Origin of the sequence: Meiothermus taiwanensis WR-220 (assembly GCF_003568585.1) — a bacterium.
Lineage (GTDB): Bacteria > Deinococcota > Deinococci > Deinococcales > Thermaceae > Meiothermus > Meiothermus taiwanensis.
On record NZ_CP021130.1, the window covers coordinates 1561072 to 2012046 of the forward strand.

At 63.4% G+C, this 450975-nt stretch carries 426 protein-coding genes, 13 tRNA genes, 9 pseudogenes and 1 riboswitch (2 of these 449 cut by a window edge); of the genes and pseudogenes, 217 read left to right on the top strand and 231 right to left on the bottom strand.

Annotated elements, in window-relative coordinates:
- Window positions 1-360: the 3' portion of a hypothetical protein gene (locus MTAI_RS07650; protein WP_027888293.1), read on the top strand. 33 nt of this gene lie to the left of the window's left edge; the window shows 360 of its 393 coding nt (coding positions 34-393); its start codon lies off the left edge, out of view; the stop codon is at window positions 358-360.
- Here MTAI_RS07650 and MTAI_RS07655 read toward each other — a convergent pair.
- From MTAI_RS07655 to MTAI_RS07720, 14 genes are all read right to left on the bottom strand, one after another.
- Window positions 357-941 (bottom strand): NUDIX hydrolase, encoded by a 585-nt coding sequence (locus MTAI_RS07655; RefSeq protein ID WP_027888292.1) that lies wholly within the window; start codon window positions 939-941, stop codon window positions 357-359. The genes MTAI_RS07650 and MTAI_RS07655 overlap by 4 nt on opposite strands.
- Window position 942: 1 nt before the next feature.
- A complete protein-coding gene (guaD, locus tag MTAI_RS07660; protein ID WP_027888291.1) occupies window positions 943-2238 on the bottom strand; it encodes a guanine deaminase in 1296 nt (431 codons plus the stop codon).
- An 11-nt stretch (window positions 2239-2249) separates the two neighbouring features.
- Window positions 2250-4031, bottom strand: coding sequence for an adenine deaminase (gene ade, locus MTAI_RS07665; RefSeq protein WP_043982273.1), 1782 nt, complete (start codon window positions 4029-4031; stop codon window positions 2250-2252).
- 103 nt (window positions 4032-4134) lie between these two features.
- The gene (locus MTAI_RS07670; protein ID WP_027888290.1) at window positions 4135-5280 is read right to left on the bottom strand and encodes a BMP family ABC transporter substrate-binding protein; all 1146 of its coding nucleotides are present in this window, start codon (window positions 5278-5280) and stop codon (window positions 4135-4137) included.
- A 20-nt stretch (window positions 5281-5300) separates the two neighbouring features.
- Window positions 5301-6173: an ABC transporter permease gene (locus tag MTAI_RS07675; RefSeq protein WP_027888289.1), complete on the bottom strand. Its 873-nt coding sequence runs from the start codon at window positions 6171-6173 to the stop codon at window positions 5301-5303.
- Window positions 6174-6622: 449 nt separating this feature from the next.
- Complete coding sequence (locus MTAI_RS07680) at window positions 6623-7678, bottom strand: ABC transporter permease (RefSeq protein ID WP_027888287.1); 1056 nt, start codon at window positions 7676-7678, stop codon at window positions 6623-6625.
- A complete protein-coding gene (locus MTAI_RS07685; RefSeq protein WP_027888286.1) occupies window positions 7675-9171 on the bottom strand; it encodes an ABC transporter ATP-binding protein in 1497 nt (498 codons plus the stop codon). Before MTAI_RS07685 ends, MTAI_RS07680 begins: the two co-directional genes overlap by 4 nt.
- A 26-nt stretch (window positions 9172-9197) precedes the next feature.
- On the bottom strand, window positions 9198-10040 hold the full coding sequence (xdhC, locus tag MTAI_RS07690; protein WP_027888285.1) for a xanthine dehydrogenase accessory protein XdhC: 843 nt from the start codon (window positions 10038-10040) through the stop codon (window positions 9198-9200).
- On the bottom strand, window positions 10040-12358 hold the full coding sequence (gene xdhB, locus MTAI_RS07695; RefSeq protein ID WP_027888284.1) for a xanthine dehydrogenase molybdopterin binding subunit: 2319 nt from the start codon (window positions 12356-12358) through the stop codon (window positions 10040-10042). The genes xdhC and xdhB overlap by 1 nt, the downstream gene beginning before the upstream one ends.
- Window positions 12355-13740, bottom strand: coding sequence for a xanthine dehydrogenase small subunit (locus MTAI_RS15600; protein WP_027888283.1), 1386 nt, complete (start codon window positions 13738-13740; stop codon window positions 12355-12357). Before MTAI_RS15600 ends, xdhB begins: the two co-directional genes overlap by 4 nt.
- Window positions 13741-14207: 467 nt before the next feature.
- Window positions 14208-16442: an ATP-dependent Clp protease ATP-binding subunit ClpA gene (gene clpA / locus MTAI_RS07705; protein ID WP_027888282.1), complete on the bottom strand. Its 2235-nt coding sequence runs from the start codon at window positions 16440-16442 to the stop codon at window positions 14208-14210.
- A 57-nt stretch (window positions 16443-16499) separates the two neighbouring features.
- On the bottom strand, window positions 16500-17144 hold the full coding sequence (locus tag MTAI_RS07710; protein WP_027888281.1) for a cation diffusion facilitator family transporter: 645 nt from the start codon (window positions 17142-17144) through the stop codon (window positions 16500-16502).
- A gap of 82 nt (window positions 17145-17226) precedes the next feature.
- The gene (clpS, locus tag MTAI_RS07715; protein ID WP_013013714.1) at window positions 17227-17523 is read right to left on the bottom strand and encodes an ATP-dependent Clp protease adapter ClpS; all 297 of its coding nucleotides are present in this window, start codon (window positions 17521-17523) and stop codon (window positions 17227-17229) included.
- A 6-nt stretch (window positions 17524-17529) separates the two neighbouring features.
- Window positions 17530-18006 carry an RDD family protein gene (locus tag MTAI_RS07720; protein WP_027888280.1) on the bottom strand — a complete coding sequence of 159 codons (477 nt, stop codon included), beginning with the start codon at window positions 18004-18006 and terminating at the stop codon, window positions 17530-17532.
- Between the two features lie 36 nt (window positions 18007-18042).
- Between MTAI_RS07720 and MTAI_RS07725 the strand changes: the two genes are divergently transcribed.
- The 9 genes from MTAI_RS07725 (at window position 18043) to MTAI_RS07765 (ending at window position 28723) form a co-directional block, all read left to right on the top strand.
- Entirely contained in the window at window positions 18043-20064 is a 2022-nt protein-coding gene (locus tag MTAI_RS07725; protein WP_027888279.1) for a thioredoxin domain-containing protein, read from the top strand.
- Window positions 20065-20211: 147 nt separating this feature from the next.
- On the top strand, window positions 20212-21339 hold the full coding sequence (locus MTAI_RS07730) for a helix-turn-helix domain-containing protein (protein ID WP_036197164.1): 1128 nt from the start codon (window positions 20212-20214) through the stop codon (window positions 21337-21339).
- Complete coding sequence (locus tag MTAI_RS07735; protein WP_027888277.1) at window positions 21326-21967, top strand: hypothetical protein; 642 nt, start codon at window positions 21326-21328, stop codon at window positions 21965-21967. The genes MTAI_RS07730 and MTAI_RS07735 overlap by 14 nt, the downstream gene beginning before the upstream one ends.
- Before the next feature lie 118 nt (window positions 21968-22085).
- Window positions 22086-22850 (top strand): TIGR00282 family metallophosphoesterase, encoded by a 765-nt coding sequence (locus MTAI_RS07740; RefSeq protein ID WP_027888276.1) that lies wholly within the window; start codon window positions 22086-22088, stop codon window positions 22848-22850.
- Between the two features lie 277 nt (window positions 22851-23127).
- Window positions 23128-23811, top strand: a complete 684-nt coding sequence (locus MTAI_RS07745) for a FadR/GntR family transcriptional regulator (protein WP_027888275.1) — start codon at window positions 23128-23130, stop codon at window positions 23809-23811.
- Window positions 23808-25295 (top strand): ABC transporter substrate-binding protein, encoded by a 1488-nt coding sequence (locus tag MTAI_RS07750; RefSeq protein ID WP_027888274.1) that lies wholly within the window; start codon window positions 23808-23810, stop codon window positions 25293-25295. The genes MTAI_RS07745 and MTAI_RS07750 overlap by 4 nt, the downstream gene beginning before the upstream one ends.
- A gap of 12 nt (window positions 25296-25307) precedes the next feature.
- The gene (locus MTAI_RS07755; protein WP_027888273.1) at window positions 25308-26252 is read left to right on the top strand and encodes an ABC transporter permease; all 945 of its coding nucleotides are present in this window, start codon (window positions 25308-25310) and stop codon (window positions 26250-26252) included.
- A gap of 1 nt (window position 26253) precedes the next feature.
- On the top strand, window positions 26254-27087 hold the full coding sequence (nikC, locus tag MTAI_RS07760) for a nickel transporter permease (RefSeq protein ID WP_043982268.1): 834 nt from the start codon (window positions 26254-26256) through the stop codon (window positions 27085-27087).
- A gap of 46 nt (window positions 27088-27133) precedes the next feature.
- Window positions 27134-28723: a gamma-glutamyltransferase family protein gene (locus MTAI_RS07765; RefSeq protein ID WP_027888271.1), complete on the top strand. Its 1590-nt coding sequence runs from the start codon at window positions 27134-27136 to the stop codon at window positions 28721-28723.
- A 32-nt stretch (window positions 28724-28755) separates the two neighbouring features.
- Here the strand turns inward: MTAI_RS07765 and MTAI_RS07770 are convergent, their stop codons facing one another.
- Window positions 28756-29751: an MBL fold metallo-hydrolase gene (locus MTAI_RS07770; protein ID WP_027888270.1), complete on the bottom strand. Its 996-nt coding sequence runs from the start codon at window positions 29749-29751 to the stop codon at window positions 28756-28758.
- A gap of 185 nt (window positions 29752-29936) precedes the next feature.
- Here MTAI_RS07770 and MTAI_RS07775 point away from each other — a divergent pair, with 185 nt between their 5' ends.
- A complete protein-coding gene (locus MTAI_RS07775; RefSeq protein ID WP_027888269.1) occupies window positions 29937-31574 on the top strand; it encodes a CTP synthase in 1638 nt (545 codons plus the stop codon).
- Here the strand turns inward: MTAI_RS07775 and MTAI_RS07780 are convergent.
- The 3 genes from MTAI_RS07780 to MTAI_RS07790 form a co-directional block, all read right to left on the bottom strand.
- A complete protein-coding gene (locus MTAI_RS07780; RefSeq protein WP_027888268.1) occupies window positions 31571-32638 on the bottom strand; it encodes an ATP-binding protein in 1068 nt (355 codons plus the stop codon). The genes MTAI_RS07775 and MTAI_RS07780 overlap by 4 nt on opposite strands.
- Before the next feature lie 343 nt (window positions 32639-32981).
- The gene (locus tag MTAI_RS07785) at window positions 32982-34325 is read right to left on the bottom strand and encodes an HD-GYP domain-containing protein (protein ID WP_223299577.1); all 1344 of its coding nucleotides are present in this window, start codon (window positions 34323-34325) and stop codon (window positions 32982-32984) included.
- A 284-nt stretch (window positions 34326-34609) separates the two neighbouring features.
- A tRNA-Lys gene (locus tag MTAI_RS07790) sits at window positions 34610-34685 on the bottom strand.
- A 140-nt stretch (window positions 34686-34825) separates the two neighbouring features.
- Here MTAI_RS07790 and MTAI_RS07795 point away from each other — a divergent pair.
- The 3 genes from MTAI_RS07795 (at window position 34826) to MTAI_RS07805 (ending at window position 35154) form a co-directional block, all read left to right on the top strand.
- Window positions 34826-34902, top strand: a tRNA-Pro gene (locus MTAI_RS07795).
- Window positions 34903-34924: 22 nt separating this feature from the next.
- Window positions 34925-35000: transfer RNA gene (locus MTAI_RS07800), tRNA-Gly, on the top strand.
- Window positions 35001-35078: 78 nt separating this feature from the next.
- A tRNA-Arg gene (locus MTAI_RS07805) sits at window positions 35079-35154 on the top strand.
- 65 nt (window positions 35155-35219) lie between these two features.
- Here MTAI_RS07805 and MTAI_RS07810 read toward each other — a convergent pair.
- The 30 genes from MTAI_RS07810 to MTAI_RS07950 all read right to left on the bottom strand — a co-directional run bounded on the left by MTAI_RS07810 (window position 35220) and on the right by MTAI_RS07950 (window position 48751).
- Window positions 35220-35729: a transglycosylase SLT domain-containing protein gene (locus MTAI_RS07810; protein ID WP_187388519.1), complete on the bottom strand. Its 510-nt coding sequence runs from the start codon at window positions 35727-35729 to the stop codon at window positions 35220-35222.
- A gap of 308 nt (window positions 35730-36037) precedes the next feature.
- On the bottom strand, window positions 36038-36508 hold the full coding sequence (locus tag MTAI_RS07815; protein WP_036198912.1) for a hypothetical protein: 471 nt from the start codon (window positions 36506-36508) through the stop codon (window positions 36038-36040).
- On the bottom strand, window positions 36487-36681 hold the full coding sequence (locus MTAI_RS07820) for a hypothetical protein (protein WP_036198088.1): 195 nt from the start codon (window positions 36679-36681) through the stop codon (window positions 36487-36489). The genes MTAI_RS07815 and MTAI_RS07820 overlap by 22 nt, the downstream gene beginning before the upstream one ends.
- Window positions 36662-36793 (bottom strand): hypothetical protein, encoded by a 132-nt coding sequence (locus MTAI_RS15605; RefSeq protein ID WP_268766456.1) that lies wholly within the window; start codon window positions 36791-36793, stop codon window positions 36662-36664. The genes MTAI_RS07820 and MTAI_RS15605 overlap by 20 nt, the downstream gene beginning before the upstream one ends.
- Entirely contained in the window at window positions 36790-37212 is a 423-nt protein-coding gene (locus tag MTAI_RS07825) for a hypothetical protein (RefSeq protein WP_187388520.1), read from the bottom strand. Before MTAI_RS07825 ends, MTAI_RS15605 begins: the two co-directional genes overlap by 4 nt.
- Before the next feature lie 512 nt (window positions 37213-37724).
- Window positions 37725-38003: a hypothetical protein gene (locus MTAI_RS07830; protein ID WP_013012381.1), complete on the bottom strand. Its 279-nt coding sequence runs from the start codon at window positions 38001-38003 to the stop codon at window positions 37725-37727.
- Window positions 37993-38184 (bottom strand): hypothetical protein, encoded by a 192-nt coding sequence (locus MTAI_RS07835; protein WP_013012382.1) that lies wholly within the window; start codon window positions 38182-38184, stop codon window positions 37993-37995. Before MTAI_RS07835 ends, MTAI_RS07830 begins: the two co-directional genes overlap by 11 nt.
- Entirely contained in the window at window positions 38184-38834 is a 651-nt protein-coding gene (locus MTAI_RS07840; protein WP_187388521.1) for a coiled-coil domain-containing protein, read from the bottom strand. Before MTAI_RS07840 ends, MTAI_RS07835 begins: the two co-directional genes overlap by 1 nt.
- Window positions 38821-39162 (bottom strand): hypothetical protein, encoded by a 342-nt coding sequence (locus MTAI_RS07845; protein ID WP_013012384.1) that lies wholly within the window; start codon window positions 39160-39162, stop codon window positions 38821-38823. Before MTAI_RS07845 ends, MTAI_RS07840 begins: the two co-directional genes overlap by 14 nt.
- A gap of 1 nt (window position 39163) precedes the next feature.
- The gene (locus tag MTAI_RS07850; protein WP_027888421.1) at window positions 39164-39502 is read right to left on the bottom strand and encodes a hypothetical protein; all 339 of its coding nucleotides are present in this window, start codon (window positions 39500-39502) and stop codon (window positions 39164-39166) included.
- 14 nt (window positions 39503-39516) lie between these two features.
- Window positions 39517-40392 carry a hypothetical protein gene (locus MTAI_RS07855; RefSeq protein ID WP_013012386.1) on the bottom strand — a complete coding sequence of 292 codons (876 nt, stop codon included), beginning with the start codon at window positions 40390-40392 and terminating at the stop codon, window positions 39517-39519.
- A 12-nt stretch (window positions 40393-40404) separates the two neighbouring features.
- The gene (locus tag MTAI_RS07860; RefSeq protein ID WP_187388522.1) at window positions 40405-40914 is read right to left on the bottom strand and encodes a hypothetical protein; all 510 of its coding nucleotides are present in this window, start codon (window positions 40912-40914) and stop codon (window positions 40405-40407) included.
- Between the two features lie 15 nt (window positions 40915-40929).
- On the bottom strand, window positions 40930-41346 hold the full coding sequence (locus tag MTAI_RS07865; protein ID WP_013012388.1) for a hypothetical protein: 417 nt from the start codon (window positions 41344-41346) through the stop codon (window positions 40930-40932).
- 148 nt (window positions 41347-41494) lie between these two features.
- On the bottom strand, window positions 41495-42169 hold the full coding sequence (locus MTAI_RS07870; RefSeq protein ID WP_013013700.1) for an AAA family ATPase: 675 nt from the start codon (window positions 42167-42169) through the stop codon (window positions 41495-41497).
- Complete coding sequence (locus MTAI_RS07875; protein WP_013013699.1) at window positions 42159-42581, bottom strand: putative toxin-antitoxin system toxin component, PIN family; 423 nt, start codon at window positions 42579-42581, stop codon at window positions 42159-42161. The genes MTAI_RS07870 and MTAI_RS07875 overlap by 11 nt, the downstream gene beginning before the upstream one ends.
- Complete coding sequence (locus MTAI_RS07880) at window positions 42565-42774, bottom strand: hypothetical protein (protein ID WP_013013698.1); 210 nt, start codon at window positions 42772-42774, stop codon at window positions 42565-42567. Before MTAI_RS07880 ends, MTAI_RS07875 begins: the two co-directional genes overlap by 17 nt.
- 14 nt (window positions 42775-42788) lie before the next feature.
- Window positions 42789-42983, bottom strand: coding sequence for a hypothetical protein (locus MTAI_RS07885; protein ID WP_027888423.1), 195 nt, complete (start codon window positions 42981-42983; stop codon window positions 42789-42791).
- Window positions 42980-43516, bottom strand: coding sequence for an N-acetylmuramoyl-L-alanine amidase (locus MTAI_RS07890; protein ID WP_187388523.1), 537 nt, complete (start codon window positions 43514-43516; stop codon window positions 42980-42982). The genes MTAI_RS07885 and MTAI_RS07890 overlap by 4 nt, the downstream gene beginning before the upstream one ends.
- Complete coding sequence (locus tag MTAI_RS15305) at window positions 43497-44030, bottom strand: hypothetical protein (protein ID WP_245391978.1); 534 nt, start codon at window positions 44028-44030, stop codon at window positions 43497-43499. The genes MTAI_RS07890 and MTAI_RS15305 overlap by 20 nt, the downstream gene beginning before the upstream one ends.
- Window positions 44031-44398: 368 nt before the next feature.
- Window positions 44399-44764, bottom strand: coding sequence for a hypothetical protein (locus MTAI_RS07900; RefSeq protein ID WP_245453101.1), 366 nt, complete (start codon window positions 44762-44764; stop codon window positions 44399-44401).
- A gap of 252 nt (window positions 44765-45016) precedes the next feature.
- Window positions 45017-45310: a hypothetical protein gene (locus MTAI_RS07905; protein ID WP_187388525.1), complete on the bottom strand. Its 294-nt coding sequence runs from the start codon at window positions 45308-45310 to the stop codon at window positions 45017-45019.
- 4 nt (window positions 45311-45314) lie between these two features.
- A complete protein-coding gene (locus MTAI_RS07910; protein ID WP_013013696.1) occupies window positions 45315-45692 on the bottom strand; it encodes a hypothetical protein in 378 nt (125 codons plus the stop codon).
- A 25-nt stretch (window positions 45693-45717) separates the two neighbouring features.
- On the bottom strand, window positions 45718-46011 hold the full coding sequence (locus tag MTAI_RS07915) for a hypothetical protein (protein WP_223299581.1): 294 nt from the start codon (window positions 46009-46011) through the stop codon (window positions 45718-45720).
- A gap of 45 nt (window positions 46012-46056) precedes the next feature.
- Window positions 46057-47289 carry a hypothetical protein gene (locus MTAI_RS07920; RefSeq protein WP_013013694.1) on the bottom strand — a complete coding sequence of 411 codons (1233 nt, stop codon included), beginning with the start codon at window positions 47287-47289 and terminating at the stop codon, window positions 46057-46059.
- A 13-nt stretch (window positions 47290-47302) separates the two neighbouring features.
- On the bottom strand, window positions 47303-47536 hold the full coding sequence (locus MTAI_RS07925) for a hypothetical protein (protein WP_147370674.1): 234 nt from the start codon (window positions 47534-47536) through the stop codon (window positions 47303-47305).
- Complete coding sequence (locus tag MTAI_RS07930) at window positions 47514-47819, bottom strand: hypothetical protein (protein WP_027888428.1); 306 nt, start codon at window positions 47817-47819, stop codon at window positions 47514-47516. Before MTAI_RS07930 ends, MTAI_RS07925 begins: the two co-directional genes overlap by 23 nt.
- A 114-nt stretch (window positions 47820-47933) precedes the next feature.
- The gene (locus MTAI_RS07935) at window positions 47934-48071 is read right to left on the bottom strand and encodes a hypothetical protein (RefSeq protein WP_156113830.1); all 138 of its coding nucleotides are present in this window, start codon (window positions 48069-48071) and stop codon (window positions 47934-47936) included.
- Window positions 48061-48306: a hypothetical protein gene (locus tag MTAI_RS07940; RefSeq protein ID WP_036198923.1), complete on the bottom strand. Its 246-nt coding sequence runs from the start codon at window positions 48304-48306 to the stop codon at window positions 48061-48063. The genes MTAI_RS07935 and MTAI_RS07940 overlap by 11 nt, the downstream gene beginning before the upstream one ends.
- Before the next feature lie 33 nt (window positions 48307-48339).
- Window positions 48340-48558 carry a helix-turn-helix domain-containing protein gene (locus MTAI_RS07945; RefSeq protein WP_036197251.1) on the bottom strand — a complete coding sequence of 73 codons (219 nt, stop codon included), beginning with the start codon at window positions 48556-48558 and terminating at the stop codon, window positions 48340-48342.
- On the bottom strand, window positions 48551-48751 hold the full coding sequence (locus tag MTAI_RS07950) for a helix-turn-helix domain-containing protein (protein WP_027888430.1): 201 nt from the start codon (window positions 48749-48751) through the stop codon (window positions 48551-48553). The genes MTAI_RS07945 and MTAI_RS07950 overlap by 8 nt, the downstream gene beginning before the upstream one ends.
- 96 nt (window positions 48752-48847) lie before the next feature.
- On the opposite strand from MTAI_RS07950, the pseudogene MTAI_RS15715 reads away from it, so the two are divergent.
- The 5 genes and pseudogenes from MTAI_RS15715 to MTAI_RS07970 form a co-directional block, all read left to right on the top strand.
- Window positions 48848-48985: pseudogene (locus MTAI_RS15715) on the top strand (helix-turn-helix domain-containing protein); the annotation flags it as partial.
- Window positions 48986-49072: 87 nt separating this feature from the next.
- Window positions 49073-49498, top strand: coding sequence for a S24 family peptidase (locus tag MTAI_RS07955; RefSeq protein ID WP_245453102.1), 426 nt, complete (start codon window positions 49073-49075; stop codon window positions 49496-49498).
- A gap of 43 nt (window positions 49499-49541) precedes the next feature.
- Window positions 49542-50621 carry a restriction endonuclease gene (locus MTAI_RS07960; RefSeq protein ID WP_036197253.1) on the top strand — a complete coding sequence of 360 codons (1080 nt, stop codon included), beginning with the start codon at window positions 49542-49544 and terminating at the stop codon, window positions 50619-50621.
- Between the two features lie 5 nt (window positions 50622-50626).
- Window positions 50627-51751: a tyrosine-type recombinase/integrase gene (locus MTAI_RS07965; protein ID WP_013013688.1), complete on the top strand. Its 1125-nt coding sequence runs from the start codon at window positions 50627-50629 to the stop codon at window positions 51749-51751.
- Window positions 51752-52248: 497 nt separating this feature from the next.
- Window positions 52249-53466, top strand: a complete 1218-nt coding sequence (locus tag MTAI_RS07970) for an MFS transporter (protein ID WP_043982987.1) — start codon at window positions 52249-52251, stop codon at window positions 53464-53466.
- Between the two features lie 112 nt (window positions 53467-53578).
- On the opposite strand, the gene hemG is transcribed toward MTAI_RS07970, so the two are convergent.
- The 10 genes from hemG to MTAI_RS08020 form a co-directional block, all read right to left on the bottom strand.
- Window positions 53579-54958: a protoporphyrinogen oxidase gene (gene hemG / locus MTAI_RS07975; protein WP_027888432.1), complete on the bottom strand. Its 1380-nt coding sequence runs from the start codon at window positions 54956-54958 to the stop codon at window positions 53579-53581.
- Window positions 54951-55937, bottom strand: coding sequence for a ferrochelatase (hemH, locus tag MTAI_RS07980; RefSeq protein ID WP_027888433.1), 987 nt, complete (start codon window positions 55935-55937; stop codon window positions 54951-54953). The genes hemG and hemH overlap by 8 nt, the downstream gene beginning before the upstream one ends.
- Before the next feature lie 11 nt (window positions 55938-55948).
- Window positions 55949-56731, bottom strand: a complete 783-nt coding sequence (locus tag MTAI_RS07985; protein WP_027888434.1) for a chlorite dismutase family protein — start codon at window positions 56729-56731, stop codon at window positions 55949-55951.
- Window positions 56728-57783: a uroporphyrinogen decarboxylase gene (gene hemE / locus MTAI_RS07990; RefSeq protein ID WP_027888435.1), complete on the bottom strand. Its 1056-nt coding sequence runs from the start codon at window positions 57781-57783 to the stop codon at window positions 56728-56730. Before hemE ends, MTAI_RS07985 begins: the two co-directional genes overlap by 4 nt.
- The gene (locus MTAI_RS07995; protein ID WP_027888436.1) at window positions 57780-58505 is read right to left on the bottom strand and encodes a response regulator transcription factor; all 726 of its coding nucleotides are present in this window, start codon (window positions 58503-58505) and stop codon (window positions 57780-57782) included. Before MTAI_RS07995 ends, hemE begins: the two co-directional genes overlap by 4 nt.
- A complete protein-coding gene (locus MTAI_RS08000; RefSeq protein ID WP_223299743.1) occupies window positions 58502-59626 on the bottom strand; it encodes a sensor histidine kinase in 1125 nt (374 codons plus the stop codon). Before MTAI_RS08000 ends, MTAI_RS07995 begins: the two co-directional genes overlap by 4 nt.
- Before the next feature lie 115 nt (window positions 59627-59741).
- On the bottom strand, window positions 59742-60779 hold the full coding sequence (hemB, locus tag MTAI_RS08005; RefSeq protein ID WP_027888438.1) for a porphobilinogen synthase: 1038 nt from the start codon (window positions 60777-60779) through the stop codon (window positions 59742-59744).
- A complete protein-coding gene (locus MTAI_RS08010; protein ID WP_027888439.1) occupies window positions 60767-61447 on the bottom strand; it encodes a uroporphyrinogen-III synthase in 681 nt (226 codons plus the stop codon). The genes hemB and MTAI_RS08010 overlap by 13 nt, the downstream gene beginning before the upstream one ends.
- A complete protein-coding gene (gene hemC, locus MTAI_RS08015) occupies window positions 61432-62334 on the bottom strand; it encodes a hydroxymethylbilane synthase (protein ID WP_043982984.1) in 903 nt (300 codons plus the stop codon). The genes MTAI_RS08010 and hemC overlap by 16 nt, the downstream gene beginning before the upstream one ends.
- Window positions 62327-63571, bottom strand: a complete 1245-nt coding sequence (locus tag MTAI_RS08020; protein ID WP_027888441.1) for an NAD(P)-binding domain-containing protein — start codon at window positions 63569-63571, stop codon at window positions 62327-62329. Before MTAI_RS08020 ends, hemC begins: the two co-directional genes overlap by 8 nt.
- Window positions 63572-63748: 177 nt before the next feature.
- Between MTAI_RS08020 and hemL the strand changes: the two genes are divergently transcribed.
- From hemL to MTAI_RS08065, 9 genes are all read left to right on the top strand, one after another.
- A complete protein-coding gene (gene hemL, locus MTAI_RS08025; protein ID WP_027888442.1) occupies window positions 63749-65053 on the top strand; it encodes a glutamate-1-semialdehyde 2,1-aminomutase in 1305 nt (434 codons plus the stop codon).
- A gap of 166 nt (window positions 65054-65219) precedes the next feature.
- A complete protein-coding gene (gene uraD, locus MTAI_RS08030; RefSeq protein ID WP_027888443.1) occupies window positions 65220-65720 on the top strand; it encodes a 2-oxo-4-hydroxy-4-carboxy-5-ureidoimidazoline decarboxylase in 501 nt (166 codons plus the stop codon).
- A gap of 69 nt (window positions 65721-65789) precedes the next feature.
- A complete protein-coding gene (locus tag MTAI_RS08035; protein WP_036197255.1) occupies window positions 65790-67106 on the top strand; it encodes a urate hydroxylase PuuD in 1317 nt (438 codons plus the stop codon).
- Between the two features lie 9 nt (window positions 67107-67115).
- Window positions 67116-67472, top strand: a complete 357-nt coding sequence (uraH, locus tag MTAI_RS08040) for a hydroxyisourate hydrolase (RefSeq protein WP_027888445.1) — start codon at window positions 67116-67118, stop codon at window positions 67470-67472.
- Between the two features lie 136 nt (window positions 67473-67608).
- Window positions 67609-67887 carry a hypothetical protein gene (locus MTAI_RS08045; RefSeq protein WP_131455703.1) on the top strand — a complete coding sequence of 93 codons (279 nt, stop codon included), beginning with the start codon at window positions 67609-67611 and terminating at the stop codon, window positions 67885-67887.
- 222 nt (window positions 67888-68109) lie between these two features.
- Window positions 68110-69384, top strand: coding sequence for an allantoate amidohydrolase (locus MTAI_RS08050; protein ID WP_241768760.1), 1275 nt, complete (start codon window positions 68110-68112; stop codon window positions 69382-69384).
- 9 nt (window positions 69385-69393) lie between these two features.
- Window positions 69394-70758, top strand: coding sequence for an allantoinase (locus MTAI_RS08055; protein WP_027888448.1), 1365 nt, complete (start codon window positions 69394-69396; stop codon window positions 70756-70758).
- 25 nt (window positions 70759-70783) lie between these two features.
- A complete protein-coding gene (allE, locus tag MTAI_RS08060; protein ID WP_027888449.1) occupies window positions 70784-71533 on the top strand; it encodes a (S)-ureidoglycine aminohydrolase in 750 nt (249 codons plus the stop codon).
- Window positions 71534-71741: 208 nt separating this feature from the next.
- Window positions 71742-73034 (top strand): M20 family metallo-hydrolase, encoded by a 1293-nt coding sequence (locus MTAI_RS08065; protein ID WP_027888450.1) that lies wholly within the window; start codon window positions 71742-71744, stop codon window positions 73032-73034.
- A gap of 155 nt (window positions 73035-73189) precedes the next feature.
- Here MTAI_RS08065 and rplT read toward each other — a convergent pair whose 3' ends face one another.
- From rplT to MTAI_RS08090, 5 genes and pseudogenes are all read right to left on the bottom strand, one after another.
- Complete coding sequence (gene rplT, locus MTAI_RS08070) at window positions 73190-73537, bottom strand: 50S ribosomal protein L20 (protein WP_013013666.1); 348 nt, start codon at window positions 73535-73537, stop codon at window positions 73190-73192.
- A 16-nt stretch (window positions 73538-73553) separates the two neighbouring features.
- Window positions 73554-73754: a 50S ribosomal protein L35 gene (gene rpmI, locus MTAI_RS08075; RefSeq protein ID WP_013013665.1), complete on the bottom strand. Its 201-nt coding sequence runs from the start codon at window positions 73752-73754 to the stop codon at window positions 73554-73556.
- Window positions 73755-73763: 9 nt separating this feature from the next.
- Window positions 73764-74917 (bottom strand): annotated as a pseudogene (locus MTAI_RS08080) (integrase core domain-containing protein).
- A 79-nt stretch (window positions 74918-74996) separates the two neighbouring features.
- Window positions 74997-76133: an NAD(P)/FAD-dependent oxidoreductase gene (locus MTAI_RS08085; protein ID WP_027887919.1), complete on the bottom strand. Its 1137-nt coding sequence runs from the start codon at window positions 76131-76133 to the stop codon at window positions 74997-74999.
- 124 nt (window positions 76134-76257) lie between these two features.
- Window positions 76258-77151, bottom strand: a complete 894-nt coding sequence (locus MTAI_RS08090) for a nucleotidyltransferase family protein (protein WP_027887918.1) — start codon at window positions 77149-77151, stop codon at window positions 76258-76260.
- Window positions 77152-77276: 125 nt separating this feature from the next.
- On the opposite strand from MTAI_RS08090, the gene MTAI_RS08095 reads away from it, so the two are divergent.
- The 7 genes from MTAI_RS08095 to MTAI_RS08125 all read left to right on the top strand — a co-directional run bounded on the left by MTAI_RS08095 (window position 77277) and on the right by MTAI_RS08125 (window position 84871).
- A complete protein-coding gene (locus MTAI_RS08095; RefSeq protein WP_027887917.1) occupies window positions 77277-78155 on the top strand; it encodes an FAD binding domain-containing protein in 879 nt (292 codons plus the stop codon).
- 30 nt (window positions 78156-78185) lie between these two features.
- Window positions 78186-78674, top strand: coding sequence for a (2Fe-2S)-binding protein (locus MTAI_RS08100; RefSeq protein ID WP_027887916.1), 489 nt, complete (start codon window positions 78186-78188; stop codon window positions 78672-78674).
- 33 nt (window positions 78675-78707) lie between these two features.
- On the top strand, window positions 78708-81107 hold the full coding sequence (locus tag MTAI_RS08105) for an aerobic carbon-monoxide dehydrogenase large subunit (protein ID WP_027887915.1): 2400 nt from the start codon (window positions 78708-78710) through the stop codon (window positions 81105-81107).
- A 62-nt stretch (window positions 81108-81169) separates the two neighbouring features.
- Entirely contained in the window at window positions 81170-81619 is a 450-nt protein-coding gene (locus MTAI_RS08110; protein ID WP_027887914.1) for an SRPBCC family protein, read from the top strand.
- A gap of 59 nt (window positions 81620-81678) precedes the next feature.
- Window positions 81679-82743: an XdhC family protein gene (locus MTAI_RS08115; protein WP_027887913.1), complete on the top strand. Its 1065-nt coding sequence runs from the start codon at window positions 81679-81681 to the stop codon at window positions 82741-82743.
- A complete protein-coding gene (locus tag MTAI_RS08120) occupies window positions 82740-83636 on the top strand; it encodes an AAA family ATPase (RefSeq protein WP_027887912.1) in 897 nt (298 codons plus the stop codon). Before MTAI_RS08115 ends, MTAI_RS08120 begins: the two co-directional genes overlap by 4 nt.
- A gap of 17 nt (window positions 83637-83653) precedes the next feature.
- The gene (locus tag MTAI_RS08125) at window positions 83654-84871 is read left to right on the top strand and encodes a vWA domain-containing protein (RefSeq protein WP_036196980.1); all 1218 of its coding nucleotides are present in this window, start codon (window positions 83654-83656) and stop codon (window positions 84869-84871) included.
- Window positions 84872-84885: 14 nt separating this feature from the next.
- Here MTAI_RS08125 and MTAI_RS08130 read toward each other — a convergent pair whose 3' ends face one another.
- The 6 genes from MTAI_RS08130 to MTAI_RS08155 form a co-directional block, all read right to left on the bottom strand.
- Window positions 84886-86475 carry an aldehyde dehydrogenase family protein gene (locus MTAI_RS08130; RefSeq protein WP_027887910.1) on the bottom strand — a complete coding sequence of 530 codons (1590 nt, stop codon included), beginning with the start codon at window positions 86473-86475 and terminating at the stop codon, window positions 84886-84888.
- 3 nt (window positions 86476-86478) lie between these two features.
- On the bottom strand, window positions 86479-86976 hold the full coding sequence (gene coaD / locus MTAI_RS08135) for a pantetheine-phosphate adenylyltransferase (RefSeq protein WP_027887909.1): 498 nt from the start codon (window positions 86974-86976) through the stop codon (window positions 86479-86481).
- Window positions 86977-87023: 47 nt separating this feature from the next.
- Window positions 87024-87560 (bottom strand): RsmD family RNA methyltransferase, encoded by a 537-nt coding sequence (locus tag MTAI_RS08140; RefSeq protein WP_027887908.1) that lies wholly within the window; start codon window positions 87558-87560, stop codon window positions 87024-87026.
- 6 nt (window positions 87561-87566) lie between these two features.
- The gene (locus MTAI_RS08145) at window positions 87567-87968 is read right to left on the bottom strand and encodes a hypothetical protein (RefSeq protein WP_027887907.1); all 402 of its coding nucleotides are present in this window, start codon (window positions 87966-87968) and stop codon (window positions 87567-87569) included.
- Between the two features lie 36 nt (window positions 87969-88004).
- Window positions 88005-88379 carry an FxLYD domain-containing protein gene (locus tag MTAI_RS08150; protein ID WP_027887906.1) on the bottom strand — a complete coding sequence of 125 codons (375 nt, stop codon included), beginning with the start codon at window positions 88377-88379 and terminating at the stop codon, window positions 88005-88007.
- A gap of 151 nt (window positions 88380-88530) precedes the next feature.
- Window positions 88531-88607, bottom strand: a tRNA-Pro gene (locus tag MTAI_RS08155).
- A gap of 204 nt (window positions 88608-88811) precedes the next feature.
- On the opposite strand from MTAI_RS08155, the gene MTAI_RS08160 reads away from it, so the two are divergent.
- From MTAI_RS08160 to sucD, 3 genes are all read left to right on the top strand, one after another.
- Window positions 88812-91370, top strand: a complete 2559-nt coding sequence (locus MTAI_RS08160) for a G8 domain-containing protein (RefSeq protein ID WP_027887905.1) — start codon at window positions 88812-88814, stop codon at window positions 91368-91370.
- A gap of 245 nt (window positions 91371-91615) precedes the next feature.
- Complete coding sequence (gene sucC, locus MTAI_RS08165) at window positions 91616-92752, top strand: ADP-forming succinate--CoA ligase subunit beta (RefSeq protein ID WP_027887904.1); 1137 nt, start codon at window positions 91616-91618, stop codon at window positions 92750-92752.
- Window positions 92749-93621 (top strand): succinate--CoA ligase subunit alpha, encoded by an 873-nt coding sequence (gene sucD / locus MTAI_RS08170; protein WP_027887903.1) that lies wholly within the window; start codon window positions 92749-92751, stop codon window positions 93619-93621. The genes sucC and sucD overlap by 4 nt, the downstream gene beginning before the upstream one ends.
- 158 nt (window positions 93622-93779) lie before the next feature.
- Here sucD and MTAI_RS08175 read toward each other — a convergent pair whose 3' ends face one another.
- The 5 genes and pseudogenes from MTAI_RS08175 to fsa all read right to left on the bottom strand — a co-directional run bounded on the left by MTAI_RS08175 (window position 93780) and on the right by fsa (window position 98504).
- The gene (locus tag MTAI_RS08175) at window positions 93780-94433 is read right to left on the bottom strand and encodes a site-2 protease family protein (RefSeq protein ID WP_027887902.1); all 654 of its coding nucleotides are present in this window, start codon (window positions 94431-94433) and stop codon (window positions 93780-93782) included.
- Window positions 94434-95060, bottom strand: coding sequence for a zinc metalloprotease (locus tag MTAI_RS08180; RefSeq protein ID WP_027887901.1), 627 nt, complete (start codon window positions 95058-95060; stop codon window positions 94434-94436).
- An 81-nt stretch (window positions 95061-95141) separates the two neighbouring features.
- On the bottom strand, window positions 95142-96350 hold the full coding sequence (locus MTAI_RS08185) for a LysM peptidoglycan-binding domain-containing M23 family metallopeptidase (protein ID WP_051349820.1): 1209 nt from the start codon (window positions 96348-96350) through the stop codon (window positions 95142-95144).
- A gap of 123 nt (window positions 96351-96473) precedes the next feature.
- Window positions 96474-97750 (bottom strand): annotated as a pseudogene (gene rho, locus MTAI_RS08190) (transcription termination factor Rho).
- A 103-nt stretch (window positions 97751-97853) separates the two neighbouring features.
- Window positions 97854-98504, bottom strand: coding sequence for a fructose-6-phosphate aldolase (gene fsa, locus MTAI_RS08195; RefSeq protein WP_027887898.1), 651 nt, complete (start codon window positions 98502-98504; stop codon window positions 97854-97856).
- A 503-nt stretch (window positions 98505-99007) separates the two neighbouring features.
- Between fsa and ileS the strand changes: the two genes are divergently transcribed.
- Window positions 99008-102271, top strand: coding sequence for an isoleucine--tRNA ligase (gene ileS / locus MTAI_RS08200; protein WP_425373723.1), 3264 nt, complete (start codon window positions 99008-99010; stop codon window positions 102269-102271).
- A 192-nt stretch (window positions 102272-102463) separates the two neighbouring features.
- On the opposite strand, the gene MTAI_RS08205 is transcribed toward ileS, so the two are convergent.
- Window positions 102464-103207, bottom strand: a complete 744-nt coding sequence (locus tag MTAI_RS08205; RefSeq protein WP_043982423.1) for a hypothetical protein — start codon at window positions 103205-103207, stop codon at window positions 102464-102466.
- A 123-nt stretch (window positions 103208-103330) separates the two neighbouring features.
- Here MTAI_RS08205 and MTAI_RS08210 point away from each other — a divergent pair, with 123 nt between their 5' ends.
- From MTAI_RS08210 to MTAI_RS08220, 3 genes are read left to right on the top strand one after another with little or no spacing between them, the layout of a single operon-like run.
- Entirely contained in the window at window positions 103331-104374 is a 1044-nt protein-coding gene (locus tag MTAI_RS08210) for a M24 family metallopeptidase (protein ID WP_043982426.1), read from the top strand.
- A complete protein-coding gene (locus MTAI_RS08215; RefSeq protein ID WP_052488379.1) occupies window positions 104371-104970 on the top strand; it encodes a septal ring lytic transglycosylase RlpA family protein in 600 nt (199 codons plus the stop codon). Before MTAI_RS08210 ends, MTAI_RS08215 begins: the two co-directional genes overlap by 4 nt.
- Window positions 104971-104984: 14 nt before the next feature.
- Window positions 104985-105767 carry a deoxyribonuclease IV gene (locus MTAI_RS08220; protein WP_182482361.1) on the top strand — a complete coding sequence of 261 codons (783 nt, stop codon included), beginning with the start codon at window positions 104985-104987 and terminating at the stop codon, window positions 105765-105767.
- A gap of 54 nt (window positions 105768-105821) precedes the next feature.
- Here MTAI_RS08220 and miaA read toward each other — a convergent pair whose 3' ends face one another.
- Window positions 105822-106727, bottom strand: coding sequence for a tRNA (adenosine(37)-N6)-dimethylallyltransferase MiaA (gene miaA / locus MTAI_RS08225; RefSeq protein ID WP_182482362.1), 906 nt, complete (start codon window positions 106725-106727; stop codon window positions 105822-105824).
- Between the two features lie 55 nt (window positions 106728-106782).
- Between miaA and MTAI_RS08230 the strand changes: the two genes are divergently transcribed.
- Complete coding sequence (locus tag MTAI_RS08230) at window positions 106783-107211, top strand: Hsp20/alpha crystallin family protein (RefSeq protein ID WP_043982433.1); 429 nt, start codon at window positions 106783-106785, stop codon at window positions 107209-107211.
- Here MTAI_RS08230 and MTAI_RS08235 read toward each other — a convergent pair.
- The gene (locus tag MTAI_RS08235) at window positions 107208-107810 is read right to left on the bottom strand and encodes a thymidine kinase (RefSeq protein ID WP_043982453.1); all 603 of its coding nucleotides are present in this window, start codon (window positions 107808-107810) and stop codon (window positions 107208-107210) included. The two genes, MTAI_RS08230 and MTAI_RS08235, sit on opposite strands and share 4 nt — an antisense overlap.
- Window positions 107811-107958: 148 nt before the next feature.
- On the bottom strand, window positions 107959-108186 hold the full coding sequence (rpmE, locus tag MTAI_RS08240) for a 50S ribosomal protein L31 (protein ID WP_043982436.1): 228 nt from the start codon (window positions 108184-108186) through the stop codon (window positions 107959-107961).
- Window positions 108187-108281: 95 nt separating this feature from the next.
- On the opposite strand from rpmE, the gene aroH reads away from it, so the two are divergent.
- Window positions 108282-108650 (top strand): chorismate mutase, encoded by a 369-nt coding sequence (gene aroH / locus MTAI_RS08245; protein ID WP_013013632.1) that lies wholly within the window; start codon window positions 108282-108284, stop codon window positions 108648-108650.
- Window positions 108651-108659: 9 nt separating this feature from the next.
- Here aroH and metG read toward each other — a convergent pair whose 3' ends face one another.
- The 6 genes from metG to proC form a co-directional block, all read right to left on the bottom strand.
- Window positions 108660-110546 carry a methionine--tRNA ligase gene (metG, locus tag MTAI_RS08250; RefSeq protein WP_043982437.1) on the bottom strand — a complete coding sequence of 629 codons (1887 nt, stop codon included), beginning with the start codon at window positions 110544-110546 and terminating at the stop codon, window positions 108660-108662.
- Between the two features lie 184 nt (window positions 110547-110730).
- Entirely contained in the window at window positions 110731-111423 is a 693-nt protein-coding gene (rpiA, locus tag MTAI_RS08255; RefSeq protein WP_027887888.1) for a ribose-5-phosphate isomerase RpiA, read from the bottom strand.
- A 27-nt stretch (window positions 111424-111450) separates the two neighbouring features.
- A complete protein-coding gene (gene bcp, locus MTAI_RS08260) occupies window positions 111451-111945 on the bottom strand; it encodes a thioredoxin-dependent thiol peroxidase (protein ID WP_027887887.1) in 495 nt (164 codons plus the stop codon).
- Window positions 111946-112036: 91 nt separating this feature from the next.
- Entirely contained in the window at window positions 112037-112525 is a 489-nt protein-coding gene (locus MTAI_RS08265; RefSeq protein ID WP_043982443.1) for an adenosine diphosphatase, read from the bottom strand.
- 3 nt (window positions 112526-112528) lie between these two features.
- Window positions 112529-113077 carry a hypothetical protein gene (locus MTAI_RS08270; RefSeq protein ID WP_063843461.1) on the bottom strand — a complete coding sequence of 183 codons (549 nt, stop codon included), beginning with the start codon at window positions 113075-113077 and terminating at the stop codon, window positions 112529-112531.
- 66 nt (window positions 113078-113143) lie between these two features.
- Window positions 113144-113926: a pyrroline-5-carboxylate reductase gene (gene proC / locus MTAI_RS08275; RefSeq protein WP_043982445.1), complete on the bottom strand. Its 783-nt coding sequence runs from the start codon at window positions 113924-113926 to the stop codon at window positions 113144-113146.
- A gap of 79 nt (window positions 113927-114005) precedes the next feature.
- Here proC and tsaB point away from each other — a divergent pair, with 79 nt between their 5' ends.
- The 6 genes from tsaB to MTAI_RS08305 all read left to right on the top strand — a co-directional run bounded on the left by tsaB (window position 114006) and on the right by MTAI_RS08305 (window position 119225).
- Window positions 114006-114536 (top strand): tRNA (adenosine(37)-N6)-threonylcarbamoyltransferase complex dimerization subunit type 1 TsaB, encoded by a 531-nt coding sequence (tsaB, locus tag MTAI_RS08280; protein ID WP_241768737.1) that lies wholly within the window; start codon window positions 114006-114008, stop codon window positions 114534-114536.
- Window positions 114533-115624, top strand: coding sequence for a class I SAM-dependent methyltransferase (locus MTAI_RS08285; RefSeq protein ID WP_027887884.1), 1092 nt, complete (start codon window positions 114533-114535; stop codon window positions 115622-115624). The genes tsaB and MTAI_RS08285 overlap by 4 nt, the downstream gene beginning before the upstream one ends.
- A 297-nt stretch (window positions 115625-115921) precedes the next feature.
- A complete protein-coding gene (gene rpoD, locus MTAI_RS08290) occupies window positions 115922-117442 on the top strand; it encodes an RNA polymerase sigma factor RpoD (protein ID WP_027887883.1) in 1521 nt (506 codons plus the stop codon).
- Window positions 117443-117747: 305 nt separating this feature from the next.
- Window positions 117748-118425, top strand: a complete 678-nt coding sequence (locus tag MTAI_RS08295; protein WP_223299831.1) for a hypothetical protein — start codon at window positions 117748-117750, stop codon at window positions 118423-118425.
- Window positions 118426-118464: 39 nt separating this feature from the next.
- Window positions 118465-118728: a hypothetical protein gene (locus tag MTAI_RS08300; RefSeq protein WP_027887881.1), complete on the top strand. Its 264-nt coding sequence runs from the start codon at window positions 118465-118467 to the stop codon at window positions 118726-118728.
- 59 nt (window positions 118729-118787) lie between these two features.
- The gene (locus MTAI_RS08305; RefSeq protein ID WP_027887880.1) at window positions 118788-119225 is read left to right on the top strand and encodes a SufE family protein; all 438 of its coding nucleotides are present in this window, start codon (window positions 118788-118790) and stop codon (window positions 119223-119225) included.
- 5 nt (window positions 119226-119230) lie between these two features.
- On the opposite strand, the gene MTAI_RS08310 is transcribed toward MTAI_RS08305, so the two are convergent.
- Entirely contained in the window at window positions 119231-121363 is a 2133-nt protein-coding gene (locus MTAI_RS08310; RefSeq protein WP_027887879.1) for an ABC-F family ATP-binding cassette domain-containing protein, read from the bottom strand.
- Window positions 121364-121528: 165 nt separating this feature from the next.
- Here MTAI_RS08310 and MTAI_RS08315 point away from each other — a divergent pair, with 165 nt between their 5' ends.
- Window positions 121529-122104 carry a GNAT family N-acetyltransferase gene (locus tag MTAI_RS08315; RefSeq protein WP_027887878.1) on the top strand — a complete coding sequence of 192 codons (576 nt, stop codon included), beginning with the start codon at window positions 121529-121531 and terminating at the stop codon, window positions 122102-122104.
- On the opposite strand, the gene hpaR is transcribed toward MTAI_RS08315, so the two are convergent.
- Window positions 122101-122589 (bottom strand): homoprotocatechuate degradation operon regulator HpaR, encoded by a 489-nt coding sequence (gene hpaR / locus MTAI_RS08320; protein ID WP_027887877.1) that lies wholly within the window; start codon window positions 122587-122589, stop codon window positions 122101-122103. The genes MTAI_RS08315 and hpaR overlap by 4 nt on opposite strands.
- Before the next feature lie 123 nt (window positions 122590-122712).
- On the opposite strand from hpaR, the gene hpaI reads away from it, so the two are divergent.
- Together hpaI and MTAI_RS08330 are read left to right on the top strand one after the other, a co-directional pair.
- On the top strand, window positions 122713-123654 hold the full coding sequence (gene hpaI / locus MTAI_RS08325; RefSeq protein ID WP_027887876.1) for a 2,4-dihydroxyhept-2-ene-1,7-dioic acid aldolase: 942 nt from the start codon (window positions 122713-122715) through the stop codon (window positions 123652-123654).
- Window positions 123655-123664: 10 nt separating this feature from the next.
- Window positions 123665-124459, top strand: coding sequence for a fumarylacetoacetate hydrolase family protein (locus MTAI_RS08330; protein ID WP_027887875.1), 795 nt, complete (start codon window positions 123665-123667; stop codon window positions 124457-124459).
- Between the two features lie 35 nt (window positions 124460-124494).
- Here MTAI_RS08330 and MTAI_RS08335 read toward each other — a convergent pair whose 3' ends face one another.
- Together MTAI_RS08335 and MTAI_RS08340 are read right to left on the bottom strand one after the other, a co-directional pair.
- Window positions 124495-124938 (bottom strand): type II toxin-antitoxin system VapC family toxin, encoded by a 444-nt coding sequence (locus MTAI_RS08335; RefSeq protein WP_027887874.1) that lies wholly within the window; start codon window positions 124936-124938, stop codon window positions 124495-124497.
- Window positions 124926-125150, bottom strand: a complete 225-nt coding sequence (locus tag MTAI_RS08340) for a hypothetical protein (protein ID WP_081698378.1) — start codon at window positions 125148-125150, stop codon at window positions 124926-124928. The genes MTAI_RS08335 and MTAI_RS08340 overlap by 13 nt, the downstream gene beginning before the upstream one ends.
- 27 nt (window positions 125151-125177) lie before the next feature.
- Between MTAI_RS08340 and hpaE the strand changes: the two genes are divergently transcribed.
- The 15 genes from hpaE (at window position 125178) to MTAI_RS08415 (ending at window position 141030) form a co-directional block, all read left to right on the top strand.
- The gene (gene hpaE, locus MTAI_RS08345; protein ID WP_027887873.1) at window positions 125178-126695 is read left to right on the top strand and encodes a 5-carboxymethyl-2-hydroxymuconate semialdehyde dehydrogenase; all 1518 of its coding nucleotides are present in this window, start codon (window positions 125178-125180) and stop codon (window positions 126693-126695) included.
- Window positions 126696-126706: 11 nt separating this feature from the next.
- On the top strand, window positions 126707-128164 hold the full coding sequence (gene hpaB / locus MTAI_RS08350; RefSeq protein ID WP_027887872.1) for a 4-hydroxyphenylacetate 3-monooxygenase, oxygenase component: 1458 nt from the start codon (window positions 126707-126709) through the stop codon (window positions 128162-128164).
- 13 nt (window positions 128165-128177) lie between these two features.
- The gene (gene hpaC / locus MTAI_RS08355; RefSeq protein ID WP_027887871.1) at window positions 128178-128651 is read left to right on the top strand and encodes a 4-hydroxyphenylacetate 3-monooxygenase reductase subunit; all 474 of its coding nucleotides are present in this window, start codon (window positions 128178-128180) and stop codon (window positions 128649-128651) included.
- A gap of 12 nt (window positions 128652-128663) precedes the next feature.
- On the top strand, window positions 128664-129635 hold the full coding sequence (gene hpaD, locus MTAI_RS08360) for a 3,4-dihydroxyphenylacetate 2,3-dioxygenase (RefSeq protein ID WP_027887870.1): 972 nt from the start codon (window positions 128664-128666) through the stop codon (window positions 129633-129635).
- 135 nt (window positions 129636-129770) lie between these two features.
- Entirely contained in the window at window positions 129771-131348 is a 1578-nt protein-coding gene (locus MTAI_RS08365; RefSeq protein ID WP_027887869.1) for a 3-hydroxyacyl-CoA dehydrogenase NAD-binding domain-containing protein, read from the top strand.
- Window positions 131345-132538, top strand: coding sequence for an ABC transporter substrate-binding protein (locus MTAI_RS08370; protein ID WP_027887868.1), 1194 nt, complete (start codon window positions 131345-131347; stop codon window positions 132536-132538). The genes MTAI_RS08365 and MTAI_RS08370 overlap by 4 nt, the downstream gene beginning before the upstream one ends.
- Before the next feature lie 58 nt (window positions 132539-132596).
- The gene (locus MTAI_RS08375) at window positions 132597-133628 is read left to right on the top strand and encodes a branched-chain amino acid ABC transporter permease (RefSeq protein WP_027887867.1); all 1032 of its coding nucleotides are present in this window, start codon (window positions 132597-132599) and stop codon (window positions 133626-133628) included.
- On the top strand, window positions 133628-135400 hold the full coding sequence (locus MTAI_RS08380; protein WP_051349819.1) for a branched-chain amino acid ABC transporter ATP-binding protein/permease: 1773 nt from the start codon (window positions 133628-133630) through the stop codon (window positions 135398-135400). The genes MTAI_RS08375 and MTAI_RS08380 overlap by 1 nt, the downstream gene beginning before the upstream one ends.
- Window positions 135397-136128, top strand: a complete 732-nt coding sequence (locus tag MTAI_RS08385; protein ID WP_027887866.1) for an ABC transporter ATP-binding protein — start codon at window positions 135397-135399, stop codon at window positions 136126-136128. The genes MTAI_RS08380 and MTAI_RS08385 overlap by 4 nt, the downstream gene beginning before the upstream one ends.
- A 2-nt stretch (window positions 136129-136130) precedes the next feature.
- Window positions 136131-136502, top strand: a complete 372-nt coding sequence (gene paaI, locus MTAI_RS08390) for a hydroxyphenylacetyl-CoA thioesterase PaaI (RefSeq protein ID WP_027887865.1) — start codon at window positions 136131-136133, stop codon at window positions 136500-136502.
- A 52-nt stretch (window positions 136503-136554) separates the two neighbouring features.
- Window positions 136555-137763 carry a 3-oxoadipyl-CoA thiolase gene (pcaF, locus tag MTAI_RS08395; protein WP_027887864.1) on the top strand — a complete coding sequence of 403 codons (1209 nt, stop codon included), beginning with the start codon at window positions 136555-136557 and terminating at the stop codon, window positions 137761-137763.
- Complete coding sequence (locus MTAI_RS08400) at window positions 137760-138509, top strand: SDR family oxidoreductase (RefSeq protein WP_027887863.1); 750 nt, start codon at window positions 137760-137762, stop codon at window positions 138507-138509. The genes pcaF and MTAI_RS08400 overlap by 4 nt, the downstream gene beginning before the upstream one ends.
- A gap of 95 nt (window positions 138510-138604) precedes the next feature.
- A complete protein-coding gene (locus MTAI_RS08405; RefSeq protein WP_027887862.1) occupies window positions 138605-139945 on the top strand; it encodes a phenylacetate--CoA ligase in 1341 nt (446 codons plus the stop codon).
- On the top strand, window positions 139942-140376 hold the full coding sequence (locus tag MTAI_RS08410; protein WP_027887861.1) for a thioesterase family protein: 435 nt from the start codon (window positions 139942-139944) through the stop codon (window positions 140374-140376). Before MTAI_RS08405 ends, MTAI_RS08410 begins: the two co-directional genes overlap by 4 nt.
- A 45-nt stretch (window positions 140377-140421) precedes the next feature.
- Complete coding sequence (locus MTAI_RS08415) at window positions 140422-141030, top strand: LON peptidase substrate-binding domain-containing protein (protein WP_027887860.1); 609 nt, start codon at window positions 140422-140424, stop codon at window positions 141028-141030.
- Window position 141031: 1 nt separating this feature from the next.
- On the opposite strand, the gene MTAI_RS08420 is transcribed toward MTAI_RS08415, so the two are convergent.
- Both MTAI_RS08420 and MTAI_RS08425 read right to left on the bottom strand, forming a co-directional pair.
- Window positions 141032-141988: a vWA domain-containing protein gene (locus MTAI_RS08420; RefSeq protein ID WP_027887859.1), complete on the bottom strand. Its 957-nt coding sequence runs from the start codon at window positions 141986-141988 to the stop codon at window positions 141032-141034.
- A gap of 32 nt (window positions 141989-142020) precedes the next feature.
- On the bottom strand, window positions 142021-142530 hold the full coding sequence (locus MTAI_RS08425) for a vWA domain-containing protein (RefSeq protein WP_223299799.1): 510 nt from the start codon (window positions 142528-142530) through the stop codon (window positions 142021-142023).
- 37 nt (window positions 142531-142567) lie between these two features.
- Here MTAI_RS08425 and MTAI_RS08430 point away from each other — a divergent pair, with 37 nt between their 5' ends.
- On the top strand, window positions 142568-142867 hold the full coding sequence (locus MTAI_RS08430) for a helix-turn-helix domain-containing protein (RefSeq protein ID WP_187388527.1): 300 nt from the start codon (window positions 142568-142570) through the stop codon (window positions 142865-142867).
- On the opposite strand, the gene MTAI_RS08435 is transcribed toward MTAI_RS08430, so the two are convergent.
- Window positions 142852-143847: an IS701 family transposase gene (locus MTAI_RS08435; protein ID WP_187388528.1), complete on the bottom strand. Its 996-nt coding sequence runs from the start codon at window positions 143845-143847 to the stop codon at window positions 142852-142854. The genes MTAI_RS08430 and MTAI_RS08435 overlap by 16 nt on opposite strands.
- A gap of 175 nt (window positions 143848-144022) precedes the next feature.
- Here MTAI_RS08435 and MTAI_RS15720 point away from each other — a divergent pair, with 175 nt between their 5' ends.
- On the top strand, window positions 144023-144157 hold the full coding sequence (locus MTAI_RS15720; RefSeq protein ID WP_425373724.1) for a winged helix-turn-helix domain-containing protein: 135 nt from the start codon (window positions 144023-144025) through the stop codon (window positions 144155-144157).
- Window positions 144158-144279: 122 nt separating this feature from the next.
- Window positions 144280-144711 carry a transposase gene (locus MTAI_RS08445; protein WP_157413585.1) on the top strand — a complete coding sequence of 144 codons (432 nt, stop codon included), beginning with the start codon at window positions 144280-144282 and terminating at the stop codon, window positions 144709-144711.
- On the opposite strand, the gene MTAI_RS08450 is transcribed toward MTAI_RS08445, so the two are convergent.
- The 5 genes from MTAI_RS08450 to MTAI_RS08470 all read right to left on the bottom strand — a co-directional run bounded on the left by MTAI_RS08450 (window position 144681) and on the right by MTAI_RS08470 (window position 148872).
- Window positions 144681-145283 carry a VWA domain-containing protein gene (locus MTAI_RS08450; RefSeq protein ID WP_223299699.1) on the bottom strand — a complete coding sequence of 201 codons (603 nt, stop codon included), beginning with the start codon at window positions 145281-145283 and terminating at the stop codon, window positions 144681-144683. The genes MTAI_RS08445 and MTAI_RS08450 overlap by 31 nt on opposite strands.
- Window positions 145280-146287, bottom strand: a complete 1008-nt coding sequence (locus MTAI_RS08455) for a DUF58 domain-containing protein (RefSeq protein WP_027887858.1) — start codon at window positions 146285-146287, stop codon at window positions 145280-145282. Before MTAI_RS08455 ends, MTAI_RS08450 begins: the two co-directional genes overlap by 4 nt.
- A 12-nt stretch (window positions 146288-146299) precedes the next feature.
- Window positions 146300-147352, bottom strand: a complete 1053-nt coding sequence (locus MTAI_RS08460; RefSeq protein ID WP_027887857.1) for an AAA family ATPase — start codon at window positions 147350-147352, stop codon at window positions 146300-146302.
- 40 nt (window positions 147353-147392) lie between these two features.
- Window positions 147393-147896, bottom strand: a complete 504-nt coding sequence (locus tag MTAI_RS08465) for a hypothetical protein (RefSeq protein ID WP_027887856.1) — start codon at window positions 147894-147896, stop codon at window positions 147393-147395.
- 103 nt (window positions 147897-147999) lie between these two features.
- Window positions 148000-148872, bottom strand: a complete 873-nt coding sequence (locus MTAI_RS08470; RefSeq protein ID WP_027887855.1) for an NAD(P)-dependent oxidoreductase — start codon at window positions 148870-148872, stop codon at window positions 148000-148002.
- Between the two features lie 160 nt (window positions 148873-149032).
- On the opposite strand from MTAI_RS08470, the gene MTAI_RS08475 reads away from it, so the two are divergent.
- A tRNA-Leu gene (locus MTAI_RS08475) sits at window positions 149033-149118 on the top strand.
- Window positions 149119-149141: 23 nt separating this feature from the next.
- Here MTAI_RS08475 and acpS read toward each other — a convergent pair.
- Entirely contained in the window at window positions 149142-149513 is a 372-nt protein-coding gene (acpS, locus tag MTAI_RS08480) for a holo-ACP synthase (RefSeq protein WP_027887854.1), read from the bottom strand.
- A 20-nt stretch (window positions 149514-149533) separates the two neighbouring features.
- Here acpS and rsmF point away from each other — a divergent pair, with 20 nt between their 5' ends.
- Window positions 149534-150907, top strand: coding sequence for a 16S rRNA (cytosine(1407)-C(5))-methyltransferase RsmF (gene rsmF / locus MTAI_RS08485; protein ID WP_027887853.1), 1374 nt, complete (start codon window positions 149534-149536; stop codon window positions 150905-150907).
- A gap of 61 nt (window positions 150908-150968) precedes the next feature.
- Here rsmF and MTAI_RS08490 read toward each other — a convergent pair whose 3' ends face one another.
- Complete coding sequence (locus MTAI_RS08490; RefSeq protein ID WP_027887852.1) at window positions 150969-151190, bottom strand: hypothetical protein; 222 nt, start codon at window positions 151188-151190, stop codon at window positions 150969-150971.
- A gap of 183 nt (window positions 151191-151373) precedes the next feature.
- On the opposite strand from MTAI_RS08490, the gene murA reads away from it, so the two are divergent.
- Together murA and prfB are read left to right on the top strand one after the other, a co-directional pair.
- Window positions 151374-152657 carry a UDP-N-acetylglucosamine 1-carboxyvinyltransferase gene (gene murA / locus MTAI_RS08495; RefSeq protein WP_027887851.1) on the top strand — a complete coding sequence of 428 codons (1284 nt, stop codon included), beginning with the start codon at window positions 151374-151376 and terminating at the stop codon, window positions 152655-152657.
- 114 nt (window positions 152658-152771) lie between these two features.
- Window positions 152772-153870, top strand: a protein-coding gene (gene prfB, locus MTAI_RS08500) for a peptide chain release factor 2 (RefSeq protein WP_122959138.1) whose coding sequence is annotated in 2 segments (ribosomal slippage) — window positions 152772-152822 and window positions 152824-153870 — 1098 coding nt in all. Because the reading frame shifts where the segments join, the coding sequence is not laid out codon by codon here.
- A 92-nt stretch (window positions 153871-153962) separates the two neighbouring features.
- On the opposite strand, the gene acs (MTAI_RS08505) is transcribed toward prfB, so the two are convergent.
- A complete protein-coding gene (gene acs / locus MTAI_RS08505; protein WP_027887850.1) occupies window positions 153963-155909 on the bottom strand; it encodes an acetate--CoA ligase in 1947 nt (648 codons plus the stop codon).
- Between the two features lie 223 nt (window positions 155910-156132).
- On the opposite strand from acs (MTAI_RS08505), the gene MTAI_RS08510 reads away from it, so the two are divergent.
- Window positions 156133-158241 carry an AMP-binding protein gene (locus tag MTAI_RS08510; RefSeq protein ID WP_245453103.1) on the top strand — a complete coding sequence of 703 codons (2109 nt, stop codon included), beginning with the start codon at window positions 156133-156135 and terminating at the stop codon, window positions 158239-158241.
- Here MTAI_RS08510 and MTAI_RS08515 read toward each other — a convergent pair.
- Window positions 158234-159040, bottom strand: coding sequence for an IS5 family transposase (locus MTAI_RS08515; protein ID WP_119342530.1), 807 nt, complete (start codon window positions 159038-159040; stop codon window positions 158234-158236). The two genes, MTAI_RS08510 and MTAI_RS08515, sit on opposite strands and share 8 nt — an antisense overlap.
- 116 nt (window positions 159041-159156) lie before the next feature.
- Between MTAI_RS08515 and MTAI_RS08520 the strand changes: the two genes are divergently transcribed.
- The 9 genes and pseudogenes from MTAI_RS08520 to MTAI_RS08560 all read left to right on the top strand — a co-directional run.
- Window positions 159157-159642, top strand: coding sequence for an AMP-binding enzyme (locus tag MTAI_RS08520; protein WP_342633655.1), 486 nt, complete (start codon window positions 159157-159159; stop codon window positions 159640-159642).
- Between the two features lie 155 nt (window positions 159643-159797).
- Window positions 159798-161681, top strand: a complete 1884-nt coding sequence (gene acs / locus MTAI_RS08525) for an acetate--CoA ligase (RefSeq protein ID WP_027887848.1) — start codon at window positions 159798-159800, stop codon at window positions 161679-161681.
- 387 nt (window positions 161682-162068) lie between these two features.
- Window positions 162069-162323, top strand: coding sequence for a DUF4212 domain-containing protein (locus MTAI_RS08530; RefSeq protein ID WP_013013580.1), 255 nt, complete (start codon window positions 162069-162071; stop codon window positions 162321-162323).
- A 10-nt stretch (window positions 162324-162333) separates the two neighbouring features.
- Complete coding sequence (locus MTAI_RS08535) at window positions 162334-164061, top strand: sodium:solute symporter family protein (RefSeq protein ID WP_027887847.1); 1728 nt, start codon at window positions 162334-162336, stop codon at window positions 164059-164061.
- A 63-nt stretch (window positions 164062-164124) separates the two neighbouring features.
- A complete protein-coding gene (locus MTAI_RS08540; protein ID WP_027887846.1) occupies window positions 164125-164565 on the top strand; it encodes a hypothetical protein in 441 nt (146 codons plus the stop codon).
- 4 nt (window positions 164566-164569) lie between these two features.
- Window positions 164570-166375, top strand: a complete 1806-nt coding sequence (locus tag MTAI_RS08545) for a putative nucleotidyltransferase substrate binding domain-containing protein (RefSeq protein ID WP_027887845.1) — start codon at window positions 164570-164572, stop codon at window positions 166373-166375.
- A 15-nt stretch (window positions 166376-166390) separates the two neighbouring features.
- The gene (locus MTAI_RS08550) at window positions 166391-166672 is read left to right on the top strand and encodes a 3'-5' exonuclease family protein (protein WP_245453104.1); all 282 of its coding nucleotides are present in this window, start codon (window positions 166391-166393) and stop codon (window positions 166670-166672) included.
- A gap of 3 nt (window positions 166673-166675) precedes the next feature.
- Window positions 166676-167482, top strand: coding sequence for an IS5 family transposase (locus MTAI_RS08555; RefSeq protein ID WP_119342530.1), 807 nt, complete (start codon window positions 166676-166678; stop codon window positions 167480-167482).
- An 18-nt stretch (window positions 167483-167500) separates the two neighbouring features.
- Window positions 167501-167860 (top strand): annotated as a pseudogene (locus MTAI_RS08560) (3'-5' exonuclease); the annotation flags it as partial.
- Between the two features lie 21 nt (window positions 167861-167881).
- Here MTAI_RS08560 and MTAI_RS08565 read toward each other — a convergent pair.
- Window positions 167882-168904 (bottom strand): lipid II:glycine glycyltransferase FemX, encoded by a 1023-nt coding sequence (locus tag MTAI_RS08565; protein WP_027887843.1) that lies wholly within the window; start codon window positions 168902-168904, stop codon window positions 167882-167884.
- Between the two features lie 68 nt (window positions 168905-168972).
- Between MTAI_RS08565 and pheA the strand changes: the two genes are divergently transcribed.
- The gene (gene pheA, locus MTAI_RS08570; RefSeq protein WP_027887842.1) at window positions 168973-169815 is read left to right on the top strand and encodes a prephenate dehydratase; all 843 of its coding nucleotides are present in this window, start codon (window positions 168973-168975) and stop codon (window positions 169813-169815) included.
- Window positions 169816-169863: 48 nt separating this feature from the next.
- Here pheA and MTAI_RS08575 read toward each other — a convergent pair whose 3' ends face one another.
- Window positions 169864-170301, bottom strand: coding sequence for a hypothetical protein (locus MTAI_RS08575; RefSeq protein ID WP_027887841.1), 438 nt, complete (start codon window positions 170299-170301; stop codon window positions 169864-169866).
- A gap of 125 nt (window positions 170302-170426) precedes the next feature.
- Here MTAI_RS08575 and MTAI_RS08580 point away from each other — a divergent pair, with 125 nt between their 5' ends.
- The 3 genes from MTAI_RS08580 (at window position 170427) to MTAI_RS08590 (ending at window position 174321) form a co-directional block, all read left to right on the top strand.
- Complete coding sequence (locus tag MTAI_RS08580) at window positions 170427-170921, top strand: OmpH/Skp family outer membrane protein (protein ID WP_027887840.1); 495 nt, start codon at window positions 170427-170429, stop codon at window positions 170919-170921.
- A gap of 12 nt (window positions 170922-170933) precedes the next feature.
- The gene (locus MTAI_RS08585; RefSeq protein ID WP_027887839.1) at window positions 170934-171425 is read left to right on the top strand and encodes an OmpH/Skp family outer membrane protein; all 492 of its coding nucleotides are present in this window, start codon (window positions 170934-170936) and stop codon (window positions 171423-171425) included.
- Between the two features lie 127 nt (window positions 171426-171552).
- Window positions 171553-174321 (top strand): FtsK/SpoIIIE family DNA translocase, encoded by a 2769-nt coding sequence (locus MTAI_RS08590; protein ID WP_027887838.1) that lies wholly within the window; start codon window positions 171553-171555, stop codon window positions 174319-174321.
- A 48-nt stretch (window positions 174322-174369) separates the two neighbouring features.
- On the opposite strand, the gene MTAI_RS08595 is transcribed toward MTAI_RS08590, so the two are convergent.
- Window positions 174370-176304, bottom strand: coding sequence for a S8 family serine peptidase (locus MTAI_RS08595; protein ID WP_027887837.1), 1935 nt, complete (start codon window positions 176302-176304; stop codon window positions 174370-174372).
- A gap of 77 nt (window positions 176305-176381) precedes the next feature.
- Window positions 176382-178562, bottom strand: coding sequence for a VWA domain-containing protein (locus MTAI_RS08600; RefSeq protein ID WP_081698376.1), 2181 nt, complete (start codon window positions 178560-178562; stop codon window positions 176382-176384).
- A 95-nt stretch (window positions 178563-178657) separates the two neighbouring features.
- On the opposite strand from MTAI_RS08600, the gene MTAI_RS08605 reads away from it, so the two are divergent.
- From MTAI_RS08605 to MTAI_RS08630, 6 genes are all read left to right on the top strand, one after another.
- Window positions 178658-178867, top strand: coding sequence for a cation transporter (locus tag MTAI_RS08605; RefSeq protein ID WP_027887835.1), 210 nt, complete (start codon window positions 178658-178660; stop codon window positions 178865-178867).
- A gap of 286 nt (window positions 178868-179153) precedes the next feature.
- Window positions 179154-181892, top strand: a complete 2739-nt coding sequence (acnA, locus tag MTAI_RS08610) for an aconitate hydratase AcnA (RefSeq protein ID WP_027887834.1) — start codon at window positions 179154-179156, stop codon at window positions 181890-181892.
- A gap of 187 nt (window positions 181893-182079) precedes the next feature.
- Window positions 182080-182790 carry a glycosyltransferase family 2 protein gene (locus MTAI_RS08615; protein ID WP_027887833.1) on the top strand — a complete coding sequence of 237 codons (711 nt, stop codon included), beginning with the start codon at window positions 182080-182082 and terminating at the stop codon, window positions 182788-182790.
- Between the two features lie 40 nt (window positions 182791-182830).
- Window positions 182831-183997 carry a polysaccharide deacetylase family protein gene (locus MTAI_RS08620; protein WP_051349814.1) on the top strand — a complete coding sequence of 389 codons (1167 nt, stop codon included), beginning with the start codon at window positions 182831-182833 and terminating at the stop codon, window positions 183995-183997.
- A gap of 31 nt (window positions 183998-184028) precedes the next feature.
- Window positions 184029-185228, top strand: coding sequence for a glycosyltransferase family 4 protein (locus MTAI_RS08625; RefSeq protein ID WP_027887831.1), 1200 nt, complete (start codon window positions 184029-184031; stop codon window positions 185226-185228).
- A gap of 18 nt (window positions 185229-185246) precedes the next feature.
- Entirely contained in the window at window positions 185247-185966 is a 720-nt protein-coding gene (locus MTAI_RS08630) for a DUF58 domain-containing protein (RefSeq protein WP_027887830.1), read from the top strand.
- Window positions 185967-185973: 7 nt separating this feature from the next.
- On the opposite strand, the gene MTAI_RS08635 is transcribed toward MTAI_RS08630, so the two are convergent.
- From MTAI_RS08635 to infC, 4 genes are all read right to left on the bottom strand, one after another.
- The gene (locus MTAI_RS08635; RefSeq protein WP_027887829.1) at window positions 185974-186726 is read right to left on the bottom strand and encodes a hypothetical protein; all 753 of its coding nucleotides are present in this window, start codon (window positions 186724-186726) and stop codon (window positions 185974-185976) included.
- A 37-nt stretch (window positions 186727-186763) separates the two neighbouring features.
- On the bottom strand, window positions 186764-187222 hold the full coding sequence (locus tag MTAI_RS08640) for a hypothetical protein (protein ID WP_027887828.1): 459 nt from the start codon (window positions 187220-187222) through the stop codon (window positions 186764-186766).
- Between the two features lie 172 nt (window positions 187223-187394).
- Entirely contained in the window at window positions 187395-189515 is a 2121-nt protein-coding gene (locus MTAI_RS08645; RefSeq protein ID WP_027887827.1) for an ATP-dependent helicase, read from the bottom strand.
- A 123-nt stretch (window positions 189516-189638) separates the two neighbouring features.
- Window positions 189639-190196, bottom strand: a complete 558-nt coding sequence (infC, locus tag MTAI_RS08650) for a translation initiation factor IF-3 (protein WP_081698375.1) — start codon at window positions 190194-190196, stop codon at window positions 189639-189641.
- A gap of 116 nt (window positions 190197-190312) precedes the next feature.
- On the opposite strand from infC, the gene MTAI_RS08655 reads away from it, so the two are divergent.
- Entirely contained in the window at window positions 190313-191077 is a 765-nt protein-coding gene (locus MTAI_RS08655; RefSeq protein ID WP_081698374.1) for an enoyl-CoA hydratase/isomerase family protein, read from the top strand.
- Here the strand turns inward: MTAI_RS08655 and MTAI_RS08660 are convergent.
- From MTAI_RS08660 to MTAI_RS08685, 6 genes are all read right to left on the bottom strand, one after another.
- A complete protein-coding gene (locus MTAI_RS08660) occupies window positions 191074-191469 on the bottom strand; it encodes a DUF2089 domain-containing protein (RefSeq protein ID WP_027887824.1) in 396 nt (131 codons plus the stop codon). The two genes, MTAI_RS08655 and MTAI_RS08660, sit on opposite strands and share 4 nt — an antisense overlap.
- Before the next feature lie 18 nt (window positions 191470-191487).
- Window positions 191488-191823, bottom strand: coding sequence for a hypothetical protein (locus MTAI_RS08665; RefSeq protein WP_027887823.1), 336 nt, complete (start codon window positions 191821-191823; stop codon window positions 191488-191490).
- A gap of 17 nt (window positions 191824-191840) precedes the next feature.
- Entirely contained in the window at window positions 191841-192284 is a 444-nt protein-coding gene (locus MTAI_RS08670; RefSeq protein WP_027887822.1) for an SHOCT-like domain-containing protein, read from the bottom strand.
- A gap of 21 nt (window positions 192285-192305) precedes the next feature.
- Window positions 192306-193058: a DUF4097 family beta strand repeat-containing protein gene (locus MTAI_RS08675; protein WP_027887821.1), complete on the bottom strand. Its 753-nt coding sequence runs from the start codon at window positions 193056-193058 to the stop codon at window positions 192306-192308.
- Window positions 193059-193095: 37 nt separating this feature from the next.
- A complete protein-coding gene (locus MTAI_RS08680) occupies window positions 193096-193290 on the bottom strand; it encodes a hypothetical protein (protein ID WP_027887820.1) in 195 nt (64 codons plus the stop codon).
- A 68-nt stretch (window positions 193291-193358) separates the two neighbouring features.
- The gene (locus MTAI_RS08685) at window positions 193359-195128 is read right to left on the bottom strand and encodes a M3 family oligoendopeptidase (protein WP_027887819.1); all 1770 of its coding nucleotides are present in this window, start codon (window positions 195126-195128) and stop codon (window positions 193359-193361) included.
- A gap of 38 nt (window positions 195129-195166) precedes the next feature.
- Here MTAI_RS08685 and MTAI_RS08690 point away from each other — a divergent pair, with 38 nt between their 5' ends.
- The gene (locus MTAI_RS08690; protein WP_027887818.1) at window positions 195167-195571 is read left to right on the top strand and encodes an acyl-CoA thioesterase; all 405 of its coding nucleotides are present in this window, start codon (window positions 195167-195169) and stop codon (window positions 195569-195571) included.
- A 23-nt stretch (window positions 195572-195594) separates the two neighbouring features.
- On the opposite strand, the gene MTAI_RS08695 is transcribed toward MTAI_RS08690, so the two are convergent.
- Window positions 195595-196866, bottom strand: a complete 1272-nt coding sequence (locus tag MTAI_RS08695; protein ID WP_027887817.1) for a S41 family peptidase — start codon at window positions 196864-196866, stop codon at window positions 195595-195597.
- A 59-nt stretch (window positions 196867-196925) separates the two neighbouring features.
- A complete protein-coding gene (locus MTAI_RS08700; protein WP_027887816.1) occupies window positions 196926-197642 on the bottom strand; it encodes a hypothetical protein in 717 nt (238 codons plus the stop codon).
- 68 nt (window positions 197643-197710) lie between these two features.
- Here MTAI_RS08700 and MTAI_RS08705 point away from each other — a divergent pair, with 68 nt between their 5' ends.
- Window positions 197711-199219, top strand: a complete 1509-nt coding sequence (locus MTAI_RS08705) for a S10 family peptidase (protein WP_027887815.1) — start codon at window positions 197711-197713, stop codon at window positions 199217-199219.
- A 31-nt stretch (window positions 199220-199250) separates the two neighbouring features.
- Window positions 199251-199766, top strand: coding sequence for a DJ-1/PfpI family protein (locus MTAI_RS08710; protein ID WP_043982555.1), 516 nt, complete (start codon window positions 199251-199253; stop codon window positions 199764-199766).
- A 28-nt stretch (window positions 199767-199794) separates the two neighbouring features.
- Here the strand turns inward: MTAI_RS08710 and MTAI_RS08715 are convergent, their stop codons facing one another.
- On the bottom strand, window positions 199795-200037 hold the full coding sequence (locus MTAI_RS08715) for an AbrB/MazE/SpoVT family DNA-binding domain-containing protein (RefSeq protein WP_043982553.1): 243 nt from the start codon (window positions 200035-200037) through the stop codon (window positions 199795-199797).
- A 208-nt stretch (window positions 200038-200245) separates the two neighbouring features.
- Between MTAI_RS08715 and ychF the strand changes: the two genes are divergently transcribed.
- Window positions 200246-201364: a redox-regulated ATPase YchF gene (gene ychF / locus MTAI_RS08720; RefSeq protein ID WP_043982550.1), complete on the top strand. Its 1119-nt coding sequence runs from the start codon at window positions 200246-200248 to the stop codon at window positions 201362-201364.
- 2 nt (window positions 201365-201366) lie between these two features.
- Here the strand turns inward: ychF and surE (MTAI_RS08725) are convergent, their stop codons facing one another.
- On the bottom strand, window positions 201367-202101 hold the full coding sequence (surE, locus tag MTAI_RS08725; RefSeq protein ID WP_027887813.1) for a 5'/3'-nucleotidase SurE: 735 nt from the start codon (window positions 202099-202101) through the stop codon (window positions 201367-201369).
- 101 nt (window positions 202102-202202) lie between these two features.
- On the opposite strand from surE (MTAI_RS08725), the gene MTAI_RS08730 reads away from it, so the two are divergent.
- The 4 genes from MTAI_RS08730 to MTAI_RS08745 all read left to right on the top strand — a co-directional run bounded on the left by MTAI_RS08730 (window position 202203) and on the right by MTAI_RS08745 (window position 206666).
- The gene (locus MTAI_RS08730; RefSeq protein ID WP_027887812.1) at window positions 202203-202922 is read left to right on the top strand and encodes a glycosyltransferase family 2 protein; all 720 of its coding nucleotides are present in this window, start codon (window positions 202203-202205) and stop codon (window positions 202920-202922) included.
- Window positions 202923-203026: 104 nt separating this feature from the next.
- A complete protein-coding gene (locus tag MTAI_RS08735; protein ID WP_027887811.1) occupies window positions 203027-203989 on the top strand; it encodes an ABC transporter substrate-binding protein in 963 nt (320 codons plus the stop codon).
- A gap of 186 nt (window positions 203990-204175) precedes the next feature.
- Window positions 204176-205657: an ABC transporter permease gene (locus MTAI_RS08740; protein ID WP_027887810.1), complete on the top strand. Its 1482-nt coding sequence runs from the start codon at window positions 204176-204178 to the stop codon at window positions 205655-205657.
- 31 nt (window positions 205658-205688) lie between these two features.
- A complete protein-coding gene (locus MTAI_RS08745; RefSeq protein ID WP_027887809.1) occupies window positions 205689-206666 on the top strand; it encodes an ABC transporter ATP-binding protein in 978 nt (325 codons plus the stop codon).
- Window positions 206667-206675: 9 nt separating this feature from the next.
- Here the strand turns inward: MTAI_RS08745 and MTAI_RS08750 are convergent, their stop codons facing one another.
- Window positions 206676-208562 carry a polyphosphate kinase gene (locus MTAI_RS08750; protein ID WP_036196971.1) on the bottom strand — a complete coding sequence of 629 codons (1887 nt, stop codon included), beginning with the start codon at window positions 208560-208562 and terminating at the stop codon, window positions 206676-206678.
- 308 nt (window positions 208563-208870) lie between these two features.
- On the opposite strand from MTAI_RS08750, the gene MTAI_RS08755 reads away from it, so the two are divergent.
- Window positions 208871-210379, top strand: a complete 1509-nt coding sequence (locus tag MTAI_RS08755) for a Ppx/GppA phosphatase family protein (protein WP_036196969.1) — start codon at window positions 208871-208873, stop codon at window positions 210377-210379.
- Window positions 210380-210381: 2 nt separating this feature from the next.
- Window positions 210382-210855, top strand: a complete 474-nt coding sequence (gene sixA, locus MTAI_RS08760; RefSeq protein ID WP_027887806.1) for a phosphohistidine phosphatase SixA — start codon at window positions 210382-210384, stop codon at window positions 210853-210855.
- 119 nt (window positions 210856-210974) lie between these two features.
- On the opposite strand, the gene MTAI_RS08765 is transcribed toward sixA, so the two are convergent.
- Window positions 210975-211961, bottom strand: a complete 987-nt coding sequence (locus MTAI_RS08765) for a tetratricopeptide repeat protein (protein WP_223299556.1) — start codon at window positions 211959-211961, stop codon at window positions 210975-210977.
- Here MTAI_RS08765 and MTAI_RS08770 point away from each other — a divergent pair.
- Both MTAI_RS08770 and thrS read left to right on the top strand, forming a co-directional pair.
- On the top strand, window positions 211945-213162 hold the full coding sequence (locus tag MTAI_RS08770) for an MFS transporter (RefSeq protein ID WP_027887804.1): 1218 nt from the start codon (window positions 211945-211947) through the stop codon (window positions 213160-213162). The two genes, MTAI_RS08765 and MTAI_RS08770, sit on opposite strands and share 17 nt — an antisense overlap.
- 228 nt (window positions 213163-213390) lie before the next feature.
- On the top strand, window positions 213391-215349 hold the full coding sequence (gene thrS / locus MTAI_RS08775) for a threonine--tRNA ligase (protein ID WP_027887803.1): 1959 nt from the start codon (window positions 213391-213393) through the stop codon (window positions 215347-215349).
- A 107-nt stretch (window positions 215350-215456) separates the two neighbouring features.
- Here thrS and MTAI_RS08780 read toward each other — a convergent pair whose 3' ends face one another.
- From MTAI_RS08780 to MTAI_RS08790, 3 genes are all read right to left on the bottom strand, one after another.
- Window positions 215457-215849, bottom strand: a complete 393-nt coding sequence (locus tag MTAI_RS08780) for an inorganic diphosphatase (RefSeq protein WP_051349813.1) — start codon at window positions 215847-215849, stop codon at window positions 215457-215459.
- A gap of 374 nt (window positions 215850-216223) precedes the next feature.
- The gene (locus MTAI_RS08785) at window positions 216224-216514 is read right to left on the bottom strand and encodes a hypothetical protein (protein ID WP_027887801.1); all 291 of its coding nucleotides are present in this window, start codon (window positions 216512-216514) and stop codon (window positions 216224-216226) included.
- 94 nt (window positions 216515-216608) lie between these two features.
- A complete protein-coding gene (locus tag MTAI_RS08790; protein WP_223299557.1) occupies window positions 216609-216830 on the bottom strand; it encodes a hypothetical protein in 222 nt (73 codons plus the stop codon).
- A gap of 448 nt (window positions 216831-217278) precedes the next feature.
- Here MTAI_RS08790 and MTAI_RS08795 point away from each other — a divergent pair, with 448 nt between their 5' ends.
- The gene (locus MTAI_RS08795; RefSeq protein WP_063843264.1) at window positions 217279-217719 is read left to right on the top strand and encodes a Fur family transcriptional regulator; all 441 of its coding nucleotides are present in this window, start codon (window positions 217279-217281) and stop codon (window positions 217717-217719) included.
- A 187-nt stretch (window positions 217720-217906) separates the two neighbouring features.
- Here MTAI_RS08795 and MTAI_RS08800 read toward each other — a convergent pair whose 3' ends face one another.
- The 3 genes from MTAI_RS08800 to MTAI_RS08810 form a co-directional block, all read right to left on the bottom strand.
- Complete coding sequence (locus MTAI_RS08800) at window positions 217907-219397, bottom strand: leucyl aminopeptidase (RefSeq protein ID WP_027888957.1); 1491 nt, start codon at window positions 219395-219397, stop codon at window positions 217907-217909.
- Between the two features lie 94 nt (window positions 219398-219491).
- Window positions 219492-220343, bottom strand: coding sequence for a hypothetical protein (locus MTAI_RS08805; RefSeq protein WP_027888956.1), 852 nt, complete (start codon window positions 220341-220343; stop codon window positions 219492-219494).
- Between the two features lie 22 nt (window positions 220344-220365).
- Complete coding sequence (locus tag MTAI_RS08810; protein ID WP_027888955.1) at window positions 220366-221709, bottom strand: MBL fold metallo-hydrolase; 1344 nt, start codon at window positions 221707-221709, stop codon at window positions 220366-220368.
- A 136-nt stretch (window positions 221710-221845) separates the two neighbouring features.
- Between MTAI_RS08810 and MTAI_RS08815 the strand changes: the two are divergent.
- From MTAI_RS08815 to MTAI_RS08875, 13 genes and pseudogenes are all read left to right on the top strand, one after another.
- Window positions 221846-222915 (top strand): annotated as a pseudogene (locus tag MTAI_RS08815) (integrase core domain-containing protein); the annotation flags it as partial.
- Window positions 222916-223002: 87 nt separating this feature from the next.
- A tRNA-Thr gene (locus MTAI_RS08820) sits at window positions 223003-223078 on the top strand.
- 3 nt (window positions 223079-223081) lie between these two features.
- Window positions 223082-223167 (top strand) — tRNA-Tyr (locus tag MTAI_RS08825).
- Window positions 223168-223238: 71 nt separating this feature from the next.
- A tRNA-Gly gene (locus MTAI_RS08830) sits at window positions 223239-223314 on the top strand.
- Window positions 223315-223741: 427 nt separating this feature from the next.
- Complete coding sequence (locus MTAI_RS08835) at window positions 223742-224383, top strand: HD domain-containing protein (RefSeq protein ID WP_027888967.1); 642 nt, start codon at window positions 223742-223744, stop codon at window positions 224381-224383.
- Between the two features lie 376 nt (window positions 224384-224759).
- Window positions 224760-224835, top strand: a tRNA-Thr gene (locus MTAI_RS08840).
- A gap of 79 nt (window positions 224836-224914) precedes the next feature.
- Complete coding sequence (gene tuf / locus MTAI_RS08845; RefSeq protein WP_187388530.1) at window positions 224915-226132, top strand: elongation factor Tu; 1218 nt, start codon at window positions 224915-224917, stop codon at window positions 226130-226132.
- Window positions 226133-226209: 77 nt separating this feature from the next.
- Window positions 226210-226374: a 50S ribosomal protein L33 gene (gene rpmG, locus MTAI_RS08850; protein WP_013013465.1), complete on the top strand. Its 165-nt coding sequence runs from the start codon at window positions 226210-226212 to the stop codon at window positions 226372-226374.
- 9 nt (window positions 226375-226383) lie between these two features.
- The gene (gene secE, locus MTAI_RS08855; protein ID WP_051349812.1) at window positions 226384-226602 is read left to right on the top strand and encodes a preprotein translocase subunit SecE; all 219 of its coding nucleotides are present in this window, start codon (window positions 226384-226386) and stop codon (window positions 226600-226602) included.
- A 16-nt stretch (window positions 226603-226618) separates the two neighbouring features.
- Entirely contained in the window at window positions 226619-227176 is a 558-nt protein-coding gene (gene nusG, locus MTAI_RS08860) for a transcription termination/antitermination protein NusG (RefSeq protein WP_027887730.1), read from the top strand.
- Window positions 227177-227324: 148 nt separating this feature from the next.
- Window positions 227325-227759, top strand: coding sequence for a 50S ribosomal protein L11 (gene rplK, locus MTAI_RS08865; protein WP_027887731.1), 435 nt, complete (start codon window positions 227325-227327; stop codon window positions 227757-227759).
- Window positions 227752-228453, top strand: a complete 702-nt coding sequence (gene rplA / locus MTAI_RS08870) for a 50S ribosomal protein L1 (protein WP_027887732.1) — start codon at window positions 227752-227754, stop codon at window positions 228451-228453. Before rplK ends, rplA begins: the two co-directional genes overlap by 8 nt.
- A 157-nt stretch (window positions 228454-228610) precedes the next feature.
- Window positions 228611-229513: a cation diffusion facilitator family transporter gene (locus MTAI_RS08875; protein WP_027887733.1), complete on the top strand. Its 903-nt coding sequence runs from the start codon at window positions 228611-228613 to the stop codon at window positions 229511-229513.
- Here MTAI_RS08875 and MTAI_RS08880 read toward each other — a convergent pair.
- The gene (locus MTAI_RS08880) at window positions 229500-230270 is read right to left on the bottom strand and encodes a TatD family hydrolase (protein ID WP_027887734.1); all 771 of its coding nucleotides are present in this window, start codon (window positions 230268-230270) and stop codon (window positions 229500-229502) included. The two genes, MTAI_RS08875 and MTAI_RS08880, sit on opposite strands and share 14 nt — an antisense overlap.
- Window positions 230271-230344: 74 nt before the next feature.
- Between MTAI_RS08880 and MTAI_RS08885 the strand changes: the two genes are divergently transcribed.
- Window positions 230345-231418, top strand: coding sequence for a lipocalin family protein (locus MTAI_RS08885; protein WP_027887735.1), 1074 nt, complete (start codon window positions 230345-230347; stop codon window positions 231416-231418).
- 49 nt (window positions 231419-231467) lie between these two features.
- On the opposite strand, the gene rplL is transcribed toward MTAI_RS08885, so the two are convergent.
- The gene (gene rplL, locus MTAI_RS08890) at window positions 231468-231848 is read right to left on the bottom strand and encodes a 50S ribosomal protein L7/L12 (protein WP_013013457.1); all 381 of its coding nucleotides are present in this window, start codon (window positions 231846-231848) and stop codon (window positions 231468-231470) included.
- 40 nt (window positions 231849-231888) lie between these two features.
- Window positions 231889-232413, bottom strand: a complete 525-nt coding sequence (rplJ, locus tag MTAI_RS08895; protein ID WP_027887736.1) for a 50S ribosomal protein L10 — start codon at window positions 232411-232413, stop codon at window positions 231889-231891.
- A gap of 334 nt (window positions 232414-232747) precedes the next feature.
- Here rplJ and MTAI_RS08900 point away from each other — a divergent pair, with 334 nt between their 5' ends.
- The 4 genes from MTAI_RS08900 to MTAI_RS08915 all read left to right on the top strand — a co-directional run bounded on the left by MTAI_RS08900 (window position 232748) and on the right by MTAI_RS08915 (window position 236056).
- Window positions 232748-233383, top strand: coding sequence for a Rad52/Rad22 family DNA repair protein (locus MTAI_RS08900; RefSeq protein WP_027887737.1), 636 nt, complete (start codon window positions 232748-232750; stop codon window positions 233381-233383).
- Between the two features lie 16 nt (window positions 233384-233399).
- Window positions 233400-234161, top strand: coding sequence for a metallophosphoesterase (locus MTAI_RS08905; RefSeq protein ID WP_027887738.1), 762 nt, complete (start codon window positions 233400-233402; stop codon window positions 234159-234161).
- A gap of 22 nt (window positions 234162-234183) precedes the next feature.
- Window positions 234184-235023 (top strand): 16S rRNA (adenine(1518)-N(6)/adenine(1519)-N(6))-dimethyltransferase RsmA, encoded by an 840-nt coding sequence (rsmA, locus tag MTAI_RS08910; RefSeq protein WP_043982502.1) that lies wholly within the window; start codon window positions 234184-234186, stop codon window positions 235021-235023.
- A 115-nt stretch (window positions 235024-235138) separates the two neighbouring features.
- On the top strand, window positions 235139-236056 hold the full coding sequence (locus MTAI_RS08915; RefSeq protein ID WP_027887740.1) for a carbohydrate kinase family protein: 918 nt from the start codon (window positions 235139-235141) through the stop codon (window positions 236054-236056).
- A gap of 26 nt (window positions 236057-236082) precedes the next feature.
- Here MTAI_RS08915 and hisH read toward each other — a convergent pair whose 3' ends face one another.
- From hisH to MTAI_RS08930, 3 genes are read right to left on the bottom strand one after another with little or no spacing between them, the layout of a single operon-like run.
- A complete protein-coding gene (hisH, locus tag MTAI_RS08920) occupies window positions 236083-236682 on the bottom strand; it encodes an imidazole glycerol phosphate synthase subunit HisH (protein WP_027887741.1) in 600 nt (199 codons plus the stop codon).
- A 4-nt stretch (window positions 236683-236686) separates the two neighbouring features.
- Window positions 236687-237271, bottom strand: coding sequence for an imidazoleglycerol-phosphate dehydratase HisB (gene hisB, locus MTAI_RS08925; protein WP_027887742.1), 585 nt, complete (start codon window positions 237269-237271; stop codon window positions 236687-236689).
- Entirely contained in the window at window positions 237264-238322 is a 1059-nt protein-coding gene (locus MTAI_RS08930) for a pyridoxal phosphate-dependent aminotransferase (RefSeq protein ID WP_027887743.1), read from the bottom strand. The genes hisB and MTAI_RS08930 overlap by 8 nt, the downstream gene beginning before the upstream one ends.
- Before the next feature lie 97 nt (window positions 238323-238419).
- Between MTAI_RS08930 and bshA the strand changes: the two genes are divergently transcribed.
- The 5 genes from bshA to MTAI_RS08955 all read left to right on the top strand — a co-directional run bounded on the left by bshA (window position 238420) and on the right by MTAI_RS08955 (window position 243499).
- The gene (bshA, locus tag MTAI_RS08935; RefSeq protein WP_081698373.1) at window positions 238420-239502 is read left to right on the top strand and encodes an N-acetyl-alpha-D-glucosaminyl L-malate synthase BshA; all 1083 of its coding nucleotides are present in this window, start codon (window positions 238420-238422) and stop codon (window positions 239500-239502) included.
- Between the two features lie 313 nt (window positions 239503-239815).
- On the top strand, window positions 239816-240184 hold the full coding sequence (gene mscL / locus MTAI_RS08940; RefSeq protein ID WP_027887745.1) for a large conductance mechanosensitive channel protein MscL: 369 nt from the start codon (window positions 239816-239818) through the stop codon (window positions 240182-240184).
- A 225-nt stretch (window positions 240185-240409) separates the two neighbouring features.
- Window positions 240410-241201, top strand: coding sequence for a rod shape-determining protein MreC (gene mreC / locus MTAI_RS08945; RefSeq protein WP_027887746.1), 792 nt, complete (start codon window positions 240410-240412; stop codon window positions 241199-241201).
- Window positions 241202-241257: 56 nt separating this feature from the next.
- The gene (mreD, locus tag MTAI_RS08950; RefSeq protein ID WP_027887747.1) at window positions 241258-241734 is read left to right on the top strand and encodes a rod shape-determining protein MreD; all 477 of its coding nucleotides are present in this window, start codon (window positions 241258-241260) and stop codon (window positions 241732-241734) included.
- A gap of 49 nt (window positions 241735-241783) precedes the next feature.
- Window positions 241784-243499: a penicillin-binding transpeptidase domain-containing protein gene (locus tag MTAI_RS08955; RefSeq protein ID WP_187388531.1), complete on the top strand. Its 1716-nt coding sequence runs from the start codon at window positions 241784-241786 to the stop codon at window positions 243497-243499.
- A gap of 34 nt (window positions 243500-243533) precedes the next feature.
- On the opposite strand, the gene MTAI_RS08960 is transcribed toward MTAI_RS08955, so the two are convergent.
- From MTAI_RS08960 to MTAI_RS08980, 5 genes are all read right to left on the bottom strand, one after another.
- Complete coding sequence (locus MTAI_RS08960) at window positions 243534-245054, bottom strand: phytoene desaturase family protein (RefSeq protein WP_027887749.1); 1521 nt, start codon at window positions 245052-245054, stop codon at window positions 243534-243536.
- A gap of 22 nt (window positions 245055-245076) precedes the next feature.
- Window positions 245077-245574, bottom strand: coding sequence for a peroxiredoxin (locus tag MTAI_RS08965; protein WP_027887750.1), 498 nt, complete (start codon window positions 245572-245574; stop codon window positions 245077-245079).
- Between the two features lie 3 nt (window positions 245575-245577).
- The gene (locus MTAI_RS08970; protein WP_027887751.1) at window positions 245578-246114 is read right to left on the bottom strand and encodes a peroxiredoxin; all 537 of its coding nucleotides are present in this window, start codon (window positions 246112-246114) and stop codon (window positions 245578-245580) included.
- A gap of 81 nt (window positions 246115-246195) precedes the next feature.
- Window positions 246196-248214, bottom strand: a complete 2019-nt coding sequence (locus MTAI_RS08975) for a protein kinase domain-containing protein (RefSeq protein WP_027887752.1) — start codon at window positions 248212-248214, stop codon at window positions 246196-246198.
- Window positions 248211-248969 (bottom strand): PP2C family protein-serine/threonine phosphatase, encoded by a 759-nt coding sequence (locus MTAI_RS08980; protein ID WP_027887753.1) that lies wholly within the window; start codon window positions 248967-248969, stop codon window positions 248211-248213. Before MTAI_RS08980 ends, MTAI_RS08975 begins: the two co-directional genes overlap by 4 nt.
- Before the next feature lie 22 nt (window positions 248970-248991).
- Between MTAI_RS08980 and MTAI_RS08985 the strand changes: the two genes are divergently transcribed.
- The 7 genes from MTAI_RS08985 to MTAI_RS09015 all read left to right on the top strand — a co-directional run bounded on the left by MTAI_RS08985 (window position 248992) and on the right by MTAI_RS09015 (window position 254460).
- Window positions 248992-250788 (top strand): hypothetical protein, encoded by a 1797-nt coding sequence (locus MTAI_RS08985; protein ID WP_027887754.1) that lies wholly within the window; start codon window positions 248992-248994, stop codon window positions 250786-250788.
- A gap of 355 nt (window positions 250789-251143) precedes the next feature.
- Entirely contained in the window at window positions 251144-252343 is a 1200-nt protein-coding gene (locus tag MTAI_RS08990) for an MFS transporter (protein ID WP_027887755.1), read from the top strand.
- A 62-nt stretch (window positions 252344-252405) separates the two neighbouring features.
- On the top strand, window positions 252406-252720 hold the full coding sequence (locus tag MTAI_RS08995) for a YbaB/EbfC family nucleoid-associated protein (RefSeq protein WP_027887756.1): 315 nt from the start codon (window positions 252406-252408) through the stop codon (window positions 252718-252720).
- Between the two features lie 50 nt (window positions 252721-252770).
- A complete protein-coding gene (gene recR, locus MTAI_RS09000; protein WP_027887757.1) occupies window positions 252771-253358 on the top strand; it encodes a recombination mediator RecR in 588 nt (195 codons plus the stop codon).
- 115 nt (window positions 253359-253473) lie between these two features.
- On the top strand, window positions 253474-253806 hold the full coding sequence (locus tag MTAI_RS09005) for a roadblock/LC7 domain-containing protein (protein ID WP_027887758.1): 333 nt from the start codon (window positions 253474-253476) through the stop codon (window positions 253804-253806).
- Window positions 253807-253816: 10 nt separating this feature from the next.
- Complete coding sequence (locus MTAI_RS09010; protein WP_027887759.1) at window positions 253817-254170, top strand: roadblock/LC7 domain-containing protein; 354 nt, start codon at window positions 253817-253819, stop codon at window positions 254168-254170.
- Window positions 254167-254460 carry a DUF3467 domain-containing protein gene (locus MTAI_RS09015; RefSeq protein ID WP_013013432.1) on the top strand — a complete coding sequence of 98 codons (294 nt, stop codon included), beginning with the start codon at window positions 254167-254169 and terminating at the stop codon, window positions 254458-254460. Before MTAI_RS09010 ends, MTAI_RS09015 begins: the two co-directional genes overlap by 4 nt.
- Before the next feature lie 197 nt (window positions 254461-254657).
- Here MTAI_RS09015 and MTAI_RS09020 read toward each other — a convergent pair whose 3' ends face one another.
- The 10 genes from MTAI_RS09020 to lnt all read right to left on the bottom strand — a co-directional run bounded on the left by MTAI_RS09020 (window position 254658) and on the right by lnt (window position 266637).
- Window positions 254658-256508 (bottom strand): S9 family peptidase, encoded by a 1851-nt coding sequence (locus MTAI_RS09020; protein WP_027887760.1) that lies wholly within the window; start codon window positions 256506-256508, stop codon window positions 254658-254660.
- Window positions 256509-256562: 54 nt separating this feature from the next.
- The gene (locus tag MTAI_RS09025) at window positions 256563-257762 is read right to left on the bottom strand and encodes a hypothetical protein (RefSeq protein ID WP_027887761.1); all 1200 of its coding nucleotides are present in this window, start codon (window positions 257760-257762) and stop codon (window positions 256563-256565) included.
- Between the two features lie 114 nt (window positions 257763-257876).
- The gene (locus MTAI_RS09030; RefSeq protein ID WP_036196958.1) at window positions 257877-258887 is read right to left on the bottom strand and encodes an ABC transporter ATP-binding protein; all 1011 of its coding nucleotides are present in this window, start codon (window positions 258885-258887) and stop codon (window positions 257877-257879) included.
- Window positions 258884-259912, bottom strand: a complete 1029-nt coding sequence (locus tag MTAI_RS09035; RefSeq protein WP_027887763.1) for an ABC transporter ATP-binding protein — start codon at window positions 259910-259912, stop codon at window positions 258884-258886. Before MTAI_RS09035 ends, MTAI_RS09030 begins: the two co-directional genes overlap by 4 nt.
- Before the next feature lie 72 nt (window positions 259913-259984).
- The gene (locus MTAI_RS09040; RefSeq protein ID WP_027887764.1) at window positions 259985-261556 is read right to left on the bottom strand and encodes an ABC transporter permease; all 1572 of its coding nucleotides are present in this window, start codon (window positions 261554-261556) and stop codon (window positions 259985-259987) included.
- Between the two features lie 9 nt (window positions 261557-261565).
- On the bottom strand, window positions 261566-262762 hold the full coding sequence (locus tag MTAI_RS09045) for an ABC transporter permease (RefSeq protein WP_027887765.1): 1197 nt from the start codon (window positions 262760-262762) through the stop codon (window positions 261566-261568).
- A 55-nt stretch (window positions 262763-262817) separates the two neighbouring features.
- The gene (locus MTAI_RS09050) at window positions 262818-264551 is read right to left on the bottom strand and encodes an ABC transporter substrate-binding protein (protein WP_187388532.1); all 1734 of its coding nucleotides are present in this window, start codon (window positions 264549-264551) and stop codon (window positions 262818-262820) included.
- A 347-nt stretch (window positions 264552-264898) separates the two neighbouring features.
- Window positions 264899-265126 (bottom strand): preprotein translocase subunit SecG, encoded by a 228-nt coding sequence (gene secG / locus MTAI_RS09055; protein WP_013013424.1) that lies wholly within the window; start codon window positions 265124-265126, stop codon window positions 264899-264901.
- Window positions 265127-265154: 28 nt separating this feature from the next.
- A tRNA-Leu gene (locus MTAI_RS09060) sits at window positions 265155-265240 on the bottom strand.
- A 35-nt stretch (window positions 265241-265275) separates the two neighbouring features.
- Complete coding sequence (lnt, locus tag MTAI_RS09065) at window positions 265276-266637, bottom strand: apolipoprotein N-acyltransferase (protein ID WP_241476973.1); 1362 nt, start codon at window positions 266635-266637, stop codon at window positions 265276-265278.
- Window positions 266638-266760: 123 nt separating this feature from the next.
- Here lnt and MTAI_RS09070 point away from each other — a divergent pair, with 123 nt between their 5' ends.
- On the top strand, window positions 266761-267471 hold the full coding sequence (locus MTAI_RS09070; RefSeq protein ID WP_013013422.1) for a metallophosphoesterase family protein: 711 nt from the start codon (window positions 266761-266763) through the stop codon (window positions 267469-267471).
- A gap of 3 nt (window positions 267472-267474) precedes the next feature.
- Here the strand turns inward: MTAI_RS09070 and queG are convergent, their stop codons facing one another.
- Entirely contained in the window at window positions 267475-268572 is a 1098-nt protein-coding gene (queG, locus tag MTAI_RS09075) for a tRNA epoxyqueuosine(34) reductase QueG (RefSeq protein WP_013013421.1), read from the bottom strand.
- Window positions 268573-268659: 87 nt separating this feature from the next.
- Between queG and metH the strand changes: the two are divergent.
- Window positions 268660-272306 (top strand): annotated as a pseudogene (gene metH / locus MTAI_RS09080) (methionine synthase).
- Here the strand turns inward: metH and MTAI_RS09085 are convergent.
- On the bottom strand, window positions 272296-273402 hold the full coding sequence (locus MTAI_RS09085; protein WP_036196959.1) for a 5-(carboxyamino)imidazole ribonucleotide synthase: 1107 nt from the start codon (window positions 273400-273402) through the stop codon (window positions 272296-272298). The pseudogene metH and the gene MTAI_RS09085 sit on opposite strands and share 11 nt — an antisense overlap.
- Window positions 273403-273440: 38 nt before the next feature.
- Window positions 273441-273944, bottom strand: a complete 504-nt coding sequence (gene purE, locus MTAI_RS09090; protein WP_027887773.1) for a 5-(carboxyamino)imidazole ribonucleotide mutase — start codon at window positions 273942-273944, stop codon at window positions 273441-273443.
- Between the two features lie 75 nt (window positions 273945-274019).
- On the opposite strand from purE, the gene MTAI_RS09095 reads away from it, so the two are divergent.
- The 3 genes from MTAI_RS09095 (at window position 274020) to MTAI_RS09105 (ending at window position 276326) form a co-directional block, all read left to right on the top strand.
- A complete protein-coding gene (locus tag MTAI_RS09095; RefSeq protein WP_027887774.1) occupies window positions 274020-274898 on the top strand; it encodes a sodium-dependent bicarbonate transport family permease in 879 nt (292 codons plus the stop codon).
- Between the two features lie 156 nt (window positions 274899-275054).
- Window positions 275055-276023 carry a sodium-dependent bicarbonate transport family permease gene (locus MTAI_RS09100; RefSeq protein ID WP_027887775.1) on the top strand — a complete coding sequence of 323 codons (969 nt, stop codon included), beginning with the start codon at window positions 275055-275057 and terminating at the stop codon, window positions 276021-276023.
- Window positions 276024-276326, top strand: a complete 303-nt coding sequence (locus tag MTAI_RS09105) for a P-II family nitrogen regulator (protein ID WP_027887776.1) — start codon at window positions 276024-276026, stop codon at window positions 276324-276326.
- Here the strand turns inward: MTAI_RS09105 and MTAI_RS09110 are convergent.
- Window positions 276323-277615 (bottom strand): metal-dependent hydrolase family protein, encoded by a 1293-nt coding sequence (locus MTAI_RS09110; RefSeq protein ID WP_027887777.1) that lies wholly within the window; start codon window positions 277613-277615, stop codon window positions 276323-276325. The two genes, MTAI_RS09105 and MTAI_RS09110, sit on opposite strands and share 4 nt — an antisense overlap.
- Window positions 277616-277751: 136 nt before the next feature.
- Here MTAI_RS09110 and MTAI_RS09115 point away from each other — a divergent pair, with 136 nt between their 5' ends.
- Complete coding sequence (locus MTAI_RS09115; protein ID WP_027887778.1) at window positions 277752-279575, top strand: 2-oxoacid:acceptor oxidoreductase subunit alpha; 1824 nt, start codon at window positions 277752-277754, stop codon at window positions 279573-279575.
- Window positions 279576-279597: 22 nt separating this feature from the next.
- Window positions 279598-280641, top strand: coding sequence for a 2-oxoacid:ferredoxin oxidoreductase subunit beta (locus tag MTAI_RS09120; protein ID WP_027887779.1), 1044 nt, complete (start codon window positions 279598-279600; stop codon window positions 280639-280641).
- 1 nt (window position 280642) lies between these two features.
- Here MTAI_RS09120 and MTAI_RS09125 read toward each other — a convergent pair whose 3' ends face one another.
- Window positions 280643-281428: a YdcF family protein gene (locus MTAI_RS09125; protein WP_245391997.1), complete on the bottom strand. Its 786-nt coding sequence runs from the start codon at window positions 281426-281428 to the stop codon at window positions 280643-280645.
- Window positions 281429-281513: 85 nt separating this feature from the next.
- Here MTAI_RS09125 and MTAI_RS09130 point away from each other — a divergent pair, with 85 nt between their 5' ends.
- The 4 genes from MTAI_RS09130 to MTAI_RS09145 are packed head-to-tail and all read left to right on the top strand — an operon-like array spanning window position 281514 to window position 284943.
- The gene (locus MTAI_RS09130; protein WP_027887781.1) at window positions 281514-282635 is read left to right on the top strand and encodes an acyl-CoA dehydrogenase family protein; all 1122 of its coding nucleotides are present in this window, start codon (window positions 281514-281516) and stop codon (window positions 282633-282635) included.
- Window positions 282636-282683: 48 nt separating this feature from the next.
- Window positions 282684-283280, top strand: a complete 597-nt coding sequence (locus tag MTAI_RS09135; RefSeq protein WP_027887782.1) for an NAD(P)H-dependent oxidoreductase — start codon at window positions 282684-282686, stop codon at window positions 283278-283280.
- A gap of 29 nt (window positions 283281-283309) precedes the next feature.
- Window positions 283310-284350 (top strand): serine hydrolase domain-containing protein, encoded by a 1041-nt coding sequence (locus tag MTAI_RS09140; RefSeq protein ID WP_027887783.1) that lies wholly within the window; start codon window positions 283310-283312, stop codon window positions 284348-284350.
- Window positions 284351-284382: 32 nt separating this feature from the next.
- The gene (locus MTAI_RS09145; protein ID WP_027887784.1) at window positions 284383-284943 is read left to right on the top strand and encodes a 5-formyltetrahydrofolate cyclo-ligase; all 561 of its coding nucleotides are present in this window, start codon (window positions 284383-284385) and stop codon (window positions 284941-284943) included.
- On the opposite strand, the gene MTAI_RS09150 is transcribed toward MTAI_RS09145, so the two are convergent.
- The 11 genes from MTAI_RS09150 to MTAI_RS09200 form a co-directional block, all read right to left on the bottom strand.
- Window positions 284930-285340 (bottom strand): VOC family protein, encoded by a 411-nt coding sequence (locus tag MTAI_RS09150; RefSeq protein WP_027887785.1) that lies wholly within the window; start codon window positions 285338-285340, stop codon window positions 284930-284932. The genes MTAI_RS09145 and MTAI_RS09150 overlap by 14 nt on opposite strands.
- 46 nt (window positions 285341-285386) lie before the next feature.
- Window positions 285387-286892 (bottom strand): 4-alpha-glucanotransferase, encoded by a 1506-nt coding sequence (malQ, locus tag MTAI_RS09155; RefSeq protein WP_027887786.1) that lies wholly within the window; start codon window positions 286890-286892, stop codon window positions 285387-285389.
- Between the two features lie 127 nt (window positions 286893-287019).
- Window positions 287020-288360 (bottom strand): aminotransferase class III-fold pyridoxal phosphate-dependent enzyme, encoded by a 1341-nt coding sequence (locus MTAI_RS09160; protein WP_027887787.1) that lies wholly within the window; start codon window positions 288358-288360, stop codon window positions 287020-287022.
- Between the two features lie 105 nt (window positions 288361-288465).
- Window positions 288466-289500, bottom strand: a complete 1035-nt coding sequence (locus MTAI_RS09165) for a S1C family serine protease (protein ID WP_027887788.1) — start codon at window positions 289498-289500, stop codon at window positions 288466-288468.
- A gap of 142 nt (window positions 289501-289642) precedes the next feature.
- Window positions 289643-290845, bottom strand: a complete 1203-nt coding sequence (locus MTAI_RS09170; RefSeq protein WP_043982834.1) for a sugar ABC transporter substrate-binding protein — start codon at window positions 290843-290845, stop codon at window positions 289643-289645.
- Between the two features lie 254 nt (window positions 290846-291099).
- On the bottom strand, window positions 291100-291801 hold the full coding sequence (locus tag MTAI_RS09175; RefSeq protein WP_027887790.1) for an SDR family oxidoreductase: 702 nt from the start codon (window positions 291799-291801) through the stop codon (window positions 291100-291102).
- A 60-nt stretch (window positions 291802-291861) separates the two neighbouring features.
- Window positions 291862-292272, bottom strand: coding sequence for a thrombospondin type 3 repeat-containing protein (locus MTAI_RS09180; protein WP_027887791.1), 411 nt, complete (start codon window positions 292270-292272; stop codon window positions 291862-291864).
- 25 nt (window positions 292273-292297) lie between these two features.
- Window positions 292298-292675, bottom strand: coding sequence for a cupredoxin domain-containing protein (locus tag MTAI_RS09185; protein WP_024050063.1), 378 nt, complete (start codon window positions 292673-292675; stop codon window positions 292298-292300).
- Between the two features lie 146 nt (window positions 292676-292821).
- On the bottom strand, window positions 292822-294564 hold the full coding sequence (locus MTAI_RS09190; protein ID WP_027887793.1) for a glycoside hydrolase family 13 protein: 1743 nt from the start codon (window positions 294562-294564) through the stop codon (window positions 292822-292824).
- The gene (locus MTAI_RS09195) at window positions 294561-295889 is read right to left on the bottom strand and encodes a sugar ABC transporter permease (protein ID WP_027887794.1); all 1329 of its coding nucleotides are present in this window, start codon (window positions 295887-295889) and stop codon (window positions 294561-294563) included. Before MTAI_RS09195 ends, MTAI_RS09190 begins: the two co-directional genes overlap by 4 nt.
- On the bottom strand, window positions 295889-297241 hold the full coding sequence (locus MTAI_RS09200; RefSeq protein ID WP_027887795.1) for an ABC transporter permease subunit: 1353 nt from the start codon (window positions 297239-297241) through the stop codon (window positions 295889-295891). Before MTAI_RS09200 ends, MTAI_RS09195 begins: the two co-directional genes overlap by 1 nt.
- A gap of 211 nt (window positions 297242-297452) precedes the next feature.
- Between MTAI_RS09200 and MTAI_RS09205 the strand changes: the two genes are divergently transcribed.
- Complete coding sequence (locus tag MTAI_RS09205; protein ID WP_036196961.1) at window positions 297453-299054, top strand: succinic semialdehyde dehydrogenase; 1602 nt, start codon at window positions 297453-297455, stop codon at window positions 299052-299054.
- A gap of 11 nt (window positions 299055-299065) precedes the next feature.
- On the opposite strand, the gene MTAI_RS09210 is transcribed toward MTAI_RS09205, so the two are convergent.
- Entirely contained in the window at window positions 299066-299488 is a 423-nt protein-coding gene (locus MTAI_RS09210; RefSeq protein WP_027887797.1) for an OsmC family protein, read from the bottom strand.
- A 116-nt stretch (window positions 299489-299604) separates the two neighbouring features.
- Between MTAI_RS09210 and MTAI_RS09215 the strand changes: the two genes are divergently transcribed.
- Window positions 299605-300435 (top strand): metalloenzyme, encoded by an 831-nt coding sequence (locus MTAI_RS09215; protein WP_376738255.1) that lies wholly within the window; start codon window positions 299605-299607, stop codon window positions 300433-300435.
- Window positions 300436-300906: 471 nt separating this feature from the next.
- Entirely contained in the window at window positions 300907-301164 is a 258-nt protein-coding gene (locus MTAI_RS09220; protein ID WP_043982836.1) for a helix-turn-helix domain-containing protein, read from the top strand.
- 283 nt (window positions 301165-301447) lie between these two features.
- Here the strand turns inward: MTAI_RS09220 and MTAI_RS09225 are convergent, their stop codons facing one another.
- Window positions 301448-301924 (bottom strand): hypothetical protein, encoded by a 477-nt coding sequence (locus MTAI_RS09225; RefSeq protein ID WP_131455689.1) that lies wholly within the window; start codon window positions 301922-301924, stop codon window positions 301448-301450.
- Between the two features lie 367 nt (window positions 301925-302291).
- Here MTAI_RS09225 and MTAI_RS15095 point away from each other — a divergent pair, with 367 nt between their 5' ends.
- The 6 genes and pseudogenes from MTAI_RS15095 (at window position 302292) to MTAI_RS09255 (ending at window position 308736) form a co-directional block, all read left to right on the top strand.
- The gene (locus tag MTAI_RS15095; RefSeq protein WP_157840904.1) at window positions 302292-302447 is read left to right on the top strand and encodes a hypothetical protein; all 156 of its coding nucleotides are present in this window, start codon (window positions 302292-302294) and stop codon (window positions 302445-302447) included.
- A gap of 173 nt (window positions 302448-302620) precedes the next feature.
- Window positions 302621-303388 (top strand): annotated as a pseudogene (locus tag MTAI_RS09230) (type I restriction-modification enzyme R subunit C-terminal domain-containing protein).
- 159 nt (window positions 303389-303547) lie between these two features.
- Entirely contained in the window at window positions 303548-304198 is a 651-nt protein-coding gene (locus tag MTAI_RS09240) for an NYN domain-containing protein (RefSeq protein WP_036196990.1), read from the top strand.
- A gap of 1146 nt (window positions 304199-305344) precedes the next feature.
- Complete coding sequence (locus MTAI_RS09245; RefSeq protein ID WP_131455654.1) at window positions 305345-305713, top strand: hypothetical protein; 369 nt, start codon at window positions 305345-305347, stop codon at window positions 305711-305713.
- A 279-nt stretch (window positions 305714-305992) separates the two neighbouring features.
- Window positions 305993-306208, top strand: a complete 216-nt coding sequence (locus MTAI_RS15725; protein WP_223299813.1) for a helix-turn-helix domain-containing protein — start codon at window positions 305993-305995, stop codon at window positions 306206-306208.
- 215 nt (window positions 306209-306423) lie between these two features.
- Complete coding sequence (locus MTAI_RS09255) at window positions 306424-308736, top strand: phage NrS-1 polymerase family protein (protein WP_027887926.1); 2313 nt, start codon at window positions 306424-306426, stop codon at window positions 308734-308736.
- Here the strand turns inward: MTAI_RS09255 and MTAI_RS09260 are convergent.
- The 4 genes from MTAI_RS09260 to MTAI_RS09280 form a co-directional block, all read right to left on the bottom strand.
- A complete protein-coding gene (locus tag MTAI_RS09260; protein ID WP_027887927.1) occupies window positions 308671-308982 on the bottom strand; it encodes a hypothetical protein in 312 nt (103 codons plus the stop codon). The genes MTAI_RS09255 and MTAI_RS09260 overlap by 66 nt on opposite strands.
- Before the next feature lie 836 nt (window positions 308983-309818).
- Window positions 309819-314426: an Eco57I restriction-modification methylase domain-containing protein gene (locus MTAI_RS09270; RefSeq protein ID WP_245453106.1), complete on the bottom strand. Its 4608-nt coding sequence runs from the start codon at window positions 314424-314426 to the stop codon at window positions 309819-309821.
- A gap of 24 nt (window positions 314427-314450) precedes the next feature.
- Window positions 314451-317273 carry a helicase-related protein gene (locus tag MTAI_RS09275; RefSeq protein ID WP_043982221.1) on the bottom strand — a complete coding sequence of 941 codons (2823 nt, stop codon included), beginning with the start codon at window positions 317271-317273 and terminating at the stop codon, window positions 314451-314453.
- Window positions 317270-322408, bottom strand: a complete 5139-nt coding sequence (locus tag MTAI_RS09280; protein WP_027887930.1) for a DEAD/DEAH box helicase — start codon at window positions 322406-322408, stop codon at window positions 317270-317272. The genes MTAI_RS09275 and MTAI_RS09280 overlap by 4 nt, the downstream gene beginning before the upstream one ends.
- Before the next feature lie 256 nt (window positions 322409-322664).
- Here MTAI_RS09280 and MTAI_RS09285 point away from each other — a divergent pair, with 256 nt between their 5' ends.
- Window positions 322665-323204, top strand: a complete 540-nt coding sequence (locus MTAI_RS09285) for a hypothetical protein (protein ID WP_027887931.1) — start codon at window positions 322665-322667, stop codon at window positions 323202-323204.
- Between the two features lie 63 nt (window positions 323205-323267).
- Here MTAI_RS09285 and MTAI_RS09290 read toward each other — a convergent pair whose 3' ends face one another.
- On the bottom strand, window positions 323268-324212 hold the full coding sequence (locus tag MTAI_RS09290; RefSeq protein ID WP_081698381.1) for a tyrosine-type recombinase/integrase: 945 nt from the start codon (window positions 324210-324212) through the stop codon (window positions 323268-323270).
- A 506-nt stretch (window positions 324213-324718) separates the two neighbouring features.
- Between MTAI_RS09290 and MTAI_RS09295 the strand changes: the two genes are divergently transcribed.
- The 3 genes from MTAI_RS09295 to MTAI_RS09305 all read left to right on the top strand — a co-directional run bounded on the left by MTAI_RS09295 (window position 324719) and on the right by MTAI_RS09305 (window position 326066).
- Window positions 324719-324955 (top strand): hypothetical protein, encoded by a 237-nt coding sequence (locus MTAI_RS09295; RefSeq protein WP_027887934.1) that lies wholly within the window; start codon window positions 324719-324721, stop codon window positions 324953-324955.
- Between the two features lie 27 nt (window positions 324956-324982).
- Complete coding sequence (locus MTAI_RS09300; RefSeq protein ID WP_131455658.1) at window positions 324983-325222, top strand: hypothetical protein; 240 nt, start codon at window positions 324983-324985, stop codon at window positions 325220-325222.
- A 292-nt stretch (window positions 325223-325514) separates the two neighbouring features.
- Window positions 325515-326066: a hypothetical protein gene (locus tag MTAI_RS09305; protein ID WP_027887936.1), complete on the top strand. Its 552-nt coding sequence runs from the start codon at window positions 325515-325517 to the stop codon at window positions 326064-326066.
- A 357-nt stretch (window positions 326067-326423) separates the two neighbouring features.
- On the opposite strand, the gene MTAI_RS09310 is transcribed toward MTAI_RS09305, so the two are convergent.
- The 3 genes from MTAI_RS09310 to MTAI_RS09320 form a co-directional block, all read right to left on the bottom strand.
- A complete protein-coding gene (locus MTAI_RS09310) occupies window positions 326424-327026 on the bottom strand; it encodes a hypothetical protein (protein ID WP_027887937.1) in 603 nt (200 codons plus the stop codon).
- 211 nt (window positions 327027-327237) lie between these two features.
- On the bottom strand, window positions 327238-328416 hold the full coding sequence (locus MTAI_RS09315; RefSeq protein ID WP_027887938.1) for a tyrosine-type recombinase/integrase: 1179 nt from the start codon (window positions 328414-328416) through the stop codon (window positions 327238-327240).
- Between the two features lie 133 nt (window positions 328417-328549).
- Window positions 328550-328624: transfer RNA gene (locus MTAI_RS09320), tRNA-Thr, on the bottom strand.
- 49 nt (window positions 328625-328673) lie between these two features.
- Here MTAI_RS09320 and rph point away from each other — a divergent pair.
- From rph to MTAI_RS09345, 5 genes are all read left to right on the top strand, one after another.
- Entirely contained in the window at window positions 328674-329390 is a 717-nt protein-coding gene (gene rph / locus MTAI_RS09325) for a ribonuclease PH (RefSeq protein WP_027887939.1), read from the top strand.
- Window positions 329391-329480: 90 nt separating this feature from the next.
- Window positions 329481-330092 (top strand): RdgB/HAM1 family non-canonical purine NTP pyrophosphatase, encoded by a 612-nt coding sequence (gene rdgB / locus MTAI_RS09330; RefSeq protein ID WP_027887940.1) that lies wholly within the window; start codon window positions 329481-329483, stop codon window positions 330090-330092.
- Between the two features lie 97 nt (window positions 330093-330189).
- Window positions 330190-332442, top strand: a complete 2253-nt coding sequence (locus MTAI_RS09335; RefSeq protein ID WP_027887941.1) for an endonuclease MutS2 — start codon at window positions 330190-330192, stop codon at window positions 332440-332442.
- A 522-nt stretch (window positions 332443-332964) separates the two neighbouring features.
- Window positions 332965-333639 (top strand): response regulator transcription factor, encoded by a 675-nt coding sequence (locus MTAI_RS09340; RefSeq protein ID WP_162147914.1) that lies wholly within the window; start codon window positions 332965-332967, stop codon window positions 333637-333639.
- Window positions 333640-333763: 124 nt separating this feature from the next.
- Window positions 333764-335185, top strand: coding sequence for a sensor histidine kinase (locus MTAI_RS09345; protein ID WP_027887942.1), 1422 nt, complete (start codon window positions 333764-333766; stop codon window positions 335183-335185).
- Window positions 335186-335240: 55 nt separating this feature from the next.
- Here the strand turns inward: MTAI_RS09345 and surE (MTAI_RS09350) are convergent, their stop codons facing one another.
- Together surE (MTAI_RS09350) and greA are read right to left on the bottom strand one after the other, a co-directional pair.
- Window positions 335241-336020, bottom strand: coding sequence for a 5'/3'-nucleotidase SurE (gene surE / locus MTAI_RS09350; protein ID WP_027887943.1), 780 nt, complete (start codon window positions 336018-336020; stop codon window positions 335241-335243).
- Between the two features lie 87 nt (window positions 336021-336107).
- A complete protein-coding gene (greA, locus tag MTAI_RS09355; protein WP_027887944.1) occupies window positions 336108-336587 on the bottom strand; it encodes a transcription elongation factor GreA in 480 nt (159 codons plus the stop codon).
- Between the two features lie 170 nt (window positions 336588-336757).
- Here greA and MTAI_RS09360 point away from each other — a divergent pair, with 170 nt between their 5' ends.
- Window positions 336758-338803 carry a hypothetical protein gene (locus MTAI_RS09360; protein ID WP_027887945.1) on the top strand — a complete coding sequence of 682 codons (2046 nt, stop codon included), beginning with the start codon at window positions 336758-336760 and terminating at the stop codon, window positions 338801-338803.
- 31 nt (window positions 338804-338834) lie between these two features.
- Here the strand turns inward: MTAI_RS09360 and MTAI_RS09365 are convergent, their stop codons facing one another.
- The 7 genes from MTAI_RS09365 to MTAI_RS09395 all read right to left on the bottom strand — a co-directional run bounded on the left by MTAI_RS09365 (window position 338835) and on the right by MTAI_RS09395 (window position 345823).
- Window positions 338835-339752, bottom strand: coding sequence for an arginase family protein (locus tag MTAI_RS09365; protein WP_027887946.1), 918 nt, complete (start codon window positions 339750-339752; stop codon window positions 338835-338837).
- Window positions 339753-339830: 78 nt separating this feature from the next.
- Entirely contained in the window at window positions 339831-340877 is a 1047-nt protein-coding gene (locus MTAI_RS09370) for a phosphotransferase family protein (protein WP_027887947.1), read from the bottom strand.
- 15 nt (window positions 340878-340892) lie between these two features.
- Window positions 340893-342086, bottom strand: a complete 1194-nt coding sequence (locus MTAI_RS09375; protein WP_027887948.1) for an acyl-CoA dehydrogenase family protein — start codon at window positions 342084-342086, stop codon at window positions 340893-340895.
- 40 nt (window positions 342087-342126) lie between these two features.
- A complete protein-coding gene (locus tag MTAI_RS09380) occupies window positions 342127-342672 on the bottom strand; it encodes a Uma2 family endonuclease (RefSeq protein ID WP_027887949.1) in 546 nt (181 codons plus the stop codon).
- A 67-nt stretch (window positions 342673-342739) separates the two neighbouring features.
- Window positions 342740-344485 (bottom strand): acyl-CoA dehydrogenase family protein, encoded by a 1746-nt coding sequence (locus MTAI_RS09385; RefSeq protein ID WP_027887950.1) that lies wholly within the window; start codon window positions 344483-344485, stop codon window positions 342740-342742.
- A gap of 124 nt (window positions 344486-344609) precedes the next feature.
- A complete protein-coding gene (locus MTAI_RS09390) occupies window positions 344610-345176 on the bottom strand; it encodes a hypothetical protein (protein WP_027887951.1) in 567 nt (188 codons plus the stop codon).
- A gap of 110 nt (window positions 345177-345286) precedes the next feature.
- Window positions 345287-345823, bottom strand: coding sequence for a YceI family protein (locus tag MTAI_RS09395; RefSeq protein ID WP_027887952.1), 537 nt, complete (start codon window positions 345821-345823; stop codon window positions 345287-345289).
- 122 nt (window positions 345824-345945) lie between these two features.
- Here MTAI_RS09395 and MTAI_RS09400 point away from each other — a divergent pair, with 122 nt between their 5' ends.
- Window positions 345946-346296 (top strand): winged helix-turn-helix transcriptional regulator, encoded by a 351-nt coding sequence (locus tag MTAI_RS09400; RefSeq protein ID WP_043982223.1) that lies wholly within the window; start codon window positions 345946-345948, stop codon window positions 346294-346296.
- Window positions 346297-346401: 105 nt separating this feature from the next.
- A complete protein-coding gene (locus MTAI_RS09405) occupies window positions 346402-346713 on the top strand; it encodes a winged helix-turn-helix transcriptional regulator (protein WP_027887954.1) in 312 nt (103 codons plus the stop codon).
- Between the two features lie 194 nt (window positions 346714-346907).
- Here the strand turns inward: MTAI_RS09405 and groL are convergent, their stop codons facing one another.
- From groL to MTAI_RS09435, 6 genes are all read right to left on the bottom strand, one after another.
- Complete coding sequence (gene groL, locus MTAI_RS09410) at window positions 346908-348545, bottom strand: chaperonin GroEL (RefSeq protein ID WP_027887955.1); 1638 nt, start codon at window positions 348543-348545, stop codon at window positions 346908-346910.
- A 45-nt stretch (window positions 348546-348590) separates the two neighbouring features.
- Entirely contained in the window at window positions 348591-348887 is a 297-nt protein-coding gene (groES, locus tag MTAI_RS09415; RefSeq protein ID WP_013013371.1) for a co-chaperone GroES, read from the bottom strand.
- Between the two features lie 159 nt (window positions 348888-349046).
- Window positions 349047-349835, bottom strand: a complete 789-nt coding sequence (locus MTAI_RS09420; protein ID WP_027887956.1) for a TrmH family RNA methyltransferase — start codon at window positions 349833-349835, stop codon at window positions 349047-349049.
- Between the two features lie 10 nt (window positions 349836-349845).
- A complete protein-coding gene (locus MTAI_RS09425; RefSeq protein WP_027887957.1) occupies window positions 349846-350274 on the bottom strand; it encodes an RHS repeat domain-containing protein in 429 nt (142 codons plus the stop codon).
- A 4-nt stretch (window positions 350275-350278) separates the two neighbouring features.
- Entirely contained in the window at window positions 350279-351109 is an 831-nt protein-coding gene (locus MTAI_RS09430; protein ID WP_027887958.1) for an acetate and sugar kinases/Hsc70/actin family protein, read from the bottom strand.
- Between the two features lie 30 nt (window positions 351110-351139).
- On the bottom strand, window positions 351140-351991 hold the full coding sequence (locus MTAI_RS09435) for an SDR family oxidoreductase (RefSeq protein ID WP_027887959.1): 852 nt from the start codon (window positions 351989-351991) through the stop codon (window positions 351140-351142).
- 70 nt (window positions 351992-352061) lie between these two features.
- Here MTAI_RS09435 and MTAI_RS09440 point away from each other — a divergent pair, with 70 nt between their 5' ends.
- The 12 genes from MTAI_RS09440 (at window position 352062) to MTAI_RS09495 (ending at window position 367910) form a co-directional block, all read left to right on the top strand.
- The gene (locus MTAI_RS09440) at window positions 352062-352859 is read left to right on the top strand and encodes a VOC family protein (protein WP_036196996.1); all 798 of its coding nucleotides are present in this window, start codon (window positions 352062-352064) and stop codon (window positions 352857-352859) included.
- A 4-nt stretch (window positions 352860-352863) separates the two neighbouring features.
- Window positions 352864-354207: a GH1 family beta-glucosidase gene (locus MTAI_RS09445; protein ID WP_027887961.1), complete on the top strand. Its 1344-nt coding sequence runs from the start codon at window positions 352864-352866 to the stop codon at window positions 354205-354207.
- A 26-nt stretch (window positions 354208-354233) separates the two neighbouring features.
- Window positions 354234-356075: an oligoendopeptidase F gene (pepF, locus tag MTAI_RS09450; RefSeq protein WP_036196997.1), complete on the top strand. Its 1842-nt coding sequence runs from the start codon at window positions 354234-354236 to the stop codon at window positions 356073-356075.
- A gap of 165 nt (window positions 356076-356240) precedes the next feature.
- Window positions 356241-360653, top strand: coding sequence for a PKD domain-containing protein (locus tag MTAI_RS15610; protein ID WP_081698383.1), 4413 nt, complete (start codon window positions 356241-356243; stop codon window positions 360651-360653).
- A gap of 24 nt (window positions 360654-360677) precedes the next feature.
- The gene (locus tag MTAI_RS09460; protein WP_027887964.1) at window positions 360678-361535 is read left to right on the top strand and encodes a hypothetical protein; all 858 of its coding nucleotides are present in this window, start codon (window positions 360678-360680) and stop codon (window positions 361533-361535) included.
- Between the two features lie 102 nt (window positions 361536-361637).
- A complete protein-coding gene (locus MTAI_RS09465; RefSeq protein WP_043983432.1) occupies window positions 361638-361985 on the top strand; it encodes a hypothetical protein in 348 nt (115 codons plus the stop codon).
- A gap of 109 nt (window positions 361986-362094) precedes the next feature.
- Window positions 362095-362583 (top strand): hypothetical protein, encoded by a 489-nt coding sequence (locus tag MTAI_RS09470; protein WP_043983433.1) that lies wholly within the window; start codon window positions 362095-362097, stop codon window positions 362581-362583.
- 109 nt (window positions 362584-362692) lie between these two features.
- Complete coding sequence (locus MTAI_RS09475; protein ID WP_187388533.1) at window positions 362693-363877, top strand: imm11 family protein; 1185 nt, start codon at window positions 362693-362695, stop codon at window positions 363875-363877.
- Window positions 363878-363915: 38 nt separating this feature from the next.
- Window positions 363916-364170, top strand: coding sequence for a hypothetical protein (locus MTAI_RS09480; RefSeq protein WP_027888120.1), 255 nt, complete (start codon window positions 363916-363918; stop codon window positions 364168-364170).
- A 422-nt stretch (window positions 364171-364592) separates the two neighbouring features.
- Window positions 364593-365726 (top strand): glutamate 5-kinase, encoded by a 1134-nt coding sequence (proB, locus tag MTAI_RS09485; RefSeq protein ID WP_027888121.1) that lies wholly within the window; start codon window positions 364593-364595, stop codon window positions 365724-365726.
- Between the two features lie 15 nt (window positions 365727-365741).
- Window positions 365742-366995, top strand: coding sequence for a glutamate-5-semialdehyde dehydrogenase (locus MTAI_RS09490; protein ID WP_027888122.1), 1254 nt, complete (start codon window positions 365742-365744; stop codon window positions 366993-366995).
- Between the two features lie 33 nt (window positions 366996-367028).
- A complete protein-coding gene (locus MTAI_RS09495; protein WP_027888123.1) occupies window positions 367029-367910 on the top strand; it encodes a YhjD/YihY/BrkB family envelope integrity protein in 882 nt (293 codons plus the stop codon).
- A 10-nt stretch (window positions 367911-367920) separates the two neighbouring features.
- Here MTAI_RS09495 and MTAI_RS09500 read toward each other — a convergent pair whose 3' ends face one another.
- Both MTAI_RS09500 and MTAI_RS09505 read right to left on the bottom strand, forming a co-directional pair.
- The gene (locus tag MTAI_RS09500; RefSeq protein WP_027888124.1) at window positions 367921-368343 is read right to left on the bottom strand and encodes an SWIM zinc finger family protein; all 423 of its coding nucleotides are present in this window, start codon (window positions 368341-368343) and stop codon (window positions 367921-367923) included.
- Between the two features lie 129 nt (window positions 368344-368472).
- Window positions 368473-369885 (bottom strand): annotated as a pseudogene (locus MTAI_RS09505) (ABC transporter permease subunit); the annotation flags it as partial.
- A gap of 123 nt (window positions 369886-370008) precedes the next feature.
- A riboswitch (FMN riboswitch) is annotated at window positions 370009-370156 on the top strand.
- A gap of 148 nt (window positions 370157-370304) precedes the next feature.
- Here MTAI_RS09505 and MTAI_RS09510 point away from each other — a divergent pair.
- The 3 genes from MTAI_RS09510 (at window position 370305) to MTAI_RS09520 (ending at window position 374733) form a co-directional block, all read left to right on the top strand.
- Entirely contained in the window at window positions 370305-371282 is a 978-nt protein-coding gene (locus MTAI_RS09510; RefSeq protein WP_027888126.1) for an ABC transporter substrate-binding protein, read from the top strand.
- Window positions 371283-371565: 283 nt separating this feature from the next.
- Entirely contained in the window at window positions 371566-374193 is a 2628-nt protein-coding gene (gene leuS, locus MTAI_RS09515) for a leucine--tRNA ligase (RefSeq protein ID WP_027888127.1), read from the top strand.
- Window positions 374194-374409: 216 nt separating this feature from the next.
- Window positions 374410-374733 carry a hypothetical protein gene (locus MTAI_RS09520; protein WP_027888128.1) on the top strand — a complete coding sequence of 108 codons (324 nt, stop codon included), beginning with the start codon at window positions 374410-374412 and terminating at the stop codon, window positions 374731-374733.
- 6 nt (window positions 374734-374739) lie between these two features.
- On the opposite strand, the gene MTAI_RS09525 is transcribed toward MTAI_RS09520, so the two are convergent.
- Genes MTAI_RS09525 through MTAI_RS09535 form a run of 3 tightly spaced genes read right to left on the bottom strand, consistent with a single transcriptional unit; the run spans window position 374740 to window position 377082 of the window.
- Window positions 374740-375126: a hypothetical protein gene (locus MTAI_RS09525; RefSeq protein WP_027888129.1), complete on the bottom strand. Its 387-nt coding sequence runs from the start codon at window positions 375124-375126 to the stop codon at window positions 374740-374742.
- Window positions 375127-375148: 22 nt separating this feature from the next.
- A complete protein-coding gene (locus MTAI_RS09530) occupies window positions 375149-375793 on the bottom strand; it encodes a response regulator (protein WP_036197087.1) in 645 nt (214 codons plus the stop codon).
- Window positions 375790-377082 (bottom strand): sensor histidine kinase, encoded by a 1293-nt coding sequence (locus MTAI_RS09535; protein WP_027888131.1) that lies wholly within the window; start codon window positions 377080-377082, stop codon window positions 375790-375792. The genes MTAI_RS09530 and MTAI_RS09535 overlap by 4 nt, the downstream gene beginning before the upstream one ends.
- Before the next feature lie 144 nt (window positions 377083-377226).
- On the opposite strand from MTAI_RS09535, the gene MTAI_RS09540 reads away from it, so the two are divergent.
- Both MTAI_RS09540 and MTAI_RS09545 read left to right on the top strand, forming a co-directional pair.
- Window positions 377227-377688 (top strand): hypothetical protein, encoded by a 462-nt coding sequence (locus tag MTAI_RS09540; RefSeq protein ID WP_027888132.1) that lies wholly within the window; start codon window positions 377227-377229, stop codon window positions 377686-377688.
- A gap of 122 nt (window positions 377689-377810) precedes the next feature.
- Window positions 377811-379052 carry a YeeE/YedE family protein gene (locus MTAI_RS09545; RefSeq protein WP_027888133.1) on the top strand — a complete coding sequence of 414 codons (1242 nt, stop codon included), beginning with the start codon at window positions 377811-377813 and terminating at the stop codon, window positions 379050-379052.
- A 209-nt stretch (window positions 379053-379261) separates the two neighbouring features.
- On the opposite strand, the gene MTAI_RS09550 is transcribed toward MTAI_RS09545, so the two are convergent.
- Entirely contained in the window at window positions 379262-379897 is a 636-nt protein-coding gene (locus MTAI_RS09550) for a hypothetical protein (protein ID WP_013013350.1), read from the bottom strand.
- A gap of 178 nt (window positions 379898-380075) precedes the next feature.
- Between MTAI_RS09550 and MTAI_RS09555 the strand changes: the two genes are divergently transcribed.
- The 8 genes from MTAI_RS09555 (at window position 380076) to MTAI_RS09590 (ending at window position 390275) form a co-directional block, all read left to right on the top strand.
- Window positions 380076-381905 carry a tetratricopeptide repeat-containing diguanylate cyclase gene (locus MTAI_RS09555; protein ID WP_187388534.1) on the top strand — a complete coding sequence of 610 codons (1830 nt, stop codon included), beginning with the start codon at window positions 380076-380078 and terminating at the stop codon, window positions 381903-381905.
- Between the two features lie 55 nt (window positions 381906-381960).
- On the top strand, window positions 381961-382845 hold the full coding sequence (locus tag MTAI_RS09560) for a pseudouridine-5'-phosphate glycosidase (protein ID WP_027888135.1): 885 nt from the start codon (window positions 381961-381963) through the stop codon (window positions 382843-382845).
- A 59-nt stretch (window positions 382846-382904) separates the two neighbouring features.
- Window positions 382905-383807 (top strand): RodZ domain-containing protein, encoded by a 903-nt coding sequence (locus tag MTAI_RS09565; RefSeq protein ID WP_013013347.1) that lies wholly within the window; start codon window positions 382905-382907, stop codon window positions 383805-383807.
- Between the two features lie 98 nt (window positions 383808-383905).
- Window positions 383906-385282 (top strand): 30S ribosomal protein S12 methylthiotransferase RimO, encoded by a 1377-nt coding sequence (gene rimO, locus MTAI_RS09570; protein WP_013013346.1) that lies wholly within the window; start codon window positions 383906-383908, stop codon window positions 385280-385282.
- A gap of 165 nt (window positions 385283-385447) precedes the next feature.
- Window positions 385448-386785, top strand: a complete 1338-nt coding sequence (trkA, locus tag MTAI_RS09575) for a Trk system potassium transporter TrkA (protein ID WP_013013345.1) — start codon at window positions 385448-385450, stop codon at window positions 386783-386785.
- A complete protein-coding gene (locus tag MTAI_RS09580; RefSeq protein WP_027888136.1) occupies window positions 386760-388244 on the top strand; it encodes a TrkH family potassium uptake protein in 1485 nt (494 codons plus the stop codon). Before trkA ends, MTAI_RS09580 begins: the two co-directional genes overlap by 26 nt.
- A gap of 12 nt (window positions 388245-388256) precedes the next feature.
- A complete protein-coding gene (locus MTAI_RS09585) occupies window positions 388257-389744 on the top strand; it encodes a TrkH family potassium uptake protein (protein ID WP_036197090.1) in 1488 nt (495 codons plus the stop codon).
- 27 nt (window positions 389745-389771) lie between these two features.
- Window positions 389772-390275 carry an S-ribosylhomocysteine lyase gene (locus tag MTAI_RS09590; protein ID WP_027888138.1) on the top strand — a complete coding sequence of 168 codons (504 nt, stop codon included), beginning with the start codon at window positions 389772-389774 and terminating at the stop codon, window positions 390273-390275.
- Here the strand turns inward: MTAI_RS09590 and MTAI_RS09595 are convergent.
- From MTAI_RS09595 to MTAI_RS09610, 4 genes are all read right to left on the bottom strand, one after another.
- Window positions 390254-391036, bottom strand: a complete 783-nt coding sequence (locus tag MTAI_RS09595; RefSeq protein WP_027888139.1) for a PilW family protein — start codon at window positions 391034-391036, stop codon at window positions 390254-390256. The two genes, MTAI_RS09590 and MTAI_RS09595, sit on opposite strands and share 22 nt — an antisense overlap.
- Window positions 391037-391045: 9 nt before the next feature.
- Entirely contained in the window at window positions 391046-391483 is a 438-nt protein-coding gene (locus MTAI_RS09600) for a prepilin-type N-terminal cleavage/methylation domain-containing protein (RefSeq protein ID WP_027888140.1), read from the bottom strand.
- Between the two features lie 64 nt (window positions 391484-391547).
- Window positions 391548-392048 (bottom strand): pilus assembly FimT family protein, encoded by a 501-nt coding sequence (locus MTAI_RS09605; protein ID WP_027888141.1) that lies wholly within the window; start codon window positions 392046-392048, stop codon window positions 391548-391550.
- A 9-nt stretch (window positions 392049-392057) separates the two neighbouring features.
- Window positions 392058-394709, bottom strand: a complete 2652-nt coding sequence (locus MTAI_RS09610) for a hypothetical protein (protein ID WP_245453107.1) — start codon at window positions 394707-394709, stop codon at window positions 392058-392060.
- A gap of 444 nt (window positions 394710-395153) precedes the next feature.
- Between MTAI_RS09610 and mtnN the strand changes: the two genes are divergently transcribed.
- Both mtnN and MTAI_RS09620 read left to right on the top strand, forming a co-directional pair.
- Entirely contained in the window at window positions 395154-395831 is a 678-nt protein-coding gene (mtnN, locus tag MTAI_RS09615) for a 5'-methylthioadenosine/S-adenosylhomocysteine nucleosidase (RefSeq protein ID WP_027888143.1), read from the top strand.
- Window positions 395832-395962: 131 nt separating this feature from the next.
- Window positions 395963-396958: a ribose-phosphate diphosphokinase gene (locus tag MTAI_RS09620; RefSeq protein ID WP_223299815.1), complete on the top strand. Its 996-nt coding sequence runs from the start codon at window positions 395963-395965 to the stop codon at window positions 396956-396958.
- On the opposite strand, the gene MTAI_RS09625 is transcribed toward MTAI_RS09620, so the two are convergent.
- The 19 genes from MTAI_RS09625 to MTAI_RS09715 form a co-directional block, all read right to left on the bottom strand.
- On the bottom strand, window positions 396955-398562 hold the full coding sequence (locus MTAI_RS09625) for a S8 family peptidase (protein WP_245453108.1): 1608 nt from the start codon (window positions 398560-398562) through the stop codon (window positions 396955-396957). The two genes, MTAI_RS09620 and MTAI_RS09625, sit on opposite strands and share 4 nt — an antisense overlap.
- A gap of 70 nt (window positions 398563-398632) precedes the next feature.
- Window positions 398633-401011, bottom strand: a complete 2379-nt coding sequence (locus MTAI_RS09630; RefSeq protein WP_027888146.1) for a tetratricopeptide repeat protein — start codon at window positions 401009-401011, stop codon at window positions 398633-398635.
- Window positions 401012-401081: 70 nt separating this feature from the next.
- Complete coding sequence (locus MTAI_RS09635) at window positions 401082-405026, bottom strand: GAF domain-containing protein (RefSeq protein WP_187388535.1); 3945 nt, start codon at window positions 405024-405026, stop codon at window positions 401082-401084.
- Between the two features lie 172 nt (window positions 405027-405198).
- Window positions 405199-406347 (bottom strand): aminotransferase-like domain-containing protein, encoded by a 1149-nt coding sequence (locus MTAI_RS09640; RefSeq protein WP_245453109.1) that lies wholly within the window; start codon window positions 406345-406347, stop codon window positions 405199-405201.
- Between the two features lie 28 nt (window positions 406348-406375).
- A complete protein-coding gene (locus MTAI_RS09645) occupies window positions 406376-407113 on the bottom strand; it encodes an amino acid ABC transporter ATP-binding protein (RefSeq protein ID WP_043983168.1) in 738 nt (245 codons plus the stop codon).
- Window positions 407110-408057 (bottom strand): agmatinase, encoded by a 948-nt coding sequence (gene speB, locus MTAI_RS09650; protein WP_043983174.1) that lies wholly within the window; start codon window positions 408055-408057, stop codon window positions 407110-407112. The genes MTAI_RS09645 and speB overlap by 4 nt, the downstream gene beginning before the upstream one ends.
- Before the next feature lie 11 nt (window positions 408058-408068).
- The gene (locus MTAI_RS09655) at window positions 408069-408629 is read right to left on the bottom strand and encodes a helix-turn-helix domain-containing protein (RefSeq protein WP_043983166.1); all 561 of its coding nucleotides are present in this window, start codon (window positions 408627-408629) and stop codon (window positions 408069-408071) included.
- Between the two features lies 1 nt (window position 408630).
- Window positions 408631-409281, bottom strand: coding sequence for an amino acid ABC transporter permease (locus MTAI_RS09660; RefSeq protein ID WP_027888152.1), 651 nt, complete (start codon window positions 409279-409281; stop codon window positions 408631-408633).
- A 21-nt stretch (window positions 409282-409302) separates the two neighbouring features.
- The gene (locus MTAI_RS09665; RefSeq protein ID WP_027888153.1) at window positions 409303-410046 is read right to left on the bottom strand and encodes a basic amino acid ABC transporter substrate-binding protein; all 744 of its coding nucleotides are present in this window, start codon (window positions 410044-410046) and stop codon (window positions 409303-409305) included.
- A gap of 324 nt (window positions 410047-410370) precedes the next feature.
- A complete protein-coding gene (locus tag MTAI_RS09670) occupies window positions 410371-410802 on the bottom strand; it encodes a hypothetical protein (protein WP_027888154.1) in 432 nt (143 codons plus the stop codon).
- Window positions 410799-411998 (bottom strand): type II secretion system F family protein, encoded by a 1200-nt coding sequence (locus MTAI_RS09675; RefSeq protein WP_081698399.1) that lies wholly within the window; start codon window positions 411996-411998, stop codon window positions 410799-410801. The genes MTAI_RS09670 and MTAI_RS09675 overlap by 4 nt, the downstream gene beginning before the upstream one ends.
- Window positions 411999-413642 carry a GspE/PulE family protein gene (locus MTAI_RS09680; protein ID WP_027888156.1) on the bottom strand — a complete coding sequence of 548 codons (1644 nt, stop codon included), beginning with the start codon at window positions 413640-413642 and terminating at the stop codon, window positions 411999-412001. It lies immediately after the preceding gene.
- Window positions 413620-414795 (bottom strand): hypothetical protein, encoded by a 1176-nt coding sequence (locus MTAI_RS09685; RefSeq protein ID WP_027888157.1) that lies wholly within the window; start codon window positions 414793-414795, stop codon window positions 413620-413622. Before MTAI_RS09685 ends, MTAI_RS09680 begins: the two co-directional genes overlap by 23 nt.
- A gap of 2 nt (window positions 414796-414797) precedes the next feature.
- Window positions 414798-415286, bottom strand: a complete 489-nt coding sequence (locus MTAI_RS09690) for a hypothetical protein (protein WP_027888158.1) — start codon at window positions 415284-415286, stop codon at window positions 414798-414800.
- A gap of 11 nt (window positions 415287-415297) precedes the next feature.
- A complete protein-coding gene (locus tag MTAI_RS09695) occupies window positions 415298-415627 on the bottom strand; it encodes a prepilin-type N-terminal cleavage/methylation domain-containing protein (protein ID WP_081698400.1) in 330 nt (109 codons plus the stop codon).
- Window positions 415624-416097, bottom strand: coding sequence for a hypothetical protein (locus tag MTAI_RS09700; RefSeq protein ID WP_043983163.1), 474 nt, complete (start codon window positions 416095-416097; stop codon window positions 415624-415626). Before MTAI_RS09700 ends, MTAI_RS09695 begins: the two co-directional genes overlap by 4 nt.
- Window positions 416084-416479 (bottom strand): type II secretion system protein, encoded by a 396-nt coding sequence (locus MTAI_RS09705; RefSeq protein WP_027888160.1) that lies wholly within the window; start codon window positions 416477-416479, stop codon window positions 416084-416086. The genes MTAI_RS09700 and MTAI_RS09705 overlap by 14 nt, the downstream gene beginning before the upstream one ends.
- A gap of 363 nt (window positions 416480-416842) precedes the next feature.
- Window positions 416843-418996 (bottom strand): APC family permease, encoded by a 2154-nt coding sequence (locus tag MTAI_RS09710; RefSeq protein WP_027888161.1) that lies wholly within the window; start codon window positions 418994-418996, stop codon window positions 416843-416845.
- A 94-nt stretch (window positions 418997-419090) separates the two neighbouring features.
- Window positions 419091-419750: a response regulator transcription factor gene (locus MTAI_RS09715; RefSeq protein ID WP_027888162.1), complete on the bottom strand. Its 660-nt coding sequence runs from the start codon at window positions 419748-419750 to the stop codon at window positions 419091-419093.
- Between the two features lie 503 nt (window positions 419751-420253).
- On the opposite strand from MTAI_RS09715, the gene MTAI_RS15100 reads away from it, so the two are divergent.
- Window positions 420254-421267, top strand: a complete 1014-nt coding sequence (locus MTAI_RS15100) for a hypothetical protein (RefSeq protein ID WP_198525971.1) — start codon at window positions 420254-420256, stop codon at window positions 421265-421267.
- Window positions 421268-421327: 60 nt separating this feature from the next.
- Here the strand turns inward: MTAI_RS15100 and MTAI_RS09725 are convergent, their stop codons facing one another.
- Window positions 421328-422533, bottom strand: coding sequence for an acyltransferase family protein (locus tag MTAI_RS09725; protein WP_027888961.1), 1206 nt, complete (start codon window positions 422531-422533; stop codon window positions 421328-421330).
- Between the two features lie 54 nt (window positions 422534-422587).
- Window positions 422588-423820, bottom strand: coding sequence for a polysaccharide deacetylase family protein (locus MTAI_RS09730; RefSeq protein ID WP_036197640.1), 1233 nt, complete (start codon window positions 423818-423820; stop codon window positions 422588-422590).
- A gap of 267 nt (window positions 423821-424087) precedes the next feature.
- Here MTAI_RS09730 and MTAI_RS09735 point away from each other — a divergent pair, with 267 nt between their 5' ends.
- The 3 genes from MTAI_RS09735 to MTAI_RS09745 all read left to right on the top strand — a co-directional run bounded on the left by MTAI_RS09735 (window position 424088) and on the right by MTAI_RS09745 (window position 427437).
- On the top strand, window positions 424088-425083 hold the full coding sequence (locus MTAI_RS09735; protein WP_187388537.1) for an IS701 family transposase: 996 nt from the start codon (window positions 424088-424090) through the stop codon (window positions 425081-425083).
- Between the two features lie 96 nt (window positions 425084-425179).
- The gene (locus MTAI_RS09740; RefSeq protein ID WP_027888963.1) at window positions 425180-426427 is read left to right on the top strand and encodes a sensor histidine kinase; all 1248 of its coding nucleotides are present in this window, start codon (window positions 425180-425182) and stop codon (window positions 426425-426427) included.
- Window positions 426428-426432: 5 nt separating this feature from the next.
- The gene (locus MTAI_RS09745) at window positions 426433-427437 is read left to right on the top strand and encodes a tetratricopeptide repeat protein (RefSeq protein ID WP_027888964.1); all 1005 of its coding nucleotides are present in this window, start codon (window positions 426433-426435) and stop codon (window positions 427435-427437) included.
- 74 nt (window positions 427438-427511) lie between these two features.
- On the opposite strand, the pseudogene MTAI_RS15315 reads toward MTAI_RS09745, so the two are convergent.
- A pseudogene (locus MTAI_RS15315) lies at window positions 427512-427684 on the bottom strand (PIG-L family deacetylase); the annotation flags it as partial.
- A 10-nt stretch (window positions 427685-427694) separates the two neighbouring features.
- Here MTAI_RS15315 and MTAI_RS09750 point away from each other — a divergent pair.
- The 7 genes from MTAI_RS09750 to MTAI_RS09780 all read left to right on the top strand — a co-directional run bounded on the left by MTAI_RS09750 (window position 427695) and on the right by MTAI_RS09780 (window position 434375).
- Window positions 427695-427874 (top strand): YetF domain-containing protein, encoded by a 180-nt coding sequence (locus MTAI_RS09750; RefSeq protein WP_043983473.1) that lies wholly within the window; start codon window positions 427695-427697, stop codon window positions 427872-427874.
- Between the two features lie 105 nt (window positions 427875-427979).
- Entirely contained in the window at window positions 427980-428291 is a 312-nt protein-coding gene (locus MTAI_RS09755) for a ComEA family DNA-binding protein (protein ID WP_119361876.1), read from the top strand.
- Between the two features lie 45 nt (window positions 428292-428336).
- Window positions 428337-428543 (top strand): Sec-independent protein translocase subunit TatA/TatB, encoded by a 207-nt coding sequence (locus MTAI_RS09760; protein WP_043983583.1) that lies wholly within the window; start codon window positions 428337-428339, stop codon window positions 428541-428543.
- Window positions 428544-429189: 646 nt separating this feature from the next.
- Window positions 429190-430185 (top strand): IS701 family transposase, encoded by a 996-nt coding sequence (locus MTAI_RS09765; RefSeq protein ID WP_187388538.1) that lies wholly within the window; start codon window positions 429190-429192, stop codon window positions 430183-430185.
- Between the two features lie 222 nt (window positions 430186-430407).
- Entirely contained in the window at window positions 430408-431214 is an 807-nt protein-coding gene (locus MTAI_RS09770) for an IS5 family transposase (protein WP_119342530.1), read from the top strand.
- Window positions 431215-431333: 119 nt separating this feature from the next.
- Window positions 431334-433625 carry a S8 family peptidase gene (locus MTAI_RS09775; protein ID WP_187388539.1) on the top strand — a complete coding sequence of 764 codons (2292 nt, stop codon included), beginning with the start codon at window positions 431334-431336 and terminating at the stop codon, window positions 433623-433625.
- 114 nt (window positions 433626-433739) lie between these two features.
- Window positions 433740-434375 carry a hypothetical protein gene (locus MTAI_RS09780; RefSeq protein WP_223299798.1) on the top strand — a complete coding sequence of 212 codons (636 nt, stop codon included), beginning with the start codon at window positions 433740-433742 and terminating at the stop codon, window positions 434373-434375.
- A 130-nt stretch (window positions 434376-434505) separates the two neighbouring features.
- On the opposite strand, the gene rplS is transcribed toward MTAI_RS09780, so the two are convergent.
- The 7 genes from rplS to truD all read right to left on the bottom strand — a co-directional run bounded on the left by rplS (window position 434506) and on the right by truD (window position 439474).
- The gene (gene rplS, locus MTAI_RS09785; RefSeq protein WP_027888015.1) at window positions 434506-434949 is read right to left on the bottom strand and encodes a 50S ribosomal protein L19; all 444 of its coding nucleotides are present in this window, start codon (window positions 434947-434949) and stop codon (window positions 434506-434508) included.
- A gap of 148 nt (window positions 434950-435097) precedes the next feature.
- Window positions 435098-435817, bottom strand: coding sequence for a tRNA (guanosine(37)-N1)-methyltransferase TrmD (trmD, locus tag MTAI_RS09790; RefSeq protein WP_027888016.1), 720 nt, complete (start codon window positions 435815-435817; stop codon window positions 435098-435100).
- 9 nt (window positions 435818-435826) lie between these two features.
- Window positions 435827-436315 carry a ribosome maturation factor RimM gene (gene rimM, locus MTAI_RS09795; RefSeq protein ID WP_027888017.1) on the bottom strand — a complete coding sequence of 163 codons (489 nt, stop codon included), beginning with the start codon at window positions 436313-436315 and terminating at the stop codon, window positions 435827-435829.
- 15 nt (window positions 436316-436330) lie between these two features.
- Window positions 436331-436549: a KH domain-containing protein gene (locus MTAI_RS09800; RefSeq protein ID WP_027888018.1), complete on the bottom strand. Its 219-nt coding sequence runs from the start codon at window positions 436547-436549 to the stop codon at window positions 436331-436333.
- 75 nt (window positions 436550-436624) lie between these two features.
- A complete protein-coding gene (gene rpsP, locus MTAI_RS09805) occupies window positions 436625-436870 on the bottom strand; it encodes a 30S ribosomal protein S16 (RefSeq protein WP_013013291.1) in 246 nt (81 codons plus the stop codon).
- Window positions 436871-436954: 84 nt separating this feature from the next.
- On the bottom strand, window positions 436955-438259 hold the full coding sequence (gene ffh / locus MTAI_RS09810; protein ID WP_027888019.1) for a signal recognition particle protein: 1305 nt from the start codon (window positions 438257-438259) through the stop codon (window positions 436955-436957).
- Window positions 438260-438397: 138 nt separating this feature from the next.
- Entirely contained in the window at window positions 438398-439474 is a 1077-nt protein-coding gene (gene truD / locus MTAI_RS09815; RefSeq protein ID WP_043982210.1) for a tRNA pseudouridine(13) synthase TruD, read from the bottom strand.
- 75 nt (window positions 439475-439549) lie between these two features.
- Here truD and tilS point away from each other — a divergent pair, with 75 nt between their 5' ends.
- A complete protein-coding gene (gene tilS / locus MTAI_RS09820; RefSeq protein WP_043982213.1) occupies window positions 439550-441058 on the top strand; it encodes a tRNA lysidine(34) synthetase TilS in 1509 nt (502 codons plus the stop codon).
- Window positions 441059-441136: 78 nt separating this feature from the next.
- Here the strand turns inward: tilS and MTAI_RS09825 are convergent, their stop codons facing one another.
- Window positions 441137-442402, bottom strand: a complete 1266-nt coding sequence (locus MTAI_RS09825) for a hypothetical protein (RefSeq protein ID WP_027888022.1) — start codon at window positions 442400-442402, stop codon at window positions 441137-441139.
- A 305-nt stretch (window positions 442403-442707) separates the two neighbouring features.
- Here MTAI_RS09825 and MTAI_RS09830 point away from each other — a divergent pair.
- Together MTAI_RS09830 and MTAI_RS09835 are read left to right on the top strand one after the other, a co-directional pair.
- Window positions 442708-442799, top strand: a tRNA-Ser gene (locus MTAI_RS09830).
- Window positions 442800-442895: 96 nt separating this feature from the next.
- A complete protein-coding gene (locus MTAI_RS09835) occupies window positions 442896-443303 on the top strand; it encodes a YbjN domain-containing protein (RefSeq protein WP_027888023.1) in 408 nt (135 codons plus the stop codon).
- A 6-nt stretch (window positions 443304-443309) separates the two neighbouring features.
- On the opposite strand, the gene MTAI_RS09840 is transcribed toward MTAI_RS09835, so the two are convergent.
- Window positions 443310-444014, bottom strand: a complete 705-nt coding sequence (locus tag MTAI_RS09840) for a YkgJ family cysteine cluster protein (RefSeq protein WP_027888024.1) — start codon at window positions 444012-444014, stop codon at window positions 443310-443312.
- Window positions 444015-444108: 94 nt separating this feature from the next.
- Between MTAI_RS09840 and glgP the strand changes: the two genes are divergently transcribed.
- The 5 genes from glgP to MTAI_RS09865 all read left to right on the top strand — a co-directional run bounded on the left by glgP (window position 444109) and on the right by MTAI_RS09865 (window position 449990).
- The gene (gene glgP, locus MTAI_RS09845) at window positions 444109-446625 is read left to right on the top strand and encodes an alpha-glucan family phosphorylase (protein WP_027888025.1); all 2517 of its coding nucleotides are present in this window, start codon (window positions 444109-444111) and stop codon (window positions 446623-446625) included.
- A 60-nt stretch (window positions 446626-446685) separates the two neighbouring features.
- Window positions 446686-447858 carry a serine hydrolase gene (locus tag MTAI_RS09850; RefSeq protein ID WP_027888026.1) on the top strand — a complete coding sequence of 391 codons (1173 nt, stop codon included), beginning with the start codon at window positions 446686-446688 and terminating at the stop codon, window positions 447856-447858.
- Window positions 447859-447867: 9 nt separating this feature from the next.
- On the top strand, window positions 447868-448848 hold the full coding sequence (mtnA, locus tag MTAI_RS09855) for an S-methyl-5-thioribose-1-phosphate isomerase (RefSeq protein ID WP_027888027.1): 981 nt from the start codon (window positions 447868-447870) through the stop codon (window positions 448846-448848).
- A gap of 4 nt (window positions 448849-448852) precedes the next feature.
- Window positions 448853-449479, top strand: a complete 627-nt coding sequence (locus tag MTAI_RS09860; RefSeq protein WP_036197050.1) for a ComF family protein — start codon at window positions 448853-448855, stop codon at window positions 449477-449479.
- Window positions 449480-449576: 97 nt separating this feature from the next.
- Complete coding sequence (locus MTAI_RS09865; protein WP_027888029.1) at window positions 449577-449990, top strand: DUF4258 domain-containing protein; 414 nt, start codon at window positions 449577-449579, stop codon at window positions 449988-449990.
- Here MTAI_RS09865 and ribF read toward each other — a convergent pair.
- Both ribF and MTAI_RS09875 read right to left on the bottom strand, forming a co-directional pair.
- The gene (gene ribF, locus MTAI_RS09870) at window positions 449987-450874 is read right to left on the bottom strand and encodes a riboflavin biosynthesis protein RibF (protein ID WP_081698392.1); all 888 of its coding nucleotides are present in this window, start codon (window positions 450872-450874) and stop codon (window positions 449987-449989) included. The two genes, MTAI_RS09865 and ribF, sit on opposite strands and share 4 nt — an antisense overlap.
- A 3-nt stretch (window positions 450875-450877) precedes the next feature.
- Window positions 450878-450975, bottom strand: the 3' end of a protein-coding gene (locus MTAI_RS09875; protein ID WP_027888031.1) for an NUDIX hydrolase. It continues 415 nt past the right edge of the window; the window shows 98 of its 513 coding nt (coding positions 416-513); its start codon lies off the right edge, out of view; its stop codon occupies window positions 450878-450880.

Genomic DNA, 450975 nt, shown 5'->3' on the forward strand with positions numbered 1-450975 from the left:
GCCGGGCTTTTGCTTTTTTCTTTACGGGTCGTGGAGGTAGAAAACGAAGGGGAGCAAAGGCTGCTCCTCCTCTGGGCCTGGACAAAAGGCCAGGTGGAGTTTGTCAACTCGGTAACCCAACGACCCGTCCTCCTGAGGTTTGGCCTGCCCTGGCGCTTCCAGGGCTTCCGGGCCTACACCGACCCCGAGACCGAGGCCTACTACACAGGGGGGGCCTACCCCTGGAACCAGGCCCTGGCCCAGGAAAAGCGCCGTGAACTTTTTTACTGCTCGGAAGCCGGGCTGGCTTTGGGCCTGGGAAGCACCCGCCTCGAGGTGCAGGGGGGCTGCCTGCGGGCCCGTCTGCTCTTCCCGCCCTAGGGCCGCCTCTCGGCTTTCTTTAGGGCCGCGAGCCAGGCGGCGAGGATCTGCGACCACCCCTCGAGCCCCTCGTACACCTCCTCTACTTCCGGCAAAGAGGCCAGGCGGCCTTCTAGCTTCTCCCCTTCCATCACCCGAGGCGCCTCGGCGGCCTCCACCACAAACACCACCCCGGCGTGTACCCGGCTCACCGGGCTGCTATCGGAAACGATGAAGCCCACGGGCCGGGCGCTGTAGCGCTGCACCCCCACCTCCTCGGCCAGCTCCCGGCGCAAGCCGTTCAGGAGGGGGTTGCCGCCGGCATCCTGGGGGTTGATATGCCCCCCCACCCCCAGGGTGTAGCGGCCATACAGCCGGGCCTCGCCGCCGCCCTGGGTGCGGCGCATCAGGAAATACCGCTCGCGGTAGCGCACCAGGGCATAGGGGATGATCTGGCGGTAGGTGGGGTCTTCTTCAGCGCGGGCGCGCTCGAGGAAAAAGCCCTTTTGCTCGATGGCTTGCAAGAGCGCTTCCTCGAGCGGAATAAGGGCCTCCTGGGCCGGTGGAAAAAGCGAGGCGGGTACGACGTAAACCTGTTCCATATCAAAAAACCAGCGGGGCTGCGCGGCCCTCGAGCCAGACCTGGTGCACCTGGGCCTCGCCGTGCAGCGTGAAAAGCGATCCCAGCAGATCCTCAGCCGAGTCCAGGTGGCGGAAGTGCACCTCGAGGGCGCTGCCGGGTTCGGGCTTAACCCAGATCACATCGGCGGCCTTGCCGGGGGTCAGACTCCCCACGGTCTCACCCAGGCCCAGAGCCTCGGCCCCGGCCAGGGTGGCCAGGTAAAGCAGGTGGGCCGGGGTCAGGCGCACCCCCTCGGGGGCGTAGCGCTGGGCCAGGTAGGCCATCAGCCCTTCCTTGAGCAGGCTAAACCCGGTGCCGCCCCCCACATCCGAGCCCAGCCCGAAGCGAACCCCGTGCCGCAGGTGTCGGTTCATGGGGAAGATACCGCTGCCGATAAAGGCGTTGGAGCTCGGGCAGTGGGCGATGGCCGCCCGGGCCTCGGCCAGGCGGGCCAGCTCGGGTTCGGTGGGGTGGACGTTGTGGGCCAGCACCGAGCGCTCGGTTACCAGGCCAAAGCGGTCGTAGGTGTGCAGGTAGTGCCGGCTCCAGGGGAAAAGCTCGGCCACGGTGCGGATCTCCTCGAGGTTCTCGTTGATGTGGGTGGTGAAGTGCAGGTCGGGGTGCTCCTGCAAGAGGGTCTGGCAGACCTCGAGCAACCCCTCCGAGGCCGAGAGGGCGAAGCGGGGGGTCACCGCGTAGCGCAGCTTGCCCCGGCCATGAAAGCGCTGGATGAGCATCTTCTGCTCGGCATAGCTCCGCTCGGGGGTGGTGTGCAGCTCGGGGCGCAGCATCCGGTCGGAGCAGATCTGCCCGGCGATGAGGCGCAGGCCCACGTCCTCGGCGGCCCCGAACAGGTTGGCGGTGGCCCCCTGAAAGTGCGAGCCAAAGACCAGCGCGGTGGTGGTGCCGTTGCGCAAGAGGAGCCCGACGAACTCGCGGGCCAGCTCACGGGCCAGCTTGTTGTCGGAAAGCCGGGCCTCCAAGGGCAGGGTGCGCTTTTCCAGCCAGTCCAGAAGCGAGTAGCCCATCGCGCCAATCACCCGGGTTTGCGGGTAGTGCACGTGGGTGTCCACCAGCCCCGGCAGCAGCACCCCTTCGCGGCAGTCCTGCACGGGGGCCTCGGGGTACTGCTTTCGCACCTCGGAAAAGCTGCCCAGCGCAACGATCTGCCCATCCCGCAAGGCCAACCCCCCATCGGAAAAGGCCTCGAGGGCCCTGTCGGTGCGGAAGGGATTTTGTGGTGTGTGAAGGATCAGGCCACGCAGCAGAACGGTCATGCCGACCTATTCTACTCGGTGTACGGACGCAAGCCGTCCCGAAGGGGATCGTTCTCATAGAGCCCCACCACCGCCCCCTGCCGCACATCCACCAGGCCGTGGTCGGTCAGGCGCAGCTCGGGGATCACCGCCAGCCCCAGGAAGGAAAGCACCATGTAGGGGTCGGGCAGGCTCACCCCCAGGGTTTTGGCGGCGGCCTCGAGGGCCTGTAGCCTGGCGTCCACCGCCTCCAAGGGCTCGTCGGTCATCAGGCCGGCGATGGGCAGGGCCAGCTCGGCCAGCACCCGGCCGTCGGCCACCGCCACCATCCCGCCGCCCAGGGCTTCGAGCCGCCGGGCCGCCGTTACGATCTCGGCGTCCGAGACCCCCACCGCCATCAGGTTGTGGTGGTCGTGGCCCACCGTGCAGGCCAGGGCTCCTTTTTGCAGGCCAAACGCGGTCACCAGGCCCTTGCCGATCCGGCCGTTTTTGCCGTGGCGCTCAAAGCACACCAGCTTGGCCAGGTCGCGGCTGGGGTCGGCCACCACCTCCCCATCGCGCACCGTGGGCTCGAGGCGCACCTCCTCTGTCAGCACCTGGTGCGGAATAGGCCGGATCACCCGCACCTTGCCTGCACCGGCTGGAATTCGCAGATCCTGGGGGCCAAGGTCGGGCAGCCGGACGGTATGGGAGACCGCCCTCGAGGCTTCGGCCCTGGGGAGCGGCACCTCCAGTTGTCCCTGGTGGGCCACCCGGCGGCCCCGCTGATAGACCGCCCAGGCCCGGAAGCTGTGCAGGTCGTCCAGCACCACCAGGTCGGCCTGGAAGCCAGGGGCGATGGCTCCCCGACGCAAAAGACGGTAGTGGCGGGCCACGTTCCAGCTACCGGCGCGGATGGCGTAGGCCGGGTCTACCCCCAGCCCGATGGCCTTGCGCACCAGGAAGTCCACCCCGCCCTCCCTGAGCAGGTCGGAGGGCAGGCGGTCGTCGGTCACCAGGCCGATGCGGTCGCCGTGCTCCGGGCGCAGCAGGGGGGCCAGGGCCTCCAGGTTGCGGGTGGTGGAGCCTTCGCGCACCATCAAAAAGCAGCCGGCCTCGAGCTTGGCCCGCCCTTCCTCCAGGGTGGTGCTCTCGTGGTCGGAGGCGATGCCGCTGGCCAGGTAGCCCTGCAGCGCGGGCCCCATCAGGGTGGGGGCGTGGCCTTCGGGCGATTTGCGGAAGCGCTCGGCCAAGAGCACCTTGCTAAGCTCGGTTGCCTCGGCGGCCAGGATGGCCGGGAAGCTCATCAGCTCGGCCACCCCCACCACCCTGGGGTGGGCCAGCAGCCGCTCGATCTCGGCCAGCCCCAGCACCGCACCGCTGGTTTCCAGGGGCGTGGAGGGCACCGAGGAGGGCACGGTGACCCAGACCTCCAGGGGCAGCCCCTCGCTGGCCTCCATCAGCCACTCGATGCCGGCCACCCCGGCCACATTGCCGATCTCGTGGGGATCGGTGACCACCCCGGTCACCCCCCGGGGCACCACCCCCCGCGCATACTCCACCGGGGAGACCAGGGAGGACTCGAGGTGCACGTGCCCGTCAATCAGGCCGGGGGCCACCCAGCGGCCCTCCAGATCCACCACCTCCATCGCTTGGGCCGAGGCGTACTCCGGCCCCACCGCCGCCACCAGCCGCCCGGCCAGCAGGATGTGGGTGTGCTGGATTTCCAGCGTGAACACATTGACCAGCCGCGCATTTTTGAAAAGCAGGCTTCCCGGCTGTCGGCCCATCGCCACGTCTACGGCGTACTGGAGGTCGGATGGCTGGAGGTTCATGTTCTACGCATGGTACTAATGAGCCCAGGCCCCCCGCAAGCCGCCAGAGTGAAAAAACCGGCCTGGACAGAGGGCGTTCTGTCCAGGCCAATGGCTCGATGAACTATTTGGGCTCGTCCGGCACCGGGCCCACCACCCCAGGGGCCACCCACTGCATCTCGTTGAGCTCCTTCACGGTCATCTTGCGCCCCGCCGGCACGCGCAGCACGCCGTTGCGGTCGCGGATGGGGCCGGTGAAGGGATCCCACTTGGGGTTGGGGCTCTGGATGTCTTTGTAAAGCTCCATCACCCGGTCGTAGACGCTCACCTTCCTGCCGTTCACGGTCATGCTGGCCTGCTTAAGAGCCGGCTCGAACTTGGGGTTGATGGGCATGCCCACCTGGGCCCCCAGCATCACCGCCCTCTCGCGGGCCAGCCACCAGTAGTCCACGTTCTGCAGGTTCCTGGGGGTGTAGGTGCCGTTCTGCACTTTCTTCAGGATGTCGATGTAAATGACGCTCCAGTCCACCAACTGCCCCGAGACCACGTAGTCGGGGGCGTACTTGTACATCGAGTTGTAGTGGCTGAAGCTGGGCACCCGGCGCCGGGCCGCGGTCTGGATGACCGTGGCGGTGTCCTCGGTAAAGGCCAGGATGTCGTTGCCCTCGGCCATCAGGGCTTCGGCGGCCTCGCGGGCCTTCACGGGGTCGTACCAGGCGTTGATCCACTTCACGTTCACGGTGGCGCGGGGGTTGACCGCCCGCACGCCCAGGGCGAAAGCCGAGATGTGGCGCTTGAGCTCGGGGATGGGGAAAGCCGCCACGTAGCCCACCTTGCCGCTCTTGGTGAGCGCACCCGCCATCAGGCCGTTGAGGTAGTAGATCTGGTAGAAGTCGGCCATGTAGGTGAGCATGTTGGGGGCCCGCTTGAAGCCGGAAGCATGGGCGAAGATGATCTCGGGGTACTTTTTGGCGGCCTCGAGGGTCGGATCCATGAAGTCGAATGAGGTGGTGAAGATCACCTTACAGCCGCCCGCAACCAGCCGGTCTACCGTGGCCAGGGTATCGGCCGGTTTGACCGACTCCACGTACTGGGTGGTGAGCCCCGGAATGGCTTTCTCGGCGGCCCGCCGGGCCTCGTCGTGGGCGTAGGTCCAGCCCACATCGCCGATGGGGCCTACGTAGATAAAGCAGGCTTTAAGGCCCGTCGGCTGGGCCATCCCCAGGCCAAGCATCAGCGCCGTCACAGTACCAATCAACCACTTTCGCATACATCCCCTCCAACCTAAACTTAGCGTTCACCCCGCCGATAGGGTTTTCCCAAAGCCTCGGGGGCACTGCCCTGCTGTCCGCGCAGTCCGGACAAGGCCAGCACAAGTATAACCAGAAGGTACGGCAGGCTCGCGAACACCTCGGAAGGAATGGCCGCCTGGCCTTGGAGCCGGAATTGGAGATAGTATAGCAAGCCGAAAAAAATGGCCCCAAACACCGCCCGAAGCGGGCTCCAGCCCACAAAAATCACCAGGGCCACCGCAATCCAGCCCAGCCCCGCGGTCATGCCATCGGTCCAGGAGGGGCGGTAGACCAGCGAAAGGTAGGCCCCGGCCAGCCCGGCCAGCGACCCACCCGCCGCCACCGCCAGGTAGCGCACCCGCAGCACGTTGATGCCCAGCAGGTCGGCCGCCGCGGGGTTCTCGCCCACCGAACGCAGCGAAAGGCCCCAGCGGGTGGCATACAGCACAAAAGCCAGCAGACCCGCCAGCACAAAAGCCCCCAGGGTGAAAGGCCACTCCGGGGGCTGGTTGAAGAGCGGCAGCCCCTCATAGCGCTTGCCCAGCAGCCCCGCCGTGCCCAGGCCCACCATGGTCAGGGCCAGGCCCGAGACAAACTGGTTGGCCTGCAAAGTGATGGTGACGAAGCCGTGCAGCAAAGCGGCCAGCGCCCCGGCCAGCATGGCCGCCAGCACCGCCAGCCAGAGGTTGCCATCCCCCGCCCCGCTGCCGTAGGCCACCGCAAAACCGGCCAGGGCCCCCAGGGCCATCATGCCCTCCACCCCCAGGTTCACCACCCCGGCCCGCTCGTTCAGGATGGCCCCCAGGCAGGCGATTAGGAGGGGGGTGCCAAAGGATAGGGCTCGAGCCAAAGCGTTGATGACTTCTTCCATGTGCACCTATGACAACAGTATGCAGCTTAGACCCTCAAAGCGCTCGAAGTCCTGGTCGAAGGTGACAAGCAAAAGCAGCCAGGGGGTGCTTCCATCCCCGTACCAGTGTTCGCAGTGCGTCATCCAGCCGCTGGGGATCCTCTGGCAGGGCGAACCAGAAAATGTTGTCAGGAAGCGGTAGGCTCATCCAAAAGACCCCATAGCTCCGCATGCGCGTAAGCCCTAATCCTACGACCCGCCTCAGGCACGACGGGCAGGATGCGTTGAGCCGTACTGGTGGCTTGACGGTTCAAACCCTCCTCCAAGCACCTCAGCACTATTTCCCTTAGGGGTTTTCCCTCCCGAACGGCCAACTGCTTGAGTCGGTTGTACAGGTCATCGGGCAAGTTCAGCGTGGTTCGCATAAGTTCGTACCAGCATAACCGCTTCCGGCGGGTATTGGGGCCGTCTTACCTACCCCAGCGAACACGGTAGCGCAAAAAAAGCTCCGAACCAATCAGGCAGAACAGAATCACCCCGCTGAAGATATCCACGATGCGAAAGGGCATGTTGAGGCTGACCTTCAGCAGGTCGCCCCCGGCCAGCACCAGGCCCATCAGGGGGGCGGTGAGGAGCACCAGGGCCGGGTGGCCTCGAGCCAGCCAGGCCACGATGATGGCGGTAAAGCCATAGCCACTGGAAAGCTGGCTGGGCTCGATGAGCCGGTGGTGGATGCCCGCAATCTCCCCTACCCCGGCCAGACCGGCCATACCGCCGGTGATGAGGGCCAGCAGCAGCAGCACCCGGCCCTGGGCAATCCCCAGGTAGCGCGCGGCCCCTGGGTTCTCGCCCACGATGCGCATGCGGAAGCCCAGGGTGGTGCGGAAGAGCACGAACTGCAAGACCAGGGCCAGCAGCACCCCCAGCAGCAGGGTGGGCCAATGCACGCTCGAGCCCGCCCAGACCGGAATCTGCTGGTACTCGGCGAAGCGGTCGGAGTAGATGTAGCCCCGCACATCCTTGCCCCGCCAGGGGCCGTTGATCAGGAAGATGACCAGCGACTGGGCCACGTAGTTGAGCATCAGGGTGGAGAGGATCTCATTGACGCTGAAGCGCAGCCGCAGCCAGGCCGCCAGGCCGCACCACAGCGCCCCGCCCAGAGCGCCGGCCAGGGCCATGGCCGGCAGGCTCAAAGGCGCCGGCAAGGGCAGGAAGAGGGCCACCCCGGCGGCCAGCACCGCCCCCAGCAGAAGCTGGCCCTCAGCCCCGATGTTGTAGAACTGGGTGCGAAAAGCCAGGGTCAGGCCCACCCCAATCAGCAGCAGGGGGATGCTGCGGCGCAGGATCTCCTGCCAGCCCTTGGCGTCCAGCAGGGTGCCGCTGAGCATGAGGCGGTAGACCTCGAGGGGGTTCTGCCCGTAGGCCACAAACACCGCGCCCACCAGCACAAAGGCCAGCCCCAGCGCAGCCAGCGTGACCCCCAGCACCCGCCCGGGCGAGGCATTCGCCAGAGGCTCGAGCCTCACGCCACACCCCCAGTCATCCACAGGCCGATGGCCTCGCGCGAGACCTCTTCCACCGCAAATGGCCCCTGCAAGGCCCCCCGGTAGAGCACCCCGATGCGGTCGGAGAGCGAGAGCAGCTCCTCCAGATCCTCCGAGACCAGAAGCACCGCCGAGCCCTGCTGGGTTTTTTCCAGCAAGACCCGGTGCACCTGCTCGGTGGCCCCAATATCGAGGCCGTAGGTGGGGTGCACGGCCAGGATGAGCTGGGGCTGCCCGGCCAGTTCGCGGGCCAGAATCACCTTCTGGATGTTGCCGCCCGAAAGGAGCCTCGAGGGGGTGCGCAGGCTGGGGGTGGCGATGGCGTAGGCCTGCACCTGCCGCCGGGCTTCCTCTTCAAAGGCCCTGGGGTTGAGCAGGCCGCCGCGGGCCCAGGGGGGCCGGTCGAAGGTGCGCAGGGCCAGGTTCTCGGCCACGTTCATGCTGGGCACGGTGCCCATCTGGATGCGATCCTCGGGGATGTGGGCCACCCCCAGATCGAACAGCCGCGCCGGGCTGGGCGGCAGGGGCTGTCCCAGGAGCCGCACCGCGCCCGCCTCGATGCTTCTGAGCCCTGCCAGCACCTCCACCAGCTCGCTCTGCCCGTTGCCCGCCACCCCGGCCAGGCCCAGGATTTCCCCGCGATGTAGCCGGAAGGAGACCCCCTGCAAGGCCGGAAGGTTGCGGCTGGATCTCGCCCGCAGGCCGTCCACCTCGAGCACCACCTCTCCCAGCGCGGCGCTTTGACGCTTGCGCTCAAAGCTCACGCTGCGCCCCACCATCAGCTCGGCCAGCCTGGGCTTGCTGGCCTCTTCCCGCAAGAGGCTGCCCACCACCCGGCCCCGGCGCAGCACCGTGCAGCGGTCGGCGATGGACAGCACCTCCTCGAGCTTGTGGGAGATAAAAATAAGCGACTTGCCCGCCGCCCGCAGCTCCCGCATCACCCTGAACAGCGCCTCGGCCTCCTGGGGGGTGAGCACGCTGGTCGGCTCGTCCAGGATGAGCACCTTGGCCCCCCGCAGCAGGGCCCGCACGATCTCCACCCGCTGCTTCTCGCCCGGTGAAAGCTGGAAGACCGGGGCCCTGGGGTCAATCTGCAGGCCGTAGCCCTGGGCGATGCGCTCCACCAGGGGCCCGATGCGCTGCGCGGGCCACAGGGGGCTGCCAATGCCCAGGGCCAGGTTTTCGGCCACGGTGTGGCGGCCTACCAGCGTGGGGTGCTGGGGCACCAGCCCGATGCCCAGCCGGAGCGCGTCCATGGGGGAGGCAATGCGCACCGGACGGCCCTCCACCCAGATCTCCCCCTCGTCGGGGCGGTAGAGGCCATACAGAATCGAGACGAGGGTGGACTTGCCAGCCCCGTTCTCCCCCAGAAGCGCCAGCACCTCGCCGGGGTAGACCTCGAGGCTCACCTTATCGTTGGCGACCACCCCCGGAAAGCGCTTGGTGATGTTTTTCAGCTCGAGCAGCGCCGACATTGCCGCAAATCATACAGAAAACCGTGCTACTCGACCACCTTGGCGCGCCCCGGCAGGGCCTGGGGGCTATCCTGGAAAATAAAGGGCAGCAGCTGGGCCGCCGTGGCGATGGCGATGGCCTCCGGGGCTTTGCTTTGGATGCCCGGCAGGCCGATGGGGGTGGTGACCCGCTGCAGATCCTGCTCGGAAAAACCCTGGGCCATTAGCTTCTGCCGGAAGCGGGCCCACTTGCCCGCGCTCCCGATAAGGCCGATGTAGCCCAGGTCGGCCCGGCGCAGGGCCATCTCGAGCACGAACAGATCCTCGGCGTGGTCGTGGGTCATGACCACCAGGTGCGAGCCCGCCGGCAGGTCGTTCACCACCCCGTCCAGGATGGGGGCGTGGAAGGCTTTAATCTCGGCCTCGCCGTGGCGGAGGGGCGCTAAGCGCGCTTCGGACAACATCTCGGCCCTCGAGTCCACCAGCCAGAGGGCCACCGGGCAGATCGAGAGCACCTGGGCCAGGGCCAGCCCCACATGCCCCACCCCGAAGATCGCCACCGTGGGCCGGGCGGGAACGACCCGCTCGAGCAACAAAGTCACCTCGCCCCCACAGCACTGCACCCCGTACTCGGCGGGGGCCTGCTCGGTGAGCCGCAGGGTGTGCATCTGCGGGGTGGGCTGGCCGGTTTCGCTCAGCATCCGGCGGGCCAGCCCGACGGCGGTGGCCTCGAGGTTCCCGCCCCCAATGGTGCCGTAGACCGCCTCCGCCGTCACCAGCATCTTGGCCCCGGCCTCGCGGGGGGCATGGCCGCGCACCGCCACCAGGGTGACCAGCACCAGGGGTATCCGGCGCTCCGTCAGCTGGGCCAGGTGCTCAAACCACCTCATCAATCCCCAAAGACCAGGGCCCCTCGCCGCACCTTCTCGATGGCCCAGTAGACCGCCTCAGGCGTGGCCGGCGAGGCCAGCTCCACATACCCCCCGGCGCCAAAGGCCGCCACCGCGTCGCGCAGGGCCTCGCGCACCGAGATGGCCAGCATCAAAGGGGGCTCCCCGACCGCTTTAGAGCCGTACACCACCCCGGTCTCGGTGGCCCTGGGCAGGAGCCGCACGTTGAAGACCGGGGGCAGCTCGGAGAAGCTGGGCAGCTTGTAGGTGCTGGCCGAGCGGGTGGCCAGGCGGCCCTCCGCGTCCCAGCGCAGGTCTTCTACGGTGAGCCAGCCCAGGCCCTGCATAAAGCCGCCCTCCACCTGGCCCAGGTCGATCAGCGGCGAGAGCGAGTCGCCCACGTCGTGCAGGATGTCCACCCGGCGCACGGTGTACTGGCCGGTGAACCCGTCCACCTCCACCTCGCTCACCGCCGCCCCGTAGGCGAAGTAGTGGAAGGGCTTGCCCCGCATCCGGGCCTTGTCCCAGTGCAGGCCGGGGGTGCGGTAGAAGCCGTCGGCGAAGAGCTGCACCCGCTGGGCGTAGGCGGCCCTGACCACCTCGGCGAAGGCGAGGCGCTCCTCGGGCTTCCAGATGCTCCAGACCTGGCCGTCCTCAAACACCACGTCGGCGGGGTTCACCCCAAAGCGCTGGGCCGCCACCACCGCCAGCCGGGCTTTGATCTTCTCGCAGGCCTCCTTGACCGCGGCCCCGTTCAGATCGGACCCGGTGGAGGCCGCGGTGGCCGAGGTGTTGGGGATTTTGTCGGTGCGGGTGGGCATCAGGCGAATGGCCTCGAGCGGCACCCCCAGGGCCTCGGCGGCAATCTGCTGAATCTTGGTATAAAGCCCTTGGCCCATCTCGGTGCCCCCGTGGTTGACCTGCACCGAGCCGTCCTGATAGACCAGCACCAGCGCTCCGGCCTGGTTGTAGGCGGTGAAGTTGAAGGAGATACCGAACTTGACCGGGGTGATGGCCAGGCCCCGCTTGCGCTGCGGGTTCTGGGCGTTAAAAAGGGCAACCTCGCGCCGGCGGCGCTCGAACTCGGCGCTGCTCTTGAGCTCGTCCCAGATCAGGCGGATGCGCTCGACATCCTTGATGGGCTGGCCGTAGTGGGTGGTGGAGGTCTCCGGGCTGTCCGACGGCCCGTAGAAGTTGCGCTCCCGCACCACCTCCGGCGGCAGCCCCAGGGTCTGGGCCACCTGGGTGAGCACCTCCTCGATAAAGACCATACCCTGCGGCCCGCCAAAGCCCCTGAAGGCGGTCTGGGAGGTTTTGTGGGTCTTGCAGACCCGCCCGGTGACCTCGAGGTGGGGGATGAAGTAGGCGTTGTCGATGTGGCAAAGCGCACGGGCCAGCACCGCCTCGCTCAGATCCAGCGACCAGCCCCCATCCGAGAAGAGCTCGATCTGCAAGGCCAGCAGCCGCCCTTCCTCGGAGCAGCCCACCTTCCAGCGGGCGTAGAAGGGGTGGCGCTTGCCGGTGAGGGCGATGTCCTGCCACCGATTCAGCCGCACCCGCACCGGGCGCCGGGTCAGGTAGGCCCCCAGGGCCGCCACCGCCGCATAGGGGCTGGCCTGCACCTCCTTGCCGCCAAAGCCCCCGCCCATGCGGATGCACTGCACCGTGACCTGGTTGCGCGGCAGGCCCAGCACCTGGGCCACCACCTCCTGGGTCTCGGAGGGGTGCTGGGTGGAGGAGTGCACCAGGATATGGCCGGTCTCGTCGAGCAGGGCCAGCGAGGCCTGGGTCTCGAGGTAGAAGTGCTCCTGCCCCCCCAGGTAGAGCGCCCCCGACAGAACCCGCGCCGAGGCGCGGAAGCCCTGCTCGAGGTCGCCCCGGCGGATCTGCAGGGTGGCGCCCTGGAAGCTCCCCTGGGCGATGGCCTCCTCGAGGGTGAGGATGGCCGGCAGGGGTTCGTACTCCACCACCACCCGCTCCGCCCCCAGCCGCGCGGCCTCCTCGGTCTCGGCCAGCACCCAGGCCACCGCCTGGCCGTGGTACATTACCTCGCAAGGGAACAAAGGCTCGTCGCCCTTGATGCCGGCGTCGTTCAGGCCCGGCACGTCCGCGGCGGTGAGCACCCGCACCACCCCCGGCACCCGGTGGGCCGGCGCGGGCTCGAGGCGCAGCACGCGGGCATGGGCATGAGGGGCCTGCACCGGCCAGGCGTGGAGGGCCTGGGGGTAGCGGGGCAGCAGGTCGTCGGTGTAGAGGGCCCGCCCGGTCACGTGTTCCCTGGCGGACTCGTGGGGAATCGCCTGGCCCACCACCTTCATACGGCCACCTCCGCGGTCTCGGCATGGAACTTTTGTAAGAGATTTCCCAGCATGGCCGTGCGGTAGGCCGCGCTGCCCCGGTGATCGTCGATGGGCCTGAACTCGCCCCGGATCACCTCGGCCGCGGCCCGCACGGTGCGCTCGTCCCAGGGCTTGCCCTGCAAAAAGGCCTCGGTCTGGTAGGCCCGCACCGGGGTGGCGGCCACCCCGCCCAGGCCAATCCGGATGTGCTGCACCACGCCCGCTTCCAGCCGCAGGGCAAAGGCGGCGGCCACCGTGGAGATATCGTCCAGGCGGCGCTTGGATACCTTGTAAAAGCGGGCCTGCGGAGCCAGGGGCAAAGGAATGCGCACCGCGCGGATGACCTCGCCGGGGCTCAGGGCGGTCTGGCGGTAGCCGGTGAAGAAGCGCTCGAGCGGCACCACCCGCTCCCCCGCCGCGCTCACCAGCACCGCCTCGGCCTCCAGGGCCAGCAGGACCGGCGGGCCGTCGCCGATGGGCGAGGCCGTGCCCAGGTTGCCCCCCAGGGTGGCCCGGTTGCGGATCAGGCGCGAGGCGAACAGGGGAAACCACTCGCTTAGGAGGGGGATGCGGCCGGCCAGCCAGCGCTCGAGCTCGCTAAGGGAGACGCCCGCACCGATCTCGACATAATCTGGGCCCCACTGCAGGGTCTGGAGCTCGGGCAGGGCGCTCAGGTCGAGGAGCACCTCGGCCCGGGCAAAACGCTGATTGACCTCCACCACCAGATCGGTGCCGCCGGCCACCAGCCGGGCCTGGGGGTGGGCCTCCAGGGCCTGGAAAAGCTCGGGCAGGGAGGCCGGGCGCAGGTAGGTGGGGCCGGCCTGGTAGTGCAGGGGGCCCAGGGGTGGGGCGGGTTCCGAGAGCCGCCGGGCCAGGGGATCCTCGGGGCTGGGCCGGCCCAGCGCGAGCGCCGCGTCGCGGATGGGCCGGTAGCCGGTGCAGCGGCAGAGGTTGCCGGAGAGGGCCTCGAGGTCGAACCCCTCCCGCCCTTTGCGGTAGTACTCCGCCGCCATGCTGACCACGAAGCCCGGCGTGCAGTAGCCGCACTGCGAGCCCCCTTGCAGCATGGCCTGCTGCACCGGATGCAGGTCTCCATTCCCGGAAAGCCCCTCCACCGTCCAGACCTCCCGACCGGCCAGGCTGGGCAGCAGCAGCAGGCAGCCGTTCACCGCCTCGAGGCGCGATCCTTGGTCATCGGGCCTTAGCAGCAGCACCGCACAGGCCCCGCACTCCCCTTCCGCACAGCCTTCTTTGCTGCCGGTCAGGCCTGCCTGGCGCAGCCACGAAAGCAAGGTGGTATGTGGGTCTAGATCGGAAACCCGAACAGCTTTTCCATTCAACTGAAAGCTCAACTCGGCCACCCAAGCCCTCCTGGCATCTGGCTGTCTATGGAAGTTTATTGTACTCCCCATGGCGCTACAAACTGACGCGCAGTTTCCATTGCCAAAGACCAGGCCCCCGGCCCGATAAAAACAGCAGCACAGCGAAGGAGCCCTGGCACTGCGATCCCCTTACGGGGCTTTTTGTTTGCAACCGCATACCCCATAAACGCCGTCCTGCACGGCTCTCCCAGAAGGGGGTGCTGTGGTAAGTACGGGGTCAAAAAGCGCCTTTTTTGCCATGATGGTTTGCTTTTTAACCCCCTTGGGGGCTGGATGGCCTTATCTATCGCAAAACCGGGCTTTCAAGATCCGCCGTCGGGAAGTCCGACAGGGGGCATAGTAGCGCTCTGCGCCAAACAGAATGGGTCATTCTGCCAAAGGGCTTTTGTGCTGTCCAAGCGGGATCTGGTGCGATCGCGCAGGCATTTAGCCCCTCTTGCACCGGCTCAATGGGTTTTCAGGGCAAGCTCCTCGCCCTGGCGCACAATCTGCAGACGCCCCCCGTGCTTGAGGGGGCCAAAGAGCAGCAGGTCGGCCAGGGGTTTCTTGATTTTTTCCTGGATCAAGCGGGCCAGCGGGCGGGCTCCCATCAGCTTGTCGTAGCCTTTTTCGGCCAGCCACTCCACCGCTTCGGGGCTAACCTCCAGCGCCACCTTGCGCTCTTTGAGCTGGGCCTCGAGCTGCCCCAGGAACTTGCCCACAATCTGCTGCATGATTTCCGGGGAAAGCGGGTTGAAGTGCACGATGGCGTCCAGGCGGTTGCGAAACTCCGGGGTGAAGAGGCGCTTGAGGGCCTCCTCGCTGGCCTCGGCCTTGGTGCCGCCCAAAAAGCCCACCCGCCGCTCGCTGGCCTCGGCGGCCCCGGCGTTGGTGGTCATGATCAGAATGGTGCTGCGGAAGTCCACGGTCTTGCCGTTGTGGTCGGTGAGCCTGCCATAGTCCATGACCTGCAACAAAATGGCGTAGAGGTCGGGGTGGGCTTTCTCGATCTCGTCGAGCAAGAGCACGCAGTGGGGGTTTTGCAGCACCGCGTCGGTGAGCAGGCCGCCCTGGTCGAAGCCCACATAGCCCGGCGGTGCGCCGATCAGCCTCGAGACCGAGTGCTTCTCCATGTACTCCGACATGTCGAAGCGCAGGAGCGGCACCCCCAGCGAGGCCGCCAGCTGGCGGGCCAGCTCGGTCTTGCCCACCCCGGTGGGGCCGGCGAACAGGTAGGCACCGATGGGTTTTTGTGGGTCGCGCAGGCCGGCGCGCGAGAGCTTGATGGCGCTGGCCACTTCCTCTACCGCCCGATCCTGCCCGAAGACCGCGCGTTTTAGCTCCTGCTCGAGGTTGGCCAGCACGGCCTCGTCATCGCGGCTCAGGTTCTTGGCCGGAATGCGGGCCATGCGGGCCACGGTGGCCTCGACCTCGGCCACCCCGATGCGGTTCTTGCGCTTGCCCGGCGGCAACAGGGCCTGGGCCGCCCCGGCCTCGTCCAGCACGTCCAGCGCCGAGTCGGGCAGGCGGCGCTCGGAAAGGTGGCGGGCCGAGAGCTCCACCGCCCGCTCGAGGGCCGCTTTGGTGTAGGTGAGCCGGTGGTGGGCCTCCAGGCGCGGCTTGAGCCCCTCCAGGATCTTCACCGCCTCGGCGTGGGAAGGCTCGCCGATGTCGATCTTCTGGAAGCGCCGGGCGATGGCCCGGTCTTTCTCAAAGTGCTTGTACTCGGCAAAGGTGGTGGCCCCAATGCAGCGCAGCTTGCCGGTGAGGGCCGGCTTGAGCAGGTTGCTGGCGTCCACCGTGGAGCCGGTGGTGGAGCCCGCGCCCACGATGGTGTGAATCTCGTCGATGAACAAAATGGCGTTGGGATGGGCCTCGAGGGCCTTCATCACCGCCTTGACCCGCTCCTCGAAGTCGCCCCGATAGCGCGTACCGGCCAGCAGGCTGCCCATGTCCAGCGCGAAGACCTCGGCCCCCACCAGCCGGCTGGGCAGGGTGGCCCCGGCCGGGGGGGCCACGATCAGCTGGGCCAGCCCCTCCACCAGCGCGGTCTTGCCCACCCCCGGGTCGCCCACCAGGAGGGGGTTGTTCTTCTGCCGGCGCGAAAGAACCGTCAGGATGCGCTCGAGCTCCTTCTCCCGCCCAATCAGCGGGTCGAGCTCGCCCTTGCGGGCCCGTTCGGTCAGGTTGGTGCAGTAGGCCTCGAGGGGGTTCTCGGCCACACCCCCACCTTCCTCGCCCACCTGCACGGGCTCGATCCTGGGCGATACCCCCCGCGGCAGGGCCCCCCGCGAGATGGCCGAGGTCAGGTCGAGGCGGGTCACACCGAGCTGCTCCAGCAGGGCATAAGCCGCCGACTGCCGCTCGTCCATGATGGCCACCAGCACATTGGCCCCGTTGGCCTGGTCGCGCCCGGCCGAGCGCATCTGCCACACCGCCCGCTGGATCACCCGCTGAAAGGCCGTGGTGGGCTCGGGCTGGACACCCGGCAGGCGCTCGAACTGGCGCAGCGACTCCTCGAGCAAAGCCCGCAGGTGCTCGAGGTCGACCTTGCAGTACTGCAACACCCGGCTGGCGTCGGGGTCGTCGAGCAGGGCCAAAAGCAGGTGCTCGAGGCCCGCGTACTCGTGCCCGCGCTCGAGGGCAATCTCCAGCGCGCGGCGGATGGAACGTTCAAGGGTGGGGGTCAGGGGTGTCTCCATACCTGCTATTCCGAGTCTAGCAGGCCGGTGGTTTCCGATTGTTGCAAAAGTTGCCCACTAGCTTACAGTGTGGCAGCCGCATTCTGCGCCATTGGCCTTGGCAAAGGCCTCGCGGCCCTCGGTAAAGGACAGGTAGGCCAGGCCCAAGGCCCCCAGACTGTCCACAAACCAGATGCCGCTCAGGCTGTAAATCAGGCTCGACAGGAGCAGCAGGCCCGACATATACATGCAGACCCGCGCACACTTGGCATCGGCCAGGATGGCCTCCGAGCCCAGGGCCACACCCGCCTGGGTTTTATAGTGAATCAAAAGCCACATCAGCGAGATGGAGATCAGGGCGATGATCAGGCCGGCCAGGGTGGTTTCGGGCTTGTGCTGGGTGCTCAGGTTGTAGAGGGCCATGACCGAAAGAATCGCGGTCAGCCCGTAAAAACCGGTTCCGGTGATCTGCAGGGCGGTTTTCTCGAAACGGCCTTTGGGCGCCCCGGGGTGCCGCCAGATGCGCAGCACCATGGCCAGAATGCCCAGGCCCGAGATCATCTCGATGAAGCTATCCAGGCCAAAACCAAAAAGGGTAAGGGACTCGTCGGCAACGCCGAACCAGACCGAGACCAGACCCTCGAGCAGGTTGTAGACAACGGTTAGAATCGCCAGAGCAAAGGCCAGCCGGTACCAGCGTTGATCCTGGGAAGAAAGATACATACCCAAACCCTACCCCAGGCAACAGCGCTTTTTTGTACGTTTGGCACGTTGGATATTGCAATTCCGGCATCAAAAACCGGCCCTACTCGGGTTCCATGGTGCACTGCAACGGATGGCCCTCGGCGCTGGCCGCCGCCATCACCTGGTTGACCTTGGTCTCGGCAATTTCAAAGGGATACACCCCGGCCACCCCCACCCCCGCGTGGTGCACCTGCAGCATGATGCGGGTGGCCTCGAGTTTGCTTTTCTTGAAATAGCGCATCAGCACCTCCACCACAAAGTCCATGGGGGTGTAGTCGTCGTTGAGCAGCAACACCTTGTAGCGCGGCGGGGTGCGGGTGGCGGTCTGACTGCGGGTCTTGGTGGCGGTGTCGCTCACAGCTTTTTAGTCTAGCAAACCACCACCCTGCCGTGCTCGGAGCGTCACCACAAAAGTTTCTGCCATCATGTCGTGCAGGGCCTGGTGGTCTCGATCCCACAACACCAGCAGCAGGCCAAGGTTCAGCACCATGGCATTCAACCAGCGCCCCAGGCTTTCCCGTATGAAAGCCTGCCACAGGCTGGGGGGCCGCCCAACCTGGTTCACCACCCGCAGCCCCATCAGCTCCTTGCCCAGGGTCTGGCCCCTGCGGGCCAGCGGCAGGACTGCGTAAGTAAACCAGGCCAGCGGGGAGAACAGACCAAATAGAATCAGGCCCTCGGTTGAAAAGTGGTGGCCTGGATGGGTGGGTGGAAACAACGCGGTCACCGCCCGCACAATGCCAAACTGCAAGCCAGCCAGCACACCCAGATCCACCAGGCCGGCCAGCAGGCGGCGCGTCAGGTAACGCACGGTCGCGCGGGTGGGCTTGCGTCTCACCACACTTTTACTCTAACGCCCTGTGGCTAGGCTGGAGGTGTGCCAAACCGACTTGCCAAGGAAAGCAGCCCCTATCTTTTGCAGCATGCCCACAACCCGGTGGACTGGTACCCCTGGGGCGAGGAGGCCTTCGCCAAAGCCAGGGCCGAAAACAAGCCCATTTTTTTATCCGTGGGGTATGCCACCTGCCACTGGTGCCACGTGATGGAGCGCGAGAGCTTCGAAGACCCCGAGGTGGCCCAGTTTCTAAATACCCACTTCGTGCCCATCAAGGTAGACCGCGAGGAGCGGCCCGACGTGGATCAGGTCTACATGTCGGCCCTGCAGGCCATGACCGGGTCGGGCGGCTGGCCCATGAACATGTTCCTGATGCCCGACCTGCGGCCCTTTTTTGGTGGAACCTACTGGCCGCCGGAAGACCGGCAGGGCTTCCCAAGCTTCCGGCGGGTGCTGGCCGGCGTACACAACGCCTGGCTGCACCAGCAAAAAGAGGTGCTGGAGAACGCTGAGCAGCTCACCACCTACCTGCAGGATCAGCTCAAGCCGCGGGGGGGTGCCCTGCCGGATGATCTGCATCACACCGCCCTGGCCGGGCTTTCCAGGGTCTTCGACCTGGCCCATGGCGGCTTTGGCGGGGCCCCCAAGTTTCCCCAATCGCCCGCCCTGGGCTACCTGCTTACGCAGGCCTGGCTGGGCCACGAGGCCACCTGGAAGCACCTAGAGCTCACCCTGGATCGGATGGCCGAGGGCGGCCTCTACGACCAGGTGGGCGGCGGTTTTCATCGCTACACGGTGGATCACATCTGGCGGGTACCGCACTTTGAGAAGATGCTCTACGACAACGCCCAGCTGGCCCGGCTCTACGCCGCCGCCAGCCTGATGGCGCCGGGTTCGGAGCAGGCCCGTAGGTACCGGCGGATTGCTACGGAGACGCTGGACTACGTGCTGCGCGAGCTAACCGGGCCAGAAGGCGGCTTCTGGTCGGCCCAGGACGCCGACTCGGAAGGGGTGGAAGGGAAGTTTTATGTCTGGCGGGCCGAAGAATTCCGCCAGGTTCTGGGTGCGGAGGCCGAGGCGGCCATGCTCTTGTTTGGGGTCTCGGAGGCCGGCAACTGGGAGCACACCAACGTGCTCGAGCGGCGCATCCCCGATGCGGCCTTGATGCAACACCTGGGCCTGGGGCCCGAGGCCTTCGAACACTGGGTACAAAGCGTGCGCCAGCGCCTCTATAGAGCGCGGCAGCAACGCACCCCACCCCTCACCGACGACAAGGTGCTGGCCGACTGGAACGGCCTGATGCTGCGCACCCTAGCCGATGTGGGGCGCTGGCTGGAAGAGCCCCGCTACCTCGAGGCCGCCCGCAAGAACGCCTCGTTTGTGCTGCAGGAGATGTACCGCGACGGTCTGCTGCGGCATAGCTGGCGCCAGGGTCTGCTCAAGTCCCAGGCCTACCTGAGCGACCAGGCCCACTACGGGCTGGGCCTGCTGGCGCTCTTCGAGGCCACCGGGGAGGTGGGGTGGCTCGAGGCTGCCCGGCAACTGGCCGAGGCCATCCTGGCCCACTTCCAAGAGCCCACAGGAACCTTCCGCGACTCGCTGGACGAGACCCTGCCGGTGGTGGCCCGCGACCCCTACGACGGGCCGTACCCCTCGGGCAGCGCCGCCGCCGCCGAGCTTTTGTTCCGCCTGGCCGCCCTGTACGAGCGCCCCGAATGGCACCAAGCAGCCCTATCCGTAGTGGAGTTTTACGCCCAGCACCTGCTGCACAACCCCTTCGGCTTTCCGGCTCTGCTGCAGGCCCACTTGGTGGGCACCCGCGGCAGCGAACTGGCGGCGGTGGCCCCGGCCGAGATCATTCATCCGATTCGCAGGGCCTTCTTACCGCTCACCACCCTGGCCTATGGCCCCCCCGGCGCGCTGCCGGTTCTGAAAGACCGCCGGCCAGGGCTGGCCTATCTGTGCCAGCAAGGAGCCTGCCGCCTGCCGGTGGAGGACTGGGAGGGGTTTAGGGGGGAGCTCGAGGCCATCTACCCCGGCAGATGGTCAGACCGCACAGGCTAGCCTGGTCACAGCCGGTGTGCGGGCTTGGATGCAAGTTTTGGTATTACAACCCAGTCATAACGAAACGTAAAGAAACAGGATATTAGTATATAGCATAATAACAATGTGTTATTATTGACTGTAGCTAGGGAGGAAACAATGGGAGCGATGGAACCGACGGCCCTGGGTAACCGGATGCGCAAGGCACGCGAACAGGCAGGCTTCAGCCAGGAGGCAGCCGCCGCCCGCCTCGGCCTCAGGGGCCCCACCCTGTCCCAGTACGAGACGGGCAAGCGGGGGGTTGACGCCCTCACCCTCGAGCGCCTCGCCAGGCTCTACGGTGTACCGCTCAGTTTCTTCTTCGAAGAGCAGGAAACCAGCGCGTGGGAACAAGCCCTGCGCGAGAAGGGGGCCCAGCTGAGCGATGAGGGGAAGGCCGGGATCGGTAGGCTGGTGCAGCTCGTCAAGGCCTTCGAGGATCTCTACGAGAGAACCCAGAGAGTCCCCAAAACAGCGCACAGCCCCTTTGCACCCCTGGAAGATCCGGCCCCCAAGGAGGCGGTGGCCGCGGAGCTGGCCGGAAGGACGCGGGCTTACTACGGGCTGGGCAACGCCCCAATCAGGGACATGAAGGCTTTCCTCGAGCAACATGGATACTATGTCTTCACTGTTCCGTTTGGCCGGTCAGAAAACGATCTATCCGGGCTGATCTTCTGGCACCCCCGGCTGGGTGCCATCATCGCCCTGAACGAGCAGCAAGCCCCGGTGCGTCGCCCCTTCACCATGGCCCACGAGTTTGCACACGGGCTGTACCACTACAACCGCCAGGCCATCCTGTGCCGGGATGGGCTGAGCGATCCTGCCGAAAAGTTCGCCGACAGCTTCGCAAGCCACTTTCTTATCCCGACCCCGGCCCTGGAGCGCATGGGTATCGACAGCGTGAGCGACGCGGACGAGATCGCCGGGCTTGTCCGCTACTTCGGAGTTAGCCCAAAGGCCCTGCAGCGGAGGCTCGAGGCGGAGCGCAGGATCAAGGGAAAGATCGAATGGAAGGGCATCCTATGGCGGGCCCGGGCCCTCGGCTACCCAGTCGCCGACTACGAGCTGGGTAAGGCACCGCTGCCCCTTCAGGAGCGCTACCCCTCCGCTTATGTGGAGCTGGTGAAGGAAGCGCTCGAGCAGGGAACGATCTCCCGGCGCCGTGCGGCGAGCCTCCTGGGCATGAGCGAGCTCGAGTTCGAGGAGCTGATGGAGCCATCCCCGGAGGAAGAAGCCGAGCGCTATGCCATCACGTAGGCCCGTACTGGACACCAACGCCCTGCGGCACTTCTCCTTTGCCCACCCCCAGGGCCTGGACATCCTGCTCAGCGGCATTGGTAGCAATAAAGCCTACTTCCCGGCAGAGGTCTACAACCAGGACGAAGGCCTGCTGCCGCTGGACTCCAACGACGAGGAGTTGAGCGAGCTAGCGCGGGGGCTCCGCTGGGCACAGCGTTCCGCGAGCCGGCTTACTCCGGGACAGGCCAAACGCTGCTGGGACTGGCTCAACAACAGCCGCCAGATCCGGCACCACCTGGAGCGGGGAAGCCTGGTCATCGATCCTCTGACCCTAGGGGAGCTGCACAAAAGGGTACGACTCGAGGAAGAGTTCGGCATTGAGCGTGGGGAGGCCGCCTGCCTGGTGCTGGCCCAGCGATACGGGAGCGTGGCGGTCTTCACCAGCACCGATAAGGCCGCGCTCCGGGCTGCCCAGCGGCTTGGGGTTAAGGTGCTGTCGGGTATGGACATCTTGTCCGGGTGGATCAAGTCCGCCCAGCCGAGTAGGGCAGGGTTCGATGGGCTCATCGCGGGGCTCAGGGAGGCTAAGTACGGGCTGAGGGAGGAAGACCTCGTGTACCTTCGCAGCCTGATTCAGCGAATCTGACCCTGTCCGCTGGGTCCCACCTGCTTTCCAGGGCTGACTCTCTTCCTGAATGCTAACAACAGCCAAGGCGGCGGTCTTTTGCACCCCGAGGCCCTGCCAATCACGATAAGCTGGGGGTATGCGCGTCTTGTTTGTTGGCGATGTCTACGGCGATCCGGGTTTACGAGCTGTGGCGATGCACCTGCCCGACCTGCGGCCCCACTACGATCTGGTCATCGTCAATGGGGAAAACGCCCACCATGGCAAGGGTCTGTCCCGGCCCGCCTACCGTAAGCTGCGCGAGGCCGGCGCCGACCTGATCACCCTGGGCAACCACGCCTGGGATCATAAGGACATCTACGAGCTCATCGAGACCGAGCCCATCATCCGGGCCCTCAACTACCCCCCCGGCACCCCCGGAAAAGGGCACTGGGTGCTCGAGGCCAAGGGGGAAAAACTCCTGGTGATGCAGGTGATGGGGCAGGTCAACATGGGCCTGAACCTCTACGATCCTTTCCGTACCGCCGAGGCTGTGCTGGCCGAGGTCGAGCACGATTACGCGCTGCTCGAGGTGCATGCCGAGGCCACCAGCGAGAAGTACGCTTTGGGCCACTACCTAGGCGGCAAGATTTCAGCTTTGCTGGGCACCCACACCCACGTCCAGACCGCCGATGCCGGCTTTCTGGCCAACGGCACGGCCATCCAGGCCGACGTGGGCATGACCGGCCCCATCCACTCCATCATTGGAGGGGAGATCGCGAGCTTTTTGGGTCGCTTCATCACCCAGCGGCCCACGCCCTTCAAGGCTGCCTCGGGCCGGGCCATGTTCTGCGCAACCGAGCTGGTGCTGGAGGGGGGCCGGTGCGTGGCAATCCGACCCATGCGCTGGGATGAGCCGGTGTAGTTCCAAACCCTCTGCAATTTCATGCATTTTCTTTCGGGCGCATAAGGCCAGCCAGGTTATTTAGAACGGTTCTGTCCAAGGCATCTGGGGCAAGTTCTTCGGCCAGAAAGGTCTTTTTTTTGTCGATAGTCTAAATATAGGTGCCCCGTAGCATCCCATTGGGCAGGCTTTTAAGAGGAAATGCAGCCCGGATTACAAACACTTTGGCTTACTGGCTTAGTGTATTTGCATGCAGTTACTGGTTCAGTGGTCTGACCAATAAGGGGGCTGGCTTCCAATGGTGCGCCCGACCCGAGTTTCCGAGAAGCTTGCCAAAGACCTCGAGCAATTGCTCCAGGACGGTGTCTGGCGGCCTGGCGATCAACTGCCAGGCGAGCGTGACCTGGCCAGCCGCTTTGGTGTGAGCCGTTCATCGGTACGGGAGGCCTTGCGCATTCTCGAGCTTCACGGCTGGGTGGAAATCCGGCAGGGGGACGGGACGCGGGTGGCCTCTCCTTCGGAAAGCTTTGGTCGCCGCTTGCGCTCGAGGCTGCACCAAGAAGACTTCATCGTCGAGCTCTTTGAAGTACGCCGCATCCTGGAGCCAGCGGTCGCCGCCCTGGCCGCCGAGCGCAGCCACCCACAGGGGATTGCCCGGCTCGAGGAATTGCTCGCTCAGCAGCAGGCAGCCAAAGGGGATCTGTACCGATTTGTCGAGCTCGATATGTTTTTTCACAAAACCCTGGCCGATATGAGCCGCAACGCGGTACTGAGCGAGATCGTAGGCCTACTTGAAGTCGAGTTGCGACAAATCCGCTTGGTATCGACTGCTAAACGCTACCGACCACAAGTTACCCTTTCTGAACACCTGCGCATCCTCGAGGCCATTCGGGCTTCCGACCCCGAAGCGGCCCGTCAGGCTATGTTGGCCCATCTGAGCACGGTTGAAAGCTCGGCCAAAATCAAGGAGGTAGACCGATGAAAAAGTGGTTGGCAGCAGTTGTTCTCTGGAGCCTGGGCGGTTTGGGGCTGGCACAAACCGTCACGGTGGGGTTGGATGCCGATCCCCCCAACCTCGACCCCCTGCTTTCTTCCGCGCTGGTGGATCGGCAGGTACAGAACCAGATTTACGACAAGCTGGTCGATCTTGACGAAAACCTGCGCATTGTGCCCATGCTGGCAACTAGCTGGCGCGTAGAGGAAGACGGCAAGGTCTATGTCTTCAACCTGCGGCAGGGCGTCAAGTTCCACGACGGCACCGACTTCAATGCCGAGGCGGTCAAGTTCAACCTGGATCGCTACCGCAGCGCTCCCGGTTCCCGCCGCTCGGGCGAGCTCTCGCTCATCACCAACGTGCAGGTTGTCAACCCCTATACCGTGCGGGTGACCCTGCGGGAGCCCTTCGCACCCTTTCTGGCCATCCTGTCCGACCGCTCGGGGATGATGGTCAGCCCCACGGCTGTCCAGAGGCTAGGGGCCGATTTTGGCAACAACCCCGTGGGCACCGGGCCCTTCAAGTTCGTGGAGCGGCGCCGGCAGGATCGCATCGTGCTGGCACGCAACGAAAACTACTGGCAGCGTGGCCTTCCCCGCATCGAGCAACTCATTTACCGCCCGTTCCCCGACGACGATGTGCGGGTCGCCAACCTGCTCTCGGGAGCGGTTAGCATCATTACCCCGGTAGCCGCCAAAGACCTCGCAACCATTCGTAGTAATCCCAACCTCACGGTCAACAACTTCCCTGGCATCGGCTACCAGGGCATCTGGCTTAACCACACCAAGGGGCCCTTTACCAACAAAGCCCTGCGCCAGGCCTTCGCAGCCACCATTGACCGCGATGTGGTAGACCGGGTGGTGTTTTTGGGCACGGCCCTCCCTTCCAATGGGCCCTTCCCACCCGGCACCCTGGCGCACGACAAAGCCATCCCCGTTCCCAAGCGCGACCTGGCCCTGGCCCGGCAGAAGCTGGCCGAAGGTGGCCGTCCACAAGGCTTCAGCTTTACCCTGACCATTGCACCCGGCCCGGTGCTGGCCCAGCTGGCCCAGGTATACCAGGCCATGGCTGCCGAAGCAGGTATCCAAGTACGCATCGAGCAGGTGGAGTTTGGTACCTTGCTGGATAGAGCCGCTAAGCTGGAGCTCGAGGCAGTGGCAGTGGGCTGGAGTGGGCGGCCCGACCCCGACGGCAACATCTACGACTTTGTTCGCTGTAAAGCGCCCAACAACTACTCCGGTTACTGCAACCCGCGGGTGGACAACCTGCTCAACCGGGCCCGCACTGTGCGGCTGCCGGAGGCCCGCCGCGACCTGTACAGCCAGATCACCAAAATCATCCAAGAAGACCTGCCCTACATCTACGTCTACCACCCCCAGACCACCATCGGCGTGAGCCGTCGCCTGAGCGGGCTTCCGGTCATTCCCGATGGCATCCTGCGCTTCCGCAGCGTAAGCCTGGGCGGCCAATAGGAGCTAAAAGCGGTGTTCCTCTTCGTCCTGCGACGCTTGATGGGTGGATTGCCCACCCTGTTGCTGGTCACGGTGCTGGTTTTTACGCTAACCCGGGTGCTACCGGGCGACCCGGCCCGGCTGCTGCTGGGCGAAGAGGCCACCCCTGAGCTGGTCGCGCAGATCCGAGAGGAACTGGGGCTTAACCGGCCCATCCTGGTGCAGTATGCTGACTGGTTGTGGGGCCTGGTGAGGGGTGATCTGGGGCACTCCATTCGTGGCAACGAGCCGGTGGCCCCGATTATCTGGCAAAAACTACCCACCACCTTAGAGCTCAGCCTGTTCTCGCTTTTGGTGGCCATAGTGATCGGCATTCCAGCGGGGGTGCTGGCGGCTTTGCGACGAAACACCGCCATTGATGCAGGCGTGACCGTGATGGCCCTTTCGGGGGTCTCAATCCCCAACTTTTTTCTGGGCATCCTGCTCATTTATGTCTTCAGCATCCGCCTGGCCTGGATACCACCTTCCGGCTATGTTGAGCCCTGGGTAGACCTGCAGAAAAACCTACTCCTGATGCTGATGCCCGCCATTACCCTGGGTACCGCGCTGGCCGGCGCAATCGCTCGCTTCACCCGCAACAGCATGCTCGAGGTGCTTTCACAAGACTATGTCCGCACCGCTCGAGCCAAGGGCCTGGAAGGCCGGGTGGTGGTGTACAAGCACGCCTTGCGCAACGCCGCTATTCCGGTTGTGACGGTAATCGGGTTGCAGCTAGGCGGTTTGTTGGGGGGCGCGGTGGTCACCGAGCAGGTTTTCTCCATCCCCGGCTTTGGGCGGCTGCTAGTGGACTCGGTCTTCAACCGCGACTTCCCAGTTTTGCAGGCGGTGGTGCTGATCTCGGCCCTGGCAGTGTTTCTGATTAACGTGCTCACCGACCTGCTCTACGCGGCCATTGACCCGCGCATCCGCTACCACTGAGATGAGCAACCGTACGCTACGTGCCTTTTTTGCCAATCGCCTGGCCATGGCCGGGATGGTCATCCTGTTGCTACTGGTGCTGGGGGCCATCTTTGCACCCATCCTGGTGCCTTATAACCCCACCTCGACCGATTTCAGCGCCCTGCAACAACCCCCCTCGAGCAAGCACTGGTTTGGCACCGACCAGCTGGGGCGGGACATCTTCTCGAGGGTGATCTATGGGGCTCGAGTCTCGCTGGCCGCAGGCTTAATCTCGGTACTGCTGGCCCTGCTGCTGGGGGGCCTGATTGGGCTGGTGGCTGGCTTTTATGGCGGATGGATCGACGATGTGCTGATGCGTCTGACCGACGCCATGCTGGCCTTTCCTTTCCTGGTGCTGGCCATCGCCCTGGCCGCCGTTCTGGGCCCGAGCCTGCAAAACACCATGCTGGCGATTGGGGTGGTAACAACCCCGGTGTTTGCCCGCCTGATTCGCGGACAGGTGCTGGCCGAACGGCCCCGCGAGTATGTGCAGGCCGCCGTCGCCCTGGGCAGCAGCGATGGCCGCATCATCACCCGGCACCTGCTACCCAACATACTCGGGCCATTAATCGTTCAGGTAAGCCTGAGCACGGCCACAGCAGTTCTGGCCGAGGCCACCCTGTCCTTTCTGGGGTTGGGGGTGCAGCCACCCACGCCCTCGTGGGGCTCGATGCTCAACGACGCTCGAGGCTACCTCAGCCAGGCACCCCATATGGCCCTGTTCCCAGGTCTAGCTATCTTTTTGGCGGTGCTGGCCTTTAATCTGATTGGGGATGGCCTGCGCGATGCCCTGGATCCGCGCATGAAAAAGTAGGACGGGGGCAACAAAATTACGCCCAATATCAGAAAGGTCTCGTGCTATGAACCTCAACCACTACCCCTATCCCTCCCGCCGCCACGTGGTGACCGGCCAGCGGGGCGCGGTGGCCACCAGCCAGCCCCAGGCCGCCTTAGCCGGCATGGAGATGTTACTGGCCGGGGGCAACGCGGTGGACGCGGCCCTGGCCATGGCCATCGCCCTGACCGTGCTCGAGCCCACCTCCAACGGCATCGGCTCCGATGCCTTTGCCCTGGTACACGACGGGCAAAAACTGCACGGCCTGAGCGCCTGCGGCCCGAGCCCGGCCGGTCTGGACTTTGCGACCTTTGCCGCAGGCGAAGCGGTGCCCACCCGCGGCTGGCGCCCGGTCACGGTGCCGGGGGCGCCCGATGCCTGGCGCGAGCTGCACCAAAAGTTCGGCAAGCTGCCCTTTGAGCGGCTTTTCGAGCCGGCCATCCGCTACGCCGAGGAGGGCTTTGCCATAAGCCCCGAGACCGGGCGCAACTGGCGGCGCATCGAGGCGGTGTATGGCCCCCTGCAGGACGCCTGTTTTCAACCCTTCAAAGCGCTCTTCATGCCCGGCGGCAGGGCCCCCCGGCCCGGCGAGATCTGGCACAGCCCGCAGCACGCCGAGACCCTGCGGGAGCTGGCCCGCACCGGTTGCGAGAGCTTTTACCGCGGAAGACTGGCCGAGCGGATCGCCGAGTTTGCCGCGGCCACCGGGGGTTACCTGACCCGCGCCGACCTGGCCGCCTACCGCTCGGAGTGGGTGGAGCCCCTCTCGGTGCGGTACCGGGGCCTCGAGGTGCACGAGATACCCCCCCCAGGGCAGGGCCTTGCGGCGCTGATGGCGCTGAAGATCCTCGAGGGCTTCGATATAAGCCGCTACCCGCGCGACTCGGTGGAGAGCTTCCACCTGCAGCTCGAGGCCATGAAGCTGGCCTTTGCCGACGTGCAAAAGTACGTGGGTGACCCCCGCTCCATGACCGTCTCGGCCGCCGACCTGCTCAACCCGGACTACCTGGCCCAGCGCCGGAGCCTGATCGGGGAGCAGGCCCTGCCGGTGCAGGCCGGGGCGCCCCAGGGGGGCACCGTCTACCTGTGCGCCGCCGACGGCGAGCTACAGGTCTCCTTTATCCAGTCCAACTACATGGGCTTTGGGGCCGGTATCGTGGTGGACGGCACCGGGATCTCGCTGCAGAACCGGGGGGCCGGTTTTGTGCTGGATGAAGGGCATGTCAACCGGTACGCGCCGGGCAAGAAACCCTTCCACACCATCATCCCCGGCTTCCTCACCCGCGAGGGCAGGCCCCTGGGGCCCTTTGGGGTGATGGGCGGGCATATGCAGCCCCAGGGGCATCTGCAGGTGGTGGTGAACCTGGAAGACTACCACATGAACCCCCAGGCCGCCCTGGACGCCCCCCGCTGGCAGTGGACGCGGGGGCTTCGGGTGGAGCTCGAGCCCACCGTGCCTTTGCACGTGGTGCAGGGCCTCAAGGAGCGGGGCCACGAGGTGGTGCTGCAAAGCGAGTGGGCCTCGTTTGGCCGGGGTCAGATGATTTTGAAGCCCGCCGAAGCCTTCCTGGCCGCCACCGAGCCCCGCACCGATGGTATGGCCCTGGCCTGGTGAGCCCCGAGCAAGGGCCAGCGAAGCAGAAGCCCCTAAGTGCGGCTATAGTGAACGACCCCGTCAAGCTCGAGGCGCTTTACCTGCCCCTCGGCCACCAGGTACTCCAGGTGCGCCAGCGTCTCCGACCAGGCGAAGCGCCGCTGGGCCAGGTTGAGGTCGCCCGGAAACAGCCCCAGCGATAGCTGCCAGCAGGTCTGGGGCGTGCTGTCCATAAGGCCGAGCAGGAAACCCAGCCGCTCCCGGTGGTGGGCCTCGAGTTCGGCTACGCGCCCGGCGATCTCCTGGATGGGGCGGTAGTGCCCCGGCAGGGCCAGCGAGGCCCCCAGGGCGGCGGTTTTTGCCAGCGACTCGAAGTAGTGCTGCAAAGGGTTGGGGTACGAGTAGGCCCAGAGGCCGATGTTGGGCGAGATGCGCTCCAGGATCTGGTCGCCGGCCAGCAGCACACCATCCGACTCGCGCAGCAGCATGGCGTGGCCGTCGGCGTGGCCGGGCGTCCAGACCGCGCGGAACCGCATGCCTGCGAACGAAAGGATCTGTCCATCAGCAAAGGTTTGAAGGTTCCGGGCCGGATGCACCCGGCTGCGGGTTTTGGCCATCTCCCTGCCCAGGTCGCTCAGGTAGGCCTCGCTCACCCCGTGCCGCTGGAATAACTCCTGCCCAATGCGGGTCATCTCCTCGGGCTCGCTCCAGAAGATGTGCCCTCGAGCCTTTTCCACGTCCAGCATCCAGACCGTAGGCCCCTGGGCCTCGATCAGCCCGGCCAGGCCGTAGTGGTCGGGGTGGTGGTGGGTGACGACGAGGTGCTCGAGGTCGCCAAACCCCAGGCCGTGCTCGCGCAAGGCGGCCTCGAGGCTACTCCTGGCCTCTGGGGTGTCGAGCGCGCAGTCTACCAGCACCGGGCCGTCGGTGGTGTCTGGGCCGGGTAACAGCAGATAGCAGTTCACATACTTGAAGGGGTACGGGATGGGAACCGGGATGGCAAATATGCCCGGTGCAACCTCGGAGGACAGGCTTGCGGCGCGCGCCATGAATAGATTGTACCAAGTCAAACTTTTTTGGCCACACGAAGAGTAAATGGCTCTGGACACAACGGGGGCCCGGCGTGGTACGATCAAGTCCCGTGATAGTTTGGCTGCTCTACCGCAGGGGTTGAGCGTTAATGAGCCAAGTTTTCGTAGCGCTGCATCTGGTAGCGCAGCACGGGGGTTTGTTTATGAAATACATTTTTGTGACCGGCGGTGTGGTGAGCAGTCTGGGCAAGGGCATCCTTACCTCGAGCCTGGGGGCCATCCTGCGGGGGCGGGGCTACCGGGTGACCGCTATCAAAATTGACCCATACGTCAACGTGGATGCCGGCACCATGCGCCCCTACGAGCACGGGGAGGTCTTCGTCACCGGCGATGGGGCCGAGACCGACCTGGACATCGGCCACTACGAGCGCTTTCTGGACATCGACCTCTCGCGGGCCAACAACCTCACCACCGGCCAGGTGTATCTGTCGGTGATCCAGAAGGAGCGGCGCGGGGAGTACCTCTCCCAGACTGTGCAGGTCATTCCCCACATCACCGACGAGATCAAAGAGCGCATCCGCCGCACCGCCCAGGAGCAAAACGCCGATATTGTGGTGGTGGAGGTGGGGGGTACGGTGGGCGATATCGAGAGCCTGCCCTTCCTGGAGGCCATCCGCCAGTTTCAGTTCGACGAAGACGACCAGGATCTGATGTACCTGCATCTGACGCTGGTGCCCTACCTCGCTGCCTCCGAGGAGTTCAAAACCAAACCCACCCAGCACTCGGTCTCCACCCTGCGCGGGGTGGGCATCCAGCCCGATGTGCTGGTGCTGCGCTCGGAAAAGATGGTGCCGGAGGATGTGCGCAAAAAGGTGGCCCTGTTCACCAACGTGCACGCCGGCGAAGTCTTCAGCAGCCCCACCGTGCAGCACCTCTACGAGATGCCTCTGGTGCTGGAGGAGCAGGGTTTGGGGCGGGTGGTGGAGAAAAAGCTCGGCCTCGAGCCCATCCAGCCCAATCTGAGCTTCTGGCAGAACGCCGTGCGTAAGCTCAAGCAGCCCGCAGCCGAGGTGACGGTGGCCTTCGTGGGCAAGTACGTGAAGATGCCCGATGCCTACCTGAGCATCCTGGAAGGTTTCCGCCACGCCGGCATCGCCCACGACGCACGGGTCAACGTCAAGTGGGTCAACGCCGAGGAAATTAGCGACCTGGGCAAGGCCGCCGAGTTGCTGGGCGATGTGGACGGTGTGCTGGTGGGGCCGGGCTTCGGCATCCGGGGGGTGGAGGGCAAGATCCTGGCGGCCCGCTACGCCCGCGAGAATCGGGTGCCCTATTTTGGCATCTGCCTGGGGCTGCAGATCGCGGTGATCGAGTACGCCCGGAACGTGCTGGGCCTCGAGGGGGCCAACAGCACCGAGTTCGACCCCTACACCCCCCACCCGGTGATCGACCTGATGCCCGAGCAGCTCGAGGTTGAGGGGATGGGCGGCACCATGCGGCTGGGCAACTGGCCCATGCGCATTCACCCCGAAACCCTGCTCTACAAGCTCTACGGCAAGGAGCTGGTCTACGAGCGCCACCGTCACCGCTACGAGGTCAACCCCGCCTACGTGCAGCGGCTCATTGAGGGCGGCCTGACGGTCTCGGCGGTTACGCCCGGTGTGCAGGGACGTGGTGAGGGACTGGTGGAGGCGATTGAGCTGGCCGATCACCCCTTCTTTATTGGCCTGCAGGCCCACCCCGAGCTCAAAAGCCGCCCCATGCGGGTCTCGCCGCCCTTCTTTGGCTTCATCGGGGCCGCCCTTGCACGCAGGCAGCAGGCCCTCTTCCAGTCCATCTAGCCCCACTGGTTTACAAAGTGCCGGGCGGTGCGCCCGGAAAAACCCCGGCCCCCCAGGGCAAACTGCAAGGCTGCCGTGCGGGTGTCGGGGTCCAGCTCCCTTCCGAGCAGGTGGGCCACGGCCTCCAGATAAAGCCCTTGATCGAAGGGCGGAAAGGTGATCACCAGCCCAAAGCGGTCGGCCAGGGCCAGCTTGTCCTGCAGGGTGTCCCAGGCCGCGGGGTCGTTCGCACCCGGCTCGGGGCGCTCGTCCCAGTGCTGGGAGACCAGGTTGCGCCGGTTGGAGGTGGCCACCACCAGCACGTTGGCGGGCCGTTCGTAGACCGCGCCCTCGAGCAGCACCTTGAGCCGGTGGAACCGCTCATCCCCCTCGGCAAAGGCCAGGTCGTCCATGAACAGCACAAAGCGAAACGGCAGCGGGGCCAGCTCCTCCATCAGGGCGGGAAGCCGATCCAATCCCTCGGATAAAACCTCCACCAGCCGCAGGCCTTGCGCGGCGTAGTGGGTGTGCAGGGCTTTTACCGAGGTGGATTTGCCGGAGCCTCGAGCCCCGTACAGCAGCATCGGCACCGCCGGTTTGCCGGCCAAAAAGCGTTCGATGTTGGAGCGCAGCATACCAATCTGGCGGTTATACCCCACCAGATCATCGAAGCAAGCCGGATCGGGTTTCTCAACAGGCTCCATCTGCCCATCGAAGATAAAGGCGGTGTGATAGGCATAGATTCCATAGCCATACGCCTGGTAGAGGGCCTGCACAGAAGCAGCAGAGCCCCTCAGCAGGGCCTCCAGGGCCAGGGCTTCGGCCGGACTGGGCTCGAGGTATCCAAAATCGGAAAAAGGGTGCTCTTTTCTAAGGTGATCCAGCTCCCTGCGCAGCCGCGCCAGCTCCAGGTCGATCCAGTCGGCCAGACCAGGGCTTAGAGGCTCCCTCAACAGGCGGCGGGCCAGGGCCTCGTCGGCGAGTATGCGTTTGCTCAAAACCCAGGCCCAGGGCTCACCTTTGGGTACTCGGGCGTAAAAAATTTCGGCCAGTGGGGTGGGTTGTAAGGGAGGGAAAAGCTGCATTGCAGGCTATTTTATACGCATTCCGGCAGTACTGTTCGCCTTTGGAAGCCTTAGCGATATGCCGAGTTTTCTACAAAGATTCAAGTGGAAACGGTGTTATACCAGATTCGGTTAGTTCGGTGCCGGAAGGCGGCGAACTAACCCGACCGAAGTTATCCGCGTAGCGGAGGGCGATACCGCCCCTTGGAAGGGATACGCTTTCTTCGCCGAGCGTAGCGAGGGGTGTGCTCTAGGATTCAAAAAGATAGCCTCTGAATGTTTTTTGTTTGAAGATTATCTTTTTGAATCCGGTATTAGAGCGCAACCGGCACACCAGGCCATGCCGGGCTCACCAGGTTGGCGGCTAAGCCTTAAAACCAGCTTTGCTGGGGTTGGCAACCTCCATGGCCTCCTTGCCGGAGGGCGAGGTGATGCGCTTGATAAAGATGTCAACCAGCTTGGGATCGAGCTTTTTCCCCTTGAGCCGGTTAAGCTCCTCGATAATTTCCGCAGGTTTCCAGGCCCGCTTGTAGGGGCGGGGGCTATACAGCGCATCGAAGGTATCCACCACCGCAAAGATACGGGCCAGGATGGGGATATCCTGCCCTTTCAGGCCGTCGGGGTAACCGCTACCATCCCAGTTTTCGTGATGGTGACGCACCACCTCCAGGGTTTCCTGGGGCAGAAAGGGCACCCGCGAGAGCATCTCCCAACCCCTCACCACGTGGCTTTTCATAATCTCCCATTCTTCATCGTTGAGCTTATCGGGCTTGCGCAGAATGTTGTCGGGGATGGAGAGTTTGCCGATATCGTGCAGGTAGGCCCCCCAGCGTAGAAACTTGCGCATAGAAGCATCGAGGCCCACATCCTGCGCGAGTTGATCGGACCAGGCCACCACCCGCTTGGTATGACCCTGGGTCTCATGGTCGCGGAATTCCAGCGCCAGGCCCAAAGCGCGCAGTGTACCATCGTAGGCGTCTTCGAGCTGCTTGAGGGCCTCCATCTGCCCAAGCTGAGCCCCCATCACCCGAATGAGCGAGTTGGCAATGGCTTTTTCTTCTGGCTGAAAGGGTTTATTTCCCTCTCGGGCCAGAATGACCACGCCCAAAGGGCGCTTCTGCCGAGCCGAAACCGGCACCGCGGCCGTGGACCAACCTACACTTTCTGGGATGCCCTCGAGGTAGTTACCCACCGTAAAGCTGTCGGTGAGGGAGGCGTGGGTGCTCAGTTTTTGCTGGGGCAGGTGACGCCCACGGTAGCGCTCGAGGGCCCCACGCGCGCTCACCACCACCGGCTTGCCCTCACGGAAGCGCACGAAGGCCAGGTGCGGGGCAACGCCCAGGTTGTGCAGATAAGTCATGGCATTTTCGGTAAGCTCGAGGGGATCGCTGGCCATGCTGATGCTCAGGCTCGCCTCTTCCAGGAGGTGCATGGAGCGCAAAGAATCCTCGAGCCCCTTCTGCTTGAGTCTGTCGCGCTCACGCAACCACGCCACAAAGCCCAGCGCAATCAGTCCAGGAAGCACGGTTACCAGGAGGCTGTCAATGCTAAGGTTGGGCGTTGGGTATAGGTGTTGCAGCAGCGTATATACCAGTACCAACGGCACCACCCAGCGCAAACTGCCAGAGCCACTGCTCCAGACCCAGGGCATCAAAAGCAAAAAGCTAAAGGCCTGGTAGGTATCTGGGAGATATAGAAACGAAACCACACCCCAGCCAAGCAGAGCCAGCAAACTAAAAACTAGCTGTTTGCGCGATTTGCTCGAGTTGTAAAGCCTCATGGTACGCACGCTGGGTTCAATCTACCATCAGACATGAAAATTACTGGGTTATTTGCCATCGCGCTTCCCTTGGGGAAGGTCTATCACGAACGGCCAGGGTGGGCAGCGGAGGTGAAAACAATTTTCTAACCCCGAGCCCAGGCTTGGATCCACAAACCGCAAAAGGACTAACCCGAGGGATGCTTACCCTCGGGTTTTTCTCGTCCTGGACTTGGTGGGCCGTGCAGGACTCGAACCTGCAACCCACTGATTAAGAGTCAGTTGCTCTACCAATTGAGCTAACAGCCCAAGCAACAAATAAATATAGTGGGGCCAACCCCTTTTGTCAATGGTTTGTAATTTGAGCTGGTCGGCGCGATGTTTGACCGTTTCTTGCTGGTCATGTTATCTTTGTTGTTGCGTTCTGGCAGGTGAGCCAAACGCACAATCGGGGAGTAGCGCAGTCTGGTAGCGCATCTGCTTTGGGAGCAGAGGGTCGCTGGTTCGAATCCAGTCTCCCCGACCATGCGCCCCAGGACGCACCTCGCGCGGGAGTAGCTCAGTTGGTAGAGCGTCAGCCTTCCAAGCTGAATGTCGCGGGTTCGAATCCCGTCTCCCGCTCCAAATAACCGCCCTCGAGGCGGTTTTCTACTTTAGCCCTTTGTCTGCTAAACTAACGCTGGCCCAGTGTGGGCTTTTCGCGCGCCCGTAGCTCAGTGGATAGAGCAGCCGCCTTCTAAGCGGTAGGTCGGGGGTTCGAATCCTCCCGGGCGCGCCACGTCCAGAACGCTAAAACCCCAGCTTGCTAAAGGCTGGGGTTATCGTTTGACACCTTATTGACACCTAAACCCTCAACTCCGAATACTCCCCCGCCCTACCCAGAACGGCCTGCACATATGCTGCATTCCGCTGCCCCGCCAGGAAGGCCCCCGGCCCCACGTTGTAGGCGTGCAGCACGTCACACCAGGATGCACCGGGCAGACGGGTGTTTTTCAGCCAGCGCAAGTAGAGAATGCCCGCAGACACCGCGTACTGAATCCGCACCGGCGTGGGCATGTTTAGCAGGAGCGTTGGATCAAGCCGAACGGTTTTGAACGCGCACGGCTTGACCTGCATGGGGCCAATCTCCGTACCCGAAGCGCAGTTGGCCCCGTTGTTACTTATTCGCAGGGCCTCCGCTACCCGGTCTACATGCGGGTTGAAGGTGCTCTCGCGCCAGGCTACCGCCACCACCAGATCGGGGGGAACCTCCAGCCCCTCGGCCTGGGCCAGGGCCCCGGCCACCACCGCCGCCAGCGAGCGGCCCCCGCACTCACTGCACGAGGTATTTTTCAGGCGCGGGTTAGCTTCCACGACACGGGCATAGATGCGATCTATGAGATCCCAGCGGCTCTTATCCAGGGGCGGAGGGCCTGGGGGCGGGTAGGGGCAGGTAGGGGATGGCGGCGCACCAACGGTTCCCCCACCACGAGGAGCCGAAGCCGCCCGTCCCCCGGCCAGGGCCAGAAGGGCCGCGCCGCCTAAAACGGCCCAGGCTATGTAATGATGATTTCGCTTCGACACTCTATTCTTACCCTTTTGACATGTCCCGTAAATCGCACACTGCGGCTAATGCGTTTGCGTCCACGGTTGAGAGTTACACACACTTTCATTAGTTCCTTTCATTGAAAGAGCACCTGGATCTTGCTATAGCCCCCTTCAAGATCCACCTCAAACTCCACTTTTTCTACAAGGAAAGAGATCTCCAGAGCTGCTGATGGCGGTAGAATATATGGCCCCACTTTGGAGGAACCATAAGAGAACCAGATTTGAACGTTACTGTATCCCATGTTAACTAAGTGGCCTCTTGTGGCGGGCTTTCCTAATACACCCGCTACGTCTAGGTGGGAGCGGTTGTAACCAAAGACTTCGCCAGTAGGAATGCCATATACGTCAATCTGGGAGATCAGGGGCAGCCGGGCCGGGTCGTGCCCGGCCACGTCCCGCCGGGGCCGCCCGTACTCGTACTCCAGGGTGCGCTGGATGGCCGCCAGCCTGTCCTCCAGGCAGGTCAGCTTTTCTTCCAGGGCCTTCACTGCGCTTTGGGCCTGAGTGATGATTTCTTCCGGCTTCATGCCCAAGAGGTTGAACATTTAGGGCCTCCTTCTTGCGGGGGCTGGGTGGGCAGGTTGCCTACGCTTTGCCGAATCAGCAGGGCCAGGATGAGCAGGGCCAGGGCGTAGACCGTGAGGAGCCCCAGGCCCACCCCCACCCCCTGCTTGTAGGCCTGCCAGAGGTTCGTTCCGCTATTGGTTGCCGCTGCCATCTCGTCCAAGGAGGGCCCCCAGAATCGCCAGAATCAAAATGATCCCTAACCAGACCAGCGCTGCGCCTACCACAAAGCCAGCGCCTACCTGCACGCCATCTTGAAAGTTCACTTTGCACCTCCTGCTTTCTGCTCCATCCCGGTAGCCCGAATGCGCGATAGCGCGGCCTCTACCTGCCGCTGGGCGATATCGCGGCCCAGGCCTGGGGCCATCTGCTGCAAGGCAGAAATGGCCTCCTCCAGCTTGGTCTGGGCCCGTTCTTCAAAGGAAAGGTTACTTTTGCGATACCGTTCCTCAACGCTGAGCACCACCTGCTCGGCCAGTTTGGGAACGCGCTCCGACAGCCAGCGCTCGTAGTTCCCGGCGATGATGCGCACGATCCCCGCCAGGATGGGCCCCACTATGGGAATCTTGCCCAGGATGGCGATCAACGCGCCAGCCGCCAGCGCTATCACTCCCACAGCCAGGGCGGCCTGGAGCAGCCAGACGATCCATAGGTTTCCAGATGGTATAAAGTCAGTCCAGTTCACCCTATCCCCCTAGATGCGATCCCAAATCGGGGTTTGTTCTGTTTGGTTCCAAGCAAGGTCGCTATCGTAGGCAATGGCTATTCTGCCCGCCGTAGCCGGCCCCCCGTGGTTGGCGCAGGCCGCCTGTGCGCTGCAGCCGGACTGGGTAGAACCATCCGCACAGGGCCAGGCTGCCATGCAGGTGATGAAGCCTGTATCACTAATCGGGGTTTGTTTTGTTTGGTTCCAAGCAAGATCGCTTTTTCTTTCAACGATGGCTATTCTGCCCGCCGTAGCCGGCCCCCCGTGGTTGGCGCAGGCTGCCTGTGCGCTGCAGCCGGATTGGGTAGAACCATCCGCACAGGGCCAGGCTGCCATGCAGGTGATATAGCCTGTATCACCAGCAGGGGTTGGGGGCGAAGTAGTTTGAGGCGGTTGTTGAGCTTGAGGTGGTGGTTGCGTCCCAGCCTGGGAAGCGACATATAGCCCCACACCGGCCACGCCCAGACCGCCCACCAGCCACCAGACCCAGTTCATATCTCATACCCTCCAAGCGGCGTCGAAGGGCGGCAGAGGCTTGGGAAGATCGCGCAGGGGTTGCTGAACGAGCCGTAGCCAAAGCCCGGTGCACCCCCGCCGGGGTTCTGATAGTCGGGGTTCCATCCGTCGTTCCAGCCGGAGCCGGGCTGCTCTTGCTGCTGGTTGTCTGGTTCGGCCGGGTCGGTCTGCGCCTGGGGCTGGCCCAGGGCCTTCCAGCCGAAGTACACCAGCACACCTCCCACCGCAAGCAAAACAAGGGTTTTAGCGTCCATTTCGCACCTCTTCTTTTTTCCTGGCCCTGGCCTGGGCCGATAGTTCAACCTGGATCGCCAGGTGTTTTTCTATCTGCCTCATGGCCGCTTTTATCTCCTGCAGATCGCTGAAGACCAGCTTCAGAAAAGCCAGAAAGGCCACCACCCCCAGGCCCTTGTCCACGGCGTCCAGGAATTCCATCAGCAAAACACCCCCTGGGCTTCCAGATCAGCAATCCGGCGGCGCAGGTTGTTGATCTGCTGCCGCGCTTCTTCCGCCTGGCGCTGGGCCTCCTGGTACTGGTTGCGCAGATTCTGCACCTGGTTATAGGCGGCCCCGATCTGGCTGTTGATGCGGTCAATGTCCGCCCAGGTATCGTCCCAGGAGCTGCCTTCTTTTTTGGGGTGTTTGCGCTGCTCGAGGCCACCCCCGGCCTGCAGGAAGGTCATGCAGGCGTTGTAGGCGTCCTGGTTGGTCTGGGTGCCGCTTACTGTCCACCATTCGTTGATACCGCATATTGGAAAGCCGTTGCAGTGGTACTGGAAGGTGGGATCCTGGGCGTAACTGCGGCAGTTGCCCTGGGCCAGGCTTTCCAGGTCGCGCATCTTTTTTTCGGCATCGGCCCGCAGGTCTTCGTACTCTTTCAATTTGGAGCGGTATCCGGTGAGCACCTGGCACAAACTGGTGCGCTCCTGCCCTGACTGACCCGAAACGCCGGGGTGGGTGGGCACCTGGGGCGGGATGCCGGGCACCGTCTCCTCCGCTTTGGGCCGGCTCCTGGCGTAGGTGTACAGCCCAAAGGCGGCCAGGCCTCCGGCGCCCACAACAGCGAATACCTCAATCGGCTTCACGCCCCAACCTCCACAGAATCACGCCGAGCAGGCCCGCGCCGGTAACCAATAACAGCGCGGCCTGGCCTGAACGAGCGGCCTGGTAGTTGTAGTAGATGCGGGTGCGCTGGGTGTCCTCCTGCCAGTAGCCCAGGTCACGCTGGGCTGCGGCTTTGGCTTCCTCCGCCCGGCGCAGCTCGGCCCACTGGGCAATGGCCCCGTCCACCAGGTTCCGCGAGGTCTGAACCTGGGCTCGAGCGGCCTCTTCAATAGCCCTGGCTTTGCGATCTTCGCCAAGAAACCCAAAGAGACCCCCCAGCGCACTTCCGAGAAACCCAAGCAACTCCATCTCAATCCCGCAGCATCAAGACCAACACCAGTACCAGCGCGGCGGCCCCCACCACCCAGACCCAGGCTGGCACCGCGGGCTGGGGTTGCACCGCGATGCCGGCAGCCCTGGCTTTCTCGGCCTCGGCCAGGGCCCTGGCCTTTTCGGCTTCGGCCTGTGCTTTCAGCAGGTCGTACCGGGCCTTTTCCTGGTCGGTGTAGATGTAGGGGTCTAACAGGGAACTCACATCTCTCAGGCCGCCAAGGATCTGCTTCCACAGCGGCGGCTCTGCCGGGCCGCTGGTTGCCAGGTTGTTGTCGTTGAAGGTGATCTGGTAGGCGTTGCCGGTGCTGAAGCTCATACGCTACGCCCTCCTTACAGCCCCGCCCGGTTCTCCAGCTCGGCCAGGCGGTTGATCTGGCCCTTATCCAGCACCTGCACCCGGCGGGCCAGGGCCGCGATGTGGACGTAGTGGCCCGCCCGGTCGTTCCAGACCATGGGCACCTGGGTGGTGCGTACCTCGAGCACCAGCCGGGTGCCCGGCACCAGCTCCACCTGCTGCGGCCAGGCCAGCATGGTTTCCAGGTTGTTCTGGTCAACCGAGTGCATGGTGCCGAAGGACTGGTTGAACACCGTCGCTACACTATCGTCAATCCCGCCCGCGTCCCGGGCCACCCGGAAGCGGAACTGGCCGTCGGCATGGGTGTAGTAAATCTCGATGTTGCTGGTGGTGGGCACCCCCGCCGGCTCGGTGAATGTTACCTGGCCGCCGGCGTAGTTCACGCTGGTAATAACGAGTTTTTGCCACACCCCACCCACCTGGGCCCATACCGCCACGTCGGGGTGGTAGGCAGAGGGCAGGGTGGGGGCCCCCTGGGCGCTCTGGATCAGGTAGGGCAGGTTGACGGTGCGGGCCTGGGGTGCGCCCAGGTTCTGCCCGGCCACGGTCTGCTGCCCCTTCAGGTAGACGCGCAAGCGTTTCTCCCCCGCCATAACGCGGAAGTGGGCGGTCTCGGGGGTGCGCATCTGGGCCAGCGGAAACCACTCGTTGGCCCGGTAGGGGAAGCCAGTACTTTCGATGTCCTCCCCGTCAATCCAGGCGAAGGCCCAGTCGCTCATCTGCACCGCTGCGGGTGCCGGGCGAACTGGTGCAGCCGCCTGCTGGGAGTTCGAGGTTTCCAGGCGGGGCAAATCACGAAAGGTGTCCAGGCCACGCCGAAGCAGGTTGCCAAGGTTATCCAGGATAGCCATTGTTCCTCCTGCCTAGATAGTGGAGTTGTCCACGCCCACCGGCAGTTCGATCCGGGTACGGGCGTCGGCCAGGGCAGGCGTCGCGCTGGATTCCACGTAAACTTCCAGAATGTCCCCCTCCCGGAAGGCAAAGCCCTGGGGGGTTACCCCGCCCTTGGCCGGGCTCAGGGTGGCGAGGATGTTCTGGTAGTACTTCGCATCGCGCTGTTGCGCCTCGCTCAGGTCGTAGTACCCGGCGTACTGGATTTTGCCCAGGAACTCCGGCGCATCGAAGCCACGGGTCTTGCGGGCCAGGAAAACGTCGGTGTCGTGGGGGAGCTGGTTGCCATCCGTATCGTAGAGCTTCAGCACCACGGGCAGGGGGTTGGCGATAACCCACGAAGCCCCCTGGGGCACCACGAACTCCGCCACCTTCACCCGCTGCCTGCCGGTGTAGTCGCGGTAATCCGGGCCGCCCTTGATCAGGGTGATGGGGCGGGCGTTGGGCCGAATGGTTTTGATGCGGTTAAAAGCCTCCTGCATGTTTCCTCCTAATCACTAGTCAATGGCCAGCAGGGTCATGACCAAATTTGCAAACGACCCTGCCGCGACTCCCAGACCGATGTAGTCCACCATGGGGTCATCGGTCAGCTTGTTGTTGATGAGCAGGGTTCCGAGTAGAACGCCGCCCAGGTTCAGCAGCAGCCGATTGGTGTAGGCGTTGGGCACTTCCGTGGTGGTGGGCTTTCCGTCGCTGCCCACCTTGTAGTAGCGCACCTTGCCGTCCGGGCCCTTAGCGGCCCAGCCAAACAGGTCACGCCGACTGGTGTAGATGGTTTTGCGGGCCATATAGGCCCCCAACACGCCCAGGGAGGTGGCGACCACAATTGGGTTCTGCACCACCTCCAGGGGGTTGGAGGTGCTGGCTAGCTTTTGCATGTCCCGGCCCGCTTGAATCGCCGCCTGTTCCGCCATTACTCCTCCTTACCGATACCAGCGTGGGCAGCCGCTGGCCTGAAAAGCAAGCGCAAGGGGAAGGTGCAAAGCGGCAGGTCAAAGCGGCCCTAAAGTACACCCCGGCAGGCTGCTTTGACCTGCCGGGGTGTACTTGTTGCGTCTGGCTCTACAAACGCACCCACATCCTGCGCCGGGGGTTTTGGGGGTTGCGCAGCACCAGGCCCCCCTCTTCCCGATCCAGGTTCTTTACACCGTACTCCGGGGGCAGGCCGTCGTCCGGGCGGGCCAGGGTGCGCACCCGCTCGCCCAGCTCGGGGAAGTGCTCGGAAACTGCCCGCACGTCGTTGGGCTCGGTGACCCGGAAGGTGACCAGGTGGGAGGCCTGCTTGCGCACGCCGGGGTCTATCCCCCCGGTAAGGCCCTGGAGCATCTGGGTCACGAAGATGGCGTTATGCCCGGCCTCGCGCCCCCCGGTGAGAACCTCAAACAACCCTTTGGGCACCGCCCCTCGGGGAAAGAAGTGGTAGGCCTCATCCACCAGCAACAAAACATCCCGCTGGCGCATGATCTCCGCTCCCAGGGCATCCAGGAAAGCGCGCGGGTCGTAGCCCGTGACGTGGAAGAAGACCCTGCTGTGACGCCGCAGGGCCCGGCTTGGATCGCCTTCTTCCTTTACCCGGAAACGGGCCTCGCAAAGGTCGGAGAACTCCGTTTTGCGGTTGACGATGACCAGCTTTCGGAAGCGCCCCATCATGCGAAGCAGGATTTGACGGGCCAGGGTGGACTTCCCCGACCCCGACTTGCCCACGATGAGGATGCGGAAGGTCTGTCTACCGGCCATAGGGTGCGATTTTTTTCAATAACCAGGAAAGGCTGACGATTTTTGTGCTGTTGATTTTTTTGAGTTGCAGTAGATGGTTTTTATCTCCGCTGACGAGGTAATCAGCTTTGCTGGCTACCGCGATAGCCAAGATGATGTCGTCATCCGGGTCAGGCGAAGCTTTAACCCCTTGAGTGGGCCGCACCAGGATTGCTGCTTGTCGAAAAAGCGAGATGAAGTGTCCTATCTCTTGGGGAGATAACACCCCAGGGAATTTTTCCCGTAGCACCCGTTTGAGTTCATTTAGTTGCTCAATGGCAGTGACAATTTCAAAGCGTTCTTTTTCCAGACCGAAAGTGACTACCAAGCGATAGGCTTTGCCTTTTTTCAGCAAGGCAGCGATGAGTACATTAGTGTCAAGAACGATTTTCAAGGCGTTGGAAGATTTCCTTTTCGCTTAGTTTGATCCGTCCACTTGTCGCTTTCATGAATTCGGCCAGTTTCTTTTTGGCTTTTTTACGCTTGATTTCTTCTTCCAGAAGGCGAACTGCTTTTTGACTCCAACCTGGACCATATTCTTTCTTGAAGCGCTCGAGTTCTTTTTCTAGTGCAGCAGGTAAGGCCATATTTCCAGAATAGCTTAGGCTTGGTAGCTTTGCCACAGCTCCCACCCTGCCCAGGCGGCCAGGGCGAAGGCGACCACGGCCTGGGCGGTCTCGCACTTGGGGCAGCCCTGCCCTTCGCGCAGGTTCTTTAGGCGGCCCAGGCCCAGGTAGAGGCTACCGGCCAGCACGGCGATGGGGAAGGCGTTGTTTTTGATGGCATCAAAATTCACACCACTACCTCCTGCACGTAGGACGCTATAGGAGACGCGACGGCTTGAGCCCGTGCAATCCGCTCTTCCCGCGAAACAGGGCGCGTGGGGCCAAACTCCACCAGCACCGCCGGGCCTGGAAAGTCGTCAATGTAGAGCCGGCCAAACCGACTGGCAGACGAAGGGCGAACCCATGCCCCTCTCAGAACTGCGGCAATCCGTTCGGCCAGGCTCCGGGATAGCGGATGCGCGGAATAGTACACCCCAGGGCCCGGAGCGGTGGGGGTGTCGTGGTGCACACTGACAAAAACCCGGGCCCCCTGCGCCTGGGCCATGCGGGTTCTCTCGGCCAGGGGAACAAACACGTCTGTGGTGCGGGTGAAGCCCACTGTGTAGCCCAGGGCCACCAGGTACTCTTTGAGGGTAAGGGCCTGCGCCAGGTTGAGATCGCTTTCGCGGGTTCCCGAATTGGGATCCACCGCCCCAGGGTCGCGCCCACCGTGCCCAGGGTCTAAAACCAGATATGCACTTTTTCTAGGCCTGGACTGGTTCATCAGCACTACCCCCAGCAGGAGGATTAGGAGCACTCCGAGCCCGTATTTCCTGAACTGCACGCATACCTCCGTAGACGCTCATGGCCATCACCCCCGCCCCCAGCAGGATGCGCAGCCAGGGGGGCAGATGCTCTACGCCCCCTTGCAGTGGCAGGCGGTTCTTGCCAATACCGTAGGCGGCCAGGGCCTCCCCCACCTTGAGCGCGTCCAGCACCGGGGCGGGTGGGAGCATGGGGAGTACGCCCCCCTGGAAGGCCCGGGTGAAGGCCTCCACCTCTTCCTGGGTTTGCAGCCTCAGTCCCAGGATTAGCATCCAGGTGGCCCCCTGAACCAGATCGGCCCCGGTAAAGGGTTCGATGGGTGGGGGTTCGGGGGGAAGGTCGGAGAAAGAGGCCTCCCCCTTGTCGTCTTCCAGGTTCTGGAAGCCTTCGTCAGTAGATGATGGGGCCGGATCCGGAAACCGCAGAACCGCCGGTTCTGTTTCCGCCGCAGTTCCCACAGGGGGTTGTTGCACCGGTGCCTCCTTTCATACCCAGGACTGCCGCGGCCACCACCAGCACCGCGCCCAGAACGGCCACGGCGTACCCCTGAATGGGTTTGGGGGCAGGTCTGGCAGTCTCAGCTTTTTCTTCGGAAACCTTTTCGTTCTCAACCGCCCCCGCTTTCGGCATGGATACCTCGGGCTGTGATTCCACTGCCTGGGTCACAACGGGATCGAGTTCGTCAGGCCCCAGGGGAACGGCCTCCACCTGGCGGGGCGCTTCAGGTTGCGAAGCTGGCATCTCCACCGGTTCTGCCAAGAGTGGTTCTGGCAGCCTCAGGGTCATGGTTTACCTCCGGCTCTTCCGGGCTTTGCGTTTGCGGGTTTTACGCCGGTACATGCTACCTCCTGCCTCTGGGCCAAACCGCCAGGGCCAGAACGCCCAGGCCCAGGGCGGCCAGGCCTACGCCGGAGCCGGTGACCGCTACCGAGCGGGCCTGTTCCGGCACGAGCTGCACGGTCTCTTTGATGGTGGCTACAATGCGCCAGGTCAGATACAGAATCGCTATGACCGCCGCTGCGGTGAAAATGACCGGCAGCGCGGGAAGGAAGGCGGGCTGGATCAGGTCATCCGGGGTATACCAGCTTAAGGCCGGGGTTATGGCCCACGGATCCTGGGCCCCCGAGGTGGAGGCGGTGGGGGTGGCGGTCACCTGGAGCCGGATCACCAGGTCGCTGCCCTTTTTACCCCAGTCCAGGACTTTCACACCCGGGCCGTACCTGGCTTGCAGGGCTCGCTCCAGGTTGGATCGGGTTACCCGCGAAACATCACCGCTTTGGTGGGCTGATACGATTTCATAGGTGCCCGGCCCAAGTGCTTTGTTTGAATCCACAGGCACGCGCCGAAAGGCCATGCTTTCAGGCTTGCCGGATTGCGCTACAGAATCAAGCGCAGAGCGGAGGTGCAAAACGACGGTGCAGGTGGGCTTGCCCACCTGCCGGTGCAAAGCGGCCCAGGCTTAGGTCGCTTTCTTTTGGTGTAGCCGACGTACTATTTCCACCAGCGCTGCCAGCTTGCCAATAACCCCCCTACCCACGCCGGGTAGGGATTCCAGGTCGCGGATGTCCCAGCCGTGGATGTTGCGGATGTCGCCCTGAAGGGCCTGGCCGATGGAACGGGCGGCCTGGAGATTCCCGAAAAGGGCGTAGAGCAGCATTTCTAGGGGTTGGCTTTCTAGCGGAACGGGCTCGCGCTTGCGAGAGGCCAGGTCGAGCAGGCGGCGTGAAGGGCGTCCTTTGCGTATGTCTTCCATGCGCTTACCTCAAGTTGAGCACCGGGCAGTCGTCGAGCTGCACGGCGGTGGCGGGGCCCGGGGTGCGGATGCGGTACTCACCACCGCTGCCCACCTCCGGGGTGGCGGCGGTGATGTTGCCCTGGTCGGTGTAGACCAGGATGCGTTCTGCCGAGCCGGTGATGGTCAGGCGAATTTCGTTGACACCCTGCGCTACCTGGGTGATCTGGCCCAGGCAGTTGGCAGGGGCGGGGGTGGTGGCGGTAGGTGCTGGGGTGGTGGCCGGTGCTGGCACCTGGGTTACCAGGGGTTCTTCGGGCTGGGGCCGGGTGAAGAGGAAGGCGAAGTACCCGATTAGCACGGTCAGCAGCACCAGGCGCAGCGGGTTGAGTTTCTCGTCCATAGCTCTCCTTCAGGGTAGCAGATGATCAGGCCGCTTTTTTCTCCAGCACCACCGCCACAAGGTAGCGCCTGGCCCCCCACTTACGCGGCATTCGGCCTTTGGCCTCTACAATCTTGGTGGCAGGGCCCAGGTTCAGAGCATTCAGCAGCGCCTGCATCTCGCGCGGATCCTCTTTTCCTCCAGGTCGCCGCAGGTAAACGATGTATCCGATCTCGTTGAGCTTCAAGCCCACCTGCACCTTATCTGCCGGAGAAGTGGGAATGGCAATCCAGGCGGTTTTACCCGGCTGGGCCTGAGCGTTCTCTGTCAGACCTGCCACGGCCAATTTCAACCACTCTGGGTTCAAACGATCCAGCCGCATGATTTACCCCACCCGATAGGCCGCAAAGGGGGATACCAGCTCAAAATAGCCCTCTTTGCCCAACAAATAATGCGCGTAAGCCCCTGCTGATCGGGCGAAGCCGTCCTGCCGGGCCTCACTGGCAATGGAAACTACCCGGAACAGCACCCTCAAAACCCCTTCTCCACCCCCGTAGATGATGACCCGAAGGGCTGACCAGACTATGCGTAACCAGAACGCCATGCTCTTCTGGTCGCCCAGGGCCCGGGCAATGGCTGCCGCCGTATCGCGGGCCCAGGAGCGCCGGCCTTCGCGTCTATTCGGAATGCTGGCCACCCGGAGCAGCTCGCGGAGGTCACGGCTGGTCTGAGTGTCGGGATATAGAGATAACGGGTGTTTTTTTCTTTGGGTGATTAACGGTTTCCCTACTATTGATTGAAGAGTTAATCCCTTCCCTAATTGATGTAGTCTTTTATATCCCGACATTGTGTCCGGGTTTGCATTTGCTGCCCTTTCAGTGCGTCCTTCCTGGCGATCCTCAGCCAAATTTCTCCAAGGAAGTGCCAGGTACGGGGCCAGCACACGGATTTTCCGTCCAAACGAGCGGCGAATCGGCTTGACCCGCACCCGCCAGACAGTCCCACCACGCACGGCATGGTTTTTACCAATGCCCTCACCAGAAACCATCCAGGTCTCCCAGGCGATCCAGTCCTGGGCCACGCCGCGGTAGCTTTCATAGCGGGCGTCGTTCAGCCATCGCTCCAGGGTGCGGTCGGATATTTCAAGCATACGCGCCAGCTCCCACTGGGCCAGGAAAACCGTGGCCTCCCGTTCGGGGACGTGGCGGGCCCCTTCCCGCAAGGCGAAGGCCACCAGCAGGCGCACCAGGGGCCGGAGGGGGCCCAGGGCCTCCCAGTCCCCGGCTTTTCGAATCAAATCCTCTGCTTTGCTAAGCAAGTCCTGCCATTCGAATCTGCGCACCTCCTCCCAGTCCGGTGCAGGGGTGTTTTTCTGGAATGATTCTGCCTCTGTGAGGCCTTTTGACAAGCCTTGAGAAGGGGCGTGGGTATCAGAGGTTGCAGGCGATGCAGGAGGGGCCTTATCGGGCGTTTTAGAGGGCGGATTTTTTGCGTCCTGGACGGCATCTTCTCCGGATTCCCGTTTTTTCAGAGCCTCGTGAGTCCGCAGCAGAATCTGTGCAAGTTGCGGGTTCCGCTGTCGTATTGCTTCAATCTGGGCTTGAATTTCTGGGTTCATGCAACTCTCCCTTCTATGCGGTGTCATGAACACGCTGCACCAGGTAGGGGCCCTGGCCCAGCTCCACCTCAGTCAGGTTGACCAGGCCGGTGAGGGGCCTGGGCCAGTTGGGCTTCCAGATGGTGATGGTGCCGCTATGGCGGGCATACACCCGCAGCAGCGGGCCCCGGGCAGGGCGCAGCTCGTACTCCTGGCCGGGGTTGCGGCGCAACTCGCGGGCCACATCACGCGGCGTTTGCAGCACCATGTTTCACCTCCGCCATAACTTCCGAGTGCACCAACTCCCAAGCCAGCCGGTGTTTTTGCGGCACAGCAGGAAGCCTTTCCTCCACCGCTTGTAGCGCCAGGCGAGCCGCGTGCAGCCGGTGGCGGCTGTCAAGCTCTTCCGGAAGCACCACAAGGGCATTGAGGAATCCGGCCAGCATCATGGCCAGCCGGTAGCTGTGGTCGTTGAGGTCGGTGGGGCCGTACCAGACCAGCCCGTAGGGCGTATAAACGGCAAGAAAAGAGTCCAGTAGGGCGGCCTTCACTGCAACCACCCCCTCACCCACTGGGCCAGGCCGTCCAGGGCGACAATCAACCAGAAGACCAGAAACATTCCCAGGGCCAGATATGCGGTGTGCCGGCGCTCGGACATCTTCATGTCAAACCCCCCTCCCCCGGTAGCGGGCCAGGCGCTCCTCGAAAAGTTCGCACTCGAAAAACACAGCCAGGTTGTGCTGACGGCTCTGGTAGGCGGCCAGGTGAGCCAGCCAAAGGGTGTGGGCCAGGTCAACCGACATGGCCCACCGCCTTTACCTTCACGTGCTGGATGCCGGCGGCCTGCTCCAAGGTCTCAATCTGATTGATCAGGCGCTTTACGTCCTGCCAGGCCTGATAAGGGCCAGGCGCGTATTCGGGCGCTTCCTGGTCGGTCTCCAGATTCTCAATGAGAAAGGCCGCATATCTCAGGTCGCCGCCATGAGACCGCTTCAGCGCAATCGAGAGGCCTTTTTCCAGTCGTGCTATACTATCCATAACGTCTCCTTTCAACCCCGGTGCCAGCCGGGGTTATTTCCTGTGGGTGTAGTCGTAGGACGCCCAGGGCTCGGGCGTGTTGAGCCATTCGTCGAGGGCTTTGGCCGGGATGATGATGCGGCGGCCCAGCCGCTTGTGCGGCAGGGTGCCAGCCCGCACCAGCTCGTAGATGGTGCTGGGGTGAACGTTGAGCAGCCTGGCGGCCTCGTCCACGCGGTAGGCGACCTTGGGCAGTTCTTTGGGTTCATTCACGAGGGGCCTCCTGTTTTACCAACCGATTGCTAAGGCGGGACAAAAAAATATCGAGTTCCTCGACAGGAACGCGATACTGCTTCCCAAGTGCTACGGCTTTAAGCTGCCCAGACTTTATGTACCTACGAACCGAATACTCACTAACGCGCAGATGACTAGCCACTTCCTCCACTGTCAGAAATCGGTTTTGCATGCCCCTAACTTAGCACTGCATTGGTAAATAGTCAACGGTATCTAGCAATGAGTAGCATAGAATACCAATATGGTGTCTAGCTATCATTACCAACAAATGGGTAAAAAACCTCGTCCAGAGTGGGCTGATGCTATAAGAAAGCGGCGCGAACAACTTGGGTTGACTCAAGAACAACTAGCTGAGATGTCTGGGGGTTCATTCACTCAAAGAACTGTTTCTGCTATTGAAACTGGCGTAGTCAATCCTTTTAGCCTGCGTTCAGATAGACTTTTGGGCTTGCTTTCCGCTTTGGATTGGACGCTGGAAGATTTGAGCAACATAATGAATGTAGACGTACCTAAAAAACTTGATCACCGCGAACGCGTCACCCCCGTTCGCTTCCTAATCCAACCCGTGCGCGGCCTGGCCAGTGCCGGCCAGCCGGTAGACCCGGAAGGGGTGCCGGTGCTGGCGGATGTGTGGCGGCGTGGCAGCCTGCTGTACCGGGTGGAGGGCGACAGCATGACCCCCACGCTCAACGACGGCGACCGGGTGTATGTAGACCCCAGCGAAACCGAGCTACGCGAGGGGCGCATTTACATCTGCGAGATACCGGGCGACGGGCACACCATCAAACGGGTGCGCCGCCTGGACGACGGCCAGCTCTGGCTGGTGTCGGACAACCCCGCTTACCGGCCCTGGCGGCCTTCCGAGATGCGGATTGTGGGGCGGGTGTACTACCACGATCCGGTGGGGGGGAGGTTGTGATGAATGAACCAAAACAAACCTGTTCGTATTTGAACATTTAGCTATGGAGCACGAACCTCTATTTGAGCCAGATTCGGACATCACAAGACGATTAGAAAAGCTCGATGGTGAAGGTTTAGAGCTTTATGTTGCTGATTTGTTGAGCATGTTTAGGCCATTGGGTTGGAAGGTATATGTAACCAAAAGATCACGTGATATGGGCGGCGACTTGGTTTTAGACAACCCAGATGGCATCAGATATGTTATTCAAGCCAAGCACCGCCAAGACGATGAAAAGGTAATTGGACTTTCAGCGGTGCAGCAAGCTGTAGCAGCAAAAGCCGCTTACGGAGCCCATCACTCCATAGCGATGAGCAATGCAGTTGATTTTTCTGAACCAGCTAAACGTTTGGCGGCGTACAACAAGACTATTCTTTGGACTAAGCATGAGTTGCAAAAGTTATACTTTGCCTCTATTTATCGAGATGAAAAACTTTTGCAAGAAATTGGTTTGGAACTTGGTAAGCCTGCTAGTTTACCTAAACCGCAAAGTACTTTTGAGCTTGTGCCTCATATTCCATCTCCGGAGTCCGTTTTTGCTTCCCAGTTAGGACAGCAGGCTGAGCAAAAAACACTCCCGCTTGAAGTTCGCCCCCGCTTTACTTCCGATGCACCAAAAAGCAAGTCTAGGTTTTTGTTCTGGGCACCTGCTTTCTTGGTTGCACTCTTAGCTGCAATCGCCATTTTTGGGCTTAAGAGGGTTTGGGTAGCATCAGAGCAGCCATCCCCAGAAGATGTGGTCATAGGGTATGACCGTGCCTATCGCCATGCTTTGAACACCAACGATACTTCCCAGTTGTTTGAATATGCTGCCCAAGAGCTTATTTCAGCAAGGGTGCAGCCCTGGATAGATCGACGAGCAAGACGGGGTTGTATCCTCTTCACCGTTGAGAAAGAGCCGATGCGGGTGCTGGGTATAGACGTTCGCGGGGACGTTGCCACTGCCACAGTGCGGAAGTCCTGGAAGCAGACTTTGGTATGTCCTGGTCAACAGGATCAGGTTAAAACCGACGGCCCATTTGAAATGAGGTACGTACTGAAAAAATCAGACGGCTGGAAGATCGTGGAGAGTGGAGGCAACTAAGTAACATGCCCCGACGCGGCAAAGGCGAAGGCTCCATCTTCCAGCGCAAGGACGGGCGCTGGGCGGCCTTCGTGACCATCGGCTACGGCCCGGATGGCAAGCAGCGCAAACGCTGGGTGTACGGGCGCACCCGGCGCGAGGTGGCCGAGGCCCTGGCCCGGCTGTTGCCCAGGGCTGGCTATGGGCTGATTCAACCCACCCGCTTGCGGCTGGGCGAGTGGCTCGAGCGCTGGGCGGATGAGCGCGCCCGATCCAAAGGATTACGCCCTTCTACCGTTCAGAATTACCGCAATTATCAGCAGTTACTCAAGCCGCTAGCTGCCACCCCCTTGACCCGCCTTTCCCCGCTGGCTATCCGCGCTCGCTTTGCAGAACTGGCGGAACTCTCCCCTTCCACCCGTCGCCATTTGTACCAATTCCTGCGAGCGGCTTTGCGGGACGCGGTACGGGTGGGTCTTCTGGAGGCAAACCCCATGGACGCTGTAGACCCTCCCACTGGCGGCACGGTGCGCCCTCCACGGGCGTGGAATCGGGAGCAGGTAAGCGCATTTCTCGCAGCGGCCCAGGGCCACCGACTGTATCCGATGTTTTACGTAATGCTGACCACTGGATTGCGTATCGGGGAAGCCATGGCCCTACGCTGGCAGGATTGGCAAGGTGAGAAATTGTGGATTCGCCACACCCTTACCAAGCAACGTACCCTGGGCCCTACCAAAACTTTGGGATCATCGGCCCCTATCTACCTTGACCTTGCTACCCAAACCATTCTGTCTGAACATCGCACGCGCCAGGCTGAAGAACGGGCTACTGCCAAGCGCTGGCTGGATCATGATCTGATTTTCCCGTCGGAGGTTGGTACTCCCCTCTCTTACCGCAATGTCATGCGCACGTTCCAGGCCCTAACCGAACAAGCAAAGGTGCCACGAATCGGTTTGCATGGGTTGCGACACACGTATACCTCGATGGCTTTACAGGCAGGTCTTAGCCCCAAGCAGGTAGCCGACCGCTTGAGACACAAAGATCCCGCCCTAACCCTTCGGATATACCAACACTTACAAGAAGAAGACCGGCGGCAGGCAGCACTGAACCTTGACACCTTATTACACCTACAAAAACAGAGGCTTACCTAAGAAAACTGGAAGTAGCAAAAAATCGAATCTGTCAAAAATACGACCAGGAAAGCAAAACATACAAAAGGCAAAACAGCTAAACATTTACGGATTGGCCTTCTAAGCGGTAGGTCGGGGGTTCGAATCCTCCCGGGCGCGCCACGTTTTTGCAGCGGTCTTCAGAAAGAGTGCTCAATCGCCAACATGAGAACTGCTTTGCCAGGCTTGCTCTGTTGGACGGTCTAAAAAATAGGGGCTCCATGGTCAAGCAATCCGGATACCGGACGCGGTTTGAGCTGCTAGAGCAGGCCGGGTTGGATGGTTCGTGTCTCTGCAACCGCGGAAATGCCGGGTTAAGGGCGTTGGTTTACAACACCCACCGTTAGTAAACTTGATAAAACAAGAGAACACAAGCTTGACATTAAAAAATTCCGGCTCTATATTCCTGCTTATAAGCCACAAGTCCGCCCGATCACAAAAAATTCCTTTGAAGCTCAGGTTTTTCCGAGAGGTATCTAGTGGAGCCCACACAGAGCAAAACATCCTCGAGCGAGTACGAGCCTTCTCCGGTTCACGGCGTCTCTCGTACTACCTTTATTGTTGGGGTTTCTAGCACCCTAAACGATACTGCAAACCACATGGTGCATCCAATTGTGCCGATATTTTTGACCAATGTGCTGGGTGCTTCGCCGATCGTTGTAGGTATTATCGAGGGAGCTGCCGGAGTCGTATCAAGCCTATTTACACTGCTAGCGGGTGTCTGGTCCGATCGAACGGGCCGTAGAGCCCCCTTTGTGGTTGGGGGATATCTGTTGAGCGCCGTTTCACGCACGCTAATGTTTGTAGCATTTTCCTGGTGGTTCGTACTCGTTCTACGAATACTGGATCGGTTCGGACGGGCTGTGCGATCCGCCGCGAGGGATGCTCTAATTGCAGATAGCGTTCCAAAAAATCTTTTGGGGCGGAATTTCGGCTTTTACAACTCGGCAGACAATCTTGGCTCGTTGGTAGGGCCGCTGATTGCATCAGGTCTGCTGGTACTCTTCAACGAAGAGATACGCCTGGTATTTGCCTTTGCGATTATTCCTTCGCTCCTCACTGTATTCCTGCTACTCAGGATTAAGGACAAACCGGCATCGGCTCCTATCCCAGTAAAGAAAATCTCGTTTGCTCACTACCGCGAACTGCCTAGACCCTTCTACTTTGTACTGCTTGTCAACATCCTCTTCGCGCTTGGGAATTCCAGCGATGCGTTCATCATCTTGCGAGCCCAGCAACTAGGTGTCCCGGTGGCCATGATACCCATCGCTGGAGCGTTGGTTAGCCTAGTTGCCTTCGCCGTAGCGTACCCCGCTGGGATACTTGTTGATCGAATTGGCCCGGCAAAAAACGTGACTATGGCATTGGTCTTTTATATCATCACCTATCTTGGTTTTGCTTATGTCCATTTGATCGGAACGATTGCCATCTGGCCTTTGCTCTTGATTTACGGAGGCGTGGGGGTTATCGCAGGGGCCTTTAAAACTCTTATTATGAGCAGCGTGCCCAAAGACCGCAGAGCAACTGCCATCGGGATTATAGTGACTTTCAGTGGAATAGCCGCACTGGTCGGAAATCTTTTGGCCGGGGCGATGTGGTCTCTCTACGGTTCGACTGCAACATTTCTTCTAGGGGCGGCATTCACGGCTGTCGCCTTAGTTGTTCTGCTGCTGGCCAGGTCAGCAAAAATATTTTGAAGGATATCCGAGCGTTTCCCACAATACCCAGTACAGCGTTGTTTGCTGTACTGGGAGCAAGCTCTAGATAAACTACTCGTCACCCTGGGGCGAGTAATTGTGGGAGACGCGATTAGGACAAGGCTGTCTCCGCACCGGTGGGCTTACCTGCAAAGGCCAGCACCCGCTCGGCCACTTCCTGCCCCATGCGGATCACCTCGGGCAGCCCGACGCCGTGGTAGGCCGCGCCGGCCAGGAATAAGCCTGGAAGCTCCTGGGCTCTGAGGGCCTGGGATACGCGTTCTCGGTGGCCCACCGTGTAGCGGGGCAGGCCTTCCGGCCAGTGAAACACCCAGGTGTGCAGGGGTTCGGGGGCCCGGCCCCACAGGCGGGCCAGGTCGTGCAGAGCGAGCCGGGCCAGCTCTTCTTTACTGGCTTCCAGGCCGGAAAAATAAGCGCGCACCAGGCCGTAGCCCTCGGGGGCGCGGCCCGGCCACTTCTGGTCGATCCAGGTAAAACCCCGCACGCTAAAGCCCTGCTGGGCCGCCATGAGCATCCCGTGGCCCACCCTTGGGGGTAGTTGCTCTTTGGCAAAGGCAAAGGTCACGGTAGAGGAGGCCCCATAGGGAATCTGCCGTAAGGCCGCGGCGGCCTCGGGGTGGAGGGGCTTTAGCAACTCCCCGGCGGTGCGGGCCGGGGTCGCCAGCACCAGGGCATCGGCCTGGAGGCTTCCCTGGGGGGTGTGGATGCGCCACCCACCGGTGCGCTCCAGGGCGGTCACGGGGGTGTTGAGCCTGATCTCTATCCGGCTCAGGCGGGCCTGTATAGCCTCTACCAGCGTACCCAGGCCGCCCTCGAGCGAGGCGAAAAGCTGGCCCTTCTCGCGGCTGCCCCGCGCCCGGCGCTGCCGGATGGCCCCCCGGATCAGGCTGCCGTGCTGCTCCTCGAGGGCCTTAAGCTGGGGGAAGGCCGCCAGGGTGGAAAGCTCGTAGGGATCGCCGCCGTAGATGCCGCCCGAAAGGGGGGCCACCAGCCGCTCCCAGACCTGCCGGCCCAGCCGGCGCTCGATGAAGGCCCCGAAGGGCTCATCCTCCGGCGTTCCTTGGGGCAGGAGTAGGTCGAGGAGGGCTCGAGCCTTCCCAAAGGGGCTTAGCAGGGGGGTTCTCGCCAGGGCCCAGAGGTCGCCGGGGATGACCATCTGCAGGCCTGCGGGGATGGGCCGGGCCTCGCGCCCGTCGTGGATCAGGGCCGAGGGGTGGGCGGGCTTGGTGCCCACAATCCGGTTCTCCAGGCCCAGCTTCTGCATCAGCTCCAGGGCCCAGGGCTTGTAGCGCACCACCGCATCGGGGCCGCCCTCCAGCACAAAACCGTGCTCGGCCACGGTGGTGATCTTCCCGCCCAGGCGGGCGGTGGCCTCGAGCAAGGTGATCTGCAGCTGGGGAGCGGCCTGCTGCAGGTAATAGGCCACCGAAAGGCCTGCCGCCCCGCCCCCCACCACCACCACGCTAGCCATGCCGTCCTGCCGTTTCCGCTTCAGGCCGCTCAAAGGCGGCCCATTCCCGCACCACCAGGTCGCGCAGCACCTCGATGTAGTCGGGGTCGGCGTTCAGGCTGCGGGTGCGCAGGAGGCGCAGCCCCAGCCGGGCCGCGGTGTTCTGGGCCTCGTAGTCGAGGTCGTAGAAGACCTCGAGGTGATCCGAAGGAAAGCCCACCGCCGTCACCACCACCTCCTGGTAGCCCTGGGCGGCGGCTTCCTCGAGCCGCTCGTTCACATCGGGCCCAATCCAGGGCTCCGGGGTGCGGCCCGCCGACTGCCAGGCGGTGTCCCAGTGGGCCAGGCCCAGCTTCTGCGCCACCCGCTCGGCGGTGGTGCGCACCTGGGCCTGGTAGATTCCATCCTGGGCCGATTTTTCGGGTATCGAGTGGGCCGTAAAGAGGAAAAGGGCCCGCCCCGGCTCGCGCAAGCACCAGACCTGCTCGAGCACCCGCTGGGCTAGGGCCTGGATATAACCCGGATGCTCGGGGTAGGCCTCCACCAGCCGGAAGCGGAAAGGATGCCCCAGCTCGGCCAGGGCTTTTTCCACCTTCTCGCGGTACTCGGCGATGCTGCGGGAGGAAAAGTGCGGCGCGGCCACGATGCCCACCGCCTGCTTGACCCCATCCTGGGCCATGGCCTGCACCGCCTCGGCGATGAAGGGGTGCCAGTGCTTGGTGCCCAGGTAGACCCGCGCGGGGCCGCGCACACGGGGGCCTGGGGAGCTCTGGAAAGGCTGGGGGTAGAGGGGCAGGCTGGCGTTCAGGGCCGCCTCGAGGCGCACCGCCTGGGCATAGGTGATCTCGTTCAGGGGGCTGCGCCCAATCAGGTGGTAGCGCTCGGAGAGCTCGGCCAAGAGCTCCGGGCTGGGGGGCCGCCCGCGCCGGATGTCGGTGTAGTAGGGCTCAATTTCTTCCTGCCGGTAGGGGGTGCCGTAGGCCATCAAGAGTACGTTCATGGGCGGTCTCCTTAGGCTAGATCCTCCAGCACCTCGCGGATGTCCTTTTTAATGCAGGTAAACATGGGGGTATCGCGGAGGGTGTAGAGGCTGGCCTCGGTAAAGCGCAGGCGCTGCACCAGATCGACGAACTCCTGGGGGTAGTTGGAGTCGAAGGCCACCACAAACTCCTGGTCGTCGATGCCGTAGGAGTAGGAGGTATTCAGGGTTACGCCGGTAAAAGGGGCCGAGACGTAGATGTGCTCGTCCATCATGCCCTGGCGGGCCTGGGGCGAAAGCTTGTACCAGGGCCGGGTCTTGACAAAGGGGTAGACGAACAGGTACTGGCCCTGCCCCGGCAGGAGGTGCACCCCCTCGCCCTCGGGGTTGAAGCGATCCACGTAGATGGAGCGCTTCTGCATGGAGAGGAAGGAGTAGGGCTGGCTCAGATAGCCGGCCAGCGCGGTGCGGTTGAGCTCGCGCTGCATGGCCTGGAAGTCGGGCACGTTAAAGCTGATGCGCCAGAGCATGAAGTCTACGTCGGCCCGGGTGCCCACCAGGCTGTAGGTGCGCAGGATAAAGCCCTCCCCCCGCTGAGCCCAGCGCTCACACACCTCGGCGAACTCGCGCTTGGCGGCGGCCTTGAACTCGGGGCTCTGCCTTCTGAACTCGGGGTTTAGCTTGAAGAAGGCGTAGTTCATGAACTGCCGTTTGGCCTGGTCGGGGGCCTTGCGGCTGATCAGGCCCGCCGGATCCAGATCGACCATGCGCCGGGTTTCCTTCTCTTTGTACTCACGGGTTTCCTTCTCGTTCATGCAGGTTCCTCGCTGTGTCGGTTGAACTGATGCACCACCTCGACCAGGTGGGCCACATGCTCTGGGGGTGTGGTGCGGATCACCCCGTGGCCCAGATTGAAGATATGGGGGCCGCCCAGACCAGCCCTGAGCACTTTATGGGCTTCCTGGGTAATGACCTCGAGCGGGGCCAGCAAGACCGCCGGGTCGAGGTTGCCCTGCAGGGTGTGGGCCGGGAAGAAGGGGCGCACCTGGGCCAGGCTCAGGCGCCAGTCCACGCTCACCACCTCGCAGGGTAGCTCCGCCAGCAGAGAATAGAGGTGCGAGGCCCCCACCGCCAGGTAGATGCGCGGCACACCCAGGCCGGCCAGGGCCGAGAGGACTTTCTGGTTGTAGGGCAGGCCAAAGGTGCGGTAGGTATCCGGGTCGTGCAGGCCAGCCCAGGAATCGAAAAGCTGGATGGCCTGGGCCCCGGCCTCGATCTGCATCCGCAGGTAGCGGATGGTGAGCTCGGTGAGCTTTTCCAGCAAGCGGTGGGCCAGGGCCGGCTCCTGGCGCAGAAAGGCGCGGAAGTCCTCGTAGTCCTTGGAGCCGCTCCCCTGCACCAGGTAGGTGGCCAGGGTAAGGGGGGCCCCGGCGAAGCCGACGAGGGCCACGGGCTTGCCGGCCAGTTCGCGCCGCACCAGCCGGATGGCCTCGGCCACGTAGGGTGCGATTTCCTGGGTTTCGGGCAGGTGCAGGGCCTCGAGCTGGGCCCGGCTGCGCAGCGGCTCGGCCACCACCGGCCCCGGGTTGAACTCGACCGGCACCCCCATGGCCGGCAAGGGGGTCATGATGTCGCTGAAGAGGATGGCCGCGTCCAGCGGAAAGCGGCGCAGGGGCTGTAGGGTGATCTCGGCGGCCAGCTCGGGGGTTCTTACCATCTCCCAGAAGCTGGCCCGGGCCTTGATGGCGCGGTACTCGGGCAGGTAGCGCCCGGCCTGGCGCATCAGCCAGAGGGGGGCCCTGGGGGTATCTTCCCCCCAGGCGGCCCGCAAAAATAGTACGCTCGCGGTGGTGGTGAGGTTTTTCAAGTTAGCTCCTTAGAAAAAGCAGTATCGGATTTGCACTCGGGCTCCGGGGTGAAGCGGTAACCCACCCCCCAGACCGTATGAAAGTGCACCGGGCGGGCCGGATCGGGCTCGAACAGCCGGCGCAGGCGCATCACGAAGTTGTCGATGGTGCGGCTGCTGGGAAACACCTCCTGGCCCCAGACCCGGTCGAGGATCTCGTCGCGGCTTACCACCTCGCCGGCCCGCTCGATCAAAAGGCGCAGGATGGCCATCTCGCGCTCGCCCAGGGCCTCTTTGCGACCATCCTGGAGGTAGGCCGTCCAGGCCCGAAAATCCACCCGATGGCCGGCAAACTCGTACACCGCCCTTGGGGTCTCGGCCCGGCGGCGCAGAAGGTTCTTGACCCGCAACAAAAACTCGGGCAGGTGGAAGGGTTTGGCCAGGTAATCGTCGCCCCCCACCCTGAGGCCCTCCACCCGCTCCTCGGGGGCCCCTCTGGCCGATAGGAACAGCACCGGGGTGGTCTGGCCCTGGGCGCGCATCTGCCGGCAGACCTGCAGGCCATCGAGGCCCGGCAGCATCACGTCGAGCACCACCAGGTCGGGGTTCCAGGCTGCCCAGCGTGCCAGTGCTGCGCGACCATCCGGGGCAATTTCTACCACGTAGCCCTCGCCCTCGAGGTTATCGGCCAGGGCCCCGGCCAGGGCCGGCTCATCTTCAACCAGCAGCACCTTGGGCTTCACGCAGGCCTCCTTTCACCCACCAGCCCCTGCGCCTCCACCAGGGGGAAGCTGAGCACAAAGCGGCTGCCCTGGGGCAGGGCCTCGGCCCAGACCCGGCCCCCCATCAGCTCGGTGATGCTTTTGACCAGATAAAGCCCCAGACCCAGTCCGCGGGTGCGGCGGGTTTGCTCGTCGCCCACACGGTAGAAGGGTTCGAAAATTTGCTGTAGCTGCCCTTTCGACAAGCCCACCCCCCGGTCTTCCACCTCCAGCACGGCCTGCCCTCCCCTACTGTGAAGGCGCACCCAGATTGGTTTTTCTGGCTGCGGGCTGTATTTTATGGCGTTGTCCAGCAGGTTCGAGAGCACCAGAGCAAAAGCCTCTGGGTCGAGGTCGACTGGAAGGGGGGTGGGTGCGGGCTCGAGGTGCAGCACGGCCCCACGGGCCGCCAGGGTTTGTTGTTGGCGGGCCAGACACCGGCTGACGGCCTGGTTCAGATCGTGGCGTTCCGGCTTTATCTGGCCCATGCCCTGGGCCAGCCTCGAGGTAGCCAGCAGCCGCTCGGTAAGGTCTTCCATGCGGTCAATTTCGTGGGTCATGTGCTCCAGGTAAGCGAGCTGCTTTTCGCGGGGCAGCTCGCGCATGGTGAGGGTCTGGGCCAGCAGGCGCAGGGTGCTGATGGGGGTGCGAAACTCGTGGGAAGCGGCCATCAGAAAATTCTGCTGGCGGCGTTTGAACTCCTGCTCGCTGCGCAGGCTGCGCCCGATGATGTAAAGCCCCAGGAGCATCACCAGCAAGAAAACCGGCCCCTCGTAGGCAAACATGCGCAGGTGGCGCATCTGCTCGGTGCGGTAGGCCTGTAGCCGCTCGGGGTTGACATACACCCGCTCCCCCTCGACCTCGAGGTGCGGGAAGGCCTTTTGCAGCTCGAGCCTCAGCGTTTCGCGCTTCTCAGGCGCGGTGGCCGCCCAGAGCTGCTGCACCAGCGCGGCCTCCTGCAGCCAGGCGGTCTCGGCGTACTCGATGTTTTGCTGGATGGTGTTGCGCTGAAAGACCAGCCACCAGACCACCTGGGCCAGCAGGAAGACCACCACCACCCCGAAGGCCACCCAGACCCAGCCTCGAGACGAACGCATTTGCATCAACCTTCGCAGTAAACCCACCTCCCGATCGCCCCTTCCAGGCCCAGCCAACATATTGCCCAGTTGATCCACTCCTTCAAAGGGTCTTTTATCCCATAGGGGCATCACAAGGTTTTCAGATCCAGCCCTGGGCCAGGGCCTCCTGGGCGTGGTAGCTGATGATCAGGTCGGCCCCGGCCCGCTTGATAGCCATCAGGGTCTCGCGCACCGCCCGGGCCTCGTCCAGCGCTCCAGCCCGGGCCGCCGCCTTGAGCATGGCGTACTCCCCGCTCACGTTGTAGGCCACCAAAGGCAGTTGGGTTTGTGGCCGCAGGCGGGCCAGGATATCGAGGTAGGCCAGCGCGGGCTTCACCATGAGCATATCGGCCCCTTCGGCCTCGTCGAGGGCGGCTTCGCGCAGGGCCTCGCGAGCGTTGCGGATGTCCATCTGGTAGCTCGAGCGGTCGCCAAAGCTGGGGGCGCTCCCCGCCGCCTCGCGGAACGGGCCGTAAAAAGCGCTGGCATACTTGACGGCATACGAAAGGATGCCCACCCCGGTGTGGCCGGCCTGATCCAGGGTGCGGCGCAGGTAGCCCACCCGCCCGTCCATCATGTCGGAAGGGGCCACGAAATCGGCACCGGCCTCGGCATGGGCCAGGGCCATGGCGGCCAGTTGCGGCAACGAGCGGTCGTTGTCGATCTGCACCCCCCGCGGTGTCTCCTTCAGTACCCCGCAGTGGCCGTGGGTGGTGTGGGCACACAGGCAGACGTCGGTGTAGATGACCACCTCCTCGCCAAAGGCCTTGCGGGCTTCCCGGATGGCAGTGGGCACCGGGCCTTGGGGGTCGGCGGCGCTCTGGCCCAAGGGGTCTTTCCAGGCATCGGGCAGCACGCCAAAAAGCAGCAGGCTGCGCAGGCCCAGCTCGAGGGCGCGTTCGGCCTCGAGCAGGAACCGATCCACGCTGTAGCGCTGGATTCCGGGCAGGGCCCCGATGGGCTCGGAGTGCCCCCGGCCCGGTATCACAAAAAAAGGGGCTATGAAGTCTGAGGGGCGCAGGTGGGTCTCGGCCACGCTCTCGCGCAGGGCGGCGCTCTTACGCAGGCGGCGGGGGCGCCGTGCAAGGTCGAGCGGGGCCTCGAGGGGTCGCACTTCGGGGTTGTCTAGATCGAGCATACTTCACCTCGGATGTATCGGACTGTTTCTAGAACAGCCTCCACGCTGGGCCTGGGCACCACTGTGTGCGAGAAACCCCGTTCGGATAGGGCCGCGGCCGTGGTAGGGCCCAAAGCCAGCAGGTGGGCCTGGCGTCCAACCGCTTCTGGCAGGGCTTCTACCGCGGAGGGGCTGGACAGCAAAACCAGTTCTGGAACCGGCAGCTCGGGGGGCCAGGGCACGGGCTGGGTCTGATAAACCACCACGCTCCGCACCACATAGCCCGCTTCTCGCAGGCGCTGGGCCAGCACCGGGCGCGCGCGGTTGCCTTGCGGCAGCCCCACGAAACCAAAGGGCCTCTGGGCCAGGAAGGCTTCGGCCAGGCTCTCGGCGGTCTCCTCGGGGGCTACCAGGTCTACCCTACCACCGGCCTCTTCCAGGGCCTGCTGGGTGGCCCGGCCCACCGCCCCCAAGGCCCGGCCCTGCAGGCCACCCCCTAGCTCGAGCACCGCCCGCACCGCCGACACGCTGGTAAACAGCCACCAGCGGCAGTCGGCCAGCGGCGTCAGGTCGGCCGGCAGGGTCTGGGTTCGCACCAATGGAAGACGCAGCACCTCGAGGCCCATCGCCTCCAGGCGCTCCTGCAAACCTTCCAGGCGGCCTTCCGACTGGGTTAGTGCGATGCGCATACCACCTCCGGATGCTCGGCGCGAATCTGGTCAAAAACGGCCTGCGCCACGGCCTCGGGGGTTGGGGCCTGGGCCTGGTAACGTCGGCCGCCATACCAGGCCAGAAGCGCCAGCCCCTGCGGGGTGGCCTGGGCCAGCGCCCCCAGGGCCAGCTGACAGCCCCCGGCCAGCTTCTGCATGAGCCCCCGCTCAGCCCCCACTGTGCGGCGGGCCTGGGGATCGTCCAGGGGTTGGAGCAGGGTTTTGAGACGCTGATCGTCTGAGCGGCACTCCAGGGCCAGCGCGCCCTGGGCTGGAGCCGGCACCATCACAGTCGTGGGCAGCACCTGGGTGTAGAGCCCGCGCAAATCCAGCTCGAGCCGCTTCAAGCCGGCATAGGCCAGCAAAATAGCGTCGTACTCCCCGCGCCGGAGCTTATCCACCCGGGTCGGCACATTCCCGCGCAGCTCCTTTAGGCTCAGGTCGGGCCTGAGCTGCCTGAGCTGGGCCTGCCGCCGCGCGGCGCTGGTGCCTGCCAAGGCCCCTGGGCGCACGGGCAGGCCCTGTGCTGCCTCGTCAAGGGCTTCGGCACGAACGAGCAGAACCTCCCTGGGGTCTTCCCTGGGGGGCACAGCGGCGATAACCAGTCCTTCGGGGCGGGCACTGGGTAGATCCTTGTAGGAATGCACCGCCAGATCGGCCTCGCCGCTCAGCACCGCATCCTGCACGGCTTTGGTAAAGAAGCCCTGGCCCTGCATCTGGGCAAAGGGCAGGCTTTCCCGGTCGCCCTGGGTCTCCACCACCACCAGCTCCACCCGGGCACCCTGCCGCTCGAGCTGCTCCTTCACCCAGCCCGCCTGCCACAGCGCCAGCCGGCTGCCACGCGTGGCAATACGCACCCTATCCACGGATCACCCCCTGGTGCACAGACCCCACCCGGGCTTCGTCCACCGGATGCACGGAACCCACCCCGTCCCGAAGGGGATCGTCCGCCCCAAGACCGGCTTCCTGCAAGAACACCTCGGCGGCCTCGGGGCCATACCGCCGGGCCAGGCCGCGCAGGCCCTTCACCGGGAAATGCGCGAAGCGGTGGGCCAGTCGCTCGATGAGTTCGGGCTCGGCCTGCCCATCCAGGAGCTCAACCAGGGTGCGGCGGTAGGCCTCGCGCATCTGGGTGATGGCCGGTGCGATGGCCCGCTCGGCCCACTCGAGCAGGGCCTGCTCCAGCTCCTGGGCCACAATCAGCTCGGCCCTGGCCAGCTCGGCCCGCAGACGCGCCCGGCGCTCTTCACCCAGGCGTTCCAGCCGCTTCAAGTCGAAGAGCACCACCTCCCTGGCGGCCTCCGGGACTATGTTGGCCGGCATCCCCAGATCCACCGCCACCCTGAGCCGGGGCTGGCCCTGAAAAAAAGAGGCGCCAAACAGCCCCGCCACCGGGGTGGCGGCCACCAGGGCCTCGAGCTGCGGAGGGTTCTTCAGGAAATCGCAGAGCGACATGGCCCGAGCGCCCAGCGCCTCAGCCAGGGCCTGGGCTTTCTCGGGGGTGCGGTTCACCAGCAACAGCTCGATGCCGGGCAGGGCCGCCAGACTGCGGGCCGCCAGGCTGCCCATCTCGCCGGTGCCCACCACCGCCACCCGGGCCGGGCGGGGCAGAAGGGCTTCCAGGGCAGGGCGGGCCAGGCTAAACAGCGAGGTCTGGGCCGGGGCCAGCTCCACCTCCCGGCGAACCCGCTTGGCGATCTTGAGTGCGCTCTGAAAGGCAAAGTGGGTCAGGGGGCCTACGCTTCCGGCCTTTTGCGCCGCCTCAAAGGCCTGGCGTACCTGCCGCATAATCTGATCCTCGCCAGGGTTCACCGAGTCGAGCGAGGCCGCCACCCGGGCCAGGTGCTCCAGTGCAGCCTCGCCCTGGTAGGCGTACCCCCGGGGGAGTCCGGGGGGTATCAGGGCCTGTCGGGCCTGCTCGAGCGCCACCCCCCCCTTCAGGGCCAGCACCACCTCGAGGCGGTTGCAGGTTAGGAGGGGCACCCACTCCTCGGCCAGGGCCGACACCTCAGGGGCACGGTACTGCCACCACTCATTCCACTGGGTCAGGGCCTCAACCCCACCCCTCCGCTGTGAAACCCCAATCAGGGCCAGCCGCTCCATACGAAACTGATTATCAATAGCAAAACGCTTAGAAAAGTGTCACAAAACTGTCACCGGCCTCATCTACCCCGCCAATTGTACCGTGTAAAACCATCTGGAACGCACTCATGGGATGCGCCCTTGACCCACCGGTTCCCTGGGTTGTCCTATAAGGCCCCGGGGTGCTAAGTTCTGGACATGCGCCACTCGATCACGCGGTCGGAGGAGTTATTCAAAGAAGCCCAGCAAGTGATACCCGGCGGGGTAAACTCGCCGGTGCGGGCCTTTAAGGCCGTGGGCGGCACGCCGCGCTTCATTGCAAGGGCCCAGGGGGCCTACCTCTGGGACGCCGATGGCAACCAGCTCCTGGACTATATCGGCTCCTGGGGGCCCATGATTCTGGGGCACAACCACCCGGCGGTGGTAGCGGCCATCCAGCAGGCCCTCAGCGAGGGCCTGAGCTACGGGGCCCCCACCGAGCGAGAGATCCGGCTGGCCCAGCGGGTGCGGGAGGCCTACCCCAGCGCCGACCTGGTGCGCTTTGTGAGCAGCGGCACCGAGGCCACCATGAGCGCCCTGCGGCTGGCCCGCGGCTACACCGGGCGCGACCGGATTGTGAAGTTTCGCGGCAACTACCACGGCCACGCCGACAGCCTGCTGGTGCAGGCCGGCTCGGGCCTGCTCACCGGCGGCACCCCCTCCAGCGCCGGGGTGCCCCAGGCCTTCGCCGAGCTGACCCTGGTGGCCGACTACAACGAGCCCCAGGCCCTGGAAGACCTGTTCCAGCGCTACGGCGAAGAGATCGCCGCAGTGATCTTCGAGCCGGTGGTGGGCAACGCAGGGGTGCTCATCCCCACGCCCACGTTCCTCGAGGCCCTGCACCACCTGACCCGCCGGTACGGGGCCCTGCTAATCGCCGACGAGGTGATGACCGGCTTCCGCCTGGCCAAGGGGGGCGCGGTGGAGCTTTTTGGCCTGAAGCCCGACCTCATCTGCTGGGGCAAGATCCTGGGGGGTGGGCTGCCGGTGGGGGCCTACGGGGGCCGGGCCGAGATCATGCAGCAGGTGGCGCCGCTGGGCCCGGTCTACCAGGCCGGCACCCTGAGCGGCAACCCCCTCTCCATGGCCGCCGGGCTGGCCACCCTGGAGACCCTTTTCCAGGATCCCCCCTACGAGCGGCTCGAGGCCTATGGGGCGGCGCTCGAGCAAGGCCTGCAAACCCTGTTTGCCGAGGCCGGGCTGCCGGTTGCCATCAACCGCGTAGGCTCCATGATCACGGTTTTCTTCCGCGAAGGGCCTGTACAAACCTACACCGAGGCCGTGGCCTCCGACACCGAGCGCTTCAAGGCCTTCTTCCACGGCCTGCTGCAGCGGGGCGTCTACTGGCCCCCCAGCCAGTTCGAGGCCGCCTTCTTCTCGACCGCCCACGGCCCGGAGGAGCTTGACAAAACCCTCGAGGCCGTAGCCCAGGCGCTGAAAGAACCCGCGGCCTTTGCGGGATAAATCCCAGCGGGCTCAGCCCTGCGGTTTGTGCCCTGCAAAAGCCAATCGCACCACACATGGGGTCAGAGCGCACCCAAAAACCAGTCCCAGGGTCTACAAAAAATAGCCCACTGTGTTTTTGTAGTGCTGATTTTGGGCGGGTTGGTTCGGGATAATGGGCGCAGATATGAACCTCGAGGCCATACATCTTCTCTCCAAAGAAGCCTTTGTCGAACGGGTGGGCTGGGTCTTTGAGCACTCGCCCTGGATCGCCGAGCAGGCCTGGGAACGCCGTCCCTGGGCCAGCCTCGAGGCCCTCTACCAAAGCCTGGTGCAGGTGGTGCAGCAGGCCCCAAAGGAGGCCCAGCTCGCCCTCCTGCGGGCCCACCCCGACCTCGGCAGCCGCGCCCGCATGGCCCCAGCCTCGATAGCGGAGCAAAAGGGGGCCGGGCTGGACGCCCTCACCCCCGCCGAGCTCGAGCGCATCCAGGCCCTGAACCGGGCCTACACCGAGAAATTCGGCTTTCCCTTCATCCTGGCGGTGCGGGGCAAGACCAAAGCCGAGATCTTCCAGGCCATTGAGCAAAGGCTCCACAATGCCCCGGAGGTGGAGTTCCAGACGGCCCTGGAGGAAGTGTTCAAAATTGCCCGTTTCCGCCTGGCCGACCTGCTGACCGAGACGGGGTAAACCAAACCAACGCGGCTCAAGTTTGACAGTGCGCCGGTGGCAGCGCCTAGAATCAGACTGGACAGCACCATGAACCCCCTACACCAAGACCGACTGCGAATCGTCAAGTGGCCCTGGGTGCTGGCCCTCCTGGCCCTCTTCGCCGTGGCGGTGGCGCTCACCCTGGCCAACGGCTGGCAGGCCCACGCCCGGGAGTGGCTCAACCTGGTGGTGCGCTGGCTGCACATCATCTACGGCATCGCCTGGATTGGGGCCAGCTTCTATTTCATCTTTCTGGAGAACGCCCTCGAGCGCCAGGGGGTGCGGGCCGAGCTCTCCGGCAACCTCTGGGCCATCCACGGCGGCGGCATCTACTACCTGGAAAAGTACAAAACCGCCCCCAAGGAGCTGCCCCGGTACCTGCACTGGTTCAAGTGGGACGCCTACCTCACCTGGGTGACGGGGTTCCTGCTCCTCATCATCGTCTACTACGCCGACCCCCGGACGATTCTGCTGGCCCCCGGCAGCACCCTGCCGGGCTGGGCGGCCATCGCGATTGCCATCGGAAGCCTGGGGGCGGCCTGGCTGGTTTACGTGGGGCTTTCCAGCACCCAGTTGCTCTACCGCCCGGCTTTGTTTTTGCTGGTGGGCGGGGTGCTGGTCGCGCTGGCGGCCTACCTGCTGGGGCAGGTCTTTAGCGGGCGCGGCGCCTTTATGCACATCGGGGCCATGCTGGGCACCATCATGGCCGCCAATGTGTTTTTCGTGATCATCCCCTCGCAGAAAAAGCTGGTGCGGGCCGCGCAACAGGGGGAAACCCTCGACCCCAACTTTGTGGCCTGGGTGCAGCTTCGCTCCCGCCACAACAACTACCTCACCCTGCCGGTGCTCTTCACCATGATCGCCCACCACTTCCCCATGACCTATAACCACGGGGCCAACTGGCTCATCCTGATTCTGCTCTTTGCGGCCGGGGTGGCGGTGCGGCACTTCATCAACGTGACCGAGAAAGAGCACCACAAAACCCTGGTGGAGGGCGGGGCCATGCCCTACCTGCTGGTGCTGGCGGCGGCTTTGCTCCTGGGGGCCTTCTACCTGACCGCCCCGCGCCCCTCCACAGCAGCCCAGAACCAGCCCCCGGTGACCTTTGCCGAAGTGCACGATATTATCGTGCAGCACTGCCAGATGTGCCACGCGGCCCGCCCCACCCAGCCGGGTTTTGTCTCGGCGCCGGGCGGGGTGGTGCTCGAGACCCCCGAGCAGATCGTGGGATATGCCCAGAAGATCAAGCAGGTTGCGGTGGACACCCAGTACATGCCGCTGCTTGTACCGGGGGTTCCGCCCATGACCCCCGAGCAGCGGGCCCGGCTGGGGGCCTGGGTGGCCCAAGGCGCGCCGGGGCCGTAGGATTAAGGCATGGCACGGCTCTCGACCCATGTGCTGGACACCGCCCACGGCCGCCCTGCGGCGGGGCTCGACCTCGAGCTCTACCGCCTCGGCCCCTCGGGCGAGCGCACCTTCGTGACCGCGGCCCGCACCAACGCCGACGGCCGCACCGATACCCCCTTGCTCTCGGGCGAGACCATCCCGGTGGGCCGGTACGAGCTGGTCTTCCACGTGGCCGCCTACTTCAAGGCCCAGGGCGTCCCCCTGCCCGACCCCCCCTTTCTGGACGAGGTGCCCATCCGCTTTGGCATCGCCGAGGCCCAGGGGCACTACCACGTACCGCTGCTCATCTCGCCCTACGGCTACAGCACCTACCGGGGTAGCTAAATATAAACGCACGCAGCGCAAACTTATTGCAAGTAGTCCTAACAAAAATAGCAACTATATCAAACTAGATACGAGCACTTGACAAAGAAAAAAGTTTTGTTATAAATTTGTTATAAATCAGTTAGGAGACAATGATATGAGTGATAAAGAACCGCAAAACCAATCTCCTCAAGTGGGCGTACAGCAGGTCAAAGATATGACCCCACTTTCTACTGGGGAAAAAATTGTTTTAGTCCTTGTTTGCATGTTTCTTACCCCACTTGTGGGGCTCGTCGCTTATCTGTTCTTCGCGTCTAACGCACCAGTCAAAGCACGACAAAGTGCCATAATTAGCCTGATCTTCTTGGGGCTGTACATAATCTTGATAATAGCGTCCATATTCCTCGTTGCTGTGTTCTCTTCCGGCTCGATGTGATACTAGACTGTAATGGTTTGCGGTCTCTTCCAAGAAAGTTGAAGAAGCTCCACCTAGCAACGCCTAGTAAGGTTTGTGCGACACTGGCTCAACGGAGGTTTCAGCAAGGGAGCGATTCTGTGTTGCAGACCTTCCACATTAGGCTCCTGTATTGCCTCGGCACCCACTCATTTGCGAAAATGTTTTGACATACGGCATGGCATAATCCGGTAAGGTAGACCCGTGGAAACCAACCATCGGGAACCGATATCGAGGGAAGTCAATACTGACTTCCCTCAACTAGCCCAGGAAGCCCTCGAGCGCTGCCACATCCTGGGCCGCCTGTCCGAAGAAACAGGCCGCCTGACCCGCACCTTCCTCTCTCCGCCCATGCGGGAGGTGCACCGGCTGCTTACCGCCTGGATGCAGGAGCTGGGCATGACGGTGCGGGTGGACGCGGTGGGGAACCTGATCGGGCACTACCCCGGCCAGAACCCCGAGGCCCCGGCCCTGCTGATGGGCTCGCACGTGGACACCGTGCGCGATGCGGGCCGGTACGACGGCCTTCTGGGGGTAGTGCTGGCGCTGGCGGTGGTGAAGGCCCTGGGGGGCCGGCGGCTGCCTTTTGCCCTCGAGGTGATCGCTTTTTCGGAAGAAGAAGGGGTGCGGTTTGGGGTGCCTTTTTTGGGGAGCAAGGCCATCGTCGGGCGGTTTGAGCCGGAGCTGCTAAAGCTGCAAGACGCCGAGGGGCAGACGGTCGAGGCGGCCATCCGGGCCTTTGGCCTGGAGCCTGCCCAGATCCCCCAGGCCGCCTATAACCCCGCCCAAGTCAGGGGGTTTGTGGAGTTCCACATCGAGCAGGGGCCGGTGCTGGAGGCCCTGGGGTACCCGCTGGGCCTGGTGGAGGGCATCGTGGGGCAGAGCCGGCTCGAGGTGGCCTTCCGCGGCCAGGCCGGACACGCCGGCACCACGCCCATGCACCTGCGCCGCGACGCCCTGGCCGGGGCCGCCGAGTGGATGACCCTGGTCGAGCGCGAGGCCCGCGAGGAGCCGGGCCTGGTGGCCACGGTGGGCATAATTACCGCCCTGCCCGGCGCGGCCAACGTGATTCCGGGGGAGGTGCGGATGAGCCTGGATGTGCGCCACCTCGAGGACGACACCCGCAGCCGGGCGGTGGCCAACCTGATCACCCGGGCCCAGCAGGTGGCCCAGCGCCGGGGCCTCGAGCTCGGCTACCGCACCCTCTACGAGCAGCCCGCCGTGCCCTGCGACCCCGACCTGAACGCGCTGCTGGCCCAGGCCTTGGAGGCCCAGGGCTACCCGGTGCACCGGATGGTCTCGGGGGCCGGGCACGATGCCATGATTATGGCGGCCCTGTGTCCCGCCACCATGCTGTTCCTGCGCAGCCCCGGCGGCCTCTCGCACCACCCCGATGAGGCGGTCTGGCCGCAGGACGTGGAGGCCGCCCTGCGGGTGGGCCTGGACTTTTTGCACAGGCTGGCGGCCGAGGCTGGGTAGGAGGGAACGATGCTCGACCTGATCGTGCGCGGTGGAAAGCTGGTCACCCCCGAAGGGGTACGGCAGGCCGACCTGGCGGTCGCGGAGGGGCGGATTGTGCAGATCGCCCCGGAGATTACCGAGCCGGCCCGGCAGGAGATCCGCGCAGAGGGCTTGCACGTCTTTCCGGGGCTGATCGACGTACACGTGCACTTCAACGAGCCGGGGCGGGCCCACTGGGAGGGCATCGCCAGCGGCAGCGCGGCCCTGGCCGCCGGGGGCGGCACGGCGTTTTTCGACATGCCGCTCAACTCCCTGCCCTGCACCCTCGACGCCCCTTCCTTCGACCAAAAACTAGCGGCCATGCGGGCTTCTTCCTACACCGACTTTGCCTTGTGGGGCGGTCTGACCCCCGGCAATCTGGAGCACCTGCCCGAGCTGGCCGAACGGGGCGTGATTGGCTTCAAGGCCTTCATGTCGAACTCCGGCCTGCCGGAGTTTCCGCCCTGCGACGACGGCAGCCTGTACGAAGGCATGCGCATCGCCGCCCGGCTGGGCCTGCCGGTGGCCGTTCACGCCGAGTCGGAGGCCCTGACGGCCCACTTTACCCAGCAGAAGCGCCGGCAGGGCCAGACCACCTGGCGCGACTACCTGGCCTCGAGGCCGGTCTTTACCGAGCTCGAGGCCATCCAGCGGGCCCTGTTGCTGGCGCAGGAGACCGGCTGCAAGCTCCACATCGTGCACATCAGCTCGGGGGCGGGGGTGGCGCTGGCCGCCGAGGCCAGGGCCCGAGGGGTGGACGTGAGCCTCGAGACCTGCCCCCACTACCTGGCCTTCACCGAGGAAGACCTGGAACGCCTGGGGGCTGTGGGCAAGTGCGCCCCGCCCCTGCGCTCCCGCGAGCAACAAACTCTGCTGTGGAACCAGGTTTTGCAGGGACAGGTGGACATCGTCGCCTCCGACCACTCCCCCAGCCCCCCCGAGATGAAGCAGGGCCAAGACTTTTTTGCCATGTGGGGCGGGATTGCCGGGGTGCAGTCCACCCTGGCCGTGCTGCTCACCGAAGGCTGGCAGCAGCGCGGGCTGGCCCTGGAGCGGCTGGCCGCCCTGCTCTCGGCCAACCCGGCGCGGCGCTTTGGCCTGGTGGGCAAGGGCCTATTGGCCGAAGGCTACGAGGCCGATTTCGCCCTGGTAGACCTGCAGCAAACCCACACCCTAAAGCCCCAGAACCTGCGCTACCGGCATCCCATCTCACCCTACCTGGGCCGTAGCTTTGTGGGGGTGGTGCGGGAAACCTGGCTGCGGGGCCAGCGGGTGTATGCCTTGGGTAAGATAGAAAAGCCCAGCGAGGTTCGCTTGCTCAAGGGGACAATCCCCTTCGAGACAGCACCCTGACGGGCCTGTTTGCCCAGAGGTCTCTATGAGCCTGACCGGTTTTACCCGTACCCGCGTAACCCCCGACCACGCCCTCCTGACCCCCGATACCTTTGTGCGGGCCCCCCTGCCCGGCTGGAAAAACACCGCCTGCATCGTGCACATCTCCCCCGAGCTGGGGGCCCGCTTCAAGATGTACACGGTGGAGATGGAGGCCGGCGGCACCGGCGAGATGACCCTGCTGGACATCCAGCGCTTTGCCTACGTGCTGGAAGGTGCGGTGGCCCTCGAGGTGGGCGGTACCCGGCATACCCTGGGGGCCCAGCACTACGCCTACCTGCCGGCCAACACCCCGCACCGCTTTGAGGCCGCCGCCCGCGCGCGGATGGTGGTGTTCGACAAGCCCTACCAGGCCCTGGCCGGGGTAGAAGTACCCTCGGTGGTGATCGGGCACGAGCCCGATATCCCCAGCAGCCCGCTCCTGGGCGACGAGGCCCTGCAGGTGCGCCTGCTCTTGCCGGACAACCCCTCTTTTGACATGGCCGTCAACACCATGACCTTCGAGCCTGGCGCCCACCTGTCCTTGGTGGAGACCCACGTGATGGAACACGGCCTGCTCTTCCTCGAGGGCGGCGGGGTGTACCGGCTGGGTGACTGCTGGTACACCGTGCAGGCCGGCGACGTGATCTGGATGGCCTCCTACTGCCCCCAGTGGTTTGGGGCTTTGGGTAAAACGCCCAGCAAGTACCTGATCTACAAAGACGTCAACCGGCACTCGCTCGAGCTGCTCTCCTGATGAAGACACCCTGCACACCGTATCTGGACGGTGGAGGCCGGCTGGCTGGGTGCGGTAAACTTCTTGTGCTAATACCAGATGGGAGTGCTCAAGGATTCAAAAAGACAGCCTCACGGAATTCTTGATTGACGATGGTCCTTTTGAATCCGGTATGGATTCTCCCCAAGACTGGCTGAAGAATATCTAGGAAAAATTGCCGGAGTAGCCCATGATCGTACGACCCCTGGTAGACCAAGAACGAATTATCCGCGAACTCGAGGCCCTGGCGGAGTTTTCCGATACCCCCAAGCCGGCCATTACCCGCATCCTGTTTACCAAACCCGACCTCGAGGCCCGGGCCTACCTCAAGGGGCTGTGCGAGGAAGCGGGCCTGCAACTGCGCGAGGATGCTTTGGGCAACATCTTCGCCCGTTGGGAGGGCTCCGCACCCGATTTACCGGCGGTGGGCACCGGCTCGCACTTCGACGCCATCCCCTATGCCGGGATGTACGACGGCACGGTGGGCGTTTTGGGGGGGCTGGAGGCCATCCGCTCTTTGCAGCGCAGCGGCTTCAAGCCCTACCGCTCCATTGAACTGCTCATCTTCACCGCCGAGGAGCCCACCCGTTTTGGCATCGGCTGCCTGGGAAGCCGGGCCCTGGCCGGGGTCTTGAGCGCCGAGTCGCTGCGAGGGCTCAAAGACCCGGAGGGGCGCAGCCTCGAGGAGGTGCGCTGGGAGGCTGGCTATATGGGCCGCCTGGAAGACGTGGCCCTCCCCGAGGGCTACTACTCGGCTTTTGTGGAGCTGCACATCGAGCAAGGGCCGGTGCTCGAGCAGGAGCGCGTTCCGCTGGGCATCGTGACGGCCATTGCGGCCCCGGCCTCCCTGCGGGTTCACCTGGAGGGGGTGGGCGGCCACGCCGGCACCGTCCTGATGCCCGACCGGCGCGATGCCCTGTGCGCTGCCGCCGAGATCATCCTGGGGGTAGAGGCCTTTGCTAAAAGCAGCGGCAGCATCAACACCGTAGCCACCACCGGTTTTTGCGAGGTTTATCCCAACGCCGTCAACAGCGTGCCCAGCCGGGTCAGGCTCGAGATCGACATCCGGGATGTCGAGCAATCCCGCCGCGACCAGGTGATCCGCAACGTAATTCAAGGTGTCGAGCAGGTCTGCACCCGGCGTGAAATTAAATACAGCGTGGAGATCATCAACATCGACCCCCCAGCCAAAGCGGGTTCCGAGGTACTCAAAGCGCTTGTTGCTGCCTGCAGCGAGGCCGGGGTCAGGTTTAAGTTGATGGTGAGCCGGGCCTATCACGACTCTTTGTTCATGGCCCGGATTGCCCCAACCGCCATGCTCTTCATTCCCTGTCGGGAAGGCATAAGCCACCGCCCAGACGAGTACGCTGCCCCTGAGGACATAGCCAGAGGCACCTACGTGCTGGCCCTCACCCTGGCCAAGCTCTCGCTGGCCGAGGACAAAGCTGCGTTGAAGGAAGACCCCGTTCTGCTCGATGAATAACCTTGGTTGGATTCAAGAAGAGCTGCACGGCAAGTCCGACCTCACAAACTCCACTGCACTCCGAGTTAGCGATCCAACGGAAGATTGGCTCGAGCGGAGCCTCGAGGTAAAAAACACCCGCCCAGGGGCGGGTGGATGGATCGGTGAAAACCGTCTCAGGCCCTGGCCTTATTCACCAACTCGGCAAAGGCTTCGGGCTGGCGCACCGCAATATCGGCAAGAATCTTGCGGTCAAGCTCAATGCCGGCTTTCTTAAGGCCGTGCATAAACACGCTGTAGCTCAGACCATGCTGGCGAGCAGCCGCGTTGATACGCACAATCCACAAGCGGCGCATATCGCCCTTGCGCTTGCGGCGGTCGTTGAAGGAGCGCATGGCCCCGCTAAACAGGGTTTCGCGGGCCTTGCGCACACTCTTGGAACGCAAACCATAGAAGCCCTTGGCCCGCTTAAGAATGGCCTTATGTTTACGACGACGAACTACACCGGTCTTGGCGCGTGGCATTCTGTATCACCTCTCCTTATACGTCGTAGGGCATCAGGCGGTGGACACGACGCTCTTCGCCCTTCGAAAAGGTAAAGTCGCGCCCTTTCTGACGGCGGCTTTTACCCGATTTGTGCCAGTTGAGGTGGCGCTTTCCCGGCTTTTTGCCTACCACTTTGCCTGTAGCCGTAATCTTGACACGGCCTTTGGCGCCCTTATGGGTCTTCATCTTAGCCATGGTCTACTCCTAGAGTTTGCCGCCCAAGTGCCTCATCTCGAGGGCTTTCGACTCGGCAGCCTTGCAAGTATAGCATCCTTTCAGGCCCCTGCCAACCCTAGTGTAATCGGTCAATACATTTGAGACTCCAGGGGAACCGACACCTCCTGTAGCTTAGCCAGGTACTCCACCGGCGCCAACCCCCCCAGGGCCATGTGCGGCCGGTGCAGGTTGTAGTGCTCCAGATAACCCTCCAGCTCCCCTTGAATAGCCTCTATCCCCAGCGGTAAAGCCCGCGTGTAAAACTCATCCCGAAACGTCCGCTGCAGCCGCTCTACCATCCCGTTCAGCTTCGGACTCCTCGGCGGCAAAACAAAAAGCTCTATCCCCAATACCCGACAACCCTCCTCAAACTCCGCCATGAACTCGCTGCCCCCATCCACCTGGATCGCACGGATGACACAAGGACATCGCCGCACCAGCTGCTGCAGAAAATCCAGCGCCGTCTTAGCACTCGCCCGGCTGTACACCCCCGCCGTCCCCCAGCGGCTTACCGTGTCCACCGCCGTAAACTGCCGCAGACCCGTCCCGTCCCCCAGATCCACCCACAGCGTATCCACCTGTACCAGATCCCCAGGCCGCAGCGCCGTGTACTCCGCGGGCTTCCTCCGGGCATAGGGCCGCTGGCTCTTCCTGCGCAAACGGGCCTTACGGTTTCTGGCCAGGAAAGCGCTCACCGGCTCCACCCGGCCGCTTCGCTCCAGGTAGCTCAGGATGCGTCCTACCGTGCGTTCGCTTAGGGTGTAGCCCTCTCTGTGCAGTCTCTGCCCGATGCGCCAGCGGCCCCAGGTGGGGTTTTGTTTGCGCAGCCGCTCTATGCGTATGAGGACATCGGGTTTCCAGTGTACCTTCCGGCGCAGCTTCCTGGGTTTGCGGCTTTTGGGTTTGAGGCCGGCAAGGTCTTGTTCTTCGAGTCTTTTTTTCCAGCGGTGGTAGGTGGCCTTGCTGATGCCTACCAGCTTTTGGACTTCGTCCCAGGGAACTTTCTTTTTTCTGAGGGTCTCTACCAGTTTGAGCTTCCGCAGGCGCTCGGCCACGACGGGGTCGCCGGCGCCTGCTTGTTCGAGCTGGCTGGCTTGGTTGGCGGCTTTGAGCAGGGGTTTTCCAACTGTAGTAAGCTGCATCTGGGGGAACCTCCTTTCCAGAGTCGGTTCCCCCTATTCTCTTTCGCTCAGAGTCTCACATGTATCCGGCCGAGCACACCTAGACGATGTTTTTTTCCCGCGTTTTGGCATCTTCCAAAAAGCGTTCGTAGCGCAGTGCGTCTATATTCAAGCTGTAAGCCCGTCCATCCGCTACTTCCTCGGCCATCAGACGGCCCACCATGGCGGCCTGCTGCACCCCGTGGCCGGAAAAGCCACAGGCGTTGACCCAGCCCTCCACACCCGGCATCCAGCCCAGGATGGGGTTGTGATCGGGGGTGACCTCGTAGTAGCCCCACCAGCTCGCTTTTTGGTCGAGGTTACACCGCTCGAGCCAGGGAAAGCGGGCCAGGCCCGCCTCCAGGGTGGGCTCGAGCCAGCCCCAGTCCATCCCTTCCTGGAAGCCCAAATCGGCCGGATTGCTGCGACCAAAAATCAACCGGTCGTGCTCGGGGCGAAACCAAAAACCGCTGGACAGGTCTATGGTCAGGGGATGCCAGGAAGGTTGGGGCAGGGGCGCGGTGCAGAAAACCATCCGCCGGGCGGGCTGCACGGGAATTTCCAGCCCGGCCCGTCGCCCCACCTCGCCCGCCCAGGCCCCGGCCGCGTTGACCACCACCCGGGCCTCGAGCGGCCCTCTGGAGGTCTGCACCTTCCACCCCGCCGCGGTCGGTTGTGCCAGGCCAAACTCGGTCTCGGTATGAACCAAAGCCCCCATCTCCCTGGCCCGCCGCAGATAGGCCAGGCAGATGCCGTGGGGGTCTACGATACCGTCGGCAGGGCCATAGGTGGCCCCCCGGATGGCTTCCAGGCCCGCCGCCATCGGTGAGAAGCTGAACCACTCCTGGGCCGCCTCGAGGTCGCGCACCTCCACGGGCACCCCCAGGCTGCGCTGCAACTCCACCCCCGCCAGGTGCTGTTCCCACCGAGAGCCCGGTACCAGAAATAAATAGCCAATGGGCCGGTAAGCCGCCTCGGGCATCGCTCGATATTCCTGTATGGAATACCAGGACAGGAGGATGTTGGTGGCTTCGGTAAACTGCACCCGCACACCCGCCGCACTCTTGCCGGTCGATCCCATAGCGGGTGCGGGGGCCTTCTCCAGCACGCCCACCCGCAGGCCCCGCTCAGCCAGCCGGTACGCACAGGCCGCGCCGATAATGCCCGCCCCAACTACCAGAACATCGTATTGCGCCATCGTGCCTACTTTAGCGCACAAACCGAACCCTTACCAAACAAGCAGCCCGGAGATGGAAAGGAAGGGCTCTAGGGTGCAAAAAGATAGCTGCTGAAGGTCTTTGCTTTGGCTGAATTTTTGAGAACTACACCCCCAAAGCCAGCGCCGCAAGGGCCGCCCTGCGCAGCAAGTGCAGGTAAGCTTCCGGCGTGTTTGCACGCCCCATCACCAGACCCCCAACCCCACGGTAGGGCGGGGTTAGATCGAACCAGCAGGCCTCATCCGGGAACGGTAGCAGCAGGAGTCCTGGCGCCAACCAGGGCACCTCCCGCCCTGCCAGGGCTGCATCTACCAAGGCTTTCGCCTGGGCCTGGGCCATGGGCCGTCGGGGCAACGGAACCGCCTGCTCGAGGGCCCACCCCTGCTGCTGGGCCAGATGCCGATAGGTCGGCCAGTCGTCCACATCGGCAAACCAGGGCCCCGCCCCCCACTCGACCCGCTCCACGCGTTCTTCGTAGGCCCGCAGGATGGCCCGCGCCCCCTGATCCCCTCTGAGCTTTTGAATCTCCGGGAAAAGCTGGGCCGACAGGTAGACCGGCGGCAGCACCTGGCCCTGCAGGCTGGCCGCCACCGCCACCGAGCGCGGGGCTCGAGCCTGTATGGCCTCTCTCAGTTGTTCGAGCCTTTTCGGCTCGAGCGCCGGCATATCGGCCAGGAATACCAGCACGCCCGCCGCGTCCGGCAAGGCCCGTACACCGGCTTTCAGCGAGGTGCTCTGCCCGTAACGGTAATGGCGGTTGAGCACCGCGCGCACCCTCGCGCCCCGCCGTCCCCCGCTGGTTGCCACCCAGCGCTCCACCACGTAGCGGGTTACCTGCGATGCACGCCCCACAACTACGGCAATGCGTCCATCCACCACACAAGCAGCCCGCTCGAGCACCCGTGTCAGCAGGACATGGCCCTCACCCGCCGGTAGCAGCATTTTAGGCACCCCGAACCTCGAGGCCCGCCCGGCCGAAAGCACGATGGCATCCACCATAGCCCATGGTAAAGCATTGCAGCTTGGCGAAAATTGATACAAACTGTAAGCTTAAACATTCTTGCTAGATAGGTTTAGGCCATAGATTATTCTGGCTTGCAAAAGCAAAAAGGAGGCTGGACTGCATGATACCTGCGGCCTTTGAGTACAAACGTCCGATGTCCCTCGAGGAGGCCCTGAGCCATCTGGCCCAGTACGGCACCGACGCCCGCGTGCTGGCCGGAGGACAGAGCCTGATCCCGGCCATGCGCTACCGCCTGGCCCAGCCTGCAGTGCTGGTCGATATCAACAAACTACCCAACCTGGGCTATATGAAAGAAGAAAATGGGATGCTCTGCCTGGGAGCGCTGGTACGGGATACCGACGTGGAGTTCAGCCCCGAGATCAGAAGCAGGTATCACCTGATTAGCGATGTCTCGATGGTTGTTGCCGACCCGATTGTGCGCTTCCGCGCCACCGTGGTGGGCTCCCTTTGCCACAACGACCCCTCCGGCGACTGGGCGGCTGCGGCCATTGCAGCGCGGGCCCAGATGGTCATCCAGGGCCCGGGCGGGGCTCGAGTGGAGCCCATCGACCAATTCCTGGTGGATAGCTTTGCCACCTCCATCGGCGAGGGCGAGATGGCCGTGGAGGTGCGTTTCCCTGTCCCCAACACGCTCACCTCCGGGGCCTACGAAAAAATCGAGCGGAAGGTGGGCGACTACGCCACCGCCGCTGCGGCTGTACAGATTGAGCTCAACCCCGACGGTACCATCAAGGAAGCCGGCATCGGCATCACCGCCGTGGCCCACATGCCCCTGCGGGTTGAGGAGGGGGAAAAAATCCTGCGGGGTCAGAAACCTACGCTCGAGCTGATCCGGGCCGCCGCCGAAGAAGCCCGCAAAATTGCCGACCCCAATCCCGATGCGCGCGGCTCCGCCGAGTACAAAAAGGACATGGCCCGGGTACTGGTAGGCCGGGGCCTGATTAAGGCCCTGAAGCGCCTGAATGTGGTGGTGGCCTGAGGCCTGTAGCTGCTTTAGTAGGAGCTCAGCATGGAAATCACACTAAAAATCAACGGCTCAGAGAAAAAACTCAGTGTGGAGCCCCGCACCCTGCTGGTGCACGCCATCCGCGATGCCGGCCTGACGGGAACCCACATCGGCTGTGATAGCTCTTCGTGCGGGGTTTGTACGGTGGTGCTCGACGGTAAAACCGCCGTCAAAAGTTGCACCATGTTTGCGGTTCAGGCCGAGGGCCACGAAATTACCACCATCGAGGGCATGGCCCAGGGCGGCCAGCTGCATCCATTGCAGCAGGCCTTCCACGACCAGCACGGCCTGCAGTGCGGCTACTGCACGCCCGGCATGATTATGGCCGCGCACGTGCTCTTGCAACACAACCCCAACCCCACCGAGGAAGAGATTCGCTTCGGCCTCTCGGGCAACCTCTGTCGCTGCACCGGCTACCAGAACATCGTCAAGGCGGTGCAACAGGCCGCCGAGATGCTGCGTCAACCATCCAGCGCGGCCGCCGACGATTAACTTCTCTGGTTTTCTTGGCTGAAAGGAGCACCCATGGCAGTCCAAACCCCCAACCTCGAGCCCAAGGGCATCCAAGGGCTCGGCAAGGCCATCAAGCGCAAGGAAGATGCTCGCTTTATCGTGGGCAAGGGCAACTACCTCGACGATATCAACCTTCCAGGCATGCTCTACATGGCCCTGGTGCATAGCCCCTACGCCCACGCTAAAATTCTGAACATCGATACCAGCGAGGCCCTGAAAATTCCCGGTGTCAAGGCCGTTATCACCGCCAAAGACCTGGCCGCCGCGGGGCTTTCCTGGATTCCAACCCTGGCCGGCGATAAACAGATGGTGCTGGCCGACGGCAAGGTGCTGTACCAGCACCAGGAGGTGGCCGCCGTATACGCCGAGACCCGTCAGGCCGCCGCCGACGGGGCCGCCGCAGTCCAGGTCGAGTACGAGCCCCTACCGGTGGTGGTGGATCCCTACAAAGCCACCGCCCCCGACGCGCCCGTGCTGCGGGAAGACATCAAAGACCAGATGAGCGGGGCCCATGGCCCCCGGCGGCATCCCAACCATATCTGGACCTGGGAGGTGGGCTCCAAGGACGAAACCGAAAAGGCCCTGGCCCAGTCCGAGGTACGCATCAAGCAGCACATGGTCTACCCCCGCAGCCACCCGGCCCCCCTGGAGCCTTGCGGCTGCATCGGCGATATGAACAGGGCCACCGGGCGGCTTACGGTCTACATGACCACCCAGGCGCCCCACGCCATCCGCACGGTGCTGTCGCTGGTAACCAAGATTCCCGAGAACAACATCCGGGTCATCTCGCCCGATATTGGTGGCGGCTTTGGCAACAAGGTGCCGGTGTATCCGGGCTACGTGTGCGCCATCGTGGGCAGCATCGTGCTGGGGGCGCCGGTCAAGTGGGTCGAGACCCGTACCGAGAACCTCACCACCACCGGCTTCGCCCGCGATTTCCACATGGACATCGAGATTGGGGCTACCAAAGACGGCAGGGTCACGGCCATGAAGGTCTACACCCTGGCCGACCACGGGGCCTTTGACGCCGCCGCCGACCCCAGCAAGTACCCGGCGGGCTTGTTCAGCATCTGCACCGGCTCCTACGACTTCCAGAAGGCCTACGCCCAGGTCGAGGCGGTCTACACCAACAAGGCCCCCGGCGGGGTGGCCTACCGCTGCTCCTTCCGCGTAACCGAGGCCAGCTACCTGATTGAGCGCAGCATGGATGTGCTGGCCCACGAGCTCAAGATGGACCCCGCCGAGCTGCGCCTCAAGAACTTTATCCAGCCCCACCAGTTCCCCTACCCCTCGGCCCTGGGCTGGACCTACGACTCCGGCGACTACGAGAAAACCCTGAAAGTGGCGCTCGAGCGAATCGGCTACCACGAGCTGCGTAAAGAGCAGGCCGAGAAACGAGCCCGGGGCGAGCTGATGGGCATTGGTATCTCCACCTTTACCGAGATCGTGGGGGCCGGGCCCAGCAAGGACTTCGACATCCTGGGCATCAAGATGTTCGACGGGGCCGAGATTCGGGTGCATCCCACGGGCTCCGCCATCGTGCGGGCCGGCACGCGCCACCAGGGCCAGGGCCACGAGACCACCTGGGCCCAGATCGTCTCGGAGGAGCTGGGCCTGGATGTGGACAAGATTATTGTGGAGGAAGGCGACACCGACACCGCCCCCTACGGCCTGGGCACCTACGCCAGCCGCAGCACCCCCACCGCCGGCGGGGCCATGGCCCTGGCCGCCCGTCGCATCCGCGAGAAGGCTAAAAAGATTGCCGCCCACCTGTTGGAAGTCGGCGAGAATGACGTGGAGTGGGTGGACAAGAAGTTCCAGGTCAAGGGCGTGCCCGGCAAGAGCGTGACCATGAACGAGGTGGCCTTTGCCGCCTACACCAACCCGCCCCCGGGCTTGGAGCCTGGGCTGGAAACCACCTACTACTACGACCCCCCCAACCTGACCTTCCCCCACGGGGCCTACGTCTGCGTGGTGGACATCGACAAAGGCACCGGCGAGGTCAAGGTGCGCCGCTTCGTGGCCATCGACGACTGCGGCACCATCATCAACCCCATGATTGTGGAGGGGCAGGTGCACGGCGGCCTGACCGAAGGCTTCGCCATGGCCTTCATGCAGGAGATCGCCTTCGACGAGCAGGGCAACCACCTGGCCTCCAACTTCACCGATTACCTGCTGCCCACCGCCCTCGAGACCCCCAAGTGGGAGACCGGCCACACCGTGACCCCCAGCCCCCACCATCCCATTGGGGCCAAAGGGGTGGGCGAATCCCCCACCGTGGGCAGCCCGGCCGCCTTCGTGAACGCCGTGGTGGACGCTTTGGCCCACCTGGGCGTGCGCCATATCGACATGCCCATCACCCGTGAAAAGGTCTGGCGGGTGTTGCGCTCAGCCGGCATAGACGCTTTCTAAAGCCATCCCTGGCCGCGGGTAGCCGGTGGCTTAATCGGCTACTCGCATCTGTGAGGTAGAAGATGAAACTCGAGTACAAGGGTCAAGAAAACGTTCAGGCCAGCCCCGAAAAAGTCTGGAGCTTCATCCAGGATCCCCAGAAAGTAGCCTCCTGCCTGCCCGACCTCAAGAGCGTGGAGATCAAAGACGACAAAAACATGGTTGCCACCGTAGGGGTGGCGGTGGGGCCTGTGCGGGGTACCTTCAAGTTCAACATCGAGCTCGACCCCCGCCCAGAGGAAAACAAAATGATGGTGCGCATCCGTGGCGGCGGGCTGGGCAGCGCCGTCGACCTTACCGCCAGCGCCGATATTAAGGGCCAGGACGACCAGACCACCCTGCTCGACTGGCAGGGCCAGGCCACCGTAAGCGGCCCCGCCGCTACGGTGGGGGGGCGGGTGCTGGACGCCCAGGCCAGGCGGCTTATCGAGACGGTATTTGCCAACATGGGCCAAAAAATGAGCGAAGCTTAGTCGCCCGTTTTGTGATTAGCGGATGATTTTCCAGTTTGATCTGGCTTTAGGCTTGATAGATGGACATCTACAGCAGAATCGCCGAGCTCAAGCAGAGCGGCCAGTCCTTTGCGCTGGCTACGGTGGTCTCGCGCCAGGCCCCGGTCTCCTCGCACTTGGGCGACAAGGCCATCATCTTTGAGGATGGGCGCTTTGAAGGGTATGTGGGGGGGGCCTGTTCGCGTGAGATTGTGCGCAAGCAGGCCCTCGAGGTCTTGCGCTTGGGCAAGCCCCGGCTGGTCAGGATTACCCCGGAGGCGGCGGCTAAAACCGTGCTCGAGCACGCCGACGAGGTGGTCATTCCCATGACCTGCGCCAGCGAGGGCGCCGTGGACGTCTACATCGAGCCCCTGGTCGGCAAAGCCCGCTTGCTGGTGGTGGGGGGTTCGCAAATCGCCCTCACCACTGCCCAGATAGCCGCCCGCATGAACTACACCGTCACCCTGGCCTGCGATAAGCCCGAGCTGGCCGGGGTGAGCCTCGAGTCCGAGATTCAGGTGCTGGACTGGCGCGAGCTGGGGAGCTGGCTCGACGCGCAAAACCCCGCCAAAACTCACATCGTGGTGGCCTCCCAGGGCCACTACGACGAAGATGCCCTGATGCTCATCGCCCAGCACATGCCCCGCCCGGCCTACCTGGGGCTGGTGGCGAGCCGCAAGCGCGGGGCCACGGTGCTGGACAACCTGGAAATGCTGGGGGTGCCCAAAACCACCTTCCCCCAGCTCAAATACCCCGCCGGGCTCGACCTGGGGGGGCGCGGGCGCGACGAGGTGGCCATCTCGATCCTGGCCGAGATCATCTCGCTCAAGCACCAAAAGGCCGCCCAGGAAGTAGCCGTCGAGGCCCCCCCAAACCCCTTGCGGGCGATCGAGCAGGTTCAAGCCATCGCAGCCGATACGCCGGTGGTTTCAGCGCCCACCGCCATCCCCAGTGGTATGGCCATCGACCCCACCAGCGGCGAGATGATCGAAATCGCCAAAGCCGTCAGCGCCGAGTACCAGGGCCAGATCTACTACTTTAGCTGTCCCAACTGCCGCGCCAAGTTCCTCAAGAACCCGGAAAAGTACCTGAAGGATAGGGCATGAACCCGGCTGAGCAGAATCCGCTTCTACAGAGCGTCGAGGGCATCCAGGCCGTCCTGCGTGAGCGCAACTACATCGCCGACCTGCCCCTGGCCACCGCCCTGCGGCTGGTGATGGCCCTGCGAAAGCCGCTGCTGGTCGAGGGACCGGCGGGGGTGGGCAAAACCCAGGTCGCCAAAACCCTGGCCGAGGTGCTGGACACCCGGCTGATTCGGCTGCAGTGCTACGAGGGCCTCGACACCGCCCAGGCCCTGTACGAGTGGAACTACCCCAAGCAGATGCTGCACATCCGCCTGACCGAGAACTCGGGCGAGAGCGTGGCCCAGCGCGAGGCCGAGATTTTCAGTGAGGCCTACCTGCTGCGCCGCCCGCTGCTCGAGGCCATCTTGCAGGATCGGCCCCCGGTGCTGCTGATTGACGAGATAGACCGCACCGACGAGGAGTTCGAGGCTTTCTTGCTCGAGCTTTTAGCCGAGTTCCAGGTCACCATCCCCGAGCTCGGCACCCTCAAGGCCCGGCACCGGCCCTACGTGATCCTGACCTCCAACCGCAGCCGCGAGCTATCGGACGCCCTCCGGCGGCGCTGCTTGTACCTGTGGCAGAACTACCCCAGCTTTGAAAAAGAGGTGGAGATCATCCGGGCCCGGCTACCGGGCATCAACGAGCGGCTGGCGCAAAAAATTGCAAGGGTGGTGGCCCACCTGCGCGAGCTGCCCCTGAACAAAGCCCCCGGCGTGGCCGAGAGCCTGGACTGGGCCGAGGCGCTGCTCTCGCTGCACAAGGACTCGCTCGATATGAGCATTCTCGAGCAGACCTGGGGCGTAATCATCAAGGACAAAGACGACCTGGCCCTGGTGGAAGCCCATAAAGCCCGCCTTGCCGAGCTGGTCGTCTAGCACCGTCTCCGGCGGTTATGTCGTCTTTTCCTCAGCAAGACGGTTTTCCTCACGGCGACCTGCTAAAAAACCTGGTGGCCTTCGGGGAATACCTGCGCCGCACCGCCCAGCAGTTCAAGATCGGGCCCCAGGAAATACAGGACGGCTTGCGCGCGCTCGAGGCCGTTCACCTGGGCAGCCTGCAGGAGGTTCGCCAGGCCCTCAAGCTGGTCATGTGCAGCAGCCTCGAGCAGGAGCGGGTGTTCGATGACCTGTTCTTTCAGTTCTTCCTCTCGGGCCGGCAGCGTCCGGCAGCCCCCAGCCACCCCCACAAAGCCACCCCCGGCGGCCCGGAGGAAGGCCATGAGCCGATACCGGCCCGTCAGTCTTCCCCTCCCGAACACCCGGAGGGCTCAGGGGATCTGAACGGTAAGGGCCGGCCACACCCCCACGAAGACACCCAGGCCGACTGGGCCGCCCCCCTGCTCAAGGCCATGTTCAGCCGTATCGAAGGGGCCGAGGCCCCGGAAGTGGAGATACCCCAACAAGACCTCGAGGCCATGTTGCAGGCAGCCACCCAGATGGTCAACCAGGTGCGCCTGGGGCGCAGCCGCCGCTGGAAGCTGGCCAGCAAAGGGCCGCGCTTTCACCTGCGGCGCACCCTGCGCAAAGCCCTGCACACCGGCGGCGACCCCATCTACCCCGCCTGGCAGCACCACCCCAGACGCCAGCCCCGCTTTATATTCGTGCTCGACGGGAGCCGCTCGATGCAGGACTACGCCGACCGGCTGTTGCAGTTTGCCTATGCCCTGCGGATGCGCTGCAACCGGGTCGAGGTCTTTGTTTTCTCCACCCAGATGGAGCGCATAACCCGCCAGCTCGAAAAAGCCAAAAGCCTTTCCGAGCGGCCCCGGCTCCACCGGCTGGGCCGGGCCTGGGGCGGCGGCACCAGCATTGGGGAAAACCTGTTGCGGCTCGAGCAGCAGTACGGCAGCCTGATTCGCGGCGACAGCATCGTAATTGTAGCCAGCGACGGGCTGGATACCGGAGCACCAGAGATCCTGGAACTTGCCCTGCGAAAAATCCGCCAGCGCAGCGCCGCCCTGATCTGGCTCAACCCCCTGCTCAGCCAGAAGGGCTACGACCCTCGAGCCAACTGCATGAACACAGCCCTGCCCTACCTCGACCGCTTCTGCAACGCCGAAGACCCCGCAGCCTTCGCCCGGCTTACCCAGCGGCTCAGGTTGCGCAAGTAGCCTGATTCACGGCGCTATCCCAGCAGCTCACCCCAGTTGGTCGGCGGGCAGGGCTGGGTGTAGTCGGTGTCCATCTGGGCGAGCTGCAGCCTGCCAGAGTACTCCTCGTTCACCGCCTGCCAGTAGGTGTACTCCTCGATCACCCAGATCCCGCTCTCGCGCGCCCCGTTGCCGCTGCCCCGGATACCCCCAAAGGGCAGGTGGGCCTCGGCCCCCACGGTGGAGTTGTTGATGCTGGTCATGCCGGCCCTAATCTCGGTTTTGAAGCGGTAGGCCCAGTCCCGGCGGTTGGTGTAGACCGCGCTCGAGAGCCCGTAGGGGTGGGCGTTGGCCGCCTGGATGGCCTCGTCCAGCCCGTCCACCCGCACCAGGTTGATGGTCGGGCCGAAGATCTCCTGCTCAAACTGCCGCATCCCCGGCCGGGCCTCCCAGACCGTAGGCCAGCCGAACAGGCCCGCCTCGGGGTCGCCTTTGAAGCGAGGGTAGGGGCTGGAGGCGGTGATGCGGCCCTTGCCAAAAAGCAACCTGGCCCCGTCGGCCTCTCCCCAGCTATAGTGCTCCATCCAGCGCTCGTACAGGCGGGCGTTGATAAAAGGCCCGTAGGTGACCTCGGGGTGCTCGAGCGGGTTCCCCACCACCGTAGACTCGGTTTTTTCCAGGAAGCGCTTTTTGAACTCCTCGTAAATGGGCGCGTCTACGATGATGTTGCCGGCGCTGGTGCAGCGCTGGCCGCCGGTGGCGAAAGCGCTCCACCAGGCCCCTTCCACGGCCAGCTCGAGGTCGCTGTCGCGCAGCACCACCAAAGGGTTTTTCCCGCCGAGCTCGAGGGTCGGGCGCAGCAGGTTGCGGCCCGCCACCTCGCCAATCCAGCGCCCCACCGCGGTGCTTCCGGTAAAGGCAAACTTGTTCAGAAGCCCCTCGTCCATCAGCTCCACCAGCCACTGGCCCGTGGAGTCCTTGCCCCCCCCAAAGACCACGTTGATCACCCCAGGGGGCAGGCCCGCCTCCTCAAAAAGCTTCACCAGAACATACGACAAGGCCGGGGAATCGTCGGAGGGCTTCCAGACCACGGTGTTCCCGGTCAGAACGGCCGGGATCAGCTTCCAGGAGGGCACCGCGATGGGGAAGTTGCCCGCCGTGATCATCCCTACCACCCCGAGGGGCCGGCGGAAGGTGAAGAGCTCCTTGTTCTTCATCTCGCTGGGCACGGTCTGGCCGTAGAGCCGGCGGCCTTCCGAGGCGAAGAAGATCGCGGTGTCGATGGCCTCCTGCACATCCCCACCGGCTTCCTTGAAGGTCTTGCCCACCTCGCGCACCATCAGCCGCACCAGGGTGGCTTTTTCACGGGTCAGCACCTCGGCCAGGTTCATCAGCACCGCCCCGCGCACCGGGGCCGGGGTGCGCGACCAGTCCTGGAAGGCTTTCTGGGCTGCCCGAGCCGCTTTACGCAGGGTTTCTTTGGAGGCTTCGGGGAAACGGGCGATTAGGTCGGCATGGTCGGCGGGGTTGCGGCGCTCGAGCAGCCGGCCCTCGAAGACCTCTTCTCCCCCGATCAGGTGACCTATTTCCAGGGCTTTGCCGTATTTGCTCGGGTGTGTCTGCATACTTCACTTCTCCACAGAGCTGAGTTTTTCCCGCAGGGCTTCCGCCGTGGCCGGGGGCACCAGCTTGGAGACGTCGCCCCCGTAGCGGGCAATCTCCTTGACCATGGTGGAGGAGACAAACGACCAGCGGGTGGCGGCCATGATGAAAAAGGTCTCCGGGTGGTTGCCGTACTGGCGGTTCAGGTGGGCCATTTGCAGCTCGTTCTCGTAGTCGGAGACCGCCCGCAGCCCCTTGACGATGACCCTCGAGCCAATCTGCTTCATGTACTCGGCCAGAAGGCCGTGGAAGGTATCCACTTCCACGTTGGAAAGCCGGGCCGAGGCCACCGCCCGTCGGATGATCTCCACACGCTCCAGGGGCGTGAACAGCCATAGCCCCCGCTTGGAGGGGTTCTCGAGCACCGCCACCGTGACCTTTGCGAAGTGCCTCGAGGCCCGCTGGATTACGTCAAAATGCCCGTTGTGCAAAGGGTCAAAACTGCCTGGGTAAACCACGTGCATAGTGCCTCGCTTTCGGCCCGTATCTTCACATGGAAAAGCGCCTCGGGTCAAACCCTCGGCCCGACCATCTCGGCCTCGATGATGGTGAGGCAGTTGTAGCCATACACCCGTCGCTCCCCCATCGGCAGGTGCAGGTCGCTGGGGTGTTGCAGGATGTACAGCCCCCCCGCTTCGACCACCCGCGCCTCGAGCAGCCTTTCAAAGTCTTGCAGCAGGTCGTGGGGATAGGGCGGGGCCATAAAAGCCACCGTGAAAAGCAGGCCCTGGCGCCTGGCTTCCTGCAAGTAGCGCTCCACCGGCACCCCCTCGATCCTGACCTTCAGGCGGGCCTTGGTGGCATTCTCCCGCAAAAACTGAATGGCCTGCCGATCCTTTTCCACCAGGGTGGTTTCAAAGCCCTCCGAAGCGGCCTCGAGGCCCACCGCGCCACTACCCGCGTACAAATCCAGGAAACGGCCCCGGCGGGGATACCTAAAGCGCAAAAAGTCGAAGAGGGCCTTGCGCAGGCGCACCGGGCTGGGCCGCGCCGAGTCTGGCACCTTCAGGGCCACCCCTTTGGCGGTTCCACCCAAAATTCGCAACATAACGAGTTACTGACCCGGCACGCGGGTGGGGATTTGCACGATGTCCGGGTTACGGAACCAGATCTGGCACTGCACGCCCTGGCTCTGGGTGGGCCGAACCCGCACCTCAAAGCGGCTGCTGGCCCCGTTGACCAGGCTTCGCACGGCAATTGGGGCCGAGTTGGTGCCATACACCTTCCGGTTCGGAACCCCGTTGACCGTGGTAACAACCTTGTCCACCACCCGTAGGTTGACGCGCACGTTGTTGAGCGTCTGGCCCGACTGGTTGACCACAGTTCCCCGGGCAATCATTACCCCGGCGCTGGGCGTACAGCTCCACTCAGTTACGCGCAACTTGTACACCACCCCCTGCGCACAGCCCAGGCCCAAAAACAAGAAGATTCCCAAAGCGATGAGGCTTAATCTCATAGCCGCAATGTTACCAAATATCCGCTATTCAGCACCTCAACGGGGGTTGGGCACCAGGGTAGCAATCTGGACGACTCGAGGGTTGCGGAACCACAGCTCACAGCGGCTCACCGTATCGAAGTTGGTACGAACCCGCAGCTCAAAGCGGGCCGACTCCCCTGGCATCAGGTTGCGATCCTGCAAAGGCGCCGAGTTGGTAGCCATGCGCAGCCCTGGGCCAATAATCCGGGCGTTCACCCGCAAGTCCTGCAAGGGCCGGTTGCTGATGTTGCGCACCGTGCCCTGAATCAGCACCCCTCGCGAAAAGGCCTGGCAGCTCCACGACAGCACCCTTAAGCGGTAAGGGCTCGACTGCGCGGCCGCCATCCCAACAACCGCGAGGGTGCCGATAAGCACTAAAAAACGCTTCATAACCCGAACCGTTTTGTACGGATACCCTGGAAAGGCTCCCGACCCTGCCCTACAGTCTGTAGGGCTTTAGTTTAACCCTTTACGAGTTTTACCGAGCGTTATTTTAACCTGGTGAGAACCCTCGGGTTGGCACGAGCTGTATGGTTTGAGTTGGTCGAGGAGACTGGATTCGAACCAGCGACCCCCTGCTCCCGAAGCAGGTGCGCTACCAGGCTGCGCTACTCCTCGGCGCCAGCGAGTACTGAGTATAGAGCGGACGTGACGCTTTGTCTAGGCCGCTGGGTGGTTCTCATGGTAGGGGTTGTGTTTAGATGAAGCAGGTCTTAATGCAACACCAAACAAACTAGAGTTACTTAACCCGTATCTTGAAAGTTAGCGTCATAAACACCCTTGCAGGGGCCACCTTTCTAAGAGAACATTAGAGGAAACTGGATGATACGCTGGCTCGGTCTGCTAATAATCGTTATTCTAGCCGCCTGCAACACCGATAGCGCAGGCCCCCTTACCCACGACGGCCCCAACCCCAGCCGTACTGGTGTGTGGTCAGATCCCAGCACCTGGCCCAGCGGACAGCTACCCCGCGCCGGCGAGGTGGTGGTGATTCCCCGCAATCTGGCCGTGGTGCTCGACATGAACCCACCCCCCCTCAAGGGCCTGACCATCAACGGCGTTCTGCGCTTCGATAATCGAGACCTGGAGCTGAGCGCCGACTGGATTATGGTGCATGGGAAGCTCGAGGTCGGCACCCCCAGCCAGCCCTTCCGCAACCGCGCCGTCATCACCCTCACCGGCAACAACCCCAACGAAGACCAGATGGGCATGGGCACCAAGGTGCTGGGGGTGATGGGCGGTATCTTAGACCTCCACGGCGAGCCGCGCAAGGGCTGGACCCAACTGGCCCAGACCGCACCCGCCGGCGCCACCCAGATCACCGTACTGGACGCCAGCGGCTGGCGCGTGGGAGACCGCATTGTGCTGGCTTCCACCGACTACAACCCCCGGCAGGCCGAGGTGCGCACCATCCAGGCAATCAGCGGCAATACCATTACCCTGGACGCCCCCCTCAGATACCCCCATTTTGGTGAGGTTACCTACGGGGTCGATCAGCGGGCCGAGGTAGGGCTGCTTTCCCGCAACATCCTGATCCGGGGGGACGATTCGTCGAGCAGCTCCGGTTTTGGAGGCCACATCATGGCCATGATGGGCAGCATCATGCGGGTCTCTGGGGTAGAGCTGTATCGCATGGGACAGCGCAACTTGCTGGCCCGCTACCCCATCCACTGGCACCTGATGGGCAATGCCGCTGGGCAGTACATCAAGCACTCCTCCATCCACGAAAGCTTCAACCGCTGTGTGACCATCCATGGCACCAGCGGGGTGGAGGTCGTGGGTAATGTGGCCTATAACACCCTGGGCCACTGCTACTTCCTCGAGGACGGCGCCGAGAGCAAAAACCGGCTCGAGGGCAACCTGGGCATCCTGACCCGCAAACCCGACCCAGCCAAGGGCGAACAGGGTGTAATCCCCACCGACAAAACCCCGGCCACCTTCTGGATCACCCACCCCGACAACATCGTGCGGAACAACGTGGCCGCCGGCTCCGACCACACCGGCTTCTGGTACGCATTGCCCGAAAACCCCACCGGCCCCTCGGCCACCACCAGCATCTGGCCCCGCCGCACCCCATTGGGTGAGTTCTCGGGGAATGTGGCCCACTCCAACTGGGATGGCCTGATGGTCGACCGCGGCCCAAACAAAAACACCCTGGAATCGGAGACCACCTATTACAACCCCCGCACCAACCCCGGCAACCCCAGCAACAACGACAGCGAAAACCCACCTGTATTGGCTGAGTTCAAAAACTTTACCGCCTACAAAAACCGTAACAATGCAGCCTGGCTGCGCGGTATTAACCACAAAGTCACCGGGGCCAGGCTGGCCGACAACGCCATTGGCGTAACCTTCGCCTCCCAGGAGAGCACGCTGGAGGACTCGCTCATCGTCGGCGACAGCGAGAACAAGGGCTTCCCAGAAAACTGGGAGTTTCGCGGTGTGGATGGCCGCAGCCTCCCGCGACCCTGGGCCGCTGGTAGCGGGGGCCCCATCGCGGACAATTTCCCCATTCGCGGCTTCGAGTTCTACGACGGTAAAGTTGGCTTCCGCAATGTACAGTTCATCAACTTCCAACCCTTGCGAATCCACAATGCCCAGGGCAGCCACACCACCACCCGCGAAGCCAGCGCCATGAGCTATCTGCGCTTCACCGCTTTCGCCATTGACAGCCGCAACTTTGCCCAGGGCGCTCGATTCACCAACGCCAAACCCGTATACCTGCCCCCACGCCCCGAGCCCACCCCTGAAGAAATCGCCGAAGATAAGAATGCCGACGGATACCGGGGCGCGGTTTTTGTGGATATCGACGGTTCGGTGGGGGGCCGCCCCGGCCATACCATCGTGCTCAATACGCCCTTCCTGCTCGATACCAACTGCGAAATTAGGACTGATTGGAACGCCGGAATTTGCAACTACAGCTACGGTCGTCTGTATATTTACAACCAGAGCGGCGGCAACATCGCCCCGGTCTCCCTGAGCCGCAACGACGGCAGTCATCCGGTCTTCCGCATGTGGGGCAAGCCCCAAGAGGGGGCCAACACCGAGTTTGGGGCCACCGTGATCAAGGGGCGCAGCTACACGCTCAGCCTAACCGGAGACGTACCCAACAAGCTCAGGTTGCGCTTTGACGACAGTGCACCGGGGGAGTTCATCAACCTGGCCATCCCTTACAGTGGGGAGCCGTTCATCTACCGCGATTACTGGATAGACAACCGCAATAAACTGCCTCGAGCGGCCTCGCGAGCCGATTTCGATAACAGCACCGGAGACCGTTACTGGGCCGAGGGCGGTACGTTGTGGGTGAAACTGGTGGTACGCAACCAGCCGGGACGCGACTGGGCGGTGCTGGATATTTGCCGTAACGATCTATGTAGGTGAACCCACTGGGTTCGGTTAGTTCGACACCAAAGGGATACGCTGTGCATAGCAAGGGGTGTGCGCTAGGATTCAGGAAAATAGCCCCTGGAGATCTTTGCTTTGGATGGCTATCTTTTTGAATCCGCTATTTAGGATCTATCCAACAAGTCCGCGGGTTTCGCATAACCTGTGAAAAAGAACTTATAATGGCGAGCGGCAATGAGTAGCCGTTAGGTTGGCAAAACGCTAAATGCACGGAGGCAAGTGTGAACCTACACGAATATCAGGCCAAAGAGATCCTCGCCAAGTACGGCATCCCGGTTCCCCCCGGCAAGATCGCCTTTACTGCCGACGAGGCCAAGCAAATCGCCAGCGAGTACGGCGACCTGGTGGTTATCAAAGCCCAGGTGCACACAGGTGGGAGAGGCAAAGCCGGGGGCGTTAAGCTAGCCCGAACCCCTGAAGAGGCCCGCGAAAAGGCTGCCCAGATACTGGGCCTTAACATCAACGGCTTTATTACCAAGAAAGTCCTGGTAGCCAAGGGGCTGCACATCGCAAAGGAATACTACGCAGGCATGATCCTGGATCGGGTAAGCCAGCGGGTGGTGTTGATGCTCTCCAAAGAGGGTGGTGTGGACATCGAAGAGGTGGCGGCGGCCCGCCCCCACGCCCTGATCAAATATCCCATCGACCCCCATAAGGGCCTGCGTCCCTTCGAAGCGCGGGAGCTGGTCAAGCGCGCCGGCATGGAGGGCAACCTCAACAAGCTGGCCGATGTGCTGGTCAAGCTCTACCAGGCTTATGTAGGCATCGATGCCTCTACCGCCGAGATCAACCCACTGGTGATCACCGACTCTGGCGAGGTGGTTGCCGCCGACGCCAAAATTGTGCTCGACGACAACGCGCTTTACCGCCACCCCGATCTGACCCCCCTGCGTGAGTTCGAGGCCGAGCACCCCCTCGAGGTCGAGGCATCCAACTACGGCTTTAGCTATGTCAAGCTCGACGGAAACATCGGCGTGATCGGCAACGGCGCAGGACTGGTCATGTACACCCTGGATCTGGTTCAGCGCTGCGGCGGCAAGGCGGCCAACTTCCTAGATATCGGAGGCGGTGCCAAAGCCGACATCGTGTACAACGCACTCAAGGTGGTGCTTAAAGACCCCGACGTGAAAGGTGTCTTCATCAACATTTTTGGAGGCATAACCCGCGCCGACGAGGTGGCCAAGGGGGTCATCCGCGCGCTGGACGAAGGCCTCCTCACCAAACCAGTGGCTATGCGCGTCGCCGGTACTGCTGAAGAAGAAGCCAAAGCCCTTCTGAAAGGCCGCCCCGTGTATATGTATCCCACCTCGGTGGAAGCCGCCAAAGCCATCATCTCGATGACGGGAGGTACGAAGTGAGCATTCTTGTTAATAAAGACACCCAGGTCATCGTACAGGGCATCACCGGACGCGAAGGGGCCTTCCACACCGAGGCCATGATGAAGGCTGGCACCAAGGTGGTTGCGGGTGTAACCCCTGGCAAAGGAGGCCAGACCATGCTGGGCGTGCCGGTCTACGATACCGTAAAGGAAGCCACCAAACATCACCGGGTGGACGCTTCTATTATCTTTGTGCCCGCTCCAGCCGCGGCCGATGCGGCCCTCGAGGCGGCGCACGCCGGTGTGCCCTTGGTGGTGCTGATCACTGAGGGCATCCCCACCCTGGATATGGTCAAAGCCGTGGCCGAGATCAAGGCCATGCAGAACGTCCGCCTAATTGGGGGCAACTGCCCCGGCCTTATCACCCCCGAAGAGTGCAAGCTGGGCATCATGCCCGCCAGCGTATTCAAGAAAGGTCGGGTTGGGCTGATCTCCCGCTCGGGCACCGTCACCTATGAAACCGCCAAGGCCCTGTCGGACGCAGGGTACGGCATCTCCACCTGCATTGGTATCGGCGGTGACCCCATCATCGGCACCACCTTCAAGGATCTGCTGCCCCTTTTCAACGAAGACCCAGAAACCCACGCGGTCGTGCTTTGTGGTGAGATTGGCGGCTCCGACGAGGAAGATGCCGCTGCCTATGTTAAGGAGCACATGAAGAAGCCGGTGGTGGGTTTTATCGGTGGGCGAAGCGCCCCCAAGGGCAAGAAAATGGGCCACGCTGGGGCCATCATTATGGGAAGTGTTGGCACCCCGGAAAGCAAGCTGGCCGCCTTCGCCGAGGCCAACATACCCGTGGCCGATACCATCGACGACATCGTGGAGCTGGTACGCGCCAAACTTGGCTAGCAGCTTGTAGCAGAAACCCGACGGGGTCGCGAGCAACCCTGTCGGGTTTGCTCTAGGATTCAATAAAGATAACCTCTGGAGGTTTTTGCTTTGGATAATCCGGTATCAACCGCTGGCTGCCCGGACTTTTGAACGGATTGGTTTGATGGTGGTCGCCATCAAAGGCCAAAGGCATCAAAAAACCGCGTTCGCACCAGACCGAGAAAACTACCCAGGGGTTGCCGGAACACCGTCAGCAGCAACAGCATGGCCACAATGGCATAGGTGGGGTTTGCTTCCAAACGCCAGATGTAAGGGTGCCAGCGTAGAGGAAGAAAACTTTGCAATATTTTGGAGCCATCCAAGGGTGGAATAGGTAGCAGGTTGAACACTGCCAAGGTCAGGTTGATGCTGGCTGCCACAACCATAGCCTGGGCCACGATTAGAAGCCCATGGCTGGGATTCTCTAAAAGACCGGATACAAGCATCCAGCGTAGCAGTCCGGCGAGTAGGGCGGCGATGCATAAGTTGATGCAAATTCCCGCTATCGAGACCACAAAAAGCCCAAGGCGATACTGGCGAAAGTTGGGTGGATAAATCGGCACGGGCTTAGCCCAGCCAAAGCCAACCAGGAGAATCATAATTGAGCCGATGAGATCCAGGTGCTTGATGGGATTGAGGGTTACCCGGCCCTGGTCTTTAGCGGTCGAATCGCCCATCCACAGCGCCGTGATCGCGTGCCCCCACTCGTGCAGTGCCAAGGAAACTAGCAGCACCAGCACCACCAGGCCGAAAGCCAGGGGGTCGGTTTGCAGAAGCGGTAGTAAGCCCATCTACAAGCCAATCGCAGCGAATAGGTTGTTTAGCAAACCACCCAGGCCCTCCCGGATGGCCGGCAGGATCCCGGTCAGATTCAAAACCAGGAAGATAAGGAAGAAGCCTACAAAGCCGTAGCTTTGTAGCTGATCCATAAAACGCCGCGCCTCAGGGCTACCAATCGCATATACCACCCTTGCCCCATCCAGGGGAGGTACAGGGAACAGAAAAACCGCGGCGTGGCTGATCATCAAGGAACCGGCTATTGTAAAGCCCAGGGCGATGCTCGAGGTCGCCGGCCCCAGGCTGTCCAGAAGCCTTCCAAATAAGATGTAGAAGAAAGCAGCCACAAAAAAACCCAGCGGCCCCATCAGCGCAGTTTGGGCTCCTTTGGAACCAAACAACCGCCAGGGAACCAGGCGTGGAAAACCAAAGCCAAGAAGCGCCAGAAAAATCAGACCCAGACCATCCAGGTGCACTCGAGGCTCAACGGTCAGAAAACCGTAACGCCTGGGCTCGCTGTCCCTGTAACGATCAGCTAGATAGGCTTGAAACAGGTTATGGACAACCAGACCAAAGGCAGCCGCAGCAAAGGCCACCAGATAGGCCAAAGGATCTCTACCTAGGAGCTCAAAGAAAAACATGTCGTTACTAGTTTACGGGTTTACAAGCGTTTAGGTTAGCTCCGGCAAAACATTGCGTGGCGCTGAAAAAGCATCCAGCCCTTAGGGTAGATAGGCCAGCGGGTTGCGAGCAGCCCCACCAACCCGCACCTCGAAGTGCAGGTGCGGGCCCGTGCTCCACCCCGTCGAGCCCACATAACCGATGAGGTCTCCCCTATCTACCCACTGCCCTGGGCGAACCACAATCCGCGACATGTGGGCATAAAGGGTCTCCTGTGCCCCGCCGTGGTTGATAATGACGTGCAAGCCATAACCATAGCGGCTCCACCCGGCAGTATCGATCTGTCCAGCCCTGGCCGCGTAAACGGGTGTGCCTGCAGGTGCGGCCAGATCGATGCCGGTATGAAAGCGCTGGAACACACCGCGCCGCCCAAAGTAGGTGGTGATGGTAAAGTTTGAGATCGGCCAGCGGTAGCCGGCCGCAGCCACCACCGCATTGGCCGGGCGCAGGCGGGGCTGACTTTGCGTCTGTTGTTGCAGGCGCGCCCTTGATTGCGCCTGCAAGCGACGCTGCTCGGCCAACTGCTTTTGTCGGGCCTCCTCCTGCTTGCGGCGCTGCTCCGCCAGTCGACGGGCTTCCTCTTCGCGGGCCCGGCGCTCAGCTTCCTGAATTTGCAGGAGACGCTGATAGGTTGCCCTGGCCTGCACCCTGGGCAGCAAGACCATATCGCCGGCTCGCACATCGGTGGGCGAGTCCAGTCCGTTGGCCTTGGCCACTTCGGTAACCGAAAGACCAAAACGCTGAGCCAGATCGTGGATGGTCTCCCCTTTTTTGAGCTGCAGCAGCAAACCGGGCTCCCCCGTAGGAATGTACAAGGTGGAGCCCACATCGAGACGATCCAGGCTTTGTAAGCCTGGATTTGCCGAAACCAGCCCCAGAATGGTCAGGTCGAAACGCCTGGCAATCGACTGCACGGTATCACCGTTGCGCACGATATAGGCTCGAACCCCAGGTGGGAGGCGGGTCTCATTGTTGATCTCTTCAACCAGAGGGATGCGCAGCTCCTGCCCAGGCCGCAACACAGCGCTTTGTAGGCCGCTGCTGTACATGATGGCCCTGGCATCTACCCGGTATCGGCTGGCAATCTGGCTCAGGGTATCACCAGGGCGTACGGTGTAGATCACCCAGCCTTTGCGCGCAGGCGCACCCACTTTGATCTCAGTTCCCGGCAGGTTGGGCTGGGTCAGCCCCAGTGGCAGACTGAAGATTCCCGTCGCCAAGACACTGCTCAAGAGTTCGCTGATAGCCAAGTCAACCTCCGAGGCTGCGCTTTTCTTTGGAAGATCCCTAAAAGCAGCAGCTCCTTTAGCGGAACCTCAGAATGTAGCGCAGAGCATTTTCTGGGTTCCCGATGACTTCCGGTGGAAGTATACCTACTTTCCACCCAAAGTTGCAAGGAACTCTTTATTGGTCTTGGTGCGAGACAGGCGCGCAAGCAGCATTTCCATGGCCTCGGCGGGATCCATATCGGCCAGCACCTTGCGCAAGAGCCACATCTTCTGGATGACCTCCTCGCCCAGCAGCAGCTCCTCGCGGCGGGTGCCCGATTTGAGGATATCGATGGCCGGGAAGATGCGGCGCTCTTCCAGCCGGCGCGAGAGGTGCAGCTCCATGTTGCCGGTGCCCTTGAACTCCTCGAAGATCACATCGTCCATGCGGCTGCCGGTTTCGACCAGGGCCGTAGCCAGGATGGTGAGCGAGCCACCGCCGCGAATGTTGCGGGCCGCCCCCAGGAAGCGCTTGGGGAAGTGCAGGGCGGCGGAGTCCAGACCGCCGGAGAGGGTGCGCCCGGTGGGGGGGTCACCAGGTTGTTGGCCCGGGCCAGACGGGTGATGGAGTCCAGCAGAATCAGAACGTGCCCGCCCTCCTCGACAATCCGGCGGCTCCGCTCGTGCACGAACTCGGCCACCCGGATGTGGTTCTGCGGCGGCTCGTCGAAGGTGGAGGCGATCACCTCGGCCCCCTCGACCGACTCGCGGAAGTCGGTGACCTCTTCGGGGCGCTCGTCAATCAGCAGCACGATCACTTTGATATCGGGCTCGTTTCTGAGCACGGCTCGAGCCACCTTCTTCAAGAGGGTGGTCTTACCGGCCTTGGGCGGCGCCACAATCAGGCCGCGCTGCCCCCGCCCGATGGGTGCCAGCAGGTCTATGACGCGGTTGGAGGACTCCTCCCCGGTGGTCTCGAGGATAATCTGGCGGTCGGGGAACTGCGGAATCAGGTCGTCGAACTTGGGGCGTTTGGCGGCCGCTTCGGGGTCGAGGTTGTTGACCGCCTCGACTTTCATCAGCGTGCCGTAGCGCTCGTTTTCACGGGCCACCCGGGCCTTGCCCACCACATAGTCGCCGGTGCGTAGCTGGTACTGCTTGATCAGGCCCGCCGAAACGATGGCCGTGCGGGAGTCGAGGTCGTAGAGGTCTTCCTGCAAAAAGCCGTAGCCGTCCTGGCTGATCTCCAGGTAGCCCTTGGCAATCACCAGCCCCTCTTCGCTGGCCTCCTGCGAGAGCAAAAGCATGACCAGCTCGTCCTTGGAGAGCTTTTTGTAGTTGGGAATGCCGGCTTCCGCAGCCAGTAGGTGCAGCTCGGGCAGGATGCGGCTCGAAAGCTCCTGGTAGCTCAGAGGAACTTTATTCTCGACTTTGCGGCGTATTTTCTTGCCGGTGCGGGTCACGGTGACCTGAGCTTCGGCGTTGGGATCGGCAGTGCTGGATTTGGGCATGGTGGTTACTCCATTTTGCTTAGGTTTTGCATTCTTATACTTTTGGATTGGCTTTGGCCCAGTCTTCTAAAAAGGCCTTGAGACCCAGATCGGTCAGGGGGTGCTTGACCAGTTGCTGGAAAACCTTGGCCGGCATGGTGGCGATGTCAGCCCCCAGCATGGCCGCCTGGGTCACGTGGCGGGGGTGGCGAATAGAGGCTGCCAGAATCCGGGTGCTCAGGTTCTGTACCTGGAAGAGTTCGGCAATTTCGCGGATTAGATCCATGCCTTCCCAGGAGATGTCGTCAATGCGGCCCAGGAAGGGTGAAACACACCAGGCTCCGGCCTTGGCGCACAGCAGGGCCTGATTGGCCGAAAACACCAGGGTCATGTTGATACGGATGCCTTCGTCAGAAAGCGCTTTGCAGGCCTTGAGGCCATCCACGGTGGTGGGCAGTTTGACCACCACGTGCGGGTCGATGGCAGCCAGACGGCGCCCTTCGGCAATCATCTCGGCGGCGGTGGTGGAAACCACTTCGGCCGAGACCGGGCCCTGCACAATCTGACAGATTTCCTTGATGGTGGGCTCGAGCGGGCGGCCCGATCTAGCGATCAGGGAGGGGTTGGTGGTAACACCGGCCAGCACGCCCCAGGCGGCTATCTCTCTGATTTCACTCACTTCAGCAGTATCCAGGTACAGATCCATGGCGCATGTACTCCTTCCCGCTTCTGGTCAGGTTTGGACGGGTTTTCCAGGCGAGTATATCGCCGACCAGCGATGAGAAACAAGTGATCTGGTTGTTGACGCGGGGTTAGCAGCTTGCTACCATTCAGGTTAGCCGGTTGCCAGCAGCGCAATATAGCACAGGCTTCGACCGGTGTAAAGAGCTGGGGACAGGTAGGCTTTCAAAGACCATGCAGCGAGCCTGGGAGGGTGCGAGCCAGGCGGCAACCTGGAAGCCAAGGATCACCCCAGGCAGCTTGGGAAGAAAGGGCCGGTGGGCCTGAGTAGACCCCAACGGGTGCGCCCGAAACAGCGCGAACGAGTGCCCGAGCACCGTCAAAAGTGTTCGGGAAGTGCGGTGGTAACGCGGGAAACCTCGAGCTGAGCTTCTCGTCCGCACCTGAGGAACTTTGGGTCACAGGTCGGGCGCTTTTTATTTGTGACCCGCCTCAGAAAGGAACCAGGCTATGGTGGAGGAAAAAAAGCTGTTTCAAGAGGTAACCGAGACCAATTTCCCCAAGCTGGAAGAAGCCGTACTGGCTTTTTGGCGTGAAAATCAAATTTTTGCTAAGTCGGATCGAAAGGCTGCGCCCAAGGGTGAGTTTGTCTTCTACGAAGGCCCCCCCACCGCCAACGGCAAGCCGGCCATGCACCACGTGCTGGCCCGCAGCTTCAAGGACATCTTCCCCCGCTACAAAACCATGCAGGGCTACCACGTCACCCGCAAGGGGGGCTGGGACACCCACGGCCTGCCGGTAGAGATTGCGGTGGAAAAAAAGCTCGGCGTGCTGGGCCGCAAGGCCCTGAACAACCAGGAGATCGCCGAGTTTACCAAGCAGTGCCGGGAGTGGGTTTTCGCCAACATCGAGGACTGGAACTACTTTACCGAGCGCATGGGCATGTGGCTGGATCTCGAGAACGCCTACGTGACCTACCACAACAGCTACATCGAGTCGGTCTGGAACCTGCTCAAGCGCATGTGGGACAGGGGCATGGTGGTGCGGGACTACAAGGTGGTGCCGCTCTCGCCCCGCATCTCCACCACCCTCTCGCAAAACGAGATTGCCGATGGTTATCGGGAAGTGGACGACCCCAGCGTGTATGTGCGCTTCCCTCTGAAGCTCGAGACCACCCCGCCCGCAGTGCGGGAAAAACTCCAGGCCCAGGGGGTGCGGCTCGAGGACTTAGAAAACCTGGCCATCCTGGTCTGGACCACCACCCCCTGGACCCTGCCCTCCAACACCATGGCGGCAGTGAATCCAGAAATGGATTACGCCGTGGTACGGTCGCCCTCGGTGGGCCACCTGATTTTTGCTGCCGAGGCGGTGGAGCGGCTTAAGGAGCTGCACAAGGAGGAGCTCGAGGTAATCGCACACCTCAAGGGCGCCGATCTGGAGTGGTGGGAGTACACCCCCCCCTTCCCCGAAGTCTGCGTGGAGCTGGGCGTGGTACAGCAGCAAGGGGAAAAGCGCCCCGATGGCCGGCCGGTCATGCACTTCGTGGCTCTGGCCGATTTCGTGAGCGCCGAGGACGGCTCGGGGGTTGCCCACGAGGCCCCGGTCTACGGGGCCGAAGACCTCGAGCTCGCCCGCCAGTACGGCACACCCTTGCTCTTTGGCACCAACGAGTACGGCCTCATGCAGGTCACGGAAGAGCGCGGCAAGTTCTTCAAGGATGCCGACAAAGGTCTCATCCGCATCATGAAGGAACGGGGGGTCATCTACCACGCCGGTCAGATCCGCCACCGCTACCCCTTCCACGACCGCACCGGCGACCCCATCCTGTACTTTGCCAAGCCGAGCTGGTACATCAAAACCTCCAACTTCCGCCAGGCCCTGTACGACAACAACGAGAAAATCAACTGGATTCCCGAGCACATCAAGCACGGTCGCTTCGGCAACTGGCTCAAGGACAACGTGGACTGGGCCATCAGCCGCGAGCGCTACTGGGGCACGCCCCTGCCCTTCTGGGTATCGGAGGATGGCTCGGAGTACATCTGCGTGGGCAGCGTGCAGGAGCTTTCCGAACTGGCCGGCCGGGATCTGAGCGACCTCGACCTGCACCGGCCCTACGTGGATGAAATTACCTTTGTCAAAAACGGCAAAACCTTCCGCCGGGTGCCGGAGGTGCTCGATGTCTGGTTCGACTCAGGCGCCATGCCCTATGCCCAGTGGCATCTGATGGTTGACCAAGACGGCAAGCCGCTACCCGGTTTTGAGGCCAACTTCGAGCAGTGGCGCAAGCACTTCCCGGCCGATTACATCTGCGAGGCCATCGACCAGACCCGCGGCTGGTTCTACTCGCTGCACGCCATCTCGACCTTGCTGTACGACCAGCCCTGCTTCAAGAACGTCATCTGCCTGGGGCACCTGGTGGACGAGAAGGGCCACAAGATGTCCAAGAGCAAGGGCAACGTGGTGGAGCCCCTGCCCATGTTTGACAAGTATGGGGCCGACGCGGTGCGCTGGTATCTGTTCACCGGTTCGGAGCCCGGCGAACAAAAGCGCTTCTCCGAGCGCCTGGTACAGGAGGCCCAGCGGGGCTTTCTGGGCACGCTCTGGAACGCATACAGCTTCTTCGTGCTGTATGCCAACCTGGACAGGCCCAACCTGAATCAGCGACCTGCGGTGCAGGATCGCCCGGAGATGGATCGCTGGCTGGTGGCCCGCCAGCACCAGCTCATAGAGCAGGTCACGGCTGCCCTGGATGCCTACGATGCCCGCGGCGGCGGTAAGGCCCTCGAGCAGTTTGTGGAGGAACTATCCAACTGGTACGTGCGCCGCAACCGTCGGCGCTTCTGGAAAAACGACAACATCACCGACCGCGAATCGGCCTACGCCACCCTGTGGGAGGCCCTGGTCACGGTAGCCCAGCTGGCCGCACCATTCACACCATTTATCGCCGAGGCCCTGTGGCAAAACCTGGTACGCTCGGTTCAGCCCGAGGCCCCCGAGTCGGTGCACCTCTCCGACTGGCCTAAAGCCGATCCGGGCCTCATGGATGAAACCCTGCTAACCCAGATGGGCGCGGTGGTGAAGGTGGTGGGGCTGGCTCGAGGGGCTCGAGCCACCAGCGGCATCAAGACCCGCATCCCCCTGCCCAGGGTGCTGATCACCGCCCCCAGCGAGGCCGAGCTGGCCGGCTTGCGCCACTTCGCCGAGGAGATTGCGGAGGAGCTCAACGTCAAGCAGGTGGAGGTGCTGGGCCTGGGCGAGGAGCTGCTGAGCTACCGGGTGCTGCCCAACCTGCCGGTGCTGGGCAAGAAGTATGGTAAGCGGGTTCCGGCCATCCGGGCAGCCCTGGCCGAGCTCGACAGCCGGATGGTGGCGCAAACCATCAAAGCGGGGCGGGGTTTGAGCCTGGAGATCGAGGGCGAGCGCATTGTGCTGGAACCCACGGAGGTGCTCTTGGAGGCCCTCTCACCCGAGGGCTTCGCCGCCCAGGAGGAGGGGGGTTATATGGCGGCGCTGGAGGTTCGCCTCGATGAAGACCTGCTGCTCGAGGGCCTCAGCCGCGACCTGATCCGGCTGGTGCAGCAGGCCCGCAAGGACATGGGCCTAAACGTTTCGGATCGCATCCATCTAACCTACCAGGCCGACGGCAAGTACGCGCAGTCCCTGGCCAAGTTTGGCTCGAGGCTGCAGGAAGAAACCCTGGCCCTTTCCCTGGAGCCAGGCGAACCAGTCGGTTTCACCACCGAGCTATCCGACGAGGAAGGCTCCGTCAGGTTTGGTCTCAACAAAGCCTAGTTCGCCAGCCAATACTCGAGTAGCTCCTGCAGGTGAATCTGGCAGGAGCCGCTCGAGTTCGCTCGGCTGCTTATGGTCGAGCCCCTTCGCGTTTCCCACAATTGCCTGCCACCGTGGGGCAGGCAATTTACCCAGTACGGCAAAATACGCTGTACTGGGTATTCGTGGGAAACGCTCCTGGGGTTCCCGCCACTAGCGCAGCGGTTTGAAAAAATCCCCCTCGCCCAGAACGGGGTTGATTTCCACCTCCATCACCTCACCCCGCGCCGCCAGCACACCCCCCACATAATTCTCCCAGCTGTGCGGCAGGCGCACCCCCTGCACCAATCGATAGTTGCTGAAAAAGGTGATGCTCTCGCCCACGCCGGGAATAATGAGCCGCTCACCTAACAGCAATCCATCGGGGTTGAACAGGTAGGTGCTGACCCAGCCCTGGGTGCTCACCGTGAGCAGGCGGCCGGCCTGGTTGCGCAGGCTGCCCTGGGTCACGCTGGCCCGCTCCCGATTGCTGCTGCCATATTTCAGGCCCAGCCAGCCGGTGTAGAGGCTCGAGCGCAAAATTTCCCGCTGATCCTGCGGGAGTGGCCTCAAGGAGGTCTCGCGGCTCCAAAAGAAGCTTTCCTGAGGGCTGTACTGCTGCAGGGCCAAGGGGATGGGATTGGGGGCGTTCAGGCTCTCGGGGTCGTAGAGCTCGAGCCGAACGCGCCGGTTACCAAAGTCCACCAGCAGCAGGGTTACGATGCGACTCTCCTCTTTACCATCGGGCAGGTAGTAGATATTGGTCGTCACCTCGCGGTAGGTGTTAAGGTTGGTCAGGGCCGCTCCCCCCAGAACGCTGCGGGCGCGCTCGAGGAGCTGCGCGGCCTCCGGTGAAACCTGGGCCCATGCCAAACCCAGCCCAACCATCCACGCTAGAACGGCTATACGCTTGTTCATCCTGCCGATGACCTTAGCACGAAGCGGCTTCGTTTCTATGAGTGTATGTACAACTTTTCACGATACATACTTTGTGAAAACACTATTCGCTTAAAAACAGCCCGGTAGGGTAAAGTTCCCCTCGTGGACTTTCAAGGTTTGCTTGCCGAGCTCAACCTCGACGCGTTTTTTGTCTCCAACCCCCATAACGTGCGCTACCTATCAGGGTTCGTAGAGGGCAAGGATGCCAAGGTGGTCATCACCAAAGACGGCCCTACCCTCATCACCGACGGTCGCTATCTGGTGGAGGCCGCTCAGCAGCGCCTCCCATACCGCATCGTGCTGAACCGTGCTGAGACCAACCAGCTACTCGCCGAGTTTTTCCGGGGCCGGGTGGGCATCGAGGCCGAACACCTTAGCGTGGCGACCCTGGAAGGGTTCCGGCAGGATTTCCCCAACCTCGAGTTCGTACCCACCAAGGGCATTTTTGAAAGGCTTCGTCGCCAAAAGAGCCCCCAGGAAATCGAGCAGATCCGGCGGGCGGCGCGGTTGGCCGATCAGGGCTTTGCCCACATTCTGCCCTACATCAAGCCAGGGGTACGGGAAATTGAGGTGGCCCTCGAGTTGGAGTTCTTCCTGCGGAAAAATGGTTCCGAAGGCCTGGCCTTCAGCACCACTGTGGCTTCGGGGGAGCGCAGCGCCATGCCCCACGGGGGGGCCAGCATGCGCACCATCCAAGCGGGGGAGCTGGTTACCCTGGATTTCGGCTGCGTGGTTGGGGGCTACTGCTCCGATATGACCCGTACGGTGGCGGTGGGCCAGGTCTCGAAGGAGCTGCGCAGCATCTATCAGGCCGTACTGGAAGCTCAGACCCTGGCGCTGGAGGCCGTGGCCCCCGGTAAAACCGGTCGCGAGCTGGACACGCTGGCTCGAGACCATCTAAAACAGCTTGGCTACGCAGAGCACTTCACCCACAGCCTGGGGCACGGGGTGGGCTTGTTCATACACGAAGCCCCCAGCCTGAGCCAGGCCTCGGAGGATGTCCTCGAGGTCAACCAGGTGGTGACCATCGAGCCCGGTGTCTACATCCCGAGTCTGGGCGGCTGCCGCATCGAAGATCTGGTACTGGTCACCGAGCAGGGCCACGAGGTGCTCTCCAGAAGCCCCAAGCATCTGATGGAGCTATGAAGCGCTGGCTGTCGCTGCTGCTGCTGGGCGGTCTGGCCTGGGCCCAGGGCTATGTGGTGCAACCAGGTGACACCCTCGAGCGCATCGCGCGGCTGTTTCAGGTTAGCGTGTCCGACTTAATGCTGCTCAACGGGCTGATTCAAGACCCATTGCCTGCAGGTCTGCAGCTCAATATTCCAGCCTCGGCCTGGGATCCCATGAATCTGGAGGTTCTTCCCCTGCCCGAACCCACCGAAGAACCCCCTGCATGGGTGTTTCTGCCCCTGCCCAAAGCCCCGCTGGAAGCAAGCGCACCCGCCCCACGGCTGGTTCAACAGGGCCTGGCCTCCTGGTACGGGGCGCGCTTTCATGGGCGCCGCACCGCCAGCGGCGAGCGCTTCAACAAATACCACCTGACCGCCGCCCACCGCACCCTGCCCTTCAATGCACGGGTGCGCGTGACCAATCTGCAAAACGGCAAGAGCGTGGTGGTTCGGATCAACGACCGGGGCCCTCACATCCGGGGCCGCATTATCGACCTGTCTTACGCTGCTGCCCGCCTGATCGGAATGCATCAAAGCGGGGTTGTACTGGTACGAGTGGAGTGGCTTCAGTGAAGTACGGTTTTCATATGTCCATTGCCGGCAAGCTCGGCATCGCCGGTGCAGCCGAAGAGGCTGGGTTGCTGGGGCTTAGCGCCATCCAGATTTTCGCCAAAAGCCCGCGCAGCTGGAAAACGCGAAACCTCAAGCCGGGCGAAGTGGAGGGCTTCAGGGCCCGAAAGGAAAACCTGGGTGGTCTGCCCACGGTCATTCACGCCTCCTACCTGGTGAACCTGGCCGCCGAGGGCGAGCTGGGGCAAAAAAGCGTTTTCAGCCTGGCCGATGACCTGGCCAAAGCCCAGGTGCTGGGAGCCCAGTATGTGGTGGTGCACCCCGGCTCGGGATCGGCCCAGACGGCCCGGGCCAACGCCCTGCGGGCGCTCGAGCTGGCCCAGCTGGGTCAAAACGGGCCCCGGCTGCTTCTGGAAAACACCGCCGGGGGCGGCGAAAAACTGGGGGCCCGCCTGGATACCCTGGCCCAGATGATCGAGGGCACCCGGCTGGGGGTTTGTTTCGATACCTGCCACGCCTTCGCCGCAGGGTATCACCTCGAGGAGGCCCTGGAGGAACTCGAGCGGTGGGTGGGCCTGCCGCGGGTTCCGGTGATCCACCTCAACGACTCGGTGGGCGAGCGGGGCACCCAGATCGACCACCACGCCAATCTGATGGAGGGCCGGATTGGGCCGGAGCTCCGCCGCTTTGCCCTGGATGTCAGGCTGCAGGACAAGATCTTTATCCTGGAAACCCCCCGCGGTGCACGGGAAGACGCCCACAACCTGCGGGTGCTGAGGGAATGGCTGGCCCAGGGCTAATACCAGCCGGCCGAAGGAAGCAGAACCCCTTTGTTCACCCGGTGGGCGTGGCTGCTACTCGAGGGCCTGCCGAAACCAATCGAGCACGCCGGGCCAGGCCTCGTCGTCGCCGTGCGGTAGGAAAGTGACCGTGCCGGGCTCTTTGCGAAACCAGGTGTACTGGCGTTTGGCATAGGCCCGTGTAGCGCTGACGATGGCTTTTCGCGCCTCCTCCAGGCTGTAGGCCCCCCTCAGATAGCCGGCGACCTCCTTGTAGCCGATGCCCTGCAGCGCCGTGGGCATCTGGGGATACGCGGCCAGCAGGCCCTCGACCTCCTGCACCAGCCCCTGGGCGAACATCCGCTCCACCCGAAGCTCCAGGCGGGGCTCGAGCCAGGCCCAGGCAGGCCACAAGACCAGTTTTCGGTAGCGGAAGCGGGGTGCGCGCCTGGGAAACCGGGCCGGGGGAACCCCGGTGCGGCGCAGCACCTCGAGGGCCCGCACCAAGCGCCGGGGGTTGCGCTGCACCCGCCGGGCATCCTCGGGGCTGGCGTGCTCGAGCTCTTGGAGCAAGGGTTCAATCCCCTGCTTTTCGACGATTCCCCAGAGCTCCGCCTGCACGGCCGGATCGGGCTCCGGCAGCATGTGCAAACCCTGCGAAAGCGCGCGAATGTAATAGCCGGTACCCCCCACCACCAGCGGCACCTGGCCCTGCTCCAGCGTACGCTCTATGGCCTCTTCGGCCAGGTGAATAAAATCCGAGACGCTAAAAGGCTGATCCGGCCATACCACATCGATCAGGTGGTGCTGAACCGCCTCGCGCTCGGCCTGGCTGGGTTTGGCCGTGCCGATATCCATCCCCCGGTAGACCATGCTGGCGTCGGCCGAGACCACCGCCAGGGGAAACAACCGGCCCAGGCGCAGGGCCAGCTCGGTTTTTCCGGCTCCGGTGGGCCCGGTCAGGACTGGAATGATGGGCAGGGCAGTACAATCCATAGTTCAGGTAACCAACCCAAGTCATGATATTCTCGAGACCATGACCATTGAACACTTCGATGCGCTTGAACGCCTGCAAACTATTCGACAGCAGCTCGACGAGCTCTCCAGGCGGTTCGCCTCCAAGGAGGCGCTGGGCGAATGGGTGCCGGCGGTCGATATAATCGACGAGGGCGATTGTTTTCGCATTTTGGTGGATGTGCCCGGTGTAAAAAACCAAGACCTCGAGCTCAAGGAAGAGGGGCAGACCATCACCCTGGCCGGCATACGCCATCCCCAGCCCGGGGGGTTCTACCGGCAGGAGCGCCCCTCCGGAACATTTCGCCGCACCCTAACCCTGCCCGAGGCCATCGTGCCGGGTAGTGCCCAGGCCTCCCTCAAGGGGGGTGTGCTCGAGCTGGTGCTGCAAAAAGCACGTAAAGCAGCCCGCAGAGGCAAAAATAGGAGCAGCCCCCCCCTCCAACCCTAAAGAATCTCCTGCACTTCTCTGGTTACCACCGTATGGCACTTACGGCAGCGCGGCTCGTAGGCCTCGCTGGCCCCCACCAGAATTACCGGGTCGTCGTAGCGGGCTGGTTTACCATTCACAAAGCGCTGGGTGCGGGTTGCCGGGGCCCCACACACCGGGCAGACGGCAAAGAGCTTTTCCACATACTCGGCTCGAGCCAGCAGCTCAGGCATGATGCCAAAAGGCTCACCGCGAAAATCCATGTCCAGACCCGCGCAAATTACCCGCACCCCCTTGTCGGCCAGTTCCAGCACCAACTCCACCAAGCCCGCATCAAAAAACTGGGCCTCATCCACAGCCACCACGTCGGGCAGTGGGTCGGATAGATGGGCCCTTAGCTCAGCGGCATCGCGCACAGCAACAGCCTCCGCTCGACGGCCGTCGTGGCTAAAGACATCGGAGGCATGGTAGCGGTCATCCAGGCGTGGCTTGAATACCAGCACCCGCTGGCGGGCAATCAAGGCCCGCTTGACACGCCGAATCAGTTCATCCGACTTGCCGGAGAACATCGGCCCAACCACGACTTCTATCCAACCCTGATGGTGCGGAAGATGGGGCATGCTCATAACCGGAGCCTAGGATATCCTACCTTCGGCAAGCCAAAAAGCGCTGTGTATTTATCGGTAAAGGTGGGGCGTTTTCACCGATCAGGCCCCAAAATTAATCGGGCAGGTATAACCCTGCCCACCTGCCCTTTCGTACAAACGCTTAGCGTTTCGCGGCGGCCTTTTTGCCGTAGGTTCCGCCGAACTTCTTCTGGAATTTCTCAACCCGGCCCTCGGTGTCCACAAAGCGCTGCTGGCCCGTCCAGAAGGGGTGGTTACCGCTCCAGACTTCCACGTGAATCTCGGGCTTGGTGCTGTAAGTTTGCATGACCACCTCGCCGTTGCAGATGATCTTGCAGGGAACCAGCTTGGGGTGAATTTTCTCTTTCATAGTCTCTCCTTGGCACGGATTTTGCCGTGCTGTCAACTTGCTAAATATAGCAGGTCTAGGCGGGAAGGGCAAGCTAGTATAAAATCGCGCACACCATGATGCGAGGGGTTCGTGGTGCCATCACAGTTGAGGAGGACAGCCGGGAAGCCATCCTGAGCGCTACCCGCGAGCTGCTGCAAAAGATGCTCGAGGTCAACCAGATCACCGACTTCGACAGCATTGGGGCCATGTTTTTCACCCTAACCGACGACCTGCGGGCCGCTTTTCCAGCCGAGGCTGCGCGGCAGTTGGGTATGCAGATGGTTCCGCTCATCAACTCCCGCGAGATCCCAGTTCCGGGAGCCCTGCCCAGGGTCATCCGGGTGATGATGCTGTGGAACACCGACCTGCCCCAAAAACAGGTCAAGCACGTATACCTGCGCGAGGCGGTGCGCCTGCGCCCCGACCTCGAGAGCGCGCAGTAAGGGTGGGTGCTAACGCACCTTCGCGCCCGGGGGCAGATCCTGCTCGGGCGTGATCACCACTATTCGGCCCTGGGCATCCTCACCCGCCAGAATCATGCCTTGCGACTCCACACCACGCAGCACCGCGGGCTTAAGGTTGGCTACCAGCACCAGCTTTTTACCCACCAGGCTTTCAGGCGTGTAGTACTGGGCAATGCCCGAGACCACCTGCCGGGTGTGGTCGCCTAGGTTGAGGGTCAAGACCAGCAATTTGTCGGCCTTGGGGTGCTTTTCAGCTTTGACCACCTCGGCCACCCGGAAGTCGACCTTGGCAAAATCGTCTATGCCGATCAAACCATCGTTCGCCTGGGGCGTGGTTTTGGCCTGTGCGCTCTCGCTTCTGGCCTCGAGCTTGGGGAAGAGAATTGGGGCCTCCTCAGGCAGGCGCGTGCCCGCCGGGGAAAGCCCCCAGGTCTCGGTCTGCTCGAGGGTGTAGTCGCCAAGCCCCAAAGCCGCCCGCAGCTCCTTGGCCTTGGTGGGCAGGGCCGGCTCCAGAAGCACGCTGGCAATCCGCAGGCCCTCCACCACGGTGTAAAGAGCATCCTCAAGCTCTTTTTGCCGGCCGGGGTCGCGGGCCAGCTCCCAGGGTTTGACATCGTTAATGAACTTGTTCAGACCCCGGACGTACTGGAGCACCTCTTCCAAAGCCAGGTGGATCCGCAGGGCATCCACCTCCTTACGCACCTTTTCGGCCAGGGCCACCCCGGCACGCGCCACCTCGGAATCCGGCGAGGAAGGGGCAGGAATAATGCCACCGCAATACTTGAGCAGCATGGTGCGCACCCTCGAGAGCAGGTTGCCAAGGTCGTTGGCCAGATCGGAATTCAGCCGCTGTGCCACAACTTCTTCACCGAAGGGGCTATCCGATCCCAGGGTGGTATCGCGCAGCAAGGCATAGTGCAACGCATCCACACCGTACTTGTCCAGCAAGGCCAGAGGATCCACAGCGTTCCCCAGGCTTTTGCCCATCTTTCGGCCATCCATAGCCAGGATGTGCCCGTGCACCACCAGGCGCTTATAGATGGGCAGGCCCGCACTCTTGAGCATGGTGGGCCAGAAGATGGCGTGGGGCTTGAGGATATCCTTACCAATCACGTGCCAGGCATGGGGCCAGAACTTCTCGAAAAGGCCCCGGCTCTCCAGCGAGGAGACGTAGGCCAGCAGGGCATCGAACCACACGTAGGTCACGTGGTTTTCATCCCAGGGGATGGGAATACCCCAGGGCACGCGGTCTTTGGGGCGCGAGATGGAAAGATCGCCAATCGGCTCTTTGAGCATCTCCAGCACCTCATTGCGGTAGGCCTGGGGCTGGATCAGGTCGGGGTGTTCAGACAGGTATTCGATCAGCCAGGGCCGGTATTTCTCCATGCGGAAGAAGTAGTTGGCTTCCTTGCGCAGAATGGGCGGCTCCGAGTCGCCCGGCAGAACGCCATTGACCAGCTCTTTTTCGGTTACAAAGCGCTCGGAGCCCACCGAGTAGAGCCCCTCGTACTCGGCGTAGTAGATATCGCCGGCCTCGTAGACCTTACGCAGAACTTCCTGTACGTAGCGTTTGTGGCGCTCCGAGGTGGTACGGATGTAGTCGTCGTAGCTAATAAGCAAGCGTTGATAAGCCGGCTGGAATAGCTGCTCGGAAACGTAGTCCACAAAAGCCTGGGGCTCCTGGCCAGCATTTTTGGCCGCTCGAGCGATCTTTTCCCCGTGTTCATCGGTGCCGGTCACAAAGTTGGTCTCGTAGCCATCCAGGCGGTGGAAGCGGGCCAGGAAATCGCAGATGATTTTCTCGTACACATGCCCGATGTGAGGGGCTGCGTTGGCGTAGTCAATTGCGGCGGTCTCGTAGAAAACTTTGCTCACAGTCAACTCCTTAGGTGTTCGGTTTTAGGCTGGGTTTGCCAAAAAAAGGGGCGCAAACGCGCCCCGCCGATAGCCTCACCGCTGCTATCGTCGGGGTTTTCGTATCATTCGGGTAAACCGGTAGCCTACCACGAATCTATTTTATACCAGGTCTGGCCCGGCCGTCAGCACCGTGGCCAGGCTGCTACACGTACTGGGGTGGGGTGCCCAGATACTCCAGGCCTTCCGGCCCGGCTATAATTGCCAGCGTAGCCAGCCCGATGAATAAGCCGCTCTCCACCACGCCGGGAATGCGCTTGAGTTCGACCTCGAGGTCGGCCGGCTTGGCAATTGGCCCGAAGTCGATATCGGCGATTAGATTGCCTCCATCGCTGTAGAAGAAGTCTTCGCCGTTCATTCGCAAGGTGGCCTTCCCCATTCGCCCCAAGGCGTGCAGGGTGGCGCGGTAGCCAAAGCGCACGATCTCCACCGGAACCACCCCCCGCCCCAGTTGGCCCACCTTTTTGCTATGGTCGGCGATCACGATAAACTGCCTGGCGTTGGCCTCGACAATTTTCTCGCGCAGCAGGGCCCCGCCCAACCCCTTGATGAGGGAAAGATCGGGGGCGATTTCGTCGGCGCCATCAATAGCCAGGTCAACACCCCGGGCCTCGAGCTCCACCAGAGGAATCCCCTGGCTCTGGGCCAGCCGGGCCGTGGCCTCCGAGGTGGGCACCGCCACCACATCCGAAAGCTCGCCCTCGCGCAACCGGCGGCCTAGCTCCAAAACCGCATACCGGGCGGTGGAGCCCGTACCAAGCCCCACCACCATCCCCGAACGCACGAACTTGACGGCCTCGAGGGCCGCTTGCTGTTTGAAGTTCTCTTGGTCGTTCATAGAAGGAGCCCCAACCCTGGGCCTCCCCTAGCTTACCGAATTGCCACCAATCTTCTGCTGCTGGAGCTCCAGCAGGGCCTCCGCAACCTCGAGGGCGTGCTCATCGGGCTTCACCTTGTCCCACACCCGGGCCACCCGGCCCGCAGGGTCGATCAGGTAGGTGTGGCGCAAAACCCCTTCGTAAGCCTTGCCGTACATAGTCTTGGTGCCCCAGGCCCCGTAAGCGCGGATGGTTTGTTTTTCGGAATCCGACAGAAGCGGAAAATTCAGGCCGTACTTACCGTGAAATCTGCCGTGGCTTTGCACATCATCGGCGGAGACCCCCAGCACCACCGCCCCCAGCTCTTCCAGGCGACCTTTTTCGTCCCGAAAGCTACAGGCTTCCTTGGTGCAGCCGGGTGTATCGTCCTTGGGATAGAAGTAAAGCACCACCCAACGGCCGCGGTAGTCCTCGAGGGTGTGCAGCTTACCTTCCTGGTCGGGTAGGGTGAAGTTTGGAGCGGGGTCACCAACGTTCAACATAGCAGCCGGATGATAACCCAGGCCTCTACAGGGCAATGTTCTCTATGTTGCAAGATCCGGTTTTCGTAGCGACCTAGCAACCCATCGGCGGCTAGCTTACCTTATAGCCAAACTTGCGCAGAATGTCCTTGCGCCATTGGATGTCTTCCTCAGCCTCGACCCCCAGGGGCTTATAACCGTCTAAAACCCCCAAAATTCCACGCTGGTCGTCCTGCTCGGCCACAATCACCGACAGCGGGTTGGCGGTCGCGGCCAAAATCCGCACCACCTCCGGGCAGGCCTTAACGGCGTGCAGCACATTGATGGGAAAGTAGCCCTCACCCAGCACGATCAGGAATGAATGGCCGGCCCCAATGGCCTGGGCGTTCTTGACCGCCAGCTCCACCAGCTCGTCGGAGGTACCCGTTTTGCGTATCAGCCGCTTACCCGAAGCCTCACAGAAGGCCAGGCCGAACCGAATGCCCGGCACCGCTGTAACCAGGGCCTCGTGGAGGTCTTCCACCGTCTTGATGAAGTGGCTTATACCCAGAATAACGTTCAGGTTTTCGGGTTTTTCCACCTTGACGATCTGCAGTTCCACACCCTATTTAGGCACACTGAACTTCACCAGGTCAACCGTGGCCCCGTCGAGGGTGGCGTAGCGCACCACCCCCACGCCTGGCACAAAGTAAATCTCCATAACCTGGCTACCACCTCCACTGGTAACGGTCGAGGTGCGAATCACGTAGGCATTAAAACGGCCCGCCGGCACACTAACACCCTCGATGCGCAAGACCTTCCCCAGCAAAGCCACGCTCTGCCCGCCAAAACTACTACGCCCCCCCCATTCCTGCCCGAGTACCAGGGGCGGGGCCGGGTATAGCAGCAAGGGCGGATTGTAGCGTTGCACAGCCTGACCTACCAACAAACCCTCGAGCAAAACACCGTTGTCTGTGTAGCGGAGCAGATCGGCGCTCACCGGCTGCTTAGCCAACCGCCGCTCAAACACCAGCAGGCCATTTTGCTCGCGGGTAAACACCTGCTCCATGCCTGTGGAGTACGTCCAGGAATAGCCAACCCCATTGGGGTAATACGCCGTTGGGGCGGCCAGCACACCCACCAGCAACAAAGCAAGAATTGCCATACGCTTCATCGGCTTAATGCTACGACCTTTCGGGCCAAACTGGGGTGTCATCTGCCCTGCCTCGGCCTGGCTAAACTACTCGTCTTTTCCCAGTTCGTGCCCTCGCAGGGTAGCAGCCTCCACCGCCTCCATCAGGGCTGCACGGACACCGCGGGCCTCGAGGGCCGCCAGACCGTGGATGGTGGTACCCCCGGGGCTGCTGACCTCGTCCTTGAGCACCGCGGGATGTTTTCTGCGCAACAGCTCACCGGTGGCAATCAGGACATCGGCCGCAAGCCGCAGGGCCTGGGCCCGTGGGATGCCCTGTTTAACCCCCCCATCGGCCAGGGCCTCGGCCACCACGGCCACATACGCCGGGGCTGAGGCCGACATACCCGTAAAAGCATCGAAAAGCTGCTCGGGCAGGTCGTACACATCCCCCACGGTAGCAAACAAGGCCCGTGCGAACTGCAGATCGCCCGCCTCCTCGGCCTCGCGGGGGCCGGTAATGGCTGTGGAGCTTTTGCCGATGGTGGCCGCCAGGTTGGGCATACAGCGCACCACCCGCCGGGTGCCCAGCCGGCGGGACAGCACCGCAGTGGACACCCCAGCCATGATGGAGATATAGCCCACGTTGGGATGGGCAATCTGGGGGGCCAGGGCGGCCAGGTCTTTGGGCTGCACGCTCAGCAGTATTCGTTCGCAGCGTCGCAAGTCCTCCAGATAGAGGGGCCTGGCGCCAGTCTCCTGAGCCACTGCCTGGGTGCGCTCTGGGGTGTCGAGGATGCCGATCTCGCTGGGCTCGAGCATCTCGGCCCGCAGCAGGCCTTCTAAAATGCTCTTACCCATCTTGCCTACACCCACAATAGCCAACTTCATGGCCCCAAGTTTAGCAGCAAGCAAGCAGGCCCAACAGGGGAATCGCCCATGGCGCCCGGTATGTTGCTATACTCCGGTGGTGCTGGTGCTCGCGATTGATACCGCCACGCCATACCTGGTGCTGGGACTCCCCCATGCCGAACGCGCCATACGCTTAGAGCGCCGTCACGCCGAGATGCTGTGGCCGGAGCTCGAGGCCTTCTTACAGCAGGCTGGGGTGGGGCTTGGGGAGCTGGGGGGAATAGCGGTCGGGCGTGGGCCGGGCTCGTACACCGGGCTGCGGGTGGGCATTGCCGCCGGTCTCGGGCTGGCCCGGGGGCTGGGTATTCCGGTCGCCGGCGTGGACACACTGGAAGCTGTGGCCCGGCGCCACCAGGGGCCCGTCACCGTCATCCAGCGCACCCGCAACGCGCTTTGCTACGCTGCTTGTTATGTTGTTGAGGGGTCACAGGTTCAGGTCACACAGCCTCCCCACCGGGCCCGGTTCGATGAGGTGGTACCCACCGGTCTGCTGACCATCGATGAGCCCCCTTCGGGCCAGGCCCTCGCTGCCCTGGGCCTGGCTGCGCTAAAGGCCCGGCCCGGACAGGTTGAACCGCTTTACCTATGAACCTCGAGACTTACCACACCCTGCGTAAAACCCCTGTGCCAGGAGGCTTCCTCTACACCAAGCCGGGCGCCCGTGGAAGCGATCCTGCCTATAAGCTCCTGGCTGAAGTTCTTGAACCCCACGGCCAGGCCGCCCTCGATCTCAACCCCGGCATCGGGCTGGTCACCCATGCCCTGCGACAGCAGGGCCTGCGCGTGCAGGCCATCGAGACCTCGAGGGCGGCCCTGCGTTGCTTAGAAGCCAGTTTTGGCCCATCGGTGTGGGTAACCCGGGGCCTGCCCTGGGCCACCGAGCCCGACTCAGCCGATCTCGTAGCCCTGGTGCTGCCGGCCCACCGGGGCACACGCTACGTGGAGCTAGCGCTGCTGGGGGCCGCTCGAGCCCTGCGCACTGGAGGCCGCCTGTGGATTGCAGGCAGCAAAGATAAAGGTTTTGCACACTACTTCAAGCAGGCCCAGGCCTGGATAGGCTACGGCCTGTTGGTGCGGCGCGAAGGGGCCTGGCGCGTTGCCGTGCTGGAAAAAGAAAAGCCCACACCCCGCCTGCCCGAGGTCTGGCAATCTTTCGACTGGGCGTTTATGGGCGAGCCCCTATCGTTTTCTTACCTGCCCGGCGTTTTTTCAGGGGGCCAGGTGGATGCGGGCAGCGCCATGCTGCTGCGCGAGCTGCCCCACGACCTGGGTCATGTGCTGGACATCGGCGGGGGTTATGGCGCACTGAGCCGTCCATTGCTGGGCCGGGCCCAGAGCCTCACCCTGCTGGAAGACGACTGGGTTAGCGTGCTGTGCGCCCAGAAGAACCTGGGCGAGGCGGCCACCGTGCTGCACTCCGATGTGGACGAGGCCTTGACAGCAGATCAAACCTTTACTACCATCATTACCAACCCCCCGTTCCACGTGGGGGGGCTTGTCGTGTTAGAAACCGCCATCGCATTTATCGAAGCCGCCCACGCCCGCCTAGAGAGGGGCGGGAAATTTTATCTTGTGGCCAACCGCTTTCTTCCTTATGAGCCCCTGCTGGAGGCGCGTTTTTCCACCGTGCGCACCCTGGCAGTAGACAGTCACAAGGTGCTGGTGGCCTATAAGTAACCGGATGGCCCAGGGCCCCGACGGGAGGTGAACAGCTTGAGCAAGAGTAAAGATGCCACAAGCAGCAAAGGAAAACCCCTGGCAGATGGTGCCACCCGCCCATCCCAGGCGAAGGGTGACTCCAAGCCCACTCGCGCTCAGAAAACAGCCGCTGGGCAGCCCCGCGCCTCCAGGCCATCCACCAAAACCAAAGGCCCAAACCGCCCCAGCCCGGAGCCAACCGCACCCGCTTCCAAGCAAGCCGGCTCCAGCAACAGCCCCTTGAGCAAGACCCTTGCCGCAACCACCAACCACGCTATGTCCAAAAAATCCAGTCGTAAACCAACTGAAACCACCGAACAACCCGAGAACAGCAAAGCCGTCCGTAAGACCAAGAAGGCTGGCCCCGTCGAAGCAACCCCCAAATCGAGCAAAAAAACGGCCGCTTCCAAGGCCAAGTCCGGCAGCTCCAAAAGCACCAAGGGTACGGTCGTCGCAGAGCCGGAAGAGGATCTGCTGGATGAGGAGCTGGCCGTTGAGATTGACGAGCTCGAGCCCCCTGATCTCGAGGAAGATCTGGAGGTCGGGCCCGACCTGGACGAGATAGCCCCACCTCCCCGCAAAGGGGGCGGGCTGGCTGCAGCCGCGCTTTCCGACGAAGATCTCACCGAGGAGTTGCTCGAGGCCGACCTCGAGGACATCGAGATGCTGGAGCCGGACTTCGAGCTGGGCACCCTGCCCATTGATGAGGCCGAGGAAGAGATTGAGGAAGACCTCCCCCTCCCCCGCATCTCCACCTCCGACCCGGTGAGGCAGTACCTGCACGAGATCGGGCAGGTGCCCCTGCTGACCCTGGAAGAAGAGATCGATCTGGCCCGCCGGGTCGAGGAAGGCGTCGCAGCCGCCCAACGCCTGGCCGAAGAGACCGGCCTGGACGCCGAGCTAATCCGCCACGTCCTGCGCAGCCAGGTGCAGGGCAGCAGCCGCGTTGCCAGCATTCCCGGCACCGATCTGCGCATCGACCCCGAGACCATCGCGGCGGTGGACGCCCGTCTACGCGCGCTACCCCGCGAGGTCAAGCGCTACTTGCACATCGCGCGCGACGGTGAGATCTGCCGCCAGCACCTAATTGAGGCCAACCTGCGGCTGGTGGTTAGCATCGCCAAGAAATATACCGGGCGCGGCCTGTCCTTTCTCGATCTGATCCAGGAAGGCAACCAGGGCCTGATCCGGGCGGTTGAGAAATTTGAGTTCAAGCGCCGCTTTAAGTTCTCCACCTACGCCACCTGGTGGATCCGCCAGGCCATCAACCGGGCCATCGCCGACCAGGCCCGCACCATTCGCATTCCGGTGCACATGGTGGAGACCATCAACAAGCTCACCCGCACCGCCCGCCAGATGCAGCAGGAGCTGGGCCGCGAACCCTCCTACGAGGAGATTGCCGAGGCCATGGGGCCGGGCTGGGACGCCAAAAAGGTGGAGGAAACCTTCAAGATCGCCCAGGAGCCGGTGAGCCTGGAAACCCCCATCGGCGACGAAAAGGACAGCTTCTACGGCGACTTCATCCCCGACGAGCACCTGGCCTCGCCGGTGGACTCCGCCGCCCAGAGCATGCTTTCGGAGGAGCTGGAAAAAGCCCTGGGCAAGCTCTCCGAGCGCGAGGCCATGGTGCTCAAGCTACGCAAGGGCCTGATTGACGGGCGCGAGCATACCCTGGAGGAGGTGGGCGCCTACTTCGGGGTAACCCGCGAGCGCATCCGCCAGATCGAGAACAAAGCCCTGCGCAAGCTCAAGTACCACGAGTCGCGCACCCGCAAGCTGCGGGACTTCCTGGACTAAAGTCGGAGCCCAGGGGCCGCCGAACCAACCCGACCCAAGGGATGCGCTTTCTTCGTTGAGCCTAGCGAAATGCCTCGAGTTTAGGTGCAGCCCATCGCCCGCGGAATAAACCGCCTCGAGGCCGACCGCGCAGCAGATAATGCCAAGCAGCATCAACACAAGCAAGTGCCCTGGCGCTTCATCGTCTACTTAAGTGCAGCCTGCCGAAGCCGGGCAAGACCGCTATCCAAATCTGAACGCTGAGATGAGCGCTTTGTTGGACAGCTCTCACATTCTTGTTTTAGTCTACGGGCTCGAGGTGATGAGTGAAACACTACCTGCTCGCCGGAATTGCAATCTTGGGTCTCTTGGGTGGGTGCTCGAGCCCGCCCCAAGCCAAACTTCAGGCCTCTATCGGAACCTACAACGCCAGCACCGCCGGGCGGTCGTACGTGCTGGTGCTGCGCCCCCAGCAGCAGCCCAACAGCATTACGGTAAATGTCAGCGGGCCAGGCGGGTACAGCGAGAGCATCGCCCTGCAGAACGCCACCTCCCGCACCCCCTCGGGGGTGTGGTGGCAGGTGGGCTGGAATGCTGGCCCCACCCTGAGCAGCGGCACCTATACCTTCTCGGCGCTCATAGACGGACAGACCGAACAGGTCTCGGTGCAGGTAGACGCCAGCAGCACCCTGGCCCGGCCCACCGTCAGCATCGGGAGCAACCCCACCACCCGTTCGGTTACGGCTTCCTGGAACCAGGTACCCGGCGCAGGTGCCTTCCTGGTACGGCTGGTCAACCGCACCACCGGTGGCGTGGTTGCCAGCGCACGGGTCACCTCGCTCAGCACCACCTTCAGCAGCCTGAACCTCAACACCAGCGACTCGTACGCGGTGGAGGTGTACGCCGCCAGCAGCAACATCGCCAACGACCCGCCCCTGGTTACAGGCCAGTTCAATATGTCGCTGGGTGAGAGCGCCAACTTTACCGTGAGTCCAGCGCCGTAAACTGCAAGAACCCCGCAGTTCACCCGGTATGCTGTTGGTATGCAAGACCTGGCCGCACAGGTGCAAACCTATCTGCAAATCTACGACCCGCTGGGCCTGGGTGAGCTGGCCCCCCCGGAGCAGCTCTACGGCCCGGTTGTGGCCGAAATCGTGGAAAAGCTAACCGCGGTTCAGAGCGCCGAAGAAGCCGCCCAGGCCATCCACCGCGTGCTGTATCTGACCTACGGCAACCAGGCCGGGCCCGTGCGCAACTACGCCGACCTGGGCCGGGATCTGTTCAGGTTGGTACAGCAGGGTGCATGAACCCTGCATGGTGCGCAAAGCCCTAGACCCCCCATTCCCCCGCCGTTACCCTGATACTTATGACCGCTGAAGAACGCCTGGCCCAGCTACCCCCCAAACTGCAAAGCGTGGTGAAAACCCTCGGAAGCGCACCGAAGGTCATCAAGACCGAGATGCTGCTGGAGTTTGCCAAGAAGATGCCCCCTTTACCCGAGGGCATGCAGGGCAAGCTCGAGCAGGTACACGAATGCACCACGCCCTTTTTCGTGCACGCCGAGCTCGAGAATAACCAGGTGCGCCTGTTTTTCGACGCTCCCAAGGAGGCCCCCACCGTGCGGGCCTTTGCTGGGCTGCTGGCCGAGGGGCTGGAAGGCGAGACACCCGAGGCGGTGCTGGGCGTACCGGAAGACTTCTATACCCTCGCCAAACTGGAAGAAATCATCACCCCCCTGCGGCTCAGGGGCTTGCAGGCCGTACTGGCCCGCATCAAGCGCCAGGTGCGCGAGGCGCAGGGGTAGACAAATCAGGGCTTGGGCGCGGACTGGCTGGCATGGCGCCGCTTGCGAGGAGGCGAGCGCCGGGTACCGGCCGAGGGCGGTTGGTCGGGAGCCGCCTCCCCGAACCCTGCGAACTGCTCGAGGTAGCTGCTACGGCCGTAGCTTTGCCGGCCCACGCGCACCACCTGGACACCCTCGAGCTCAAAGGCCACCCGCAAAACCGCCCGCAAGAGCCGGGGGCTGGGTGGGTCTTGCAGCACCAGCACCCCATTGGCGAGCTGCCCCCAGCACGTCTCTTCGCGGCTCCAGAACTGCCAGAGGCCCAGCTCCTCATCAGCAAACACCTCCAGGCCTTCCTGCCGCACCCGGTGGCGGTAGGGGTGGGGCCGGAAAAACTCATGGGCATACTGCCGGTACAGCGCCTCTTCCAGCGCCAGCAGGTCGGCGCGCAGCCGCAGGCGGGCGCGGTCGGTCAGGTGGGGTTCGTACAGGCGCTCGAGCAGGGCCATGCGAAGGGCCTCGAGATCCTGCGCATCTTCGGAGGGCTCTTCTTCCAGGGCCTCCTCGCCGTAGGGGTGGAGCCGCAAGGCCGGTTTGCCCAGCAGGGCGGCCTCGGCCTCGGCGTAGGTGGGGTACTCCACCAGCACCCCATCCTCCAGGCCCCAGAAACGGGTGGCCACCTTTTTGACCAGCTCCCGGTCGTGGGAGACGAACAACAGGGTGCCGGGGTACTCGGCCAAAGCCCGCTCGAGGGCCTCCAGAAGCTCGAGTTCGAGGTGGTTGGTGGGCTCGTCCATCACCAAGAGGCCGGCCCGCAAGGCCCCCAGCAAGGCCAGGCCGGCCCGGGCCCGCTCACCCCCGGAAAAGCGGCGAGGGGGATCGTCCCAGTGGGGGGGCCTGAAGCCCATCCGGCCCAGCAGGGCCGCTGCGCGGGCTTCACCAAAGCGGGCGGCGAACTGGGCGAAGAGGGGCCGGTCGGGCTCGAGGCCGTGGTAGTGCTGGTCGAGGTAGGCCGTGCTCACCCCGTAGCCCAGGGTACGCTCGCCGGCGTCGGGCAGTTCCCGCGATAAGAGCAGGCGCAGCAGGGTGGTCTTGCCCGCCCCGTTGGGGCCCAGAAGGGCAATGCGGTCGCCCCGGAAGATGCGCAGGGTGGCCTGGCGGATGACCTTCCGCGCCATCTGCGCGGCGTCAGCTGGGTAGGACTTTTCCAGGTCTTTGGCCTCGAGCACCAGCCTGGGCGTTCCCTCGGCGGCCATCTCCAGGCTCCAGCGGCGCTCGGGAGGGGGCGGGTCGGGTACCTGGATGCGCTCGGCCCGGGTTTGCAGCAGGGCCTTCTCGCTCTTGCGGCGATCCAGGCCGGGCCGCCTGCGGTCGGGCAGGGCCTGCAGCAGCCGCTCCCGCTCCTTGAGCGCTTCCAGGCGGGCTTTTTCCAGGGTGCGGCGGATGCGCTCGCGCTCTTGCAAGTAGGTTTCGTAGCCGCCCGGCACGCGAAACAGCCGACCGGCCTCCAGGTGATAGACCGTGGTAGCCACCCGGCGCACCAGCGCGCGGTCGTGGGAGATCAGCCCCACGGCCCCAGGGTAGGCCAGCAGCAGCTCTTCCAGCCGCAGGCGCATGCGCAGATCCAGGTGGGTGGTGGGCTCGTCCAGAAGCAGCACCTCGGCCCCGGAGAGAAAGGCCATCGCCAGGCCCAACCGCACCCCCTCGCCCCCCGAGAGCGTTTCGGCGGGCTGCTCCCACAGCGCACCCAGACCAAAGCCGGCCAGGGTGCGGGCCACCTGGCCTTTCCAAAACGACAGCTCGCGGATGCGCGACCACACCTCGCCCGCGTTTTCGGGGGGGGTGTTACGCAGCTCGAGTTCCGCCCGGTGCAATGGGGTGACGGCATAGGCCAGCCCGTAGACGGTGCCCCCGGTCGGGCGGAAATCCTGCGGCAGATAGAAGACCCGCACACCGGACGGGCGCAGCAGGCGGCCCTGGTCGAGGGACTTTTCCCCGCAAAGCACCTGAAACAGGGTGCTTTTGCCCGCCCCGTTGGGCCCCATCAGCGCCGCCCGCTCCCCGGCCTCGAGCCAGAAATCGGCTTGACTAAACAAAACCCGCTCGCCATAGGCTTTCTCAGCCTGGTGCAGGCGTAGCAGTACTCGAGGTCGCGACACAACCCTTCAAGCCTAGCGCGGTGCGGGCCCTGGGTCAAAGCCCCTGCAACCAGTGTTTCATTTAGCCGGCAATCTGCGTAACCTGAGCATTAAACCCGGCGAACCGGGGTGAATGTTGTTGAACTTCACCCTGCACTGGCCGGGAGAGGTGTTAAGGTAACAGGTATGACCGAAGTGCGCCTGCGCCCACTGGCTGTGAGCGACCTGCCCCGCGTACTCGAGTGGAGCCAGGATGAGGCCTTCTGCCTAGCCAACGGCTGGCCGGTGGGGCTGCCCGCCGAGCAGCTGCAGGACTGGTTTGTAAGGCTGCTCAATAACCCCCCAGCCGACCTGGTGCGCAAAGGCATTGTGATCACCACCCCAGAGCAGCCCGAGGGTTACCTGGTGGGGTTCGTGGATCTGCGCGAGGTTAATTTGCTGGAGAAGCGGGCCCGCTTGCGCATCGCCATCGGCGACGAGAGCCACCGGGGGCAGGGGGTGGGGTATGCCGCGGGCTTGCAGATGCTCGAGCACGGCTTTGGCGAGCTGGGCCTGGAGCGCATCACCGCCGAGGTGCCCAGCTCCAACAGCCGGATGCTGGCCCTCCTGGAAAAGCTGGGTTTCCAGCGCGAAGGGGTTTTGCGACAGCACGAGACCCGGCAGGGCATCAAGGAAGACATTCACCTGTTCGGGATGCTGCGCGAGGAGTTTGAGGCTTACAGTAGAACAATCCGGCTCGAGGCCTCCTCCTCACAGTCCTAGACAGCCTCGGAGCGGCGCCCGCCCTCGAGCAAGCCGGCCTCCAGCTCCTCGAGCAGGGCGTAGAGCTGCTCGAGCTTGCGCTGACCCAGGATGCGCTCGATCTCGGCATAGACCCCCACCACCTCGGGCTTGATCTCTTCCACCAGGGCCTGCGCGGTCTCGGTCAGGCGCACCCGAATACTGCGGCCATCGGCCTGGTTGGCATAGCGGCGCACCAGGCCCCGCTGTTCCATGCGGCGCAAGATGCCGGTCATGCTGGGCAGAAGAATCCGGCACTGTTCGGCCAGCTGGGATATCTCCAGCCCCTCGTGCCCATCCAGCGCCCGCAAAATACGCCACTGTTGCTCGGTGAGGCCATGCCGGCTGAGGACGGTGCGGAACCGCTGCACCACCGCCTCGCGGGTGCGCAGCAGGGCCATGGGCAGCGAGTGGGTAAGGTCGCGCAGTAGCCGGCTGGAGGGGTCTTTGGGAGTGGATGCAGACATCGGGGGTTCCTCGGATGGGGACAATTGTACCCTGGCTTGCAAAGCAGGACGTGGTTTTACTTAATATATTAAGTATCACAACCGTTTGTTTATAGCCTGGCTCACATATAGCAAAGGAGTGCAATGGTCGAGTTCAAAGGCAGTATCGTACCCCTGGTGACACCGTTCAAGAACGGTGCAATCGACGAAGCCACGCTGGAGCGGCTCATCGAACGGCAGATCGAAGCGGGCTCCCACGCCCTGAGCGTGGGCGGCACCACCGGCGAGCCGGGCACCCTGAGTGTAGAAGAGCGCAAGTACCTGATCGAGCTGGCCCTGCGGTTTATCCGGGGGCGTGTACCCCTGCTGGCCGGCACGGGCACCCTGCGGCTCGACGAGACCCTGGAGATCACCCAGGCCGCCTACAAGATGGGGGCGCAGGGGGCGCTGGTCATCACGCCTTACTACATCAAGCCCAACCAGGAGGGGCTCTACCGGTTTTTCGGCCAGGTGGCCCAGGCCGTGCCGGAGATGCCCATCGTGCTCTACAACATTCCAGGCCGGGCCGGGGTCGAGATCAAGGTCGAGACGGTGGCCCGCCTGCGGCGGGACTTCAAGAACATCGTGGGCCTCAAGCACTCCTCCAAGGACGTGGAGTACGTCTCGGAGCTGCTGCGCAGAGTGGGGCGCGACTTTAGCGTGTACTGCGGCCTCGAGGCCCTTACCTTCCCCATGATGTGCGTGGGGGCGGTGGGCACCATCGCCGCCACGGCCAACTGGCTGCCCAGGGAGACCGCCCAGATGTGCCAGCTCACCCTGGAGGGCCGGTTCAAGGAGGCGCTCGAGCTGCACTACTACGGCCTCGAGGCCAACGAGGCGGTCTTCTGGGATACCAACCCCATCCCCCTCAAAACCGTGCTTTCCTGGATGGGCCTGTGCGAAAAGGAATGGCGCGAGCCCCTGGGCCCCACCACCCCCGAGATCGAGGCCCGGCTGCGCCGCATGGCCGAGTCGTATGGCCTGGTTCCCGCCAAAGAGAGCCATCCCCCCGTGCTGCCCGACCCGTCGGGTAAGCAGTATGTGTAGAGGCTAAGGCATGAAACTCGCCCGCTTCATCTCCAAAGGCCGCACCCTGCAAGGGTATCTCCAGGACGGGATGCTGCTCGATCATGCCGGTGAGGCCCACCACCCCGATGCGGTGCAGTGGCTGCTCCCGGTTGAGCCCGGCAAGGTGATCGCCCTGGCCCTGAACTTCGCCGAACACGCCGAGGAGTTTGGCCTCCGGCGCCCCAGCGAACCGGCCCTCTTCTGGAAGCCCAACACCAGCCTGCTGCCCCACAAGGGCACGGTCATCTACCCCCGGGGGGCCCGGTTCATGCACTTCGAGTGCGAGCTGGCGGTGATTATCGGGCGCCACGCCCGCCGGGTCAAGGCCAAGGACGCCATGGACTACGTGGGGGGCTACACCATCGCCAACGACCTGGTGGTGCGCGACTACGTGAGCAACACCTTCCGCCCGCCCATCCGGGCCAAGGGCTGGGATACCTTCGGCCCGCTGGGGCCCTTCTACGTCACCGCCGACGAGATCCCCGACCCTCACAACCTGCGGATGCGGGCCTACGTCAACGGCGAGCTGCGCCAGGAGGCCACCACCCAGGGTATGATTTTTTCCATCCCGGAGATCATCGAGTTCATCAGCCGCTTCATGACCCTGGAGCCGGGCGACGTGCTGCTCACCGGCACGCCCAAGGGCATCTCCCAGGTGCACCCCGGTGACCTGATGCGAATGGAAATCGAGGGCCTGGGAGCGCTGGAAAACAACATTGAGTGGGAAACTGAAGAGGCTGAACCGCTCATTTCCGAGGAAGGCGATAGGTCAGTGGTACTATGAGGATCTCTGAAAAAACCCAGGCCACCCAGCGCGCATCAGGGCTTGGCGAATTCACTCAGCAGGATCCGCTCGAGGCCAGGATGCTTGATTCCTTCATCGTTAGTCAGAAAAACCGAGCAACCACTCTGCAAAGCTGTGGTGACATGAATCGCATCAGGCAACTTCAGGCCGGTGGTTGCGCAAAGTCGAGCCGCCTCCACCAGGATACTCCGAGAGACTGGAACCACCTCGAAGGCTTTACGGTTGCGAATGGCGAAGTCGTAAACCGCCTGATGCTGAACGTTGCCGGTCTGAAATGGCTTAATCAAGGCTTCAGCCAAGGACAGCTCACTGGTAACGGCTTTAACGGCCGCCTTGTCTATAGCCGCGAACAACTCTTCCAAGACACCATCAAATTCTGGAAAACCCTCAAGGGCATAGATAAAAACATTTACATCCAAATAGGCTTTTCGCCCGGCAATCCGACTTACGATTCCCAAGCGGCGCGCTCCTTGCGAATGAAATCCTCTGCCTCTTTTGCCGAAGAGAAGTTGCCTTTGGCTTTTCCCAAGAGGCTATGGAGCGTGGGCAAGGGGCTATCGGGCTCGAGTAAAACAATAACTTCGGCGGTAGCACCTTCATGCAGCTCAGGCGCGTCAAGTTCGATGCGCCCACCTTTTTTCACTACAACTTTTCGCCGAAGCGCGAGCATAGCGCCATTGTATCAGGAGGTGTTCCTTTGAAAGTTGCTGAAAAAACCCAGGCCATCCGTCCTGAGTTCATCGCGCAGGTACGGCAGAAGATTGCCAGCCATACGGTCATGCACTTCATCAACAGCGAGTTTGTAGCGGGGGTTAGGGGCGAGGTGTTCGAGAGCCTCGAGCCCTCCAACAACCAGGTGCTGGCCTACGCCTACAAGGGCCACGCCGAGGACGTGGACAAGGCCGCCAAAGCCGCCAAAGCCGCTTTCCCCAAATGGAAGCAGAGCGCCAAAGCCCGCAAAAAATACCTGCTCAAGCTGGCCGAGCTGCTGGAGAAGCACGCCGACGAACTGGCGGTGATAGAGTGCCTGGACGCCGGGCAGGTCTTGCGGATTGTGCGGGCCCAGGTGGCGCGGGCCGCCGAGAACTTTAGCTTCTACGCCGAGTACGCCGAACGGGCCATGGACGGGCGCAGCTACCCGGTGGACGGCGAGTGGCTCAACTATAGCATCCGCGTGCCGGTGGGGGTTTGTGGCATTATCACCCCCTGGAACGCCCCCTTGATGCTCTCCACCTGGCGTATAGCCCCCGCTTTGGCCTTTGGCAACACGGTGGTTCTGAAACCCGCCGAGTGGTCGCCCCTTACAGCCTGGAAGCTGGCAGAAATCATGCAGGAAGCCGACCTACCGCCGGGGGTTTTCAATGTGGTGCAGGGCATTGGCGAGGAGGCCGGCGATGCGGTGGTGCGCCACCCGGACATCCCCCTCATCGCCTTCACCGGCGAGACCACCACCGGCAGTATCATCACCCGCAACAGCGCGGAGCACATTAAGCGGCTTTCCCTCGAGCTCGGCGGGAAATCCCCGGCCATCGTCTTCGAGGACGCCGACCTCGAGCGGGCCCTGGATGCCACCGTCTTCCAGATCTACAGCTTCAACGGCGAGCGCTGCACCGCCAACTCGAGGGCGCTGGTGCAGGAGAGCATCTTTGAGGAGTTCGTACAGCGCCTGGCCGAGCGGGCCGCCCGGATTAAGGTGGGGCATCCCCTCGAGCCCGAGACCGAGGTGGGCCCCCTGATCCACCCCGAGCACCTACAGCGCGTGCTGGGCTATGTGGAAATTGGCAAGCAGGAGTCGCGGCACATCTTCGGCGGCGAGCGGATCGGCACCGAGGGCAACTATATACGGCCCGGCCTGTTTGTGGCCGAAAACCATCACCGCATTGCGCAGGAAGAGATCTTTGGCCCCATCCTGACCGTCATCCCCTTCAAGGACGAGGCCGACGCCCTGCAAAAGGCCAACGACTCCAAGTACGGCCTGGCCTCCTACGTCTGGACGCGGGACGTGGCCCGGGCGCACCGCATGGCCCTGCACCTCGAGGCCGGCATGACCTGGATCAACTCGCACAACGTGCGGCACCTGCCCACCCCCTTCGGCGGGGTCAAGATGAGTGGCACCCACCGCGAGGGGGGCGAGCACAGCCTGGAGTTCTACACCGAGCTGAAGCACATCGCCCTGCCGCTCTTCGAGCACCCCATTCCCAAGTTTGGCAAGTGAAGGAGGCTTTTATGGCACGCAGCGGCAAGGAGTACCTACAAGCCCTCAAAGAGAACCCGCCCAACCTCTGGTACAAGGGCCAGAAGGTTGAAGACCCCACCACCCACCCGGTCTTCCGGGGCATCACCCAGGCCCTGGCCGGGCTGTACGATATGCAGCACGACCCGCGCTACCGCGAGATTTTGACCTACGAAGAGGGCGGTAAGCGCCACGCTATGAGCCTGCTACCGGCCCGAACCAAGGAAGACCTATCCCGGCGCAGCGCGGCCTACAAGCTCTGGGCCGATGCCCACCTGGGCATGATGGGGCGCAGCCCGGACTACCTGAACGCGGTGCTGATGGCCTTCGAGCAGAGCGCCGAGTTCTTTGGGCCTTACGCCGATAATGTGCGCCACTACGTGCAGTACGTGCGGGAAAACGACCTCGCCACCACCCACTGCCTCACCAACCCCCAGGTCAACCGGGCCAAGAGCAACCTCGAGCAGCCCGACCCCTACATCCCATTGGGGGTGGTGAGCGAGAACCAAAAAGGCATCGTGGTACGGGGGGCCCGGATGCTCTCCACCCTGCCCACCGCCGATGAGCTTTTGGTCTTCCCCTCCACCCTGCTTAAGGAAGGGCCGGGGGCCGACAGGTACGCGGTGGCCTTTGCCATCCCCACCAACACCCCAGGGCTACACTTCATCAGCCGGGAAAGCATGGCCGTGGGGGACTCGAGCTTCGACCACCCCCTGAGCAGCCGGCTGGAGGAGATGGACTGCCTCACGGTCTTCGACGATGTCTTTGTGCCCTGGGAGCGGGTCTTCATCTACAAAGACCTGCAGCGCTGCAACACCGCCTACGCCGAGACCGGGGCCCTGATGCACATGGCGCATCAGGTGGTGGTGCTCAAAAACGCCAAGACCGAGGCCTTTTTGGGGCTGGTCTCGCTGATGGGCGAGGCCATCGGGGCCGATGTCTTCCCCCACGTGCAGGAAAAAATCGCCGAGATTATCGTTTATCTGGAGGCCATGAAGGGCTTCTGGGCCCGGGCCGAGCGCGACGCCCAGCCCAACAAATACGGCCTGGTCTGCCCCGACCGGGGGGCCATCGACGGCGCGCGCAACCTGTACCCCCGGCTTTACCCCCGCATCCACGAGATCGTCCAGCAGATCGCGGCCTCGGGCCTGATCACCCTGCCCTCCGAACACGACTTCGACTCCCCCCTGGCCCCTTACCTGGAAAAGTTCCTGCAATCGGCCACCCTACCGGCCAAAGAGCGCGTGCAGCTCTTCCGCCTGGCCTGGGATATGACCTTGAGCGGCTTCGGCGCGCGCCAGACCCTTTACGAGCGCTTCTTCTTCGGCGACCCGGTGCGCATGTACCAGACCCTCTACGCGGTCTACGACAAGGAGCCCTACAAGGAGCGCATCCGGCAGTATCTGGGCTGGAAAGCCCAGGCCCAGCCAGAGGTGGTGGCCAGCGACTAGCACCACAAACCTTATGGAAACCACCCAGCCCACCCTCCAAGACCGGCTCCGCCAGGCCATGCGCTGCTGGCCCAGTGGGGTCACAGTGATTGCTGCCCGCTTCCAGGGGGAGGCCCGCGGCATGACCGCCAGCAGCTTTACCAGCGTGAGCCTGGAGCCGCCCCTCATCCTGGTCTGCATCAACCAGACCGCCCAGCTCTGGCCCGTTCTGGAGCGCGCGGGGCAGTTTTCCGTGAACCTCCTGCCCGAGGGGCACGAACACATCTCCGACCACTTTGCCGGGCGCCCCATCGAGGGCTACGAGCCCCTTACCGCCGAAGACCCCCCGGCCCTCGAGGGGGCTCTGGCTACACTCTTCTGCCGAACCTGGGCGGTCTATCCGGGGGGCACCCACAAGATTGTGGTGGGACAGGTGGAACGCGTGACGCTGGGCAGCGGGGCCCGGCCCCTGCTCTACTGGAACCGGGGCTACCGGCAGCTGTCCTGAAGCGAGGTGACTATGACCCAGACCCCCAACATCATCCGCATCGGCCACGGGGTGTTCTACGTGACCGATCTGGAGCGTTCGCGCCACTTCTACGTGGATTTACTGGGCCTGAACGTGCTGCACGAAAGCCAGAGCGCCCTCTACCTGCGCGGTACGGAAGACCGCGAGTGGACCCTCAAGCTCGAGCTGGCCCCCGAGCCCGGCGTCAAGCACCTGGGCTACCGGGTGGCCGGTGAACTGGATCTGCAACTCCTGGCCGAGCTGGCCGAGGCCCTGAACCTACCCTATCGCTGGGAGAGTGAGCAAGACCGGCCCAGAATGCTGCGCCTGCAGGATCCCTTTGGGGTTCCCCTGGTCTTCTACGCCGAAAGCCAGAAATACCCCTGGCTTCTGCAACGCTACGACCTGCATAGAGGCCCCGGCATCCAGCGCATTGACCACATCAACGTGATGACCCCGCAGGTGGGGGCCATGACCCGCTGGTACATGGACAGGCTGGCCTTCCGCCTCTCGGAGTACACCGAGGACGACGAGGGCCGGATCTGGGCGGCCTGGATCCACCGCAAGGGCAACGTGCACGACCTGGCCCTCACCAACGGCGCCGGCCCCCGGCTGCACCACTTGGCCTACTGGATGCCCGATGCCATGAGCATCATCCGGGCCTGCGACATCCTGGCCGGGGCCATGCAAACCGAGGCCATCGAGCGCGGGCCGGGCCGCCACGGTATCTCCAACGCCTTCTTCCTGTACCTGCGCGACCCCGACGGCCACCGCATCGAGCTGTACACCTCCGACTACAGCACGGTCGACCCCGATTTCGAGCCCATCCGCTGGAGCCTCAACGACCCCCGCCGCCAGACCCTGTGGGGCGCCAAAACCCCCAAGAGCTGGTTCCTGGAGGGCTCGCTTCTGGAGGCCTTCGAGGGGGGCTGGGTACAGCCGCAGGAGTCGGAGTTACAGGGGCTGCCGCAGCACGTCATCTAACCGGCTGACCTAAATAGCCCAAACGGTTGAGCGTAGAACCGATTCGGCGTTCTTGACAGTGAGAAACCCTGCGTTTAGACTGTCGCCCAACACAAGGTTAAACAAACGAGTGTTTGTTTGGTTGAGGGAGGCTTGGTGAAGGAAACGGTAGCATTACTGGGGGCAGGCACAATGGGCCGGGGCATCGCCGAGGTGGCGGCCCTGGCCGGGCATGCGGTCTGGCTCTACGACCCCCTCGAGGCCGCCCTCGAGCGCGCCCTGGCCGAAATTCGCACCGACCTGCAAAAGATGTCCGAAAAGGGCCGCCTGGTGGGCACGCCGGACGAGGTTCTATCGCGTATACGGCCCACCCAGTCGCTGGAGGACTGCGCAGGGGCCGCCTGGGTGATTGAAGCGGCGCCGGAGCAGCTCGAGCTCAAGCAAGAGCTGCTGGGCCAGCTGGGCGAACGCAACCCGGACAACATCCTGGCCAGCAACACCTCAACCCTTTCCATCTCGGCCATCGCCGCCAGGGTCAAGCACCCTGAGCGGGTGCTGGGGCTGCACTTCTTCAACCCCGCCCAGCGCATGAAGCTGGTGGAGGTGGTGGGGGGGCTACAGACCGCTCCCACACTGCTGGAGCGCGCGCTGGAGCTGATGCGAAGCTGGGGCAAGGAGCCCGTGCAGGTGGTGGATGCCCCCGGCTTCCTGGTAAACCGGGTGGCCCGGCCCTTTTACGGCGAGGCCCTGAGGCTGCACGGCGAGGGCATCGCCAAAGAGCACATAGACTGGATTCTGCGCGGCATGGGCTTCCCCATGGGGCCCTTCGAGCTGATGGACTTGATCGGGCTGGATGTCAACTACGCCGCCTCGAGCTCGGTCTATCAGGCCTTCTACGGCGAACCCCGCTACCGGCCCCATCCCTTGCAGTACCAGCGGGTGGCCGCGGGCATGCTGGGCCGCAAAACCGGCCAGGGCTGGTACACCTACCCCCCCGGCCCGCCCAGGCCGCCCGCCCCGCCCCCGGTGCAGACCCAGGACACCCCCCTGCCCCTGATTGTGGGGCCCAACTCGCTGGCCCGGGAGCTGCGGGCCCGCTTCCGGCACACCGAAAACCCCGCCGAGGCCCGGTTTGTGCTGGACTGCCGGGTCAAGCTCGAGCGCAAGCACGACCTTCCCGCGAACCTGCCGGTGGTCTCGCTGGTCTGGGGACACTCGGCCAGCAGCGCGCAGGCCGAGTTCCGGGAGCGCCCGGTGGCCGGTTTCAGCCTGGTGCCACCCATCGGGGAACAGGCCATCGTTGAACTCTTTGCACCCCTGAGCGGGGAGAGCGAGGCCCTAAAGCTGGCCCAGACTTACTTCAGTGCCCACGGACACCACACCCTGCTTCTGCCCGACCAGCCCGGCGGGGTGGGGTTCCGCATCCTGGCCCTGCTCATCAACGAGGCCGTCTCGGCCCTGGCCGAAGGGGTGGCCAGCCCCGCCGACCTGAACCGCGCCATGCGCCTGGGCACGGGCTATCCCCTGGGGCCCCTGGAGTGGGCCGAGCGGCTCTGGCTCAAGCCGCTCTTGCGGGCCCTGGAAGGGCTGCAGGCCGAGCTGGGCGAGGATCGCTACCGTCCCCACCCCCTGCTGCGCCGGATGGTGGCTGCAGGTCTGGAAACTTTCGGAAATCTGTCCTTGGCCCCACACGCCAAGGGAGATTGGCAAACCCGCGAGGAGGAGGCAGTATGAAGCGAGTTTTGGTAGGACTACTGGCCCTTGGACTGGGGCTGGGCCTGGCCCAGCAGGCCCCCCTGAAGATCGGGGTGGTGGTCTCGGCCACCGGCCCCGCCGCCAGCCTGGGCATCCCCGAGCGCAACACCCTGGTGCTCCTGGAAGAACAGGTCAACCGCCGGGGCGGGGTGGCGGGCCGTCCGGTGCAGTTTGTGATTATTGACGATGCCTCGGACACCACCCAGGCGGTGCGGGCCACCCGGCGCCTGATCCAAGAAGACCAGGTGTTAGCCATTATTGGTACCACCACCACCCCGGCCAGCCTGGGCATGATCGATGTTGTGGCCGAGGCCGGTGTGCCCAAAATCTCCCTGGCGGCCAACCTCGAGATCGTCTTCCCGGTGGATGAAAAGCGGCGTTGGGTGTTCAAAACCCCCCAGACCGAACAGCAGATGAGCCAGCCCATCGTGCGGGACATGGCCGCTTCCGGGGTCAAGACCGCCGCCTACATCGGCTTTAACGACGCCTACGGCGAGGGCTGGGCCCGGGCCTTCGAGGCGGCGGCCCGCGAGGCCGGCATCCAGGTGGTGGCCTCCGAGCGCTTTGCCCGCACCGACACCTCGGTGGCCGGTCAGGTGCTGCGCATCCTGGCCCGCAACCCCGATGCGGTCTTGATCGGCGGCTCGGGCACCGCACCGGTGCTGCCCCAGCGCACCCTGCGCGAGCGCGGCTACCGGGGCCTCATCTACCAGACCCACGGCGTGGCCAACCCCGACTTCCTGCGCGTAGGCGGCGATCTGCTGATCGGCACCCGCCTGCCCGCCGGCCCGGTGCTGGTCTTCGACCAGCTCCCCCCCGACTTCCCCAACCGGCAGGTGGCCACCAGTTACGTGCAGCAGTACGAGGCCCGCTTCGGCATCGGCAGCTACTCCACCTTTGGCGGCCACGCCTACGACGCCTGGGCTATTCTGCGCCCGGCCCTCGAGCGCGCTCTGCGCCGCGAGCAGACCACCAACCTGGCCGCCTTCCGCCGGGTGCTGCGCGACGAGATCGAGGCCACCCGCAATGTGGTGGGCACCCACGGCATCTTCAACATGTCGCCCACCGACCACCTGGGCCTGCGCTTCAACGAGGCTGCGGTGATGGTGGAAATCATCAAGACACCCGCTGGCAAGCTGGACTGGAAGCTGCTGCGAACCTTCAGGTAAGGGGCCTGGGGGTGGCGAGGTAACAAATCCTCCCCACCCCCTCCCCCGCTCTTTTCTTATGGATTGGACCATCCTATCTTTCCTCACCGCCGACGCGCTGCAAAACGGCACCATTTACGCGCTACTGGCGCTCTCGCTGGTGCTGGTGTTTGCGGTCACACGGGTGATCCTGGTGCCGCTCGGCGAGTTTTTGGTCTATGCCCCACTCACCTATGTGTGGTTTTTGCCGGCCGAGGTGAGCGGGCTTAATCTGCAGGGCCAGATTCCTGGCACAGCCTGGCTGGCGGCGGCCATGCTGCTCTGGTGGGCCATTTTAGACCGTACAAATCTCAGACGTGCCGGTTTGCTGGCTTTGAGTGCGCTGGGGGTGCTGGGCCTGGCCTGGTGGGGGGCCCAGGGGGTACCGCTGTGGCTGGGCTGGCTGCTGGCCATCCTGGTGGTGCTGCCCATTGGCCCGGCTTCCTACCGGCTTTTCTTCGAACCCGCCAAGAATGCCAGCGTGCTCACCTACCTGATTATCGCGGTGGGGCTGCACTTTGCCTTTATGGGCCTGGGGCTGGTGTTTTTCGGCCCCGAGCAGTTCCGCCTGCCCGCCATCCTGGGGGGGCAGACCACCATTGGGCTGGTGCCGGTCAACAACCAGGCCTTCCTGGTCTACGGCTTCGCGCTTCTGGCCATGGTGGGCCTGTACCTGTTCTTCACCCGAAGCATCTACGGCAAGGCCCTGCGGGCCTGTGCGGTCAACCGCTACGGAGCCCGGCTGCTGGGCATCAGCCCCAGCCAGGCCGGCTATGTTTCCTTTGGCATTGCCACCCTCATCGCCTGCGTGAGCGGGATGCTGCTGGCCCCCCTGATCTCCCCGGCCTACTTCCAGGGCTTCTTGCTGGGACTCAAGGGCTTTGTGGCCGGCATTCTGGGTGGCCTTATCAGCTATCCGCTGGCGGTGGTGGGGGCCTTGCTGGTGGGGGCCATGGAGTCCTGGGCCTCGTTTCAGGCCAGCGCCTATAAAGACGCCATCGTGTTCGCCCTGCTGCTGCCCATCCTCTTGTGGCGCAGCCTGCAAAGCCAGGAGCTGGGGGAGGAGGACTGATGAAGCTTCAACTATCCCCCATCACCCTGGCGGCCGTGGGGATGCTGCTCTTGCTGCCGCTCTTGCTACCCCCGTCCTCGTTTTACCTGACGGTGGGCAACTACATCGCCTTTGGCGCGCTGGTCGCGCTGGGGCTGTACCTGCTCACCGGCCTCTCGGGCATGACCAGTTTCGGCCAGGCGGCCTTCATGGGGCTGGCCGCCTACACCAGCGCCCTCCTGACCATCGGCCAGGGCTTTAGCCCCTGGCTGACCCTGCCGCTGGGGGTGCTGGCTGCGGTGGTGGGCGCGGTGGTGCTGGGCGGCATCACCGCCCGGCTCAAGGGCCACTACCTGCCCCTTTCCACCATCGCCTGGTGCATGGCCCTGTACATCGTGATGGGAAGCTGGATTGGCCTTACCGGTGGGCACACTGGCTTGCGCGGCATCCCCTCAGTTTCGGTGTTCGGCTGGAGCCTGAACGACAGCAGAAGCTACTTTTACCTGGCCTGGTTTTTTGTGCTGCTGGGCACCTGGACCGCCTGGAACCTGACCAATAGCCGCATAGGGCGGGCCATGCGGGCCTCCAAAGGAGATGCGGTGGCAGCGGCCAGCTTCGGGGTGAACCCGGCGGTGCTCAAGCTGCAGGTCTTCGTGCTCTCGGCCATCTACGCCGGGGTGGCCGGCTGGCTTTATGTGCACTACCAGAAGTTTATCAACCCCACCCCCTTCAGCCTGGAGGCCTCCATCAAATACCTGATTGCAGCGGTGGCCGGGGGGGTGGGCAGCATCCCGGGGGTCATCCTGGGCTCGGGGCTGGTCACGGGCCTCGAGGAGATCCTCAAGGGTCTGCTGCCGCGCATTTTCGGCCGCACCGGCAACTACGAGATCATCGCCTATGGCCTGATCCTGGTGCTCATCCTGATGTTCGCCCCCAAGGGGCTGTGGCCCTTCCTCGAGCGCTACCTACCCAAAGCCCGCCCGCAAAACCCCAGCGGCCGCGGCCTGCCGGGCCGGCTGGCTTCGGGCAAGCCCGGCGAGGTGCTGCTCGAGGTGGACAATCTGAGCAAGAGCTTCGGTGGTCTGCTGGCGGTCAACGGCATCAGCTTCCAGCTTCGGCGGGGCGAGATTCTGGCCCTGATTGGCCCCAACGGGGCCGGCAAGTCCACCTGCTTCAACATGATTACCTCGGTCTATGCGCCCAGCCAGGGCACGGTGCGCTTCAAGGGCCAGCCCATCGCGGGCCGGATGCCCTACGAGGTGCACCGGCTGGGAATTGCCCGCACCTTCCAGCACCCCCACCTCTTCCCCGAGATGACCGTGCTGGAAAACGCCGCCCTGGGCACCTACGCCCGCACCCGGCGGGGCCTGCTGGCCTCCATGCTGGGGTTCAACCGGGCCGAGGAGGCGGCGGCCCTGGCCGAGGCCTACCGGGCGCTGGAGCGGGTGGGCCTGGCCCACCTGGCCCACCAGAAAGCCGATGGGCTGGCCATCGGTCAGCTCAGGCTGCTGGAGATTGCCCGCGCCCTGGCCTCGGGGCCCGAGGTGCTGCTCCTGGACGAGCCGGCGGCCGGGCTGCGGGCCGGGGAAAAGCGCCAGTTCGCCGCCCTGATTCGCAAGCTGGTGAACGAAGGAGTGACGGTGCTTTTGGTAGACCACGACATGGATCTGGTAATGGGGCTGGTAGACCGGGTGGTGGTGATGCATTATGGGGAAAAGCTGGCCGAAGGCACCCCCGCCGAAGTACAGCGCAATCCCAGGGTGATCGAGGCCTACCTGGGGGAGGCCGCATGAGCGTGCTGGAAGTGCAAAACCTCACCGTGCGCTACGGGGCCGTGGAGGCCGTGCGCAACCTGTCCCTCACGGTAGGGGCGGGCGAGGCCATCACCCTCATCGGCCCCAACGGGGCCGGCAAGAGCAGCACCCTCAAGGGGATTGTGGGGCTGGTGAACGCCAGCGGTACGGTGCGCTACCAGGGCCAGGCCCAGCCCCGGCGCAGCCCGGAAGCCCTGGCCGCCCAGGGCCTGGTGATGGTGCCCGAGAAGCGGGAACTCTTCGCCTCGATGGAGGTGGAGGACAACCTGCTGCTGGGGGCCTTTACCCGCTTCCAGCGCCGCGAGAAAGGCATCCGGGAGGACCTCGAGCGCGTCTATACCCTCTTCCCCCGCCTGCGCGAGCGCCGCAAACAACTGGCCGGCACCATGTCCGGGGGCGAGCAGCAGATGCTGGCCATCGGGCGGGCCCTGATGGCCCGACCCAAGCTGCTGCTGCTCGACGAGCCCAGCCTGGGGCTGGCCCCTTTGATCGTGCAGGAGATTTTCCACATCCTGGGCGAGCTCAAAGCCCAGGGCACCCCCATCTTGGTGGTGGAGCAAAACGCCCGCATGGCCCTCAAGCTGGCCGACCGGGGGTATGTGCTCGAGGCCGGCGAGCTGGTGATGGAAGGCCGCGGCCAGGATCTCTTGCACGACCCGCGGGTGATCGAGTCGTACCTGGGCATCCGCAGCAAGACCGAAGCCTGACCATGCACACCACCGACCCCTATATGCAGCTTCTGGGCCTGGAAACCCGGCTGGTGGAGCCCGGCCGGGCCGTGGTGGCCGCCCAGGTCAGGCCCGAGCACCTCAACATCCACGGGGCCTGCCACGGCGGCTTCCTGTACAGCCTGGCCGACGCGGCTTTTGCCCTGGCCTCCAACTCGCACGGCACCGCCGCGGTGGCCCTCACCACCCAGATGCAGTACTTCAAGGCCGTGCAGGCCGGTGAGCACCTCGAGGCCCACGCCAGCGAGGAGAACCTGGGCCGGCGCACCGCCACCTACCGCATCGAGGTTCGCAGCAATGGGCGCGTGGTAGCCCTCTTTACCGGCACGGTCTTCCGCTTTGCCGAGGGCTAGCCTGTTCGCAAAAGGCGCTTGTGGATACAAGCCCGATAGGATAAAACACCTTATGACCATGGAAGCCTACATTCTGGACGCTGTTCGCACACCGGTCGGCAAGCATGGGGGCGCCCTTTCCTCGGTGCGCCCCGACGACCTGGGGGCCATCCCGCTCAAGGCCCTGCTGGAGCGCACCGGTATCCCTGGTAGCGACGTGGAGGACGTGTATATGGGCTGCGCCAACCAGGCCGGCGAGGACAACCGCAACGTGGCCCGCATGTCGCTGCTGCTGGCCGGACTGCCCATCAGCGTGGGCGGCTCCACCATCAACCGCCTGTGCGGGAGCGGGCTGGACGCTGTAGCCAGCGCCGCGCGGGCCATCTGGGCCGGGGAAGGCCAGGTGTACATAGGGGGCGGGGTGGAGAGCATGAGCCGCGCCCCCTGGGTGATGCCCAAAGCCGAAAAGGGCTTTGCCACCGGCAACGTCACCCTCTATGACACCACCCTGGGCTGGCGGCTGGTGAACCCCCGCATGAAGGAGCTCTACGGCACCGAGGCGATGGGCGAGACCGCCGAAAACCTGGCCGAGCAGTACAAAATTAGCCGCGAGGCCCAGGACAGGTTTGCCCTGCACTCGCATCAAAAGGCCATCCGGGCCCAGCAGAGCGGCGCTTTTGCCAGCCAGATGGTTCCGGTGGAGGTCAAGGACCGCAAAGGAAATAGCACCCTGGTGCAGACCGACGAGGGCCCCCGGGCCGACACCAGCCTCGAGGCCCTGGCCCAGCTCAAGCCGGTCTTCCGGGCCGGGGGCAGCGTGACCGCCGGCAACTCCTCTTCGCTCAACGACGGGGCCGCGGCGGTTCTGCTGGCCTCCGAGGCCTACGCCAGGGCCCACGGGCTCAAACCCCTGGCCCGGGTGCGGGCCATCGCGGTCGCAGGGGTGGAGCCGCGCATTATGGGCATCGGGCCGGTGCCCGCCACCCACAAAGCCCTGCAGCGGGCTGGCCTTACCATGCAAGACATCGGCCTGATTGAGCTGAACGAGGCCTTCGCCGCCCAGAGCCTGGCCGTGCTGCAGGAGTGGGGCCTCGAGCCCGAGGATGAGCGGCTCAACGTCAACGGCGGGGCCATCGCCATCGGCCACCCCCTGGGCTGCTCGGGGGCCCGCATCCTGACCAATCTGGTGCACGAGATGCAGCGCCGCGAGGTGCAGTTTGGCCTGGCTACCATGTGCATCGGGGTGGGGCAGGGCATCGCCATGGTGGTGGAGCGGGTATGAAGGTGCTCGAGCAGTTCAACCTACAGGGCAAAACCGCCCTGGTGACCGGGGGCTCGAGGGGCCTGGGCCTGGAGATCGCCTGCGGCCTGCGCGAGGCCGGGGCCCGGGTGGCCCTGCTGGCCCGGCGGGAAAGCTTCTTTGCGGAGGCCCTGAAGCTCATCCCCGATGCCATGCCCATTGTGGGCAACGTGCAGGACGAAGGGAGCCTGGAGGCCGCTTTTGCCCGGGTGGGCCCGGTGGACATCCTGGTCAACGCCGCCGGGGTGACCTGGGGCCAGGACGCCCTGGAAGTGCCGGTGGAGAAGATCCGCGAGGTGCTGGATATCAACGTCACCGGGGCTTTTCTGGCCTCGCGGATCGCCGCCCGCGGCATGAAGGCCCGCGGCTACGGCAAAATCCTCAACATCGCCTCGGTCGCGGGCCTGGCCGGCAGCCCCAGCGAGGTGATGGACGCCGCCGCCTACTCGGCCTCCAAGGGCGCGCTCATCGCCCTGACGCGCGACCTGGCGGTCAAGTGGGGGCCCTTTGGTATCCGCGTGAACGCCCTGGCGCCGGGCTTCTTCCCTACCCGCATGACCGAAAAACTGCTGGCCCGTACCGAAGAGCTGGTGCGCGAGCGCACACCGCTGGGCCGCATCGGGAAAACCGGCGAGCTGGCCGCGGCTGCTTTGTACCTGTGCAGCCCGGCCTCGGACTACGTAACCGGGCAGGTTCTGGCGGTGGATGGGGGGATGACCGCGCTATGAGCCAGGCTTCGGCCACCTGGGTTGCAGATAGCACCACCCCGCCGCGGGTGTAAATTATCGTTCTGAAGCCAATCGACCTCGAGGTGCCTATGCCCATGTTCCAACCCGAACTCGAGACCCTTCCCCGCCCCAAGCTCACCGAACTGCAAAACCAGCGCCTGCGCGAGCAGGTCGCCTACGTGTACGAACGGGTGCCCTTCTACCGGCGGGCCTTCGATGAACGGGGGCTCAAACCCAGCGACATCCGGGGGGTAGAGGATCTGCCCAAGCTCCCCTTTACCAAAAAGAAAGACCTGCGCGAGACCTACCCCTTTGGGATGTTTGCCGTGCCCCGCCAAGAGCTCGCCCGCATCCACGCCTCCAGCGGCACCACCGGCAAGCCCACGGTGGTGGGTTATACCAAAGGCGACCTGGAGATCTTCGCCGAGGTGGTGGCCCGCTCCCTGGCGGCAGCGGGGGGCCGGCCCGGCATGATGCTGCACAACGCCTACGGCTACGGGCTTTTTACCGGCGGGCTGGGCCTGCACGGCGGCGCGGAGAAGCTGGGCATGGTCGTGGTGCCCATCTCGGGCGGCATGACCGAGCGGCAGGTTATGCTCATCCAGGACTTCAAGCCCGAGATGATCGCCTGCACCCCCTCCTATGCCCAGACCCTGGCCGAGGAGTTCAAAAAGCGCGGCATCGCGCCCGAGGAGATTAGCCTGCAGTACGCCATCCTGGGGGCCGAGCCCTGGACCGAGGCCATTCGCAAAAGCGTGGACGAGGGGCTGGGGGTCAGGGCCACCAACATCTACGGCCTCTCGGAGATCATCGGGCCGGGGGTTTCCAACGAGGACGTGAACGAGCGCGAAGGGCTCAGCTACATCTGGGAAGACCACTTCTACCCCGAGGTGGTCGACCCCGAGACCGGCGACCCCCTGCCCGAGGGCCAGGTGGGGGTGCTGGTCTTCACCACCCTGACCAAAAAGGCCATGCCCATTTTGCGCTACTGGACGGGCGACCTGACCTACATCACCCGCGAGCCCGGCCCCTCGGGGCGCACCCACGCCCGCATGGCCCAGATCAAAGGCCGCACCGACGACATGCTGATCGTGCGGGGGGTGAACGTCTACCCCACCCAGATCGAGGCGGTGCTGAAGGAGATTCCCGAGGTGGTGCCCCACTATCAGATTGTGCTCACCCGCCAGGGCCCCCTGGACGAGATGGAGCTTAAGCTCGAGGTCGCCGAGCCTTTCTTCCGCGAAATCGGGCAGAAGGTGCTTTCCGACGAGGTCATCGAGGCCGACCAGCGGCTGGCCCACCTGCGCGAGAAAGTGGCCCGCAAAATCAAGGACAACGTGGGCATCTCGGTGAAGGTCTCCCTCCTCAACCCCGGCACAGCCCCCCGCAGCGAGGGCGGCAAGCTCAGGCGGGTGGCCGACCTGCGCAAGCTATGAAACCCATTCCCCCCGGCTACCAGGCCAGCTTCGAGACGGTGGTCACCGAGGAGATGACCGTGGACTTCGAGCACCCCGACGACCCCCAGCTGGGCAAGCTGCACCCGGTCTACGCCACCTACTGGATGGCCAAGCACATGGAGCTGGCCGGGCGCAAGATCATCCTGCCTTTCCTGGAAGAGGGGGAGGAGGGCATCGGCTCCAAGGTGAGCGTGGATCATCTGGCCTCGGCCCTGCCCGGCATGAAGGTGCGCATTGTGGCCGAGCACCTGCGCACCGAAGGCAACCGGGTGCACGCCCGGTGCACCGCCTGGAACGAGCTGGGCGACCGGATCGGGGTGGGCTACACCGAGCAGGTGATCCTGCCGAGGGCCAAGCTGCTGCAAATTTTCGAGAAGCTCCAGACGCGCTGGCAGGGTCAGCACAAGTAAATGGCACCTTTGCCAACCGCCGTCTGCACCCCTTAACCTGATACCGTGAAGCGCCTCCCCCTCTTCCCCCTGCCCGAGACCGTGGTTTTTCCAGGGCTGCTGATTCCGCTGTACATCTTCGAGGAACGCTACAAGCAGATGGTGCGGGATCTGCTGGCCCAGAGCGAAGACCAGCGGCGGTTTGTGATTACCCTGGCCACCGCACAGGGCTACCGGGAGGTGGGGGGGTACGTGGACTTACTGGCGGCTTCGGAAAACCCGGACGGCACCTTCAACATCGTGTGCCGGGGCGGGGAGCGCTGCCGGGTGGAGGGGGTGGGTGTTTTTGAAAAGAACCTTTACCAGACCACCCTGGACATCCCCTGGCCCCTCGAGCGCAGCGCCCGCAGCGAGGAAATTGTGGCGGCCTGGGATGCCATGGAGGTTTTTCGCAGCTACATGGCCGGGGTCGCCGACCCCAGCGCCCTGGAAGAGGCCATCGCCAACCTGCCCGACGATCCCCTTTACCAGGCCTCTTTTCTGTGCGTGAACCTGCGGGTCTCTGCACTGGATCGGCAGGCTCTGCTCGAGGCCCCCTCCCTTATTGCCCGGCTCGAGCTGGCGCAGACCCTCATGCGCCAGGGCTCGATGGCCGGCAGCAGCGCCGAGGCCTGATTCAAACCACCCGGCGCCGCAACTGGGCCAGCCCCAGGCTGAACAGCAGCAAAGAGGCCGACAACAGGGCAAAAACCGCCGTGACCTCGTCCTGGCGCACGCGCCAGGACATCTGCCGGGAAAGGTTGCGGTAAGTCTCCTTGAGCTTGGCCGCCGAGTCCACGAAGAAATACTGGCCGTCGCCCACCCGGGCAATCTCTTTGAGGGTCTCTTCGTCGAACTGGGCCGCCAGGGCATACTGCTCGGGCAGGCCCGGCACCGGGCCGTCCGTGGCTCGGCCAATGCCAATGGTATGCACCCGGATCTGCAGACGGGCCGCCTCCTGCGCGGCCTCAACCGGGTCTACCCCGCCCAGGCTGCGCCCATCGGTGAGCAGGATGATGGTGGCCAGGCGCCTGGGGTCAGGGTCTTCGGCGCGCTCGGAAAGGGGGGGCAGGGCCTGGATGCTCTCCAGAATGGCATCGCCGATGGCTGTACCCAGGTTCAGCTCCAAAAAATCCACCGCCTCCAGCAAGCGCCTCCGGTCGGTGGTGAGGGGCACCACCAGATGGGCATCCCGCGCAAACGTAACCAGGGCCAGCCGCACACCCTCCGGTAGCTCGCGGATGAAGGTGCGCAGGGCCGCCCGGGCCGCCTCAAAACGGCTGGGTTGCACATCGGTGGCCCGCATCGAGAGGCTGATGTCCACCGTCAGCACCACCGCCGCCTTGGGATCGGCCTGCCACACCGGCAGGGAGGGCCGGGCCAGGGCCAGCACCACCGCTACCAGGGCCAGCAGATACAGCCCGGCCGGGAGGTGCTGCCACCCGCCAGGGACTTTGCGAGAGCGGGCCAGCGCCGCCGCGTCGGGGTGCAGCACCACCAGCTCGGAGGGCCGCCGCAAAGCGCGCCCGTACAGCCAGACCAGCAGGGGAACCAGCAGCAACAAAGCCAGCGCCCAGGGCCACAGAAAAACCATTCAGATCACCCGTACCACAAAGCCCATCGTCATTATGGTACGCGCCGCTGCCAGCGCAGGCTCAGCCCAGCCGCCAGAATCATCAACACGGCGGCCAGGGCCGAAAGCAGCGAGGAAATCTCGGTTCTGGTGCCCTCCCAGCGGATAACCACCCCCAACTCCCTTACAATCGCCCGCAGGGCCTCCTCGGTGGGTGGGTAGGTGTTTTTCCCCCCGGTGGCCTGGGCGATTTGCTCGAGGTTTCTGGGTTCAAAGGGAATATAGTAGTTGCGCCCTTCGATCTGGGTCACCGCGCCACCGGGCTGTCCCATGGGGAAGGTGTACAGCCTCACGTTGGCGTTTTTGGCAAAACGGGCCGCGACCTCGAGGGTCGTGCGGGTGGGCAACGCGGGGTTGCTGCTCACGTTGGAGACCCCGTCCGACAGAATCACCACGCTGCCTGGGGGCAGGTCGGCTGGGGGCTGAACCTGCTGGGGCAAGGGCAGATCGGGGATGCCCTGCAGGGGATCGGGCTGGCCCAGACCGGGGGGTTGTAATACCAAATCTCCCTCGAGGTGACACCTATAGTAGGATTGGGGAATGGGTCGTAGGATTGCCCCAATCGATTGGACTGAAAGCGCAGAGGAGCTGGAGGCACAGTATAGACGGGAGAAGCACCTGGAACGACGTAAACGGCTGCAGGCGATGTGGCTGGTACGTCGAGGCAAAGCTGCACAGGATGCGGCCAAAGAAGTGGGGATTGGACGTAAAACCCTCAACCGGTGGCTGGCTTGGTATCGGGCCGGGGGATTGCAGGAGGTGTTGAAGCGCGTACCGGGCTGGGGGGTCAAGGTCAGTCGAGCCTGGTTGGATCAAGATAGGACTTACGCAGTTGGGTGAAGGATGTGTATGGGATTGGCCAGGTAACTTCGTATCGCCTCGCGGATAATACTTGCCTTGGACTCATACCAACTCACCCCCGTTCGCAAGCGGTACACCTCCAGCCTCAGAAAAGCACGTAGGGACAGAAGAAGGTGGCCCAGGATAGAGGCCCTCTTTCTCACCTGGGCCCGCTCCACCCCGCAACACCCCTTGAGCCCCCGGTGGTAGACCTCGATACCCCAGCCTGCCCGCTCCAACTCCCCCCGCCGACCTTCAGTCATCCCCAGGTCGTTGGTCGCCCAGTGCTCCGCGTCCCCGTCTTTCGAAACCGTCCGGAACACCCTGACCAGACCAAAACCCCTCAGGTGCACCACCCGCCCCTCCGGCGGTATCTCCACCTCGCTCACCGGCCGAAGCCCCTCCCTATCCGGGTTCACCTGCCGGTTCCCCTTCAGCCGCGTGAGGAAGCGCCAGCCCAGGCGAGCAATCTCCTTCAGGTTCTCCAGCGAAGCGTACCAGCTATCCATTAGCACGTACGCTGGAGCAAACCCCCGTCCCTTGGCTACCCGCAGCATCTCCATAAAGTGCTCGTTCTTGGTCGTCCCTTCCCAGGGCTTGTCATAAATCCTGAAGTCGCAGGGGATGAGGGCCTGGCCCTCCGTCCACAGCAGGGTCATGAGGGCGATCCCCTTGACCACCCGCTGGTGCTTGCCGCTCCAGTGGTAGGTCACCAGCTCCATCCGCTGGGCATAGGGTTTATCCAGGGTGGTGTCGTCCAGGATCAGAAGCCCCCGGGTGGGCTCCACCACGGCCCTGGCCTCCTGCCACAGCGCCTCCGTGTCGGGAGGCTGTCGCTGGAGCAGGCGGGTGAAGGCGTCGTGGGCGGGAGCGCTGGGTTCCTCGGGTTGGCAGCGGGCGGCTTCGGTACAGGTGAAGACCTTCTGGGCGGCGATGAGGAAGTGGATATAGTCCAGGTCGGTGCACTTTGGGGGGTTCATAGCAGCTAACTCCTCTTGGCCTGTTTGCTTTGCAGAAAAGGGTAGCCGAGTAGAGGGGTGAGAGGCAACTGCGTAACTCCTACAAGACCAACAACTGGAACTGCGAGCCGAGAGTGCCCAAGGAAGCTTTCGCACCTACGAAGAAGCGCGGCAGTGGGTGCAACAACGCTTTGGGGTGCAGTACAGCTATAAAGGCCTCTATGGGCTGATGGCTCGATGGAAGATTCACCCCAAAGTACCGCGACCGAGTGCTGCCAAGGCCGATGCGGCAGCGCAAGCGCGCTGGAAAAAGGGGGGCTCAAAGCCCTGATAGCCGAGCAGCTCCACCGAGGGGGTCAGACCCTGGGGGAGGCTCTGGGCCGGATTGGGTTTAGCGATGAGCTGCGGTTGGGACTGCTGGGTCAAGTTCGACGGGTGCTGGCGCCTCGGGGGGTGAAGGTCGTTCAAACGGTACAGCGGGCATACCAGTATGCCTACCTGCTGCTGGCGGTGATACCGGCCATCGGTCAGTTGAGGTGGGGTTGGATTCCCCGCCTGAAGCAAGAACACCTCAAACCGGTGCTGGAGCAATGGGGGTTAGCCATCAACGTTTGGGATGGGGCGGGGGTTCATCGGGGTCGTAGCCTATCCGAGCTAGCGGGGAGTCGTATCCTTCAACCGGCCTATTCGCCCGAGCTCAATCCTGCCGAGCGGGTGTTTGAGGAGGTCAGGCGGGCCATTGAAGGCAAAGTGTACCCTTCGCTGGAACACAAACGCCTGGCTGCCGAGGAGTTCCTCACCCAGCTTGCGGCTGATCCAACTAGGGTCAAGCGGCTTTGCTTTTGGCCTTGGATTCAAGAGGCTTTATGTGTCACCTCGTCGTAGAGTTGGTATAACTCGGTGGGGGGTTTGAGGCTGGTTCGCCCTGGCAGCATCCGCACCCCGGTGACGATGGCGTTTTCCAGGGAGGTGTTCTGGGCCGGCTTGAGCCGATCGATGGCCTCCAATAGCTTCTGGCGGTCGGTGGTGGGCATTACCAAAGCCGAGGCCGAGTCGGAGAAGCTAACCAGGCCAATCTGGGTGGTGGGCGGGGCCAGCTCGATAAACTTGCGGGCGGTGGCCTTGGCGGCTTCCAGGCGGCTGGGGTTCAGGTCGGTAGCCAGCATGGAGCGCGAGGTATCCACCGCCAGCACCACCGCCGCTTTGTTGGTCGGCAGCGGGGGGCTGGCCACCGGACGGGCCGCGGCAAACAGCAGCAAGAACAGGGCCAACAACTGCAGCACCAGAGGCCAGCGCACGTGGGCCTTGGGCGGCTGGCGCACCACGGCACCCAGCAGGTGCGCGTCGGCGAAAGCCTCGGCGGTGCGCTCCCGTCGCCGGTTGACCCAGGCCAGGAACCCAATGAACACGGGAATTAGCAGCAGCAACCACAAGAAAGCAGGCCAGGTAAAGCTCATCTTCGCCCCCTTCTGCGCAAGGTGAACTTGAGTAACGGCTCCACAATTTCCTGTGCGGTAGACAGGTGCAGCACATCCACCTGGGCCGCCCGCAGGGTGCGCTCGAGCATGGTTTCGCGGGCCTGCACCAAAGCCGCATGAGCCCGGCGCACCCTGGGGTCGCTGGTATCAATCCAGATCTCCTCGCCGCTCTCGAGGTCGCGCAGGCGCAGCTCACCCACGTTGGGCAGCTCTTTTTCCGCGGGATCAAAGATACGCACCGCCACCACGTCGTGCCGATAGGCCAGCCGTCGAAGCCCCTGGGCCCAGGGGGGCTCCTGCGCAGGGCTTTGGCTGAGAAAGTCGGAGACCACAAACAAGAGGGCCCGGCGCCTGAGGGTTTTGGCCGCGTGCTCGAGGGCCTCTTCCAGCGAGCCGGCCTGCCCAGGTTGCGAGCGCGGTTTTGAGGCTGGAACAGCCCCACCCTGCAAAGCCATCAGCCTATACAGCTCGTGCAGAATCCGCAGCGCCTGCCGGCGGCCGGTACCCGGCGGTATCATGCGCATGCCAGCCTCGGAAAACCCGATCGCGCCCACCTTATCGCCGTGCCGCCCTACGATGGCCGCCGCCGTGCCCACAAACTCCAGGGCCTCCTCGAGCTTGAGCACCCGCCGGGTGCCAAAGCGCATCGAGGCGGAGAGATCCACCACCAGCCAGACCGTGACCTCTTTTTCTTCGCGGTACTGCCGGATGTGGATCTTGCCTGTGCGGGCGGTGACGTTCCAGTCGATGCGGCGTACCTCGTCGCCCGGCTGGTACTCCCGCACCTCGGCCAGATCCAGGCTGGGGCCGTAGAAAAAGCCGGTGTAGTCGCCAAACAAAAACCCGTCCAGCCGCTTCAAGACCCGGAACTCGAGCCGGCGCAACAGCTCGGCGGGCAGCTCACGCGGGCGGGGTGGGGCGGCCTTGGGCTCGGCCTCGAGGGTGACTTCGATCTGGCTTTTGCGCGGTCGTCGCAGCAGCATGGCTCGTCCTGCTCAGGCCGAGGGGTGCTCGGCGGGGGGGCGGGTGTCGCGGTAGGGATCGCCGATGTGCACCTTGGGCAGGGGGGTGGCGGCAATAATCTTCTGCACCACCTCCTCGAGCTTCACCTCGTCGGCCAGGGCCTCGTAGGAAAGGATGATGCGGTGGCGCAGCACCTCCGGGGCCAGGTCGCGCACATCCTCGGGCAGGGCGTACTCGCGGCCCCGCACGATGGCCAGCGCCTTGGCCCCCAGAATCAGGTTGACGCTGGCGCGCGGGCTAGCGCCGAAGCTGATGTACTTCTTCAGGTTCGAGAGGCCCACCTCGCCGGGGTCGCGGGTGGCCCGGGCCAGCCGCACCGCGTACTCGGTGACGGCCTGGTGCACGTGCACCCGGTCGGCCATGGCCTGCAGGTGGCGCAGCTCATCGCCGGTGAGCACCTCCTGCACCGGCTCGAACCTGGTCGAGACCCGATCCACCACCGTCATCTCCTCGTAGAAGGCGGGGTAGTCGATCCAGACCTTGAACATGAAGCGATCCACCTGGGCCTCCGGCAAAAAGTAGGTGCCTTCGGATTCGATGGGGTTCTGCGTGGCCAGTACCAGGAAGGGGTCGGGCAGCTTGAAGGTCTGGTGGCCGATGGTAACCTGGCGCTCCTGCATAGCCTCGAGCAGGGCCGACTGGATCTTGGCCGGGGCCCGGTTAATCTCGTCGGCCAGTATCAGGTTGGCAAAGATGGGGCCCAGCTCCACCTCGAAACTAGCCTCCTTGGGGTTGTAGATGCGGGTGCCCACCAGGTCGGCGGGTACTAGGTCGGGGGTGAACTGGATGCGCTTGAAGCTGGCCCCGATGGCCTCGGCCATGGTCTTGATGGCCAGGGTTTTGGCCAGGCCCGGCACCCCTTCAATCAGGATGTGGCCGCGCGCCAGCAGCGCCACCAGCATGCGCTCTAGCATCAGATCCTGCCCCACAATCACCTTCTTGACTTCCAGTAAAAGCGTGCGCAGCTTGGCGGCCGCGTCCATCACGGCTTGGGGCTCGAGGGCGGGTTTTGGCGCTTCGTTCATAACAACCTCTCTTATAGCGGATACAAGGGGGCTGGCGGATTCAGATATTCTGGCCGGGGTTGCTGTTGGGAGGGGTGGGTGCAGGCGCAGGGGTGGGTTGTGAGGGAGGGCCGGGCAATGAGGGCGCGTTGGGCTCGAGGGGAATTAGCTCCGGCGAGCCCCCCGGCATCCCAGGCCCCGGCATTGGGCCTCCCGGCCCCGGCAGGGGTTGTCCGGGCAGGTCGAAGCGGAACAGCTGGCCGTCCTGGTAGATCAGGATGGGGCACTCCGCGCCCGGCTCCTGTCCGGGCTGCGGCTGGCCAGGGCCCTGGCCCGGGCCTGGCTGTAGCGGGATGAGCTCGCGCGGATCGGGGGCAGGTGTGGGCTGCTGTTGCCGATCAAACTGCACCAACTCCAGCTGCCCGGTGTGCTGCTTTGGGCCCACCGACCCCTGGATACCCGATACCGAGCGCAAGCCGGCCCAGTAGCCAGCGCCGAAGGCCATCAACACCAGCAGGGCCATTGCAGCCGGTGTACGCAACCAATCCAGCCTGAGCTGTTCCATGCTTTACTTTATGATGTAATACTGGGTTCAATCTGAGAACACCCTACGTTTGAACCCTCCTTTTCTCATAGGAAATGGGGCCCACACCGGCTTCCATCTGTACCTACTTGATCTCGACCCCCGACCACCTCTCAATTAGCTGGGCCACAGCGGTGTGGTCGACCTCGGTATTGCCCACCTCGCGCCTGGCAACCTCGAAGAACTCCCGCACCTGCCGGAGCATGGGGGCCGGGGTTCCGGCGGCCTCGAGCACCTTTGCGCAGATACCCAGATCTTTAGCCAGCAAACCCAGGGCAAAGGTGTTGGTGAAATGGCGGCTGAGCACCCGCTGACCAAACAGGTTCTCGCTTACGTTGGAGCGGCCCGACGAGGCGTTGATCACCTCGAGGGCCAGCCGGGCCTCCACCCCCTGCTTGACCAGGGCCGCCATCCCCTCGCTCAAAACCCACAGATTGACCGCCAGCAGGGCGTTGTTGATGGCCTTCACGGCATGCCCCGACCCCAGCGGCCCCACGTGCACAATCTTGGCAGCATAAACCTCCATCACCGGCCTGGCGCGAGCGAAGTCCTCGGGTGAACCCCCGGCCATCACGGTGGCTTTGGCCTGCACCGCACCGGCCACGCCGCCGGACAGGCAGGCATCGAGGTAGGAAACCCCTTTCTCCCGGAGCGTCTGGGCGGTCTTCCTGGCCAGCTCGGGCTCGCCCGAGGTGTGATCCACCCAGAGCGTACCGGGGCGCAGGTAGGGCGAGAGCCTGCGGGCCATCTCGTCAACCTCGAGGGAGGTGGGCAGGCAGGTAAAAAGGATCTCGGCCTGGGCCACCTCGCTCAGATCCACCGCTTTTGAACCAAACTCCTTGGCGTGGGCCAGGGCCTTGTCAAAGGTACGGTTCCAGACCAGGGTCTCGTGGTGTTGCGCCAGGTGACCAGCAATCGGATACCCCATTGCGCCAAGTCCGATGAAGGCAAGTTTCATGCCCAAATAATAACCGCACGCCTGGTGGAAAGCCCCCAGAAAGCCTTTAGAGCGGCTGAGCCCGCTAAGGACATAAACCCTGCCACCGGCGTATTCACCCCAGGAAACTCAGCCTTATCTTGTCAGATCGCTTATACCAGCTAAACTAAAGAGCGGGTCTGCCGGGATGGCGGAATGGTAGACGCTACGGACTTAAAATCCGTTGCCCGCAAGGGCGTGTGGGTTCGAGTCCCATTCCCGGCACCATTCTTCGCAACTTATGGGTGGCTTTAGCCACCTTGTCTTTCCAGCACCACCATCGCCAGGGCGTAGTGCTTTTCGTGGGTGAGTGAAAGGTGGGCTTTTAGGTGTTCGGCCTCCATCCGAGCGCGGAGTTTTGGGGCGAAATGCAGCAGGGGTCTGCGGCCTTCCACCTCCACCCAGACCTCGAGCCAGCCAAAACTATCCGGCCAGCATTTCTGAAAGGCTTCTTTGGCGGCAAAGCGAGCCGCTAGCGAAGGCACGGGATCGGGCTTGGCCAGGCAGTATTGGATCTCACCGGGCACAAAGTGGCGTTCCAGAAACCGCCGAGGGTGCCGCTGCCACACCTTGCGCAGGCGTGCAAGCTCTACGATATCGGTTCCAATCGCTACGATGGACATCGGTTAGCATTGTAAGCGTTGTGCTGCCCAAAGCCTTTCTGAACAAAATGTCCGACTTACTGGGCGAGGCCTTTCCAGAGTTTTTGCGGGCCCTTACCCAGGCCGACCGGAGCTACGGTCTGCGGGTCAATACCCTCAAGCTAAGCCCCCAACAGCTTCAAGAGATCAGCCCCTGGCCCCTCGAGCCCATTCCCTGGTCGCCCGAAGGCTTTTACTACCCCGCCGAGGCCCGGCCCGGGCCGCACCCCTACTACTACGCCGGTCTGTACTACATCCAGGAGCCCTCGGCCCAGGCCGTGGGGGTGCTGGCCGACCCACAGCCCGGCGAGCGGGTGCTGGATCTGGCGGCCGCCCCCGGGGGCAAAACCACCCATCTGGCGGCTCGCATGCAGGGGCGGGGGCTTTTGGTCTCCAACGAAATCGACAGCAAGCGGGTGCGCGGGCTGCTGGAAAACGTGGAGCGCTGGGGTGCCAACCTGGCGGTGGTCTCGGCACCGGTGGAGAGGCTGGCCCACGCCTGGGGGGCTTACTTCGACCGGGTGGTGCTGGATGCCCCCTGCTCCGGGGAGGGCATGTTCCGCAAAGACCCCGAGGTGGTTCGACACTGGGGGCCGGGGGCTCCATCGCGGGCTGCCCGCATACAAAAAAACCTGCTGGCCGCCGCCGCCGACCTGGTGCGCCCAGGCGGCACACTGATCTACTCAACCTGCACCTTCGCCCCAGAGGAGAACGAGCAGGTTATTGCCGATTTTTTGCACACCCCCGGTTGGGCGCTCGAGGACGCCCGCATCTCCCCGCTTTTTGCCGGCGGGGTTCCAGCCTGGGGCGATGGTCATCCCGCCCTGGCCCAGACAGCCCGGCTATGGCCCCATCGGCTGCGCGGGGAGGGGCATTTTTTGGCCAGGCTGCGCAAGATCGATGGCACAGAAAATCATCCCCCCCAGGCCCGCATCCCCCCGCCTTCCCGCGAGAGCAAAGCGCTGTGGCAGGCCTGGAGTGAGGAACACCTGCAAACTGCCCTCGAGGGGGAAATCCTCGAGCGCGCCGGACACCTCTACCTGCTGCCCCCAGCCCTACCCGACCTCGAGGGCATCCGGGCACCGGCGCCGGGGCTCTACCTGGGCGAGGCGCGCGCCGGTCATCGCACAGGCTCTGGACGTTTTCTTCCGGGGCAACCACTGGCCCACTACCTAAAACCTGAGCAGGTCAACCACACCCTTCTCCTGCCAAGCGACGACCCCCGAACCCTGGCCTTTGCCCTGGGGCAGCCCGTCCCAGCGGAGGGCACCGATGGCTGGAAGCTGGTTGCACTCCAAACGCCCGTTGGAAACTTCAGCCTGGGCTGGGGCAGGCTCAAAGCAGGCATCCTGCGGCCCGGCAGAACCAGCCTGTAGTGCCCAGCACAGTCCCTACCGCTCAAATTCTGGGGTGTTTCCAGCCCCTGGTCGTCCGGGTTTACTCTTCCTGGGCCTCCAGCCGTTTCAGCAGCGCTTTCAATTCGGCTTTTTGCTGGCCTTCTTCCATTCCGTCGGCGAGCTTTTCGATGGCCAGCCGCACCACCTCCGACTTGGAAACCAGCTGCTCCGGACTGGAAAGTTCGTAGGCCAGCTTGGTCAGGAGGGCGTCCTGATCATCGCTAATGACTACCTGGAGGCGCTTTTTCTCTTTCTTGGGCATAATCGCTTGGTTCAGACGCTGCACGAGTATGGATACAGTAGAATACTCGTATAGGTTTATGACTGTAATTTAGCACGCTACATTCGTGCTTGACAATATAGTTTTAGCTGAATATGCTCATAGTGAGGGTGATGTGTAACATACACAACAACACTCGGGCACACCCAGGAGACGCGATCCTGTATGAATAGAATCTTAACTATTCGCGGCGGTGTTCCTCTTAGCGGTGAGCTGCGGATTTTTCCGGCCAAAAACTCAGCGCTCAAGCTAATGGCCGCCAGCATTCTTACTGCCGAGCCGGTAACCCTCACGGAGGTTCCGCGCCTGCGCGATATTGATGTTTTGCTCGAGCTTTTAGGTCACCTGGGTACCCGCCACGCCTGGGAAGGCCGCACCTTACACCTGCACACACCCGAAATTCGTTCTACGCAAGCCCCTTTCGAGCTGGTCAGCAAGATGCGGGCCAGCTTCAACGTTCTGGGGGCCCTGGCTGCCCGGGCCGGTGAAGGCACTGTGCCCCTGCCAGGCGGCTGCAACTTTGCCGAACGGCCGGTTGACCAGCACATCAAGGCCCTGCGCGCGCTGGGCTTTGAGGTAACCACCGAGATCACCGAGCAGGGCCTGGCCTACACCGCCCGCCGGCTCAAACCTGCCTCGGGTCGGGTGGTCTACGATCTTCCCACCCTGGGCGGCACCGAGCAGGCCCTGATGGCCGCGGCCCTGGACGGCGAGGCTGTCCTGGTAAACACCCCACAGGAGCCCGAGATCGTCGATCTGTGCAACTTCCTGACCATGATGGGGGCCGAGATCAGGGGCACCGGGAGCAGCATCCTGCACATCAAGGGTAAGCCCAGCCTGCGGGGGGGGCGCTACAGCGTCATCCCCGACCGCATCGAGGCCGGCACCTATCTGTTTGCCGCCGCTGCTACCAGAGGCTCCATCACCTTGACCAACGTGGAACCGTTCCACATGGACGCGGTGCTGGATAAGCTCTCGCAATCGGGCCACCACATTGCCACCGGCAAAGACTGGATCCGCCTGGAAGCCACCCCCCACCCCCAGCCTTTCAACCTCGAGGCCCGCGAATACCCCGGCTTCGTCACCGACCTGCAACCCCCGGCCACGGCCTACCTGGCCACCGTGCACGGCACCTCGCTGGTCTCGGATCGGGTTTACCCCGACCGCTTCACCCACGCCAGCGAGCTGGCCCGCATGGGGGCCGATATCACCCTGAAAGACCGCACCCTGGTGATTCAGGGCCGCCAGCTCACCGGGGCCGCCGTTGAGGCCCGCGATATTCGGGCCGGAGGGGGGCTGATTATCGCAGCCCTGGCTGCCGAAGGCGAGAGCCATATCACCGGAATGCAGTACATCGAACGCGGTTACGAAGACATCGAGAACCGGCTGCGCAGCCTGGGGGCCCAGGTCGGCCTGCAAATACCCGAGCTGGCCCTGGCCGCCGACTAACAGGGCCTCCAGCTTCCAAGGGGCGGTATCGCCCTCCACTACACAGATAACTGCGGTTGGGTTGGTTCGCCGCCGGTTTGACGTTTGGGCCCAGAAAGCCTACACTCAAGTGCTATGGATTTGCAGACCCTACAACACCGGCTCGAGGCCCTTCGGGGGTATCTTTGACATCGCCGGCAAAGAAACCCGCCTGAAAGAGCTAGACACGCAAATCAACGACCCCAGCCTCTGGAACGACCCGGCCCATGCCCGCAAAATTTCCCAGGAGGCGGCCCGGCTGCGCAAGGCGGTGGAAGGTTACCGGCGCCTGGAGTCCGACCTGCAAGGGCTACTGGAGCTCTGGCCGGAGCTTTCGGCTGAAGAGCGGGAGCAGATGCAACCCGAGCTCGAGCGGGCCGGGCGCGAGCTAGAAGACCTTTACCACCAGACCCTGCTCGGCTTCCCCTACGCCGAAAACGCCGCCATTGTGACCATCAAACCGGGCGCCGGCGGCACCGAGGCCTGCGACTGGGCCCAGATGCTCTACCGCATGTACACCCGCTTTGCCGAGCGCAAGGGCTTCAACCTGGAGCTAGTAGACCTCGAGCCCGGCGCCGAGGCCGGAATTGACCAGGCCCAGTTTATCGTGCGGGGCGAGAACGCCTACGGCCTGCTCTCGGCCGAGGCCGGGGTGCACCGCCTGGTGCGCCCCTCCCCCTTCAACGCCCAGGGCAAGCGCCAGACCAGCTTCGCTGCGGTGGAGGTGATGCCGGAGGTGGACGAGTCGGTGGACGTGCAGATTGCCCCCGAAGACCTGCGGATTGACGTGATGCGCTCGCAGGGCAAGGGCGGCCAGGGGGTCAACACCACCGACTCGGCGGTGCGGGTGGTGCACCTACCCACCGGCATCATCGTGAAGTGCCAGGTCACCCGCAGCCAGCAGAAAAACAAAGAGATGGCCATGAACATCCTGCGCTCCAAGCTCTTCGAGATCGAGTGGAAGAAAAAGCAGGAAGAGCTGGCCCGGCTTAAGGGTGAGTCGCGGCCCATCGAGTGGGGCAGCCAGATTCGGAGCTACGTGCTGGACAAGCAGTACATCAAAGACCACCGCACCGGCGAGATGCGCCACGACCCCGAGAATGTGCTGGACGGCGACCTCGAGAGCCTCATCTGGGCCGGGCTGGAGTGGAAGGCCGGGCGGCGGGAGGCGGTCGCCAGCGCCGATGAGGAGTAGCCGTTCCGACGGGGTGGGCAAATCACCCCTGAAGCCAAACAGAAGGGCCAGCTGAGGCAAGCTCAGCCGGCCCTGGTTGTTTTCGAGAACGGCTATTGCGCGGGGGTGGACTTCAGCCGCTCCACCACCCCCCGATCCTCGAGGGTGCTGGTATCCCCCTTAATTTCCTCGCCGGAGGCCACCTGCCGCAAGAGGCGGCGCATGATCTTGCCGGAGCGGGTTTTGGGGAGGGCATCGGTGAGGCGGATCTCGTCGGGGCGGGCGATGGCCCCAATGGCCTTGACCACATGGGCCTTGAGTTCCTGCGCGAGTTCGGCGCTGGGGGTAAAGCCCGTTTTGAGGGTCACGAAGGCCACAATCCCCTCACCTTTGATGGGGTCGGGCCGCCCCACCACCGCCGCCTCGGCCACCGCCGGGTGCGCAACCAGGGCGCTTTCGACCTCCATGGTGCCCAGCCGGTGACCCGAGACGTTAAGCACGTCGTCCACCCGGCCCAGAATCAGGTAATAACCGTCTTCATCGCGCCGGGCCCCATCGCCGGTGAAGTAGTTGCCGGGGTACTGGGAGAAATACTGCCGCTCAAAGCGTTCCGGGTCGCCCCAGACCGTGCGCAGCATGGAGGGCCAGGGTTTCTGAATGATCAGGTGGCCGCCCTCGTCGGGGTTGTTCACCGGCTGGCCCGAGGTGTCCACAATCTCGGGCTTCACCCCAAAGAAGGGCTTGCCGGCATGACCGGGCTTCATGGGGTGCACGCCGGGCAGGGTGGTGATCATGATGCCGCCGGTCTCGGTCTGCCACCAGGTATCCACAATGGGGCAGCGCTCCTTGCCGATCACCCTGTAGTACCAGAGCCAGGCCTCGGGGTTGATGGGCTCCCCTACCGAGCCCAGCAGGCGGAGGCTCGAGAGGTTGTACTTCCCTGGCCACTGCTCGCCCCACTTCATAAAGGCCCGAATGGCCGTGGGCGCGGTGTAAAGGATGCTCACGCTGTATTTTTCGATGATGCTCCAGATGCGGCCCTCGTCCGGGGCATTGGGTGCGCCTTCGTACATCAGGGTGGTGGCCCCGTTTTGCAAAAGCCCGTACACCACGTAGCTGTGACCGGTAATCCAGCCCACATCCGCCGTGCAGAAGTAGGTGTCGGTGTCTTTGAGGTCGAAGATGTACCGGGCGGTCAGGTAGGTATACACCGAGTAGCCCCCGGTGGTGTGCAAAACCCCCTTGGGCTTGCCGGTGGAGCCGGAGGTGTACAGGATGAAGAGGGGGTCTTCGGCGTCCATGGGCTCGGGGGGGCAGTCGGCTGCGGCATTGGCCATCAGCTCGTGGTACCAGTGGTCGCGGCCCGGCTCCATGGGCACCTCGTGGCCGGTGCGCCGCACCACCACCACGTGCTCGATAGATTTAGCGTCTGAAAGGGCTTCGTCGCTGTTGGCCTTGAGCGGAACCACGCTCCCGCGCCGCCAGCCGCCGTCGGCGGTGATGAGCACCTTGGCCTGCGCGTCGTTGATACGGTCGGCCAGGGCCGAGGCCGAGAAGCCCCCAAACACCACCGAGTGCACCGCCCCAATGCGCACGCAGGCCAGCATGGCGATGGCCGCCTCGGGGATCATGGGCAGGTAGATGGTCACGCGGTCGCCCTTCCGCACCCCCAACCCTTTGAGCACGTTGGCGAACTTGCTCACCTCGCGGTGCAGCTGCTGGTAGGTGAGGATGCGCGAGTCGCCCGGCTCCCCTTCGAAGATGATGGCGGCCTTGTTGCCGCGGGTTGCAAGGTGGCGATCGAGGCAGTTATAGGAAAGGTTGAGCTGCCCCCCGATGAACCACTTGGCGTTGGGGGGGTTCCACTCGAGCACCTTGTCCCAGGGCTTGAACCAGTGTAGCTCCGAGGCTACCCGGCTCCAGAACTTTTCAGGCTCTTCTAGGCTCTCGCGGTAAAGGGCCTCGTAGTCCTCGAGCCGATGAATACGGGCTGCTTGCTGAAAAGCCTCTGAAGGTTGAAAAACCCGCTCCTCCTTTAGAACCGCTTCAATTTTTTCCATACTTACCTCTTTAGGTTCGCCGAGACTGGCAAAATCAAGGGGCCTTTTGTTGGTGAGCATAGGTGGGTTAAGGGCCGCCGTCAAGAAAGACTGGGCTTCGGCAAATGTGCGAAATCCGGCTTTACTTGACAGTCTAAACCGATCCGGGCCATCATAGCCGCAGAACCCCGATGAACCTGTACGGGTCTTCTTTAGATCGTACGCTATAGAAATCCGAAGACCTATGGCACAGAGTCGTAAACTCACCACCGTTCAAGCCGCGCTAAGGGTACTGGCCTACCTGGCCGAGCACCCCGAGGGGGTAGAGGCCGCCCGCCTGGCTGCTTTTCTGGGTAAAAGTCTTTCCACGGCCTATGCCCTGCTGGCCAGCCTGGTCTCGGAGGGCTTTGCCGAACGGGAGGGCAGCACCTACCGGCTCTCCAAAAGCGCGCTGGTGCCTTCACCCAACCGCCTGGCCGAGCCCGAGAAGCTATCGGATGCGCTGGAGGAACTTTATCTACGTACCCGCGAACGCAGCTATCTGGCCCTCCTCGACCGCGAAGGCAGGCTGCGACTCTCCACCCGCGGCCGGCAGGGCCTGCCCAAGCTGGCCGGGCTGGAGGATCAGGTCGGCGAGGGTTTTCATGCCCTGGCTTTAGGCAAGGCCGTGCTGGCCTACATGGACAGCCAGGCCCAGGCCCCCCACCTGCAAAACCTCAAGGCCTTTACCCGGCTCACCATCACCGATCCGCTGACCCTGGAGGAAGAGCTGGCCAAGGTGCGGCAGATGGGGTTCGCGGTGGAAATCGAAGAGCATTCCGACGGTATCTCCGGGGTGGCTGCCCCCATTTTCAGCCCGGACGGTGCGGTGATGGGGGCCTTTGGGGTGGTGGTGCCCTCGAGGCGCTTTCCCTACGCCTTCACCCGGCTGGTGCAGGCGGTGCAGGAGGTAGCCAGGGCCGCTTCCAGCCGCACTCGAGCCGAGCAGCCGCCCTCGGATGAGGCCAAGCCCCTTCCCGCCAGCGCACCGGTCTACCTGGGTTCGTCCAGCGAGGAAACCCCCGTCTGGGCCCCCAAATCCCTGGTAGAAAAGGCCAACCTTAAGGATTATCCCGCCGAGTACCGGCGCAGCCTCGAAGAGCCCGAGGCTTTCTGGGGCGAGTGGGCCGAGCGCTTCCACTGGTTTAACCCCTGGAAGCGGGTTCGGGAGGTGGACGCCCCCTACCACCGCTGGTTTGTGGGCGCCACCACCAACATCACCTACAACGCCCTGGATCGGCACGCCGACGGCCCCCGCCGCAACCAGCTGGCCCTGATGGCCCTGGCCGGGGATGGCACCGTACACAAGCTGACCTACCGCGAGCTGCGCGACCTCACCGCCCGCCTGGCCGGTGGGCTGCTGTCGCTGGGCATCAAGCCCGGTGACCGGGTGGCGGTGTACATGCCCACCGGGCTGGAGATGGCCCTGACCTTTCTGGCCTGTGCCCGCATTGGGGCGGTGCACGTGGCTGTTCCTGCCGGCCTGGGCAGCCAGGCCCTGCGCGAGCGCCTGGTGGACACCCAGGCCCGGCTGCTGGTGGCCGCCGACCGCATGTACCAGGGTGGGCGCACCCTGCACTTCACCCACGTACTCGAGGAAGCCACCCAGGGCCTGGATATACCGGTGCTGTGGTTTAGCCGGGGTGGTACGGTCAGACCGCTGGAATTCTGGGATTTGATCGAGGCCCACCGCCCCACCACCCCCGCCCTGCCGGTGGACAGCGAGCATCCCCTGTTTATCCTGTATACCTCGGGCTCGACGGGCAAGCCCAAGGGTGTGGTGCACGTGCACGGGGGCTACATGGTGGGCATCACCTACCACCTGCGCACCCTCTTCGACCTCAAGGACGGCGAGATCTCCTGGGCCACTGCCGATCTCTCCTGGATTGTGGGGCACAGCTACGGTCTGTACGCCCCCTTGCTGGAAGGGCTCACCACCGTACTGCGGGCCGAACGGCTCGACTACCCCGATGTAAGCAGCTTCTACGAGATGCTGGAGGAGTGCGGGGTCAACGTGCTCATCATCAGCCCCACCTGGCTGCGCACCCTGCGCAAACACGGCGACGAGTTCGCCCAAAAGGCCCGGCTCTCCGACCTGCGGCTGGTTGCTAGCGTGGGGGAGTACCTGGCCCCCGAGGTCTGGCACTGGGCCGCCAAACACCTAGCCCACGTGGTGGATCACTGGTGGCAGACCGAGACCGGGGGCCCCTGCCTGTCCACCCCCCTTTGCATGCCGGCCAAGCCCGGCAAGGCCGGCTTCCCCTTGCCGGGGGTCGAGGTGCGGGTAGTGGATGCCTTAGAGCCTGCTAACTAGCTGTTCGTAAAAGCTCCACAGTTTTCGCTGTCATCAGAATCGAAAAAGCCAACCAGTGCCAACCTCGCAAGGTCTCAGCCAGCCGCTCATAGTCTCGCGCCAGCCTGCGAAACCGGGATGTCCAGGCAAACGAACGTTCCACCACCCAACGCTTCGGCAGCAGCACGAATCCTCGTTTGGCCCCTTCCACCTTGACCACACACAGGGCGATGCCTTCCGCCTCTGCCGCTTGTGCCGCTTCCTCCCCAGTGTAACCCTGATCCACAAAGGCCACTTCCACCTGCTCCCCCGTCACTTCCTGCACCTGTTGACTGAGGGCTCCCACCTGGGCCCGTTCCTGTTCACTGGCCGCCGTTACTACCAGGGCCAGCAGATGCCCCAGGGTATCTACCGCCAGGTGAACTTTGCTTCCCTTGCGTCGTTTGTACCCATCGTATCCGGCCCGCTCCCCACTTTGCGGGGTGGACTGTAGGGTGCGAGCATCGTAGATGGCAGCGCTGGGATGGGCGGCTTTGCCCTGGAGCATTCGCAGGGTCATGCGCAGGTCGTGTACCAGGTCTTCGAAGACCCCCCGGTTCATCCAGCGGTAGGCTTGCGCCTGAACGATATGGGGGGGTGGGAAGTCGTGGGGCAGGTAGTCCCACTGAGCACCGGTTCGAACCATCCAGCGCAGGGCGTTGAACACTTCGCGCAGGTCGTACTTGCGCTGGGGTGCTTCCAGCGGGGCGAGGGTCAAATAGGGCAGCACCAGAGCCCATTCCTCATCACGGACGTCCGATGGGTAAGCACGGCGGTTCATGCTCTAAACATAACTGCAGTGCCTGATTTGGGTAAGGTGGTTTGTAGATTCTAGGGCGTGAGCTACCCCCCGGTCAAAAGGGCCACCTGGTCATCGGCCAGCCCTTCCCCCACTTCATGCGCACCTTCTGGAACAACAACGAGCGCTACCTCGAGCAGTGGAGCCGCATCCCCGGCTATTACAGCACCGGGGACATCGCCGTGCGCGACAGCGAGGGCTACATTGCCCTGCTGGGCCGTTCGGACGACGTTATCAAAGCTGGAGAGCTGCGCATCGGCACCGCCGAGATCGAGGGGGCCATGCTCTCCCATCCTTCGGTGGCCGAGGTCGCCGCGGTGGGAATTAGCAACCCCGAGCTCGGCGAGGTGATCAAGGTGTATGTGGTGCTGAAAACCCGCGAGACCAGCCTCGAGGTGCGCGCCATCCTGGCCGACAAGCTGCAAGCCCACCTACGCCGGCAGCTAGGGCATCTGCAACTACAAACTGTCATCGAGATCGTGGATCAGCTACCCCGCACCAAAAGCGGCAAAATCCTGCGCCGCCTGCTCAAAGCCCAGGAGCTCGGCGACGATCCGGGCGACCTTTCCACCCTCGAGCCGTGAGCGTGAAGATGCAGCAGATTCATTTCACCAAGTGCCCCAAGCCCGCCCCGGCCAGGGTTTGGCACAATATCGGCCCTCCCCATTTTTCGGGTTTAGCAGGGTTTTGTGGTTTTTTTCCTCGTAGCGTGCGGTAGCGCAAGAGCAGGAGGCCCCTTATGGAACTCGAGCAGCTGCTAAAACCAAAAGTCAGCTATCAGGCCCCCCAGGCCCAGCGGAACCAGGCCAACCTGCCCGACTTCTGGGCCGAGTACACCCGCAGCCTGCAAGACCCCGAGGCCTTCTGGGGCGAGCAGGCCCGGCGGTTTCATTGGTTCCGGCCCTTTGAGCAGGTGCTGGAGTGGAACTTCCCCGACCACCGCTGGTTCTTGGGCGGCCAGACCAACATCACCTACAACGCCCTGGATCGCCATGCCCAGGGTTCTAAGCGCAACCAGGTCGCGCTTCTGTACTTAAGCGAGGACGGCAGCGAGCAAAAGCTCACCTACGGTGAGCTTCTGGATCGGGTTTCGCGCTTTGCAAGCGGGCTCAGGCGGTTGGGGGTGGAAAAAGGCGACCGGGTGATCATCTACATGCCCCTGACCCTGGAGGGCATCATCGCCATGCTGGCCTGCGCCCGCATTGGGGCGATTCACTCGGTGGTGTACGCCGGGCTGGGGGTCTCGGCGCTGCGCGAGCGCATCATGGATGCTGGGGCCAAACTGGTGATTGCGGGGGATGTGAGCTACCGCCGGGGCAAAGCGGTAGACCTCGAGTCCATCGTGCTCCAGGCCATCGAAGGTTTGAACCTACCCACGGTCTGGTTCTGCCGCAACAAAGCCGTGCCCGAGGGGCCCCGCTTCCACGATTTCAACGAGCTGCTCTGGTCACACCAACCCGAGGCCGAGGCCGTCCCGCTGGATAGCGAGCACCCTTTGTTTATCCTCTACACCTCGGGCTCCACCGGCAAGCCCAAGGGCGTGGTGCACGTGCACGGGGGCTACATGGTGGGTACAGCCTACCACCTGCGCACCTTTTTCGACGTAAAGGATACCGATGTCTACTGGACCACCTCGGACATCGGCTGGATTGTGGGGCACAGCTACATCGTGTATGCGCCCTTGCTCGAGGGCGTCACCAGCGTGCTGCGCGAGGGTGCACCGGACTATCCCAACCCAGCGGCTTTGTGGCAGGCCGTTGAGCGCTACCGGGTCAACGTGATGTTTACCGCCCCCACGGCGGTTCGCATGTTCATGAAGTTTGGCCCCGAATGGCCCGCCCGGCACGACCTCTCGTCGCTGCGGTTCATTGGGGTGGCCGGCGAGCCCCTCAACCCGGAGGCCTGGCAGTGGGCGGTCGAGCACCTGATGCAGGGCGGCCGGCGCGGCTTCGTAGCCGACAACTGGTGGCAGACCGAGCTGGGCGGCCCCACCCTGGGCACCCCGCTCACCCTGGAGGGCCGGCCCGGCTTTGTGGGGGTGCCCCTGCCCGGCGTGGAGGCCACGGTGGTGGACGCCACGGGCACCGAACTCCCCCCCGGAACCGGTGGCTTGCTCGCGCTCAAGCGCCCCTTCCCCCACATGATGCGCACGGTCTGGGGTAATCACGCCCGCTATACCCAGTACTGGACGGAAATACCCGGTAACGTGTATGCCGCCGGCGACGTAGCCAGCAAAACCGCTGAAGGCTACTTCACGGTGCTGGGCCGCGCCGACGATGTGCTCAACGTGGCCGGTCACCGCATCGGCACCGCCGATGTAGAGAGCGCCCTGGTCTCGCACCCGGCGGTGGCCGAGGCTGCCGTGATTGGGGTGCCCGACCCCATCAAGGGCGAAAACATCAAGGCTTTCGTGGTGTTGCGGGTGGGGCGCGAAAAAACCGAGGCCCTGCGGGATGAAATTGTGCAGCACGTGCGGCTCGAGCTAGGCCCCATCGCCACCCCCAGCGAGCTGGTTTTCCTGGATAAGCTCCCCAAGACCCGCAGCGGCAAAATCCTGCGCCGCCTGCTCAAGGCCCAGGAGATGGGGCGGGATCCCGGCGATTTGAGCACGCTCGAGGAGTAACCACAGCCTCAAACAAACAACCTGGCTCAACGGTACTTCTGCAGATACACACACCACATCCATGCCAAAAGATTGGAGGGCACCTTTTCCATTGATCGCACAGATTCCCAGCACAGACCGTCAATAAGCGGTTCTTGATTTTTCATAAGTGTTTTTTTGCTTCAGGCCAGTTGTACCCAACCCATACGCCGCACTTAACCCTCCAGGGCGGTGCGTTTTTCTCTCATAAAACAAATAATTGCGCCGCTTTTCGCAGATATACAAAAACTGGCGATAACTTGACCAAGCCAACAAAAGGGCATTAGATTCATGGCGCAAGTCTGAAACGCGGAAAAGCGACCACCCCCGTAGCAATGGTGGCTGGACTTGTGCTACATGGAGGTAGGCATGGATAAAGCAAAGGCCGATGCGTACTGGAAGGCCAACATAACCCTAATCCGCAACCTGCTTATCGTCTGGGCAGTGGTTTCCTACGGGTTTGGGATTGTGTTGGTTAATGTGCTTAACAACATCAAGCTCGGATCGGTTCCCCTGGGTTTTTGGTTCGCTCATCAGGGTGCCATCATCATCTTTGTCATCTTGATCTTCATCTACGCCTCGCAGATGAACAAGATTGACCAGCAGTTCGACGTACACGAATAGGGGGCCACCAATGAGTGTAGAACTTTGGACCTGGATCATTGTGCTCCTGACTTTCGGCTTGTACGTGGGTATCGGTATCTGGGCCCGTGTGCGTGAAACCGAGGGCTTCTATGTGGCCGGGCGTGGGGTGCCCCCCATCGCCAACGGTATGGCCACCGCCGCCGACTGGATGAGCGCAGCCAGCTTTATCTCGATGGCCGGCTTGATCTCTACGCTGGGCTACGACGGCACCATCTACCTGATGGGCTGGACCGGCGGTTATGTATTGCTGGCCTTGTTGCTGGCACCGTACCTGCGCAAGTTTGGCAAATTTACCGTTCCGGACTTTGTAGGCGACCGTTACTACTCCCAGACCGCACGTGTGGTCGCGGTGATAGCTGCGGTGTTCGTCTCGTTCACCTATGTAATCCCACAACTCGTAGGGGTGGGTACGGTTTTTGCCCGCTACCTGGGGGTACCAAGCACCACCGGGCTGTGGGTTGGGGTGGCCGTCACTGCACTGTTTGCTGTGCTGGGGGGTATGAAAGGTATCACCTGGACGCAGGTGGCCCAGTACACGGTGTTGATTATCGCTTACCTGATCCCGGCGTTTGCCATCGCCAGCATCCTCACCGGCAACCCCGTTCCCCAGCTAGCCCTTACCTTTAGCGACATCGTCTCTCGCCTCAACCAGCTACAAGTAGACCTGGGCTTCACCCAGTACACCCAGCCTTTCCAGCGCTTCGACATGCTGAACATTCTGCTAATTACGGCGTGCTTGATGTTCGGCACGGCTGGGTTGCCCCACGTCATCATCCGCTTCTACACCGTCCCCACGGTCAAGGACGCGCGCGCCTCCGCTGGTTGGGCCCTGCTCTTTATCGCTTTGCTCTACACCACCGCGCCAGCCATCTCGGTGTTTGCCCGCTACAACCTGATCAACACCCTGCACGGTAAAAGCTTTGAGGAAGTACGCCAGATCGACTGGGTGGCCAAATGGGAAAAAACCGGCCTGCTGCGCTTTGTGGACAAGGACGGCAACGGCATTGTGACCGTCGCTAGGGGCAATGCCTTCAAGTTTATCCCCGGCACCACCCGTCCCGACGTCAACAACCCCGACACCACCAGCGCCAACGAGGTGTTCATCAACAACGACATCATCGTACTTTCCACCCCTGAGGTAGCCAAGCTGGCCCCGCTGATCATCGCCCTGGTGGCGGCAGGCGGTCTGGCAGCGGCGCTTTCCACCGCTTCGGGACTGCTGATTGTTATCTCTTCGGCGCTTTCGCACGACCTGTATTACCGCATCATCAACCCAAGGGCCTCCGAAGGGCAACGCCTGTTGGTCGCTCGTGTGGGGATTCTTCTGGCGGTGCTGATCGCCGGATATTTTGGACAAAACCCACCCGGCTTTATCGCGCAGCTGGTGGCGTTTGCCTTCGGGTTGGCTGCCAGCAGTTTCTTCCCCGCCATCCTGCTCGGCATCTTCGATAAGCGCACCACCCGCGAGGGAGCCATCGCCGGCATGGTGGTGGGTCTGGTCTTCACAGCCAGCTACATCATCGGCACCAGCTACTTTGGCATGCCCCGCTGGTTCTTTGGGGTAAGCCCCGAAGGCATCGGTACCGTGGGCATGCTGATCAACCTGATCATCACCTTGGTGGTCTCGCGCATGACCCCCGAGCCGCCCAAAGAAGTACAGGATCTGGTGGAATCGGTGCGGATTCCGCGCGGTGCCAAAGAGGCCCATTATCACTAAACCCAAGCCGGGGGTGGGGATCAACCCACCCCCATTCTTTTGTGATAAGCTTTGTTTGCAGCCATGAGCAAAAACAAAAAGATTGAACCCAAAAAGGTCAATGCCTATGTACCCCCCAATCTAACCTTACGTTTGCTGCGGTTGCTGCTGGGGATTTCGGCCTTTTTGTTTTTGTTTTACACGGCTGGACACTATCTGACCGGCTGGCCTTTTCCCACCCCGCTCGACCTTTTGCGCATCACTTCGGCGGTGGTGTTGGGGGGTCTTTTAGGGCTAATCTTTTCGCGTTTCTGGCCCCTGCCGCCCACCCCTGGCCTCGAGCGCATCTTCAGGATCTTTTTCATGCTGCTGCCCGCTTTGTTATTTGGCTATGCCTTGCAGGTTTTTTCCGGAGCCAACCAAGCTTTAAGCATCATCCTGCCTTTATCAGCCTGGCTCAGCTCGGGTCTGATTATCCGCCTGCCCGAAGAGGGGCACAATGTTTCAGCCAAGTCAGCACAATAGTGCTGTGAACCCCCTCGATTTCATCCGCGCCCACGCCCCGTTTAATCTGCTACCAGCGGAAGCGCTGGAACAGGTAGAGCGAGGCCTCGAGATTGCCTTTTTTCCCAAAAACAGCAAGGTGCTGGCCCGGCATGGATCTAAAAGCCAGCACCTGTACATGATTCGCAAGGGCACAGCCCGCCTCGAGCGCGACGGGCAGACCATGATGTACCTGGAAGAGGGGGAGGTTTTTGGCTATCCCTCCCTAATCTCGCAGGGCACCCCGGCCTTCGATGTGATCGCTGAGGAAGACTTGCTGATCTACCGCTGGTCGGAACAGGTCTTTCGTGAGCTGAAGAGGCATCAACCTTTCGCAGAGTTTTTCACCAAAGGTCTGGCTGCCCGCCTGCGCCTGGTAGCCCAGCAAGAGGGCCTCGCGGTCAGCCCAATCGACCTGAGCCTACCGGTAAGCGAGCTGGTGACCCGCCCCCCAGTATTCATCGCCCGCAACGCCACCGTGCAGGAAGCGGCCAAGGCCATGCGTGAACACCAGATCAGCTCGATTCTGGTCGAAGGCAACCCCCTGGGCATTCTGACCGACCGCGACCTGCGCAACCGGGTGCTGGCCGAGGGGAAAGGCCCCCAGACCCCTTTGGCCGATGTGATGAGCACCCCGGCCAAAACCTTACCGGCCAGCACACCCCTGTTTGAAGCATTGACCTTCATGGTGCACCAGAGCATACACCACCTGCCGCTCGAGCAGGATGGGCGGATTGTGGGGGTGGTAACCGACACGGTCTTCATGCGGCAGCAGGCCCGCAGCCCTCTGCATCTGCTCAGGCGGCTCGAGCGCACCCGCAACCCAGAAGATCTCAAAGGCTACAGCCAGGAGCTAAGCGGCATCGCCGAGTCCCTTCTGGCCGGTGGCCTGGGGGCCAGCGAAATTGGTCGTAGCGTTAGCTCGCTTAACGATCACCTGGTTCGGACTCTGCTGCGCCTGGCCGAAGAGTGCCTGGGGCCACCCCCCACGCCCTACGCCTGGATCGTGTTTGGCTCCGAAGGGCGGATGGAACAGGCCCTGCTCACCGACCAGGACAACGCCCTGATCTACGCCGAGGATAGCCCCGAGGCCCAGCGCTACTTTGCCGAGCTGGCGGGGTTCGTGGTGGGCGGCCTGATACAAGCCGGCTTCCCACCCTGCCCGGGCGGCTACATGGCCACCCGCTGGTGCAAACCCATCGCGGAGTGGCAAAAGCTCTTCCTGCACTGGGTAAAGATGCCCACCCCCCAGGAGTTGCTCGAGGCCCAGATTTTCTTCGATTTCCGCAGTGTGCATGGCGAGCTCCCCCTGGAGCCGCTCGAGCGCATCGTGGCTACCAGCGGTGAGGAAACCATCTTCCTGGCCCACCTAGCCAAGGCCTCATTGCACTTCCGACCCCCCATCGGCCTTTTCCGCAGAATCCGGGAAGAAGACGGCGGCGTGGATATCAAGAAAGGGGGCATCGCCCCCATCGTCAGCCTGGCTCGAGTACACGCCCTGGAGGCCGGCAGCCTCGCCAAGGGCACCGTCGAGCGCCTTAAAATTGCCGCCCAGGAGAACAAGCTGAGCCCAGAGGGGGCCGAAACCTTAATCGAGGCCTTCGGGTTTCTAATGAGGATTCGTCTACGGCAACAACTCACCAACCTACGGCAGAAGCTGCCACCCGACAACAAGATCCGCCTCGAGCAGCTTTCTTCGCTCGAGCGTCGCCATCTCAAGGAGGCCTTCTTGCAGGTTCGCGAGATGCAGGAGGCCATGAGCCAGCGCTTCCATACCGATCGCCTGGGTTAGATAAACGCATCGCTCATGCTGTGGCCTTTGCGCAAAAGCCCCACCTGGAACGAGATCAACTACTGGGCTTTGGATCTGGAAACCAGTGGCCTGGAGGCATCCGACCAGATTCTGTCGGTGGGAATGGTGCCCATCCGCGGGGGGGTTATCGAGTTTGGCGCGCACTACTATAGCCTGGTTCGGCCCGTGCGGCCCGGGGCGCTCTCGGTTGAAGGCATCCGAGCGCACCATATTCTACCCAACGAACTAGAATCTACAAACCACCTTACCCAAATCAGGCACTGCAGTTATGTTTAGAGCATGAACCGCCGTGCTTACCCATCGGACGTCCGTGATGAGGAATGGGCTCTGGTGCTGCCCTATTTGACCCTCGCCCCGCTGGAAGCACCCCAGCGCAAGTACGACCTGCGCGAAGTGTTCAACGCCCTGCGCTGGATGGTTCGAACCGGTGCTCAGTGGGACTACCTGCCCCACGACTTCCCACCCCCCCATATCGTTCAGGCGCAAGCCTACCGCTGGATGAACCGGGGGGTCTTCGAAGACCTGGTACACGACCTGCGCATGACCCTGCGAATGCTCCAGGGCAAAGCCGCCCATCCCAGCGCTGCCATCTACGATGCTCGCACCCTACAGTCCACCCCGCAAAGTGGGGAGCGGGCCGGATACGATGGGTACAAACGACGCAAGGGAAGCAAAGTTCACCTGGCGGTAGATACCCTGGGGCATCTGCTGGCCCTGGTAGTAACGGCGGCCAGTGAACAGGAACGGGCCCAGGTGGGAGCCCTCAGTCAACAGGTGCAGGAAGTGACGGGGGAGCAGGTGGAAGTGGCCTTTGTGGATCAGGGTTACACTGGGGAGGAAGCGGCACAAGCGGCAGAGGCGGAAGGCATCGCCCTGTGTGTGGTCAAGGTGGAAGGGGCCAAACGAGGATTCGTGCTGCTGCCGAAGCGTTGGGTGGTGGAACGTTCGTTTGCCTGGACATCCCGGTTTCGCAGGCTGGCGCGAGACTATGAGCGGCTGGCTGAGACCTTGCGAGGTTGGCACTGGTTGGCTTTTTCGATTCTGATGACAGCGAAAACTGTGGAGCTTTTACGAACAGCTAGTTAGCAGGCTCTAGAGGCCGCCCCGCCCCTGGCCCAGGTGCTCGAGGAGATAACGCAGCGCATTGGGCGGGACGTGCTGGTTCTACACTGTGGCTCGATAGACCTGGGATTTCTGCGGCAAAGCCATAAAGCCCTGGGCCGACGCTGGGTCAGACCTGTGGTGGTCGACACCGCGGTGCTGCTGGCCCGACTGGATGAGCGGCGGCGACAGCTCGAGCCTCACAGCAAACCCCATCCCAGCGGGCTAAGGGCGGCTCGAGCACAGCTTGGCCTGCCGCCCCACCTCGAGCACCACGCGTTGTGGGACGCTTTAGCCACGGCCGAACTCTTCCTAGCCCTCCGACACCGCTTACAAGCGCGCACCCTGCACCAGCTCATATAAAAAATCAGCTCGAGGCTTCGCTTAGAGCACATCCCGGGTTGTGCCGCGGGTGCGGTAGTTGACCCAATTTTTCCTCAGACGCAAAGCCTTCTTAAGGGGCCCATATAGGGGCGAAAAGGCCACATCGTAGGCTGGAAAGCGCACCCGCTGCCCGCCAAAACCCTCCTTGAAGGCATCGATGCCAGCGGCGTGGCTACCCTCGCTGCGGCGCGGCACGCCCCACAGATCGTATATGCGATAGCCCTTTTCCAGGCCCCAGTTGATAGCCCCCCAGTGCATACCGTTGGGGGCCTTGGCGTTGGAGTTTTCCCGGCTGCTGCCCCCATAGAGGTAGTCTACCTTACCCCCAAAAGCCACAAACAAGCCCGCGGCCAGCGCCCGGCCCTCCTGGCGGGCGATTGAGATAAAAGACGCTCCAAAGGGTTGATTCATGGCCGTCAGAACGGTTTGGTAGTAGGCTTTGGCATGCTGCAACAGCCGGGCCCGACGGTTGGTCTCCTCGAACAGCCGCCAGAATTCCTCGAAGGCCTCCATCCCCTCTATGGTTGTCACCACCCGCTTTTCGGCCAGCCGGGTGTTGCGGCGGTGCATATTGTCCATCTGAGCCAGCAGGCCTTCACGGCCCAGCGATAGATCGAGCCAGATGGAGTATTCGGGCTGGATGGTCTCTGCCAGCCGCGCTGGGGGAAACTCTGGAACCGATGACTCGGCCGGAAACCCCACTTCGGGCTCGAGCTTCAGGTAAACAGCCCCCCCTGCCCGCTGCTTGAGGGCCTGTACCACCCTGGGCAGGTCGCTTAAATCGCGCAACGCTGGCCCACGGGGGGCATACAGCATGGAGACCGGCCCCACAAACCGCCGACGAAAAAGCTGCACCGCGGCAATAAGCTGCTGTCCTTCAAACAGCGCCCAGCGCTCCGGCTGCCAGCCCGAGAGCTTCTTGACTTCGCCCCAGCCCCAGGACTGCAAGGCGCTGGTAATGGGTAGCGAAGACACCATCTGGTTCCAAACGGCGGGGTCGGAAATGGGTTCCTGCCTTAGCACAAATCACCATTATGCCCCATCCGCACCAACCACAAATCCCGCACAAAAAACTTATACTGAGCTACGTTATGCGGATCGCTTTTCAGGGAACCGAGGGTGCCTATAGCGAAGAAGCCTCACTCAAAGCCTTTCCAAATGCTGAGACCATCGGCCTGCCCACATTTCATCAAGTATTTGCAGCGGTAACCAACTGCGAGGTAGACCTGGGGGTGGTACCGGTTGAGAACACCACCGCTGGCATCATCAACCAAACCTACGACCTGCTCCTCGAGACCGACCTGCACGTGGTCGGCGAACTGGTGCTGAAGGTAGACCACTGCCTGCTGGCCCCGCCCGGAACCCGGCTGGAGGATATTCGTAAAGTCAAGAGCCACCCCCAGGGTCTGGCCCAGTGCGACGGCTTCATCGCCCGGTACAAGCTCGAGGCCGAACCGGTCTACGACACCGCCGGGGCCGCCCGCGAGCTGGCCGAACACCCCCAGCCCGGTCTGGCCGCCATCGCCAGCCGCCGCGCCGCCGAACGCTACGGCCTGGCGGTCATCGCCGAGGGCATTCAGGACTTCATCGGCAACTACACGCGCTTTTTTGTACTCTCACGTGAAGACTTCCCCCGCCGCGAGGGGCCTTACAAAACCTCGGTGGTCTTCACCACCCGCCACCGGCCCGGCGAGCTGCTGGCTGCTTTGCAGGCTTTTGCCGACCAGGGGATTAATCTGACCAAGCTCGAGTCTCGCCCCCGCCGCGACCCCGACCGCCCCTTCTCCCCCATCTTCTACGCCGACTTTGAGGGCCACGCCGAAGATCCTGGCCCCTCCCAGGCCTTGCTAACCTTGCTGCGCAGGGCTTCTTTTGTCAAAGTGCTGGGCTCCTACCCCGCCGTTACAAGCTGGGGCCTGCTCAGGGAACCATAAAACAAGCGCCCCGCAGTCAGGGCGCTTTGCCTGGGTAAAGCATTGGGGCTAGCGGAAGGTGGCACCAAACAACACCCGGCCATAGGGCGAGCTATTGAAGGGGAAAACGCTCTGGCCGCCAATAAACAGCCCCGTGTCGCGGTCGAGGGCGAACTCGAGCCCGGCGTCCAGGGTGAGGGCAAAGTTGGCGTTGGGCAGCCGCAGGCCCAGCCCGCCACCAAAATAGGGCTTGAGGCCCCGCAGGTCACGGTCGAACTGGCCCAGGTCGGGTTTGAAGAGCACCTCACCCCCAATCAGGAAGCCCGGCCCCTGGAAAATCACATCACCATAGATCAGGGCCACCAGGTCGCGCTGCAGGCTGGCCTCGAGGCCAAACCCCAACGTGGGCGAGGGCACCGAGATGCGCAGCTGGAAAGAGCGCTGGGCCAGTCCCGTGGAAGCAAAAGCCAGCAAAACCATGGCAAGCAGCAAGGGTAGTCGTTTCATGGTATGCACCTCCTGTTTTTGAGGTCAGAGACCTCGCAGGCGATACCATAGCCCAGGCCGGCCTAAATGACCAGGGGGCTTGCTCTCACGCTACGCTAAGGCCATACCCTTACAGTATGGCCGATATGAAGCGATTCCCGCTGTTTGTGCTCACCCTGGCTGGCCTGCTATTGAGCGGCCTGCTGGGGGCACAAACCCAACCCACAGCCGACAAGATTGGCTACCTCAACGCGCGGGCTGTGGTGGAAGCCCACCCCCAGTTTGCCAAGGTCAGGGAGGTTCAGGCCAGGGCGGAAGCAGAGCTCAACCCCCTACAAGCTGAGCTACAGTCTTTGGAGAACAAAATCCGCGCGGGCAACGCCACCACACAGGAACAGCAAACCTACCGCACCCTGGTTCAGAACCTACAGGCCGCCAGCCAAAAGTGGGCTGAGCAGCAAAACAGCGTGCTGCAGCCCATCACCCAAGACATCGACAAAATTGTGAGCCGGGTGGCCAAGGAGCAGGGCTTTGCCATGGTTTTGGATCAGGAAGTGGCGGCCAGCAGCGGCCTGGTGGTTTATGCTGCACAGGGGCTCGACCTTACCCCAGCCATCGTGCAGGCCTTACCTAATAAGTAGTGGAGAAAGACTATGAGCAAAAACTGGTTGTTTGTTGCAGTGTTGCTAAGCTTGCTTTTGGGCGGTTCGCTCATCGCACAAAACCGCACCGTACCCACCCGCATCGGTTATGTGGACGCCGAAAAGGTGGTGCAGGCGCACAAGGACTTCAAAAAGGTGCAGGATATCCGTAACCAGGCCGAGCGCGAGCTAAAACCCATACGCGATCAGCTCCAACCCCTCGAGGCCAAACTGCGGGCCGGCAATGCCACCGCCAAAGATCAGCAGGACTACCGGGTGCTGGCCCAGAGCCTGCAAGAAGCGGGCAAAAAGTGGAGCGACCGGGCCAACGCCGCGCTCAAACCCATCACTGAGGAGATTGATCAGGTGATCGCGCGGGTCGCTCAGCAGCAGGGTTTCGCCATAATTCTGGACAAAAAAGTAGCTGCCACCAGCGGTCTGGTGGTTTATGCTGCCGACGAACTCGAGATCACCGATGCGGTAATCAAAGCCCTACCCAAGTAAGCCAACCATCGCGAGCCACAGGCACTTTTCGACAGCCTGTGGCTCGCGGCTTTATACCAACCTGGCAAGATTTAACGTCTGGCACGCAAGCCTTTGGCATTTGCTAAGTATGTTACAATCGTAAGCGATGGCGAAGGGCAAATCCAAAGCTGACAAAGCCAGCAAGGCCAATCCCACTGAGCGCAAGCGCGACCTCGAGGCCTTTGCTATTCTGATACTAGGCATCGCCGCCCTCCTGAGCGCCGCCATTTATTTTGGCTCCAACCTGGCCGGGCAACTGGGCAGCGGTATTCAGGCCCTGTTCTGGGGCAACCTGGGATACCTGGCCTGGCTGGTTCCACCGACGGTTGCCCTACTGGGCATATGGCTGCTGCTGGATCGGCCCCTGGGCCCTTTGGTGCGCGGCACCGCCCTGCTCTTCGCAGGGGGTCTGCTCACCTTACCCCTGGTAGCCCACCTCGCCAAGCCTTATGGAGGGCTGCTGGGCAACAACCTGCACACCTTGCTGGTGGGCGGTCTGGGCAATTTTGGTCTGCTCATTCCCCTGCTGGCCCTTAGTTTCGTGGCCGATCTAGCCCTGCGCCAGCGGCCGGGTTTTCTTTTGAGCAAAGGTCTGCGCCGGGTCATTCTGGCAGGCGTGCGGCTGCGCCATGCCTATCGCCTCGCGCAGGCCGCCCAGCGCCTGCTGGGGGAGGTTCGGGCCTTATCGGAACGCTACCCCGAGCACAAAGCTTTGCGTGCCTTGCAGCAAGACCTCGAGGCCTTCAGGCGCACACCACGGGATCAGGAGACCATCGAGGGGCTGGCTAAGCTACTGGACGACTTCAAGACCGAGCGCATCAAGGAACTGGCGAGCAGGCTGGCCGCGGAAGCGCGACCCCTTCCAGTGCGACTCGAACGCCTGGCCGCCGCCCTGGCCGCGCCGCTCAAGGGCGAGGGCCTGGCCCAGGCCCTTGAGGAACGCCGCGCCGCTCTGGTGCTGGAGGTCGGCGCGCTACTCACCAAGGCCCAGACCCTGACCCGCCAGGGCCAGGCCGCAGCGCGCGCGCTGGTTCCCTCCATCACCACCCAAGCCCTGCTCAGCGCTCTGGAGGAACACCACAGCCGCCTGGCCGCCTGGCAGGAAAGCGAGGCGTTGTTGCTCGACCTCGAGCAGCGGGTGGATGGCTGGCTGCGCTGGGCCGAGTGGGTGGAGTCTGCGCCCTTGGAGGCCCACCCCGCGGGGATGCGGGCCCTGCTGGAAAAGGGTTTGCAAGCTGAACCGCCCGCCTTTGCTGTAGCAACCACCAAACCCCCCAGCGAGCCCCCTTTCGACTTCGACCTGGTCTTCCCCGAACCCGATAAGGTGGTATCTGCTAGCAAACCCGCACAGGAAAGCCCCAAGCCCAGCCTGGTCAAAGCCACCCCCACACCTCCGGTTATCACTCGAAGCACCACCGCCCTGGAGCTGCCCGGCTTCGACCTGCTCGACCCGCCCGAACCACCACGCTACGACCCCAAGGCCCTGGAACTCATCACCCAGCGGCAGGTTGAGCTCATCAACAACACCCTCAAGCACCACGGGGTGGAGGCCCGGGTGGTGAGCTGGTCGCGCGGGCCTACGGTTACCCGGTACGAGCTCGAGCCCGCCCCCGGCGAAAAAATCAGCCGGGTACAGAACCTGCACAACGACCTGGCCCTGGCCCTGGCCGCCGGCTCGGTGCGCATCGAGGCCCCCATCCCCGGCAAGAGCGTGATCGGCCTCGAGGTGCCCAACACCGAGCGCGAACTGGTGCGCTACAGCGAGGCCGTCCAGTCCAGCGCCTTCACCCGCAGCAAAGACACCCTGCCCCTGGTGCTGGGCAAAAGCATCGACGGCGAGGTCTGGGTGCGCGACCTGGCCAAAATGCCCCACCTGCTGATTGCCGGCTCCACCGGCTCGGGCAAGTCGGTGGCGGTCAACACCCTCATCGCCAGCCTGCTCTTCAAATACCTGCCCACCGAGCTGCGCTTCCTGATGATTGACCCCAAGATGGTGGAGCTCACCCCCTACGAGGGCATCCCCCACCTGGTGCGACCGGTGGTAACCAACCCTGCCGACGCGGCCGGGGTTCTGCTGGGCGCGGTGGCCCACATGGAACGGCGCTACAAGATGATGAGCCAGGTGGGGGCGCGCAACCTCGAGCAGTTCAACCAGAAAATGCGGGCCGCCGGCGAGGCCACATTGCCCTACCTGGTGATCGTGATCGACGAGCTGGCCGACCTGATGATCACCGCCCCTAAAGAGGTCGAGCAGGCCATCTTGCGCCTGGCCCAGATGGCCCGGGCCACCGGCATGCACCTGATCCTGGCCACCCAGCGCCCCTCGGTGGACATCCTGACCTCGCTCATCAAGGTCAACATCCCGGCCCGCATGGCCTTTGCGGTCTCCTCGGGCTTCGACTCGCGCACCATCCTGGACACCTACGGGGCCGAGCGGCTGGTGGGGCAGGGCGATATGCTCTTCCACCAGCCGGGCCTGCCCAAGCCGGTGCGTCTGCAGGGCCCCTTTCTCTCGGAAACCGAGGTGCACCGCATCGCCGGGTTCTTGCGCGAACAGAGCTTCGAAGACGCCTTTGTGGCCCAGTACGGCCCCGACTTTGAGGGCCCCCTGAACCTGGGCGGGGGCGGCGGCACCGACGCAGGCGAGATTGATTTTGGCGATCCCCTGCTCAAAAAAGCCGCCGAGATTGTGATCGAGGAGGGCTACGCCTCGGTCAGCCGGCTCCAGCGCCGCCTCTCGGTGGGGCATGCCCGGGCCGGCAAGCTGGTGGACGCGCTCGAGGCCATGGGCATCGTGGGGCCGCACCAGGGCAGCAAACCCCGTGATGTGCTGATTACCCGCGACCAGCTACCAGAATACTTCGGCGGAGAATAGCCGAAGCAACGCTCGAGGCAATTCAGCCAAGCCACTGTCTGCGAGTGTTCAGGGCCCTACCTGGATCGTCCCCAGGTCGAGGGTATTCCCGCCGCTCACCTGTACCTGGCGCTCCACTTTAGGCTCGCCGCCATCGCACAAGCTGTTACCCGAGTCGTCGCGGCAGACTACCATGGTGTAGCGCCCCGGCACCAAAAAAGTCTCGAAGCGCCCATCAACCACGGGCACCTGCCGGGCGATGGGGCCGCTGAGGCTTACCAGAAACCCGCCCCTGGGCAGCGTCCAGCCAAAGGCCGCCGGCAGGTTGAGCAGGCCATGCCCGTAGGCATTGTCCCGGCCCGGCGCGCCGAGGTCGGTGGCGCTCGAGCGGATCAGGTTCCAGGCTTCTGTGGCAGTGCTGGCCCGGCCACTGGACAGCGCCATGGCCAGCGCCGCCGCCACCTGGGGGGTGGCCTGGGAGGTGCCCATGTAGAAGGTGTAGTTGGGCAGGTTGGTTTGGTAATTCCAGGTGGTGGAGAGCACACCGCCCCCCGGCTGGGCAGTGTTGCCGCCCGGCGCAGCAATGTCCACCTCACCGTTCTGCTGACTGTAGTACACCACCTGGTTGTACATATCGGTGGCCGCGACCGAGATGGCCCCAGGGCAGGCCGCTGGATAGACCAGCGCCCCTGGACTGCGGCTCTGGAAATTGCCCGCTGCTGCCACCACCAGCACCCCTCGAGCCACCGCATCGGCCACCGCCTCGCACATCGCGTTGGAGTAGCTGATTGACCCCAGCGAGAGGTTAATCACCTGCGCGGGGTGCGGGTTCTGCAGCAACCGACCGCCCAGCTCCACCGGGATGCCCGCTGCATAGCGCACCGCCAGGGCCACCTTCTCAAACGTACCGCTACCGCCCGAATCCAGTACCCGCAAGGGCAGCACCTTGATGGGGGCGTTGTAGGCCATCCCCACCACCCCCGAGGCCGAGCAGTTGGGGCAGGGCGGCGCAAACAGCCCGCTGTTTGCCACAATGAGGCCGGTCACATGGGTGCCGTGGCTTCCACCGGTGGCCCCACTGAGGTCACAGGGATCGGTGGGGTCGTCGTCGCCCGAGGTGCCCGGCGCAGGCTCGCCGCAGGGGTCGTAGGGGTCGGCGGGGTTGGCAGGCGGTGCGGCATCGCCCACAAAATCGTAAGCCCCCTCGCCAGGCTGCCACAAGCGCCCGGCCAGATCGGGGTGGTCGTAGCGCACCCCGGTATCCACCACCGCTACGGTAATGGGTATCGGATAGGTTTGCTGGTAGGTAAAGCGCGCCCCGGTGGCCCGCAGGTGCCACTGCTTGGGATAAAACTGGTCGGTGGGCTCGCCCTGGGCCGTTACCGTACCGTTAATTTCGGCCCACTCCACGCTGGGGTCGAGACGCAGGCGTTGCAGCAGGGCTTCTGGATTGGCGGCCCGCAGCTTGGTGATGCGGCTGATGCGGTCGTGGGATAGAACCCGGCTGCCCTGCGGCAGAACGGCTGTGCGCAGGTCGGTGCGGTACTTAACCAGAATTTCATTGCCGGCGGTGCTGGGAACCGGAGCACTCTGGCGGTGCAATGGCTGGGAGACCAGGGGGGCCGCACCCACCGAGGCAGCGGCCAGGCTCGAGTCCGCCACCCCACCCACAACCCTCACCAAAGGCAGCCGAACCAGCACCTCGGCCTCCACATCGCCCGTAAGACGGAGGCTAGCGGTGTGCTCGGGCTGGTTTGGAACCTCCTCGGCGAACTCAGCTCGAATTTTCACAACTTTTGGGCCGATGCCGGCCTCCGGGGCCACGCTCAACCAGGTGCTGTGGTTTTCGATCTTCCAGGCCACGTTGGAACCCACCGGCAAGGTCAGGCTGCCCTCGAGCCCCTCCAGCACCACCTCTTTGGGAATGGTCTGGCTGGTCACAGGGGTCGCGGCACAACCCACCAACAGGGCCGCCGTAAGCATCAAAGCAGAACACCGCCGCATCTTCCACACACTAGCGCTGGTGCATTAGAAGTCAAGCTGGACTGAACCAAATTACCGCCTCGCATAGTTACGAGGTGTTAAGCCAGCCATTTCCCACGTGCTGAGATGCCCCGTCGCTCGAGGTAGCGCTCCAGCAAAAACAACATCACCGCCAGCGCGATCAAGGGCCATTGCAGGCTGTAAGCTTTGCGGCTCACAAGTTCTTGCAACTCGGAGGCATCGGCTAAAAGCCGGCCCCCGCTTAGCTCCGAGAGGCGGCGCAGGTTTTCCCGTCCATCTTCCAGACGCCATTCGGGCAGGCTAGGAAGCTGCAAGCGCAAGCGCGGCTGCTCGTTTTCGAATACCACGGCCTCTCCCACGGCTTCTCGGGGCAGCCAGGCCTCAAAACGCAGCGGCCCGACCGGGGCCATGGACTGCTCCTGGCCCGCCGCGCGCAGGCGGGGCCGTTCGAACTGGCCCTCCAGGGTTACGCGCACCCCCTCTGGCTCGCGCACGGCCTGCACCCGGGGCCGCGCGGGGGTCTGCGAAAGCCAGCGCAGGAGTTCGCCCAGCAGCGCAGGGGTGCCCTGCCAGCTTTGCCAGGAGCGCGAGAGATCGGTGGTGAGGGCGGCCACCCGGCCCCGCCCGCTCTCCCCCACCGCCAGCACGGTGTCCTCGCCGGAACTGAGCAGGGTCTGGGCCCAGGGCTTGGTTTTGGCCGGGAGAATCACCGAGAGGGGCGGGGGGTTGAGGGCGCGGGTGATGGGATGGGGGCGCACGGCCACCGGGAAGCGGCCCTCCAGAGCCTCGCGCCGGAAGGCCCGCTGGGCTTCCTCCAGAAAGAACCGGGGCAGATCCTGTGCGCGGGGCACATCCCAAAAGGTACCCCCGCCGGCCTGGGCCAGATCGCGCAAGAACTGACGGTCGGCATCGGCACCGATGGCCACGGTGCTGGTCTTGATCCTGGGACTGACCTCGCGGGCCGCATCCAGCAGGTCGGGGGTTGCATCGGCGGCCAGCCCATCGGTGAGGGTTATCACCTGTTTGGACTCGGTTGGGAGCGGCTCCAGCGCCTCCAGGGCCTCCAGGTAGGCCCGGCGGAGCATGGTGCCGCCCCCCGCCCGGGTGGAGAGCAGGAGGCTCTCGGCCTCCTTGCGGCCCTGTTCGGTCATGGGCCGGGGGCGAAACAGCCAGCGCGGGCGGTCGGAAAAAACCACCACCCCGATGTAGTCCTGGGGGCGGGCCGAGCGGATGAGCTCGAGCGAACCCACCACCGCCAGCCCCAGCTTGTCATCCTCGAGCATGCTGCCCGAGACATCCAGCACCAACACAATTCCCACCCCGCCCGGCTCCTCCACCGGTTCCACCGGCAGGCTATCGGCCAGGCTGGTGCGCTCCCAGCCGCCAAAGAACAGGCCTCGAGGGGTTGCCGTCCAAAGCAGGCTCCCGCCCTGGTGCAAAAAGCTCTGCAAAGCATCCAGCTCGGCTGCCGATAGATCCTGCACCCCCACCCCCAGGGCCACCACCTCGGCCCGGATGGGCAGGGTGATCCCCTGCCGTTCCTCCACGCTAAAGCCCTGGGCCCGCAGGTAACGGGCCAGGGCCGCATCCCCCAGCACCCAGACCCGCGTCGAGTCCGCAGGGCTCAGCTCGAGGCGGGTCTGTTCCACCCCCAGGGCGCTTTCGACCCGCGCCGTCACCACCGCAGGCCCATCCAGCCGGAAGCGATACCCCAGACTGCTGCGGCCGGGCTCGAGCTGCAGCACCCGCTCCACAAGGCCAGCCGGCCCGTTGAAGGTGAGCCGGGCCCGCACCGCCGCGGTCGACTCCAGCACAGCCCGCACCTCGATGGTCTCACCCTTGGCTGGAAGCGCTGGCCCGGTCAGAACAAGCGAAAGATTGGGGCTGGGCGGCTGGTAAAGGCTGTAGATGGGTATGCCAAGGGGCTCTGCCCTATCCTGAAACAGCCCATCCGATACCAGCACAATCCGATCCGCTTGCAGCTCTCGCGCTTTCTCCAGGGCTTCGCCCAGGCGGGTGCCCTCGCCCAGATCCAACCTCCGGGCCGTCGGGCCGGCCACCTGGACAGCCCCACTGGCAAAAGCCACGTACTTAGCTCCGGGCAACTGAAGCTGGGGCGCAACCTGCCAGACCGCCTCCCGTGCCGAGGGGCTCTGATCCAGCAGAACCACGGTTTGAACCGGCTGCAAAGGCAGGCTGGGCCCCCAGAAGGCCAGGAGCAGCAAACCGATGACGGCGGCCCGAAGCCCCACCAACATGACCGTATTATCGAGTATCGGGTGGCATGAAAAAGCAACCGTGGCCGCAGAAAAGTAAACCTGCCGATGGGTACGGTTCTGATTAAAATCTGGGTATGAACAGAGTGTTGCTGGGCGTGCGGGGCATGGAACAGCCCGAACAGGTTGCTAAAGTCTCAGGTGCCATCAAGAGACTGGAAGGTGTACGAAACGTACAATCGGTTGATAAGGGACAGCTCGAGGTCGAGTACGACCCGCAGCAGCTCACCGTAATGGATCTGATCCGGGCGGTGCGCGAACAGGGCTTCCTGGCCGGGATGCTGTAGGTGGAAAGCGCCTCTATTGCAACCGACACTTATTTGCAGTAAGGGCTTCCTGCTGTAACATAAGGATGTCTGAGGCAGGGCGCACCCGCCCAGGCAGCGAAACCAGCCCCACAACTCAAGCGGAACCACTCCGTTTCCCAATGTTCATTTGCTCCCCAGTCCAGTGGAGTAAACTATTGGGACTTGGTAAAGGAGTAAAGCCAGCCGGATCTGGCGGTTCGTTGTTGGTTGAATAGCTTTGGTTTCGTGCCTGAAGCACTAGACACCTTACAGCAAAGGAGAACCTATGGCCTACCGAGACGACTTCAAAACCCGCAAGAGCCTCTCCACCAGGATGGGTGAGGTGCATTACTTCGACATCATGGAGCTCGAGCGCCAGGGCATCGCACCGGTGTCCAGGCTGCCCTTCAGCATCCGGGTGATGCTGGAAAGCCTCCTGCGCAACCACGACGAGTACAAAATTACCAAAGACGACGTCCTGGCCCTGGCGGGCTGGCAGCCCGACCCCGGCGAGGTCAACGTGCCGCTGATGCTGGCCCGGGTCATCCTGCAAGACTTCACCGGGGTGCCGGCAGTGGTGGATCTGGCCGCCATGCGCGACGCGGTGGCCAAGGCCGGGGGCAACCCGGAGATCATCAACCCCACCGTACCGGTGGATCTGGTGATTGACCACAGCGTGCAGGTGGACTTCTTCGGCACCGCCTATGCCTTTGCCCAGAACGTGGAGCTCGAGTACAAGCGCAACGAGGAGCGCTACCGCCTGATCAAATGGGGCCAGAACGCCCTCAAAAACTTCCGCGCGGTGCCCCCCGGCACGGGGATTGTGCACCAGGTGAACCTCGAGTACCTGGCCTCGGTGGTGATGACCCAGAAAGGCGAAGATGGGCGGATCTATGCCTTCCCCGACTCTTTGGTGGGCACCGACTCCCACACCACCATGATCAACGGCCTGGGCGTGCTGGGCTGGGGCGTGGGCGGCATCGAGGCCGAGGCGGTGATGCTGGGCCAGCCCTACTACATGCTGGCCCCCAAGGTCATCGGCTTCAAACTGACCGGCGAGCTGCCCGAGGGGGCCACTGCCACCGACCTGGTGCTGCGCGTGACCGAGATGATCCGCAAGCACGGCGCGGTGGGTAAGTTTGTGGAGTTCTACGGCCCTGGGGTGTCCAAACTGCCGCTGGCCGACCGCGCCACCATCGCCAACATGGCCCCCGAGTACGGCGCCACCATGGGCTACTTCCCCATCGACGAGGAGACCCTGGCCTACCTGCGCCTCACCGGGCGTTCGGAGGAGCAGGTAGACCTGGTGGAGAAGTACGCCAAGGCCACCGGCCTGTGGCGCACCGACGACGCCGCGCCGGTGTACAGCGAGTACCTCGAGCTCGATCTCTCCACCGTGGTGCCTGCCCTGGCCGGCCCCAAGCGCCCGCAGGATCGGGTGAACCTGGGCGAGGTGAAGAAGAGCTTCCTCGAGCACCTCACCAAAGACCCCAAGGAGCGCGGCTTTGGCCTTAGCCCCGACAAGCTAGACGCCAAGGTAACGGTCAAGCGGGGCCTCGAGGAGTTCGACCTCCGGCACGGCTCGGTGGTGATTGCCGCCATCACCAGCTGCACCAACACCTCCAACCCCAGCGTGATGCTGGGCGCGGGCCTGCTGGCCAAAAAAGCGGTAGAGGCCGGCCTCGACACCCAGCCCTGGGTCAAGAGCAGCCTGGCCCCGGGCTCCAAGGTGGTCACCGAGTATCTGGACGCCGCCGGCCTCACCCCCTTCCTCGAGGCCCTGCGCTTCCACACCGTGGGCTACGGCTGCACCACCTGCATCGGCAACTCCGGGCCGCTGCCCGAGGACATCTCCAAGGCGGTGAAGGAGGGCGACCTGGTGGTGGCCGCGGTGCTCTCGGGCAACCGCAACTTCGAGGGCCGGGTTAACCCCGATGTCAAGGCGAATTACCTCGCCAGCCCCATGCTGGTGGTGGCCTACGCCATCGCAGGCCGCATCGATATCGACTTCACCAGCGAACCCATCGGCTACGATCCCAACGGCAAGGCCATCTACCTAAAAGACATCTGGCCCAGCCAGGAGGAGATCCGCCAGGCCGTGCACCAAACCCTGGACGCCGAGATGTTCCGCCGCCAGTACGCCACCGTCTTCGAGGGCGACGAGCGCTGGAAGGCCCTGCCGGCCCCCACCGGCCAGCTTTATCAGTTTGATCCCAACAGCACCTACATCCAGAACCCGCCCTTCTTCGAGAACCTGAACCAGACCCGCGAGATCGGCGATATCAAAGGGGCGCGGGTGCTGCTGCTCTTAGGCGACTCCATCACCACCGACCACATCTCACCCGCCGGCAACATCGCCAAGAACTCCCCCGCCGCCCGCTACCTGATGGGCCACGGGGTCGAACCCGCCGACTTCAACAGCTACGGCTCCCGCCGCGGCAACCACGAGGTGATGATGCGCGGCACCTTCGCCAACATCCGCATCCGCAACCTGATGCTGGACGGCAAAGAGGGCCCCTACACCAAGAAGCTGCCCAAGTCCGAGCGCGGGGCCGAGCCCGGTACCGGCGAAGAGATGTTCGTCTACGACGCGGCCATGCAGTACAAAGCCGAGGGCACGCCCCTGATCGTGATCGGCGGTATTGAGTACGGCAACGGTAGCAGCCGCGACTGGGCCGCCAAGGGCACCTACCTGCTGGGCGTGAAGGCCGTAATTGCCCAGAGCTTTGAGCGCATCCACCGCAGCAACCTGGTGGGCATGGGCGTCCTGCCCCTGCAGTTCATGCCCGGCCAGAGCGCGGCCAGCCTGGGCCTCACCGGCTACGAGGTCTACGATATTCTGGGCCTCGAGGACATCACCCCCGGCAAGGAGCTCACCGTGGTGGCCACCCGCGCCGACGGCAGCCAGGTGAGCTTCCAGGTAAAGGCCCGCATCGACACTTTGGTAGAGGTGGACTACTACAAAAACGGTGGGATTTTGCAGACGGTGCTGAAGAACATGCTGGCCGAGAAGACCAAGGCATAAAAGCCTGGGCGAGTTTCCTGGTGGCGGAAGGCTGCTGCTCCGCCACCATGTTCTTGCTCTTGACAAGGCCCTTCGCAGAGGGTAGGGCTGTGCTAACATAAACCTGCTGCTTTGGCCACGTGACTAAAGGGGAGTTCATAAGCATTAGCTCCAACTCCCGAAAAGTCGCTGCCATCCCGGAGAATAGATGAAACCTACCGTCAGCGTGGTGGTACCGGCCCGCAACGAAGAAGAGATGATTGGGGCGTGCCTGGAGTCCATCTTAAGGCAGGAGCCGGCCCCGTACGAGGTGATCCTGGTGGACAACGGCTCCACCGACCGCACCGGCGAGATCGGGCGCAGCCTGGGGGTGCGGGTGATCTACCAGCCCAAACCCGGCCTGCACATAGCCCGCCAGACCGGCCTCGAGGCCGCCAGCGGGGAGGTGGTGGCCGCCACCGATGCCGACTGCAGGGTAGAACCCGGCTGGATTGCCGCCATCCAGGAGGCCTTTAGCGACCCAGAAGTGGTGGAGACCTACGGCCCGCTCGAGTTTTTCGATGGGCCCCTGTTCGACCGGCTGCTCTCGCGCTACGGCTATCCGCTGTTTTTGAGCATCATGGCTAAGCTAGGCCAGCCCAACACCGCCGGGGGCAACCACGCGGTGCGCCGGCAGGTGGCCCTCGAGGTGGGCGGCTACGACGTACCCTTCGGCGAGGATCTGCGGCTGATGCTCAAGCTTAAACAACGCGGCAAGATCGTTTACACGCCCAAGGCCAAGGTGCTCACCTCGGGCCGCCGCCTGAACAAAGGGCGCTGGAAGATGTACGGAGTGCACCTCAAGAATATCTGGGCCCGCCTGCGAGGGGCTCCGCAGGACTACGGCCCCGACTACTACGCAGACCGCGAGCGACAATAACCCCTTGGAGTGTCATCACATCCGCTAAAGTGAGGCCGTTGTGGAAGTGGTCGTCCTGTTCTTGCTGCTGCTGGCCCTTTATCTGGGGGCCGACCTGGTCTACCGCTGGATGGGCGTGGGTTCAATTGCCTGGGGTCGCCGAAGCAACCCCCAAATGGCCCTCACCTTCGACGATGGACCCGGTGCCCACACCGAGGCCATCCTCGAGCGCCTGCGAAAACACGGTGTGAAAGCCACCTTTTTTGTGCTGGGTAGCCAGGCCCAAAAACACCCCGACCTTCTGGAAAAGATCCGGGCCGAAGGCCACCAGGTGGAGTCCCACGGCCAGGTACACCGCCCGGCCTTCCTGCTGTGGCCCTGGCAGGAGGCCCGCCAGATTCGGGCTATACCGGGTCGGTTCTACCGGCCACCCCACGGCATTCATACCCCCTTTACCCGCTGGCTGGCTAAGGCCGCCGGCAAACAGGTAGCCCTGTGGGACGTGGAGTCCAAGGACTGGACAAAGCAAGACCCCCAGGCCCTGGCCCGGCGCATTCTGGTGTGGTGTAAACCCGGTTCCATTGTGCTATTGCACGACAACGACCGCTTTCCACAGACCCTGGCAATCCTGGATGAAATTCTGCCCAGGCTAAAAGAACTCGGCTATCAACCGGTGCGGCTCGATGAGCTCGAGGCCCGGCCGCTCACCTGGCGCGAGGGGCTCATGCGGGCCAGCCAGGGCGGGCACGAACGATACTTCATCAAGAACAAAGTAGAGCGGCTGGGGCTGGGGCCCTTCGATTATCTAGCGGTAGGCCCCTGTGCCTTTCCTGGCCCCAGCCAGCCCGGCTTGCAAAAGGGCGACCCCAGCCTCGAGGTGCACCTCGACTCGGTACGCACCCCTGCCATGACCCAGATACAGCTTTTGCGCGAGGGGCGCAAGGCTTTCACGCTGCTGGCCGAATATGTGCAGTCCAATCCGGAAATTAGAGGTATATGGGGCATTTCCCAGGCCGCTGCAGGGCTGCGGGTGTTTGGGTTTCATCTGGCCCCAGTTACTTTCCTGCAACGACTGATTAGCGGCGCAGCCAGCGCGTGGTTTTTGTGGCTCTATCGAGGTGAGCTGCCCAAGCGCTCGCTGCCTTCAGCCCTGCTGGGGTATATCCCTCGGGAGGAATTCCTGGCCCGGTGGCTCAAGAAAGCCAAGGCCCCGGAGAACCCTCAGTAGTGGCAATTACAGGCTGTGCTAACATATACCCGTGCGTCTTTATCGCATCGGCCTGTTCACCGACACCTACCTGCCTGGGCCCAATGGAGTGGCCACCAGCGTTTACCTGCTCAAACGCGAGTTGCGTCGCATGGGCCACGAGGCCTGGGTGCTGGCCCCTGAGATGCCGGAGGCCGACCCCCGTGAAGAATGGGTGGTGCGGGTGCCCAGTGTGCCCTACCCCTTTTTCGAAAACCAGCGGCTGGCCATGCCCAGCAGCCGCCTGCTCCCCACCGAGTTCGAGATTTTCCACACCCACACACCGCTATTTATCGGCATCTGGGGCGCACGGCTGGCCTACCGCCACCGCCTGCCCCACGTCTCCACCTTCCACACCCATCTAGAAAAATACGCCCACTACATCCCCGGTGTCGCTACCCTCGACAAGTACGTGGGCATCATGCAGAAAGTCTGCCAGGCTTTCTACAACCGGGCCGATGTGGTGATCGCCCCTACCAACCCGGTCAAGCAGCTGGCCGAAAGCTACGCCATAGAACGCGAGATTAGGGTAATTCCCACTGGCATCGATACCGACATTTTGCAGGCGGCCCCCGACCCGGTCTCACCCTGGCCCAGCGGCAAGCGACGCCTGCTGCACGTGGGCCGCCTGGGGAAGGAAAAAAGTGTGGATGTGGTCATCCGCGCCCTGGCCGAAATTCGTAAGGAATTGGATGCCCATCTAGCCCTGGTGGGTATGGGGCCCGAGCGGGATGAGCTGGAGAGGCTGGCCCGGGGGCTGGGCTTATCTGAGCATGTCACCTTTGTGGGGCCGGTGCCCTACGAGAAAATCGGCGGGTATTACCGCATGGCCGAGCTGTTCCTGTTTGCCAGCGAGACCGAAACCCAGGGCCTGGTGCTCTGGGAGGCCCAGGCAGTGGGTGTGCCGGTGGTGGCGGTGGGCGCCGAGGGCACTTTGCAGGGGGTCGAGGTGGGCAGCAGCGGTTACCTGGTGCAGCCTGGCGACTATCGGGCCATGGCCGAGCGGGCCCTCGAGCTTCTTCAGAATGAACAGCTCCGCCAGCGTTTCAGCGAAGGAGCCCGTAAGTTTGCCGACCAGCGCACCGCCCGGCGCGTGGCCGAGCAAATTGTAGCCATCTACGACGAGGCCACCCGCCTGGTGGAGATCGAACCGCGCCGCCTCAAAATCCCCTTCCCCCGTCTGCCCCAGAGCAGCCTGGGCAGCCCCCGCTAAACCCATCTACTCGAGCCCGTGACCCGTTACCGCATCCGCGCCCGCCCCACCCAGCCCTTGGCCGGCGAGCGCACCCAGGCCGTAGCCGGACGGGGCCTCGAGTTCTACGAGCTGCGCGGCTACGCCCAGGGCGACGAACCCCGCTTTATAGACTGGCGCGCCTTTGCCCGCACCGGGCGGCTGTATACCCGCATCTTCCAGGCTGAGGCCCCTGCCCGGTTTACATTCTTTCTGGATGGTTCCAGAAGCATGCTGCTACACGGCAAACAAGCCTATGCCGAGCGGGCAGCGCGCATCTTGTTGGAGCTAGCCAGGCCAGAAGGTGCTTTTTTGTGGGGCGGGGGGCGCTACCAGGGCCGGTTGAGCTGGGTCGAGCCAGGCCCTTCGGCGTTGCTGGCGCTGCCCCGGCCTAAAGGGGTCACGGTGCTGATAACCGATGGTCTGGATGAGCTGGACTGGTCGCGCCTGCTGCAGAAACTCCAGCGGGTGGTGCTGGTGCAGGTTCTGGCCCCCGAGGAGGTATCGCCCAGCTTTGCCGAGGCCTTGTTGCAGGATGTGGAAGTAGGGCAGCGGCTGGAGGTAGGGCAGGCCGAGATACCGGCCTATCAGGCAGCCCTGGCCCAGCACCTGCTACGCCTCAAAACCACCGCCCGCCGCCTGGGCAGCTATGCGCTGCTGCGCGTGGGCGAACCGATTGTGCCGGGCCTGGTACGGCAGGGTGTTCTAGAGGAACGCTGATGTGGAACTACACCGCAAAGGCCTCCGGTGGTAAAGCGTAGCCCAGGGCCTCCAGCAGGGCGGCCAGATGAAACTTTTGGAACTCGTCCGGGGGCAGATACTCCCCAACCAGGCGCAGGGCTTCGGTGGGTAGGGGCCTGAGGGCAATCACCCGGTGGTAAGGCTGAAGCAGGGATAGCTGCAGGCTGCCACCCGCGTACACAATCAGGTCGGCCTGACGGGCCACCACGGCAGCCTGAACCTCGGCCACCGCCACAACCCCGCGTTGCGAAGGCGGCAGCAGCTCCAGAAAACTTTCACCTTCTGGAAAGCTTCGGCTCAGCACCGAGACTTTGCTCAGGCCGCGCAAGCCCTGGGCCAGCTCAGCACGCACCGGGCCCAACCAGAGGGCTTTGTCCCCAAAAGCATAACGGCGAATCAGGTTGGCCAGCGCAATGGGCTCGAGGTAAAACCCACGAACCCCGGTCAGCTCGGGCAGCACCAGGTCAACCCGTCGGGCCTGGATGGCCTCGGGCTCGAGGTGCTGCAGCATATCCAGGGCCAGGGCCTGCAGGCCGGGGTCTTCCAGCACCGCACCCCGGAAGCCTAAGGGCAGGAGGCCGGCCAGGGCGGCCTCGAGGTGGATTCCGGGCTGGCTGGGATACACAAACAAGGGCAGGTTATGGTGCAGCGAGGCCGCCAGGAGCGGCTCAAACCAGCGGCTATGACCCGGATGGAAAACCACCAGCGGGCGGGTTGCGGTGTAGTCTTGGGCGCGCATCGCCCCCTAATCTACAACGCCCCCAGCCCATCCGGCCTCAAAAGTCTTCTACAATAAAGCCCACCGTAAAGCGCTGAAAGTTCTCCGAGCCTACAATTTGGCTGACCTCGAGGTAGGGACGGTAGCCCCGATCGGGAAACTGAACCCCCACAGAGAATACGGCATAGAAGCGCTCACCCAGGCGCAGGCGCAGTTCGTTTTGCGCCGTGTAGCCGGTAATGCCCAGCGCCAACCCACCAGCCAGGTAAGGCCGCACCAACAAGAAAACCGGCAGCACATAGACCGCCTCGCCGCTCAGGTAAAGGCCCCCAGGCGCACCGATCACCAGCTGCGAGCGAAAATCGATGGGAAAACCGTCCAGGTAAAACCCCAGATGCCCCATGAAATTGCCGTTGGAACCGTTGCGCACAGAAAAACCAAGATCGGCCCCTCCAGCCAGAGCCAGGCCCGACAACAAGACCAGCACCACCCCAAGGCGGCGAATATACCTGACCATGCCCCTACCCTACTCCGCTAGATGCCACCTGCGCAAGGAAGCGCTGGCGGCAAACCAACCCGACCGAAGTTATAGGGCGATACCGCCCCTTGGAAGGGCGTGCGCTAGGATGCCAAAAGATAGCCCCTGAAGGTCTTTACCTGGGATGACCATCTTTTTGCATCCGGATTAATCACTCGAGCCGCTCGAGGCCAGCAAACTTAACCGCCAGCCTCTTCAAGCCCACCCCAGGAAACATCACCGTAACCTCTCCACCCATTGCAGCCACCACCGTCCCACTGCCAAACTTGGGGTGTTTGACCTTTTCTCCACCCTTGAACTCGGCTGGCTGGGTTCTGGGCTTGGGCTCGGGGCGGGCCTGTGAGAGCACCCGCGTCTCGCCATCGCCAAAGGCCCCCACTTCCTTGAGCAGGTCTTGGGGGATATCCTGCAAAAAACGGCTTGGGCGGGTATACTCGCGCTTGCCGTAGGTCTCCCGTTCTTCGGCATAGGACAGGTAGAGCCGTTCCTGGGCCCGGGTGATACCCACATAAAACAGGCGCCTTTCCTCCTCTAGGTCTTCCAGCCGGTGCAGGCTGTTGCGGTGGGGCAGCAGGTTTTCTTCCAGGCCCACCAAAAATACCGTGGGAAACTCGAGGCCCTTGGCGTTGTGCAGGGTCATAAGGGTAACAGCCTCTACCGGGGCATCGCCCTGCGGCTCCTCAGCTTTGGCGGTAAGGGCCACCGAGTCGAGGAAGTCTGCAAGGCTGCCGCCCTCCTCTTCCTCCCAGTCTTGCGCAGCCCGCAGAAGTTCTTCCACGTTTTGCAGGCGGTCTTCACCGTCCGGTTCTTGCTTTAGGGCCTCACGGAAGCCCGTCTGTTCCAACACCCGCTGGAAAAAAGCCGTAGGGCCAGACTCAAAAGCAGCCTCCATCAGCTCGTCCAGCAAGCGCACAAAGGCCTGTACCTGCTGGGGCCGGCTAATCACCTGCTCGGCTGCACGAAAAGCCTCAAAAACCGTGATGCCGGTCTTCTGAGCATGTTCAACCAGCCTGGCTACCGTGGTTGCCCCAATGCCGCGGGGCGGCGTATTGACGATGCGGCGCAGGTTGATCGAGTCGTCCGGATTCACCGCCACGCGCCCGTAGGCCAGCAGATCTTTGATCTCCCGCCGCTCAAAAAACCCCACCGCCCCCACCAGGCGCACAGGCACATTGGCCCGCCGCAGGTGTTCTTCCAGCAGGCGGGACTGGGCGTTGGTTCGATAAAGCACCGCAACTTGCTGATAGCCTCCTAGCTTCACAATCTCCCGGGCCACAAAGGCGGCCTCTTCGCGGGCGTTGGGGGCGCGGTACAGGCGCACCGGCTCTCCCCCCGGCTTGGTCGGACGCAGTACCTTTTCCAGGCGCAGGGCGTTTTTCTCGATGACCGCGTTGGCTACCCGGAGAATACTGCTGCTCGAGCGGTAGTTTTCCTCCAGGCGAATCACCCTGGCTCCCGGATAGTCTTTGGTAAAGTCGAGGATGTTGTTGATATCGGCGTTTCGGAAACCATAAATGCTCTGGTCGGGGTCGCCCACCACCATCAGGTTGGGCCGTTCACCGGCCAGCAGGCGGGTGAGTCTGTACTGCACCGGGTTGGTGTCCTGGTACTCATCCACATGAATAAAGCGGGCCCGCTGCTGCACCTTGTGTAAAACCTCGGGGTGTTGCTCAAAAAGCTCGATGGTTAGTAGCAGCAGGTCGTTGAAGTCCAGGGCTCCTTGCATCCGTAGGCTGTTCTGGTACCTGCGGTAAACCTCGGCGGCCACATCCCGGGGCACGCCGCCGATAAAATCGGGGGCTTCGCGCATATACTCCGCCAGGCCAGCCCCCCGGTTCTTGATGCGGTCGATCATAGACCGGAAGGGGCCCGGCTTGGCCTCGAGCTCGAGTTCTTTCAAAACCTCCTTCAACAGGGTGTTTTGGTCATCCTCGTCGTAGATGACAAAACCCGGCTTGAGCCCCACATATTCACCATAAGTGCGCAAGATTCGCACCGCCGCTGCGTGAAAAGTGGTAACCCAGAGATCCCGGGCAGAGCGCCCCACCATTTTTTCCAGCCGCTCCTTCATCTCACCGGCGGCTTTGTTGGTAAAGGTTACAGCCAGTATTTCAGCTGGATAAACGCGGCGCTCGCGCAACAGGTAGGCAATACGGTGCACCACCGTGCGGGTCTTACCTGAACCGGCCCCCGCCACCACCAGGGCTGGGCCTTCAAAATGCAAAACGGCCTCCCGTTGGGAGGGGTTGAGCGAGGAAAGTAGGTCGGACATAAGGCTTTAGAAGTCTATCACCTCGCCCGCCTAGAGGGGTTCAAAGCTCAAGCGGCACAGCGCTCGCGGCATCGAAAGCCGGGGCCGCGCTCTGGGCACAGCCCCGGACACAGGGGGTGGGTTTTATGCGGAATTGGCAGATGAGCCGGAAGGCGCCACCGGGGCTGAAGGCTTGGAGCCGGGGGCCATCACCATGTTCATGTCCCGCCCCAGCATCTCCGGGCGCATCTCCACAAAACCCACGCCTTCCAGATCTTTAGCCACCCGCTCGAGGAGCTTGTAACCGAGTTCCTGGTGGGCCATCTCGCGACCGCGGAACATGATGGTCACCTTCACCTTGTGCCCCTCCTCGAGGAAGCGTCGAATGTGGCTGAGTTTGGTGTTGTAGTCGTGGGTTTCAATTTTGGGGCGCAGCTTCATGCTCTTGAGCTCGGTACGCTTGGCCTTCTTGCGGGCCTCCTTCTCGGCCTGCTGCTGCTCGTAGCGCCACTTGCCGTAGTCGAGCAGCCTTGCCACCGGTGGAACCGAGTTGGGCGAGACCAAGACCAGGTCGTACTCACGCTCTTTAGCCAGGCGCAGGGCATCACGGGTGTCCACCACCCCGATCTGCGTACCGTTTTCGTCAATCAGGCGAACCTGGCGCACCCGAATCCGCTCATTTACTGGAACGTCTCTGGTTATAACTTCACCTCCGCAAGCAACAAACCGACTAAGCTGAGTTGCCTACTCCCTCGAGTGTACACAAAAAGCGGGTCGAGCGGCAATGCTTTACAAGGAGGCGATAGCATAAGGGCACCATGATCATCACAACCGACCGCCAACATATCCGGCTCCTCACCCTGAACGACCCCCACAGGCGCAACCCGCTCTCCCCCGCCCTGGTGCAAGACCTGCTGGCCGCGCTCGAGGCCGCCGCGCAGGATCCGGCCATCCGGGCCGTGGTGCTCACCGGGGCCGGCCCGGCCTTCAGCGCCGGGGCCGATCTGGAGTTCCTTAAGAACGTGACCACCGCGGGGGCCGAGGCCAACTACGCCCACTCCCTCGAGCTGATGCGGCTGTTCCACCGGGTCTACACCTTCCCCAAGCCCACCATCGCCGCCATCAACGGCCCGGCGGTGGCCGGCGGGGCCGGGCTGGCCACGGCCTGCGACCTCGCCATCATGAGCGAGCAGGCCCAGCTGGGCTACACCGAGGTGAAGATCGGCTTTGTGGCCGCCCTGGTGGGGGTGATCCTGGTGCGCAACGTGGGGGAAAAACACGCCAAGGAGCTGCTCTTGACCGGTAAGCTCATCACCGCCCCGGAAGCCTACCGGATGGGCCTGGTCAACCGGGTGGTGCCGCCCGAGCAGGTGCTGGACGAAGCCCTGGCCCTGGCACAGGAGGTGAGCGCCAACGCCCCGACCTCGCTCAAGCTGACCAAAGAGCTGCTCCACGCCCTGCCCGGTATGGGCCTCGAGGACGGCTTCCGGTTGGCCGCCCTGGCCAACGCCTGGGTGCGCGAGACCGGCGACTTAGCCGAGGGCATCGCGGCTTTCTTCGAGAAGCGCCCGCCCCGTTTTTAGCGCCTTTTTAGAGCCCTCAACTGCTCGGCGGCCTCGGCAGCGCTGATCTGGCCTTTTTCCAAGGCATCCAGGATGGCCTCCTTCTCCTGGGGGCTGGGGCCTTCGGGCGCTTCCTGGTACTCGTAGCCCAGCACCCTGAGCAGGGCCTCGAAGCGGGCCCGGACGGTGGGGTAGGAAAGCCCCAGAATGCGTTCCACTTCCTTGAGGTTGCCCCGCACCTTGATGTAAAGGCGCAAAAACTCGAGGTGCTCCGGGGGCAGCAGGGCAAACTCGTTGGGCTGGAACTCACCCCGGATCTCGGTGCGACAGGCGGGGCAGACCAGCCCGGTCACGTGCAGATGCCCGTGGCAGCCTTCTACCGGGCATTGGGTGGGCATGGGGAAAGGTCTCATGAGGACTCCAGGTTGGATTTACCAAAGGCCCATCTTGACATAGACCTGCCGAGGGGCCCTGGCCTCAAAGGCCCTGGGGCGCACCTCCACCTCCAGCAGAACAAAGGGCGGCATCCTGCGCAGTTCCCCGATCTGGCCGCGCAGGGCCGCTTCCACCTGGGGGTCTGGGGCTTGGGCTTTGCCAAGGATACGGGTGCTTAGCAGCAGGAAAAACTCGAGCACCACCAGCGGCGCGAACAGGACAATGGGGATGGGAACCGCCCACAGCCGCACCCATAGATACACAAACCGGGGGCGAAAGAGGTGCAACCTCGAGCCAGAGGGTGACAGGGCGGCCTTGGACACCGCGGGCATTGTATGCGAGGCCACCCTCAAACCACCTCCATCAAGACCCGCATGGGGCCGGTCATCCTAACTTCGCCGTCGCCCACCTTGCCCACATCGCTGATCTCCACATCCAGCAAGCGCCCCTCGGGCAGCTCACCTTTGAGCATGTCCAGGATGCCGGCAATATCGATGCCCTGGGCACTTAACTGCTGCTTGGCCTCGGGGGGAATGAAGTTGGCGGCAAACTTGGCAAGGGCCGCCGGGATGTTGACCTTGACCTTGACCTCTTCACCGTCCACCACAATACGGATCATCTTGGCGATGCCTTTGGGGGGTGGGGGGGCCGCGACCGCGGCGTAGGCGTAGCCGGAACCCAAGGACGCGGTTTTGGGCGCGCCCGAGTCCATCGCTTCCAGCAGGCGAATGGCCTCCTCGACGGTAATTTTGCCCTCCTTGACCATATCCATAATGCGCTTCTTGTCTTCCATACCAGGCTCCTCTCCGGGGGCTTACTTCGCCTTTATCTCCAGGTTGCCCATACGCACCGAGACCTCGAGGCGGGCCCGACCCTCACCAAGCTGCCTATCGCCGCCGTTGGGGTTGTGTTCAAAGCCCTTAATTTCCCGATTTCCCAGGTTCACGCTGGCCGCAAGCCGCACGCTGCTGCCGGGTAGCAGATCCAGCTCGGCGTTGCCCATCGAGACCCGCAGTTGGTGCGTACCTTCCTGCAAAAGCAAGGAACCCTCGATGTTGCCGGCGGTGACCTCGAGGTCAAGGCCCTTTACAGCCTCCAGCTCGACGTTGCCCACAGCCACCCGGCCCTTGAGAAAATCGATCCCCCGGGCCTCCACCTTGGCCGCCTGGCCCGCCACCTCCAGGCCCCAGCCCGGCGGAAGCCGCAGTTTCAGCGCACCCACCCGGCCCAGCAGGCCGCTCAAAAAGCCCTCATTCATCTGCCCGGGCACAATTTCCAGGTCGGCCCCCACCCTTCGCACCTCGGCCGGGCCCTCCACCTGCGGCATCTGTAGGGCCGGGTCGAGCCGGGCCTCGAGTTCACCGGCGGTGAGCCTGGCCCGCACCCAGCGCAGCCCCTCGGGCTGCCAGCCAGCAGGCCCTGGGGGGGCATACTGCTCGCCCACAACCTGCTGGGCTTGCTGGGCCGCAGCCTCGCCCTCCGCGAGGGCCGAAAGCAGTAAGTCGGCTTCTTGTTGGGTAATTTTGCCTGCTTGCAGCAGGGCCTGGATGCGCGCTTGTTCGGTCATGGGAACCTCCACGGGAAAGTTTGGCGGCCTGTCTTGATCAGGCTTCACGCAGGCGGCCTTTTGGGCTCTGAGTAGGCTCGAGGGCCTCGGCCCAGGCCCGCAGCAGCCGGGCGATACGGCGGCGAAGGGTGTGTTTGGGCAGCTGTCCCTCCAGTTCGGCCTCCCGGTGATAGCCCGTGATTTTGTCGGCGATGACCGCTGCGAGTTCATCTGGATTGAAGCTCCCAAACATAACCGCCCTCCTTGGTTCTAAATATAAACCAAGGTTTTATATTTTGTCAATGTAAGTTTTACATTTTGCTACACTTCGTTTTCTATAAGTTGCTCAAAGCGCTCGATGCGGGCCAGCAGCACGGCCATTCCCTGTCGCCAAAAGTCCACCGACTCCAGATCGAAGCCAAAGCGGGCCGCCAGTTCCTCGGCAGGGTACTTGCCCACCGAGGCCAGCAGCTCCTCGTAGCGGGCCACAAACCCCGGGCCTTCCTGCCGGTAGCGCTGGTAGAGGGCCAGGCCGAACAAAAGCCCGAAGGCATAGGGGAAGTTGTAGAAGTTGGCGCCGTAGTAGTGGCCCTTGACCGCCCACATATAGGGGTGGTAGGTGGCCAGGGCCTCGCCATAGGTGGCCTGCTGGGCCTCGAGCATGAGCTGGCAGAACTCTTCGGGCGATAGCTCCCGCGCCCGCCGCCGGGCAAACACCGCCTGCTCGAAGAGGAAGCGCGAGTGAATGTCCACGATCACCTGGGCCGCGCTCTGCAAGCCGCCCTCGAGCACCCCCAGCTGCTCGGCGGGCGGCAGCACCCTAAGAGCCGCCTCCCCCACCACCGTCTCGTTCATGATGGAGGCCGTCTCGGCCAGGGTCATGGGCTCCTGGCGCAGCAGGTAGGGGACTTCCCGCAAGCAGTGGTTGTGGTAGGCGTGGCCCAGCTCGTGGGCCAGGGTGGAGATCGACTCGAAGCTCTCCTCGTGGTTGAGCAGGATGCGCGAGGCCCCCTGCCCTACCGGGGTACAGTAGGCCCCGCCCACCTTGCCCTTGCGGGGCGGGGCGTCCATCCAGCGCTCGGCATAGGCCCGCTCAGCCAGATCGGCCGCGGCCTGCGAGAAGCCCGACAGGTGCTCCACAATAAAGCGCCGACCCTCTTCCCAGCTCCACTTTTTGGGGGTCTGGCCGGGCTGCACGATGGGGGCGAACAAGTCCCACCAGTCGAGCCGCTTTTTGCCCAGGGCCCGGGCTTTAGCAGCAAAATAGCGCCGCCAGTGGGGCAGGCTCTCCACCATGGCCTGTTGCAGGGCTTCCAGGGTCTTGCGGCCAATGCGGTTTTCAAACAGGGCCGGGGCCAGGTCGTCTTCCCAGCCGCGCTTGCGGTTGAGGGTCGAGACCTCGCCCTTGTAGCCGTTCAGGGCCGCGGCCAGGGCCACCTCGTGGGCTTTCCAGGCCTTTAGCTCGGCCTCGTAGGCGGCTTTGCGCACCGCCTCGTCGGGGTGCATGGCCAGGTTGCGCACCGCCGTGATGGGCTGCTCTTCGCCATCGAGCAGCGCCGTGATCTGGCTGGTCAGGTTGCCGTGCAGCTTGACCCAGGCCCGCCCCCCCGAGAGGGAAAGCTCGGCTGCCAGCACCTCTTCTGCTTCCGACATCAGGTGCCGGGCCAGCACCTTGGCTTCCTCGATGAGAATCCGATAATCGCCGGCGCCCACCGCCTCGGCCTCGAGGCCAGCCAGCCAGCGTTGCAGGCGGGGGCGCAGTTTCTGGAACTCCAGATGGAGAAGCTCGAGCTCCGAAAGCTTGGCCTGGGCCTCCGCGTCGGCGCTATCGGTATCCACCCGCATCAGCACGTAGGCAAACAGGGGCCCCAGGGTATCGCCGAAGGTGTTCAGTCTGGCCGTCAGGGCTTCGAAGGTGGCGCGGTCGGTGGCGGCATCGTCCCGGCCTATGCGGTGGGCCTCCATAAAATCCCGCAAATCCTGTAGCTGGCTGGTTACCTGGCTCCAGGCAGCCTTAAACTTCTCGGAGGCAAAGCCAGGGAACAAAGTATCCAAATCCCAGGTTGGCAGTTCGGTGGTGGCTTGACTCATAGGCTCAAGTATAGGCCCACGGGATAGAATCCAGGGGTATGCAGTTTCCGGTGCGCGTTCCCATCGAAGTACGCTTTAGCGATCTAGACACCCTCAAGCACGTCAACAATGCGGTGTATCTGACCTACGACGAGGTGGCCAGGGGCCACTATTTGCGCCGGGCTGGGGCGGCCATCGACAGCGGCAACTTTGTAATGGCCCGGGCCGAGGTGGATTACATCCGCCCCATCCTGTTCGGTGAGCCGGTGGAAATTGCCATCCGGGTGGAGAAGGTGGGGAACTCGAGCTTCCGTACCCTGAGCGAAACCTGGGCCAGCGGGGAGCTGGCCGCCCGCACCCGGGTGGTGGTGGTCTGGCTGGAGAACGGCAAACCCGCCCGCATTCCCGACTGGCTGCGCGAGGCCATCCGGGCTATGGAGAGCGAAGCGGTAGAGGGTTTGTAAAAGTCAACCCGGGAGCATAGCGGTTACCAGGCCCGCTCCAAGCCCACATCCGCACTCATCAAGAGTTCGACGGCTTTTTCCAGCAGCAGATCGCGCCCTTCGGCCAGGGCGTACCAGTCGTCGGAAAGGTGCAGGGTGGGGGTTACCCGGTCGGGGTAGAAGCTGCCGTCCTTGCGCTGGGCCCTCGAGGTGGTGATCTGCAGCCCCGAACCATCGCTCAGGCGCAGGAAAATTGTGGCGGTGTTGCCCACCCCGGCGGTCGGCTGGCCGATGACCGGGGCCTGGCGGCCCTCTTGCAGGTCGAAGGTGAAGTACTCGGCGCACGAGGCGGTGCGCTCATTTACCAGCACCACCACCGGGCCGTTCCAGTAGGCGGCCTGCACCTCGTACTGCGGGCGTTCCCGGCCCCCCAAGCGAGAGTAGTAGTAGCCATCTTTATAACCCTGTTCGCTCGAGCGCATGTTGTCCTGCAAGCGGCGGTAGGTCTCCTTCACAAAGGCCCCCGCCCCCACCAGACACTCGCTCAGTACCCCGCCGCCATTGTTGCGCAGGTCAATGACCATGGCCCAGGCCCCTGCGGCCTGGGCCTGCCGCACCAGCTCGTGGATGCGCGGCCCGATCTGCTGGTAGCCGCTAAAGGAAGGGATGCGCAAGACCGCCACCCCATCGGGCCGGAGGCTGAGGGTGGGCAGCTGCCGCAGGGAGATAATGCGGGGGAGCACCTCGAGCTCCAGGCGCTGCTGGGCCCGCTGAATGGTGAGCCTGAGGAGCATGCCCGCAGCCACGCGCTCGCGCAAAAATTCCATGCGCTCGCCCTCGGCCTGGGGCAGCGCCTCGCCGTTGATGGCCAGAATGCGGTCACCCCGGCGCAACCCGGCCTCCTCGGCAGGGGTTTGGGCGCTTACTTCCACCACCAAAAGACCTTCCAGCCCCGACACCACCTGGAGCTGCACCCCCAGCTGGGGGCGGCTGCTGCTGCTTCCGGCCAGCCGCCTTTGGATCTCGGCGTAGTCTTCGGGGGTGAAGTAGCGGGTGTGGCGGTCGCCGTACTCGGCCACCAGGGCCTGAATGACCGGGTAGGCCTTGTTGCTGGGGCAGCTCACCTCCTGGGCACAGACCTTCTCGAGCTCGCCCTGGTACTTTTGCTTTAGTTCCTGCAGCCTAACCTGGGAAAACCCGCCGTAGTACTCGCCCAGCAAACGGCTTACTTCGTCGAGCAGATCCTGCGCTGGGCTGGCGAGCGCAAGCCCAGCCCACAACACCCATACAACCCCCCAGAGCCGCCGGCTGTCCATGCTTAATTTTTAGCGCCTGAGCGTCGGTAATGGGTTGCCCAGGTTACATCCTCGCCCCTTTAAGGTAGCTGGAAGGTCTCGGGGCTTAGTCTGGGGTTGACCTGTGCCTGCTGCACCCTGACCTCGGCGAACAGGTCGCCATCGGCATACAGGCGGGCCTGGAAAGGGATGCGGACACCGGAAACCAGGCGCAGGTCGGAGTAGAGCACCGTTAGCTGACCCTGGCTGTTCTGGTAGCGCTCGGCAACAAGCTGGTACTGGGCATTGAAAAGATAGGTGGTTTGGCTGCCCTGGGTACGCACCGCCACCGCTTGCCCGGTTACATCGCCAAACGTGCGCCGGCCTTCAAGCCGTGCCATTTCACGCCCGCGTCCACCAAAACGCAGGCCGTACCAGGTCTGGTAAAGGCCGTCGCGCAGTTCTTTGGTGAGGGTAGGCTCGAGGGCCTTGCGGCCCGATAGCACGCTCCAGCTCTGCCCCCCTGCGGGCGATACCTGGAGCACCTGAAGCAGCTTGGCACCATCCCGGTACTCCACCCGCAGCCTTTGCGAGGAAAAATCCGCATACGAAACCACCGTTAGGGTATGTTCGGCTTGTGGCCCGGAAAAAGTGGTGAGGGTTGCAACCTCTCGATAGGTGCGCAGGTTTGCCAGGGCCTGTCCCCCATGGGCCTGGCGCATCTTTTCCAGCGCCTGCGCTGCATCGGGGGTCACCTGGGCCAGGGCCAGCGTGCTCATCAACACAAAACCTGCTAGGTACTTCCAGCTCGCGGTCATCTGGCATAGGGTAGCGCAGGATTCTTTGTAACGGATAAGCCCCGAACAGGGCAGGATATAGTATCTCCATGCCAGAAGAAAGCAAAACCCCTGACCAGAAGCCCACCCCTCAAGATCAGCTCTCCATCACCCACCACAGCATCCGTATCGCCGGCAAGGAGCTGCGCTACCGTGTGACCTGCGGAACCCTGGTGCTGCGCGAGGAGTCGGAAAAAGAGGGCACTGCCGAAGGGCACAAACCCAAAGCCACGGTTTTTTTTGTGGCCTACACCAAGGACGACACAACCGACCCAAGCCAGCGCCCCATCACCTTCTCGTTCAACGGGGGGCCGGGCTCATCCTCGGTCTGGCTGCACCTGGGGCTCCTGGGCCCCAAGCGGGTGGAGATGGGCGACGCCGGGGCGCTTACACCACCCCCGTACCGGCTGGTGGACAACGAACACACCCTGCTCGAGGTAAGCGACCTGGTGTTTATCGACCCGGTGGGCACCGGCTACAGCCGCATGCTCGAGGGCGAGAAAACCAAGGAGTACCACGGCTTCAAGCGAGACCTCGAGAGCGTCGGGGAGTTTATCCGCCTCTACACCCACCGCTACGGGCGCTGGGTCAGTCCCAAGTACCTGATCGGCGAGAGCTATGGCACCACCCGGGCGGCGGGCCTGTCGGGGTATCTGCAAGAGCGGCACGGCATGTACCTGAACGGCATCATGCTGGTGAGCAGCATCCTGGATTTCAGCACCGCCCGCTTCAACCCCGGCAACGACCTGCCGCATATCCTCTTCCTGCCCACCTTCAGCGCCACCGCCTGGTACCACCGCAAACTGCCCAAAGAACTGCAGCAAAAGCCGCTAAAAGCCCTCCTGAAAGAAGTGGAGGCCTTCGCCCTGGGCGAGTACACCCTGGCCCTGATGCAGGGCAGCAAGCTACCGGCTACCGAGCATAAGCGCATTGCCCAGCAGCTTGCGCGCTACACCGGCCTTTCGGAAGCGTATGTGCTGGCCTGCAACCTGCGCCTCGAGATCATGCGCTTCACAAAAGAACTCCTGCGCGCCGAGCGCAAGACCGTGGGGCGCCTGGACAGCCGCTTCACCGGCACCGACCGCGACGCCGCCGGGGCCACCTTCGAGTACGACCCCAGCTACGCCGCCATCCAGGGCCCCTACACCGCCACCTTTAACCAGTACGTGCGGCAGGAGCTGGGCTTCCAGAGCGACCTGCCCTACGAGATCCTGTCCAACCTGTACACCAGCTGGAGCTACAAGGAGTTCGAGAACCAGTACCTGAACGTGGCTGAAACCCTGCGCAAGGCCATCTCCATGAACCCTTTTTTGCAGGTGTACGTGGGCAGCGGCTACTACGACCTGGCCACCCCCTACTTCGCCACCGACTACACCCTCAACCACCTGAGCCTCGAGCCCCACCTGCAAAAAAACATCCAGGTGCACTACTACCCCGCCGGCCACATGATGTACGTGCACCTGCCTTCCCTGGCCCAGCAGGCCGCCGACCTGAAGCAGTTCATTCAGAGTACGATCCCAGGCCAGCCCAAGCGCAAAGCGCCCCGCTCCAAAACTTGACCCCTCCACAGGCACTCCCTAGCATGAGCCCATGCGTTTAGGCGTTTTACTCACACCGGGGTTCCTGGAAGCCGAGGCGGCGCTGGTGATGGAGGCGGCCCGGCTTCTGGGCTGGGAACGGTTTACCGTGGCGCGGGGCCGCACCGCGCTCGAGGGCAGCGCCGGAGCGGTCTGGACACCCAAGTACACCTTTGTGGCACGGCCCGAGCTGGACGTGCTGGTAATACCCGGCGGCCCCAATATGCGCAAACTGGGGCGCGACCCCGAGCACCAGGACTGGCTGAACGAGGTATGGGGCAGCCTGCGGGCGGTATTCGCCGGAGCCAACGGCGCTTTGCTGTTGTGGGAGGCCGGCCATGTTTCAGGCCAGGTGGCCGCCCACCCCATCACCGAAGAAGCACTATCGGGAACCACTCTAGAACGCAGCAAAGCCCCGCACCACTGGCAGGGCAAGGTCTGCACCACCCAGGGCTACCTGGCCCTGGCCAAGGCCATGCTGGACTGGGCCGGTTTTGCCGAGGAGGCCAGGGCCCACCTTGGCCTCTGAGAATCGGAGGTATCCAGCCAAAAGCGCTCTACGCGTCCTGTGCCCACACCTGCTCCCTGGCCTGCCGTTCTTTATCCTTGCCCGGAAAGGGTACTGGGCTTTTAAGCCGACCCCGGAGGGCCTCGAGGGGTATGCCCCGCCGCGCCCGAAGCACCACCTCCCCACCCCGTAGCTCGAGCAACACCTCTCCCCCAGGTTCAAGACCAAGAAGCTCGCGAATCTGTTTGGGTAGGGTTATCTGTCCTTTGCTACCAACTCGGCGCTTGACCATTTCAAACCTTACTTTACACCACCATAAGCAGGCAATTCCTGGCGCATGTGCGAGGAAAGAACGCAAAACCGCCTCTGGATTAAACCGCTGTCCTGGATTTTCTCCTGACCTCGAGCCAAGCAACTACTTGCAGGCTTGGGGCTTTGGCCGCCCCTGGGGTAGAATGTTCGCTTGTGTGCAGGCCAGAGGGCCTGACCAGAGGAAACCCATGGCATCGCTCGGAGTTGGAATCGTCGGTCTACCCAATGTGGGCAAATCCACGCTGTTTAACGCCATCACCAAAGCGGGCGCCCTTGCGGCCAACTACCCCTTTGCCACCATCGACAAAAACGTGGGGGTGGTCACCCTGCCCGACCCCCGTCTGAATGCCTTGCAAAAGCTCTTTATCAAGGGCGAGCGGGTGCCGCCCATCGTGCCCACCCACGTGGAGTTTGTGGACATCGCCGGGCTGGTTAAGGGTGCGCACAAAGGCGAGGGGCTGGGCAACCAGTTCCTGGCCAACATCCGCGAGGTGGCGGCCATCGCCCACGTGGTGCGCTGCTTCGAAGATCCCAATGTGGTGCACGTAGCGGGCAAGGTAGACCCCTTGGACGACCTCGAGACCATCAACACCGAGCTGGCCCTGGCCGACCTCCAGACCATCGAGAAACGCCTGGACAAGCTGCGCAAAAGCGCCAAAAACGACAAGGACGATAAAGCCCTCCTGGAAACGCTCGAGCCCCTTTTAGCGCACCTCTCCCAGGGCCAGCCCATCCGCACCTACACCGGGGCCGACCCCGAGCTGCTGGCCCGGGCCGCCCGCGAACTGGGCCTGCTCACCTACAAGCCGGTGATTTATGTGTGCAACGTGGCCGAGGAAGACCTACCGGAGGGCGCTCACAACCCCCACGTGCAAAAAGTGCGCGAAGTGGCCGCGCGGGAGGGGGCCGAGGTGGTGGTGGTCTCGGCCAAGATCGAGGCCGAGCTGGCCGAACTCTCCGAGGAGGAGGCCCAGGAGTACCTGCGCGCTTTGGGCCTGGAGGAGTCGGGGCTGGGCCGGCTGGTGCGCACCGCCTACCACACCCTGGGCCTGCAAACCTTCTTCACTGCCGGCGAAAAGGAGGTGCGGGCCTGGACCATCCGCAAAGGCACCAAGGCCCCCCAGGCCGCCGGTGAGATTCACTCCGACCTCGAGCGCGGCTTCATCCGGGCCGAGGTGATCGAGTGGCACAAGCTGGTGGAGGCCGGCGGCTGGGCCAGTGCCAAGGAAAAGGGCTGGGTGCGCACCGAGGGCAAGGACTACGTGGTGCAGGACGGCGACGTGGTGCTGATTCTGTTTAACGTTTAGCCTCAATCGGCCAAGGCTGCCAGCTGAAACGCCTGGCCCAGGCGGGCCTCATCGGTCAGGTCGAGGCGCAGGGGGGTTAGCGCGATAAAGTTGTGGCCCACCGCCCAGCGGTCGGTGCCCTCCTCGGGCTCGTGGTCGGGGTGGGCCACAAACCAGAAGTGTGCCCGGCCCATGGGATCGGTGCCGGGCACAATCCGGCCCTCGTACCGCCGCACCGACTGCCGGGCCCAGAGAATGCCTTTGGGTTTGGCCGGCAGGTTGACGTTGATCAGGAAGGGCCTGGGCTCGCGTAAGAGGGCCTCGAGCACCCTGCCCACCCACGGCTTTAGCAAATCGAACTCGGGCTCCCGGCCGTTCATGAGGGCGCTGAAGGCAATGGCCGGAATCCCCAGCAAAGCCGCCTGCTTGGCCGCCGCCACCGTACCGGAGTGCCAGATCTCGTGGCCCAGGTTGGAACCCAGGTTGATGCCCGAGAGCACCAGATCCACCCTGTCCCAGTGGTGCGTACCCAGCACCACACAGTCGGCGGGCGTACCGTTGACCCGGTAGGCCTCGAGGCCCCCCATGGGCGTGGCACGGTAGTGCAGGGGTCGGGTTATGGTAATGGCCTGGCCCATGGCCGACTGCTCCACATCGGGCGCCACCACCCGCACCTCCCCAAAGGCCGCGGCTACCTCGGCCAGCGCCAGCAGGCCGGGGCTGTAGATACCATCGTCGTTGGTGACCAGGATTCGCATCGTCTACCTCGCACTTCTGAGCTTGGTTGGCATCGGTCAAGTAAATGTCAGGGGGCGTACCAACAACACCTGACAAAGCCGGTTTAATGTCGAGGCAAAGCATGGTTAGCGTGCTCATTCCCACCTACAACCGCCCCCATCTGCTGCTGCGGGCACTGCGCTCACTCCAGCTCCAGCTTTACCCCGACTGGGAGGCCGTGGTGGTGGACGACGGCGATGGGGCGGGTATCCTGGCTGCCCACAACCTGCGCGACCCTCGGATCGTAGGGGTGCGCAACCAGGGCCAGGGCCAGGTCGAGGCCCGCAACACCGGGCTGGCCCACGCCTCCGGCGAGATTATCGCCCTGCTGGACGACGACGACTGGTGGCTCGACCCCACCCACCTGCACCGGGTGGTTCGGGCGCTAAAGAGCCAGGCCGGCCTGGTCTACCGGGGCGGCTACCTGGTTTTGGAACGCGATGGCCTGGAACTAAAGCGCATCCCCTTCGACTTCAAGGCCAGCCCTGCGTCACTTCTGAAGGACAACCTCTTGCTGGCCTCCGGGGTGGCTTACCCCCGCTTCTTCCACGACCGGTTGGGGCTCTTTGACCCGGAGATGTCGGACTACTGGGACTGGGACTGGTATCTGCGGGTGGTCTCGGCAGACTACCCCCTCGTTCAGTTGCCGGGTCGGGGTGTGGCCGTGGCCATGCACGGGGCCAACATGTCGTACGCGGCTCGAGTCCAACAGCGCCAGCAAAACCTCGACAAACTCTGCGCCAAACACGGCCTGAGCGGAATCACCCTCAAGGATCACCGGATGATTGCCGGCGCCGCCTGAAGCCTCCGGAGCCGTTTGCAGCCTGGAACAAAATTTGTCCTGACACCGGGTTGACAATAATCAGGGCACAATCTCAATAGGGTTGAACCCGTTACGGAGGCTTCATGCAACGACTCATTCTGGCTTCTTTTCTGGCTTGTGGTCTGGCTTTCGCCCAGCCGCAAACCCTTACCCTCTATACCTCGGAGGTGCTGACCAACGTCGACCCCATGATTGAGCTCTTCAAACGGGCCAATCCGGGCATCAACGTACAGGTCTTCCGCAGCGGCACCGGCGAGGTGATCACCCGCCTGCGGGCCGAACTGGAGGCAGGCAACCCCCAGGCCGACCTCCTGTGGGTGGCCGACGAGACCTTTTTCCGCGAGCTGGCCGCCGCCAACCGCTTACGTCCGGTGCGGGCCACCACCCCCGGCTTCCCGGTCAAGTTCGCCTACCAGGGCGGGCGCTACTACGAAGTGCGGCTGCTCTACAACGGCATTGCGATCAACACCCGCAAGCTGGGGAACCTCCCCGAGCCCCAGACCTGGCGCGACCTGCTCAAGCCCGAGTACCGCGATCTGATAGGGATGCCCAACCCCAATTTCTCGGGCGCCGCCCTCTCCACGCTGGGCACCTTCAGCCAGCGTTTTGGTTTTAGCTTCTTCGAGCAGCTCCAGCGCAACGGTCTCAAGGTCGAGCAGTCCAACCCCATCCTTCAGCAAAAACTGGCTGAGGGGCAGTATGGAATTGCCATCATCACCGACTTTGGCATCCGCGACCTGATCCGCCAGGGGGCCCCCCTCAAGGTCATCTACCCCCGCGACGGGGCCATCCTGGTACCCACCCCCATCGGGGTGATGGCAAGCAGCCGCAACCCTGTCTTAGCCGAGCGCTTTATGCGCTTCCTGTTGTCCCCCGAAGCCCAGGCCCTGTTTGCCCAGCAAGGCTACATCCCGGTCATCGCCTCGGCCCCCCGCCCCGCTGGGGTGAGCGGTGAGGTGCTCTCGATACCTTCAGCCGCCGACTTCATTCAGGCCAACCGGCAAAGCCTGCTGACCCAGTTCAACACCCTGTTCAACCTGCGCTAGGTGCTGGTTTGTGAAGGTAAGGCTGCGGTCTGGGGCGTTCCCTTCGACGCGCTCAGGGAACGCCGCGCATCCACTGGCTTCGATCCGGGCAGCCCGCCCTTCCTCAAAACAGTACGGTTGCCACCGGGCTGGGTGATATCGGGAGCGGCTGTAAACCCCCAACTGGAGCGGTAATATACCCTGCGAATGAGCCCCCATCGTCTTACCACTGCCACATTCTGGCTGCTCCTATCCTTGGGGGTGGCGCTGCCCCTGCTGGTATTGGCCTGGCGGGGGTTGGGGGATGTGGCCATTCTGCCCAGGGTGCTCGATGTGGCCGGGGTCTCGTTGCTGCTGGCCTTGCTGGGAAGTTCGCTTTGTTTAGGGGTGGGGGGCGGGCTGGCCTGGCTGGCCTTCCGGGCACGGCTGCACCCCGGCTGGGACGCGTTGCTGCTGCCCGCCTATCTGGTGCCGCCCTTCGTGGGAGCGCTGGGTTTTTTGTACGCTTTGCAACTGGTGGGTCTGCAACCCTACGGGGTGGGGGGCATCCTGCTGGCCTGGACGGCCCACTACGCCCCGGTGGCCTACCTGCTGCTGCGCCCGGCCCTGGAATCGAAGCTGGCCCCGCTGCTGGTAGCGTGCGAGGTGCATGGTGTGACGGGCTGGCGGCGGGTGCGGGCCCTGCTGCCCCCCCTGTTCCCGGCCCTGATCGCCGCCTTCGGGGCTTTGTACCTGACCCTGCTGGGCAACTTTGGGGTTCCGGCGGTGCTGGGGCTGCCGGCGCAGGTCTACACGCTGCCCACCCTGGCCTATGCGCGGCTCTTCTCCCCCGCCAGCCCCGACCCCCTGGGCGAGGCGGCGGCCATCGGGCTGCTACTGGGGCTGCTGGCGGTTCCGGCCCTGCTGCTCTCGAGCCAGCCCAGCGGCGAGCCCTCCCCCCGGCTGCTGCGCCCTAGGTTGGTATGGGTGGCCCGGATGGGCTTTGGGCTGTTTGCGCTGGTGGCGGTGCTCTTCCCGCTGGTGGGCCTGCTGCGCCGGGCTTTGTTCAACACCTTTACGGGGGCTTTTCAGCCCGCCTTTTGGGCGGCCTGGGAGCTGCCCCTGGTGCGGCAGGGGCTGGCCAACTCGCTGCTGCTGGCCCTGCTGGCCACAGGGTTGTTGCTGTTGTTGGGGCTGCTGATGGCGCCCCAGCGCGGGGCCATGAAGCGCCTGCGGCAGGTGCTGGATATGCACTACCTGCTGCCCGGAACCCTCCTGGCCATTGGGCTCATCCTGCTGCTGGCCCCCACCCCGCTGTATGCCACCCCCTGGATTCTGCTGCTGGCCTACCTGCTCAACTTCGCCGCACTCATGCTGCGCTCCATCGAGGCGGGGCTGGAGGCGGGCATCGAGCGGCTGGTGGAGGTGGGCAGGCTGTTTGGCCTGCGGCAGGGGTGGGCCTGGTGGAAGATTGGCTTCCCCCTGTTGCGGCCCTACCTGGCGGCAGGGGTCTTCCTGGTGCTGCCCCTGTGCCTGGCCGAACTCACGTTGTCGGCCATGCTGTATGCACCCGGCAGCGAGACCCTGGGGGTGGCGGTGCTCTCGGCCCTGAACGGGGGGCTGTTCCGCGAGGCCGCCGCCATCGGGCTGATGCTGATGGCCCTGTCGCTGCTGCTGTTGTTGGTTCCGCGCCGGGGGGTGGTAGGGTAAACCCCCTGCAGATGTTCTCCATGCCCATGCTATGCTGCGACTAGAAGAGGTATCCAAGAACTTCGGCAAGGCGGGGGTGTTCGGGGTCAGCCTCGAGCTCGCCCCTGGCGAGATCATGGCGGTGCTGGGGGCTTCCGGCTCAGGCAAGACCACCCTGCTGAACCTGGTGGCGGGGCTATTGAAGCCCGACACCGGCCGCATCTTTCTGGGCCCGGACGAGGTAACCCACCAGCCCCCGGAGCAGCGCGGCCTGGCCTATGTGTTTCAGGATCACGCCTTGTGGCCGCACCTGAGCGCGCTGGAACACCTGCTCCTGGTGATGAAAAAGCCCGACCGCGAGGCCGCCCACCAACTGCTGGGCCGGGTGGGTCTGGCCGGGCTGGAGGCCCGCAAGCCGCACCAGCTTTCCGGCGGACAGAAGCAGCGGGTGGCCCTGGCGCGGGCCTTGGCCGCCAAGCCGCGGCTCTTGCTTTTAGACGAGCCCTACTCGGCCCTCGACCCGGTACTGCGCGAGGAGTTGCGGCTCGAGGTGGCCGCGCTGCTGCGGGCCGAGCATGTGAGCGCCCTGCACGTCACCCACGACCCCGACGAGGCCCTCGCGGTGGCCGACCGGGTGGCGGTGATGGAGGGGGGGCGTATCGTGCAGGTGGATACCCCCACCCAGGTGTACGCCCAACCCCAGACCCTCTCGGCGGCCCGGGCCTTTGGGCGCTTGAACCTGCTGCCGGTACAGGTGCAAAACGGTTGGGTTCGACTCAACGGCCTGGCCTGGGAGGTGGAGGGACTGCAAAGCGGGCCAGGCCTGCTAGCTTTCCGCTACGAAGACTTGCGGCCAGGGCCGGAAGGGCTGGAGGCTCGGGTGCTGGCGGTGTATGGCGGCCGGGGTGAGCGGCTGTGCCGGGTGAACCTGGGCATAGGGGAAGCGGTGGTGAAACTGCAGGCCGAGCCGGGGGAAGAGGTTCGGCTATCACCTGCGGGCAGGCTCAGGGTATTCGAGGCCAACTGCTAGATCGGTTCATTACGGCTTGCCCAGCCGCTGCCCGTCCCGCTTACCCCCCCAGCGCCGCTCCTGAGCGCCGGGGGTAAGGATATAGCTGTTGCGGTCGTCCAGAATCTGGGCTTGCAGAATCTCCAGCACCTTGCGCTTGGCGCGGGCATCCAGGATGGGGAAAAACAGCTCATAGCGGCGGTCGAGGTTGCGCGGCATGGCGTCGGCGCTGCCAGCCCAAACCCGCCACTTGCCCTTGTTCTTGAAGGCGGCCACGCGGGCGTGCTCCAGGAAGCGGCCCACCAGGCTCTTGACCTCCAGCCCTTCCCAGAGGGCGGTGAGGGTGCTGCGGACAATCAGATGCACCTTTGCCCCACGGTTCAGCGCCTCCTCGAGGGCCTGCAAGATGGGGGGGTCGGTGAGGTGGTTGAACTTCAGGATGATCTCGCCCTTCTTGTGGGCCTCGGCCTGGATGCTTTCTATGAGCAGGTCGCGGATGCTGGAGCCTGTGCGCAAGGTAGACAGCGCCGGGGCCTGCCGCTGCTCGAGGGCCGAGAAAAAAGCCCACACGTCCGCGGTTAGCTCGGGGTGGGCGGTAAAGAGCGAAAGGTCGGTGTAGAGCCGCCCGTTGATGGGGTTGTAGTTGCCGGTGCCCAGGTGCACATAGGCCTGTCCGGCCCGGCGCACGTAGAGGGCTTTGGCATGCACCTTTTTGCTGGGCAGGGGCAGCACCCGTACCCCCGCCCCGGCAAAGCGCAGGCTCCACTCGAGGTTGGCCAGCTCGTCGAAGCGGGCCCGGCCCTCCAGGAGCACCGCCACATCCTTTCCGGCCCTGGCCGCCTGGATGAGCGACTGGGCGATGCCGTTCTCCTCGCCAATGCGGTACAGGGTGGCCCGCACGGCCTCCACCTTGGGATCCTGGGCAGCCATCTGCGCAAAGGCCTCTACCGCGCCGTAGTCCTCGAAGGGGTGATACAGCAGCAGGTCGCGGCGGTTCAGGTAAGCGAAGGGATCCCTGGCAAAGCCTTTGGGTTTTTCGATGGTGATGGGTTTGAACTTCTCGCTGGCCGGGCCTCGCGCAACGATGGTGCTCACAAAGCTCAGGTCGAGGGGCGGGGCGATGCGGAAGACCTCCCAGGGCTCAAGTTCCAGGGCCACCCGGAGGGTCTCGGCCCATAAGGGGGGGAAGTCCTCCTCGAGCTCGAGGTGGCTCACCTGCCCGTCCAGACGGGCCTCGAGGGCCTCGGGCAGTTCGTCCCAGTCGGCGCGGGAACGGGCCAGCTGGGCCAGCCGGATCAGGCGAAACTCATAGAGCGGCAGCTTTTGGTTGGCGGGCAGAAACAGGTCGCTGCGCATACGCACCAGCGCACCCAGGCGCACGAAGCCCCCCTCGCGCCCGGGCACCTCCAGCAGCCGGGGCACACTCTCGGGCAGCCGGATCAGGTGCTGGAGCAAACCCTCTCCCGAGGCAAAGTACAGGGCCTGGCTGGCCAGCTCGGGGATGGCCTCGGGCCGGATCAGGTCGGTCAGGGGGGCCACCTCCTCGGCTAAGTAGGCCCCGAAATACTGCTTTTCGGCCTTGGTGAGCTGGGAGGGCTCGAGGATGTGGATACCATGGCCTTCCAGCTCCTTGAGAAACTCCAGATAGAGCCGGCTGGCTTCCTCGGTCTGATCCCGGGCCTCCGCCATCAGGGACTGATAGCTGCTGCTACCCCGCTCCTCGGCAAAAGCCCGTGAAATCCGGGCGGAGAAAAACTCGTCGAGGTTCGAGGCCCATATCCCCAGAAAACGCAGCCGCTCCAGCAGGGGAAAGTCGGGCCGCCGGGTCTGCTCCAACACCCGGCGGTTGAAGGAAAGCCAGCTCGCCTCCTGGCTGACCTGGGCGGCTACATAGCGGGGGCTTTGCGGTTTAGACATCCCGTTCAAGTCTTGGGGGGCTTTGTCAGGGAAGGATAAGGCTTTCTTTTTGCTCTTAGTTTTTTTCACCCTGGCCTGAGTTTATCCTTCGGCGGAAGAAAAAGGTAAGGGAGATCAAAAGGAAGCGTGGAATCGGATGACCCAGGCTCGCGCAACTGGAGTTGAGGGGCCAACTTCGTGCAAAGCCGTGGGCAAGGGATTCCCTGGCCCTATCTGACGCCTTCTTGACCTGGCCGCATAACACTGCGTACATGGCCCCGCCCTTGACAGAACTTGAGCCGATAACGCTTAGCCTCTACCATGGGGCGGTGCAACGTCTGGGCATTGTAGACCTGGGATCGGGAACCGCGCGGCTGGTGGTGTATGCCTACGAGCCGGGTAGGCACTTTCGGCTAATAGACGAGATCCGCGAGAGCGTCCGGCTGGGCGAGGGGCTGGCCACCCAGGGCCGCCTGAGCGAGAGCGGAATGCAGCGGGCTTTGTCGGCCCTCAAGCTCTACGCCGACTTTGCCCAGGCCACCGACCTCGATGAGCTGCGGGTGATTGCCACCAGCGCCAGCCGCGACGCGGAAAACGGCCCGGAGTTTCTGCGCGAGGTGCGCAAGTTGGGGCTCCAGGTGCAGGTGCTTTCCGGCGAGGACGAGGCCCGCTACGGGGTACTGGCGGTGGCCAACTCCTTCAACTTCCAGGAGGCCTGGGTAATGGATCTGGGCGGGGGCAGCGCCCAACTTTCGCTTATGAAAGGCCGGGCCTACCGCGAAGGACGGGCTTATCCGCTGGGCGCGGTGCGCCTGACCGAGATGTTTCTGGGGTCGAACCCGCCCAAGAAGGGGGAGATAGAAGACCTCGAGCGTTTTGTACGCAAAGAGATGAAGGAGGTGCTGGCCCAGGTGCGTCAGAACCCCCTACCGCTGGTAGCGATGGGCGGCACCGTGCGCAACCTGGCCAAGCTGGCCCAGCGGCGGGAAGACTACCCGCTCGACTTAGTACACGGCTACTTTCTATCCCGTGAAGCGCTCGAGGAGACCGTGGGTATTCTGGCCCAGCGTACCACCGAGCAGCGGCGGCAGCTCGAGGGCCTCCAGTCCGACCGCGCCGATGTGATTGTGGCCGGGGCCCTGGTCTACCGCACGGTGCTGCGCGAGGCCGGTCTGGAGGGCCTGTGGATCTCCGGCCAGGGTGTGCGGGAGGGGGCCTTCTACCGGGAGTTCCTACCCGCTCCGCATCTGCTGAACGACGTTCGCGGCTTCTACGTGCGCAACCTGTTTGCCCGCTACCCCCAGGATTTTAACCACACCGCCCGGGTGCGCCACTTCTGCCGCCTGCTCTTCCGGCTGCTGGCCCCTTTGCACGGCTACGGCAAAGCCGAGGAGCAGCTCCTGGACGAGGCCGCCCTGCTGCACGATATTGGCATGAGCATCGGCTACTACGACCACCACAAGCACGGCGAGTACCTGGTGATGAGCGCGGCCATCCCCGGCCTCACCCACCGCGAGCAGGCCTTGCTAGGGCTGCTGGTGCGCTACCACCGCAAGGGTGAACCCCGGCCTGGGGCCTACAAATCGGTGTTGCAGGATGGCGATACCAAGCGCTTGCTGCGGCTGGCCACCCTCCTGCGCATCAGCGAGTACCTCGAGCGCAGCCGGGTCGGGCGGGTGGAGGGCCTGGAGGTGGAGATCGGCAGCCAGCAGGTGCGCCTAACCCTGCTGGCCCAGGAAGAGCCCTGGGTCGAACTCACCGAGACCCGCAAACAGGCCAAACTCTTTCGACAAGCCTTCGGGCTCGAGCTGCTGGTAGAATGGAGGCCTCGAGGTTAGCCATGGAGCTTTACCTGATCCGCCACGCCATCGCGCTCGAGGCCGCCCCGGGCCAGTCCGACGACGCCCGCCCGCTCTCGCCCGAAGGCATCCAGAAGTTTAGCGAGGTGGTTCGGGGGCTCAAGCGCCTGGGGGTTCGGCTCGACCGGCTCTACCACAGCCCCAAGCTGCGGGCCGTGCAAACCGCCGAGCTGCTGGTGCCGCTGCTGGAAGGCGAGACCGAGGTGACCCCCTACCTGGCCGCCGAGCCCAGCCTGGCCCTCCTCGAGACCCTGCAGGGGTCGTCGGTGGCCCTGGTGGGGCACGAGCCCTGGATGGGCGAGCTATGCGCCTGGCTCCTCACCACCCGCCGGGAAGGCCACACTTTTCCCTTTAAGAAAGGGGGGGTGGCCCTGCTAGAAGGCCCGCCCAAACCCGGCCAGATGAAGCTGCTGGGGTTCTGGGCTCCCCGGCTATTGCGCCGGCTGGGGCAGTGAACGACACCGCCCACTCCGACCCTGCCATCAACAGGCCTCGAAACCCCCAGGGTAAGCCCCCGGCAGCCGGGCCCCGCCGTCCCTTTACTTCTGGGGCCTTGGCCAGCAGCGCGGGTGCGCTATCGCTCGAGCCGAAAGGGGGTCTTCTGCCCGGCCAGGGCGATTTCCCGGGCTTCCTGGGGTGCCCAGGAAAGCCCCAGCACAGCCCTATAGGCGCGCAGGGCCTGGTCGCGCCGGCCCATGCAGTCGGCGAGCTGTCCGTAGCGGGCCAGGGCGTAGCCCGGCAGGTAGGCGGGGTGCTGGAAGTCGGTATGAACGAGCTGCTCCATCAGCTGGTAAGCCGCCTCGGGCTGGCCCGCCGCCAGATAAATCTGGGCCGCGCAGTACAGGGCCTCAGGGCCTTCCACCTCCTGCAGTTGTTGCAACAAAACCCCCCAGTCGTCCGACTCGTTCAGCTGCCAGGCCCGATCCAGCACGCTGCGCTGGCGTTCTAGCTCGGTCGGGGTGTGGTGGCCCGGAAGCACCACCCGCTCCCCAGGAAGGGCCTCGAGCAGCCAGGGGTACTCGAGCACATCCACCAGCACCGCTGCGGGGCCCTCTTGCGAAACCAGGCGCTGGGCTACCTGGGCCATGCGCTCCCGCCGAAAGCCGGTGGCGGGCCCTTCACCAAACACCTGCCCATAGCCTTGGTGGTAGGCCCTTAGCACCTCGAGCAACGATTCCTGGGCAAAATCCTCCGGGGTGCGGGGGTTCGTCAGCACCCATTTGAGGTTGTCCTCGAGGGGCTCTACCTGGCGCAAAATCTGCTGCCCTTTGGGATACTGGCGCAGGGCTTCACGAAACCGCTCGGCCTCGAGCCTGAGCGGGGCCTGGGGGTCGAGGGCCTCCAGCGCAACGCCCGCACTTTCAGCCCAGGGCAAAACATGAAACAATGAGATCTCGTTCTGGTCGCGCCAAGTTTGCGCTGCCAGCTCTTCTGGGCTGTACGAGGCCAGAACGATCCGCTCGGGCTGATGGACTCGAATCAGCTCCAGCAACGTCACCCCGTTGTAGCGCGGGTGCAGCAGATGAAAGGGGCCCAGCGTAGGAATGACCAAAAACGACACAAGCGATATTCTAGACCTCAAAGACCGCAACTACCGTCTGGCAATGCTCAATGGCTGGTTTGTGCTGTTGGGCGACGCTTTCTTCAACGGTTCCATTGTGCTGGCGTCCTTTGCCGCCAAGCTGGGCGCGGCCAACTGGGCCATTGGGCTGATGCCGGCCCTGCTCAACGCCGGCTCCATGGTGCCGCAGGTCTTCGTGGCCCCTTACGTGGCCCGGCTGCCGATTAAGGTCACGCTGTACCGCCGCATGGCCCTGCTGCGGGTAGCCAGCCTGGGCGTCGTGGCCCTGGGTGGGTTTTTCTTGGGCCGGCACCCCGATCTGCTTTTATGGGTGTTTGTGGTGGGCCTGGCCCTCAACGGGCTTTTCACCGGGTTCTCAAGCCTGCCTTTCTGGGAAACCATCGGCAAAACCATCCCCATGGAGCGCCGCAGCGGGCTGTTCTCGCTGCGCAACCTGGTGGGGGGGTTGCTGGCCTTCGGGGCCGGCTTCCTGGTGCGCCTGATCCTGGAGCTGCCCCTGCCTTTTCCCTACCCGTATGCCATCCTCTTTACGCTGGGCACCCTGGCCTTTGCCTACGGCTGGCACCTGTTCGGTCTGATAGACGAACCCCCCGACACCCACACCCGCACCGAGCGCATCTCGCTCAGCCTGCCGTTTCGCGACTTCTATTTCCGGCGATTCCTACGGGTGCGCGTGCTGCTGGCAATCGCCAGTATGGTCGAGCCTTTTTTCGCAGCGTACGCCGTGCGGGTGCTGGGGCATAAGGGCGAGATTGGCACCTATCTCATGGTCTACACGCTCTCCTCGGTGCTTTCCAACCTGCTGTGGGTGCAGGTCTCGAGGCGCTACGGCTCCCGCAGTCTGATCCTGATCGGCGCAGCGCTGGGTGCGGTAACCCCGGTTCTGGCCCTGCTACTACCCAAAACCGCCTTCTGGCTGGTCTTTGCTCTTCAAGGGGCCTACCTTTCTTCCATCGGGGTGGGCACCGCCACCTACCTGGTAAACCTGGCCCCCACCGATGCGCGCAGTTCGTACATCGGCCTGTCCAACACCATCGTGGGGCTGCTGGCCTTCTCGCCGGTGCTGGGCGGCTTGCTGGCCGATCGGGTGGGGTATGTGGGGCCTATGGTGGTCGCCACCATCTGTTATGCCTGGGCCTTATATGCGGGCCGGCGTTTGAAGCTGCTCGAGCCCGTCTAGTCTCCCAGGTATTCCGGCCCAATTTCGCCAGCTTCCATAGCGTTACCTTTGCAGCCCCGCCCCCTCGAGCGCGCCAACGGATTTGACGCCTTCCCGCTGCAGTCGTACACTTCTACGCAAGATGAGGTCTCGGCCAACGACCAGGCCTGGGGGGAACTTCTAGCCGCAAGGCGGCAGAGGTTCTCCCGGCTCGTAGTTGAAGGGCCGGGATTTTTTTTGAGGTGAGTTATGAACGCAGTGCTTCCCGACGGACGCAACCTGGAGCTCAAGCCCGGTGCCACGGCTGCCGATGCCGCCCAGGCCATCGGCCCCGGTCTGGCCAAGGCCGCCATTGGGGCCATTGTCAATGGAGAGCTGTACGACCTGCTCAAGCCCTTACCACCCCATGCCGAGCTGCGCATCCTGACGGAAAAAGACCCCGAGTACGCCCAGCTCTTCCGCCACACCCTGGCCCACGTGATGGCCCAGGCGGTGCGCGAGCTGTACACCGAGCGGGGTTACAAACCCGAAACGGTCAAGCTGGCGATTGGCCCGGTGATCGAAAACGGCTTCTATTACGATATAGACGCCCCCGAGCCCATCCGTGAAGAAGATCTGCCCATCATCGAGGAGAAGATGCGCCGGATCGTGGCGGCCAACCTGCCGCTAAAGCGCTTCGTGCTCCCGCGCGAGGAAGCCCTCAAACGCTACGAGGGCATTGACCCCTACAAAACCGAGCTTATTCAAGACCTGCCCGAAACCGAGGAGCTGAGCTTCTACGCGCAAGGCGACGATACCTATGGCTTCACCGACCTATGCCGGGGCCCCCACGTGCCCAGCACGGGCCGCATTCCACCCCACTTCAAGCTCACCGGCATTGCCGGGGCCTACTGGCGCGGCGACTCGAGCCGCCCCATGCTCCAGCGCATTTATGGGGTTGCCTTCCGCACCAAGGAAGAGCTCGAGCACTACCTCTGGCAGCAGGAGGAAGCCAAGCGCCGCGATCACCGCAGGCTGGGGCAGGCCCTCGAGCTCTTCACCATCAGCGAGGAGGTGGGCAAAGGCCTGCCGCTCTGGCTGCCGCGCGGCGCTTTTATTCGCAAGCAGATGGAAGACTACATGTACAAAAAAGAGCAGGAGCACGGCTACCACTACGTGTATACACCGCACATCGCCAACGCCCGGCTCTACTACACCTCGGGCCACCTGCCCTACTACAAGGACGATATGTACGCCCCCATCGAAATTGAGGGGGAGGAGTACTACCTCAAGCCCATGAACTGCCCGCACCACCACATGATTTACAAGGCCCGGCCCAAGAGCTACCGCGACCTGCCGCTAAGGCTGGCCGAGTTCGGCACGGTCTATCGTTTCGAGCTTTCGGGCACCCTCTCGGGCCTCACGCGGGCGCGGGGCTTCACCCAAAACGACGCGCATATTTACTGCTCGAGGGCCCAGGTCACCGAGGAGTTTATCCGGGTCATTCAGCTCTTCGACGAGGTCTACAAAGACTTTGGCATCTCGGACTACTGGTTCCGCCTTTCGCTGCCCGACTTCGAAAACAACCCCGAAAAGTTCGGCGAGGAGAACGACAACTGGCGCGACTCGATTAAAGCCATCCGGGCAGCCCTGGAAGAGACCGGGGCCAAGTATGTAGAGGGCATCGGCGAGGCCACCTTCTACGGCCCCAAGCTCGATGTGCAGATCAGGAGCGTGCTGGGCAAAGAAGAGACCATCGCCACCAACCAGCTCGACTTTATCGTGCCCGAGCGCTTTGGCCTCGAGTTCACCAACGAAAAAGGCGAAAAAGAAACCCCGGTGGTGATCCACCGCGCCATCATGGGCAGCTTCGACCGCTTTTTTGCCTTTTACCTCGAGCACACCGCCGGCGACTTCCCACTGTGGCTCTCCCCCATCCAGGCCGTGATTGTGCCGATTGCCGACCGGCATCTGGAGTACGCCCAGAAGGTGGCCGCCGAGATGCGCAAGAACAAGCTCCGCGTGGAAATTGACGACCGCAGCGAACGCATGAACGCCAAAATCCGCGACGCCGAGCTGCAAAAGATACCCCTGATTCTGGTGGTAGGCGACAAAGAAGCCGCGGTGGGCACGGTCAATGTGCGCGAGCGTCATGTAAAGGAGCAGCGCACGCTGGCCCTGGCTGCCCTCATTGAGGAGATGAAGGCTCGAGTAGAGGCAAGAAAATAAAATCTTCACCCCTGGCTACCGTCCGACGGTGAAGGATTCAAGCGGAAGTTGGTTGGTTCACCGCCTTCCGGCACTGAACCAACCGACCTCCTGCTGTATAGAGGTAGCTACAAAGAGCGAACAAACGCCTCGGCCTCTTCAGCACTGGCTAGGCGGGGCTGACGCTTCTTGAACCACTGCCAGAGAGCCCCTAGGTCGAGGGCAGAAAGGTTTTGGGGATGGCCCAGAATTATCTTGTGGTCGCCATCGGAAACCCAGATCATGCCCAACACCTCACCCTCGAGCCAGCTTCCAACCGGTATCGGCTCCTTGCCAGCCCAGATGGCGTCGAGGGTGTCCTGGTCGGCTGGGTTGTAGTAGCCCGGGATCAGACCATAGTTGACCGGTGCCAAACCCCATTCCGGCCGCCAGGGAGGTTCCTTGGGAAGCAGGCGCTCCCCATCCCAGCTATACCTTTCGGCCGTTCCAAGGCTCCACTCCACCAGCATTCTGGCTCGCATCGGCGGCCATTCTACAAAAAAAACCAACTGCCACCGGGAGGCACGGGGGCAGTTGCCAGGGGGGCACAGTTCTAGGCAAGGTGTCTTAAGCGCAATCGAGCCACCTGCGTACGCGGCATCACACAACCGCTAAACTCGATGGGGGCGGGCAAAAGCCAGTTGCGCAGGGAGGCGCGCACCCCTCCCATCGGATGAGGACGGGCTCGAATGGGCCGGGCATTCCCAAATGCAATTTGCAATATAAGCTCCCTACTCATGCTTGTAGGTTAAGCCATCAATCGTTACAAGCGCGTTACTTTTGCACCAAAAAACATTAAAATACTTAATGTTCGGCGATAGCCGGTTCGAACTTTGGCCATAGCCGGCTGGGTCATCTAGGCCTGCATGGGTTTGGATGCGGGTTCTTCACTGGGTTCTTCCCAGACCTGTTCAACCAAGTCAATAAGCTCCGGCACCGGGACTCTGTAGCGACGTGCAATGCGCGCAATCTCGTGCCCCAAACGTTTCAACTGGGCAATGTAGCGCTGAGGCACCTCGCCGGACTCGTCCTCGAGGTCTTCTACAACGCCGATGAGCCAACCCACTAGCTCACTGGCTTCTTCATCAGAAAGCCCATCGGTTAGGGCTTCATCCTCGAGCAGCAGTTCCGTTAGCCGTTCAAGCATACGCGGCCTTTATACTATGCCGAAGCGCAGCGAATTTGAATATCCAACGCAACCGCAATGCACAGCTTCAACTGGTTTTTAGCCAGGGCTCGGCTCAATTGGAAGGGGAACCGCCCGCAGGCGTATTCAGCAAGAGCAGCTCGTCCTTGTGCACGTACCCCATCTGTCGGATCAGTCCTTCGCGGTAGCGGGGGTCAGCGGCAAGCTGTAGCTCTTCGCTCAGCTTCTGGTTGTGCCGCTCGAGCTGTACCAGGCGAAACTCCACCTGTGCGATTTGATTGCGAAGCTGCACGTTGCGCTGAACCTCCAAAGCCATCAACAACAGAATATGTAGCGTTCCTAACGCAAATATCAAATGCAACAATCGGTAAATTGGCTTCTCCACAGTAAAGTTAGTATATCACCTTCCTATCTTGCGTCTAGGTGATATTTTCACAGGAAATCTTCAGGCTATACCGCACCCCACAGCAGCGATCCGTCGAATAAGAAGGTTCCAGCAGCGCGGATCGCTCATACCGGATGCAAAAAGATAGCCAGCCAAAGCCAAGTGCCCTCGCCAGGCTTGGCGAAGAAAGCGTATCCCTTCGATCGGATCAGTTCGCTGCCTTTAGGCACCAGGCTGGCCGAATCTGGTATCAGCGGGCTCATTTAGAGAAGTCCTTTCCCCGACCCGATCAAAACTGCAATATTCCTCGAAAACATCGCAATAATGTTCTTTTTCTGAAAATGTTTTATAATACGGTAACTTGTACATGGGGGTTGAAATGGCAAAAGCCAAAGAGCGGGAAAGCTATCGGTCAAAGCTGAAAGCAATGGGTTTGCGGCATACCCTACCCAGGGAGCAAATACTGGCCTACCTCGATAGCAAAAACACCCACCCCACACCCGAAGAACTCTACCTGGGCCTCAAAAAGAAGGGATACAACATCGGCCTTTCGACCGTATATCTAAACCTTCAGGTGTTGCGCGAGGCTGGGTTATTATGGGAGTTCAAAGACCAGAAAGGCAACACCCGCTACGACGGTTTTAGCGAACGTCATCACCATCTTTTCTGCTTGCAGTGCGGGAGCATCGAAGATGTGCTGGACAAAGACCTGCCCGCCTTTGATACAGCTCCCATCAAACAAGCCATCGAGGCTAAAAAGGGCTGGTTCGTAGAGGAAGCACGCCTCGAGATTCGCGGCATTTGTACAGAATGCCAGTAATACCGGATGCAAAAAAGATAACCAGCCAAAGCAAAGACCTCCAGTGGCCTCGCCCCCCTCGGCGAAGGGTGGCAGGCAATCTACCCAGCACAGCGTATTTTGCTGTACTGGGTATTCGTGGAAACGCTCTTAGGTTTGAGGCTGCGACCTTGTCCGCCGCTGCACCCGCTGCGAAACAGGGCTCCGGCTAGTCGCTCTTGGCCCCACAAAGCAACTCCACCAGCGTCCGTACTCCAAAACCCGTACCGCCGGCTGGGCCCAGCGGGTGGCTTTTTTCGGTATAGGCGGGGCCTGCGATATCAAGATGCACCAAGGGTTTGTCGGTAAACTCAGCCAGGAACAGCGCCGCCGTAATGGCCCCCCCCGAACGGCTGCGCCCGTGGGTGTTCTTGATATCGGCGGTATCGGACTTGAGGGTCTCGAGGTACTCCTCTTCCATCGGCAGGGGCCACACCTTCTCACCTGCGCGCTCGGCGGCCTCCTGCACCTGGCGGCCCCAGCGGGCATCATTGGCAAACAGGCCTGCCACCTTTTCACCCAATGCAACCACGCAGGCCCCGGTCAGGGTAGAAAGCTCCACGATCAGCTCGGCCCCCTGTCGGTCTGCGTAGGTTATGGCGTCCACCAGGGTGAGCCGCCCCTCTGCATCGGTGTTCAATACCTCGATGGTCTTACCCGACAAGCTCGTCAGCACATCGGATACCCGGTAGGCCGCACCAGAGATCATGTTCTCGGCCGCGGCCACATAGGCGCGTACCTCCACTGCAGGCTTTAGCATGGCAACAGCCCGCATAGCCCCCAGCACGGCCGCCGCGCCGGCCATGTCACACTTCATGGTGATCTGGCTTTCGGATGGCTTCAAGGAGTACCCCCCCGTATCAAAGGTGAGGCCTTTACCCACCATAGCCACCACCCGATCGGCGGGTTGAGGGGGTTTGTAGGTCAGCTGAATAAAGCGAGGCGGGTTGGCCGAGCCCTGAGCCACCCCGTAAAAAGCACCCATACCCGCTTGCCTGATCTTCTCCTCGTCCCAGACCTCCGCCTCGAGCCCAAGCTCTTCGGCCATCGCAGCAGCCCGACGGGCCAGCTCAGAAGGGGTCAGCACATTGGGGGGCTCATTGACCAGGTCACGGGCGTAGTTGACTGCTTCGCTTACAATCTTGGCCCGATCGACCGCTGGGCCGGAGGCTCGAGCCAGCCACAAGCGCAGCTTTTCACCCCGCTTACCAGATGCACCAGCGGTCTTGTACTTGTTCCAGGTGTACCCCCCTAGGAGCGCACCTTCAGCCAGGGCATAGCTGGCTTCTTTTTTACCAAACTTTTCTGCGAGAAAAACCTCCGTTACCGCCTCTTTGAAGCCCAAGCGGGCAATTTCCCGCACCAGTTTAGCCCCGGCCCTGCGAACGATCTCCAGACTCACGCCCCGCTTCTTGCCCAAACCAAAAAGCAGTGCAAACTCAGGGCCTTCGCCTTTTTTCTGCGCCAGATTTATCAGCAGGGTCTCGCCAAAATCACCTTTGAAGTGCAGCTCTCCCATCACTTTGGAGAGTGTTTTTTGGCATTTAGCGTCCAGTCGGTTTCCTTCCTCGCCAAGCTCACCGCCCCAGACCCCCACCACAGCCAACGGCGCAGGAATCTCGTCAACAAAGCGTCGTGCAGACTTTAGCGTAAGTTCCATGACGTGCGAACTATAACACAAATTGCGCCCCGTTGACCAACCGGTCAGAATGCTCAAAAAACCGTCCCACAGCATCAACTCCGCAAACAGCAATCTAATCGCATCGCACAGCCTGGCTACGCCCTCGAGGCGGCCGGATCACCTGAATCTCGGCATTCAAGTCCTTAATCCATCCCGTAAGCCTGATCAAAATGAGCGTTTCTTTATCTCGAGCTTTGGCCCATTCTTCCAGATGGCTGGCGTAATTGGCTGATTCCCTTGATAACAACAAGCGAATGCGCCCATTCTGTACAGCGCCCACGTGAAATGCAGCCGGCTTGGCAAAGTCGGGGATTTTGTCGTAGGGGGCCTTCAGGTTGGCCTCAGCCCAGACCCGGCTAGCCACGGCATATACGGTTCCAGCAGGGTCGTTCACCGGTAGCTCGTGTATACAGCGCCGGGCCCTGGGGTCTTCATCCAGCAGTTTAGCCAGGTAAGGGGGGGCATCATCGCGGTCAATGAGCCGCTTACGCACCAGGTACATGTAACCCAGGTAGGGGTTTACCGGATTGCGCTGGGTGCCCAGTCGAAACACGGTCGGGCCGATGGCGATAACAGGATTAGCCCACCCTTCCACCTTAACGGGGGTATTAATCCCCAAATCCACCTGGGCCAGGTTAATAAACAAATCATCAAAAACCGCATAGGAGACGTTGTTCTGGCTAACCATGCGCAGGTACAGGGCATTGGTGGTCTGCGGAAATTTTACCTCGAGCAGATAACGCCCTAAAATTCCAGTTTCAGCGAAACTCACCCCTTTGGGCTCGAGCAGCCGCCTCAGTTCGCCTACTTGCAAAAGTGCCGGTTCCTGTACCCCTCCAACAGCCCAGGGAACCGCACCCACACTGGCCTGCGCCGCTACCATCAGCACCCCCAGCACCACAAGCCCTACAAGTCCCTTTTGCATAAATTCCTCCCCAGCAACCGTTCTAAACCTCGACGGCCTTACCCCACTCTCCCAAAAACGCGTTCTTACCTCGCTCCCGCAAGACCTGCCCCAGCATCTGCAGTTTTTCGGCCTCACCGTGTACCAAGACGATGCGCTGTTCGCTCTCCAACCAGTCGAGCAATTCATCGCGGCCCGCGTGGCCCGAGAAACCGCCCAGGGTATGGGTTCTGGCCCGTACTTGTACGGTTTCGCCAAATATCCGCACCGTCTCAGCCTGGTTGATCAGCAATTCTCCCAGGCCACCCCGGGGCTGGTAGCCCGTGATAATCACAGCGTTTCTGCCATCGGGCAGACCATGGCGCAGGTGGTGCAATATGCGCCCTCCGGAAAGCATCCCGTTACCAGCGATAACAATCATAGGGCCCTGCATCAGATTAAGGGCCTTGGACTCCTCCACGCTATGGGTGTACTCGAGCCGCCGGGGGCGGAAAGGGTCGAGGCCCTGGGCATAAAGGTGCTGCACCTCGCTGCTGAAAAAGTCCCGCACCTTAGGATAAATCTCACTGATTTTGCAGGCCAAGGGTGAGTCCACAAACACCGGAACACTGGGAATGGCCTCGCGCTGCTCGAGCTCGCGGATGTAAAACAGCACCTCCTGGGTGCGCTCGAGGGCAAACGACGGAATGAAGACCTTGCCGTTCTGGCTCAGTACGTTGCTCAAAATGTCGGAAAACTCTTCCAGCGTTGCAGCAAATGGGCGGTGCGAGCGGTCTCCATAAGTCCCTTCACACAAAACCAGGTCAACCATGGCCGGATAGTCGGGATCCACCAACACATCCTTTCGTCGGTGGCCCAGGTCACCGCTAAAAATCAGGGATCGGCCGGCGGCCTCGAGCTGAATAAAGGCGCTGCCGGGGAGGTGTCCTGCATCGCGCAAGCGGTATCTGAACGGCCCGAGGCTTTGCGTCTGGTAATAGGCGACTTCCTCCAGCCGGGTATAAAGTTCGGCCAGGTCACTTTCGTTCCAAGGCAGTGGAGGCACCTCACGGCCCTTGCGCTCCAGTCGCTCACGCTCTTCTTGCATGAGCTTTAGGGCGTCCTCGAGGATCACCGGCAGTATCAGCCGGGTTGGTTCTGTAACGTACACCCGGCCCGCGAATCCCTGCCGTATCAGCAGAGGTAGACGGCCTATGTGATCGTTATGGGCATGGGAGATCAGCACCGCGTCAACGGTTCTGGGATCAAAACCAAAAGGCTCTTCGTTGCGTTCTTCGTCGGAGCCCTGATATGCGCCACAATCCAGCAGCAATCGGTAATTCTGGTGCTCAACCAAGTGGCAGCTTCCGGTCACAGTCTGCGCTGCGCCAAATGGGGTTATTCGCATGCACGTACTGTACCAAACCCAACCCAGGCTTTTGGCTTACCCTGCGTTTTTGGTCGGCTGTGCTCGGCCGGATACATGTGAGACTCTGAGCGAAAGAGAATAGGGGGAACCGACTCTGGAAAGGAGGTTCCCCCAGATGCAGCTTACTACAGTTGGAAAACCCCTGCTCAAAGCCGCCAACCAAGCCAGCCAGCTCGAACAAGCAGGCGCCGGCGACCCCGTCGTGGCCGAGCGCCTGCGGAAGCTCAAACTGGTAGAGACCCTCAGAAAAAAGAAAGTTCCCTGGGACGAAGTCCAAAAGCTGGTAGGCATCAGCAAGGCCACCTACCACCGCTGGAAAAAAAGACTCGAAGAACAAGACCTTGCCGGCCTCAAACCCAAAAGCCGCAAACCCAGGAAGCTGCGCCGGAAGGTACACTGGAAACCCGATGTCCTCATACGCATAGAGCGGCTGCGCAAACAAAACCCCACCTGGGGCCGCTGGCGCATCGGGCAGAGACTGCACAGAGAGGGCTACACCCTAAGCGAACGCACGGTAGGACGCATCCTGAGCTACCTGGAGCGAAGCGGCCGGGTGGAGCCGGTGAGCGCTTTCCTGGCCAGAAACCGTAAGGCCCGTTTGCGCAGGAAGAGCCAGCGGCCCTATGCCCGGAGGAAGCCCGCGGAGTACACGGCGCTGCGGCCTGGGGATCTGGTACAGGTGGATACGCTGTGGGTGGATCTGGGGGACGGGACGGGTCTGCGGCAGTTTACGGCGGTGGACACGGTAAGCCGCTGGGGGACGGCGGGGGTGTACAGCCGGGCGAGTGCTAAGACGGCGCTGGATTTTCTGCAGCAGCTGGTGCGGCGATGTCCTTGTGTCATCCGTGCGATCCAGGTGGATGGGGGCAGCGAGTTCATGGCGGAGTTTGAGGAGGGTTGTCGGGTATTGGGGATAGAGCTTTTTGTTTTGCCGCCGAGGAGTCCGAAGCTGAACGGGATGGTAGAGCGGCTGCAGCGGACGTTTCGGGATGAGTTTTACACGCGGGCTTTACCGCTGGGGATAGAGGCTATTCAAGGGGAGCTGGAGGGTTATCTGGAGCACTACAACCTGCACCGGCCGCACATGGCCCTGGGGGGGTTGGCGCCGGTGGAGTACCTGGCTAAGCTACAGGAGGTGTCGGTTCCCCTGGAGTCTCAAATGTATTGACCGATTACATCGGCTTGACAGTCTTTTGGCTGTGGTGTAACCTTACGACTTGGACGAGGTTCAACCCCTTTGTCCAAGCTGCCATCGGAATAAGAGCAAGCCGGGCCACCCTAGCTCAACTGGTAGAGCACCCGACTTGTAATCGGAAGGTTGTCGGTTCAATTCCGATGGGTGGCTCCACAAGGGCAGGTGGCCGAGTGGTTAAAGGCGACAGACTGTAAATCTGTTCTCTTCGGAGTACGGTGGTTCGAATCCACCCCTGCCCACCAAGCACCCATCGGGTTGCCCACAGCGGCGGGCTTCCAGCCCGCCTGCCATGCTCGGCGCGGCAGCGCCAAACGCGGGAATAGCTCAGTTGGTAGAGCATCTGCTTCCCAAGCAGAGGGTCGCGGGTTCGAGTCCCGTTTCCCGCTCCAAAGGTGTTTCGTTTGCAAATTATTCCGGTGCTCGGGTAGTTCGGCTATAAAGCACGCCCTTGGTAAGGGCGTGCTTGTCGTTTTTATCCCCGGATGTGCTCATAGTGACACCACTGGTGTGTTCATTCCATCCCGGCAGGGGGCCGAGATGGAAGAATCTTTCTCAATGATACCGCAACTACCGCTTCGCCCTGAACAAGCTCCTCGACTGCTGCGCCTCCCGCGAGGTCTACGCCTCCCAGATCAACGCGCGCTTCCTCCTCACCTTCGCGGCCTGAACCCGCCGGCAGCACAAGGAGAATTGAGGTAAAACCGTCCCCTTCATGAGGCTAGGAGCCTGGAGGGGGCCTTCTCTTGTGGGAGAGTGATTTTTTATAGAGAATATCTGTCAAGGATCAGATGCACAGTGAAGTGCCCAGCCTGAATTATGAAGCTAACAAACCGTTTTGCCGACGCACTGAACCTGGCCTACCAGCTCCACAAGACCCAGCTCCGCAAGGGCACCGAGATCCCCTACCTCTCCCACCTGCTGGCGGTGAGCGCCCTGGTGATGGAACACGGCGGCAGCGAGGACGAGGCCATTGCCGCCTTGCTCCACGACGCGGTGGAGGACGCGGGTAAGGTGCTACAGAGCGTACGGAAGGTGCTGGGCGACCCCACCATCCCTAGGGAGGAGGCTGGGGTGAGGGTGCTCCTGCACATCCGCGGGCGCTTCGGTGAGGCCGTGGCCCGCATCGTGCAGGAGTGCAGCGATGCCGAGACCGACCCCAAGCCGCCCTACCTCGAGCGCAAACAAGCCTACCTCGAGCACCTCGCCCACGCCTCGCCCTCCGCCCGCCTGGTCTCCGCCGCCGATAAACTGCACAACCTCCGCGCCATCGTGGCCGACCACCGCGCCCACGGGGACGCCCTGTGGCTGCGCTTCGTCAGCGAGGTGGACGACATGGAGGAGAAGCGCCGCCTGACCTTGTGGTACTACAGCCAGCTCGCCGAGGAGTTCTCAAGCGAGCGCGGCCCCCAGGTCATCGGCGCCCAGCTCAAGCGACTGCTGGAAGAACTGCAACCCTGAGAACCACTGCCACGAACTCCACCGCCCTGCACAAATAGGCCAGACCGAAAGAGGCCAACGGCTTTACCGCCCGCCCGTACAACCCCTACAAAAGCCGCGGCGGCCGGCGGTAGCTCGAACACACCGCCGAGAGGCTGGCCCCAGTATCCATTTGGGGCTGCGCATCACCGGGTGCAGGAAGCTGCTCCAGCGCGGATTGAGGCCGGTATAATCACTTCAGAGCTGCTGCCAACCGGCTGTGTCCCTTCAGGACACAGTGTTGGGTTGTTGACGGGATGGAGAATCCCCATTACTATAGTCGTTGCTGTGGATGGCTTGAAACACCTAAGTGTGTGCACAAAGCGAGTCACAAAGGTGGAAAAGTGCGTCCAGGACTGCTCGGGTAGCTCAGCTGGTAGAGCACACCCTTGGTAAGGGTGAGGTCGTCGGTTCAAGCCCGATCCCGAGCTCCAAACCCACACCGCCCGTCCACCGCTGCGGGCGGTGTGTTCCTGAAAGACCCTTAGCGGAAGCCAAAAGGAGGCAATACACATGGCGAAAGGCGTATTTGAGCGCACCAAACCCCACGTGAACGTGGGCACCATTGGACACGTAGACCACGGGAAGACCACCCTGACGGCGGCGATTACCTTTGTGGCGGCGGCGGTCAACCCCAACGTGGAGGTACAGGCCTACGACCAGATCGATAAGGCCCCGGAGGAGAAGGCCCGCGGCATCACCATCAACACCGCCCACGTGGAGTACGAGACCGAGAAGCGTCACTACTCCCACGTGGACTGCCCCGGCCACGCCGACTACGTCAAGAACATGATCACCGGGGCGGCCCAGATGGACGGGGCCATCCTGGTGGTCTCGGGCACCGACGGCCCCATGCCCCAGACCCGCGAGCACATCCTGCTGGCACGCCAGGTGGGGGTGCCTTACATCGTGGTCTTCCTGAACAAGATCGACATGGTGGACGACCCCGAGCTTTTGGATCTGGTGGAGATGGAGATCCGCGACCTGCTCAACCAGTACGAGTTCCCCGGGGACGACACCCCCATCATCCGCGGCTCGGGCCTGAAGGCGCTGGAGCACATGATGGCGAACCCCAAGACCCAGCGGGGTGAGAACGAGTGGGTGGATAAGATCTGGGAGCTGCTGGATGCCATCGACTCCTACATCCCCACCCCCCAGCGGGATGTGGACAAGCCCTTCCTGATGCCGGTGGAGGACGTGTTCACCATCACCGGGCGTGGTACCGTGGCCACCGGCCGGATTGAGCGCGGGAAGATCAAGACCGGCGATGAAGTGGAGATCGTGGGGCTGCGGGAGACCCAGAAGACCGTGGTGACCGGGGTGGAGATGCACCGCAAGACCCTGAGCGAAGGGATTGCCGGGGACAACGTGGGGCTGCTGTTGCGGGGTGTGAGCCGCGAGGATGTGGAGCGGGGCCAGGTGCTGGCCAAGCCGGGGAGCGTCACGCCCCACACCAAGTTCGAGGCCTCGGTCTACGTTCTGAAGAAGGAAGAAGGGGGTCGGCACACCGGCTTCTTCACCAACTACCGCCCGCAGTTCTACTTCCGCACCACCGACGTGACCGGGGTGGTGGAGCTGCCCAAAGGGGTGGAGATGGTCATGCCCGGTGACAACGTCACCTTCACCGTCGAACTGATCAAGCCCATCGCCATGGAAGAAGGCCTGCGCTTCGCCATCCGTGAAGGCGGTCGCACCGTGGGCGCCGGCGTGGTGGCAAAAATTATCGAGTAGCGTGGTAAACTAGTAGCTTGCTGGCCCGGTCAGGCCCTCGGAGGTCTGGCTGGGCCGAAGGCTGAAAGAGGATCAAGATGGCGAGTGATGTACGAATCAAGCTGCTCTTGGAATGCACCGAGTGCAAGCGGCGCAACTATGCGACGGAGAAAAACCGTCGTAACACCACGGCTAAGCTCGAGCTCAAGAAGTTTTGCCCTTGGTGCAACAAGCACCTGCCCCACAAGGAAGTAAAGGTCTAAGGCGGTCGTATGGCTCAAGAGCAGAATGCCGCCCCCCGGCGCCCGCTTGGTACGCGGATCATCAACTACTTTCGCGAAGCCCGCGCCGAGCTTGCCCGCGTCACCTGGCCTAGCCGTCAAGAGGTCATCGAGTCCACGCAGGTCATCCTGGTATTTGCTGTCGTGGCAATGGTTGTGCTGGGCTTAATCGATACCATCTTCCGCTTCATCACGGTGCGCTTACCCTAATGCGTTGGTGCCAGCTATGAGCATTGAATGGTATGCCGTCCACACCTATGTTGGCCACGAGGAAAAGGTCAAGCACAACCTCGAGCAACGGGTGAAAGTTCTCGGTATGCAGGACAAGATCTTCCAGGTCTTGATCCCAACCGAGGAGGTTGTGGAGCACCGCGAGGGCGGTAAGAAGGAAGTGGTGCGCCGTAAACTTTACCCGGGCTACATCTACGTGCTGGTGGATTTAGGCGATACCCCCGGTGAGGTGAATGAGGCCTGGGAAGTGGTGCGCAACACCCCTGGTGTCACGGGTTTTGTTGGCACCGCAACCCATCCAGTGCCCCTCACCCCAGATGAGGTACAGCACCTCCTGGAGATTGCCGGTTTGGCTGGGAAAAAAGAAACCCCCAAGCCCCAGGTTACCTTCAAAGAAGGCGATGTGGTGCGGGTGGTTTCGGGCCCTTTTGCCGAATTTACCGGCGTAGTAAGCGAGGTCAACCTCGAGCGCCAAAAGGTCAAGGTGCTGGTCTCTATATTTGGACGCGAAACCCCAGTCGAGCTGGAGTTTTCGCAGGTCGTTCGCGCTTAGGTACGAGTTAATTCCAACGGCTTATCGCGGCTAGCAAGAAACCCCTGCTACCCGCTGTGAGCAGCGCGCAAGCGCTCAGGCGATACCACCACGAAGTTCGTGGGAGCCATCCCCGCAGTCTGCGGGTTAATGCAAAGGAGGAAGAACAATGAAAAAGATTACCGCTGTGGTCAAACTGCAGCTCCCAGCCGGCAAGGCCACACCTGCGCCCCCAGTGGGCCCGGCGCTCGGCCAGCACGGCGCCAACATCATGGAGTTCGTGAAGCAGTTCAATGCGGCCAGCGCCAACATGGGCGACGCGATTGTGCCCGTTGAGATTACCATCTTCTCCGACCGCTCGTTCACCTTCATCACCAAGACCCCTCCGGCCTCCTACCTGATTCGCAAAGCAGCAGGCCTTGAAAAGGGGTCTGGTAAGAGCGGGCGCGAAAAGGTGGGCAAGCTCACCTGGGAGCAGTGCCTGCAGATCGCCAAGCAGAAGATGCCGGATATGAACGCTTTGGATTTGGAAGCCGCGGCCCGTCAAATTGCTGGCTCGGCCCGCTCGATGGGCGTGGAAGTGACGGGGGTGCCCAATGCCTAAGCGCGGGAAACGCTACCGGGCCTTGCTGGAAAAGGTAGACCTGAACAAGGTTTACTCCATTGAAGAGGCCGCCGCCCTGATCCCACAGATCAAGAGCGCCAAGTTCGACGAGACCGTTGAAGTGCACGTCAAGCTGGGCATCGACCCCAAGAAATCGGATCAAAACGTGCGTTCCACCGTGGCTCTGCCCCATGGTACGGGCCGCAGCGTGCGCGTGCTGGCGATTGCCAAGGGCGAGAAGATCGCTGAGGCCCAGGCTGCTGGTGCGGACATCGCCGCCGGAGAGGAAATTATCCAGGAAATCCTGGACGGCCGATCCGACTTCGATGCGGTGGTGGCCACCCCTGATGTGATGGGCGCGGTCGGCTCCAAACTTGGTCGCATTCTGGGCCCGAAGGGCCTGCTGCCCAACCCCAAAGCCGGCACGGTGGGCTTCAATATCGGTGAGATGGTGCGCGAAATTAAGGCAGGCCGGATCGAGTTCCGCAACGACAAAACCGGTGTGGTACACGGCCCCGTGGGCAAAGCCAGCTTCGCCCCCGAAAAAATTGCTGAGAACGTGCGGGCTTTCATCAAAGCCGTTGAAAGCGCCAAGCCCGACAGCGCCAAGGGTACCTACCTGCGCTCGATTTACCTCACCACCACCATGGGGCCCAGCATCAAGGTAAGCACCAGCACGGGCCATCAATCTTAACGCCACCGATCGTCAAAAGCTCCCTGCAAAGGGGGCTTTTCTTTATACACCGAAAAATGCAGGGACTGTACATGCGCCTGGGGGGCTACTATCTTTGTAAAGTCGGTATGCCTCCAGTCAAGGCCATCCATCCAGTTGAACCCCAGGAAAAGACCCTATGACCCCCGTGCGCGCCCTATCGCTGAGCCTCGTGGTTGCAGGGGTGGTATTTGGTTTGAAATGGCTGGCCTATACCATCACCGGTTCTGTGGCCCTGTACTCCGATGCGCTGGAGTCGATCGTTAATATTGTGGCGGCCGGAACCGCCCTGGTGGCTGTGCTGGTTTCGCGCCGCCCTGCTGACAGCAACCACCCTTTTGGACACACCAAGGCCGAATACTTCTCGGCGGTCTTGGAGGGGGTGTTGATTGTACTGGCGGCCCTGGCTATTGTGCGCGAAGCCTGGCCCAAACTGTTTATGCCGCAACCGGTTGAAGGCCTGGGCGCAGGGCTGCTGGTTTCTTTGGGGGCTTCAGGGATTAACGCCGCGCTGGGTTGGTTCCTGGTTCGCAGCGGCCGCAAGGCCCGTTCACCGGCTGTGGTGGCCGATGGGCGGCACATTCTGGCCGATGTGCTGACCTCGGTGGGGGTGCTGCTGGGGGTTGGGCTGGCCTGGTTGAGCGGCTGGTGGGTTTTGGATCCTTTACTGGCTATTGCGGTGGCTATGAACATCCTGTGGGTGGGCTGGCGGCTGGTGCGCGACTCGGTTGGGGGTCTGATGGATGAGTCGGTTTCGGAGCTCGAGCTTCGCAATATCCGCAACGCTCTACACGAGGCCCTCGAGGGGCTGGCCGCCGAAGGCAAGGTATTGGAGATTCACGATCTGCGCACCCGCCGGGCCGGGCCGCGCACCTTTGTGGAATTTCACCTGGTTGTACCGGGCCAGACCACGGTGGAACAAGCTCATCAGATATGCGACCGGCTCGAGGGCACCTTACAGACCAGCCTTGATGGGGTCACCACCACCATCCACGTAGAGCCCGACCACAAGGCCAAGCACACAACCTTCAGAATCGGTTAAACCCAAAACAAGCCTGCGCATTCTGGTCGGTTATTTGCTCCATCTGCTCGAGGCTCAGTTCTCGAAGCTCGGCCAGTTTAGCCAGCGTAAACCGGACAAGCGCAGGGTGGTTGCGCCGTCCCCGGAAAGGCTCAGGGGGTAGAAAAGGCGCATCGGTTTCAACAAGCAGGCGCTCGAGCGGAATCTGCCGCGCTGCCTCGCGCAAGGTTGTGTTTTTCTTATAGGTCAAGGGCCCAGCCAAGCCGAAATAGGCCCCGAGTTCCAGGCCCACCTCAAGGAGGCGCGAATGCCCCGAGAAAGCGTGCAGGACAAACCTCGACGGCCGGTTGTGCAGCAGCCAGCCGGCCAGTTCCTGCTCGGCCAGGCCATCCTCCCGGCTGCGCACGTGAAAGATCAGCGGTAAGCCCTGCGCAGCCGCCAGGTGGTGCTGAAAATCCAAGGCTCGATACTGGGCCTGGCGGGTCTCGGGTGTCCAGTAGAAGTCCAGGCCGGTCTCACCGATGGCCCGCACCTTTGGATGCTGGGCCAGGTGTTGCAGGTCGGCCTCGAGCGCCGGCGAAAGAAGCTGGGCCTCGGTAGGGTGCAGGCCCACAGCGGCCCAGATATGAGGATGGGCCTCGGCCAAGGCCAGGGCCTTGCGGTTGCGCTCAGGGTTCGTACCTATAGTAAGGATGGCCCTGAAGTCGCTCGAGGCCTCGAGGGCCGCCTGGGCCTCCTGCGGTTCCATGAAGTCTAGGTGACAATGGGTATCGGTCATGTTCTGCCCTGCCGAGGCCCAGTTTACGCCCTGGACTACAGCCTAAGAAGCCACGCGCTGTCTAAACTGGCCTTATGCGTTGGCGGCTGATGGTTGCAGTGCTGGCCCTGGCTGGCTGTCTACCCTCCTTACAGGCCTTCGACCCCGACCGCTTGCCCACACCCGATAACTGGGGCCCTCACAACGCACCCCTGGAATGGTGGTACGTTTCTGGCTACCTGCCCAAGGAGGGTCTGGCCTTTCACTGGGCGCTCTTTAAGGCCTATGTACCGCAAAACTGGCAGATTGGCCCCATCAAACCGGCCATCTTTTTCCCCGGCCCCTACCACGCCGCGCACCTCGCCATTACCGACCTGCGCAGCAATCAAAAAATCTTTGACGAGCGCTTCGACTTTCGCACCGACCGGCCCTGGGGTGATAGCCTTGTGCAGTTTCCACCCCTGCGGCTCGAGCAGGGCGACTGGAGGCTGGTGCAGCAAGGCTCGACCTACCATCTCACAGCCGGGCCCATCCAGGTGCGCCTGATCCCGCTCAAACCCGCCGTGGTGCACCCACCGGGCTACTCGGGCACCCCCGAAACCGGGCGGATGTACTACGTGTCGTTTACCCGCATGGCCCTAGAAGGCATCATAGCTGGGCGATCCGTACGCGGTGAAGCCTGGATGGACCATCAGTGGGGCGACCAGATGGGCAGCCAAGGTGGCAATCCTGCCGGTTTGGGGGCTTTGTGGGACTGGTTTGGTCTGCACCTTTCCAACGGGGTCGATTTGATGCTGTATCGGGTAAAGAATAGCAAAGGGGAGGTGGTTCAGCTCGCAGCCACCGCGGTGGATGCTCAAGGACAGGCGCAGGTGCTTAAGAACCTGCGGATGACCCCTCTGGAAGACTGGGTCTCGCCAAGCGGGCGCAGCTATAGCCTGGTCTGGCAGGTTGAAGCCGAAGGCCTGAACCTCCGCCTCGAGGCCTTGCGCAAAGACCAGGAGCTCCTCACAGCCTCAACCCGGGTGGCCTACTGGGAAGGCCCGGTGGCCGGTAGCGGCACCTGGCAAGGGCAGGGCGTTTTGGCTAAAGGCATGGGTGAGTTTGTGGCCGGCCCCTACAATCCCCCGAACGATCCCTTTGGGCCCTTCCCTGGATCAGGCCGCTAGGGCAAAAGAAAGCCCCCAGCCGTAGCTGGGGGCTGGGATACACAGAAAGCTACTTGAGTTCGACCTTGGCGCCGGCGTCCTCGAGCTGCTTCTTGATCTTCTCGGCCTCCTCTTTAGAGACGCCTTCCTTAACGGGGCCACCCTGCTCGGCCAGATCCTTGGCTTCCTTAAGGCCCAGGCCGGTAATGGCCCGCAGCTCCTTAATAACGTTGAGCTTCTGGGCGCCGGCATCTTTTAGGATCACGTCAAACTCGGTCTTTTCTTCAGCAGCGGGTGCAGCCGCCCCGGCCGCAGCCCCGGGCACAGCCACGGCCACCGGTGCAGCCGCGGTTACACCCCACTCTTCCTTGAGTTCGTCGATAAGTTGCTTGAGCTCCAGTACGGTTGCGCTGGAAAGTTGAGCCTTGATTGCAGCGATATCGAGTGCCATTTTTTTCCTCCTGCTGATGGGTCGGAAACGACCCGATGGCCTACGCGGCCTCTAATTTCTGTACCTGGGCTTCCAAGATGCCCACCAACTCCTGCGCCTTTGCCCCCAGCACACCCACGAAATTGGACATCGTGGCGGACAGCACGCCGACCAGCTCGGCTTGCAGTTCCTTTTGGCTGGGAAGATCGGCCAGGGCCTCTACCTGCTGGCCCGTGAGGGCCTGCCCCGAGAGCACACCCGCTTTGAGCACGGGAATGCCTTTATCGTTCGTCTTGGCGAACTCCTTGAGGGCCTTGGCCACCGCAGCGGGGTCAGAGAAAACCACCACCGCTGAGGGGCCGCTCAGGCCATCGACCTCCGGCAAGCCCAGATCGCGGATGGCCTTGCGGATAAGGGTGTTTTTGGCAACGATCATCTCGCCACCCTTTTCCCGCACCGCCTTGCGCAGCTTACCGGTCGGCCCTGCCTCGAGCCCTTGGTAGTTCACCACGAAGAACGAGCCAGCCGCGCCCTTTAAGGCAGCGGTAAGCGCCTCGAGGTTTTCGATGTTGCGCTTGCTAGGCAAAGTTCCTCCTGGTTGGGGTATCGCCAAGCGGCGGGCTTCCCAAGCCACAGACCGCCCGTGCACACCCCAGGCTTGACTTTGGGACTAGGGAGATCCCAACGTTTTACCACGAAAACGCTTCCCTAAGAGCGCCTCGGCGACATAATTAAGGCTTTGCCCGTCGCTGTCTTTGGCTGCCTCCACGGTCTGTGCGACCAAGGAAGGGCACCAAAAAAGGAGTATACATATGTAGCCCCTTCACGGCAAGGGGTGGGGTGTTAGCGCGCGTGGAAATCGGCGCACAGACCAGCACATCGCAAAGACCAAGTCCGGCAAACTGCTAGAATAAAGCCCAATGAACGACGTCTGGGATATGCTACATGAGCCTTTCCCGCCAGAGGAGATGCAATGGCGGGTGGAAGCCTTGTCTAAAGACAAGCGTAAGGCCCTGGTAGTTCCATTTGTAAACCACTCAGCCCTGCTGGATCGCCTCGATGAGGTAGTAGGCCCCCAGGGCTGGCAGGATAGCTATGAGGTGCTTCAAGCCCAACCAAACTCGTATGCGGTCAAGTGCCGACTGACCATCCTGGACACTTCCAAAGAAGATCTTGGCGAGGGCGATAGCCTCAAGGCTGCGTTCGCCGAGGCCTTGGTGCGGGTCGCCAGGAAATTTGGCATAGGCCGGCGCCATGCACAACTTGAGCAGCAGTGGGTTGACTACGACCCCAGCACCGGGCAATTTAGCCCCCCCAGCGCAGAGGCCCCCACCCAGCCACCTCAACCCAGCCGACACAAAAACATCCCCAGCAACGAGGGTAAGCCCGAGCCGCAAGAGCTGATCGATCGCCTGCTCGAGCGGCTCAAACAAGCCGGTCTGGGCAAGCAGGCTGCACAAATCGTGGTGAAATACGGGGGGTATGGCAAACACCCCGAGGAAACCCGTAAACTTTACGGCGAGCTCCGGGCTTTGCTAAAAAGTCAGGCTTCATGAGCAAAGGATTGCTGTGATCAAGGTTATAGCGATAGGAGACTTACACGCCGACTTTCCTAAGTTGTGGCGGGCCTTGCGGAACTCTTATGCCGTTGGCGAAGACTGGCTACCTTCTGACCCCCTGCAGCGGGGTACTTACCGCGTGGTGCTGATGGGTGATCTGGTACACCCAAAACTCCTGGCCGACTACCGACGGCTGACCGGCCTGGAGGACTACGATCCCAACAACCCCGACCACCTACGCACGGCTGCCAAAGCGCAGATTCGAGAGCTGATGCGCATCAAGCGCTTCCAGGAGGCCGCCCCCGATCACGTCACCATCCTGCTGGGCAACCACGATCACGCCGCGGTCACAGGTGATCTGGTGCTGGGCAATGCCCACCTCGAGCACAGGGAGTTTCACCCCGAGCTGGGGGGTGTGGAACTCCCGGAGGAACTCAAACACTGGATCCAGTCCTTTCCCACTCAAATTAACCTCTATGGGGTCAATTTCGCCCACGTAGGGCCGGTGCCCTGGCTGCAGACCTACGACGAGATGTTCTACAACGGGCGTGAGGCCAAGGAGTGGTGGCTGAGCAACGCCGACTACGTGGAGCGGATGGGCTACCGTTTTGGCGTATACGGCCACACTGTGATGAAAAACGGCATCCTCATCAAGGATAAATTGGCCTTGATCGACGCACTCGATCATAACCAGTACCTTGAACTGATTCTCGACGAGGATAGGCTGGACTGGGAAATAGTGGAGATTCCCCCAGCAGGAGCACAGCTCTACTAGCCGCGCCGTATGTGAGCAAGCAATGCACCCTCCCTCCCGCCCCTTATCGCCAACCGTGAATCTTGCATCGCCCAAGGTTGTGCGGGACTTGCTGCAGCGCTACGGACTGAAAGCCGACAAGCGATTTGGGCAGAATTTCCTGGTAGAACGCTCCTATCTACAGCAAATCGTAGGGGCTGTAGGGATCACACCGGGCGAAACGGTGGTTGAGGTTGGGCCGGGCCTGGGCACCCTGACCCGGGCCCTGGTCGAGGCCGGGGCCCGGGTGGTGAGCATCGAGATGGATCGCCGGCTCGAGGCCGTCTACACCGAAACCCTGGCAGGGCTACCGGTGCAGATTATCTGGGCGGACGCCCTCAGCTTCGACTGGAGCAGCCTACCCCCTCAAAGTTTGTTCGCAGGCAACCTGCCCTATAACATCGCCACCCCCCTCATCACCGAGCTACTGCTATCTGGGCGGTTTCGCCGGATTGTGGCCCTGGTGCAGAAGGAAGTGGCCTTGCGTATGGTGGCCCGGCCCGCCACGCCCGAGTACGGCCTGCTCTCTCTGCGGGTTCAGTACCACGCGGCGGCCCGGCGCATAGTGGATGTACCCCCCGGCGCCTTCTTCCCCCCACCCAAGGTAACAAGCTCGGTTATCTGCTTACAGCCCAACGGCAGGCCCGATCACCCAGGGCTTTTTCGCTTGATTGAGGCGGCCTTTGCTCAGCGGCGAAAAACCCTGGTCAACGCTCTTAGGGCCGCGGGCTATCCCCCCGAACAGGTAAAACGTGGGCTCGAGGCCATGGGCCTTCCTGCCGACGTGCGCGCTGAGGCCCTTGCTTTGCAGCAATTTGAACAAATGCTGGCTTTCGTGGTGTAATCTATGCTTGTTAGCGATTTCTCATAGGCTTCGCTTAAGCTACTACACATCGGTTCAGGATGCCGTTAGACTGTGGTAAATCCTGTAATTGGGAGCCAAAGGCTGGGAGGCCGTGATGCGGTTTTTTGTCGTAGGTGACGTATCAGTTGACCTAATCTACTTTCTCGAGCGAATCCCCGAGCCGGGTGAGGAGGTTCCGGCACAGCGCGCCCTTATGAAGCCCGGTGGCGCGGGGGGTACTTTAGCAGCCCACTTAGCCAGTCTGGGCAACAAAGTCTATCTGGCCAGCCGGGTGGGCGATGATCCTTTTCGCAGCGTGGCCCTATCGCAACTCGAAAAGGTTAAGGTCGACCTTAAATACCTGCAAACCGACACCGAACAGACCACCTCTTCGATTCTGATTCTGTTAACTCCTGGCGGCGAACGCTCCATGATCTCGGCAGGGGGTGCCAGCCGCTACCTGGATGCCGCCGAGTTTAAACCCAGGATGCTCGACTCGATCGATGCGGTGGTCTTCTCGGCTTACGCGTTTGTGGGTGGGCCACAGCGTCAGTACGCAATTAACGTGCTGGATGCGGCACGCAAGCGTGAGCTGCCCATCTTCGCCGATCTGGGCACCGGGGCGGTGCGGGCTGCCGGTAAGGAGTTGCTGGACATTTTACGCGGGGTTCCTTATCTGCTGATGAACCAGGTAGAGCTGTTGGCCCTGACAGGTGCCACATCCATCAGTTACGGGGTGAATGCCCTGAAAACCTGGGGCCTCGAGACGGTGGTGGTCAAGGTAGGGGCCATGGGCTCTATTGTGATCACCCCCACCCGACAGGAGCTGATTGAACCCTACCCCCTCGAGGAGGTGGTGGATACCACCGGCTCGGGCGATGCCTTCACCGCCACCTTCGCCCACGCCATCCTGCAAGGCAAAGACCCTTTTACCGCCGCCCGCCTGGGCAACCTGGCCGGCTCGCTGGCCGCCACCGCTATAGGTGGGCAGGGTCGCCTGATAACCGAGGAAGATCTTTTGCAAGCCCGGTAGGCTGGCCCCGTCGCCAGTAGCCCAGGTTACAGCCGGCTGGCAAAATACCGCCGGATGGCCTCGAGCAGCAAAAGCCCTGCCTCACCGCTTTTTTCCGGGTGGAACTGGGGGGCCACCAGGTTATCCTGGGCATAAAGCGCAGTAAAGCGGGTGCCGCTGTAGTCGGTGATGCCCACGCTCCCCTCCACCAGCGGGGCGAAGTAAGAGTGCACAAAGTAGAAATAGCGGCCCGACAGGTGCTGGAAGTGGGCGCTGTACTCCACCGTGTTCCACCCCATCTGCGGCACCCGCGCCGCCCGGAAACGGGCCAGCCGGCCCCGCACCAGGCCCAGCCCAGCGGTCTCGGGGGCTTCCTCGGAGCCTTCAAACAGGATCTGCATACCCACACAGATGCCCAAAAAAGGCTTGCCTGCAGCAATGTGCTCCCGCACCCCCTCCTCGAAGCCGGAGGCCCGGAAGGAGCGCATGACCTGCCCAAAATGGCCCTGTCCCGGCAACACCAGCAGGTCGTGGGCGGCCACCTGGCGGGGATCGTCCGAGACCGTGACCCGGTAGCCCGTGGCTTGCAGGGCCTTGGCAGCACTGTGCAGGTTGCCCGAAGCGTAGTCGATCAGGAGGGTCTTCATGGCGCTATAGCACTTCCTTGGTGCTGGGCAGGTCGGGCCGGGTGAGGCGGGTGGCCTGGTAGAGGGCCCGGGCCAGGGCTTTGAAGGCGGCCTCGAGCACGTGGTGGGCTTCCCGGCCGGCCAGGAGCCGCAGGTGCAGGGTGAGCCCCGCATGGTTGCAAAGCCCGCGCAAAAACTCCCGCAGGTGGTAGGCATTGAGGCCCCCCGCGCTCCCTTCGATGCCCAGCTCCTCGGGTGCAAAGGCCAGGTGGCTGCGCCCGGACAGATCCAGCACCACCTGCACCAGGGTTTCGTCCATGGGCACGCTGGCCTCGCCGTAGCGTTCGATCCCCCGGCCCTCCCCCAGTGCTTGCCGGAGGGCCATCCCCAGCACGATGCCCACATCCTCCACCAGGTGGTGCACATCCACGGCCAGGTCGCCCGTGGCTTTGACCTCGAGCCCCAGGCGCCCGTGCCGCTGCAAAGCCAGAAGCATGTGATCCAGAAAGCCCAGCCCGGTGGAGATCTCTCCACCCGAGGCCGCATCGAGGTTCAGGCTGAGGCGGATCTGGGTCTCGGCGGTGCGGCGTTCGACGGTGGCGCTACGCATGGGGCACCTCGATCAGGGAAAAGGCGGCTTCCAGGAAGCGCTGGTTCTCCTGGGGCGTGCCCACCGAGACCCGGATGCACCCCTCGAGGCCCGGATAGTGATCCTGCCGCCGCACCAGGATGCCCTGGCGCAGCAGCCCCTGGTAGGCCGCCGCCGCATCGGGGGTGCGGATTAGAAGGAAGTTGGTCTGGCTTTCGTAAACCCGCCAGGTGGGGTGCTTTTGCAGGGCCCGAAAGAGCTTTTCCCGCTCGGCTACCAGGGTCTGCACAATCCCCTGGACATAGCCGGGCACCTCCAGCACCGTCAGGAGAAGCTGGGCGGTGTGGGCCGGCAGGCCAAAAGGCGGGACGAAGTTCTGCACCACGTTGCATACCTCCGGCGAGGCCAGCAGGTAGCCGGCCCGAATCCCCCCCAGGCCCCAGGCTTTGGAGAAGGTGCGCAGAATAGCCACATGAGGGTTGATTTTAGCCAGCGGCGAGTAATCGGTGCCCGAAAACTGGTGGTAGGCCTCGTCGATCACCAAGAGCCAGCCCGTCCGGGCGGCCTTGTCGGCCAGAAGATGGATCTCTGCTTCGGCAAACAGCCGGGCCGTAGGGGCGTGGGGGTTGGGCAGAAACAGCACACCCGGAGGGGCGTCCATGGCCTCGAGCAGCGCCTGGGTCGGCAGGGAGAAGCCGCTCTCAAGTGGAACTGCCTGATAGGGCGTGGCTGAAATTTGGGCGGAAAAGGCATAGTGCGGAAACGAAGGCGCGGTATCCAGTACCGCATTGGAAGCCTGCACCAAAGCTTGAATGAGCAGGTTGGAGCCCGGCGCAACCACCAGCCCTTCCATGGGCCAGCTCAGCCAGGCGGCCAGCTTCTCCCGCACATCCTCGGCGTGCAGATGGGGGTAGCGGTTGAAATCCAGGCCCTGCCAACGCGCCAAAACCCGCTGCTTGAGCTCGGCGGGCAGGTCGTAGGGGCTCTCGTTCTGGTCGAGCTTGATGGGGGCTTCTACCTTTTTGTAGGGGTAGCTGGGCAGTCCCTGTAAATGGGGCTTGAAGGCCTTCACCCCCCGATTCTCGGAACTCGCGGGCCGAACGTCAAGGGTGGGCGCAACCGTGAACCCTGTGCCAATGCAGGCAGGGCAGGTTCTTTAGGCTATGGCCATGCGAATCGGGATGGTGTGTTATCCGGGCCTGGGCGGGAGCGGCATTGTGGCCTCGGAGCTGGCCGACCGGCTGGCCCGCCGGGGGCATCGGGTGTATCTGTTTGCTACCGAGCTGCCCATGCGTCTGCCGGAAGGGAGCCCGGTGCAGTTTGTTGCGGTAGACGTACCCAATTACCCGGTCTTCCCTGCCCCCCTCTACACCCTGGCGCTGGCGGGGGCGCTCGAGCGGGCCATCCGGCAGGAGGGTTTGGAGCTGATCCACACCCACTACGCCATCCCCCACGCGGTAGCCGCCGAGCTGGCCGCCGAGGGCCGCATTCCACTGGTACACACCCTGCACGGCACCGACGTCACCCTGCTGGGCATAGACCCCGCCTACCAGACCCTTACCGCCCGGGCCCTGCAGAAAGCCGCCGCCGTGACCGCCGTCTCCCATAACCTGGCCCAGCAAGCCCAGCGCACCTTCGGGGTGCGCCCCCAGGTTATCTACAACGCCGTGGACACCCAACGCTTCCGGCCCAACCTCGAGGCCCGGCGCTATTACGCAGCCCCAGACGAGTTTCTCCTGGTGCACGCTTCCAACTTCCGGGCGGTTAAGCGCGTGGGCGATATCGTGCACGTCTTCGCCAAAATTCGCCAGAAGCTAAGGGCCCGGCTGGTCTTGGTGGGCACCGGGCCGGAGCGGGCCGAGGCCCTCTCCATTGCCCATAGCCTGGGGGTGGACGACAGCGTGACCTCGCTGGCTACCGCCAAAAACCCCGAGGCCATCATCGGTGCGGCCGATGTGTTCCTGCTGGCTTCAGAATACGAGGGGTTCGGCCAGTCGGGCCTCGAGGCCCTGGCCTGCGGGGTGCCGGTGGTAGCCACCCGGGTGGGCGGGGTTCCCGAATGGCTCACCCCCGAGGTGGGCCGATTGGTGGAGTTTGGCGATCTGGAGGCCTTTGCACAGGCGGTGGTAGACCTGCTCACCTCGCCCCAGCTCGAGCAAATGCGCTTAGCAGCCCGAAACCACGCCCAGGCTCATTTCAACCCGGAGCTGATCACCGATCAGTACGAAGCGCTTTATACCAGATTCGGTTAGTTCGCTGTCTTCCGGCGGCAACCCAACCCAACCGAGGTTATCCGCGTAGCGGAACCCCTTGGAAGGGCGTGCTCTAGGATGCAAAAAGATGGCCTCTGGCAGTCTTTTCTTTGGATGATATCCGGTCGCCTGGCCCAGCAGCACGGCCTCGAGGCCGCCGGCTTTGCGTCCTTCACCGCCAAAGGATTCAAGCCGATGGAAGGGAGCAGAAAAGCCCGCCGGCTTGACCATCTCCCTTGACATTCTGCATATGGTAGTCTCACGGCTATAGAGATAATTGCTCAAAGCTCGAGCTGTCCAGAAGGAGGTTGGTATGTTGGAGGGATTCAAGAAATTCATCTTCCGTGGGAACGTGATCGACCTGGCCGTGGGCGTGATCATCGGCGGTGCCTTTGGAGCCATCGTTAACTCGCTGGTAGCTGATATCCTCACCCCCCTGATCGGCATGATCTTTGGGACTCCGGACTTCTCGGGTCTCAAGCTGGGCGCACTAAACATTGGCAAGTTCGTCAACGCTGTGGTGAGTTTCTTGATGGTGGGTTTTGCACTGTATTTCTTCGTGGTTACACCCATGAACAAACTGCAAGAGATCTCCAGGAAAAAAGAACCGGAGGCGGCCCCTGCCAGCCCACCCGAAGAGATTATCCTGCTGCGGGAGATTCGTGATGCGCTGAGGCGGTGAAGCCGCCCTCAGCCATCTCCGACGGTACCAGAGGGAGGTCTTTACCCAAGACAGCCACAGGGCCGCATTGGTTATATCTTCATACAACCGAGTAATATAGTGTGGTTGGGCTGAATAGGCGTATCGCCATCACACACGGTTTTGAGAGGTTATAGAGGTTGGGCTGTTGAAAGGTCGCGTGTCCTGTCAGAAAAGCACTGCCCGCGGGCTCGAGGTCAGTAGGCTGTGAGCATCGCCATACTGCGCCGGGGTTTATTGCTGGGGCTGGTCGTACTGGGCCTGCTCCTGGCCACCGTTACCCGACAGTCGGCCCCTACCCTGCCGGGGGAGTTTGCTGCGCGCATCGCGCCGGTGTTTGGTTTTTCCTTTCGGCTGGGCCAGAACACCCGGGCCAGCCTGAACGCCATCTTTGACCGACGCGACCTGCGGGCTGAGCTACGCCGCATGCAGGCCGAGCTGCAACAACTGCGACAAGAAAACCAGCGCCTAACCCTGGAAAACCGTCGGCTCCAGGCCACCCTGCGGGTGCAGGCAGTTCAGGGCCTGGGGGTGGTGGCGGTTGCACCGGTCATTGACGAAGACCCCTCGGGGTTGTACCAGAGGTTATTCCTGGGGGCTGGATCGGCCCAGGGGCTCCGGGTGGGCATGCCAGTAACCACTGCCAGCGGGTTGGTAGGGGTCATCACCGAGGTCACCCCCAACCAGGCTGTTGTACGCACCATTCTCGACCCCGAGTCGAGGGTGGGGGTTCGACTGGCCAACGCCCCAGGCCGGGGCATTGCCTACGGGGCCCCGCCCCGCATGCTACGGGTTGAGATCGCCCCCGAGGCCAATGTCAAACCCGGTGACACCGTGGTTTCCGGGGCCATCCAGGGCCTTTACCCCGCCGGTATTACCGTGGGCACCGTTGAGCAGGTGCTCCCACTGGCACCTGGGGCGCTCAAAAAGGTGTTGATGGTACGGCCCGCCGTTCAGCTATCGCTTTTGGAAGAAGTGCAGGTGCTGCGACCACTATGATGAGGGGTTGGCCTCGAGCCGGCCTGCATACCCTGCCTCGGCCCCTTTGACCTTATATGCGACTGGTTCTGCTCATCGTCCTCGCCTTCTTACTGCAAGGTTTTGTATCCGGGTTACTGGGTGACAGCCTCCCACCGCCCGACCTGATTTACCTGGCCACACTATTGATGGCCGCCTCGGTCTCGCCCTTCCTGGGGCTGCCGCTGGCCTTCTCGGTGGGCCTGTTGCAAGACCTGCTCTCGGCGGGCTACCCTGGGCTGCACGCGGTGGGGTTGTTGCTGGCCGCATACGCCTACTACCGGCTGTCACGCCTGGTGCACTGGGACGAGCTGGCCGGGCAGGCGGTCATCCTTGGCGGCAGCTTTGTGGCCAAGTGGCTGGGGCTTCTGCTGGTGGCGCTGTGGCTGCGGATGGGGGGGTTCAACCCTCTCACCCTCTGGTCGGTTATCGTACCGGAGATGCTGATGACCTTGCTCATTGCACCTTTGGTACTCCGGGTTTACCAGCAGCTTTTTGCAAGTCATGGCAGGTAGGGGGTGGCGTGAACAGCCGTATCTGGATTCTGCTGGTTTTTTTTACCTTATGCTGGCGCTGTTTGCAGCCCGGCTATGGCAGCTCCAGGTGATGCAGTACGAGCAGTACGCCACCCGCAGCCAGGGCAACTACCTGCGCACCGAAACCACCCTGGCCCCAAGGGGGCGCATCCTCGACCGGAACGGTCGGGTCATCGCCACCAACCGGCTGGCGGTAGATCTGCTGTACCTGGGGGGCGAGGTGTTGTTCAAAGATCGCATCCTGGCCCTGACCGGGCTCAAAGCGCTGCCCAAGGTGGGGCACGAGCCTGTGGAACTAATGGTCAACATACCCGAGGCGCTGGTACCCACCCTGGCCGAGCTGGTCGCAGGCGAGCCCAATCTGAAGTTGCTCGAGCGCATTGAGCGCGTCTACCCAAATCCAATAGCCGGGCCGGTCATCGGTTATACGGCCCTGCCCAGCCCGGAGCAACTCAAGGAAGGTTACGACCCAGAAGAACTGGTAGGCGCCGCTGGCCTCGAGGCCGCCCTGGAGCACCAGCTAAGGGGTATCAAGGGGGTGGTGCTGGCCGAGGTAAATGCTAGGGGCCAGCGGGTGCGCTTCGAGGAGATCCGGGAACCCCAGGCCGGCACCGATGTCTACCTCACCCTGGATCTGGGCCTGCAGCAGGCAGCCGAACAGGCCTTACGGGAGGCCGTGGTTGACATCAACCGCATCCGTCAGCGCAACGGCCTGCCTTTGGTGAGCCGGGCCAAAGGCGCCATTGTGGCGGTTGATCCGCGCAACGGCGAGGTTTTAGCCATGGCCACGGCACCGGCCTTCGACCCCAACCTCTTTGGTCGCAGGCCGCGCCCGAACGATAAAATCCGCGAACTCTTCAGCGACAAAGATCGTCCTACGCTCAACCGTGCGGTGAACGCCTATCCACCCGGCTCCACCTATAAACTAGTGAGCTCGAGCATGGCTTTAGAAAGCGGCTATGTTACGGCCAGCACAACCTTTCGCTGCAGTCCCTACATCGTTTACGGCGGAATTCGGCGCAACTGGGCCCGCTTCGATATGGGCATGATGACCGTTCAGGAGGCCATCGCCCAGAGCTGCAACACCTGGTACTACCAGGTGGCCATGCTCGACCCCATCGGCATGGTGGACAAGCTGCACAAGCGGGCCCTGGAGCTCGGTGTGGGCCGACCCACGGGGCTGGAAATCGGCGAGCAAAACGGAATTGTCCCCTCCATCGCCTGGAAAAAACAGAACCTTCCCAAAGACCCGCGCTGGTGGCCCGGTGAGACCCTCTCCATCATGATCGGACAGGGCTACAATAAGGCCACACCGGTACAGATCGCCCGAATGCTGGCTACCATCGCCCAGAACGGTCGGCAGCCCGAGCTGCACCTGGTGCGCCGCATCGGCAATCAGGAAATTCGCCGTCCTAGTAGCCTGGTTTCCGGGCGTTACTGGCGCGAGCTGCAGGAGGGAATGCGCAAGACCGTAACCTGGGGCACTGCGCGGCACGTACTGGGGAATTTTCCAGTAGCCACCGCAGGCAAAACCGGCACCGCCCAGAACGAAACCCTGACCCCGGGCCTCGAGCACGCCTGGTATATGGGCTATGGGCCGGTTGACCCATCCGACCCCCGCCCTCCGCTGGTGGTGGTGGCTTTCTTCGAAAACGGCGGCGAGGGCAGCGGGGTGGCCCTTCCGGCGGCCCAGAAGGTAATGGCCGCTTACTGGAAGGTGGGGCAGCCCCTGGTGGATCAGTAGCGGGCAGGAGGGGTTGAGGGCCGCCTTTCCGCTATCACCTTACCCGGTGGCCGCCCGGTGCAGACGCGCACCCCTCGAGAACGGCATCCGCGGGCTGGGCAAGGCCCAATCGGTCAAGCACCAGCGCGGCCACCCGTTCGCCACCCATGGCCACAGCCGGCACCGACTGCCCTGGGAAGATGCTCTCCCCCACCCGCCAGAGGTTGGGGAAGGGGGTTTTCGGGCTGGAGGTGCGAAGCGGGTGCACCTGGGGGTAGCCCCCCACCCAGCCGTCCTGGCGCCGGGTGTAGAACTGGTAGGTGCGCGGGGTGGCCCCCAGCAGGCAGAGCGCCGACTCTCTGAACCCCGGTATCAACCGCTCCACCTGGCGCACCATGCGCTCCTGCCAGGCCATCTTCTGTGAGCGATAGGCCTCCTCGGAAAGCCCGCGCCAGTCGGCCAGCCGGGTGTGCGCCGAGGCCGAGAGCACCCGCACACCGGGTGGGGCCCGCCGGGTATCGCCCGGGTCGGACAGGCTCAGGAAGACCCACTCGCCCTCACCGGCCCACTGCCGGTAAAGCGCCCCCGGCGGAACCGCCGCCTCGGGAATGGCGGCGTGCAGCATAAAAGCCCCCCAGGCATCGGCGGGCGGGGCCTGGTGGGCCGCACCGGGCAGCAAGGCCATCAGGTCGCCAGGGGTAAGGTTGGCCACGAAAAGGTCGGCCTCGAGCCTTTCGCGCTCCCCCCGCCGACGTCCGCCCAAAACCACCTCAACCGCCTCCACCCGCCCGTTTCTAGCCTGCAAGCGCTCCGCGCGGTGCCGGTACAGCACCCGCCCTCCACGCCGCACCACCGCCTGGGCTAGGGTCTCGGCGATAACCCCCATCCCGCCCAGAGGCATGGCCGGCCCACGGTGGGGCAGATCCAGTGCGGCGGCGCCAAACAGGGCATAGGTGTGCCCTGCATCGGTCTGGGAGGCAATCAGCAGCTGGGCGTCCAGAAAGCGCCGGAAGCCCGGATGGGCCGGTGCATGCGCCAGGGTGGGCCGCACCAGATCGGCCAGGAGACCCAGCAGATCAGCCCGGTGTACCAGCGCCCAGGACAACCCCCGCTGGGCCAGACTGAGGCATTCCTTTACGTCGGCCGGGGGAAAGGGCAGGCCCGGGGCCAGCCTCCACAGGGCCAGGGCCCGCTTTTCCTGCCATCGCCAGAAACCCTCCACACCCCGGCCAAACACCGCCCGCTGGGCTTCCAGTTCGAAGGCCCGGCCCACCGGGCGGGCCACCACCCCCCCATCGGGCAGCCAGACCTCCATCAGGGCTTCGCCCGGCGCGAGACGGCGCACGGGAAAATGCACCCCCAGCCGCCGCTCCAGCCGGGTAAAAACCCCCTCTTCGTCGAAGCCGGCTAGAAGGGTCGCCCCGGCGTCGAAGCGGAACCCTCGATGCCAGAAGGTGCCGGCCGAGCCCCCAGGGTAGGTGTGGTGCTCCAGAACGGTGACCTCGAGGCCCGCCCGGGCCAGCAAGGCCGCTACGGTCAAACCCCCCACCCCGGCCCCAATGACCACAACCCGCATATAAACCCAGGCGACCCTAGACCTACCTCTTTAGCTGACGAACGTAGGCCAGCACCACATCGGCATCGCGGAAGGCGTTCACATTGCGCCATATACGCTCGACACGGCCCTGGGGGTTTACCAGTATGGTGTCGCGGTTGTAAAAGCCGAACAGCCCTCCGACCTTGAAAAGCCGGGCCAGGCGACCGTCCTGATCGGGCAGCATAGCCCCCTTGAGCGCCATCTGTTCGATAAACGCGCACTGATCGGCCGCGGGGTCGGCGCTCACACCGAAAATTTCCACGCCGAGCTTTTCGAACTCGCCGTACAGTTCAGCGTAGCGCTTGCCCTGGGCGGTGCAGCCGGGTGAGCTGGCCTTGGGGTAAAACCAGAACAGCAGGTACCTGCCCGCCCTGGCCGTGGCCGCCAGATCGACGGGCTTGCCGTAGGCATCCCGCACTTTGGGCAAATCCACCGGGTCACCCGGCGAGAGGGCCAGCACCGGGGTCAGTACCAGGAGTATCCACCAGAAGCGCCGCATGGTTTAAAGTTTGCCGGTAGGGTCTTTTGTTGGCTGTAAGCCAGGCTTCACCTCGAGGGGGTCTCCCCTACCGCTCACCTGCTTGAGGTAGTCCAGCACCACCTGGGCATCGCGAAAAGGGTTGACGTTGCGCCAGACCTGCTCAACCTTGCCCTGTGGATTGATTAGGATGGTATCGCGGTTGTACAGACCCAGCAAAGCCCCCAAGCCCCAAAAGCCCCCCACCCCAAAGGCCTGCCCCAGCCGGCCCGATCGGTCGGGGATCAGACCGCCCTCGAGCGCCAGCTTGTCCATAAAAGCGCACTGCTCCGAGGCAGAATCGGCGCTTACGCCGAAAACCTCGGCACCAAGCTGCTGAAAAGCCTCGCGCAGCATGGCATACTGCCGGCCCTGGGCTGTACAGCCTGGGGAGTTGGATTTGGGATAAAACCACAGCACGATGTAGCGCCCTTGTTGCACCAACTCAGCCAGATCCACGGTTCGCCCCAGCGCGTCCTGTACCTGAAGGAGCGGGGCTGGATCGCCCGGTTTCAGTTTCATGCAATTAGTATCGGCTCTGAGCCCAACCCCGGCTGTGGGGCCGACCCCAATCACCCCGGCGTCCGGCCTTAACCTCCAAAACTACACCCCCCGAACCGAGCCGCTCACGGGCGCTCCGCTGGGGGCGTGTAGGGTGTTGTGCCAGATGGCAATGCCCCGCAGCGGCGCGTACACCTCGAGGCTGGGCAAGGCCTGGCCTCCCAGCTTGATGCGGTGGATTTTAGTGCCGCCCCGGCGAATGGCGTAGATGGTATCGTCCAACACCACCATCTCCACCTGGCTGTTGGCATCCTCGCCCTCCGCAAGCGGCAGTGGCAGTGAGAACAAGACCTCACCCTCGAGGGAGAGCTTGCGGATTTTTTGGCTATCCACGTCGTAGATCAAAAGTTCCTCCTGTGGGGTCAGGCCGAGCCCACCCAGCAGGCGCAGCTCCTGCGATTCGCGGCTCTTGCGGAAGGCGTAGCGTGATATGTACTGCCCTTTGTGGTCGAGGCGCTGTATCTGGCGATTGCCGTAGTCAAGGACAAAGATGTAATTCTGGCTAGCCAGAATCGCCCTGGGCGACTCGTAGGTGCCCCGACCCGGCCCCGACCCGCCAAAGCGGGCCACAGGGTTTCCCTCGAGGTCAAAACGGGTAATGGTGCAGGCCTCGCCGTCCAGCACCAAAAGCCCATCCGGCAGGGTGGCGAGTGAAACCGGATAGAGCAGCTCCCCCAGCTTCATGCCATAAGGCCCTACCGAGTGGGTGATCTCACCCTCCACGTCGAAGCGGTGCAGCAGCCGCACGGCCCCACCGCCATACTCGAACAAGCTAATCCAGACCCCCCCCTGCTGATCCACGGCCAAGGCCAGGGGTGGGGAGGGAAACATTCCCCGTCCACTGCCCACCCCGCTCCACATCCGCATCAGGGTGCCGTTCAGATCCATCAGCCGCAGGGTGCCCTTCTTGGTCTCAACCGCCAGGGCAAGGTAGGTGGGCGCGGTGAGGCCGGGGTCTTCATCCCAGTTTCCGCGCAACACATCGAGCACCGCCTCCAGACCGGGGCGTTTCTCGGGGTCTTTTTCCAGCATACGGTACACCAGGTCGGAGAGCACCTGGGGGATCTCGGGGTTGACCTGCTTGGGTGGGGCAGGCATCTGGGTGATCTGCTGGTGGATAACCGCCTCATAGGCCCCCTGAAAGGGCGGCTGGCCGCACAGGGCCTCGTAGAAGACCACCCCCAGGCTGTAAATGTCGGACTTGTGATCAATCCGCTGACCTTTAGCCTGCTCAGGGCTCATGTACACCGGGGTTCCGATGCGGGCGCCGGTAATGGTGAGGCGGGTCAACACCTTACCGGCCGCAATGCCGAAATCCATCAAGCGCACCCCTCGAGGGTCCACACTGCCATCATCGCGCAGTGCATTCTTGAGCACCATGATGTTGCCGGGCTTGATATCGCGGTGGATGATGCCCTGGGCGTGGATGTGCTGAAGGGCCTCGGCCACCCGGCTCATAATCTGCACAACGCTCTTGGTGGAAAGGCGCTTGTTTTCGATGAGCCGATCAAGCCCCTCACCATCGAGAAATTCCATAGCGATGTAGTGGGTATCACCCTGGTTGCCATGGTCGTAAACCTTAACGATGCCGGGGTGATCGAGGTGGGCCAGCAGCTCTGCCTCGCGGTGGAAGCGCCGCACAAAGCGGGGATCGCCCACGTATTTCTCCTGGGGAATTTTGAGGGCCACCAGGCGGCCGTCTTTTTTATTTCGGGCCTTGTAAACGGTGGCCATTCCCCCTATACCAACTTTCTCCTGGATCTCATATAAAGCCTCGAGGCCGGTAACGCTGTTACCCGTCGAGATCTTTGGGTTGTTTTTGGTTTTAGCAGCTCGAGGGGCGGGTTTGGGCCGGGGTGCGAAGCCGGAACGCGACCTGGGAACCCACATCGCCCCTAAGCCCAGCAACAAGGCCACCCCCAGCACCAAAGGCTCAGCACCCAGGGCCGCCAAACCCCCGAGCATCAGGATTAGCAAAACCAGCATGGGCCAGGTTCGCCCGAGGCGTAGCATCAGGGCCGTGGAAATAGCGACCAAAAGTAAAGCCAGCAGGTAACTCATCTGAACCTCGCCGCCACCACTGTGATGTTGTCCGTACCCCCCCGCATCAGCGCCTTAGCCACCCAGCTCTCGAGGGCCGATTGCAGGTCGCCCGTGATGATCCACTCTTCGGGGGGCACCAAACCATATAAACCATCGGTCGCCAGCACCAGCACCTCACCCGGCGCAAAATTGACCGAGAAAATATCGTGCTTAACATCGGAAAGCCCCAGGGCCTGGGTGAGCATATGCTTCCAGGGGTGCTCTTCTGCCTGCTCAGCGCTCAACACCCCCTGACGCACCTGCTGGGCCACCCAGGAGTGATCCTGGGTGAGAAGAGTCCAGCGGCCCGAAGAGTATCGGTAAGCCCGGGTATCCCCCACATGCCCGATCACCGCCTGGCGGTTCCATTCGGTAAGCATCACCGCGGTCAGGGTAGTACCCATGCCCTTGCGCGATGGTACCCGCTCACCTTCCTGCAAAATTCGCCTCTGGGAGAGCTTGAAGGCCTTGTCCATAACCAGGCTAAGCCCCACCCCAGGCCGGCCCGTGGCAGTGTGCTCGGCGTACGACTTGACCGCCGAGCTAACCCCTTCGATCGCCAGCTTGCTGGCTAGCTCGCCGGCCTCGGCCCCCCCCATACCATCGGCCACAGCCAGCAGCACCAGGTTGCCAGCCGGGGTCGGATATATGGCTACGCGGTGAAAGTCCTCGTTGTTCCGACGACGCCGACCAATGTTGGATTCTGTGGCAATTTCGAGCCGCGCCAATCGCATGACACCTTATAATACCGTCTGAATGAAGGTAGGCTTGGTTGAATTACTCGAGCTTTATGAGTACAAGGTAGACGACCTTGTTGCAGGCAACGAACCCAAAGGGGGTATGGCCGGCCTTGCCCGTTTACGCCAAGCCCTGATTCAGTCCAACCTATCCGGCCCCCTAGCCAAAAAGTTTCGCGATATTGACAGTCGCTTCAAGGCCTACCGCCCCGGCTATAAAACCGCCGTAGACGAAAGCAGCGCCCCCGATTTAAGCGCGATTTTGCTCGAGGACGAAGGGGTTGCGTTCAGCCCTGAACGGGAAGCCCTGGACAAACTGACCGAGGCTGTGTACTGGAGCCGACTCGACCGCGACCTGCTTCGCATTGCCAAAACACTCAACCACGGCAAGCGCGATGAGCTGCGCATGGCATATGCCATCCTGCAGAACTTAGAGGCCTACTCCAAAACCCCCCTCTTTTCTCAGGACTACAACCTCTCGCGCTTCACGCTTTCCCACCCCATCCCCGGCGTTTCGGACCCCCGGGTTCACCTCGAGGATCCCTCCATTGCCAAAGATCTTCTGCTGGAGCTGTTTCGTGAGGCCTTTGCTCTTCCCCGCAAACTCAAGCTTCAGCCGGAAGAAACCGTGCCTTATATCCGGCGGTTTGCCCGGCGGGTGCTGGAAAGTGAAGGCGCACTGCGCACCAGCACGCGGGGGCCAAGCCTCGAGACCCTGCGCCGGGCCCTCGAGGAGGCCCAGCGCCAGAACCTCAGCGTCGGGGAGATACGAGCCCTGGAGGAACGCTTGCACGCTGCTGCCGCCGAGGAACGGCGCCTATCGCTGGTTATAGAGGAGGATCGGGCCCGGTTCTCAGCCGCCATAGAACGCCTGACCGCCCTGCTCTCCCGCTACCTACCCAGCCCCATGGGCGAGGCCACCTGGCCTCAGGTGCCTCAAAAAATTCTGGGGAGCCAGCACCCTGAGTACGCGCTCGAGGCTGTTCCACGCGATGCTAAAGCGCTCACCCTGCGTCTTATGCCCCAGCGCTTCTTCTTCTGGAACCACGAAGTGAAGATTTCACAGGCGGGCAAAGTCTTTGGTATCGGCGTCGCCGAGCAGGAGCGCATCATCGAGGAGGATGCGGCCTTCAGCCTCACCCTACCCGATGCTGAGCTGCACGTCGTGCGTTATAAGGACTATCTCCACCTGCGCATTGGGCCCCGTGAAGCCGCCAGCATATCCAGCCTGCTGGCTGAAGGTCGCGTGCTGTCGTACCTGTTGTGGCCGGAGAATCACTACGCCTACTTGCGCCTGCTACGCGCCCTTTCCGCTCGGTTGAAAGGCGAGATAAACCACGCCCAGTTTGCTGCGGACTCGGCCAGTAAGTACAGCGAGGCGCCGATAGACAACCTCCAGGACTTCGCCCGCAAGGGCCTCGAGGTCGTCCGGGGCCGCATCGAGCGCTCCCCACAATGGGCCGCCCGTCTGGGCGAGGTTGCGCAGGCCCTGGGGCTCGAGCCCTATGCACAGGTGATACACCGCGAACTCAACGAGTGGCTGGGGTATAGCCCACCTTCCCGCGATACCCTAGGGGATTTGAGTTCCACCACCGTGGGCGACAGCCCCAGCACCATCAAGGCCGGCAACACGGTGCTTTCGCTGCGCTACCAAGACGGTCAGGTCTATGTTTCCTCGACCGGGTTGATACCCCGCAAACTACAAGACCTGCTGGTCTGGATGGTGCCCGAAGGCGGGTTGGTGCTGGCGCGCGAAGGGGCGCGGGTCGCATACGAACTGGTCTCCATCCACCCTATTGCAAAAAGCACGCCCTGAGCCCTGGCGGCTCTCGCAGCAAGCAGGCCGTACAGCACCCGAAATAAAAGTTGTGGTTGCCGATCCCAGCAGGGAACTGGGGGAAGCGGGGGTGCTGTTTATACGGATTCATCAGAGGCTAGCTTTATTGAATCCTAGAGCCCGCCCCTCGCTACGCTCGGCAAAGAAGGCGTATCCCGTCGGTTGGGTTGGTTCGCTGCCTTCCAGCGCCGAACCAACCGAATCTGGTATCAGTACCCAGAAACCACAGACCATACTGCTGGAACACGTACGAAACGCATGGGTCAGCACCGCCTGCGAATCAATCCAGTCTAACTTTACCACTTGTTCTTGACGCATTATTATAAATCCACCTATGTGGAATGCATTACAGTACCCGGCATTCAGATGGCTTTTTCTTTCCACTTTGTTTTCGCTGGCTGGAAGCAAAATTCACCGCATCGCCCTGCTGTTTGTAGCCTACCAGGAAACCCAGAACGCGGTCTGGGTCTCGCTCATACTGGGGGCCCAGTTCCTGGCCAGCGCTGTGCTGGGCCCGCTGATGGGGCCTCTGGTCGACCGCTACGACCGGCGCAGCCTCATGGTGATTTCCAATCTGGCTCGAGCCGCCCTGGTCGCATGCATTCCCCTATTTGCCATCAACTCAATGCCAGCGTTGATGGTGATTTCCTTTTTGCTGGCCGCTTTCGAGTCCATCTACTACTCCTCCAGCAACAGCGTTATTCCCGAGATGGTGCCCGAGTCGGCGCTCGATAGCGCCAACGGGCTGATGATGTTCGTACAGCGCTTCTCCGAGATCGCCTTCGTGGCTCTGGCAGGTGTGCTGGTGGCCGGTGTGGGCCCCGCACCGGCCTTCTGGATCAACACCGCCTCGCACCTGCTGGCCGCGGGGTTGCTGGCCCTGCTGCCCTCCCTGGCAGGCAAGGCCGGCAGGGGCAATTATTTCCAGGCCGTGGCCGAGGGTCTGCGCCCGCTGTGGCAAAACCCCATTCTCAGTCGAGCCATCGGCACGCTGGCCCTGGCCGCTGTGTTTGGCTCGGTAGAGGGCGCCCTGGGCATTGTGTATGCAGCGGAGGCCCTGAAGATTGGTGTGCAGGGCTTTGGCGTCCTCGAGGCCTTGATGGCCGCTGGGGCTGTGCTGGGGCTGTGGGCAACCATGCCGCTGATTAAGCGCTGGACGCGGGAAGTGGTGTTTGTTAGAAGCCTGGCCCTGTGGGGGCTTGCCTTTGCTTCACTGGGCCTCTTCCCCAACACCATCTGGGCTGGTGTGGTCATGGTGCTGATGGGTCTGCTCAACACCATGTTCATTATTCCGGCCCGCTCGATAATCCAGCTCGCAGCCCCCCCCGAGCTGCGCGGGCGCATCATGGCCGCTTTTGGCGCTACCATGCAGAGCGCTGTGCTGATGGGCACGCTGCTGGCCGGACTGCTGGAGCCGCGCCTGGGGGTACTGACCGTCCTGTGGCTATCAGGCTTTACGGTATTTTTGGTGGTCTTTACCGTGATGCTGCGGGGAGGAATCCCCCAACTGAAGGCCGGGCCGCAGCCCAGCTAACCACCCAGCTACACCAAGACCTCTTTAGATGCGATAATGGGGAGGTTGTTTGGAGGAGTTAGATGAACATACAGAAACTCATGAAGGAGGCCCAAAAAGCCCAGAGGAAAGCCGCAGAGGTTCAGGAGCGCCTGGGTCAGATGACGGTGGTGGGCAGCGCAGGCGGAGGCCTGGTAGAGGTGACCTCCAACGGTCACGGCCAGATTCAAGCCGTCAAGCTAAAACCTGAAGCCATCGATAAAGATGACCTCGAGGCCCTCGAGGATCTCCTCCTGGTAGCCATTCAGGACGCCCAGAAAAAAGCCCACGACCTTTCAGAAAAAGAGATGAGCCGCGAGCTGGGCGGGATCGGCAGCATGCTCGGCAACATGTTCTAAGATTGCCCCAGCCCGCGCCAGCGCCGGCTGGTTTTCAACGGCAGACGCCTATGCGCTACCCCGAAAGACTCCTCAAGCTCGTTCGCGCCCTGGCAGGTCTGCCGGGGGTGGGGCCTAAGAGTGCACAAAAACTGGGCCTATACCTGGTGCAAAACCCCGATGCGTCCGCAGAGCTTCTGAGCAGCCTGCAGGCCGCACAGGCCCTGCACCCTTGCCCGGTCTGCGGCAACCTGGCCGAAGACGAATTGTGTCCGATCTGCGCCGACCCCGAGCGAGACAGGACGACCATCTGTGTGGTTGAGACCATCTCGGATCTGATGGCCATCGAGCGTAGCGGGGAGTACAGCGGCCTCTATCATGTGCTGGGGGGCGCGCTCAACCCCCTGGAGGGGATCGGGCCCGAGCAACTTTACCTGGAAAAGCTCTTTGCCCGGCTCGAGGGGGTCAACGAAGTGATCCTCGCCACCGGCATGACCGTCGAGGGCGAGGCCACCGCAGGCTATCTGGCCGAACGCCTGAGCCAGCACAACATCCGCCCAACCCGGCTGGCCTATGGCCTCCCGGTAGGGGGCAGCCTCGAGTACGCCGACGAGGTAACCCTGGCCCGGGCACTGGAAAACCGCCGGGGCTATCTATAGCGCTGGACAGGCCCCTTTTCGTGCGTAACGTCCAGGTGTGCAATTGCGCAGAAGCCCGGCTGGGACTATGTTAGGCTAGGTGCCGTATGGTCTGGAATGATAGCGGGGGGCTGGCATGAAAATGCTCGAGAGCCTGGTACCGCTGGGCGCGCGCCAGGCTGTTCTGGTAAGCCAGGACGGTCTGGTGATCGAAAGTGTTGGCAAGAACACACCGGAGCCCGAACTGCTGGCCGCCGAGCTGGCAACCCTGGCCAGGGCCAGCCGTGTCCTGGCCCAAAGCCTGGGCGGCGAACTTCGGCGCTTCACCATCGCTACCGAACACCGCGAGGTGCTGGTGGTGGTTTTCAACGGTTACTGCCTCGGCGCCATCGTCGAGCGGGGCGCCGACCGCAAAAACATCGGTGCCGAGCTATCACGCCTGGCCGTGCGTTTATCGCAAACAATTTAGGGGTCAACCTATGATTCAGGAATTAATCGGAGAGCTCCAGGCCACCAAGGGGGTTGTGGCCTCGGCATTGGTCGCCGAGGATGGCTTTGTAGTGGAGAGCCTGCGTGCCGAACAGGCTCCGGACATCGACTTCCTCGGCAGTGCGGCCTCCACCGCGCTGGCCTCTGCCCGCGCTCTAGCGCAGGAGCTCGAGCGCGGCGAGGTGGAGGAAGTCATGGTAGAGTACCCTGAGGGGCCAGTGCTGCTGGTTCCGCTCGAGGGTGGATACCTGCTGGTCGTGCTGATAGACTCCATGCAAAGCCTGGGTCGGGTGCGCTTCCAGCTCAAGAAAAGTATTCCACGCCTCCAGGAGGCTTTATCGTGAGTGAAGTTTCACAGGTACCCGAGCTGCGCGTAGACATTGATCGCGAAACCGCCCTTGGCAAGTACGCCAACTTTGCCATCTTCTCCCATCAGAAAAACGAGTTCTACCTCGACTTTGCCCTGATGCAGCCCGGCGGACAGCCCAACCAGGTGGTAGCAGTGGTGACCAGCCGGATCATCACCAGCCCCCAGCACGCCAAGGCCCTGCTGCGCAGCCTGGCCGAAAACATCCAGCGCTACGAGGAGACCTACGGGGTCATCCCCGAGGCCATGGATACCTCTAAAGCCTGATAGCACAGGGCTTGGAAGGCGGGCTTGCCCGCCTTTTTCTTTTTGGGCAGGTCGGCGGGCGCTCCGCTCGATTATGCCAGGTTGCGCATTGGCGAAAGCCTTTGGGCCTAAGGTGATACCAGGTTCGGTTCGCACTAGGATTCAAAAAGATAGCCTCTGGAGACTATCTTTTTGAATCCGGTATGAGACGCTCTGCTTCACAGATGCTTCTTAAACCACTCCAGGTAAGCCTCCAGCCGGGCTATGCGGCGGTCGGGCCGCCCGGAGCGGCTCAGTTCGTGCCCCTCCTCGGGAACCCTGAAGAACCGGGTGGGCACACCCCTTTGCAGAAGCACGGTGTACCAGGTTTCGCCCTGGTCTATGGGGCAGCGGTGGTCCTGCTCAGAGTGCACCACCAGGGTGGGCGTCCTGACCTGGTGAGCCAGCGACAAGGGGCTCTTCTGCCAGAGCACCTCGGGGTTTTCCCAGGGCCTGGCCCCTAGCTGCAGGTAGGTGAAGCGCGGCCCAATATCGGCGGCGCCATAAAAGCTCGTCCAGTTGCAGATGCTGCGGTCGGTAACCGCGGCCCGGAAGCGCTCGGGGTGGCGGGCGGTGAGCCAGTTGGTCATGTAACCCCCATACGACCCCCCGGCCACCGCAACACGGTTAGAGTCCAGGGGAAACTGGCCCAGCACGTGGTCTAAAAAGCCCAGCAGATCCTGCTCGTCAATATCCCCCCAGCGCCGGCCCAGGTCGGTGTAGTCCTGCCCATAGCCGGTGGAGCCCCGGGGGTTGCAGTAGGCCACTGCAAATCCGGCGGCACGGAAGAGCTGGAGCTGGAGCATCAGCGCGTTGCCGAAGGCCGTGTGGGGGCCACCATGGATGTACAAAATCACCGGATGGGGGCCGTCGCCTTCCGGAAGCAGCACCCAGCCCTGCACGGTATGGCCTTCCGGGGCCTTGTAGCGCACCTCGAGGGGGGTGGGCAGGCCGGGCAGCGCATCGGCGTTGGGGTCATAAAGTACCCCACCCTCGCCGGTGAGGCGGGCCCCGTGCGTATGGTCTTCCGAAAGAGTGTAGAGCTTGTGGTCGCAGAAGGCAAAGCCCAGGATGTTGAGTGCGGCCGGACTCACCCACTCGGTCTGGCCCTCGAGCGTCACCGCCAGCAGGCGGGCCGACCCCTCCTGGGTGACCACCACATAAATCCGTCCATCGGGCCCTACCCTGGGGGTCTGGGTTCCCGCGCCGATGCGCATATCCGAGTTGACCGAGTTCAAAAAAGAACCCTGGGCCAGCACACGCACCTGTCCATCCGCGCTGCGGTAGTGGAGCTTGTGTTCCGTGCCACCCCCCCGCTCCCAGGCGTGGGCCAGGTAGACCAGGCCGCCGTCGGGGGTGGGTTCCAGGCCGACGATGGGCCCCACGCCCCCAAACAGTTCTTTGATCTGGCCGTCCAAACCCACGTGGTAGGCCCGCTGGATCCAGCCCCAGCGCTCCTGCGGCGTGCTCGAGGCCGTAAAATACAGCCCCTTGCCCGCCGGATCCCACACCACTTCTTCCACGTCCTGGGTCAGCTTGACCAGGGGTTTGGTTTCCCCATTTTCCCACAGCCAGAGCTCCCTGGGCTGCCCCGGCAGCAGACCCCTGCCGTCGAACTTAAAGGGCCAGGTCTCGTAGACGCGGGGCGCATCGGGTTTGGGCGGCTCGTACTCCCCCCGGGTCAGCAAAGCAATCCGGCGGCCATCCGGGCTTACCTTGTAACCCTCGATGCCGGCTTTGAGCTGGGTCACCTGTTCGGCCTCGCCGCCCGATAAGGGCAGGCGAAAAAGCTGGCTGGCCTTGTCCACCTTGCGGGTGAAGTAGATGTACTCGCCACGCCAGAAGGGGGCTTTGGCCTCGCCCTGGGTCAGAAGGCGCAATTCGCCGTCCCAGGTAGCCAGGCGGCTCTGGTAGCGGGGCGGGTCTTTTTCGGGCCGCTCGATGTCGGTGTAGACGAAAAGCGGCTTACCCGCGGGGCCTTCGGTCAGGTCGGATAGAAAACGGAGTTGATAGAGCAGGTCGGTTGTCACCCCCCTACTTTACCTGACCCGCGGGTCAGTGCGAAGTGCATACCCTGAGATCAGCTAACGCTGTGGCAGGGTGAGGGTGTAGGCATATGAGCGGCTCTGGCCTGGGGCCAGGGTAAAGCGGAGGCGGTAGCCCTCGGGGGTGCGCTCGAGGCCCTCCCCTTCCAGCGTGAAGGGTTGTGGCATCGTCTCCTGGATCTCGACCTCCACCGGATAGGGCTTGGGGTTGCGCAGGCTGGTGGTCACGCGGAAGCGGTTGCGGGCCTGTTGTTCCACCTGCCGGGTGGCCCGGCCCTCGGGATCGGGGCCCAGCACCAAGGTCACGTTGTCGCCCTTGGCGGTGTCGCCCATACCGGCCTGCCCCACGAACACCCCCTGCGCGCGGATGCTCACCACCCCGGCGGCCAGGTTTTCTGGCGCCACGAAGCGGAAACCCCGCACGAAAGCCAGCTCCCGCTCGGTGCTAAAGCCCGTTTGCAAACGCCACAAATACACCGGCTCCACCCTGGCCCGGATAAAGGGCAGCTCGGTCTGGCCGGGCTCGAGCGTCACCGCCCCTGGCAGGCGGTAGCGGTAGGTGCCGGCGGCCTCCCCCACAAACTCTGCTTCTGTAGCGTCGGCCTGTAGCATCCGGGCCTCGGGGCGGGGGGCCGGTACGTCCAGCAAGGGCACGCTCCCCGCCACCAGCTCGGTGCGGCCCAGCTGCAAGGGGCGGCCCAGCCCGTTGGTCAGGGTGGCCCAGCCGGTGAGTTCGCCATCCTCGAGGGTGTAGCGCAGGCTCCAGGTGAGGGCTCGAGTCAGGTAAGCCAGCGCAGCCGCCCCTGCCCCCTGGTAGCGGAAGGTAACCCTGGGGCCCGGCACCGCGCTAAACCCGCTGGGGTCGGGGTAGGCCACCACACCGGGCAGCCCCACCAGGTAGCGGCCCTCGTACAGGTACAGATTCCGCTCCGCGCTCACCAGGGTGGCCCTGCGCCACTGGCCCTCCCAGAAAAACTGCACCTCCTTGCCCACATAAGCCAGTAGAGGGTTGGGCTGGGCCGCCACCTGCACACGCCGCGACAGCTCAGTCACCCCAATCAGGCGCAGGGTGCCCGGCACCAGGCTCTGAAACAGGGCCTCGCCGGGCTCCCAAACCCACTCGTTTTGAGGTAAGTTTTGCGGCTGCCTAAGCTCGGCAAAGCCCCGGTAAATAACCGCTTCCTGGGCCTCTACCGCGCCCAGCAACACCATTGCCCATAACAACAGCTGTTTTCGCATGGGCTCAGTAAATCATCCCCCCTACCTGCCAGGATGAGAGAAGGCTCATTGCGCGTTGAGCTGATCCCCAAACAAAAAAGCGCCCTATACGGGCGCTCTTCTCAGCGGCTGAGGTTAGCTCAGGCCGGGAATGTCGTCGCGGATGCAGGCCTTGAAGTGGCCGGGGGCCACTTCTTTAAGCTCCGGCACGGTGTAGGCACACTCGGCGATGGCGTAGCGGCAGCGGGTGCGGAAGACGCAGCCCGAGGGAGGGTTGATGGGGCTGGGGATATCACCCTGCAGCACGATACGCTCACGTTTGACGGTGGGATCGGGGGTGGGAATGGCCGAGAGCAAAGCCTCGGTGTAGGGGTGGCGCGGCTTGAGGTAGAGGTCGCGGGAGGGGGCCAGCTCCATGATCTTGCCCAGGTACATCACCGCCACCCGGTCGGAGATGTACTCCACCACCGCCAGGTCGTGCGCGATGAACAGGATGGTCAGGCCGAGCTGCTCCTTGAGGTCTTGCAGCAGGTTGACCACCTGGGCCTGAATGGAGACGTCCAGCGCCGAGACCGGCTCATCGGCCACGATGAACTCGGGGCGCACCGCCAGGGCCCGGGCGATACCGATGCGCTGCCGCTGCCCGCCGGAGAACTCGTGGGGGTAGCGCCGCATGTGGTCGGGGTTGAGGCCCACCAGCTCTAAAAGCTCGGCCACGCGCTCGTTGCGGGCCTGGGCCGAGCCTTCCAGGTTGTGGATCACCAGCGGCTCGGCGATGATGTCCCCCACGGTCATGCGCGGGTTAAGCGAGGCGAAGGGATCCTGGAAGATGATCTGCATCTTGCGCCGGTAGGCCCGTAGCTGGTTTTTGGGCAGATGGGTGATCTCCTGCCCGTCGAAGTAGATGCTGCCGTCGGTGGGTTCAATCAGGCGCAGGATGGTGCGGCCCACGGTGGTCTTGCCCGAGCCGGACTCCCCTACCAGCCCCACCACCTCGCCTTTCTTGACCGCAAAGCTCACGTCGTTGACGGCTTTTACGTTCGCGACCACTCGAGACAGAATTCCGCCCCGGATGGGGAACCATTTTTTGAGGTTTTTGACCTCGACCAGGTTGGCCGTGGTGGTTTCAGGGGTAGCCACGCTCATGCTCCCACCGCCTCGCCTTTTTGAATCTCAGCCCAGCGCACGCAGCGCACCATATGTCCGTCCCCGGCATCCTGCAGCACGGGAATATCGGTATCGCACAACCCCGGTTTGAAGAACTTGCAGCGCGGGTGGAAGGCGCAGCCCGGGGGCAGGTTGAGGGGGTTGGGTACGTTGCCCGGGATGGCCTCGAGGCGCTGTTGGTGCGCAGAGGCCAGGTCGAGCCGGGGCACCGAGTTCAAAAGGCCCATGGTGTAAGGGTGCAGGGGCTTTTTGAAGGTGGGCACCACATCGGCTTCCTCGACCGCACGGCCCGCGTACATCACCACCACCCGGTCGGCCATCTCGGCCACCACGCCCAGGTTGTGGGTGATGAACAGGATGCTCATGCCGATCTCTTCCTGGAGCTTTTTCATGAGCTCGAGGATCTGGGCCTGGATGGTCACGTCCAGGGCCGTGGTCGGCTCGTCGGCGATGAGGAGCGAGGGGTTGCAGGACAGCGCCATGGCGATCATCACCCGCTGGCGCATCCCCCCCGACATCTGGTGGGGGTAGTTGGCCAGGCGCTTTTTGGGTTCGGGGATGCCCACCAGGTCGAGCATCTCGGCGGCCTGCTCGAGGGCCTCCTTCTTGCTTTTACCCTGGTGCAGCACGATGGCCTCGGCGATCTGGTCGCCCACGGTGTAAACCGGGTTGAGGCTGGTCATGGGCTCCTGGAAGATCATGGCGATGTCGTTGCCACGAATCTTGCGCATGGCGGCCTCGTCTTCTTTGGCCAGGTCGCGCACCTTGCCATCTTTGCCCCGGAAGAGCATCTGCCCGCCCACAATCTTGCCCGGTGGGTTGGGAATCAGGCGCATCATGGCCAGGCTCGTGACCGATTTGCCCGAGCCCGACTCCCCTACCACCGCCAGGGTCTCGCCTTTGTCAATGTGAAAGGACACCCCGTCCACGGCCTTGACCACGCCATCGTCGGTAAAGAAGTGAACCTTGAGGTCTTTTACATCCACCAGCCGTTTCTCGTCCATTCCAACTCCTAAACACTGCAAGCGCAGATTGCGCCATTATATCGCCAACTGGGTTGGCTTGGGGGCCTCGAGCTACACCTTGGTGCGGGGATCCAGGGCATCGCGCAGGCCATCGCCCAAAAAGTTATAGGCCAGCACCGCCAGCAGGATAAACAACCCCGGTATGAGAAGCCAGGGCCGCTCGGTAAAGGCGGTGATGCCGGTGGCCTGGGCCTTGGAGAGCATCAACCCCCAGGAGGTCGCGGGCTCCTGGATGCCCAGCCCCAGGAAGGAGAGGCCCGACTCGCCCAGGATGAAGCCGGGAATGGCCAGGGTAACCGCCACGATCAGATAGGTGTAGGTGCCCGGCAGCACGTGCCGGATGATGACACGGGCATCACCGGCCCCCAGGGCCTGCGCGGCCTGGGCAAACTCCATCTCGCGCAGCTGCAGCACCTGGCTGCGGATGATGCGGGCCAGCCCACCCCAGTTCACAAAGGAGAGAATCGTCACCACCAGCACGAAGCGCACCGCCGGCGGCACTTCCATGGGAATCAGCACCGAGAGGATAATCAGCAAGAAGAGGTCGGGGATGGCCGCCAGCACCTCGACGGTGCGCATGATGATGGTATCCAGGTCGAGCTCGATGCGGGGCCAGAGCAGAACGTAGCCGATTGCCCCGAGCAAAACCGCACCAATCAGGCCTGCAATGATGGCCTCGAGGCCGCGGCTGCTCTGCCAGAAACCCCAGACCGTAATCCAGAGCAACCAGGCGATGCCCGCCCAGGCCGAAAGCCAGAGCAAAGCCCTGGCCAGGTGGCTTTTCCAGACCAAGGCGTACAGAATTACCCCAAGCAACACCAATCCGACCACCAGGCCCAGCGCACCCAAAGCCAGCGTGCTAACCCGCTGAAGGTCGGGGCGGATGAAGTTCTGGTAACCATACCCCATGGCAAACAGCAGGGCAGCTATGAGCACCAGCCCCAAAGCTGCCATCAGATGGGTGTACCAGGGGCTGCCCCGGATAAAGGCCCAGAACTGTGGGTTTAGGATCCCGATGCTGAAGGTAACCGGACGGCCGGCGTAGTAGCCGGAGATACTGCCCATGAAGATACCGATCACAAGGGCCAGGGCCACCGCAAAGATACCGATGGTCAGGCTAATGCGCGCGCCATACCAGATGCGACCCCAGATATCCCGGCCAAAGTCGTCGGTGCCCCACAGGAACAGCTTGGCCTTGTCTTCTAGCAGCCATGGCCCCCCCATCAGGCGCAGGTCGGTAGGGATTAGCCCCAAAAAGCGATAGGGCTCGCCTTTCACGAAAAAGTAAATGGGGTAACGGCCCTTTTCGCAGTCGGTGATGACCTCCACCTTAAAGGTCTCGAGGTTCCGGCGTCGCTCCGAGGCGCAAACGTAAGGTCGGGTGAGTCGTCCGTTCTCGTCGCGCCAGAAAATCCGGGTAGGCGAGGCGAAGGAAAAGTCGCGGAAGCTTTTCTCTTCTGGGTAAGGTGCCAGAAAATCGGCAAACAAAGCCCCCAGGTAAAACACCAGCAGCACCGCCGCCCCCAGGCGGGCCAGGGGGTGCCGCTTGAAGCGAATCCAGGCTTGCTGAAAAAAGCTGCGGTTGGCCTTAGGGGCGGTATTTCTCTGCACTCTTCGTAGCATGCCCTCCCCCTAGCTGTAGCGGATGCGCGGATCTACCCAGGCCAAGAGCAGATCCGAGACCACATTGCCGATCATCAGCAAAACCGTAGTGATGGTAATGAGGCCCATAATCACGTAGATGTCAATGGCCGAGATGGCCTCGAGCAGCGCCGGGGTGATTCCGGGCCAGGCCATGGTCACCTCCACCAGTCCAGCCCCGCCGATCAGACCCGGCAGAAGCCCCCCAATCCCCGCGATAAAGGGAATAACCGCGTTGCGCAAGGCATGCTTATAGATCACCACCCGTTCACTGAGGCCCTTGGCCCGGGCGGTGCGGATGTAGTCCTGCGAGAGCACATCCAGCATCTGGCCCCGCATCACCCGCATCAACCCGGCCAGTCCCGAGGTACCCACCACAATCACCACCGGGAAGGCGTGCCAGAGCACGTTGGTGGCCCTGGCCCACAGAGGAGACTCGGTATAGGGCAGCCGCTCGGGCAAGCCCGGCCCTTGCAGCAAGGGGGCCAGCATTAAAAGGGTGCTCATGCCAAACAGCACCAGCCCCACCCAGATGCCAAAGGTGGCAGCCTGCCCACGCCGGCTGCGCTGCCAGAAGAGCCCGGCAAAAACCAGGGTTCCCAGCAACGCAAAGGGAAAGAGGAGCTGGGCTGCGCGGGTCAGGTTGCCCAGGTGGATAAACTCCGTGGTCATCCCCCCGATCGGCAGGATGCGCATATCGGTCAGGTCGTTGAGCCAGACTGCCAGAAACAGCATGATCAGGCCAAAGAAAAAGTTGGGGATAGCCAGGCCTAGAAAGGCCAGCACCGTAAAAGTGCGATCAGGCCAGGTGTACTTGCGGATGGCCGAGTACACCCCGATGGGAATGGCAATCAGATAGATCATCAGGGTGGCCAGCACCACCAGCACCATTGAGTTGAGGATGCGCTGGCCGATTACGTTCCAGACATCGGTCTTGTAGGAAAGGGATAGTCCCAGATAGCCCTGCAGGATGCCGGAGAGCCATTTGGCGTACTGCACCGGCAGGGGCTGGTCGAGGCCGAGCTGCTGGCGCAGGTTGGCGATGGACTCGCGGTCCTGGGTGGGGTCGAGCTCGAGCCGGGTCACAAAATCGCCCGGGGCAAGCTGAATCACCAAAAAGGCCAGCAGGGTCGCCCCAAAGAAGGTCGGGATGAGCTGGAGCAGCCTTCGTACCACGTAAGCAAACATAGAACCTCAGCATAAAGGCAAGGGGTGGTGGGCCACCCCTTGCCCCAGAAGGTGCCTACTCCTTAGCAAATACGGTCTCGATGTACGGGGCCTGGCCGGTGATGGAGTTGATCTGCTCCTTGGGGAACATCCCACCCAGGCGGGTCAGCCGGGCCGGGTTGTAGGCCGGGGCCACGGTGTAGATGATGGGCAGGTTCTCGGCCACCACCTTCTGGAACTGCACGTAGATCTGGCGGCGCTGGGCCTGGTCGAGGGTGGTGGCCCCGCGCTTCATCAGGGTGTCGATCAGCACCTCGAAGGCCTCCACTTTGGCCGGGTTCTTACCGCCGGCGCCCAGGTTCCACATGTGCAGCGAGCCGTTCAGCTCCCAGACGTTGCGGCTGAAGGCCGGTTCGATACCGCCGGTGAGGCCGATCAGGATGGCGTCGAACTCGCGGGTGCCATCGGCGGCGGGGCTGGTAAGCTGGCGCACCAGCTCATTGAAGTCGATGGGCCGGTACTCCACCTTGACCCCGATCTTGCGGGCCTCGTCGCGGAAGATCTGGGCGATGCGCTCACGCACGTTGTTGCCCTGGTTGGTAACCAGGTTGAACTCCAACACCTTACCCTGGGCGTTCACCAACCAACCGTCGCGGTTCTTGCTGCGGAAGCCCAGCTCGGCCAGGAGTTGAGCGGCTTTTTGCGGGCTGAACTCGTACTTGACCACATCGTCGGTGAAGAAGGCCTTATTGGGGATGGAGATGGGGCTCCACTGGGGCTGCCCCAGACCGCCCAGGGCCACCTCGATCATGGACTTCTTGTCCATCAGGTGGGCCATGGCCCGGCGGAACTTCACCTGGCGGAAGAGGCTTTCCTTGAAGGGGTCTTTGTGGTTCCAGTTGAAGACGATGAAGTTGGTGCCAAGAGTTACGTCGGCGTTGGGGAAAATTTCAGCCCGCAGACGGTTGCCCCGGATGCGCTCCAGCACCTGGGCCACCTGGTCGGCGTTGGCGGCCGCAAAGGTGTCGGCCTCACCCGCCAGGAAGCGGGCGAGCTGGGCGTTGAGGTCGGGCACGACCTGCACGGTGTAGCGCTCGAGGTAGGCCACCGGGTTGTTGCGATCGTCTACCCCCCAGTAGTTAGGGTTGCGCACCAGCACTACCCGCTCGCCCTTTACGTAGCTGTCAAGCTTGAAGGGGCCACCCGAGACCACCTGGGCCGGCGGGGTGTCCAGGTTCCACAGGGCCTGGAGCTGCTGCACCCCCGCACGGTAGGCCGGGCCAAAGATGTGCTCCGGCGCAATGTACCAGCCCTGGATCAGGGCCGGTGCGTAGGGCTTGGGGAAGTCGGCCCGCACGGTGAACTGATCTACTTTGGTCCAGCGGATGGGCTGCCCATCGAGGATGAAGCTGCTGCGGGAGTTGGAGTTGACCCGCTGATCGGCGTGCACGGTTGCGCTGAAGATCACATCGTCAGCGTCGATGGCCTGGCCATCCGACCAGCGGGCCCCTTCACGCAGGCGGAAGATTACGGTCAGGCCGTTGTTGCGAACCTCCCACGACTTAGCCAGGTTGCCCTCAGGGGCCTGGGTGTAGGGGCTGTAGCCGGTAAGGGTAGGCAGGAACAGGCTGATGATATCGGTGGAAGAGGTTTCGCGGGCTACGAAGGGGTTCCAGGTGCGCGGGTCGGAGATCGCGGTGATGCGATAAGCTCCACCGGCACGACCCGGCTCGGTGCCCTTGAATACCTTGGGCTGGGCCAGGGCCAACCCGGCCAGGGCTAGCATTCCTAGGATCAAGAGTTTCTTCATTCTGTGCCTCCTACGATAAACAGTTCACTACCTTCGCTCTCTTTTGAAGAAAGCATCTGAGCGAGATGGACTTGGTACAAAGCTATAAAGCCATCATGCGGCTGTCAAGGCCCCGGGAACCCAATGCGGCCAGAATTACATCCACCAAACGGTGGATGCGTGGGGTCTATGGGTGTGTGGCCTATCAGAAAAAAACGTCCTGAACAGGTAAAGCTCACCCGGCACCCTGGGCCATTGCCCCGAGTGGCCGCGTTGGTTTTAGGTGTATTGAAACGCTCACCAGAACACCGTGCATACACGGCCCCGGTGGCCTCGTCAGACCGTGGGTCTATCGTCGAGTGCGCGCTTTAGCGGGTAAAAAAGCGGAAGGAGAAAGCCAGGGCCACAAAAAGCACCCCCAGCACCACGGTAATCCGATACAGGCCACCGGTAACCCCGCGGGTGCTGAAAAGGTCGGTCGAACCACCGAACATATCCCCAGCGCCCTGCCTGGGCTCCTGGGAAAGCACCAGGTAGACCAGCAACCCGGCTATGGCGATGTAAAAGAAAATTAGAACGTTTTGCAAGAACTCCACTTAGGGCCTCCGCTACAGGGGGATTGGTTGGTGCCGGGAATGGGACTCGAACCCACACGGCTGTTAACCGTCCGATTTTGAGTCGGGTGCGTCTACCAATTCCGCCATCCCGGCACGCTTGCAGCCACCTGGCCTATGGGCCAGCAAGTCTAAACTATAGTGCCTTTTGCTCGGTTTCGCAAGCCGATGCCCAAAAGCCCGGCCAGAACCACCGCCCAGTCTCCAAAGCGCACATAGGGGGTCTGGTGTCGCTGGGCGGCGAAGGCCCCCACCAGGTAGGCTGCTTGCCGCTGGGGTATGCGGGCGGTAACCCGCCCGTAGGGATCGATAATGGCTGTTACCCCATCGTTGCCCGCACGCAGCAGCCAGCGTCCGGTTTCCACAGCCCGCAAGCGGCCCATCTGGAAGTGCTGCAGGCCGCCAAAACTGGGGCCGTACCAGGCGTCGTTGGAGCCCAGTTCCAGAACTTCGGCGCCGGCCAGCACCAGCCTGCGCGTCACCGATGGGAACACCGACTCATAGCAGATGAAGGCCCCATATCGGCCCAGGGGCTGATAGGCCTGGCCAGGGGTACGGCTCTCCAATCCTTGAGGGAAGCCAAAGGCGCGGAAAAAGAAGCTGTACACCGGGTGCAGGGCCCCGCTCCAGGGAAAGTATTCGCCGAAGGGAACCAGGCGGTTTTTATCATAGTAGTGGGTAATCTGACCCTGGTACACCCGCACCACGCGGTTGGTTAGGCCGGTCTCGAGGCCGCTCAGCAGCTCGCGGTCGGCCAGCAAAGCCTCGAGCTCCGGTGCGAAGCCGGAAACGGCTGTTTCCGGCCAAACCACCACAGCAACACCCGGATGAGCCTGCAAGCCTTGGCGGGTGAGCTGTAGGTAGGTGGCCTCGGCTGAGAGGCCCTCGAGCTTCCGCAATGGATTGATGTTGCCCTGTACCAGCAGGGCCTGTTCGTTGCCCTGTGCGGCTGGCAAGGGCATCACCCACAAGCCGACCCAGAAGATGACCAGCCCAAGCAGGCCCAGGGTCGGAAAGGAGAAGACCACCGGGTCGGCCCACAACCGTCGCCAGGCCGCCTGTAGGCCCACCGCCACCCCCAGCACCACCAGCGAGAGCAGGTACACCCCGCCCAGGCTGGCCAGTATCCGTCCTGGGGCCTCGACCAGAGCGTAGCCTATAAAACCCCAAGGGAAAGCCACCTCACCCAGCGAGGTGAGGTATTCCTGCACCACCCAGAGCCCCGCGCGGCGCAGGGGCCGGCCTCGGCTAAGGCCAAAGACCACCCCCCAGAGGGCGGCCTTGATCAGCACCAGGGGCAGGTAGGGCACCGCACCCCAGGGGGTTTCGAACAGCGCCACAAAACTCAGGGGCAGCCAGACCAGGTGTAGGGCCCAGAACCCCAGACCGGCCAGAAAGCCAGCACCAAACCCCCCCCGGCCCAGCAGCCAGGCCAGGGGTAGAGGGGCCAGAATGCCCAAAGGAGCGGGCGGTAGGGCTGCAGCCAAGGCCATGCCGGATAGCAGGGACAACCAGCTCTGCACCACCCAATCATAAGCGGTATTATCTGTAGCGTCGGGATTAACGGTAAAAAATGGTTCGTCCGCAAAGCCCGCTCATGGCAGAATGAGAACAACATGCGACTCGGAATTATTGCCGAAATCCATGCCAATCTACCGGCGCTCGAGGCCGCCCTCGAGGCCTTGCGCAAGGAAGGGGTTGAACAGGTATTGGCGGTTGGAGATATAGTCGGCTACGGGCCCCATCCCCGGCAGGTGATCCGCAGACTCGACCGCGAGGGTATTCCCTGTGTGCCCGGCGCAGCCGACCTGCGGGTGGCCTATGCCCTGCCCGCGCCGCCGCGGGAGGGCATCGCCGAGACCACCATCATCTGGACGCGCGAGCAGCTCGGCCAGCGCGAACTACATTTCCTGCGCAACCTGCGCTCACGCCACCGCTACGACACCCCCGGGGGCCGCCTGATGGCCTTCCACGGCTCGCCGGAAGATCCAGAGAACAAAATTGACCTGAACGAAGCCCATCCCCAGGAAATTTTGAAGATGCTCGAGTCCATCCGTTCGCGCTACGCGGTGGTGGCCGGTAAACACATCCCCTTTCGCCGGGTGGTGCACAGGGGTGTGGTCTTCGATCCGGGCTCGGTGGGCCTGAGCCTGGGGGGTGAGCCGGGGGCCGACGTGCTGATTCTGGAGGACGATATCCACGGCGAGGTGCTCCACCGCTTCTTGAAACTACCCTACGACTACGGCCAGGTGACCTTCGACCTGGCAGCCTGGGAGCTACCCGAGGTGCTGGCAGAAGTGGTGCGGCAGGGGCGGTTTCCTCAGTAATACTCAGCCCTGTCTTTCCAGCAGACCCCGTGCCAATCCCGCCACCTGCAACACCGGGTCGCGGCGCAGCGGCTCAAGCGAAACAAAATCACCCAGCCGGGCCAGGGCTCGAGCGGCGGTGGCCCTTACCAGAGGATTGACGTCCTGGGCGGCCCGGCGCACCAGCGGCAGGTAGTCCGGGTTGCCCAGGTTGGCCAGCACCACCAGCGCGTTGCGGGCCATGCGGGTGCGGCCCGGACGCAGGAACACTGTTCCAGCGTATTTGCGTTCGAAGGCTTTTGAAGAAAGAAAGAAAAAGTCTTCCAGGTTGGGGTAGGCCAGCTCGGGTTCGGGGACAAAATCCTGCCAGAAAGACCTGGCCTTGCGGTTCCAGGGACACACCTCCTGGCAGATATCACAGCCAAACAGCCAGTCGCCAATGCCCGCCCAAAGCTCGCCCGGAATCGGGCCGCGGTGCTCGATGGTCCAGTAGCTGATGCAGCGCCTCGAGTCCAGGGTTCCGTCGCCCAGCAGGGCCTGGGTGGGGCAGTGGGCTACGCAGCGGCTGCACCGTCCGCAGCGGTTGGGGTAGGGCTCCGCGGGGGGGGCCTCGAGCGAGGTGAGGAGCACCGCCAGCGTAAGGTAGGTGCCCTCCCCCATCCGCATCAGCATGGCGTTGCGGCCAATCCAGCCCAGGCCCCCCAGCGCGGCATAGGAACGCTCGGACAGCGGGCCGGTGTCCACGTAGCCCTTGGCCTGCGCCCCCAGGCGCTGGGCCAGGTGCTCGAGGGCTTCCAGGTGGGGTTGCATCAAGCGGTGATAGTCACGCACCCAGGCGTAGCGGGCCACCCGACCCAGGCGGAGACCGCCGGGGGGTTTGGGAGGCGGCGGGTAGGCGTGGGGCGCAGCCAGCACCAGCACGCTGCGGGCCCATGTAAAGCGCTGGGAGGGGTTAAGCCGGGTTTCCAGGTTCCGGGGCAGGTAGGCCATCCCAGCCTGCTTGCCTTCGGCCAGCCAGTCGCGGTAGCGCTGCTGGGTTTCCTGCGGCAAGTCCAGGCCGGCCCAGGCGGTTAAAAAGCCCCGCTCCTGCGCTGCTTGGGTAAGCGCTTCAGCCACCTGCACACGCCAATTGTGTGGGGTTCAACAGGTAAATACAAGCCAGGAAGCCCGCTGCATACATTTGGTATACCGTGCTCTACAATAGCCGTTGTGAGTGTGAGCGCACCGCGTGACTTTTTTGCGGAACAAGGGGTTGAGCCCCTCACGGCCCAGGGCTACGCCCGGGAGGCTCGAGCCCAGGCTTTCCCCTACCTAAAGGCCCTCTCGGAGCGGGTGCTGGTCTACGACGGGGCCATGGGGACGGAGATCTTCAAGTACAACCTAACCGACGCCGACTTTGGCGGAGCACAGTACAACGGCTGCCCGGAAATTCTCAACCGCACCCGCCCCGATGTGATTGCCGCCATTCACCGGAGCTACCTCGAGGCCGGTGCGGATGTGATCGAGACCAACAGCTTCGGCTGCATGCCGCACGTGCTGGTGGAGTATGGCCTCGAGGCCGAGGCCGAGGATCTAGCCTACGCCGCCGCCCAGATCGCCCGCGGTGAAGCCGATAAAAAGTCCGCTGAAAAGCCCCGCTTCGTGGCAGGGTCGCTGGGGCCGGGCACCAAGCTCATCTCGCTGGGGCAGATCGGCTGGAAGGAGATGTTTGAGTCGTACCGCACCGCGGCCCGTGGGCTGATCCGGGGTGGGGTGGATCTGCTGATCATCGAGACCTGCCAGGACGTGCTGCAGGTGCGCTGCGCGGTGCTGGCCAGCCGCCAGGCCATGCAGGATCTGGGACGGGAGGTGCCTTTGCAGGTGCAGGTCACCTTCGAGGCCACCGGCACCCTGCTGGTCGGCAGCGACGACGGGGCGGCCCTGACCGTGCTGGAGAGCCTGCCGGTGGATGTGGTAGGCATCAACTGCGCGGTGGGCCCCGACCTGATGGACACCCACATCCGCCACTTCTGCCAGCACAGCACCCGCTGGGTGGCCTGCCTGCCCAACGCCGGCCTGCCCCGCAACGAGGGGGGCCGGGCCGTCTTCGACCTGACCCCCGCCGAGCTGGCCCGCTGGCAGCTCAAGTTCGTGCGGGAGTACGGCCTGAACGTGGTGGGCGGCTGCTGTGGCACCGGGCCGGAGCACATTCGGGCGCTGGTCGAAGCGCTGGGGGGTTACCACGCCCCACCACTGCGGGGCAGCCAGCAAGGGCAGACCCCTTCCCCGCTGGGCCAGGTGGCCAGCCTCTACCAGAGCGTACCGCTGCGGCAGGATACCGGCATTCTGATCGTGGGGGAGCGCACCAACGCCACGGGCAGCAAGAAGTTCCGCGAGCTGTTGTTTGCGGGCGACTTCGACGGCATGGAGGCCCTGGCCAATGAACAGGTGGCCGAAGGAGCCCACGTACTGGACGTCTCGGTGGCCTGGACCGGGCGCGACGAGGTGCGCGATATGCGCGAGGTGCTCAAGCGCTTTGCTACCAGCGTGCCGATTCCCATCATGGTGGACACCACCCAGCCCGAGGTAATGGAGGAAGCCCTCAAGCACCTGGGCGGGCGGGCCATTCTGAACTCCATCAACCTGGAAGATGGCCTGGAGAAGTTCGACCGGGTGGCCTCGCTGGCCAAGCGCCACGGCGCGGCCCTGGTGGCCCTGACCATTGACGAGGACAAAGAAGCCGGCATGGCCAAAACCGTGGAGCGCAAGGTGGAGATCGCCCTGCGCATGTACGAGCGGCTGACCCAGGTGCACGGCATCGCGGGCGAGTCCATCCTGTTCGACCTGCTCACCTTCCCCATCACCCAGGGCGACGAGGACACCCGCAAGCTGGCCCAGTGGACCATCGAGGGGATACGCAGGGTGCGTGAACTGCTGCCCGAGGTGGGCTTTATTCTGGGCATCTCCAACGTATCCTTTGGCCTCTCGCCCCAGGCCCGGGTGGTCTTGAACTCGGTGTTTCTGGATGAGTGCATCCAGGCCGGCCTGACCGCGGCCATCCTGAACGCCGGGAAGATCCTGCCCATCAACCAGATTCCCCAGGAGCAGTACCAGCTGGCCCTGGATCTGATCTACGACCGGCGGCGGTTTGGGCCCGCTGGCGAGGTGACCCACGACCCGCTTTTTGCTTACGTGGACTACTTCGCCAAAAACAAGGTGGACAGGGCCCAGGCCCGCGACCCGCTGGCCGGGCTCGAGCTCGAGGAGCGCCTCAAGAAGCGCATCATCGAAGGGCGCAAGGTGGGCCTCGAGGCCGACCTGGAACAGGCCCTGGAAAAGTACAGCCCGGTGGAGATCATCAACCAGATCCTGCTGGAGGGCATGAAGGTGGTGGGCGATCTGTTCGGTGCGGGCAAGATGCAGCTGCCCTTCGTGCTGCAAGCCGCCGAGACCATGAAGGCCGCGGTGCGCTACCTCGAGCCCCGCATGGAAAAGCTCGAGGGGGTTCACAAGGGCACCCTGGTGATCGCCACGGTCAAAGGCGATGTACACGACATCGGCAAGAACCTGGTGGACATCATCCTCTCCAACAACGGCTACAAGGTGGTGAACCTGGGCATCAAAAAGCCCATCGAGGAGATTATGGCCGCCGTAGAGGAGCACAAGCCCGACGCGGTGGGGATGAGCGGGCTCCTGGTCAAGAGCACCGTGGTGATGAAGGAAAACCTCGAGTACATGGCGGCCCGGGGGGTGAGCCTGCCGGTGCTGCTGGGGGGGGCCGCGCTCAACCGGCACTACGTGGAAAACGACCTGCGCCGGGTATACACCACCGGCCCGGTTTATTATGCTTCCGATGCCTTCGATGGCCTGCAGCTCATGGAGGAGCTGACCGGCCACGCCCCGCCCCGCCTTACCAGCCGCGAGGTGAGCGGCCACAAGTACAAAACCGCCTATGAAATCTTGCAGGAGAAGCTGATGGCCGGTTCGGAATACATCCCTTCCAACACCCCCCCGCCCCCCGCATCCCTAAGCCGCCCTTCTGGGGCCGGCGGGTGGTGGACAGAAGCGAGCTCGAGATAGGCGTAATTTCGCGCTACGTCAACAAAAACGCCCTCTTCCGCGGGCAGTGGGGCTTCCGCAAGGGCGAGATGAGCCAGGCCGAGTACGAGGCCTACCTCGAGCGGCTGGCCGAGCCCATGTTCGAGGAGATGGTCTTGCAGGCCATGGCCGAAGACTGGCTCGAGCCCGCCGTGGTCTACGGCTACTGGCCGGTGGCCTCGGACAAAAACGAGCTGATCGTCTTCGACCCCGACTCGGGGGCCGAACTTTTCCGCTTCAACTTCCCCCGCCAGATGGGGGCCGGTTCGCGCCACCTGTGCATCGCCGACTTCTTCCGCCCCCGCTACGCCCCTCCCATCGGCTCCGAGCAGGACTGGTTTCCCCCAAAGGCCTGGGCCAACGGGGCGCGCGACGTGCTGGCGGCCCAGGTGGTCACCATGGGCCGCAAGGTCTCGCAGGTGGCCCAGGAGCTATTTAAGTCCGATGCCTACCAGGACTACCTCTACCTGCACGGCTTCTCGGTGGAGATGGCCGAGGCCTTGGCCGAGTACTGGCACAAGCGCATCCGCCAGCAGCTCGACATCGCCCAGGACGACGCCACCAGCCTGGAGGAACTCTTCCGCCAGGGCTACCAGGGCAGCCGCTACAGCTTCGGCTACCCGGCCTGCCCCCGCTTAGAAGACCAGAAGTATCTGCAGGAGCTTTTGCAGTGGCAGGAGATCGGGGTGGAGCTTTCCGAGGAGTACCAGCTGCACCCCGAGCAGTCCACCAGCGCCATTGTGGTGCACCACCCGGCGGCCAAGTATTTCAATCTTTAGTTTCCGCCAGCACCGCCTCGAGCCGCCGTAAATCCGCCTGTAGCACCTCTGGCGTATCGGCCCGCAGGGTGACGTGCCCCACCTTGCGCCCGGGGCGCACCTCCTTGCCGTACCAGTGCAGGTGGGCCCCCGGAATCTCCAGCACCCGCGCAAACTCGGGCCTCTGGCCGATCAGGTTCAGCATGGCCGCCCGGCCGCGGGGGGCGGTGGAGCCCAGCGGCAGGCCCAGGATGGCCCGCAGGTGGTTTTCGAACTGGCTGGTCTCGGCCCCCTCGAGGGTCCAGTGGCCGGAGTTGTGCACCCGCGGGGCCATCTCGTTGGCCCAGAGAACACCCTCCATCTCGAATAGCTCAATGGCCAGAACCCCCACGTAGTCCAGCCGCTCCATCACCCGCCGGGCCAGCTCCTCGGCCTGGTGCTGTAGCCGGGCCGAGGTCGCCGGGGCCGGGGCCAGGCTCTTGCGCAGAATCCCCTTTTCATGGTGGTTTTCCACCAGCGGGTAAAAGGCCACCTGGCCGCGGGTGCTCCGCACCGCCAGAATGGAAAGCTCGCGCTCGAAGGGGACAAAGGCCTCCAGAATCAGGGGCTGCCCCCCCAGCTGCGCCCAGGCCGCCTCGAGGTCGGCGGGTGAACGCAGCAGCCGCTGGCCTTTACCGTCGTAGCCCATCCGCCGGGTTTTGAGCAGCGCCGGCCATCCGGTGCGCTCGAGGCCGTCCAGCAGGTCGTTGTGGGTCTGCACCGGGTAAAACAGGGGGGTGGGGATGCCCAGCCCCTGAAAAAAGGTCTTCTCGGCCAGCCGATCCTGGGCCACCTCCAGCGCCCCGGGCGGGGGGTAGACCGGCAGGCTCTGGGCCAGCCGGGCCACCGCCGCCAGCGGTACGTTCTCAAACTCGTAGGTCAGAAGCGAAAGCCCCTCGGCAAAGCGGGCCAGCGCCTCTTCGTCGGCATAATCGCCCACCACCAGCTCGGCCAGCTGGCCCGCCGGGGCCTCGGGTGCCGTGTCAAAAAACCTGAACCCAAGCCCCAGCGGATACCCCGCCAGGGCCAGCATGCGTCCCAGTTGTCCACCGCCCAGAACCCCAATCTGCACGCCCATAGCCTACTTTAGGTTGGGGAAAGGGCCAACCCACCCTTCTAGCCGGTGCGGGGATCCGGCTCGGCCAGCACCGCCTCGGTCTGGGCCTTGCGGTACTGCTCTAAAGCGGCCTTACACTGGGGGTATTTGTTGGCCAGGATGCTGACCGCCAGTAGCGCCGCGTTGACCGCCCCAGCCCGGCCTATGGCGAGGGTGCCTACCGGGATCCCGGCCGGCATCTGCACGATGGACAGAAGCGAGTCCAGGCCCTTCAGGCTTTTGGACTCTACGGGAACCCCCAGCACCGGCAGGCGGGTCTTGGCCGCGGTCATACCGGGCAGGTGCGCCGCGCCCCCCGCCCCGGCGATGATGACCTCGAGGCCCCGCGCCTCGGCCTGTTCGGCGTATTCAAAGAGCAGATCCGGGGTTCGATGGGCCGAGACCACCCGCACCTCATGGGGCACCTGTAGCTGCTCCAGGGTTTGTGCGGCGTGCTGCATGGTTTCCCAGTCCGACTTGGAACCCATAATGATGCCGACCAAGGGGTGAGAGGGCATCGTCATGACGGCCCTAATCTACCGCATATAGAACCGGGAATCCAACAGACTGAGCGGCCGGGGTTGTGTATAGAATCAGGTGTGGACGCGCTGGAGCTGCTCCGCCTCAACCTATTCTCCCTCCCCATGCTGTTCTTTGCCTTGGGCTTTACGCTCGCCCTGATCCTGGCCAGGGTTGATCCAAAGGATCCCAGGCGTTCAGGGTTCTTATTAGTTGGCTACTGGCTCATTGGACTTGGGTTCGCCGGAGGGAAGGCTCTGGCCACCACCCCTTTACCAGAGGTACAGGGGCCCGCCCTGGTTGCTTTGGTTTTAGGCCTCACCCCGCTTCTTTTCATACGGCCCGGCCTAATGATTACCGTCCATGTCACGGCCCCCGCGTGCGCTTTCCTTGCCGCTGAGGCCTTCACGCAGGCCGCGCAGGCGCCGGCAGAGGGGACTCTAGCCAGTCTGGTGGTCTTTCTGGTAGGGGCGGTTATCGCCGTCCTTTGGCTGGCCGCCCGCCGAAACCCGAGCACAGCAGCGCGGGAGGCCCTCAACGAACTCAACGAAAGTGAAACCGTTCCGCTGGCGATGCTGCTGGTGGGGTTTTTCATCGGTCTTCTCTGGCCCAAAGCCCCCGAGGAGCTGTTCTCAAAATCCTTTGATGAGCTGCTGGTGTTGCTGATCCTACCCGGCGCGCTGGCTGCCAGAGGCCTGCTCGAGCTGCGACGGACAGAGGCTTTTTCCATCGGTCTAGGTATTGCTATCTCCTTCCTCCAGGGCGGCCTGGGGGTCTGGCTGGGCGGCCTGGCCGGCCTGTCGGTCGGAGGTGCGGCGGTGCTGGGGGCCATGGCCGCCAACGCCTTTTACGTCCGCACCTCCCCGGCCAGCCTCAGCCATCTGGGCCTCGCTCTTCTTTTCAACCTGACCCTAGGCATCCCCATCTACTACGCCCTTTCCCGCTGGCTGAACGGCTAGGGCGGTGCACATCCTCGATGGCAGAGTGGCTGAAGATCCGCCTCACCCCGCTCCCCGGTTTCAAAATTGCTCCCTCAGGGTATTGAGAGTTTAGCAGAAAACCGCCAGGATGCAACCCACCCTGTCTGGCCGAGGGCAGGGCTAGAATGGCTCGCTGTGGACACGCTGGAATTGCTTCGCATCAACCTGCTCTCCCCTGCCGTGCTGGCCTTTGCCCTGGGCATCGTGGCCACGCTGGTAAAGTCCGATCTCAAAATTCCCGATGCACTCTACACCACCCTTTCGATCTACCTGCTGCTATCCATCGGGCTCAAAGGCGGGGCTGCCCTTGCCACCACGCCCTTCGCCGAAGTGTGGAAGCCCGCGCTGGCTACGCTGGCTTTGAGCATAATCACCCCGCTCCTCTCATATACCACCCTGCGCCGCCTGGGGCGCTTTGACGTGGTCAACGCGGCGGCTATTGCCGCTCACTACGGTTCGGTCTCAGCGGTTACCTTCATTGCCGCCACCACCTTCATGCAAGCGGCAAGGCAGCCTGTGGAGGGGTTTTTGCCAACCCTGGTAGCCATTTTGGAGGTTCCAGCCATCGTGATCGCCCTGCTGATAGCCCGTCGCAGCCTGGGCGGGGGCTCGCTGGGTGAAGCGGTGCGGGAAATTTTTGCCGGGAAAAGCGTTTTGCTGCTGGTAGGGGGTTCGGTGATGGGGTTCCTGAGCGGGCCCGAGGGTCTCAAGCAGGTAGCAGCGGTGTTTGTAGATCCTTTTCGCGGTGTGCTGGTGCTATTTTTGCTCGAGCTGGGGATGATAGCCGCCAAGCGTCTGCGCGATTTGCGCTCGGTGGGGGGCTTCTTGATTGGTTTTGGGATTGCCATGCCGCTGGTTCAGGGCAGCCTGGGGGTGTGGCTGGGCAGCCTGGCCGGCATGTCGGTAGGGGGGGCGATGGTGCTGGGCACCATGGCCGCGAGCGCCTCGTATATAGCGGCCCCGGCCGCTGTGCGCATCGCCCTGCCCCAGGCCAACCCCAGCTATTACCTGACCGCCTCGCTTGGCATCACCTTTCCCTTCAACCTGACCCTAGGCATCCCCATCTACTACGCCATTTCTCGCTGGCTGCACGGAGGTAGCTAAATGGCCCTGGTCTCGCTCAAACTGGTCACCATCATCGCCGAGGGGTTTCTGGAAGAAAAGCTGGTGCGCGATATCAAGAAGCTTGGGGCCAAAGGCTATACCATCACGGCTGCGCGGGGTGAGGGCAGCCGAGGGGTGCGGGCCAGCGAGTGGGAAGGAAGCAACATTCGTCTGGAAACCATCGTAAGCCCCGCCGTGGCTGAAAAAATCCTGAACCACCTGGCCGAGGTGTATTTTGCCAACTACGCGGTGATTGCCTTTGTGGAAAACGTGGAGGTGGTGCGGGGCGATAAATACACCTAGCCAGAGCGTTGTGACAACGTGCCAGACCTCCACACCCCTGTTCTGCCGTCCCGCTGGTAGTACACCATACCGCCTTTCATCACCAGCTCGAGGTGTTGCTCGGGGCGGGTAAGCACACGGATGTCCTCGAGCGGGTTCCCATCCACCGCAATCAAGTCGGCATAGGCGCCGGGGGCCACCACCCCCAGTTGCCCCTCGACCCGCAGCAGCCGGGCCGCATACAGGGTCGCAGCGCGGATGACCTCGAGGTTGGGCTGCACCTGTGCCCGGATGGCGAACTCCTCGAGCTGATGCCGGTGCATGGCCCCCAGCAGGTCGGTGCCGTAGGCCAGGTTCACCCCGGCTTTATAGGCCATCTCCAGGGCAGCCAGCCCCTTATCGAGCACCAGGTCAATTTTGTAGGCCACCTCTCGGGGCAGGCCCGCCGCGACCCCCTCCTGGGCCAGGGCCTGGTAGGTGATAAGGGTGGGCACCATCCAGGCCCCGTGCCGCAGGAATAGCTCCACGCTGGACTCATCGATCAGGTTGCAGTGTTCCAGGCTTCGCACGCCGCACTCAATCGCACGGTTGACGGCGCGGGCAGTGTAGGTGTGGGCCATCACATACAGGTCGGCCATCTCGGCCTCCTCCACCGCGGCCCGGATCTCCTCGAGGGAGAACTGGTCGTTGGTCAGACGGTCGGTGGGCGAGGCGATGCCGCCCCCCAGCATCAGCTTGATGTGGTCGGCCCCCCGGCGAACCTCCTCCCGCACCGCCCGCCGCACCTCGGGCACCCCATCCACCACCCGGCCAAAGGCCACCGGGGTGCTGACGGTCTCGACAACAGTTTCACCCGCCGCCCGGCTGTCGGCGTGGCCCCCGGTCTGGCTCAGGGCCCGCCCGCAGATGAACAGCCGCGGCCCGCTGATCAGCCCCTCCTCCACCGCCCGCTTGAGGCCAAAGTCGGCCCCGGCCGCGTCCCGCACGGTGGTAAAGCCGCGCAAGAGCATGGCCCGCATAATCTCGGCGGCCTGCAGGGCGTTGTAGTGCGGGGAGGCGTTGTGCAGTTCACGCAGATTGGCCGTCCAGGCCAGCACGTGCACGTGGGCATCAATCAGGCCGGGCAGGAGGGTTTTGCCCCCTAGGTCGAGCTGCACCACCTCGGCTGCCCTGGCCTCGGGAGCCTCCGCATGCATGGGCTCGAGGCGCTCGATCCGGCCATCCCGCACCACCACCCGCTGGTTGGGCAAAAGCACGCCGTTCTCTACATCCAGCACCTGGGCATTTTGAAGGAGGGTTATTGGCGACACAAGCAAGTCTAACATCCCATGCTTTTGTGTTATTTTTCCCATGAAATAGGGCCTACAATCACTCAACCTCCTCAGCAAAATCCGATAGGATAAAGGCACAGACCAAGTACTGGCCTGAAGAGCACAAGGAGGTGCTATGAACGTTCTGGAGCGACAGCAGGAGGCGGGCCTGGCAACCCCTACCCCCATCATCAACGACTTTTCGCTAGTGGTAGCCACCGCCAACGGAACCGGCAGTCAGACCGCAAACCTCACGCTGTTGCGGTCTTTTTTTAAGCTGGGCATACCGGTTCACGGCAAGAATATTTTTCCTTCCAACATCCAGGGGCTTCCCACCTGGTATCACATCCGGGTGAGCCACGAGGGCTACATTGCCCGCAAGCCCTCGGAAATTCTGGTGGCCTTCAACCCCGCCACCGCCCACGAAGACCTGCAGGAGCTACCCAGCGGCGGGGTATGTATCTACAACACCGATCTGAAGAACCTGCCCAAGCGCAACGACATCACCTATTACCCGGTTCCGGTCGGCGAGCTGATCAGCGGCATTGACGTACCGGTCAAACGCAAGCCCTACATCGCCAACATGGCCTATGTGGGGGTGGTGGCCTGGATGCTGGGGGTGCCGCTGGAGGTGGTGGAAGAAGCCTTGAGCGCGCAGTTCGACCACCGCCAGAAGCTGGTGGAGAGCAATATGCAGGTGGTGCGCCGGGCCCACACCTGGGCCAGCGAGAACCTGCACAAGCAAGACCCCTTCCGCCTCGAGCCCATGAACAAGACCGAGGGCCTGATCATCATGACCGGCAACGAGGCCGGGGCTTTGGGGGCGGTTTTTGGCGGGGTGAGCGTGGCCGCCTGGTACCCCATCACCCCCTCCACCAGCTTTATGGATGCGCTGCGGGAGTTTTTGCCCAGACTCCGCAAGGATGAAAACGGGCATCCCACCTATGCGGTGATTCAGGCCGAGGACGAGCTGGCCGCAGCCGGCATCGTCATGGGTGCAGGCTGGGCGGGGGCCCGGGCCCTCACCGCCACCAGCGGCCCCGGCATCAGCCTGATGGCCGAGTTCGTCAGCTACGGCTACTTCACCGAGATTCCCGCGGTTATATGGGACATCCAGCGGGTGGGCCCCAGCACCGGCCTGCCCACCCGCACCAGCCAGGGGGATGTCGCCTTTGCCTACACCCTGGGCCACGGCGACACCAAACACCCCATCCTGTTCCCCTCCTCCATCGAGGAGTGCTTCGAGTTTGGCTGGAAGTCGCTGGATCTGGCCGAGCAGCTCCAGACCCCGGTCTTCGTGCTCTCCGATCTGGATCTGGGCATGAACAACTGGATGGGCCGGCCCTTCGAGTACCCCGACCAGCCCATGCAGCGCGGCAAGGTGCTGAGCGCCGAGCAGCTCGAGGCCCTGGGCGGCTTCGCCCGCTACAAGGACGTGGACGGCGACGGCATCCCCTACCGCACCCTGCCCGGCACCCCCCACCCCCGGGCCGCCTACTTTACCCGCGGCAGCGGCCACAACGAGCAAGCCCAGTACAGCGAGCGCCCCGACGACTGGGAGCGCAACATGGCCCGCCTGGCCCGCAAGCTCGAGACCGCCCGCAACCTGGTGCCTGCACCTGCCACTGAGCTAAACCCTTCCGCCAAAGTGGGCCTCATCGCCTACGGCACCACCCGCTATGCCATCGAGGAAGCCCGCGACCGCCTGGCCTCCCAGCTTCCCACCAGCTTTTTGCGCCTGCGGGCCCTGCCCATCAACCAGCAGGTGCGCGATTTTGTGGCGGCCCACGAGCGGGTCTACGTCATCGAGCTCAACCGCGACGGACAGATGTGCAGCATCCTACGGGCCGAGATGCCCGATTACGCCGCCCGCATCCGCTCAATCGCCCACCTGGACGGGCTGCCCCTTACAGCCCGCTGGGTACAAGAACGCCTCTTGCAAGAAGAGGCCAGCGCCTAAACCCAAGCCAGAGGATAGTTATATGGAAAACCCCAGTCCAGTCCCGCCCATCAAGCTCAACGCGGTGGGCCTCAGCAAAAAAGACTACGACGGTGCCCCCAGCACCCTGTGCAAGGGCTGCGGCCACAACTCCATCGCCAGCCAGGTGGTACAGGTCGGCTTCGAGCTTAACCTACGGCCCCACGAGATTATCAAGCTCTCGGGCATCGGCTGTTCGTCCAAGTCGCCGGCCTACTTTTTGGGCATGTCGCACGGCTTCAACGCCCTGCACGGGCGGATGCCCAGTGTGGCCACCGGGGCCCTTTTGGCCAACCACACCTTGAAGGCCATTGGGGTCTCGGGCGACGGCGATACCGGTAGCATCGGGATGGGGCAGTTCAAGCACCTGATGCGCCGCAACCTGCGGATGGTTTACATCGTGGAGAACAACGGGGTCTACGGCCTCACCAAGGGGCAGTTCTCGGCCACCGCGGAAGAGGGCCTCGAGCTCAAATACGCCGGTCACAACGAGTTTCCCCCTATAGACCTGTGCATGGAGGCCATCATCGCCGGGTGCGGCTTTGTGGCCCGCAGTTTTGCCGGCGATGCCAAGCAGGTGCGCGAGCTGCTCAAGGCCGCCCTCTCCCACCGGGGCACCGCCCTGCTGGACATCATCAGCCCCTGCGTGGCCTTCAACAACGAGGACGACAGCCCCAAAAGCTACGGCTACGGCACCAAGCACGAGCAGCCCCTGCACGAGCTGGGCTTTATCCCCTACGCCGAGGAAATCTCCATCGAACCCATGCAGCCCGGCGAGTTCCGCACCGTGCAGCTGCACGACGGCTCCCTGATTAGCCTGCGCAACCTGGGCAAGGACTATGACCCCACCGACAAACAAGCCGCCCTGGAGCTTCTACAGCGGGCCCAGGAGAACAAGGAGTTCATCACCGGGCTCATCTACTACAACCCCGACCGGCCCAGCCTGGCCGAGCTCGAGGGCCTGAGCACCCCCCTGGCCCAGCTTCCCCCTGAGCAGCTGCGCCCCCCCAAGGAGGCCCTGGAGCAGTTGTTGCAGGCCTACCGCTAGGCTAAAGCCAGCCGCGCAGCCGGTAAGCCAGCAACCCCAGGTACTCCCGGGTAAGTGGAGTCAGGGCCTGCAAGCGGTCGGCGGGGGCTACCAGGGCGGTATCGAAGCGGGGCTCGCTGGAGTTCACGCTCAGCACCTCGAGGCCCAGCCTGCGAAAGGCCCCCGCAGCCCGGCGGCTGTGGGCGGGGGTGGTCACCAGCAGCACCCGCCGCCAGCCCCGCGCCTGCACCAGCTCGGCCACGGCCAGGGCCTCGGTGCGGGTGGTGCGCATCTGGGGCAGGAGAATGATCTCCGGGCCTTCCTCCCCATACAAGGCCTGTACGCGCTGGGCGGCCACCCGGCCCAGCGAAGGGCAGCGGGCATCGCCAAAAATCTCCCCCACCGTGTCGGAGAGGGTGATGCGGGGGGCATACCCGGCCCGCCAGAGCTCGAGGCCCTTCTCCAGCCGGGCCAGCGAGGAGGCCTCGAGCTCCCCCGCCCCACAGTGCATCCCACCCCCCAGCACCACAATCAAGTCGGCTTTTTGCGGCGCTTCATTCACAATCAGGCCCTCTGTCAGCGCCCTGGTGAGCGGGGTAAACACCACCGCCGCAATCAGCAGCGCACAGCATCCGCTCCCCCAAAGCAAAACCCGGAAGGTGGGGCCCCACCCCCCCAGCAGCGTTCCGCCCAGCCAGAGCCCCACCAGCGGCCCCAGGCCCAGCTCGGGGTTGATCACCAGCCCCAGCGGCAAGAGCAGCAGGCTCAGTCCCGCAGCAATCAGCAACCGGTGCAATAGTCCTCGCATCGCGACCATCTTATCGTTCCGCCACCCGACCCACCCGCGTTTTTATGACGCTTTTTATGCACAAAGCGCGTGATACGATATATTCATGGCCGTTTTGACCACCGACCAAAAAATGGTGCTGGACATGGTGCGGGCCGTCTCCCGCGAGGTGCTGTGGGCGATGGCCCCCGAGTACGACCGCACGGGGCAGTACCCCTGGCCCCAGCTCAAGCAGCTGGCCCAGCTCGGGCTTTTGGGCATGACCACCCCCGAGGCCTGGGGCGGGGCCGGGCTCGACTCGGTCACCTGGGCTTTAGCCATGGAGGAGATCGCCGCCGCCGACCCCAGCGTGGCGGTGATTCTTTCGGTCACCTCGGGCCTGCCCCAGTACATGCTGAACCGGTTCGGCAGCGAGGCACAGAAAAAGAAGTACCTGGTGCCCCTGGCCAAGGGCGAGTGGATTGGGGCCTTCTCCCTCACCGAGCCCCACGCCGGCTCCGACCCGGCCTCCCTCAAGCTCTCGGCCCAGAAAGTGCCCGGCGGCTGGGAGCTCAACGGCCTCAAAAGCTGGGTCACCTCCGGCGGACAGGCCCAGGTGTATGTGGTGATGGCCCGGGGGGAGGCTGGGATCAGCAGCTTTATCGTGGAAAAAGACACCCCCGGCCTCAGCTTCGGCAGCCCCGAGGAAAAGATGGGCCTGCACGCCGCGCACACCTGCGAGCTGCGCTTCGAGGGGGTTTTCGTGCCCGAAGAGAACCTTCTGGGCCAGGAGGGGCGCGGGCTGGCCCAGGCCCTGGCCGGACTGGACTCGGGGCGCATCGGCATTGCCGCCCAGGCAGTCGGAATGGCCAGGGCTGCGTTTGAGATTGCCAAACAATACGCCGATGAGCGCACCCAGTTCGGTCAGAAGATCCGGGAATTCCAGGGGGTGGGCTTCAAGCTGGCCGAGATGCACACCCGCATAGCCGCCGCCCGGGCGCTGGTGCTGGAAGCCGCCGCCAAGAAAGACCGGGGGGAAAGGTATACCCTCGAGGCCTCCACCGCCAAGCTCTTTGCCTCCGAGGTGGCCGTGAGCGTAACCCGCGAGGCCGTGCAGGTGCTGGGGGGGTATGGCTACCACCGCGAGTACCGGGTGGAGCGCTACTACCGCGATGCCAAGGTTACCGAGATATACGAGGGCACCAGCGAGATACAGAAGCTGGTCATCGCTCGAGAGCTCTACCGCTAAACCCGCCCGGTTGCAGCCCTGGGGCCGTTGGCCGTAGGCTTTGAGCCGATGAATGTCTTGATCATTTACGCCCACCCCAACCCCAGCTCCTTCAACGCCGCCCTGCGGGATCTGGCCGTGCGAACCCTGAGCCAGGCCGGGCACAGCATTCTGCTTTCCGACCTTTACACCATGCGCTTCAACCCGGTGTTGAGTGCCCAGGAGCTACAGGGCGACCTGCAGGACATTCAACCCGAAATCGAGAAGGTGCGGCGGGCCGATCTGCTGCTGTTTCAGTTTCCCGACTGGTGGTACGGGATGCCGGCCATCATGAAGGGCTGGATCGACCGGGTGTTTGCCTACGGGTTTGCCTACGACGACCAGCACAGTTTCGAGAACGGCCTTCTGCGGGGCAAAAAAGCCATGCTCAGCCTGACCGTAGGGGCCCGCGAAGACTACTTCCGCCAGGCCCCCCAGCGCGACCTGATGCGGGTGCTCGAGCCCATCCACTACGGCATCTTTGCCTACTGTGGCCTGGAGGTGCTGCCCCCTTTTATCGCCTACGGGCCGGGCGAGATGAGCGAGGCCGAGCGCAAAGCCACCCTCGAGGCCTTCCGCGAACATCTGAAAAAGCTGCCCGAGCTACAACCCCTGCGCTTCAGTTAGGCTTAAGCCTGACCCCATAAGCTTTAGCCATGCACCGCCGCACCGTGCTCAAAGGCCTGGCCTCGGCCCTGCTATCGGGCTCCTCTGCCTTTGCACAGGCCGCCCCCGACCCCGGCAACCCCCGCCACCACAGGCTGGCTGCCGCCTACTCGGCCCAGCACCGCGGCATCGCCCTGCTGGTGATGGTGGACGGCCAGATCCTGTTCGAGGATTATCCGGGCCGGGGCCACCCCAATCGCGCCCACGAACTGGCCAGCGGCACCAAGAGCTTTAGCGGGGTTATGGCCGTGGCCGCTGTGCAGGACGGCCTGCTTTCGCTGGAAGAGCCCCTGGCCCAGACCCTGACCGAGTGGCAGGGCGACCCCTGGCGTTCGCAAATCAACCTGAGCCAGCTCCTGCACCTTACCAGCGGCATCCCCGGCGGCAACCTGGCCCGCCCCCCCACCTACCAGGCGGCCCTCGAGACCCCCGCCGAGGCCCCGCCCGATACCCGCTTTTCCTACGGCCCCATCCCCTTCCAGATCTTTGGCGAGCTGATGCGCCGCAAACTCAAGGGCGACCCCCTCGAGTACCTCACGCGCCGCATCTTCAAGCCGATTGGCCTGGAGTACGCCTTCTGGCGCCGGGGGCCCGACGGCCACCCCCACCTGCCCTCCGGGGCCTTCCTCACCGCCCGCAACTGGGCCCGGTTTGGCGAGCTGGTGCGCCAGGGGGGTCTTTGGCAAGGTCAGCGCATTGTGGATGCAGCCCTGCTGGACAAGTGTTTTGCGCCCTCGAGGGTCAACCCCATCTACGGCCTGACCTGGTGGCTGGGACGCCCCATCAGCCCGGCGCAGCGGGCAGCCATAGGCCGTGTGGGACAGGAGATCGATGCACTGGCCGGCACCCCCGGCCTCCCCGACGACCTGGTCATCGCCGCCGGCGCGGGCAACCAGCGCCTTTACATCAGCCGCCAGCTCAGGCTGGTGGTGGTGCGGCAGGCCGAGGGCATTGTGGAAAGCCTGGCCGGGCGCCGAACCGCCTTCTCCGATGCGGTTTTTCTGCGCCTGCTCCTGACCGGGCAGGGTTAGCCCAAAGCCGCCGGATGCGCTAGACTGCCGCCGTGACGCAAGGTGAAGTACGCGAACTGGTCTGGAACGCCCTGGCCCAGCACAGAGCCGCCGCCTACCCCACCCCACCGCACGGACACCATCCCAACTTTGTGGGGGCCAGCCGCGCTGCCGAGCGCCTGATGGGCCTCCGGCTGTGGCAGCTGGCCACGGTGATCCTGGCCGGGCCCGACCAGGTGCTCAAGCCGCTGCGCGAGGCGGCTTTAAAGTCCGGCAAAATCGTCCTTATGCCCCACCCCGACAAAGCCGGGCGGTACCTGAGCCTCGAGGGCCTCCTACCCCACCAGCTCAAACGGGTGCGGGAAGTGGCCCAGCTGGGCAAACCCATCGAGCTAAAAGACACCACCATAGACCTGGTGCTGGTGGGGAGCGTGGCGGTGGACGAAGCGCGCAACTGGCTGGGCAAGGGGTACGGCTTCCCCTACAAAGACCTGCAGGTGGCCGCGCCCTGGGCCACCCTGGCCCATACCCTGATGATCTTTGATGAGCTGCCCTGCCAGCCTGAGCGAAGGGTGGATCTGATCGCCACCCCCCATCAGATCATTGGGGTTTGAGGTGGCCGTCGGGCAGACCCCAGATCGCGGCAGGGGCCAGCTCGATGAGGTTCCCCGCCGGATCGTGCACATACAAACTGCGGCCCGCCTTCCACTCGGCCCAGGTGACCGGGTGGCCGTGGGCCTCGAGCCTCTCCGCCCAGCCCTCTAGCTCCTCCGCGGCCACCCGAAAACACACGTGCACACTGCCCAGGGCCCCATGCGGCGGCAGGGCGGTCTCCTGCTGGGTGGCCTGGGGGTTGAAGACCAAAAAGACCCCCGGCCCGGCACGAAAAAACAGATGCCGCCCCGGCTGCTCGGCGAAAAGCTCCAGGCCCAGCAGCCCCTGGTAGAAGCCCCGGGCGGCCTCGAGGTCACTCGCATACACACAGGTCTCGAGCACCCCCGCGATCTTCATGGTGATACCTCTCGGGGTCTATGAAAACCCATCCTGTGGCCTGCGGTCAAGCGCGCTGGCTGGCCTCGGCCAGGGCCCGCAGCCCCGCGGCTAAGCCGGGCTCGAGGTCGCCTTCGGCGTAGCGCCACGCCCAGTTGCCCCCCAGCCGCCCGGGGAAGTTCATCCGGGCCTCGGGGCCCAGCCCCAGCACGTCCTGCAAAGGCAGGATAGCCAGCCTGGCCGGGCTCCTGAAGGCCAGCTCAATCAGGGCGCCCGCAACCTCGTACTCCGATAAGCAACGAATGCCATAGCGGGCCAGGTACGCCCGCATGAAGACCCGCTCGGCCTCCGGCGCGGTGCGGAACCACCCCAGGGTGGTGTCGTTGTCGTGGGTTCCGCTGTACACCACCACATTGCCGTGCTCGGGGTAGTTGTGGGGCAAAAAAGCGTTGTCGTCGCCGGAAAAGGCAAACTGCAAAATCTTCATGCCGGGGAAGCCGAAGCCGTCGCGCAAAGCCTCCACCTCGGGGGTGATCACCCCCAGGTCTTCGGCGATGATGGGCGCATCGCCCAGCTGCGCCCGCACCGCGGCAAAGAGCTTCTCACCCGGCGCTTTGACCCAGCGGCCCTCCACAGCGTTGGGCCGGCCAAACGGAACCTCCCAGTAGGCTTCAAACCCGCGGAAGTGGTCGATGCGCACCAGGTGGCACTGCTTGAGCGACTGCCTTATGCGGGCAATCCACCAGGCGAAGTTCTCCTGCTCCATCACGTCCCAGCGGTAGAGCGGATTCCCCCAGAGCTGGCCGGTTTCGGAGAAGTAATCCGGCGGAACGCCCGCCACCACCGTGGGGTTGCCGTCGGCCTCGAGGTAGAAGTACTGCGGGTTGGCCCAGACATCCGAAGAGTCGAAGGCCACGAAGATGGGCATATCGCCGATAATCTGAATCCCCCTGGACTCGGCATAGGCTTTGGTTTTGCCCCACTCGGTGTAAAACAGCCACTGCACCCACTCGTGCAGGGCCACCTCGTAGGCCAGCTCCTCGCGGGCCTTGGCCAGGGCTGCCGGCTCACGGTCGCGCAGCTCGGGGCTCCACTCGTTCCAGGGCTTGCCACCAAAGCGGGTCTTGAGGGCCATGAAGAGCGCGTAGTCTTCCAGCCAGAAGCGCTCGGCCTCGATAAAGGCTTCCAGTTGCGCTTTATCCTGGGCAGAAGCCCCCGCTTGAAACCCTGCAAAGGCCCGCCGCAAGAGGGGCCAGCGGGTCTGGTAAAGCCAGCCATAATCCACGCTGCGGGCGTTGTACTGCGGGGGTTCTTCGCTTTTTTCCAGCCAGCCTTTTTCAATCAGCATCTCAGGGTCAATCAGGTACGGATTGCCGGCAAACGCCGAGAAAGACTGGTAGGGCGAGTCGCCGTAGCTGGTAGGGCCCAGGGGCAAGACCTGCCACCAGCGGGCCCCCGCATCGGCCAGCCAGTCCAAAAACCGCTCGGCCGCACGGCCCAACGCCCCAATCCCCCAGCGGCCCGGAAAACTGGTGGGGTGGAGCAAAATGCCAAAAGCGCGTTGGAGTTGCATAGCAAGGCCAGTCTATACCCTGACCGACACATTATGGAAGCGCTTCTATGCAAAAAACAGACCGTAAGGGCGATAGCTGACCCGCCCCAGCGAAAGGTAGCCGGGGCAGGCCAGGAGATACTGTGCGCTAGTCGGCAGCCGCCCCGACCACGCCCAGGGCCTCATCCACCAGGGCCAGGCCCTCTTCAATCACATCCAGGCCGTATTTCAGCTCCTCGCGGTTGATCACCAACGGCGGGCAGACCCACAGCATGTTGAAGCGGCTAAAGGCGTAGATGTGCTTGGACTTGAGGTAGCCCGTCAGTTTTTGCATCTCGGGGGAGGTGCCGTTGAAGGGCGCCAGGGGCTCTTTGGTGGTTTTGTCCCTGACCAGCTCGAGCACGCTGAACAGCCCGATATAGCGCACATCCCCCACGCAGGCGTATTTTTTGCACATGGCCTCGAGGCGCTCCCCCAGGTAGCGGCCCTGCTCGAGGGTGTTTTCAAACAGGTTCTCTTCTTCGTATACCGCCAGGTTGGCCAAGGCCGCCGCACACGAGACCGGGTGGCCGGAGTAGGTCAGACCCCCCCAGAGCATGTGATCCTCAAAGAAGTCGGCGATGGGCTTGGAAACAATCACCGCCCCCAACGGCATGTAGCCGCTGGTAAGGCCCTTGGCGCAGGTCACGATGTCGGGCTTGATGCCGTAGTGCTGGGTGGAGAGCCACTTGCCGGTGCGACCAAAGCCGCTCATCACCTCGTCGGTAATGAGCAGGATGCCATACTTGTCGCACAAAGCCCGCAGCCTGGGGTAGTAGTCGTCGGGCGGTACCAAAAGCCCATTGGAGCCGGTGATGCCCTCCACCATAATGGCCGCGATGGTGTGGGGGCCCTCGAGCTGGATAACCTCCTCAATGTGGCTCACACACTCCCGCTGGCAGCTATCCGGGGTCTTGCCAAAGGGGCAGCGGTAGCAGTAGGGATCAAAAACCCGCACAATGCCCGGAATGCCCGGCTCCACCGGCCAGCGCCGGGGGTCGCCCGAGGCGGTCATGGCCCCCATGGTGGCCCCGTGGTAGGAGCGGTAGCGGGTGATGATCTTGTCCCGGCCGGTGTACAGGCGGGCTATTTTCATGGCGTTTTCGTTGGCCTCGGCCCCGCCCAGGCAGAAAAACGACTTGGCCAGCCCGGTCACCTCGGCCAGCTTTTTGCCCAGCCGGCCTCTAGGCTCGGTGGCAAAGCTGGGGCCGGCAAAGCACAGCTCGTCCACCTGCTTCTTGATGGCCTCGAGCACACGCGGGTGCTGGTGCCCCACGTTGATGTTGATAAGCTGGCTGCTGAAGTCCAGCCACTTGTTGCCCTCGCCGTCCCAGAACCATACGCCCTTGGAGCGGGTCATGTGGATGGGGTTGGCGGTGCTCTGTACCGACCACGAAAACAGGGTGTAGTCGCGGTTTTCCTGAACGACTTCCTTGGTCGAGCGTTCCATAGCCAAGCCTCCCTTAGGTCTTTGATTACCTCAATGGTAGCCCTCACCCTGGGGGGAAGCAATGGTCAGAGTGTCCAAAGAACCCGGGTTCCGGGGCCCGCTGGCCTAACCGCGCCGCGTGGGGTTTGGGGTTAGCTGTAGCTCAACTTTAAGAATCTGCTGTCCCCGTCGCACCGTGAGGACGATGGTGTCGCCCACCTCTTTGCTGCGAATGTAGCGCTGAAGCTCGGTGACATTGTTGAAGGGGCGACCATCGGCCTCGAGGATCACATCAAACTCGTAGACTTCCCGGCCGTTCTCCCGTCGAATGGCAAAGCCGCGCAAACCCGCCTGCTCAGCAGCCCCACCGCGCAGCAAGCCCTGGATTAAAACCCCTTCCTTGGGAATGCGCAGGGCGGCGGCGGTCTCGTCGTCAATCTGGAAAAGCTGCACCCCGATGTAGGGCACATCGCGCTTACGGCCGGCCCGCAGCTGGGCAATCACCTCATCGAGGCCTTGCAAGGGGGAAAGGTAGCTCTCGAACACCCCATTGGGCTGGCCGATCGCCACCACCACCGCCACCACCCGCCCTGCAAGGTTCAGCACCGGGCCGCCCGAGTCACCGGGGGCTAAAGGGATGGTGGTGGAGATGGCGATGGAGTTGAAAAAGGGGAAAATATCGCGCTCGACGGTGTTAACTATCCCATAGCGCGGTGCGATAAACTGGCCCCTCGAGTTCCCAATAGCCAGCAAGGGCTCACCCACCCGTGGGCCGCTGCCGGTCTCGAGGGGCAAAAACTGCATCGGCTCCTCTACCCCGGCACGCAGGATGGCGATATCACGAAACTCGTCGTAACCCACCAGCTCGGCGGAGAACGATTGGTTCTTGGAGTTGATCACCCGAAAACTGCGGGCCCCCTCGATAACGTGGTAGGCGGTCATGACCAGGCCATCGGCGCTGATAAAAAAGCCGGAGCCCGTGCCTTCGGGCACGGTTTCGATGCGCACTGCCGCCGGAAGGGCCTGGGTGTAGACGCGCTCGAGGGCCGCTCGCGCCTCGGGGGTGAGGACGCGGGGCGCTTGCAACGGCTGGGCCTGAATCACAGCCGCCAGCCAGCCCCCCACGCCAATGATCAGAGCAAGCAACCAAAAACGCCGCATCTCGGTCTCCTGAAGACAGCGTTATACGACAAGGGTAGCGCATGGGTGCTTTTTTACGATGGGGGGATGCACATTCTTTTCTCTCATACAAAAGCACAGCCCCCTTCCCGTCCTCCAGGAAGGGGGCTCCATGGGCCAAGGTCTATCGGCCGGAAAGACCGCGGTTAATCTCGGCCACCATAGCGTTCACAATCTGGGCCACGTTGGTGTCCGACTTCTGCACCGCCTGGGAAAGCGCGTTGCCCCAGGGCCCCCAAACCTTGCCCATCTCGGGGATGTTGGGCATGGGGGTGCCAAGGGCGATCACCGCCGAAAAACCCGCCACCACAGGGTCGTTGCGCAGTTGCTGCACAGCCTGCTTGGATACCGGCAGACGGCCACCAGCCTTGTTGAAGGCTACCTGGTTCTGGGGGCTCACCAGCAGCTTGGCAAAGTTGGCCGCTGCGGTCTTGTTGCGCGAGTAGGCGTTCATAGCCACACCCTGCACACCCACAAACGGGCGCCACTGCCCACCGCCGGGCGGGTTGGGCATGGGGGCAATGCCAAAGTCGATGTTGGCTTTTTTGTAATCGCCAATGGCCCAGGGGCCGTTGAGAATCATAGCCAGGGCCCCTTCCTTGAAGGCGCTGTCGGCCACGCCGTAGTCCACCCCTTCGGGAATCAGGCGGTAGCGATAGCGCAGGTCTTTGATGAAGCTTACCGCGCGGTTGCCGGCATCCCCACCCAGACGGGTCTGGCTGGCATCCAGGCCCTGGGCCGTGCGGCCAAATACGCTGGCCCCGTAGGCCGTAAACCAGCCATAGTTGAAGTAGGGGTTGGCCAGGTCGTAGAGGAAGCCAAAGGAGTTACCCTTGGTGTTTTCCTGGGCGATTTTGAGGAACTCGTCCCAGGTCTTGGGGGCTTCCTTGACCAGTTTTTTGTTGTAGATCAGGGCCACCGACTCGGCGAACATGGGCAGCGCGAAAAGCTGGTTGCGGTAGGTGAGGGCATCCACCGCCACATCCGAGAGGCTCTGAATGTAGCTGCCGGTGGCATACTTGCCCATGGGCTCGAGCACCCCCGCAGCGGCCATTGCCCCCACCCAGTCGTGGGGGATGCTCACCACCAGGTCGGCCGCCTGACCCTGCGGCGCCCCCAGAATAAACTTGTTCTGGATATCACCAAAAGGCACCTCCACCACCTCGACCTGGGTGCCGCTGCTCTTGGCAAAGCTGGCCGCGGTCTGCTTGAGCCAGGCCAGCTCAGGGCCGCCGTAATGGGTCCAGACCGTCAGCTTACCCTGCGCCATAGCGGAGCCTAGGAGGCTTAAGGCCGCTACAGCCCCAATCCACATAACTCTTCTCATGCCTTCCTCCTTGGGCCGGGCCAGAATAGGTGCCCCAGCCGATCCGACGACAGTCGATGGCAGCGCTTCCACGTTGTCCACAACGTCGATTTTTGGAAGTCTACCTTCTGCGTCAGAGGTATATTACTACATCCAATCTGCAAGTAAAGGGCCCGGAATTACTCCAAAGCCAATCGCAGGCTCAGCCACGCATTTTCTGCTAGGTGCCTTACCGGTTCTGTGCTCCAAGCGCAAAAACCTACCGGAGAGGGGTTTTATTTTTTGGGCGGCTGGCTCGGGCGCAGGTCAAGCTGGCTGGGGATGATGCGGGGATCGCTTTGCAGCAGGTACAGCACAGCCTGCGCGATATCCTGCGGCTGGATCTTCCAGGCGGCCCCGGTGCTGTTACCCGCAAAAGGCGTGTCCACCGAGCCGGGCAGAATGCTGCTCACCCGAATACCGTAGTAGCGCAAATCCAGCATAGCCGCCTCGGAAAAGCCCAGCAAACCAAACTTGCTGGCGTTGTAGGCAGCCCCGTTAGCAAAGGCGTTTTTCCCGGCCAGCGAGCCTATATTGATGATGTACCCCCCACCACGGCGCTGCATGGCCGGTACGGCGGCCTTGGTGGCGTAAAAAGGGCCGGTTAGGTTGGTTTGCAACACCTGCTGCCACTCCTCCGGGGTCAGCTCGTGCACCGGTTTGAAGATGCCTATTCCGGCGTTGTTGATCAGAAAGTCCAGACCACCAAAATGGGCCTCGAGCTGCTGCACAGCCCGCTCCAAGTCTTCGTAGCGGGTCACATCGCCCGGCAGGGCCAGGCTGTTGCCCAGCTCCGCCGCCAGGCGGGCCAGCCTGGCCTGGCTTCGGGCAAAAAGCCCCACCCCCACACCGCTAGCCACCAGTTGCTTAGCGACCTCGAGGCCAATTCCAGAAGAAGCCCCGGTAACCAGAGCCACTTTCCCACGCAAACCTGTCATGGGTTCATACTGCAAGAAAAACGGGGCGAACACAAGGTTCACCCTCACCAACAGGCTCGGTTACTTGGGTTTATAGATATCCACCCCACCCGCTTTTTCCAGATTCTGCATAAGGAACTGGGCTGTTACCAGGGGCTTGCTGCTAGGATCCCCAGGCAGGGTGCCGGCAAACACCTCGAGCACATCGATATAACCATCCCCGTCCGAGTCTTTCATGGCCTTGAGCGCCTCGTACAGGGCCTCGCCGATGCTGCCTTTGAAGTTCGCACGCACCTGGTTGCCAAAGGCATTCCAGGGCGCACCCCCGTTGGGGCCCACATGGCAGTACTGGCAGGTAACTGTGCGCACGTCGCCGCTGTCGGCCACAAGATTAAACTGCGCAATGGCCTGCAAGCGATAGGGGCCTCGCGCCTGCACCAGGGGCACCGCGGCCACAACCCACACCAAAACCCAGAAGCCGATTTTGCGCACAAAGCCCTCCTTTGAAGCTGCACCGCTACCGAACAGTGATCTTGCCATACATGGTTCTGGCATGCACCACGTTGTTCGTGGTCAGCGAGCAGATGTACTCGTACTCACCCGCAATGTTGAACACTTTTCTAAAGCTATACGGCTCGTACGGCAGGTTATGCGCGGGAATTTCCTCCGGCGGGTTGGAAAAAGGCTTGGTCTGCACCGTATGAGACAAACTGGGGTCGGCATTCACAAACTCGATGCAGTCCCCCTTCTGGATGGTCACATTCGGGCTATCGGTATCGTTCACCTTAAAGCCTGCCTCCAGGCTCACTGCCCGGATCACCACACAGGCTTTGGGGGTCGCAGACTGGCAGGACACCAGCCCAACCAGCAGCACAAGCACCCCTAACCACCGCATAAATCCAGTGTACACCTGGCACCAGACATCACAACAAGCCTGGCTTCTTTCGTTTGAAGTTTTAACACTCCCTTCGGCCGGGCTGGATTCACCGGCCCCAAAATTCGGCCTCGAGCGCAAAAAAGCGCCCCCTAAGGCTGGATTTTTTACTGCAACAAGCGATATACCCCCAGCCCCAAAACCCAGGTAGCGCCCTCCAGGGTCTCGCCGGTCAGCAGGTTTTCTGCTGGGGGCAGCAGCACCGGGGTGGGCTCGAGGGCAGCATACACCCAGACCTCTTCATCTTCGTAGCGCCGCTTGTAGGCCAGCAGTTTTTCCGAGACCTGCAAGGGCTGCAACCCTCCCCGTCGCAGGGCCGGTACGCTCTTTTTGAGCCGGATGAGGGTTTTGACCCAGGCCAGCACCTCCTGGTTCCAGCGGCGCTCATCCCAGGGGAACGTACCCCGGCACATGGGATCGCCGTTCCAGTCGTGGTAGGGGTTGGTCTGGTCGAGCCCGATCTCATCGCCGTAGTAGATCCCCGGGGCACCGGGAAAGGTGAAGAGAATCCCCAAGGCCAGCTTGAATCGCTCTACATCTCCCCGAAGCCGCCACAAGGCCCGGGGTATATCGTGGCTGCTGATCAGGGTATACATGCTCTGACGAAGCTGCAGCGGCAGGGCGGTGTAATGGTCCCACAGGGTATCCCACACCGCCTGGCTCGAGACCGCCACCTCCCAGCCGTACACGTTTTGGCCCGATAACCACTCCATCACCGGGTTGGCAAACCCGGCGTAGTGCATGGAGCCATCTAAGGTGTGGGCCCGCAGAGTGGGCAGGGTGTCGAAGAACAGCTCGCCAAACACAAAGGCCTCGGGGTTCTCCTCCACGCTGTTGCGCTTGATCAGGCGCAAAATCTCTGCGTTGCGCCGGTCGGTACCCCCTTCGCCTATCTGGTGGGCCACATCCAGCCGCCAGCCATCGGCCCCTTTGCGAAGCCAGTGCCGCAGCGGGGCGTGGTAGCCGTCGATCCAGCGCTCTGTCGTGAGGGGGTTGGCGTAGTCCAGCTTGGGCAGGGTTTTGACCCCGTAGAAAGCCGCGTACGAACCATCGGCGTAAAAAGTGAACTGCCCGGCCTCGGGGGCGGTGGGGTCTTGCAGGGCTTTCTGGAAGTCGGGGTGGGTGTGGCCGATGTGGTTGAAAACCCCATCCAGCACCAGCTTCATACCCCGCCGGTGCAGGGCCTCGACCAGCTTCTCGAAGGCCTCGTTGCCCCCCAGGTGGGGGTCTACGTTGTGGTAGTCACTGGCGTCGTAGCGGTGGTTGGAGCCCGAGGGCAGGATGGGGTTGAGGTAGAGGGCCTCGATGCCCAGCGCCTGCAGGTAGTCGAGCTTCTCCAGGATGCCCTCGAGGTCGCCCCCGTAGTGCTGGATAGGCCCCTCCCCCGGCCCGTAGCTCACGGGCTCGTCCCACTCTTTGCGCACGATGGGCCGGCCCATATACACCCATTCGCCGCTCTGGGGGTCGTTGTGGGGGTTGCCGTTGCGGAAGCGGTCGGGAAAGATCTGATAAAACACCGCCCCCACCGCCCAGTCCGGCGCGGTGGGCTGGGCCAGCAGGTGAAAAAACTTGTCGTAGCGGGGCATGGGGCCGCGCAGCCCATCCGCCGCAAGGTAGGCTTTCTCCTCGGGCAGAAAAAAGCAGTAGCGCAAAGGGGAGGTGTGAAGCGGGAGGCTGATCTCCAGCCCGCCCGGCACAGCTTTCATGGGCCGCCGCTCCACCTCGCCGTAGCGCTCGAGGATCAGAAACCCGGCCCGGGCAGGCGTGCGCAGGCGCAGGGTGACCTCCTGCCCCAGCTCGGGCTTCAGGGGGTCTACGCAAAAAGGCTCCCAGTCGTGGTAGTGCCTCATTCCTTCACCGAGCCTGCAGTGTACCCCGAGACAAAGTAGCGCTGGAAGCCATAGAAGGTCAGCAGGATGGGCAGCGAACCCAGCACCGAGGCCGCCGCGAACAGCCCCCAGCGGGTGGAGAACTGCCCGGTGGTAAAGTTGCGCAGGCCCATCCCCACCGTCCAGGAGTCCACACCGGTGAGGAACAGGTTGGCCACAATGAACTCCGAGTAGGTGCCCACAAACTGCAACAGGAAGATAAACACGAACATGGGGGCCGAAAGCGGCATCAGGATTTTGGTAAACACCTGCCACTTGCTGGCCCCGTCAATCAGGGCCGCCTCCTCCAGGCTTTTGGAGATGCTCTCCAGAAACCCCTTGTACACCCAGGTGCCAAAGCTGATGATCCCGCCCGAGTAGGCCAGCACCAGGCCAGTAAAGGTGTTCAAGAGGCCCAGGTTGGAGATCAGAACATAGGTGGCTACCAGCCCCAAAAAACCGGGGAACATCTGGATGAAGATAAAGACCAGCAGCATGGGGTAGCGGCCCGGAAAGTTGAAGCGGGCGAAGGCATAGCCCGCCGTGGCCGTGAGCAGCACCGCCAGGAGACCGGTAATCCCCGAGACAAACAGTGTGTTGCGCACCCAGAGCAGAAACTTGGCCTCGGTGCCCTGGCCCGTAAACTGTGCAGGGGAGAGGAAAACCACCAGGGTGAAGCTCAGGAGGGCAAAGGCCGTCAGGCTGCGCCCCTGCAGCTTACCCAAACTGCTGTCGCTGTCGGCATCGCCGATGAGGCGGCGGTAGGCGGCCAGCACCAGCACCAGCAGCAAACACAGCGCCGCGGCCACGAGCAAGACAGCCTGATAGGGATAAAGAATGAAGCCATCAAAAAGCTTGGCGTAGTTTTCCCAGCTAAGCTGTGAGAAATCGGGGATGACTCGAGCCCGCACCAGCAGGTTGTCGCTGGCGGGGGGCAGGATGCGGTAGAGGGTGTTGCGGGGGTCGAAGGAGGCGGCCAGAATCTGCAGCACCGGGTAGTAGGCAAAGACCAGCACCAAAAACATGAACAGGTGCGTGAGCCCCTGCCCCACCAGCGGCCAGAAACTGCGCTTGCGCTGGGTTCGCCGGTTGACCAGCAGGGTGACCAGCCAGGCGTACAGCACAATCAGCCCCACAGCCAGCAAAAGACCGCCCAGGGCATAGACCCAGCCGTTCTCGATGCGGACGAAGCCCGGGGGAATGTTGGGCTGGATACGGGCCAGCAGGCCGGGGAAGTAGACAAAGAGCAGCCAGGCCACCAGCAGCCCAAACAGGGCCCAGCCGAGGTAACGCAAAATGGCGGCCATCAGCGTACCTCCCGCAAAGCCCCGGTGAAGCGGAAGTTGATGAGGCTAATGGCCACGGTGAGGAAGAAAATTATGATTGAAATGGCCCCGCCCAGGCCATACGCCTGCCCTCCATCGGCCTGGAAGGCGGTTTTGTAGGCCCAGGTGATCAGGATGTCGCCGGCCTGGGCGGTGGAAGGCCGCCCCTCGACCCCAGGCTGGGGGCCCATCAGGTAGATCAGGCCGAAGTTGTTGAAGTTGTAGGCAAAAGAGCCCAGCAAAAGCGGAATAAAGGGCTGGCGCAGCAGGGGCAGGGTGATGCCAGTGAGGGTTTGAAGGCCGTTGGCCCCATCGATTTTGGCTGCTTCGTAGACATCATCCGGGATGGTCGAGAGCGCGCCCAGGGTGGCCGTCATCCAGTACGGGAAGCCCAGCCACAGGCTGATCAGCAGGGCCGATACCTTGAACCACTCAGGATCGGTGAGCCAGGGAATGGGGTAAGCGCCCAGCAGTCCCAGCAGGCGGTTGATGGGGCCAAACTGCACGTTGAGCATGGCCGTGAAGATCTGCACGCTGATGACCACCGGGATGGCCCAGGAGATAATCAGGGCCGTGCGATAGAAACCCCGCAAGGCCAGGTTTTTGTTGTTGAGCATCAGCCCCAGGATGAGCCCGGGGATGGCCCCCACCACCACCGCCCCTGCCGCAAAAACGATGTTCCAGAGCAGAATGGGAAGCAGCACCGTACCGGCCCGGCTGAAAATCTCTACAAAGTTGCGGAAGCCGATGAAGCGGAACTCGTTGATCTTGTAGACCAGGGTGGGGGCGAAGGGTGGGGGCGCGGTGAGGGTGATGGTGTTGCCGCTGGCCTGCTCGGCCCGAACGCGGGCGCGCTGGGTGCGGGTGGTGATCTCCAGGGCCTGGCCGGCGCAGTCGGGCTCATCGCAGCGCAAAAGGTCGTGGGCGTTGCCCTCCACGAGTAACTGCCGCCCCTCTACCTGCACAACAACGGTTTCGGTGGAGCGGTCGGGTTTGCCGTTGCGGATGCCGGTGTAGTCGGTGAAGGCGTAATAGATGGTCAGGATGATGGGGAATACGGTGAAAGCCAGCAGGAAGGTGATGGCCGGAAGCAGATAGTACCAGTCGGTCAGGTAGGGCACCCTGCGCCCCAGTACAACCAGAATGGGAATCAGGACAAGCGTGCCAAAAATCAGGATCAGGTAGCCCGGATACCCCTCCTCTACCGGCCTGGGGAAAGCCGCCTGCAGGGCCCAGAACAGCAGGAGCCCCGCCAGCGCAGCTACCATCAGGGCCCCGCCCAACAGCCCAATAGCGATCAGAAAACCTCGAGCGCCAGGTGGAGAACGATGCATTGCAGACCTCCGTCGTGGGCGTTGCTTGGGATGGCCCAACCAACGTGCCTTTTTGAACGCCCCTAGCATATACTCCAAGGCCCCATTTTGTAAGTCCACAGAGGCCGGAATAGCCCCATTTGGTCGACATGGAAGCGCTTTTATGCTTTGCCGACCTAGCCTGGGAAGGGTATTGACTCGAGGGTTTTTTCAACCCACCATGGACTCTAAGATGATTGAAACCGGGCGGTTGCGGGTGATCAATCCCCCACGGGAGACCCCTCAGTTTACCCCTGAGCTGCTGGAAAAACTGGCCCGGCGCGTCTTTTTGTCGGGTCAGGGCACCCCGCACACCCTGCACTCCCCTTTCGATGGAAAAGTGCTGGGGGTTATTCCGTTGTGCAGCCCCGAGGACGTGCGCCAGGCCGTGGAGCGCGCCCGGCAGGCCCAGCCGGCCTGGGCCCGAATGGATGCCAGGTCTCGAGCCCGCATCATGCTGCGCTTCCACGATCTGCTGCTACAGCGGCAGGCCGAGATCCTCGACCTGACCCAGTACGAGACCGGCAAGGCCCGCCGCGATGCCCAGGAAGAACTGCTGGACGCGGCCATTGTGGCCCAGTACTACGCCACCCGCAGCCCTGGCTGGCTGCGCCCCCGGCGCGTGGGCGGTACTTTTCTGGGCCTGACCCAGACCTGGGAGTACCGCCACCCGGTCGGGGTGGTGGGGGTCATCTCGCCCTGGAACTACCCGCTGGCAATGGCGGTGAGCGAGCCCATTCCCGCGCTGATGGCGGGCAACGCGGTGGTGCTCAAGCCCGACCTCCAGACCACCTTTACCGCCCTCTGGATTCAGGCCCTGATGGAGGAGGCCGGCCTGCCGCGCGGCCTTTTTCAGATTGTGGCCGGGGGCAGCGAGGTGGGCGAGGCCCTGGTGGCTACGGCGGATTTCATTGCCCTGACCGGCAGCACCCCCACCGGGCGCAAGGTGGCCCGCCAGGCCGGAGAACGGCTGATTGGGGTGAGCCTGGAACTGGGCGGCAAAAACCCCATGCTGGTGCTGGAGGACGCCAACCTCGAGGCCGCCGCCGAGGGCGCTGTGCGCGGCGCCTTTGCCAACGCCGGGCAGCTTTGTGTCTCCCTCGAGCGCATCTACGTGCACGAAAAGGTCTTTGAGGCCTTCACCCGGCGCTTTGTGGAAAAAACCTCGAGCCTGCGTTTGGGGGCCACCCTGGATCACCGCTCGCAGATGGGCTGCCTGACCGTCCAGCGGCAGTTCGATACGGTGCTGGCCCACGTGCAGGACGCCGTGGCAAAAGGGGCCAGGGTGCTCACCGGGGGCCGGCCCCGGCCCGACCTGGGGCCTTTGTTCTTCGAGCCCACCATCCTGACCGATGTAACCCCCGAGATGCGGGTGTACCACGAGGAGACCTTCGGCCCTGTGGTCAGCCTGTACAAGTTTAGCGACCTCGAGCAAGTGCTGGCCCAGATCAACCAGAGCGAGTACGGCCTCAACGCCAGCATCTGGAGCAGGAACCTGCGCAAAGCCCGTGCGCTGGCCTCGCGCATCCAGGCCGGCACGGTCAACATCAACGAAAGCTACGCCGCGGCCTGGGCCTCAATGGACGCGACCATGGGGGGGTTCAAGGCCTCGGGCCTGGGGCGGCGGCACGGCCAGGAGGGGCTTTACCGCTTTACCGAGCCGCAGACCATCGCCATTGAGCGCCTCATGCCCATCACCGGCCCGGCCTGGCTGCCCAGGGGCTGGTACGGGCGCATCGCGACCGCTCTGCTCAAGGCCCTCAAGCGGCTTTACCGCCTTTGGTATCGGCTATGAGATAGGCAGGCCTACCCGAGCAACCGGGCCTCCAGGCTGATCTCGGGTACTGCGGCCAGGGCCTTGGAGATTGGGCATTTGGCCTTGGCCTCCTGGGCCAGCTCCTGAAACTTCTCCGGGCTAAGGCCGGGTACCCTGCCCTCGAGGTGCAGCTCGATTTTGCTGATGGTGGGCCCCTCCCCTAAGTGCACCCTGGCGGTGGCGCGCAGTTCCTCGGGGGGGGTGTTGTTGTTGGTCAAGAGGGCCGATAAAAACATGGCAAAACAGCCGGCATGGGCTGCTCCAATGAGCTCCTCGGGGTTGGTGCCGCTGGCCTCGGCAAAGCGCGAAGCCCAGGTGTAAGGCCCCTCGTAGACCCCGCTCTCCAGCTTCAGGTGCCCCTGTCCTTCTTTTAAGGTGCCTTTCCAAACCGCATGGGCCGAACGTACAGGCATACAAGCTCCTTTCGACCCCTATCATGCAATTAGCCCCTCGGGTTTAGATGTGTCGCAGGTCGCAAGTTGGCGCGCGGTTTGACCTTTCTGGCGGGTGGGCGGAGAATGCCCTCGTGCTGGCGTTCTTGTTCGTGGATGGGCTGGGGCTTTCCCACGACCCCCGCAGCGCCCTGCAGCGCCTGAACCTGCCCACGCTGAGGGCTTTGAGCGGCGGGTTTAGCCAGGAGCCCTTCAACCGTCCCAACCTGGCCTACCGTGTGCTGGATGCCCGGCTGGGGGTGGAGGGCCTGCCCCAGTCGGGCACCGGCCAGACCACCTTGCTGACCGGGCTCAATGCCGCCCAGATGCTGGGATACCACCAGGGGCCGCACCCCCTGAGCAAGCTGCAAACCCTTCTGCAGCAGGATAGCCTGCAGGTCTGGGCGACCCAGCAGGGTTTGCGGGTGCTGCACGCCAATGCCTACCGCCCGGAATACCTGGAAAAAGTACAGACCAGCCGCCGCAACCTGCTCTCGGCTTTTGGATTTGCGGCCAGGGCCGCCCGGCTCGAGCTCCTCCCCATCCACCACCCCCAGGCCCTCCTGCCGGCCTTCTGGCCCGAACCCGAGGCCGCCGGCGCACGCTTTGCCCAGATAGCCCAGCAACATGACCTGACCTTTCTGGAATGCTGGGCCCTGGATTACACGGCCCATCGTATGCCGGAAAAACTCGACGAACGCTGGCTCGAGCTCGATCGCTTCCTCGAGGGCTTCCTGAACGCCAACCCCACCGCCACTCTGCTTCTTACCGCCGACCACGGCAACGCCGAGGAACCCTGGCATACCCAGCACACCCTCAACCCGGTGCCCCTTATCGTCTATGGGGCCTTAGCAGGCAAGGTTCCAGCCATGCACTCGCTGACCGACCTGGCCCCTTGGATCAGGCAACAATTTGTGGGGCTAATCTGAAGCCAAAAGGCAAACCCGAGGATTGGCACCCTCGGGTTTTTCGCCTCCTGGACTGGAGCCGGTGGTCGGATTTGAACCGACGGCCGCTCGATTACGAAAAGAGCGGTGGAGTTTTAGCCCTATGACTCCAAATGTGGTATTCATCGTACTGGAGCAACTTTTCTCATAATCGGAGTCATGACTCCATTCCTTCAGATTCCGGGATTTTGACCCCGATTCCGGCCCATTGGCTACCAAATGGCTACCGTGGTAGCCATTAGCTACCGGCAGCAAAACTTGTGGCTCCTGCGGCAAAAACAAAAAGGGGGAGGCCCCGCCTCCAGTGGGGTACCCGATTCGCCTTACGGGCTTTTGGCTACCAACCATTTCCAGCTCTATCCTAACCCGACTACTCACAGCACGCCAGCCTCATCGCGACGAAGCTTTGACTCCATATTTACAAGTATATTAGCCTCACGGTATACTTAGCATATGAACAATATGACGCCATCCCTTCATATTGACTCCAAAACGCTGACCCAGGCCGTGGTGCAGGACATCGCCCGCCACATCCCCGACAAGACCACCTTCACCGTAGACGAGCTGGCCGAGTTCTTAGGCCTCGACCGCAAAGTGGTCTACGCCTCCATACAGTGTGGCAACATCCAGAAGTTGCCGTTCAAGAGCAAGCGCTGGCTCATCCCTCGCGGCGAGGTCGTGCGCCTGCTCCTAGGTAGGCTCGCCGCCTGAACCCACCCTTCCCCCGCCCCGGCCCCGCGCCGGGGCGTTCGCATGGACCAACTCTCTATCGGTTCCAGCCCAGCCTGGGAGAGGCTGTCATTGAGCACCCTGCTGCAAGGGTCATGTCACGTCGGCACTGTCCAGTCATCCGGGCCGACTGAGGGCGCTGGGGGCGCCGGGTACGCTGGCCTTTTCCCTTGCTCCGTCGGGCCGACGCCCGCTCATGCTGCCGAACAGCCGCGCCAGCTCCTGTGGGGAAGACCCCAAGGACCGGCGCGAGGCTGTAGCGCGGCTAGGCCTCGGGAAGGGGTTCTGTGACGCGCTGCCGCCGCCCCCGCCCGTCCAACTCGGGTATCTCCTCCAGCACGGCCTGGAAGAAGCTTTCCCTGAACTTCTCGTCTTGCTCGAAGCGCTCGGCGATGGCGTCGAACAGGCCCTGCACGATGGTGGACTGCTCCGTATCCGTGCCCATCAGCAGCAGGTCGCGCCGGATGTCCAGCGGCAGCAGGACGTGGGGGGTTTTGACGTAGAAGCTGATTTTCTCGCGCGAGGTGCGCTTGGTGCGCTTGATGCGTTCCAGCAGGCGCTGGTAAGCGTCCGGGTCGCTGTCACGCATCTGCAAAAAGTGATTGGCAATTGCGCGGAAGATGGCCGAGTTGTCAGCAGTAATGCCCCGCCGGCGGAGCTCCAATATGCGCTCCAGGAGCCATACCTGCACCTCCTGGTTGAGGTAGTAGGTCCGCCGGTTCCGGTTGTTGTTGATACTCATCGATACCTCCCTGTGCTCGACGGCCACCGTGCGTGGCGGCCCCAAGGCTCACCCGTTTATACCACGTTAAGTATACAAGGAGTCTTATCGATAGAGCAGAAGCCCTGTTGGCCGGGTACGCAGCCGAGAGCCTACCTGCACGCGCTCCAGCGCTCCGCCAGCGTGGGACCGTCAGCCGCGCCAAGCCGCGCGGCCCGCCGGTGCCGACCCGAGGTCCGCCCGAATTTCCCGCATAAGCATAATGTGGAATGCCTTATGACTCCTGAGGAACTGGCCCGTCAGAGCATCGACCAGCAACTTGTGGCAGGCGGTTGGGCCGTCCAAGACCGTAACGGCTTCAACCCCTGCGCGGCGTTAGGGGGTGGCGGTGCGGGAGTTCCCGCTGACCCACGGCGAGGCCGACTACCTGCTGTTCGTGGACGGCGAGGCCGGGGGCGCGGTGGAGGCCAAGGCGATGGGGACCACCCTGTCGGCCGTGGCCGAGCAAACCCGCAAGTACCCACCGGGCTACCCCCCTACCTAGCCCGCCGCGCCAACCCCCTGCCCTTCGGCTACGAGAGCACCGGGGCCGAGAGCCAGTTTGTGGACCTGCCCGACCCCGAGGTCCGCAGCCGCCGGGTGCTCGGCTTCCACCGGCCCGAGGCCCTGCTGGAGTGGGTGGGGCAGCCCGACACCCTGCGGGCCCGGCGGCGCCGGATGCCCCCGCTCCCCCCCGCCGGGCTGCGGGAGTGCCAGTACGAGGCCATCCGGGGCCTGGAGGCCTCCCTCACCGCCAACCGCCCCCGCGCCCTCATCCAGATGACAACCGGGGCCGGGGAGACCTTCACCGCCGTCAGTGCCAGCTACCAGCTCATCAAGCACGTTGAGGCGAGGCGCATCCTGTTCCTGGTGGGCCAGGGCAACCTGGGCCGCCAGACCCTGCGCGAGTTCCAGGGCTACACCCCGCCCGACGACCCCCGCAGGTTCACCGAGCTGTACAACGTGCAGCACCTAACCTCCAACTGCCCCGACCCCCGGCGGCACCTGACCTTCCGGGAGGTCAAGGAGCTGGCCGAGGTGTTGGCCCGCGCCCACCCCCTGTTCACCCCTGAGCACTTCCGGCAACTGTACGAACGGCTCCAGCCCGAGAAGGTGCGCCGCTCGCAGCCCGAGCGGGTACTCACCGACCTGATTTCGCTGGTGCGCTTCGCGCTGGAGCAGGAGGCCGAGCTCCGGCCCTTCCCCAAGACGTTGGAGGAGCGCTTCGCGGCCTAGCTGGCCAGCCAGACCCACCCCTTCACCGACGAGCAGCTCGAATGGCTAAGGATGATGCGCGACCACATCGCCGCCAGCCTCGCCATCGAGGAGGAGGACCTGGAGTACATCCCCTTCAGCGCCCGAGGCGGGGCCTACCGGGCCAGGAGGCTGTTCGGGGTCGAGCTTGATGAGCTGATGCGCGAACTGACGGAGGCTCTGGCGGCGTGACCCCCCAACCATGATTGACCTATAACCTATTAGCCTGTTATAGTAATTGTTGCTATCCCCTCCACTCGTTTCGACGGTGGAGCGCGAGACCGCCGAAGGGCGGTCTCTGCATTTAATTTTGTAGGCGTTTAGGCGTTTATTAGTTAGTATGTTTCCAGCATGACCTCGTCAGCCCCGCGCACCATCGTCTACATCGACGGGTTCAACCTCTATTATGGTGCCCTTAAGGGGACCCCAAACCGTTGGCTGAACATATATCGAATGAGTCAGCTTGCCCTGAAGGGGCACTCAATCCTGAAGGTCAAGTACTTCACTGCCCTAGTCAAACCCCGACCCGAAGACCCAAGCCAGCACATACGGCAGCAGGTATACCTGCGAGCGCTAAGGACCGTGCCACAGGTGGAAATCTACCTGGGCACCTTCTTGGTCTCCTACCCTAAGATGGTGGTGCATCCGGTGACTTCTCCTCCGAGCTTCGTGACCGTGGTAAAGACCGAGGAGAAAGGCTCGGATGTGAATATTGCCACCCATCTGCTAATGGATGCCTACGAGGACCAATTCGACGTCGCGGTACTCGTCACTAACGATTCCGACCTCTTGATGCCGGTGCAGGTGGTACGCCAAAGGTTGGGCAAGAGGGTCGGGATTCTCAACCCGCAAATTCGTAACCCCAAGGCCAAGCCAAGCTGGGCCTTGCGACGCAATGCGGACTTCTTCCACTCCCTACACAAAGGGGTCCTGGCCGCCAGTCAGTTCCCGCCAGTCATGACCGATGCGAAGGGGACCTTTCACAAACCCAGTTCCTGGTGAGGTCGACCGAGTGAGTGACTTTAAACCTCTGCACGGCCGGGTTAAGGTCCGTCGCGTGAGCCGGTATGTCTCCGACACCGACATGTGTAGGTCCCGGCAGTGGTTGGGGACCCATATCCGCTATGAGGGGGTGTGCCCGGAGCACCGGGAGCACACACACCACGGCCGCACCGACCAAACCCACATCCCTATAGCCACACCAGCACAACACTTTTCCCCACCCGACCACCGGAATCCGTTGCGGGTAGGGGTGTACCTGATAGGATTTTCAGGGCTTAGTAGGTGGGCATTATGTGGTTGACCCCCGGTATGCGCTGTACTACCTCTCCTCTGCTGCTCGAATGTTCAGGGCAATCGGCCGTGGCACTACTATTCTCGGAATTGCCAAGAAACAGCTCACGGACCTAGTCCTAGTAATGCCAATTCCTCACAATCGCGGAACAACGCCGTATAGTCGAAAAGCTCGATGAGTTGCTTTCCGAGCTCGACGCCTCTAAGAGTGCCTTGGAGAAAGCTCTAGTTAAGCTAAAGCGCTACCGCCAAGCCGTGCTCAAGGCTGCGGTTGAGGGGGAGCTGAGCCGGGGGTGGCGGGGGGCGAATAAGCATCATTTAGAACCTGTCAGTGTTTTGCTACAGCGTGTGCTGGCTAGACACCGCGCCTTGAGCTGGGGAGCCAGAAAGTACAAAAAGACTATCCGGCTCTCCCTCAGGCCCACCTACGGGGCGGTGACGGTGACCCGCTTCTCCCCGGACCCTAGGGACCGGCCCATGCTTCCGGCCGCGCAAACCTATCTCCTGCGCTCCCCCGGCTTCCCTACCCCGACGGGGGGAACCCAGGATGAGGCCCCCAGGCCCATCGGCGCGGAGAGCGCGGCACTCAGTGCGAGCTACTACTGCGATTTGCTCGGACTGATAGGCTTCACAAGGCTGCACCTGCCTCTCTTCCAGGAGAACCAGCCGTACTGGAGGTTCCTCCGCTTCGGCCACGCGAGTCGGCAGCTCCTGGCACTCGACCCCGCAGGCTGATTCCGGCTCCCCGTGGACCTCACGCCGGGCAGCCCGTTCGGGGGCCTCCGCTGGCCCCTCGGGGGCTCGCGCCTGTGGCTCGCGCTGGAGGAGTCCGCCCTCGGCTGGATACTTGCCCGAATGGAGGGCGTGCCCGGCGATGCCGAACCGCCCCAGGGGGCCGAGTTCCCCCCGCTGGAGGGGCTGTACCCCGCGTCGGCCAGCGGCCACGACCTGGGGGACTGCGTGCTCTTCCCCGACGGGATGCTGGGGTTCACCAACCGGGCGCTGGGGACCGGGGCGGTGGTGGAGGGGCCTACCCTACTGGAACCCCGAAAGCTGGGCGTTCACCGGGTGAGCCCAGGAGGCCGCGCCCCCACGGCGGCCTCAGAGGGGCGGCTCGACCTCGCCCTCCTCGAAGATGCGACGGATTCCCTCGTCGAAGTCGGGGCCATCCGCACCTTGCCCTCCCAACCCCCCAGCCTGCGCGGGGCGACGCCCCCCCGGTAACGCACCAGCATCGCCACGGGCTCGCCGTCGCGCTCGATGGCCACCGCCTCCCCGCGCTCCGCCTCCTCGACGAGCTCTTCGAGATGGAGCTGGGCCTGCAGAACGTCCACCCCACGTACAAACGCGAGGGTCTTGCCTATGGCGACCTTCAGCATTGCCGCTCACCCTTGAGTCACCCGAGCGGCCGGGCTGCTATAGCGGGGTTCTGTGTGGCCTGTATAGGGCATCCTAGTAGAGGTGCTGCCATGAAGGACGGCACCGCCGATGGAGGAGAACTTAATGGAACATAAGACTCCCGTAAACAAGGCTCTTTCCCAAGATTTCGTGACCGTCGGCCAAGCGGCCCGGATGCTGGGCCGCTCTGCGGATACGGTCGTCCGCTACTGCAAAGCGGGTAGGCTGACCTACGTCCAGGCCGGTTGCAACGGCCCCCGACTCATTGCTAAGGCCTCGGTCGAGCGTCTAGCTGCCGAGTTGCCCAAGAGGGCGGTCTAACCGTGCTAGAGGTCGGAATCCTGTTCTCAGCAGCCTTAATCGTCATCTGCGAGTGCTTGGCCGCACTCGCGCGGCGGAAGTAAGAAGTAAGAAGTAACCCGAGTCCGATGCCAGCCCCCAGGTTCGAACCTGGGGGCTAACTCTTTGCCCGGTGTGGCAAATTGCGGCTGAACAACGCAATTGTAACACGCCGGGAGCTCTTTTGGTGAGCTCCTATGCGAGAAAACATCGTCGATTTGTACACCGAGCTTTTCCCCACCCAAGGCCCCTTCGAGTTAGAGGCGCACCTCAAAACCTTCGACCCTGCCGTGCAGGCAACCCCGGCCCGTGAATGGTTCGCCGTGATTGCCACGGGCGGCTCCAAGGAGGCCATCGAGGCTGAGCTCAGCGCAGTCCGGGCGGTCGTAGAGGCTTACCTCTGCTTCGACGAGGCCTCCGAGGCGGTAAGCATCCTCGTCTTCCTCTCGGAGGCCGTAGATGCATCCCGTCTCAGCGCTTACGCTGCGGGCTTCGGCCGCTGGCTCTCGGGGCGCGTCGGCGCGTCTTTGTTTTGCTCAGGATGCCCCTGCAACAGATTGGTTCTGCCCTACGCGGGCAGTTTAGCAGAGGGGCACCTGAACGGCTTCGGGCGAAACCCTTTGCTAAGCCTGGACGCAGAGTACCTACCGTTGAGCGAGGCTATAGTACGTGTCCGGCGGACCCCAGTGGAGGCCCTGAACAAGCTGCTCCAACCTTACCTGAGCGGGCTTGAGGGCTCCATCCCTGCCGAGCTCAAGGGTTACCCGCAATGGGTAGTGTGGAGGTATGAGGAGCGCAACAGCAAGCAGTGCAAGGTGCCTTACGACCCGAAAAGCGGGCGGAGGGCCAGCGTCAACAACCCCGCCACGTGGGGCAGCTTCGCGGAGGCGCTTGCTCGCGCCGGGGCCGGATATGACGGCATAGGTTTCGTGCTGACCGAGGACGACCCTTACACCGTGATTGACCTCGACGGAAAAGATGGGCAAGGGCTGTCCATGCTCGAAATCCACACCATTGCCGACCGCTTCGGCTCTTATACCGAGCTCTCCCCATCCGGCAAAGGGGTCCACATCTGGCTGAAAGGCACAAGCCCCCTAAGCGGCCGCCGTAGAGGTCCCGTCGAGGTATATAGCTCAAAACGCTTTTTAACCGTTACCGGTCAGCCACTGGAGGGGTTTAATTTGGGGATAGCGGAAGGGCTTGACGAACTCCAACGTTTCTGCGATGAGGTGTTGGCAGGTCTGAGGACCCATGCCCATGAAAGCGACGGGGGTCGCTCCGGGGACAAACTTCCCCCTCTCCCCACCACCTGTGCAATTAAGGAGGGGCCGAAAAATGTCCCTATGACACTCCCAATTGACGGGTGGAGCGTTCCTCCCCAGGCTCTTGAGGCGAAGAACGGCCACCGGTTCACGGAGCTCCTCAGGAGCGGCAATTGGATGGGGCTAGGTTATCCCAGCCAATCCGAAGCCGACCTGGCCTTGTGCCGGTGGCTCTACTTCTGGCTGGGGGAGCCAGAGAAGGTAGACCTGGCATTTAGGAACTCGGCCCTGTACCGCGATAAATGGGACGAGCGTCACGCAGCGGACGGAAGAACTTACGGAGAGCTCACCCTGGGTGCGTGCTCCAACGGACCCGTCTACACAGGTAGGGTCAACCCCGACCGCTTCACGGGCCCGGTGGCCGAGTTCGAGGAAATCCTCAGGCGGCCTGGGGCGTGGTCCGGACGGTCTGGCAACAGCCAGTGGGCGGTGTATAAAGCGCTCGTACACCTGGCGGGCTTGTCCCACCGCCCGGCAGGGGTTGAGGCTTGGGAACACCCCCAGGGTGTTGAGGTAGCCGTGCCCTTGGAGCGGCTGGCCCTCACCACCGGGCTGAGCAGGGATACCGCGAAGACAGCGCTACGGAGGCTACAGGAGAGGGGGTTGGTCCAGCCAGGTCGTCCCCACGACCGTAGAGTTCCCAAATCCTACGTCCTGGTGCGCCAGCAGAAAGACATAGGGGACGTATCCCTCCCCCTCCGAAATACACAGGTGGTGGGGAGAGGGGGAAGTTTGTCCCCAAAATTGCTAGAAGCACGGTGGGGGGCAGGAAGGCTAGGTAAATCAGCCTGGCAGGTTATTGTGGCCCTTCAAGCGCTAGACTCCGTAGCCACCGGCGCGGCCATAGCCCGACAGCTAGGTAAGGACCCCCGCTCCTTGCGCCGCATATTGAGGCGGCTGCTACATTTCAGGGTAGTCCTTCGAAAACCCGACAAGAGCTACGTGCTTCCCGAGGATTGGGAGGCACGGCTTCACAAAGCCCTAGAGGCTGACGGCTCAAGGCGGCAACATGCCAACGCCGAGGCGGCTTATGCCGAGAAGTGCCGCCGACGGCGCGAGGAACTGGAGGGGTGGGAGAAGCAAAAAACCCAGGACGCCGAGCCCGCCTACAAAGGCACGGCCTCACCCCGCCTGTCCCTCCCCCGGCCTCGCCCACGCGAGCAGCATGTCCTCGGGGATGCGGTGTAGCGGCTCATTCTCGTGGTAAACCTTGCCGTTGGTGTACTGGAAGCGCCCCTCGGCCCAGGTGCCGTCCTCGCCCTTGTAGAGGGCGTGGTAGCCCCAGCCGTAGTCGGGCGTCCACAAAGGCACCTTGTCAAAGCCCACCAGCTTCCAGCGCACCCCGTCCTGCTCAAACTCGATGCGGTCGTCAATGGGGAAGTGTTCCGGCGGCAGTCCGTACTGCGGTTCAGCCCAGCGGTGACCGATGCTCATACTCTCACCTCGGGAACAAGATAGCCTAGCGGAGTTTTTCTGTCTAAAAAAAATAGCCCCGCCGAACAGGCCGCCGAACACTCCCAACCCGCTCCAGGACGGCTCAAAAAAGCGTTCCGAACACTCCGAACGCCCGAACACTCCGAACAGGGGCCGAACGCCCAGAACACGCTCCTGGAGGGCAAAAACACGCACGAACACCCGAACGCTTTGAGTGTTCGGACGGCCGGACACTCTGGACATCCGTCCATAGGTGGCCACCAAATACCACCAGGGAAATGTCTACTTATCCGCCCTGGAGCAGCTTCCCACACCTGGGCGATACACAGCCCATGGACATCTGGCCCTGTACCTCACAGCAGGGGGCCACCGCGAGTTCGTCCAAGCCTGCCCCTCACAGCGGTTCCCGATAGAACGCCCTACAAGCTACAAGCCTTCAAGGCTGGTTTGCCCACGCGGGGTATTGTGGGGCGTAGTACTGGGAAACGCTGTCAGAACTGCTACACCGGTGATAAGGGCAAGCAGTATGTCAAGAACGCTGTAGGCATGCACTTTTGCCTGAGCGAGTACAAGAAGGGTGAGCTCCGCCGCAAGCTGGCCGCGTTCATCCTCCAGGGCAGAGAAGCTCTGTTCGTCCACACCCTGGCAGCCCTGTCGGAGAAGTATGGCTACACGGTCATCGCCCACGAGCACGACGGGCTGGTGACGCTGGAGGAAATCCCCCACGCCGCCGTCGAGGAAGCCCAGAACCTGACCGGCATGCCCGAGGTGCGGCTGCTGGAGAAGCCCTTCGAGCATCACCCGGCGATGAACCTGGGGGGCATCCCCCCCTCTCCTTACCCTTTGGTGCTCGAGCCCTGCCCCTGCGGCACCAGCCCAACTTCCCGCATCCACTGGAGCAGCCCCCTCAGGTTGGGTGCCCCCGTGAGTTCCTTGCCCTGGTGCCAGTCGTACTTGGCCTCGTGAATGATTTCCTGGTCGCTGGGCTGGCGGCCCTCGAGCAGGGCGTCGTTCCACACCGCGTAGAGGGTGGTCACCGCCTCGATAAAGTCGGTGTTCTGGCCCATGAAGGCGGTGAAGACCTCCTCCACCTTCCCCACCGCGTCGCCCAGCACGGCGGGCACCTCCTCCAGCAGGCCCTCGATGCCGGGGCGGGGTTGGTATATCTCCATATTCCCGCTGGTGCGGCGCTCGAGCCAGCCATCCTGAATGGCCTTTTGCTCGAGGCGGTACACGACCTCCTCGAACGGCCCGTACTGCCTCCGGCGGAAATGCAGGCCTAGCGGCACGTTCGCGTGGGTCTGCATTAGGTAGAGCATCTTCTGCAGCCGGGTGCGCCCGCCCACGCCGAGCTCGCTGAAGCGCTTGACCAGGTAGGCCAGGGCTACCTCGCGCCGGTCGTGGCGGGGCTGGGGCACGGGCTTGGGGAACACCACCTCGCTGCGGTGCTCCAGGCGGTCCCAGGCCTCGAGCACCAGCCGCATGGTGCGGTACTCGCCGTAGGTTTTCATTTCCTTGTCCCGGAGCACCCGGAAGGTCTCGCTGGGGAAGTGCAGCCCCTTCACGCTCTGGGGCTCGAGGATGTAGCACAGCTCCTCGCGGGAAAGGCCGTAGAGCCTGGCGTAGTAGGCATCCAGCTCGGCCCGCAGCCGGGCGCGGCGCTCTTCGTCCCAGCGGAAGGGCGGGAAGGGGTAGGCGCCTTCGACCCACCCGGGCGGGTTATCGGGATGGCCGCCGTTGGCCTCCCACTGCGCGCGCAACAGCCCCCGTAGCTCCGGCCCCGACTCCTCCCAAACGTCCTGCGCGAAGGGGGCCAGGTCCCAGGCGGTGTAGGTGAGCTCGAGGACGCGGGGGACGATGAAGTGGAGGTCTTGGGGCTGATAGGCGGATGGGGGAAGAACGGGAAACTGACGGAGGTAGTTGTACGTAAGGTGGGTTCCGCCAATTTTCTGGCGGGCATTGAAGTCCAGAACATAGGCCGACATATTTGCCAACAACGCCAGTTGTAATGGAGCGTGTTCATCAGACAATAGTAACGGGCTTGTATTTCCAACCCCCACCCTCGGCATCAGCGAGAAAATCGCCGTGCGCTCATCAGTAGACCGTGCTATGTCCCTGAACCCCAATAACCACCCCCGCGTCCACTGCCACACCACATTCCCCTCTCGGTTTCGCTGCACCAGGCGCTCCTCCACCTCCTCGGCGGGCACCCAGTAGCGCGGCAGGGGCAGGGCCTCGGGGCTGGCGTGCTCGGCGGGGGTCATGTCGCGGGTATCGGCCCCGTCGTAGGTGGCGAAGCGGTGGTCGAAGTGCCAGATGAGCTTGGCCTCGTAGAGGGGCAGGTAGGTTTCTTCTCCCCGCACAAAGCGGTTGCCCTGCAGCACGAAACCCTCGCGCTCGAGCTCCCCCCGCCCTTTGAAGAGGCTCGAGTCGTTGGACATATGAAACATCGCCAGAAACTTGATGCCCCAGGGGTTCTCCTCCGGTTCTTCCCTCCACAGCACCGGCACCCGCTGGTAAATCTTTTTGGTCAGCTCGGCGTCGGCGCGGGTGCGGAAGACCGGGCAGGTGCGGGTGTTGGGGTTCAGCAGGGCGAAGTCTTCCGGGGTGAGGCTGAAGACCCGCTCGGGGTCGCCAAGGTGGGCCACGTTGGTGGCGAAGAAGCTGAGCCTGGCGGGCTCGCCGGTGCGGGACGCCCGGCCCCGCATTGCCAGGACGCTGAACTTGTACGAGCGGTGCACACCGGGGAAAATGCCTTCCCGGTTCTCGAAGTCCAGCAGCGCGGCCAGCTGCCCCTGCGCCACCAAGTCGGCGAAGAAGTCCTTGTTGGAGTCGTCGGTGGCGATGCCGGTGGGCACAATCAGGCCCGCGCGGCCCTGCTGGCCCATCAGCGCGCGGCCCAGCTCGGCGAAAACCTGGTAGGTGTTGACGTCACCCCCGCCCGTGAGGGGGTAGCGCCCGGAGGTGCGCAGGAAGTTGCTAACGTTTTCGGCGGCGTTCAGGGCCTCCTGAAAGGCCGCGTAGAGCGCGGGGTCGCTCTCCCGGAGGCTTTCGATGAGCCGCTTGCGCTTGGCGGCGTTCTCGGCCTGGGCGATTTCCTCGTGGCGGCCCGCAAAAAACTCCTTCTCCTGGAGCTTGACCCGCTCCCACGGTGGATTCCCCAGCACCACGTCGAAGCCGCCCCCCGGCTTTAGCTCGCCGGTCTCGGGGTCGAAGAAGACCTCGGCGAACTCGAGCCACCAGTGGAAGAAGCGGTATTTGCCCTTGGCCTCGTCCACAGGCCCGGCCAGCCCGCTTTTCCGGCGCTGCTCCTCGACCCCCAGGCGGCTGAACTGCCCCTCGGCCAGGGCGGTGAGGCCGTCCATGTCCGGCGCTTTCTGCCCGTCCGCTGGGCGGGCGAACCAGGCCGCGGTCCAGTAGTCGGCCAAAAACTCGTACCTGCGCACGGTCTCGCTCTCGCGCCACGCCCGGTAGGCCTGGGCCTTGGCGCGCACCTGCTCGAGGGCGTCCTCCGGGGTGTCGAGGGGCGGAACCTTGAGGGGCTCCTTGAAGAGCGGGGGGTGGCTTTGATTGCGCCAGGCCTCGAGCTTCTTCTTGCCCAGGGTTCTGGAGAGGGCCCTTGCAGCCTCCGGCAGGTCGGCGCGCTTGTGGGCCTCGCTGGGGATGCCCAGCTCGTAGAAGTTGGGGGGCGCGCCCAAAAGCGAGTTGCCCACCTTGATGTGGTGATCCAGGAAGCCCAGCGGCTTGCCGGGCTCGGCCATCTCCATCCAGAGGGCCACCTTGCACAGCTCGGCGGACATCTCGTTGACGTCCACCCCATACAGGCAGTGGCGGATCACGTCGCGCAGGGCGCTGCGCTGGGCCTCGGGGCTGGGCTCGTCCTCGCCAGAACGAATCCTAGCCAGGGCGCGGGCCATGCGGTGGGCGGCGGCGATCAGGAAGTGGCCCGAGCCCACCGCGGGGTCCACCACCCTGAGCGAGAGCAGGGCCCGCTCGGGGTCGGGTGTCTTCAGGGCCTCCGCCAGGCGGGGCTCCAGGGCCTCGTCCAGCACCACCTGCACCAGGGCGTCGGGGGTGTAGTAGCTGCCGGTGGTCTTGCGCTCGTTGCCGGAGCGGTTTTGCAGGGCGAAGTGGGCCGCGGCCACGTCCACCTCCGGCACCAGCTCCAGCAGTTGCTCGTAGACGCTGCCCAGCTCCTCGGCCCCCAGGTTCTTGTAGTCCACCGGGCGCAGCACCGCGTCGTCCTGGGTGAAGGCCAGCGAGCGGATGGCCTCGAGGAAGCTCTGGTTGGCAAGCTCGGCCTGTGAGAGGTGGGGGGTGGCCGTCGGGTCGAAGAGCTGGGAGTTGAGCGGTTTGAGCGCGAGTTGGGGCGCGCCCCCCTCGGCCAGCCAGCCCACCACCCGCTTGTGCAGGTGGTAGAGGTCGGGGTGGCGGGTGCCCCGAACCCGCTGGGCGATCTGGCGCAGGCGGGCGGTGGAGTAGTGCTCGAGGTAGGTGCGGCGGGCCTCCGGGGGGGCCTCGGGGTCGAGCAACACCTCGCGGTCTTCGGCCACAAACAGGAACAATAGCCGGTAGACCAGGCGCAAAAGCTCGCGGTAGTAGCCCTGCGGGGTGAGGCGGCCCTCTCGCAGGGCCTCCTTGAGGGCGGTGTTGGCCGGGTGGGCCAGGAAGCCCTCGCCCAGGTGCAGCAGGGCCGCGCGCACCCCCTCGCGCAGGCGCTCCAGGGCCCGCTTGCCCTGCTCGGCCCCCTGCTGCTGCCAGCGCTCGAGCCAGCACCCCGAAGGCGGCTGGCCTTCGCTGTAGACCCGCGACTCGTGGGCCAGCAGCCACAACAGGGCGAAGTCGGGGTAGGCCTCGGCCTCGAAGATGGCCTCGAGGTCGAACTCCACGTAGGCCTGCCGGGTGAGGGCGGCGTTGTCGCGCAGCAGGCGCAGCTTGAGGCCGTTGGAGACGAAGCCCCACAGGGCCTCGGAGCGGTTGAGGTACTCCTGCACCAGCCCGTGGGGGCTCTGGCGGGCGGCCCCCACCAGGCCGGGGGTGCGCCGGTCGAGGTCCACGCCCGCCCCCACCAGGTGGATGGGCACCCCGTTCCACAGGTGGGAGATGGGGTAGGGCTTGCCGCCCAGCTCGAGGCCCCGGGCCAGCGGCAGGCGGCCATAGCCCAGCTCGGCAAACAGCGGCAGCAGCAGCTTCTCGCGGGTCAGGCCGGTGGCGGCGTCGCCCGGGGGCAGGCCGGCCCGGGCGGCGCGGAAGCCAGCCCAGACCGCCAGCATCCGACCCCAGCTGCGGCTGATGGCCTCGCCCAGGCGCTCGCCCACCAGGTGGTAGTCGTCCTCCTCGAGGCCGCCCAACCCCCTGTCCAGGGCGGAGATGCGCTGCAACAGCTCGGAGGGCAGCAGGCCACCGACGGTTTTGACGTTGGTAAGAAAGTGATTTTTCGGCATAGTCCTCGGGCGTTCAACTCAAGCTTACCTGGGAACGTAGATGTACACGCCCACCAAGTCCACCGGGAGGATGGGCTCCACCTCGTAACGCAGTTTGAGGTCGGCGGCCTGGCGCACGGCCCGGTGGTCCTCCTCGAAGCGCACGGCCCGCTCGAGGGCCACCCCCTCGAGGTAGCCCTGCAACTGCGCGAGCTCCGGCAGCACCATAGCCGCGAACTCCTGGGCCTGCGGCAGGGAGAGGTTGGCGGTGGGGCGGGCCTGCCACAGGGCCTCCACCTCCGCCTCGTCCAGCCACTGTGGTGCCTCGGGGAAGCCGCGGAAGGCCACCGTGTGCACCTCCTCGGCCAGTTGCTGCCAGCGTGCCCTGTCCTTGCGGGTGGAGGTGGTGGTGAGCTGGTAGCGCAGGCGCAGCAAGAGCAGGGTGGAGAGCTCGCGCACCTGGGCGGTGGCAATCACCCCGGCCCGCCTCGCCCGGCTTGGGGAGAGCGGGTCCAGGGCCCCCTCCAGCAGGAAGCTGGCCAGGGTCTCCACCAGCGGGTGGGTACGGCTTATGTACTCCTCGCCCGGCTGCACCGGCAGCGAGAAGCGCCCTTTGAGGCGGTCGCGGCCCAGCAGGTCGCGCAGGGCGCGGGGCAGGCCAGAGAGGTCGAAGTAGAACAGGCCCTCCCCCGAGGCCTGCACCTGGCCGCCGTGCACCTCCAGCGCCTCGCGCAAGAAGCGCTCCACCTCCACCCCCGAGCCCACCGCCCGGCGGGTCTCGGCAAGCTGGCGGGCGACCTCCTCCGGCTTGAGGCTGTGCTGGGCGAAGAGGGTGCGCGAGCGTTTCTCTCGCTCGGCGGCATTCCGCCACTCTACCTCGAGGGCCTGCTCGTCGAAGGCTTCGAAAAGGCTTTGCATCTGGGCGCGGCGGGTGTCCCTGAGCAGCATGCTCTGCATCACCGCCTGGATGACCGCGTCGTTGTCCACCGGCACCGGCACCGAGACGCCCAGGGTGCTGCGGATGGCCCTGTGCTTGCGCAACAGCACCTCGAGCACGATGCCGTCCACCGGGTTGTTGGCCCCGAAATAGGTCAGGGTCTTGACCTGGCGCCGCGGCTGGCCGTAGCGGTCCACCCGGCCCTCGCGCTGCTCGTGGCGGGTGGGGTTCCAGGAGAGGTCGTAGTGCAGCACCGCGCTGAAGTACTGCTGCAGGTTGATGCCCTCCGAGAGGCAGTCGGTCGCCACCAGCACCCGCACCGGCTGGGCGCCCAGCCGCTCCACGGCCAGTTCCCGCTCGGGCGGGCTCAAAAGGCCCGTCACGGCCTCCACCGCCACCCCCGCGCCCAACGCCTGCCGCAGGTGCTCGGCCACGTACTCGGCGGTCTGGATGAAGCGGCAGAAGACGATGGGCTGGTGGCCCTCGGCCAGCAGGCCCTTCACCAGCTCGATGGCCCCCTGCAGCTTGCGGTCTTTAGCCCCGGCCAGGGCCTCGGCCTCGCGGGCCAGCTCGCGCAGCCTGCGCCGCTCGGCCTCCTCCGGGCCCACCTCGGCCCCCGGGGTGAGGTCGAACTCCTGGTCGTATTCGTCCTGGTCGAGCACCATCCGCTGGCCCAGCTCGTCCACCTCGGCCGCGGTCTCGGCGTCGGCCATCGCGGCCCGGTTGCGCAGGGCCGCCGCGGCGGCGCGGGGGCTCGAGGCCACCGAGCGCAAAAGGGCCAAGGCCGCCCACCAGCGCACCCGCCGGTGCCGCTGGTCGCCCGTGGGGTCGCTGACCAGCTCCCGGGCGTAGGCCAGCACCCTGTCCAGCAGGCGCCCGTACTCGGGCGAAAGGCTGTAGCTGACCTCGGCCTCGAGGCGCTCGGGGAAAGGGGTGTCCTCCTGCATGTAATGCCGGATGTCGGCCCGCTTGCGCTGGACCAGGTAGCGGGCCAGCCGACGCCGCCAGCCCTCGGCCTCCTGGCGGCTGAGGTCGGGGGGCATCTCCCGGAAGGCCGGGTCGAGCAGGGCCAGCAGCGAGCGGAAGGCCTCCTCGTGGCCGGAGTGGGGGGTGGCGGTGACCAGGATGAGGTGGCGCCCGGGGTCCTCGGCCAGGCGGGCTACCAGGGTGTGGCGCTGGTGCTGGCCGCCCCGGTTCACCCCGCCGTAAGCACAGGTGTGGGCCTCGTCCACGATGATGAGCTCGGGGGCGGTGCGCAAAAACTCCTCGCGGCGGCGCTCGCTCTTGATAAAGTCGAGCGAGACCACCGTGAGGGGGTAGCGCTGGAAGAGGGTCTCCCCCACCCGCAGGCCCCGCTCCAGGCGGGCCGCGGTGGAGGAGAGCACCCGCTCGGCCTCGAGGTGGAACTTCTCGGAGAGCTCGCTCTGCCACTGCTCGGCCAGGTGGGGCGGGCACAGCACGGCCATGCTGCGGATTTCGCCCCGGTCCAGAAGCTCGCGGGCGATGAGCAGGGCTTCCACGCTCTTGCCGATTCCCACGTCATCGGCTATAAGCAACCGCACCGGGTCCTGCTGCAAGGCCATCAAGAGCGGTACGAGCTGGTAGGGGCGCGGCTCCACCGCGATGCGCCCGAAGGAGCGGAAGGGGCCGGCCACGTTGCGCGAGGTCAGCCGCACCGCCTCCCGCAGCAGACGCCCTGAGCGGTAGTCGCCCTGGTCGTCCAGGGTGGGGGCTCCGAAGCTGGAAGGGCTGACCTCCTCCAGCTCGGTGTGGATGCCGCTAATTTCCTCCTCGGTGCCGCCGATGGGCCGGGCGATGAGCAAGGGCGGCTGCGACTCGGGCAGCACCACCCATTCCCGCCCCCGCGCCTTGATGAGCGAGCCTGGGGTGTAGTTCAGTCCCCCATCGGGGTAGGTAAGGGATTTGTTCACGTGAGACCTCCAAAGATGTCCGGGCGTGCGCGCACCTTGGCCTCCCATTCCTCGTGCGCGGCGAAGCGCAGGACAGAGTAACCCTTCAAGCGCAGTAGGCGCTCCTGCTGCTGGTCGCGGGCGCGGCGCTCGGGGTAGAGGTGGTGGGGGCCGTCCACGTAGATGACCGCCCGTTCGGCGTCGTAGATGAAGTCCACCCTCGTGGCGGCCTCCTCGATGAACACCTGGGCGCGGCTGGGCAAAGCCAGGTGGCGGGCCTCGAGGAAGTGCAGGAACTCCCGCTCGAGCGCCGACTCGCACTGGCCCAGCAGCCGGGCCAGATGCTCGGCGCGGTGGGCGCCCACCGGAGAGGTGGCCACCTGGCTTCCTGCGAGCTCGAGCAGGTAGTCGCGGATGGCCTTGCGGTCTAGGAGCCGGTGAAAGCGCTGGTTGCTGTAGCTCATCAGGCAGTCGTAGCAGGCCGCCTCGCAAATCTCGCTGGCGTGGACGGCGTGGCCTTTGTCGGTGCCGCTCTCGTCGAAGTGGCAGATTTCCAGGGCCACGCGGGCCACGCGGGGCAGGGCCGCAGGGTCGCTGACCAGCTGGCGCAGCACCCCCGCACCCCCCTCCGCCGCCTCGTAGAACAGGAGCTCGCGCCGGGTCTTTTCGTCGGGCAGGATTTCGGCGGCCAGTTCGCTCTCCTCAAGCTGGTAGCTGACCTGGATGGCGCTTTTGAGCGCGGCCAGCAGCGAGGCAAACTGCACCTCGCTGAGCGGGGGCTCGGGCCGCAGCAGCAGGGCGTTCTTGCGGTCCTCCACATAGGGGATGACCGGCACCGCCCGCCGGCTGGTAGGGTTCTGCTCGTCGAGCTCCTCGGGGTCGCTGGGGCGCTTGAGCCAGGTCCCGCGCTCGGGGTCGAGCAGGAAGCCCTCCTCGTTTTTGTTCCTGCGCTGGGCCCAGCCCAGGTTCATGCGCCAGATGCTGGCGGCCTGGGCAAAGGTGAGCTCGGCCAGCAGCCGGCCCTCCCGGAAGGCCTGGGCGCTCTGGAAAGCGGGCTGGGCGCCGTGGGGCGGGAAGGAGATTCCGGTGAGCACCCGGTAGCCCAGGCGCTGGCGTTCCTCCTCGTCGGAGTTGATGCGCTCGCGCCTTACCGTGGAGACGTTGTGCATGCGCAGGAGGTTGGTGCGCGGCCAGGGCAGCTCGGCCCCGCAGCGCGCGCAAAGGTCGGGCCCCCTCGCCGCGTCCACCGGGTGCAGGTAGCCGCACTGCTCGCAGCGCTTCACCTCGGTCATGCGCAGCTCCTGCTCGCTGCCGGGCGGCAGGATGACCCTGTTGATGACGTATTTCGAGCCCTCGTAGTAGAGCGTCGAGAAGGGGCCGAACTCGGTGATGGCCAGGAAGCGCGGGCGCGAGAGGTAGTCATCGCGCTTGCTCACCCCGCGCCGGGCCGGGATGAAGGCCGAGAGCGGCAGCCGGGGGAAGCTGTAGCCGGGCAGGAAGCCCTCGCTGGCGAAGTAGCGGTAGGAATAGAAGTCCGACTGGGCCAGCTCACTGGTCTCGGTCAGCAGCCTGAGCTGCGACTCGGCCTCGGCCCGCAGGCGGCGGGCCTGGTCCTTCTCGTAGGCGCTGCGGCTGGCGTCCCGTACCACCTTGTCCTGGAGCCGGGCCTGCTCGAGGGCTGCCTTGTAGAGGGTGCGCCAGCGCTCGCAGGCCTCCTCGAAGCGGGCGTAGGCCTGTTCTATTACCCCTTCCACCCATCCCGGGGTGTACCAGGGGGCCTGCTCGAGCTCACCCATCAGGTCGGCCAGGACCCGCTGGGCGCGGGCCAGGGCCTCCTGTCCGGCGGCGGGACGCTGCAGGGCCTCGCGTACAGAGGGTCGCAGGGCCAGGGTGGGCTCGTCGCCCTCCACCTCCAGAATCTCTGCCAGCGAGCGGCCCAGGTCGGCCCCAGTGGCCGCCAGCCAGATGGCCTGCAGGTGCGAGCGGATGAGCTCCTCGTTGCTCAGGTCCAGCCGCGGGGGCGTGACCGCGCCGGCCACCATCAGCCTGGGGCGGCGGAAGAAATACTGGTCGTGGGAGTTGCCGCTGGCCGCATAGGTGAAGACCAGCGCCGGGCTGCCGCTGCGCCCGGCCCGGCCCGAGCGCTGGGCGTAGTTGGCCGGGGTGGGCGGCACGTTGCGCAGGTTCACCACGTTGAGGGTGGAGATGTCCACGCCCAGCTCCATGGTGGGCGAGCAGTACAGCACCGGCAGCCGCCCCTCGCGGAACTCGGCCTCGCGCTGCTCGCGCTCCTCGGAGGGCACCTGGGCGGTGTGCTCCTTGGCCTCGATGCCGCCGAGGTTGCGGGCGGTGAAGCGGTAGAACTCGCTGAAGAAGGGGTTGGCCTCGCGCTCGGCGTTCTCGCGCAGGCGCACCCGCAGGGGGTCGCCGCCGGGCCGGGTGCCGTCCCCGGCACGCCACACAAAGGAGGCGGCCACCACCTGGTAGCCGTCGCCCTCAGGGTCCACCGGCTCGACCAGCCCGGCCACGCTCAGCGCGCGCAGCAGGTCCTTGATGATGGCCTCAGAATCGGCGGTCTTGAGGGTGGAGCGCAGCCCGGGGAAGGTGTTGCTGCGGCGCAGGTACTGGCCGAAGGCCCCGCGCGAGGAGACGTACACCGCCTCGCGGCTTTCGCCCGGGCGCATCGAGCGCGGATAGGCCACGCGGGCGTACTCGAGCTTCTCGTTCTCCTCCAGCGCCCAGGGCGCTATCAGCCGGGCGTTGCTGGCCTGGGCCATGCGCTCCTGGAAATCGCGGTTGAGGTAATCCACCTTGATGGCGAGCTCGCGCCGCAGGTAGTCGAGCAGCACCCGGGCGACCCGCGCCCGCACCTCTGGGGCCGCACCGGCCAGGGCGGGGTGGGTGCCCCGCCACTCCTCCTCCGCCCGGCACAGCTCGTCCAGCGACTCGTAGTCGATGCGCAGCAGGTCCACCTGCTCGAGGTTGGGCGCGGTGATGCGCCAGCCGCGCAGCAGGTCGCGGTAGATGCGGTAGCCCAGCACGTCGCGCAGGGCCCGGTCGGTGTCCTGCCGGGCGGCGAACTTGACCTCCGGGTTGCTGGCGTACTCGGCCAGGGATAGGCCCAGCGCCTCGAAGACTTTCTGGGTGAGCTCGTCGTGGCGCAGCCCCCGTTCGCCCGCCTCCACCAGGGCCCGGTACAGCGCCGAGCGCAGCAGCCCGGTCTGCACGAAGTCGTTGAAGTGGCCCGCCTGCAGCGAGGCATCCTGGCGGTTGTCGGTGAAGGAGAGGAGCTTGCGGGCCTGGGGTGGCAGCTCGGTGTTGCGCAGATGCAGCACGGTGGCGAGGGAGAGCACGGTGGTGGCGGTGCTGCGGCCTTCAGAGCCCAGGGTAGCGAGCTTCCCGAAGTCGGAGGTCTGCCGCGCCCCATAGGCCACCCCGCAGTGGGGGCAGAACTCGAAGGGGGCCTCGAGGTAGTGCAGTACACGGCCGGTGGGGACCTCCCTGCCGTCAAGGCCCACCGTCACCCGCTGGGGCAGCCGCTTGCGTTTATCGCGCTTGAGCTCGCGCTCGACGGGGTCGAGCCAGTCCTCCGGTACCCGTTCCTTGAGCTCCTCCTCGTCCTCGGGCCACTCGCCAGGGTAGAGGAACCCCGGCTCCCCGCCGGTGTCGGAGTAGCGGTCGCTGAGCCGGCGGGCCTCATAGCGGGTGCCCTCCGGGCCCTGCAGGCGCCAGACGGTGTAGAACTCCTGCCCGCACTCGCGGCAGAAGGCCAGCGGCAGCAGCACCTCCTCGCGGCGGCCCGGGACAAACTGCTGGGCCTGCAGGGTGATGTAGCGCTCCTCAGGCTCGCCCAGCGAGGCGTAGACGGTATCGCCGCGGCTGATGAACTGGTGCAGCCGGAAGGCGAAGGCCCGCAGGCCGTTGGCGGGGTTGGTGAGGCGGTACCCGGCCAGCAGGCATTCCTCCAGCGCCCGCCGGCAGTCCTCCAGCGGCAGCTCGACCAGCGCGGCCAGCTCGGCCGCCGCGCCCTCCGGCCCGGTCAGAGGGCGTGGGGTCTGGCGCACCAGCACCCCCCCTTCCTCGCGCACCCCCAGGGTCTGCTCGACCCAGCTCGCTAGGGGGTCCTCGGCGAAGGCCGCGAAGTCCAGCGGCCAGGCGGCCTCTGCCCCTTGCGAAGCGGCCCGCACCCGCTCGCGCAGGCGCGACCTCACCTGCGGGTCGGAGAAGTCGTAGGGCCGGGTGGTGCGCTGGAGGGTCTCTCCGATGACGTTCTCGGGCCTGACCTCCCGCCCGAAGATGCGGGAGGCAACCTGGGCCACGGTGCGCTTACGCTCCTCGGGCCCGCCTTCGCTGGACATGGTGGCTGAGGTGCCGACGCACACCACCTCGTGGGCCTCGAGGCGCTCCCGCAGGCGGCGCACCAGCAAGGCCACGTCGGCCCCCTGGCGCCCGCGGTAGGTGTGGAGCTCGTCGAGCACCAGGAACTTGAGCCCCCTGGCCGCGTGGATGAGGTTCTTATCGCGGGGCCGAGTGAGGATGAGGTCGAGCATGACGTAGTTCGTGAGCAGGATGTCCGGGGGCCGGGACTGAATCTCGGCCCGCTCGGCTTCGTTCTCCTGCCCCGTGTACCGTGCGAAACGCACCGGGCCTTTGCCATCGGGGTAGCCCTCGTTGATGAACTTGTGCAGCTCCCCCCACTGGCTGTTGGCCAGGGCGTTCATCGGGTAGACCACGATGGCCTGGATGCCCCGGCCGCTGCCGTGGCGCAGCACGTGGTCAACGATGGGGATGATGTAGGTCAGGCTTTTGCCCGAGCCGGTTCCGGTGGTCACCACGTAGTTCTCCCGCCGCGCCGCGGTGCGGATGGCCTCCTCCTGGTGGCGGTGCAGCTTGAGCAGGGGCTGGTCGGGGCGGTCCTTGAGGCGGAAGATGCGCAGGGTTTCGGGGTGTAGCAGGCCCTCCTCGACGAGGCGCTCGAGGGGCTGGCCCGGCGCGAAGGTCGGATTCAGTTGTACGAGCGGGTCGGGCCACAGGGCCCCTTCATCCAGCCTGGCCCGTACGTGCTCGGCGATGCGGTCGTCCCGGATGCGGACAAAGCTTTCTACGAAGCGTCGGTAGTCGCGAATAAGGTTGTTGCGCAGTTCAAAGACGTTCAACCGGCCCTCCTGTGGTGTGTGGAGACCCTACAGTTTTCCCTAAGCAGATTACATAAACCCGGCAGATGAGTAAGCCAATTCTAACCATGGCACGAATCCAGGGCCACTTGGTCAATCCCAAGCGTCGAGGAGGGGATAAAACCCCGCTGGTGGCCCTACGGGCAAGCCTGGTTTCGACAGTAAGCTTGCAGAAACTTTTTCCATGCGGACTGTAGCTTTTTTGACCGTTGGATACTAAACTGGAGGTGGAAACAATATGAAAATGAGATTGGTGAAGGCATCGGTGAAAGCCAGCCCCCGTAGACACCAAATCCAGGCCAACAAGCCCCAGTCCATCGACGAGCCTGGGGCTCAGGCTCAGGCAAAAGCCATGACAGCAGGGTTGGACGAGGCTGAGGTAGAGGCGGTGGTTTCTACCACTGGCCCTGACCACTGGCTTAAGCGTGTGCTCGAGACCCTCGGCAAGCACCCCGACATCCTGCTGACGCTGGTGAGGGTACTGCTCCCGCAGGCGCGGGTGGCAGCGGTGGGCGGCAGGCTGCTGGGCTTGGCCAAGCTGTTGGAGTTGGTAGTGAAAGCGCCACAGCCGTGGATGGCCCGCCCCGTGGCCAAAAACACCACACAGTATGCCGGCAAGCTGGTGGAGGTCATCCACAAGAACCCCGAGCTCGGGCAGATGCTTCTCGAGGCACTGGGGCAGGTGCCCGTACCCCCCCGGCTGGCCCCAGTCCACCGGCTGCTGCAGGGGATGCTTGAGTTCGTGCTGAAGAACAAGGACGGCCAGGGGAAGGCATAGCCCCTCTGGCCTGTAAAAGCACAGACAACCCCCCTCGCGGCGGGGGTTCGGCTTGCCGGTGGCTCAGCGCTTGGCTGACAGCGGACTGCCCTTGCGGTGGGCCTCGATGGCGTCATGGACGCTGAGCTTGGAGTACGTGTCCACCATTTTCATACGTGAGTGGCCCATCAGCTGCTGGATGACCTTGCGGCTCACCGCGTTGGCGTCCATCTCCGTGACCATGCCGCGCCAGAAGGAGCGGGAGGTCATGTGGGGCACCCCTGCCTTGTCACACAGCCGCTCGATGAGCTGGCGCAGGCTGAGGCGGTTCATGGCCCTGACGTGGCCCGCGTACCCGCACAGAAACAGTGCTTGCGACTCGTGCTCGCCGCGCTCCTGCCGCAGATAGCGGTTAATGCGAATGCGTACCTGACGGCTCACCGGCACAATACGGTCCTTGCCGCCCTTGCCCTGGCGGATGAGAACGGTGCCATCGTCGCGCAGGTCGGTGAGCTCGAGGTTACACAGCACGCACGCAGTCCCGAGTCGAAAAGCAGGTTGATGATGGCCTGGTCCCGCAGGGGGTTGCGGGTTTTTCCCGCCGTCGCGAAGAGTTTGTGGAAGACCGACGTCTGCACTACAGGCAGGTCCTTGCGGTCGTCGAGCTTGGGGAAGAAAGCCTTGCGAAAGTCCTTCTTCTCGAAGGGGCTTGGCCCAGCAACAACCTCGTACTCGTGCAACCAGTTGACGAAGGTCTGCACCGGGCGCAGCCGGGTATGCACGGCCGAGTCGGGGAGCTTGTCCTTGGTCTTGCGACCCCAATTCTCCCTTGTGCTGCTGGCGGGTCCAGGCCGCAAAGGTGAGGAGGAAGCGCGCGTTGACCTGGGAGGCGTAGACGACCTCCCGGGAGGCGCAGTAGTCGAGGAACTTGTTCAGGGCGAAGCGGTAGTTGCGGTAGCTGGTGGCGCTCAGTTGCTCTTCCTTGAGGGTCATGAACTCATTGAGCAGGTGACGCAAGGATTCTTCCATCTCGGCCTCCTGCCGGGATGAAATGAACACACCAGTGGTGTCGCTATGAGCACATCATTTCGCGCGATTTTGACAAAAACAGGGATTTGTGCATGTACGTCCGAGACGCATTCGGGAACAAAACGACGACCTCACCCTTACCAAGTGTGGCGGTCAACTCCAAGGTTGCACTCAGGTGAAAGCCTGAGTGAGGATTGAAACACGGAAAGGCCAAACTACCTTTCTTCCCTATACGTCGCACTCAGGTGGGAGCCTGAGTGAGGATTGAAACATGACCCGGCCTGGGCGGATGGGCTGGGTGGTGGCGTTGCCCTCAGGCGAGAGCCTGGGTGCTTTTTTGCCCTGCCGTACCCCCTGCACCCAGAAACACAGCGGGGGTATTCCAGTACTGCCCCCACCCGGGCCCGGGGCTTTTTCGACTTCCGGTGCGGGATAGCAAAGAAAAACCGATGCGCATGGGGTTTGCTGATTTTCCCTTTATTTCTCAATAGGCGACATTGCGAAACATGCCTTGCAGTAATAAGCTGGGCCCATGCACCCCCTCCGGCTGGAAGCGAAAAAACGCAGGGCCGCAGCCCGAGGCCGCCCTGCCGGTCAACCCAGGGCGTGGCCACCGGAGGGGGAGCCGCAACCTGGGGCTGCGCTTCGGGCGGCTGTACCGGGAGCTGGGCTTTGGGGACCGGTACCGGGGGCTGCGCACCCTGCGCCACCGGGCCGGCCCCTACAGGACATCCACGCGGTGAGCTTTTACGGCAAAGGGTGGTGAACTTATGAAAGACTCTCAGTGGAATATGCGGTTGAGCTACCGGCCCGAGAAAGACCGCGAAGGCCTCGACCCGGAGGGGTATGAGCGCCTCTCGTTCTACGGCGACTTTTTTACCGAGGATGAGCTGGCCAGTATTGCCCGTGCGCTTGAGTATGTCCGAAAAAATCCTCTGCCGGACGACCCTGAGGAGCTCGAGGCCCAGGTACGGGAGGCGGAGGAGCGCCGAGGGCGGGAGCAGAAGTAGCGCTACTCCTTGGGGGCCCAGTCGGGCAGGCGGTCTTCCTTGTCCATGCGCCGGAAGGGCACGTTCTCGTAGTAGATGGTTCTGTTGTAACTGGAAGCGCCACTCACCCCAGGAGCCGTCGCTGCCCTTGTAGAGGGCGTGGTAGCCCCAGCCGTAGTCGGGCCTCCACAAAGGCACCTTGTCAAAGCCCACCAGCTTCCAGCGCACCCCGTCCTGCTCAAACTCGATGCGGTCTTTGAAGGGGAAGCGCTCCGGGGGTAGACCGTACTCTGGTTCAGCCCAGCGCTTGCCGATGTTCATACCACCAGTGTACCTGCTGGCGGTGCTGGTGCCCAGGCGAGCGATGTTCCGTTTTGCACCCTATGTGGGTGTAAAGCCACCAGGCCAGCAGTCCTCTTTTGCAGGGCTGCTGAATAACACTACGGGTTTTTTAGCAGACCCGGCCCGTGACTTTCACCAACGAAGCCGCCGGCAGCAGCGGCAACTGGAGGCCGAGCACCGGCGGCAGGAGCGGGCCCGTTGCCTGCGCGAGGCCGAGCGGGCCATGGTGCTGCACGCCAAGGAGGCCAAGCAGCGCTACCTGGAGGGCCGCATTAACGAGACCGAGGAGCGCAATGCCGAGCTGACCGCGTATGTCGAGGAGCTCCAGGGCATCCTGGAGCACACCCTCACGGTTGACGACACCATCAGCTTCGAGTCCCTGCTCATCCGCGAGAGGTTCACCCCGGCCCCGGTCCCCCACGAGCTGGTAGCGGGGCAACCCCGGCCCCAGGAGGCCGCCTTCCTGGGCCAGCTCAAGCCCCCTAGCCTGCTGGAGCGGGCTCTGGGGTTGCAGGGCCTCTAACAGCGGGAGCTCGAGGCCGCCCAGGCCCAGTACCAGGCCGAGCAGGAGGCGGACCGTCCCGGCCAAGGCCTAGCCCGCGCCCGGCGACCCCGCGACGCCGAACAGCGAGCCCGGTTTTTTTCGCCCGAGGGGCGGCGGGCCACCGACCGTAGGCATCGGGCACGGACGCCCGCCGCAGGGCAGGAGGAGCCCTTGCCGCCGCGCCCCGGACGGCCTGTCCCTTCCCCCATCCCGGCGTTCGGCCCTGGCGAGCTGTGAGGACCGGGCTCGCTCCATTCCCGTCGGCACCCACGGCGTTCGAGTCCCCCATGGCGAAGACGGCGGCCCCTCGCCGCCGTCGCCAGCCCGCCGGGGTGATTAGGGGTCCTTGCGCTGGTGGCGCTCCTCGTAGGCCTGCAGCTCGGCCTTGACCTGTTCGGGGTCTTCCGGAAGGGGGTGCATCATGCGCTGTTCGCGCAGCACCTGGGCGATTTCCGCCAGTTCCTCCTGGGTCAGGAAGTCGCCGTAGAACTCCAGGTTCTCGTAGCCGTCCGGGTCCAGTCCCTCATGGTCCTTCTGGGGTTGGTAGGACAGGCGTGTGAGCCTGGGGCGCTGCCCCTCCTGCTCCGCCTCGGCGAAGGCCTGGCGCAGCTCCTCGAGGAACTCGGGGCGCTCCGCTTGCAGGCGGCGCGCGGTCTCCCGCGCGACCTCGCGCCACACGTCGCGGGCCTGCTGCCCCGAAAGCCCGGCCCCCTTGCCCCGGCGCTTGAGTTTCGGCCCGGTGACCTGCAAGCGGGCCGGGATTTCGAGTTCGAGAGTGACCTTCAAGCCGGCCGGGCTTTCGAGCTCGATGGTCTCAACCTCCGGCTCGTCCCCCTGCGCTCCAGGCCCAGCCTGTTCGGGCGACGGCGATTCCCCCTGCCCCTCGCGCTCGGGAGCCTCAAGCCCGCGCTTTTTCGAGTCGTCCCGGATATCTGCCATCACACCTCCTGCATCCGCGCGGCTTGGCGGGACATCCCCAGCAGGACCGAGGCGTCACAGCTAATAGCCATCTTGCCTGTCAGGATAAACGGTCTCGTGCCCCATGACTACCTCACCAGGACGTCAGCAGGAAGGGGATATGGCTGGGAGTGGAAATCCGCCTGCTGCCTGTGGACGAGAAGCCCGCCGGTGGGTCGGCGGGCGAGCAGGGCTAGGCGGGGGCCTGCTCCTGGTCCAGCAAGGCGTCCATCACCTGCGCCGCCTGGGTGAGCTCGTCGCTGTAGAGGTGGCGGTAGAGACGGGCGGTGAACTCGGGGGTGGAGTGGCCTAGAGTCTTGGAGACTACCTCTAGGGGCACCCCCCGCAGCCGGGCCAGCGAGGCATACGAGTGCCGCAGCCCATGGAGAGTGATGTACGGCAGCCCGGCCTCCTGCACCAGGCGGCGGAATGTAGCGGTGAGGCTGGTGGGGTAGGCGGGCCTGCCGCCCCGGCCCAGCAGCACGTACTCGGGCTCAGGCCAACCCTTCTTCCTGGCCTCGGCGAGCTGCTTCTCCCGCAGTTCGCTCAGCATCGCCAACAGCCGGGGGCCGAGGGGTAGGCGGCGCTGGGAGAGCTCGGTTTTGGGGGTGCCCTCCACCGTCTCGCGCCGGGCGCGGGTGCGGTTGTTGTCCACAGTCAGGGTGCCCTTCTCGAAGTCGATGCTCGACCACCTCAGGCCGTTGATTTCCCCGCGCCTTAGCCCGGTGAGGGCGGCCAGGTGCAGCACCGCTTCATAGCGGTGGCCCTTGACGTGCTTGAAGAAGGCGCGGGTCTGCTCAGGGGTCCAGACCTGCTTCTTGGAGACCTTGGGGCGGGGTGGGTCCACCCCCTGGGTAGGGTTGGAGGGGATGAGCCGCCACTCCACCGCCTGGTCGAGGGCCATCTTGAGCACCGCGAAGGCGTAGTGGGTGGTGCGCTCGCTGTAACGGCGCACAGACTTGCCAACTATGTAGGTGTCGCGGCGCATCCGGGTGATGAAGTCCTGGATGAGCAGCGGGTGGAGCTGCCCGAGCTCGGTGGTGCCCAGGTAGCGCTTGAGGTGGGCCGCCGAGTGTTGGTAGGAGGTGTAGGTGGTGAGCTTGACCTTGTTCTCCTGGTGGGCTAGCCAGCGGTCGAGGTAGTCGCCCAGGGTGACTTTCTCGGGCTTGACCACCAGGCCCCTGCCGTGTTGGGTCACCAGGTTGGCGAGGGCTAGCTCGACCTCCTTGCGGGTCTTACCCCGGATGCGCTTGCGGATGCGCCTGCCGTCCGGGGAAAGGCCGAGGTCAATCTCGCCGACCCAGCCGCCGCGCTGCTTGTCCTCGAATACTGTGCCAGCGCCTTTTCCTCTCCTGCGTGTCCTGCGTGCCATCGTCGTTGGTGTTCCTTTCCGCTCCGGTATAAAGACTTTGATTGCCTACCAAATGGCTACCATAGCAGACAAAAGCCCCCCTAGGGGGGCTTTTGCACATCGAGGATTTTTGCGTCCTGGGCCTTATTCTTACTGGAGCCGGTGGTCGGATTTGAACCGACGACCGCTCGATTACGAATCGAGTGCTCTACCGCTGAGCTACACCGGCAGGCCTTGGTTATTTTAGCGGCAAGAGCGCATGTGGTAAAGTCTCGGCGATGAAACGCAAGGATGGCCGCGCGGCCGAGGAGTTGCGCCCCCTCACAATACGCATGGGTTATGTGCACTACGCCGAGGGTTCGGCGCTGGTCGAGCTGGGGCATACCAAGGTGCTTGTCAATGTTTCACTAACCGATGGGGTGCCCCGGCACGTCTCGGGCCGCCAAGGCTGGCTGATGGCCGAGTACAACCTGCTGCCCCGCTCCACCAAAGAACGTAAAGAGCGTGAACGCCAGAAAATATCGGGCCGCACCGCGGAGATTCAGCGTTTTTTGGGGCGGGCTTTCCGGGCTGTGCTGGACTTGAGCCTGCTGCCTAACAAAACCGTGGTGATAGATGCCGACGTAATTCAGGCCGACGGCGGAACCCGCGTGGCCTCGCTTTTGGGGGGCTATGCGGCGCTCTATATGGCCATGGATCGGCTGGTCAGGCAAGGCAAGCTGGACGAATGGCCCCTTACCGAGTTCGCTGCGGTGAGCGTGGGCTGGATGAGCGACAATAGCCTGCTGCTCGACCTAACCCAGCTCGAGGATGAAAACGCCTGGGCCGACCTGACCGTGGTAGCGACCCAGTCCGGCGACATCATCGAGCTGCACGGGGCAGGGGAAGGCCGTCCAGTACCCAGAAGCACCTACCAGGCCATGCTGGAGATGGGTCTGACGCATATACCCGAGCTGGTGCGCCGGGTGCACGCCCAGCTCAAGAACCGCGTCTGAGGAAGCATGCCAAACCGCCCAGGCCCGCAACCTCAACAGAACACCACGGCAACCCATCCGCTCAGCTTTTTATGGATTAAGATAGTATAGATGCATCTGTTGATCGCCACTTCCAACCCAGGCAAGTTTCGTGAGATTCGGGAAGGGCTCGCGCCTTTGGGTTGGACGCTGTTTTCCTTGCTCGATTATCCCTTCAAAATGCCGCCCGAGGAAGGCTCTACCTTTGAAGACAATGCCGTGCTCAAAGCGGCCTTTGCCGCTAAGCAGAGCGGACTGCCCACCCTGGCTGACGACTCGGGCCTCGAGGTCGCTGCTCTAGGGGGCGAGCCCGGGGTCTACTCGGCCCGTTATGGCAACAAAAAAACCGACACCGAGCGCAATGTATACCTGCTCGAGCGCCTTAAGGGTGTCCCCCCATCCGAGCGCAAGGCCCGGTTTGTGGCCGTGCTGGTGATGGCCTATCCCGATGGCTACATGGAGCTTTACCGGGGCGAGACCGAGGGAGAGATCCTCGAGGCCCCCCGTGGGGAGTGGGGCTTTGGCTACGACCCTTTGTTTTATCTGCCCGAAGCTGGCAAGACCTTTGCCGAGATGACCCTCGAGGAAAAGGCCGCGTACTCCCACCGGGGCAAGGCTTTGCGGCAACTTCTCGAGGCCCACAAGCTCGGGCTGGCTCGCAAGGAACAACCTTTGCAGGAATAGACCCTTCCCGCGCCGGCACAGCGAGCATACGAAGCAAACCTGACATACGTCCTATCCTGCTGGGCTGGCTGGGCTATACTGACCCTTTGGGTTAGGTATGCTCGAGGTCACTGAATCGCTGGACTTTAATCGCATTCGCCAGGCTTTGGCCGAACGGGCCTCCACCTCCATCGGTCGGGAAGCCCTGCTGGCCCTGCAGCCCAAAAGCACCCTCGAGGAAGCCCAGAGGCAGCAGGAGATCGTAGCCGAAGCCCTGGCCTATCCCTATCGGCTGGGGGGCACGTCCGACCTGCGCCCTCCCCTGGCCGCCGCCCGCCAGGGCCTGCGCTTGGAAGGCCCCCAGCTACGGGAGGTGGCGGCAAGCCTCGAGGCCGTTGTAGCGCTCAAGCACGAGCTGCTGGAGATCGGTGTGCACCTGAAAACCCTGGCGGGCCGGATCGGCGAACACACCTATTTTTTGCGGCGCATCCGGGAGTCGCTCGACGAAGCGGGCAACGTGCGCGACGAGGCCACCCCCCGGCTGCGGGAGATTCGCAGGCGGGTCAACCCGCTGCGCGAGCGCATTCAGGATCGGCTCTACCAGCTCATGGATCGAAACCCGGAGGCCATCCAGGAGCGCTTTGTAACCATCCGACGCGACCGCTACGTAATTCCAGTCAAGGCCAGCCATCAGAATAAGCTCCCCGGCATCGTGCTGGATCAGTCCGATTCCAAGCTGACCGTATACCTCGAGCCCGCCTCGGTGGTGCCCCTGAACAACGAGCTCGCCAGCCTGCGGCTCGAGGAAGAGGCCGAGGTGAACCGGGTGCTCTTCGAGCTTTCCGCTATTCTAGCCAGCGACCCGGAGCTCGAGGCCACCCTGCAAGCCCTGAGCGAGCTCGACATAGCCCGGGCCGCGGCCAGCCTGGCCGAAGACTGGAGGCTGGTGCGACCCCGCCTGAACCGAGATGGAGTCTACCAGCTGCAGGCCGCCCGCCACCCTCTGATTGCAAATCCCGTCAGCAACGATATTGCCCTCACCCCACACAACCGCATCCTGCTCATCACCGGCCCCAATATGGGCGGCAAGACCGCGCTGTTGAAAACCCTGGGCCTTGCCGTGCTGATGGCCCAGTGCGGACTGTACGTGGCCGCCGAGCAGGCCGATCTGGCCTTTCCAGACAAACTATTTGTGGACATAGGCGATCAACAGTCGCTGCAGGAGAGCCTCTCAACCTTTGCCGCACACCTGCTACGGCTCAAAGAGGTGCTGGAAGCCGCCACCCCCCACAGCCTGGCCCTGATTGACGAGCTCGGCTCGGGCACCGACCCCGAGGAAGGCGCCGCCCTGGCCCAGGCCTTCGTGGAGGGGCTGCTGGCTAAAGGGGTGCGCGGCCTGATCACCACCCACCTTTCCCCCCTCAAGGCCTTTGCCCAGGACACCCCCGGCGTGCAAAACGCCTCGATGCGCTTCGACCTGGAACGCCTGCGCCCCACTTATCAGCTAGTGGTCGGGGCTCCCGGACGCAGCTATGCCCTCTCGATCGCCCGTCGGCTGGGCTTTCCACGCGAGCAGCTCGAGCGGGCCGAAGCCCTGTTGGGCCCCGAGGGGGGGCGCCTGGAGCGTCTACTGGCCGCGCTCGAGGCCGAACGCGAGCGCCTGCATACCCTCCAGCAAAAAGCCCAGGCCCAGCAGCAGGAAACCGCCCAGCTCCAGCAGGAACTGGCGCGGCAGCTGGCCGAGCTGGCCGGGCAAAAAGAGCGCCTGATCGAGGAGGCCAAAGCCCAGGCCGAGCAGATCGTCAAAGAAGCCCAGGAGCGCATCCGGCAAACCCGCGAGCGCAGCAAAACCCAGGGCCAGGGCCAGGCCCTGCAAGAGCTTATTCAGCTGCGCAGCCGCTACCAGCGCCCGCAGAAGGCCGCCCCCAGCAACCCCGGCTTGCAGGTAGGGGCCGTCGTCGAGGTGCCGGAGTATGGGGGTCGGGCCACCATCGTGGAGCTCAGGGGCCAGGAAGCCGTCCTGCAGATGGGGGCCGTGCGGCTCACCCTTCCAGTGGAGCGCCTTCAGCCCAAACCCACCCCCCCGTCCAGCCCCTCAGCCGGAGGTGTGGCCCATAAAGCCAAAATTCCCACCGAACTCAACCTGCGCGGCCTCACCGTAGAAGAAGCCCTGCTGGCCGTGGACGACTACCTGGCCGAGGCCAAAGCCACCGCCACCACCCCCGTCCGCTTGCTGCACGGTAAGGGCACCGGGGCCTTACGGAATGCGCTGCGCGAATCGCTCAAGCGCGACCGCCGGGTGGAGAGCTTCCACGATGCCGTGCCCTACGAGGGCGGCCATGGGGTAACCGTGGTGCATCTACGCATCTGATACCAGATTCGGTTAGTTCGCCACCGAATGGTGACGAACTAACCCGACCGAAGGGAGTGCTCTAGGATTCAAAAAGATAGCCTCTGGAGGTCTTTGCTTTGGAAGATTATCTTTTTGAATCCGGTATGATACGGAATCTAGGTAAATAGTCATACCAAATCCCGGTCTGGAAAAACTCCAGCGGACCGCAAGGAGCAGGGTGCCACCAGGGGCACTCCGGGCGCATCTGGGGGTGGTGGGGCTGGGAGCGGCTTTCCGATGTGTGATGATTCACCTAAACTTGGTATGAAAAGGCGGGATTTGCAGGCAATACCGGATAAAGATAGTCCAAGACCTGCATCCCTCGAGCACACCCCTTGCCAGGCCCGGCGAAGAAAGCGCATCTCGCCGCCTTCTAGCCCCGAATCAACCGCATCTGGTAGAAGTGCTGGCTCTCATATGAATGCCCAAAAATGAGAGTATACTTAGTTAGATAGCCATCATTCTCATGAGAAGTGCAGCTACCCTGCTGGTATGGAAAGCATGGATCAACCCCTAATCCTGATCGTCGAAGACGAAAAGGACATCGCCCGCTTTATCGAGCTCGAGCTTCAGGCCGAAGGTTACCGAACCGAGGTGGCCTACGACGGCATCACCGGGCTGTCGCGCTTTCGCGAGACCAACCCCAACCTGGTGGTGATGGATCTGATGCTACCGGTCATGGACGGCCTCGAGGTGGCCCGCCGGATTCGCAAAACCTCCAACGTACCGATCGTTATACTGACCGCCAAAGATCGGGTCGAAGACAAGGTGGAGGGCCTGGATGCCGGGGCCGACGACTACCTGGTGAAGCCCTTCAGCATCGAGGAGTTGCTGGCCCGCATCCGCGCCCACCTGCGCCGGGTAACCCCCGCCATTACCGGCGAAATTCGGGTCTCCGACCTGATCATCAACCTCGAGGGACGCGAGGTCTACCGCTCAGGCCGGCGCATCGAGTTCTCCAATAAGGAGTTCGAGCTGTTGGAGCTGCTGGCTAAGAGCCCTGGCAAGGTATTCAGCCGCTTCGAGATCGAGGAAAAGGTCTGGCCCGGCTACCAGGGCGGCTCCAACGTGGTCGACGTGTACATCGGCTACTTGCGGAAGAAGCTCGAGGGCGCCGGTGAGCGCCGCCTGATACACACCGTGCGGGGTGTGGGCTACGTGTTACGCGAAGACTAAGCGCAAAAGCGCGGTTCCACCCACCGCCTCTGCGGGCATAAAGCGCACACAGCCTGCACACTCGCCCGTACAATAACTGCTGCACTGTCGCTGTACCCAGCGTTCAGCACACCCAGGCCCATCCATGACCCTCCGCACCCGCATTACCCTGCTCACGCTGGCTTTGCTGGCCTTTTCCCTGCTGCTCATCGGGGGATCGGTCTACGGCAGCTTGCAGTTTACCCTGTACGACAACCTGCGCCGGGAACTGATCGAGACCTCGCAAACAGCCCAGCGCCTCATCCGTGAACAGGGCGATCTGGAAGGCTTGCCACTTACCGTCTACGGCCAGGCCCTGTGGGTGCCCTACCCCAACCCCACCCCCAGCGACATCCTGCAAGGGGCCGCCATCCCCATCGCCAAGTCGCTGGCTATGGGTGATGCCAGCCTGACCCTTTCGGAAAAAGGTTTGCAGGAGGTGTTGCGCTCCGGTGGTTTTTACACCCAAACCACCCTCACCCGCGCAGATGGCAGCCAGATTCCCTTGCGCTTGCGGGCCGAACGTCTGGTAACCGAGATCGCCGGCATTCCCCAGGGCCCCCAGTTGGTCATCCTGATGGTGGGCAAGTCCACCGAGGGCATCCAGAGCACCCTCACCAACTTTGCCCGCACCTACACGGCCACCGCCCTGCTGGTACTGGTTTTTGGCGGTCTGCTGGCTTTCCGGCTGGTTCGACAAACCCTCGAGCCCCTCGAGTGGGTAGCTAAAAAAGCCGAACAGGTGAGCAATAAACCCGAAAAACTACCAGAGCTGGAAGGCAACAACGAGGTGGCCTCGCTGGTTAAGTCGCTCAACCGGATGCTCGCGCGGCTCGAGAGCGCCTGGGAGACCCAGGGCCGTTTTCTAGCCGACGCTTCCCATGAGCTGCGCACACCGGTAACAGCCATTCTGGGGCATGTCAACTATTTGCTTCGGCGCACCCAGATTACCGAGCAGCAGCGCGAAAGCCTCGAGATCATCAAGCGTGAGTCCGAACGGATGCAAAAGCTGGTGGGAGACCTGCTCGAACTCTCCAAAACCGGCGGGAGCTGGAAGATTGAGCTGGGTTCGGTGCACCTAAAAACCGTGCTCAACGAGATTGAGGAAGAATACAGCAAGAGCTTCGAAGGCCAAATTGAGGTGCAGGCCCCCGAGCACGTATGGGTGCTGGGCGACCCCGAGCGGCTGCATCAGGTCATGGCCAACCTGGTTTCCAACGCCATCAAAGCCGGTGCCACCCGGATCCGGCTCATCGTGCTCGACCTGACCGAGCGGGCTGTCGTCCGGGTAGAAGACAATGGTGAGGGTATCAGCAAAGAGCACCTTCCCCACCTGTTCGAGCGCTTTTATCGGGTTGATAAGGCCCGCGACCGTGCCCGCGGTGGTAGTGGGCTGGGGCTGGCCATCGTGCGTTCGATTGTGGAGGCCCACGGGGGCCATGTCTGGGCCGAGAGCGAGCTGGGCAAAGGCTCTGTTTTTAGCATCTCCCTCAAGAAGACCACAGCCCCCCACCCCCAACTGGCCTAGCGCTTTCCCAGGCCCGTCCTATGAGAAGATCGGGGCTTCCTGCCCACCACCAGGTTCAACCCCTGGCCGTCTTTGTCTTTTTGGGGACGCGCACCCTGAACTTCCGCTCGAGCTCCTCTGCAAATGCGTAGTTGGTGTAGTCCAGGGAAATGGGGGTAATGGATATGAATCCCTGCTGCACCGCCCAGTAGTCGGTGCCTTCCTCCAGCTCCGCGGTGGGCTTGCCGGCCACCCAGTAGTAAGGCCGCCCATCGGGGTCTTCCCGCTCGACGATGGTGTCTTCATAGCGGTGGGTGGAGAGGCGGGTTACCTTAACCCCTTGTGGGGTGCGGTTGGGAAAATTTACGTTGAGCAGGGTTTTGTTGGGCAGACCATGCTTCAACACCCAGCGGACAATCGGCACCGCATAGCGGGCCGCCTCCTCAAAGCGCAGCTCCTCGCCGGAAGCGTCCAGGCTAAAGGCAATCGAGGGGATCCCCAACGAGGCCCCTTCCAGGGCCGCAGCCACCGTGCCCGAATGGGTCAGATCAAGGCCCATATTGACCCCGATGTTAATACCCGAGACCACCAGATCCGGCCAGCCCAGCAGCCGGCTGCCCAGTACCACGCAGTCGGCAGGGGTGCCATCCACCCGGTAAGCCGGGATCTCCCCAAAGCCTGCCGAGGCGGTGTGCTTGAAGCGCAGAGGGCGTCGGAAGGTGATGCTATGCCCTACCCCCGACTGCTCCACATCGGGGGCCACTACGTTAACCTCGGCCAGCTCACGCAAAGCAAAAGCCAGCGCCTTGATTCCAGGCGAAAAGATACCGTCGTCGTTGGCTACTAAAATTCGCATACTCAAAAAGCCGAAAGGCTAGAACATCCAGACGGCAGGCCACGGCCCCATTCATCCGACCGTTGCCCGATACCGTCCAACCGATGCTTAAGCGTATAGAAGTTCGACCACCACGTAGGTCTGGCTGCCTTTGGGGCCTTTGACGTGTACCTCATCGCCCACCTTTTTGCCCATCAGGGCCTGGCCCAGGGGCGACTCGTTGGAAATTTTGCCGCTGAACACGTCGGCCTCATGGCTGCCCACCATGGTTACATTCATGCGCTGGCCGGTGGCGGTCTCGAGCGCCACCGTTACGCCTATCTGTACCTCGGTAGGAACACCATTCCCCGACTCCACAATCTGCACCCGGCTAAGGATGTCCTCGAGCTCGGCAATGCGGCTATTGTTCTGCCACATGGCCCGGCGCGCCTCGTCGTAACCGGCATTTTCACGCAAATCGCCCTCGGCGATGGCCCGGCCCATCTCTTCGGCAATTTGCTGCATCTTCTCGGTTTTCAAGTAGGCCAGCTCCTGTTCGAGCCGTGCCTTGCCTTCCGCGGTAAGGTATACCGGTTTTTTATCGGACATTCAACAAAACCTCCAGGAGCCTACCCAAGGTAGACCCGAACCTTAGTATAGTACAGCCGATGGCAAGCCGGGGCGAGTATAAGTTTTTATCGGATTTTATCGCAATTGGACGCTGCAACTGCTCGAGATAGGTTTTACGATCTCACTTTTTCGTGGAATAAAATGGCGCCATGCGCTGGATTGCGGGTGTTCTCCTTTGGGGCATGGCACTGGCCCAGAGCCTAACCGTGCCCCCCGAAGCCCAGGTTGGGCAGGCCCTGGAAATACGAGGGGCCGACTTCCCTCCAGGCCGCTATGTCTTGAAAATCTCCTCCGAAACCGCCACCACCGAGGTCAACCTCGAGACCTTTGAGGGCAACCTGGCTACCACCTGGACCCCCCCGGCTGCGGGTGAGTACAGAATTAGCATCCAGGTGGGCGAACGCACCCTCGAGGTTAGAACCACGGTGCGCGCTGTTGCCAGTCCCACCCCACCCGCACAGAACGCACCCGGCACGCCAGCCCTCACCCCCGACGGGCTGGTGTTGGGCGGTTGGAAGTTGCCGCTCAAGGGTGCATGGATCGGCCCAAAGGTGCTGGGGCAGCGGGCCTTTATCGCTCGAGGCCCGCTGCTGCTGGAAATTGATCTGCAAACGCCCAGGGTGGTTGCTCAACACTATCCACCAGGGGAGGTTCGGGCCCTGGAGGCCGATACCGAGCTGACCGTTCTTCTAGAGGATGGGCGGCGGTTGGGCCTCGGGGCTTTCGCCGGCAAACCCTACGAAGGGCGCTGGGAAAGCCTGGCCATCATTCGGGAGTACCTTGACACGCTGGCCGCAGCCAATGCCCGCGGGCTGGATCAGAGTCCGGACTCCAACCGCCCCTACTGGTATTACTTTAGCCTCGATATAAACAGCCTCCGCCCAGCCGACCTCGAGGCCGTTGGCCGGGACTTGCTGCAGCGCGGCCACCGCCCCGAGCTGGCCTGGGGCGAGGGGGTGATGCGCTGGCTCGAGCCCTGGCTGTTGCAGATCCGGGTTGCACGCCGGCAGGGGCTCGAGCAAAGCCTGCTGTGGTCGGACTTTTTCCTAAAGTATCTACCCCAGCTACCCGGTGCCAGAACCCTGCTATGGGAGCAGGTGGGCTGGCTCGAGGCCCAGGGTCGTCCTGACCTGGCCCAGCGTTACCGCGCAGCTTTGCAGCAGGTGGCCGGCTGGCAAACCCCCCTGACTTCCACCAACCTATCCCTGGCAACCTGGGTGCTGCTTGGATTGTACGGCCTGATGCTGCTATACCTGACCCTGATGTACCTGCCAGCCCAGCTTCGCGGGGTGCGACCAAGCGGGGGCTGGCTGCTAGGCTGGTTACGGCATCCCTTGCTACGGCTGCGCCACAGCGTGCTGGCCTACACCACACTGGGCGAGCGGGCTGTGCTGTTGTTGCTGTTTCTACTGGCCGCTTCAGCCTTGCTGGCCTGGGGTGTTATGGCCCGCTCCGAAGCCCTCCTGGCCCAGGACAGCCTCATGCGGGGCACACTGCGCTCGAGCGCAGCCGCGGAAACCCTGCGCAGCTTTGCCAACACCGCACCGCTGCGTGGACTGCTGGCCTATGCCCTGGCAAAAGAAAACCCCAGTGAGTCCCAGCGGCTTTACCAAGAAGCCCCTCCCTGGACTTACATCCTGGTAGGGCGCGGCACCCCCGAGGCCCTGGCCCAGGCCTATCAGCAGGCCCCTACCTCGGCGGCTGTGCAGGAGGCCCTGGGCCTGGGGGGCGACTTCTGGACGGCAGTTTACCGTGAAGCCGGTGTGGCGCGGGATGCTGTTCCTACGCCCCGAATCATTGCCACCGCAGTAGGCCTGAGTAATTTGCAGGCCCTGGCTGCAGATTTCCCGGCCACCTGGCGCAACCTGCCCATCTGGCCCAGCCCGCTGTGGGCCTGGACTGCTGCTGTGCTCATCCTGCTGTTCGCAGCCTACCACCTGCTTTGCTTCTTCCTCCCCAAGCCGCAAAGCGTGGCCCCCAGCCTGGCCTGGCGGCGAGCGGTGCAGTTTTTTTTCCCGGGCAGCCCTACCTACAGCCAGGGCTGGGGCCTGCTTGTCTTGCTGGCTTTCGGCGGCGGTCTATGGCTGTGGCGGCTGGGCAACGACTGGGGGGTTGCGCTGGCCGGTACGGCCCTGGGCCTGCACCTGCTACTGTGGACGCTGCTGGTTTTTCGGGGCAAAGCCAAGGCCCCATAAACCCTTCCCGAAGGCTTCTGTACATTACCGCTCAACCGGCCCAGCAGGCCAGCACCTCGGCCAGGAACCGCGCCCCCACCAGGGCCGAAAGGCCCCCTGGGTCGAGGTTGGGGGCCAGCTCCACGAGGTCGAAGCCTACGAGTTCGTTTCGCCGGACGGTTTCGGCCACCACCGCTATCGCCTCCCCATAGGTCAGGCCCTCCACCTCGGGGCTGCTGGTGCCGGGCAAAATAGAGGGGTCGAGCACGTCGGCATCGAAGCTCAGGTAAACCTTCTGGCCCTTGGGAAGCTGGGCCAGTGCCCAGGGCAGGTTCTCCCGCACCCTGGAGGCGGTAATCAGGGTATGGCCCCGGTTTTTGGCTGCTTGGTAGGCCTCGGGGCTGGTGCGCAGGCCGCGCAGCCCCACCACGGTGATGTGCCTGAGACCTGGAACATCTTCCACCGCCCGACGGAAGGGGCTGCTGTTGGAAAAGCGGGTTGCGTTGCGGCTATCCGAGAAGTCCAGGTGGGCGTCGAGCTGGACGATGTGGAGCCCCTCGAGGTCGTCGTAGGCCCGCAAAATTGGGTAGGTGACCGAGTGATCACCCCCCACAAACACCGGCAGTTTCACCCGCTCACGCAGGGCGCGGGCCGCCTCGGTGATGCGGCGGAAGGTCTCGGGGTACTCGAGCTGGGCCGGGTCCACATCGCCCGCGTCCACCAGGCGCACGCCCTTGAGGCGGTAGGTCTCGGTCTCGAGGTCGAACCACCCCTCCGGCCCCGGTGCGTAGCGCCCGCTGGCCTCGCGCAGGGCGTTGGGGGCAAAACGGGCGCCGGGGCGGTAGCCCACGGCAAAGTCGTAGGGCAGGCCCAGAAAGCCCACGTCGGCGGCCCAGGGCTCGTTCAGGGGGCGGTGGGGTGCTTTGAAAAAGGTGGCCGGGCCGGTAAAAGCGAGTTCGCTGTATCGCATAAGGCATATCCCTGGTTTGCATTGCTGAGCTTCTTATAGTAGCGCCCAGCAACACGCCATACAGCGTATCCTACACGTCTAAACCTGGCCTGTGGCGATGGCCTTCTGTATCTTCTGGCCAATTTCCCGGATCAAATGTATCAGCACCGCGAAGCGCTCGTCGCGGGTGAGACCCTTCTGGTAGCGGGCGTAAATCTGCTGCATAATCACCCCGACCTTAAAGAGCCCGTACACGTAATAAAACACAATATTATCCACGCTGCGACCGCTGCGGGCCGCATAGGCTTCGACCAGCTCGGCCCGGCGCAGGTTGCCCGGTAGATGGGTCAGGCCAAAACGCCGCAGGCCCGGCGGATCGTCGGGCTCTGCCCAGTAGCCCAGGGTGGTGCCCAGATCCATCAGGGGGTCGCCCAGGGTGGCCATCTCCCAGTCCAGCACGGCCACCACCTGGGTTAGGTCGGCGGGGTTCAGCATCAGGTTGTCGTATTTGAAGTCGTTGTGGATCAGGGCGGCGCTCGAGCCGCTCGGGATGTGGGCGGCCAGCCACTCCATGGCCTGCTCCATGCCGGGCACCGTCTCGGTGCGGGCCTTCTGGTAGCGCTCCGTCCAGCCCCGCACCTGCCGCTCCACATAGCCCTCGGGCCGGCCCAGGTCGCCCAGACCGGCTTTCTGATAGTCCAGGCTGTGCAGCTCGACCAGGGCCTCGAGCGCGGCCTCGCAAATCCCCCGCATGCGCTCCGGGGTCAGGTCGGGCGGGGGCTGGGTGCGCAGGATCACCCCGTGCAGGCGCTCCATTACATAAAACGGGGCCCCCAGCACGCCCTCGTCGGCGCAGTACAGGAGGGGCTGGGGCACCTTGGGGTAGACCGGCTTGAGGGCCGAGAGAATCCGGTACTCGCGGGCCATGTCGTGGGCGGTCTTGATGTTGGCCCCAAACGGCGGGCGGCGCAACACCAGCTCCCGCTCGCCCAGCCTGAGCAGGTAGGTCAGGTTGGAAAAACCGCTGGGGAACTGCAGCACCTCGAGGCGGCCCTTTGCCCCTGGCAGGTGCTCCAGCAGGTAGGCCTGCAGCCGCACAATGTCCAGCTCTTCGCCGGGTCGGGTGGGGGCGGGTTGGTCGGTCATGGCAGTACCTCGGGGTCAGAGCGAGATATCCAGGCCGTAGTCCTTGAGCAGGGCCCTGGCCACCACGGTCTTGTGGACTTCGTCGGCCCCGTCGTAGATGCGGGCGGCCCGTTCGTGCCGGTAGAAGAACGAGAGCGGCAGGTCGTCGGACATCCCCAGGCCCCCGTGCACCTGGATGGCCCGATCCAGCACCCGCTGCAGCACCCCGGCCACAAAGAACTTGATGAGCGAGATCTCCACTTTAGCCCCCTCGGCCCCTTTTTGCTCGACCTTTTCGGCGGCATCCAGCACCATCAGCCGGGCCGCGTGAATCTCGGCCTTGGACTCGGCAATCAGGTGCTGGATGGCCTGGCGCGAACCCAGGGGCTTGCCGGGGGCAAGCTCGCGCCGGGCGGCGTGTTCACACATCAGCTCGAGGCTGCGCTGGGCGATGCCAATCCAGCGCATGCAGTGGTGGATGCGCCCCGGCCCCAGCCGCTCCTGGGCAATGGCAAAGCCCTTGCCGCGCACACCCAGCAGGTTCTCCTGGGGCACCCGCACATTTTCCAGGCGAATCTCCGAGTGGCTCATCCAGTCCTCGCCCTCCTCCCCCATCACCGAAATTTTGCGCACCTGCCGAAAGCCGGGGGTATCGGTGGGCACGATGATCTGGCTGGCCCGGGCGTAGGGGTTGGGCTGGTCGGGGTCGGTGATGCACATTACGATGCAGAAGCTCGAGCCCTCGAAGCCGGTGGTGTACCACTTGTGCCCGTTGATGACCCACTGGTCGCCCTCGAGCACCGCGGTGGTGTTCATCCAGACCGGGTTGGAGCCGGGGTACTCGGGCTCGGTCATGCCAAAGGAACTGCGAACCTCGCCCTTTGCCAAAGGCTCCAGAAAACGCGCTTTCTGCTCCGGCGTGCCGTGCTTGAGCAGCACCTCCATATTGCCGATGTCGGGGGCCTGGGTGTTGAAGACGTAGTGGCCCAGGGGGCTGCGGCCCAGCTCCTCGCTCAGGCGGGCAAAATCCCCCAGGCCCAGGCCCATACCCAGCGGCTTTTGCAGCGGGGGCAGCCACCAGCCCCTTTCCTTTACCTTTTGCCGAACCCGCTGTAGCTCGGGCAGAACGGCCTTGAAGCCATGCTTCAGGAAGATGGGCTCGAGGGGCAGCACCTCGACCTCGAGGAACCTGCGAACTTCCAGCGCCAGGTCGGTGGTTTGTGCGGTCATTTGGCTCTAGTCTACCGCGTGGAGTTTGGCAATGGCAGGCTCAGGCCACACCGAAGATACCCTCGAGGCGCACCTCCAGGCCCAGGCAGGCCACCGGCGCTCCGCCCGACTCCAGCCGCACACCCTGCCAGTGCTGGCTGCGTTCGAAGACCTCGAGGCTGCGTGTGGCGGGGTCTACAATCCAGTAGGTTTGCAGGGTCTCGATGCTTTTGTAGGCTTGCAGCTTTTCGCGGCGGTCAGTGGCCTCGGTGTTGGGCGAAGTCACCTCGGCTATAAAGCAGGGGTACTGGAAAATGTGGCTGTCGGTGTCGCGCGGGTCACACAGCACCATCACATCGGGGTAGTAGTACCGGTTGAGTTGGGGCAGCCAGAGCTTAACCCCCTCGACGGCCATCCGGCAGCCCGTCGCCCTCAGCCTCGGCTTGATCGCCAGCGCAATGTTCAGGACGGTCTCGTTGTGCTCCAGCGACTCGCCCGGCATCTCGTAAACAATACCATCCACGTACTCGTGCCTAGCTTCGGATTGTGCCTCGAGGCGAAGGTACTCCTCCGGGCTTACGTTGGTGGGCAGCGGCCGTGAAGGCATAAGGCGATTGTAGCACCGAAAAGATAGGGGGCGCATGGCCATGCGCCCCCAAAGGGTATCGGAGGATTCAGGCCTTGGGCTGGGGGTAGCCGCCCGCTTCCAGCACCTTCTGGGCAATCCGGCGGCGCAGCGCCACCAGGTCGGTGGGGTCGTGCTTGGTCAGGCGGCGGGCCGCCGAGGCCATCAGGCGCATATCGTCGCCCTCGGCCAGGCGCGGCAGAATGGAGAGTGCCGCGGCCTGGGCGCGATCCAGGGCCTGGTACAGGTAGAGCGCGGCCATCTCGGCATATACTCCACCCCCCAGCCGGCGGGCCCGCAGCAGGGCGCTTTCAGCAGCGAAGACATCTATCAGGATGTCGGCGGCCACCGCCAGCACCTCCTGCTCCTCTTCGATCTGCTTGCCGTACTTGAGGGCGGCCAGGCCCAGCACCGCCAGGGCCAGCTTTTTGAGGCCCTCGAGCTGGGCCATCTCCTTGTCCTCGGGCTCCTCGAAGCTGGGCTCCAGCAGCTCTTTTTGCAGCTTCATGGCCGCATCGAAGAGCGGCAGTTCGCCCTTCATGGCCCGGCGCAGGAGCATGCCCGGAATCAGCAGGCGGTTGATCTCGTTGGTGCCCTCAAAGATACGGTTGATGCGGCTGTCGCGGTAGGCCCGCTCGATCTCGTACTCGGCGGAGTAGCCGTAGCCGCCGTGGATCTGCACGCCTTCGTCCACCACGTAGTCCAGCACCTCGGAGCCCAGCACCTTGATGATGCTGGCCTCGACGGCGTACTCCTCGATGCCCGCCAGCACCGCCTCGGCGGCGTTGGCTTTGTCCAGGCTGCTCAGGGCCTGGTCGATCATGCCCATGGTGCGGTAGACCGCGCTCTCGCCGGCAAAGATGCGCGTAGCCATCTCAGCCAGCTTTTGCTGGATCAGGCCGAACTGGGCAATGGGCTTTCCAAAGGCCACGCGCTCCTGGGCGTACTTGGCCGAGAGCGCCAGGGCACCCTTGGCCCCACCAATGGCCCCCGCGCCCAGCTTGTAGCGCCCCACGTTGAGCACGTTGAAGGCGATCTTGTGGCCTTTGCCCAGCTCACCCAGCACGTTCTCGACCGGCACCTTCACGTCCTCCAGGAAGACCTGGCGGGTGCTGGAGGCCTTGATGCCCATCTTCTTCTCCTCGCCGCCCAGGCGCAGGCCGGGGGTGTCGCGCTCGATCAGGAAAGCGGTCAGGCCCTCCGGGGTCTTGGCAAACACGGTAAAGAGGTGGGCAAAGCCCGCGTTGGAGATCCACATCTTGGTGCCGTTGAGGATGTAGTATTTGCCATCGGCGGAAAGCTCGGCGCGGGTCTTGGCCCCCATGGCATCGGAGCCGGACTGCGGCTCGGTGAGGCAGTAGGCGGCGATGAGCTCACCCGAGACCAGTTTGGCCAGGTATTTGTCCTTTTGTTCCTTGGTGCCCCAGTAAACCAGGGGCAGCAGGCCGATGGAGGTCTGCACCCCGTAGGTCACGCTGAAGCCGCCGGTGCCGGCCAGGGCCTCGGCAATTACCGTGCTGACGGTTTTGGGCAGGTCGAGGCCGCCGTACTCCTCGCCGACCTCTACCCCCAGGAGGCCCAGCTCGCCGGCCTTTCGGAGCAATGGGATGTTGTGCTCGAGCTCGCCGTGCTCCAGGGCTTCGGCCACCGGCCGGTACTCCTTCTCCACAAACTGCCGCACGGTTTCTTGAATCATGCGGGTGGTGTCGTCGAAGTCTTCCGGGGTGAAGATCTGCTCGGGCCTCTCCAGGAGCCAGCCGCCGCCTTTGCTTGAAAGTTTCTTGTCTGCAATCACAGCCAACCTCCACGCTATTTTTGACTCGTTACAAACTTATACTCAGTCAAAGTTTAGCGGCAAAGCCCAGGGCCGTCAATCGGCCGCACCACACACTCAGCGCCCACACCAATCCCCTCCAGCGCTAACGGCCTGCGGTCAGGGTAAAGCGTCGGCCTTCCTCAGCAAGCATCCGCTCCCCCTCCCAAAGCTGCCAGCGCAACCCGTAGGTGCCGGGGGCTACCAGGGGTATCTCGAAGCGGTAGAGCACCTCGAGCCAGGTGGCGTAGCGCAGCACTTCAAAGCCCTCCGGGTCGCGCTCGAGGCGACCACAGCTTAATTTGTAGCTGGCTTCTTGCAGCCCAACGTCAAAACCTGGCGGGGCCTCGAGCAGCACCAGGCGTACCGCGGCGGGTCGTTCGTCGCTCCCACCAAAGCGGCAGGTCTCCACAGGGTTGGGGAAAGGAGGCCTGGGCCACAACCGGCCCCCCAATTCCAGGGTGATCGAAAAATCAAAAACACCCACCGGCCTACGGGCCACAGCCGTCCAGCGACGCTCCTCGTAGCGCCGCAATCCATACAGAGGCTGGCCTGCGGGGCTGGTAAAGACGGGAAAATCGTCGAGATTATAGGGGTAGTAAGGCACACTGCCCAGGTAAGTCGGGGTGCAGGCCGCCAACCACAGCGCAAACAGCGCCAGAATATAGCGCATGATTTAAAGCTAGCATCCCCACCCGCTCCCCACCTCAACCCAAAGCACGATCTACCACAATTAAGCCCGGCACCCGCCTTTGCTGGCGGGTGCTCAAGACTCGATGGGGTTTAGGCTGCCGCTTCTGCCTGGGCCGCGACCGCCTCGACCTCGATATTGAGTTTTACCTCTTCACCTACCAGCAAAGCACCAAACTCGAGCACCTGGTTCCAGGTAAGCCCCCAGTCCTTGCGGTTTATGACACCTGTGGCCGTTGCCCCAATACGGGTCAGGCCCCAAGGGTCTTTGATGGCGGGGCTTACCTCGGCCTCGAGGGCTACCGGGCGGGTGGTGTCCCGGATGGTCAGGTTGCCATGGATCTTGTATTTGTTCCCCCCCAAGGCTTCAATCTGGCTGCTCTCAAAGCGAATCTGAGGGTATTGTTCGGCATCCAGGAAATCGGGTGAACGCAGGTGGGCGTCCCGCTGGGCATCGCCCGTTTCAATGCTAGCGGCCTCAATCGAAACGCTGATTTGGCGCGGCACCCCTTGCTCGTCAGTCGAAACGGTACCGGTCACTTTTTTGAACTGGCCGCGCACAGTAAAGAAGCCCATGTGTTTTACAGCAAAAGCCACGGTGGTATGACTGCTATCCAGGTTCCAATTCATACTTTTCCTCCAGCTTGATCCAGCATTCGCTTTGGATCAACAAGCGCATACTATTTTATATCAGTTTGTTATGTCAAGCATTTGAGCAAAGAAAGTAATAGTATGCTAAGATGTGTTTCAGTATGGCTAAAGCCATTGCAGAAACCACTGAAGCAGACCACAGCTTTTGCCCTGTATACGAAGCCATCAACGTACTGCAGGAGAAGTGGACGCTACACATTATTCGCAGCTTATTGGATGGTTCGAAAGGCTTTAACGAGCTTTCCAGGGCAGTGGGCGGCTGCAACCCGGCCACCCTGGCCCAGCGCGTGGAGAAGCTTGAGCACCTGGGCATCATCTCTAAAACAATCCACTCCACCATGCCCCCGCGCACCAGCTATGCTCTAACGGAGGCCGGCCAGGCACTGCAGGCTGTAATTGAAGCTATAGACCGCTGGGGCCGGCGGTACCTTCCCAAACCACCTGAGCGATAAACCCATCTTTTCTCGTTTTCTCTGCAATTTTTCCCAAACTGACCATATGGTTGCTTTGTAGCATCGGTGTACTTGCTTCGGGCAAGTCTTGGATACGGTATACCTATGGTCCAATCCAAAAGACCGTCCCTCGAGGATTTACTGGAATTATTGGGCCAGCGCGGGGTTTACTTCATACTTCGCTCGCTGCAGCAAGGTGCGCTGCGCTTTGGAGCCTTGCAACAGGCCACCGCCCTGCCGCCGAGAAGTTTGTCGTTGCGCCTGCGGGATCTGGAGGAGATGGGCCTTATCAGTCGAACCGAGTACCAGGAGGTACCCCCCCGGGTGGAGTATGCCCTCACCCCCCTGGGCAAGGCCCTGGAGCCAGCCCTCGAGGCCCTGGCGGCCTGGGGTAAAACCGCTCTAAAGACCCCCTAAAATAAAAAATATCCATAACCGGATTCAAAAGATAGTCATCCAAAGCAAAAACCTCCAGAGACTAGATCCTAGAGCGTTTCCCACGAATACCCAGTGGCACACCCCTCGCTACGCTTGGCGAAGAAAGCGGATCCCTAGCACACAAAAAACCCCCTCTTCTTTGCGTGAAGAGGGGGTTTGGGCACGTGGTTGCTTTAGAAGTCCATGTCGCCGCCCATGCCGCCAGCGGGTGCAGCAGGAGCTTTCTTCTCTTCGGGCTTCTCGGCCACCACAGCCTCGGTCATGAGGATCAGCGAGCCGATGGAAGCAGCGTTCTGCAGGGCCGTACGGGTCACCTTGGCCGGGTCTACGATACCCCACTCCATCATGTCGCCGTACTCGCCGGTGGCCGCGTTGAAGCCGTAGTTCTTTTCTTTCTTGCTGAGGATGTTGTTGACCACCACGCTGCCTTCGTAGCCGGCGTTGGCAGCAATCTGACGGGCGGGCTCTTCGATGGCGCGGAGCACGATCTTGGCACCGGTGGCTTCATCGCCCTCGAGCTCCTTGAGCAGGTTCTTGATGGCGGGCACGGCGCGCAGCAGGGCCACGCCACCACCCGGCACGATGCCTTCCTCGACCGCGGCGCGGGCCGTGGAGAGGGCGTCCTCGTAGCGGTGCTTCTTCTCCTTGAGCTCGGTCTCGGTGGCAGCGCCCACGCGGATCACGGCCACACCACCGGCCAGCTTGGCCAGGCGCTCCTGCAGCTTCTCCTTAGCGTATTCGCTGTCGGAGGTCTCGAGCTCCTTCTTGATGCCATTGATGCGGGCCTCGATGTCTTCCTTCTTACCCTTACCGCCCACCACGGTGGTCTCGTCTTTGCTGATGCGCACCCGCTCGGCGCGGCCCAGCATGGAGAGGGTGGCGTTCTCCAGCTTGAAGCCCAGCTCCTCGCTGATCACGGTACCACCGGTGATGGCCGCCAGGTCTTTGAGCATCTCCTTACGGCGATCACCGAAGCCAGGGGCCTTGACGGCAGCGATATTCAGGGTGCCACGCAGGCGGTTGACCACCAGGGTCGCCAGGGCCTCACCCTCGACGTCTTCGGCGATGATGAGCAGGGGCTTGCCGGTCTGGGCCACTTGCTCGAGCACCGGCAGCAACTCGCGCACGTTGCTGATTTTCTTCTCGGTGATCAGGATGAAGGGTTCGTCGAGCTGGGCCTCCATCGCGTCGGGGTTGTTGACGAAGTAGGGCGAGATGTAGCCCTTGTCGAACTGATACCCTTCCACGAAGTTGAGCTCGGTGTCGAGGCTCTTGGACTCCTCAACGGTGATGACACCCTCGCGGCCCACCTTCTCCATGGCATCGGCAATCAGGTTACCGATCTCGGCGTCGTTGTTGGCCGATACGCTGGCCACTTCGAAGATGGCCTTGCGGTCGTTGACGGGCACGGCCAGCTCCTGGATGGCCTTGACCGCCACATCCACGGCTTTTTCAATGCCCCGCTTGAGCGCGAGGGGGTTGGCCCCAGCAGCCACGTTGCGCAGGCCTTCCCGCACGATGGCCTGGCCCAGCACCGTGGCGGTGGTGGTGCCGTCACCGGTGATGTCGTTGGTCTTGGAGGCGATCTCGATCATCAGCTTGGCGCCGATGTTCTCGAGGTGATCCTCCAGTTCGACCTCCTTGGCTACGCTAACCCCGTCTTTGGTAATGGTGGGGCTGCCGAATTTCTTCTCCAGCACCACGTTGCGCCCACGGGGGCCCAGGGTCACTTTTACCGCATTGGCTACCGCGTTCATGCCGCGCTCGAGGCTACGGCGTGCAGCTTCATCAAAAACCAGCATTTTCGCCATGGTTCTACTCCTTTCAAAACACCGCTGTTAGAAACGTCTTTGGGTTTACAAAACGGCCAGCAGATCGCGCTCGGAGAGAATGATGTACTCCTCCCCGTCGATTTCGATCTCGGTGCCGCCGTACTTAGCAAACACCACGGTATCGCCCTCTTTTACTTCTAGAGGCACTTTAGTGCCGTTGTCCAGCACCCGCCCGCTGCCCACGGCAATTACCTTGCCCCGCTGGGGCTTTTCCTTGGCGGTATCGGGCAACACAATGCCCCCTTTGGTCTTGGCTTCTTCTTCGATGCGCTTGACCACCACACGGTCACCGAGGGGTCTGAGCATGGTTGCGGTTGCCATAGAATTTCCTCCTTACAGGGTTTATTGACAGTCGTGGGTTTAGAGTGTCAACCCAGCTTTATATTATTCGGGTCTTTCCATAAGAATGTCAAGAGGGCTGGGCAAGAAGACCTAAGACAATTGAGTCTGATTATGTCAAGTTGGGGTCAGAGATTAAGTTTAATTTTGGCGTTGCCTTCTGGCTTCGTATAACATCAGGGCAGCCGTTACCGAGACGTTTAGGCTGTCGGCCTGGCCCTGCATGGGAATCTTGACCTTGAGTGCGGCCTGCTCGAGCCAGGTTTGGCTCAATCCCTGGTGTTCTGTGCCCAGCACAATGGCCACAGGCCCCCGCAAGTCCACATCCCAGTAGGTTTGGTGGGTGTGCGGGGTGGTGGCCACCATGGGGATATTGTGCTGCAGTAGCCAGTCCAGCACGGCCGGCTCGGGGGCGGCAAAAACGGGGAGCGAGAAAACCACCCCGGTGGAATTGCGAATCACCTGGGGGCTGTAGAGGTCTACCCCACCCGCCACCAGCACCGCATCGGCCCCGGCGGCATCGGCGGAGCGCAGCAAGGCCCCCAGGTTGCCGGGTTTTTCCAGCCCCACCGAGACCAGCAGCAGGGCGTTTTTGGGTGGGTGGAAGGCCGCGAGGGAGGGCCGGGGCATCCGGGCCACCACCAGCACCCCGGCCGGGTGCTCACGACTGCTGATTTTCTTCAGGGCCGCCTCGGAGAGTTCGTGCACCTCCAGGCCAAGGACTCGAGATAAATGAGCAACTGTGCGGGCTTCTTCGGGGTTGAGGTGTTCGCCGCAGAAGGCTTCAACGACCTCGAGGCCCGCCGCCAGGGCCCGCTCAATCTCGCGAGCGCCCTCAATCAAAAACTTACCCGTTCGCTCCCGGCTCCTGCGCTCCTGGAGTTCGGCAGCCGCCTTAATGCGGGGGTTGGCCGTCGAGGTAATGCGCATGGTTCACTGGTTAGTGGGGCAAAAGCGGGCGCAAATAGGCGCGAACCCGATCGTATTCGAAGGTGTAGACCGAGCCGTTGGGGGTGGTGATCTCCAGCAGATCGCCCCCTTCCTCTACCACCCGGCGTAAAAGCAGGAGGCCCGGCGGACTATAGAGCTCAACCTGGGCGGCACAGTAGGCCCCCTCGAGGTGGGGGCGGTGCTGGGCCGGTTCGAAGGGGGCTGCCGGGGCTTCGGCCACCTCCAGCGCCTCGTGCGACCAGGCGGGTTCGTTGGGGTCAAGCAATTCGCCTTCTTCGAGGTGGGCCAGGCCTTCGGCCAGCTCGAGCGCTGAGAGCCACAGCACCTCTTCCCCCACCCCATCCGACAAGACCAGCTTGAGGTTGTCGTAGTTGTTGTCGTCCTCGAGGTGGGCCCAGAAGCCCTCCGGGGGTTTCATGGTTTCAGTTTACGACAGGTTGCTGTGCCAGAAGCGCAGCCCCGTAGGCGGTGGCCCAGCCGGACAAGGGGGGAATGAGGGGTCTGGGCTCAATCTGGTAAAAGTACCAGACCCGCTCAAAGGCCTTGCGCACAGGCACCAGGTCGGGCAGGTGGCCCACAATCACCATCTGCTTGAACCCGGCAGCCTGCGCTGCGTTGATGGCAATCATGGCAATCACCTGGCCCACCAGCGTCACCAGACCGGCGGCCAGGTCTTCGCGGCTGGGGTGGGGGCCTTCTACCAGCCGCCCAAAGTTGACCGCGGTGGCATCGGGGGGCAGATGGCCGATGCCCCCACCAATCACGTCCACCAGCGTGGAGTCCACACCGCTGGGGTTGCCCCGTTCGGCCAGGCGGGCCACCTCGAGGGGGTCGGCAGTCCCTAGCAGCAGCCGGGACAGACCCAGCAAGGTTCCACCCCCCACCGCCGAGCCGGTGAAGTGCTGGGCCTCGCCTCCCCTGGCCGCAATCATGGCCGTACCGGTGCCCGCCGAGACCACCAGGGCCTCACCCAGGCCGGCCAGCTGCAGCGCCCCCCGCCCCACCGCCTGGGCCTCGCCGATTTTCTGGACGGGAATCCCCTCGAAGGTATCGGGTAGGCGGCGCGACAGACCGCCGGTGCTGGCGATGGTGCCGAGGTCGGCAGGCCGAACCCCCAGGCTGTGCAGTACGGCGGCCAGGGCTTCGCTGCTGGCTGGCCCGGTTTTGATGGTTTGGTGCGCCAGGATGGTCTCGCCCTCGAGCAGCACCGCATCGGTGTTGGAAAGGCCAAAGTCCACGCCCAGTTTCAGCATGATCCTCAGAATAGCGCAAAAAAGCGGGGGCTATCCCACAGGGCGGTGCGCGCGCAACACCTCCCGCACCCCGCGCAGCCGGGTCTGGAGCAGGGAACGGCCCAGCGAGCTATCCAGCGCGCAATTGCCGGGCCGTGGGCCGGGAAACTCGGCGCGGCGCCGGGCCGGAAGCCGGGCCGGGTCACGTCCGTGGAAGGGGGCAATCAGTCGTCCAAACTCGAGCCGGCTCAGCACCTCCGCGCCCCCCAGATGCAGGATGCCCGCATAGTCCAGACCCACCAGTTCCCACAGGGCCTGGGCCAGATCCTCCACGTACACAAAGGAGCGGTACTCGTCGCTAAAAAGCCCGCCCTCCCGCTTGCCATCGGCCAGCTCCAGCACCATCTGGCTGGTCGGGTCGATGGGGTTCAGGCCCCAGATCAGCGAGGTGCGCACGATGGTGGCGCTGGGGAGTATTGCCTGCACCCAGTGTTCGGCCCTGAGTTTGGCCTGGCCGTACTCGGTGAGGGGGTTGGGCAGAGCCGACTCGGCATAGGGCGGGTTTTCGCCATCGAAAACCTGGTCGGTGGAGAGGTGAATCAGCCGGGCCCCGAGAGCCCGACAGGCCCGGGCCACATGGGCCGTGCCCTGCACGGTGATGGCCTCGAGCGCCGCTGGGCTGGCCTTGCTGTAGGCGGTGTGAATGACCACCTCGGGACGAAAGCGGGCCAGGGTTTGCTCCACGGCGGCAGCGTCGCGGATATCCAGCCAAACCCACCCCACCCCCGGCACCGCCGGCGGCTGGCTCCAGTAACTGGCACCCAAAACCCAGGGCCGACCCGACCCCAGCCGCAGCAGCGTACTCCCCAAATAACCGGTTCCACCGGTCACAAAAACCCGCACCCCAACAGCATATCCTAATCTTGTCACTCTTCTGCTTTACTTTTCATAGCACTTTGGATAGCATATAAATGTGACGCTAGACGCCACCAAAACCCTGGCCCTCACCGGCCTAACCCTGCGGGTGCAGAACCTCGAGCGCCAGCTAGCCTTCTACCGCGATTTGCTGGGTCTCGAGGTCATCCGAAGCCAGGGGCCGCAGACCGAGCTGGCCCTGCCCGGCCGGCGCTTTACCCTTACCCTGGAGCACCGGCCCGAGGCCCCCCTGCGCCCCCAGCCCACTTTAGGGCTCTACCACTTCGCCCTGTTGCTCCCCAGCCGGGCCGAGCTGGCCGCGGTCTTCTGGCGGCTGCTCGAGGCCCGCTACCCCCATTTTCAGGGGGCCTCCGACCACGGGGTCTCGGAAGCAATCTACCTGGCCGACCCCGAGGGCAATGGGATTGAGCTCTACCGCGACCGCCCCAGGGCCGAATGGCCCTTCCGGGGAGGCCGCCTGGCTATGGTTTCCGAGCCGCTCAACCTGGAAGCCCTCCTGGCCGAAGCATGGGCCGGCCAAGGGCTCGACCCCCAGACCACCCTGGGGCATATTCATCTGCATGTGCGCGATCTGGACGAAGCCCAGGCTTTTTTCGAGGGGCTGGGGATGGAGCTCATGCAGGGGGATTATCCCGGCGCTCGTTTCCTGGCCGCCGACGGCTACCACCACCACATCGGCATCAACCTCTGGGCCCGGGGCCGCACCGCGCCAGCCCACTCAACCGGGCTGCTCGCGTATCAAATCGCCCTGCAAAACCGCCCCCCCCAAACCCTCACCGACCCCAACGGGGCACAGGTGCAGGTTGTAACGCTGTCAACCGAACGTGTAGATTGAGGCGATGACCACTTTTAGCAAAAGCGACTTTGGCCCGGGCTTCCTGTGGGGGGTGGCTACCGCAGCCTACCAGATTGAGGGCGCGGTAAACGAGGACGGGCGCAGCCCCTCCATCTGGGACACCTTCTCCCATACCCCCGGCAGGATCAAAACCGGCGAGAACGGCGACCGGGCCTGCGACTTTTACCACCGCTACCACGACGACATCGCCTTCATCCGGGAGATGAACATGCAGGTGCACCGCTTTTCGCTGGCCTGGCCGCGCATCCTGCCCGGTGGCACCGGAGCGGTCAACCAAAAGGGGCTGGACTTCTACCACCGGGTGATCGACCGGACGCTCGAGCTCGGCCTGCAGCCCTGGGTGACCCTGTACCACTGGGATCTGCCGCAGGTGCTGGAGGACAAAGGCGGCTGGACCAACCGCGAGATCGTGGGCTGGTTTTGCGAGTACGTGGAGGTGTGCAGCCGGGCCTTTGGCGATAAGGTCAAGCACTGGATGGTGCTCAACGAACCCACGGTGTTCACCGTGCTGGGCTACCTGCAAGGCACCCATGCGCCGGGCCGTAAGGGCTTTGGCAACTTTTTGCCGGCCGTTCACCACGTGGCTCTGGCCCAGGCCGAAGGGGGGCGGGTTCTGCGGGCCAATGTGCCCGACGCCCAGATCGGCACCACCTTTTCGGCCTCCTATGTACAGCCGGCGGGCCCCACCTGGCTGAGCCGCATGGCCGCCGCCAACTACGACGTGATCGCCAACCGGCTGTTCCTCGAGCCCGCCCTGGGGCTGGGCTACCCCTGGAAAACCACCCCCTGGCTGCTGGCCCTCTGGCGCTACATCCGCCCGGGCGACCTGGAAAAGCTGGCCTTCGACTTCGACTTTATCGGCTTGCAGACCTACTTCCGCCAGCTGGTGCGCTTCGACCTCTTCAACCCGGCCACCTGGGGCCGGGAAATCCCCCACGGCGAGCGGGGCAGCGGGGAGCTCACCGAGATGGGCTGGGAGGTCTGGCCGGAAAACATCTATCACCTGCTCAAGAAATTTGCGGCCTATAACGGGGTGAAGCGCATCATCGTTACGGAGAACGGGGCGGCCTTCCCCGACACCCTCGAGGGCGAAGAGGTACACGACCCCAAACGCATCCGGTTCATCCAGGAGCACCTGGCCCAGGTACTGCGGGCCAAGCGCGAGGGGGTGCCGGTGGAGGGGTATTTCTACTGGAGCCTGCTGGACAACTTCGAGTGGGCCGAGGGGTACCGGCCCCGCTTCGGGCTGGTGTACGTGGACTACCCCACCCAGAGGCGCGTTCTGAAGGACTCCGGCAGGTGGTTCCGGGCGTTTCTAGCCAACTGACCGGCGGGTCAGCTAGAATGCCCTGGATGAGTACCTTACCCAAACGCGCCGAACTGCCCAAAGAACAGACCTGGAACCTGGAGGCCCTGTTTGCCTCGGAAGCCCATTGGCGGGCCGCCCTGGAAAAAGCGGCCCAAAGCGTAGAGGAGGTCAGGCCGTTTGCCGGTCGGCTGGCCGAGTCGCCGCAGGTGCTGCTGCAAGCCCTGGAGACCTACTACACCCGGATGCTCGAGGCCATGAAGGTGGCCCTGTACGCCTCGCTGCAGCTCTCCACCGAGGGCACCAACCCCGAGTTTATCCGCATGGCCGGCGAGGCCCGCAGCGTGGTCGCGCAGCTTTCCGCCGCCGGGGCCTACCTCGAGCCCGAGATCCTGAGCCTGCCCCAGGAGACCCTCGAGGCCTTCATGCAGGCCGAGCCGGGGCTGGCCGTCTACCGGCACTACTTCGAAGCCCTGCAAGCCCGCAAGCCCCACGTGCGCAGCAGCGAGGTAGAAACCGTGCTGGCCGCGGTTTCCGACCCCCTGGGTGGGCACAGCGCCACCGCCGCGGCGGCCACCAACGCCGATATGCAGTTCAGGCCGGTGGAGTACCAGGGCCAGAGCCTGCCAGTCTCGCACAGCACTATCGGCGAGCTTCTGGTGCACGAGAGCCCCGAGGTACGCAAAGCCGCCTGGGAGTCGTATGCCGACGGGCATCTGGCCTTCAAAAACACCCTGGCCTCCACCCTGCAGGGCAGCGTCAAGAGCTTTGCCTTCCAGGCCCGCACCCGCGGGTACGCGAGCAGCCTCGAGATGGCCCTGGCGGTAAGCCGCACCTGCGGTGACAACATCCCCAAGGCCGTCTTCGACAACCTGCTGGCCACCTTCCAGGCCCACCTGCCCACCTGGCACCGCTTCTGGCGCATCCGCAAAAAGGCCATGGGCGGCCAGCTCAGAAGCTACGACGTCCCCATCTACGACGCGCCGGCCCCCCTGGTGCCAAGCCCCAAAATCACCTTCTGGGAAGCCGCCGAGACCATCTGCCGGGGTATGGAACCCCTGGGGCGTGAATACGTGGAGCCCATGCGCCGGGGCCTGTTCGAGGAGCGCTGGGTGGACTGGGGGCAGAACCAGGGCAAGCGGGCCGGGGCCTTCTCCTCGGGGCTCAAGGGCACCTTCCCCTACATCTTCATGAGCTGGTCGGACGACCTTTTCTCGCTCAGCACCCTGGCCCACGAGCTGGGCCACTCCATGCACAGCTACTTCACCCGGCAGACCCAGCCCATCGTCTACGCCCGCTACAGCCTGTTCGTGGCCGAGGTGGCCTCCAACTTCAACCAGGCCATGGTGCGGGCCATGCTGTTGCGCGAGGCCCCCACCCCCGAGTACAAGCTGGCGGTGCTGGAGGAGGCCTTTAGCAACTTCCACCGCTACCTGTTCGTGATGCCCACCCTGGCCCGTTTCGAGCTCGAGCTCTACCAGCGCATCGAGAAGGGCGGGGCCCTCACCGCACCCTTCCTGATCGAGCGGCTGGCCGAACTCTTCGCCGAGGGCTACGGCGGGGAGGTGGAGCTGGACAAAGAGCGCCTGGGTGCGGGCTGGATGAACTTCTCGCACCTCTACAGCCCCTTTTATGTCTACCAGTACGCCACCGGCATCGCCGCCGCCAACGCCCTGGCCAAAGACGTGCTGGAGCAGGGCGAGCCCGCCGCCCGGCGCTACCTGGACTTCCTCAAGGCCGGCGACTCGGTGTATCCGCTGGAGGCCCTGAAAATCGCCGGGATTGATATGACCCGCCCCGAGCCGGTGGAGCGGGGGTTTGCGGTGCTCGGGAGCATGGTAGACGAGCTCGAGCGCCTGGTGGACTCAAACCTGCTGTCAACGCGCTAAAAGCAGCTCAGGGCTAACCAACAAGAGGGGGAAGAGATCAAACCTCCCCCTCAAACAATTTATACTAAGTAAACACACTCAGCGCCTACCTTGTTTTTTTTTTGACCTACCCGGTATCCTCCTGGCGACGTCTTCTTTCCGTCATGCAACCCAGGAGGCTTGTTTATGCTGCATCGCAAAGGGTATTGGCTCGGCCTGTGGTCATTGCTTCTACTGATATTGCTGGCCTGCAGCCCACCACCCCAGCCGGCCAAACCTCCTACCACCACCAACCCCACCCCCACCCCCGCCGCCAGCGCGGTGGGCCTCAACGCCCGGTTCTACCCCAACCCCGGCTTCAGCGGCCCTGCCCTTTCCCGCCTGGAGCCCCGCCCGGCCCTCGCGGGCTTCCCCCCTGGTCTGCGGCCGGGGCCCTTCTCGGCCCGCTACGAAGGCGCCCTGCTACCCCCCAGGGACGGCGAGTACACCCTGCACCTGGTGGGCCAGGGCCAGGCCCGGCTCTACCTGGACGGACGGCTGGTAGCCCAGGAGCTGCCGGTGAGCACCCGGCTCCGCCTGCGCGCGGGCCAGCCGCTGAACCTGCGGCTGGAGTACCAGTCCGCGGATGGTCCGGCCCGGCTAAGGCTGGACTGGGAGGGGCCCAGCCTGTCCCGGGGGCCCGTGCCCCCCTACGCGCTGCGGCCCGCCCAGACCCTGCAGCCGGCCGGGATGGCCCCCCAGGCGGTCAGCCGGGGCTGGGAGCTGTTGTGGAACCCCGACTTCGAGCAGGGTGCTAGCGCCTGGGTGGAGCTGGCGGGGGGACAGCTCAGCCTGGTAGCGGGGCGGCAAGGGGGGCAGGCCCTGCAGGCCCAGAACTGGACCTACGCCGCCCAGAGCCTGCCCTGGATGTACGTGCAGGTAGGCCCCACCTACACCCTGGAGGGCTGGGCCCGCTCGCCGCAGGGGGCGGCCTGCGTGATCGGGGTCAAGGGCGGGGACGCCGCGGGCATCACCTTCGACTACCCCCTGAGCTTCACCGGCCCCGACTGGCAGCAGCAGACCCGTAGCTTCACCCTGCCCAGCGGCACCCTCTGGGCCGAGGTCTACGTCCAGGCCCAGGCCGGGCCCGGCCAGACCTGCCTCTTCGACGACCTCTCGCTCTACGCCGGCAGCAAACGCCCCTTGGAGCCGGCCCCCGAGCTGGCCTCCAACCGGCTGAAGAACCCTGGTTTCGAGCAGAACCTGGACGACTGGACGCTGGCCACCGGCAGCGCCACCACCCCCGCCGAGGGGCGCAGCGGCCAGGCTTTGGTCTACCAGGCCTGGAGCTGGGTTTACCAGATCGTTCCCCTCACCGGGCTGGCCCCTGGGGAGCGGCTGGTCTTGCGAGGGTTTGTGCGCAACCCCAACGCCCAGGCCTGCACCCTGGGCCTGCAAGGGGGCGACGAGACCGCCATCACCTTCGACCGGCCGGTGCACTACCGGGCCCTGGACTGGAAGGAGGTCTACACCGAGATCACCCTGCCCAGCGGCACCACCTGGCTGGGGGCCTACCTGGCCGGGGCGGAGGGCTGCCGCTTCGACGACCTGCAGCTGGGGGTGCCTGAGAACGGCGGCTCCCCCCTGCCCACCGGCATCAGCCTGAACGCCCGCACCGCGTTTGCCGGCAGCGGCTTCTACCTGTCCGCCGAGGGGGGCGAGGAGGGGGTGAGCTATACCTGGAACCTGGGCGATGGCACCACCGCCACCGGCGAGACCGTCTACCACGAGTACCGCCAGCCGGGTTACTACACCATCACCCTCACCGCCACCGCCCCCGACGGCCAGACCGCCACCTTCCAGCAGCAGGTGGCCCAGCTCCCCAGCATCCACGACATGCCCGAGTTCCGGGCCCTGGCCGACCCCTTCCCACTGGCCTTCGATGTGCAGTACCCGCTGACCGGCTATACCTACGAGTGGCGCTTCAGCGACGGCACGGTGCTGAGCGGACCCCGGGTGGAGCGGGCCTTTGGAAACGTGGGCTTCTACGACCTGACCCTGGTCATCTACGAGGAGCCCGGCCCCACCGGCCTGGGCCGCCAGAGCACCGAGCGGCGGGTGGTGGCCATCGAGCAGACCCGCATCAACCGCATCGCCGAGGTGCCCATCGCCGATATCCAGGGTATCCAGACCGGGCCTACCAGCTTCATCTTTAGCGCAGCGGCCTCCGAGGGGGAAGGCCCCCTGACCTACACCTGGGACTTTGGCGACGGCACCAGCGCCACCGGGGCCGAGGTCAGCAAAACCTACAGCGGCAACGGGCGCTACCCCATTACCCTCACGGTGCGCGACCGCTTTGGCCAGACCGACCAGGAGGAGGCGGTGGTCACCCTGGGCACCCAGTACGCCCCCGGCAGCCCGGCCACCCGGGTCGAGGCCGGTTACGGCGGGGGTTCGCAGGGGCAGTCGGTCTTCAGCCAGACCGCACCCAACCCCTTTGCGGGCGCGCAAAGCTCCAAGCTGGGCGTGCGCCCCCGGCCCGACCGGGCCCTCCAGGCCCTCTCGCTGGAGGACGAACTCAACCGCCGCACCCAGCGCAGCCGCATCCGCTACCAAGCCCCCAACACCGCACCCGGCCCCAGCCTGCGGGCCCAGGCCGCCAACCTGGAACTCAGCAACCCCTTCCCCTTCGTCCTCCACAGCGGGGTGAACAGCCTGGCCGCCGTCCACGAACCCCCCAGCGCCAGCGACCCCTTCCGGCTGGGCTCGGCCAGCGTGCAGGTGCGGGGGCTCCCGCAGCCGCAAGGCCTGGCCTGGGACTACGAAGGGGTAGACCCCCAGGCCAACACTGCCGCCCGCATCCGGGTCTTCCGCCCCGCCTTCCCCAGCCCGCTGCCTGCTGGCCTTACCCCCCTGCGCACCGAGGCCCAGCTGCAAAGCGGCACCACGGTGGCATTGGCAAGCGATCTGGCCGCCTTCGCCGGCCTGCGGGTACCGCGGGTCATCCTCTCGGTGCTGCCCGATACCCAGTTCCCCAGCGGACCCAGCGTGCAGGAGTACCTGGTGCAGGTGGGGGGCCAGACCGAGCTGATGGCCCAGGTGAACATCCGCCTGAGCCAGGTCTCCCCCAACGGCTTCGTCTTCTTCGAGCTGCCGGTTTATGCGGTGGACGAGGCCGGTAGCCTCTTGAGCAACGTCTCGGGGGTCTTCTACGCCCGCTTCGCCGACCCCCGCATCATCTCCATTAGCAATGAAATGGTACGGGGCCGGGCCAGCATGACGGTGGCCCTCAACCTGGCCAACTTTGCCGACGGCACCACCCAGTTCGACCTGCGCCCCATCACCCTGTTTTCCGGCAACCCCCAGAACCCCTGTGGTTCCAACAACCAGTACGCCCCCTTCGGCGCCACTCTCTCGGGCTGCACCCAGCTCAGCGCCAGCTACGCGGCCCCGGCAGGGCTGAACCTGGAGACCTACCCCTACACCCTGCCCGAGGACTACCCAAGCCGCACCAACCGCATTCTGATTGGTAAGAACCTGGACGAGGTCGGCTTCTACGACCTGAATCTGCGCGATGCCATCGAGGGCGGCCTGGAGCTAACCGGCCAGAGCCTGCGGGCCCAGAGCTCTGCGGGTGAGATCGCCCGGTTGATCCTGGGCTTTATTCCGATCATTGGGGACAGCGTAGATTTGCTGGAACAGCTTTACAACCGGGCCAGCGGAAGAGGGGTTGACCCGGTGATCGCCTTCCTGGCCGGGGTAGGTCTCGCGCTGGATGTGACCACCGGTGGGGCCGGGGACATTACCGCTGGGCTCAAGGGGGTCTACCGCTTTAGCAAGAGCTCGGCGGGCTTCTTTGCGCTCCAGATTCGTACCTCAGTAACCAGCTTAATAACCGGGCGGGCCCGACCATCCGTCGTCCTGTCAACCCTCAGAGGCCAGTTCCAGACAGTGTCCACTTTGTTTTTCCGCGAGGGCTGGAGCGGTGTTGTCAGTGCTGACCGCTTGGGTAGGGGCTTGAGAAACATTCCGGTGTGTCCGGTGCTAACTGGGCAGGGTATCTCTGCTCAAAACCAGTGCGATCCGGCCACGATTCAGGCGGTGGTACAGAACATCGCCAAGTCTGCCTTTACTGCTGAGGTGCCCGCTACGAGACTACTGCAGGCCCTGATACGCGTGTGCTGCTCGCCTGCGGATGGCGGAGGGGGGTACATAAAAGGTGCCGAAAAACTTGTGGCTAAGGCAGCGAGGCAAAATGAACCAAGCGGAATTCGTGGAATAATAGGGGAAGCAGAAGGTGCAGACACCCTACGTCGGGCAGATCTGACGAACCTGGAGTTCCCATCGTCCCCGGTTTTACTTCCCGATGGCAGGACGGTTGAGGTTGACTTGTTTGCAACAGGCAAAGATGGCGTAGATCGTGTGATAGAGATAAAGTATGATGGCAGGGGTGTTGATAGAGAACAGGAACCGAACTTAATAGCTGCTGCAACTGTTTTGGGTAAGCGTCCAGCAACGTTGGTAACTGATGAAAGTCTACTAAATAACCGCAGGTACCTCAGCAATTTACGAGCCAAGGGAATCGACGTTATTGACGGTAGCGGCAACGTGAGGAACTAGCGAGACTCGCTTCTGAGGGGCCTTATGGGCTTCAAATGCTCCCTCAACATCGTGGTGTCGGAGAGTAGCTTCCTCGATAGGGTATCGCTACTGAAGCCCTACGAGTTGTTGCTTGACGATGAATCCATGGATTCACTCAGAAAAGCCGACCCCACATTCCCGTTCGTACACGATAGGAGCTATTACGTCAATCCAACGCCAATAAGCGACTTTCCAAAACGCTTCGCCCAGCTTCGCCCACTCGCCGATAATCTGGCCATCCGGTCGCAGTACGACATTGAAGAAACCCTCCTGAAAACCAACTTGTACCGCGGCCACCCCAGTGAAGGAATCCTAACGCTGTCCTTCAGTCCCTGGGCACAACACCCACCCCTGCTCGAACACGGCTATCTACTGTTGGATTTGGCCTACCCGAGCGAAAAAAATCAAAGTTTCCTGCCCTGGGATCACCCGAGCCTAGAGTTTATCTGGGAAATAATGCGCATTCTCAACCCCACCTATGGGTGGTTAGAGGGTGACTGGAATCCGCACCCACCTGAGGTGGACTGGCTAGGTAGACCATGGTACATACCCTCCATCCTTCCCTGGCAAGAGGGCGGCGAGAGACCCCAACTGGTGGGCCCACCCCTCAGCGAAGCGGTAAAGGCCGAGTTTGATCTCGGGGATGCCAATAACGGCTTGTACATGGTCAAAGAGATCGCTGAGAGACTCTACTGGATTGCACAACCTGGCACGGTGGCTGAGTGGGAAAAGTATCGGTGGGAGATGTGGCATGAGTTGTATAAGGATACCGAGGTTGGCAAGGCTCACGAGGCCGCGATCTGGAGGCTGCGGGAGGCTTTGGCGAGAATCCCGACCTCCGTACTTGACAAGCAGCGCTAGCTGTTGCCGGGGTCAAGGCCGCCTACCGCATTGGAGGCGCTGATCAACGAAGTCTCGCCAGAACGTATCCGCATACTGCGATAGCCCTGATAGTATCGGACCATGGCGACCATCTGTTTGTACGAAACCCCTGGTACTGGTAAAAACTGGTTCGGTGCTGGTGGCATATACGACGTGATCTGCGAGTATGCCCTGGCCCACCCCAGCGTGCAGGCCCTGCCCGAGTTCGCCAAGGCCATCGAAGACTCGCTGTGGTATAGAGGCCTTGAATTGTACGAACACGACCAGGTGGCCATCAAGGCCTTCACCGAGGCGGTGGGCGACCTGCTGCGCTACATTGCCTCCCCGGAGGGCAAGGCCCGTTGGGGTGAGTATCATCCGGTCATTCTGGAGGCGGTTCAAATTCTCTACGACCTGCTCCTCGACTACGATCCCGAGCGGTACAAGTGAGGCGGGCGGGGTGTCGCGGGGCACAAGGGCTGAAACCAGACCAGGCCAGGAGGGATCCCACCCTGCGCGCCGGTGACGTGAACACAGCATTTCCTATACTGAGACGGAGATGAGATACCGCTTCTTCTGCAAAGAAAATCCGATAGACCATGGATTCGACTGCGACGTGGAACTGGCGGAGCCGATACCCCCAGACAGCCCGCCTTGGCATCTGTTGGTTTTCTTAAAAGCCGAGGTCCGCGCAGGCCTGGAGTACTACAACCGCCTTCGAAGCGACGAGGAGTCGGCTGAGCGAATCGGCGAGTGGTATGGTGACTGGACCGACTTCATCTACGAAGTGATCAAGAACCCCCAACGCAAGCTGGAAACGGATGTGGGCAACGCCTACATGCTGAGCAACGATGGTCTCACGATACTGGTAACGTGCTACTATGAGGACCCGGAGAACAACACCCAGCGCTTCAAGGCTTGGGAGCTGCTGCGAGCCATTTTCGCCTGGAAGGAGTACTGTTGGGCAGTTAGTTGCGGCCGCAGGGAGCCCTTCGAGATCGAGATCGAGGACGAAGGCTGGGAGAGCCGTCCGGATTTGGGCTATTGAGCAGCGGCTGGGTGGGGGATGAGTGTCACCATCAAGGGCTAACCGAGCGATGCACTGGGCAACCGCTAAACCATCGGCAGGAACCTTCTAGCCTGGGTACCATGCTGCTATGCGGGTTTACGCGCTGAAACTCTTCCACGACGAGGACACGGGGTGTGCGCGCTGGCCCTGGCTCTCCATGCCCGACCGCGAGGCGCAAGATAAGTTCTATTCTGGTATCCATCGCTCAATAACTGCAGGCCAGCCCCCCCAGCTGCACCCCTGGCGGCCGCTGCCGGTGGTGGTCGTCCGCCAGGGCAGCCTGCACCCCCACGAACCCCCCACCGACCTCTCGACCCTTGGGCTTGGAAGGCTGTACACCCCCCTCACCCTGAGCCAGCGGGCGGTGGAGGCTCTGGGCGACCTGCTGGCCCCGGACGCCGAGCTCCTCCCCCTGGACTGCCAGGAGGGCCGCTACTACCTGCTCAACGTCACCCGGTTGCTCTTTCCCCTCGACCTGCCCAACTCCCTGGTGAAGTGGGAGGAGGGCCCCTTCGGCCCGCAGCTGTCGTCGGCCTACATCCTCAGCTTCCAGGAGGCCCTGCTGCAGGGGGTAAACATCTTTGCCATGCCCGAGCACGCCCTGGACGGCTACTTCATCACCGATGCCCTCAAGGAGCGGATCGAGGCGGCGGGTCTGCGCAGCAACCTGCAGCCCCTACTGGTCTGGGACAGCCAGGATCCCGAGTACTTCGACGAGCGCTACCGGCACAACCCCGCCCAGTGGCAGCGCTTCCGGCAGATGCTGCTGGTGCAGCAGGGGCTGGCCGAACCACCCCCACCCCCGCCGCCCCCCCCGCCCAGGGAGGTGGTGGAGGAGCCCCTGAGCCAGGAGGACCGGCAGAGCATCCTGAACATCCTGCAGGCAGCGGTGAAGTTCATCAACCGGGCGGAGCGCCTGAAGCTGCAACTGAGCAGCGAGCCCAAGCTTCTGGTGCAGCAGGTCTTCTTCCAGTGCGAGAAGCTGCGCAGGCGGCGCGATCTTTCGCAGGATGAGCGGGAGAACCGGGCCATTGAGCTGGGGCTGCTGTGGGGCGAGCAGGTCTGCCGGGCCTATGGCTGGGAGTGGGTCAAGCTGGACGGCGATCATGTGGTGGTGGCCCCGGACCGCTCGGCCTACGTCTCGCCGGTGGTGTACATGTACGGGTTCTTCTACGACCCCGAGCGGGAGAACAACACCCTGCTTTTGTTCAACATGATCGGGGCCAAGGGCAAGATACCGGCCAAGCCGGGGGATTACCTGCACATCGGTTGAACCGTTGCAAGCGGCAGTTTTTTGAAAGGAGACCTGATATGAAGAACATCCGTGGACCCATCATCGCCCTCATCCTCAGCCTGCTGATGACCTACCTGATCTACGAAGGGGCCTTGGAGGCAACCCTGGGGCAAGACCGGGAGTTTACCGGCCGACGCTCGGGTTTTGCAAACCTGTTCTATGGTATCGGCCACGACTACGGCATGGCTGCGGTGGTGCTGGGTATGGTGGCCTGTGCGGCTTCGGTGTTTTGGCTGGTGCGGGCTATTCGGGGCGGGGGCTCAAAGCAATAAGCGGTCTTCTATGCCTCTACTTCGGCACCGAGTTGGGTTTTTTGAATTTTGGCGGTTGCCAACGGTGCGGTGGATCGGAAGAGAAATCCGCTGGCACAGCCTGGCTACCTTGCGAACTCCTGTCGAACAGAGTTGATTCCGTCTGACAGCGTGACCTCGAGCCTCCCCCCTGCTTCCAGGCCCTCGGTCGAGAGGGTAGCTTCGCCACCCTGGAGCCACAGCCCCAGGGTAGTGCGCTGGCTGCCCAGATGCGCCAGCGAGGCATAGGGATACGTCGGGTTGGCCCAGGAAAGCTGCCTCGCTCGAGCAACCGCACGTAGGGAGCGCGCTGGCCCTGCCCCCGTGGTGCCGCCGTGCGCTGGAGGAGTGGGCGGCCTGCCTGGGTGAGAAATGGCCCAAGAAGCGTTACGATAACGCAGGCTATGCACGGTCGTCTCCCCCTTACCGCCCAAACCCATCGCCGGCTGGTAATCAAGGTGGGCAGCGCCGTCCTGAGCGGGCCCCAGGGGCGGCAGCACCAACTGGCCATTGCTGCCCAGGTGGCCGCCCTGCGGGCCGAGGGGCGGGAGGTGGTGCTGGTTTCCTCGGGGGCCCAGGCCACCGGCATGCAGAAGCTGGGCCTTACCGAAAAGCCCAAATCCTTACCCAGCAAACGGGCCCTGGCCGCCGTCGGGCAGCCCACGCTGATGCTCCTGTGGGAGCAGGCCTTTAGCTGGTACGACCTGAAGGTAGCCCAGATTCTACTCACCGCCGAAGACCTGGCCCACCGCCACCGCTACCTGAACGCCCGGCAGACCCTGGAGACGCTTCTGGCCTGGGGCATTGTACCCATCATCAACGAGAACGACACGGTGATGGTGGAGGAGATCAAGTTTGGCGACAACGACCAGCTTTCGGCCCTAATTGCCTCGCTGGTGGGGGCCGATCTGCTGATCCTGCTCTCCGACATCGAGGCCCTCTACGATGCCGACCCCCGCACCCACCCCGAAGCCCAGCCCATCCCCTACGTGGAGCGGGTGGATGCCGAGGTGCTGCGCATGGCCGGCGACAGCCCCAACCAGGTGGGCACCGGCGGAATGAAAAGCAAGCTGCTAGCCGCGGAAAAAGCCCAGGCCGCAGGGATTCCCACCCTGCTCCTGCCCGGCACCCGGCCCCAGAGCATTGCCGAGGCCCTGCGGGGCGAGCCGGTGGGCACCCTTTTTGCAGGAGGACAGCGCCGCTACAGCGGCCGCAAGCTCTGGCTGTACCAGCTTCCCAAGCCCCAGGGGGAGTTGGTGGTGGATGCCGGGGCGGCCAGGGCCTTACGCCAGGGCGGGGCCTCGCTTCTGCCGGCGGGCATCCTCGAGGTGCGCGGGCAGTTTGGGGTGGGTGAGGCGGTTAAATGCCTGGACGAACAGGGCAACCTGATCGGGGTGGGCCTGGTCAACTACAGCGCCGCCGAGCTTTCCCGCATCAAGCGCCGGAAAACCAGGGACATTGAGGCCATCCTGGGCTATAAAAACACCGACGAGGCCATCCACCGCGACTACTTTGCCCTGGCCTCGGAGCTCGAGTGATATGTTGGAATAGCCATGACCACCACCCCCGAACTCAGAACCTATGCCCAGGCGGCCAGGGCCGCTGCACGGGCTTTGTCGGCGGCCCCGCCCAGGGCCAAGAACACCGCACTTTTGGCTATAGCAGCGCAGCTTCAAGCCCAGCAAGAGGCCCTTTTCGCCGCCAACCGCCAGGACCTCGAGGCCGCCCAGGCCGCCGGGCTCTCCAGGGCCAAGCTCGACCGGCTGCGCCTGGATGAAAAGGTGCTGCGCGACCTGCGTACCGGCTTGCAGCAGGTAGCCGAGATGCCCGACCCAGTCGGCGAAATTGAAGGCTTGCAGATCCGGCCCAACGGCCTGCAGGTAGGGCGGATGCGCGTCCCGCTGGGGGTGATCGGCTTTATCTACGAGTCGCGCCCCAACGCCACCGTGGAGGCCAGCGCCCTCTGCCTCAAGGCCGGGAACGCCATCCTGCTGCGGGGAGGCAAGGAGGCCTGGCACTCCAACCGTGCCCTGGTCGGCCTGATGCAAGCCGCCCTGCAGGAGGCCGGGCTGCCCAGGGAAGCCATCCAGCTGGTGCCCACCACCGACCGCAGCGCCATCGTGGAGATGTGCCACCTGGCGGGCCTGTTGGATCTGATCATCCCCCGGGGGGGCAAGGAGCTGATCGAGCTGGTGCAGCGCGAAGCCCGGATGCCGGTGCTGGCCCACGCCGAGGGGGTCAATCACCTGTTTGTGGACGAGAGCGCCGACCTCGAGCGCGCGGTGCAGATAGCCCTGAACGGCAAAGCCCAGCGCCCCAGCACCTGCAACAGCCTGGAGAAAGTGCTGGTGCACCAGCGCATTGCCCCGGTGTTTTTGCCCCTGCTGGCCCGGGCCATGCAGGAGGCCGGGGTGGAGCTGCGCGGCGACGAGGCCACCTGCGCCCTCATCCCGGCCAAACCGGCCACCCCCGAGGACTGGCAGACCGAGTATCTGGATCTGATTCTGACCGTGAAGGTGGTGGACTCGCTGGAAGAGGCCATAGAGCACATCGCCCGCTACGGCTCGCACCACACCGAGGTGATCTGCACCAATCACCACGCCCACGCCATGCGCTTTTTGCGGGAGGTGGACGCCTCGCTGGTGCTGGTGAACGCCTCGCCCCGCTTCAACGATGGCTTTCAGCTAGGCCTGGGGGCCGAGATCGGCATCTCCACCAGCAAGCTGCACGCCTATGGCCCCATGGGGGTGCGGGAGCTCACCACCACCAAGTTTGTGGCCCTGGGCAGCGGGCAGGTGCGCGACTAACGAACCCGGATTTATTGCCCCAAGTCGTGACCCATGCCGCACCTCATCGGGCAGGTTTACCAGCTATACACGCGCTCGCACATCCCGTTTTTCTCGGCGGCGCTGGCCTACTATGCCCTATTCAGCCTGATGCCCCTGCTGATTCTGCTGGCCGGGGCCTTTGGCTTTGTGCTCTCCGGCAACGAGGGCCTGCGCAGCGCGGTGCTGGTGCGGCTCATCGAGCTGGTGGTGCTGCTCTTCCCCACCCAGCCCGACCTGGCCCAGACCGTGGTGAACTTTCTCACTCGAGGGGCCTTTCCCCTCACCCTGGCCAGCCTGCTGGTGTTATTGTGGGCCAGCAGCAATTTCTTTGCCGCCCTGGCCTATGCCCTGGGCCTCATCTTTGGCGCGGCTGCCCCGCGGCCCGACCGGGCCATCCCCCCAGCGCCCATCTTCATAGCCAGGCCCCCAGGGCGGGCGGGGGCGCTGCTGGCCGTCCTGCGCGGGCGCATTGCGGGCCTGCTGGCCCCCTTGCTGCTGGGACTGGCCCTGATCCTGCTAACCCTGCTGGGCCTGGCCATGGGCTTTCTGCTGCGCTACCTGCCCGCCGAGCTTGGCTTTTTGCGCAACGGGGTGGAAGTGGTGGTGCCCATCCTGGGCGCGCTGCTGCTCTTTTTCCTGACCTATATGCTGCTGCCCGTCCCCACCCCCCGGGTGCTGGCCGCCATGGCCGCGGCCACCCTGGCGGCTTTGGCCTGGGAGGGCCTGCGCCTGGGGCTGCCCCTGCTCCTGCCCCGCACCCAGTACGAGCTGATTTACGGGCCCATTGCGGGGTTTTTGCTTGCACTGGTGGGCTTTTACCTGACCATGTGGATTCTGCTGGTGGGGGCCGTTCTGGCCAAAATTTTGACCGACCGCTCGAGCGACACCCTATAGGGTTTGCGCCTCACTCAAAGCGCTGCAGCAGGTTGTAGGCAAACTCCTGCATAAGCTCGGGGCGCTCCTCGGCCAGCTGCCACAGCAGCTCCAGGAGTTCCCCGTCGGAGAGCTTGCGCAAGGCCCTGAGGCCGGCCGGCTGGCCCAGCCTCTTCTGGGTGAAAAGCTCCGGCGCCTCCAAGGCGGCCAGGGCCACCGCCACCACATGCTTGCAGACCGGCCCCCACTCATACGGGCAGGTACACGACCACTCGCCCCGGCTTTGGTTGATTTCCACCCGGTAAGGGAAAGGCGCGCTCCCCTGCACCCGCGCCTGCCAGCGGCCCCGGCTGCGGGTGGCCTCGAGGATTGCCCCCCGCAAAAAAAGCGCCTCGCCCCGCGCCCGCACCCCCTCATCGGCCAGTTCGAACAGCCTTTCCAGTTCCAGACGCACCCTACTATCTCAACCCAGACCCCGCCGGTTTGCAAGGGGAACCTAGCGACGGCGGTAGCGCAGCACGAAGCTTTCCAGCCAGGCCACCAGCCCGTAGAGGGCAATGCCCAGCACCACCGTAACCCCCACCGCGGCAAAGGCGTTGGCGTAGCGGAAGTTGAGCCGCTCGCTGTTGGCCAGATACCCCAGCCCGGCCCCACCAAACACAAACTCCGCCACCACCGCCCCAATCAAGGCCAGCGAGACCGTGAGGCGCAGCCCCCCCAGCACCACCGGCAAAGCCCCGGGGAACTCGAGCTTGCTGAACACCCCCCAGGCGCTGGCCCCCATGGTCTGGAAGACCTCCCGGTAGACCCGATCCACCTCCCGCACCCCCACCATGGTGCTCACCAGAACGGGAAAAATCGAAATAAGAATCACGGTAATGATCTTGGAGCTAAGGCCATAGCCAAACCAGATCACCAGCAAGGGCGCGATGATGATGGTGGGCACCGCCTGCAAAGCCACGATGAAGGGCGAGAACAGCCGCTCCAGGGCCCGGCTGCGCCCCATGGCATACCCCAGCGGCAGCCCCAGCAAAAGCGAACCGGCGATGCCCAGAAAAGCCGCCTCGAGCGTCGCCCAGGCGCTTTGCAGCAGCAAGGGGAAGTTGGCCACCATGGCCTGCCCCACCTCCGCCGGGGATGGGACAAACAGCGGTATTCGTGCGGCCAAAAGGCTCCAGATCAGGAAAAACAGGCCACCCAGGCCCAGCACCCCAAAGATCTCCCAGGGCGGGCGCAGGGGCTTGGGGGGCGGCTCGATGAAGGTGGAGTCCACCACCCCCAGCCGCTCGCGCAGCTCGGCCTCGAGGCCGTCGGTAAATGCGGTGATGCGGCCCTGGTCTTTGGTCTCCAGGATGGTGTCAATCCGGCCCCCGGTCAGCACCACCACCCGGTCGGCCAGATACACCGCCTCGCGGATGCTGTGGGTCACGAACAGAATGGTTTTACCGGTGCGCTCGTGCAGCTGCTTGAGCTCGAGGTTGAAGCGCTCCCGCACCAACGCATCCAGCGCCGCGAAAGGCTCGTCCATCAGGAGCACCTCGGCCTCCTGGGCCAGGGCCCGGGCGATGGCCACGCGGGCCTTCATCCCGCCGGAAAGCTGGTGGGGATAGAGCTTCAGGTAGGGCTTCATGCCCAAGTGGGTCTCGATTTTCCCGCGCCCGGTGAGCTCGATGGGAAGCCGGATGTTCTGCTCCACGGTGCGCCAGGGCAGCAGCCGGTAATCCTGGAAGACCATGGCCGGCTGCCCTGCCACCTCCACCTGGCCCTGATGGGCTTTCTGCAAACCCGCAATCACCCGCAAAAGGGTGCTCTTGCCCCCGCCGGAAGGCCCGATGATGGCGATAAACTCGCCCCTTTTCACCTCGAGGTCTACGCCTTTGAGCACCTCGCGCCCATCGAATTGAACCCCCAGATCGGTAAGCCGAATCACCGTGGGGGGCAGGCTTTCCGGCATAGGCGGCTGGTGGGCAGTTGGCGGTTGGCGCCGGACGCGCATGGGTTCAGCATACCGGGTGGGCGCGGATTAACTGCAAGCAGGAACCCCAAGACAACTAAAACTGGCCTGCCCTACTTTGCACAGGCCGGGTTTATGCTTAGACTCTGCTTGGGCCCAATGGCCCGATTCCTTCAGGGCGGGGTGCAAGTCCCCACCGGCGGTGATGGCAGGTCTGCCTCAGCCCGCGAAGCCTGGAAATCGCAGCACATCCAGGCCCGATTGCGTGAGAATCGCAAGCCGACGGTAACAGTCCGGATGGGAGAAGGGGTGAAGCCCAGGTGCCCCTGTGCCTGGGCGAAGCAGGATGTGTAATACCACCTAAAATCCTCATCACAGCGCCAGTTAGTAAGGTTGGGTCGAACGCAGTTCGTGCCTGCTTCGATCCCGTGTAGGTAGCACGGTGTGTTGAGGAAACAACCATGCGCAAACTTGTACTTTTGTTGATGGTGTTGTTGTCACTTGGAATGGCCCAAACCCAAAAGGTGCGGGTGGGGCTGGGTTATCTGCCCGATGTGCAGTTTGCCCCCTTTTACGCGGCAGTGGTGGAGGGCCTGTATGCCCGACAGGGCCTCGAGGTCGAGTTCCAGCACGGCTTCGTGAGCGAGCTCTACCCCCTCTTGGCCCAGGGCCGGCTCGACTTTGTGGTAGGGGATGCCGAGGACGTGATCGCGCTGCGCAGCAAGAACCCCCAGGCCACCCCCTTCAAGTACGTGATGGCCATGTACCAGTCGGTGCCCAATGCCCTGTTCTCCCTGGCGGAAAAAAACATCCGCTCGGTGCGCGACCTCAAGGGCAAAACCATCGGCATGCCGGGCATGTTCGGGGTCTCGCTGACCTCGCTCCAGGCCATACTGAGGGCCGCCGGCCTCAAGGAAAGCGAGGTCAAGATTCTGCAGATCGGCTTTACCCAGGCCGAGGCAGTGGTCTCGGGCCGGGTGGACGTGGCCATGGGCTTTATCAACAACGAGCCGGTCTTCCTGCGCGAGAAAGGCGTAAAACTCAACGTCATCCCCGCCGGGCCCTACAACCGCAGCCCCGGCAACGGCGTCATCACCACCGACCGGGTGCTGGAGAACCCCGAGCGCGTGCGCCGCTTCCTGGCCGCCTCGCAGGAGGGCCTGGCCCTCACCCTGCGCGAACCCATGCGGGCCTTCGAGGCCGCCCGGCGCTTCGTGCCCAACCTGGGCCAGGAACGCATGGCGGTACTGCAAGCCTCCATCCGGCTCTACGAGTCGCCCTATACCCGCCAGCATGGGCTGGGCTTCAGCAACCCCCAGGCCTGGGTCAGCAGCCTTAACCTGCTGAAGTCCACCGGCCGGATCCAGACCGATCTGCCGGCCAGCACCTTCTACACCAACGAGTTTTTGCAGCCCGGCGTGCAGGCCCGAATGCCCTAATCTGGCAAGTCCTGCACCTGGGGCCTCTCCTTGGGAGAGGCCCTTTTAACGGATGGTCGGCCGCCCCAGGATTCGGCCAGCCGCTCGACCGCCCTCGGCTTCTTCTGGGTTTCCTGGGGGTGTGCTAGCATATGGCCATGCAGGGCTGCATTCGGCTAGCTCAGACCTAAGGGAGGCCCCCGATCCAGGAGGCTCCCCTACGGGTAGGGGGGTTTTTTGTTTAAACAGTTCCCCTTTTGTCCGGGTCGCAATACAATGACCCGTTGGAAACCGGAGAGGCGTCATGATCACAACCGACAAATACAACCCCCACGAACTCGAGCCCAGATGGCAACAATACTGGGAAGAGATTGGTCTTCTGAAGGCCACCGAGGGCAAGGGCGGCAAAAAGGCCTATATTCTGGTGATGTTCCCCTACCCCTCGGGTGACCTGCACATGGGCCACCTCAAGAACTACACCATGGGCGATGCGCTGGCCCGTTTCCGGGTACAGCAGGGCTACAGCGTGCTGCACCCCTTCGGCTGGGACGCCTTCGGCCTGCCCGCCGAAAACGCCGCCCTGAAGTTCGGGGTGAGCCCCGCCGACTGGACCTTTAGCAACATAAGGCAGTCCAAGGAGTCGCTGGCCCTGATGGGCATCCGCTACGACTGGAGCCGCGAGGTCACCACCTGCCTGCCCGAGTACTACAAGTGGAACCAGTGGATCTTCCTCAAGATGTACGAGCGGGGCCTGGTCTACCGCAAGAAAAGCCTGGTCAACTGGGATCCCGTCGAGCAGAGCGTGCTGGCCAACGAGCAGGTGATCGATGGGCGCGGCTGGCGCAGTGGGGCGCTGGTGGAAAAGCGCGAGCTCGAGCAGTGGTACCTCAAGATTACCGACTACGCCGAGCGGCTTTTGAACGACCTGGACAAACTGCCCCGCTGGCCCGAGAAGGTCAAGGCCATGCAGCGGGCCTGGATCGGCAAGAGCACCGGCGCCGAGTTCGACTTCCAGGTGAAGGGCCACGACCTGAAGATCCGGGTCTTCTCCACCCGCCCCGACACCATCTTTGGCGCTACCTTCATGGTGCTGGCCCCCGAACACGAGCTGGTACCGCTCATCACCACGCCCGAACAAAAAGCCGCCGTGGAGGCCTATGTGGCGGCGGCCCGCATGAAGAGCGAGGTCGAGCGGCAGATGGAAGACCGCGAGAAGACCGGGGTCTTTACCGGGGCCTACGCCATCAACCCGGCGAGCGGCAAGGAGATTCCCATCTGGGTCGCCGACTATGTGCTCGCAGGCTACGGCACCGGGGCCATCATGGCCGTGCCCGGCCAGGACGAGCGCGACTGGGAGTTTGCCGAGAAGTTCGGGCTGGAGATCATCCGCACCGTCGAGCCGCCCGCGGGCTGGCAGGGCAAAGCCTACACCGAGGACGGGCCGGCCATTAACTCCGGCTTCCTGAACGGCCTGTATGTGGAGGAAGCCAAGAAAAAAATCATCGCCTGGATGGAGGAAAAGGGCATTGGCCAGGGCAAGGTCAACTACCGCCTGCGCGACTGGCTGATCAGCCGCCAGCGCTACTGGGGCACCCCCATCCCCATGATCCACTGCGATAGCTGCGGCATCGTGCCGGTGCCCTACGAAGAGCTGCCGGTGGTGCTGCCCACCCTGAAGGACGTGGAGGACATCCGGCCCAAGGGCAAAAGCCCGCTGGCCGCGCACCCCGAGTTCTACGAATGCACCTGCCCCAGGTGCGGCGGGAAGGCCCGGCGCGACACCGATACCATGGACACCTTTTTCGACTCGTCCTGGTACTTCCTGCGCTACACCGATGCCCAAAACCCCCAGGCGCCCTTCGACCCCGAGAAGGCCAACTTCTGGATGCCGGTGGATCAGTACATCGGCGGGATCGAGCACGCCATTCTGCACCTCCTGTACAGCCGGTTTTTTACCAAGTTTTTGCACGACCTGGGCCTGGTAGAAGCCGAGGAACCCTTCGAGGGCCTTTTCACCCAGGGCATGGTGATGGGCTGGACCAACGTGGGCGAGGTGGAGGTGCGCGAGGGGCGCATCTACTTTTTGGATGACGCCCGGCGCAGCAAGCTCGAGCTCGAGCAGGGCCTCACCCTCGAGGAGGCCCAGAAGAGCGGGGCCGAGCTGCGCGAGGAAGGGGGCAAAACCTACTTCTGGAAACCGGCGGTGATGAGCAAGAGCCTGGGCAACGGGGTGATGGTGGGGCCTTTTGTCAGGGAGCAGGGGGCCGACATCGCCCGGGTGACCATCCTGTTCGCCGCCCCGCCCGAGAACGAGATGATCTGGACCGAGGAGGGGGTGCAGGGGGCCTGGCGCTACCTGAACCGGGTGTACCGGCTGGTGGCCGAGCAGCGGGCCGAGCTCAAGGCCCAGCCCGAGCTGCTCGAGCCCGCCCGGCTGGAAGGAGCGCACAAGGCTTTGTACCAGAAGCTGCACCAGACCATCCAAAAGGTGACCGAGGACCTCGAGGCCCTGCGCTTCAACACCGCCATCGCCGCCCTGATGGAGCTGCTCAACGCCTTAAACGACTACCGCAAAGCCGAAGGGGTCACCCCAGTCTTCCGCGAGGCGGTGCTGCGCTATATCCAGATGCTGGCCCCCTTCGCCCCCCACCTGGCCGAGGAGCTGTGGCACGAGTTTTATGAGGGCTCGGTCTTCCACGCCCCCTGGCCAAAGGTGGACGAGGCCGCCCTGGTGGCCGATAGCTTCGAGCTGGTGGTGCAGGTCAACGGCAAGCTGCGCGGCAAAGCCACCGTCAGCACCCAGGCCAGTGAGGAAGAGATCAAGCGCATTGCACGCACACTGCCCAACGTGCAGCAGCACATCGCGGGCAAGGAAGTGCTCAAGGAAATCTACGTGCCGGGCAAGCTCCTCAACATTGTGGTGAAGGGATAATAGCAGTCTCGCTTGAATCCTTCACCGCCATGTACAGTCCGAGGTGCAGATTCAAGCCCACCGAAGTGAGCAGAAAGGCATCTCGGCAGTATCGTTCCCCTCCCAACTCACATACGGCGGCTATCGGTGCCCACGGCAGGATAGCCGCCGTGTGATTTTCGGGGGCCCTGGCCAGCACCACTGGAAACCAGCCCAGCCGGCCCGTACCATAAGGGTATGCTCACACTACAAAAAATAAACAGCCTGGCTGGGCATCAGGTGCTCGAGTGTGTGGGGCAAGAAGCAGGCGACACCTTTCGTATTATCGTCAAGCACACCTCTCCCAGCCACTACGAGGCCCTGGGCAAGATCGTCCTAGCCAATGCCGAGACCCACTACCAGGCCTCGGGGCCCATGACCCCCAACCTTTTGTTGCAGTGGCTCAATACCCTGTTCGAGCGCTGGCCAGGCACCAAAACCATTCCCTGGGCCATACACGATCTGGACGAAAAAACCCAGCAGTTCGTGCGTGAGGTGTACAAGGCCATCGAGGCTGTGTAGCAGGGCTCAGGGCTGCTCGTAGTCGTGGTGGTCGGCCTGCTGGGCCCGGCGCAGACGGGCCCGCAGCGCGGCGGGGGTGTAGGGTGTTTTGTTGTGTACGATGGCCCCAAAGCCCGCCATCAGCAAGGCAGGAATCAGCAACAACAGGCCCTGCAGCGGGTCGGGCACATAGGGCATGGGAAACTGCACCACCGAGGCCCATAGCTGTACCAAGGGCAGAATTCCCCCCATCAGAAGCCCGCTCAGCCACCATTGCCGGGGCCACCACCAACCCACCACAAAACCCATCAAAAGCAGCAGGGTTCCGGCAAAGAGCAGATCCACGTTGCCAAGGTCGGCCAAAGCGATCAAGAGTCCAATGCCCACCGGTACAAGGTAGCGCAGGAACTTCATACCTCTACACAATACCGAGTTTTTAGCCTTCAAGACGGAGAATGCCCCTTTCCAGGGCTACCGTCACGGCGGCCGTGCGGTCGTCCACACCGAGTTTGTCGAAGGTATGCAAAAGGTGGGTCTTGACGGTTGCTTCGCTGATCTTGAGCTCGCGGGCGATCTCCTTGTTGGAAAAACCTTTGGCCACCAGGGCCAGCACCTCGAGTTCGCGCACCGATAGGACTTCCTCAGCAGGGCCGCGCATCCGGCCGAGTAGACGGGCTGCTACCGGGGGTGAGAGCACCGCTTCGCCCCTGGCGCACAGCCGCACGGCCCGGAAAAGCTCTTCACGCGGCACGTCTTTGAGCAGGTAGCCGGTGGCCCCAGCCTCCACCGCGCGCACAATTTCGGAGTCGGTGTCGTAGGTGGTTAACACCAAGACCTGAACCCCAGCAAAACGAGCCCGGATCTGCCGTATGGCCGTGACCCCGTCCATCTGGGGCATGCGCAGATCCATCAGCACCACATCAACCCCGACCTGCTCGAGCAGGCGTAGGGCCTCGAGGCCGTTAGAAGCCTCGCCCACCACCTTAAAGTCGGCCTGGGAGGAGAGCAACCCCAGCAGACCCGCCCGCACCACGGGGTGGTCGTCTACCAAAAGAATCCGAATGGCAGGTACACTGGTCATAGGGTCTTGACCTCCTGCATGGAGGGCTGAGGGTACAAAGGCAGGCTCACGGCCAGGGTGGTTCCCAGGCCGGGTTCGCTTTCCACCGTCATCTGGCCCCCCAGCGCTTCTACCCGTTCGCGCATCGAGCGCAGGCCAAAGCTGCCCGAGGTGGGCGGCAGCAGGCCCACCCCGTCGTCCTGCACGTCCATCAGCACCAGATCGTCCAGGTAAGAAAGGGTGAGGGTGGCGTGGCGGGCTCTGGCGTGTTTGCGGATGTTGGTCAGGGCTTCCTGGGCAACGCGCAGCAGGCCTACCTCGAGCTCCGGGTGCAGCGGCCGGGGGTCGCCGGTCAGGGTGAACTCGGCGCTGATGCCGCTCTCCTGCTGCCAGCGTTGAAGCAAGCGCTGCAGGGCTTCGGGCAGCGAGGTGTTCTCGAGGATTTCCGGGCGCAGGGCCCAGACCATCCGGCGGGCTTCCGACAAGCCTTCGCGGGCAGCCCGCCGGGCCTGCTCCAGGTAACGTGCGGCAGAGGTCTCGTGCTCTGCGGCCATCTCGGCAGCCTCGAGCTGCACCACGATGCTGGCAAACCCCTGGGCCAGGGTGTCGTGAATTTCACGGGCCAGGCGCTGGCGCTCCTCCAGCATGCCGGCCTGGCGGGAGGTTTGCTCGAGCTCGCGGCGGGTGCGCTCGAGTTCCTCGCGGGCCCGTACCTCCCTTATGAGCAGCTCGAGGGTCAACAGGGCATACCCCGAGTACAAAAACCCGATAAAAATGAAGAAAGCCAGGCTCAGGTTGGGGTACTCGGCGGGCGTCGGCAGTGCGCCCCAGGCCGTGTTGCCCTGGGGGCCCTGGCTCAGCACAATCTCGAAGGTGATTTGCAGCGGCTCGCGCTGGGCCCACCAGACCGACAAAGCGCCCAGGCCCAGCACAATCAGGAGCACCGCCCACAGCGGCATCCAGTAGCGGGCCACCACTGGAATCAGGCCCAGCGCCAGAAAGGGCAGGTAGTTCTGGCTGAGCCAGGCCACCACCGCAACCCCGATCAGGATTAGCAGCGCAAACTCCCAGGCCCCACGCTGTCCGGGCCGCACTGCCCAGACCACCACCCCCATCAAGGCCAGGGCCGCCCCCAGCCGCCAGGCGGTCTGGGCCGGGTCTTGCCAGGGCAGCAGGGTGGGCACCTCGAGCGGCCTGGCTGGCACCAGCAGGGTAAAAGCCAGCACCGTGAACAGGTTAAGCGCGGTGAGCACCACCACCACCTGCGCAACGGGCCGACCTGCAAAATAGCGCCGGAACCACCCGACCACGGTGAAATTGTAGACCAGCCGGCCCCCAGGGTTTGCATGGAAACACCCATTTGCCTACCCTACGCAAAACCCGTTTCCCATGACAAAATAGGCCTGTCCTGAAGGCCTTGCTCTTCCCAAGGGCATTGGTTGTTTGGAGGTTGCATGCAAAAAATCACCCTGCCCCACCGCTACTCGGCCAGCGGTTCGCGCTTCCGCGCAGCCACCATCGAGACCGGCTGGCTGTGCTTCAGAAATAACACGGTCTCGGTGCGCGTCAACCTTCCGCTGGTGACACGGCTCGAGCGCTCTTACCAGATGCGCGACTGGCTGCTGGCGGTGGCGTTTGTGGGCCTGTTTGTAGGGCTTGTTAGCCTGGGCCTGCGCTCGTTGGGCTGGCTCAACATCCCCCAGCTCCTGAGAGTAAGCCCTGCCCTGCTGGAGTACGGCGCGCTGGCCCTGGCGGCAGTGGCCTTCGTGAGCTACTGGCTCTTCCCCATCCGGGTGCTGTACCTCTACGACGGCAACGCCGCCCCACTTTCGGTGGTGGGCAGCAAAAAGGCCATTGAGGATTTAGAAAACACCCTCTGGGGCTTGCTCGAGGCCCGTCATCAGCAGCAGTCCTGAGATCGCTCCCATTTCAAAATTCGGCTGGATGGGTTTTTTATTTGACTTAGTTTACAATATTTGTAATCTTTGATAATCTAACCTTCACCGGCCGGTAAAAAGCCGGCCTGTGTGGAGGATAAATGTCGCTGTTACGCAAGGGTTTACCATCCAGATCCGCTGTCTCGGCCCCGTCCCATCAGGCCCCCCGGCCCCAGTACGGGCTAATTGGACTGGGGCTGCTGGGAGCAGGCTGGCTGTACGCGCAGTTACCCACACCTCAGGGGCTTTTGCTGTTGCTGGGAATCGGGCTGGGCTTTAGCCTCTTTCACGCCCGGTTTGGCTTTAGCTCGGCCTTCCGCCAGCTCCTGAGCGTGGGGCAGGGGCGGGCTTTGCAGGCCCATATGCTGCTGCTGGGCGTAACCGCGACCCTGTTTGCCCTTCTGTTTGCCCTGGGGCAGGGCCTGGGCGGCCAGCCCTTGAGCGGCTATCTGGCCCCCATCGGGCCGGGTCTGCTGCTGGGGGCCTTTCTGTTTGGGGTGGGGATGCAACTGGCCGGGGGGTGCGCCTCAGGCACACTGTACGCAACAGGCAGCGGCAGTCTGCTGGGCCTGGTGGCCCTGGTGAGCTTTATGGGAGGCTCGGTGCTGGGGGCCTGGAACCTCGAGTTCTGGACAACCGGGCCGGGGGCCATAGGCGCCCTACCACCCATCTCACTGGCCGAGCACCTGGGCTTGTGGGGAGCCCTGGCCGTCACGCTGGCCTTGGTGGGGGGGCTGGCCCTGCTGGCCGAGTGGATCATCCGCAAACGGCAACCCCCACCGCTTTCCCAGCCTCGAGGCTCCCAGGGCTGGGCCCGGGTGCTGCGCGGCACCTGGCCGCTGTGGGTGGCGGCGCTGGTGCTGGCCGTGCTCAACGCAGCGGTGCTCTATGTGAGCGGGCGCCCCTGGGGGGTCACCTACGGCCTGACCCTGTGGGGCTCACAGGCCGTGGAGGCCCTGGGCCTGGCCCAGCCAGCCTTCTGGGGCTTCTGGAACGGCGAGTCGCCCCTGGAACGCTCCCCCCTGGGCCACCCCACCGCCCTGACCAACCTGGGCATCCTGCTGGGCGCGCTGCTCAGCGCCGCTGCTGCCGGGGTATTCGGCAAAAACCCCCGCTTGGGCTGGAAAGCCCTGCTGGCAGCCGTGCTGGGCGGGCTCTTGATGGGCTACGGGGCCCGGCTGGCCTACGGCTGCAACATCGGGGCCTACATCGGGGGGGTGGCCTCCTTCAGCCTGCACGGCTGGGTCTGGCTGGTCATGGCTTTGCTGGGCACCGGTGCCGGGCTGCGGCTACGCCCCTGGTTTGGGCTATCCAACCCCAGGCCCACCGACTCGGTCTGCTAGGAGCCTTTACGGGCGTACCCCAAACGTCTTCATACGCATTTCGGCGGTATCGTTCACTCTGGCAAGCCTAAACGATACTGCCGAAATGCTTTTCTGCTACCTTGGGTCGGCTTGAATCCTTCACCCCTGACTGCGCAGGGCGGTGAAGTTCAGGTGGAGCCGGTATCAAAGCTCCAGCCACGCATGATTTGGCAACACCATACAGCCCCCTACAGCCCAAACCAGGTGAAAGGATAGTAGCTCACCAGCTCATCGCGAAAAGGCTCCACCAGCCGCACGTTGGCCGCCGGGGCCTCGGGCTTGAACAGATCTACCCGCGGGTTGAAGTCCCTCGAGCTTATCTGGCGCAGAATCTCCTGCGGGTTGAGGTTGGGCACCCCATAGCCCAGCGCAGCGTAGACCTGCGCCCGCACCCAGGCGTACTCCTCCGCAGAAAAGCCCTGCTGGTTGAGGGCCTGCACCTGGATGCCCTTGGCGTCCAGTACCAGCGAGCTCGAGTCGCGGAAAAGATCAAGCGCGGTGCGGTAGTCCAGCACAAGCTGTCCCACCTGCTGGCTGGCTAGCTGATTAAGCCGGGCTTCGATGCGCTGGTAGCGCTCCCCCAGTTGTTGTTTGACATAGCGCTGCACCTGCAAAAAGCGCTGGAGCTGTTCGGGGCTGAGCTGACCGTTGGCTGGAGGGGTGTAGGCGGTCTGTCGCTCTACGTTCCTGTCCAGCGCGATGATCTGTCGAAAATCGTTGACCAGGGTCTGGGCCGGACGGATCAGAAAAGCGTAGGCCGCCCAGCCGGCCAGGGCCAGGAACAGCAAAAAACCGGTAAGGGCCAGTATCAACCACCTTGCCATAAGGGCAGGATGGCATACAGTAAAAACTGAAACTGCATTTTTTGGCGCAATTGGGCTGGGGTTAGGGCATCTAGCAGGCTTTTTGGAGGGCCTCTCACAGAACACTTATTGCACGCAAGAATCGTTATGCGGTATAAAGTGCAAAAATTTTGACAGCAATAAACCCGGCCCCAGACCTATGAACCAAACCCTCCAGGCCCTCGAGGCCCAGCTTAATCAAACCCAGGCCATCCCGGAGAAGCTGCGCCTGCTCGATGAGCTATACCAGTTTCTACGGCTAAACGACCTACAACGGGCCGGGCAGGTCGTCGAGGAGATGCTGATTTTGTCCAATGCAGGCAGCCATTCAGTAGGGCGGGGCCTGACCCTCAAAAACCTGGGCGATTTTCACTACCGCCAGGGCAACCTGCCAGCAGCCCAGGGCTGCCTCGAGGAAGCCCTCGCGGTTTTGCACCAGGCCCGCGAGGTTAAGGGCGAAATCGAGGCCCTCAGCGCGCTGGGTCAACTCCACTTCTTACAAAGCAATTTTCCCAAGGCCCTCGAGTACTACCTCGAGGCGCTCGAGCTGAGCCGCGCATACGAGCACAAAGCGCTGGAAGCCAACGCCCTGAGCGGCGTGGGCTCGGTGCAGTACACCCTGGGCAACCACCAGGAGGCCACCAAGTACTTCCTGCGCAGCCTGGCCCTCAAGCGCGAGCTGGGCGACCGCCTGAGCGAGGCTGAAACCCTGAACAGCCTGGGCCTGGTCTACCTCGAGATCGGCGATTTTTCGGGGGCGGCGCAGCTCTACCGCGAAAGCCTCGCCCTCATGCAGGCCCAGGGCAACCGTCAGGGCCAGGCCAGGGTGCTTTCCAACCTGGGCACGGTGTTCCAGCGCTTAGGCCGCCTGCAGGAGGCGCTGGACTACCACCAGCAGGCCCTGGCCCTGGCCGACCAACTGGGCAGCCCCCAGGTGCGGGCGGCCTGCCTGGAAAACCTGGGCCGCGCCCACGCCGCCCTGGGCCATCTGGAAACCGCGCTGGGCCTGTTCCAGGCCTCTCAGAACCTCTACCAGGAGTCGGGCAACCGCCTGGGCGCCCTGAGCACGCTGCTGCAGGTGGGCTCCCTGCTGGGGCGGATGGGGCAGTCTGCCGCCGCTATTCAGATACTGCAACGGGGCCTCGAGCAGGCCGCCCTTCTGGGGCCGCAAAAGCTGCTGCTCGAGTACCACCAGGCCATCGCCGATGTCTTCGAGGCCCAGCAAAAGCTGGAGCTGGCGCTGTATCACCTGCGGCGGGGCCTCGAGATCGAACGCAGGCTGCACAAAGAACAGCAGGCGCAAAAAACCACCGCCCTGCTGGCGGGGTTTCAGGTAGAAAAAGCCCGCCAGGAAGCGGAGATCGAGCGCCTGCGCAACACCGAGCTGGCCCGCGCCAACCGGGAGCTGGCCCTGGCCATCGAACGCCTGAAGGAAGCCAACGCCGAAAAATCGCGCCTGCTGGATAAGCTGCGCCAGCAGTCCGCTGAGCTGGAGCGGCTGGCCCGCCAGGATCCCCTGACCCGGCTCCACAACCGCCGCTACCTGGAAGAAAACCTCGAGCGCGAGTTTGCCGCGGCCAAACGCTACAAGTTGCCCATAAGCGTGGCCCTGGTCGACATCGACCACTTCAAACAAATCAACGACACCTTCTCCCACCAGATTGGCGATGATGTGCTGCGCATCGTCGGGCAGATTCTCGAGGCGGGCTGTCGCGGCGTGGACTTTGCAGCCCGCTACGGCGGCGAGGAGTTCGCACTGGTTTTTCCTCAGACCAGCCTACCCGGGGCCCTGGTCGCCTGTGAACGGATACGACAGCGCATCGAACAGCATAACTGGGCCGCGCTACACCCCGACCTCAAGGTCACCGTGAGCATCGGGGTGAGCAGCGACCCCAGCCTCCCCAACCACGAAAAGCTCCTGGCCGCCGCAGACGAGCAGCTCTACGCCGCAAAGCGGGCCGGGCGCAACCGGGTATGTCCTGCACCGTAGCCCCCTGGCGGCTCGAGCTGTACGTCGGTTTGCATCCCTGCTTTATGCTGTGGGTATGCGTCTACACCCCGAAGTCGCCCAAGCTTTACAAACCCACCGCGCCGTGGTGGCCCTGGAGTCCACCGTCATTACCCACGGCCTGCCCCGCCCTCTGAACCTGGAGCTGGCCCGCAAGCTCGAGGAGACTGTGCGAGAGGCCGGGGCAATCCCGGCCACCATCGCCATCCTGAAAGGCCAGGTGGTGGTGGGCCTGACCGCGGAGGAACTCGAGGCCATCGCAAGCGATGAGAGCGCCGACAAGGCCAGCTTGTGGAACTTAGGCGCGCTGGTGGCCCAGGGCAAAAGCGCGGGCACCACCGTGGCTTCCACCGCTTTCCTGGCCCACAAGGCCGGCATCCAGGTCTTTGCAACCGGCGGCATTGGCGGCGTGCACCCCCACCCCTACGACGAGTCGGCGGACTTGCTCGTGCTCTCCCGCACCCCCATCGTGGTGGTATCGGCCGGCCCCAAGAGCATCCTCGACCTTGCGGCCACCCTGGAACGCCTGGAGTCGCTGGGGGTGGCCCTGCTGGGCTATAAAACCAACCACCTGCCGGCCTTTCACAGCCCCTCGAGCCCCTATCCCCTACCCGCCCGGGTGGAGTCGCCCCTGGGCGCCGCCCAGGCCTACAAAGCCGCCCGAGCGCTGGGGTTGCCGGGGGCCAGCCTGGTGCTCAACCCCATCTCAAAGGGGCTGGACTTCGCCCAGGTACAGCGCTGGGTGGAACAGGCCACCCAGGAAGCCGCCCGGCTGGGCATCGGCGGCAAAGCCCTGACCCCGTTCCTGCTCCGGCGCATCTCCGAGCTGAGCGGGGGCCAGACCGACGAGGCCAATTTGCGCCTACTGGAAGAAAACGCCCGCCTGGCCGCCCAAATTGCGCTTGCGCTCACCCAGGAGTAGCGCCCAGGCCCGGGCGTTACTTATGTGCAGCTAGAGTTTAAGGCTTAGAATGAGGCGAAATGTGCGAGCTGGGTAAGCGGCTAAAAGAAGCCCGTGAAGCCAAAGGGCTGGATCTGGCCCAGGCAGCCGAGGTGCTCAAGGTGCGGCGGGTTATTCTGGAAGCCCTGGAAGACTGTCGTTTCGATGAGCTACCCGAACCCCCTTTGGCTCGAGGCTATCTCAAGCGCTACGCCCAACTGCTGGGTCTAGATGCGGCCCCTTTGTTGGCCCTTTACCCGATGAGTACAGCCCAGCCTGCAGCGCTGGAGAGCGCTTCCAGCCCTAAGGCGCCCACCGCCCCAAACCCTGGCTGGCTCTGGGTGGTGCCCCTGGTCATCCTGTTGCTGCTGCTGGGCTGGTGGGGCTACCGCAGCCTGTACCGCCCTGGAACCTCCACCCCCACCCCACCGGCCCCTGTCGCGCCATCCCCTCCACAGCAAATCAGCTTGCGCATCGCCACACAGCCCACCGGTGCACGGGTATACCTCGATGGCTTCTTGCTTGGACAAGCCCCCCTCGAGGCCCGTGTGGAGGCCGGCGAGCGCACCCTTCGCATCGAAGCGCCCGGCTACCAGAAGTACGAACAGGTAATCACCCTGCAAACCGATCGCAGCCTGAGCTTCACCCTGACACCTGCTCCTCCCGCGTCCAGCCCCTCGCCCTCCCCCAATCCCACCACTTCTGCGCCCGCCACGGGCCTGACGCTACGGTTTGAGGGCACCAGCTGGATCCGCGTTACCGATGGGCGCACAGGCCGGCAGCTCTACGAGGGCACCGTAGCCGCCGGTACTCAGCTCAGCTACCCCCTGCCGGTGGTGGTGCGGGTCGGCAACGCCGGGGTGGTGCGGGCCATCGTCAACGGCCAAGACCGGGGCCGCATGGGCAATGCGGGGCAGGTGGTCACCCAGCGCTTTGGACAGTAGCTCGAGCTCCAGCGCAAAGCTGTGTGATCCATACCCAAACCCCACAAACCTGCTATACTCGGGACTGTTGTCGCGCCATCGGGCGCACAGGAGAGGAAATGGCAGGCAAGGTCGGGTTTGTCAGTCTGGGCTGTCCTAAGGCCCTGGTGGATTCGGAGCAGATTCTCTCGCGCCTGCGGGCCCAGGGATACGAAACCTCGCCCACCTACCAGGAGGCCGATGTGGTGGTAGTCAACACCTGCGGCTTCATCACCCCGGCGGTAGAGGAGTCGCTTACCGCCATCGGCGAGGCCCTGTCGGAGAACGGCAAGGTGATTGTAACCGGCTGCCTGGGGGCCCGGCCCGAGGTCATCCAGCAGGCCCACCCGCAGGTGCTCGAGGTCACCGGCCCCGGCGAGGTAGACCGGGTCTTGGCTGCCGTACAGCGGGTGGTTCCCCTGGAGCAGAATCCCTTTACGGCCCTGGTTCCCCCGCAGGTCAAGCTGACCCCCCGCCACTACGCCTACCTGAAGATTGCGGAAGGCTGCAACCACAAGTGCAGCTTCTGCATCATCCCCAAGCTGCGCGGCCTGCAACAAAGCCGCGACGCCGCCGAGATTCTCTTCGAGGCCACCCGGCTGGTGGGCACCGGCACCAAGGAGTTGCTGGTAATCGCCCAGGACACCTCGGCCTATGGGGTGGATATCCGCCACCGCACCTCCGACTATGCAGGCAAGCAGGTACGGGCCCACCTGGTGGATCTGGTCAACGAGCTGGCCGGGCTGGGGGCCTGGCTGCGGCTGCACTACGTCTACCCCTACCCCCACGTGCGCGACCTCATCCCCCTGATGGCCGAGGGCAAGCTGCTGCCCTACCTGGATGTGCCGCTCCAGCACGCCAGCCCCAGGGTTCTGCGGGCCATGCGCCGCCCCGGGGGGGCTGAAAGCCACCTCAAAACCATCCAGGAATGGCGCGCCATCGCCCCCGACCTGGCGATTCGCTCGAGCTTTATCGTGGGCTTCCCCGGCGAAACCGAGGAAGACTTTGAGCTGCTACTGGACTTTATCGCCGAGGCCCGGCTCGACCGGGTGGGCTGCTTCACCTACTCCGAGGTGGAAGGGGCCGACGCCAACAGCCTGCCGGGGGCTGTCCCGCAGGAGGTCAAAGAGGAGCGCCGGGCCCGCCTGATGGCCCTGCAGCAGCAGATTAGCCTGGAAAAGAACCAGGCCCGGCTGGGACAGACCCTCGAGGTCATCGTGGACGACTACGGCGAGCTGCCCGGCCTGGTGGTGGGCCGCTCCAGGTACGACGCCCCAGGCATCGACGGACTGGTCTACGCCGAGACCGACGGCACGGTCAAAATTGGCGACATCATCCAGGTTCGGATTACCCAGGCCGAGGCCTACGACCTGCACGGCGAGATGGTGGGCCGGGTGGCCTGGAAACCGGCGGTTCCGGTGATTAAAAACGTAGCTACGGAAACAATTCAGGTGTAAGCTAGTGCCTGTTTGGGTTATGAAGTCTTATCAAGTCGGCCTGGGCTTGGACTTTCTACAAGATCAGAGGTACTGGTCCACCCCCTGGGCGGGGAATGCGCACCTCCCACGCCCTGGGCAGGGGGGTATATCCAAGGTTCGCCCTACACCCCAACGGAGCCAGCTATGTACATCGTAATTGCCGGCGGCGGCGAGATCGGCTCACAGATTGCTAAAGCCCTGCACACCCAGCACGACCTGGTGGTGGTGGACACCAACCCCGAGGCCAAGGAGCGCCTGGGGGGGTTGGACGTGCAGGTGGTGATTGGGAGCGTCACCGACCCCGAGATTCTGCGGGAAGCCAAGGTAGATCTGTGCGACACCTTTATCGCCACCACCAACTGGGACGAGGTCAACCTGATTGCCTGCATGCTGGCCAAGGGCCTGGGGGCCAAGGAAACCCTGTGTTTTGTGGGAAAGCAGTCCTATGTGGATATCCTGACCGACCCGCGCACGGTGGAAATTCTGGGCACCCGCATCGACCAGGTCTTCTGGCCCCAACGCTCGCTGGCCAAAGAAATTGTAGAGGTCATCCGAATCCCTGGGGCGGTGGACACCGAGGTGCTGGCCGGTGGCCGGTTGCGCTTTGTGGAGTACCAGGTGCGGGAGGGCGGCCCCTACATCGGCAAGCAGCTCGCCCTGCTGGACTGGCCTCCGGGCAGCCTGCTGGCCGGTATTTTGCGCGAGGGCCGTTTTATCGCGGCCACCGACCCCGAGTTTGCCCAGCTCGCCCTCGAGGCCGAGGATCGCATCTTCTTCATGACCACCCCCCAGGGCTTCGACGCCATCCAGGCCTGCTTCGCTCCGCGCGAACGGGTGCGCCGGGTGATGGTGGTGGGGGGCGGCAATGTGGGGTACATGGTCACCAAAGAACTGCTCAAGCACCGCCTCGAGGTCACCGTTATTGACCACAACCCCGACCGCTGCGCCTGGCTGGCCGAACACCTGCCGGGGGCGCTGGTGCTCGAGGGCGACGGCACCGACCTGGAGCTGCTGGAGTCCGAAGGCCTCGACCATGTGGACGTGATGGTAGCGGTCACCGAAAACGACGAGAAAAACCTGCTGGTCTCACTCCTGGCCAAGCAGGTTGGGGTAGCCAAGGTGATCACCCGGGTTAACCGGGGCGAGAACCGCCGCCTCTTCGAGCACGTGGGCATTGACATCCCCCTCACCCCCCGCGCCGCGGCGGTGCGCGAGGTGGTGGACTGGATCGCCCCCGACAACGTAGACCACCTGGCCCTGATCGAAGACCAGGTGGAGCTGCTGGAATTCGAGCTGCCAGCCGACTTCCGCGAGACGCCCTTCGATAAGCTCCAGCTCCCCCAGGGGGCCATTGCAGTGGCCCTCGAGCGCGGTACCCGGGTCTACCTGCGCTCCCCCATGCTGGCCGTTACCGGTGGCGATAAACTCCTGGTTCTTACCGACCGGCAGGTAGCCAATGAAGTCCTGGCCCAGGTTCGCTAAAGCGCGCGCAGCCAACCCCATCCCGGTCGCCACCTATATGACCGGCACCGTCTACGTCGCGCTGGGGGGCGTGATGGGCCTCCTGGGGCTGGTGGACGCGCTCCTGGGTGAGGACGCCCGAGGATTTTTTGTGGGGGCTGGCCTGGGGCTGTCACTGGGGATGCTCCTGCGCCGGCTGGGCAGCCCCCAGGCCGAGCCCCGCCGGGCCGAGGCCCTGCTGACGGTGGCCGGGCTCTGGATCATGGTGCCCCTGCTGGGGGCCATCCCCTTCTGGATCTCGGGGGGCCTTAGCTACCTGGATGCGCTGTTCGAGGCCACCTCGGGCTTCAGCACCACCGGGGCCACCATCCTGGCCGACTTCAACCAGTTCAGCTACGGGCTTTTTTTCTGGCGGAGCCTCAGCCAGTGGTTTGGCGGCATGGGGATTCTGCTGCTGTTTATCGTGGTGCTACCCCACCTGGCCCTGGCCGGGCGGCAGATGTTTTTTGCCGAGACCACCGGCGTACAAAAACAGCAGCTCACCCCCAAACTCCACCAAACCGCCAGCTACATTCTGCGGGTCTATCTGCTGCTGACCTTCGTCACCCTAGCCGCCTATCTGGTTACCGGCGTGCCTTTGTTCGAAGCCATCACCAACACCTTCTCGAGCGTCTCTGCCGGCGGCTTCAGCCCCAACCCCCAGAGTTTTGCAAGCTACACCCCGCTCACCCAGTGGATCGCGGCCGGAGTGATGTTCCTGACTGGGGTGAACCTGCTCTTGCAGTACCGGGCCATTTTTGGCCGCGAGTACACCGCCCTCCTGCGCGACCCGGAGGTTCGTGCCTATGCTCTGATTGTGCTGGTGGTGGGCCTGTTGATGGCAGCCGTGCTCTTCGCGCGCCACGACTACGACCTCGAGCCAGCCCTGCGCCACGCCTTCTTCCAGACCACCTCCATCATCACCGGCACCGGCTTTGCCTCGGCCGACTTTGCCCAGTGGGTCATCCCGGCCCAAACCCTGCTGATTATGCTGATGTTTATCGGCGGTAGCGCCGGCAGCGTAGGGGGCAGCATCAAGATCATCCGCTGGCTGATTATCGGGGCGCTGGTGCGCCGGGAGTTGCAGCGGGCCCTGCACCCCCAGGCCGTGCTGCCCTTGCGGGTGGGTAACAAGAACATCGGCGAGGACGTGATGCGCTCGGTGGCCGCTTTCATCACCCTGTACGTGAGCCTGTTTGCCCTGGGGGTGTTGGTGATGGGCATCCTGGAGGAAGACTTCGTGGTGGCCTTTTCCGCTTCAGCCGCGGCCATCGGCAACGTGGGGCCGGGGCTGGGTGAGGTGGGCCCCATGGCCCACTACGGCCATCTACACCCCATCTCCAAAGCCGTGATGATTTTCCAGATGTGGGCCGGGCGCATCGAGCTTATTGCAGTATTTTCGCTATTTACCCCCGAGCTTTGGCGCAGGCTCAGGGCCTGAGGAACCAACCCCATGAAAAGAAAAACAAAACCCTGGCTGATAACCAACCTGCGCTTTACCTACTACTTCCTGGGCGTGGTCTACCTGGCCCTGGGCGCGGTCATGCTGGGGCTCGAGGTGCTCTCGCTGGTGCTGGGCGAGTCGCCCTGGGGGTTTCTTTTGGGCGCTGCAGTGGGGCTTTCGCTGGGCTGGTGGTTCCGCAGCCTGGGCGACCCCAGGCATGAACCAGGGCGCGCCGAGGCCCTGCTCTCCATCGCCCTGATCTGGCTACTGGTGCCCCTGCTGGGCGCAATTCCCTTCTGGGTGGCCGGCGGCATGAACTACCTCGATGCGGTGTTCGAGGCTATGTCCGGCTTCACCACCACCGGCGCAACGGTGCTGGCCGACTTCGGGCAGTTTGGCTACAGCCTGTTTTTCTGGCGCAGCCTGATGCAGTGGTTTGGGGGCGTGGGGATTCTGGTGCTGGTGGTGGCACTACTGGCCCATCTGGCCGTGGCAGGCCGCCAGCTTTTTATCACCGAGAGCACCGGCATCCAGAAAGAACCCTTTACCCCTCGCTTGCGCACCGCCGCGCTAAGCATTCTCAAGGTGTATACCAGCCTCACCCTGGCGGCTGCTCTATGCTACTGGATCGCCGGGGTGCCGGCCTTTGAGGCCATCTGCAACGCTCTCACCACCCTGCCCGCCGCCGGGTTTAGTCCCAACCCGCGCAGCTTCGAGACCTACAGCCCACTGGCCCAGTGGTTCGGTACCTTGTTCATGTTCTTGGGGGGCGCGGGGTTCGTGTTGCAGTACCGGCTTTTCTTCACCCGCGACCCCCGCCCGCTCCTGAGGGATGTGGAGCTGCGCATCTATACCCTCATCGTGCTGGTGTTCAGCACGGCACTGGCCGTCTTTCTGATGACCCACCACACCCAGGACATGAACTATACCTGGGGCGACGCCATCCGCCACGCCTTCTTTAACGTCACCTCCATCATCACCACCACCGGCTACGCCAGCGCCGACTTTGCGCTGTGGGTTCCGGCGGCCCAGGCCATTCTGGTGGCGGCCATGTTCGTGGGGGGTTGTGCAGGCTCGGGGGCGGGTGGCATCAAGGTGATTCGCTGGCTGGTGGTGGGGGCAATTGTGCGACGGGAACTGATCCGCTCACTGCACCCCCAGGCGGTCATGACCCTGCGCCTGGGCAACAAAAGCCTGGGAGAGGACGTAATGCGCTCGGTGGCCGCTTTCATCACCCTCTACGCGGCTTTGGTAGCGGCGGGCGCGGTGCTTATCTCCCTGCTCGAAAACGACTTTGTGGTGGGTTTTACCGCCAGCGCCCAAGCGGTGGGCAACATCGGGCCGGGGCTGGGCGAGGTGGGGCCCATGGGCAGCTACGCCGGCCTCGAGCCCCTCTCCAAGCTGATCCTGATTGTTCAGATGTGGGCGGGGCGCATCGAGCTGATTCCGGTCTTCTTGCTGCTGACCCCAGAGCTGTGGCGGAAGCTTAAAGGCTAAAGCCCCGCAAGGCGGTAAACTGGGGGTATGCCCAAACCCCTTGTGATCCCCGAATCCTTTCGCCTCGACCACACCCAAGTCCGGGCGCCATACGTGCGGCTGGCCGGGGCGAAGGAAACCCCCAAAGGTGACCTGATCGAAAAGTACGACCTGCGCTTCGCCCAACCCAACCAGGAGGCCCTCAGCACCGGGGCCATCCACACCCTCGAGCACCTCCTGGCCACCTATATCCGCAGCCACCTGGAAGGGGTGGTGGATATCTCACCCATGGGCTGCCGTACCGGCTTTTACCTGGTGGTGCTGGGCCAGCCGGGGCCCCAAAAGGTGCTGGAGGCTTTTAGGGCTACACTACAGGACGTGGTCAACCACACCGAGCCGGTGCCAGGGGTGAGCGAGCTCGAGTGCGGCAACTACCGCGACCACGACCCCCAAAGCGCCAAGGCCTGGGCCGAACGGCTGCTGCATAGCAACCTCCATGTGCAGGAAACCATCGAGATCGCCCAGGAGGCCTACGGAGCCAACACGCCCTGATTGCGGGGCTGCACGGTTGCGCTCAGCGAGGTGCCTGCCCCCCCCACGCTAAGGGTGCGCCCCTGCACCACCCGGCTGAATTGCAGGCTAACGCTCACCTGGCGGATGGCCGGAGGCCCTGCGGCAACCTCTGTAATGCTGAAGAAAGAACGCCTGGGGGCGAGGTAGTCGGCCACCAAGGCCACGTTTGTACCACCCAGCGCGCCCGCAGCCCCACCCGTAGGGGCTGCGCTGCCTGAAACCACCGTGGAGGGTTCTAGAAAGCCCGTGTACTGCATCAAAACCCAGGCATCTGGATTGGCTGCATCGGGCGGCAGGCGATCGAAGATGCCGCTCGAGTTGGCTACATAGGCCGCCCGGCTAAGTGGATAGTAGGCAAAAAAGCGATAACAGCCCTCGGTCTGGCCGGGGGTGGCGGGGCTACAGACAGACCCTACCCGCAACGGGGGCAAAACCACCGCCACAAACTGGTCGCCCACCGTCCAGACGTTGCTTCCCGAAGCGGGATTGGTGGTTTGCCAGGCAGCCGGCCCGCTCAGGACGATGCTCTGACCGGCGGGGTACACAAACCAGGCCTCTTGCAGCCTCGAGACCAGTAGTTGGTGGGCAATCTGACCGTCCAGCAAAAGCTCATTGCGGCGATCAAAATCGCTGGTCGCGCGCAGGGTAGAGACAAAAAACCCCGTAAATGCTGCAACCAAAACACCCAGGATGGCTAAGGCCACCAGCAGCTCGACGAGGGTAACCCCGTATTTGCGCATAAACCCCTCCTAGGGTCGGGACAGATCCAGGGTGAGACGGCTTTGTTCACGACCGTTGCGTACAACCGTAACCTGCACCCTCTTGAGCGGCTGGCTATAGCTACCACCCGGACAGCTACCCGCCGGGGGCACAACGTTAACAGGCTGGGGTGTATAGGCATCGGTGGCTGGATTAACGGCACCCACAGTAATGCTGGCCCCTTCTGGCAATGCGATTCTAATGCAGTTGGCATCGTAGGCCGCCCGGGCCGCTGGCCCACTAACCCACTGCACCCGCACGGTCTCCATAATCTCACGCGCTTGTGCGTTGGCGTCTATCCCCGCTTGCGCGCTGCGCGTGGCCCCAAAGATGGTCGTCACCGCTCCGGCCACCGCAGCCAACAAAGCGCCCAGCAGCACAATGGACACCAGCAGTTCAACCAGGGTTACCCCCGCTGAGACGCGCATACTGCCTTTGTTTGAGCCGACATCCCACTGCCTTGCGCACCGGCGGCCCTCCTCAAACGCTGTGCTAATTGAACACCACCACCTTTCCAACCAAACCCACCACACCCACCACGCTTCGGGGTGCAGTGGTTAGCGAAGTATCACAAGGCACATCCTGACTGACCAGCCTGAAGCAAAAGGCAGCACCCCCACCGTCCAACACTCCAAACGGGGCGCGATAGGTCAGTGTTGTGGCCCCTCCCGCAGGCACCTGGGCCACCGTCCCGGCTGGCAACCGAACCGTGCGGCTGACCAGCGATCCGTTGCGCACCTGACGGATGGTGAAGGCCGTACCCCCCCCTTCTAGCGCAACCACAACGTTGCTGTTGTAGCGCTGGGCCTCGCTACGGGCCTGTAACAGCGCTGTGGCCACCGAAGCCGCCGCTTCACGCACCAGCGCCCGTTGGCGCGCACCGTTGAGATTAACCGAAGCAATAGCCAGCAGAATACCCAGAATGGCCATCACCACCAGTATCTCGACCAATGTGAGGCCCGATTTTTTTAAGAGGGCGGGCTCGAGGCTCATAAATACCCCCTACTGACCAATCAAGCGCCAGAAACCCTGGTTGCTCGCGTTGCTCCCACTCCCCTGCAAAAAGGTGTTGACCGTCGTACTAAGGGTGGCATTGCTTACTTCCGGGAAGCTGGGCGGACGGTAGGCTGGATCAAGCAACCGCCTATCGTAGGTGTGATTGGAACGATATCCCCGGAACACCCCGCTTACCACCCCACAGTTAATGGCCCCCAGGCGGTTCTGAATCACACCCCCAAACACCTGAAAACTGCCACCATCCCGCAAACGGGTGGCATTAGCACAGGTATCAAAGGCGGAATCATGCCCACGTACCTCCCCATTCTGGGCCATGACCACACCGTCTACCAGCAAGTTGCGGTTGCTGTTGCTGGTGATGGATAGATAGCCTTGAGGATCAAGCCGCACATCCTGACCCGCATACAAACCCAGGAGGTTGCGCGGCCACTGGCCAGGGTCAGCCGGCAGGGGATCGGGGATAGGGCTCTGGTAGCGCAGGTTCGACTGAATCAGGATATTGTTTCTTGCAGCGATAGATAGTTGCTGGTAACCGGCCACAGCCCGGCTGTTGTTGGCCTCGCTGGCGCTGTTCACATCGCCCACACTGCGTACAGCCAGATCACCGCTGCTGTAAATCACACCATTGAAGCGCCCCCCGGGGGGTGGCCCCTGGATGGGAGGAATGGCCGACCTGGGCACCGCACTGTTGCTCAAGATAAGGCCGCCGCTGGGAAGGGTCTGAACACCTGCGCTGTTATCGGCTATCTTGCTAACCTGGCCCTGCTCATCCACCTCGTAGACCACAGTAATGGTCTGGCGTAGGGTGGGCCTGGGGTTCTGGATGATATTAGGGTCGTTCGGGTTGTTGGTCCAGTAGGTGCGGTAGCGCGGCGTTCCACCACGGGAGCAGTCGATGGTGATGGTGAAGCTCTGGGCGTGGGCCATGGAGCCCAAGTTGAAAAGGTAGTCGGCCAGTTTTTGCAGCTCAGGCAGCCATACCCCGCCGCCGCCACCGCCGCCGCCACCACCACCGCCACCGCCGCCGCCACCACCACCGCCACCGCCGCCACCAGGTGGAGGAGGCGTATAGCATTCCTGCTGCACCGCCAGGGCGTATCCAGTGACGTAGGTAGCCGTCACACTGATGCGCTGACGGCCATTTTCTACGTACACGCGAACGGTTGGCGTTCCCACATAGCGACCGGTGTTGTTTTGCAGTACGCTGGCGCTCGGCTGGGGAACCGTCGCCAGGTTGATCACCACCGTACCACCTGAAACATTCCTCCAGCCGCTAGAAGCCTGGTTGCTGCTCGAGGCCGTGAACAGGCTGCTGTCGATGAAGAATCCAGCGGTATCGGTAGGGTTGCTTACCACAATCCGTCCGTTGGCATCGCGAAGCAGGTTGCCATTAGCGTCTCTGGTAGTGGTAGGGGTACCGCCAGCCGCGTTCCGTTCGAAGCGGGTTATGGCATCGCTACCCGGCATGGGTATCGGGTTGCGCTGCCAGTTCACGTCATACAACCAGGTGCTGGCCGGTGCATCGTCAGCACAAACCACCTGGCCCCCATTTTCATCCCGACACAAAAAGCTTCCCGCCGGGTTACGCAAGCGGGCAAAGCTAGGATTAATCCCCGCAAGCCCGGTGGCCGAGTCGTTTTCCGGAACAGTTGCAAAAGTACTGGTGGTGTTACCATCCCCCAGGTAGTAACCCCTACCAGCTAGCCGCTGGGCTTCGGTGCAGGTTTCAGCGCCCTCCTCACACCCCGCGCTACCAAATTGACCCCCAAAGCTGAAATTGGCCGGCGGTGTGCGCTGTTCAAAAGCCCAGCGGCCATTGGTAAAAGCAGGGCCATTTACGGTAAAGCCGTCGCGCAACACCACCCGCCTGCCGTTGGAGCGTACGGTGTTGTTTACAAAAAACGCGAAGTAGGAGAAGCTGATGTTTTGGATGGTTACATTGGTAACGCCCAAACTGCTAGCCGTGGACACCCCTCGAGCCACCCGGCGTTCGGCCAGCACAGTATTTCCCCGCACGACACGGCCCGTAGCGATAATGGCATTGTTCGGATCGCCAAACACCAGCACCGGCGCGCCATTTTGGATGACAATGCGACGCGGCGTAAAATCGACCTGCACCACGTAACGGTCTTCTAAACCATCCGACGAACCCAGCACCCCCTCCGAACCCCCCAAGCCTAAGGCCAAGCGCCCCCAGTACTCCGCTGGGTTGCTCACCTGGCCGTTGTACACGGTGTTATCGAACAACAAGGGATTGATGAGAATGGCCAGGCGTTCGTTTCCCACCTCGGCTGGAGAACGGGTCGGGTCTATGGGTAAAGCCTCACACAAAGTACCGGCTTGCATGGTACTCAAAGCGCTCTCGAAGGTGCTCAAGGAAGGCCCGGCTGCGCTGTTGCCGTAGCAGAAGCGGTACAGCGCCTGCACATAGGCCGAGCGCACGATTGACGCGTTGGATCCAGACAAATCCACCCTGATCCCCTTAAGGTAGTTGAGGGCCGTTTGATAGCTCTGCAGCCCTCTGAGCAAACCAGACTCCGCAGCAAACTGTGCACGGTTGGCCAGCCCCTGGTTGGTTGCCACCTGGCGGTTGCTCACGGTCAGGCTGGTGGTAATGGAAAGCAGCGAAATAACCATAATCAGGGCCACCAAGACCGTGATAACAAGCGCATTTCCATCGGGTCTCAACCCCATTGGTATTGGTTTAATACAACCTCTTTTCATAGCCCCCCCAGTTATGCGTCTTAGGTACAGATTGGCATAAATCACCCTGATTAATCATCCCCCCGGATAGGGGCCTCGCGTTATCTGAATAACCGCGCTGATTGCAATTTTGGTGCAAAAATCACAAAAGCTTTTACACCCAGGCCAACAAAGTGCTGACTGTCGTCGGCGGGTGCTGGTCTAGTACCGGAAGCAAAAAGATAGTCAGCCAAGGCAAAGACCTCCGGTGGCTATCTTTTTGCATCCCGGAGTACACCCCTCGCTGCGCTCGGCAAAGAAAGCACATCCCTTCGGTCGGGCTGGTTTGCCGCCTTCCAGCGCCGAAGCAGCCGAATCTGGTATAACCCTGGTATGTCCATGGTTGCTCTGTTCGCCGCCGAAGGCCTCGAGGCCCAGGCTTTGCGCCGCTTGCTAAGCCTAAAAGAGGCCTTGGATGGCCCTTGGATCATTCACCAAGGGACTCTGGGGCGCTACCCTGTGGTGCTGGTCGAAACCGGGGTGGGCAAGGTGGCTGCCTCGGCCGCAGTGGCCTATACCAAGGTTCGATTTAACCCTGCACAGGCTTTCTGGGTGGGGGTGGCGGGGGCTTTGAACCCCGAGCTCAAAACGATGGATCTTATACTGGCCCAGGACGCCGTACAGTACGACGTGGATATCACGGCTTTCGGGCGTGCCCCAGGTGAGTTGGCCACCGGCGAACGCTTCATCCCCGCCGACGCCGGCCTCACCTCCAAAGTCTTGCGCACGGCCCAGTCCCTGGGCCTGCCCATCCGCCTAGGGCGCATTGCCAGTGCCGACCGCTTTCTAGCCCACCGCAGCGAGGCTGAGGAGGTGCGACGAATATTCGCTGCCGACGCGGTCGAGATGGAGGGAGCTGCCGCTTTGTGGACGGCCAGACGCCTGGGTCTGCCCATGGCCCTGCTGCGGGCCATTACCGACCAGGCAGGCAGCGAGGCGCCCATCGCTTTTGAAACCTTTTTAGAAAGCGCCTCCGAACGTCTGGCGCAGTTAATCGGCCAGGTTTTGAGCAGTTAGACATGCGTAAAGGGCCCCTTTTGATTAAGGGGGGTTGCCAGGGTTTGTGGGGGGCGGCTCAAGGTATACTGAAAGCACCAGACTATTAGGAAAACGGGGTTGGCTGTGCAGGTACTCGAGGAGGAGACAGCATGGGGGGCGCATCCGTAACGGAGTGGCTGGGTTCAGAGCAAGCAGAAGAAAGACAACACGCCAGCGGAGGACGGGTCAAGCTGTTTTGCGGCAACGCCAACCGCCCCCTGGCCGAGGCAGTGGCCCGGGCCCTGGGCATTCCCCTTGGCAAAGCCACTGTGGAACGCTTTCCCGATGGCGAGGTACGGGTGCGGCTTTTGGAGAGCATCCGCGGCGACGATGTGTATCTGCTGCAGTCCACTGCCCCCCCGGTCAACGACCACCTAATGGAACTCCTGGTGCTGGCCGACGCAGCCCGGCGCAGCAGCGCAGGGCGTATCAACGCGGTGATTCCCTATTTTGGCTATGCCCGCCAGGACAAGCAAACCCAGGGCCGCGAGCCCATCACCGCGCGCCTGGTAGCAGGCCTTTTAGAGCACGTGGGCATCCACCGGGTGATTACTGTAGACCTGCACGCCCCGCAGATTCAGGGATTCTTTTATCAGCCGGTGGACGAGCTTTCGGCGGTGCGGCTCTTCGCCGAGTACCTGGAGCAGCAAAACCTCATCGAAAACGCCGTGGTGGTCTCACCCGACTCGGGGCGGGCTGAACAGGCCCGGCGGCTCTCCGAGCGTCTGAACCTACCGCTGGCCATCCTAGCCAAACGCCGCACCGGCCCCCAGGAGACCCAGGTGAGCTATGTGATCGGGGACGTAGCCGGCAAGCGCCCCCTGATTATTGACGACATCATCTCCACCGGCGGCACCATCCGGCGCGGGGTGGAGGCCCTGCTAGCGGCGGGGGCCGCCCCGGAGGTGATTGTGATGGCCTCCCACGCCGTGCTGGTGGGCAACGCCCGCGAGAACCTGGCCCACCCCGCCATCCGCGAGGTAGTTTTTACCGATACCATCGCACTTAATCCAGCCCTGGGCTATACCATTCTACCCACCGCACCCCTGCTGGCCCAGGCCATCCGGCGGGTGCATACCAACCAGTCGGTGAGCGTGCTCATCTAGGGGCCTCGAGTCATATCCAGCAGGCCCTGGCCCCGGGCCTCCTCGGGTTCGCTGAGGGCGGCCGGGTCGGTTAGATTGGCCAAGAAAGCCGCTTCAAGGGCTTCCGGGGTAAGGGGCACCCAGGCGCTGGCCTGTTGAATAATGGCCACGGCCCCGCTCACGATGGGGGCGGCAAACGAGGTGCCGGTATACCCCAGCTCGCTCCCCGCCGGGCTCAGGCTCAAGACCCGCTCGCCGGGGGCCACCAGGTCTACAAAGTCGCCCTGGCCGCTAAAGGCGCTCACCCGAAAGGTGCCGGAGTAATCCCCCACCGCCCCCACACTGAAAAGCCCCTTGAGCACGGTCATGGAGCGCTCGGGCTCGCGCCGCACGGAAAGCCCCCGGTTCCCACCAAAGGAGGCCGGGAAGTGGTGCAGCACCCCCCGCTTGCTGCTGCGGAGGGCCCACTGGTTGCCGGCCGCCGCCACCACCGGAATCCCATTCGCTTTACGCCTCATCAGGGCATCCTTGAGGATGATGTAGACGATCTCGCTGGGGGTGTCGCTGCCCAGGCTCAGGCTGAGCACCAGCCGCTCCTGGGGGTGCTGCTCGGCGTAGGCCACCGCGTGGCAGATGCCGCGGATGACCGCCTCGAGCCGGCACTTCCCATCTTTGTCGCAGCTCTTGATGGGCAGGATGCCGGCCCCTGGGGCGATGCCGTAGGTGGCGTGCGCGGCCAGTACCGCCGCTGCGGTGCCGTGCCCCACCACCACCCCGCCCTGGGTGTACTCGTCCTGCAGGGGGTTGGGAGGTGTGCCTACAAAGTCGGCCCCGCCGCTTTTCAGGGTGAGGCCGCTCAGGTTTTTGACCCCGGTATCTACAACGGCGATGGTAATGCCGGCCCCGGTGAAGTTGCTGCCCGGCCTGAGCTTGACCGCGCTGCGGGCGTTGATGGGCCGGGTACTGGGGTCGGGGCCGGGATCGACGTCGTAGCCGGTGATGGGGTCGATGCCCAGGACACCGTCCAGGTCTACCACCAGCCCGCCGGCCGCCCGCTCGAGGTGCTCGAGCAAAGCCCCCGCCGCGAGGGGCGCGGGCCCGGCCGGGTCGCGGGCCACCCGGGCCAGCCGGCCCGCGCAGGGCCCACTGGCCCCGCCCAGCGAAACCGAGTTTACCCCCGGTGCGATGGGCACCAGCCGCAGGCCAGCCCCGGCCAGCGTCTGGGCAAAATGGACATCGGAGACCCCGGGCCGAATCAGGGCCAGGGCTTCCGGCTCGGGCTGCTCAAAGACCGTCTGGCCCAGCACGGTGAGGCTGCCGCTGGCCTGGTTCTCCCCCTCGCGGAGCTCCAGGGCCTGCGGCCCGCCCCAGAAGTTGTCGGGTACCTTGAAGACCACCCCACTACCCCCGGCAGGGTCGGGCTCGAGGCGCAGTATCTCGAGCGGCACCCCGGCCAGCCTAGCGCTCAGGCTCGAGCCGGCCCGCCAGGGCAGGCTCACCCGCACCTCCTCGTTCCAGGTCGCCCTGCGGGGGAAGGGGTAGACAGTACCAGAAACCGGTGGCCCATCCGTCGGGCCACAACCCAGCAAGCCCATCAGCAACAAAACCAGCGTCCTCTTCTGCACAGCCCACCTCCAGCCAGAGCATCTCCTCGAGCAAGTAAGCGCTCCTGGGCATGCCGGTAGCATGCCCCAGCTACCCTGAACGCTCCATGAACGCCTGTAAGAGCTCGCGTTGTTGCTGGGCTAGGTCGAGGTAACCAGCCCTCTCGGCCACTGCGATGGCCTCCTGCCAGGCCTCGGGGTCGCCCTCGAGCTCGGCCAGGTTGCCCAGGGCCATCACCAGGATCTGCAACTCCCCTCCCTGGCGGGCCGTCTGGATGGCCTGGTGGTAGTAAGCCCGGGCCTCTTTGGCAGCCTGCTTCAGATGGTAGATGGCCCCGATGTTGTTCTGCGCCAGGGCCACCTGGCGTAGGTTTCCCGCCTCCAGCGCCTGCCGCTCGGCCTGTTGGTAGCTGGCCAGGGCCTCCTCCAGCCGACCGCTGCGCTCGTACTCCTTACCCAGGTTGATCAGGGTCTGGGCTTGCAGGCGGGGGTTATCTCTAACTAAGTCCATCACCTCTTTGAAGACCTGCTCGACATCCTCGTTTAGGCGGGCACGGGCAACGGCCACGTTGCTCAAAGCGGCAACCCGTCGGGCCTCCTCCCCCAGCCCCAGCCAGAGCGCAGCCGCCCGGCGAAAGGCCGCGGCGGCCTCTGGGAAATTACCCTTGGCCAGGTGGATCAGCCCCAGGGTGTTCTGGGCCTCGGCCCGGGCCTCCATCCCCCCGCTCAGGGCTTTTTCGGCACAGCGCAGGGCCTCGTCGGCCTGGCCCAGGCGGTAGTAGAGGGCGGCCCGGAGGGCCAGATGCTCGGGGGTATCGGGCAGCAGACGCATCGCTTCCAGGGCCTCTTTGTACATCCCTGCCCGTTCAAAAGCACGGGCACGCAGCAGCCAGACCTCTGGATGGCTGGGGGCTTCCACCAGCACCTCGGCCGCGCGCCGGGGAAAGCCGCGCTGGATAAGCTCTTCTGCCCAGGTGATATAGGCCCGTTGCACCTGGGGCAGATCGGCCTCCTCAATCAAGGCCGCGGCCCGGCGGTAGAGGGGCAGGGCCTGCTGGGGTTTGAGCCGGCGGGCCAGGGCCAGGCTGAGCTGGGCCTCGAGGGTGGGGCGCTCGGAAATGTAACGCCGGGCCGCCTCGCGCCCAAACACAGCCCCGCTAAGGTCAATCAGACCAACCGAGAGGAGGGTGTCCACGGCCTGGGCCATCTCGCTGGCGCTCAGATTGAGTGCCTGCCGCACCAGAAAGAGATCCGGGGTTTCCAGCAAGGCCAGGCCCATATAGACCTGGCGAGCCTGCTCGCTCAAGCCCAGGAGGCGGGCTTCCAGTGCAGTCTGGATGGGTTCTCCCCGCAGCCAGGCCCCCACCAGGGCCGGGATGCCCCCGGTGGCCTCGAGGGCACCAGGGAGGCCGGCCAGTTCCTCAGCGGTGAGCGGTTCTAGCTCTACCAGCTTATCTACAGCGAAAGGCGGCATCTCCCGGCCCGCAATCACCACCCGTATGGGGGGACGCAGGCCGCGCAAACGGGTCAAAACCCGCTGGCTCTCGCTATCCATCTGCTCCCAGTCGTCGAGCAAAAGGTTTTCACGCAGCTGTACCGCCCGCCGCAGCAAAGCCTCCTCACCGCCCTGTAGGTTTTCCAGCAGGGGCTCGAGGGTGGCATAGGGCAGCCCAGAGCGGGCCGGCAGGTAAAGCCAGCCCGTGCGCGCCGCCAACTCGTGCAACAGGGTGGTTTTGCCCAGCCCGGCCCCACCCCGCACCCAGGCCCAGGCCCCCTCCTCCAGGGCCAGCAAGGCCGCCAGCTCGCGCTCCCGCCCCACCAACTCCTGGCGCAGGCGGCCCCGCGCAGCCTGGCTCGAGCCCCCCAGGGTAATCCCCAGCTCCCTGGCCTCGCGCTCGAGGGTCTCGGCCAGGGGGTGCTCGCCCGCCAGGAGCAGGCGGTAGACCCTGGGCAGCTCCTCGGGTTCTAAGGGCGGCGCGCCGGCCACCCGGTAGGCCTGCTCAGCATAGCCCGCGGCCTCGGCAAAGTTGGCCTGGGTAGCCGCTTTTTCAGCCAGCACCAAGCAGGCCTGGCGCACCTCACGGGCCAGGCGCTCGCGCACCTCGTAGACCCACTCCTCGAGCTCGCTCCCCACCTCGCCCGATCTCAACCCCTCGGCAAAGGGCCCCTTGTACAGGGCAATGCCCTCCTCCCAGCGCCCCGCCCGCAGCGCGTCCTGCAAGGCCAGGGCATCGCACTCGAGATCCACCCAGGCCCGGCTCTCATCGCTGTAGGCCACCCCCAGCTTGCGCAGCTTGGCCAGCGCCACCGCCAGCGAGTTCAGGGGGTCGGCGGCCTCCGGCCAGAACAGCTCGGCCAGAAACCGCCGGGGCTTGGGGCCTTCCAAAGCCAGGTAGGCCAGCAGCAGCAGGGGCTTCTCACGCCCAAAGTTGCTCCCGGCCAGCCGCAACCCCCCCAGTGTGTGCAGCATAGCTATAGTGTACGGAACCGCAGCGCTACATGCGCCGTTACCTTTGACCTTTGAAACCCCCGCCGCGGCCCTAGGCCCTTCCCAACCGCCGGAGGAAGATCCGGCACAGGTTTGGATCGAAGTGCCGCCCGGCCTGGGCTGCAATATCGGCCAGGGCCTCTTCGGGGCTCCAGGCCCGCTTGTAGGGTCGCTGAGAAGTAAGCGCGTCGTACACGTCGGCCAGGGCGAAGATACGGGCCAGCAAGGGGATGGCCTCCCCGGCCAGTCCGTCGGGATAGCCTGAACCATCCCAGCGCTCGTGGTGGTGGCGAATGACCGCTAGGGTGGCCGGGGGTAGGAAGCCCATGCGCCGGGCCATCTGCTCACCCAGAACGGTGTGGGTCTTCATCTGCTCCCACTCCTCGGGTTCGAGCTTTCCTGGCTTCTTGAGGATTCCATCGGGGATGGCCAGCTTGCCCAGGTCGTGCAGATAAGCCCCCCAGCGCAGATGCGTAAGGTCTGGCTCGCTCAGGCCCATCTCCTCGGCCAGCTCCAGGGCCAGCCGCGTTACCCGCTCGGTGTGCCCGGCGGTCTCGAGGTCGCGGTACTCCAGTGCCAGGCCCAGCGCCTTAAGGGCCTCTTCGCGGGTGGTACGAAGCTGTTGCAGGTTTTCGGCTTTCTCAAGGGCGTTGGCCAGGCGGCGGGCTGCGAAATTGAGCAAGGGCAGGGGGTCTTCCAGGTAGGCCGCACGGAAATCCAGCAGGCTCAACACCCCCACCGTCTGCTCGGAAAAGCGCACTGGGGTGTAAGCGGCGCACTTAAGCCCCATAGCCACCGAAGCGGCCAGGGCCCGGGGGTGATCCGGGTAATGTGGAACATATAAGGCTTCCCCGGTCAGCAACACCTGGCCCCGCAGCCCATGACCGGGCGGGTATGTCTGCTGCCAGGCTTGCTGGAGCCAGTCCTCCGAGGGCTCTCCCGCCACCATCAAAAGCCGCAGGCCTTCCGGAGCAACCTCATGAAAACAGGCCACCTGGAAGCCGCTGATGCGGTACAGGGCCTCCAGGGCTTCCTCCAAAATCTCCTTGGGAGCCTCCAATCCCTCCAGCCGGGCTGAAAGCTCAGCCAGAACCCGGAAGCGCCGGGCCTCCATCCGGGCCTGGTGCAGCGCGTCCAGGCGGGCCATGGCCGCCCCGGTGGCCTCGGCCAGGGCCACCAGAAAGTGCCGATCCTCGGGGAACAGCACGCCGCCTTGCTCAGCGGTATCGGCGGATAGCACCCCCAGAATTCGCCCCTGCGCATCGCGCAGCGGAACCCCCAGGTAGGCCGCCCGGCTGGGCTTTCCAGAAAAGAAAATGGCCTGGGATGTTTGCGAGGCGTCCTCGAAGTAAAGGGGCTTCTCCTCTTCAAACACCCGCCAGGACAAGCCCATTCCCCGTTCCATCCGCCGTCCCCGCGCGACCTCGGCCAGGTAGCCCGCCGCCGCCACCACTTCCAGATAGTCCCCGTTCTCACGGTACAGCGAGAGCAGGGCGGTGGTGGCCCGGGTCTCCCGCAGCACGGCCTCCACAGCGATCTGAATCACCTCCTGGCTGTTCTGGGCCGGGCGCAGCAGGCTGTGCACCCGGGCGGTGGCCTCGAGGCGGGCGCGGTTCTCCTGTTGCCCCAGCTCCAGCGCAGCCCGCTGGGCGTAGGCCAGTACAATTTCCCGTCGCAGGTCGCGTTCGTCCTCGGGTAGCGGGGCGTCGTGCATGGCCACCAGGATGCCCAGCACCCGCCCGCCCTCACCGCGCAGAGGAACCCCAAGGTAGGCCTCCGCCCCCATTTCGGCAGCCAGCCGATCCTCCGGAAAACAGGCCGTGACCCCCCGCGGGTACTCACAGAAATTGCCAGCAAAAACATCGGCGCATGGGGTGCCTGGCAGGTCGTACTCAAAGGAGGCCCCGCCATAGACCGCTACCGCCAGGGCCCGCTCGGGCGTGATCAGTCGGTCGATAAAAGCCCAGCGCACCCCCAGGCTCTCCCCCAGGGCCCGCACCAGCGCCTCGAGGTCGCCCGGGGGCACCTGGGCCAGCCGCTCCAGCGCCCGGCGCACCCGCTGCTCGGCCACAGCCAGCCGGTGCCGCTCCAGTCCCCCCGCCAGCATCCCGGCCAGGCGCTCGAGCAGCGTTACTTCGAAGCTTGCAAAAAACTTACCCCGGCTGCCCGGCTCGGCGTAGGCCACCCCAAAATTGCCCACCGCTACACCCAGAACGCTCTGCACGCCATATAGCCTGAGGCCCGAAGCCTCCACCGGGGCGGGCTCCACTGGCGGCGAGGCCACATCCTCTATCACCAGGGGCCTCTGTTGCCGGTAGATCCAGCCTGTCCAGCCCCCAGCCTCCGGGTCAAGGCGGGCTTCAAAAAAGGAGGCCGCTTCGGCGCCCACCCCGGCCACCCCCAGCAACCGCCAGGGCCGCCGCCCCTCCGGGTGGGCCCAGATGGCCGCCCGGCCACCCCCCACCACCTGTGCCATAAGCTGGGCGAAGCCCTGGATTAGGCTCTCAGGGGCCGGTTCTTGTGCAACCAGCAAGGCCCCTTCCAGCATCAGGCGGGCTTCCAGGTTGTGCTGTGCGCGCTGCAACGCGGTGGCGCCGGCCTGGGCCAGCGCCTCCACCAGCCGGGCCTCCTGCGGGGTGTAGGGAAGGGTTGAGCGGAAAACTATCAGCACGCCCAGGGCCTCCCCATGGGATCCCGGCAGGGGGGTGACGACCTCGCTGCCGACAAGAGGGGTCGGAAACTCCGGGGGGGTGTAGACCCGGGGATCTTTCGTTGTGTCCGCTACCACCTGGGTGCCCTGGCGAAGAGCCGCCCAGGAGAGCCCCTGATCGGGCGGGATTCGCAGGCCAAGCGACCCAGCCATGGCCCCGCTGGCGGCCGCCACCCGCAGCACACCCTGTTCCAGGAGCAGCACCGCGGCCCACTCCGAAGGCAGCAGCTCCAGGGCAAGCGCCCCCAGGCGCCGGGCGGCCTCTTCGGGGTTGGCGGCCTCACCCAGGGCCTCGAGCGCCCGCAGCAGCACCTCCTGCTCTCGAGCCCGCTGGAACAGGGCCTCGCGGTTTTGCTCGTGCAGCAAGGCCAGCGATAGCTGCGCCGCAAAGGACTGCGCCAGGGGCCTGGCCGCATCGGGATCGCCCAGGCCGTACAGCCCCACAAACCCCAGTGTGGTGCCATCGGGCTTCAGAGGCAGTATGAGGGCATTCTTGAACGGAGCCAGCGCCAAAAGCCAGCCGGACATCCCCTGACCGGGAATTTCAGGCAGCAGGGCTGGCTCTCCGCTGCGCCAGGCCTGGTGGTAGAACCCCTCCCCCAGGGGCGCAAGCTGGCCCACCAGGGGCTCGAGCGCCCCCCCCACCGCCGCCACCAGGCGGTGTCCTTCCTTTTCCACCAGAGAAACCGCTACCGCCTGCGCCTTGAGGAGCCCCTGGGCCGCCTCGGCCCCAATCCGGGCCACCTCGAGCAGGCTTTTTTCCTCCAGCATAGCCCGATCCAGTTGGTGCAGGGCCTCAAGCAGCCGCTGCCGGCGGACGAGTTCCTCCTCTGCGCGGGCCCGCTCGAGCAGCAGTCCAAACAGGGGCAGTACCTCCTCGAGGGCCCGGGCCACCGGGGGTGGCCGCTCGGCAAAGAGCAGGGCCAGCGTCCCAAGCAACTCCCCACCGCCATGCAGCGGAGCCAGTATCAACCCCTGGTACCCCAGCGCCCCCCAGCCTGCGCTGGCTGGGCCGGTGGCCTCCTCGGGCAGGCGGTAGACCAGCACATGGCCAGCGGCCAGGGCCTCGGCTTCTTGTGGGGTTAGATGGGCCTCCTCCGGCGGCTCGACCCCCACCGCAGCCAGCAGGCTCAGCCCGTTTTCACGCAGCCGCAACCAGGCCCCGCAGGCATCCAGGGTCTGAACCAGGGCGCTGAGGCCCCGCCGGGCCAGGGACTGGGGGTCTCCCCCCGGCCTCAGGGCCTGGCCCAGCGCCCCCAGCAGTCTTTCGAGTATGCCCGAACTCACTGTAGTTTGCTCCACGAAATACCGGAACCGATTCGAGTTGCTGCTACCTCATGAAAAACTATAGCTGGCTGAATGTTGAGCCGATGGTGATTTGCACCAGCCTTACCTTAATGGTGGATTCAGCACAAAATCATCCAGGCGGCTGGCGCAAACCACACCTGGGCCTGGAAAGCTATACGCCGGCCGCTTCCCCTGGGTACCCTTGCAGGGCCCGCGCCAATCGGTGCACCCCCTCGACCAGCTCGGGGGGTTCGTAGTAAGCAAAACAGAGCCTGAGCGCATGGGCCAGGCGGCCCTGGCTGGAGAAGCGGTGGCCGGGTTGAAAGCGCACCCCGGTCTGCAGGGCCCGTTCCAGCAAAGCCTGGCTGTTGATGGCGGGGTCTAGCTCGAGCCAGACAAAATAGCCCCCCTCCGGCCGGTAGCGGGGCCGGAGGCCGTTTTGGGACAGGGCCTCCAGCAGCACCTCCAGGCGACCCCGGTAGGTGTGGCGAAGCTTTTGCAGGTGCCGTTCCTGCCAGCCCAGCTCCAGGGCGCTGCGCACGATGCTCGAGGTAAAGGGGTTAAGCCCGCCCCCACTCGCCACCACGCCGTTCTGAGCAAGCCTTTGCAGCAGCCGGGGCGCGGCCTGAATCCAGCCCAGGCGCAAACCGGGGGCCAGGATTTTGGAGAACGAACCCAGGCTGAGCACCGACCCGGTGTCCAGGTAGCGGGCCAGGGAGGGGGGCGGGGCCTCCCGGTAGCTCAGGAGCTGGTAGACCTCATCGGCCACGATCAGGAAGCCGTGTTGCTGGCTGAGCTCCACCAGCCGCTCCCGCCGCTCCTGGCTCAGGGTCGTTCCGGTGGGGTTCTGGAAGGTGGGGATGGTGTAGAGCAGCGCCACCTGGTGCTGGCGCAGGGCGGCCTCCAGCGCCTCCACGTCCAACCCCTGCCCGTCGGTGGGAATGGGAACGACCTGTAGGTGGTGATCCTGGAAGATGCCCAGCGATAGAAAGTAGGTAGGCTCCTCGACCAAAACCACCTGGCCGGGCCGGGTGAAGGTGGTGCAGATCAGATCCAGGGCTTGCGATACCCCGGCGGTGACCAGCAGGGTCTCGGGCTCTACGGCAAAACCATAGTACGGGCCCAGAAAGCGGGCCAGATCGGCCCGGAAGCGTGCGTCCCCCAGCTCCGCGCCGTACTGCAAAATCGAGGGATCGCCCTGGGACAGGCGGTGCTGAGCTGCCTGGCGGAGTTCCTCGAGCGGGAGGAGTTCCAGGCTGGGATGCCCCACCCCCAGGTCGATCACCCCTTCCGGGATGCGGGTCTGGGTCACATCGAGCATAGGCTTTGCTATATCTGGCATAAGGTTCTTAGTGGTGCAAGACCCGCTGCAAAAAGCTGCGGGTGCGCTCGTGGGTGGGGTTCTGGAAGATCACCTCGGGTGGGGCCTGCTCGAGGATCCGTCCCTGGTCCATCACCACCACCCGATCGGCCACCTCCTTGGCGAAGCCCATCTCGTGGGTCACCACCAGCATGGTCATGCCGCCCCGGGCCAGGTCGCGCATCACGTCCAGCACCTCCCCCACCATCTCCGGGTCCAGCGCGCTGGTGGGCTCGTCGAAGAGCATGATCCTGGGCTCCATGGCCAGGGCCCGGGCGATGGCCACCCGCTGCTGCTGCCCGCCGGAGAGCTGTCCGGGGTGCTTGTGGGCCTGGTCGGCGATGCCCACCCGCTCCAGCAGCTCCACCGCCTTCTGCTCGGCCTTGGCCCGGGGCCAGCCGCGCACCTTTTGCGGGGCCAGGGCCACGTTCTGCAGAACAGTCATGTGGGGAAACAGGTTAAACTGCTGGAAGACCATCCCCACCTCGCGTCGCACCGCCTCGAGGTTCCGGGCCGAGCTCAGGGAGATGCCGTCTACGATCACCTCGCCCTGCTGGAAGTCCTCCAGGCGGTTGATGCAGCGGATTAGGGTGGACTTGCCCGAACCCGAGGGTCCCACGATCACCACCTTCTCTCCGGCTGCGACCTCGAGGTTCACCTCCCGCAGCACCTGCAGCTTACCGAACCATTTGTTAAGGCCGCGGATCTGGATGATGGCCTCACTCATCGGCCCTCCTTCTTGCGCAAAGCCAGCAGCGAGATGAGTTCGTAGATCAGGTTACCCCCCAGATAAGCGGTGATCTCCCCGGGGTCGAGGGCGGGGAGCACCTCGACCACGTCGGCGGCCTTGAAGTTCAGGCCTTTGAGCCCCCGCACCAGTCTCAGGATTTCCCGGCTGGTGAAGCCGTCCACCTCGGGGGTGCCGGTTCCGGGGGCATAGGCCGGATCCACCGCGTCGATGTCGATGCTGATAAAGCACGGGGCCGGGCCCACCCGGCGGTGGATGCGCTCGAGGGCGGCCTCGAGGCCCATCGCCTGCAGCTCGTACATGGTGATGAGCTCGTAGCCCAGGTCACGGGTGCCCTGGTAATCCTCGGGGCCGTAGTTGGAGCCCCGGATCCCGACCTGGATGGATCGGTGCGGGTCTACCAGGCCCTCCTCCACCGCGCGGCGAAAGGGGGTGCCGTGGTTGTATTTGCGCCCGAAGTACTGATCCAGGGTGTCCAGGTGCGCATCGATATGCACCAGGGCCAGCGGGCCGTGCACCTTGGCCAGGCCGCGCAGCTCGCCCAGGGTGATGGAGTGATCCCCCCCCATGGCGATGGGCGTGACCCCGGCCCGGGCAATCTTCTCGAACTCGGCCTCGATGCGGGCGTAGGTGTCCTCGATGTAGCCGGGCACCACCGGCACGTCGCCGTAGTCCACCCCGGAAAGGTAGTCGAAGATCTTCACATCCCAGTAGGGGTTCCAGGGCCTGAGCATGATCGAGACCCGGCGGATGCCCTCGGGGCCAAAGCGGGCCCCGGGCCGGTGGGTGGTGGCATCGTCCCAGGGGATGCCCAGCACCACAAAATCTACGTTCTCGAGGGTACGAAGATGAGGCAAGCGCATGAAGGTGCGCACCCCGGCAAAGCGGGGGGACTCGAGGGAGTCGGCGGGTTGGTATTTCACGTTTTCCTCCGCTAAGGGGCCGGGCTCAGCACCCACAGCACCACCGCCCGGCTTTTGCCCGGATTGCGCCAGGTGTGGGGCTCCTTCCCGGAAAAGGTCAGGCTGTCGCCCGGGTATAAGGTGTAGCAGGTCTCACCCACGGTGAACTCCAGGCTGCCCTCCAGCACCGTGACCACGTCGGTGTCGGTGGGGAAGCTGTAGGGCTCTTTTCCTCCGTGCCCACCCGGCTCGATCTCGGTGCGCAAGAGCATCAGCTCTCCGCGGAGGCCTCGAGAAAGGATGAAGTCGCGCACCCCCCAGCCGCCAAAGTTGGCGCTGGGGGCCTCTTCGGAGCGCACCAGGTTGGTGCTGGGCGGGTCGAAAAGCGCCCCTGGCTGGATGTCCAGCGCCGCGCAGACCTTCAGAAGCGAGGCCACCGAGGCTGCGGTGGCGTTGCGCTCGAGGCGGCTGATAAAGGATTTATCCAGCCCGCTGCGCTGGGCCACCTGTTCCAGCGTGAGGCCTTTGGCCAGGCGGGCCGCGCGCAGCCGCGGGCCGATGGGCACAGAAGGCGGGGGATCGCTGCGGGGCATCTTAGCGAACCTGCCAGCGGCGCTCGAGCTGCCGCGCCACAAAGCTCAGTACCAGGGTCATAACCAGATAGATCAGCGAGACCGCCAGGTACATCTCAAAGGGTTTGAAGGTACGGGCCGAGATCAGCTGGCCTGCGCGGGTCAGCTCCACCACCGCAATCGCCGAGAGCAGCGAGGAGTTTTTGAGCAGGGTGATCCCCTCGTTGACCAGCGGGGGGATCACCCGGGTAAAAGCCTGGGGCAGGATGATGTAGCGCAGGGTTTGGGTGGGACTGAAACCCAGGGAAAGCGCAGCCTCGCGCTGGCCCTTGGGGATGCTCTGGATGCCTGCCCGCAGGATTTCGGCCACATAGGCGCTGGAGTTGATGCTGAAGGCGATCACCCCCGCCACAAACTCGTTGATCTGCTGCTGGGTGAGCTGGGGAATTCCGAAGAAAATCAGGAAAATTTGCACCAGCAGCGGGGTGCCGCGCAGCAGCTCGATGTAGCCCAGGGTCAGCCCTGAAAGCCAGCGGATTGGCGACATGCGGGCCAGCGCCACCAGGGTGCCCAGGAGGATTCCAAACAGCAGCGAGAGGGCGGTGATGCGCAGCGTTACCCAGGCCCCCTGAAGCAAGAACGGCAGGCTTTCACGAATCAGGCCAAAATCCATAAGGAAGGCTCAAACCATTCTCTACTTGAACCACTTGGCTGCCAGCTCGTCCATCTTGCCGTTCTTTTCCAGCTTCTCGATGGCCGCGTCAATAGCCCGACGCAGATCGCTGCACTCTTTGCGCAGGGCCAGCCCGGTGTCTACTTGGTTGAGCTCAGCCACAACCTTAAGATCGGGGTACTGCTTGAGGAAGGCCCGGCCCACAAAGCGGTGCACAATGAGGGCATCGGCCTGACGGGTGTTCAGGGCCAGGGCTGCATCGGTGTAGAGGTTGTAGGACTTGACCTCAGCCCCTTTCACACCGCTGGCGATTTTCTCCTGGGCACTGCCGATCTGCACGGCTACTTTTTTGCCCGCCAGATCCTCGAGCTTGCTGATCCCAGTGGTCTCTTTACGGGTAATGATCACGTTGGGGCCGGAGATATAGGGCCGGGAGAAATCCACCGACTTCTTACGCTCCTCGGTGATGGTGAGCCCAGCGGCGATCAGGTCTATTTTTTTGGAGAGCAGCGCAGGGATCAGACCGTCGAAGCTCTGGCCAATGAAGTTGACTTTGACGCCCAGCTCCGCTCCGATGAGGTTCAGTAGATCCACGTCGAAGCCAATGATCTTATTGTTCTTGTCGAGCGATTCAAACGGCGGGTAGTCGGGGCTGGTACCCACTTTTAAACCGTTGGCTTTAACGTTGGCCAAGCAGCTCTGGGCCAGAACCCCCGAAGCCCCCAACAGCCCCATCAAAACCATCACAACGATCCCTTTGCGCATAGTTTCCTCCTAACTCACACCGCATCACTGCAATGACGGTGGGAGCAGTTTAGCATTCATTTGACCTACGAGCAATATTTATTGCCTTTCATGCAACAACACCCCAGGTAAGCTGTTTTCACGATATCACCGCATAATGCGCATTCCAGCAATATCAAGCCTCAACGATACCACTCGGTCGGGTTGGTTCACCGCCTTAGCGCCAAACCAACCGAATCTGGCATAAAAACCTCGTCGGCAATCGAAGGGCTGGGCCATTCATGCACCCCAGGCCCACCAGGGTGTAGGCTTCCCGTCAAGTTACAGCAAATCTGCACCTTACCGTTACCTCTGCACCTCCACCCCAACCAGAATTTCCAACTGCAACTCCTGGGCCGATTGCACCGTAGGGATAAGGCTATACCGTTCTACCCACAGGGCATACGGCGGACGTTCCATGCTTTTCAAGAATTGAAACACGGAGGCAAAGCCTCCTTCCAGCACCAGTCTAGCCATGGCATCCTGGGGCTCCATGCGCACCAGCCTAAGGTTCTGCTGCTCCGCCTGGCGCACCAGCCAGGCGTAGACCTGGGGCAAGGCCTCTGGCTTAACAGGCGGCCTGCTCGTAGCCTGGGGTGGTGTGAAGGTGTCCAGCTCACGCTGCAGCTGGCTTACCTGATTCTGCAAGACCCGCATCCGCTCATAGCTGCCATGCAACCACAGCAAGACCAGCCCCAAAAGCAGGCCGGGAAATAGCCAGAGTAAGCTCGTTCTCATCGCATTCTGATTACACGGGATAGATCAAACAGTGGAAGGTATAGGGCTAAGGCTACCACCAGAACCACCACCCCAAGGATGAGGGTTAGCACCGGCTCGATACTGCTGGAAAGGCGCTTGAGACTGTAGTCCACCTCCCGCTCGAGGTGAAAGGCAATCTCGTTGAGCATCCCCTCGAGCCGCCCCGCCTCCTCCCCCACCAAAACCATTCTGACAAAAAGCGGGAGGAAAAAGGGCTCGCGGGCCAGTCCGGTAGCCAAGGCTTCCCCGCGCTGAACGGATTGCTCTACCCGGAGAATGGCCTCCGCCAGGGCGGCGTTGCCCACCACTTTACGGCTTGCCTCGAGGGCCTCGGTAATCCGAATCCCCCCAGCGTATAGGGTGGCCAGGGTACGGGCAAAGCGGGCCAGCCCGGCCTTGAGTAGAATCGAACCCATCAGGGGTATGCGCAACAACCAGCCATCCAGCCGCACGGCACCCTCCGGGGTGCGCCAGTACAACCTCAACCCGTATCCCAGCAGCAGGCCGATCAACAACAGCCACCAACCGTGCTGACGGAAAAAGGCCGAACTGCTGAGCAGAAACTGGGTGGGCCCAGGCAGCGCCACCCCTGTTTCGCGGTATAGCTGGGCAAAGACCGGGATCACAAACACCAGCAGCACCGCCACTACCACCCCCAGTACCCCCAGCACAAAGCCGGGATAAAACAGCGCGGTGCGGGTTTTCTCTTGCAGTTCGTAGCTTTTGTCGAGATACTCCGCTAAGCGTTGCAGCACCACTTCCAGGCTACCGCCCAACTCCCCGGCGGCCACCAGGTGGCGCATGAGGGGCGGAAACACCTGAGGGTAATCCTCCATGGCACGGGCCAATCCCTGCCCGGCCTCAATCCGTTCTCGCAGCCCTCGCAGGGCCTCGCGCAAGGAAGGGCTGCCCGCTTGCAGGCTCAGGGTGTGCAGGGCCTGCACAAGCGGCACCCCAGCCCGCACCATGGTAGCGAGCTGTTCGGTCAGAATAACCAGCTCTGGCAACGGCACCTTGCGCAAAGGCCGTTGAGGGGCCTGCGTAAGCCGCAGTGGGAAAAGCCCCATGGCCCGTATCCGCGTGCGGGCCTCCCGCAAAGAGGCTGCTTCCACAACCCCCCGGTAGATCTCTCTACCCTCGGCATCGGTGGCTTCGTAGGTGAAGCGCAGACCCATTCACACCTCCCACCAGCCCAGGGCCCGCAAAACCTCGGAGGTGGTGGTGCGCCCATCGCGCACCGCCACCAGTGCCTTGGCCCAGAGATCTTTATGCTGGCTGGCGGCCGCCCGCGCCTGTAGCTCGGCCAGCGATCCCCCCGAGGCAATCAGGTGGCGTGCTTCCTGATCCAGGCGGTAGATCTCGTAGAGCCCCATCCGGCCAGAAAACCCGGTACCGCGACAGTAGGCGCAGCCTTGACCACGGTATTCATGCACCGGTGCAGCCTCCCCCCAGAGCAGGCGGGCCTCGGGAGGCGTCTGGCAAGCCTCGGCGCACTGCGGACAGACCTGACGCACCAGCCGCTGCGCCACCACCCCCAGCAGGGTCGCACCCACCAGATAAGGCTCAGCCCCCATCTCCAGCAGCCGGATGGGGGTGGATAGGGCATCGTTGGCGTGCAAAGTAGCCAGCACCAGGTGCCCGGTAAGGGCAGCCCGTAGTGCCGTGTCAATGGTCGTGCGGTCGCGAATCTCTCCCACCAGGATGACATCTGGATCCTGCCGCAGCACCGAGCGCAGTACTTCCCCAAAGTCCAGGTCGATCTTGGGTTGTACAGGAATCTGGCTGATTCCCTCGAGGGGCACCTCAACCGGATCCTCGATGGTCAGAAAACACTTCTCCGGAGTGTACAGGTGTTGCATGGCTGCGTACAGGGTGGTGGTCTTGCCGCTGCCGGTGGGGCCGGTGACCAGCAGAATACCGCTGGTGGAACGCAGCAGCCCTTCAAAGCGCTGCAAGTCCTCCGGTAGCATCCCCAGATCGGCCAACCCCCGCCGCACCGCATCGGGGTAGATAATGCGCACCGTCAGGCGTTCACCAAAAAGCGTGCCCACGCTGGCCACGCGCAGTTCATGGCGGCGATTGCCGAATGTGTAGGTAAAGTGCCCATCCTGCGGCCGCCGCTTTTCTGCAATATCCATACCAGCCAGCACCTTGAAGCGGGCCACCAGGGGGGCCTCCAACCCCTTATCCAGCCTGTGGATCTCCTGCAAAACCCCATCCACCCGGATACGCACCCGGACATAGCTTTCCTGGGGCTCCAGGTGCAGATCACTGGCCCGCGCACCCAAGGCCTTGCGCACCAACTCATCGGCCAGCTCGATCGCTGGCGCCTGCTCGATGGTTAGATCGGGGCCTGGTCGAGCCTCCATTGGCACGGAATCGAGGGACTGCTGGGGTTGCAACAAATCGTCCAGCGTCTGCAAAATTTCCCGGTCAGAGGCTAGATAAGGCACGATCTCCTTGCCGGTACGAAAGCGCAGCTCATCCAGCAAAGCCAGGTCGGAGGGGTGGGCCATCGCCACGTGCAGGCGAGTCCCATCCAGCCGCAGAGGCAACACCCGCTTCTCCCGAGCAAAACGCCGATCCAAAAGGTTCAAGGCTTCCGGCTGTATGTCGACCGCCCTAAGGCCAATCAACGGCGCTCGCTGTTGATCGGCCAAAACCTGGTACAGCTCGGATTCGCGTATCCAGCCCTTCTGCAACAACACCTGGCCCAATGGTTCCTGCCGCCTTTGCTGCTCCTCCAGGGCCATGGAAAGCTGCTCCGGCGTGAGCTTTCCCAGCCTAACCAGCAGCTCACCGAGCTTGAGTTTCTCCAAGTTGCACCTCCCAGGTGTAAAGACCGGCTCGAGCCCCCCCCTTTTCTTCCAGGAGCACCAGCCGGCCGCCCAGGGCCTGGGCCAGCTCGAGGGGGGCATAGGGGCTCAGGGCCTCTCCTTGCAAGCGTATCTGTTCACGGCTGGCCTCAAAACGTGTAAACCAGAGGCGATCCGGACGCGCCGATATGCTACCGAGCAGACCCTCCAGACCCACCCCCTGGGGTGTTTCGGTTTTCGGCACAACCACCACAGCCTGCTCAGACTTGAGCTGGTTGTACAGCCGCTCGAGTCGTCGCACATTGGTTTGTAAGTAGGTATGGGCCAGCAGGCCCATGGTAGCAACAACCGCGCTTACCAGTAAAATAACCTGTATCTGTCGCGGCAGACCCTCCCCAACGCGCTGCGGCCTATGCCTGAGGTTCAGGTAGGGCTCTCCAGTCAGAGCGTACTCCGGCATGACCTTATCCAGGCGATACACCTGCTCCACCGGTAAACCAGGCGGGGGGTCGAAGGCCTCCGGCAGACCCACCAGCCAGGCTTCTTCTATCGCCCCCACACCTCCAAACAGCCCTACAGACCGCACCACTTCATCGGCAAGGGCCGGGGAGGCTTGATCAACCGGTAGGCTCAGATAGCGAAAGCCTACCAATCCGCCATCCTCGAAGTAGGCAATGGTGTGGCTTAGGTTTTCTAAAACAATGAAGCGGCGGGCCTTACTCAGGCTGCGTATCTGTCGCCAGAAAAAAAGGGGAAGAGGCTCCAGAGCCTTTAGCCGTAGGCTGCGACTCAACAACTCGGTAACCTTCTCGGACATCGCCGCATACAGCAGCCGGGTTTTACGCTCTTCAAAACCCAGTGGTAGGTGTGCAACCGTTAGCGACTCTCCCTCCAGCAGGGGGCTGCGCTCAGCCTCCGCCAGCACCGCCTCGTCCAGGGGGAAGCCAGGTAGATTGGGAAACAATCCGGTGCGCAACAAAGCCAGCTCTGGCCCCACGGCCAAGTAGTCCAGATTGCGTACGACCTTCAGCAACGACGGAAGCTTGTGTAATTGGAAACGCCCCTCACCATCCAGGAGACCATCCAGGGTGAAGCGGGATAGCCGACGCTTATCCCATATCAACAGGTGCTCGCGGGTAAGGAAAGCCAGGCGCATAATCAACGAAGCGAGATCACCGGAGGTGCAAAAGCCTGATCCTGGCCATTCTGCCGCAGGGTCAGCACCCCACCCACAACGCTCCAGCTTGATGGGCAAGCATCAAACAGACCCACCCGGCGTAACGCGGGGTCGCTACAGAAACGCGCCAGGGGGAGGCTGGTATCCTCCAGAAGGCGTACCGGCACCCCCAATGCAACCGCACAACTACCTGCCCAAGCCTGGCGAAAAAGCTGGCTGCTCTGGAGCCGGTACATAACACATCCTCCGGCCACAGCAAGGCGCAATTCGCCGCTCGCAAGGCTACCAACCTGCAATGCCTCGCGCATATCGCGCCCCAGCCGAGCCCGGAGTTCATCGTAGGCCACCTCGGTGCTCAAGCGCAAACGGGCCTCTCTAGAAGTCTCGCCGCCATAGAACAGCAAAGTACTAGCAGCCAGGGCCAAAAAACCCGCTAAAGCCAGTACCACTGCCAGTTCAATCAGGCGCATATGGCCTCATTCTAGGGGTTGGTCACGCGAATCCGGGTCAGATGGTGCGGCCCCGAACGCAGGGTGGTTACGGTGCGGGTGTAACCCAGCCCGTTCTGCACGATACTTTCACGACAGACTGCAAAGGTACGGTCGCCCAGAAAGACAGAGCTGTAACTAGGACAGGCCGCAATGGTAGCAGCGGAAGCCTCCAGAAGGGTCTCTAATGCAGCCCCGGTTTGCAGATCCGGCTCCTGGCTGCTCTGCAAAACCTGCGACACCGCCAGCACCCCTGTAGCAGCCACACCTATCAGCAGCAGGGCCACCACCACCTCCAGCAAGCTGAATGCCCGATGGTTCACGGATCCACCATCCTCTGTTCGACCATCCCATCTGTGGCGTTGTACACCCACCGCAGCCGCCGGGTTATTCCACCCCGCTCCTCCCCCACGGCATCGATCGTCCAGCGCACCTTACCACCCGCCAGGCTGCGCGTAGCACTGCAAGCAGAACCTCCCAGGCTGCCGGTGCTAAAACAGTACCGGCCCACATAATCCGGGCTGCTAGGGGTACAGGGGCTGGAAGTGCGGCAGATCAGAATCGGCTGAGCGGCAAAAAGCGGCACCAGCGGGCTGAGGCGGATGTGGGCAATGGCCTGCTCCACACCACCCTCTGCCAGGTAGAGGGCCTGCAAAGCCTGGGTTTCTGAGGTTTTGCGGGTGGCGTTCTTCCAGGTAAGCAAACCCAACGGTACAAGAAGTAGCCCCAGCAAAACCAGGGCTACTGCAAGGCTGATCAGGATGTAGCCTTTGCTAGGCTTAGTTGATACCATTGCGTACGCAACGGATGGCAGTCGTAGCGTTGGTAACCAGCGTTGTGCAGGTGTCGTCGCTGTAGAGCAGGGCTACCCGTTCGCCCGTGGTGGCCACGGCGTTGTTGTTATCGTAGTCCATGTAGGCGCTGCCGCCATTGAACTTCAGCTGGGTAGGGGCATCCAAATTGGTCGATAGCTGCGTCCAGTTGGGCGGGTTGCCACCATTCCGAGCAAGATAAATCGCGTAAGCCGAACGGATACTGGATAAGGTTGCCTCGCGTTGGGCCTGGCGGGCCTGGGCGGTCATGTCGATGTAACGAGGCACCGCCACGGCTGCCAGAACACCAATAATCACGATAACGATGGCCAGCTCAATCAGGGTAAAACCATTCGCACGCATAAACTACCTCACTCTCGCTTTTCTGCACCGGATGGCAGAAAGACCTTATATACATTCTGGAGCGCCTCAAGAAAACAGGTGTGATATTTGACCGTAACCATGAGTTCTCCTACCAGATTCGGTTAGCTCGTCACCGAATGGTGGCGCACTAACCCGACCGAAGTTATCCGCGTAGCGGAGGGCGATACCGCCCCTTGGAAGGGATACGCTTTCTTCGCCGAGCGTAGCGAGGGGTGCGCTCTAGGATTCAAAAAGATAACCCCTGGAGGTCTTTGCCTTGCATGACGATCTTTTTGAATGCGGTATGACTGTGCATGGCAGCGAAGGATTCAAGCAAAATGGCATGAAACCGTAAAGCCAAGCTCAGCCCCCCACGTGCACCACGGGCCTGCGCTGTGGGTCGGGCTCAGCTTTGCGCAGCACCTCGTGGGTTAGGCTGGGCACATCGCCCTCGCCGTAGAGGATGAAGTCGAGGGCTGAGGGCAAAAGGGGGCGCTCGCTCCATTCGAAGTAGACATGCGGGAGCTTGCCGGTGGTATCCCGTATATACAGAAGCAAGGCCGCAATGGCGTTGGGAATGGAGGTACCCTGCACCCGCAGCACCCGGTGCTCGCCCACCTCCACACCGTGCACATAAAGGGTGTCGGAAAAGTCGGAGGCATCGGGGACGGAGACCTCGAGAAAAGCCACCGGATCACGGGTGGGTAGGTGGGTGCGCCGATGCATCCGTTCCCGCTTTTGCGTGTACTCGAAAGGGCTGCCAGAGTCGCGGTGGTTGGCAACCAGGCGGATCTCACCCAGGGCCAGCTGCCGGATAATCGCCTGGGCCTCGAGGTCGGCCTGAACCCGCTCAACGCGTAGCTCAGTCGAACGGAAGACGCGCGAGATCAGCGAAACCACCACAATCGCAGCGACGAAAAAAGCGGCTATCACCAGGCCATCGAGGTCGGACAGCACCGTCACAGTGGCGGTGTAAATAAAGACGGCCGTAACCAGACCAAAACCCAGCGCAGCCCAAAGCTGGCGCTTGGCAAAGGCCGAGAGCATCACCGCGAAGGCCGCCGAGGTCATCAAGGCCAGCACCCCGGTGGCGTAGGCCCCAGCCTGGGCATTTACGTCGGCCCGAAAGATCAGGGTAACCAACACACAGACCCCGGTGAAGATGAGCACCAGCGGGCGTACCGCCCGGGCCCAGTCGGGGGCCATACCATACCGGGGAAGATACCGCGGGGTAATGTTGAGCAGTCCAGCCATGGCGCTCGCACCTGCAAACCACAAAATCAGGATAGTGGAGAGGTCGTAGAAGCTGCCAAACCACTCACCCAGGTTTTGGTGGGCCAGGAAGGCCAGGGCCCGCCCATTGGCTGCACCACCCTCCTTGGTAACCTGCACCAGCCGCCCGCCTGGGGTGGGGGTGACCGTCACCACGAGGTGTATGGTGCCCTGGTTCCCCTCAAGCTGAATCTGCTCCGTAAATCTTCCCGTGCGCTCGGGTACGTGGTAGGTGTACAGGTCACCATTGCCCAGCGGCACATCGATGGTGCGAGCCTGGCCGCGCAGCTCACGCTGGGCGGTGGTCTCGGGCCAGAATTCGCTGGGTGGAATGAGCAGGGTGGTCACCAGCGAGCTGCTGAGCAGCAACACGCTCATAATTAGGGCCGCCGTGGTGAGCAGTTTGCGTGAATTGGCAATTCGTCCCACGGGGTACTGGGGCGAATCGTCGGGCCGACCCCGCACCAGCGGCATTACCACCACCCCGGTCTCAAAGCCGGAGAGGCCCAGGGCCAGCTTAGGAAAAACCACCAGGGCAGCCACCACCACAGCAGCAGGGGTGGCGTAGTCGAGGGCGATGCGCCCTGTCCACTCGGCCAGAAGGCCAGGGTTCTGTGCGATCAGGCTGAGCCCTTGACCAATCACCACCAGGTTTAGGCCGATGTAGGTTACCACCAGCAGCACCGCGATGCCGATGGCCTCCTTAAAGCCGCGCAGGAAAACCGCACCCAAGAGGCCCAACAACAGGAGCGTCAGGCCCAGCTGGTTGCTCAGCCAGTCCGGTGCGAGGGGGTTCTCAACAATGTGTTTGGCCGCGTCCGCCGCCGAGAGGGTGATGGTGATAACAAAGCCGGTCGCTACAAAACCAATCAGGGTCAGTACCACAAACTTGCCCCTCCAGCCCTTGAGCAACCGCTCGAGCATCGAGATCGAACCGTCACCGTGAGGACTTTCCCCGGCAACCCGGCGGTACATGGGAAGGGCTCCAAACAAGGTGAGCGACACCAACACCAGGGTGGCAATGGGCGAGAGCGCCCCCGCCGCCAGCGCTGCAATGCCGGGCTGGTAGCCCAGGGTGGAGAAGTAGTCCACCCCGGTCAGGCACATCACCCGCCACCAGGGGTGGCTCGAGTGGGCAGCGGCCGGTTGCTCATAGTAACCCTCGGAGGGTTTGGGAGCCCCCTCGAGCAGCCAGTGTTGCAAGCGACTGAAAATAGGGCGGGCCGGATGTCGCTTAACCGACATACATCGCTACCATTCTGGTTTGTACTGCACGTTGTAAAATGCCCTTATCCGTTTGCGCAAACCACCCATCCTGCCTCAGGGCTTTCAATACCGCTCACTCTCCCAAGCGATATCCTACACCTCGCACCGTCTCAATGACATCCTCACCAAGGCGCTTGCGGAGGTTTTTGACATACACATCTATGAGGTTGGAGTCGGCCTCGAAGCCCGGCCCCCAGATGCGCTCGAGTATCTCCTCGCGGGTAAAGACCCGGCCCTTGTTGAGCGCCAGCAGTTCCAGAACCAGGTATTCCTTTGCGGTAAGGCGCACCAGCTCACCTTGCCGTCGTACCTGGCGGTGCTCCAGGGCCAGTTCGACCTGGGAGGAAATTTGCAAAACCTGCGGCTTGATCTCCCCGCGCCGCCCCAGGGCCCTAAGGCGGGCTACCAACTCGGCCAGGGCAAAGGGCTTGGGCAGGTAGTCGTCGCCCCACTCGAGGCCCCGCACCCGGTCGGTTAGGGCCTCGCGGGCGGTGAGGAAAAGAATGGGCTGATGAAAGCCCGACTCGCGCAGGGCCTGGGCCAGCTCAAAGCCAGCCTCCGGCCCCTCGGGCAGCATCACATCCAACAAAAGCAGGTCGAAGGGCTGCTCCCAGACCAGGGCCTCAGCTTCAGACCTCGAGGCAGCCAGGGTAACCTGGAAGCCCTGCACCGAGAGGCTTTCCTTCAGGGTGGATCCCAGGCTGGGCTCATCTTCGACGATTAACAAGCGCACACCTAAGCTTATCTCGGCCCCTGGATGATCGACTAGCGGGCACATTCTTGCAATGCTAATGCCATCCGCTGAAAGCCAGGTGAAGCGCATGACCCGGCCTCTACCCGGCGGTGCCAAAAATTAAGCTGCGGTGGGTGAAGCCGCAGCTTGGGGGGAGGTAAGGCACAGAGCAATGGTCTGTGCAGGTTTATGCTGCCTTTCCCAGGTGAAACCAGAATGAAACCGCATCTCCCCTCTGCACGGCAGTGCCAGATTCGGTTAGCCTGCCGCCCGACCGAAGGGATGTGCTTTCTTCGCCGAGCGCTAGGATGCAAAAAGATAGCCTCTGCCTTGCTTGGTAGTAGAGTGAGATTATCCCAGACAGGGGTTGAAGGGGAGGCCGTTTTCAACGCAGATTGCGTTGTGTGAAAACAAACAAACCTCCCCTCTCAAGTCTGGCATGCCCGATAGAAGGATGCAAGCTGTACGGGAAAACCGGACAAGGCAATCTCAAGGTACGCAAAGTGTACAGCGCAGAAAAGATACGATACCTGCGTTGCAAGAGCTGCGGGCAGGAGTTCAGCGAAAGGAAGGGCACGGCCCTCTGGAACTGTAAACTGCCCGAATCCAAGGCCGTAGCGGTCGCAGAGCAACTGAGCGAGGGCAGCAGTCAGGCCGCCACCGCTCGCCTGCTCAAGGTGAGCCGGGAGAGCGTGCGCAGACTGGAACGCTGCCTGGGTCGGCACGGGCGGCTGTTTCATGACCAGCAGGTGCAGGGCCTGGTGTGCAGCAGCCTGCAGGCCGACGAGCGGCACGGGTACGCCGGGAGCAAGAACCGGCCCTGCTGGGAGGCGGAGCTGCTCGAACCCAAAAGCCGCCTGATCGTGGAGCGGGTGCAGGGCGAGCGCAACGAGGATCTGGCCCGCCGCCTTCTGCGCGGGGGGAAGGCCCGGCTGAGAGACTTCCAGGATCTGGCCTTCTTCAGCGATGGCTGGGAATGCTACGCCACCCTGTTCCCGCAAGTCTTCGGAACCCCCTACCAGCCCAAGCGGCGAGGGGCTCGCGGCAGGAGGCCGCGAGAGCGCTATCGCCTGACCCGCCGACAGGCCCATGTCCAGGTGCTCAAACGGCGTGAGGGCCGGCGGGTGGTGGAGGTCAGACTGCGCATGGCCCATGGCAGTCGCAAGCGCATTGACCTGGAGTTAGAGCGTCTGGGCTACACCACCCCTAACACCTCTGCCATTGAGCGGCTCAACGCCACGGCCCGGCGTATGGACGCCTTCTCCGTGCGCAAGACCCTGGCCTTTGCCCGCAGGCCTGAGTCCCGGGAGCACCGCGGTGACTGGCGGATGACGGTCTACAACTTTGCCCGCCCCCACCGCTCCCTCCGACTTCCCCTACCAGAGCCCATCGGCAGGCGGCGCTACCAGCCTTGTTCTCCGGCTATGGCAGCAGGTCTCACGGAACGCATTTGGACGATCCGAGAAATCCTTCTTCATCAGGTTTTCCCCAGGCCTGTCAGAGATAATCTCACCTAACTACCCCTTGCTTTGGCGACGATCTTTTTGCATCCGGTATGAGATTGACACCCCGGGGCTCTAAACCCTGAGAAAAATCTTTCGGGCGTAAAACCACCATAACACCAGCCACCAGGCCAGGATGTAGAGCAGTGTGTACGTCCACCCCCCCACCACCACCCCGCTGTGAGCCACGTGCCAGTTGAGCCAGGCCTGTTGCAGGCTAACCTGCACCCCGTTCAGTGAGACCGTCCAGCTCTGCAACACCCAGACCTTGAATAAAATTGGCAGGACATAGGCCAGCAGCGCATTCGACCCGAACACCAAGAGCGGAAAGGCTAACCACTTCTGTCTACCAAGATCGAGCAACACATAAAACACCCCGATCAAAAGCGTCGCCAGCCCAGCGCTGAACAGAATGTAGGGCGGTGTCCAGAAAGTTTTGGAGAAGGGTAGCTCGAGGCTCCAGCCATACCCCAGCCCGGTCATCGCGCTGCCCAGCAGGAGGAGCTGGAACAACAGACGGCAAGCAGCCAGGCCTTCCTGGGGGCCGCAGGCCAAGGCGGCAGGGCCCGGTCGTTCGACTTCCACCGGGTTCTTTCGCCAGGCTCTTAGCATCTGGGCCACCATCGCCCCCAGCAAGGCCAGCGCCGCCGTGGGGATGGTCGAAAGCAAGCCACGCAGACCGAGGGGCTCGAGGTAGGTCTTATTCAGGTGCAGCAACAGGTTGCGGTCTTCCTCAAAGATGCCTGGCCCTGCACCGGGGATGGGCACAAAACGGATGGCTGCCCAGTAGCCCACCAGGAGCACCGCTGCGACTGCGAGCAGAAAGGCGGGCCGGGGGGAGATCAGGTAAATAAGCACGGCCAGGCAGTAGGCCAGCGCGATGAGCTGCAAGACCCCCAGCGCGAAAACCGGGGTGCGGGCCAGGGCACTGGTCAGGAAGAGGCCCAGCAAAAAAATCAGGCTCGTGCGCCTGAGGATGCGAAGCAGCCTGCGCCACAACGAAAGCTTCTGTTTATCGAAGCTCGTGATCGCATATGGGATGGCCGCCCCCATGCAGAACAAAAACCACGGGAACACCAGATCGGCCAGCGTCACCCCCCCAAACGGGGCGTGCACGAGCTGGTCAGGTGTGGACTCCTGAAGCGCGAGGTTGTTCACCAAAAGCATCAAGAAAACCGTCAAACCCCGCAGCCCGTCCAAAGCCAGCAGCCGTTCCCCAGCCACCGCCGCTTTGTTGTTGGATTCCAGCGCTGTGGTGGTGCCCGCTCGGGCTACCATCATCGCCCCTTTCCCGCGTCCTACCCGCCTTTGCTCATCCACTGGAATACCCCTACCCTACCTCCGATCTACTCCCTGCACCAGCCCACCCACCGTGCCAAGCCGGTAACCCTGCTGCCCTGCCAAAGCCAGAAAGTGCGGCAGCACCGCGATGGTCTGGAGCACGTTATCGTGCAGCAGCACGATACCACCGGGGCGCAGCCGCCGCAGCAGCCGGGCCTCGAGGGGGCCCTGCCCGATGTTATCGAAGTCGCCAGGATTGTCCGTCCAGAAGACCAGGGTCATGTTCAGTCGTCGCATCACCTCGAGCACCGTGGGCGAGAAACGGCCTCCGGGTGGGCGAAAGTAGACGATGGGCTTACCGGTAATGGCCTGCAGCACCTGATTGGCCTGGACGATCTCGGCAGTCACACTGGCCTCGTCAAGCCCGTTGAGGCGGACATGGTGGTAGGTGTGGTTGGCGACCTCGTGACCCTGCTGCACCATATCCCGTACGAAGTAGGGGTAGGCCTCGGCGTTGCGGCCAATGCAGAAGAAGGTGGCCCGCACACCCGCCCGGCGCAGGGTATCGAGGAGCAGCGGCTCGAACAGGGGGTGGGGCGCATCGTCGAAGGTCAGGGCCACCACACGCTGCCTGGGATCGCCGTGAAAAAGGCGGTTACCAACCACCCCACCCTGCTGGCTGGCCGCGGTCTGCTCGAGCTGCTGGGCGCGGAGCTGGGCCCGGGTGCCCTGGAACTGAGGGGTGAGCTCGAGCTCATCGGTCACGGGCGCGGGCGGGCCATAAAAGGCATCCTGCGGCTTGATCCAGAGGTGGTCAAACTGCAAAAAGTTGCTCAGACTTAAGCGCAAAAACTCGTTGAGCCTGGCCCGCGGAACCGAAGCGGTAAAACGGGGCAGGGGGCCCCCAAAACCCGCGTACTCCCTGCGGCTGTAAATTGAGATATCCACATAGCTCAGGGAAGGCCGGGCTGCAAAGGTCTCAGCGACTACCCGCTGGGCCTTGGTGAGCATGAAGCTAGGGGTGGTGGAAGCCTCCGGAATCAACACCAGGGCCTCAGCGGCCTCCACGAAGCCGTTGGAGGCCCAGGCAATCCGCTCCACGAAGCGGATGGGTGGGTTGAGAACGATCTGGGGTAGCGTGGGAGCCGGCCGCTGACCGGGTGCCAGCGGCTGCATCTCGCTGGGCGGAATGGCCTGCACTGGAGGGAGCGGCGCCTGGTTGGTCGGCTGGGCCAGCGCCAGTCCCAATGCCCATGGTAGCAAGCATATCCAAGTCCAAGGCCTCATACCTTCTAGCATCACCCGCCAGATGAAGGGGGTCTGAAACAATCGAGGCCCCTGCTAAGCAGCACAAATGTCCTTCATCTCAGATTCACCCCTGCGATCTAGCCTTCTGCCCAGGGGTATCATGGAGTTTTCGCTTGGCTTGGGCATGCGAGCGGACACACCTGGGCTGGTTTGCAGCAAATACTTAGGAGTTACGCAGTTGCCCCTCACCCCTCTACTCGGCTACCCTTTTCTGCAAAGCAAACAGGCCAAGAGGAGTTAGCTGCCATGAACCCCCCAAAGTGCACCGACCTGGACTATATCCACTTCCTCATCGCCGCCCAGAGGGTCTTCACCTGTACCGAGGCCGCCCGCTGCCAACCCGAGGAACCCAGCGCTCCCGCCCACGACGCCTTCACCCGCCTGCTCCAGCGACAGCCTCCCGACACGGAGGCGCTGTGGCAGGAGGCCAGGGCCGTGGTGGAGCCCAGCCGGGGGCTTCTGATCCTGGACGACACCACCCTGGATAAACCCTACGCCCAGCGGATGGAGCTGGTGACCTACCACTGGAGCGGCAAGCACCAGCGGGTGGTCAAGGGGATCGCCCTCATGACCCTGCTGTGGACGGAGGGCCAGGCCCTCATCCCCTGCGACTTCAGGATTTATGACAAGCCCTGGGAAGGGAAGACCAAGAACGAGCACTTTATGGAGATGCTGCGGGTAGCCAAGGGACGGGGGTTTGCTCCAGCGTACGTGCTAATGGATAGCTGGTACGCTTCGCTGGAGAACCTGAAGGAGATTGCTCGCCTGGGCTGGCGCTTCCTCACGCGGCTGAAGGGGAACCGGCAGGTGAACCCGGATAGGGAGGGGCTTCGGCCGGTGAGCGAGGTGGAGATACCGCCGGAGGGGCGGGTGGTGCACCTGAGGGGTTTTGGTCTGGTCAGGGTGTTCCGGACGGTTTCGAAAGACGGGGACGCGGAGCACTGGGCGACCAACGACCTGGGGATGACTGAAGGTCGGCGGGGGGAGTTGGAGCGGGCAGGCTGGGGTATCGAGGTCTACCACCGGGGGCTCAAGGGGTGTTGCGGGGTGGAGCGGGCCCAGGTGAGAAAGAGGGCCTCTATCCTGGGCCACCTTCTTCTGTCCCTACGTGCTTTTCTGAGGCTGGAGGTGTACCGCTTGCGAACGGGGGTGAGTTGGTATGAGTCCAAGGCAAGCATTATCCGCGAGGCGATACGAAGTTACCTGGCCAATCCCATACACATCCTTCACCCAACTGCGTAAGTCCTAATACTATAGAAGCCGGGCCTCCAACCCCCTGCGCACCTCCATCTGGCGATTTATGCAAACAACCACAACCTCGAGGAACCCCCCAGCCCTATGAACCTTCGCCTGCGCCTGGCCCTCATTACTTTCAGCCTGACCCTTCTGGGCCTGGGCCTGGGCCTGCTCCTGACGTACCAGATTTTGGAGCGCAGCCGCCTGGCCGATCTCGATCGGGAGCTTAGGCTCCAGGCCAGCATAGTATTGCAGGCAGCGCTCAGCGGCCGGCCCATACCCGACAGTCTGGCCGACGCGCTTTCACAGGACAACCGTGTCCAGTCGGCGCAGGTTTATCGTGGGCTACAAAAGATTTGGGAAGGCGGCACCTTCACCTCCGACCTACCCTTCGACGCAGCTATGCTGGGCCGGGAGGGCCCCAGCGAGGTGCGGGGGCTGCGAGTATACACCCTAAGCCAGGGGGACTTAAGCGTGCAGCTCAGCGAATCGTTATGGCTGTTGCGCGAGACCCTGGAGCGCTTCGTGGAGGTCGCTGTTCCCATTGCTTTGCTGCTGGCCCTGCTCTCGGCAGGGCTGGGCTATCTAGCTGCTGGGCTGGCGGTACGGCCCCTCGAGCGCCTCACCCGCGCCGCGGCTCGCTTTGAGCAGGGGGAGCCGGTACCGCAGATCTCCGGCCAGGACGAAGTAGCCAGCCTGGCCCGTTCCTTTGCCAGCCTGCTCGACCGGCTTAAGGATCAGCGTGAGCGGGAGCAGCAGTTTTTAGCCTACGCTGCACACGAGTTGCGCACCCCGCTCTCGGCCTTCCGGGCCAGCCTCGAGGCGGCCAGGCTCCGGGGCCAGATGGGCCCAGAGCAGCTCAGCCGCCTGCACCGCGAGGCTTTGCGGCTGGAGACTCTGGCCCAGAACCTGCTGGCCCTCTCGCGGGCCGAGAGCGGCGAGGTGCGGGGACAACCCCTGGATCTGGCTGACCTGGTCTCCGAGGCCTTCGACCGCTTCCAGCCTTTGGCCCTGGAACGGGGTCTGGAACTGGGCCTGGAGGCCCAGCCCGCCCCTGTCTATGCCGATCCACGCCTGCTCGAGCAAGCCCTCAACAACCTGGTACACAACGCCCTGCGCTACACCAGCAAAGGTAGCGTGCTGCTAAAAAGCGGCCTGGAAGAGGGCTGGGCCTGGCTCGAGGTGGCCGACACCGGCCCCGGCTTCCACAAGGACTTCCACGAGGGGCTGGGCCTGCGGGTGGCGCGGGCGGTGGCCCAGGCGCTGCAGGGAGAGTTACAAATCAAGCAGCACCAGGGGAGCCAGGTGCGGCTGCGCTTACCACAGCGCCAAGCGCACACGGGAGGGTAGAAAAAATGCAGCTCAAAGTTTTACCAGTACTAATACTGCTGGGCCTTGCATACCCAGCCTATGCCCGTCCACCCGAGGACGCCTACGCCTACGGCTCCGCGGCTTTCAACCAGTTGGTGGAGGAGTCCTACCGGCTGACCGACGCCAAAGGGCTGAAGCCTTTTTATCCTTGGTTCGAGCAAGCCTACGCACGTTACGCGAAGGAAGGCCTGCAGCAGAGCTTCGAGGCCCGCCGGCGGGCCTACAGCCGGCTACAGCCCTCCCAGAGGGCCGCCTACGAACAACAAAGCGCCATCTGGGCCTATCGCACGGTTAAAGCCCTGATCCCGAATTTCAGCCTCGAGCGCGGTTACGAGTTCGCCTTCGCGGTGCGCTATGGAGAGCGGCAGTGTCTGTTGCAGTCGGTGCTCATCGCTGGAATGCTCCAGCGCATCGGGCTGAGGGCAGGCGCGGTGATGGTCTGGAAGAACCTGCACGGGCAGGTGAGCAACCTCGGACACGTGAGCACTTTGCTGCGCCTTTCCAACGGCCACGACCTGTTGGTCGATGCCTCGGAGCCTGAACCCTTCCCCGAGCACCAGGGCCTCTTCACCTGGGACGCTGCTGTGGGCGATTACCGCTTTCTCGAGCCTCGCTTCGCGAACAACCACGAAATTCAGGCCTATCGCCTGGTGGGCAACGGTCACGAAGCACCGGTGAGCGAGATCGCACCGCTCGGCCTGCGCTATCTACAGTCGCAGTTCTACTACTACCGGGGCGAACGCGCCCCCGGTGGATTTATGGGTCCCTCTACACCCCAAGGCCTGGCAACCTCGGCCCGCTTTTTGCAGGAGGCGGTGCGCTTGGAGCCGGGCAACCCCTTAGCGGTGTATGTGCTGGGGCTGGTCTACCGCAAACAGGGGCAGCTCGAAGCTGCCCGCCAGCAAATCCGCACCGGCTACCAGCTTTATGCACGCTATGGCTTCATCCCCGATGGCCCCAAGGCCGCCCATACCTGGGCCGGTGAGTAATACCAGGTTCGGTTGGTTCAGTGTCGGAAGGCGGCGAACCAACCCGACTGAAGGAGGTGCTAAGGTCTCAGGGACAGGCCCTTACCCCACGGGGTGGGCTCGAGGGGCAGTTGAGGGTGCAGGCCCTTGGGTAAGGGCCACTCCAGCCCACCGTGCACCATCCAGAAGCGCAGCCGCTCGGCAGCGACCTCCTGCGGTGATCGGCATGGGCATCCCTGGGAGAAGGGGCCAGCACCTGCTCGAGCACCCACCGGAAGATGCCGCCCCGCCCTCACGAGGCCCTGCAGCGCGAGACGGCTTTACGCGAGCACGGGGTCAGCCGAACCGAACAGGTGGCCTCGGCTGTACTGGAGATTGACGGCACCATCTCGGTGGTGCCCTTCCAGGAGCCCACTGTACACAAGATGCGCCACGTCAAGTCCAGCCGCAACCGCTAGGTTTCAGCACGGGCAATTCATTCTGCCTTCACGCCCTGGCTTCACAGTATCGACCGTGACCTACCTTTTACCACTGCCGTGCCTGGGTCACAGAAGGAGAGGATTATGCGTCTGAAAAAGTCCCTGGGTTTGCTCTTGGCTGCACTCACTGTGATGGGCGGCTCGCTGATGGCCTTTGCTTCCTCGGCAAACACGACGGCGGCTAGCAAGACCACGGTGGCCGCAAAGATCGCCCCTGTGCACATCAACACCGCCACCCTGGCGCAGCTTGAGACCCTGCCCGGCGTCGGGCCCAAGCTGGCCCAGGAGATCATCAAGCACCGGCCCTACAAGAATGCCCACGACCTCCAGAGCAAGGTCAAGGGCATCGGCCCCTCGCTCTGGAAGAAGATCGCTCCCTACGTGCTGTTCAACTAGACCGACCTGCCGCTACGCCTTCCATGGTAGGCAAGGAGGGAACGCGTGAACCTCGGATTTCCCGAGATAGCAGTTATCCTGCTGGTGGCCCTGCTGCTCTTCGGCCCGCGCAAACTACCTGAGCTGGCCCGGGGCTTGGGAGAGGCGATTAGGGAGTTCAAGAAAGGGGCCAGCGCCATTCACGAGGAAGTGCCAAAGCCTCTTGACCTGAGCGCACAGCAAAACCCGCAGAAGGCAAAGCTGGAAAGATAGCCTTCAAGCACTGAAAATCAACGACCGGTGAGAACCGCCTCGCTCGAGGCGGTTCCTTCGGTATCAGAGCGTTTCCCACAAATATACCCGAGGGCATCTTCTCCGGCCTGGAGGGGCGGGTCTTTCACCTCCAGGCGGTGGTTGGGGGCTTTTCCGAAGCGGTAGCAAGACGCTTGCCTCAGCTATCCAGGTGAGCATTCCGGTGAGCGCCGTGCCAGAAGGCATGGCCTTCGACAAGAGCGGCGGGTTATGGATCACATATTCTGCCGGCAAGTTTGCCCGGCTCTCCCCTGCCTAGTTTTGCCCCAGCAGCAGTGCCGGAAGCTTATACCAGATTCGGTTAGTTCGGCGCCGGAAGGCGCGAACTAACCCGACCGAAGGGGGCGCTCTGGGATTCAAAGAGATAGCCTCTGAAAGTCTTTGCTTTGGTTGATTATCTTTTTGAATCCGGTATTAGTCCTCTACCCGGCCCCGGCGCTCTACCACAAGCCACCCTAGACTGGCTGTTTTTGTCGCACCGCCCGTTGGAGTGGGTTTTTTATTTATCACTGCCTGCAATACGCATAGGAGTTACGCAGTTGCCTCTCACCCCTCTACTCGGCTACCCTTTTCTGCAAAGCAAACAGGCCAAGAGGAGTTAGCTGCTATGAACCCCCCAAAGTGCACCGACCTGGACTATATCCACTTCCTCATCGCCGCCCAGAAGGTCTTCACCTGTACCGAAGCCGCCCGCTGCCAACCCGAGGAACCCAGCGCTCCCGCCCACGACGCCTTCACCCGCCTGCTCCAGCGACAGCCTCCCGACACGGAGGCGCTGTGGCAGGAGGCCAGGGCCGTGGTGGAGCCCACCCGGGGGCTTCTGATCCTGGACGACACCACCCTGGATAAACCCTATGCCCAGCGGATGGAGCTGGTGACCTACCACTGGAGCGGCAAGCACCAGCGGGTGGTCAAGGGGATCGCCCTCATGACCCTGCTGTGGACGGAGGGCCAGGCCCTCATCCCCTGCGACTTCAGGATTTATGACAAGCCCTGGGAAGGGAAGACCAAGAACGAGCACTTTATGGAGATGCTGCGGGTAGCCAAGGGACGGGGGTTTGCTCCAGCGTACGTGCTAATGGATAGCTGGTACGCTTCGCTGGAGAACCTGAAGGAGATTGCTCGCCTGGGCTGGCGCTTCCTCACGCGGCTGAAGGGGAACCGGCAGGTGAACCCGGATAGGGAGGGGCTTCGGCCGGTGAGCGAGGTGGAGATACCGCCGGAGGGGCGGGTGGTGCACCTGAGGGGTTTTGGTCTGGTCAGGGTGTTCCGGACGGTTTCGAAAGACGGGGACGCGGAGCACTGGGCGACCAACGACCTGGGGATGACTGAAGGTCGGCGGGGGGAGTTGGAGCGGGCAGGCTGGGGTATCGAGGTCTACCACCGGGGGCTCAAGGGGTGTTGCGGGGTGGAGCGGGCCCAGGTGAGAAAGAGGGCCTCTATCCTGGGCCACCTTCTTCTGTCCCTACGTGCTTTTCTGAGGCTGGAGGTGTACCGCTTGCGAACGGGGGTGAGTTGGTATGAGTCCAAGGCAAGTATTATCCGCGAGGCGATACGAAGTTACCTGGCCAATCCCATACACATCCTTCACCCAACTGCGTAAGTCCTAACGCAATCGTTCATGGAGTGTTCAACCCTGCCCTTCTACGCTTCGGGCAACTTCGGGAAACCCGAAGTCCCTTAAGGAGGAAGGCCATGAAACATCTTTGGAAGCTGGCTCTGGGAACGCTCGCAGCGGTCTGGCTGCTGGTGGGTTGTGGCAACAACAACTCTAGAATCTACAAACCACCTTACCCAAATCAGGCACTGCAGTTATGTTTAGAGCATGAACCGCCGTGCTTACCCATCGGACGTCCGTGATGAGGAATGGGCTCTGGTGCTGCCCTATTTGACCCTCGCCCCGCTGGAAGCACCCCAGCGCAAGTACGACCTGCGCGAAGTGTTCAACGCCCTGCGCTGGATGGTTCGAACCGGTGCTCAGTGGGACTACCTGCCCCACGACTTCCCACCCCCCCATATCGTTCAGGCGCAAGCCTACCGCTGGATGAACCGGGGGGTCTTCGAAGACCTGGTACACGACCTGCGCATGACCCTGCGAATGCTCCAGGGCAAAGCCGCCCATCCCAGCGCTGCCATCTACGATGCTCGCACCCTACAGTCCACCCCGCAAAGTGGGGAGCGGGCCGGATACGATGGGTACAAACGACGCAAGGGAAGCAAAGTTCACCTGGCGGTAGATACCCTGGGGCATCTGCTGGCCCTGGTAGTAACGGCGGCCAGTGAACAGGAACGGGCCCAGGTGGGAGCCCTCAGTCAACAGGTGCAGGAAGTGACGGGGGAGCAGGTGGAAGTGGCCTTTGTGGATCAGGGTTACACTGGGGAGGAAGCGGCACAAGCGGCAGAGGCGGAAGGCATCGCCCTGTGTGTGGTCAAGGTGGAAGGGGCCAAACGAGGATTCGTGCTGCTGCCGAAGCGTTGGGTGGTGGAACGTTCGTTTGCCTGGACATCCCGGTTTCGCAGGCTGGCGCGAGACTATGAGCGGCTGGCTGAGACCTTGCGAGGTTGGCACTGGTTGGCTTTTTCGATTCTGATGACAGCGAAAACTGTGGAGCTTTTACGAACAGCTAGTTAGCAGGCTCTAACCAGTCCAACCAGATACCCGCCTCCACTTTCAAGGTCAACCCTGCGCTAACCCCCTCGGTCGAGAGCATCCCCGACCCCGAAGGGGGTGCCCCGCGCCCGGTGGGTGCCATGCGCGGCAAAAGCGGGCACCAAAGTGAGTTTGTGCTCAACGAGCTCATAATCAGCAGCGATGACACCGCCAAGGTGGAGGCCTTGGCCGCCCGCTACGGTGGTCGGATTCTGCGCACCATCAGCCTCGAGGGTGCACCCAAGCTGCATCTGGTACGGGTGAATGCCAGTCCGGCGGTAGAGGCCCAGCTCGCCCAGGATCTCAGAGCTTTGGTGCCGGAGGCCCGTAGCGACCTCGAGTTCTCCAATCAGGAAGGGCTCAACCTCCTGGCCACCGCCGCCCGCGAGGGCGTTAGCCAGAACCTCAAGGTCTCGCTCAACTTCATCTTCAAGCCCCAAGACATAGCGGCGGGCACCACATCTGAGGCACCCAGAGGCGCTTTGCCCGACTATAACCCGAATGCTTTTAATTGGCCCTATATGAACCGCGGCAGCCCCCAGGACATCGGGGTCGGCGAGGCCTGGCGCTTGCTGCTGGCCGCAGGCAGGCTCTCCAACCGGGTTCGGATGGCAATCATAGACGGTGGCTTCCAGCGGGATCACCCAGACTACCCCGCCAGCCGCAGCATCTACGGCGGTTCGGACTGGGGGCGCCCGAATCCTTTTGATTGCGGGGGCAGACCCTGCCCCTGGCACGGCACCCATGTGACCCAGGCGGCCATGGCCCTGCCCGACAACAACCAAGGGGTGGCCGGGCCCGCGGGCCCTGTGGCCGAGCTGGTGGCCGTACAGGTGCCAGGGGATTTCTTCGAGTTTCTCCGCTTTGTGGTAACCACCCTGGCCGCCTCTGCCATAGAACGCCCCAGGATTATCAACATCAGCGGCGCAGGGGCTATCCCTGCGGTTCCCGGTGCGCTGCTCGAGGCAGCCCTGGCCCCGTTGTTGCTGGCCATCCAGACCAACCCACTGGGGCCCATCTTCGTCACTGCAGCCGGAAATGCCGGGGCCAACGTGGATGCAGAGGACTGCTTTATCGTCTGCTGGGAGGAAGACCTGTGGGCACCATGCGAGCTGTCGGGCTTTATCTGCGTAGGCGGCATGGGCTGGAATACCACCGCCAAAGCAGAACGATCGAACTGGGGAAGCGACCGTGACTCCTCCTCGGTGGACATTTATGGCCCCTTTACCATATGGGCTGGGCCCGACCCCAGTACGGGAGAGGTTCACAAGGTAAGCGGCACCAGTCTTTCATCGCCCTTCGTAGCCGGTGTCGCTGCGCTCATCTGGGCTGCCAACCCCCTCCTACCCCGCCAGGTAGTAGAGTCCATCCTTCTCGACACAGCCCACAACGGCGGCGTACACGATGGGGGCGGCCACCAGCGGCGTGTCAATGCCTTCGGGGCGGTGAGCAGGGCATTGGGCAACGTGCCTCCTTTCGTTCGGATCGAGAGCCCCACAGAAGGACGGGTGTTCTCCTGGCGTTTCCCGGTCTCTCTGAACGCTACCACCTACGACCCTGACACACCCGGCACCCCAGCGCTGGCTTGGCAAAGCAGCCTCAATGGTTCCCTGGGCTCTGGCACCTCTGTTACCGTCAACAACCTCAACCTGGGCAGCCACCGCATAACGGCGACCGCGACCTCCGGTGGGCAGACCGCAAGCGACTCTGTCAACATCACCGTTCGCAACGACCCCCCCTCCGTGCAGATCGTAGAGCCCGATACCAGCAACACCCTCTGCACCAACAGCCCCATCACTTTCAGGGCCACCGTGAGCGACCCCAACAACCCGCCCTCCAATCCCTTCCCCACCGGTAACGTGGTCTGGCGGGTGGGTAGTACAAGCTTCGGCACAGGGCTTACTGCTACCCGCACCTTCAACACCGCAGGCACCTACACCATCACCGTGCAAGCCACCGACGACGCCCCCGCCCCGCACACCCTTTCCGCCACCGATACCCGCACCATCACAGTGGTGGCCTGCACCAACAACCCGCCCACCGCCAACATTACCAACCCCCCGTCCGACCTGGTTGTAGACTTCAACGGCAGCGATGCAAACGGCTGGTATTACCAGATCACCCTGCAAGGAAACGCTACCGATCCTGAAGACGGTACCTTGAGCGGCGCTTCCCTGGTCTGGAGCACCAACCGTGCAGATGTACAACCCGGTGGCCCCTCCACAGGCGAGCAAACCTTGGGCACGGGTAACTCGCTCACCGTTCGGCTCTACACCACCTGTGAATTGCCCTACTTCGGCACCGTTGAGCATCGCATTACCCTCACCGCTACCGACAGCGCGGGTAACAGGGTCGTCCGAACCCGGCTGATTACCGTCAGAACGCTCTGCTAAAAACACCTGATCGCTCCTGCCCGTGCCAATCCGGGCAGGAGCAATGCTTTGGGGAGCCGGGAGTTGCTCAATCTCTTGGTAGTACAATGTCGGCAAACCCAGCAAGGAGGCAACATGAACAGGCTACTGGTTGGTATGGGAATCTTCCTTTCGGCCCTGGTGCTGGCCCAGTCCGCCCAGAGAACCTACAGGCTCTTTATCAACGGCCAGGCCCAGGCCACCCCGGCCATTGTGGTGAACGGCAAAACCTATGTTCCCCTCGAGGCCCTGCAAAAAGCCGGGGCCCAGGCCAGCCTGCAAGGGGGCGAGCTGCGCATACAGCTCATCCCGGTAGGGGGGCAGGAGCAGGCCATGCTGCTCGAGGGCAAAAAGGGCGAGTGGCTCTCCAACGGCACCTGGCGGCTGCGGGTGCTGGAGGTAACGCCCGGAACCAACCCCTTCTTCGGCTCGGGGCCGGGGTATGTGGTGCGTGTGGAGGTGCGCAACCTGACCCGCAACAAAACCTCGCTGCACAAAACCGGCTTCGATGGCTTCCAGCTTCTGGACAACCAGGGCAACAAGCTGGTTGCGGCCGACTTTGGCGAGAAGTACACCGATATCGCCCAGGCCGACGGGCTGGTCATCACCCTACGCTTCGGGCCCAATCCCAGGCTCGAGGCAATCGGGGCAGCCGATAAGCTGCTGGTGAACTTCCGCCCCAGCGGCGGCAGACCAGCCCTGAAGGGTTTCCGGGTATTCCTGGCAGAGTGATATCGGATTCAAACAGAGGCTATCTTTTTGAATCCTATAGCACACCCCTCGCTACGCTCGGCGAAGAAAGTGTATCCCTTCGGTCGGGTCAGTTCAGCGCCTTCCGGCACCGAACTGACCGAATCTGGTATTATTCCTTGCTTTCCTCAACCGCAGCGGCCGCTTTGGCTTCCGCGGCCTCTTTGGCAGCAGCTGCCCGGGCCTCAACATCCTCGCTGAGGCGCTTGCGGTCGCCCTTGATGCGGGCAGCTTTGCCGCGCAGCTCGCGCAGGTAGTACAGCTTAGCCCGGCGCACCTTACCACGGCTCACCACCTGCACGCTTTCAATCAGGGGCGAATTGAAAGGGAAAATGCGCTCTACGCCCTCGTTAAAGGAGATTTTACGCACCGTGAAAGCGCTGTTGAAGCCGTTGCGCTTAATCTTGATCACCACGCCTTCATAGGCCTGCACACGGGTACGGTTGCCTTCGACCACCTTGTAGTTGACCCGTACGGTATCGCCCGGCTTGAACTGGGGGATGTCGGTACGGGTGTACTTCTTCTCGACTACCTTCAGCAATGCGCCACGGTTCATGGTCTGACTCCTTGCTCCAGCGGAACCTACTTGTGCGCCCTTTGCCATTACGGCCAGACTGCGGGTTCATAGATGGTTGCCCTCAAACGTATCCGCCCAGCAGATACTCGGGACAGGTCAGCAAGTTGTGATTCTAGCAGCCAGTATATTAGTTGTCAAAGTCGCTTTCCTCGAGCCAGACCAGGTCCCTGGGGGTTAGTTCGGCCCGCTCGAGCAGGTCGGGGCGGCGGGCTTTGGTTCGTTTGAGGGCCTGCTTGCGCCGCCACTCGGCAATTTTGGCGTGGTGGCCCGAGGTGAGGATTTCCGGCACCGCCAGGCCCCGGAACACCGGCGGGCGGGTGTAGTGGGGATAGTCCAGCAAACCTGTGGTGAAGGAGTCCTGCCGATGGCTCTCGGCCTCCTTGATGACCCCCGGAAGCAGGCGGGCCGTGGCCTCCAGAATCACCAGGGCGCCCAGCTCCCCCCCCATCAGCACATAGTCGCCAATTGAAATCTCGCGGGTCACAAAGTGCTCCACGCGCGCGTCAATGCCCTCGTAGCGACCACAAACCAGCACCAGGTGCGACTTGCCGGCCAGCTCTTCCACCAAAGGCTGGGTAAGCGGCCGGCCGGCCGGGGTAAGCAAAATCACCTCGTCGGCGGGGCCGGCGGCCTCGATGGCCCGCACCACCACGTCCACCCGCATCACCATACCCGCGCCGCCACCGTAGGGGGTGTCGTCCACGGTTTTGTGCTTGTCCTCGGTGTGGGCGCGAATATCGCGGATGTCCACTTCAATCAGACCCTTCTGGATGGCTTTCTGAACAATAGATTCCTCTGTCCAGGGACGCACCAGATCGGGGAATAGGGTCAGGATGGTGTATTTCATACCGCGCGGCTAATCAAACAGGCCGGGTATGGCCTCGATGTAGATGGCATCGGCCTCGACCTTCACATAAGGGGCTTGGAAGGGCACCATATAGGTCTTGTGCTGAGCCCGCAAAGAAGCACCCTTGGCTTTGATGATAAGCCACTCCTGCGCACCATCTTCAACGTCTATCACTTCACCGAAGGGCTGTCCATCTACAAAAACCGGCCTGCCAATCAGCTCGAAGTAGTAGTACTCGCCCTCTTCCAGCGGGGGCAGGTCGGCCTGATCAGCATAGACCCGCAAACCCACCAGCTGTTCGGCTTCCTGGCGGCCCTCCACACCCGCTAGAAAAAGTACTATTTCTCCATTGTGCTCTTCAATTTCTGCGATGGCGCGGTAGCCCAGGCCCTCGAGGTAGATGCGCTCGAGGTCGAAGATCACCGGCTCCCCTCGAAACTTGAGGCCCCCCGCCATGCCGTAGGCTTTTCCAATGCGTCCAATTTCGATGCGCCGCATACTGTACGGAAGTGCTTAACGTACTTCCACCGAAACCCGGCCCTTGGCAAACGAGCGTACCACCGTGCGGATGCTCTCGATAACGCGACCCTGCCGGCCGATAATCCGGCCTTTATCTTCGGGGTGGGTCTCGATGTAGTACACCAACCCTTCGCGGCTCCGGCGCTCGTCCACGCGAACCATAGCCGGGTGATCGACCACTGCTTTTGCCAGGTACTCCACGAGGTCTTTCATAAGCATTAGCCTAAAGCCTTAAGTCAAAAGCCGAAAGCCCGAGGTTTTGGGCCTTCGGCTTCCACTTGGCAGCTATTAGGCCCCAGGGTTGGCCTGCTTGATGAGCTTTTTTACCGTATCGGTGGGCTGGGCCCCTACCCCCAGCCAGTACTGCAGGCGCTCCTGGTCGATCTTCAGCCAGTCCTTGGTGGTCTTGCGGGGGTCGTAGTAGCCGATGCGCTCGATGTAGCCACCGTCGCGCTTGGTGCGGCTGTCCATCACCACAATGCGGTAATGAGGGTTGCCTTTGGAACCGAAACGGGACAAACGAATCTTGGTCATGTTCTACTCCTTTGTGTTGTCTAAAGCGCCATCTGGACGCACTGTCAGTCACAGGCTGTGGTCTTCCTGCCTGTGACCCAAGACCTATCTCCTGAACAAACCCCGCCCCCCTCGAGCCTGTTGCTTGGCCAGGGTTTTCAGCATCTGCTTGGTGTCCTCGAAGGTTTTGATGAGACGGTTGACCTCCTGCACCGTGGTGCCCGAACCCGCCGCAATACGCTTGCGGCGCGAGGCATTCAGAATGCGGGGGTCGCGGCGTTCTTTGGGGGTCATGGAGAGCACGATGGCCTCCATGCGGCTCACCTGCTTTTCGTCGACCGAGAAGCCCGGGGGCAGCATCCTGGAGAGGCCCGGGATCATGCCCAGGATCTCGGTGAAGCTGCCCATCTTGCGCATCTGGCGCATCTGGATGATGAGATCCTCGAGGGTGATCTCCTTGAGGTCTTTTTGCGGGGCCTCGAGCTCGGCCTGCCGGGCTTTTTCCAGGAGGGTCTGCAGGTCGCCCATGCCCAGGATGCGCTGGGCCAGCCGGTCGGGGTAGAAGGGCTCCAAGCCCTCGATTTTTTCTGAAACCCCCGCAAAGTAGATGGGTTTGCCGGTCACATACCGGGCCGAAAGCGCCGCGCCGCCCCGGGCGTCGCCGTCCAGTTTGGTCAGGATCAGGCCGGTGACCCCGATGCGCTCGTCAAAGGCTTTGGAGACGTTCAGGGCCTCCTGACCGGTCATGCTGTCCACCACCAGCAGGGTCTCGGAAGGGCCCAGCACCTGCTTGAGCCGGGCCAGCTCGTCCATCAGGGCCTGGTCGATCTGGAGGCGACCCGCTGTGTCCACGATCACCAGGTCGCGGTAGTCGAAGGTCAGGTGCTGTTGCAGGCGCGCGCGGGTGGTCTCGGGCCGCTCACCATCGGCGACCTCGAGCACCGGCACCCCGATCTTTTCCCCCAGGATGCGGAGCTGCTCGCGGGCCGCCGGGCGCTGGGTATCGGCCGCGACCAGCAGGGGGCGGCGGCCTTTAGACTTATAGAAGTGGGCCAGCTTACCCGAGGTGGTGGTCTTACCCGAGCCCTGCAGCCCCACCATGAACCACAGGTTGCCCTCGTTCTTGAGCAAAGGTTGCCGGGCCTCTCCACCCAGCATCTCAACCAGCTCTTCGTAAACCACGCTCAGGATCTGCTCCGCCGGGGTCAGGCTCTCCAGCACGGCCTGGCCCAGGGTTTTCTCCTGCACCTTGTTTACGAAGTTTTTAGCCACCTCAAAGTTGACATCGGCCTCCAAGAGCGACATGCGAATCTCGCGCAGGGTGGCCTTGAGGTCGGCTTCTGTGATACGGCCCCGCCCCCGCAGCTTATCCACTGCGGCTCGGATGCGTTGGGAGAGGCTTTCAAACATAGTATGCTCAAGAAACCACTAAAGGCGCTTTTGCGATTCTTGGCCCACGTTTTGCAGGCCGCTCGCTAGGGTAGCAGCAAAAGGTTGAGCGTGTCAATATCAAGGCTGCTCGAGGCCAGGGTACGTCCGGCGAGGCATCTACTCCTCTAGTTCGGCTTCCAGCTCCCCCTCCTCGGGGTTTTTTTTCATCACCTCGCGCAGCACCGCAGTAGCATAGGCCCCTTTGGGCAGGAAGAAGCTCACCCAGAGCCCTTCCGCCGCTTCTTCCACGCCCCATTCGGTCAGGGGAAAGCGGATCAGGCGGCGATCCCCCCGGCGCGAGGCAAAGTGGCGGCGCTCGAGCCCGTATTTCTGCAGTACCTGGTCTTCCAGGGCGCGGGCCGGCCCCTGGGCCTCGCGGTATTTTTTACCGTAGAGGGGCCCGGTGGCGCTGATTTCAAAGCGCAGGGCCCGGGGGTTCTCGGCTGCGGCATCCTGCACCACAAACTCTCCCCCCGTGTCGTGTTTTTTGGCCACATCCCCTTCGATCACCTGCCCAAACAGTCCCATCTGCAGGCGCAGGGCCAGCCAGTCGTTGAAGAGCAGGCTTTGCAGGCTCGAGACCAGAAATTTCTTCAGCCAGGAGGGGGCGTGCACCTTACCCTGCTGAACCAGCTCATAGCCCTTGAGCGGGTTTAATCCTCCAATGCCAAAGCGCTGGGGGCCGTAGTAGTTGGGCACCCCCTGGCGCTCGAGCGCCCGCAAAACGGCCTCGGCCCGGGGCCGGGACAAAGCAGCCTCCCCGCCACGGATCAGAATGCGGAAGCGGTTGCCCCGCAGGTGCCCCACTTTGAGCTTGTGGGGGTGCAGGGCCTGCTCCAGCACCCGCACCCCCTCCAGCCCGGCCAGGCCCTCCAGGCGCGCCTCGTAACGGGCCGGGATGCTGAACCACTGCCGGGTGAGGGCGTGTTTGTCCTTGAGGCCGGCCACCCCGATCTGGGCCTCGGGGATCTGCAGGTGGTCGCGCATGAACTCCACCACCGCCCGGGTGGTCAGGCCCACTTTCTCGATGCGCACGAAGAGGTGCTCCCCACTGCCCAGCGGGTTGTAGGCCGGTACCTCGTCGACCTGGAAATCCTGGGGTCGGTGGCGAATCACCCCGTCCACCCCCGGCAGGTCTGGGGTCAGGTACGGATAGGTGTTGAAGTCGAAGTGTAGGTTGGGCAAGGCCGGCATACCCTATAGCATATAGGCGTGGATTTAGTGGAGGCCAGCCAGCTTGAATCCCAGTTTGCTACGCACCTGACCCGCATGGTGCCCGAAGGAAGCCTGGTGGCCGCCGTCTCGGGCGGGGGTGACTCGGTGGCGCTTTTGCTGTTGCTCACCTCCACCCCCCGCAAGGTGGTGGTAGCCCATCTCGATCATTCCCTGCGTCCCGAATCGGCCCAGGACGCCCGGTGGGTGCAGGCCCTGGCCGAACGCCTGGGCTATGCCTTTGAATCGGAGCGGCTGGATGTGGCCAAAATCGCTGCGGAGCGCGGGGAGAACCTCGAGGCCACCGCCCGCGAGCTGCGCTATGGCTTTCTGGCTAAAGTAGCCAAAAAGCACCGGGCCCAGGCCATTCTGACCGCCCACACCGAGGACGACCAGGCCGAGACGGTTTTGCTGCAGCTCGTGCAGGGCACCGGCCGGGGCCTGGGCATGCGCCCCAAACGGGGGAAGGTGGTGCGACCTTTGCTCGAGCTGAGCCGCAGCACCCTGCGGGCTTATCTGCAGTGCAAACAGCAGGACTGGCTCGAGGATGTCTCCAACGCCGACACCTCGCTGGATCGCAACTTCCTTCGTCACGAAATTTTGCCCCGGCTCAAAGCGCGTTTTCCCCAGACCCAGACCGCCCTGGCCCGCTTCGCCGCCATCTCCCAGCTCGACGACGAAGCCCTCGACCCCCTGGCGGCAGGGCTCCTGCTGCGCGACCGGCGCTGGCCCTGCCCGGCCTACCGCATCGCGCCGTTGCTCCAGGCCCCGGCGGGCCTGCGCCGGCGGGCCTTGCGGCAGATCCTCGAGCACCTCAGGCTACGCCCCGAGATGGGCTGGGTGATCCAGCTCGAGCGGGCCTTACAGGGCGAGGCCTTTACCCTCCCCGAGGGTTGGCAGGTGCGCCGGCGCGATGGAACCCTGTTTCTGATTCCCCCGGTGATAGACACCTTCCCCCCCTGGCGGGGCTCGAGGCTACCCCTGCCCGGCGACCTGATCGACCTGCCCAAGGGCCTGGTACGGCTGGTGGACTTTTTTACCGAACACAGCGTCCCTCCCGAACTCAAGCAGGCCTGGCCGGTGCGTGCGGTGGGCAATGTGGTACGCGAGGTCTGGAACCTCTGGCCTGAGTCGGAAGACCTGGAGCAGATGCGCAGCGCCCTCGAGCAGGCCCGGCTGGCTCTGCAAAATAACGAAGTGCCCATCGGGGCTGTGGTGGTCTGGGACGGTGAGGTGCTGGCCGAGGCCCATAACCAGGTCGAGCAGCAGCGCAACGCCACCGCCCATGCCGAGCTGCTGGCCCTGCAGCAGGCCCTCCACAAACGGCACAGCAAGGTGCTGCCCGGCGCTACCGTGTACGTGACCCTCGAGCCCTGCCCCATGTGCTTCGGCGCGCTGGTGGAAGCCCAGGTGCGGCGGGTGGTGTATGCGGTGGAAAACCTGAAGGCCGGGGCGGTGACGGTGCATCGGATGAAGCCCCCCTTCGAGTGGGAAGGAGGCTGGCTCGAGCGCGAGTCGGCCAGACTGCTGCGGGACTTCTTTACCCAGAAGCGCGCCCAACCCTAAGCCCGGACAAGATCTTCCCGGGCCGGCACCCAAAACCCAAAGGCCCCTCAAGCCAGGGCTCGAGGGGCCCGAAACCACTCAGGGCAGGGTCGGTGGTTGGTTGCCCAGGTCATTGTTTTGGTAGGTATTCCCACTGGCGGTGATCGTGTTGCCACCAGAGAACTGATAGACGCCGTAGTTGTCGCTTTCTCGAACGGTGCTGTTGACCAGCGCCAGAGTAGCGTTGGTTACACCGTTCGCGCCGACCAAAATCGCCGCCCGGATGTCGTTGACACTTACAAAGTAGTCACAGCAGAAGCTGTCGTCGTTTCCGGCGTACTCCACCGTGACGCGCTCGAGGCGGTTGCTGGGGTTGTTGGAGCGGAAGGCCAGGCCCTTCCAGAAGCCCTTGGCGGCCACCCGCCCGGTGAAAACGATCGGCTCGGCGGCCGTGCCGACCGCGTTGAGCGAGCCCGTCGGCATGATCTTGATGCCGGTGTTCGACTCGAACTCCATCCGAACCCCCGGCTCGAGGGTGAGGGCTCCGTCGTATTCTTGCTCCGTGTTGGGGTCACCAAGGAACATGGCGTAGGGAACATTGAGCTTGCGAAGCGTCTGGTTGACGTTAGTGGCCGATCTTGAAATCCTGTTCACCTGAACCGCATTGACGGCGTTGGCGACCAGGCCGGCCCCGGAGTAGTTGCTCCCCGAGTCCAGCTTGCCCGCCTCGATGATGGGAAGCGCGACCGGAGCCTTGGTGTTATCGCTGAAGGCGTTTGTAGAAAAGACCGTCAAGCGGCCATTACCAAAGACGTACAGGCCGTAGTTGGCGCTCGAGGCAATCAGGCTGTTGGACAGCTTCAAGGTGGCCGTCGAGGTCGCATTGCTACCAACGATTACGGCGGCCTGGATGTCGTTGACGCTTACAAAGTAGTCGCAGCAGAAGCTGTCGTTGCTTCCGGCGAACGAGACTTCCGCAAAACTGAGCTCGTTGACGGGGTTGTTGGAACGGAAGGCCAGGCCCTTCCAGAAGCCCCTGCTGGCGGTTGTTCCGGTGAAAACAATCCGGTTTGCTGCAGATCCCACGGCGTTCAAAGAGCCCGTCTCCATTACCTTGAGGCCCGAGTTCGCCCCAAAGCACACTTTGGTACCCGCTTGGATGGTAAGAGCGGCCCTAACCTCGATCTCCCTGTTGGCGGTTACCAGGTAGTCGCAGTCTATGGCCGGATTGGGCGACCAGGTGGTGTTGGTTGTGATGTTGCTAGAGACCTCCACCGGCTGGGGCAAAGTACCCCCACCCCCGCCACAGCCCGCTACCAGGGCCAGCACACCTGCAACGCTCAGAGTCCACAGCTTCTGTTCCATCCCATCTCCTCCCGTCTGACTGTTCTTGCCGGCGGGTATTGTAAGGAGCCCAGCGTTATTTCTCCGTTATATTCTGGGCCCCTCCGACGCCGGGGCTCGCTCGAGCCTGCGGGCAGGCTAGACCATCCACCATGAACGATCCATGAACGGTGGGGCTCGAGGCTCCACTAGGGCGGTCGGCGGCCTCAAAAACCGCCCCCGGCCACCGAGGTCGTAAGCACGGAAAGCTAACAGGGGCCGTGACTTTACCGCCAAGTTGTGCTAAAGTCTCTATCCGGCACTACCAAACCGCTCGGTTTGGCTATGGAGGGGTGCCGGAGTGGTTGAACGGGCCGGTCTCGAAAACCGGTATAGGGGTTACCCCCTATCGAGGGTTCGAATCCCTCCTCCTCCGCCAAAACATACAGCTCATGGTATCGGTGCCCAGATCACTGATGGATGCTGGGTTGTATTGCCCCATCGAGGTTTTAGGTTTAGTTTATAACGAGGCGAGATGGATACGGTACTGCGCGAAGTCACCACCGAGGAGGTGCGAATCCTTCTGGATCAGTTTGGCCTGGGTGCCGAGCAGGTCAAAGAAGACCTGTTTAACCTGGAGCTACCCAACGGCCTGCGGGGCCACCTGATCACCTACGGCGATCCGTACGTGAGCAGCTTACAGCTCCGGGCCGGATTCTCGGGCTTCGACCGGGTAGAGCCGCGCCACCTGCTCAACTGGAACCGGCGCTACCGCTTCAGCAAGGCCTACTTCGACGCCGACAACGACCCTGTTCTGGAAAGCGACCTGCGCCTGGAGGGGGTGACCCCGGAAGCCATCCACGCCTTTGTGCGCGATTTCGGCGATCAGGTCAATCTGTTTTTTTCCTACCTGCGCATGATTGATGCCAACCTGGTAGAGTAGTTCGCATCAACCCACCCAGAAGCCATACGCCCCTCCTAGCAGCCGGCGTTGTTCCAAGGCGTGCTGAACCGCTTCCAATCCCCCTTGCAAAGCTGCCCGAAAGTCCCGCTGTCCGAGCAGGAAAATCAAGCCTATTAGTTCCCCGATCACGGTGAAGCCACGCTCCTGCTGTTCTGTGGCCCAGAGTTTCTGGGCGGTGCGCTCGGCGAGCCGCCAGGACGCTTTCAGGTAGTGTTCGGGGCCATGCCAGGGCTTTAGCTGGGCCGTGTACGCAGTTTTTTCACGGCCCCGAAGAGCCGGCACCACCCCCGGCGCGCAATAACGAGCCGAGAGGTTGGTCAGTAACCCGCGGCAGGCTAAAGGGCGGTATGGGTGCGCCGAGCAGGCCCCCTCCGGCGTAAGCAACGGGCAGGGGCGGTTTTCCAGGAAATACCGGGTGGGGAAATCGGGCCGGTGCTTTTGTCGAGCAACCCGCGCCAGCCGTTTGCGGCCCTCGGCCTCGAGGCGGGCCAGGGCCTCGGGCTGGTAGGCCTCGAGCGCCTCGCGCAGATACTCCGCCTCCGCCAACCCCACCACCACCCAGGCTGAGCAGCAAGCAAAACACCCTTTAGCACAGCTTGCCTGGATACCCCGCCTTGCCAGGTAGCCGGCGGTATGGCGCTCGAGCCGGCCGTGGGCTTCGATGACTGCTTGGCGCAAGGCCGCGTTCATATTTGAAATGATAGCTCTATACCGCCGAAAAACCAGGCTGTCGAATTGCCAAACCTTTCCTTATGTGATGTAGTGGTAGAATCCCATCTTGGTTATGAAAGCAATTGGCCGAATCGTCAGCATGCCCAGCCTACCCGAATCCCTCAGGGGCCTCGGCGAGCTGGCCTACAACCTGTGGTGGAGCTGGAACCCCGAAGCCCAGCACCTCTTTGAGCAGATCAATCCTTCGCAATGGAAGCGCTTCCGCGCCAATCCGGTTCGAGCTTTGTTGGAAGCCGATCCCGAGCGCCTGGCCGCCCTGGCCGATAACGCCGGCTATGTGGGCGCGGTTGAGGCCACTTTAGCCAACTTCCAGCGCTATTTGCAAAGCCGGCCCAAAAAACCCCCGCGCATCGCTTATTTCTCGATGGAGTACGGCTTCCACGAGTCGCTGCCCATCTACTCCGGCGGGCTGGGCATCCTGGCCGGCGACCACATCAAAGCAGCCTCCGACCTGGGGCTTGACCTAACCGCCGTCGGCATGTTCTACCACGAGGGCTATTTCCGCCAACAGCTCACCCCCGAGGGCCAGCAGCGCGAGGTCTACGAAGATCTGCGGCCCGAAGAGCTGCCGCTGGTGGTGGTCAGCAAAGACGGCAAGCCCCTCAAGGTGGGGGTGGAGTTTCCCGGGCGCACCGTGTATGTGATGGCCTACAGGGTGCAGGTGGGCACCGTTCCGGTCTACCTGATGAGCACCAACCTGCCCGAGAACCGGCCCGAAGACCGCGCCCTCACCGCCCGGCTCTACGCGCCTGGGCAGGAAATCCGCATCGAGCAGGAAATGATCCTGGGCATCGGCGGGGTGCGGCTGTTACGGGCTTTGGGCCTGGCACCCGAGGTCTGGCACATGAACGAAGGCCACGCGGCTTTTCTGGGGCTCGAGCGCATCCGCGAGATGGTGGCGGAAGGCAGCTCCTTTAGCGAGGCCCTCGAGGCCACCGCAGCAGGAGCGCTCTTCACCACCCACACCCCCGTACCTGCCGGCCACGACAGCTTTCCGCTGGATCTGGTGGAACGCTACCTGGACGGCTGGTGGAACAAGCTGGGTATCAGCAAGGAGGAGTTTATCGCCCTGGGCCGCGAGGAAAAAAGCTACGGCCCGGTCTTCAGCATGTCCAACCTGGCCCTCCACACCTCCCGCGCCGCGGGGGGGGTCTCGGCCCTGCACGGCGAGGTCTCGCGCGAGATGTTCCAGCACCTGTGGAAGGGCCTCGAGCCCGAGGAAGTGCCCATCGGGCACATCACCAACGGCATTCACACCTTTACCTTCCTGCACCCCGAGATGCAGGCCCTTTACCAGCGCAGTTTCCCCAAAACCTGGGCCGAGCAACTCCACGACCCCAGCCAGTGGACGGTGGATCGGCTCGAGGAGGATGAGCTCTGGAATATCCGCAACAAGCTGCGGGCCAAGCTGGTGGAGGAAGTGCGGGTACGTTTGTTTGAACAGCGCCGCCGCAACGGCGACCTACCGGCCAGCCTGCGGGCCGCGGAAAAAGTGCTCGACCCCAGCGTGCTGACCATTGGCTTCGCCCGCCGCTTTGCCACCTACAAGCGGGCTATCCTGATGTTCACCGACCCCGAGCGCTTGGTCTCCATCCTGAACGGCCCCCTACCGGTGCAGTTCGTGTTTGCCGGCAAGGCCCACCCCAAGGACGAGCCCGGCAAGGAGTTCATCAAGAAGCTGGCCGAACGCATCAAGGCCCTGGGCCTCGAGGATAAGATGATTCTGCTTGAGGACTACGACATGGGCCTGGCCCGCACCCTGGTGCAGGGGGTGGATGTCTGGCTCAACACCCCCCGCCGCCCCATGGAGGCCTCCGGCACCTCGGGCATGAAGGCAGCGCTGAACGGCGCTTTGAACTTCTCAGTTCTGGACGGCTGGTGGGCTGAGGCCTTCAACACCACCAACGGCTGGGCCATCGGCGACGGTCGCACCTACGCCACCGAGGAAGCCCAGGATTACGCCGACGCTCAGAGCTTCTACGACACCCTGCAATACGAGATCATCCCGCTGTTCTATGCCCGGGGCGCGGTGGGCACCCCCAGCGGCTGGCTGGCCATGGTGCGCGAGAGCATCCGCACCTGCGGCCCCACCTACTCGGCCCAGCGCATGGTGGACGAGTACCACCGCAAGTTCTATACCCCACTGGCCCAGCGCTCGGCGCACCTTCTGGAGAAAAACGCCGCCCCGCTAAAAGAGGTGGCGGGCTGGAAAAAGCAGGTGCAACAAGCCTGGCCCAACGTGAAGATCTGGGTGGAGGCCCCTCCCACCGCCCTCCACCAGCCCTTGCAACTGCGGGCCTTTGTGCAGGCCTACGGTGTCCCCACCGAGACCCTGCGGGTCGAGCTGGTGGTGCGGCGCAGCAGCGGCGATCTGGAGGTGGTGGCCCTGGAGCCCGCCGGCCAGGAGCGCGAGGCCCTGCTCTACACCGGTAGCTACCAGCCGGCCCGGCCCGGCAGCTACGAGTACGGGGTGCGGGTGAGGGCTATACACCCCGAGCTATCCAGCCCCCGCGAAGTGGCCTTTGTGCAGTGGGCCGAAACGGTGGCGGAAGAGCAGGTGAAGGTGTAGCGCTGCATAGAAAACCGGGTTACCGACCAAAGCCGTCCTTCGATCTGCTAGGGTAAGGGTATGAATCCCATGCGTTTGGTAGCCCTCTTCCTTTTCGGCGCGCTATGGGCGGTCGCCCAGGCCCCCCTCACCCCCAAGGCGGCCCTCGAGCGCCTCTTTACCGAGCGCCCGGCCCGGGCCGAGTGGTTTGCACCGATCTTCTTGCAGCAGGTGCCGCTGGCCCAGGTGGAGGCCATCCTCCAGCAGTTGTTGGGCGGGCTGGGGCGCTACGAGGGCGTGGAGCCCGACGGCCCCAACTTCCGGGTGAACTTCGAGCGCGGCGTGGTACCGGCCCAGATCTCGCTGGACAGCGAGGGGCGCATCCAGGGGCTGTTCTTCCGCCCGCCCCAGCCCAAGGCGGCCCTGACCCCCGAGCAGCTCCTGGCCGAGTACCGCAAGCTACCGGGAGAGGTCAGCGTGCTGGTGCTGGAAGGCCCCCGGGAGCGCCTGAGCCTGAACCCCGACCGCGCGCTGGCGGTGGGCTCGAGCTTCAAACTGGCCGTGCTGGAAGCCCTGCGCCAGCAAGTAGAGGCTGGTCAGCGTAGATGGAGCGATACCGTGCCGCTGCGCCCGGAGTGGAAAAGCCTGCCCAGCGGCACCCTGCAAAACCTGCCCGACGGTACCCCTTTGAGCCTCGAGCAGTACGCCACCCAGATGATCTCCATCTCCGATAACACCGCCACCGACGCGCTAATAAGCATTGTCGGGCGGGCCGAGGTGGAAAAGCTCTCCCCCCGCAACCGGCCTTTCCTGACCACCCGCGAGGCCTTCGTGCTCAAAAACCCCCAGAACCGCGAGTGGCTCGAGCGCTACCGGGCCAACCCCTCAGAGCGGGCCGCCCTGCTCCCCCAGCTGGCCCGCCTGCCCCTGCCCGATGTGAGCGTGTTTGCCGGAGGGCCGGTGGCCCTTGACGTGGAGTGGTTTTTCAGCACCCGCGAGCTGTGCGCGCTGATGGAGCGGGTGCAGGCCCTGCCCCTGATGTCGCTCAACCCCGGCCTCGCCAACCCCGCCGACTGGCAGCGCGTGGCCTACAAAGGGGGCTCCGAGCCGGGTGTCCTGAACCTGACCACCTGGCTTATAGCCAAGGATGGCAGGCAGTACTGCGTCTCGGCCACCTGGAACAACCCCCAGGCCCGCCTCGACGAGAACCGGTTCTTCTTGCTCTACACCAGCCTGCTAAACAGCTTGAAGTAGACTGACCCCATGCTCCTGCCCTTCCGCTTCGAAAACAACACCTTCTGGCTCCTGGATCAGCGCAAGCTCCCCTTCGAGGAGGTCTGGGTGCCCTGCCAGACCGCCCGGGCGGCCGCCGCCGGCATCCGCGAGATGGTGGTGCGCGGGGCCCCCGCCATCGGGGTGACGGCGGCCTATGGCATGGTGCTGGCCCACCTGTCGGGCGAGGATCTGGCCGAGGCCGAGGCCCTGCTGCGCCAGAGCCGGCCCACCGCGGTCAACCTGTTTTACGCCCTCGACCGGATGAGGCCGCACTGGGGCGACCTCGAGGCCTCCCTGCAAGAGGCCCAGGCCATCTGGGACGAGGTGCGAAAGACCGAGCAGGCCATTAGCCAGCACGGGGCCAGGGTGCTGAGGGGCCGGGTGCTCACCCACTGCAACACCGGCCCCTTGGCCACCGGGGGCTACGGCACGGCGCTGGGGGCGATTGTGGAGGCTTACCGCCAGGGCCGGGTGACCCACGTCTGGGTGGACGAGACCCGCCCCTACCTGCAAGGGGCCCGCCTGACTGCCTACGAGCTGCAAAAAGCCGGGGTTCCAGCCACCCTCATCACCGACAACATGGCCGCCTACCTGATGGGCCGGGGCCAGGTGGACGCGGTGATCGTGGGCACCGACCGCATGGCCCTGAACGGCGACTTTGCCAACAAGATCGGCACCTACGGCCTGGCTATTCTGGCCCGGTACCACGGAATTCCCTTCTACCCAGCCCTGCCCCTCTCCTCGGTGGATCCCAGCCTGGAACAAGGCGACCAGATCCCCATCGAGGAACGCCCGGCCCAGGAGGTTACCTTCATCCGGGGGCAGCCCATCGCACCCGAGGGCTTTCCGGCTGCCCACCCCGGCTTCGACGTGACCCCCCATCACCTGATTACCGGCATCGTGACCGAGAAAGGCGTGCTCTACCCCCCTTTCGACGAGGCCCTGCGGGCCGCCCTGGGGAAGGAATAAGGGCATGAACCCGCTCTTAGGCTGGTGGGAGCAGCTGACGGGGGCCCGCTGCCCCGGTTGCGGAACGCCCTTGAGCAAGCCTTTGCTGTGCTCGAGCTGCCGGGCCGCCTTAGTACCCCGCCACCTGCCCCAGTTCGTGTACCTGGGCGACTACAAGCGGTTTGGCCGGCTGCCCAAGGCCATCAAGTACCAGGGACAGCGCCAACTGGCCCACTACCTGGGCGGGCTGCTGGCGCAGGGGGTGCGGCAGGCCGAGTGGGGCCTGGACGGTGTAACCGCGGTGCCCACCCTGCCCCACCGCCAGCTCCAGCGGGGCTACAACCAGGCCGAGCTGCTGGCCCAGGCCCTGGCCCAGACGCTGCAGGTTCCCTACCAGCCCGTGCTGAAGCGCACCGCCTGGGGAGGCTCGCAAACCCAGAAGACCCTGCGCCAGCGCCTAGAGCTGCCCGAGACCACCTTCCAGCCAACCCGCCGGGTGAAAGGCCTCTGGCTGCTGGTAGACGACGTGGTGACCACCGGAACCACCTTCCTTCGCGCCCGCAAAGCCCTGCTCGAGGCCGGGGCGGCCAAGGTCTACGGCGCGGCAATTGCGGTCAAGAGCCCACACGACCTGTCGCGGTATTCCCTATAATCGAAGGTAGCAGAACCCCGCCACCGGGGTTTTTTGGCAACCGCCTATCCAACCCCACCTCTTTTGAGCGTGGGGACTTTTGCTAAAGGGGGGAACCATGATCAAACGACCGCGCATCCGTAGGCTCGAGGAACTCCTCCCCTACATCCGCGAAGGCCGCTACCGCCTGGGCCCCCACGTGGCCAAGCACATGCTGCAAGAGGGTTTTATTGAACAAGACGTCTTGCAGGCGGTGGAATGGGGGCGCGAGATGGCCGTCTACCCCGAGGACGAGCGCATGCTGGTGCTGGGCTATATGGTGTTTCCACCCAACCTCAGGCTACCGCTGCACGTGGTGCTGGAGTACCGCGAGCCGCGCTGGGTGGATATCGTCACCGCCTTCATCCCCAAAAAGCCCCACCAGGTGTACTCGAGGGCCCGCATGGCCGCCATTCTGCGCTTCGACGGCACCTTCGAGGAGGTGCGCTGGGTGCGCCCCCGCTTCCTGAGCGCCGAGGACATCCCCCGCTAGATGCCCAGCAGCCGGCGGGCGGCCTCGGCGTCTTTGGCGAGCTGGGCTTTCAGGGCTTCCAGGCTTTCAAACTTCATCTCCCCGCGCAACCGGGTCAGAAACTCTACGGTGAGCTCCTGACCGTACAGGTCGCCCGCAAAACCAAAAAGGTGTACCTCAAAGCGCAGGGTCTGGCCCGCCACCGTGGGACGATAGCCGACATTGGCCATGCCGCCAAACCGGCCCTGGGGGGTCTGCACCCGCACCGCAAACACCCCCAGGGGCAGAATCTTGAGCGGGGCGACCTCGAGGTTGGCGGTAGGGAAACCCAGGCGCCGCCCCAGTTGATCCCCCTCGCGTACGATGCCCCGGGCGGTATAGGCCCGGCCCAGCAGGAGCTTGGCCTCGTCCACCTCGCCGGCGCGCAGCAGCTCGCGGATGCGGCTCGACTTGACCGGGCCGCCGCCCAGCTCGAGCAGCGGAAGAATCTGGGTGGGGGCCACGGTGTGGAGGTCTTCCAGCCCCCCAGCCCGCCCCTGCCCAAAGCGGAAATCGGCCCCCACATAGATCTGCCGGGCCTCGAGGGTGCGCAGATCCTGCAAAAACTCGTCCTTGCTGCGCCGGGCAAAGGCCTCGGTAAAGGGCACAATCAGGGCGATCTCGACCTCCAGGCCCCTCAAAAGCTCGATCTTTTCCGATAAATCGGTGAGGAAGCCCTCCCCCCGCATGAAGACCTTGCTGGGGGGGTCGAAGGTGTAAACCAGCAGCGGCGCGTGCAGACTTCTGGCCGCCTGCCGGGCCTGGTGGATCAGGTGCTGGTGCCCGAGGTGCAGGCCATCGAAGCTGCCGATGGCCACCACCTTGGGGCCCGCGGGGGCGTCGGAGGGGTCGTTGATCAGCAGCATGGACTACTCGTAAACCGTGGGCCCGTCCTCGAGGGCCTCTGCGCTCAGGTGGAAGAGGATTCCGGCCAGCGCCGAGGCCGAGATCTGCACCCTGCCTTCGC

What these genes read in the sequence shown, in the direction of transcription:
- MTAI_RS07780 (WP_027888268.1), bottom strand. Translation starts at nt 32,638, where the DNA reads ATGCAGCTTTTCCCTCCCTTACAACCCACCCCACTGGCCGAAATTTTT.
- MTAI_RS08800 (WP_027888957.1), bottom strand. Translation starts at nt 219,397, where the DNA reads ATGGAACTTACGCTAAAGTCTGCACGACGCTTTGTTGACGAGATTCCT.
- MTAI_RS09070 (WP_013013422.1), top strand. Translation starts at nt 266,761, where the DNA reads ATGCGACTCGGAATTATTGCCGAAATCCATGCCAATCTACCGGCGCTC.
- MTAI_RS09525 (WP_027888129.1), bottom strand. Translation starts at nt 375,126, where the DNA reads ATGAAGTTCCTGCGCTACCTTGTACCGGTGGGCATTGGACTCTTGATC.
- MTAI_RS08140 (WP_027887908.1), bottom strand. Translation starts at nt 87,560, where the DNA reads ATGTTGCGAATTTTGGGTGGAACCGCCAAAGGGGTGGCCCTGAAGGTG.
- MTAI_RS09140 (WP_027887783.1), top strand. Translation starts at nt 283,310, where the DNA reads ATGCACCGCCGCACCGTGCTCAAAGGCCTGGCCTCGGCCCTGCTATCG.
- MTAI_RS09705 (WP_027888160.1), bottom strand. Translation starts at nt 416,479, where the DNA reads ATGCGTGCGAATGGTTTTACCCTGATTGAGCTGGCCATCGTTATCGTG.
- MTAI_RS08970 (WP_027887751.1), bottom strand. Translation starts at nt 246,114, where the DNA reads ATGAAACTGAAACCGGGCGATCCAGCCCCGCTCCTTCAGGTACAGGAC.
- MTAI_RS08785 (WP_027887801.1), bottom strand. Translation starts at nt 216,514, where the DNA reads ATGCTTGAACGGCTAACGGAACTGCTGCTCGAGGATGAAGCCCTAACC.
- MTAI_RS09560 (WP_027888135.1), top strand. Translation starts at nt 381,961, where the DNA reads ATGCGTCTACACCCCGAAGTCGCCCAAGCTTTACAAACCCACCGCGCC.
- MTAI_RS08680 (WP_027887820.1), bottom strand. Translation starts at nt 193,290, where the DNA reads ATGTTTGGGAGCTTCAATCCAGATGAACTCGCAGCGGTCATCGCCGAC.
- MTAI_RS09010 (WP_027887759.1), top strand. Translation starts at nt 253,817, where the DNA reads ATGATTCAGGAATTAATCGGAGAGCTCCAGGCCACCAAGGGGGTTGTG.
- MTAI_RS08715 (WP_043982553.1), bottom strand. Translation starts at nt 200,037, where the DNA reads ATGGTCAAGCGCCGAGTTGGTAGCAAAGGACAGATAACCCTACCCAAA.
- MTAI_RS08655 (WP_081698374.1), top strand. Translation starts at nt 190,313, where the DNA reads ATGATCATCACAACCGACCGCCAACATATCCGGCTCCTCACCCTGAAC.
- MTAI_RS08960 (WP_027887749.1), bottom strand. Translation starts at nt 245,054, where the DNA reads ATGCGGGTTGTGGTCATTGGGGCCGGGGTGGGGGGTTTGACCGTAGCG.
- MTAI_RS09125 (WP_245391997.1), bottom strand. Translation starts at nt 281,428, where the DNA reads ATGCGAGGACTATTGCACCGGTTGCTGATTGCTGCGGGACTGAGCCTG.
- MTAI_RS07860 (WP_187388522.1), bottom strand. Translation starts at nt 40,914, where the DNA reads ATGCAGGAGGCTTTTAACCGCATCAAAACCATTCGGCCCAACGCCCGC.
- ychF (WP_043982550.1), top strand. Translation starts at nt 200,246, where the DNA reads ATGGCATCGCTCGGAGTTGGAATCGTCGGTCTACCCAATGTGGGCAAA.
- MTAI_RS08780 (WP_051349813.1), bottom strand. Translation starts at nt 215,849, where the DNA reads ATGCGAGCCAGAATGCTGGTGGAGTGGAGCCTTGGAACGGCCGAAAGG.
- mreD (WP_027887747.1), top strand. Translation starts at nt 241,258, where the DNA reads ATGCGACTGGTTCTGCTCATCGTCCTCGCCTTCTTACTGCAAGGTTTT.
- MTAI_RS07890 (WP_187388523.1), bottom strand. Translation starts at nt 43,516, where the DNA reads ATGAACCAGTCCAGGCCTAGAAAAAGTGCATATCTGGTTTTAGACCCT.
- MTAI_RS08605 (WP_027887835.1), top strand. Translation starts at nt 178,658, where the DNA reads ATGAACAGAGTGTTGCTGGGCGTGCGGGGCATGGAACAGCCCGAACAG.
- MTAI_RS08770 (WP_027887804.1), top strand. Translation starts at nt 211,945, where the DNA reads ATGACCAAAAACGACACAAGCGATATTCTAGACCTCAAAGACCGCAAC.
- rpsP (WP_013013291.1), bottom strand. Translation starts at nt 436,870, where the DNA reads ATGACCAAGATTCGTTTGTCCCGTTTCGGTTCCAAAGGCAACCCTCAT.
- MTAI_RS09850 (WP_027888026.1), top strand. Translation starts at nt 446,686, where the DNA reads ATGAATCCCATGCGTTTGGTAGCCCTCTTCCTTTTCGGCGCGCTATGG.
- MTAI_RS09480 (WP_027888120.1), top strand. Translation starts at nt 363,916, where the DNA reads ATGAAGAACATCCGTGGACCCATCATCGCCCTCATCCTCAGCCTGCTG.
- MTAI_RS09040 (WP_027887764.1), bottom strand. Translation starts at nt 261,556, where the DNA reads ATGCTACGAAGAGTGCAGAGAAATACCGCCCCTAAGGCCAACCGCAGC.
- MTAI_RS09670 (WP_027888154.1), bottom strand. Translation starts at nt 410,802, where the DNA reads ATGAGAACGAGCTTACTCTGGCTATTTCCCGGCCTGCTTTTGGGGCTG.
- MTAI_RS08205 (WP_043982423.1), bottom strand. Translation starts at nt 103,207, where the DNA reads ATGAACAAGCGTATAGCCGTTCTAGCGTGGATGGTTGGGCTGGGTTTG.
- pcaF (WP_027887864.1), top strand. Translation starts at nt 136,555, where the DNA reads ATGACCATGGAAGCCTACATTCTGGACGCTGTTCGCACACCGGTCGGC.
- MTAI_RS09825 (WP_027888022.1), bottom strand. Translation starts at nt 442,402, where the DNA reads ATGGAACAGAAGCTGTGGACTCTGAGCGTTGCAGGTGTGCTGGCCCTG.
- MTAI_RS09175 (WP_027887790.1), bottom strand. Translation starts at nt 291,801, where the DNA reads ATGACAGGTTTGCGTGGGAAAGTGGCTCTGGTTACCGGGGCTTCTTCT.
- MTAI_RS09655 (WP_043983166.1), bottom strand. Translation starts at nt 408,629, where the DNA reads ATGCCCCGCAGCGATCCCCCGCCTTCTGTGCCCATCGGCCCGCGGCTG.
- MTAI_RS08875 (WP_027887733.1), top strand. Translation starts at nt 228,611, where the DNA reads ATGACCCCCGTGCGCGCCCTATCGCTGAGCCTCGTGGTTGCAGGGGTG.
- MTAI_RS08270 (WP_063843461.1), bottom strand. Translation starts at nt 113,077, where the DNA reads ATGAAGCGTATGGCAATTCTTGCTTTGTTGCTGGTGGGTGTGCTGGCC.
- acnA (WP_027887834.1), top strand. Translation starts at nt 179,154, where the DNA reads ATGGCCTACCGAGACGACTTCAAAACCCGCAAGAGCCTCTCCACCAGG.
- MTAI_RS09200 (WP_027887795.1), bottom strand. Translation starts at nt 297,241, where the DNA reads ATGCATCGTTCTCCACCTGGCGCTCGAGGTTTTCTGATCGCTATTGGG.
- MTAI_RS08000 (WP_223299743.1), bottom strand. Translation starts at nt 59,626, where the DNA reads ATGCAAATGCGTTCGTCTCGAGGCTGGGTCTGGGTGGCCTTCGGGGTG.
- MTAI_RS08805 (WP_027888956.1), bottom strand. Translation starts at nt 220,343, where the DNA reads ATGCAAAAGGGACTTGTAGGGCTTGTGGTGCTGGGGGTGCTGATGGTA.
- pepF (WP_036196997.1), top strand. Translation starts at nt 354,234, where the DNA reads ATGAGTACCTTACCCAAACGCGCCGAACTGCCCAAAGAACAGACCTGG.
- MTAI_RS08700 (WP_027887816.1), bottom strand. Translation starts at nt 197,642, where the DNA reads ATGACCGCGAGCTGGAAGTACCTAGCAGGTTTTGTGTTGATGAGCACG.
- MTAI_RS07850 (WP_027888421.1), bottom strand. Translation starts at nt 39,502, where the DNA reads ATGAGCTTCAGCACCGGCAACGCCTACCAGATCACCTTCAACGACAAC.
- MTAI_RS08955 (WP_187388531.1), top strand. Translation starts at nt 241,784, where the DNA reads ATGCTGGCGCTGTTTGCAGCCCGGCTATGGCAGCTCCAGGTGATGCAG.
- tilS (WP_043982213.1), top strand. Translation starts at nt 439,550, where the DNA reads ATGGTGCCCGAAGGAAGCCTGGTGGCCGCCGTCTCGGGCGGGGGTGAC.
- MTAI_RS09085 (WP_036196959.1), bottom strand. Translation starts at nt 273,402, where the DNA reads ATGGGCGTGCAGATTGGGGTTCTGGGCGGTGGACAACTGGGACGCATG.
- MTAI_RS09115 (WP_027887778.1), top strand. Translation starts at nt 277,752, where the DNA reads ATGAACGTTCTGGAGCGACAGCAGGAGGCGGGCCTGGCAACCCCTACC.
- MTAI_RS09640 (WP_245453109.1), bottom strand. Translation starts at nt 406,347, where the DNA reads ATGCTCGATGTGACCCAGACCCGCATCCCGGAAGGGGTGATCGACCTG.
- xdhC (WP_027888285.1), bottom strand. Translation starts at nt 10,040, where the DNA reads ATGAGGTGGTTTGAGCACCTGGCCCAGCTGACGGAGCGCCGGATACCC.
- MTAI_RS09375 (WP_027887948.1), bottom strand. Translation starts at nt 342,086, where the DNA reads ATGACCGCACAAACCACCGACCTGGCGCTGGAAGTTCGCAGGTTCCTC.
- MTAI_RS08045 (WP_131455703.1), top strand. Translation starts at nt 67,609, where the DNA reads ATGAGTGATAAAGAACCGCAAAACCAATCTCCTCAAGTGGGCGTACAG.
- MTAI_RS09775 (WP_187388539.1), top strand. Translation starts at nt 431,334, where the DNA reads ATGCGCGGCAAAAGCGGGCACCAAAGTGAGTTTGTGCTCAACGAGCTC.
- greA (WP_027887944.1), bottom strand. Translation starts at nt 336,587, where the DNA reads ATGTCCGATAAAAAACCGGTATACCTTACCGCGGAAGGCAAGGCACGG.
- MTAI_RS07870 (WP_013013700.1), bottom strand. Translation starts at nt 42,169, where the DNA reads ATGGCCGGTAGACAGACCTTCCGCATCCTCATCGTGGGCAAGTCGGGG.
- MTAI_RS08150 (WP_027887906.1), bottom strand. Translation starts at nt 88,379, where the DNA reads ATGAAGCGTTTTTTAGTGCTTATCGGCACCCTCGCGGTTGTTGGGATG.
- MTAI_RS09195 (WP_027887794.1), bottom strand. Translation starts at nt 295,889, where the DNA reads ATGGCCGCCATTTTGCGTTACCTCGGCTGGGCCCTGTTTGGGCTGCTG.
- hpaD (WP_027887870.1), top strand. Translation starts at nt 128,664, where the DNA reads ATGACCCAGACCCCCAACATCATCCGCATCGGCCACGGGGTGTTCTAC.
- MTAI_RS09370 (WP_027887947.1), bottom strand. Translation starts at nt 340,877, where the DNA reads ATGACCGACCAACCCGCCCCCACCCGACCCGGCGAAGAGCTGGACATT.
- MTAI_RS08400 (WP_027887863.1), top strand. Translation starts at nt 137,760, where the DNA reads ATGAAGGTGCTCGAGCAGTTCAACCTACAGGGCAAAACCGCCCTGGTG.
- MTAI_RS08730 (WP_027887812.1), top strand. Translation starts at nt 202,203, where the DNA reads ATGGTTAGCGTGCTCATTCCCACCTACAACCGCCCCCATCTGCTGCTG.
- MTAI_RS07750 (WP_027888274.1), top strand. Translation starts at nt 23,808, where the DNA reads ATGAAAAAGTGGTTGGCAGCAGTTGTTCTCTGGAGCCTGGGCGGTTTG.
- xdhB (WP_027888284.1), bottom strand. Translation starts at nt 12,358, where the DNA reads ATGAAGGTGGTGGGCCAGGCGATTCCCCACGAGTCCGCCAGGGAACAC.
- MTAI_RS07655 (WP_027888292.1), bottom strand. Translation starts at nt 941, where the DNA reads ATGGAACAGGTTTACGTCGTACCCGCCTCGCTTTTTCCACCGGCCCAG.
- mscL (WP_027887745.1), top strand. Translation starts at nt 239,816, where the DNA reads ATGTTGGAGGGATTCAAGAAATTCATCTTCCGTGGGAACGTGATCGAC.
- MTAI_RS09135 (WP_027887782.1), top strand. Translation starts at nt 282,684, where the DNA reads ATGAATGTCTTGATCATTTACGCCCACCCCAACCCCAGCTCCTTCAAC.
- hpaI (WP_027887876.1), top strand. Translation starts at nt 122,713, where the DNA reads ATGGTCGAGTTCAAAGGCAGTATCGTACCCCTGGTGACACCGTTCAAG.
- aroH (WP_013013632.1), top strand. Translation starts at nt 108,282, where the DNA reads ATGATGCGAGGGGTTCGTGGTGCCATCACAGTTGAGGAGGACAGCCGG.
- rpoD (WP_027887883.1), top strand. Translation starts at nt 115,922, where the DNA reads ATGTCCAAAAAATCCAGTCGTAAACCAACTGAAACCACCGAACAACCC.
- MTAI_RS08180 (WP_027887901.1), bottom strand. Translation starts at nt 95,060, where the DNA reads ATGTTTTTCTTTGAGCTCCTAGGTAGAGATCCTTTGGCCTATCTGGTG.
- MTAI_RS09745 (WP_027888964.1), top strand. Translation starts at nt 426,433, where the DNA reads ATGCAGCTCAAAGTTTTACCAGTACTAATACTGCTGGGCCTTGCATAC.
- uraD (WP_027888443.1), top strand. Translation starts at nt 65,220, where the DNA reads ATGAACCTCGAGGCCATACATCTTCTCTCCAAAGAAGCCTTTGTCGAA.
- MTAI_RS08915 (WP_027887740.1), top strand. Translation starts at nt 235,139, where the DNA reads ATGCGGTTTTTTGTCGTAGGTGACGTATCAGTTGACCTAATCTACTTT.
- MTAI_RS09270 (WP_245453106.1), bottom strand. Translation starts at nt 314,426, where the DNA reads ATGCCGAAAAATCACTTTCTTACCAACGTCAAAACCGTCGGTGGCCTG.
- MTAI_RS09255 (WP_027887926.1), top strand. Translation starts at nt 306,424, where the DNA reads ATGCGAGAAAACATCGTCGATTTGTACACCGAGCTTTTCCCCACCCAA.
- MTAI_RS08380 (WP_051349819.1), top strand. Translation starts at nt 133,628, where the DNA reads ATGAAGCTTCAACTATCCCCCATCACCCTGGCGGCCGTGGGGATGCTG.
- uraH (WP_027888445.1), top strand. Translation starts at nt 67,116, where the DNA reads ATGGCACGGCTCTCGACCCATGTGCTGGACACCGCCCACGGCCGCCCT.
- MTAI_RS07865 (WP_013012388.1), bottom strand. Translation starts at nt 41,346, where the DNA reads ATGGCGGAACAGGCGGCGATTCAAGCGGGCCGGGACATGCAAAAGCTA.
- MTAI_RS08585 (WP_027887839.1), top strand. Translation starts at nt 170,934, where the DNA reads ATGAGCAAAAACTGGTTGTTTGTTGCAGTGTTGCTAAGCTTGCTTTTG.
- MTAI_RS09460 (WP_027887964.1), top strand. Translation starts at nt 360,678, where the DNA reads ATGGGCTTCAAATGCTCCCTCAACATCGTGGTGTCGGAGAGTAGCTTC.
- hisB (WP_027887742.1), bottom strand. Translation starts at nt 237,271, where the DNA reads ATGCGTAGCGCCACCGTCGAACGCCGCACCGCCGAGACCCAGATCCGC.
- bcp (WP_027887887.1), bottom strand. Translation starts at nt 111,945, where the DNA reads ATGTTGAACGTTGGTGACCCCGCTCCAAACTTCACCCTACCCGACCAG.
- MTAI_RS09225 (WP_131455689.1), bottom strand. Translation starts at nt 301,924, where the DNA reads ATGAGTATCAACAACAACCGGAACCGGCGGACCTACTACCTCAACCAG.
- MTAI_RS08450 (WP_223299699.1), bottom strand. Translation starts at nt 145,283, where the DNA reads ATGAGCTTTACCTGGCCTGCTTTCTTGTGGTTGCTGCTGCTAATTCCC.
- MTAI_RS08580 (WP_027887840.1), top strand. Translation starts at nt 170,427, where the DNA reads ATGAAGCGATTCCCGCTGTTTGTGCTCACCCTGGCTGGCCTGCTATTG.
- rdgB (WP_027887940.1), top strand. Translation starts at nt 329,481, where the DNA reads ATGCATCTGTTGATCGCCACTTCCAACCCAGGCAAGTTTCGTGAGATT.
- MTAI_RS09390 (WP_027887951.1), bottom strand. Translation starts at nt 345,176, where the DNA reads ATGCGCTATATTCTGGCGCTGTTTGCGCTGTGGTTGGCGGCCTGCACC.
- MTAI_RS08430 (WP_187388527.1), top strand. Translation starts at nt 142,568, where the DNA reads ATGGGTCGTAGGATTGCCCCAATCGATTGGACTGAAAGCGCAGAGGAG.
- MTAI_RS09220 (WP_043982836.1), top strand. Translation starts at nt 300,907, where the DNA reads ATGAACAATATGACGCCATCCCTTCATATTGACTCCAAAACGCTGACC.
- MTAI_RS07820 (WP_036198088.1), bottom strand. Translation starts at nt 36,681, where the DNA reads ATGGCAGCGGCAACCAATAGCGGAACGAACCTCTGGCAGGCCTACAAG.
- MTAI_RS07950 (WP_027888430.1), bottom strand. Translation starts at nt 48,751, where the DNA reads ATGCAAAACCGATTTCTGACAGTGGAGGAAGTGGCTAGTCATCTGCGC.
- MTAI_RS07880 (WP_013013698.1), bottom strand. Translation starts at nt 42,774, where the DNA reads ATGGCCTTACCTGCTGCACTAGAAAAAGAACTCGAGCGCTTCAAGAAA.
- MTAI_RS09580 (WP_027888136.1), top strand. Translation starts at nt 386,760, where the DNA reads ATGAAGTCCTGGCCCAGGTTCGCTAAAGCGCGCGCAGCCAACCCCATC.
- MTAI_RS08995 (WP_027887756.1), top strand. Translation starts at nt 252,406, where the DNA reads ATGAACATACAGAAACTCATGAAGGAGGCCCAAAAAGCCCAGAGGAAA.
- MTAI_RS08145 (WP_027887907.1), bottom strand. Translation starts at nt 87,968, where the DNA reads ATGAGATTAAGCCTCATCGCTTTGGGAATCTTCTTGTTTTTGGGCCTG.
- MTAI_RS09105 (WP_027887776.1), top strand. Translation starts at nt 276,024, where the DNA reads ATGGCCCTGGTCTCGCTCAAACTGGTCACCATCATCGCCGAGGGGTTT.
- MTAI_RS09245 (WP_131455654.1), top strand. Translation starts at nt 305,345, where the DNA reads ATGGAGGGCGTGCCCGGCGATGCCGAACCGCCCCAGGGGGCCGAGTTC.
- acpS (WP_027887854.1), bottom strand. Translation starts at nt 149,513, where the DNA reads ATGTCCATCGTAGCGATTGGAACCGATATCGTAGAGCTTGCACGCCTG.
- hpaB (WP_027887872.1), top strand. Translation starts at nt 126,707, where the DNA reads ATGGCACGCAGCGGCAAGGAGTACCTACAAGCCCTCAAAGAGAACCCG.
- ribF (WP_081698392.1), bottom strand. Translation starts at nt 450,874, where the DNA reads ATGCTGCTGATCAACGACCCCTCCGACGCCCCCGCGGGCCCCAAGGTG.
- MTAI_RS09405 (WP_027887954.1), top strand. Translation starts at nt 346,402, where the DNA reads ATGGTCCAATCCAAAAGACCGTCCCTCGAGGATTTACTGGAATTATTG.
- MTAI_RS08515 (WP_119342530.1), bottom strand. Translation starts at nt 159,040, where the DNA reads ATGAACCGCCGTGCTTACCCATCGGACGTCCGTGATGAGGAATGGGCT.
- MTAI_RS08235 (WP_043982453.1), bottom strand. Translation starts at nt 107,810, where the DNA reads ATGCCCCATCTTCCGCACCATCAGGGTTGGATAGAAGTCGTGGTTGGG.
- nusG (WP_027887730.1), top strand. Translation starts at nt 226,619, where the DNA reads ATGAGCATTGAATGGTATGCCGTCCACACCTATGTTGGCCACGAGGAA.
- MTAI_RS08115 (WP_027887913.1), top strand. Translation starts at nt 81,679, where the DNA reads ATGGACATCTACAGCAGAATCGCCGAGCTCAAGCAGAGCGGCCAGTCC.
- MTAI_RS08220 (WP_182482361.1), top strand. Translation starts at nt 104,985, where the DNA reads ATGTCCATTGCCGGCAAGCTCGGCATCGCCGGTGCAGCCGAAGAGGCT.
- MTAI_RS08640 (WP_027887828.1), bottom strand. Translation starts at nt 187,222, where the DNA reads ATGGTCAGGTATATTCGCCGCCTTGGGGTGGTGCTGGTCTTGTTGTCG.
- MTAI_RS09600 (WP_027888140.1), bottom strand. Translation starts at nt 391,483, where the DNA reads ATGCGCGTCTCAGCGGGGGTAACCCTGGTTGAACTGCTGGTGTCCATT.
- MTAI_RS07935 (WP_156113830.1), bottom strand. Translation starts at nt 48,071, where the DNA reads ATGTCGGTTGACCTGGCCCACACCCTTTGGCTGGCTCACCTGGCCGCC.
- sixA (WP_027887806.1), top strand. Translation starts at nt 210,382, where the DNA reads ATGGAGCTTTACCTGATCCGCCACGCCATCGCGCTCGAGGCCGCCCCG.
- guaD (WP_027888291.1), bottom strand. Translation starts at nt 2,238, where the DNA reads ATGACCGTTCTGCTGCGTGGCCTGATCCTTCACACACCACAAAATCCC.
- MTAI_RS08105 (WP_027887915.1), top strand. Translation starts at nt 78,708, where the DNA reads ATGGCAGTCCAAACCCCCAACCTCGAGCCCAAGGGCATCCAAGGGCTC.
- MTAI_RS09025 (WP_027887761.1), bottom strand. Translation starts at nt 257,762, where the DNA reads ATGCGAAAACAGCTGTTGTTATGGGCAATGGTGTTGCTGGGCGCGGTA.
- MTAI_RS09035 (WP_027887763.1), bottom strand. Translation starts at nt 259,912, where the DNA reads ATGGACGAGAAACGGCTGGTGGATGTAAAAGACCTCAAGGTTCACTTC.
- MTAI_RS09360 (WP_027887945.1), top strand. Translation starts at nt 336,758, where the DNA reads ATGCGCTGGATTGCGGGTGTTCTCCTTTGGGGCATGGCACTGGCCCAG.
- MTAI_RS08685 (WP_027887819.1), bottom strand. Translation starts at nt 195,128, where the DNA reads ATGAGTCAAGCCACCACCGAACTGCCAACCTGGGATTTGGATACTTTG.
- MTAI_RS08535 (WP_027887847.1), top strand. Translation starts at nt 162,334, where the DNA reads ATGAGTGTAGAACTTTGGACCTGGATCATTGTGCTCCTGACTTTCGGC.
- MTAI_RS09700 (WP_043983163.1), bottom strand. Translation starts at nt 416,097, where the DNA reads ATGGTATCAACTAAGCCTAGCAAAGGCTACATCCTGATCAGCCTTGCA.
- MTAI_RS09750 (WP_043983473.1), top strand. Translation starts at nt 427,695, where the DNA reads ATGCCGCCCCGCCCTCACGAGGCCCTGCAGCGCGAGACGGCTTTACGC.
- MTAI_RS09045 (WP_027887765.1), bottom strand. Translation starts at nt 262,762, where the DNA reads ATGTTTGCTTACGTGGTACGAAGGCTGCTCCAGCTCATCCCGACCTTC.
- MTAI_RS09430 (WP_027887958.1), bottom strand. Translation starts at nt 351,109, where the DNA reads ATGCTGAAACTGGGCGTGGACTTTGGCCTTTCCAACACCGATGCGGTG.
- mtnA (WP_027888027.1), top strand. Translation starts at nt 447,868, where the DNA reads ATGCTCCTGCCCTTCCGCTTCGAAAACAACACCTTCTGGCTCCTGGAT.
- MTAI_RS08590 (WP_027887838.1), top strand. Translation starts at nt 171,553, where the DNA reads ATGGCGAAGGGCAAATCCAAAGCTGACAAAGCCAGCAAGGCCAATCCC.
- MTAI_RS08020 (WP_027888441.1), bottom strand. Translation starts at nt 63,571, where the DNA reads ATGGAGCGGCTGGCCCTGATTGGGGTTTCACAGCGGAGGGGTGGGGTT.
- MTAI_RS08835 (WP_027888967.1), top strand. Translation starts at nt 223,742, where the DNA reads ATGAAGCTAACAAACCGTTTTGCCGACGCACTGAACCTGGCCTACCAG.
- allE (WP_027888449.1), top strand. Translation starts at nt 70,784, where the DNA reads ATGAGCCTGACCGGTTTTACCCGTACCCGCGTAACCCCCGACCACGCC.
- surE (WP_027887813.1), bottom strand. Translation starts at nt 202,101, where the DNA reads ATGCGAATCCTGGTCACCAACGACGATGGTATCTACAGCCCCGGCCTG.
- MTAI_RS08465 (WP_027887856.1), bottom strand. Translation starts at nt 147,896, where the DNA reads ATGGAACAGCTCAGGCTGGATTGGTTGCGTACACCGGCTGCAATGGCC.
- MTAI_RS09305 (WP_027887936.1), top strand. Translation starts at nt 325,515, where the DNA reads ATGTTCATACCACCAGTGTACCTGCTGGCGGTGCTGGTGCCCAGGCGA.
- MTAI_RS08470 (WP_027887855.1), bottom strand. Translation starts at nt 148,872, where the DNA reads ATGAAACTTGCCTTCATCGGACTTGGCGCAATGGGGTATCCGATTGCT.
- MTAI_RS08100 (WP_027887916.1), top strand. Translation starts at nt 78,186, where the DNA reads ATGGAAATCACACTAAAAATCAACGGCTCAGAGAAAAAACTCAGTGTG.
- coaD (WP_027887909.1), bottom strand. Translation starts at nt 86,976, where the DNA reads ATGCACGTGGTTTACCCAGGCAGTTTTGACCCTTTGCACAACGGGCAT.
- MTAI_RS08615 (WP_027887833.1), top strand. Translation starts at nt 182,080, where the DNA reads ATGAAACCTACCGTCAGCGTGGTGGTACCGGCCCGCAACGAAGAAGAG.
- MTAI_RS08900 (WP_027887737.1), top strand. Translation starts at nt 232,748, where the DNA reads ATGAACGACGTCTGGGATATGCTACATGAGCCTTTCCCGCCAGAGGAG.
- MTAI_RS09470 (WP_043983433.1), top strand. Translation starts at nt 362,095, where the DNA reads ATGAGATACCGCTTCTTCTGCAAAGAAAATCCGATAGACCATGGATTC.
- MTAI_RS08215 (WP_052488379.1), top strand. Translation starts at nt 104,371, where the DNA reads ATGAAGCGCTGGCTGTCGCTGCTGCTGCTGGGCGGTCTGGCCTGGGCC.
- MTAI_RS09645 (WP_043983168.1), bottom strand. Translation starts at nt 407,113, where the DNA reads ATGAGTGAGGCCATCATCCAGATCCGCGGCCTTAACAAATGGTTCGGT.
- MTAI_RS08645 (WP_027887827.1), bottom strand. Translation starts at nt 189,515, where the DNA reads ATGTCCGACCTACTTTCCTCGCTCAACCCCTCCCAACGGGAGGCCGTT.
- MTAI_RS08285 (WP_027887884.1), top strand. Translation starts at nt 114,533, where the DNA reads ATGAACCTCGAGACTTACCACACCCTGCGTAAAACCCCTGTGCCAGGA.
- MTAI_RS08880 (WP_027887734.1), bottom strand. Translation starts at nt 230,270, where the DNA reads ATGACCGATACCCATTGTCACCTAGACTTCATGGAACCGCAGGAGGCC.
- MTAI_RS09595 (WP_027888139.1), bottom strand. Translation starts at nt 391,036, where the DNA reads ATGCGCAAATACGGGGTTACCCTCGTCGAGCTGCTGGTGGCCTTAGCC.
- MTAI_RS08405 (WP_027887862.1), top strand. Translation starts at nt 138,605, where the DNA reads ATGTTCCAACCCGAACTCGAGACCCTTCCCCGCCCCAAGCTCACCGAA.
- MTAI_RS08230 (WP_043982433.1), top strand. Translation starts at nt 106,783, where the DNA reads ATGACCATTGAACACTTCGATGCGCTTGAACGCCTGCAAACTATTCGA.
- MTAI_RS09675 (WP_081698399.1), bottom strand. Translation starts at nt 411,998, where the DNA reads ATGGGTCTGCGCTTCACCTACGAAGCCACCGATGCCGAGGGTAGAGAG.
- trkA (WP_013013345.1), top strand. Translation starts at nt 385,448, where the DNA reads ATGTACATCGTAATTGCCGGCGGCGGCGAGATCGGCTCACAGATTGCT.
- MTAI_RS09725 (WP_027888961.1), bottom strand. Translation starts at nt 422,533, where the DNA reads ATGATGGTAGCCCGAGCGGGCACCACCACAGCGCTGGAATCCAACAAC.
- MTAI_RS08340 (WP_081698378.1), bottom strand. Translation starts at nt 125,150, where the DNA reads ATGCTCGCGCTTCGGCGAAAAGTTGTAGTGAAAAAAGGTGGGCGCATC.
- MTAI_RS09605 (WP_027888141.1), bottom strand. Translation starts at nt 392,048, where the DNA reads ATGAGCCTCGAGCCCGCCCTCTTAAAAAAATCGGGCCTCACATTGGTC.
- MTAI_RS09425 (WP_027887957.1), bottom strand. Translation starts at nt 350,274, where the DNA reads ATGAAACCCCCGGAGGGCTTCTGGGCCCACCTCGAGGACGACAACAAC.
- rpmG (WP_013013465.1), top strand. Translation starts at nt 226,210, where the DNA reads ATGGCGAGTGATGTACGAATCAAGCTGCTCTTGGAATGCACCGAGTGC.
- MTAI_RS07910 (WP_013013696.1), bottom strand. Translation starts at nt 45,692, where the DNA reads ATGGACGAGAAACTCAACCCGCTGCGCCTGGTGCTGCTGACCGTGCTA.
- MTAI_RS09765 (WP_187388538.1), top strand. Translation starts at nt 429,190, where the DNA reads ATGAACCCCCCAAAGTGCACCGACCTGGACTATATCCACTTCCTCATC.
- MTAI_RS09210 (WP_027887797.1), bottom strand. Translation starts at nt 299,488, where the DNA reads ATGCCTGTACGTTCGGCCCATGCGGTTTGGAAAGGCACCTTAAAAGAA.
- MTAI_RS09185 (WP_024050063.1), bottom strand. Translation starts at nt 292,675, where the DNA reads ATGCGGTGGTTAGGGGTGCTTGTGCTGCTGGTTGGGCTGGTGTCCTGC.
- MTAI_RS09260 (WP_027887927.1), bottom strand. Translation starts at nt 308,982, where the DNA reads ATGAGCATCGGTCACCGCTGGGCTGAACCGCAGTACGGACTGCCGCCG.
- hemH (WP_027888433.1), bottom strand. Translation starts at nt 55,937, where the DNA reads ATGAACGTACTCTTGATGGCCTACGGCACCCCCTACCGGCAGGAAGAA.
- rplS (WP_027888015.1), bottom strand. Translation starts at nt 434,949, where the DNA reads ATGAACCGTGGCGCATTGCTGAAGGTAGTCGAGAAGAAGTACACCCGT.
- MTAI_RS08540 (WP_027887846.1), top strand. Translation starts at nt 164,125, where the DNA reads ATGAGCAAAAACAAAAAGATTGAACCCAAAAAGGTCAATGCCTATGTA.
- MTAI_RS08530 (WP_013013580.1), top strand. Translation starts at nt 162,069, where the DNA reads ATGGATAAAGCAAAGGCCGATGCGTACTGGAAGGCCAACATAACCCTA.
- thrS (WP_027887803.1), top strand. Translation starts at nt 213,391, where the DNA reads ATGAACGCAGTGCTTCCCGACGGACGCAACCTGGAGCTCAAGCCCGGT.
- MTAI_RS09730 (WP_036197640.1), bottom strand. Translation starts at nt 423,820, where the DNA reads ATGAGGCCTTGGACTTGGATATGCTTGCTACCATGGGCATTGGGACTG.
- recR (WP_027887757.1), top strand. Translation starts at nt 252,771, where the DNA reads ATGCGCTACCCCGAAAGACTCCTCAAGCTCGTTCGCGCCCTGGCAGGT.
- MTAI_RS09755 (WP_119361876.1), top strand. Translation starts at nt 427,980, where the DNA reads ATGCGTCTGAAAAAGTCCCTGGGTTTGCTCTTGGCTGCACTCACTGTG.
- MTAI_RS07835 (WP_013012382.1), bottom strand. Translation starts at nt 38,184, where the DNA reads ATGGAATTCCTGGACGCCGTGGACAAGGGCCTGGGGGTGGTGGCCTTT.
- MTAI_RS09290 (WP_081698381.1), bottom strand. Translation starts at nt 324,212, where the DNA reads ATGGAAGAATCCTTGCGTCACCTGCTCAATGAGTTCATGACCCTCAAG.
- rplA (WP_027887732.1), top strand. Translation starts at nt 227,752, where the DNA reads ATGCCTAAGCGCGGGAAACGCTACCGGGCCTTGCTGGAAAAGGTAGAC.
- MTAI_RS08085 (WP_027887919.1), bottom strand. Translation starts at nt 76,133, where the DNA reads ATGGCGCAATACGATGTTCTGGTAGTTGGGGCGGGCATTATCGGCGCG.
- MTAI_RS08575 (WP_027887841.1), bottom strand. Translation starts at nt 170,301, where the DNA reads ATGAAACGACTACCCTTGCTGCTTGCCATGGTTTTGCTGGCTTTTGCT.
- MTAI_RS08095 (WP_027887917.1), top strand. Translation starts at nt 77,277, where the DNA reads ATGATACCTGCGGCCTTTGAGTACAAACGTCCGATGTCCCTCGAGGAG.
- MTAI_RS08695 (WP_027887817.1), bottom strand. Translation starts at nt 196,866, where the DNA reads ATGGACAGCCGGCGGCTCTGGGGGGTTGTATGGGTGTTGTGGGCTGGG.
- MTAI_RS07745 (WP_027888275.1), top strand. Translation starts at nt 23,128, where the DNA reads ATGGTGCGCCCGACCCGAGTTTCCGAGAAGCTTGCCAAAGACCTCGAG.
- MTAI_RS07765 (WP_027888271.1), top strand. Translation starts at nt 27,134, where the DNA reads ATGAACCTCAACCACTACCCCTATCCCTCCCGCCGCCACGTGGTGACC.
- fsa (WP_027887898.1), bottom strand. Translation starts at nt 98,504, where the DNA reads ATGGATCTGTACCTGGATACTGCTGAAGTGAGTGAAATCAGAGAGATA.
- MTAI_RS07830 (WP_013012381.1), bottom strand. Translation starts at nt 38,003, where the DNA reads ATGGACGCTAAAACCCTTGTTTTGCTTGCGGTGGGAGGTGTGCTGGTG.
- MTAI_RS09130 (WP_027887781.1), top strand. Translation starts at nt 281,514, where the DNA reads ATGGCCGTTTTGACCACCGACCAAAAAATGGTGCTGGACATGGTGCGG.
- MTAI_RS08455 (WP_027887858.1), bottom strand. Translation starts at nt 146,287, where the DNA reads ATGCTGCTGCGACGACCGCGCAAAAGCCAGATCGAAGTCACCCTCGAG.
- MTAI_RS09395 (WP_027887952.1), bottom strand. Translation starts at nt 345,823, where the DNA reads ATGAATTGGAACCTGGATAGCAGTCATACCACCGTGGCTTTTGCTGTA.
- MTAI_RS08110 (WP_027887914.1), top strand. Translation starts at nt 81,170, where the DNA reads ATGAAACTCGAGTACAAGGGTCAAGAAAACGTTCAGGCCAGCCCCGAA.
- groES (WP_013013371.1), bottom strand. Translation starts at nt 348,887, where the DNA reads ATGGCAACCGCAACCATGCTCAGACCCCTCGGTGACCGTGTGGTGGTC.
- MTAI_RS09190 (WP_027887793.1), bottom strand. Translation starts at nt 294,564, where the DNA reads ATGAGGCACTACCACGACTGGGAGCCTTTTTGCGTAGACCCCCTGAAG.
- MTAI_RS08370 (WP_027887868.1), top strand. Translation starts at nt 131,345, where the DNA reads ATGAAGCGAGTTTTGGTAGGACTACTGGCCCTTGGACTGGGGCTGGGC.
- pheA (WP_027887842.1), top strand. Translation starts at nt 168,973, where the DNA reads ATGCGGATCGCTTTTCAGGGAACCGAGGGTGCCTATAGCGAAGAAGCC.
- MTAI_RS07670 (WP_027888290.1), bottom strand. Translation starts at nt 5,280, where the DNA reads ATGCGAAAGTGGTTGATTGGTACTGTGACGGCGCTGATGCTTGGCCTG.
- MTAI_RS09150 (WP_027887785.1), bottom strand. Translation starts at nt 285,340, where the DNA reads ATGAAGATCGCGGGGGTGCTCGAGACCTGTGTGTATGCGAGTGACCTC.
- rpmI (WP_013013665.1), bottom strand. Translation starts at nt 73,754, where the DNA reads ATGGCTAAGATGAAGACCCATAAGGGCGCCAAAGGCCGTGTCAAGATT.
- rimO (WP_013013346.1), top strand. Translation starts at nt 383,906, where the DNA reads ATGGCAGGCAAGGTCGGGTTTGTCAGTCTGGGCTGTCCTAAGGCCCTG.
- MTAI_RS09345 (WP_027887942.1), top strand. Translation starts at nt 333,764, where the DNA reads ATGACCCTCCGCACCCGCATTACCCTGCTCACGCTGGCTTTGCTGGCC.
- MTAI_RS09835 (WP_027888023.1), top strand. Translation starts at nt 442,896, where the DNA reads ATGGATACGGTACTGCGCGAAGTCACCACCGAGGAGGTGCGAATCCTT.
- MTAI_RS08990 (WP_027887755.1), top strand. Translation starts at nt 251,144, where the DNA reads ATGTGGAATGCATTACAGTACCCGGCATTCAGATGGCTTTTTCTTTCC.
- MTAI_RS07735 (WP_027888277.1), top strand. Translation starts at nt 21,326, where the DNA reads ATGCCATCACGTAGGCCCGTACTGGACACCAACGCCCTGCGGCACTTC.
- trmD (WP_027888016.1), bottom strand. Translation starts at nt 435,817, where the DNA reads ATGAAATACACCATCCTGACCCTATTCCCCGATCTGGTGCGTCCCTGG.
- hemB (WP_027888438.1), bottom strand. Translation starts at nt 60,779, where the DNA reads ATGCTCGATCTAGACAACCCCGAAGTGCGACCCCTCGAGGCCCCGCTC.
- MTAI_RS07960 (WP_036197253.1), top strand. Translation starts at nt 49,542, where the DNA reads ATGGAGCACGAACCTCTATTTGAGCCAGATTCGGACATCACAAGACGA.
- MTAI_RS08810 (WP_027888955.1), bottom strand. Translation starts at nt 221,709, where the DNA reads ATGCGAATAACCCCATTTGGCGCAGCGCAGACTGTGACCGGAAGCTGC.
- MTAI_RS07770 (WP_027888270.1), bottom strand. Translation starts at nt 29,751, where the DNA reads ATGGCGCGCGCCGCAAGCCTGTCCTCCGAGGTTGCACCGGGCATATTT.
- MTAI_RS08305 (WP_027887880.1), top strand. Translation starts at nt 118,788, where the DNA reads ATGACCGCTGAAGAACGCCTGGCCCAGCTACCCCCCAAACTGCAAAGC.
- MTAI_RS08175 (WP_027887902.1), bottom strand. Translation starts at nt 94,433, where the DNA reads ATGGGCTTACTACCGCTTCTGCAAACCGACCCCCTGGCTTTCGGCCTG.
- MTAI_RS08435 (WP_187388528.1), bottom strand. Translation starts at nt 143,847, where the DNA reads ATGAACCCCCCAAAGTGCACCGACCTGGACTATATCCACTTCCTCATC.
- rplT (WP_013013666.1), bottom strand. Translation starts at nt 73,537, where the DNA reads ATGCCACGCGCCAAGACCGGTGTAGTTCGTCGTCGTAAACATAAGGCC.
- MTAI_RS09120 (WP_027887779.1), top strand. Translation starts at nt 279,598, where the DNA reads ATGGAAAACCCCAGTCCAGTCCCGCCCATCAAGCTCAACGCGGTGGGC.
- MTAI_RS09295 (WP_027887934.1), top strand. Translation starts at nt 324,719, where the DNA reads ATGCCTTGCAGTAATAAGCTGGGCCCATGCACCCCCTCCGGCTGGAAG.
- MTAI_RS09365 (WP_027887946.1), bottom strand. Translation starts at nt 339,752, where the DNA reads ATGCGATACAGCGAACTCGCTTTTACCGGCCCGGCCACCTTTTTCAAA.
- MTAI_RS09205 (WP_036196961.1), top strand. Translation starts at nt 297,453, where the DNA reads ATGATTGAAACCGGGCGGTTGCGGGTGATCAATCCCCCACGGGAGACC.
- MTAI_RS08300 (WP_027887881.1), top strand. Translation starts at nt 118,465, where the DNA reads ATGCAAGACCTGGCCGCACAGGTGCAAACCTATCTGCAAATCTACGAC.
- paaI (WP_027887865.1), top strand. Translation starts at nt 136,131, where the DNA reads ATGCACACCACCGACCCCTATATGCAGCTTCTGGGCCTGGAAACCCGG.
- ffh (WP_027888019.1), bottom strand. Translation starts at nt 438,259, where the DNA reads ATGTTTGAAAGCCTCTCCCAACGCATCCGAGCCGCAGTGGATAAGCTG.
- MTAI_RS09380 (WP_027887949.1), bottom strand. Translation starts at nt 342,672, where the DNA reads ATGCCTTCACGGCCGCTGCCCACCAACGTAAGCCCGGAGGAGTACCTT.
- MTAI_RS09585 (WP_036197090.1), top strand. Translation starts at nt 388,257, where the DNA reads ATGAAAAGAAAAACAAAACCCTGGCTGATAACCAACCTGCGCTTTACC.
- MTAI_RS08160 (WP_027887905.1), top strand. Translation starts at nt 88,812, where the DNA reads ATGATACGCTGGCTCGGTCTGCTAATAATCGTTATTCTAGCCGCCTGC.
- MTAI_RS08670 (WP_027887822.1), bottom strand. Translation starts at nt 192,284, where the DNA reads ATGGAAGACAAGAAGCGCATTATGGATATGGTCAAGGAGGGCAAAATT.
- MTAI_RS08985 (WP_027887754.1), top strand. Translation starts at nt 248,992, where the DNA reads ATGAAGGTAGGCTTGGTTGAATTACTCGAGCTTTATGAGTACAAGGTA.
- MTAI_RS08595 (WP_027887837.1), bottom strand. Translation starts at nt 176,304, where the DNA reads ATGCGGCGGTGTTCTGCTTTGATGCTTACGGCGGCCCTGTTGGTGGGT.
- MTAI_RS08385 (WP_027887866.1), top strand. Translation starts at nt 135,397, where the DNA reads ATGAGCGTGCTGGAAGTGCAAAACCTCACCGTGCGCTACGGGGCCGTG.
- acs (WP_027887850.1), bottom strand. Translation starts at nt 155,909, where the DNA reads ATGGAAAAAATTGAAGCGGTTCTAAAGGAGGAGCGGGTTTTTCAACCT.
- groL (WP_027887955.1), bottom strand. Translation starts at nt 348,545, where the DNA reads ATGGCGAAAATGCTGGTTTTTGATGAAGCTGCACGCCGTAGCCTCGAG.
- truD (WP_043982210.1), bottom strand. Translation starts at nt 439,474, where the DNA reads ATGCCGGCCTTGCCCAACCTACACTTCGACTTCAACACCTATCCGTAC.
- MTAI_RS08705 (WP_027887815.1), top strand. Translation starts at nt 197,711, where the DNA reads ATGCCAGAAGAAAGCAAAACCCCTGACCAGAAGCCCACCCCTCAAGAT.
- MTAI_RS08375 (WP_027887867.1), top strand. Translation starts at nt 132,597, where the DNA reads ATGGATTGGACCATCCTATCTTTCCTCACCGCCGACGCGCTGCAAAAC.
- MTAI_RS08330 (WP_027887875.1), top strand. Translation starts at nt 123,665, where the DNA reads ATGAAACTCGCCCGCTTCATCTCCAAAGGCCGCACCCTGCAAGGGTAT.
- MTAI_RS08675 (WP_027887821.1), bottom strand. Translation starts at nt 193,058, where the DNA reads ATGACCGAACAAGCGCGCATCCAGGCCCTGCTGCAAGCAGGCAAAATT.
- MTAI_RS09660 (WP_027888152.1), bottom strand. Translation starts at nt 409,281, where the DNA reads ATGGATTTTGGCCTGATTCGTGAAAGCCTGCCGTTCTTGCTTCAGGGG.
- MTAI_RS08795 (WP_063843264.1), top strand. Translation starts at nt 217,279, where the DNA reads ATGGCAAAAGCCAAAGAGCGGGAAAGCTATCGGTCAAAGCTGAAAGCA.
- MTAI_RS09285 (WP_027887931.1), top strand. Translation starts at nt 322,665, where the DNA reads ATGAAAATGAGATTGGTGAAGGCATCGGTGAAAGCCAGCCCCCGTAGA.
- MTAI_RS08555 (WP_119342530.1), top strand. Translation starts at nt 166,676, where the DNA reads ATGAACCGCCGTGCTTACCCATCGGACGTCCGTGATGAGGAATGGGCT.
- MTAI_RS08665 (WP_027887823.1), bottom strand. Translation starts at nt 191,823, where the DNA reads ATGCCCGCGGTGTCCAAGGCCGCCCTGTCACCCTCTGGCTCGAGGTTG.
- MTAI_RS09050 (WP_187388532.1), bottom strand. Translation starts at nt 264,551, where the DNA reads ATGAAGAAACTCTTGATCCTAGGAATGCTAGCCCTGGCCGGGTTGGCC.
- MTAI_RS08735 (WP_027887811.1), top strand. Translation starts at nt 203,027, where the DNA reads ATGCAACGACTCATTCTGGCTTCTTTTCTGGCTTGTGGTCTGGCTTTC.
- MTAI_RS09665 (WP_027888153.1), bottom strand. Translation starts at nt 410,046, where the DNA reads ATGCGCAAAGGGATCGTTGTGATGGTTTTGATGGGGCTGTTGGGGGCT.
- MTAI_RS07710 (WP_027888281.1), bottom strand. Translation starts at nt 17,144, where the DNA reads ATGTATCTTTCTTCCCAGGATCAACGCTGGTACCGGCTGGCCTTTGCT.
- MTAI_RS09630 (WP_027888146.1), bottom strand. Translation starts at nt 401,011, where the DNA reads ATGCTGCACACACTGGGGGGGTTGCGGCTGGCCGGGAGCAACTTTGGG.
- MTAI_RS08745 (WP_027887809.1), top strand. Translation starts at nt 205,689, where the DNA reads ATGCTGCGACTAGAAGAGGTATCCAAGAACTTCGGCAAGGCGGGGGTG.
- hisH (WP_027887741.1), bottom strand. Translation starts at nt 236,682, where the DNA reads ATGAAGACCCTCCTGATCGACTACGCTTCGGGCAACCTGCACAGTGCT.
- MTAI_RS09550 (WP_013013350.1), bottom strand. Translation starts at nt 379,897, where the DNA reads ATGGCAAGGTGGTTGATACTGGCCCTTACCGGTTTTTTGCTGTTCCTG.
- MTAI_RS09865 (WP_027888029.1), top strand. Translation starts at nt 449,577, where the DNA reads ATGATCAAACGACCGCGCATCCGTAGGCTCGAGGAACTCCTCCCCTAC.
- MTAI_RS09490 (WP_027888122.1), top strand. Translation starts at nt 365,742, where the DNA reads ATGACCACCACCCCCGAACTCAGAACCTATGCCCAGGCGGCCAGGGCC.
- mtnN (WP_027888143.1), top strand. Translation starts at nt 395,154, where the DNA reads ATGGTTGCTCTGTTCGCCGCCGAAGGCCTCGAGGCCCAGGCTTTGCGC.
- MTAI_RS09400 (WP_043982223.1), top strand. Translation starts at nt 345,946, where the DNA reads ATGGCTAAAGCCATTGCAGAAACCACTGAAGCAGACCACAGCTTTTGC.
- MTAI_RS08635 (WP_027887829.1), bottom strand. Translation starts at nt 186,726, where the DNA reads ATGCGCGCCCAAGACTACACCGCAACCCGCCCGCTGGTGGTTTTCCAT.
- MTAI_RS08520 (WP_342633655.1), top strand. Translation starts at nt 159,157, where the DNA reads ATGCGCACCTTCTGGAACAACAACGAGCGCTACCTCGAGCAGTGGAGC.
- MTAI_RS08750 (WP_036196971.1), bottom strand. Translation starts at nt 208,562, where the DNA reads ATGTCTAAACCGCAAAGCCCCCGCTATGTAGCCGCCCAGGTCAGCCAG.
- MTAI_RS09620 (WP_223299815.1), top strand. Translation starts at nt 395,963, where the DNA reads ATGGGGGGCGCATCCGTAACGGAGTGGCTGGGTTCAGAGCAAGCAGAA.
- malQ (WP_027887786.1), bottom strand. Translation starts at nt 286,892, where the DNA reads ATGCAACTCCAACGCGCTTTTGGCATTTTGCTCCACCCCACCAGTTTT.
- MTAI_RS09465 (WP_043983432.1), top strand. Translation starts at nt 361,638, where the DNA reads ATGGCGACCATCTGTTTGTACGAAACCCCTGGTACTGGTAAAAACTGG.
- MTAI_RS07855 (WP_013012386.1), bottom strand. Translation starts at nt 40,392, where the DNA reads ATGGCTATCCTGGATAACCTTGGCAACCTGCTTCGGCGTGGCCTGGAC.
- rpiA (WP_027887888.1), bottom strand. Translation starts at nt 111,423, where the DNA reads ATGAACGACCAAGAGAACTTCAAACAGCAAGCGGCCCTCGAGGCCGTC.
- MTAI_RS08510 (WP_245453103.1), top strand. Translation starts at nt 156,133, where the DNA reads ATGGCACAGAGTCGTAAACTCACCACCGTTCAAGCCGCGCTAAGGGTA.
- MTAI_RS08055 (WP_027888448.1), top strand. Translation starts at nt 69,394, where the DNA reads ATGCTCGACCTGATCGTGCGCGGTGGAAAGCTGGTCACCCCCGAAGGG.
- MTAI_RS08740 (WP_027887810.1), top strand. Translation starts at nt 204,176, where the DNA reads ATGAGCCCCCATCGTCTTACCACTGCCACATTCTGGCTGCTCCTATCC.
- MTAI_RS08065 (WP_027888450.1), top strand. Translation starts at nt 71,742, where the DNA reads ATGATCGTACGACCCCTGGTAGACCAAGAACGAATTATCCGCGAACTC.
- rph (WP_027887939.1), top strand. Translation starts at nt 328,674, where the DNA reads ATGAAACGCAAGGATGGCCGCGCGGCCGAGGAGTTGCGCCCCCTCACA.
- rplL (WP_013013457.1), bottom strand. Translation starts at nt 231,848, where the DNA reads ATGGCACTCGATATCGCTGCAATCAAGGCTCAACTTTCCAGCGCAACC.
- MTAI_RS09240 (WP_036196990.1), top strand. Translation starts at nt 303,548, where the DNA reads ATGACCTCGTCAGCCCCGCGCACCATCGTCTACATCGACGGGTTCAAC.
- MTAI_RS09310 (WP_027887937.1), bottom strand. Translation starts at nt 327,026, where the DNA reads ATGGCAGATATCCGGGACGACTCGAAAAAGCGCGGGCTTGAGGCTCCC.
- MTAI_RS08690 (WP_027887818.1), top strand. Translation starts at nt 195,167, where the DNA reads ATGCAGTTTCCGGTGCGCGTTCCCATCGAAGTACGCTTTAGCGATCTA.
- MTAI_RS09165 (WP_027887788.1), bottom strand. Translation starts at nt 289,500, where the DNA reads ATGCGGCGTTTTTGGTTGCTTGCTCTGATCATTGGCGTGGGGGGCTGG.
- hpaC (WP_027887871.1), top strand. Translation starts at nt 128,178, where the DNA reads ATGGAAACCACCCAGCCCACCCTCCAAGACCGGCTCCGCCAGGCCATG.
- surE (WP_027887943.1), bottom strand. Translation starts at nt 336,020, where the DNA reads ATGCGAATTTTAGTAGCCAACGACGACGGTATCTTTTCGCCTGGAATC.
- MTAI_RS09740 (WP_027888963.1), top strand. Translation starts at nt 425,180, where the DNA reads ATGAACCTTCGCCTGCGCCTGGCCCTCATTACTTTCAGCCTGACCCTT.
- MTAI_RS09475 (WP_187388533.1), top strand. Translation starts at nt 362,693, where the DNA reads ATGCGGGTTTACGCGCTGAAACTCTTCCACGACGAGGACACGGGGTGT.
- MTAI_RS08965 (WP_027887750.1), bottom strand. Translation starts at nt 245,574, where the DNA reads ATGCGGCGCTTCTGGTGGATACTCCTGGTACTGACCCCGGTGCTGGCC.
- MTAI_RS08315 (WP_027887878.1), top strand. Translation starts at nt 121,529, where the DNA reads ATGACCGAAGTGCGCCTGCGCCCACTGGCTGTGAGCGACCTGCCCCGC.
- hemG (WP_027888432.1), bottom strand. Translation starts at nt 54,958, where the DNA reads ATGGCTAGCGTGGTGGTGGTGGGGGGCGGGGCGGCAGGCCTTTCGGTG.
- MTAI_RS09735 (WP_187388537.1), top strand. Translation starts at nt 424,088, where the DNA reads ATGAACCCCCCAAAGTGCACCGACCTGGACTATATCCACTTCCTCATC.
- MTAI_RS08490 (WP_027887852.1), bottom strand. Translation starts at nt 151,190, where the DNA reads ATGCCCAAGAAAGAGAAAAAGCGCCTCCAGGTAGTCATTAGCGATGAT.
- MTAI_RS09780 (WP_223299798.1), top strand. Translation starts at nt 433,740, where the DNA reads ATGAACAGGCTACTGGTTGGTATGGGAATCTTCCTTTCGGCCCTGGTG.
- purE (WP_027887773.1), bottom strand. Translation starts at nt 273,944, where the DNA reads ATGACGATGCCCTCTCACCCCTTGGTCGGCATCATTATGGGTTCCAAG.
- MTAI_RS09510 (WP_027888126.1), top strand. Translation starts at nt 370,305, where the DNA reads ATGCGCAAACTTGTACTTTTGTTGATGGTGTTGTTGTCACTTGGAATG.
- rimM (WP_027888017.1), bottom strand. Translation starts at nt 436,315, where the DNA reads ATGCGGCGCATCGAAATTGGACGCATTGGAAAAGCCTACGGCATGGCG.
- MTAI_RS09300 (WP_131455658.1), top strand. Translation starts at nt 324,983, where the DNA reads ATGAAAGACTCTCAGTGGAATATGCGGTTGAGCTACCGGCCCGAGAAA.
- rsmA (WP_043982502.1), top strand. Translation starts at nt 234,184, where the DNA reads ATGCACCCTCCCTCCCGCCCCTTATCGCCAACCGTGAATCTTGCATCG.
- MTAI_RS07955 (WP_245453102.1), top strand. Translation starts at nt 49,073, where the DNA reads ATGAATGTAGACGTACCTAAAAAACTTGATCACCGCGAACGCGTCACC.
- MTAI_RS09690 (WP_027888158.1), bottom strand. Translation starts at nt 415,286, where the DNA reads ATGCGCCTGATTGAACTGGCAGTGGTACTGGCTTTAGCGGGTTTTTTG.
- MTAI_RS08035 (WP_036197255.1), top strand. Translation starts at nt 65,790, where the DNA reads ATGAACCCCCTACACCAAGACCGACTGCGAATCGTCAAGTGGCCCTGG.
- MTAI_RS09565 (WP_013013347.1), top strand. Translation starts at nt 382,905, where the DNA reads ATGTGCGAGCTGGGTAAGCGGCTAAAAGAAGCCCGTGAAGCCAAAGGG.
- MTAI_RS08090 (WP_027887918.1), bottom strand. Translation starts at nt 77,151, where the DNA reads ATGGTGGATGCCATCGTGCTTTCGGCCGGGCGGGCCTCGAGGTTCGGG.
- MTAI_RS15725 (WP_223299813.1), top strand. Translation starts at nt 305,993, where the DNA reads ATGGAACATAAGACTCCCGTAAACAAGGCTCTTTCCCAAGATTTCGTG.
- MTAI_RS08550 (WP_245453104.1), top strand. Translation starts at nt 166,391, where the DNA reads ATGCTGTGGCCTTTGCGCAAAAGCCCCACCTGGAACGAGATCAACTAC.
- MTAI_RS09800 (WP_027888018.1), bottom strand. Translation starts at nt 436,549, where the DNA reads ATGAAAGACCTCGTGGAGTACCTGGCAAAAGCAGTGGTCGATCACCCG.
- ade (WP_043982273.1), bottom strand. Translation starts at nt 4,031, where the DNA reads ATGAACCTCCAGCCATCCGACCTCCAGTACGCCGTAGACGTGGCGATG.
- rpmE (WP_043982436.1), bottom strand. Translation starts at nt 108,186, where the DNA reads ATGAAAGAGAAAATTCACCCCAAGCTGGTTCCCTGCAAGATCATCTGC.
- MTAI_RS08460 (WP_027887857.1), bottom strand. Translation starts at nt 147,352, where the DNA reads ATGAACGAAGCGCCAAAACCCGCCCTCGAGCCCCAAGCCGTGATGGAC.
- MTAI_RS08130 (WP_027887910.1), bottom strand. Translation starts at nt 86,475, where the DNA reads ATGCAGACACACCCGAGCAAATACGGCAAAGCCCTGGAAATAGGTCAC.
- MTAI_RS08010 (WP_027888439.1), bottom strand. Translation starts at nt 61,447, where the DNA reads ATGCGCATCGCACTAACCCAGTCGGAAGGCCGCCTGGAAGGTTTGCAG.
- nikC (WP_043982268.1), top strand. Translation starts at nt 26,254, where the DNA reads ATGAGCAACCGTACGCTACGTGCCTTTTTTGCCAATCGCCTGGCCATG.
- MTAI_RS08885 (WP_027887735.1), top strand. Translation starts at nt 230,345, where the DNA reads ATGCGTTGGCGGCTGATGGTTGCAGTGCTGGCCCTGGCTGGCTGTCTA.
- MTAI_RS15610 (WP_081698383.1), top strand. Translation starts at nt 356,241, where the DNA reads ATGCTGCATCGCAAAGGGTATTGGCTCGGCCTGTGGTCATTGCTTCTA.
- MTAI_RS09840 (WP_027888024.1), bottom strand. Translation starts at nt 444,014, where the DNA reads ATGAACGCGGCCTTGCGCCAAGCAGTCATCGAAGCCCACGGCCGGCTC.
- MTAI_RS07675 (WP_027888289.1), bottom strand. Translation starts at nt 6,173, where the DNA reads ATGGAAGAAGTCATCAACGCTTTGGCTCGAGCCCTATCCTTTGGCACC.
- MTAI_RS07965 (WP_013013688.1), top strand. Translation starts at nt 50,627, where the DNA reads ATGCCCCGACGCGGCAAAGGCGAAGGCTCCATCTTCCAGCGCAAGGAC.
- hpaR (WP_027887877.1), bottom strand. Translation starts at nt 122,589, where the DNA reads ATGTCTGCATCCACTCCCAAAGACCCCTCCAGCCGGCTACTGCGCGAC.
- glgP (WP_027888025.1), top strand. Translation starts at nt 444,109, where the DNA reads ATGAAAGCAATTGGCCGAATCGTCAGCATGCCCAGCCTACCCGAATCC.
- MTAI_RS09520 (WP_027888128.1), top strand. Translation starts at nt 374,410, where the DNA reads ATGCTCACACTACAAAAAATAAACAGCCTGGCTGGGCATCAGGTGCTC.
- MTAI_RS09555 (WP_187388534.1), top strand. Translation starts at nt 380,076, where the DNA reads ATGAACCAAACCCTCCAGGCCCTCGAGGCCCAGCTTAATCAAACCCAG.
- MTAI_RS09590 (WP_027888138.1), top strand. Translation starts at nt 389,772, where the DNA reads ATGCCCAAACCCCTTGTGATCCCCGAATCCTTTCGCCTCGACCACACC.
- lnt (WP_241476973.1), bottom strand. Translation starts at nt 266,637, where the DNA reads ATGGCCTTGGCTGCAGCCCTACCGCCCGCTCCTTTGGGCATTCTGGCC.
- MTAI_RS09340 (WP_162147914.1), top strand. Translation starts at nt 332,965, where the DNA reads ATGGATCAACCCCTAATCCTGATCGTCGAAGACGAAAAGGACATCGCC.
- MTAI_RS09030 (WP_036196958.1), bottom strand. Translation starts at nt 258,887, where the DNA reads ATGAGCGTGGCTACCCCTGAAACCACCACGGCCAACCTGGTCGAGGTC.
- murA (WP_027887851.1), top strand. Translation starts at nt 151,374, where the DNA reads ATGAATAGAATCTTAACTATTCGCGGCGGTGTTCCTCTTAGCGGTGAG.
- bshA (WP_081698373.1), top strand. Translation starts at nt 238,420, where the DNA reads ATGCGAATCGGGATGGTGTGTTATCCGGGCCTGGGCGGGAGCGGCATT.
- MTAI_RS07815 (WP_036198912.1), bottom strand. Translation starts at nt 36,508, where the DNA reads ATGTTCAACCTCTTGGGCATGAAGCCGGAAGAAATCATCACTCAGGCC.
- MTAI_RS09610 (WP_245453107.1), bottom strand. Translation starts at nt 394,709, where the DNA reads ATGGTTATTTCGCTGCTTTCCATTACCACCAGCCTGACCGTGAGCAAC.
- MTAI_RS09335 (WP_027887941.1), top strand. Translation starts at nt 330,190, where the DNA reads ATGCTCGAGGTCACTGAATCGCTGGACTTTAATCGCATTCGCCAGGCT.
- MTAI_RS07940 (WP_036198923.1), bottom strand. Translation starts at nt 48,306, where the DNA reads ATGGATAGTATAGCACGACTGGAAAAAGGCCTCTCGATTGCGCTGAAG.
- MTAI_RS08410 (WP_027887861.1), top strand. Translation starts at nt 139,942, where the DNA reads ATGAAACCCATTCCCCCCGGCTACCAGGCCAGCTTCGAGACGGTGGTC.
- MTAI_RS09420 (WP_027887956.1), bottom strand. Translation starts at nt 349,835, where the DNA reads ATGCGCATTACCTCGACGGCCAACCCCCGCATTAAGGCGGCTGCCGAA.
- MTAI_RS09540 (WP_027888132.1), top strand. Translation starts at nt 377,227, where the DNA reads ATGCAAAAAATCACCCTGCCCCACCGCTACTCGGCCAGCGGTTCGCGC.
- MTAI_RS09315 (WP_027887938.1), bottom strand. Translation starts at nt 328,416, where the DNA reads ATGGCACGCAGGACACGCAGGAGAGGAAAAGGCGCTGGCACAGTATTC.
- MTAI_RS09445 (WP_027887961.1), top strand. Translation starts at nt 352,864, where the DNA reads ATGACCACTTTTAGCAAAAGCGACTTTGGCCCGGGCTTCCTGTGGGGG.
- MTAI_RS07920 (WP_013013694.1), bottom strand. Translation starts at nt 47,289, where the DNA reads ATGAACCCAGAAATTCAAGCCCAGATTGAAGCAATACGACAGCGGAAC.
- tuf (WP_187388530.1), top strand. Translation starts at nt 224,915, where the DNA reads ATGGCGAAAGGCGTATTTGAGCGCACCAAACCCCACGTGAACGTGGGC.
- MTAI_RS08710 (WP_043982555.1), top strand. Translation starts at nt 199,251, where the DNA reads ATGCGTTTAGGCGTTTTACTCACACCGGGGTTCCTGGAAGCCGAGGCG.
- proC (WP_043982445.1), bottom strand. Translation starts at nt 113,926, where the DNA reads ATGAAGTTGGCTATTGTGGGTGTAGGCAAGATGGGTAAGAGCATTTTA.
- MTAI_RS07905 (WP_187388525.1), bottom strand. Translation starts at nt 45,310, where the DNA reads ATGGAAGACATACGCAAAGGACGCCCTTCACGCCGCCTGCTCGACCTG.
- MTAI_RS09860 (WP_036197050.1), top strand. Translation starts at nt 448,853, where the DNA reads ATGAACCCGCTCTTAGGCTGGTGGGAGCAGCTGACGGGGGCCCGCTGC.
- MTAI_RS07985 (WP_027888434.1), bottom strand. Translation starts at nt 56,731, where the DNA reads ATGAACGAGAAGGAAACCCGTGAGTACAAAGAGAAGGAAACCCGGCGC.
- clpA (WP_027888282.1), bottom strand. Translation starts at nt 16,442, where the DNA reads ATGGAGACACCCCTGACCCCCACCCTTGAACGTTCCATCCGCCGCGCG.
- MTAI_RS08660 (WP_027887824.1), bottom strand. Translation starts at nt 191,469, where the DNA reads ATGAGACCTTTCCCCATGCCCACCCAATGCCCGGTAGAAGGCTGCCAC.
- proB (WP_027888121.1), top strand. Translation starts at nt 364,593, where the DNA reads ATGCACGGTCGTCTCCCCCTTACCGCCCAAACCCATCGCCGGCTGGTA.
- MTAI_RS08975 (WP_027887752.1), bottom strand. Translation starts at nt 248,214, where the DNA reads ATGAGTTACCTGCTGGCTTTACTTTTGGTCGCTATTTCCACGGCCCTG.
- MTAI_RS09545 (WP_027888133.1), top strand. Translation starts at nt 377,811, where the DNA reads ATGTCGCTGTTACGCAAGGGTTTACCATCCAGATCCGCTGTCTCGGCC.
- rplK (WP_027887731.1), top strand. Translation starts at nt 227,325, where the DNA reads ATGAAAAAGATTACCGCTGTGGTCAAACTGCAGCTCCCAGCCGGCAAG.
- MTAI_RS09770 (WP_119342530.1), top strand. Translation starts at nt 430,408, where the DNA reads ATGAACCGCCGTGCTTACCCATCGGACGTCCGTGATGAGGAATGGGCT.
- MTAI_RS07845 (WP_013012384.1), bottom strand. Translation starts at nt 39,162, where the DNA reads ATGGAGTTGCTTGGGTTTCTCGGAAGTGCGCTGGGGGGTCTCTTTGGG.
- MTAI_RS09170 (WP_043982834.1), bottom strand. Translation starts at nt 290,845, where the DNA reads ATGAGAAGAGTTATGTGGATTGGGGCTGTAGCGGCCTTAAGCCTCCTA.
- MTAI_RS07685 (WP_027888286.1), bottom strand. Translation starts at nt 9,171, where the DNA reads ATGTCGGCGCTGCTCGAGCTGAAAAACATCACCAAGCGCTTTCCGGGG.
- MTAI_RS08420 (WP_027887859.1), bottom strand. Translation starts at nt 141,988, where the DNA reads ATGGTTTTTCTGTGGCCCTGGGCGCTGGCTTTGTTGCTGCTGGTTCCC.
- MTAI_RS09710 (WP_027888161.1), bottom strand. Translation starts at nt 418,996, where the DNA reads ATGTCGGTTAAGCGACATCCGGCCCGCCCTATTTTCAGTCGCTTGCAA.
- MTAI_RS07730 (WP_036197164.1), top strand. Translation starts at nt 20,212, where the DNA reads ATGGAACCGACGGCCCTGGGTAACCGGATGCGCAAGGCACGCGAACAG.
- MTAI_RS07925 (WP_147370674.1), bottom strand. Translation starts at nt 47,536, where the DNA reads ATGGTGCTGCAAACGCCGCGTGATGTGGCCCGCGAGTTGCGCCGCAAC.
- MTAI_RS08125 (WP_036196980.1), top strand. Translation starts at nt 83,654, where the DNA reads ATGTCGTCTTTTCCTCAGCAAGACGGTTTTCCTCACGGCGACCTGCTA.
- hemL (WP_027888442.1), top strand. Translation starts at nt 63,749, where the DNA reads ATGCGCCACTCGATCACGCGGTCGGAGGAGTTATTCAAAGAAGCCCAG.
- secE (WP_051349812.1), top strand. Translation starts at nt 226,384, where the DNA reads ATGGCTCAAGAGCAGAATGCCGCCCCCCGGCGCCCGCTTGGTACGCGG.
- MTAI_RS08120 (WP_027887912.1), top strand. Translation starts at nt 82,740, where the DNA reads ATGAACCCGGCTGAGCAGAATCCGCTTCTACAGAGCGTCGAGGGCATC.
- MTAI_RS08980 (WP_027887753.1), bottom strand. Translation starts at nt 248,969, where the DNA reads ATGCGATTGGCGCGGCTCGAAATTGCCACAGAATCCAACATTGGTCGG.
- MTAI_RS08600 (WP_081698376.1), bottom strand. Translation starts at nt 178,562, where the DNA reads ATGTTGGTGGGGCTTCGGGCCGCCGTCATCGGTTTGCTGCTCCTGGCC.
- acs (WP_027887848.1), top strand. Translation starts at nt 159,798, where the DNA reads ATGGAACTCGAGCAGCTGCTAAAACCAAAAGTCAGCTATCAGGCCCCC.
- MTAI_RS09495 (WP_027888123.1), top strand. Translation starts at nt 367,029, where the DNA reads ATGCCGCACCTCATCGGGCAGGTTTACCAGCTATACACGCGCTCGCAC.
- MTAI_RS09530 (WP_036197087.1), bottom strand. Translation starts at nt 375,793, where the DNA reads ATGACCAGTGTACCTGCCATTCGGATTCTTTTGGTAGACGACCACCCC.
- MTAI_RS09160 (WP_027887787.1), bottom strand. Translation starts at nt 288,360, where the DNA reads ATGGAACGCTCGACCAAGGAAGTCGTTCAGGAAAACCGCGACTACACC.
- MTAI_RS09685 (WP_027888157.1), bottom strand. Translation starts at nt 414,795, where the DNA reads ATGCGCCTGGCTTTCCTTACCCGCGAGCACCTGTTGATATGGGATAAG.
- MTAI_RS07740 (WP_027888276.1), top strand. Translation starts at nt 22,086, where the DNA reads ATGCGCGTCTTGTTTGTTGGCGATGTCTACGGCGATCCGGGTTTACGA.
- MTAI_RS08790 (WP_223299557.1), bottom strand. Translation starts at nt 216,830, where the DNA reads ATGGCTTTGGAGGTTCAGCGCAACGTGCAGCTTCGCAATCAAATCGCA.
- leuS (WP_027888127.1), top strand. Translation starts at nt 371,566, where the DNA reads ATGATCACAACCGACAAATACAACCCCCACGAACTCGAGCCCAGATGG.
- MTAI_RS07775 (WP_027888269.1), top strand. Translation starts at nt 29,937, where the DNA reads ATGAAATACATTTTTGTGACCGGCGGTGTGGTGAGCAGTCTGGGCAAG.
- MTAI_RS09005 (WP_027887758.1), top strand. Translation starts at nt 253,474, where the DNA reads ATGAAAATGCTCGAGAGCCTGGTACCGCTGGGCGCGCGCCAGGCTGTT.